Source organism: Streptomyces sp. NPDC087428 (assembly GCF_044744085.1).
Classification (GTDB): Bacteria; Actinomycetota; Actinomycetes; order Streptomycetales; family Streptomycetaceae; genus Streptomyces.
This window is the reverse complement of the sequence record NZ_JBIUXR010000001.1, coordinates 344,323-788,856: the sequence shown is the minus strand read 5'-3', so window position 1 is coordinate 788,856 and position 444,534 is coordinate 344,323. Positions and strand designations below refer to the sequence as shown.

Genomic DNA, 444,534 nt, shown 5'->3' with positions numbered 1-444,534 from the left:
TTTTCGGGGGGGGGGGGGGGGCTGGGGGGGCCGGGGGGGGGCCCGGGGGGTGGGGGGGGGGGGGGGGGGGGCGCCCCGGGGGCCCCCGGGGGCCCCCCCCCACCCCTCGATCGTCAGCCGGGCCCGAGATACCGCCCCGTCCCGGGGGCGGTTATTTCTTGCCGGTGAACTTCTCGTAGGCGGCGACCACTTCCTTCGCCGGGCCGTCCATGCGCAGCGTTCCCGACTCCAGCCAGATCGCCCGGTCACAGGTCTCGGTGATCGACTTGTTGTGGTGGCTGACCAGGAAGACCGTGCCGGCCTGCCGGCGCAGTTCGATGATCCGGTCCTTGCTGCGGCGCTGGAACTTGGCGTCGCCGGTGGACAGGGCCTCGTCGATCAGCAGCACGTCGTGGTTCTTGGCCGCGGCGATCGAGAAGCGCAGCCGGGCGCCCATGCCGGAGGAGTACGTGCGCATCGGCAGGGTGATGAAGTCACCCTTCTCGTTGATGCCGGAGAAGTCGACGATGTCCGCGTAGCGCTCGCGGATCTCGTCGCGGCTCATGCCCATCGCGAGTCCGCCGAGGACGACGTTGCGCTCGCCGGTCAGATCGCTCATCAGCGCCGCGTTCACCCCGAGCAGCGAGGGCTGGCCCTGGGTGTGGACGCGGCCCTTCGTGGCGGGCAGCAGACCGGCGATGGCCTTCAGCAGCGTGGACTTCCCCGAGCCGTTGGAGCCGATCAGGCCGATCGCCTCCCCCTTGTACGCGGCGAAGCTGACCCCCTTCACGGCGTGCACCTCGCGCACCCCGGGGGACTGGCGGCGCGAGGTGAGCCGGCTGAGGGCTGAGGTGGCGCTGCCCTTGCCGGTGCGGGCGCCGTTGACCTTGTACGTGATGTGGACGTCGTCGACGACGACCGTCGGTACTCCGGGCGAAGTGCTCTCAGCCACGTCCGTAACTCTCCTCGGCCTGCCAGAAGTAGATGAACCCGCCGACGCCGCACACCAGGGCCCAGCCCGCGGCGATGGCCCACACGTGCGGGGGGAGCTGTCCGCCGTCGAAGCTGTCGATGAGCGCGAACCGCATCAGGTTGATGAAGACGGCGGCCGGATTGACCTCCAGCGCCAGCTTCACCAGGTGCGGGACCCGGCCGCCCTGGAGCATCGTGCCGACGCTCCACATGACGCCCGACGCGTACATCCAGGTGCGCAGGACGAACGGTGTCAGCTGCGCGATGTCCGGGGTCCGCGCGGCGAGGCGGGCCATGACCATCGAGATGCCGGTGTTGAACACGGCCTGTAGCGCCAGGGCCGGCACCGCCAGCAGCCAGGAGGGCTGCGGGTACTGGCCGAACACCAGCAGGATCAGTACCAGGGCGCCCAGGGAGAAGAGGAGCTGCTGGAGCTGTTGCAGGGCCAGGGCGATCGGCAGTGAGGCGCGCGGGAAGTGCAGGGCGCGGACGAGCCCGATGTTGCCGCTGATCGCGCGGGTGCCCGCGGTGATCGAGCTGCTGGTGAAGGTCCAGATGAAGACGCCGGTGACCAGGAACGGGACGTAGTCCGGGACACCGTGCTTCGTCTTCATCAGGACGCCGAAGATGAAGTAGTAGACCGTCGCGTTGAGCAGCGGGGTCATGATCTGCCAGATCTGGCCGAGTTTCGCCTGGCTGTACTGGGCGGTGAGCTTGGCGGTGGCGAACGCCGTGATGAAGTGCCGCCGTCCCCACAGCTCCCGGACGTACGCGGGAAGGGACGGCCTCGCCCCGCTCACGGTCAGCCCGTGGCGGGCGGCGAGGGCGGCGAGTTCTCCCGGTGCGTACGGGGGCGGGAGCAGGGGCGGCGGGGTGTCCACCGGGGCCGCCGGGGCTGTTGTCTGGCTCACCACGATCGCTTTCGTCGGGGGGCAGGAACACACATGAGCGACGGGACGGAACCGTATCGTCGCAACGCCGAGGGTAGGACGCATCGACGTCGCAACGCAACCGTTTCGTCGTCGCGGACTATGATTCGGGCCATGACCACCGACCCGGGAAGCCGCCGCCGTGTCCCCGCCGGAGCCGCCGTGCTGCGCGAGGACGTGACCGATGCGATCCGCAGCGCGGTCTTCGAGGAACTGGCCGCGGTCGGCTTCGCCCGGATGTCCATCGAGGGAATCGCCCGGCGCGCGGGCGTCGGCAAGACCGCGGTCTACCGCCGCTGGAAGTCCAAACTGCACCTGGTCCTCGACCTGGTCTCCGCCGTCGCGGTGCAGGGCATGCCCGCCCCGGCCACCGGTTCGCTGTACGGGGACGTCCGCGCCGTGCTCGAACTGGCCGCCTACGCCCTGCGCCACCCGCTGGCCTCCCAGGTCATCCCGGACCTGCTCGTCGAGGCGGCCCGGAACCCGGAGATCTCCGCGACCATCAAGGCCGCCCTGCTCGACCCGCAGCTGGGCATCGCCGCCGTCGTCGTACGGGACGCCGTGGCGCGCGGGGAACTGCCGGAGGGCAGCGACCCCGACCGCGCCCTCGACCTGATCGTCGGCCCGCTCTACTGGCGCCTCGCGGTGGTCAGGGGCGAGCTGCCCGCCGGGTACCTGGACGACCTGGCGGCCTCCGCCGTGGCCGCGCTCACCCGCTGACCGGGGACGGGGAACCGGCCCCGCACGCTCTGCGTCTCCTCCTGTGGCAGACCGGGTGGTCCCGAGTGTGTCCGCCCCCGGTTGCGCTTCGGGCCGGGGTGTGAGTGTGCTTTTAGGAGCCGCCGGTCCATCGGATAGTCTGGTGGACGGGCCGCCCACCGGGCCTCCCGGAGCATGCGCCACACCGTGTTCCCGGGCCGTCCGGGCGAAGCCCCGGGCACTGCCGTCACCGCCGAGGACGAACCCCTGGACCGGAACGGCTTTGCCCACGGGGCGAGCACGGTGCAGGCGTAGTCACTCGTTCGGGACCGTAACCGGTGACCCCCGACCGTTCACACGGTTGAGCCATACGGACAGCCAGGCCCCCGATGAACGGACGTGCTCAACATGCCGCCACGGCTCAGTGTCGTTGTCCCCGTCTATAACGTGGAACTCTTCCTGACGGACTGCCTGAAGTCCCTCGCGGAGCAGACCATGACCGACCTCGAGGTGGTGATGGTCGACGACGGGTCCACCGACGGCAGTGCCGCTCTGGCCGCCGAGTTCGCCGCGCAGGACGACCGCTTCCGGCTGGTGAGCCAGAAGAACGGCGGACTGGGGCACGCCCGCAACACCGGTGTCCGCAACTGCGACCCGGAGAGCCGTTACCTGGCCTTCGTCGACAGTGACGACATCATCCCGCCGAACGCGTACGAGCTGCTCGTCGGGGCGCTGGAGGAGACCGGTTCGGACCTCGCGTCCGGCAACGTGCTGCGGCTGCGCGCCGGCGGCAGGCTCCAGCAGTCGCCGATGTTCCGCAAGCCGATGGCCACGACCCGGCTGCGCACCCACGTCTCCCGCGACCTGGACCTCCTCGGCGACCGCATCGCCTGCAACAAGGTCTTCCGCCGCTCCTTCTGGGACAAGCACGAGTTCGCCTTCCCCGTCGGCGCGCTCTACGAGGACATCCCCGTCGTGCTGCCGGCCCACTTCCTGGCCGGCTCGGTCGACATCGTGAAGGACCCCGTCTACCACTGGCGGGACCGCCCCGGCTCGATCACCACCAGCCGGGCCGTCGTCCGCGGCGTCCGCGACCGGGTCGCGCACGTGCAGGGCGTCTCCACCTTCCTGGCGGAGAACCGCCCGGCCGCCGACAAGAACCACTACGAGGCCCACGCCCTCGCCAACGACCTCTGGTACTTCATGGAGGTCCTGCCCGACGGCGACGCCGAGTACCGCGAGGCCTTCCTCACGCACTGCAACGCCTTCATCGACCAGGTCGACCCGACGGTCCTCGACGGACTCCCGCTGCGGCTGCGCCTGATGTGGTACCTGGTGCGCGAGCACCGCATGGAGGACCTGCTGGCGCTGCTCGCCTACGACAAGCGCGAGCCCGGAGCCTTCGCCGTACGCGGCGTGCGCCGCCGCCAGGCCGAGTACCCGGTGCTGAAGCAGCCCGTGCCGGCCCAGGTGCTGCGCGTCGCCGACCGCGACCTCCCGCTCGCCGCCCGGCTGCGGGACGCCCAGTGGCGCGACGGCAAGCTGCACCTCAAGGGGTACGCCTACATCCGCAACCTGCCCGTCGCCTCGGGCCCCAGCGAGTTCCGGATCGGCTGGCTGCGGGCCGGCCGGCGCAACGTGGTGCCGCTGCGGCTGCGCAGGACCGACGAGCCGGAGGCCACCGCGCGCTCCCGCCAGAGCCTGCACGACTACGACCGGGCGGGCTTCGAGGCCGTCATCGACCCGGCCAAGCTCCGCATCGCCGCCGACGGCAGCCCCAAGCAGCTCACCTGGCGCCTGGAGGTCGGCATCGCGAGGAACGGCCTGCTGCGCCGCTCCTTCCCCTCCGTCCGTGAGGCCTCCGTCGCACCGCCCGTGTACCGGCCCGACGGCGACCACCGGATCGTCCCGGCCTTCGACGGCGACAAGCTGGTGCTGCACGCGGAGCGGATCGACGCCCGGTTCGAGACCCACCGCGCGGGCGACACGGCCGGCACCGTCCTGGTGTCCGGCATGGTCCGCGACCGCCTCGCCGGCGGCGAGCTGCGGCTCGGCCTCACGCACAAGGCCACCGGCGCCGCGTACGACGTCCCCGTCACGGTGGGCGAGGGCACCGAGTCCGCCGCCGCCAGCTGGCGCCGCTTCACCGCGGAGCTCCCGCTCGCGGCCCTCACCGAGGCCCGCCCCACGGCGGACGACACACCGAAGAGCCTCGGCTACAGCGTCCACCTGGTCGGACCCAAGGACCAGAGGACGCCGATCGACGTGCCCGGCCCCGTACTGCCGGGCCGCTACCCGCTCGGCGACGGCGCGGACGGCGTACGCCGCGAGCTCGCCTTCGTCACGAGCTCCCGCGGGAACCTGCTGATCAGCGACCGCACCGTGCAGCCCTCCGTCGAGCTGGCGAGCTGGACCGACGACGGGCTGCTGTTCCTGGAGGGCGCGTTCCCCGAGGACTCGGAGCACCCCGTCGAGCTGGTGGTCCAGAACAGCGCCCACCGCGAGGAGGCGACGTTCCCGGTCACGTTCTCCGGCGACGACGACGCGCGGCGCTTCCGGGCCGAACTGCGGCCCGACGCCGTCGAGGGGCCCGGCGGCCCGCTCCCGCTGGGTGAGGGCAACTGGTACTTCTTCTTCCGCGAGAAGGGCGCGGGCGACGAGAGCGGCGACATCGCGCTGCGCATCCCGGCCGCGGCCTTCCGCACCCTGCCCGCCACCCGCACGCTCTCCGGCCGCGACTACACCATCGAGCGGCGCTTCGGCGACCAGCTCCTGGTCGTCTCCGCCCCGGTGCTCTCCGCCTCGGAGCGCGGCCTGCGCGCCAAGAAGCTGCTGAGCGACTCCTACACCGCCCAGCGCACCGCGCCGCTGCGCGAGGCCGCGCTCTACAGCAGCTTCGACGGCCGCCAGGTCTCCGACTCGCCGCGCGCGGTCTACGAGGAACTGGTGCTCAGGGGAGTCGAGCTGGAGCACCTGTGGGTGGTGCGCGACCAGCAGGCCATCGTCCCCGCGGGCGCCACCGCCGTGGAGCACGGCTCGGCCGCCTGGCACGAGGCGCTGGCCCGCAGCCGGCACATCGTCACCAACACCCAGCTGCCCGAGTGGTTCGTGCGGCGCGAGGACCAGACGGTCGTCCAGACCTGGCACGGCACCCCGCTCAAGCGCATCGGCTTGGAGCTCGCGGGCACGATCCAGGCGAACGCCGCCTACATCGACACGCTCAAGCAGCGCGCCGCGCAGTGGAGCTTCCTGGTCTCCCCGAACACCTTCTCCACCCCCGTCCTGCGCCGTTCGTTCGGTTTCGAGGGCGAGGTGCTGGAGTGCGGTTATCCCCGCAACGACCTCTTCCACGCCCCCGACCGGCGGAAGGTCGCGGAGGCGGTACGGGAGAGGCTCGGGATTCCCGAGGGCAAGCGGGTCGTGCTGTACGCGCCGACCTGGCGCGAGGACCAGCAGCTGGGCGGCGGGCGCTACTCGCTGGGCCTCCAGCTCGACCTGGCCGCGGCCGAACGCGAACTGGGCGCGGACACCGTCCTGCTGGTGCGCCGTCACTACATGGTCACCGACCGGCTCCCGGACAGCGGCACCGGATTCGTCCGCGACGTCTCGCGCTACCCGGACGTCGGCGATCTGATGCTGATCAGCGACGCGCTGGTCACCGACTACTCCTCGCTGATGTTCGACTTCGCCCAGACCGGCCGTCCGATGCTCTTCCACACCTACGACCTGGAGCACTACCGCGACACACTGCGCGGATTCAGCTTCGACTTCGAGGCGCGTGCCCCCGGCCCGCTGATCCCGGGCTCCGACGACCTGATCGACGCCCTGCGCGACCCGGTCCGGGCCATCGCGGGACACGCGGAAGCGTACGAGGCATTTCGGCGGGACTTCTGCGACCTCGACGACGGCCGGGCGACCGCCCGGGTGGTCGACCGGATGCTGTAGTCCTCGTCCCGAGCGAAACCCCGCCCCCCACAGGGGCACACGTGCCCGGCCGGTACCCGTACCGGCCGGGCACCGGCGTGTGGTGAACCGCCGCACGGCACGGCGGTGAACGGAAATTGACGTACGGACTGTGCGAACTGCGTGAACCGTTCGAGTGATTCGGCATTCCGGGTGTTTGTGCAGACCCGCAGCGCATCCGAGCCGCACGCCCCATAAGTGTGTTGATCGGTGCGTCGCATAGCGTCGCCGGGTTGCTACGTTCTGTTTTCATGGGTATCCGAATGCGGTGCGAATCCTGGGACGTGCGACGCGCAAGAGCCGTTGTGCTCGTCGCCGCGGCCGTGGGCCTCGTGACTCGCATGGTCATCGCGGCGAATACGCCGGGCCCGACCGATGTACGCATCTTCGCGGGATTCGCCAAGGCGGTCACCGTGTACGGCCCCGTCCGGATCTACGAACACCCGCTGCCCGGACTGCCCGTCTACAACCACCCGCCGCTCGCCGGCTGGATGCTGCTCGGCCTGAACGGTCTCTCCGAACTCGGAATGTCGTTCGCCACGCTCATCCGGTCACCCGCGTCGATCGCCGACTTCTGCTGCGCGGTTCTCGTGTTCGAGATCGTCCGGCGGCGAGCCGCCCAGGGCACGGCGGTGCTGTGCGGCATCGGAGTCGCCGTCAGCCCGGTACTCATCGCCACCTCCGGCTACCACGGCAACACCGACGCCGTCGCCATCGCGTTCGCCCTGGCCGCCGCCCATCTGCTGGCCGACCGGAAGTCGCCGCTGGCCGCGGGGGTGGCCGCGGCGCTCTCGATCAGCGTCAAGTTCATTCCGGTGGTGGTGATCCCGGCGCTGTTCGTCGCCGCGCTCCGCGGCGGCCGGCCGGTGTCGGTCCGCTTCGCCGCCGGGTTCGGCGCGCTGTTCGCCCTGGTGTGGGGGCCGGCCCTGGTGACCGTGCCGCAGCACCTCAGGGAGAACGTCCTGGAGTACGGGGGCGGCACCTACCGCCTCTGGGGGCTCGTCCGGTTCGCCGACGTCCTCGGGCTGCCGGAATCCGTCATCACCTTCATGCAGGGCGGCGGCCACTTCCTCTTCGTACTCGTCTGCGCGGCCGCCGGGGCCTGGCTGGCCTGGCTGCGGCCCGCGCAACTGCCCGGGGTCGTCGCCGCCACGATGGGCCTGCTGCTGCTCCTGTCCACCGCCTCCGGTCTGCAGTACCTGACCTGGGCGGCCGCCGGAACGTTCGTTCTCGGGTTCCGGGAAGGGCTCGCGTACAGCTGCGCGGCCGGACTGACGGCCGTCCTCGGCTACAGCGGGCGCTCCGCCGTGCGCTGGAGCGAGCCGGTGCTGGAACTGGGCGCGGCCGGCTGGATCGTCCTGGCGGCCGGCCTCGTCACCGGCATCCGCCGGATCCTCGCGACCGAGCCCGGCACCCCCCGGAAGGCCCCCGCGGAGCGCGCGCCGCTCACCTCCCCCCGCACCTCGCAGCCCTCCGGTTCCGCCGTCAACTGACCGCGCGCACCGGCGCCGCGTCCCCCCACCGACCCGTTCCCGACCCCAGCACCGAGCACCGAGCGCAACTGGAGAACGCCCCGTGAAGGAAAGCCCGAGTCCCAGGATCGGCATCCTGGTGGTCGCGTACAACGCGGAGACAACGCTCGAGAAGACCCTCGACCGGATTCCGGAGGACTTCCGCTCCCGGATCGACGAGATCCTCATTCTCGACGACGCGAGTCATGACGCGACCTTCACCGCCGGCTGCCGATGGTCCCAGGCGGCGGGAATGCCGCGGACCGTGGTGATGCGGCACACCAAGAACCTCGGATACGGCGGAAACCAGAAGGCCGGATACGCGCTGGCCGCCGCACACGGACTGGATATCGTCGTGCTGCTGCACGGCGACGGACAGTACGCCCCGGAACTCCTTCCCGACATGGTCGCCCCGATCGAACGCGGCGAATGCGAAGCGGTGTTCGGATCGCGGATGATGAAATCCGGCAACGCCCTCAAGGGCGGTATGCCGATGTACAAATGGCTCGGCAACCGCATTCTCACCCGCCTGGAGAACAGCCTCCTCGGTTCGCGGCTGACCGAGTTCCACTCCGGGTACCGCGCCTACAGCGTCGAGGCGCTGAAGCGGCTGCCGATCGACCGGAACACCGACGCCTTCGACTTCGACACCCAGATCATCGTCCAGCTGCTCGACGCGGGAATGCGGATCAAGGAGATCCCCGTGCCCACGTACTACGGCGACGAGATCTGCTACGTCAACGGCATGAAGTACGCGAAGGACGTCGTCAAGGACGTCCTCGAATACCGGCTGGCGGTCAAGGGTTTCGGCACCTGCGCCTGGATCCCGAAGCCCGTCGAGTACGCCTTCAAGGAGGGCGACGGCTCCTCGCACGCGGTCATCCTGGAGAAGATGCGGAAGCTGCCGCCCGGCCGGGTCCTGGACCTCGGCTGCTCCGGCGGTCTGTTCGCGGAGCGGCTGGAGGCACTCGGCCACGAGGTGACCGGGGTGGACTTCGTCGAGGTGCCCGGGGTGCGCGAGAAGTGCACGTACTTCCACCTCGCCAATCTGGAGGAGGGCCTGCCGCCCGAGGTCGGCGTCGACTTCGACTACGTCGTCGCCGGGGACGTCATCGAGCACCTCTCCCGCCCCGAGCGGGTGCTCACCGAGGTCGCCACCGTGCTGCGGCCGGGCGGCCGGGTGCTGCTGTCCGTGCCGAACTTCAGCCACTGGTACTCACGGATGCGGGTCGCGATCGGAGCCTTCGACTACGACCGCCGCGGCATCCTCGACGAGACGCATCTGCGCTTCTTCACCCGGGCCAGCCTGCGCCGCACGGTGCGCGCCGCGGGCTACGACGTCCTGGACATCGCCTCGACGGGGGCGCCGTTCTGGTCGCTGCTCGGCCGGGGCCCGCTCGCCGCGGTACTCGGCGGTCTTTCGAGGCTGCTGACCCGGATCCGGCCGACGCTGTTCGGCTATCAGCACGTCGCACTGCTCACCCCGCATGCGGCCGAGACGATCATCGCTGGAGAGCACGTCGATGTACAGGACATCCTCAACCGACAGTACGTCCCCGCCGACCGGGTCGGCGTCTGAGGCGACCGTCCCCCCACCCACCGCCGCCCACGCGTCCGAGAACCCGGCCGCCGCCCTCAGGAGCAAGGTCTTGACCCTCCCCAGTCTGATGCTGCTGCTGTTCGCCGTGTTCTCGTCCGCGGGCGGCCAGATCATGCTCAAGCACGGGATGAAGGGCGCCGCGGCCGCCGCCGGGGAGCACGGCGGCTCCGTCGCCCTGCGGGCCGCCACCAGCCCCTGGGTGGTGGTCGGGCTGGTGATCTTCGCGGTCTCCGCCCTCGCCTGGATGTCCACCCTGGCCAAGGTGCCGCTCTCCATCGCGTACCCGTTCAACGCGCTCGGCTACCTGCTCATCGTGCTGGCCGGGGCGACCGTGCTGCACGAGCGGACCTCGATGTGGACCTGGGGCGGCTCGCTGCTCGTGGTCGTCGGCCTGGCCACGGTCATGGCGGGCCAGCAACGCTGAGCCCGCGCGCGGGGCCGTCACGCCGAGGGGCCCGTCACCGGAACGTTCCGGTGACGGGCCCCTCGGCACGAACAGGCGGATCAGGCGGTTCCGGAGGCCTGGGGCTCCTCGCCCAGCAGGACCCGGCGCACCACGCGCTCCGCGGCGCGGCCGTCGTCGTACGGGCAGAACCGCTCGCGGAACGCCTTCAGCAGCGCCTCGTTCGCGGGGCTGTCCCAGCTGCCGTCGGTGAACGCCAGCGCCAGCTCGTCCGTGGTCGTCGCGACGGCACCCGGGGTCTCGCCGGGCTTGCCGGAGAGCAGGTCGAAGACCACACCGCGGACCGTGCGGTACGTCTCCCAGTCCGGGGCGTGCACCACGATCGGGCGGTTCAGATGGGCGTAGTCGAACATCACGGAGGAGTAGTCCGTGATCAGCGCGTCGGCGGCCAGGCAGAGGTCCTCGATCCGCGGGTGGTCGCTGACGTCGATGACCGACGGGTCCTCGGGGAGGCCTGCGCCGCCGTAGAAGTAGTGCGCGCGCACCATGACCACGGTGTCCGGGCCCACGGTCTCGCAGAACCGGGCCAGGTCGAGGCGGCTGGTGAAGCCGGCCTCGTAGTCGCGGTGGGTGGGCGCGTACAGCAGGGCGCGCTGTCCGGGGCGGATGCCGAGCCCCTCGCGGATCTTGTCGATCTGCTCCCGCGTCGCCGTCGCGAAGACGTCGTTGCGGGGATATCCCGTCTCCAGCGAGCGCGCGGCGCTCGGGTAGGCGCGGGACCACACCTCGGTCGAGTGCGGGTTGGCGGAGACGCTCCAGTCCCACCGGTCGACCCGCTTCAGCAGCCGGTCGAAGTTGAGCCCCTGGGCGGCCGCCGGATAGTTCTGCTGGTCCATGCCCATGATCTTCAGCGGGGTGCCGTGGTGCGTCATCACATGGATCTGGCCGGGGCGCTTGACCAGGTGGTCGGCGAAGTTGACGTTGTTGAAGAAGTACGTGGCACGGGCCAGCACCGACCAGTAGCGCCGGGTGCCGGGCACCACGTAGTCGATGCCCTTCGGCAGCGAGTCCACCTGGTTCTTCGACACCACCCAGACCCCGTGCACATCGGGGGCCAGCTCCTGGGCCTTGCGGTAGATCGCCTCGGGGTTGCAGCTCACGCCGCGGTTCCAGTAGGCGGCGTAGACGGCGAGCTTCGGGTCCAGCGGAAGCTTGCGCTGCGCCTTGTAGTAGCGCGCGGTGAAGGACTTCTTCGCCTTGGCGCGCGCCGTGCCGGGCGCCGTGCGCAGGCCCCGCCGGGTGGCGAGCGCGGTGTCCAGGGCGCCGAGCGCCGCGTACTTCCCGCCGCCCATCAGCTGCGGCCGGAGTCCCTTGGCGCCGCCCGGGAACGTGAAGCCGTCGGGGCGGTGGCCGCTGTGGAACGAGGCGACGGCGGTGACGTACTGCCTGCGGCGCTTCGTCACCGCGGGGTACGCGGACAGGAGCTCCTGGACGGCGCGGTCGAAGAGCAGCGCGCGCACGGGGTTCAGGGCCGGGCGCGCCTCGACGAAGGTCATCAGGTCGCCGTAGGCGTCGACCAGCTCCAGCGGCGTCGTGCCGGCCGTCGGCTCCGCCTCGTCCGCGAGGCCGGGCAGGTAGCGCTGCTGGCGGTGCTCGACACAGGCGGTGCCCAGCGTGGCGACCGAACCGGCGACGGCGAGCGTCTTCAGCGCGTACATGCGCTCACCGTGCTGGCCGGGGCCGAAGGACAGGCTCTCGCTCTCGGCGAGGGTGCGGCGCACCGCCCGGTTCCAGGACACCGGCGCGATGTCGAGGAGGCCGGAGCGGGCGGCGAGGGTGTGCGGGCCCGCGGGCATGGCGCTCAGCAGCTCCAGCGACCGGGTCGCCCGGGTCTTGCCGCGGAACGGGCGCTTGCGGTGGCCGAAGACCAGCACATCGGGATCGTCGGTGGAGTCCAGCCGGTCCGCGATCTCCCGCAGCGCGTCCGGCAGGTAGACGTAGTGCCCCTCAAGGAAGAGGAGGTAGTCCCCGGTGGCCCGCCCGGCCCCGGCGTTGCGCCGGCCATGGGCCCCGGAGCCCTCGGGCAGGTGGATTGCCTGGACCCGGCTGTCGCGGGCGGCGAACTCGTCCAGCACCAGTCCGGAACCGTCCGGAGCACCGTCGTCCACACCGATGACCTCGATGTCCGTGAACGACTGCGAGAGCACCGACTCCAGGCACTCGCGCAGACTTCCCCGGGCGCGGCGGACGGGGATGATGACACTCAGCCGGGGCATACAGACTCTTTCTCGGACTGTGCGTACTGGGGCGCACACAGATTACTGCGGAGCGCTCAGCAGGACGGGCAGGGGGCTGACAACGGTGCGACGGTCGGGAGGCGGGCGGGTCGGGCCCCGGTGGGGGCGGCCGGTCGGCCGTGCCATCCGATCGATGGGTACGGACGCGGATATCCCGGCCGGAACCGGCAGACACAACACTCTGCCGTCGATGTGGTCGACCGCGCGGCTGATGAAGGCCCCACTTATCATACTACCCACGCCCTTAAGTGAACCTTGGACATCCGGGGGTGCGCGGGACGGTGGCTCCCCCGGGCACGCGGACGGGGCAGTCCATGGTCGCTGACCGGACTGCCCCGTGTTGACGCGCATGACCCCGGGGGCGTGGATCGTGCCCCGGCGGCTACTTGACCGCGCCCGCCATGACGCCGGAGACGAACTGGCGCTGGAAGGCGAAGAACACCGCGAGCGGGATCACCATCGACACGAAGGCGCCGGGCGCCAGGACGTCGATGTTGTTGCCGAACTGCCGTACCTGCTGCTGGAGTGCGACCGTGATCGGCGGCGAACCGGAGTCCGCGAAGATCAGTGCGACCAGCATGTCGTTCCACACCCAGAGGAACTGGAAGATCCCGAGCGAGGCGATCGCGGGACCGCCGAGCGGCATCACGACCCGGGTGAAGAGCCGGATCTCACCCGCCCCGTCGAGCCGGGCCGCCTCCAGCAGCTCCCGCGGGATCTCCGCGAAGAAGTTGCGCAGCAGGAAGATCGCGAAGGGCAGGCCGAACGCGGTGTGGAAGATGATCACGCCGAAGGTCGTCTCGAAGATGCCGACCGCGCCGAACAGCTTGGAGACCGGGATCAGCGCGACCTGCACCGGGACCACCAGGAGCCCCACCACCACCAGGAACCACCAGTCGCGGCCGGGGAACTCCATCCAGGCGAAGGCGTATCCGGCGAGCGAGCCGATCACCACGACCAGGACGGTCGACGGAACGGTGATCATGATGGTGCTGAACAGCGAATCGGTGATCGTCGAATTGTCCAGCAGCCGGGAGTAGTTGTCGAAGGTCAGCTGGGACGGGACGGTGAAGACCTTCCACCAGCCGGTCGCCGCGATCCTGTCCGGGCTGCGCAACGAGGACAGCAGCAGCCCGATGGTGGGCATCAGCCAGAACAGGGCCACCAGGACCAGGACGACCCGCATCACGCCGCCGCCGGCCCGTGCCGCGATCCGGGCGCTGAGCGAGCGCCGGGCCTTCGGTACGCCGGTGTCCGGGGCGTCGTCCGCCCCGGCGGGCGGGGCCGTGGCCGTGGGTGTCGTCATCGGCGCCCCTCCTTCCTAATCCGCCTGATGTTGAAGAGCATCACCGGGACCACCAGCAACAGCAGGAGTACGGCGATGGCGCTGCCGATCCCCAGGTCCGCGTCCGTGCCGAACGAGGACCGGTAGAGCTGGAGCGCCAGTACGTTCGCGTCGTCCTGCGAGGAGCCCGGCGCGATGATGAAGACCAGGTCGAAGACCTTCAGGACGTTGATCATCAGCGTCACCAGCACCACCGCGAGGACCGGGGCGAGCATCGGCACCGTGATCCGGCGGAACACCTGCCACTCGTTGGCCCCGTCGACCCGGGCCGCTTCGAGGAGTTCGCGCGGCAGGCCCGCCAGGCCGGCCGCGATCAGCACCATGGCGAAGCCCGCCCACATCCAGACGTAACTGCCGATGATGCCGGGGGTCACGAGGGTCGGACCGAGCCAGTCGACCCCGTTGTACGGCTCCTTGAAGTTGGACGCCGGGAGGCGGAGTTCGGCCCCGTCCGCCGCGGCGGGCAGGGTGAACGTGCCGTCGGCGCCCGCGGTGGCCGAGGCGACCACCTTGCCGTCCTTGACGGCCTCGACCTTGATGCCCTTGAGGCCGAGCTCCTTGGCGTCGATGACGTTGGGCTTGCCGCCGCCGCCCTGGGTGAAGTCCAGCCAGGCGGTGCCGGTGATCCTCCCGTCGTTCACCGTCGCGGGGGCCCGTGCGGGCTTCGCGTCGGAGGGCATCTTCGCCGGCAGCACCCCGACCAGGGGCAGCTGGACCGGCTCCCCGGCCCGGACCGGCACCTTGGTCACGAAGGACCCGCCGCCGGCCGCCTTCAGCGGGTGGACGGGCAGCGGATGCGCCTTGGGGAAGCCCGCCGACTCGGAGAACGTGTCGTGCACGCCCACCCAGACGGCGTTGGCGACCCCGCGCTCCGGCGCCTGGTCGTAGACCAGCCGGAAGATGATGCCCGCGGCGAGCATCGAGATCGCCATCGGCATGAAGACGATCAGCTTGAACGCCGTGCCCCAGCGGATCCGTTCGGTCAGCACGGCGAAGATCAGGCCGAGAACGGTGGAGACGGTCGGTGCGAGGACGACCCAGATCGCGTTGTTCTTGATCGCGGTACGGATGGTGTCGTCGGAGAACAGCGCCTTGTAGTTGTCGAGTCCGGCGAAACCGGTCCCCGCCTGGTCGAAGAACGACCGGTAGACGGAGTACACGATCGGATACACGACGAGCGCGCCGAGCAGCACCAGCGCGGGCAGCAGGAAGAGCGCCGCGATGACCCTGCGGGTGCCGGTGACGCTCTTGCGGCTGGGCACCTTGCGGGCGGGCGGCTGCCCGGATCCTGGCTTTCTGGGGGCGGGTACCGAGGTCCCGCCGCGGGCTTGGGTGTCGGCGGGGGGCGCCTCGTCGGCGCCCCCCGCTGCGGCTGTCGTCATCCCGTCAGCTCTTGTACGCCTTGGCCGCGTCGGACTCCAGTTTGGCCTGGGTCCCCGCGATGTCCTTCGGGCTCTTCAGGAAGTCCTGGAGGGTCTTCCACTCACCCTTGCCGGGCGTCCCGCCGAACGACTGCGGGGCCTGGTCCGACATGTCGAACCGGACCGCGTCACCGGCCGAGATCAGCGCCTTCGCCATCGTGCGCTGCACCTCGTTCGGGTACGCGGCCGCGTCCAGGGCCTTGTTGGGCGAGATGAACCCGCCCTGCTCGGCCCAGATCCGCGCGGCGTCGGTGGAGGCCAGCCAGGTCAGCAGGGCCTGGGCGCCCTTGCTGTCCTTCAGGGCCACCGCCGCGTCCCCGCCGGTCACCACGGGCGACTCGGGGCCGACCGCGGGGAACGGGAACACCTTGGCGTCCGTACCGATCTTGGCCTTGGTCTGCGCGATGTTGACGCCGACGAAGTCGCCCTCGAAGACCATCGCGCCCTTGGGCTGGTCGCCGCCGCTGAAGGTCTGGGTGACCGAGGCCGGGAACTCCGTCTGGAGCGCGCCGTCGGCGCCGCCCGCGATCAGGGCGGGCTTACCGAAGAGCTGCGCGAGCGTGGTCAGCGCGTCCTTGACGGACCCGTCCGTCCACTTGATCTTGTGCTGGGCCAGCTGGTCGTACTTCTCGGGACCCGCCTGGGAGAGGTAGATGTTCTCGAACCAGTCGGTGAGCGTCCAGCCGTCCGCGCCGGCGACCGAGACCGGGGTGACGCCCGAGGCGGACACCGTCTCCGCGGTCGCCAGGAAGTCCTTCCAGGTCTTCGGCTCCGAGGCGCCCGCGTTCTCGAACGCCTTGGCGTTGTACCAGATCAGAGACTTGTTGGCGGCCTTGAAGTAGACGCCGTACTGGGTGCCGTCCACCGCGCCCAGGTCCTGCCAGACCTTGGAGTAGTTCTTGGTCAGCTGGGCCTTCGCCTCGGCGCCGACCGGCTTCGCCCACTTCTTCGCGACGGCCTGCTGGATCGCGCCGACCTGCGGGATCATCGCGACGTCCGGCGGCTGGCCGCCCGCGATCTTCGTACCGAGGAAGTTGACGATCGGGTCCTGCGCCGGGACGAAGGTGACCGTCGCCCCCGTGCGCTTCTCGAACTCCTTCAGGACCTTGACGAAGTTGGCCTGTTCCGGGCCGGTCCAGACCGCCGCGACGGAGATCTTCTCGCCGTTCAGTTTCGGCAGTACGACGCTCGACGCCTTGTCCTTGCTTCCTTCGGAGGCGCCCCCGTCGGTCTTGCCCTTTCCGCCGTCACCGTCGTCGCCGCAGCCGGTGAGGGCCAGTGCGCCGATGGCTGTGAAAACCATGGCGGCTCTGCGAATCCGAAGCGTTGTGCGCATCCGTGCCCCGTCTCTCCTGTGCGCTTGCACCGACCGGCACCGTCGGACTTCCGACGGTGCCGGTCATTCATTACTTGGTCGTGTGCGCACAGTCCTACGCCCGGCATCCGGGTGCCGCAATACCGATATCGGGCCCAACTCGCTGATCGTGATGGGCTCGTGACGTCAACTCATGGACGGTATCCGGAGATTGGGGACGACAGGCCGTAGCTCGGGCCTGTCGCCCCTTCAGTGGTGCGCGGGCGCGAGCGGTGCCAGCGGCGCGGCGTTCACCGAACGCGCCGCGCGCTCCAGCGCGCTGGCCAGCAGCGCCAAGTCCGTCGGCCCGTTGCCCAGTTCGCGCACCGGGCGACGGGTGGGCGGGTCGCCCATCCGCTCCCACTCCAGCGGTACGACCGTGGGGCGCAGCGTCGCCGTGCGCGGAATGCGCCCCGTGACCCGGCCGCCCTGGAACGGCGTCACCCGCCCGTCCGGATGGCCCAGCCGCCCGCGGCCCGGGGCGGGCTCGTCCGGCGAGGGCGGCACGACGGGCGGATCGAGCACCACTCGCAGCCGGGCCCCGCGGGCCAGGTCCGTGTCCTCCGTGCGGTCCGGGCGGGCGGACGTCGCGACCAGGTGGACGCCGAGCCTGCCGCCCTCCCTGGCCACGGCCTCCAGCGCCCTGACGACCGAACCCGCGGCCGGCCGGCCCGGACTGCCGAGCGCCGGGGCGATCAGCGCGTCGAAGTCGTCCACGAGCACGACGAGCCTGGGCAGCGGCGGGGGTCCCGGCTCCGGCGGCCGGGCCGCGGCGGGCCGCAGTTGCAGGGTGCCGCTCATCTGGGAGTCCACGTCACCGCGCTGCTCGGCCGCGCTCGACGGCCACGGACCGCCCGGCCGCCCGGCCGCCCCGGACCGGCTGTGCCACTCGGCGAAGTCGACCCCGCCGAGCAGCTCGGCCCGCCGCTTCACCTCGGCGCCCAGCGCCTGCGCGAACTCCCGCATCCTGACCGGATCGGAGGCCACCAAGTGCGAGAACACGTGCGGGAGTTCGGTGCAGGGACGCAGACTCTCGCCGCGCTCGCCCCCGGCGCCGTCCACCAGCAGGATGCCCAGCCGGTCGGGCCGGGCGGCGGCCGCGAGCGACGCGGCGACGGCCCTCAGCAGCTCGGTACGCCCGCTGCCGCCCGGCCCCTCGATGAGGAGGTGCGGCCCCTCGTCGGCGAGATCCACACTCACCGGTCCCCGGGGCCCGGCCCCGAGCACCACGACGGGCCGCCCGGCGAAGGCGGCGCCCGCGTCGGCGGGGGCCGCCGGACGGGTACCGGTGTCCGCCGCCGCGCCGCCGGGGACGGAGCCGCGTGCGGCGACCCGGGGGGCGTCGCTCTGACGCGGCCCGCTGACCCGGTTCGAGGAACGCCCCGAACCGGTTGAGCGGAGGCTGTCGTTGTCCCGGACATCGGCGGACGCCTCCGCGGACCCGTACCGGGCACGGGTGTCGGAGCCGGGCAGAGTGCGCGAACTCGGCGTGTCCCCGGGCCCCCCGTCGTACCGCTGCCCGCCCACACGGGGGTGGGGGGTGCGGCCGGACGCGGGGCTGTCGGTGCGCTCGGGGTACGGGGTGCGGCCCGAGCCGGTGCGGTCGTACGCGTCACGGCCCGAGGCACCGCGCGGCATCCCCGCGTGGGTCTCGTTGGAGCCGCCGCGAGGGGGGTACGGGGTGCGGCCCGAGCCCGGCGCGTACGTGCCGTCGGGGTAGGGGGTGCGGCCCGAACCCTGGCTCTCCACGGTGTTCGGGTACGGGGTGCGGCCCGAGCCCCGGCCGGTCGTGTCCTGCGGGTACGGGGTGCGGCCCGAGCCCGGGGCGTCCGTGCCCCGGGCGGCGGGCGGGCGGGGTGCCTGGCCGCTCGTGCGCTGCGCCCCCACCCGGGGGGCCGCGCCGTCCGAGCCGCGGACCGTCGCGCCCGGCTGGTCGTCCGCCGTCGAGGCCCAGCGGGCCATCAGGGAGGCCGGGGTGGCGCGGGCCAGGCCCAGTTCGTCCAGGAGACGGGCGGAGGGCGGGAGCGCCACCGCGGCCGGCCGGCCGGGCAGCCCGGCCGAGCCCTCCGCGCGCAGCGGGGCCAGGGCCCTGCCGAACCGTTCCGCCCAGTGCGCAGAGACCGCGTCCACCGCGGCGACCGTGCCGTGGCCGGCCGCCCGGCCGCCCGCCGTGCGCAGCAGCCGCAGCGCCGTCGCCACGTCACCGCTGAGCATGGCCACCGCCCCGCACTCCCGGAAGGCGATCGAGGCATGGCACGCCGCCTCGTAGGTCGCGGCGACCGGGGAGGTGGGGGTGGCGGCCGGGGTCTCGGCCAGACAGATCAGATGGATGCCCGCCGCCGCGCCCGCCCCGGCCAGCCGGGCGGTGCTCTCGCGCAGCGCGGAGGAGCCGGGGTCGCCGTCCACGATCACCACGGTGAACGGGCCCTCGTGGTGCCGGGCGGCCTCGGCGACCGTCGCGCGGTCCACACTCGCCCAGCCGGGCCCCAGTGGCCCCTCGTCCAGCCGGCGCACCAGTTCCGTGGTCCGGGCGACGGCCTGATCACGGTCGAACGCGAGCAGCAGCCGGCAGTCCTGGCCGTGCATCGGGCGCAGATGCGGCAGCCAGCCGAGCCAGGACCACTCGCGTCGCCGCTCGTCCACCCCGCGCGCCCGGTCCGTGCTGATCAGCACGATCTCCAGATCGGCGGGGGAGTGCAGGGCGGCCAGCTGTGCCACCGCGGAGCGGGCGAGCCCCGTCAGCCGGTCGCGCGGCCCGGCGAGCCCCAGCGACCCCGCCTCCCGCAGCCCCACGGTCACCGGCACGGCCGGCAGCTCGGCCCGCTCGGTCGTGCCCAGCCGGACCACCAGCGCCTCCGGATGCCCGGTGTCGCGCTCCCACAGCCGGGGGCCGGGTCCGATCGCGGTCAGCAGCACGGACGCCGGATCGGGCCAGGTGCCCTCCGGGGCGGTGGGCAGCGCGGTGAAGGTGGCGGGGTCCGGGACCGGCGCGGCCGTCTCGTCGGGCGCGCTCTCGTGCACCGGATCGCCCTTGCCGCCCGCGAGCCGGCGGGCCCAGGCGCCTATGCCCCGCCGGGGTGCTTCCTCGTCCGGGTGGCGGGGGCGCCCGGAGCCGGGCCGCGGCCCGGCTCCGGGGTGACCGCCCCGGTCGTCGTCGTCCCGCGCGCCGCGCTCATGGCCGTGGAAGGCGGGTTCCTCGTGGGCGGGGGGCGCGGCCGCGCCGTACCCGTGGGCGGAGCCGTCCCCGTAACCGTGTCCCGGAACCGGGTCCCGGTCATGCTCCGCGTCGGCCGGCGCCCTGGCCACCCGCAGGTGCCCCTCGCCGTCCGGCGCCGTGCTCAGCGTCGGCGTACGCGCGCCCGAGGTCAGCCGGAGCGTCGACTCGCCGAGCCGCAGCAGCGCACCGGGTTTCAGCCGGACCGGACGGTCGCGGACCTCCGTGCCGTCCAGCGAGGTGCCGTTGGTGGAGCCCAGGTCGGCCACCGCGACCCGGCCGTCGTCGGAGACCGTCACCGCGCAGTGCAGCCGCGAGACGTCGGGGTCGTCGAGGGGGACATCGGCCTCGGCGGAGCGGCCGATCCGGATCTGCCCGCCGTGCAGCAGGTGGACCCCGCCCGCGTCCGGTCCGGCGATCACGTGCAGCCGCGCCGGAACGGCGTCGTCCGTCGACTCGTCCTCGCCGGGGACCTGGAGCGAGAGCACCGCCCCGTCGACCAGGGGCGGTTCACCGAGGGCGCTGCGCTGTGCGTCGAGCCGCTCCCGCCCGGCGAACAGCACCACCGCACCGCTGCCGAGGGAGCCGTCGGGCCCGGAGACGGCCGCGGCCAGGCCGGAGGCCACGGTGGCCAGCGCCGTCCCCGCGGGGGCGGTGACCAGCACATCGCAGGCGCGCGCCGGGGTCTGGCCGCTGCGCGGCGCGAGGACGGTCAGCCGGATCTGCATCGCCGTCAGCGGTCCCTTCTGCGCGGGGTGCCAGGCAGGGGAAACGCCCTGTGATTCCCCCCACCCGGCACGGACGCGTCGTCCGGTACAGGTTCGTCACGTATCGCGGGGCTCCGACCCCACAGTTCCGTGCTGGAGGCATCCTCGCACCTGCCACTGACAACACGCCCGCGGGTCTCCGCTAAGTGATCTTGAAAGGTCGGCTGTGCGCCCAAAAGTGCCTGCTTGGCCCGTTCTTCGACGGTGCCGGTACGGCCGGAACCTTCGCCCGGGGACGCCGCGCGCGGCCGGGCGCGGCAACCATCCGTCCGAAGTGAGCGTCTTCCTCCGCGACCGGTGCGCCGGGAGCGGGAAGATCCGGTCCCCCCGGGAATTCCGGACAAAGCGGCAACCGGCCGGAGCCGGCCACCCACCGCCGGACAGGCTCTAGAGTGGGCCGGAAACTCCTGGAGGAATCCGGGGGACCGCAAGCACCACGATCAGCAGGGAGCGCATGACGTGCGGCCGGTAGGCAGCAAGTACCTGCTCGAGGAGCCGCTGGGACGCGGCGCCACGGGCACCGTCTGGCGCGCCCGCCAGCGTGAGGCCGCGGGCGCGGAGGCGGCCGTCACGGGCCAGCCCGGCGAGCTCGTCGCGATCAAGGTCCTCAAGGAGGAGCTCGCCAACGACGCGGATGTCGTGATGCGGTTCCTGCGCGAGCGCTCCGTGCTGCTGCGGCTGACCCACGAGAACATCGTGCGCACCCGGGACCTGGTCGTCGAGGGAGACCTCCTCGCCCTGGTGATGGACCTGATCGACGGCCCGGACCTGCACCGCTATCTCCGCGACAACGGCCCGCTCACCCCGGTCGCCGCCTCGCTGCTCACCGCGCAGATCGCCGACGCGCTCGCCGCCAGCCACGCCGACGGCGTCGTCCACCGCGACCTGAAGCCCGCCAACGTGCTGGTCTCCGAGCGCGACGGCGTGATGCACCCGATGCTCACCGACTTCGGCATCGCCCGGCTCGCGGACTCCCCGGGGCTGACCCGGACGCACGAGTTCGTCGGTACCCCGGCCTATGTGGCGCCGGAGTCGGCCGAGGGCCGCCCGCAGACCTCGGCCGTCGACATCTACGGCGCCGGAATCCTGCTGTACGAGCTGCTCACCGGCCGGCCCCCGTTCGCCGGCGGCACCGCGCTCGAAGTCCTGCAACGGCACCTCAGCGAGGAGCCCCGCCGCCCCAGCACCGTCCCCGCACCGCTGTGGACGGTCATCGAGCGCTGCCTGAGCAAGGACCCGGACCGGCGGCCCAGCGCCGAGAACCTGGCCCGCGCGCTGCGCACCGTCGCCGCCGGCATCGGCGTGCACGCGAACTCCGCGCAGATCGCGGCCGCCGACGGGGTGGCCGCCCTGCTCGCCCCCGACCCGGCGCCGACGGCCGTCCCGGAGACGCCCGGAGCGGCGGACCCGACACAGGTGCTGCCGAGCAACGCCGGTTCGTACGACCCGAACGCGGCCACCAGCGTCATGCAGCAGAACGCCGGACCGGGCGGCGGCCACGCCGACCCGACCGCGGTCCTGCCGCCCGTCCCGCCGCAGCCCGAGGGGACCCCGCAGCCCGACGGACCGCACCCCTGGCAGTCCCAGCTCCAGGCCGCCCGCGACCGCAACGACCAGACGCAGGTCCAGTACCTCGACCCGGGCCAGGACCCGCTGCGCCGCCGCCCCCAGCGTCAGCAGCCGCCCCAGCAACAGCAGCAGCAACAGCAACAGCCGCGCCGGCAGCAGCAGTACCCGCCGCAGAACCGGCAGCAGCCTCAACAACAGCAGTACCAGCAGCAACAGCAGTACCAACCCCAGCAACAACAGCAGCAGTACCAGCCGCAGCAGCAGCGCCAGCAGTACGCGCCGCAGCAGCCGCAGCAACCCCAGCAGCCTGCTCAGCGCGCGCCCCGCGAGCCCAGGCAGCGCAGCGCCAACCCGATGAAGATCCCCGGCCTCGGCTGCCTGAAGGGCTGCCTGTTCACGCTGGTCCTGCTCGTCGTCGCGAGCTGGCTGATCTGGGAACTCACCCCGCTGAAGGACTGGATCGGCCAGGGCGAGAGCTACTGGCACGCGATCAGCGACGCCGCCAGTACGGTCTCCGACTGGGTCTCGAAGCTGGGCGGCAGCGGCAACTGACGGAGCGGGGCGCCTCCGACACAGTCGGACGCCCCGTCAATTCTGTAGCTATATCGACTTCTGCGAACCAATTCGATGGCAATTCGTACGCAGAAGTGAAGGTTGGCGCCACCCAGGGCACGCAACCCCCCGATCGCCGCGTAACTTTGTCGACCGGGGGTTGTTGCGCGAGGGCCCAATCGCCAGCCGCTGAGGGAGCAGTCTTGGCACGGAATATCGGCAGCCGGTACACCGCCCACCAGATCCTGGGGCGCGGCAGCGCCGGCACGGTGTGGCTCGGCGACGGCCCCGAGGGGCCCGTCGCCATCAAACTGCTCCGCGAGGACCTCGCGGCGGACCAGGAACTCGTCGGGCGGTTCGTCCAGGAGCGCACCGCCCTGCTCGGACTCGACCATCCGCACATCGTCGCCGTCCGCGACCTCGTGGTGGACGGCAACGACCTGGCCCTGGTCATGGACCTGGTCCGCGGCACGGACCTGCGCACCCGGCTCGACCGCGAACGCAGGCTGGCGCCGGAGGCCGCCGTCGCGATCGTCGCGGACGTGGCCGACGGCCTCGCCGCCGCGCACGCCGCCGGAGTGGTCCACCGCGACGTCAAGCCGGAGAACATCCTGCTCGACATGGAGGGCCCGCTCGGCCCCGGCAACTCCCACCCCGCGCTGCTCACCGACTTCGGCGTGGCCAAGCTGATCGACACCCCGCGCCGCACCAAGGCCACCAAGATCATCGGTACGCCGGACTATCTGGCCCCCGAGATCGTCGAGGGCCTCCCGCCGCGCGCCGCCGTCGACATCTACGCCCTCGCGACGGTGCTGTACGAGCTCCTCGCGGGCTTCACGCCCTTCGGCGGCGGCCACCCCGGCGCCGTCCTGCGCCGCCATGTCACCGAGACGGTCGTCCCGCTCCCCGGCATCCCCGAGGAGCTCTGGCAGCTGCTGGTCCAGTGCCTGGCGAAGGCCCCGGCCTCCCGGCTGCGCGCCTCCGAGCTGGCGGCCCGGCTGCGCGAGCAGCTCCCGCAGCTGGCCGGCATCCCGCCGCTGGACGTGGACGAGCCGGACGACGAACCGGAGCCCCAGCCGCACGGGCAGAGCTACGACGAGCAGCAGTACACCCCGGCGGCCGAGGAGCCCCGTCGCCGCGGCGCGGTGCCGCTGGTCCCCGGCTCGTCCCCCGACTCCAACCGGGACACCCACACGAGCATGCGCGTCCCGGCCCCCGACGAGCTGTCCGGCGGCCCCCGGGGCACCGCCCGCGCCCCGCGCGCCCCCGGCCGGCCCCGGCCCGGCTCGGCGCGCAACAAGTCGGCGGCCATCCGCAAGCGCCGCCTCACGCTGGGCGCGGTGGCACTGCTGCTGGTCGCCGGACTCGGCGTCGGCGGCTGGCTGGCGATGAGCGGCGACGACACGGACGTGCCCCCGCAGGACTCCGGGAACTCCGCCCCCGGCACCCCCTGAGCACGGCGGAATCCGGCCCCGGCACCGCCCCCGGAGGGCCGTGCGTGGCGGGGCCGCGGGACGGCGATCTCCCGGCCCGAGGAACGTCCGCGCCGACAGCCGTTACGCTGGACCCGTGGCAGTCGTCGATATTTCCGAAGAGCTGAAGTCCCTCTCCTCGACCATGGGGTCGATCGAGGCCGTCCTGGACCTGGATGCGCTGAGGGCGGACATCGCCGCGCTCGAGGAGCAGGCGGCAGCGCCGTCCCTCTGGGATGACCCGGAGGCGGCGCAGAAGATCACCAGCAAGCTTTCGCACATCCAGGCCGAGGTCCGCAAGACCGAGGCCCTGCGCAGCCGGATCGACGATCTCGAGGTTCTCTTCGAGCTCGCCGAGGACGAGGGCGACGCCGACGCGCTCGCCGAGGCCGAGTCGGAGCTGACCTCCGTCAAGAAGGCGCTCGACGAGATGGAGGTCCGTACCCTCCTGTCCGGCGAGTACGACGCGCGCGAGGCCCTGGTCACCATCCGGGCCGAGGCCGGCGGCGTCGACGCCGCGGACTTCGCGGAGAAGCTCCAGCGCATGTACCTGCGCTGGGCCGAGCGGCACAACTACAAGACCGAGGTCTACGAGACGGCGTACGCCGAAGAGGCCGGCATCAAGTCGACCACCTTCACCGTGGAGGTGCCGTACGCCTACGGCACGCTCTCCGTCGAGCAGGGCACCCACCGGCTCGTCCGGATCTCGCCCTTCGACAACCAGGGCCGCCGCCAGACGTCCTTCGCGGGCGTCGAGGTGCTGCCGGTGGTCGAGCAGACGGACCACGTCGAGATCGACGAGTCCGAGCTCCGCATCGACGTGTACCGCTCCTCCGGCCCCGGCGGCCAGGGCGTCAACACCACCGACTCCGCGGTCCGGCTGACCCACCTGCCGACCGGCATCGTCGTCTCCTGCCAGAACGAGCGCTCGCAGATCCAGAACAAGGCGTCCGCGATGAACGTCCTCCAGGCGAAGCTCCTGGAGCGCCGCCGCCAGGAGGAGCAGGCGAAGATGAACGCCCTCAAGGGCGACGGTGGCAACTCCTGGGGCAACCAGATGCGGTCGTACGTCCTGCACCCGTACCAGATGGTCAAGGACCTGCGTACGGAGTTCGAGATGGGCAACCCGGAAGCGGTCTTCAACGGCGAGATCGACGGCTTCGTCGAGGCGGGCATCCGCTGGCGCAAGCAGAACGAGAAGTAGTCTCCTCCGTACAGCAGTTGGGCCCCGGGCAGTCACCACCGCCCGGGGCCCCGCTCGTTCCGGGACGGGCGAGTTGGGGTGATGCCGTGGTGAACGCGTCACAGTCGTGGTTCCGAATGAAGGGCAACGGCCTTCAAACCGGGGCACATCGCGCGGAACGGCCTTGACGTAGTCCTTAACTCTGGCCAGGCTGCTGGAGCAGCATGCGTATGTCTGGGACGGGTGTGATCGGGGGCGGGCGGCACGGCCACGGCACGACGTCGGCCGGCGTTCGGAGCAAACCCCGCAGGGCCGTGGCCCGCATATGGCTGCTCCACTGACGAGAACAGCTACTGGGGGTAGCAGCACATGACGAAGAAGACGCGAGTACGCGTCGCGCGGATCGCCGCGGGCGCGGTCATCGCCGCGGGCGCCTCGCTCACCGTCGCCGGTGCGGCGCAGGCCGTCGGAATCGGCGTCAGCGCCGAGGTCGACCAGAGCGGCGTGAACATCGGTGTCTCCGGCGAAGACGACGCGGCGGGCGGTGGTGACGCCACGGGTGGCGAGGACGCCGCTGGTGGTGGCGACGCGGCCGGTGGCGCGGATGTCGCTGGTGGCGCCGACGTGGCCGGTGGCGCGGACGTGGCCGGTGGTGAGGACGCTGCTGGTGGCGGCGACGCCGCGGCCGGTGGTGAGGATGCCGCTGGTGGTGGTGACGCCGCAGCTGGTGGTGAGGACGCTGCTGGTGGCGGCGACGCCGCGGCCGGTGGTGAGGACGCTGCTGGTGGTGGTGACGCCGCAGCTGGTGGTGAGGACGCTGCTGGTGGTGGTGACGCCGCGGCCGGTGGTGAGGACGCTGCCGGTGGTGGCGACGCGGCCGCTGGTGGCGGCGACGCGGCCGGCGGTGGCGACGCGGCGGTCGGCGGCGGTGACGCTGCTGCTGGTGGTGGCGACGCGGCCGCTGGTGGCGGTGACACCGCCGGTGGTGGCGACGCGGCGACCGGCGGCTCCGGCTCCGGGACCGACGGCGGCAACGCGGGCACCTGCACCGTCGACCTCGACGGTGCCGAGTGCGCCGACAACACCGACACCGACTCGGTCGGCAACCAGCCGGCCGAGCAGGGCAAGGGCAAGGACGAGCTCGCCGAGACCGGCGCCGCCGAGACCACGTTCCTGCTGGTCGGCGCCGCGACGATGATCGCCGGAGGCATCGGCTTCCGGATCCTCCCGCGCCTGGTGAACGGCCGTACCACCGCCTGAGCGCGGTAGCTCCGCCTGTACGAACAGAGGGACCCGGTCCGCGGAAGCGGACCGGGTCCCTCTGTTCGCGCGCCGTACGTGGGGGGAAGCGGGATCAAGCCGTGGTCCCGGCCGTCTCCCGGGGTTCCGGAGCGGGCGGCACCTGCGCGGACGGCGCGGCCTCTGCCGGCTCGGTCGTGGCCGCGACGCCCTCCCGCCGTGCGGAGAGGAAGCTGACGCCCGCGCAGACCAGCGCGATCGCCCCGACCACGTACCAGTTGAGGCCCGGGGTGTCGGTGGAGCGCGAGAGGTCGTAGAGCGCCCCGGCGGACAGGGTGCCGATCATGTTGCCGAAGCTGCGGAAGAAGTGCATCGCGCCCATCGCCCGCGCGAGCCGGTCCGCCGGCATCCGGTTGGCGACCCAGAGGTCGAACGACGGGGTGAACAGGATATCTCCGAAGACCACCACCAGGCAGCCCACGACCACCCAGGTCGCCGTCTGGCCCGCGCCGAACAGGGTGTACGCCACCGCCATCGCCAGGAACGCGACACCCATGACCTGGCCGGGACGCAACCGCTTGGACATGTAGCGGAACGCCGGGTACTGGAGGACCAGGAGGGCGAGACCGGTGATCCAGAAGGGGGTGGAGACCGGCATCTCGGAGACGAACTCCTCCATGTGCAGCGGCATACCGACCAGGAAGGTGATCGACAGGACCCAGAAGACACTGGAGAGCAGGAAGTAGCTGCCGCCCCCGCCGAGCTGGAGACCCTTGAGGATCGCCACGTTGACCAGGGGCGCCCTCGCGGCCGACGGGTCGGCCTTCGCGCCCGCGTCGGCCGGGATGAACGAGGCCGCGGCGGCGCAGTACCCGGCGAACAGGACGAACACCACCAGGAACAGGATCGCCATGGACGAGCCGAGGAAGATCCCGCCGATCACCGAACCCGCGATGACACCGAGCTGGCAGGACATCTGGAACGAGGAGAAGGCCTTGGGGCGGTCCTTCTCCGGCAGCGTGCCCAGGATGTTCTTCAGACCGGGGAAGGACACCCCGGAGCCGAAACCGACGAAGAAGGCGAGCAGGCTGTAGAACAGCACCCCGTGCGCGAAGCCCATGCCGCCCAGCGCGACGGCCTCCACGGCGATGCCGACGATGATGCTCGACCGCGTACCGAACCGGGCGGCGACCCCCTCGTAGAAGAAGGTGGCGCTCAGCCGGCCCACGTACGTCAGGAACATCACGAACCCGGCCCAGAAGCCGCTGTACTCCACGCCGAGCGTCGAGATCAGGTGCGGGAACCAGATGTAGTTGCCGATATGGGCGAGCGCGATACCGGAGTTGACGCCCAGCAGGACCTTGCGGGTCTCCGGGCTCAGGACATGGCGTTCCTGGCGGCTCATACGGTGACCTTTCCTTGGGTGGGGGTGGCGCGCAGGCCGCGGATCGCCGCCACGATCGCGTCGCGGTCGACAGCTCTGCCCTGTACGTACGTGGCCTGCGGAAGCTCCGACAGGGGACGGCCGGCGGCGGCCGGGGCGATCAGGTTGAAGGTGGCCGGAAGGCCCTGCGCGATCAGGTCCGTCACCGGCTCGCGCCCCGACAGCTCGTCGAAGAAGCCGCGGGCCGTACTGGTCGCCGTACGCAGCAGCGCCTCGCGCAGCCCCGGCTTGCCCAGGTCGTCACCGGCCAGCAGATCCAGCTCGCCCTTGAGCGCGTCGCCGTGGAAGGCGCCGGTGTTGCCGCAGTCCGTGCCGATCAGCAGCTTCCCGCGCTCCAGCGCCGCCAGGCTGTTGTCGCGCATGTTGACCAGCGCCGCCGTCCGGGTGTCCTGGACCTGGAACCGGATGCCGAACGGCTCCTCGATCTCCGACACGTACCTGAGGTTGGCGAGGTCCTGGGTCTCGCGGAAACCGGGCCGCTCGTACTCGCGCAGGAAGTCCTCGCGCTCCATGATCATGGGGCGCAGCCCGCTGAGGGTGGAGACGAACCGGGCGCCCTCCAGCCGCTGCCAGTCGGCGGCCGACAGGCCGACGTCCCGCACCGGGTGGGCGAAGATCCGGAAGCCGAACGAGTAGGCCTGCATCACCTCGTCGCGGGTGTTGCAGTCGATGACGGTCTTCAGACCGGCCTCGGCGGCCAGCCTCGGTACGTGGGCGAGGATGTCGGCCGGCAGCCGGGAGAAGCGCTTGGCGCTCTCGGGCTGTTCGGCGCCCTCGGTGAACATGACCTTCAGGAAGGTCGCGCCGCGCACCGCGTTGGCCGCCAGCACCGTGGCCAGGTCGTCCTGGACGCCGAGCATGAAGACGGGGGCCGGGAACTCGACACCGTGGCCGTAGTGGCCGTCCATGTCCTTGGTGGCCGTGGCCGCGTAACCGCAGTGGGCCACCTCGGGCCAGGGCATCCCCGACTCCCTCCTGCCCTGCTCCCAGCCCTCCTTGACCAGCGGGAAGCCGAACATGTCCACGACGTGCGTGACCCCGTGGTAGAGGTACTGCATCGCGGAGATGCGCGGGTCGTCCAGCGAGTCGTCGAAGTTGGCGGGCAGTCCGAGGTGGGCGTGGGCCTCGGTGAAGCCGGGCCACAGCTCGGGTGTGACGCTGTCGTCCGAGTCCCGGTCCGCGACGGCCCGGACGGACGCGAAGTGCCCTTCCTCCACCGCGACTTCGTACAGTGCGCCCGGGTCGAGCTCCGGGATGGCGACGCGCATCAGCGGGCCACCTTCGCCGTGATGGTGAACTCGATGTCGTCGAGCGCCGCCCGCACCCGGCCGGACGCCTCGTCGCGGTCCTTGCCGGTGTAGATCAGGTGGCCGAGCCAGTCGAAGTTGCTCTTGGAGAGCCGGGAGACGGTGCGGCCGGGCTTGGCGTACGCCAGTGCCTCCTCGAAGCCCGGGGTGCCCTTGAGGCGGTCGAAGCCGATGGAGACGATCTCGCCGTCGACGGGCGAGCCGAACCAGTGGCCGCCGGCGATGACCTCGCCGGGGACGGGCAGTTCGGGCTCCTCGCCCAGGGCCTGGCGGATGACCTCCAGGTAGGGGTTGACGCCGCTGGACAGCTCCATCAGCTGCGGCACGATGCCGCCGGTGAGCCGGCCGTTGACCTCGCAGAGCACCGGACCGCCGGCGGCGAGGATGTACTCGGCGTGGATGAAGCCGAAGTCGACACCGAGGCCCTTGAGGACCTTCTCGTTCATCGTGAACAGCTCCGCTTCCAGCTCGTGGCCGCGGAAGTAGGTCAGGCCCATCTCGATGAAGTACGGGAAGCCGCTCAGATTGCGGTCGGTGATACCGAGGTTGACGATCTCGCCGCCCTGGAGCACGCAGGCCTCGACCGAGACCAGCTCGCCCTCGACGAACTCCTCGACGACGATCTCCGGGATGCGGGTGACCCCGCGGCCGTAGTCGTCCACCTTCGCCAGGTCGGCCAGGTAGTCGGTCAGCTCCTGGTCGTTGCGGAGCAGGAGCACGTGCAGGCTGGCCGTGCCGTCGGACGGCTTCACCACGCAGGGGAAGCCGATCTCGCGGACCGCCGCCACCATGTCCTTCGGGTCCGCGACGGCCACGAAGCGCGGCTGGCGCACGTCCGTGTGCTCCAGGGTGAGGCGGGTGCGGTGCTTGTGGCGGGCGTTGAGGGCACCCTCCACGCTCATCCCGGGCAGGCCCAGCGAGCGGGCCACCGACGCGGCGTGCACCGTGTGGTACTCGCTGTACGTCGTGACGCCGTGCACCGGCTTGGCGGCGTGGATCTCCTTGGCGAGCCGCTCCAGCTCATCGATGGAGAAGGCCTCGACGCTCTTGATCACATCGCACTTGGGGTGGGCGAAGGCCGCCTCGGCCAGCGGCGAGGCGCCGAGGTAGAAGTCGGGGTCGGCGGAGACGAAGGTGACGTCGTGCCCCAGCTGGAGGGCGTTGGCGATGCCGGCGATGCCGTTCGGGTTGCATTCGACCATGAGGATGTGCATGGGAGATTCCTTTTCTCGGCAGGGTTGGGGGAGTTCAGGGGTGCGGCGGTCAGGCGGCCGCGGCGAGCACGGCGCGCAGATCGAACCCGAGCCCGGCCATCACCTCTCGGTGGTCGCCGCCCTCGGTGGGCCAGGTGTGGCCCGCGTTCACGCCCACGACCTCGCACCGGGGCATCAGGAGCGCGAGGGCCTCGGCGGCGCCGCCCTCGCGCCGGTGCTCCTCGACGACCACGAACCGCCGGTGCTTGCCGGCCAGTTCGCCGGCCGCGCGGGCGAGGTGGGCGTGGTCCAGATAGACGAGGTGCGCGTGGCCGAGCTCCGGGCGCCGCTCGCGTGCTTCGAGCGCCAGCCGGGTGCCCTCCTCGCCCACGGAGACGAGGCAGGGCTCACCGGCGCGGCCGGTGGAGTCCCAGGTCACCAGGAGCGGTTCGGAGCCGTCGCCGTCGCCGTCGCCGTCGCCGTCGCCGTCGCCGTCGGCGGTCGGCAGCGAGGTGTACGAGGCGTTGCGTCCGGTACGGATGTAGTGCGGCTTGCCGGAGCGGGCCGCGGCGCGCACGACGGCCCGCATCTCGGCCTCCCCGTACGGTGCCGCGATCGTCACGCCGGGCACGCTGCGCAGGACCGCGAGGTCCTCCAGGCAGTGGTGGGTGGTCCCGAACCAGGCCCCGGAGACACCGGCGTAGGGTGCGACGACGGTGACCCCGGCGCCCAGGTAGCCCAGCGTGAGCTTGAGGCTCTCGGCCGCCCTGAGCGCGGCGAACGGCGCGAAGGTCGACACGAACGGGCGGTAGCCGCCCACCGCGAGACCCGCGGCCATGTCCACCATGGCGCCCTCGGCGATGCCGAGGTTGAAGAACCTTTCCGGGTGGGCCAGTTGGAAGGGATGGTTCTTGCCGCCGAGGTCGGCCTCCAGGCAGAGCACCCGGGAGTCCCGCGCGGCGATCGCGGTCAGCTCGTCGCGGTAGGCGTCCCGGCCCGAGAGGGCCTTCGGTGCCGCCCGCGGGGCCTGCGCCTCCGTCACGGTCGCCGTCATCGGATCGCTCGCTTCCACTTGGCGGCGCGCGCCGCGTCGATGGTGACGTAGTGGGAGGCGGCCTTGCCCTCCACGGCGGGGACGCCCTTGCCCTTGACCGTGCCGGCGACGACCGCGAGCGGCCGGGTGGCCGCGGCACGGTCGCCGGACAGCACCTCGGTGAGGGCGGCGAGGTCGTGTCCGTCCACCTCGGCCGTCTCGAACCCGAAGGCGGCGAAGCGCTCGGCCAGCCGCGGCAGCGGTGAGACATCCGCGACCATCCCGTCGTTCTGGCCGCCGTTGCGGTCGACCACCAGCACGAAGTTGCCCAGCCGCTGGGCGGCAGCGACCTGGCAGGTCTCCCAGACGAGGCCCTCCTGGAGCTCGCCGTCGCCCGTCACGGCGATACCGAGGCCCGGCTGCCGGGCCAGCCGGCGGGACATCGCCCAGCCGGCCGCGTACGGCACACCGTGCCCGAGGCTGCCGGTCGGGAAGCGGACCCCGGGCACCTTCGGGCCCGGATGGCCGGTGTAGGGGTGGCCCGCCCGGCCGTACAGCGGGGCCGGGTCCTCCGGCAGGGTGCCGTTCACGTACAGGGCCGCGTACAGGCCGGCGGCGGCGTGGCCCTTGCTGAGGACCACCTCCGTGCCGTCACCGGACGCGGCCCGGTGCAGTGCCGCGATCAGGATGTCCAGTACGGACAGGCTGCCCCCGAGGTGGCAGCCGCGCGGGCTCGCGGCCATGTCGACGACGAGCCTGCGGGCCCGCAGCGCCCGCTCCACCAGCAGTCCGTGGTCCGGGTCGGCGGGGCCGGCGGCGGCCGCGGGCTCCTGTGTGCCGATCGTGTCGGTCAGTACGGTCATCACCTGCTCCCTTCCGGCAGTGCGAACCAGCGGGCCACCGCGTCGCCCAGCAGCGACCGCGCGGTGCGGTACTCCTCTGCGCCGATGTGCTCCTGGTCCGTGTGGTCGAGCGCGGAGTCACCGGGGCCGTAGGCGACCATCGGCACGCCGCGCCAGGTGGTGGCGAGCGTGTTCATGTCCGAGGTGCCCTTCTTGACGACGAACCTGGGCCGCACGCCCGTCTGCCCGAAGGCACGGGTGAAGACCTTCACCAGCGAGCTGGTGCGGCCGCCGCTGTGGCCGGGGGTGGCCCGTTCCATCACGATCTCGACGCCGTCGCCCTCGTGCGCCAGGGCGGCGGTGCGCAGCGCGTCGAGGTCCGCGCCCGGCGGCACCCGGAAGTTGAGGATGCCGACGGCCCGGTGGCGTTCCCGGCCGGTCTCGCAGCGGACGTCGATGACGGCGCTGAGGGCGTCCGGGGCCTGTGCGGTCACCGACGTCCTGATGGCGTCCACGGCCCGGATCAGCGTGTCGGGCGCGGAGACCGCGTCCATGCCCGCCGAGTGCCCGCTGTCCACGGAGGCCGTGACGCGGAGCTTGAACAGGCCGTAGTAGCCGAGCGTCAGCTTGTCGCTGCCACTGGGCTCACCGATCACGACGGCGTCGGCCGGGTAGTGGTCGCGGGCGTGGAAGGCGCCCTTGGAGGAGGAGATCTCCTCCTCTACCGCGCCCACCACCCGCAGCCGGCCGTCGGCCGGTACGTCGGCGGCGGCCAGCACCTCCAGGAAGGCGGCGAGGCTGCCCTTGGCGTCCACGCTGCCCCGGCCGTGCAGTTCGCCCTCGCGCCACTCGGCGGGCCAGTGGTGCGGGACCGTGTCCAGATGGCCGAGCAGCAGCAGGCCGCGGTCCCCGGTGCCCCGGGTGGCCACCAGGTTCCCGGCGGCGTCGATCTTGGCGTCGATGCCGCGTTCGGCGCACCAGTCCAGCAGGTACGCGGCGAGCTCGTGCTCGTCGCCGGAGACCGAGGGGACCCCGACCGCCCGGCCGAGCAGGGTCAGGTCCTCCTCTGGCCGGCCGCCCCGCCAGAAGCGGGTCCAGCCGGACGGGTCGGCCAGCGTGTGCGGACCGGTGATCGCGATGTCGGCGCTGCCGCCCTCCAGTGCCATCTCGGCGGCCCGCACCTTCTGCCGCATCCTGCCGCCGGCGTACCGCGCCGCCTCGCCCGGGTGGGCGTGGCGCAGCGTCGACGCCGGGTCGGCGGGGTCGGTGAGGAGTCCGGCGGTGCCGGTGACCAGCCGGAGGTGGTCGGCGCCCAGCGCGTTGGAGAGCGCGGCGGCGAGCACGTCGGCGTCCACGTTCAGCGGGGCGCCGCCCTCCCGGTCACGTACCGGCGCGGAGAGGCACACCACGTCGTACGCGTCCAGCAGGGCCCGCAGCCGGGCCGTGTCGATCCCGGCCGGCACCCCGGCCCGGTGGTCGCGCACCACCCGGCTGCGGCCCTCGGCGCTCACCGTCTTCAGCGGCCGGTTGGCGCGTCCGGTGACCAGCCCGCCGCGTGCGGCGACCGCGGTGAACACGTCGACGCCCAGCGCGCGCAGACCGTCCTCGACGGCGGGCAGGGTGACCCGCTCGTAGGCGTCGACCAGGTGCGTCATCTCCTCGGGCGGGCAGTAGCGCACCGCGTCCCCGTTGGCGAGCCGCAGTTCCGGCATGGCCCGGCCGATGGCGCCGTAGTGCCGTTCGATACCGGCGGCGCCACCGGCGACCAGCAGGACCCGGGCGCCGCGGGCGACGAGCGAGGCCAGTTCCGCGTACACGGAGCCGCGGTCCAGGGTGGCGCTGCCGACCTTGACCACGTACAGGGGACGGTTCACGGTGCCACCGCCGCGCAGCTGAGACCGGTCCACTCGGCGTACCCGAGGGCCAGGTTCATCGCCTGGACCGCCTGGCCCGCCGCTCCCTTGATGAGGTTGTCGATCGCGGCGATGGACACGCACGCGTCGCCCTCCACGGAGACCGCGACCTCCGCGATGTTCGAACCGACGACGGCCTTCAGCATCGGGAAGTCCTGCGGGGCCTTGGGGGAGGGCCGTACCCGCAGGAACGCCTTGCCGGTGTAGGCCTTGGCGTAGGAGCGCTTGACGTCCAGTGGGGAGACGCCGTCCTTCAGCCTGCTGTACGCGGAGATCAGGATGCCGCGCGGCACGTCCAGGCTGTGCGTGGAGAACCGCAGATCGGGGGCGCTGCCGGTGAAGTGCGTCAACGCCTGGGTGATCTCCGGCAGATGGCGGTGCCCGTGCAGCTTGTGCACCCGGAAGTTCCCCGAGCGCTCGGCCGGCTGCTCGGAGCCGCCGCGGCCGCCACCGGTGGACCCGGTCTTGGCGTCGACCACCACGTCCCGCTCGACCAGTCCGTCGGCGAAGAGCGGGTAGAGCGCGTAGATCGTCGCCGCGGCCATGCAGCCGGGCAGGTTGATGAACCTGCCCTCCGGCAGCGACTCCGACAGGTCCGGCACGTAGTAGAGGAACTCGTCGGCCGGCGGGTGGGCCACCGACGCCGGGTAGTGCTTCGCCTGTTCCTGCGGGTTGGTCAGCCGGAAGTCCCCGGCCAGGTTCAGCACGTACTTGGCGCGGTCCGCGATCCGCGGAAGCCGCTCGGGCAGCGCCCCGGTGGGCAGGCAGGTGATGGCCACGTCGACCTCACCGAGCTGGTCCAGCGGCCGCAGCTTGATCCCGGCCAGCCGGGGGTGGTTGCGCAGCCACGGATGGACGGCGCCGACCTGCTTCCCGGCACCGCGCTCCGCGGACAGGAAGGCGAGCTCCACGTGGGGGTGGTTGAGCAGCAGCCGGATGACCTCGCCACCGGTGTAGCCGCTCGCGCCGATCACCGCGACGCGGGTCCTGCGTGCGGATGGGGGGTTCTGGAGTGTCGTCTGCTCAGCCAAGGCGGGCCGCCTTCTCGTAGGGCCGGCGGTAGTCGCCGTCCTGGACGAGCTTGCGGATGGCGTCCGGGCGGCGGGCGACCTTGGTGAAGGCGTCCGCGTACCGCAGGGCCCGCTCGTACTCGACCGGCGAGCGCAGCTCGCGGCAGAGGACCAGCGTCGAGTCGAGCATGGCGAGGGTCGCCGGGAAGTCCTCCGGCCGGTGGTCGCGCACCGCCCCGGGGTTGAGCGTGAACGGGTAGCCCTTGCCGAATCCCGCCCGGTGCACGAACGGCAGGTGGCAGGGGATCGGGGTGTTCTGCCACTCCCGCGCCGGCACGCCCTCGGCGACCAGCAGGTCGTGCACCGCGTCCTTGACCGCCCACACCGGGAGGTCCTCCAGGCCGATGGCCTCTGGCCGCAGCGAGATCCGGTACATGTTGTACGCGTGGACGTGGCCCTCGGGCACGTACGGGGCGCGGAAGAACCCGGTGGCGTTCAGCGTGTCCGCGATCAGCCGGGAGTTACGGGCCCGCACCTCGTCGTAGTACGGCAGCCGCTCCAGCTGGCTCGCGCCGAACGCGGCGGCGACCCAGGACATCTCGTAGTCGATGCCGTTGAGCCGGGTGTGGTCGGCGGCGCGCCGGTGGGCCTCCTCGGTCGCGAAGAAGGCGATGCCGCCCTCGCCGCCGAGCGGGAAGTTCTTGTCGGCCATCAGGCTCTGGCCGGCGGCGTCGCCGAACGAGCCGGCGACCCGGTCCCCGATCCGGGCCGAGTGGGCGTGCGAGGCGTCCTCGACGAGCGCGATGCCGTGCCGGTCGGCCAGCGCCCGCAGCGCGGGCACGTCGGCCGGGAGGCCGTGCACGTGCACCGGCATGAGGGCCCGGGTCCGGTCGGTGACGGCGGCGGCCGCGGCCGCCGGGTCCATGCAGTAGGTACGCGGGTCGATGTCGACGAACACCGGGATCGCGTGCGCGGCGACGACGGCCTGTGCGGTGGCGATGAAGGTGAACGCGGGCACGATGACCTCGTCGCCCGGCTGCACACCGGCGCCGATCAGGGCGAGGTGCAGGCTGGAGGTGCCGCTCGCGGTGGGCAGCGCGTACTCCGCGCCGACATAGCCGCGGTACGCCTCTGCGAAGTCGGCGACGACCTTCTCGGGCGACCGGCGCTGCGAGAGCAGCATGTTGAAGACGTCTTCCTTGGTGATGACGGGGAAGAGCGTGCGGCGCAGTTCCTTGGGGATCAGCGCCTCGCCGCCGAAGGCGGCCAGTTCGGCGGTGAGTTCCTCGGCGGAGGGCAGCGGAAGCGGGGCGGAGGGAAAGTCGGTGATCATGACGGGGCTCCGGTGGTGAGAGGGCGCGCGGCCTGGCTGAGTGCCATCCGGACACAGGCCGCGACGAGCGGGCTCAGCCGGTAGTTGAACTGCACGCCGGGGATCAGGTCCGGGTCGGCCTCCTCCTGCGTCCACATGGTGCGCAGGTCGTGGGCGCCGAAGATCTTCAGCCGTTCGGCGCGGGCCCAGACCGCGCGGTCGTCGGTGAGCATCGCGGCGGCGGGGCCGAAGCCGAGGCCGGTGAGGTCCACCACCAGGGCGGGGGCGGACCGGTCGCGGGCCCGGTCGTCGAACAGCTGGTCCCGGCCGGCGTCCAGCGCGATGTGGTCGAAGGCGGCCGGTCCCGGTTCGCTCGTGACGGCGATGCCCAGCCAGCTCAGGAACGCGGTGTCCTTGGCGGACAGCTCCGGCGCGTGGACGGTGTCGCCGTGGCCGATGCCCTGGCCGGCGAGTGCCGCGTGCACGGCGGCGCTGCGGCTGTTGAGCAGAACGGCGTGGGAACGTCCGGTCCGCTTGGTCAGCAGGCGCTCCAGGCCCGGTAGTTCGCGGTCGCTCTTCTCGATGCTCATGACCACACCCGAGGTCATCACCCGGGTGAGTACGGTCGCGGTGTCGAACAGTTCCATGAGATCTGTCTTCCTTCGTGTCACGCGGCCGCGGGCAGCGGGGTGTCGGTGCACAATTGCGCGATGTAGGAGGCCAGATGACCTGCCACATTCACGCCGTGCACGGCGGAGGAACGGGCGAACTCGGGATTCGCGTTCACTTCGAGAACCAGCAGTTCGCCGGTGGAGAGGTCCTCGATGAGGTCGATTCCGTAAAAGCCCTCACCGAGCGCGTCCACGACCTGTCCGCAGAGCTTCTCGATCCGGCCGGTGATCTCCAGGCGCTCGACCCGGGCGCCCAGATGCGTGTTGGTGCGCCAGTGGTCCGACACCCGCTGGATGGCGACGACCGGGGTACGTCCCACCACCACGACCCGCAGATCGTGGCCGGGCTTGTCGATGTACTCCTGCACCAGGACGGGGAACAGCTTTCCCCCGGCGTCCGCGGACTCGCGGCCGCCGACCCATGCCTCGACCGAGTCCGAGTCGGTCACCTTGGTGACGCCCCGCCCCCACGACCCGCTGACGGGCTTGATGACGGCCGGCAGGCCCAGTTCCGCCACCGTGGTGCGCACCTGGTCGTAGCTGAAGGCGTGGCGGGACACCGGGTGCGCGATGGAGTGCCGGGCGAACAGCAGGGCCTGCAGGCCCTTGTCGTTGCAGGTCTCGATGGCGCCGGCCCGGTTGAGCGTCGTGACGCCGGTGCATTCGAGGCGGCGGGCGACGCCGACGGCGTCACGGTGGGAGAGGTTGCGGATCATGGCGAAGGCGGGCGGGGGTTTCACTCCCGCGACCACCTCCGCGAGGTCCGCCGCCAGCAGCGGCCGGGCGTTCAGTCCCTCTTCGCGCAGTGCGCTGAGGAGGAGCTTCTCGTCCGGCCGCAGCATGGTGACCGAGAGCAGGACCTCGGGGGCGGAAGTCACTCGCCCCAGTCCTCTTCCACCTCGGGGGCCAGCGCGACGCGGACGACGGCGTCGTCCTTCTCGACGACCTCGTGCTCCTGCCCGCAGGCACCGCACTCGGTTATCTCGCCCTTCTCCCAGTCGTCCTGGATAACGAAGTCCGTGTCGCACACCAGGCACTGCGGCGCGGAAATGGTTGCAGGCATTGCGTTCCTCCCGTCTCGGCGGTCACCGGCTCGGCGACCTCACCGAATATCGCGCTCTCGCCGGGAGGCGGGCAAAGGGTGGCGGGGCATTCCGTCAACTGCTCCGTAATAAGTCAACTAGGGCCCCGGAGACTGACGGAGAGTCCGGAATCTGACGCTGCGTCGGCCGACTTGACGGAGAACCGGAGCGGGACTTCCCCGCCTCTGCGGGCTCCTCTAATCTCGGCTCCCATGATCAGTCCCCCGGCCGCCGCGCTGCTGCGGCAACTGGCCGCAGAAGGCGTGGCAGGCTGGCTCGCGGAGAACGCGGCCTCGCCCTTCAGCCGGGCCCGGCTCCGCCGGCTCACCGCGAAGGGCATCTTCAGCGGTCTGCTCTCCGCCGCCGGTACGGCCGACTCCGTGCGCGACGCCTGCGACGCGCTGTTGCGGATGTACGAGGCGGGGGACGGCGACGACGGACTCGTCTCCGCCGCCGTCGACCGGGACACCTGCCGGGCCGTGGGCCGGCCCAACCTGCTGCTGCGCACCACGCCGGACGGGCCCGGCCTGCGGGCGGCCACGTCCGCGCTCGCCGCCGGGCTCGGCGTCGACATCGCGCACGTCTGCTCCCTGGACGACTGCGTCGAGGCGATGGACGCGTACTTCACCGGGCTCGAACGGGCGCTGGCCGCCGGCATCTCCCTGGAACGGATCACCGCCGTCATCTCGGTGCCGGTGGGACAGCTCGACGCGGAGGTCGACGCCCGGCTGGACCGGCTGGCCTCGAAGAAGGCCCTGGACCACCGCGGCACGGCCGCCCTGGCGGTGGCCAGGCTGGTGTTCCGGATACGTGAGCAGAAGCTCGGTGAGGAGTGGTGGCGGGTGCTCCGGGCCGCCGGCGCCAGGCCCCCGCGCCTGCTGTGGACCGAGCCCCGGCCGCACCAGCTGACCGCGCTGGTGGGCTGGCGGACCGGGCAGGCGGTGTCCGTCGAGGTGCTGGAGGAGGCGACCGCCCACGGCGCCCCGAACGGTGACACGCTGCTGAAGCGGGACGCGGCGGGGCGCGCCGCGCTGGCGGGGCTGGACGAGCTGGGCATCGACATGGCCGAGGTGTCGCACGCGCTGGAGGCCGCCCACGGCGGAGCGGCCCGGTCCTGAGCGCGGGACACCCGGCACGGACGGAGCCGGACCCCGGGCGCGGACGCCCGGAGCCCGGCCGGAAGGCACGGAAGGCCCGGAGGACACGGTCAGACGGCGGCCGTCTCCCGGACCCGGCCGGGGAAGGCGCTGCCCGTCAGCGCCAGCAGCGGCGCCGCCTTCACCGCGGTCTCCTCGAACTCCTCGGCCGCGTCGGACAGCGCCACGATCGCCCCGCCCACCCCGTAGCGGACCCGGCCCGGGGTGAGGACCGCGGTACGGATCACGATGCTGAAGTCGGCGGCGCCGGAGAGCGAGAAGTAGCCGATCGCCCCCGAGTAGATGCCGCGCGCCCCGCCCTCCAGCCGGTCGATGATCCGCATCGTGCGGACCTTGGGCGCCCCGGTCATCGATCCGCCGGGGAACGCCGCCCGCACACACGCCACACTGCCGGTGTCCGGGCGGAGCCGGGCCCGTACCGTGCTCACCAGCTGGTGCACCGTCGCGTAGCTCCGCACCCGGAAGATCTCGTCGGCCCGTACGGACCCGGTGACCGCGCAGCGCCCGAGGTCGTTGCGGACCAGGTCGACGATCATCAGGTTCTCGGCTCGGTCCTTCTCACTGGTCAGCAGGTCCTCGACGAGTGCCGCGTCCTCCTCGGGGGTGGCGCCCCGGGGCCGGGTGCCCTTGATGGGCCTGGACTCGACGAGTCCGTCGGCGGACACGCTCACGAAGCGCTCGGGCGAGGTGCTGAGCACGGACACCTCGCCGAACTGGAGCAGTGCGGCGAACGGTGCCGGGCTCAGCCGGCGCAGCGTCCGGTAGCTCTCCCAGACGTCGAGGTCCCCGCGCCACTCGGCCTGGTTGGTGAGGCAGATCTCGTAGCTCTCGCCCGCGCCGATCTCCTCCAGGCAGTCGTCGATCAGCCGGAGGTAGGCCTCGCGGTCGTGACGCAGCCGGATCCCGCCCCGGGGCGCGGGCGGCTCCGGCGCGGGCCCGGCCGGTGGCGGGCCGCCCGCGGCGAGCCGGTCCGCGGTCGCGGCGAGCCAACGCAGGGCGGGTTCCTCGTCGCCGTCCTCGGCCAGGGCGAGGAGACGGGTGGTGCCCTCCTGGTGGTCCACGACGAGTGCCCGGTCCGCGAACACCATGGTGGCGTCGGGCTCCTCGGAGCGGTGCGCGAGGTCGCCGCCGCATTCGGCCTTGAGCTCGTAGCCGAGGTAGCCGACCCAGCCCAGGGCGAATCCGCCGGGCAGGGCGGGGAGTTCGACGGTGGTGGCGCGCAGGTCCTGCTCGATCCAGCCCAGGAACGGGCCCGAGACGATACGGGTGCCGGACGCCTCGCGCACGGTCACCGTGCCGCTCCAGACATCGGCCTCCGCGACCCGGGCGAGGGGGCCGGTGGCGTCGCCCATGACGGAGAAGCGGCCGTCGTCGCCGCCGGGACGGCTGCTGTCCAGCCAGTACGCGTGGTCGTTGCCCCGGAAGAGCGCGGCGTACGCCGCCTCCGGGTCCCGGACGAGGGGCACCTCGCGGCTGAGGACCTTCAGCCGCCGGGCGGGGGCCGGGGCGGCGGGGGCCGCGGTCGCCGGGGCCGGTGGGCGGGGCCGGCGGCGCGGGGCGTGGTGTTCCCGGGTCAGCCGTGCGAAGTTGCGCAGCAGCTCGTGCCCGTACCGCGTACGGACCGACTCGGGGTGGAACTGCACGCCCCACAGGGGCCGTTCCCGGTGGCGCAGCCCCATCAGGACGCCGTCGGGCGTCCGGGCGGTGGCCTCCAGCTCGTCGGTGAGGCCGGTCACCGCGAGCGAGTGGTAGCGCACCGCCTCGAACGGCGAGGGCAGCCCGGCGAAGAGGTCCGTGCCGTTGTGCAGCACGGGGGAGGGCCTGCCGTGGCGCGGCTCCGGGGCCCGGACGACGTCCGCACCGCCGAACACCCCGATGCCCTGGTGGCCCAGGCAGATCCCGAGCAGGGGTACTTCGGTCCGCCGGACGATGTCGTGGCAGATGCCGAAGTCCGCCGGGCGGGAGGGGTGTCCGGGGCCCGGGGAGAGGACGACGTTGTCGAACTCCGCCAGCCGCCCGGCGTGCCAGTGCGGGGAGTCGTTGAGCACGATCTCGGGCTCCTCGCCGTTCACCTCGGCGAGGTAGTGGAAGAGGTTGTGGGTGAAGGAGTCGTGGTTGTCGACGAGCAGGGTCCGCATGACGCCCTCTCAGCCGCTCGTGACGGTGACTTCGAGCAGCATGTGCTCGACCAGGTCGCTGCTGTACTCGCCCTCGACCATCAGTTCGCTCGCGACGGTGCGCAGCGTGCGCCCGCACTCGGCGGCGATCTCGTACAGCCGGTCCACGTCGCCGCGGTCGCTGAAGTGCAGCAGGACCCGGCCGTTGCCGGTGACGGCGTCCGGCGCCTGGGCCAGGAAGCGGCGGTGGGTGCGGTAGCCCGGGTCCACGTAGGCCGCCTCGTGAATGGAGCCGTACGTGTATGTGTCGGGCGCGCGCACGTAGTTGGAGCTCCAGAAGACGGTGTCGAAGCGCTCGCCGGGGAGTCCGGAGAACAGATCGCTGTGCACCGCGTCCAGCCGTGCCCGCACGCCGTGGCGTGCGGCGTTCAGCTCCGCGTTCCGTACGGCGGGACGGCTGATGTCGGCGGCGACCACCCGCCGGCAGCCGGCCAGCGCGCTGAGCACGGCGACGACCCCGGTGCCGCAGCCGATCTCCAGGAACGATCCGCGCGGGGCGTCCGCCGGCCCGCCGGCCAGCCCCAGGAAACCGATGGCGGCCTCGGTCGAGGGCGAGTAGACAGGGGCGAAGACCTCGTCCAGCAGATCCCACTCCCGGCCGGCCATGGAGAAGACACGCGGCCGGTCGTCCCGGGTGAGGGAGGCGTGGCTGCGTTGCAAAGAGCGTTCGTAGCTCTGGACTTGCATCACGTGTGGATCCCCGATTCTGTGTGTCACCGGACGGGCACCGAGAGCGGCGCTCCGGCCCCGACGATGCCTTCGGGGCCGTGTCCGCAGGAAGGTGTCCCGGCCACAGCCTCCGGTACCGACGTGGTGCTCCGGCCACCCCCACCTACTCTGACCAGCAACTTCACAAAACAAGCCACTGGTTGACTCGGTCCGCTCGCAGGTTTTAGGTTCGCGGCAAGGACTTTCGTGGTCCCGCGTCCCGGAACAACTGGGGCGGCCCTGGGGGAGGGAACCAGCAATGCCGAGCGATGCCGACCCGGTGAGCAGCGCCCTGTTCGGCCTGCTCGAACTGCTCGCGACCGAAGCGCCGCCCGACCGCTTCGAGGACTTACTGCGCACCGCCCGGTCCGAGGGCGGTGACGACCCCGAGTCCGCCGCACTGCTGGACCGCGCCCGCGGTCTCGCCCTCGACATCCACAGCCTGTTCGCCCGGCGCCATCAGCGCGAGGCCGGACTCGCCGCCCTCGTCGACACGGCCAGGGAACTCACCCTGCCCTACGACCTGGACGCCCTGCTCAAGGTCATCACCCGCCGCGCCCGGCTCCTGCTCAACCTCGACATGTCCTGGATCAGCTTTCACGACCCCGCGGAGGACTGCTCGTACGTCCGGGCGGCCGACGGGCACGCCTCCGCGATCACCGTGGGCTTCCGGGTCCCCGGGTCGGGCGGGGTGGGCAACCGGTCCCGGTCGCTCTCGGCCCCCTTCTGGTCCCCGAACTACCTCCAGGACGACCGCTTCCCCCACTCCGGCGTCATCGACGAGGCGGTACGCGCCGAAGGGCTCCACGCCCTCGTGTCGGTGCCGCTGCACGACGGGAACCAGGTCTTCGGCTCCCTGTACGTCGCCGACCGGAACGTACGGCACTTCACGCCCGACGAGATCACCCAGATGTCCTCGCTCGGTGACCTGGTCTCGGTGGCGATCAAGAAGGCCCGGCTGCTCGCCCGCGCCAGGGAGGAGATATCCGAGCTGGAGCTCGACTCCTCCCGCGCCCTGGACTCCTCCTCCGCCTCCCGCCATCTGCGCGAGACCCAGAGCCGGCTGACCGACCTGGTGCTGCGCGGCCGGGACCTGCACGAGCTGGCCGTGGCCGCGGGCGACGCGCTCGGCGGCACCCTGCTGATCCGCGACGTGGCCGGGAGACCACTGGCGGCCTCCGGCGCGGCGCCGGAGCTCGACGAGGGCGAACTGCTGAAGACGGTCCTGGACGCCCACACCGAGCGCGCCCCCACCCGGTCGGCCGCCGGACTGTGGTGCTGCCCGGCCGCCGCGGGCGACGAGATCCTCGCCACCCTCGTGCTCGCACCGCGGGAACCGGCCACCGACCACACCCTCCAGCTGCTGCGGACGGCCGCCCAGACCACCGCGGTCCTGCTCCAGGTCCAGCGCAGCGCCGCCGCGGCCGAGGGGCACATGCGCGACCAGCTCTTCCACGAACTGCTCAGCACCTCGCAGTACACCGCCGGGCAGCTCGCGGAGCGGGCCCGCAGGCTCGCGGTCGACCTGACGGAACCCCATGTGACGGTGGTGGCGCGGCCGGAGGGCGGCGTGCAGGGCAAGGCCGTCGTCTGGGCGTCGTCCTACGCCCACCGGCTCTCCGGCCTGAAGACCACCGAAGGCGGCTGCATCGTCCTGCTGCTGCCCGGCACCGACCCGGGGACCCGGGCCCGCGACGTCTCGCGTGAACTGTCCTCGGTACTCGGCCATCCGGTGACCGTCGGCGCGGCCGGACCGATCACCGACCCCGTCTCCATCATCCTCACCTACCGCGAGGCACGGCGCTGCCTGGACGCGCTGACCGCGCTCGGGAGCACCGGCGCCACCGCGTCGCCGGAGGAGCTCGGATTCCTCGGCATGCTGCTGTCCGAGCGGCCGGACACGGCCTCCTTCATCGGCTCCACCATCGGGCCCGTACTGGACTACGACACCCAGCAGTTCACCGAGCTGGTGCGCACCCTGGAGGCGTACTTCGCCGCCGGGAACAGCCCCACCCGGGCGGCGGAGAGCCTGCATGTGCACCCCAACACCGTCTCGCGACGGCTGGAGCGCATCACCGACCTGCTGGGCGCCGGCTGGCAGGAGCCCGTACGCGCACTGGAGGTGCAGCTCGCGCTGCGGCTCCAGCGGGCCCGGCACACCCTGCGCCGGACGGGCACCGCGCCGCCTCAGGCCGAGGCGCCGGCCACGTAGGGGCTGGGCAACCGCACGGGCCGGACCGAGCGTTCCGGCTCCGGGCCCGCCGCGCGCAGGTGTTCCCAGGGCTGCCGCTGCGCCCCCGGGCCGGGCACGGCGACCGGGAAGGGCTGCCGCGGAGCCAGTCCGCCCCGGCTCGTCCCGCCGAGCAGCGCGGCCGCGTGCGCCACGGACGCGAGCGTGATGTGCCGGTGCCAGCCGCGGAACGAGCGGCCCTCGAAGTCCCGCAGCCCGACCCGCTCGCCGACCTCGGTGAAGTCCCGCGCGACCCCGCGCGCCAGCCGGCTCATCCGCAGCAGCGCGGGCAGCGGGGCCTGCGTCATATCGGTGAGGAACAGCTCCCCCGCCGGGGGCAGCGGGTCGTTCCACACCCCGAGCAGCAGCAGACTGCGCTGCCCCCGGTTCGGCGCCCCGGCCCGCGCGTACGGGACCCGCTGCCCGAACACCACCCGCACCGCCACGACCAGCGCGCTCGACGCGCCCCAGCGCACTTGGTGGCGCAGCCCCTTGACCGTCTCGACGATCTGCTGCGCGGACACCACACCTGCGCCGTACCCCGGCAGGGCCGGATCGGCCACCGCCAGCCGGCTCGACGGACCGATCCGGGCCAGCACCGGCATCCCGGCGGCGCCGAACTCCCGCATCAGCAAGGGGAGATCGTGGCCACAGGCATTGAGCAGCAGTGGCCGGGGCGGCACCGGCCACCGGTTCATCGTCTCCAGGACCACGGCCACCGCACACTCGTCCGGGGACTCCGCGACGGTCTCCGCCGGAATGTCCGCGCGGCGCCGCCGCACGGCGTCCTGGAGCCAGAACTCCGGCAGATGCAGGCGCCAGTTGACCGGCACGCTCATCTCCTCAGAGGCGAACCACAGCCCGAAGGCCCGCTGTCCGGCCGCCCCGCCGCCCCCGGGCGTACCCGGAGCCACCCCCACCGACTGGTCACCTGCCTTGGGGATCGACATCTGCTGGAGCACCCAGGCCTGCGGCGGGACCGTCCGCTGCACATGGCCGGCCAGCGCCTCCCGGACGGGCGCCCAGTCCCAGGTGGAACTGGAGATGAAGTGCTGAAGGCTCTGCTCGGCGGCCGAACCCCCGGTGAGAGAGGCGATGTTGCGCATCGTCTTGCGACCGCCCACGGTCAGCAGCCCGCGCAGGTACTGCTCCCCCTTCATGCGCTGGTCCCTTCGGCGCAGGGACGCGGAGAACACCGCGGTGGCCAGCTCGGAGACCACATCGGACGGTTCGTCTGCGTCCGGGAAACCGGCGAATACGTCCCGGACTTGGTTCAGGGCTCCACTCATACGCCCACGGTGACCCCCGCGACCCGTGCCGCGCGAGGTGCGCCGGGCACCAGATCCCCCCGTCCGATGGTGCTCCGGCCACCATCAGGCGGGCCCAGGAGGCCCGGATCACCCGGTGTGGGGGCTGTGACGGGTGTGGTGGGACCACCACCCCGGTACGCCGGAGGTGACGAAGCACGTGACGGAACACCTGACGAAGTCACCCGCAACTGACAGGGCAGGGACGAGCCGCTGACGCATGCGCACCCGGCTGCGCAGAGTGGTACCCCGGCACCCCTGACCGGGTGTTCCCTCACCTTCTGGAGTGCACAGACATGCTTGAACCCGGTAGCGGTTCTGCTGTACGTCCGGGGCCCGGGGCCCAGACCGCTCCCGGCCGGAGCGGCGCCCCGCTGGCCGAGGCGGTGCTCGCCGTGGCCCGGCGGGACATCGCCTCCTTCCACGCCCTGCCCCTCTCGCACGGGGGCTCCATCAGGAACTCGAAGGTCCGCGACGTCTACGAGGCGCTGTTCGGGCAGGCGCAGCTCGCCGCCGAGGTGTCCTACAGCGGGACGATGCTCGACTCCTTCTTCCGCCCGCGCGGACCGCTGCGCGCCGCACAGCGGCTGGCGGCGAGCAGCTTCGGCGCGGACGCCACCGTCTTCCTCTCCGCCGGCACCAGCACCGCCAACCGCGTCGCGCTCGGCGCCCTGGTACCGGCCGGCGGCCGGGTGCTGGCCGACCGGAGCTGCCACCAGTCCGTGCACTTCGCACTCGGTGACCTCGACGCGGTGACCGAGTACGCGCCGATGCGGCGCTGCTGCGCGCGGTGCCCGCGGACCTTCGCCGACCTGCGGCACCTGCTCGACATGTTCGCCCTCGCCGTCGCCGAAGGCGTGCCCTACGACACCGTGGTGCTCTCCGCCGTCTCCTACGACGGGGTCCGCTACGACCTGCCGTCGCTGCTCTCGGCCCTGGCCGAACTGCACCCGTCCGTCTCCGTGCTGGTCGACGAGGCGTGGGGCGCCGTCCACCACTACCACCCCAGGCTGCGGGCACTGACCGCGCTGGAGGCGGTGCGCGGGCTGCGCGAGAGCGAGCCGGGGCTGCCGATGACGGTCGCGGTCACCCACTCCGCCCACAAGTCCATGTCGGCGCTGCGGCAGGGGTCCTATCTGCACCTGATGGGCGACGGCGAACTGCGCGAACGCGTCGCGCAGTCCCTGTTCCAGCACCACACCACCTCGCCGAGCTGGCCCGTGCTGGCCAGCCTCGACCTGGCCAGGCTCCAGGCCGAGACCGAGGGGGAGGCGCTGCTGGACCGCTCGCTGAACCTGGCCAGGACCCTGCGCGCCGAGATCCGCTCCGACCCCCGCCTCTCCGCCTTCCGGGTGCTCGGGCCGGAGGGGCACCTGACCGACCCCGCCCTGCTCGTCCACGAGGACCCCACCCGGGTCCTGGTGGACATCGGCGCACTCGGCATCACCGCGGCCGAGTTCCGCCGCATCCTGTTCGACGAGTACGCCCTCTACGTCGCCAGGGAGAGCGGCGACGCCGTCGTCTTCCACGTCCACATCGGCGTCGACGAGGGAACCCTGCTGCGGCTGCTCGACGCGCTGCGCACCATGCAGCGCACCTACCGGGCCACGTCGGAGGCACTGGCCGGGGACACCGCGGAACACTTCATCATCGCCTACCCGCCCGGCATCCCGATCACCGTGCCCGGCGAGAAGCTCTCTGCCCGGACCCGCGAGGAACTCGACGCGCTGCGCACCAGCGGGGTCGAGATCTACACGCTGCGCCAGGGGGGCGCGGCGTCCCATCCGGCTCCGGCATCCTCCCTCCTCAGTGGAACGGCAGATACGGAGTGACCCCATGCTCAAACTCGTCGACATCCGCAGGCACGCGGCCGACCGCCCCGCACACACCGCCGTCGTCGACGGCCCGACACGGCTGACCTGGCGGCAGTTCGAGGACCAGGTGAGCCGGGTGACGGCCGGGCTCCACGCGCTCCTGCCCCCCGGCCGCCCGGCCCGCGGGGCGTTCGCCGCCGGGAACAGCTGGCAGCTCGTCGTCGTCATGGCCGCCTGCTCGACCCTCGGTATCCCGTGCGTCGGCCTGGACTTCACCGCGACGCCCGAAGCCACCGCCCGCGCCCTGGAACAGCTGCGCCCCACCGTGCTGTTCAGCACCGCCCCGCACCGCCCCCTGCTGGCGGCCGCGACCGCGGCCGGACCGGGCGGCGACGCGCTCGCCGTCCACCTCGACGGCCCCGCCGCGAACGCCCGGAGCTACGCCGCGCTGGCGGCAGCCGAACCCCGCGACGTGGACCCGGTCGAGCAGCCCTACGCGATGTACTGCTTCACCTCCGGGACCAGCGGCACACCCCGCATGGTGATCCGGCACGCGTCGTTCGAGGCACGCCGACTGGCCCTGCTGGTCGAGCGGTTCGCGTTCGGCCGGGACGACGTGCACCTGCTGACCGTTCCGCTCCACCACTCCTCTGGCCCCGGCTGGGCGCGGGTGTTCCTCGCCGTCGGCGGCCGGATCGTCCTCTGCCCGCCGGGCGACCCCGAGGAGATGGCCCGGCTGATCCGTACGGAGGGCGTCACCACCACCCTGGTGGTACCGCCCGACCTCGCGTCCCTGGTGTCGCACCCCGCGTCCGCGGACCTGGCCGCGGGCTCCCGGCTGCGCTTCGTGCTCTCCGGCGGCCGGCACCTCAACCGATGGCTGATCGACACCGCCTGGAGGCGGCTCGGACCCGTTCTGCACCTGTACTACGGCACCACGGAGACCGGTCTGAACACCCTCATCACCCCCGACGACCTGCACACCGCCCCCAGCCGCGCGGGCCGGGCCATGGAGGGCAGCACCGTCGCCGTCGTCGACGCGCGGGGGCGCCTGGCGGCGCCGGGCGTCCGGGGCCGCGTCGCCGTCGCGAGCTTCCAGCTGATGGACGACTACGCGACCGGCGTGCCGGTCTTCCTGGACCTCGACACGGGCGACGGCGAGGGCACCCGGCGCTTCCTGCTCACCGGCGACAGCGGCGTCCTCGACGAGGAGGGGCGCCTCGAACTCACCGGCCGCACGGACGGCGTCTCCAAGGTCGACGGGACGGCTCCGCTGGACGTCAACGTCTTCGGGCTCGAGTACGACCTGATGGACCTCGACTGCGTACGGGACACCGCCGTCTTGCGCGTCGACCTGCCGGGCATCGGCGACGCCCTGATCGTGCCCTTCGTCCCGGTCTCCCCGGAGCGCGGGGCCGAGGGCGAGAGCGCGGTGCGGGACGCCTGTGCGGGCAGGGTGCCGTGCCTGCCCGCCCATGTGGTGCGGGTCGCCTCGATCCCGTACAGCCCGACCGGCAAGGCGCGGGCTGGGGAGCTGCTGGCGCGGGTGCTCCCGCGCGTCCTCGCGCGCGAGCCGGTGGCCTGAGCGTTCAGGTGACCGGGTGACTCCGCTCGGTCACGCCGCCTGGTGGGCGAGCAGTGCCAGCGCGCACAGCAGCACCACCAGCAGGGCGATCAGCATCATCGGGTTCATCCCGCCGAAGGGGCCCTGCTCCTGTTCCTGCTGTTCCAGTCGCGCGCGGCTGGCCCGGCACACGGGGCAGCGCCCCTCGGCCACGGGCGCCGCGCAGTTCGCGCACACCAATCGGTCGTAGGTCATGCGCTTTCCTCCTCCCGCGCGGCGGAGCCGCACAAGCCCTCACTCCGCACAACGCTCACGGAAACGCGACCGTTCCCCCTACCACTGTGCCAGCTCGCGAGGATTTCGGCGCGGCCCGCCGGACAGGTCACGGAAGCTCCCGGTTCGCTCCCGCTTGCGTTCCGCCATAAATCACCCATCCCGGTACGCGCGCCTGCACGCGTCAGTCCGGTTCGCGTATGGTCACGCTCACCTACTCCCGGCCGACCGTGGTGCATCCGTGATCCGATTCGACAACGTCTCCAAGACCTACCCGAAGCAGAGCCGTCCCGCTCTACGGGATGTGTCTCTCGATATCGAGAAGGGCGAGTTCGTCTTCCTGGTGGGCTCCTCCGGCTCCGGCAAGTCCACCTTCATGCGACTCATCCTCCGTGAGGAGCGCGCCAGCCAGGGCATGGTCCATGTCCTGGGCAAGGACCTCGCGCGCATGTCCAACTGGAAGGTGCCGCACATGCGCCGCCAGCTGGGCACCGTCTTCCAGGACTTCCGGCTGCTTCCCAACAAGACCGTCGCGGAGAACGTGGCGTTCGCCCAGGAAGTGATCGGCAAGCCGCGCGGTGAGATCCGCAAGGCCGTTCCGCAGGTCCTCGACCTCGTCGGCCTCGGCGGCAAGGAGGACCGGATGCCCGGTGAGCTCTCCGGTGGTGAGCAGCAGCGCGTGGCGATCGCGCGGGCCTTCGTGAACCGGCCCATGCTGCTGATCGCGGACGAGCCGACCGGCAACCTCGACCCGCAGACCTCGGTCGGCATCATGAAGCTCCTGGACCGGATCAACCGGACCGGGACCACCGTGATCATGGCGACCCACGACCAGAACATCGTCGACCAGATGCGCAAACGCGTCATCGAGCTCGAGCAGGGCCGTCTCGTACGCGACCAGGCGCGTGGCGTCTACGGCTACCAGCACTGAGCACCCAGCACTGAAAGGACGCCATGCGCGCCCAGTTCGTCCTGTCGGAGATCGGCGTCGGCCTCCGTCGCAACCTCACGATGACCTTCGCCGTCGTCGTCTCCGTCGCCCTCTCGCTCGCCCTGTTCGGTGGCGCGCTGCTCATGCGCGAGCAGGTCAGCACGATGAAGGACTACTGGTACGACAAGGTCAACGTCTCCATCTACCTCTGCGGCAAGGGGGATTCGGAGACGGTGGTCCAGTGCGCCAAGGGTGCGGTCACCGGGGAGCAGAAGAAGGAGATCGAGGGCGATCTCAAGAAGATGGACGTCGTCGAGACGGTGACGTACGAGTCGTCCGACGAGGCGTACAAGCACTACCAGGAGGAGTTCGGCGACTCCCCGATGGCCGGCAACATCACGCCGGACCAGATGCCGGAGTCGTTCCGCGTCAAACTCCACGACCCGACCAAGTACAAGGTCGTCGCCACCGCCTTCGCGGGCCGCAACGGGGTGCAGTCGGTCCAGGACCAGAGAAGCATCCTGGACAACCTCTTCGGACTGATGAACGGCATGAACGTCGCGGCGCTCTTCGTGATGGCGCTGATGCTGGTCATCGCGCTGATGCTGATCGTGAACACCGTCCGGGTGTCCGCGTTCAGCCGACGGCGCGAGACGGGCATCATGCGGCTCGTCGGCGCCTCCGGCTTCTACATCCAGATGCCGTTCATCATGGAGGCCGCGTTCGCCGGTCTCATCGGCGGCGTACTGGCCTGCGTCATGCTGCTGGCCGGCCGCTACTTCCTGATCGACGGCGGCCTGGCGCTCCAGGACAAGCTGAATCTGATCGACTTCATCGGCTATGACGCGGTCCTCACCAAGCTCCCGCTGGTCCTGGCGATCGGTCTGCTGATGCCCGCGGTCGCTGCTCTCTTCGCGCTGCGCAAGTACCTCAAGGTATGACGATCACCTCCTGAGGCGCGCGGCCAACCCGCCGCGCGCCGGGGAGGCGTTGTCCTAGACTCAACGCCATGTCTGGCCCCGTACATCGTGTCGGGCCCCGCGGACTCTGCCGCGGGGCGGCCCTGACATTGGTCTTCGCGAGCGTTCTCGCCACCGGAGCCGCCACCGGGGCGCTGCCGCGCGGCGAAGGGCGGACTCCGGAGACGAAGACCCGGCCCGTCGCCTCCTCCGCGGACCGGGACGCGGTGGCTGAGGCCGCCGCCGACGCCGTGGCGGACGGCAAGTCCGGTACCGAGGCGGCCGAGGAGGTCGTCAGCCGCAGCGGGGACCGCTGGGGCGCGGTGTACGACGAGCGGGAGTACCAGGAGTTCGAGCAGGCCCTCGACGGCTCGTACACGGGCGTCGGGATCGCCGCGAGACGCTCGGCCGACGGGCTGGTCGCGGTCGCCCGGATCCAGCCGGGCAGCCCCGCCGACCGGGCCGGTATCCGCGCGGGCGACCTGATCCGCACGGTCGACGGCCGCCGCGTCGACCGCCGCCCGGTCTCCGACGTGGTGGCCCTGCTGCGCGGCGACCGTACCGGCGCGGCCACGGGGAGCGCCGTCGTCCTCGGGGTGCAGCGCGGTTCCGCCGACCTGACCGAGACGCTGCACCGGGCCCGCCTCACCACCGAGGCCGTCACCGTGCGGCGGCTCGGACCGGACCGTGCCGATCCCTCCGCGGCCGTACTGATCGAGGTCGGCGCGTTCACCAAGGGCTCGGGCACCGAGGTCCGTGACGCCGTCCGGGAGGCACCGGCGGGCGCCGGTGTGCTGCTGGACCTGCGCGGCAACTCCGGCGGGCTGGTCACCGAGGCCGTCACCGCGGCCTCCGCCTTCCTGGACGGCGGCCTGGTCGCCACCTATGACGTCCACGGAGAGCAGCGCGCCCTGTACGCGGACGGCGGGGGCGACACCGTGCGCCCCGTCGTCGTCCTCATCGACGGCGGCACGATGAGCGCGGCCGAGCTGCTGACCGGCGCCCTCCAGGACCGGGGGCGCGCGGTCACGGTCGGTTCGCGCACCTTCGGCAAGGGTTCCGTCCAGATGCCGAGCAAGCTCGCGGGCGGCTCGGTGGCCGAGCTGACCGTGGGCCACTACCGGACTCCGGCGGGCCGGAGCGTCGACGACCGGGGCATCACGCCCGACCTCGCGGTGAGCTCGCGGGCCCAGCAGCGGGCCGAGACGGTATTGAGTGGCCTCGGGGGTGGGTCGTAGTGCGAAAATGGCCGCACTATGGCTAAGGAAAAGGACACCGGGCGCAAGATCATCGCGCAGAACAAGAAGGCGCGTCACGACTACACCATCCTCGACACCTACGAGTGCGGCCTCGCGCTGATGGGCACCGAGGTCAAATCGCTGCGCATGGGCCGGGCCTCACTGGTCGACGGCTTCGTGCAGATCGACGGCGGCGAGGCGTGGCTGCACAACATCCACGTCCCGGAGTACGTCCAGGGCACCTGGACCAACCACTCGGCCAAGCGCAAGCGCAAGCTGCTGATGCACCGGGCCGAGATCGACAAGCTGGAGTCGAAGTCGCAGGAGACCGGCCACACGATCGTGCCGCTCGCCCTGTACTTCCTCAACGGCCGCGTCAAGGTCGAGATCGCGCTGGCGAAGGGCAAGAAGGAGTACGACAAGCGGCAGACGCTGCGCGAGAAGCAGGACACCAGGGAGACGAACCGGGCGGTCTCGGCGGCCCGCCGGCGCCAGCGGAGCGCCTGACCGGAGCCACGGGGACCGGCCGGCGGCCGGTCCGCCAGGAATACGCTGGCATCGGCGTGCGTTGGTCACGTACGATGGCACTGCACCCCACGGGGTGTGTACCACCTTTGAAAAATCAACATGGGGATGATCGGTTTCGACAGCGGATGTCGAAGCAGGGGAAGCGAGTCGAGGAAGCGGCAATGATCTCGTTAACCATATGTCGCAACCAATAATCGCCAATTCCAAGCGCGATTCCTCCGCCTTCGCCCTCGCTGCCTAATTAGCAGCTAAGCGAAGACTCTGCGGAGTGTCAGCCCGGGGGTGATCCCGACCCGGATCCTGGCATCATTTAGGGATCTAAACTTCTAGGCCCGGTCACGGGGCCCTGAAGGAAATCAAACAGTGGCTGGGCCTGTCGGAGGCTTGTTCGCGTGACCTCCGGGGCCGAGAAAAGCGCAGCGAACTGCACTCGGAGAAGCCCTGATTCCGCACCGTTGGACGCGGGTTCGATTCCCGCCATCTCCACAGCTGATCGGCCCCCTGACCTGCGATTCCGTCGCTGGACAGGGGGCCACCCCTTCATGTGGGAGCACCACACCCCGTGCATACCGCCAAGCGACCGCGTACACCCGCCCAGCAACAGGGCCAGGGGTACGCGGTTTTCGTCATGTTCGCCGCGGATTGCCCCACCGTCGCCGGTCCGGGCCGACGCACCCGCGCGACCGCATTTCCGTGCTCCCGGGTACGTCGAGGCGAAGCGGAGGGACGGCAAGCTGCCCTCTGTCCCGCGTCCGGGCGCCGTGATCACCCACCAGATCAGCGAAGACGGCGTCATGGACGTCATCGCCTGATCGTCGGCGTGCTTCGGCCCCCTGCCACCAAGCGGCAGGGGGCCGACTCGTTACCGATGTGCCCGGCAGTCAGCCGAACAACGCTTTCACGGAGGAGGGGCCGGTGAAGTCCTCCGCCAGAGCGTCCATGAGGACTTCACCGCAGACCGCGCCGAGCCAGTAGCCGGCTCCGCGGAGCACTCCGGCGCGCTGGAACCCCGCCTTCTCGTAAGCCTTGATCCCGGCGATGTTGGGCTCCAGCACCTTCAACCAGACCATGCGCAGATTGGCGACGTGGAAGGCGTAGTCAAGGGTCAGCCGGGTGGCCCCGGAGCCCAGGCCCCGGCCGCGGGCTTCACGGCTGAGCATGATCACGAACTCCGCCGTTCGTACGGCGTCGTCGGGCAGGAGCGTGGACACCCCCACCGGGACGGGCCGGTCGCCGGCCAGGTCGTAGACGGTGAAGCGCGGGTTCGTACCGCGGACCTGGTGGGCCATGCCCTCGGTACGGGCCTCCAGGGACTCCGGAACCTGGCGGCCGTAGCCGACCATCAGCGTAGGGTCCTGCTCCCACCGCCAGTACGTCTCCACCAGGTCAGGCCGGTACGGGCCCAGGGCGCAGGTCTTCGTGGCGATCCACAGGGTGGGGTCAGGGTCGGTCACTGGGGGCTCCGATCGTGAGGGCGGTCGTGTAGGCCAGGGTGGAGGCCGGTTCCGCTGCGGGAGTGCCGTCGTGGGTGGTGATCCAGGCATGGAGGCGGACGGGGTCGGGGGCGACGCCGTGGCACCAGGTCACCGAGCGGCGCCGCATCGCGAGGAGGAGAACGGCGGCCGCCGATTCTTCCAGGCAGGCCGTTCGAGCGGGGGAGAACCAGGCGGCGCGGCGTACGGAGTGAACGGCGGCGGCCGCCTGATGATGAGTGGCGGGGGTGGTGCACGCGGCCGTTGCGGTGCGCAGGCCGGCGGTGAGGCGCTGCATTGACGCTCTCCGGGGGCCGGCCTCCCTGATGGCCAGAACCGTAGCCAGGGCCAGTGCGGCGGCGGGGTTCCAGCGGCCGCTGGGCGGGGTGAGGCCGGCGGGGTGTTCGCTGCTGCCCCAGCTGGCGGTGGGGGCTGTCGTGGCCGTCGTGAGCGCGGCGGGGAGCAGGCAGCGCACGCGGCCTGTGCGGTAGTCGATGTGGACTTGGACATGCCCGAAGTCCACCGTCCTGTCCGTGTCCATCACGCTGCCATGCCGGAAACGGGTGCGGCCCACCTCGGCGCGGGGGCGCGGCCGATCGAGGCCAGCCAGGCATCGACTGCCAGGGCCTGTTCGATCGTCGCAAGCGGCATCGGTACGCCGGCGGCAGCCTGGCGCAGCTGGGACCGGAACCGGCCGGTGTCGACCAGGCCGAGGGCGGCCAGGTGCATGACCCCGTCACGAAGGAGTTCGGGAAGCGCGGCCCGCATCCCGCTGTAGTGGTCGGCCTCGAAGGACCCTTTGGTGGTGCGGGCGGCCAGAGCGGGCTGGAGGACCTTCGCGAACGCCCGCGTCAACGTCGGTTTGTACGCGTACAGCGGGGGCCGGTCATCGAGCGGGGTCCGCAACACCGCGTCGACCACGGAGGCGTCCAGGAACGGGTTCTGGAGGTCGATTCCGCACCCGGCGGCCAGCTCGGCGTCCGCCGCCGCGGTACGGGCCACCTCTCGGATCTCGTCCACCAGGGTCCTTACGGACGCGTCCAGCCCGGGCAGAGGATCGGGGGCGGCCGCAGTGTTCGCGGCGGCCTCGGCCAGCAGTCGCACCGCGACGGGGTCTGCCCACGCAGGTACGGGCAGCGTCGCGAACCAGCGGACGTTCCCCCTGTCCTGAGGGCCGGGGCCTCCTGTGGCCAGGGCGCTGCCGAGGGTGGCCAGGGCCTCCTGGCGGGTCTGGTGGGCCATGCGGGCGGCGTCACGCAGGAGCGGTGGGACCGCGGTGTGGCGGAGCCTGGCCCATCCAGATGCCTCCCGGACGGCGCGGGGGTAGCGGTGCCGACGGATGAGGTCGGCCAGGTGGGCGGGAGGCTGGAACAGGATGCTGTCCCCGCCGTCCCCGGTCAGGTGGGTGCAGGTTCCCAGTTCGCGGCGCATCCACCGCAGTTGGGTGAGGAGCCGGGACTGGGTGAGGGTGGAGGGCGCGGGTTCGTCGGTCACCGGCACCTCGGTGATCCGCTGGTACGGCCGGTGCTCCGCGGTGAGGGGGAGCAGATGGTGGCGGATGCGTCCGGCCGCCGCGACCGCGGTCAGGCGGGCATAGCGCAGGTCCGCGCCGTCCAGGATGCCTGCGGGGTGGATCGTCACCGCATTGAGCGGGCCCGGCATCGTGCGGGAGGCGACTACGGCCAGGGTGGTGGAGTCGAGACCGCCGGAGAGGTCACTGGACAGGCCCGGATCCGTGCGGGTCCGCAGCGTCACGGCCGCGGTCAGGGCGTTCCGCAGGCGCAGGTGGGCCGGCGCACCTGCGTACGGGTCGGGCCGCCACAATGTGCCGCACCGGTACGGGCCGCCGTCGGCGGGGAGTTCGATACGGGCGCCGGCCGGGAGCTGGACCACTCCGGTGAAGAACGATCGGCCGGTGGCCAGCACAGGCAGAGACGGTGCCAGGACCGCGCAGGCCACACGCTGCACGTCCACGCGCGCGTCAGCCAGGGCGGCCAGGTAGCGGGCCGACGTCGACCAGGCCCACGTCCCCCTCCAGGAAGCCGCGTACAAGGGCAGGGCTGCGGCAGGGTCGGTGTGCAGAACCAGAGCGTGCTCCGTCTCCTCCAGGACCGCGTACGTCCCCGGCCAGCGCCAGGCCGCCGGGTCCGGTACGGGGTGGCAGGCGAGCTCCTCCACGTCTTCGGCGGTGGCTCCGCACGGGCCGACGACGTGGACGCGTCGGCCGGGACGGTGCGCGCTGCGTACGGGGGTGTTGCCTACCCGCCACAGGGAGGCAGACGGAGTGTCGGCGCCTAACGGGTGCGGGAGGTCGGGCCGGGTGGTGCTGAATCCGCCTACGGGCACGGGAGTCCTCCGGGGGCCGGGAGATGAGGCGCGGCCCCGGCTCGCAGGCCGGGACCGCGCTGGGTGCGGTGCGGGGGTCAGCAGTTGTAGGCGCGGCGCTTGTCCTCGCTGTTGCCGCCGCCCTGGCCCTCGGTCAGGTCGGCGGCGTCGCCGAGGTCGACTGCCACCGTCTCCTGGTCGGCCTCGGACGTGGTGATGGTGTCGGTGGTGGTGTTCATGGTGGTGCTCCTTCCGATAGGTGTTCGAGTACTGCTGTGGGTGGTGCCGGAGTCCTCGGGGGAGAACCCGGCACCGGTCCGTCCGGCTCGACCTGTCCAGGGTTGTTCCGGGCGGAGCCATACCGGCCCGCCGTGGGCGGGTGCCGCCTGCGGGGAAGGGACGACGCCGGCCGTGTCGCCGGGTAGCCGGCGAACGGGGCCGAGGGTGTCGGTGGTGCGCTGCCGATGACCAGTGAACGCGGAACGGCGCCCCGCAACTGGCACAGATTGTGACAGTTCCAAGACGCCGCGTGACGATTGTGCTGGGTGGGGCTGGTGGGGCTACAAGGCCGCCCCGCACCAGGACGCGTACCCGATCAGTGTGTCCGGGGTGCGGCGTGCCGCGTGCACCAGGTCTCTGACGGTCTCCCGAACGCTCGGGTGGTACTTGGCCTGTTGAGGGGCGACGGACCGAGCCTTGAGGAGAGAGGACAGGGCGGCGTCGGTCTTCCCGGTCGACAGCTGTGCGCGGGCGGTGTCAATCCAGAAGTGCCCCAGACGGTCGGGGAAGTAGTCGGCCGGCGGCCGGACCTCCTTCGCCAGCTGCAACGCCCGGCTGTGGTTGCCCAGCTCCATCTCCACAGCGGACGCGTGGATGGCTACATTGGTGGCGCCGAAGCTCTGGATGTGCGGGCCGTAGTCTCTACCGCCCGTAACCTCCCGGCCCAGCAGGTCCCCGAGACGGCGTGCTTCGGCCAGCTCCCCCCGAGCCGTGTCCTCGTCGCCCAGTCGGCAGGCGAGCATGGCAGCCCGCAGGCGCAGGTTTCCGGCGGAGCACAGGGCCGGAACCTCCTCGGCCCTGACGCCGGTCTCCACGATGTCCAGGGCGCGGCTGATGATGGCCTGGCCGACCTCCAGACGGCCCGTCGTGAACGTTGCATACGCCCGCATGTAGTGGTGCAGGGCCATCAGGTAGGGGTCGTTCCCCCGGCTGACGGAGTAGTCCATGCGGGACAGCAACAGCGCTACCAGGTCCGACAGGCCGAGGTTGTATGCGACGTCGTAAGCGGACCGGTAGACGTGGGCCAGCATCCGGTGGGCCTGCTCCTCGGCATGCCCGGTCGCGGTCTGGGAGATCTGCACCAGTTCGTCAATGAGCGGCGGCGCCATTGTGGTGATCTTGGCGTAGTTGGAAGCGCGGCGGGCATCAAGGAGCAGGCGCACGTCCGCGCCGGTCTCGGCCGCTCCCCGGACGGGGACTTCGTCCAGGACCAAGTCCCAGTTCTCCAGGGAGGCCCGCAGGTCGGCCAGGGGCCCGTCCAGGCGGTCGTGGGCGTGGTCGATGATGTACGGCTGGCCGGTGAACGTGGTGATCGGCACACCGAGGGCACGGGCCACGGCGGCGGTGAGTGATGCCGAAGCAGGTCGCCGCCCCTGCTCCACCTTCACCAGGAGGCTGTACGAGATGTTCGCCTTGTTGGCCAGTTGGCTCTGGGTGAGCCGGCACAGTCTCCGGTACGCGCCGATCCGTGCACCCGTGCCGACGGCAGTGTTCTGGGGCATCCTGTCTGTGCTCCGTCCTGCGTAGTGGGCCTACTTGGACGGTACCCGTCGCCGGGTGGCGGCAGAACGGGAAAGGATGTCAGCCGCAGGCCGGTTGGGGCCCTGTCCGTTTGATGGTCTCGGGTGTCCGAGAGCCGAGAGGCCGGAGGGCGGGGCGCATGGCACCCTCCAGAACCTCCGATTGCCCTGAAACTCCCTTTCTGCGGAGACGATTTCAAGACAAGGGAGGATGGCGGCTGTCGCCTCCTTGCCTCCGTCCGTCTGCCTGGAAGGCACAGCTGTGCCGTTCAGGGGTCAAAAGACCAGGTCAGAGCAGAGGTGGATGGGAAGCACCGCCCGGTGTACCGGTGCACCCCGGACGTTGGCCGGGGTGGTGCCAGGCTGGTGGGGAGGCTGCCGTCAGCTGACCCGCCGCCACGGATCCCCCTGTCGGCCTTCTGCGTTTTCGTGGTTGTCACAGCACCCCGGCTCAGGGGGTGCGATGGACTCCGAGATCCAGGACCGAACGGTCGACCGGGGTCGCAAGAAGCTGCGTCGGGAGCGGGAGGGAGGCGTACGGGCACGTTGTCTCCGGCGGAGGCCGCGGAGGGCGGATCGTCCCGGAGGGGCGAGACGAAGCCCGCCGCCGCCGTGTGGGCCTGCCCAGGCGCTCCCCTACCCCTGATCATGCGGCCGGAGCTGTGCGTGTCGCCTGCTGGTGGCGGGTAACAGCGGAAGTGTCGCACCGGGCGGACCCGGTGTTCCCGGCGGAAGCGCCGAGGAATGCCGGAGCCCTGCTGGATCGTGCCGCCTCATGTCATCCTGCGCTGCTGACCTGTGGGAATGCCGCCCAGCCCGGCCGGTGCCAGGGGCTTGTGGGTGGGTTCTGTTCTCGTCATCTCCACGATTCCCATGTCACGAGGGGCCGGCTGCCACTGACAGTCGGATCCTCGTTCTTGGCTCACCACCGCGGCGCGGTGCGGCGGACCTGATCGGCGCGCGGGAGCGTGCGCCCCGGCGCGTCGACCGGCAGCGCGCGCCCACCGCGAGGCGGCTCCCGAGGGCGCCTCCGTCATTCGTCGGAACAGATGTATGTCTCATGATGAACAACACCGGACAGTAGGGTCGGAGCGTCCTCGGCGTGCGCTACATTCATCGTCCGGGTGCGCTGTGGTAGGGGGCGCTTGGACAGGGTGGGGGCCCGGTCCGGCGAGACACAACCGGTCATGTGCGCGCACCCGATCCTGAGTGGGGGAAGTGCGTACAACAGTGGAAACTTGGCGTGAAGGTGCCCATGCGGGGCACACACACGAGCCGAACGAAGTCACCATCCAACTCGACGGTCTGGGACGGCAGCTCTCCGAGCTGCTACCGGAACCCGGCGCTCCGGAAGGCTCCGACGGCCCTGTTTTCGTCGACGAGAGCGGACGGCGGAGCAAGACGCTCCGGCGGTTCGGCTGGGTGATCGCGGCGGTCTGCGTCTGCTTCGCGGTGACGCTCGTCGGCGCCGTCCTCGGCGGCAACTCCAGCGCTCCGTTCCTGCCGCTTTCCGGCCAGGACGAGCACAGGAAGGCGGAAGAGGTGCGGGTGTCCCCGGCGCCCGGCGAGAGCGCGGGCGCCCTGGTGACCCCCGGCGCGTCGGCCGGCTCCTCGCCGTCCGCCCCGGTCGGCGGGAGCAGCGCCCCGGTGGTACCGGGCAGCTCCGCCGCCGCCCGTTCCTCCGCGCCCGGCGCCGGCTCCTCGGCGCCGGCCGCCGTCGTACCGGCCGGGGACCGGACCGAGATCAGCGGCGGTGGTGACACCGCGCCGACCGCCGACACCCCGGTCTCCGCCCCGCCCACCGGCACCGTGACACCGCCCGTCGTCCCGGAGACGCCGCCGCCGGACACCACGACACCGCCCGTCGAGCCCCCGGAACCTCCTGTGCAAGAGCAAGAAGGCGCCAAGTAAATGACCACCCCCGTCACGCGGGGCAGGCACAACCGCAAGAAGCAGGCCCGACGGCGCAGGCTCCCCATGCGCTATCTGCTGCCCTTCCTGCTCCTCGTCGCCCTGCTCGCCATGCTGATGCTGCGCGGCTACGTGCACAGCGAAATCCTCGCCGACCACCGGATCCAGCCACCGGCGGCCACCGACCAGGTGCCTCAGCAGGTCCTCGAAGGCGGACCGGTCATCGACGCGCGCAGCGCGACCGGGCCCGCCAAGACCCTGCGCATCCCCGATCACCGCATCGTGCTGACCTTCGACGACGGCCCCGACCCGGTGTGGACCCCGCGCGTGCTCGACAAGCTCAAGGAGTACGACGCGCACGCCGTCTTCTTCGTCACCGGCACCATGGCCTCGCGCTATCCGGAGCTGGTGAAGCGCATGGTCGACGAGGGGCACGAGGTCGGGCTGCACACCTTCAACCACCCCGACCTCTCCTACCAGTCCGACGCCCGCATCGACTGGGAGCTCTCGCAGAACCAGCTGGTGCTGGCGGGCGCGGCCGGAATCCGAACGTCGCTCTTCCGCCCGCCGTACTCCTCGTTCGCCGACGCCATGGACGACAAGTCCTGGCCGGTCACCCAGTACATCGGCAGCCGCGGCTACCTCACCGTCGTCAACAACACCGACAGCGAGGACTGGAAGCGCCCCGGTGTCCGCACCATCGTCAAGAACGCCACACCGAAGCACGGCAGGGGCGCCATCGTCCTGATGCACGACTCCGGTGGTGACCGGTCCCAGTCCGTGGCCGCGCTCAACCGCTTCCTGCCCACGATGCAGGACGAGGGCTATAAGTTCACCAACCTCACCACCGCGCTCGGCGCCCCCAGCGCGCACACCCCGGTCACCGGCCTCGCGCTCTGGAAGGGCAAGGCGTTCGTCCACGCCGTCGCCGTCTCGGAGCACATCACCGGTGTGATGGCGGCCGGTCTCGCCGTCATCGGGGTGCTCGTCATCACCCGCTTCGGGCTGATGCTGCTGCTCTCCTTCGTGCACGCGCGCCGGGTCCGGAAACGGGACTTCGGCTGGGGCGAGCCGGTCACCCGCCCGGTGACCGTCCTGGTGCCCGCGTACAACGAACGCGAGTGCATCGCCAACACCGTGCGCTCCCTGGTGGCAAGTGACTATCCGGTCGAAGTCATCGTGATCGACGACGGCTCCTCGGACGGCACCGCGAACATCGTCGAGGCGATGCGGCTGCCGAACGTACGGGTGGTGCGCCAGCGCAACGCCGGGAAGCCCGCGGCCCTCAACAACGGCATCGCGCACGCCCGCCACGACATCATCGTGATGATGGACGGCGACACGGTCTTCGAACCGGCCACCGTCCGTGAGCTCGTGCAGCCCTTCGCCGACCCCCGGGTCGGGGCCGTCGCGGGCAACGCCAAGGTCGGCAACCGGGACTCGATGATCGGGGCCTGGCAGCACATTGAGTACGTGATGGGCTTCAACCTCGACCGCAGGATGTACGACCTGCTGCGCTGCATGCCCACCATCCCCGGCGCGGTCGGGGCGTTCCGCCGTGACGCGCTGGACCGGATCGGCGGCATGAGCGAGGACACCCTCGCCGAGGACACCGACGTCACGATGGCCCTGCACCGGGACGGCTGGCGCGTCGTGTACGCGGAGAACGCCCGCGCCTGGACCGAGGCGCCGGAGTCCGTGCAGCAGCTGTGGTCGCAGCGCTACCGGTGGTCGTACGGCACGATGCAGGCCATCTGGAAGCACCGCCGCGCGGTCGTCGAGCGCGGCCCTTCCGGCCGCTTCGGACGCGTCGGGCTGCCGTTCGTCGCCCTCTTCATGGTCGTCGCCCCGCTGCTCGCGCCCCTCATCGACGTCTTCCTGCTGTACGGACTCGTCTTCGGCCCCACCCAGAAGACGGTCGTCGCGTGGCTCGGCGTCCTCGCGGTGCAGGCCGTCTGTGCCGCGTACGCCTTCCGGCTCGACCGGGAACGCATGACGTATCTGATCTCGCTGCCCCTCCAGCAGATCCTCTACCGGCAGCTCATGTACGTGGTGCTGCTCCAGTCCTGGATCACCGCTCTCACCGGCGGCCGGCTGCGGTGGCAGAAGCTGCGCCGCACCGGAGCCGTGGAGGCGCCCGGCTCGATGCCGAGTCAGCGGCGCGGCAGCAGTAATGACCGGAGGCCCGTCGCATGACCCACCCGAGCCACCCCTCGGCGTACCCGCAGCAGCCGCACGGGGAGCCGCACACGGTGCCGTTCCCCGTGCAGCAGCAGTGGGTGCCCGCCGGACAGGGGCAGTACCCGCCCGCCGACGTCCGCCACCCGCTGCCCCCCGCGACCGGGGCGGCGGTGCCCGCCCCCGCGAAGGAGCAGGCGGCCGCCGCGCCGAAGGCGGGCGGCCGCGACCGCTACCTCGACCTGCTCCGAGCCGTCGCGCTGGTCCGTGTCGTCGTCTTCCACCTGTTCGGCTGGGCCTGGCTGACCATCCTGTTCCCTTCCATGGGCGTGATGTTCGCCCTGGCCGGCTCCCTGATGGCCCGGTCACTGGCCCGGCCCGCCTGGAGCGTCCTGCGCGGCCGGCTGCGCAGACTGCTGCCGCCGATGTGGGCGTTCGCCGCCCTCGTCGTGCCGATGATGTTCGTGATGGGCCTCAAGCCGGTGCGGGAGGAGGGCATCTGGTGGTTCCTGAAGCTGGGCTGCTACATCCTGCCGGTCGGCTCGCCGCCGTTCCCCTGGGAGAGCGGCTCCGAGGGCGGGTTCCTGGAGCAGTCGTGGGCCGAGCAGGCGGCGGGCCCGCTCTGGTACATCCGCGCCTACCTCTGGTTCGTCCTGGCCTCCCCGCTGCTGCTGAAGGCGTTCCGCCGGCTGCCGTGGGCGACGATGCTCGCGCCGATCGGCCTCACCGCCGTCATCGGCACCGGTCTGGTGACCGTTCCCGGGTCGACGGGCGAGGCGCTCGTCGACTTCGGCACGTTCGGCTCCTGCTGGATCCTGGGCTTCGCGCACAACGACGGGCTGCTGCAGAGGATCCCGCGCTACCTCTCGGTCTCCTCGGCCGCGGTCATCATGGCCTTCGGCCTCTGGTGGGCGTCCGGGCACCTCACCGACGAGGGCTGGAACCTGGACGAGATCCCGCTCGCCCAGGCCACCTGGTCCCTGGGCTTCTGCGCGATCCTGCTCCAGTACGCGCCCTCGTGGAAGGAACTGCCGGGCCGGCTGGCCGGCTTCGACAGCCCGATCACCCTCGCCAACAACCGGGCCGTGACGATCTACCTCTGGCACAACATGCTGCTCATGGCGACGATGCCGATCATCGACCAGCTGTGGAACATCCCGTGGTTCGGTGACCACCTCGGTACGTACATCGACGCCTCGTACGACGTGCTCGTGCTGATCCTGATCTGGCCCCTGATAGGGGTGATGATCGTCGCGGTCGGCTGGGTCGAGGACGTGGCGGCGAAACGGCGGCCCCGGCTCTGGCCCAACGGCGAACCGACGCGGACCGGGAAGCGGGCCGCCGGACGCGGCACACCGGCACCGGAACCGGCCCGGCCGCCGGGACCGCGTCCGCGATGACCGCCCTCACCGGGCCGCCACCGGCCCGGTGAGAGCAAGGTTGCCCACCGGTCACCTCACGGCACCACGCCGAAACGCGCGCTCCCTAGCGTCGGGTCCCACACCCCGACCCCCTGTGGAGGCGCGTGATGGCCGGTCGTTGGATCGAGCAGTGGGAACCGGAGGACGAGACGTTCTGGCGGGAGAGGGGCGAGCGGATCGCCCGCCGGAATCTGTGGTTCTCCGTCCTCTCCGAGCACATCGGTTTCTCGATCTGGACCCTGTGGTCGGTGATGGTCCTGTTCATGGGACCGGAGTACGGGGTGGACCCGGCCGGGAAGTTCTTCCTGATCTCGACCGCGACGCTGGTCGGCGCGGTCGTGCGGGTGCCGTACACCTTCGCCGTGGCCCGGTTCGGTGGCCGGAACTGGACCGTGTTCAGCGCGTTCACCCTGGTGGTGCCGACCGTCGCCGCCTACGTGGTGATGGAGCCGGGCACCTCGTACACCACCTTCGTGGTGGTGGCCGCGCTCACCGGTATCGGCGGCGGCAACTTCGCCTCCTCGATGACGAACATCAACGCCTTCTTCCCGCTGCGCGAGAAGGGCTGGGCGCTCGGGCTCAACGCGGGCGGCGGCAACGTCGGGGTGCCCGTCGTGCAGCTCGCCGGGCTGCTGGTGATCGGGACGGCGGGTGCCGCGCACCCGCGGATCGTGCTCGGCGCGTACATCCCGCTGATCCTTGTCGCCGCGCTGTGCGCCGCGTACTTCATGGACAACCTGGCGCCCGTGCGGAACGACACCGGGGCCGCCCGGGACGCCGTCCGCGACCCGCACACCTGGATCATGTCGGTGCTCTACATCGGCACCTTCGGCTCCTTCATCGGCTACAGCTTCGCCTTCGGCCTGGTGCTCCAGACCCAGTTCGGCCGGACCCCGCTGGAGGCCGCCTCGCTCACCTTCGCCGGACCGCTGCTCGGCTCGCTGATCCGGCCCGTCGGCGGCCGGCTGGCCGACCGGTACGGCGGCGCCCGCGTCACCCTGGCGAACTTCGCCGCGATGGCCGTCGCGACCGGAGTCGTCGTGTACGCCTCCGGCATCGAGTCGCTCACCGTGTTCCTCGTCGGCTTCACCGCGCTCTTCGTGCTGACCGGGCTCGGCAACGGATCGACGTACAAGATGATCCCGGGCATCTTCCACGCCAGGGCGATCGCCCTCGGCCTGCGCGGCGAGCGGGCGGCGGCGCACGGGCGGCGGCTGTCCGGGGCGGCCATGGGACTCATCGGCGCGGTCGGCGCACTCGGCGGGCTCGGCATCAACCTCGCCCTCCGGCAGTCCTTCCAGGCCTCCGGCACCGGAACGGCGGCCTTCTGGGCCTTCCTCGTCCTCTACGGGGCGTGTTCCGTGCTCACCTGGGCGGTATACCTTCGCCGCCCCGCGACGGCCCCGGTGAAGCCCCGGCTCAGCCATGCCGAGGTGGGATGATGGCCGCACGGTGCCGGGTGACGTAACGGGCGGGAAATACGGGCGAACCGAGCCTGTCACGCATCGTTGACAGGGTCGGTCCTCCGCACCACCGAGCAGCAGCGGGACGAGAGCCGGGTAGACCATATGCGCGACGACGAACAGCACGGGCCACTCGCGGGTTTCACGGTCGGCGTCACCGCCGCGCGCCGGGCGGACGAACTCGCCACGCTGCTGCGGCGCCGGGGCGCCACCGTGGTGCACGCGCCCGCCCTGCGGATCGTGCCGCTCGCCGACGACAGCGAACTCCTCGCCGCCACGGAGGAACTCCTCGACAGTGCCCCCGACGTGGTCGTCGCCACCACCGCGATCGGCTTCCGGGGCTGGATCGAGGCCGCGGACGGCTGGGGCATCGGGGCCCGGCTGCTGGACCTGCTGGGCGGCGTCGAGCTGCTGGCCCGCGGCCCCAAGGTCAAGGGCGCGGTCCGGGCCGCCGGACTGACGGAGGCGTGGTCACCCGCCTCCGAGTCCATGGCGGAAGTGCTGGAACGGCTCCTGGCGGAGGGTGTGGAGGGCCGCCGCATCGCCCTCCAGCTGCACGGCGAACCGCTCCCCGGCTTCGTGGAGTCGCTGCGGGCGGCCGGCGCCGAGGTCATCGGCGTCCCGGTCTACCGCTGGATGCCGCCCGAGGACATCGGCCCGCTCGACCGGCTCCTCGACCTCACCGCGGCCCGCGGCCTGGACGCGCTCACCTTCACCAGCGCCCCGGCCGCCGCCTCGCTGCTGCGCCGCGCCGGGGAGCGAGGCATGTTCCCCGAACTCCTCAGCGCCCTGCGGGACGACGTCGTATCCGCCTGCGTCGGACCGGTCACCGCACTGCCGTTGCAGGCCCACGGGCTCGACACCATCCAGCCGGAGCGCTTCCGGCTCGGCCCGCTCGTCCAGGTGCTCTGCCGTGAACTGCCCACCCGGGCACGTACGTTGCCGGTCGCCGGGCACCGGGTCGAGATCCGCGGCCACGCGGTCCTGGTCGACGACGAGCTGCGCCCGGTGCCGCCGGCCGGGATGGCTCTGCTGCACGCGCTGGCCCGGAGGCCGGGCTGGGTGGTGGCCCGCGCCGATCTGCTGCGCGCGCTGCCCGGCAGCGGTACGGACGAGCACGCGGTGGAGACGGCCATGGCCCGGCTGCGTACGTCGCTCGGCGCGCCCCGGATCGTCCAGACGGTCGTCAAACGCGGTTACCGGCTGGCCCTGGACCCGGCGTCCGACGCCAAGTACGCGGACTCCTGAGGGAACTGTCGCCCCATCAGGCGGAAGGCCCGCAGGAGGAGGGCGAGTGCGGCGGTGCACAGGACCGCCCGTACCGCGTTCCAGGCGACCCACGCGTCCTCGAACCGGTCCCGCACGGCCGCCGGGTCGGCGATGCGCGCCGGGTTCCCGGCCCGCGCGAGCTCGTCGTTGAGCGGGACGCTGACGCCCGAGGTGAGCAGGAACGCCACCGCGTACACCGCGAACGCGGCGAGGAGCCAGCCGCGCGGGCCGGGGGAGCGGCGCTGCTGCCAGGCGGCCGCCGCGGTGAGGAGCAGCGCGCCGAAGAAGCCGGCGAAGAACACCGGGTTCTCTATGACGTCGTTGATGTTCTGCATGACCTCGATGAAGGTCCGGTCGCCGCTGCGGCCCAGCGCGGGCATGACCGCGCAGGAGAAGGCGTAGAACGTGCCCGCGACGAGGCCGGTGGTGACTGCGGCGCCGCCGAGCACGAGGTGGTGGAGGGTGCGGTGGGCCTGGCTGGTTGTCATGGCTCCAGTGAAGTGGCGGAGCGGTCCCGGCCCCATCGTTCAGGCGCGCGGCTCCCTACGCGGGCGTCCACGGGGCGTCCCGGACCGCCGGGATACCGTGCGGGGATGATCAATGACACCCACCGGCTCGACGCGGAGGTACGGCTCCGTCCCGTCGCCGAGGCCGACGCCGCCTCCCTCGCCGCATCGATGACCCGCAGCCGTACGTACATGAGCCCCTGGGAACCCCGGCGGCCCGACGCCTTCTACACCGAGCGGGGGCAGCGGGAGCGAGTGGCCGGACTGCTGGCCGAACGCGAGGCGGGGCGTGTGATGCCCTGGTCGCTGGTGGACGGGGAGGACCGGGCGATCGGCGGGTTCCACCTCAACGCCGTCGTGCTCGGGTCCTTCCGCAGCGCCACGCTCGGCTACTGGGTGGACGTCGAGTACGCGGGCCGCGGGCTGGCCACCGCCGCGGTGCGCAGGATCTGCGAGCTGGCCAGGGACGAGCTGCGGCTGCACCGGGTCGAGGCGGGAACGGTCCTGGACAACGTGGCGTCGCAGCGGGTGCTCACCAAGTGCGGCTTCGAGCAGTACGGCACGGCCCCGGGCTATATGCACATCGACGGCGAGTGGCGCGATCACCGGCTCTTCCAGCGCATCCTTCACGACGGCCCGTTGACCGGGCAGCCGGCCGGGCGCGGGGTCTGAGAGCCCGGCTGCCGGGTCCGCGCGGCGGCAGGGGTTACGGGCCGGGGCCGGGAGGGGCACTCTGGTGTGGACGTCGGCCGGACCCAAGGCGGTGGCATGCGCATGGCAACGCGCAAGGGCTCGTGCGACTGGCGGTTCGACGCCGGGCGGCTCTGTCTCGACCTGGTGGCGACGGGGGCGGGCAGCGCCGACGCCCCCGATCCGCTGGACCGGCCCGAGCGGCTCGCCCACTGGCTGGTGGCCTCCGGGGCCGTACCGCAGAACACCCGGCTCGCCACCGTGGACCACAACTGGCTCGTGCTCTTCCGCCAGTTGAGGACCGCCGTCGACCGGCTGCTGACCGTCGAGCTCGGTGGCCGCGGGGCCGAGGGCGCCCTGGAGCGCGTCAACGCCCTCGCCGCGGGAGCCCCGCCCGCCGTGCGCGCCGTGCGCACCGGGAACGGCGCCCTGGTGCGCGGGCTCAGCGCGGAACCCGACTGCCGGGCGCTGCTCGCCACCGTGGCACGCGACGCCGTGGAGCTCCTCACCGACCCGGCGGCCCTGGGCGGACTGCGCCGCTGCGAGGGCGACAACTGCCGCCGCATCTACCTGGACACCTCGCGCGGGCGGCGCCGGCGCTGGTGCTCCAGCGAGGTGTGCGGGAACCGCGAACGGGTCGCCCGGCACCGGCGGCGCAACGCTGACCCGGCCGCCGGCCGGCCCGCGAGGCCGTGACCGCTGAACCCCTGCCGGGCCCCTGCCGCGAAGAATCCCGGCCCGGACTGAGTGGATCGGCCCGTATCCCCGTACCGATGGTCAAGGAGCTCGACAGGGTCTCGACCGGGAGGTGCGGGTGCGCGAGGATGCGGCCGTGGCCGATGACCGTCCGCGCGGGTCACGGCAGCGCGCTGAGCCGCCGCCGTCCCCCTCCGCCGTTCCCGACGAGGAGCTGATGCGGGCCCTCTACCGCGAGCACGCCGGACCGCTGATCGCCTACGTGCTCCGCCTCGTCGCCGGGGACCGGCAGCGCGCGGAGGACGTGGTGCAGGAGACGCTCATCCGGGCCTGGAAGAACGCCGGCTCACTGGGCGGCGCGACCGGTTCCGTCCGGCCCTGGCTGGTGACGGTCGCCCGGCGCATCGTCATCGACGGCCACCGCAGCCGCCGGTCCCGGCCGCACGAGGTCGAGCCGTCACCGCTGGAGGCCATTCCCGCCAAGGACGAGATCGACAGGGCGCTGTGGCTGATGACGCTCTCGGAGGCCCTCGGCGATCTGACCCCCGCCCACCGGGAAGCGCTGGTCGAGACCTACTTCAGGGGCCGCACCGTCGACGAGGCGGCCGAGGCGCTCGGCATACCCAGCGGCACGGTGCGGTCGCGGGTCTTCTACGCACTGCGCTCGATGAAGCTCGTACTCGAGGAGAGGGGGATCACGGCATGAGCGACGACGAGTGGGAGCCCTCCGGGCGCCGCCCGGCAGAACCCTCCCGCGTCCCCGCCGGACCTTCCGGACCTTCCGGCTCCGGCGAGGGCTCCGGCGAGGGGCCCGGCGAGGGCTCCGGGCACGATGCCGTGGGCGCGTACGCCCTGGGGATCCTGGACGACGCGGAGGCCACCGCCTTCGAGGCGCATCTGGCCGGCTGCGCCCGCTGCGGCGACCGGCTCGACGAGTTCGCCGGGCTGGAGCCGATGCTCGCGCTGCTCGCCGGGTCACCGTCCGGGGTGCCCGGCGCCCGCGCGGTCCCGGACGTCCTCGCGCCGCCCCCGCCCCGGATGCTCGGGGAACTGGTCGACGAGGTCGTGGCCGGGCGTGCCCGGCGCACCCGGCGGGGCAGATATCTGATCGCGGCGGCAGCGGTCCTGATCATCGGCGGCCCGCTCCTCGCGGTGACGGCCGGCGGCGGCGACCGGCCCGCGGCGCGGGCGGCGGACCCGCGGCCCGCCGGACCGGCCGGGGACGCCCCCTTCCGCGACCTGACGGAGAAGGTCCGGGCCACCGACCCCGTCACCGGGGTGGACGCCACCATCGGCACGGGGCCCAAGGCCTGGGGCACCGACACGGTGCTGGAGCTGAAGAACGTGACGGGCCCGCGGAAGTGCCGGCTGGTCGCCGTCTCCAGGACGGGCGAGGAGGAGGTCGTCACGTCCTGGTCGGTACCGAAGTGGGGCTACGGCATCGAGGGTTCCACGTACCCCGGCGCCGCGTACCCGCTCTACGTCCGCGGCGGGGCGGCGATGGCCCGGAGCGACATCGACCACTTCGAGGTGCGTACGTTCGACGGGAAACGGCTGGTGAGCGTCGGCGGGTAGGCGCTCCGGCCCGGACCGCCGGGCCCGGGGACGGGCCGCCGTTCCGGCCGGCGAGATCACTTGCTCGTGGCAGGTGCGCGACGGGCCCCGCGTCGCATAGGGTTGACGGCTGCCCAATGCACGTCAGAAGGGGGTCTCAGTGGCCGCGCAGGATGCCGCTGTCGATTCGTTGCGGGACCGGGAAATCGGTGTCGAGCAGGAACATCTCGACCATGTGTACCGCCGCCTCGAGGAGAAGATCCACGAGGCGGAATTTCTCATGAGTGATGCCGTGAAACGCGGCCAGGTCGGGACACCGGGGGCGCTCGCCGAGCGCGACGCCCAGGTGTTCCGGGCCGGAGTCCACCTCAACCGGCTGAACAGCGAGTTCGAGGACTTCCTCTTCGGAAGGATCGACCTGCTGCTCGGCAAGGACGGTGAGCGCGGCCCCGACGGCGCGTTCACCTCCGTGGAGCCGGCCGACGACGCAGTACGGAAGGACAGCACCGCCGACATCGCGGAGACACTGCACATCGGCCGGATCGGGGTCCTCGACTCCGACTACGCGCCCCTGGTCATCGACTGGCGGGCGCCGGCCGCCGCGCCCTTCTACCGGTCGACGCCGAAGGAACCGGGCCGGGTGGTACGCCGCCGGGTCATCCGCTCCAAGGGCCGCAGGGTCCTCGGGGTCGAGGACGACCTGATGCGTCCCGAGCTGACCGCGTACCTGGGGGGCGAGAAGCTCCCCGTCATCGGGGACGGAGCGCTGATGGCGGCGCTCGGGCAGGCCCGCAGCCACACCATGCGGGACATCGTCTCCTCCATCCAGGCCGAGCAGGACCTGGTGATCCGGGCGCCCGCCGCCTCGGTCACCGAGGTCTCCGGCGGTCCCGGCACCGGCAAGACCGCGGTCGCCCTGCACCGTGCCGCGTACCTGCTCTACCAGGACCGGCGGCGGTACGCGGGCGGCATCCTCGTCGTCTCGCCGACCCCGCTGCTGGTCGCGTACACCGAAGGGGTGCTGCCCTCGCTCGGCGAGGAGGGCCAGGTCGCGATCCGCGCGGTCGGCTCGCTGTCGGACGAGGCGGCGGGCACGGCGGGCGCCACCACCTACGACGAACCGGCCGTCGCCCGGATCAAGGGCTCGTCCCGGATCCTCCACGTGCTGCGCAAGGCGGCCCGCGGGGCGCTGGAACAGCCCATGGCCCGGCCGGCCGCCGGGGACGACGGCCAGCTGGCGTTCGGGGAGCCAGAGGAGGCCCCGCGGGAGGCCGCCACGCCCACCAGGCTGCGGGTGGTGGCCTTCGGCGCCCGGGTCGAGCTGAACGAGGACGAGCTCCGGCGCATCCGGAACAACGTCCTCAGCGGTACCGCACCGGTCAACCTGCTGCGCCCGCGCGCCCGCAAACTGCTGCTGGACGCGCTGTGGAGCAGGTCGTCCGGCCGGGGCCGCTACACCGATCAGGAGCTGGCCGCCGAACTGCGCTCGTCGTTCGACGAGGACGTCTCCACCGAGACGCCGTTCATCCAGTTCCTGAACGCCTGGTGGCCCGAGCTCACCCCGCGCGGGGTGCTCGCCGCGATGGCCGACGAGAAGCGGCTCGCCCGATGGGCGCGCCGGATCCTCAACCAGGGCGAGGTGCGCCGGCTCGCGCGCTCCCTGAAGCGCCTCGACAGCGCGGGGCAGGGGCCGCTGTCCGTCCACGACGTGGCGATGCTGGACGAGTTGCAGCATCTGATCGGCACCCCGAACCGGCCGAAGCGCACACGCGAGTTCGACCCGCTGGACCACCTCACCGGTCTGGAGGAGCTGATGCCGCAGCGGGAGGAGACGCAGTGGGAGCGGGCCGAACGGCTCGCGGCGGAGCGCACGGAGTACGCGCACGTCATCGTCGACGAGGCGCAGGACCTCACGCCCATGCAGTGGCGGATGGTCGGCCGCCGCGGCCGGCACGCCACCTGGACGATCGTCGGGGACGCGGCGCAGTCGTCCTGGTCCGACCCGGACGAGGCGGCCGCGGCGCGCGACGAGGCGCTCGGCAACCGCCCGCGCCGCCGTTTCACCCTGACCGTCAACTACCGCAACCCGGCGGAGATCGCCGAACTCGCCGCCAAGGTCCTCGCGCTCGCGATGCCCGGCATGGAGTCACCGGCGGCCGTCCGGTCCACGGGCGTCCGGCCGCGCTTCGAGACCGTACGGGACGGCGATCTGGCCGCGACCGTGCGCGAGGAGGCGCGGCGGCTGCTCGGCGAGGTGGACGGCACGGTCGGGGTCGTCGTCGCGATGAACCGGCGGGCCCAGGCCCGCAAGTGGCTCGCGGAACTCGGCGAACGGGTGGTCGCGCTGGGCAGCCTGGAGGCGAAGGGCCTGGAGTACGACGCCACGGTGGTCGTCTCGCCCGCGGAGATCGCGGACGAGTCCCCGGCGGGGCTGCGGGTGCTGTACGTCGCGTTGACGCGGGCCACGCAGCAGCTCACGGTCGTGTCGGGGGAGCGGGACCTGCCCGACGAGGACGGGGTGCCGGACCTGCTGAGGGACTGACGCCCACCGCCGCGGCAGCGGGCCGAGAAGCCTTTTCTGGGTCAACACGCGCTACGGGAATCACTTCTCCGGGGTGTTTGTTAGCCTGGAGTCGGCATCGGCTCGATCCAAGCCCCCGGGCCCAACCTTAGTCGCTTCGAGCGACCACTTGCCGCGAGGCGAGCATGGCGGGCCGGTGCCGCTTGACCGAAGAAGACAGACCCGCGTCACCTCCTGGTGGCGCGGGTCTGTTTCTGTTTCACGGGCCCCGGACGCGGCCCGTGACGCGCCGGGGTGCAGGGTGAGACGTGCGCCCGCCGGGGTTCCGCTGGAGCCGTCATATCTCGTATGGTGGAAAATGCTTTCCGAAGTGCGGCAGTCATTACCGGCTACCCACCGGTAGGTGCGAATATCTGAAGGCGTGTGCGGGTCCGTTCTCGTTGACGGACCCGGCCGCGTAGCAATGAAGCTAAGGAAAGCGAAGGACTCGGCCATGGCAACGGCGCCCAGCGTCTCGTACTCGATGACGGTCAGGCTGGAGGTGCCCGCGAGCGGCACAGCGGTCTCCCAGCTCACCACGGCCGTGGAGTCCTCAGGTGGTTCGGTCACCGGCCTCGACGTGACCGCCTCCGGCCACGACAAGCTCCGGATCGACGTCACGATCGCGGCCTCCTCCACGTCGCACGCCGACGAGATCGTCGAAGGCCTGCGCGACATCGAGGGTGTCGTCCTCGGCAAGGTGTCCGACCGTACGTTCCTGATGCACCTCGGCGGCAAGATCGAGATGCAGTCGAAGCACCCCATCCGCAACCGTGACGACCTCTCGATGATCTACACCCCCGGTGTGGCCCGGGTCTGCATGGCGATCGCCGAGAACCCCGAGGACGCCCGCCGCCTCACCATCAAGCGCAACTCCGTCGCAGTCGTGACGGACGGCTCCGCGGTGCTCGGCCTCGGCAACATCGGCCCGATGGCCGCCCTCCCGGTGATGGAGGGCAAGGCGGCCCTCTTCAAGCGGTTCGCCGGCATCGACGCCTGGCCGATCTGCCTGGACACCCAGAACACCGACGAGATCGTCGCGATCGTCAAGGCGATCGCACCGGGCTTCGCGGGCATCAACCTGGAGGACATCTCCGCGCCGCGCTGCTTCGAGATCGAGGCCCGGCTGCGCGAGGCCCTGGACATCCCCGTCTTCCACGACGACCAGCACGGCACCGCCATCGTCGTCCTGGCCTCGCTGACCAACGCGCTGCGCGTGGTGGGCAAGGCCATCGGGGACGTGCGGGTCGTCATGTCCGGCGCCGGGGCGGCCGGTACGGCCATCCTGAAGCTCCTCATCGCCGCGGGCGTCAAGCACGCGGTCGTCGCCGACATCCACGGCGTGGTGCACTCCGGCCGCGAGGACCTCGTCTCCGCCGCGCCGGACTCGCCGCTGCGCTGGATCGCCGACAACACCAACCCGGAGTCCGTCACCGGCACCCTCAAGCAGGCTGTCGTGGGCGCCGACGTCTTCATCGGCGTCTCGGCCCCGAACGTGCTGGACGGGACCGATGTCGCGGCCATGGCGGACGGCGCGATCGTGTTCGCGCTCGCGAACCCGGACCCCGAGGTCGACCCCGCGGTCGCCCGCGAGACGGCGGCGGTCGTGGCCACCGGCCGCTCCGACTTCCCCAACCAGATCAACAACGTCCTGGTCTTCCCCGGTGTCTTCCGCGGACTCCTGGACGCCCAGTCCCGGACCGTCAACACGGAGATGATGCTCGCCGCCGCGCACGCCCTCGCCGATGTCGTCGCCGAGGACGAGGTGAACGCGAACTACATCATCCCGTCGGTCTTCAACGACAAGGTCGCGGGAGCGGTCGCCGGAGCGGTCCGGGACGCCGCCAAGGCGGCCGGCGCGGCTGTGACGGGTCCCACGTCCGTCTGATGTCCGGCGCGTCGCGGGTCGCGGCGCCCCAAACGCCCCTTTAGGGTGGGCGGGCGACGCGTCCCGCGGAGCCCCGCACCCGCTGCGGACCGCTTCCGGGGAGTCGACGGAACGTCACCACGACGAGGCAGTGGCGCTTTTCGTGTGACTCCGGAGGGTGCCGGATTGGCTTTCCCGCCGCAGGTGGGGGCAGGATGCTTTCCCAAGGACTTCGTCCGGGGGGAGACCCCACGGGGCGCGAGGGTTCTCATACGGACCCGAGTCCGGGGACTGTCCGAGGGCCCTGGCAGCATCGGCTTCGATCTCACGCCTCACAGGCAAGAAGAACACGGGAGTAACAACATGAACCGCAGTGAGCTGGTGGCCGCCCTGGCCGACCGCGCCGAGGTGACTCGCAAGGACGCCGACGCCGTGCTGGCCGCGCTCGCCGAGACCGTCGGTGAGATCGTCGCCAAGGGCGACGAGAAGGTCACCATCCCCGGTTTCCTGACCTTCGAGCGCACCCACCGTGCCGCTCGCACCGCGCGTAACCCGCAGACCGGCGACCCGATCAACATCCCGGCCGGCTACAGCGTGAAGGTCTCCGCGGGCTCGAAGCTCAAGGAAGCCGCCAAGGGCAAGTAACACCCCCTGGCACCACGAAGGGCGGTCACCCCGACCAGGGTGGCCGCCCTTCGGCATGCGAGCCGCAGAGGGCCCGTTCTGGGCCTTCCGGGGCGACACCGGCTGATTCCGGGCTACCGGTGCGGAGGACGACGCCCTGCATTGAGCCCCCGGCCTCGGGCAGGTGCCGTCGATCGCTGACGTACCGGCATTCGGGGGAACCGTGTCCGGACACACCACGCTGCCCGTCCGGCGCCGGACCGCCGGGCCGGGACGCTCTGGCCCGTGGACACGCTCCACATGTGCGTGACGGGGCGCGGCGTCCGGCTGACGCTGCCCCGGGGCGGCGGCAAGGGGACCGTGATCAACTGCAAACGTCTCCGAGCGTCGGCTCCCCGGACACACGCCGGGGCCGGTTCCCGGAAGCGCTCGCCTCCGGGAACCGGCCCCGATGTGGGTCCGGCGGGCGGATCAGACGAGTGAACCGCCCGGCAGCTCCACCTTCGCGCCGAGCTTCTCCAGCTTGTCCATGAAGTTCTCGTAGCCGCGGTTGATCAGGTCGATCCCGTGCACCCGGGACGTCCCCTGCGCCGCCAGGGCGGCGATCAGGTACGAGAAACCGCCGCGCAGGTCGGGGATGACCAGATCCGCGCCCTGGAGCTTCGTCGGCCCGGAGACGACCGCGGAGTGCAGGAAGTTGCGCTGCCCGAAGCGGCAGTCGGAGCCGCCCAGGCACTCGCGGTAGAGCTGGATGTGCGCACCCATCTGGTTGAGCGCAGAGGTGAAGCCGAGCCGGGACTCGTACACCGTCTCGTGGACGATCGACAGGCCCGCGGCCTGCGTCAGCGCCACGACCAGCGGCTGCTGCCAGTCGGTCTGGAAACCGGGGTGCACGTCCGTCTCCAGCGCGATGGCGTTCAGCGCGCCGCCCGGGTGCCAGAAGCGGATGCCCTCGTCGTCGATCTCGAAGGCGCCGCCGACCCGGCGGAAGGTGTTCAGGAACGTCATCATCGAGCGCTGCTGCGCCCCGTGGACGTAGATGTTGCCCTCGGTCGCCAGCGCCGCGGACGCCCAGGAGGCGGCCTCCAGGCGGTCCGGGATCGCGCGGTGCGTGTAGCCGTCGAGACGGTCGACACCGGTGATCCGGATCGTCCGGTCGGTGTCCAGGGAGATGATCGCGCCCATCTTCTGCAGTACGCAGATGAGGTCCTCGATCTCCGGCTCCACGGCCGCGTTGGACAGCTCGGTGACACCCTCGGCGAGCACGGCCGTCAGCAGCACCTGCTCGGTGGAGCCCACCGACGGGTACGGCAGCCGGATCTTGGTGCCGCGCAGCCGCTGCGGGGCCTCCAGGTACTGGCCGTCCGCCCGCTTCTCGATCGTCGCGCCGAACTGGCGCAGCACGTCGAAGTGGAAGTCGATCGGCCGGCCGCCGATGTCGCAGCCGCCGAGCCCCGGGATGAACGCGTGTCCCAGCCGGTGCAGCAGCGGGCCGCAGAAGAGGATCGGGATGCGCGACGAGCCCGCGTGGGCGTCGATATCGGCGACGTTCGCGCTCTCGACGTGCGTGGGATCGAGGATCAGCTCGCCCGGTTCGTCACCCGGACGGACCGTCACGCCGTGCAGCTGGAGGAGCCCGCGGACCACCCGCACATCGCGGATGTCGGGCACGTTGCGGAGTCGGCTGGGCCCGCTGCCGAGCAGCGCGGCGACCATTGCCTTCGGCACCAGGTTCTTGGCGCCTCGGACGCGGATCTCGCCCTCCAGCGGGGTTCCGCCGTGGACAAGCAGGACATCGTCTGTGCCGGTCATGAATCTCGCGTTCCGGAGTGGTCGGGCAGGGGGCCAATCGAAAGGGTAATGGCCGTACGCCCCCCATCCGTAAGAAAGCGGGGGGTGTACGAACGTCATGAATCCGCCACAACACGCTCCGCGTCCTGGATCTTGCGGAGGGTTACCGTCCGGATGGGGGCCCGGACGTGCGCTCCTCGTGCCCCCGTGCGCCCTGAGCTGCGCTCGGGCACTCGGGGCGGCGACCGGGTGACTTGGCCCCCGCGAAGGCCGAAGATGCGGGATCATTTCTGGCATGACCGAGGTGTCCTCGCTCACAGGGCGGCTGCTCGTGGCCGCACCCGCCCTGGCGGACCCGAATTTCGACCGCGCGGTGGTGCTGCTCCTCGACCACGACGAGGAGGGCTCGCTCGGCGTGGTCCTGAACCGCCCGACCCCGGTCGGGGTCGTCGACATCCTGGCGTCCTGGGCCGGTCTGACCGGTGAACCCGACGTCGTCTTCCAGGGCGGCCCGGTCTCCCTCGACTCCGCGCTCGGGGTGGCGGTGATCCCCGGGGACGAGGGGCCGCTCGGCTGGCGCCGGGTGTACGGGGCGATCGGGCTGGTGGACCTGGAGGCGCCCCCCGAGCTGCTGGCCGCGGCCCTCGGCTCGCTGCGGATCTTCGCCGGTTACGCCGGCTGGGGGCCCGGACAGCTGGAGTCGGAACTCTCCGAGGGCGCCTGGTACGTCGTCGAGTCGGAGCCGGGGGATGTCTCCTCGCCCCGCCCGGAGAGCCTCTGGAGGGCTGTCCTGCGCCGTCAGCGCAGCGAACTGGCCATGGTCGCCACGTACCCGGACGACCCTTCGCTGAACTGATCCTCCTGGCTTTCAGTACGCTTGGCGGTTATGAGCACTCTTGAGCCCGATCGCGGGGCAGGTACGGGAACCCTCGTGGAGCCGACGCCACAGGTGTCGAACGGCGACGGCGACCACGAGCGCTACGCCCATTACGTCCAGAAGGACAAGATCATGGCGAGTGCCCTGGAGGGCACCCCCGTGGTGGCGCTGTGCGGCAAGGTCTGGGTGCCGGGGCGCGATCCCAAGAAGTACCCGGTGTGTCCCATGTGCAAGGAGATCTACGAGTCCATGGGCGCCGGCGGCGACAAGGACAAGGGCAAGGGCGGCAAGGACAAGAAGTAGTCCGCAGCAGCAGAACCGACCTGTCCGGGAGAACCCCCGGGGCACGCAGCCGCGTGCCCCGGGGGTTCTCCGCCGTTCCGGGCCCGCCGCGTCGCACGGGCCGCGTCCGCGGGTCACAGAGTGGTTGAGACCACTTGTCGGCGACTTCGTCTAGACCTACCCTCCTGCAAGTTGTGCAGAACGAAACGCGCGTTGCGCATGTTGCAACGCCTACCGGTAGGGGTCCCGGATGAAGCTTTCTGCCCGAATTGCCGCCCCGGCTGCGGCGCTTGTGCTGGCGGGTCTCACCGCCACCGCCTGCGCGCCGCAGACCTCCGACACCGGTGCCAAGGGGGACGAGAAGACCGGCACGCTGCGTGTCTGGCTGTTCCAGGAGGTCGGCAACAAGCCCAAGGAGAAGGTCGTCGACGCCGCGGTCGCGGACTTCGGGAAGGCCCACAAGGGCGCGAAGGTCGAGATCGAGTACATCCCCGTCGAGACCCGCGCCCAGCGCGTCAAGGCCGCGTTCAACGACCCCAAGAGCGCCCCGGACCTCATCGAGTACGGCAACACCGACACCGCCGGCTACGTGAAGGACGGCGGACTGGCCGATGTCAGCCCCGAGTTCGGCGCCTGGGCGGACGCCAAGGACACCGACCCGACCGCCAAGCAGTCCGTGACCGTGGACGGCAAGGTCTACGGCGCCCCGCTCTTCGTCGGCGTCAGGGCGCTGTACTACCGCACCGACGTCTTCGAGGACCTGGGGATCGAGGCGCCCAAGTCCCAGGCGGAACTGATCTCCACCGCGAAGAAGATCCACCGGAAGAAGCCCGCCCTGTACGGACTCGCGGTCGGCGGCGCGTACACCTACGGCGCGATGCCGTTCATCTGGGCCAACGGCGGCGAACTGGCCGACGGGAGCGGAGCCTCGTACAAGGCGGCCATCAACAGCGCGAAGGCCCGCAAGGGCATCACCGCCTACACCTCGCTCTTCGGCGACGCCAACTGCCCGGCCGCCAAGTGCGCAGCCATGGGCGGCAACGCGACCGTCACCGCCTTCGCCTCCGGCAAGGCCGCCATGGCCATCGGCGGCGACTTCAGCCACGCGGCCGTCGAGGCCGGCACGGTGAAGGGCAGGTACGCGGTCGTGCCGCTGCCGGGCGTGGCGGAGAACTCCGTCGCCCCCGCGTTCGCGGGCGGCAACAACATCGGCGTGCTGAAGAGCAGCAGGCACCGCACCCTCGCCGTCGACCTGATGAAGTCGCTGACCGGCAAGGAGACCCAGGCGAAGATGTTCGACGCGATGGGCTTCCTGCCCACGTACACGGACGTGCTGGCCGCGGCCGCGAAGAAGGAGCCGTTCGTCGAACCGTTCGTCAGGACCCTCGGTGCGGGCGCCAGGTTCGTCCCCGCCTCGCCCGCCTGGGGCCAGATCGACTCCTCGATGATCCTGCCGACGATGTTCCAGGAGATCGTCAGCGGCCGCAAGGACGTGGCCGGCGCCTCGGACGACGCCGCGAAGAAGATGGACGCCGCGTTCGCCGACGCGGGCTGACGATGACGGCGAACAGCACGGCGTACACAACGCCCCGCGCACCCGGAGCGGGCCGGGACGCCCCCCGCCCGCCCCGGCGCCGCCCCTCCGCCTCCCCCGCCCGGCGGTCCGGCTGGACCCCCTGGCTCTACCTGCTGCCCGCGCTCGTCCTCCTCGGCGGGCTGCTGGTCTACCCGATCTACCAGCTCGGCCTGATCTCCTTCCTGGAGTACACCCAGGCCCAGGTCAGCGGCGGCGAACCGGCCACCTTCCAGGGGTTCGGCAACTACGCGACGCTCTTCCGGGACAGCCAGTTCTGGCAGGTGCTGCTGGCCACCGTGGTCTTCGCGGCGGTCTGCGTGCTGGCCACCCTGCTGGTCGGCTGCGCGCTGGCCGTCCTGCTGACCCGGGTGCGGGCCCTGCCGCGGCTCGCGCTGATGATGGCCGCGCTCGGCGCCTGGGCGACCCCCGCGATCACCGGGTCGACCGTCTGGGTCTTCCTCTTCGACGCCGACTTCGGGCCGGTCAACAGGGTGCTGGGGCTCGGCGACTTCTCCTGGACGTACGGGCGCTACAGCGCCTTCGCGCTGGTGCTCCTCGAAGTCCTGTGGTGCTCGTTCCCGTTCGTGATGGTCACCGTGTACGCGGGCATCCGGGCGATCCCCACCGAGGTGCTGGAGGCGGCGGCGTTGGACGGCGCCTCGCAGTGGCGGATCTGGCGGTCGGTCATGGCGCCGATGCTGCGGCCGATCCTGATCGTCGTCACCATCCAGTCGATCATCTGGGACTTCAAGGTCTTCACCCAGATCTACGTCATGACCAACGGCGGCGGCATCGCCGGCCAGAACCTGGTGCTCAACGTGTACGCCTACCAGAAGGCGTTCGCGTCCTCGCAGTACAGCCTCGGCTCGGCGATCGGCGTCGTGATGCTGGTGATCCTGCTGGCGGTCACGCTGGTCTATCTGCGCCTGGTGAGGCGCCAGGGGGAGGAACTGTGAGCCTGCCGTCCCTGTCGCGCGTCCGCCGGCCCGGCCGGCTCGCCGCCGAGGCCGCGGCCCTCATGATCGCCGCCGCCGTGGCCTTCCCGCTGTACTGGATGGTGCTCTCCGCCCTCAAACCGGCCGGCGAGATCCAGTCCACGCACCCCAGGCCGTGGACGCTGTCGCCGTCCCTGGACTCCTTCCGCCGGGTCTTCCAGCAGCAGGACTTCGGGCGCTACTTCCTCAACAGCCTGCTCGTCGCCGGCACCGTCGTCATCGTGTCCGCGCTGATCGCCTTCCTGGCGGCGACGGCGGTGACCCGGTTCAGATTCCGCTTCCGCACCACACTGCTGATCATGTTCCTGGTCGCGCAGATGGTGCCGGTCGAGGCGCTGACGATCCCGCTGTTCTTCCTGATGCGGGACTTCGGCCAGCTGAACACACTCGGCTCGCTGATCCTGCCGCACCTCGCCTTCTCGCTGCCGTTCGCGATCTGGATGCTGCGCGGCTTCGTCAAGGCTGTCCCCGACGCACTGGAGGAGGCGGCGTACATCGACGGGGCGAGCCGCGCCCGCTTCCTGTGGCAGATCCTCTTCCCGCTGGTCTTCCCCGGACTGGTGGCGACCAGCGTCTTCTCGTTCATCTCGACCTGGAACGACTTCCTTTTCGCGAAGTCGTTCATCATCAGCGACACCTCCCAGTCGACGCTCCCGATGGCGCTGCTGGTCTTCTTCAAACCCGATGAGAACGACTGGGGCGGGATCATGGCAGCCTCGACGGTGATGACCGTTCCCGTGCTGGTCTTCTTCGTACTCGTACAGCGACGCCTGGTCTCGGGACTGGGCGGAGCGGTTAAGGACTGACGTGGTCAATCTGATCCCGGCGCCCCTGAGCGCCGAATACCCCACCGACGCGGTCGGCTTCGTTCTGGATCAGGACACCGTGGTCGACGCGCCCCCGGGCACCGAGGGGGTCGCGCGTCTGCTGCGTGCCGCCCTGGGCGCCGCGACCGGGCTGCCGCTTGCACCGGGCCGGGGCGACGCCGGGCGGGCGATCCGGCTGCGGATCGAACCCGCGGCGGACGAACTGGGGCCCGAGGGCTACCTGCTCGACGTCGACGCCGACGCCGTCACGCTCCGGGCCGCGGCCCCGGCCGGGCTGCACTGGGGCGTCCAGACGCTGCGCCAGCTGCTCGGCCCCGAGGCCTTCCGGCAGGCGCCGGTGAACCCGGACCGGGTCTGGACCGTACCGGGCTGCACCGTCCGGGACCGCCCGCGCTTCGGCTGGCGCGGCATGATGCTCGACGTGTCACGGCACTTCATGCCCAAGACCGACGTCCTGCGCTACCTCGACCTCCTCGCCGCCCACAAGCTGAACGTCTTCCACTTCCACCTCACCGACGACCAGGGCTGGCGCATCGAGATCAAGCGCTACCCGCGCCTGACAGAGGCCGGCTCCTGGCGCTCGCGCACGAAGCACGGCCACCGGGCCTCCGAGCTGTGGGACGACACCCCGCACGGCGGTTTCTACACGCAGGACGACATCCGCGAGATCGTGGCGTACGCCGCGGCCCGGCACATCCGTGTCGTCCCCGAGATCGACATCCCGGGCCACTCGCAGGCGACCATCACCGCCTACCCGGAACTCGGCAACACCGACGTCATCGACACCACCGCCCTCTCCGTCTGGGACGACTGGGGCGTCACCCCGAACGTACTCGCCCCCACCGAGAACACCCTGCGCTTCTTCGAGGGCGTCTTCGAGGAGGTCCTCGAACTCTTCCCCGCCGCCACCTCGCCGTTCGTCCACGTCGGCGGCGACGAGTGCCCCAAGGACCAGTGGAAGCAGTCACCGACGGCCCAGGCGCGCATCAAGGAACTCGGCCTGGCCGACGAGGACGAGCTGCAGTCCTGGTTCATCCGGCACTTCGACCGCTGGCTCACCGCACGCGGCCGCCGCCTCATCGGCTGGGACGAGATCCTGGAGGGCGGGCTCGCCGAGGGGGCGGCCGTCTCCTCGTGGCGCGGCTACGGGGGCGGCATCGCCGCCGCCGAGGCCGGGCACGACGTCGTGATGTGCCCGGAGCAGCAGGTCTATCTGGACCACCGTCAGCACGGCGGCCCCGACGAGCCGATGCCGATCGGGTACGTCCGCACCCTGGAGGACGTGTACCGCTTTGAACCCGTTCCGCCGGGCCTCTCCGAGGAGGCGGCCCGGCACATCCTCGGCACCCAGGCCAACGTCTGGACCGAGGTCATGCAGAACCGGGCCCGCGTCGACTACCAGGTCTTCCCGCGCCTCGCCGCCTTCGCCGAGGTCGCCTGGTCGGCCCTGCCCGCCTCCGAGGACCGGGACTACGCCGGCTTCGAGCGGCGGATGGCCACGCACTACAGGCGACTTGACGCGCTCGGCGTCGACTACCGGCCGCCGGGCGGTCCGCTGCCCCGGCAGCGGCGGCCCGGCATCCTGGGACGCCCGATCGAGGGAGCGCCCCCGCGCGTGTGAGCCCGCGTGAAGGGAGCGCTTCCGGCTGCCGCGGCAGCCGGAACCGCTCCCTTCCGTGCTGTTCCGGCACAGTTTCCCGCCCGTCCTCCCGCACTTTCCCGTGACTCTCCCGTGGACCGGAGCAAGCCGTACAAGCTCGCTGAATAGTGGCAATTCGCACTCCACGCCGAAGAGGTGCGAATCGGGATCATCTCCCTGGCCAGGGACGGATACTCCCTTCGCGGACCCTCGCGTCGGGCCGGTCCGAAGATGTGCCAGAGTTGCCACGTCCAGGCTTTGAGCACGTACCGTACGGCGAAACAGACGGGACAGCCGGGACACCGGGAAGGGGCAGCTGGGTTGACCACGCAAGCACCGCAGGCGACGCAGTCCGTCACGCTGCCTGCCTCGCTGGACGAGGCAGTGGCGGCACTCGGCGCCATGCCTGCCGCCGTCCCCGTGGCGGGCGGCACGGACCTGATGTCGGCTGTCAACAAGGGCCTCCTGCGCCCCTCCGGGCTGGTCGGCCTCGGCCGGATCAGCGAACTCCGGGGCTGGCACTACCAGGACGGCCACGCCCTGCTCGGCGCCGGACTCACCCATGCCCGCATGGGGCGTCCCGACTTCGCCGCCCTCATCCCGGCCCTGGCCGCGTCCGCACGCGCCGCGGGACCGCCCCAGATCCGCAACGCCGGAACGCTCGGCGGGAACATCGCCACCGCAGCCCCGACCGGCGACGCGCTGCCGGTGCTCGCCGCGCTGGAGGCCGAACTCGTCATCGCGGGCCCCGGCGGCGCCCGCCGCGAGATCCCGGTCTCGCACCTGCTGGCGGGCCGCGAGATGCTGGAGCCCGCCGAACTGATCGGCTTCGTCCGCGTTCCGCTGCTGCACGCCCCGCAGGTCTTCCTCAAGGCGACGGGACGCACCGGCCCCGGCCGTGCCACCGCCTCCGTCGCGATCGTCCTCGACCCGGCCCGGCGCGGAGTGCGCTGCGCGGTCGGCGCCATCGCGCCGATGCCGCTGCGGCCGCTGGAGGCCGAACGCTGGATCGCCTCACTGATCGACTGGGACGGCGAACGGGGTCTGGCGCCCGACGCGCTGGCCGCGTTCGGCGAGTACGTCGCCGCCGCCTGCATCCCGGACGAGCCACCGCCCGCCGACGGGGGAGAGGCGCCACCGCTGTCCCCCGCCGTACTGCACCTGCGGCGCACCGTCGCCGCGCTGGCCCGACGCGCACTGGGGAGGGCACTGTCGTGAGCAACGAGGACCACACCGAACAGCACGGGGGATGGGAGCCGACCCCCCAGAGCGGCGAGTACGACGCGGACGCGACCGCCTTCGTCCACTTGCCGCCGGAGGACCTGGCGAACATCCCGCTGGCCGCGCCCGGCCAGGGCTACGTGCCGCCGATGATCCTTCCGCTGACCCCGGCCGCCGGGACTGACCCGGCCGCCACCGGCAACTGGGCCGTCCGGACACCGGACCAGCAGGACCCCCGCTCGGAGGCCGAACAGCCGGCCCCCGAGGCGGTGCACTGGCCCGACCCGAACCAGCAGCAGACGCCGTACGGGTACCCGCAGACCCCGCAGACCCCGCAGACACTGCCCCCGCACCAGCCGCAGGCGCCCGGGGAGCAGTACCCCGACCGGTACCGCGACAACCGGGCCGACACCGGCCAGTGGAGCTTCGCCGAGTCCGCCGAGCCCGCGGGGCACACCGGCCAGTGGCAGATCCCGGTCGCCGACGGCGATCTCCCGGAGGAGTCCGGCGAGTTCTCGGCCTCCGCGCTGGCCGCCGGCTGGTACGCGGACCGGACCCCGCCGGCCACCCTGCCCGGCGGCGCGCCCGCGCCCTGGGCGACGCAGGAGCCGGAGCCCGCGCCCGGGGAAGACACCCCGCCGGACCCCGGCACACCGGACGCGCCGCACGACAGCGCGGACGGAGCCGGGGACGCCGACGCGCCGCCCCCGGAGCCGGCCCCCGGCCCGCACGAGGCCGGGCACGACACCGGCCACGAAGTCCCGCCCGGAGCAGCCCTCCAGGACACACCGCACCCCGGCCCGGAGCACCCCGGCACAGCCGAACCGGCCGTCGAACCGGCCGTCGAACCGGCCGTCGAACCGGCACTTGACCCCGGGACGGCACCGGACGCCGAGGTCACGGATGCCGAGGGCACCAACGCCAAGGGCACCAACGCCGAGGTCACGGACGCCGAGGTCACGGGCGTCGAGACGGCACCGGACGCCGGGCCCACGGAAGCCGAAGCCGTGGACCCCGACGCCACGGACACGGACGCCACGGATACGGGCGCCGTCGAGGCCGCTCCGCTCGACCTGCCCAGCGAACACCCCTCCGCCTCCTACCTGCTGCACGTGAACGGCGCCGACCGCCCCGTCACCGACGCCTGGATCGGCGAGTCGCTGCTCTACGTGCTGCGCGAGCGCCTCGGCCTCGCCGGGGCCAAGGACGGCTGCTCGCAGGGTGAGTGCGGTGCCTGCAACGTCCAGGTGGACGGGCGTCTCGTCGCCTCCTGCCTGGTCCCCGCGGCCACCGCGGCGGGCAGCGAGGTCCGTACCGTCGAAGGTCTGGCCGTCAACGGCGAGCCGTCCGACGTGCAGCGGGCGCTGGCCGACTGCGGCGCCGTCCAGTGCGGCTTCTGCATCCCCGGCATGGCGATGACCGTCCACGACCTGCTGGAGGGCAACCACGCCCCCAGCGAGCTGGAGACCCGCCAGGCGCTCTGCGGCAACCTCTGCCGCTGCTCCGGTTACCGGGGCGTGCTCGACGCCGTGAACGAGGTCATCGCGGGCCGCGAGGCAGCCTCCGAGGCCGCCTCCGCGCCCGTACCGGAAGCAGCGGAACAGGACGAGGCCCGCATCCCGCACCAGGCGGCCCCCGGCGCGGGTAGTGTGCAGGCCCATCTGCAGGACGGAGGCATGGCGTGAGCAACGACGCAGCCACCGCGGCCGGCGCTACCCACACGGCGATCAGCATTCCTTCACTGGACGGCCCCGACGGCCCCGGGACCGAGCAGCCACTGCTCGGCCTGGGCGCCTCGCTGCCCCCGGCCGACGCCCGCGCCAAGACCGAGGGCACCTTCCCCTACGCCGCCGACCTGTGGGCCGAGGGACTGCTCTGGGCGGCCGTGCTCCGCTCTCCGCACCCTCATGCCCGCATCCTGTCGATCGACACCTCGGCCGCGGTCGAGATGCCGGGCGTACGCGCGGTCGTCACCCACGAGGACGTCCCCGGCGAGAGCTCCTACGGGCGCCGCGTCGTGGACCGCCCCGTCTTCGCCTCCGACCTGGTCCGCCACCACGGCGAGCCGATCGCCGCGGTCGCCGCCGACCACCCCGACACGGCCCGGCTGGCCGCCGCCGCCATCGCCGTCGAGTACGAGGTGCTGGAACCGGTCACCGACCCGGAGAAGGCCTTCGCCGCCGAACCGCTGCACCCCGACGGCAACCTGATCCGCCACATCCCGCTGCGCTACGGCGACCCGGAGGTCGTGGGCGAGGTCATCGTCGAGGGCCTCTACCGCATCGGCCGCCAGGACCCGGCGCCGATCGGTGCCGAGGCCGGGCTCGCCGTGCCCCGCCCCGACGGCGGCGTCGAGATCTACACCGCCTCCACCGACCCGCACACCGACCGCGACCTCGCCGCCGCCTGCTTCGGCCTGGAGCCGGACCGGGTGAAGGTCGTCGTCACCGGCGTCCCCGGCGCGACCGGCGACCGCGAGGACCCCGGATTCCAGCTCCCGCTGGGTCTGCTCGCCCTGCGCACCGGCTGCCCGGTCAAGCTGGCCGCCACCCGCGAGGAGTCCTTCCTCGGCCACGCGCACCGCCACCCCACCCTGCTCCGCTACCGCCACCACGCGGACGCCGAGGGCCGGCTGGTGAAGGTCGAGGCGCAGATCCTCCTCGACGCGGGCGCGTACGCCGACTCCTCCTCCGAGTCGCTGGCCGCCGCCGTCGCGTTCGCCTGCGGCCCCTACGTCGTCCCGCACGCCTTCATCGAGGGCTGGGCCGTCCGTACGAACAACCCGCCGTCCGGCCACGTCCGGGGCGAGGGCGCGATGCAGGTCTGCGCCGCCTACGAGGGCCAGATGGACAAGCTGGCCGCCAAGCTCTCCATCGACCCGGCCGAACTGCGGCTGCGCAACGCCCTGTCCACCGGCGACATCCTGCCCACCGGCCAGACCGTGACCTGCCCCGCCCCCGTCGCCGAACTCCTCGGTGCGGTAAGGGACTTCCCGCTCCCCTCGCTCCCCAAGGACTCCCCGGAGGACGACTGGCTGCTCCCGGGCGGCCCGGAGGGCGCGGGCGAGCCCGGCGCGGTGCGGCGCGGGGTCGGATACGCGCTCGGCATGGTCCACATGCTCGGCGCCGAGGGCGCCGACGAGGTCTCCACGGCCACGGTCCGGGTCCACGACGGGGCCGCCACCGTCATCTGCGCCGCCGTCGAGACGGGCCAGGGCTTCTCGACACTGGCCCGCCAGGTCGTCCAGGAGACCCTGGGCATCGAGGAGGTCCACGTGGCCTCCGTCGACACCGACCAGCCCCCGGCGGGACCGGCCACCCACGGCCGCCACACCTGGGTCTCCGCCGGAGCGGTCGAACGCGCCGCGAAGATGGTCCGCACCCAGCTGCTCCAGCCGCTGGCCCACAAGTTCGGCATGTCCACCGAGCTGCTCCAGATCGCCGACGGCAAGATCACCTCGTACGACGGGGTGCTGTCCACGACCGTCACGGAGGCGATGGACGGCAAGGAGCTCTGGGCCACCGCCCAGTGCCGCCCGCACCCCACCGAGCCGCTCGACGAGTCCGGGCAGGGCGACGCCTTCGTGGGCCTCGCGTTCTGCGCGATCCGCGCGGTGGTGGACGTCGACATCGAGCTCGGCTCGGTCCGCGTCGTGGAGATGGCCGTCGCCCAGGACGTCGGCCGGGTCCTCAACCCGTCCCAGCTGGCGACCCGGATCGAGGCGGGCATCACCCAGGGCATCGGCACCGCCCTGACGGAGAACCTCCGCACCGCACGCGGTCTGATCCGGCACCCCGACCTGACGGGCTACGCCCTGCCGACCTCCCTGGACGCGCCGGACATCCGCATCGTCAAACTCGTCGAGGAACGCGATGTGGTGGCCCCCTTCGGCGCCAAGCCGGCTTCCGCGGCCCCCGTGGTGACGTCCCCGGCCGCCGTGGCCGCCGCCGTCCGCTCGGCCACCGGCCGCCCGGTCAACCGGCTCCCGATCCGGCCCCAGGCAGCGGTGGCGACGCCGAAGTCCTGATTCGGTCCCCCGTGCGTGACGGGGGACATGGCAGGCCGCGGCGTCATGCGGCGAGTATGGGCGGATGCATCTCTCCGGATCGGACGGCCCCGACCACGGCCCCACGCTCGCGCAGCTCCTCGCGCTGATCGCCGCCGGGACACTCGACGTGGTCGTGGCACCCCGCGGCACCGGCGTGCCCGTGTCCGACGTGGTGCTGCACGACCCGGGCGAGGAGCGGGACGAGGAGGTCTGGGCGGCCACCGGGCTGGTGCTGCTCGCCGTCGGGGTGGAAGTCGCCTCGTCCGAGGCGGTGGACGTGCTGCGCGCCGCCGACCGGGCCGGCGCGGCGGCCGTGGTGATGCGGCGCGGCGTCCGGGGGCCGGGGACGGCGCTGCTGGAGGCGGCGGAGCGGGGGCGTACGGCGTTGCTGACCCGGCGGCCCGGACAGGGCTGGACCGAGGTGCTCGGCGGGCTGCGGACCGCGTTGGTGCACAGCGTCGCGGACGGGGCCGGGGGCGCGGGCGGTGTCGACGGGCTGCGGCTGGGAGATCTGTCGGGCCTGGCCAACACCGTGGCGGACCTGGTCGGCGGCGCGATCACGATCGAGGACCCGCAGTCGCGGGTGCTGGCGTACTCGCGCATGGACCACGAGCCCGATCCGATGCGCAGGCTCACGATCCTCGGCCAGGAGGTGCCGCGCTGGCGGGTCGTCGAACTGCGGGAGAGCGGCTTCTTCCAGACCCTGTGGAACACCGACGACGTGGTGCGGCGCCCCGCCGACGACCGGTACGCCGAACGGCTGGCCGTCGCGGTACGGCACGGATCCGAGGTGCTCGGCTCGATCTGGGCCGCCGCCGACGGGCGTCCGCTGGCCGAGGACGCGGTGGCGGCGCTGCGGACGGCGGGCCGCGCGGCGGTCCCGCACCTGTCGCACCACCGGACGTGGGGCCGGGCCGCCACCCGGGCGCGCGAGGGAGCGGTGCACGCACTCCTGGCGGGCAGCACCCAGGCGGCGCACGACGTCGGGATCGTACGGGGCCGGCCGTACGCCGTGATGGTGGCGGAGGTGTACGAGGGCCGGGAGCCGGCGCCCGGGGACGTCGTGCAACGGGTGCTCGACGTCCTCGCGCTCCAGGCCGCCGCCTACCGCCCCGGGTGTGTGACCGCACGGTCGGGACAGCGGCTGTACACCCTGGTGCCGGCCGCGGACGGCGAGACGGACCCCGCCCGCACCCTGCTGGCGACGGCCCGCTCCGTACCCCGTGGCGTGGTCTTCGCCGGTGCCGGGCCCGTGGTGACGGACCTGGCGCGGCTGCCCGCCTCCCGTGAGGCCGCGGAGCTGGTGGTACGGGTGCTGGGGGAGCGGGCCGCGCGGCTGCCCGCCGGGGCCGGTTCGGAAGTGGCCTCGTACGCGGAGGTGGCGGCCGAGGCCGCGGTGCTGCGGCTGCTCGACCGGGTGGAGCCGCTGTGGGGGACGCTGTCGGGGCCGGTGCACGCGATGCTGGAGCACGACCGGGCGCACGGCGCGCGGTACGGCGAATCGGTCGCCGGGTACCTCGACGCCTTCGGCGACACGGCCGCCGCCGCGCGTCGCCTCAATGTGCACCCCAACACCCTGAGGTACCGGCTGCGCCGGGCCCGGGAGCTGTTCGGCGTGGACCTGGCCGACCCTGCCGTGCGGCTCCTGGCGGACGTCGGGCTGCGTCTGGGCCGCCGCGACGGCTGAGGACGCCGGGGGCGACGACGTATTTCATGATCATTTACTTGTGGGGCCGGACAGGCGATCCGGCGTGTCCTGGTCGTGGGCGACGGAGACATGCCGGGCTCCGCGCACCGAAGCTGGGCACAACGGCCCGCGGCCCGATGGACGCGGTGCACGAGCGGTCCCTCACGTAGGAGTGTGGTTCAGGTGACATCCGGTCCGGCCCCCCAGCGCAAGCGCGCCCGAGAGGCGGCGCTCGCCCGCGCCGTCGAGGAGGGGCTGCTCGGCCCCGGCTCGCCCCTGGTCGGCCTGCTCGACGTCGACGGGGTGCTGGCGGCGGTGGACGCGCTGAACGAGGCGTTCGAGGGGCCGGCCACGGTCCACCACACGTTCGCGGCCAAGGCCTGCGGACTGGTGCCGGTACTGCGCCTCCTCGCCGAGGCCGGCATGGGCTGCGAAGTGGCCTCGCCGGGCGAGCTGGAACAGGCCCTCGCCGCCGGCTTCACCCCGGACCGGCTGGTCTTCGACAGCCCCGCGAAGACGGTCGAGGAGCTGGAGTTCGCGCTGGAGCACGGCATCGCGATCAACCTGGACAACTTCCAGGAGCTGGAGCGCGTCGACCGGCTGCTGGCCGGACGCGAGCCGGCCGGACCCATCGGCCTGCGGGTGAATCCGCAGGTCGGCGCCGGTGCCATCGGGGCGATGAGCACCGCGACCGCGACATCCAAGTTCGGTGTCGCACTGCGCGACCCGGGAGCCGTGGACGCGGTGATCGACGCCTTCACCCGGCGCCCCTGGCTCAACCGCCTGCACGCGCACGTCGGCTCCCAGGGCTGCCCGCTGCCGCTGATCGCCCAGGGGGTCGGTGCCGCCTACGAGCTCGCGGAGCGGATCAACGAACAGCTGGGGCACGCCCGGATCACCGGCCTGGACATCGGCGGCGGGCTGCCCGTCAACTTCGAGAGCGAGGACGACCGCCCCACCTACGCCGACTACGTCGCCGAGCTGCGCGGCGCCGCTCCGGGGCTCTTCGACGGCCGCTACACCCTCGTCACCGAGTTCGGCCGCTCGCTGCTGGCGAAGAGCGGCACCATCGGCTCGGTCGTCGAGTACACCAAGTCCGCCGGCGGCCGGCGGATCGCGGTCACCCACGCCGGAGCCCAGGTGGCCACCCGCACCGTGTTCATGCCCGAGGCATGGCCCCTGCGCGTCGGTGTGTTCGACGCCGCGGGCCGCCCCAAGGAGGGGCCGCTCCAGGTCGTGGACATCGCGGGACCGTGCTGCTTCGCCGGGGACCTGACCGCGACCGCCCGCGAACTCCCGGCGGTCGACCCCGGGGACGTGGTGGCGCTGTACGACACAGGGGCGTATTACTTCTCTTCGCACTTCTCATACAATTCCCTGCCCAGACCTGCTGTGTACGGATATCGCACGGGTTCTGACGGGAAGGTACGCCTCGCCCTGGTCCGTGAGGCCCAGAGCGTGCGCGAAGTCGTCGAGGAGAGCGGCCTCTCCCACGCGGACGCCCTCGTGGCGCTGTGCGCGGACGGTCCGGAGCAAGGAACGAACAAGGAGGTGGCGGGGTGAAGCGTGTGCTCATATCCGCCGACATGGAAGGGGCGACGGGCACGGTCTCCCCGGCGGACGTCGCAGCGGGGACACCGCGCTACGAACGCTTCCGCCGGCTGCTCACCCGGGACGTCAACGCCGCGGTCGCCGGGTTCGCCGACGCGGGCGCGGAAGAGATCGTCGTCAATGACGCCCACTGCGGCATGGACAACGTGCTCATCGAGGAACTCGACCCGCGTGCCGTCCTGATCGTCGGCCGCCACAAGCCGCTCGGCATGATGGAAGGGCTGGAGGAGGGCATCGACGCGGTGGCGTTCGTCGGCTACCACACCGGTGCCGGCGAACAGGGCGTCCTCGCGCACACCTATCTCTCGCACAGCATCCTCGGTGTCCGCATCGACGGCGAGCCGGCCGGCGAGGGGCACTTCAACGCCCTGGTCGCCGCGGAGGCGGGCGTCCCCGTCGTCCTGGTCACCGGTGACGACGTGACCTGCCGCGAAGCCGCCGGGTACGCGCCCGGCTGCCGGACCGTCACCGTGAAGAAGGCGATCTCCCGGCACGCGGCCGTCTGCCGCACCCCCGCCGTCACGGCGGCCGACATCCGCCGCGAGGCCGCGGCGGCCCTCTCGGCACCCCCGCCCCGTCCCACCCCGCGCCCCGCACCGCACGTGGTGGAGGTCGACGTGGACAGCCCGCACCTCGCGGACCGCGCGAGCGCGCTGTCCGGGGTCGAACTGTCCGGCCCCCGGACCGTCCGCATGGAGACCCCCGACGCCGTGACGGCGCTGCGCCGCTTCCGGGCGCTCAGCTGGGTGATCGGCGGCGGCCGCGAGGGCGACTGGACCTGAGAACACCGCGGCCGGGCCCGGAACAGGCCGCCCGGCCGTGCCGCTTCGACGGCGCACCCCTGCCCCGAGGGGTGTCCCGCGCCCCCGTACGACGTTGTCCACGACTGGAGCTGCCATGACTTCATCCGCACCGCAGAGAGAGCCGCAGAGCCCGCAACCGGAACTCAGCCGCTCCCTGCGCAACCGCCACATGTCGATGATCGCGATCGGCGGCGCGATCGGCGCCGGACTGTTCGTCGGCAGCGGCTCGGTGATCAAGACGGCCGGGCCCGCCGCGATCGTGTCCTACTGCCTGGCCGGCGCGCTGGTGCTGTGCACCATGCGGATGCTCGGCGAGATGGTCGTGGCGAAGCCGTCCGCGGGCTCCTTCGCCGACTACGCCCGCACCGCCATCGGGCCGTGGGCGGGCTTCACCATCGGATGGCTGTACTGGTACTACTACGTCATCATCGTGGCCGTGGAGGCCGTCGCGGGAGCGGCGATCCTGCACGCGTGGATCGACCTGCCGCTCTGGGTCCTGGCCATGGGCCTGATGATCGTGATGACCGCGACCAACCTGCTCTCCGTGAAGTCGTTCGGCGAGTTCGAGTTCTGGTTCTCCTCCGTCAAGGTCGCCGCGATCGTGGCCTTCCTGATCGTCGGCGGCCTCTACGTCTTCGGCCTCTGGCCGGACTCGTCCTTCGACTTCTCCAACCTGACCGCGCACGGCGGCTTCACGCCGAACGGCTTCACCGCGATCTTCTCCGCGATCGTCGTGGTCATCTTCGCCTTCGGCGGGGCCGAGATCGTCACCATCGCCGCCGCCGAGAGCAAGGAGCCCGAGCGCTCGGTGGCCCGCGCCACCACCGGGATCATCTGGCGGATCATCCTCTTCTACGTGGGCTCCATCGTCCTGGTGGTCACCATCGTGCCGTGGGACAGCGCCCAGGTCCTGGCCAGCCCGTACGTCGCGGCCTGGAAGATCATCGGGCTGCCGGGCGCGGGCGTCGTGATGGACATCGTGATCCTCACGGCCGTGCTGAGCGTGCTCAACTCCTCCGTCTACGTCTCCTCGCGGATGATGCGGGCGCTCGCCACCCATGGCGACGCCCCCACCTGGCTGGTGGCGACGAACAAGCGCCAGGTTCCGGTCCGCGCGATCCTGGCCGGCACCGTGGTCGGCTGGATCTCGGTGCTCCTGGCCTACCTCTCCCCGGACACCGTCTTCACCTACCTGGTGAACTCCTCGGGCGCGATCGCCATCTTCATGTACCTCATGATCGGCGTGTCCCAGCTGCGCATGCGCCGCAGGCTGGAGCGCGAGGCGCCCGAGCGGCTGACCCTGCGCATGTGGCTCTTCCCGTATCTCACCTGGGTGGTGATGGCCGGCTTCGCCGCCGTCCTGGTGGCCATGGCCGTCATCGCCGACCAGCGCACCCAACTGCTCACCAGCATCGGCAGCCTGGCCGTCGTTCTCGTCGCGTACGCGGTGCGCAAGGCGCGTGGCAGCCGTCCCTCGCCGGCCGTGACCGTGGACGAGGGCGCCCCCGAGCCGGACTCGGTCCCCACCCGCTGACCCCCGCCGAACGCGGACCGCCCGCCCCTCACGGACGAGGGGCGGGCGGTTGCGTCTCCATCGAGGCCGTGACCGGAATCGAACCGGTGTAACTCGAGTTGCAGTCGAGCCCCTAAGCCTCTCGGGCACACGGCCGTGCGTTGTTCTGTTCCCGACCGTATGCCCCGGGGCCCCCGGCGCCAAGGGCGCGGACGGCCCCGCAACGCGACTGCCACACGCCGTTCACGCCCGGCCGGCCGGTCCTACGACCAAGGGACGAGAACGGGAGCGACCCGGGACAGGGGCCATGGTGGCTTTTGCCCCTTACCCTAAGGTTCATGACCGCCCTGGAACCGCGTGACGCCGAGGTCTCGGCCCGCACCGAAGACACCGATGACCTGCACAAGACCGTCGTCGCCGCAGTACCGGAAGGGGTGCTCGGGCGGACCTATCGGGCGCTCAGCATCGGCATCATCTCCGTCGTGTTCCTGATCGCCTTCGAGGCGACCGCGGTGGGGACCGCGATGCCGGTCGCCGCCCGCGAACTGCACGGCGTCCCCCTCTACGCGTTCGCGTTCTCGGCGTACTTCACCACCAGCCTCTTCGCCATGGTGCTCTCCGGCCAGTGGGCCGACCGGCGCGGGCCGCTGGGGCCGCTCGCCGCCGGGATCACCGCCTTCGGGGTGGGCCTGCTGCTCTCCGGGACCGCGGGCACCATGTGGATGTTCGTCGCGGGGCGGGCCGTGCAGGGGCTCGGCGGCGGACTGGTGATCGTCGCGCTGTACGTGGTGGTCAGCCGGGCCTACCCGGATCCGCTGCGCCCGGCGATCATGGCCGGGTTCGCCGCGAGCTGGGTGATCCCGTCCGTCGTCGGGCCGCTGGCCTCCGGAAGCGTGACCGAGCACCTGGGCTGGCGCTGGGTCTTCGTCGGCATTCCGGTCCTGGTGATCTTCCCGCTGGCGCTCGCGCTGCCCGCGATCCGGCGGATGGCGTCCGGGCCCGCCGATCCGGCGGCGCCCGTCGACCCGTTCGACCGCCGGCGCATCGTGCTCGCGCTGGGCATCTCGCTGGGCGCGGGGCTGCTCCAGTACGCCGGGCAGGAGCGGAACTGGTTCTCGCTGCTGCCGGCCGCCGCCGGGATCGCCCTGCTCGTCCCCGCCGTCCGCGGACTGCTGCCCCCGGGCACCGGCCGGGCGGCGCGCGGGCTGCCCTCTGTGGTGCTGCTGCGCGGGGTGGCGGCCGGGTCGTTCATCGCCGCCGAGTCGTTCGTGCCCCTGATGCTGGTCACCCAGCGCGGCCTGTCCCCGACGATGGCGGGTCTGTCGCTCGCGGCCGGCGGCGCGACCTGGGCGCTGGGTTCGTTCCTGCAGTCCCGGCCGCGTCTGGAGCCGCACCGCGAACGGCTGATGGTGGGCGGCATGGTGCTGGTCGCCCTGGCGATCGCGGCCGCGCCCACCGTGCTGATCGACGGGGTGCCGGTCTGGACGGTCGCCGTGGCCTGGGCGGTCGGCTGCCTCGGCATGGGCGCGGTGATCGCGTCGACGAGCGTGCTGCTGCTGAAGCTGTCCGCGCCGGAGGAGGCGGGGGCGAACTCCGCGGCCCTGCAGATCTCCGACGGGCTCTCCAACGCCCTGCTGCTGGCCGCGGGTGGCGCGGCGTTCGGCGCGCTCGGCGGGGGAGCGGTGGGGGCCGTGCACGAGGCCCTGGAGGCGGGGTCCTCCGGCTCGCATCCGGGGGCGTTCGCGGTGGTGTTCCTGCCGATGGCGGGGGTCGCGCTGGTGGGGGCGTGGGTGGCGACGCGGGTGCGCGAGGACGCGTAGCACCGCGTGGTACCAAGCGGTACCATTCGCTCATGGCTGGTCTGAATCTGCGGTTCACCGAAGAAGAGCTGGACGCCCTGCGCGCTCGGGCCGAGGCGGAAGGGAGGAGCATGCAGTCCTTCGCCCACGATGCGGTGATCACCGCCATAAACGAACACTCGCGCCTTTTCGACGAGGCGGCGGAACACGTACTGAAGGCGAGTGAGGAGCTCAATCGGAGGCTTGCCTGATGCAGTACCTGACCATGCCCGAGCTGCTCAGTCTGGCGAAGCGCCTCGGTGCGGCCGAGGTGCGTGACTACGGGCTGCTCGACTCGGCACTGGCCCGCCCGCAGTCGAGCGTCTTCGGCCAGGACGCCTATCCGGATGTCTGGCAGAAGGCCGCCGCGTTGATGGAGTCGCTGGCGCGCAATCATGCGCTCGTCGACGGTAACAAGCGCATCGCCTGGTATGCGACCTGGGTTTTCCTGCACATGAACGGACATCCGCTGGACGCCGGCTTCGACGTGGACCAGGCCGAGCGCTTCGTCCTCGACGTCTGTCAGGGAGTGGTGGACATGCCCAAGATCGCGGAACAGCTGCCCGGATTCGCCAAGTAGACGTTCCCTGTGAAGCGGGTCTCAGCTGTGCCGAACCACGGCTGGTTCGTACGGGGTTCCACCCCGCCCCCCGGTAGGGTGGCCCGGTTGTCGTATCGCGTGCGTGCCCGTCCCGGCCCGTGCGGACAGCGCCCCACGTACCCGAGAGACCCGAACCGGAGACCGTGACTACTACCGCCTCCCACCACCTCTCACCCGCCTTTCCCGGCCGCGCCCCCTGGGGTACGGCCGGCAAGCTGCGAGCCTGGCAGCAGGGCGCCATGGAGAGGTACATCCAGGAGCAGCCGCGCGACTTCCTCGCGGTCGCGACCCCCGGCGCCGGCAAGACCACCTTCGCGCTGACCCTCGCGTCATGGCTGCTGCACCACCACGTCGTCCAGCAGATCACCGTCGTGGCGCCGACCGAGCACCTCAAGAAGCAGTGGGCGGAGGCCGCCGCCCGGATAGGGATCAAGCTCGACCCGGACTACAGCGCCGGCCCCGTGAGCAAGGACTACCACGGGGTCGCGGTCACGTACGCCGGTGTCGGGGTCCGCCCGATGCTCCACCGCAACCGGTGCGAGCAGCGCAAGACCCTGGTGATCCTCGACGAGATCCACCACGCCGGTGACTCGAAGTCCTGGGGCGAGGCGTGCCAGGAGGCGTTCGACCCGGCGACCCGCCGGCTCTCGCTCACCGGTACGCCGTTCCGCTCCGACACCAACCCGATCCCCTTCGTCGTGTACGAGGAGGGGAACGACGGGATCCGGCGCTCCTCGGCCGACTACACCTACGGCTACGGCAACGCGCTCGCCGACGGCGTCGTCCGCCCGGTGATCTTCCTCAGCTACAGCGGCAACATGCGCTGGCGCACCAAGGCCGGTGACGAGATCGCCGCCCGGCTCGGCGAACCGATGACCAAGGACGCCATCGGGCAGGCCTGGCGCACCGCGCTGGCCCCCACCGGCGACTGGATCCCCAATGTGCTCAGCGCCGCCGACAAGCGGCTCACCGAGGTCCGCAAGGGCATTCCCGACGCGGGCGGCCTGGTCATCGCGACCGACCAGGAGTCCGCCCGCGAGTACGCCAAGATCCTCAAGAAGGTCACCGGCGAGAAGGCCACCGTCGTCCTGTCCGACGAGAAGGCCGCGTCGAAGCGGATCGACCAGTTCACCGACGACGGATCGCGCTGGATGGTCGCCGTCCGCATGGTGTCGGAGGGCGTCGACGTGCCGCGCCTCGCGGTCGGTGTGTACGCCACCACCATCTCGACGCCGCTCTTCTTCGCCCAGGCCGTCGGCCGCTTCGTGCGCTCCCGCAGGCGCGGCGAGACCGCCTCGGTCTTCGTACCGACGATCCCGATGCTCCTCGACTTCGCCAACGAGATGGAGGTCGAACGGGACCACGTCCTCGACAAGCCCAAGAAGGGCAGCGACGAGGAGAACCCGTTCGCCGAGGAGGACAAGCTCCTCGCCGACGCGGAGAAGCTGGAGGACGAGGAGACCGAGGAGCAGCTGCCCTTCGAGGCCCTCGAATCCGACGCGGTCTTCGACCGGGTGCTGTACGACGGTGCCGAGTTCGGCATGCAGGCGCACCCGGGCAGCGAGGAAGAGCAGGACTACCTCGGAATCCCGGGGCTGCTCGAACCCGACCAGGTGCAGCTGCTGCTCCAGAAGCGGCAGACCCGGCAGATCGCGCACAGCCGCCAGAAGCCGGCCTCCGAGGCCGATCTGCTGGAGAAGCCGGCCGGTGACCGGCCGGTGGTCACGCACAAGCAGCTGCTGGGGCTGCGCAAGCAGCTGAACACCATGGTGTCGGCCTACACGCACCAGAGCGGCAAGCCGCACGGCGTCATCCACACCGAGCTGCGGCGGGTGTGCGGCGGGCCGCCGAGCGCGGAGGCCACGGCCGGGCAGATCGAGCAGCGGATCAAGAAGGTCCAGGAGTGGGCCACCCGTATGACGTGACCCACCGGAGCACGCGGGCACCGGCCCGGGGTACAGGACAGCCGTCCTCGCCCCGGGCCGGTGTCATGAGCGGGCCGGCGTCATGGGTCTGAGGCCGGTGTCATGAGAGGGCCGCCGCTACCAGACGAACGCGGCGGACTGGTTGGTCGTGGCCACGCACGGCACGGTGGCCGAGGTCGGGGACGAGGCCACGATCCGCAGCGACCAGTTGGAGGTCGTCGGGGGAGTGGGCAGCACCACGGAGTTGGTGCTGTCGCCGGCCGCGAGCGTGCCGGAGCTGAGCTTCAGCGGGCCGAGGGTGATCGGGTTGCCGCCGCTCAGACCGGGGTTGGCCTTCGCGGAGAACTGGACCTGGCTGGTGACGCCGCCCGAGGTCTTGGAGAGGGTCAGCGTCGTGGTGATGCTGTTCGGGTCGGCGCTCGTGCCGGCCGGCATGGTGATCGCCGTGGAGGTGATCTTGATGGTCTTGCTCGTGCCCGAGTCGGCGGCGGTCAGGGTGGCGAGACCGCTGCCCCAGGAGCCGCAGTTGTAGCTCGCCGTCGCGCTGAGCGGGACCACGGCGGATGCCGTCGGGGACGACAGCGCGAGCAGTGCGCCGACGGAACACGCCGCGCCCAGCACCAGCGGCAGACGTCTTCGGCTGGGGGTGTGGCCTGAGGAGATTGACATGACGGGTGGAACTCCTTCCGGTTTGAATTCCGCAGATTCGCTGGAGCTGTACCAGCCTGCGGATCTGCGTGCCGGGCCCGGCATGTCGGGTGCAGTGAAACGGTGATCTTCGAAGATGTCAACAGATGCGTAGGAAACGCGTGCTGAAATGCTTTTCGGGCATTTCAGAAAGGATCAATTCGGTCTCTCTTGACTTCTCTGCACGTGACCTCCTCAATATGCGCAATCAATGGGCCATGAAAGGGTGTCAGGTGATCCGACGACGAAGACCCGGGGTGACCGGTCTGCTCGCAGCCTGCTTCGTACTGTCGCTGGGCTGTGTCGGGGCCGCCGCGCCGCTTCCCCCGTACCACGCCACGGCGGCCGCGGCCGGTACGGTCACCCCGACCGTCCACTGCACCCTGCCCGCGGGCCAGGGAGAGGCGACCGGGCCGCAGAAGATGACCGTCGAGCTGTCGCCCGCGGTCGTCGCCCCGGGCGGCAAGGTGCACGCCGAGGTGACGCTCGGCCCGTCCCCCGCAACCAGCGCCATCGACCTGTACGACGTGCCGACCATCCCCAGCCTCGACCTCGCGATGTCCGGCGGGGCCACCGGCACCGTCACCGTGCGGGGCGCCGAGTTCACCATGGACGTCCCGGCCGGGAAACCCATCGAGATCCCCACGTACGAGGGCGACTTCCTGGTCCCGGCGGACGCCTCCGGTGAGATATCGCTCGCGCCGATCCGCACCCTGACCCAGACCAAGGTGCTCGGATCGGTCTTCGAGACACCATGCGACGTCGTCGGCGACGTGGGCAGCGTCGGTACCGTCACGGCGGAGGGTTCCGCTTCCGAGCCCGCCACCCTGAAGGCCCCCGCCGATCCGGTGCGCCCGAACACCGCGGTCAAGCTGCGCGGTTCGCGGTGGACACCGGACGGCACCCCCGTACCGTCGCTCTGCGCGGTGGGCGGTGGCGGCTGCGACCCGCTGAAGTTCGCCTCGCACACCCTGCGGATCGACTCCTACGGCACGCTCACCGGAACCGCGACCCTCGGCGAGGCCGGGGCGGTGCCCGACGGCAGTTACGAGGTGAAGGTCAACGACGGCACGAAGGAGGCCACCGCACCCCTCACCGTCAAGGCCGTCGCCGCCGGCAACCGGGAGATATCGCTGTCCTCCGACAGCGGGCCGGTCGGCAGCGTGGTCACCGTCAGCGGACGGAACTACAACCCGGACCGCTGGATCAACATCATCGGCCTCGACGCCGCGGGCGGCGGGCTCGACGACAGCGCGGTCTACGTCAAGAGCGGTGCGGACGGCACCTTCGCCGTCGAGTTCACCGTCATCTCCGATGCCGTCGTCGCCGTCCAGGCCGACGAGGGCAACGACCCGGCGACCGTACGCACGGCGCCGTTCACCGTCACCACGGAGGGCGGCGGCGGCGGAGGCGGCGGCGAGAGCGAGCAGCGGCTGACCACCGAGGTCAGGGCCGGGACGCTGTCCATGACCCAGGCCGGTGACACCGTCGACTTCGGCACCACGGTCCTGGGCACGGACACCGGTGTGCAGAAGGCCCGGCTCAACCGGGTCGAGGTGGAGGACGCCCGCGGCGTCAACAGCGGATGGTCGCTGACCGCCACCCTCACCGGATTCAGCAGCGCCGACGGGAACACCATCCCGGCCGACGCCGTGCGGTGGACCCCGGCCTGCACCGCGCAGCCGGGGAGCGTGGGGGCGCCGGTCGCCGGATCGCCCGCCGCGCTCGGGAGCGAGGCGGCGAGCCTCTGCCGGATGAATCCGGACGGATCACGTCCGTTCACCGGCGGCCGGTTCGACGCCGACGCCGGCCTCGCGCTCACCGTTCCCGAATTCACCAGGCCCGGAGATTACAGCGCCACCCTGACACTGACCCTGCTGTAACGGGGTCGCCGGGGAAAACCCTTCCGGACGCCCGTCTGCTCCATACGGCAATGGAGCTGACGGGCGTTTCCCATTCCGCGTCCGGATCAACCGCGTCCGGATCACTCGTATGCGGATCATTCACATTCCGCTTCCTTTGGAGGAGCCGTATGTTCGCGTATCGCAGACCCGCCGGCCCGAGAGGGCCGGGTGGCGCGGCACTACGCCGCGCCGTCGCCCTCGGAGCCACGACCCTGCTCGTCTGGACCGGCGGATCCGCCGCCCTGGCACCCCTCGCACACGCCGGTACGGTCACCCCGACCGTCCACTGCACCCTGCCGGCCGGCCAGGGCGAGGCGACCGGGCCGCAGCAGATGAACGTCGAACTCACCCCCGACGTCGTCGACCCGGGCGGCAAGGTCCACGCGAAGGTGACGCTCGGCCCGTCCCCCGCCACCAGCGGGCTCAGCCTCAACGACGTGCCCACCACCCCGAGCCTCGACCTCGCGATGTCCGGCGGCGCCACCGGCACGGTGACCGTCACCGGACCCCAGGTCTCCCTCGACGTCCCGTCCGGGAAGCCGATCGAGATCCCGCCGTACGAAGGGGACTTCATCGTCCCCGCCAACGCGAGCGGGCCGATCTCCTTCACCCCGCTGCGCAATCTGACCCGGACGAAGGTGCTCGGCTCCAACTACGAGACACCGTGCGTCGTGACCGCCGGCGGCGGGTCCATCGGCACCGTCACCGCCGAGGGCAGCGCCGGGCAGCCGGCCACGCTGATCGCCCCCACCGCCCCGGTGCGGCCGTCCACCGCGATCACCCTCGCGGGCAGCCGGTGGACACCGTCCGCCACCCCCGTACCGTCGCTCTGCGCGGCGGACGGCGGCGGCTGCGACCCCGCCAAGTTCGCCTCCTCCACCCTCGCGATCAACGGCTCCGGGCAGCTGACCGGCAACGCGGTGCTCGCCGAGGCGGGCGCCGTACCGGACGGCTCGTACCTCCTGAAGGTCGGCGACGGCACGAAGGAGGCGACCGCGCCCCTGACCGTCCGGGCCTTCGTCCCCGCCGGGCCCCGGGCGATCGCACTGTCCCGCGGCAGCGGGCCGGTCGGCAGCGTCATCACCGTCACCGGGAGCAACTACCTCCAGGACCGGTGGATCAACACCGTCGCCCTCGACGCGAGCGGGGCGACCCTCGACGACACCGCCGTCTACGTGAAGAGCGGGTCCGACGGGAAGTTCAGCGTCGAACTCACCGTCTCCGACCCGGCGATCGCCGCGATCCAGGTCGACGAGGCCAACGACCCGGCGACCGTACTGACCACGCCGTTCACCGTGACCGAGGCCACCGCGACACTCTCGGCCGGCACGGCCAAGGTCAAACCGGGCGGGGCCATCGGCGTCTCCGGTGACGGATGGCCGTCCGGCGTCACCCCGGCCGCCGCGCTGTGCGCCGCCGACGGCAGCGGCTGCGACGCGGCCCGCATCAGCGGCTCCACCCTCAAGATCGCCGCCAACGGCACCCTCACGGGCACGGTCACCGTCGCCGCCGCCACCCCCCGCTCCGTGTACGCGCTCCGCGTCACCGCGGGCAGTTCACAGGCCCTCACCCAGCTGACCGTCTCCCCGACCTTCGTCGTCCTCACCCCGGCGGCCGGGCCGAAGGGCACCGCCGTCACCGTCCTCGGACAGGGCTTCGCCAAGGTGGCGACCGTGTCGATCGTCGGGCTGCGGGCGGACGGCTCCCAGACCTCCGACTCGGTGCGGACCAAGGTGGTCGGCCTCGACGGGGCGTTCTCGCAGACCTTCACCGTCAACGCGGCCGACACCGTCGCGATCCGGGTCCGGGAGGTCCTCGTCAACCCGCGCACCGAGACGGCCGCCTTCACCGTCCAGGACGGCACGGTCCCGGCCGGGGCGTCCTTCGCGCTCTCACCGCCCGAGGGGCCGGTCGGCACGGTGGTCCAGGTGACCGGCCGCGGCTTCGCGCCCGTCGCCACGGTCTCCGTGACCGGACGCACCGCGGACGGGAAGCAGACCGCCGACTCCTACGTCACCCGGATCATCGGACTCGACGGCACCTTCGCCCTCAACTTCACCGTCCGGGACCCGGCGACGAAGTCGATCCGGGCCTGCGAAGTGCTGGTGAACGGAAAAACTGTGCAGCAATTGTTCACCGTGAGTTAACGCCGGTTCACCTCCGGTGTACGGAGCGTCGCGAGGGAGTCGGCCGACATGGACGCGCGTAGATGCGCGCCGTGCGGCCGACGCCCCGCTGACCGGCACTTATGCTCGTCCGGCACAAGCGCTTTTCCGCAGGCGCCCGGATTCTGGACGAGGTCTTCCGCTGAGCGGACTGGCTCGCTACTGTCCCAAAAATGTGAACGCCCCGTGGCAACGCCGCCGCGGAGCGCAGCCGGTGCCTTGGCCAGGCCGGCGGCCTCTCCGTGCGTCGCCGCTGGGACCGGTGGCGCACAATCCGTGGGAACCAGCCGCCGCCGCTCACCAAAGAGGAGAGGGCGTCGTGACCGCGGAGACCTCGCAGACGCTCGACCGAGGACTGCGTGTCCTCAAGCTGCTTGCCGACACCGACCACGGACTGACGGTCACCGAGTTGTCCAACAAACTCGGTGTCAACCGCACAGTGGTCTACCGTCTGCTCGCAACCCTGGAACAACACACCCTGATCAGGCGCGACTTGGGCGGACGAGCCAGAGTCGGCCTGGGCGTGCTGCGCCTGGGCCGTCAGGTGCACCCGCTCGTCAGGGAAGCCGCGCTGCCCGCGCTGCGCTCCCTGGCCGAGGACATCGGGGCCACGGCCCACCTCACGCTCGTCGACGGCACGGACGCGCTGGCGGTCGCGGTCGTCGAACCGACCTGGACGGACTACCACGTGGCGTACCGGGCCGGCTTCCGCCACCCGCTCGACCGGGGTGCCGCGGGCCGGGCGATCCTCGCCGCACGGCAGAAGCCGGTGGGCGAGACCGCGTTCACCCTCACCCACGGCGAGCTCGAAGCCGGGGCGAGCGGCGCGGCGGCCGCGCTGATGGGGGTGACGGGAGTCGAGGGAAGCGTGGGCGTGGTGATGCTCGCGGACGCGGTCCCGGAGCGGGTCGGCCCCCGGGTCGTGGACGCGGCCCGCGAGGTCGCGGACGCGCTTCGCTAGCGCGGGGTGCGCTGCTCCGGGGCGCGGTTTTTTGTCCTCAATCGCCGGACGGGCTGGTTTGTGCGGGTGCCCCGCGGGGTGCGCCTGCGGTGCGGGTGGGGGGTTCGGTGCCCCTCCGGGGCGTCTCCTCGGACGACGAACGTGCGGCGGGTACGCGGACGGACCCGGGTATCCGTTCGTCGTCCTGCGGGGACTCCCCTGCACGGCCCCGAACCCGGCCGTCCCACGTCTGCGGCAGTCGCAAAGCCGGTGTGCAGACGCGGGTGATGCAGGGGTGGGGCCGTGCAGGGGAGTCCCCGCAGGAAATGGCGTACGACCCGGGCCCCCACGTACCCGGGTGAACACGCCATTTCTGAGGAGACGCCCCGGAGGGGCACCACCCCCCACCCACCGGACATGGCGCACCCCTGCGGGGTACCCGCACACAATCAAGCCCGTCCGGCGATTGAGGACAAAGACCCGCACCCCGGAACCCCGCACCGCACCCCACGCAGGCGCGGCCGGTTAGATTGGGCGGGTGCTCACACGTCTCTCGCGCCCCCGCACCCTCGCCCTCTGCGCCCTCCCCGTGCTCGCACTCTTCGGCGTGGCCGCCTTCGCGCCGCTGCCGTTCACGCTGGCGCAGCCCGGTACGACGGCGAATGTGCTCGGGGACGACCACGGCACACCGGTGATCACCATCGAGGGCACCCCCACCCGGCCCACCAAGGGCCAGCTGCGGATGACGACGATCGTGGCGACCGGGCCCGACGCCGATGTCGGGATCGGTGACGTGATCGACAGCTGGTTCCGTACGGACCGGGCGGTCATGCCCCGCGACTCCGTCTACCCGACCGGCGGCTCGGAGAAGCAGATCGAGAAGCACAACCTCGACGACATGGTGAAGTCGCAGGACTCGGCGGTGGACGCCGCCCTGAACTACCTCGGCAGGAAGCCCGGCTCGGTCGACGTCACTTTGCACCTCGCCGACGTGGGCGGCCCCAGCGCCGGCCTGTTCTTCGCCCTCGGCATCGTCGACAAGCTCGACGGCGACGGCTCCGGGGGCGACCTCACCGGCGGCCGCACCATCGCCGGTACCGGCACCATCCGGGCGGACGGCAAGGTCGGCGCGGTCGGCGGTGTCTCGCTCAAGACGCAGGCGGCCCGCCGGGACGGGGCGAGCGTCTTCCTCGTACCGAAGGCCGAGTGCAAGGAGGCGCACGCCGAGCTTCCCGACGGGCTCCGGCTGATCCCGGTCACGACCCTGAAGGGCGCGGTCTCCTCGCTGCGGGCGCTGGATCACGGGGGCAAGGTCCCGAGCTGCTGACGGGCTGCTCCACAGGGCCCGAGGGTTCGTCCGGACCGGTGCGCGGCTCGTCGTCCATCGTCCGCCAGGCCGGGAAGACCAGCGGGCTCAGCGTCGCGAGCAGGTAGACCCCGCCCATTGTCAGCAGCGCCCCCGGGGCGCCCGCGCTCTCCACCAGCAGTCCGGCCGCCAGCCCGCCCACCGGCATGGCCAGCTCGCACCCCGCGGTGATCGCCCCGGAGACCCGGCTGCGCAGCGCGTCGGGGACGCTCCCGTAGATCACCGTCGCCAGGATCGGGTTGAGGACGCCTCCAGCGACCCCGCTCAGCAGCATCGTCACGGCCAGCGGCAGTGTCGTCCCGGTCAGCGCCGCGACCAGGAACCTCGGCGCCCCGCACAGGATCACGCAGACGCTGAACACGGCCCGCCGCGAGTAGCGGTGCCCCACCGCCCCGTACAGCAGTGCCCCGGTCAGGCCGCCCGCGCCGAACAGCGCGGTGAGCAGCCCGAGATCCCGCGCCCCGCCCAGCTCGGCCGACGCGTGCACCGGCAGCAGCACGGCGTTCCAGCCCTGGTCGGTGCCGTTCATGAAAAGGACCATCACGACGACGCCCAGCAGGAGCCGGTTGCTGAGCAAGTAGGCGTATCCCTCGCGCAGTTCACGTTTGTAGGTGGGCAGGGAGATCGGTGCCGCGGCTGTGACGGGCTCGGCCGCGCGCACGCCCCGCAGGCCTGCCGCGATGAGTGCCGCGGAGGTGAGGAAGGTCGCCGCGTCCAGCAGCAGCACGGTCTCCGCGCCGACCAGTGCGATCAGCACCCCGGCCAGTGCCGCCCCGACCATCCTGGCCCCGCGCGAGACGGCGTCGAAGAGGCTGGCGGCGCGGGGGAGTGTGGTGCCGGCGTGTGTGGCGAGGTTGGGGACCAGGACGTAGCGCGCGGTGTTGCCGGGTGTGTGGAACAGCCCGTTGACGGCCATCAGGACGCAGAGCATCCAGAAGGCGAGTGCGTCGGCGTAGTGGAGCAACGGGATCGCGGCGACGGCGAGTCCGCACACCGTGTCGGAGGCGACGGAGACCCGGCGTCGGCCGATCCGGTCGATGACGGGCCCGCCGATCAGGGCGGAGACGACGATGGGGAGGGTCGCGCAGAAGGCGACGACCCCGGCCCGGCCGGCGCTGCCGGTGGTCTCCAGGACGAACCACGGAACGCCGATCAGGGTGAGTGAAGTCCCGGCTGTCGATATGGAGTTGGCGGTCAGTACGGCGACGAGCGGTATCCGGTCCGGCGTGTTCTTCCCCCCGTCCATGGACTAGGCCGGTCGAGGGGCGCCGGACGGTACGGCGGACCGGTCCGGTAGTACCCGCAGGCCCAGCTCGACCATGGTCCAGCCCAGCCGGGTCCGGATGCCCGTGCGCGGGGCGCGGGTGGCGGTGCGGGGGTGGGCGAGGCGGAACTCGTCCGCGTGGCGCCGCAGTTCGGCGGAGCGGAGGTCGTGGAGCTGAAGGTGCGTCTCGGGAAGCATGGCGTGGTGGTCCCTTCAGTCGGTGGGGCGGTCGGTGGGGCGGGGGAAGACGTGGAGGTGGGTGCGGACCAGGGCGGAGCCCTCGGTGCCCTCCGGGATCCGGCCCCGGTAGCTCTCGATGAGGTCGTGGACCTTCTCCGACAGTTCCAGGGAGAGTTCGGGCGTGAGGCGCACCTTGAAGTCGCTGAGGTCGGAGGAGCGGACCCACGCCTCGGGCCAGTCGTGCATGGTGCCGAGCCAGGTGTTCAGCTCCTGGGTGTGCAGAGTGGCGATCTCGTGCAGTACGACCCCCATGGCGCCGCGGACCTCCGGGTCCGGGTCGCGGAGGAAGTCCGCGGTGCTGTCGAAGGCCGTGCCCAGGTGGACCGCCTTCCACCACCGCTCGCGGCCCTTGCCGCGCTCCGGGTCGTCCTCCACGAAGCCGTACGAGGCGAGCTGTCGCAGGTGGTAGCTGGTGGCGCCGCTCGACTCGCCGAGCCGGTCCGCGAGACCGGACGCGGTGGCCGGCCCGAACTCCCGGAGGGTGTTCATCAGCCGCAGCCGCAGTGGGTGGGCCAGTCCGCGCAGGGTGCGGGCGTTCACCATGTGGATGTTCGGGGCGTCTGCCGGCGTGCTGTCCGGGCTGTCGTCCGGGCCGGCCTCGTTCTCTGCCATGCCAGAACCATAGACTTACAAAGAACTCTTTGCAACACGTTCTTTGCATCATTTTCTTTGGAACTCCGGCCGGGCTCCGCCGCCCCTCACTCCACCTTGATGAATCCCTCAGCCACCAGCCAGTCCTTCGCCACCTCGTGCGGGTCGTCCCCGTCGACGTCCACCTTGGCGTTCAGCGTCTGCGCGACCTCCGTGGTCAGCCGGGCGCTGAGGGGGTCCAACAGGGCTGCGATCACCGGGTACTTGTCGAAGGTCGGGGTGTGGATGACGGGCGCCGCGTTGTAGTTGGGGAAGAAGTGCTTGTTGTCCTCCAGCACGTCGAGCTTCATCGCCTTGATCCGGCCGTCGGTGGTGAACACCTCGCCCAGCAGGCAGGAGTTGGACTTGGACACCTGGGTGTAGACGATCCCGGCGTCCATCTTCTTGATGTTGCCCGCCGGGACCGTCATCCCGTACGCCTTCTCCATGCCCGGCAGCCCGTCGTTGCGCGAGGCGAACTCGTTCTCCACACAGATCGTCACCGCCGAGGGGTCCTTCTTCGACAGCGCGGCGACGTCGGAGAGCGTCTTCAGGTGGTACTTCGCGTTGTTCTTCTTGCTGATGGCGAGCGCGTACGTGTTGTTGAGGGTGGACTGCGGCAGCCAGGTCACCCCGTTCTTCCGGTCCGCGTCGCGCACCGCCTCCCACTGCTTCAGCGGGTTGGTGATCGGCTTCGAATGCCCCAGATAGGTGATCCAGGCGGTGCCCGTGTACTCGTACATCGCATCGGCGTCGCCCTGGATGATCGCCTCGCGGGCGCTGATCGACCCGGGCAGGTTCGTCCGGTCGAGCACCTCCGCCCCGGCGGCCTTGAAGATCAGACCGATCATCTGGCCCAGGATGATGTTCTCGCTGAAGTTCTTCGAGGTGACGGTCAGCGAGGCACCCTTCAGCGGCTCCCCCTTCCCCACGGACCCCGGCGTCACGTCGTCGACCATCGGCGACCCGCTCTTCAGGCCGCACCCGGAGAGCACCAGTGCCAGCGCCACCGCGCCCACCAGCCCGGTCCGCAGCCCGCCGGTCCGCACCGCGGTCCGTACCCCGCGCCTCGTACGCTGCCCCACCCGGCCCATCACCCCGCCTCCAGTCCGCGCGGCGTCAGCGCCACCTCGACCAGCGAGGCCAGCCAGTCCACCAGCAGCGCCAGCACCACCGTCAGTACGGAGCCGAGCACCAGCACCGGCATCCGCTGGGTCTGGATGCCCGAGGTGATCAGGTCCCCGAGCCCGCCGCCGCCCCCGAACGTGGCCAGGGTCGCCGTGCCCACGTTGAGCACCAGCGCGGTCCGCACCCCGGCCAGGATCAGCGGCACCGCGAGCGGCAGTTCGACCTTGGTGAGCGTCCCCGTCGCCGACATCCCGATCCCGCGCGAGGCCTCCACCAGGGTCGGCTCGATCGCCTTCAGGCCCGCGACCGTGTTGGAGAGCACCGGCAGCACCGCGTAGATCACCATGCCCGTGATCGCGGTCGACGGGCCGATGCCCAGCCAGATCACCAGCAGCGCCAGCAGACCGATCGCCGGGGTCGCCTGCCCGATGTTGGCGACGGCCGTGACGACCGGGGCGCCCTTGCTCAGCCCCCGCCGGGTCAGCGCGATGCCCAGCGGAATGGCGATGATCAGCACCCAGAAGGTGGAGATGGCGGTCAGCCTGACGTGCTGCCACCAGCGCAGCTGGACCGTGTCGCCCGCGAGCGAGTTCCGCGCGATCGCGTCGAGGTGGATGGTGTTGATCCACACGTACGTGAGGACCAGGACCACCGCGAGTACCGCCGGCGTCACCACCAGCTTGCGCCAGGTGATCCGGCGGGCCGGCCGGGCCGGGGGAGGCGACGGCTCCTCCTCCTCGTCACGGAAGGCGTGGCCCTTGACGTCGTGCTCGCCCGGCGGGCGGTCCTGGTCGGACGCGGGGCCGGGGCCGGTGCGACGGGAGCCGGACGGAGAGCTGGGGGTCATCCGTCCGCACCGCCCTCCAGCTCCTGCACGGTCTGATGGGCGCGCAGCTCGTGGAGTTCGTGCTCGTGCTCGATGGCGGTGAGCCGGTCGGCCTCCAGCAGTTCGTGCACGGAGTTCATCAGGGTGTGCATGTCGACGACCCCGATGAACTCGCCGCGCCGCCCGGTCACCGCGACCCGCCCGCCGCTGTCGATCAGCACCGCCTCCAGGGCGTCGTGCAGCGTCGCGTCCCTGGTCACCGTGTCGTGCACCAGCTGCCCGGCCCGCGCCAGCGAGCCGCGGGCCCGCATCAGGTCACCGCGCCGCAGCCACTTGTAGGGGCGGTTGCGGCGGTCCAGCATCAGCAGCTCGTTGTGCGGGCCGCTGCCCAGCTTGTTGAAGATCGACTGGAGCGGGTCGTCGACCGTCACCGTCGGGAACTCGGCGATCTCCACGTCCCGCACCCGGGTGAGGTTGAGCCGCTTCAGCGCCGCACCGGCCCCGACGAAGCCCGAGACGAAGTCGTCCGTCGGGTTGGTCAGGATGGCCTCCGGGGTGTCGAACTGCGCGATGTGCGAGCGCTCGCGCAGCACGGCGATCCGGTCGCCCAGCTTGATGGCCTCGTCGAAGTCGTGGGTGACGAAGACGATCGTCTTGTGCAGTTCGTGCTGGAGCCGGATCAGTTCGTCCTGGAGGTGGTCGCGGGTGATCGGGTCGACCGCGCCGAACGGCTCGTCCATCAGCAGCACCGGCGGATCGGCGGCCAGCGCCCGCGCCACGCCCACCCGCTGCTGCTGGCCGCCGGAGAGGCCGCGCGGATAGCGGCCGTGGTACTCGCGCGGGTCGAGTCCGACCAGGTCGAGCATCTCCTCGACCCGGTCCTTCACCTTCGTCTTCGACCAGCCGATCATCTTCGGGACCAGGGCGATGTTCTCCGCGACCGTCATGTGCGGGAAAAGCCCGGACGACTGGATCGCGTACCCGATCTTCCGGCGCAGCTTCACCGGGTCCATGTCGGTGACGTCCTCGTCGCCGATCCTGATGCGGCCGGACGTCGGCTCGATCAGCCGGTTGATCATCTTCAGGGTGGTCGACTTCCCGCAGCCGGACGGGCCGACGAGGATCACGGTCTCGCCTGCCTTGATGTCCATCGAGACGTTGTCCACGGCCGGGTTCGGATTGCCCGGGTAGAGCTTGGTCAGGTTCTCCAGCTGGATGGTGGCACCGGAGGTGGCGTTCACGGCGGGTCTCTGTCCGGCTTCCGCCGCGGTCTCAGACACGGATCCCCCTCGGGATGGTGAGCCGCCCCAGCAGGACGTACGCGGCGTCGAAGAGCAGGGCGAGTACGACGATGCCGAGCGTGCCCGCGAGCACCTGATTGATCGCGTTGGCACTGCCCAGCGAGGCGATACCGCGGAAGATCTCGTTGCCGAGCCCCGGCCCGGAGGCGTACGCGGCGATGGCGGCGATGCCCATCAGCATCTGGGTGGAGACCCGGATGCCGGTGAGGATGGGCGGCCAGGCGAGCGGCAGTTCCACCTTGCAGAGCCGGGCCGTCCGCGACATGCCGATGCCCTTCGCCGCGTCCACGAGCGCCGGATCGACGCCGCGCAGACCGACGATGGAGTTACGGACGATGGGCAGCAGCCCGTACAGCGTCAGAGTGATCACGGTCGGCGCCACACCGAGTCCGACCAGCGGGATCAGCAGACCGATCGCGGCGAGGGACGGAATGGTCAGGACCGCCGCCGTCGAGGTGATCGCCAGTGAGCCGCCCCAGCCGCTGCGATAGCTGACGACGCCGATCAGGACGCCCAGCACGGTCGCGATGACCATGCACTGGAACACGGCGCTGACGTGCTGGAACGCGTCGGTGAGCAGCTGCTGGTGCCGATTGCCCAGATACTCCCAGAAGCTCAACTCGGCACTCCTCGGCTCAGTCGGTGTCCCGCGCCGCCTGCTCGACGAGCGGGATGATGCGCAGGGGTACGGGGTTCTCCATGACGATGGCCGTGGAGGCCCGGACAATGCCATCAAATCCGACAACCAGGTCGATCACCCGTTGGAGATCCGCGTTGGAACGGGCCACGAGCCGGCAGAACATATCGCCCTGCCCGGTAGTGGTGTGCAGTTCAAGCACTTCCGGTACGCCACCCAAGTGCGCCCGTACGTCGGCCCCTTGGCCCTGTTTGATCTCCAGCGTCGCGAAAGCGGTGACCGGGTAGCCGAGGGCCGCCGGGTCCACGTCCGGGCCGAATCCGCGAATGACGCCATTCGACTGAAGGCGGTCCAGCCTCGCCTGCACGGTCCCGCGCGCCACGCCGAGCCGGCGCGAGGCCTCCAGTACACCGATCCTGGGCTCACGCGCCAGCAGCACGATGAGCCGCCCGTCCAGATGATCGATCGCCACGGTCCGCCTCCGGGTAGTCCCTGTCATGGTCAGCATGTACAGATAGCCCGCCCATCATGAGCATGCACTGCACAGACTGCCCAGCGATTTCGCGAACTGTTGCGCACCTTGCAAAGCGGCGAGAGCCTACGGACATGACTGAGACGACGCACAGCATCCCCGACAGTGCACGGCAGGCCGACCCCTTCCCGGTCAAGGGAATGGACGCCGTCGTCTTCGCCGTCGGCAACGCCAAGCAGGCCGCGCACTACTACTCGACCGCCTTCGGCATGAAGCTGGTCGCCTACTCCGGGCCGGAGAACGGCAGCCGCGAGACGGCCAGTTACGTCCTGACCAACGGTTCCGCCCGCTTCGTCCTCACCTCCGTCATCAAGGCGGCCACGGACCACGGCCGCTTCCTCGCCGACCACGTCGCCGAGCACGGCGACGGCGTCATCGACCTGGCCATCGAGGTCCCGGACGCCCGCGCCGCGTACGCCTACGCGGTCGAGCACGGCGCCCTCGGCCTCACCGAGCCCCACGAGGTGAAGGACGAGCACGGCACCGTCGTCCTGGCCGCCATCGCCACGTACGGCAAGACCCGCCACACCCTCGTCGAGCGCACCGGCTACGACGGCCCCTACCTCCCCGGCTACTCCGCGGCCGCGCCGATCGTCGAGGCGCCCGCCAAGCGGACCTTCCAGGCCATCGACCACTGCGTCGGCAACGTCGAGCTCGGCCGGATGAACGAGTGGGTCGGCTTCTACAACAAGGTCATGGGCTTCACCAACATGAAGGAGTTCGTGGGCGACGACATCGCCACCGAGTACTCCGCGCTCATGTCCAAGGTGGTCGCGGACGGCACCCTGAAGGTCAAGTTCCCGATCAACGAGCCGGCCGTCGCCAAGAAGAAGTCCCAGATCGACGAGTACCTGGAGTTCTACGGCAGCGCCGGCGTCCAGCACATCGCGCTCGCCACGAACGACATCGTCGCCTCCGTGCGCGCGATGCGCGCGGCCGGCGTCCAGTTCCTGGACACGCCGGACTCGTACTACGACACGCTGGGCGAGTGGGCGGGCGAGACCCGGGTGCCGGTGGAGACGCTGCGCGAGCAGAAGATCCTCGTGGACCGCGACGAGGACGGCTACCTGCTCCAGATCTTCACCAAGCCGGTCCAGGACCGGCCGACGGTGTTCTTCGAGATGATCGAGCGCCATGGCTCGATGGGCTTCGGCAAGGGCAACTTCAAGGCCCTGTTCGAGGCGATCGAGCGCGAGCAGGAGCGCCGCGGCAACCTCTGAGCGGTGCGGGGGGCACGAAAGCGGGCGGGCCGGAGCTTCCGGCCCGCCCGTCGCGGGTTGTCGCGGCCGCGCGGGATGCCGGGCACTGGCGTGCCGGCAACGGGCGCGCGATGGTGGCTGTCACATCCGCGGGCCCGGCGGTGTCTTCATGCCGAACAGCCGGACAGGCGAATCGACTGAGGAGAACACCATGACCCCCCGCGTTCCGAAGGCCGAGCTCAGCACCGAGATGAGCGAGAACATGATCAAGCAGCTCGGCGTCGTGGCCGAGCCCGTCGAAGTCGTGTGGCACAACCCCGAGGTGGCCCTGTCCAACCTGGAGTTCTCGGCCAGGCTGGGCGCGTGGAACGCGGCCGACGCGAGCCTCAAGTCGTTCGCGCACATGGCCGTCGCCTCGCAGGTCGGCTGCGCCTGGTGCCTGGACGTCGGCTACTTCCAGGCACAGAACCAGAACCTGGACCTGACCAAGGCGAGCCAGGTGCCGCGCTGGCGGGAGTCGGAGGTGTTCACGCCGCTGGAGCGGGACGTCCTGGAGTACGCCGAGGCCATGACGAACACGCCCCCGACCGTCACCGACGAACTGCACGCGGGCCTGCTCGACCGGCTCGGCGCGGCGGCGATGGTCGAACTCACCGCGTACATCGCCTTCGTGAACATGGCGACCAGGAACAACAACGCGAACGGGATCTCGTCGCAGGGCCTCTCCGACGCCTGCGAGATCCCCCTCGCCGCGCGCACCCAGGGCTCCGGCGCGGCGTCGGCGTCATGACGGCAGAGGATCCGTTCGTCACCCATCGCGGCCTCCTGTTCACCGTCGCCTACGAGATGCTCGGGTCGGCGGCCGACGCGGAGGACGTGCTGCAGGAGTCCTGGCTGCGGTGGGCCGATGTCGACCGGTCGCAGGTGCGCGAGCCGCGCGCGTACCTCGTCCGGACCGTCACCAGGCAAGCGCTCAACCGTCTGCGAGCCCTGTCGCGCAGCCGTGAGGACTACGTGGGCGAGTGGCTGCCGGAACCGCTGCTGACCAGCCCGGACGTCGCCGAGGACGTCGAACTCGCGGAGAGCGTCTCGATCGCGATGCTGACCGTCCTCGAAACGCTCGGGCCGACCGAGCGGGCGGTGTTCGTGCTCCGCGAGGTCTTCGAGCTGCCGTACGGCGAGATCGCCGAGGCCACCGGGAAGTCCGCGGCCGCGGTGCGGCAGATCGCGCGCCGGGCCCGCGAGCACGTCGCGGCCCGCCGGCCGCGGGTGCGGGTGAGCCGGTCGGAGCAGCAGGCCGTGGTGGACCGGTTCCTACTGGCCCTGCGGACGGGGCAGTTGCAGGACCTGCTGGAGGTGATGGCGCCGGACGTGGTCATGATCGCCGACGGTGGCGGGATCGTACCGGCCGTACTGGCTCCGATCCACGGGGCCGACACGGTGGCACGGCTGCTCGCGACCGCGAACCGGAAGGTGGCCGTGCTCAGGACGACGACCGTGTCACTCAACGGCGCCCCCGCTGGGCGGATCGAGTTCGACGGCGAACCCTCCGCGGTGAGCCTCGTGGTGGAGGACGGGCGGATCACCCGGATCTACGTGGTGCGGAACCCGCGGAAGCTGACGCGGATCGATGAACCGGCCGAGATCAGCAGGTGAGCGTGTTGCTGTTCCGGCAGCTCCTGCGCGAACTCCGTTGCAGAACGCCCCATATCAGCGCCACCGCCATCAACGACAGCGAGGGAGCCCGCTCACCGTGGCAGACGTCAGAATCACCTACGACAAGAGCGTGGACGCGGCGTACGTATGCCTCACTGAACCGCAGGCCCGAGTGAAGTCGGCGTGCATGTATCCCCGCGATCCGGTGGACGTCGACGGCATGATCAACCTGGACTTCGACGAGCAGGGCCGCCTCATCGGCATCGAGGTGTTGGCGGCCAGTTCAAAACTGCCCGAGTACTCGCTCCGGTCCGCGGATCGGCTGGATACCGACGGTGCGTGAGGCGGCCGAGCGCCGCGCCTTGCGTCCGAGAGCCCCTTCCGCACGGCGGATCGGACCCTGCCTGTTGTCAGACCTGTCAGTAATCACCATCGGGTCTTGACCTTTCAGGTCAGGCGGGTGCGAGCGTGGCTGTCGCGGTCGAAGGCGAGCCGGAACTGTGGGAAGCGTGCCCTCTTCGGATCCAGCAGATCGATCAGGGTGACCAACTGCTTCTGCAGATCCTGCAGACGGGTGACGGCCGGGGCGGTGTCCGCAGCGAGCCGGTCCATGTCCGCCAGCAGGACGGAGAACCACTCGGCGAAGCCGTTGTCGTGCTCCAGCTTCGCGCAGAACTCCGCGTAGCCCAGACAGCGGCGCCGACCCGGCTCACCCTCGGGGTGGATCATCAGTTCGCCGATGGCTCGCTGCTGGACGCGGAACAGGCGCAGCTCATTGCTCACCGTGTCGATCCTGGCCAGGCTTGCGCCGATCCGTGAGATCTGCAGCATGATCTGTGTGTTGACGCGGCTTCTGCCGAGGTCGAGGAACTGGATGTCGCGGCGCAGGATCTCCACCCAGCCCAGGTATTCGGCGAGCACGAAGACCGTGCTGCGTCGTACGAACTCGGCCTCGCGGTCGGTGCCCCGTGTGAGGAAGGACGTCATGAAGCCGACGCCGCGCGAGGGGTCCTGGTCGACGACGTGACCGTGCAGGATGTTGTAAAGCCTGGTCTGCAGATCGAACGTGGCCCACGCCAGGGACGCCCCGTACCGGTCCATGTAGTTGCGTTGCTCCCATGACCGCAGGCGGCGTTGCTGCCAGTAGCTGAAGAGCGCGGCGACAGCCGCACCGCAAACGGCGACGATCGCCGAGACCAAGGACAACGAGTCCATACATTCCCCCCCCGGGCACGGTGTCATCGTGCGCCGCCAGGCTATGGGACAACCCTGTCCACCTTCGAGGGTGGGACCCAGCACTCGTCAAAGTTCAGTGGCAAACGGTCAAGGTCGGCTGTCACAGGTCAATTGCGTGAGCTCATTGGGCGCGTCGGCTGCCTGTCGTTATTCACGGACCGAGGGTGTCCGCCGGCGCTGAACCCTGAGCGCCGAGTACCACCCTGCCGTTTCCACGGTCGGCGCCGCGCCCATGAAAGGCTGACTGGTTCTGTCGCCGCGTACCGGCCGGGATGCTGTGTGCCGCATGCATGTGTTCCGCCCATCCGAAGGAGTACCCGTGCGATTCCGCACCTTCGCCGTCGCGACCCTGCTCGCCGCCGCCTCGTTCACCCAAACCGGCACGGCCACGGCCGCTACCCCTGTCCCCACGGCGTCGCAGCGCAACGTGGCCGACGACGAAGGATGCCCCCTCCCCGGGGCCCAGCAGACGAACGGCACGGGGTTCGACACCTGCGTCCCCGGCGGCGAATGGGTCTACCAGGACTGCCCTCAGGGAACCGCTTCCGTCCAGGGCTGGGGTGCGGCCAAATGGCACATCTGGTGCGTCGTTCCCGAATGACGGATGGCCACTCCGAGGACGCGCGGAGCCGCCGCTCACCGTTGCGATGTTTCCCGAGGCCGGCCACCTCCGGTTCAAGCGCCCAGCATCGTCCGTAGCCGCCGCTGGGCGCCGAACCAGCTCTGCCGGTACGCGCCCGAGGCGTGAGCAGGAACGCCGTGGCAATCTCTGATCGATGCCAGGGGTGACGACGACGGGGAATCACAACGGGCGGGCCGGATTCTTCCGGCCCGCCCGTCGCGGTTGTCACGGCCGGCGTGCGCTCAGCGGAGCTGCTTGGCGTCCGCGACGAAGGCGGCCCAGGCCCGGTTGGCCAGGATGAGGGCGGGGCCGGTGGGGTTCTTGCTGTCGCGGACGGCGGTGCGGGTGGTGAGGCCCGCGACCTCTATGCAGTCGCCGCCCGACGATCCGCCGCCGCTGTAGCTGCTCTTGCGCCAGATGGCACTGGCGAGTTCGGGAGCGAGCATGGTGGATAGCTCTCTTTCTGGCGGCTCCAGCCTGACTCCGATCCGGTGGATGAGGTCATGACTGGCCACGGGCGCAATGACCGCCGGTCTCGACGATTCGAACGCGAATATATGAAGGCCGTTTCGTCTGGTCTCATAACGGAAGCGCCACTCACCCCTGCTGCGCAAGGCCGCCCCACTCTCATGCCCTAGATACGAGGCGCCCGTTCGCGCGTGAGATGGCGACGACGGGGTGCCGCGTGCTCAGTGGGTGATCAGTTCCCGTACGGCGTCGCTGACCCCGGGGAGTTGGGCCCGGTCGGCCCAGATGTGGTCGTCGTGCTCGGTGAGGGTGATCGGCGCGGTCTTCTCGACGGTGACCCCGAACGTGAGCTGGCGGGTGAGGGCGCCACTCCTGGAGGTGTAGTCGAACTGCCCGAGGTAGGCGGTGATCCGGTCGATCGTGAGGCCGGTCTCCTCCTCGGTCTCCCGCAGCAGAGCCTGGTCGAAGTCCTCGCCGGGCTCGACCTTCCCCGAGGGCAACTCCCAGAGACCCGGCATGAAGTCGTCGGCAGGCCGCCGGAGCAGGAGGACGCGTTCTCCGTCGGCGATGATCGCGGCGACGACGAATCGGGCAACCCCGGCCTCCTGGGCGTCGAGGAGCAGGCCACGGGCGAACGAGGGGTCGGCGAAGGGGGAGGTCACGTCAGCAGCTCCTTGTGGTGGTCGCTCACCTTGCCGGCCGCGCGGACGTACTGCTCGGCCAGCTTCAGATCCTGGTCACGATGCCAGACGGGGAGTTTGATCGTGTGCGCGTGGGTGTGCTCGGCTCCGCGACCGGGAAGTCCCCGGCCCTGTAGCGGCGGGGGCGTGCGGGTAGCCGGGGAATACTTACGTCGGGTGCTGGTACTCCGCTGCCGCTGAGGCTTCTCTTGCGATGATCGCTGCGGTCGATGTTGAACTCACATCTGTACCGCAGGTGACGCAACTCGGAGTCTGCGTCATCGGCATTCCTCGCGCAGCGGGTTGCCGGGGGCGGGAGTGACACGGAGGAGAGACGTGGTGATCGCGCGATAGCCACGGTGGTCCGGGTTGCGCCCGGTGTGGCGGAGTGCCCAGTCCTCCGGCGAGGTCCGGTTTTCGGACGGCTCCGACGATTCGTGGCACGTGGTGCATTCGGTCTCGTGCACCGGGCCCGACGCACCGGGCTCGCGGTCGACAGTGATCGCCCAGTCCGCCAGACGGAGCACGGAACGGGGGCTCATGCGGGCCGCTCCGTCCTCGGCCCGAGGATGACTGCGGTCGATGCCACCAGGGCTGTACGCAGTTTCACAGGATCGGTGACGACGCGCGCGGCTGTCGGTTCCCGCAGCCAGTGCAGGCCATCGTCGTTGGCGTTCAGGGGCGGCACGGTCACGTACGTCGTGACCCCACAGGGAACCGTGCCCTGGACGGACCAGCCGTCCGACGTGCCGACAGTGGTGAGGAAGTACAGGATGCGGGACCAGGAGTCACTGATCACGGCACCGCAGCCGTCGCTCATGGCCTCCACGGCCGACCGGCCGAGGCTGTAGGGGACACGCACCGCATCCCAGTGCTCTCCGGCTCCGACCGTCCACACCGTGCCGTCCGGCGGGAGCCAGGGCAGACCGGCTGCAGCGGTGACGTCAGGCCGGCAGCCGCAGGTGACGATGGGCCAGACACGGTCCCTCCCGGCCAGAGTCACCGTGCCGGCGGCGTACAACGTCGAAGCCACGGACCCGCAGCCGAAACACGCCTCGCCGTGTAACCGGGCCAGGCTGATCGACTCGTTGATGACGGTGGATGGTTTGGCTTCCGAATCGCTCACGACTGGTCCCATCTGCCCGTTTCGTTGACAGGGCAGATCATGGGCTGCTGCACGCGGCACAAGTACCCCGACGAGGGGTACCTCGCATCAGTCGGCGTGGCACCACTCCGCGAAGTTCGTCAGCGTCTCCGAGTCCGCGCGCTTCAGGCGCCGCAGGGTGGCCGCGTCTTCCCGCACCCAGGGGTGTTCCCGCGTGTGCTGCGGGGCGATCCGGCGTGCGACCTTCAGGGACTCGAAGGCATCGTCGCCGCGTCCGCCCCACAACTGTGCGCGGGCGAGTTCGATCCAGAAGCCGGACCGGCGCTCAGCCGGAAGCGTCGCGGGCGGCGTCCATTCGCGGGCCACGTCGAAGGCTCGCTGAACGTGTCCGTCGCCGAGGCTGACGGCGACGGACACCTCGTGAATGCGGACACTGTCCGGCCCGAACGCCGTGCCTTGGTAAACGCCCTCCCGTACGCGGTCGCCGAGAGCGCGGGCTTCCTTGAGGTGTTTGTCAGCGGTGTCTCCCCGGCAGGCGCGGCCGGCGATGACGGCAGCCCGCATGTGCAGTGCCCCGCGGGCAGCGATGGCCGGAGGTCCCGAGGCCGGTGGGCAGGCGTCGATGGCCTGCTCCAGGGCTTGAAGCCCGGCCGTGTGGGCGCGGGCGGCGAAGAACGTCTCGGTGCGCACGTACCCCACCGCGGCCGCGAGCAGCGGATCCTGAGCGCCAGGTGCGGCCCATCGCATGAGTTCGACCAAACGAGCGGACAAGTCCCGGGCCTGGTACTTGTAGGCGACGGCGTCAGCTGAGCGGTACGCGGTGACGAGCAGTCCTGCCACCTCCTGCGCCTCCAGGAGCGGTGCGGAGGCGGCGGCGCGGGAGAGTTCGGCCAGCAGGTCCGGTACTTCGCGGGCGATCTGCAAGTACTGGGCGGACAGGCGCCACGCTGTCGTCCGGGCGACTGATGTGCGCAGCTCCGCCACGGAGCGAACCGGTCCGTCGACCGGCATGTCGTAGGTCGCGATCGCCGCCGACAGCGCGGGCAGCGCGTCCCGGATGCGGGTGGAGACGTGCTCGCGGTCCGCGACGAGGCGCGACGGGTCGACGCCGAGTGCCGCAGCGATGGAGTCGAGGGTGTCGTCGGTGACGCCTCGTTCTCCTCGCTCGATCTTACGGATGGTGCCGAGGGCGACGTTGGCGCGGTCAGCGAGTTGCTGCTGCGTCATTTTCGGGCGGGCGATCCTGCGGTAGTAGGCGATGCGTCGGCCTACCGCGGCCGGTGAAATGGACGGCACAAGGCGAACTTACTCGTCGATTCCCGGCTTGGCGGACGGACTGCCCTCCCTGAACTCTCAGGTGGGGCAGTTGGTTTGCATCACTCGGTCACGAGGTCGGCGAGGTCGGCGAGCGAGGAGATCGACCAGTCTGCCGCCGCGCGCACCTCAGGGTCGTCGGCCCACCAGTACCCCCAGGGGCCACGCCGCAGGTGGGCGGTTCGCAGGCCGGCCACCTTGGCCGGGAAGACGTCGTTCGCGGGGTGGTCGCCGACGTACAGGGTGCCCCCTGCCGGGGCGCCGGACACGTCGAGGACGCGGGCGAAGAATTCCTTCGACGGTTTGGCGCAGCCCCACTGCTCGGACGTTGTGATGAGGTCCGCGGGCAGTTCCAGCGACTGGAGCAACTCGCCTGCGCGAAGGGTCTGGTTGCCCGCGATGACGACCCTGAGGCCGAGCTCGCGCAGCGCGGCGAGCCCAGGCCGTACGTCTGCGTAGAGGTCGGTCTCGTCCAGGAACTCGCCCTTGCCGGCTGCCTCGCGGGCGGCGTACTCGGCGGCGATGTCGATTCCCGGCTTCAGGAGGCGGAGAGCGTCGGCGTTGTCGTGGCCCTGGCTGACAACCGCGCCGACGAGTGCGGAAAGGGTGTGTCCGGGTACGCCCAGCCAGTCGGCCCAGGAGGCCCAGTAACGGTCATCTCGTACGAGGGTCTCGCCGATGTCGAACACGATCGTCTCAATCACGGCGCGACCCTACGGCCGACGCCCCGCGCCGGAAGAACGCCGACCACGCCGTACGCGGATACGCTCCGGCGCCGGGATGCCGTCGAGGCAGGTCTGGATCATCCAGTCCCGGCCGATCACCTCGTGCGACCAATCCGCGGCGAGCACCCGCGGCATCAGCGGCGCGATCACCGCGAGCCAGGGCTGGCCGGCGTACTCGTTCCGCATCAGGTGTCGCTCGCTGCGGAACTGGCGGCCTTCCTCCGGCGCGACCCGCAGGACCACCGGTTCCGCCCGTCCGGCCAGCGTCACGCGGTAGGACATTGTTGTACATCCCCGTGCCCAGCTCGACTGCCGAGGCAGCCACGGCCGCAGGCCCGAAGGCGCGGCGACAGATCTGCCCAATCTCCCGGGCGGTCAGTGACTGCTGGAACGCTCCCGAGGCGCGCTCGATCGGCTGGAAATCCATGCCGCACAGAATGCCCCGCTCGACGGCCGCTCGTCACACCCAACGCGTACAGCGACACGGCGGATACGAGTCCGTCCTCGACATCCTCGACGGGCCGACGAGCCAAGGGGGCCTGCACAGCCTCACCGGCGACGGCATCCTTCATGTCAGCTCCTGCTCGACTGCGGTGCTTGAATGGACCGTCGTTCCTGATCCGGCAAGGAGATGTGCTGTGCCCCTGGTGTCTGTCGTGATGCCCGTGTACAACTCGGCCGCGACGTTGAGCGCAGCGGTCCGGTCGGTGCTCACACAGACCCATAGCGATCTGGAACTGCTGGTCACCGACGACCAGTCCTCCGATGGCTCCATGGACCTGCTCCGTCAGATTGCCGCCCAGGACAAGCGTGTCCTGCCGGAGTCGGCGCCCGAGCGGGGTGGTGCGGGCCGGGCCCGCAACCTCGCGATCGAGCGGGCCCGCGGGGACTACATCGCCTTCCTCGACAGCGACGACATGTGGCTGCCGGAGAAGACCGAGAAACAGCTCGCCTTCGCTGCCGAGGCGACTGCGCCTTTGACGTTCACCTCGTACTTCAAGATGGACGCCGACTACGACGGCGGGAGCACCGACTGGGTTCCGAACGGGCGGGTGGTCCGTGCGCGGGCGCACGTGGACTACCGCGCGATGCTGATCCAGGACCACATCGGTGCTCTCACCGCCATGTACGACCGCAAAGCCCTGGGCACGAGGCTGATGCCGGAGATGCGCAAGCGCCAGGACTACGCCCTGTGGCTGTCGATCATGCGGGACGGCGCTGATGCCCGGGGCCTTGCCGAGCCGCTTGCGGTGTACAGGGCCCACCAAGCGGGATCGCTGTCCTCCAACAAGCTGTCGCTCGTCCCGTACAACTGGAACTTGTACCGCGAGCACGAGCATCTGTCGGTCCCACGGTCGACGCGGGCACTGGCCGGCGCCGTGTGGCAGTCGCTGCGCAACTCGCGCATTTGACTCAGAGCACGGGCCCGGGAGCCGAGTGCGCGGCAACCTCTGAGCGATGCCGGGATACGAAGACGGGCGGGCCGGATTCTTCCGGCCCGCCCGTCGCGGTTGTCACGGCCGGCGTGCGCTCAGCGGAGCTGCTTGGCCTCCGCGACGAAGGCGGCCCAGGCCCGGTTGCCCAGGACGAGGGCGGGGCCGGTGGGGTTCTTGCTGTCGCGGACGGCGGTGCGGGTGGTGAGGCCCGCGATCTCCAGGCAGTCGCCGCCGTCGGAGCTGTAGCTGCTCTTACGCCATCGTGCGGTCCCGATCTCGGGGGAGTGGGTCATTGGTTGGCCTCTCGTCTTAAGCGTTGTTACATGTCTCGTCGCACCTTGGTGATCAAGGTCAGGCTGTCTTTTGGGTTCAGCGCAACGGCCTGGAGAGAGTCAAAGATCAGCCCGTAGGTGTCTGCCTCATCGGGGCTCTCCAGGTAGTAGGTCCCCGTCCGATGCTCGAGACAGGCAACATCAGTGATCGATGAGTGCGGGAAGCTGAAAAGAACGAACGATCCCGTCAGACCTGCGTGGGCTCCAGCGTGGTCAGGAATGACTCGTATCTCCACGCTGGGATGCTCAGTCATCGTCGCCAAGTGCTCAAGCTGCTTGCGCATGGCCGCAGCGCCTCCCACCTGTAGCCGAAGAGCGGCTTCGCTCTGAACGACACAGAGGCGAGGCGGTTGGGCGCGGCTCAGGATCTCCTGCCGATTGATGCGTGCTGTCACCAGCGCATCAATCGCTGCCTGGTCCAGCTTTGTTGGAGAGACGGCGATGACGGCCTGGGCGTATTCCGGCGTTTGGAGAAGCCCGGCGATCAGATTGCCCTGGTAGGAGCGGATGCGGTCGGCGGTCTCCTCGTAGCTGATGAAGTCGGTGTACGACGGACGCACGCGGGCCGCACGCTGTACCCATGCCGGCTCCCGGCTGCGCCGGGCAAGCGACACCATGGCTTCGACGTGGTCAGGGTCCTCCACACCGTAGAACGTCAACAGGTCGCGCAGCTCGCCCAGGGAGATGCCGAGTCGGGCGTTCTCGATCCGACTGATCTTCGACCTGTGGCAGCCGATGCGCTCGGCAGCCTCCTCCGGCTTCTTCCCGGCGGTCTCACGGAGCTCAATCAGGGTGGCGGCCAGTCGGCGCCGTAGGACGGGTGGTCGCGGTTCGGCCACGAGCGGCCCCCTTTCGTGCGTGGCAACGAACAAAGACTAGTGCGCAGAAAAGATCTTGGAACATTTTCCTTCTGATTGGGTTGCAGTCGGGATGGGTTCGGGGGCAATCTAGGTCACGTAGCTCAGCGTGATCGATCGATCGCACTCGGGTTGCGCGGCGCTGTGCGCAGCGCCCACGCAAAGACCCCCGCGACCTGCACCGGTCCGGGGGCGTGGCCCACGCCCTCACAGGAGCGTCGACATGAAGCATGTTATCGACTGGCTGTTTGGTCCGCTGCTGCGGTCCATGAAGTCGTCCCCTCAATTCCGCCCCCTCCCACCGCCCTTCCCCGTCAAACCTCGGTCCGGCGCCATCGTCCTGGCGGACGCGCGGCTGGCCGCCGCGCCCGGCCCGTACTCACCCGCCGCCTGGGCCCGCTGGGAGCGCGCCGCGAACCGGCAACGGCGCGCGCGCCGAACCGTGTTGTGGCTGGCCGCTCAAGGCGTCGAGGCAAGGCCGGCATTCATCCACGGTGTGGCGGTGAAGTGGTGACGCCGGATCAGGTGGTGCGGCGGTGGAGCCGTCATCCCCGGCAGGTCGGCCGGGCACGCACCGAACTGCGTACGACGCTCTCCGGCTGGGCGCTGGATTCGGTCGCCGACACCGCGTTGCTCGTCCTGTCGGAGTTGCTCACCAACGCCGGGCGGCACGCCCGGGTCTCGCCGGGGCGGGAGATCGAGACCCGCTTCGTCCGGCTGCCGGACGGGGTGCGGATCGAGGTGCACGACGCCTCGTCCGTCCGCCCGGCCGGCCGCGAACCCACGCTGGACGCCGACGGCGGGCGCGGGCTGTTCCTGGTGGCCGCGCTGGCCGACCGGTGGGGGAGCGCTAACCGCAACGGCCCGGGGAAGGTCGTCTGGGCGGAGTGCGGGCTGCCCGTGGCGGGCGGGGGTGCGCCGGGTGGCGACTGAACAGCTGCGGTGCGCGGTACGGGTGGCGCGTGGCGACCTCGTACACGTGCGGGGCGAGTGGCGTGAGGTGTGTGCCGTGCGGCTGGACCGGTACGCGACCGGCGGCATGGCCGTGGTGCTGACCTTCGCCGGAGGGGGCCGCCCGCTGCGGGTGCCCGCCGATCGCCCGGTCACCGTATCGGCACCGGAGCCGCCGAGGCGGCCGGGCTGGACGTTCGTCGAGGACGCGTCCGACAGCCCGGCGGTGCACGAGACGGAGTGCACCACGTGTGGGGAGGGCCCGGAGCCCGCCGCGTCGCAGGACATTGCCGTACGGCACCTGTGGTGCGCCGAGCACGCGGCCCGGACGGGGCACACCGGGTTCCTGGCCCTGCGCGTCGGGCTGCTGCGCGCGGTCGCGGTGGGCGGGGTCGGACACGGGCGTGACGAGTGCGGCGGCGGCTGATCCTCAGGGGTCGATCAGCCGCTGGAAGCTCGTCTCCAGGAACTCCGTGAGTTCGGCCTGCGCCTCTGGGCCGCCGGGTGGCCAGGACGTCGTGGCTTCCTCGGCGAACGCCATCCACGCACGCGACAGGATCTCCTGGTGCGGCAGAGGGGCCCGCCCGTCCCGCCGTACGGCCTGCGTGAGCCACTCGGCCGCCCGCGTCCGGGTGGCCTCCACGATGTCGGTCACGGCCGGGTGGCTGCCCGAGGCGCCGCGGACCAGGGCGAGATACAGCGCGCGGTTGGCCAGGACGTAGTCGACGAAGGCGCCGATCAGTTCCCGGAAGCCGGGCCCCTCCGCGGTCGGGGCCGTGTCGCGGGGGACCGCCAGCGCCGCCAGGAAACGGTCGCACTCCACCTGGACCACGGCCCGGTAGAAGTCCTGCTTGTTGGCGAAGTAGTGGAAGAGCAGGCCGCGCGAGATGCCTGCGCGCTGCGCGACCTCGTCGGTGGACAGCTCATCGAGCGAATGCTCGCGGAGCAGCTCCAGGCCGATGCCGATCAACTGCTCGCGGCGCGCCTCCGGCGGCAGCCGGGTGGCCGGGGTTCTGTTGCGCGTACCGGACATAGCGGAAGTATATGGGGAGGGGTGAGGCTTTTGACATGGTGGGCGGAAAGGCGTAAATAGGATATTGAGCATTGCATAACAAGAGCCTCGGGGACAGAGCAAGGGAGCCTCCCATGACCACCATGCGTGCCGCGGTCTTCGACCCCGCCACCGCCGAGCTGACCGTCAGGGACGTCCCCGTGCCGGTACCCGCCCCGGGCGAGGTCCTGGTGCGCGTCGCCGCCTGCGGTATCTGCCACTCCGACCTGAGCCTGCTGCACGGCGTCTTCAAGACGAAGCTTCCGGCCATCACCCCCGGCCACGAGGCGTCCGGCACCATAGCCGCGCTCGGCGCCCCCGCCCCCGGCTGGGCCGAGGGCGACCGCGTCGTCCTGCACGCGGGCCGGGCTTGCGGCGTCTGCGCCACCTGTGTGGCGGGCGGCTCGCCCGACGACTGCGAGAACGTCCGGATCATGGCCTTCGACTTCGACGGCGCCTGGGCCGAGTACGTGATCGCCCCGGTCACCGCCCTCGTCAAGGTCCCCGACTCCATCCCGCTGTCGCAGGCCGCCGTGCTCGCGGACGCCGTTTCCACCCCGTACGCGGCCGTCACCTCGACGGCCGTGGTGCGGCCCGCAGAGACGGTCGGCGTCTGGGGGCTCGGCGGGATCGGCACCCACGCCGTGCAGGCGGCCCGCCTCTCCGGCGCGGCGCCCATCATCGCGCTCGACCCGCTCCTCGCCGCCCGCGAACGGGCCCTCGACCTCGGCGCCGACCACGTCCTGGACCCGGCCGACCCCGACGTCGACGCCCGCATCCGGGAACTGACCGGCGGCCGGGGACTGGACGTCGCGATCGACGCGGTGGGCCGTACCGGCTCCGTGCAGCAGGCCAACCGCGCACTCGCCACCCGTGGCCGGCTCGTCCTGGTCGGGATGACGGGCGACACCCTCGACCTCGGCACCGAGCTGCACTTCTCCCGCGAGCGCCACAGCGTGATCGGCCACCTCGGCTACCGCAAGGAGCACATCCAGCAGCTCGTGGACCTCGTCGCCACGGGACGCCTGGACATCTCCCGCTCGGTCAGCGCCCTGCTGCCCCTGGAGGAGATCAACGAGGGTGTCCGCCGCCTGGAGGAGCACGAGGGCAACCCCATCCGCATCGTCATCCAGCCCTGACCCGACGTGCCCTGACCCGACGTGCCCTGACCGGACGTGCTCGGCCCCGGCGAGCCGGGCCGCCGGCGGCGCTACGCGGGGAGCATGGCCCGGCGTCCGGGCGCGGCGGACGACTGCGCGGTCATCCCGCCGTCCACCACGAGGAGTTGGCCGGTGAGGTAGCGGGACTCGTCGGAGGCGAGGAAGACCATGGTGTGGCCGATGTCCTCGGGGGCGCCGAGGTAGGGGAGGGCGTTGCCGCGCCTGAGGCTGTCGACCACTTCCTGGGGGAGGTTGTTCTCCAGGGCGGGGGTCATCACCGCGCCCGGGGCGATGGCGTTGCAGCGGATGTTCCGCGGCCCGTACTGGGTGGCGACGGACTTGGTGATGCTGACCACCGCGGCCTTGACGGCGCCGTACGAGGTCTGAAGGACGTCGCCGACGAGAGCGGCGACGGACGCCGTGTTGATGATCGAGCCGCCACCGGCGCGGATCATGTGCGGGATCGCGTGCCGGGAGCCGAGGAGGGTGCTGCGCATGTTGAGGGCGACGGCGCGGTCGAACTCGTCCATGTCCATGCGGAGTACGTCGAGGTCGGTGCGCGGGTTGGTGCCGCCGACGTGGTTGCACAGGACGTGCAGGGCGCCGTACTCGTTCACCGTGGCGCTGATCATGTCGGCGATGGAGTCCTCTTCGAGGACGTTCACCGTGAGGGGCAGTGCCTCGCCGCCCGCCGCGGTGATGAGGCGGGCTGTCTCGTCGGCTGCCTGGGTGTCGTAGTCGGCGACGACGACGCGGGCGCCCTCCTTGCCCATGAGTTCGGCGGCGGCGCGGCCGATGCCGCTGCCGGCTCCGGTGATGACGGCGACCTTGTCGTGCAGGCGGTTCATGTCGTTTTCCTTTGGTAGTGACCGGGGTGGGGGGTGTGAGGTCAGTTCCCGGCAGGTGCCGCTGACTTGGCGGGGGCGGACACGTGCGCGTCGCCTCCGGGGGCAGTGGGGCGGGTGCGGGGGATCGCGAGGGTGAGCAGGAGGCCGACGGCCGTGGCGAGTATCGCGACGACGTAGGTCATGCGGAACCCGTGCTCGGTCGGTATCCGGGCGGAGCCCAGGCCCATGGTCATGTTCGCCAGGATCGCCGCCATGACCGCGCTGGCGGTGGAGGTGCCCACGGAGCGCATCAGCGCGTTGACTCCGTTGGCGGACGCCGTCTCGGACACGGGGACGGCATCCATGATCAGGGCGGGCATGGCGGAGTAGGCGATGCCGACACCGGCGCTGATGATCATCGAGGTGACGACGATCTGCCACACCTGAGACATCAGCAGCAGTCCCACGCCGTATCCGACGCCGATGACGGCGATGCCCGTGAGCAGGGAGACCCGTGGGCCGTACCGGGCGGTGATGCGGGCCGACACCGGGGACAGGGCCATCATGACCAGGCCGCCGGGTGCCAGGGCCAGGCCCGCGGCCAGGGTGGACTGTCCGAGCCCGTAGCCGGCCGCCTCGGGTGACTGCAGCAGCTGGGGCAGGGTCAACGACATGGCGTACATGGCGAATCCGACGAGGACGGACGCCAGGTTGGTGAACAGCACGGGGCGGCGCACGGTGACCCGGAGGTCGACCAGGGGCTGTGACACGCGCGTCTCGTACCAGGCCCACAGGGCGAGGACCAGGACGCCGGCCCCGAACAGGCCCAGTGTCGTGCCGCTGGTCCAGCCCCAGTCGCCTCCCTTGGTGACCGGCAGCAGCAGGAGCACCAGGCCGGTTGCCAGGCCGGCCGCGCCCGGGACGTCGAATCTGCCGGGTGACAGGTTCGGGGACTCGGACAGCAACAGGGTCACCAGCAGCAGGCAGGCCGTTCCCAGACCGGCCGCGAGCCAGAACAGGACGTGCCAGTTCGCGTACTGGACGATCGCGGCCGACACCGGCAGGCCGATCGCGCCGCCGACACCGAGCGTGGCGCTGACCAGCGAGACGGCTCCGCCGACCCGGGCGGGCGGCAGCTCGTCGCGCAGGACGCTGATGCCGACCGGGATGACCCCGGTGGCCAGGCCCTGTAGCGCCCGTCCCACGATCACCGGGACCAGGCTGTCCGACACGGCGCACACGACGGACCCCACGACGAGCACGAGGAGGCTGGCGATGATGACGCGGCGCTTGCCGTACATGTCGCCGAGCCGTCCGGCTATGGGGGTGACCACGGCCGCTGCCAGGAGCGTGGCGGTGATCACCCACGAGGCGTTGGACGCGGTGGTGTCCAGGAGGTCGGGCAGGCGCGGGATGATCGGCACGACCAGCGTCTGCATGAGGGACACGACGATCCCGCTCAGCGCGATCACGGCGGTGATCGTGCCCGGGTCCCGCCGTGCAGTGGTGGTCGACAAGCTGAGTCTCCTCGATGAAGTGGACGCCCCTCGGGCGTGGATACGGCTGCCCGGGTGTGGGCGTGCTTGTGGGCGCGGCGGCGTGGGCGGGATCGATGGGCGCGGTTCGGCGTGCGGACGGAAGGCCTCCCGCGGGGCGTTCCGGACGGGGACGGCACGGATGCGTCTGTCCGGCGCGCCCCTGTAGGGCGGTCATGGCCGGTGCCGGGTCTCATGTCCCGAACTCGGCCGCGGGCGTCAGTGCCGGGAGAAGCGGGAATGCCCCCGACAGCAATGTGCACTATGAAAGACATGTGCACTATGAATCTCTAATTCACAGTACACATGATGTGCATGATGCACAAACGGGCTGAGGTGGTCGGACGAACGGCGGCTGGTGTGCGCGATGATGAGGCGAGGAGTTGCGACGGAAGGGCAGGACCATGGACGAGGCCGAGCGTCGGCTGCGCGATCTCGAGCGGGAGCTGACCCTCCTGTCCCGCCACTTCGTCGCCTCGCGCGGTCCGCGCATCGGCCAGAGCCTTGAGCGCTCCGCCTATGTCCTGCTCACCCGGCTGGAGGCCGGCGGGCCGCTCACCCTCAAGGAGCTGGCCCGCACGTTCCACGTGGACGTCTCCACCATCAACCGCCAGGTCAGCCCCATGCTGCGGAACGGTCTGGTGGAGCGCATCCCGGATCCCGCCGGTGGCATGGCGCGCAAGTACCGGCCCACCGCCCTGGGGCTGGAGCGGTTGGGGGCCGACCGGGAGATCAGCCTCGAAGGTGCCACGCGCCTCATCGAGGCGACGGGATGGACCGGCGGGACGACCGACCGGTTCCTGGCTCTGCTCGTCGAGCTCAACGCGGGTATCGAGCGGCTCGAAGGGCTCAACGGGACGCGCGCCCGGTAGCCGGCCCGCGCGCTCCACCTGCGACCCCGTTGAGACCCGCCCTGTGACGCAGGTCTCAACGGGGTCGTGCAGCAGGCGAGGCTCCTTCCCCGTCAAGAGGGGGACAGGAAGGGAGGAGCGCTGTGGATCTGGCAACCCAATGGAGTTCGCTGCTGTCCGAGGCGGCCCGGCCCGACGTGCCGGACCGGTCGGCCCCGGCGCAGGCGCCCACGGATCCGGGGACGGGATTTCACGCCTTCGTCGCCGCCCGCTCGGGCGCGTTGTTCCGGGGTGCGCTGGTCCTGACCGGGAGCCGGGAGGCGGCCGAGGATCTGGTCCAGGAAACGCTGGAACGTACCTGCCGCCGCTGGCGCACCATCGCCGACAAGGACGCGCCGGACGCGTACGTGCGGCGCATCATGGTCAATCTGGCCAACGACAGATGGCGGCGCTTCCGCCGCGTCGTGCCCCGGCACGACACGGGCGACGACCGGCCGGCCCCCGGTGACGACTACGGGCGCGTCGACAGCCGGGACCAGCTCGTCCGGGCTCTGCAAGGTCTGCCGATAGGAATGCGCACCGTCGTGGTGCTGCGTTACTTCCACGACCTGTCGGACGCCGAGATAGCCGAGGACCTCCGGATCTCACCGAGCGCCGTCCGGTCCCAGATCACCCGTGGCCTCGAAAAACTCCGGGCCCAGACACCCGCACGCTCCGAACCTTCGTCACCGCAGCCCCGGAAGGGAACCCGATGAACGGCTACGGACCGCGGTCCCTGGACGGCTGCGCCGGTGACACCTCCTTCGAGCAGGAACTGGTATCCGCCTTGAACGACTTCGCGAACAACTCGCCCGCACCGCACTTCGACGCCACCGGCATCCAGCGCCGCTCCCGCCGCAAGCGGGCCGGGCTCATCGCCGGTGTGGCCGCCGCTGTGGCCGTCGCCGGAGGCGGCACCGCCCTGGCCACCATCACCACCGGCAGCAGCTCGAACACGTCGAGTACCGCCGCCGCGAGCAGCACGGACGCGACGACCGTGATGATCTCGGGCAAGAAGATCGACATGACGGGCTGGGACTCGGGCTCTGCGAAGGCCGCGCTGGTTCAGGTGGGGTTGAAGCTGGGGACGGTGACGGAGAAGGCGGTGCCCAACTGCAAGCCGACGTCTGTCATCGGGGTCTCGCCGCACAGCCCGCACAGTGTCTCGCCGGGCGACACGATCAACCTGACCCTCTGCACCCGCTGACCCGAGGAGCCCGTCGCAGGCCCAAGTGATCCGGCGCGGGCGCGGAACCGCCCAGGGGGACGTCAGCGGCCGGCTGACGCCCCCGCGGCGGACGGCTCGGCCGCGGAAGCCGTCGATGACGCGGTTGCCGCCGGGGCACCCGCCGCGCCCGCCGCCCCCTGCGCCCGGGGGGTGGGGGACGGGGCCGGTACCCGCGGCTGGTCGGCCCGCGCCGGCGCCGGTGCAGGGGCCTGCGGGGGCGCCGGAGGTGGTGCGGGCCGCATGTCCTGGGGGCCGCCCGCCGGCGGCAGGCCGATGGTGTCCAGGGCCTCCTGCGCCCTCGGGGCGTCCAGCGGCGAGAACCGCGGGTTGGTGCGCAGCGCCTCCTCCAGATTGCGGCGGGCCGGACCGGAGTCGTGCAACGCGCGCTGGACCATGCCCAGGTGGTACGCGTACGACGCGTTCCGGCCGCCCCGGTCGACCGCCTTCTCCACGTACTCCAGGGCCGCGTCCGAGTCGCCCGAGCGGTGCAGCGCCCAGCCCAGCGCATCGGCCACCGCCGCGCTGCGGTGCCCCCGGTCCCACTCCGCCCGCAACTGCTCCGCCGCCGCGTCCGCGTCGCCGTGGGCGGCCTCGAAGCGGCCGAGGAGCAGGGTCTCGTCCACGCCCTGGGTCCCCGCGCGGGACAGCGCCTTGCGCAGCCGCGTGTACTGGTTGACGGAGTCGCCGTCCAGGCCGAGCGACTCGTACAACTCGCCCAGCTCCAGCATGTATTCCGGCCGGGGGGACCTGGCCAGCGCCGCCTGGTAGTCCCGCTGGGCCTCGTCGGTGCGGCCGAGGGCCGCCAGCGCACGGGCCCGGCCGGCGAGGGAGGCGTGGTGGGCGCGGTCGGTGCGCAGCGCCGCCCCGTACTGGGCCACGGCCTCCTCCGGCTCGCCCCGCTCCCAGGCCAGCTCGCCCAGCCGGGAGAGGCAGGCCGCCTTCTCCGCGGGCGTCCTCGCCCGGTTCGCGGCGTCCTGCGCGGTGGCGAGCGCGTCCTCGCGCCAGCCCCGGTCGCGGTACATCTCCGCCGTCCGGCCCAGCGACGGGACGCCCGCCCGCAGCGAGGCGTACTTCTCCACCGCCGTGGTCGCCGACTTGAGGTCGCCGAGGCCGTTGTACGCGTCGATCAGCTCCGGGTACACCGCCCACTGCTTCGGCAGCCGGGTCCGTACCGTCTCGCCCCACTTCTTCGCCGTGACGAAGTCGTGCCGGGCGTTGGCGAGCGAGGCGAGCCCCACCCAGGCCGCCTCGTTCCCCCGGTCACCCGGCTGCACGTTCAGCGAGCGCTTCAGCGCCTGCTCGGCCCGGGTGTAGTACGCCGCGTCCGCCGCCCGCCGCCCCCACTCCACGTACGCGGAGCCCAGCACCGCCCACGACCGCGCGTCCGACGGATGGGTGCCCACCCACGCCTGCCGGTCCCCGATGAGCGCAGTCAGATCGGAGAGCGAGGCGGGGGAACCGGCCGCCGTCGCGGTCATCGCCCGCGACACCGGACCGGGCAGGGGCGGCGCCGCGTCCTTGTCCTCGTCGGGCACGGCGACCACCGCACCCGTCACCAGCACCGCACCCGCCACCACACCGAACGCGGCCCGGCGCAGGGACGTGCGCAGCGAGGCGGGCGGCGGCTCGGCCAGGGACGCGGGGTCCGGCGGCAGAGGTGGAGGGGATTCGCAGGGCGGGGCGTAGGCGGTGTCGGGGGAGCGGTCCGGCCCGGGGGCCGCCGGGGTCTGCTGCGGAGTGACGTCCATGCCGATCACTCTGCGTCAGTATGAAGATCGCACCGCGTCTTGGGATGGCTGGCGCCTACGGGTTCACACCAATGGGCCCGGGTGCCAGTCTTGGATCATGGACGATCTTCGCGAACTACTGCGTGCGGGGCTTCCGGCCGAGGCCCTGATCACCGATCCGGACATCACCGCCTCCTACGCCAACGACATGGCGAGCTTCTGCGACGCGGGCGCCCCGGCCGTCGTCGCACTCCCCCGCACCGTCGAACAGGTCCAGCACATCATGCGCACCGCCACGGCACTGCGCGTCCCGGTCGTCCCCCAGGGCGCCCGCACGGGCCTGTCGGGCGCCGCCAACGCCTCCGACGGCTGCATCGTGCTCTCCCTGACCAGGATGGACCGCATCCTGGAGATCAGCCCCGTCGACCGGATCGCCGTGGTGGAACCGGGCGTCATCAACGCCGTGCTGTCCCGCGCGGTCGACGAGCACGGGCTGTACTACCCGCCGGACCCCTCCAGCTGGGAGATGTGCACCATCGGCGGCAACATCGGGACCGCCTCCGGCGGCCTGTGCTGCGTCAAGTACGGGGTCACCGCCGAATACGTCCTCGGCCTCGACGTCGTCCTCGCGGACGGGCGCCTCCTCAGCACTGGCCGCCGCACCGCGAAGGGCGTCGCCGGCTACGACCTCACCCGGCTCCTCGTCGGCTCCGAGGGCAGCCTCGGGATCGTCGTCAAGGCCGTGCTCGCGCTCAAGCCGAAGCCGCCCCGGCAGCTCGCCCTGGCCGCCGAGTTCCCCAGCGCGGCCAGTGCCTGCGACGCGGTCTGCGCGATCATGGAGCGGGGTCACACCCCGTCACTCCTCGAACTGATGGACCGTACGACAGTCCGCGCCGTCAACAGGATGGCGAACATGGGTCTCCCCGACTCCACCGAGGCACTCCTGCTCGCCGCCTTCGACACGCCGGACCCCGCAGCCGATCTCGCCGCCGTCGCCGAGCTGTGCACGGCCGCGGGCGCCACCGAGGTCGTCCCGGCCGAGGACGCGGCCGAGTCCGAGCTGCTGCTCCAGGCCCGGCGGATGTCGCTCACCGCCCTGGAGACCGTCAAGTCCGCCACGATGATCGACGACGTGTGCGTACCGCGCTCCAAGCTCGGCGCCATGCTGGAGGGCACCGCGGCCGTCGCCGCGAAGTACGACCTCACCATCGGCGTCTGCGCCCACGCGGGCGACGGCAACACCCACCCCGTCGTCTGCTTCGACCACACCGACGCCGACGAGTCCCGGCGGGCCCGCGAGTCCTTCGACGAGATCATGGCGCTCGGCCTCGAACTCGGCGGCACGATCACCGGCGAACACGGCGTGGGCGTACTCAAGAAGGAGTGGCTCGCCCGGGAACTCGGCGAGGTGAGCGTGGAACTGCACCGGGGCATCAAGCAGGCCTTCGACCCGCTGGGGCTGCTCAACCCGGGCAAGGTGTTCTGACCGCGCCGAGCCCTCCCGCACGCCCCGCACGCCCCGCAGGTGACGCCGCCTCCGCGCGCCACCGCGTCCGCCGCCACGCCCGCTCACTGCTCCCCGTCCTGCGACTCGTCCGACGGCCAGGGATCGCTCATCCACAGGTCGTCGGCCGGCAGCGGCGCCAGCAGCTCGGCGAGGCCCTCGTCGATGCCGAGCCGCTCGGACTCCGTGCCCGGCGGAACCACCCGCAGCGTCCGCTCCACCCAGGCGGCCACCGCGGCGGACGGCACCTCCAGCAGGGCGTTGCCGTCGGGCGAGGTCAGCGCCACGCAGATGATGCCGCGCCCGTCGACCTTGGTGGGCCAGATCCGCACGTCCCCGTGCCCGCACGGCCGGAACACGCCCTCCACCAGCAGATCGCGGGCGAACGTCCAGTGCACGGGGGCGTCCGAGCCGATGTGGAAGGTGATGTGCACGGCGTAGGGGTCCTGGGTGCGATACGTCAGCCGGGCCGGCACAGGGATGCTGCGCTCGGGCGACAGGACCAGCTTGAGCTCCAGTTCGCGTTCCACCACGGTGTGCATGAGGCGTCCTTTCGATGCCTGTGAGCCGGTCGCACGACCGGCCTTCACAGGGAGAGAGCGCCCTCCCCGCCATCCATTACGCGACTTCGGGGAAAAAAGTTTGGCGTGACCGGAAAGTGGCCCAAACCCCCGGACCGGCCCGGGGGTACGCGGGTGTCTGATAGATGTGGACCCTTGTATTGGGACCGCCCGCCCCCCATCGCCGGTCGGTCCAAGGCCTCGAAGAGATACGGGACCACGGTGATGAGCGCCCCAACCCCGGCACCCGGTGACGAAAGCCCCCGCGAGGGGTACTACCCCGACCCGTCCATTCCCGGCTACGTCCGGTACTGGAACGGCGCTTCGTGGGTCCCCGGTACGAGCAGGCCCGCCCCGCGGGGAGGCGAGGCGATGCCGTCGGCGCCCGCTCCGGAGGCACCCGGTCCGGAGCCGGCCGCACCTCAACGGCCCGACCCGGCCCCGGTGGACGAGACCGGCCCGATGTTCTTCGACGAGGAGTCGCAGGACGGCAACCACCCGGGACCGTCGCACGCCTGGCAGGCCGACGTCTCCCGGCAGAACGGCTTCGGCGGCGAGCGCGACCGCCGGGTCTCCTGGGGCGGCGGACAGCCCGCGCACCAGGGCGAACAGCCGGCGCCGAGCCCCGACCCGCGTACGTCCGCGGCCAGTTCCCCGGCGGCCGGTACGCCCGCGGACCGCTCCCCGGCGATCCGCGCCTCCGGCGACCGTTTGCCGGCCGTCCGCCCCGCCGCCGACCTCGCTCCCGTGGACCCGCGTCGGCCGGTGCGGCCGGAGCCCGACCGCGGCGTGGTGCCGGGCATGAGGGACGGCGGTGGTGACGGGGCCGAGAACACCGTCGCCATCCGGGCCGCCCGCCCCGACCGCTCCGGCGGCGACCGCGACGCGGGGCGTCCGCCCGCCGACGGCACGGTCTCGATCCGCGCCCTGGGACCCGGCCGCCGGCCACCCGCCCCGCGCGACGCGGAACAGCGGCCCGCCGAACAGCGTCCCGCCGAACAGCCCTCCGCCGACGGCACCATGTCGATCCGCGCGCTCGGCCCCGCCGTCTCCGCGTCCGCCCCGCAGGCCTCCGCGCCCGCCGCACCGGCCCCGTCCCGGGCCTCCGCGCCCGCTCCGGGCCCCGCGCGACAGGATCCGGCCACCCAGGACCCGGCCGGGCTCAACGGCCCGCACACGCGCGGCCCCGGCGGCGGCACGTCCTGGGCCCAGCAGGGCCCACAGGCCCCGCAGGCCCCGCAGGCCCAGCAGACCCCACAGGCCCCGCAGACCCCGCAGGTCCCGCAGGCCGCGCAGCAGGCCCGGCCCGAACAGCCCGCCCTGCCGCAGGCGCCCGCGCGGCAGCAACAGGCCGCGTTCCCCCAGCAGTCCCACGCACCCCAGCAGTCCCACGCACCCCAGCAGTCCCGGGCTCCTCACCAGCCCCAAGGGCCCCAGCAGTCCCAGGGAGCCCAGCCCGACCAGCCCGTCGTGCCCTGGAAGCCCCCGGTCAACGACCACTTCCAGCAGCTCGCGGCGGACCGGGCGGCCGCCAGGCCCGCCGCGCTCGGCAAGCGGTTCGCCGCCCGGCTCATCGACACCACGGTGCTGGCCGCCCTGGTCGGCGCCGTCGCCCTCCCCCTCGCCACGCGGGCCACGGACCACATCAACGAGAAGATCGACGCGGCCAGGCTGTCCGGCGAGACGGTCACCGTCTGGCTGCTGGACTCCACCACGGCCGGCCTGGCCGCCGGGGCCCTCGCCGCGTTCCTGGTGCTGGGCGTCCTCCTGGAGGCGCTGCCGACCGCGAAGTGGGGCCGTACGCTCGGCAAGAAGCTCTGCGGACTCGATGTACGGGACATCGAGTCCGGCTCGGCGCCCGCCTTCGGCGCCGCCCTGCGCCGCTGGCTGGTCTACGGCGTGCTGGGCGTCCTGGTGATCGGCGTGGCCAACGTGCTGTGGTGCCTGATCGACAAGCCGTGGCGCCAGTGCTGGCACGACAAGGCGGCCCGCACCTTCGTGGCGGGCTGAGCGGGACGTACCTCCTCGGCCGGCCGAGCGGGCGGGCGGTGCGCTCGCGGCCGCCGGGGAGACCCGTACGGCTGACGGCTCATCGGGTGAGGGGCCGTCGGACGGATTTCGTTCCCCCGAAAGCACCTCAGCCCTTGCGGGCGCCGGTGCGGCGGGGTGCACTGCCCCCATGAGCAACGATCAGCCGACGTCCGGTCAGCCGCCCGAGGACGACCCGTTCCTCAAGAAGCCCCACGAGCCCCAGCCGCCGTCATCGGGTTCGCCCTACGACAGCGCGCCGCCGCCCCCGCCGTACGACCCCGGACCCTACGGCGGAGGCCACTTCGGTGCGGCGGATCCGCTGGCGGGCATGCCGCCGCTCGCCGAGCCCGGCAAGCGCATCCTGGCCCGGCTGATCGACTTCCTGATCATCTCGATCCCGCTGTACCTGATCTCGCTGCCCTGGGGCGGCGCGGTGGAGGTCTCGAACGACAACAACGGCAACGACGGCGTCGGTGACCTCTTCGCCCAGACCTACAGCGGCCACCAGTTGCTCTGGTCGCTGATCGGGCTGGTGATCTACGTCGGGTACGACACGTACTTCACGCACAAGGACGGCCGCACGCCCGGCAAGCGGCTGCTGAAGCTGCGGGTCGCGATGCTCAACGACGGCAGTGTGCCGGACACCGGGAGTTCGTTCCTGCGGGCCGTGGTGCTGTGGCTGCCGGCGCTGCTGTGCTGCCCGTGCCTGTGGTGGCTGATCAACATCGTGCTGATGTTCACGGACAAGCCGTACCGGCAGGGCCTTCAGGACAAGGCGGCCAAGACGGTGGTGGTGACCACCGCCGACCAGAGCAGGGTCTGAGCCAGGCGCGGAGCGGTTCGCTCGGGCCGGGGCGGACCTGGTCCGGCCGGGAGGGCCTGTCGGCACTCTCCCGGCTCCGCCGGTCGCGGCGGCCGTCAGCGGTGCAGTGAGTGCTCGCCCACCCGCGCGGAGGTGCGCGCGGCCGGGATCGTGCGCTGCACGTGGCCCAGGGGGCTTCCCTCGGGCTCGGTGGCGGGGCGGGTCTGCTGGGGCGTGGACACCGCGGCCCCCGTCGCCGTCCTCCGGCGCCCCGGGGCGGGCACGGTGACGGCCACCAGCAGGCCGAGCGCGAGCGCGGCCGTACAGACCGCGGCGATGCCGAGGCCCGAACTCGTGCGGGACAGCAGCAGCATGGCGAGGGTCGAGAAGACGACGGTGACCGAACCGTAGGAGAACTGTGCGGCAGTAGGACGCGGCATGGCGTTATCCGTCCTCGGGGCGTCGGATGGGCGGTCTCTCAACACGGGTCGCACTTCAAGCGACTCTACGACGGTGGATGCCCTCGCGGAACGGGTAGTAAGCATGACCTAACCCACAGTGCCGGTGCACGGGGGGCGCACGGAGTCATTCTCCGCGCCAAAGAACCCCTTCGGCGCGCCGGTTGGGTGTGGTGCGGCCGTCCGGATAGCGGAAAGGTGCTCCTGCATAGTGCACTTGGTCTGTTCAAGTCAAGGTCTGTCTTTTCTCACGTAACTCCGGTCGAATGTCGTCACTTGTGACGCGTTTCCGCGCGCGGCCCTTCCACACCCCCAGGCCGCAGTCGCGGGCGCCGGGGAGGACTGCATCACGTGATCATTAAGAGACGGGCGCTTCGCACCGGAGCGGTTGTCGTGGCCATGGCCGCGACCGCCGCCACCGCATCCGCCTTCGCCACCGCCCAGGCTGATGACAAGGCGTCAGGCACCGCTGCCTCCGCCGTCGACCGCCGGGACCCGGGGTCGAACGAGGGCAACGCGCACAACCTGGAGGGCCCGTTCAGCAAGCAGCAGGACGCTCAGCGTCAGGCCGCCATGGAACAGGTCATATCCGGCGACAAGAAGGTCTCCGCGCGCGGCGGCTCCAACGTCGTCAAGCTGGACGACAACAAGTACGTCGAGCTCGGCCGTGAGAAGACCGACAAGATCTTCACCATCCTGGTGGAGTTCGGCGACAAGGTCGACAGCACGACCACGTACGACCCGGACGGCGAGGGCCCCAAGCCCCCCGTCCCGAAGTACGGCGGCACGCCCGGACCGGCGCACAACAAGATAGCCAAGCCGGACCCGAAGAAGGACAACAGCACCGCCTGGCAGGCCGATTACAACCAGGCCCACTTCCAGGACCTGTACTTCGGCACGGGCGCCGGCAAGGACTCGCTCAAGACGTACTACGAGAAGACGTCCTCCGGGCGCTACTCGGTGGACGGCGAGGTCTCCGACTGGGTCAAGGTCCCGTACAACGAGGCGCGCTACGGTTCCAACTACTGCGGCTCGACCAACTGCGCCAACGCCTGGGACATGGTCAAGGACGGCGTGAACGCCTGGGCCGCCGACCAGAAGGCCAAGGGCCGTACGCCCGCGCAGATCAAGACCGATCTCGCCCAGTACGACCAGTGGGACCGCTACGACTACGACAACGACGGCGACTTCAACGAGCCGGACGGCTACATCGACCACTTCCAGGTCGTGCACGCCGGCGAGGACGAGTCGGCAGGCGGCGGCGTCGAGGGCACCAACGCCATCTGGGCGCACCGCTGGTACGCCTACGGCACGGACGCCGGCGCGACCGGCCCGGCCCAGAACAAGGCCGGCGGCGCCCAGATCGGTGACACCGGCATCTGGGTCGGCGACTACACCGCGCAGCCCGAGAACGGCGGCCTGGGCGTCTTCGCCCACGAGTACGGCCACGACCTCGGTCTGCCGGACCTCTACGACACCACCAACACCGCCGAGAACTCGGTCGGTTTCTGGTCCCTGATGTCCGCGGGTTCCTGGCTCGGCACCGGTAAGAACAGCATCGGTGACCTGCCCGGCGACATGACCGCCTGGGACAAGCTCCAGCTGGGCTGGCTCAACTACGCCGAGGCCAAGGCCGCGACGAAGTCCACCCACAAGCTGGGCGTGTCCGAGTACAACACCAAGGACAAGCAGGCGCTCCTCGTCACGCTGCCCGACAAGGCCGTCACCACCGCCGTCACGGAGCCCGCGGAGGGCACCAAGCAGTGGTGGAGCGACATGGGTGACAACCTCAACAACACCCTGTCCCGCCCGGTCGACCTCACCGGCAAGTCCAAGGCCTCCCTCGACCTCGCCGGCTGGTGGGACATCGAGAAGGACTACGACTACCTCTACACCGAGGTCTCCGAGAACGGCGGCACCAGATGGACCGCGCTCGACGGCACCGCCGACGGCAAGGCGATCCCGCGCGACGCCAGTGACAAGCCGGCCCTGACCGACGTCTCCGGCAAGTACCAGAAGCTCTCGTTCCCGCTGGACGCCTACGCGGGCAAGAAGATCGACATCCGCTTCCGCTACGCCACCGACGGCGGCGCGGGCGGCATCGGCTTCGCGGCCGACACCATCGCGGTCAACGCGGACGGTGCCGCGCTCTTCACGGACAACGCCGAGGGCGACGACAACGGCTGGACCGCCAAGGGCTTCTCGCGGGTCGGCAAGTCGTTCACCAAGGACTACCCGCAGTACTACCTCGCGGAGAACCGCCAGTACGTCAGCTACGACAAGACCCTCAAGGTCGGCCCGTACAACTTCGGCTTCTCCAAGACCCGTCCGGACTGGGTCGAGCACTTCCCGTACCAGAACGGTCTGCTCGTCTGGCTCTGGGACACCTCCCAGAAGGACAACAACGTCTCGGTCCACCCGGGCCAGGGCCTGATCCTGCCGGTCGACGCGCACGCCAAGCCGCTGAAGTGGTCTGACGGCACCGTCATCCGCAACAAGATCCAGCCCTTCGACGCTCCGTTCAGCTGGTACCCCACCGACGGTTTCACGCTCCACCTCGGTGACGTGGCCACGAAGATCAAGCCGCAGCTCGGCGTGCCGGTCTTCGACGACCACAAGGGGACCTACTGGTACAAGGAGAACAAGACCGGAAGCGTGCAGGTCGCTGACACCAACACCAGGATTTCGATCATCAGCGAGCCGCTCAGCGGCTCCACGATGACCGTCCAGGTTGGCGCCTCGCACAAGTAATTCGGTATCACCGCAGGTCAGAGCATGATCGGCCGTCGCCCTCTAGCGGGCGGCGGCCGATCGTGTTTAGGTGCCTCTTGTTCCGATTCTTATTGACACAACGTCTCACGGGGGAGCGCGGAGTATGGCAGGCGGAGGATTCAGCAAGTTGCCGAACGGGAGTGTGGTCGTCGCGATCACGCTGCCGAGTCCGGCGCAGAGCGTGGGGCCGGACACACCGGTCCGCGTCCTGGTGCACGCGGCCAACCGGGCCCGCGCACTGACCCGGCTGCGCAATCTGGGACTGCGTGCCGTGTACCTCCGCGGCAACGCCGAGCCACCCACCCCGGACGAGATCACCGCCGTCCTGCACCACCCGGACGGCGTGCTGTGGCGCGCGAGACCCGAACGGGCCCAGGAACTCTGGCACCCGATCCGGGCGCTCCTGAGGCCCGCCCTGCCCGCCCGGCAGGGCTGACCCGGCCCCCGGCTACACCACGGGCTTGCCGGCGAGCGTCACGCCCGCCGCGCGGAGCTCCGTGAGCGCCCGCTCCGTGGTCGCCTCGGCGACGCCCGCGGTCAGATCGAGCAGTACGTGCGTGGTGAAGCCCTCGCGGACCGCGTCCAGCGCGGTGGCCCGGACACAGTGGTCGGTCGCGATACCGACCACGTCGACCGCGGTCACCCCGCGGTCGCGCAGCCACTCGGCCAGCCCCACACCGTTCTCGTCCAGGCCCTCGAAGCCGCTGTACGCCGCGGCGTACGCACCCTTGTCGAAGACCGTGTCGATCGCGCCGGAGGCGACCGCGGGCGCGAAATTGGGGTGGAAGCCCACACCCTCCGTACCGGCCACACAGTGCGGCGGCCAGGAGTGCTCGAAGTCCGGCGCCGACGAGAAGTGGCCGCCGGGGTCGATGTGGTGATCACGGGTGGCCACCACGTGCCGGTAGCCGGGCTGGGCCTCGCCGATCAGGTCCGTGATGGCGGCGGCGACATCGGCACCCCCCGCCACCGCGAGGCTCCCGCCCTCACAGAAGTCGTTCTGAACGTCCACGACGATCAAGGCGCGGTGCATGGCGGGTGTCCTTCGGTGGGGGAGGGAACAGCGGAACGGCGGTTACGGAGGTTGACGACGAGCCTAGAGACTCGGACGGGCCTTAGACAGCGTCCGGCGCGGACGAGCCCCTCCGGAGACCGGGGGCGGGGCGGCCGCGGCGTACGCGGGACGTCGCGGCACCCGCCCCCTCACACGTACTCCGTGGGAATCACCGGCTCGCCCCGCGACAGCTGCATCGCGGACATCGGCAGCCCCGCCCGCGAGGCGATGTGCCGCTCCCGGGCCGCGTCCAGCGGCTCCCGCGCGACCACCTCACCGGCCCTGACCAGCTCCACCAGCAGCTGCCGGCCGGCCAGCTCCGGCGGCACCGGGCCGGTGCCGATCACCTCGGCCTCGGCCACTCCGTCCTCGTCCAGCCGGCGCGCCGCCCACTTGCGGCCGCCGATCGAGGTCTTCGCGCCCAGCGACTTCTTCGCCACCGGCCGCAGCGGGTCCGCCGGATCGGCGGACGCGGCCCGCGCCACCAGCTTGTAGACCATCGAGCAGGTGGGCTGCCCGCTGCCGGTCACCAGCTGCGTGCCCACCCCGTACGCGTCCACCGGCGCGGCGGCCAGCGAGGCGATGGCGTACTCGTCCAGGTCCGAGGTCACCACGATCTTCGTGTCCGTCGCGCCCAGCTCGTCGAGCTGCTGGCGCACCCGGTGCGCGACCAGCAGCAGGTCGCCGGAGTCGATCCGGACCGCCCCCAGCTCGGTCCCGGCCACCTCGACGGCCGTACGGACCGCCGCCGTCACGTCGTACGTGTCGACCAGCAGTGTCGTGTCGCGCCCCAGTGAGTCGACCTGGGCCCGGAACGCGTCGCGCTCGGAGTCGTGCAGCAGGGTGAAGGCGTGGGCGCTCGTCCCGACGGTCGGGATGTTGTAGCGGAAGCCCGCGGCGAGGTCCGAGGTGGTGTCGAAACCGCCGATGTACGCGGCACGGGCCGAGGCCACCGCCGACAGCTCATGGGTGCGCCGTGCACCCATCTCGATCAGCCCGCGCCCGCCCGCCGCCGACGACATCCGCGAGGCGGCGGCGGCGATCGCCGAGTCGTGGTTGAGGATCGACAGGATCACCGTCTCCAGGAGCACGCACTCGGCGAAGGAGCCCTCGACCCGCAGGACCGGCGAGCCGGGGAAGTACACCTCGCCCTCCGGATAGCCCCAGACGTCCCCGCTGAAGCGGTAATCGGCCAGATAGTCGAGCGTCGGTCCGTCGACGACGTTCTGGTCGCGCAGGAAGGCGAGCATCTCGTCGTCGAAGTGGAAGTTCTCGACCGCGTCCAGCACCCGCCCGACGCCCGCGACGACGCCGTAGCGCCGCCCCTCGGGCAGCCGGCGGGTGAACGCCTCGAAGACCGAGCGCCGGTCGGCGGTGCCGGCCTTCAGCGCGGCCTGCACCATCGTGAGCTCGTACTGGTCGGTGAAGAGCGCTGTCGAGGGCACACCGACCCGTCGCCCAAGGTCCGCAGAGTTCATGCCGGGGATGCTACCCCTATTTCGTCAAAGTGACGAGATGGGGGTGCCGTGCCCGGCGCGGTGCCGGGGCCGTTTGTGCGATGCCCCCTCCCAAGTGGCAGCATGGGGTAGGTGAGCGTCGCCCCCGTAGAGATCGAACGTCCCGAATCGGCCGAGGAGAACCTCGTTGTCCCCGAGCCCGACGTCCCCTGGGTGACGCTGGTCCACAACGACCCGGTCAACCTCATGAGCTATGTGACCTATGTCTTCCAGGCCTACTTCGGCTATTCCAAGGACAAGGCCCACAAACTCATGCTCGACGTCCATCAGAAGGGCCGCGCCGTCGTCTCCAGCGGAAGCCGCGAGGAGATGGAACGCGACGTCCAGGCGATGCACGGCTACGGGCTGTGGGCCACACTCACCCAGGACCGCAACTGACACCCGCCCCCGCCCCGCCCGACCACCATCGGAGACAACCCATGGCCGGCCACTTCGAGGCCACCCCCGGCGGCGGCGCGGCCGTCGCGCTCGACGAGGTGGAGATCGCGATCCTGCGCTCCCTCGCCGTCCAGCTGCTGGAGCTCATCGGCCCCGGCGACGAACCCGCCGAGGGCGAGGACCCGCTCGCCGCGCTCTTCGCCGAGGGCCCCAGCGAACCGCCCGCCGACCCGGCCCTGGCCCGCCTCTTCCCCGAGGCCTACGGTGACGGGGACGACGAACTGCGCGCCGCTTCCGCCGAGTTCCGCCGCTTCACCGAGAACGACCTGCGCACCCGCAAGCGCGACGACGCCCTCGTCGTCGTACGCACCCTGGACGGGCTCACTCCCGCCGGGGACGGAGCCGTGCTCCGCCTCACCGCCGAGGAGTGCCGCAGCTGGCTGGGGTCCCTCAACGACCTGCGGCTGACCATCGGTGCCCGGCTGGAGGTCTCCGACGAGGACGGCGGCGAGGAGGGTTCCCTCTACCGGCTCCCCGACAGCGACCCGCGCAAGCCCATGGTCATGGCCTATCTCTGGCTGGGCGCGCTCCAGGAAACGCTCATCGAGACCCTGATGCCGTAACGCGGCTCCGCCGCGTGGCCGCACCTGATCCGCACTCCGTGTTCGCTCAATGGACGCTCAATGGACGCTCAAATCCGAATAACGATCACGTCACCTGATCGGCCTTCTTTGCCGTGAGCTGAACCCCTTGTCCGCCTTTTCCTGTGGTGTGCGCCACATATTTCCCGTTTGATCGGCGTTGTGACCGTGATAAATCTTCACGACCACTCGGGGACGCCACCCCTGTTCCCGAGGGCGCTATCGGCCGGTGACCACCGGCGGCACTCCATCCGTATCCGGGGGGATCAGGACCTGATCCGCAGCCGCAAGGCGCGGATCGGCGTGGAGAAAGGCGCACCACATGACATCGGCGAAGGTCGAAGAAGGACAGGAAGAACCACAGGCCGCGGCAGCGGACGGGGCCTCGGGCGAGGGCTACCAGCGCGCCCTCGGGGCACGCCAGATCCAGATGATTGCGATCGGCGGCGCCATCGGCACCGGCCTCTTCCTCGGCGCCGGCAAGGCCATCTCCAAGGCGGGCCCCAGCCTCGTCCTGGCCTATGCCGTCGCGGGCCTGGTGATCTTCTTCATCATGCGGGCCCTGGGCGAACTCCTCATGTACCGCCCGGTCTCGGGCTCCTTCTCGGAGTACGCCCGCGAATTCATCGGGCCCTTCGCAGGCTTTGTCACCGGCTGGACGTACTGGCTGTTCTGGGTCGTCACCGGAATCACCGAAGTCACCGCGGCAGCCCAGTACATGACCTTCTGGTTCGGCATTCCCCCATGGGTGTCCGCACTGATCTTCACGATCATTCTGTACGGCGTGAACCTGATCTCCGTGAAGGTCTTCGGCGAACTCGAATTCTGGTTCTCGATGGTCAAGGTCACCGCGATCGTCGGCATGATCCTCATCTGCGCCGGAATCCTCACCGTCGGCTTCTCCGACGCCGGTGACTCCGCCTCCGTCACCCACCTCTGGGCCGACGGCGGCTTCTTCCCGCACGGCATCTCGGGCACCCTGATGACCCTGCAGATCGTGATGTTCGCCTTCCTCGCCGTCGAACTCGTCGGCGTCACCGCGGGCGAGTCCAAGGACCCGAAGAGCGTCCTGCCCAAGGCGATCAACACCGTGCCGTGGCGCATCGCCGTCTTCTACGTCGGCGCCCTCGTCATGATCCTCTCGGTGGTCCCCTGGACCGAGTTCCAGCCGGGCGTCTCGCCCTTCGTCGCCGCGTTCCAGAAGATGGGCCTCGGCCTCGGCGCCGGCATCGTCAACTTCGTCGTCCTCACCGCGGCGCTCTCCTCCTGCAACTCCGGCATGTACTCCACCGGCCGCATGCTGCGCGACCTCGCGCTCAACGGACAGGGCCCGAACGCCTTCACCCGGCTGACCAGGAGCGGCACCCCGCTCGTCGGCACCACCGTCTCGGCCGCCCTCATGCTCGTCGGCGTCTGGATCAACTACCAGTGGCCCGGGGACGCCTTCACCTACGTCGTCTCCTTCGCCACCATCTCCGGCATGTGGGCCTGGATCATGATCCTGGTCAGCCAGATCCGCTACCGCCGGCTGGCCGACCGCGGAGTCCTCCCGCAGTCCGGCTTCCGGGCCCCCGGAGCCCCGTACACCAGCGTCTTCGCCCTCGCCTTCATCGGCATGGTCATCGTCATGATGGGCATCGACAAGGACGCCAGGATCTCGCTGTACTGCGCGCCCCTGTGGGCCCTGATCCTCGGCGTCTCGTACGTGGTGCTCAAGGCCCGCAACCCCGGGAACAAGGCCTTCGCCGGCCGCTGAGACCACCGGCGCCCCCCTGCCGGGCAGCCGCCCCAAGGGTCGCGTCCACGATGCGGGCCCCCTCGTACCACTCCTCGGTACACGGGGGCCCGTCGTCCTATCCTGGGCGCCATGCTGACCATCACCCAGGCGCTGTACGACCAGATCGTCGCGCACTCCCGCGCCGACCACCCCGACGAGGCGTGCGGCGTGGTCGCCGGGCCGGCCGGAACGGACCGCGCCGAACGCTTCATCCCCATGCTCAACGCGGCCCGCTCGCCCACGTTCTACGAATTCGACTCCGCCGATCTCCTCAAGCTCTACCGCGACATGGACGACCGCGACGAGGAACCCGTGATCGTCTACCACTCGCACACGGCGACCGAGGCCTACCCCTCCCGCACCGACGTCACGTACGCCAACGAACCCGGCGCCCACTACGTCCTCGTGTCGACCGCCGACGCCGACGACGCGGGGCCCTTCCAGTTCCGCTCGTACCGCATCGTGGACGGCGAGATCACCGAGGAGGACGTCGAGATCGTCGACGCCCACAGCGCCGCCTGACCCCGGCCACCGGGATCCGCTTCAGCGGCCGGACAGGGCCGCCACCGCGGCCCTGTCCACCTGTCGAACGCCCACCATCCACCAACTGAGATCACATTCCGGATTCCGGACCGGGAATCGATACGATGAGCGCATGGTTCTCCATGACGTGAGCGACAAGACGCCGGGCACGCTGCTCGTGGCGCGCCTGCACGTCGATCTGTGCCGGCTCTCCAGCGCGATCTGTACGAACCATCGGACCGCCGGCCGCGAGGCCTGAGCCGGGCCGACGCCCGGCGCCGCCCCGGCCGGGCGCCACCCACACACGTACCACCCCGCGCGGGGGCACAGCCGCGCGTCCCACGCCCACCGCCACCACTCCGCTTCGACAGGAGCCCACGCCATGGCCATCGAGGTCCGCATCCCGACCATCCTCCGCACCTACACCGACGGCGCCAAGGCCGTCGAGGCCAACGGAGAGACCCTCGCCGACCTCTTCAAGGACCTGGAGACCCGCCACGCGGGCATCCGTGAGCGCATCGTCGACGGCGAGGAACTCCGCCGCTTCGTGAACGTGTACCTCAACGACGAGGACGTCCGCTTCCTCGACGGCATCTCCACCAAGCTCAGCGACGGCGACAGCATCACCATCCTCCCGGCCGTCGCCGGCGGCATGAACTGATGCGCTACGACAGCCCGCTCGCCGCAGTGGGCAACACCCCGCTCGTCCGCCTGCCGCGGCTGTCACCGTCGGACGACGTCCGCATCTGGGCCAAGCTGGAGGACCGCAACCCCACCGGCTCGATCAAGGACCGCCCCGCGCTCCACATGGTCGAGCAGGCGGAGAAGGACGGCCGGCTCACCCCCGGCTGCACCATCCTCGAACCCACCAGCGGCAACACCGGCATCTCGCTCGCCATGGCGGCCACGCTCAAGGGCTACCGCATCGTCTGCGTCATGCCCGAGAACACCTCGCAGGAACGGCGCGACCTGCTCACCATGTGGGGCGCCGAGATCATCTCCTCCCCGGCGGCCGGCGGCTCCAACACCGCCGTCCGCGTCGCCAAGGAGCTGTCGGCGCAGCACCCCGACTGGGTGATGCTCTACCAGTACGGCAACCCGGACAACGCGGGCGCCCACTACGCCACCACCGGCCCGGAGATCCTCGCCGACCTCCCGTCGATCACCCACTTCGTGGCGGGCCTCGGCACGACGGGCACGCTCATGGGCGTGGGCCGCTATCTGCGCGAGCACGTCGAGGGCATCAAGATCGTCGCGGCCGAGCCGCGCTACGACGACCTGGTCTACGGCCTGCGCAACCTCGACGAGGGCTTCGTCCCCGAGCTCTACGACGCCTCGGTCCTCACCACCCGCTTCTCCGTCGGCTCCGCCGACGCCGTCACCCGCACCCGCGAGCTCCTCCAGCAGGAGGGCATCTTCGCGGGCGTCTCCACCGGCGCCGCGCTGCACGCCGCGATCGGCGTGGGCAACAAGGCGGTCAAGGCCGGCGAACCGGCCGACATCGTCTTCGTCGTCGCCGACGGCGGCTGGAAGTACCTGTCCACGGGCGTGTACACGGCGCCCACGACGGAGGCCGCGATCGAGACCCTTCAGGGCCAGCTCTGGGCGTAGGCCCGCCCGCCGTACTCACCCCGGACGCCGGGGGCCCGGACCACACCGGTCCGGGCCCCCGGCGTCCGTCGTTCCCCGGGGCGCTGCCCCCGGACCCCCGCTCCCCAATCGCGGGAGCGACCCGATTCGCCCGGCACCCCGGTTACCGGAAGAGGCGGGGAAGGGGCCAAGGCCCGCCGCGGGCGACCCACTCGGCGCCCCCTTCCATCGAACCGGTGACAGCGCAGGTGAGTTCCCCCACAACGGCAGGCCCCGGAGGAGCGACCAGGTCTTTCGCGCCTTACGCTCAACAAACCGCTCCACGAACCGCACGAACCCTCCCCGTTCCCACGTCTCGGAGGTTCACGCTCCATGAAGCTCACCGTCGTCGGATGCTCCGGCTCGTTCCCGTCCGCGGGATCGGCATGCTCGAGCTACCTCGTAGAGGCCGACGGCTTCCGGCTGCTCCTCGACATGGGCAACGGCGCCCTCGGCGAGCTGCAGCGCCATGTCGGTCTCTACGACCTCGACGCCATCTTCCTCAGCCACCTCCATGCCGATCACTGCATCGACATGTGCGCGTACTTCGTCGTCCGCTACTACCCGCACGACGGCGGACGCCCGGCCCCCATCCCGGTCTACGGTCCCGACGGCACGGAGCAGCGGCTCACCACCGCCCACGCCGACACCCCGTCCGACCACGCGATGGGCGAGGTCTTCGACTTCCACACGCTGAAGCCGGGATCGTTCGAGATCGGCCCCTTCTCGGTCCGTACGGAGAAGCTCCGCCACCCCGTCGAGACGTTCGGCATCCGCATCGAGCACGGCGGCAGGTCGCTCACGTACTCGGGGGACACCGGCACCTGCGAGGCCCTGGACGAGCTGGCCGAGGGCGTCGACCTCTTCCTCTGCGAGGCGTCGTTCGTCCACGGCAAGGAGGACATCCCGGACCTCCACCTCAACGGCCGCGAGGCGGGCGAGCTCGCCGCCCGCGCCGGGGTGGGGCGCCTGGTCCTCACCCACATCCCGCCGTGGACCGACGCCGGCCGCAACCTGTGCGACGCCCGCGAGGTCTTCGACGGCCCGACGGAGCTGGCGGTCCCGGGCGCGGTCTACGAGATCTGACGCGTCCCGCGTACGTACGTCACGTACGACGGAGCCCTCACCTTCCCGGCGGGAAGGTGAGGGCTCCGTCATGTGCGGGGGACGGGACGGTGGCTTACGCCTTCGTCAGGTCCTCGACCTCTTCCTCGGGCTCACGGCCCGGGGTGGTGAGGTTGAACTTGCTGATGGCGAAGCGGAAGAGCACGTAGTAGAGCGCTCCGAAGACGAGACCGATCGGGATGATCAGCCACGGCTTCGTCGCCAGGTTCCAGTTCAGCGCGTAGTCGATGAAGCCCGCCGAGAACGTGAACCCGGCGTGCACGCCGAGCGCCCAGGTGACGGCCATCGAGATGGCGGTCAGGACGGCGTGGATCGCGTAGAGCAGCGGCGCGATGAACATGAACGAGAACTCGATCGGCTCGGTCACACCGGTGACGAACGAGGTCAGCGCGAGGGAGACCATCATGCCCATCACGGCCTTGCGGCGCTCGGGGCGAGCGGCGTGGGCGATGGCGATGGCTGCGGCCGGGAGGCCGAACATCATGATCGGGAAGAAGCCCGACATGAACTGACCGGCGGTCGGGTCACCGGCGAAGAACCGGTTCAGGTCACCGTGCACGACGGCGCCCGTGGCGTCGGTGAAGTCACCCAGCTGGAACCAGGAGACGGTGTTGACGAACTGGTGCATGCCGACGGGGATCAGCGCGCGGTTGATCAGGCCGAAGAGGCCGGCGCCGAAGGAGCCGAGGCCGGTCATCCACTCGCCGAAGCTGGCTATGCCGTCACCGATGGGCTCCCAGACCAGGCCGAAGAACACACCGAAGATCACGCCGACGAAGGCCATGATGATCGGGACGAGGCGGCGGCCGTTGAAGAAGCCGAGCCAGTCGACCAGCTTGGTGCGGTGGAACTTCTGCCACAGGATCGCCGTGACGAGACCCATCAGGATGCCGCCGAGGACACCTGGGTTGTTGTAGGTCGCCGCAGTGTCCTCGCCCTTCTGGATCACCGCTTCGGTGACCGGGAAGGCCTTCAGGACGTTGCTGTAGACCAGGAAGCCGACGAGGCCGGCCAGCGCGGTGGAGCCGTCCGACTTCTTGGCGAAGCCGATGGCGACACCGATGCAGAAGAGCATCGGAAGGTTGTCGAAGACCGCGCTGCCCGCGGTGGCGAACACGGAGGCGACTTTGTGCCAGCCGAGGCCGTCGTCACCGAAGACGTCGGGCTGGCCGAGACGGAGCAGAATGCCCGCGGCCGGCAGCACGGCGATCGGCAGCTGGAGGCTGCGTCCCACCTTCTGCAGGCCCTGGAACAGGCCGGAGCCCCGCTTCTTCGCGGGGGCCGCCGTGGCGGTGGCCGTACTCATCAACTTCCTCCAGTAGGCAAGGCGCCGCCAGGGACAGGGTTTTTTTGGTGGGCGACGACTCGGAGAAACGTGGCGGAACGCCACGTGGTCTGGACCACTCAGTGGTGTAGACCAGTTTTAGCACGGTGAGGGTTAGATAAGGAACCTGCAATTTCCGACTACTTCGCAGTAGCCATCGCCCACGCACGGTGACATGCCGAAGGCCCCCGGACCGTGTGGTCCGAGGGCCTGGCCGAGCGGGGATATGGCCCCGTTCGACGGCTACTTCGTGAGGTTGCTCTCGATTTCTTCCTCCACCTCGTCGGGCTCACGGCCCGGGGTCTGGAGGTTGAACCTGGTGATCGCGAACCGGAAGATCACGTAGTACAGCACGGCGAACGCCAGGCCGATCGGGATGATCAGCCAGGGTTTGGTGGCCAGACTCCAGTTGATGACGTAGTCGATCAGACCCGCGGAGAAGCTGAAACCGTCCTTCACGCCGAGCGCCCACGAGAGCGCCATCGACACACCCGTCAGCACCGCGTGGATCGCGTACAGCACGGGCGCGACGAACAGGAACGAGTACTCGAGCGGCTCCGTGATCCCCGTCACGAACGACGTCAGGCCGACCGACACCATCAGCCCGCCGACCGCCTTGCGGCGATGCGGCTTCGCGCAGTGGTAGATCGCCAGCGCCGCCGCTGGCAGGGCGAACATCATGATCGGGAAGAAGCCCGTGGTGAACTGACCGGCCGTCGGGTCACCCGCCAGGAACCGGTTGATGTCACCGTGCACGACCGTCCCGTCCGCCTTGGTGAAGTCACCGAACTGGAACCAGACGAACGTGTTCAGGAACTGGTGCATACCGATCACCAGCAAGGCGCGGTTGGCCACACCGAAGATGCCCGACCCCAGCCAGTTCAGGTCCACCAGCCACTTGGAGAAGCTCGTCAGACCGTCACCGATCGGCTGCCACAGCCACGCGCACAACGCCGCGAAGAGCAGGGCCACGAACGCCATGATGATCGGGACGAGCCGCCGGCCGTTGAAGAACCCCAGCCAGTCCACCAGCTTGACCCGGTGGAACCGCTGCCAGAACCAGGCCGACATCAGCCCCATCACGATCCCGCCGAACACCCCCGGGTTCTGGTACGCGGCCGCCGTCACCTCCGCGCCTTCCGTGACACACGTACCGAACCAGGTGCCGCCCGACACGAACGTCGAACCGCCCCCGCAGTCCACGGGGAAGGCATGCAGCACCGCGTAGTAGACGAGGAAGCCCGTCACCGCCGCCAGAGCGGTCGAACCGTCCGACTTCTTCGCCATGCCGATCGCGACACCGACACAGAACAACAGGGGAAGACCGAGCCCGGAGTCGAGCAGCGCACCACCGGCGGCCGCGAACACCTTCGCGACATTGGTCCAGCCGAGACCGTCGTCACCGAAGACGTCCGGCTGGCCGAGCCGGTTGAGAATGCCCGCCGCCGGCAGTACGGCGATCGGCAGCTGAAGACTTCGCCCCATCTTCTGGAGGCCCTGGAACAGGCCGTTCCACCACTGCTTCTGTGGGATCGCTGCGCTGCTGGAGCTCATCGGCGTCCTCCCGGAACAAAGCACGATTGGGGGTCGTTGCAGACTGGTGTAGACCAGTTGCGGTACGGTGCGGAGCCCGCCCGGAAGACAGGGCGCCGGTGACCGTCATCATTGGCGATGGCTCGGCTGCTCGCTCGCGAAGTTGGGCCAACCGTGCGTTACCGTGACGAAACGGACCCATGGTGGGCCGTCACATGTACGTGAAGAACCAGGGAGAAGGCCATGGCCAGCAAGGCTGAGAAGATCGTCGCCGGGCTCGGCGGAATCGACAACATCGAAGAGGTCGAAGGCTGCATCACCCGCCTCCGTACCGAGGTCATCGACCCGAGCAAGGTCGACGAAGCCGCGCTCAAGGCCGCCGGCGCCCACGGCGTCGTCAAGATGGGCACCGCGATCCAGGTCGTCATCGGCACCGACGCCGACCCCATCGCCGCGGACATCGAAGACATGATGTGACCCACCGCTGAACCCGTACGGGCCCACCGGCCCGGACACCCCGCAGGCCCCGCCCCCACCAGGACGGGGCCTGCGGCGCACCCGCCGGCAGACACCCCCGCCCACACCGGAACAGCCCACTCCCCACACCGGAACAGCCCACTCCCCGCACCCGATAAAGTCGACGCCATGTCTCGTATCGACGGCCGCACCCCCGACCAGCTCCGCCCCGTCACCATCGAACGCGGATGGAGCAAGCACGCCGAAGGATCCGTACTCGTCTCCTTCGGCGACACCAAAGTCTTCTGCACCGCCTCCGTCACCGAAGGCGTCCCGCGCTGGCGCAAGGGCAGCGGCGAAGGCTGGGTCACCGCCGAGTACTCCATGCTGCCCCGCTCCACCAACACCCGCGGCGACCGCGAATCCGTACGCGGCAAGATCGGCGGCCGCACGCACGAGATCAGCCGCCTCATCGGCCGCTCCCTGCGCGCCGTCATCGACTACAAGGCCCTCGGCGAGAACACCATCGTCCTGGACTGCGACGTCCTCCAGGCCGACGGCGGCACCCGCACCGCCGCCATCACCGGCGCCTACGTCGCCCTCGCCGACGCCATCGCCTGGGGCCAGGCCAAGAAGATCATCAAGCACGGCCGCAAGCCGCTGACCGGCACCGTTTCCGCCATCAGCGTCGGCATCGTCGACGGCACCCCCCTCCTCGACCTCTGCTACGAGGAGGACGTCCGCGCCGAGACCGACATGAACGTCGTCTGCACCGGCGACGGCCGCTTCGTCGAGATCCAGGGAACCGCCGAGGCCGAACCCTTCGACCGCAACGAACTCAACGCCCTCCTCGACCTCGCCACCGCGGGCTGCGTCGACCTCACCACGTTCCAGAACGACGCCCTCACCCGCACCCTCGGCGCCTGACGAGCGCGTTGGCACGGGCGCGGGGCCGGGTAAAGAGGCAACCAAGTACCCACCCCACAGCGTCGATACGAGTACGGGCGCACGGGTCGAACCGTGCGCCCGTCCGCGTATCCGCACCCGGGGAGGGCACACCATGGCCGCGCGCCACCGACGCCACCGCACCGCACTGGCCATCACCACCGCACTGCTCACCGCCACCGCCGCAGCCGGCTGCGGCGCCCTCGACAAGGCGATCGACTGCGTACAGACCGCCGACGCCATCGCCACCAGCGTGGACAACCTCCAGCAGGCCGTCTCCAACGCCTCGAACGACCCCGCTCAGGCCTCCGAAGCCCTCGACGACATCGAGAAGGAACTCGGGCACCTCGGCGACAAGACCGACAACGCCGACCTCGGCAAGGCCGTCGGCGACCTCAGGGACGGCGTCGGCAACGTGCGTGACTCCATCGACAAGGGCGACGAGACTCCCGACATCACCCCGGTCACCGACGCGGCCAAGGAGATCGGCAAGGTCTGCACCCCGTAACCCCCGACGGCACGGGCGGCGATAATCGAGACATGACCCGCCTCATCCTCGCCACCCGCAACGCCGGGAAGATCACCGAACTCCACGCGATCCTCGCCGACGCAGGCCTCACCCACGAACTCGTCGGCGCGGACACGTACCCGGAGATCCCCGACGTCAAGGAAACCGGCGTCACCTTCGCCGAGAACGCCCTCCTCAAGGCCCACGCCCTCGCACAGGCCACCGGCCACCCCGCCATCGCCGACGACTCCGGCCTCTGCGTCGACGTGCTCGGCGGCGCCCCCGGCATCTTCTCGGCCCGCTGGGCCGGCACCCACGGCGACGACCGGGCCAACCTGGACCTGCTCCTGGCCCAGCTCTCCGACATCGACGCACCCCACCGCGCCGCCCACTTCGCCTGCGCCGCCGCCCTCGCGCTCCCCGACGGCACGGAACGCGTGGTCGAGGGCCGCCTCCTGGGCACCCTGCGCCACACCCCGTCCGGCACCCACGGCTTCGGCTACGACCCGATCCTCCAGCCGGAGGGCGAGACCCGGACCTGTGCGGAGCTGACCCCGGCGGAGAAGAACGCGATCAGCCACCGCGGTCTGGCGTTCCGGGCACTGGTGCCGGTGGTGCGGGAGCTTGTGGGGTGAGCTCGCTGAAACGCTGAGGGCCCGGTTCGCGTCAACGCGAACCGGGCCCTCAGATATGGATCCGTGCGGCCGGTGGGATTCGAACCCACACAGGATTTCTCCCAGATGCCCCTAAAACACCCGCCGATACCAGTTGGGCTACGGCCGCATACCCAAATCCATCGTAGCGGGCCGGGGTGTTCGTGGCATAGAGAGGTCGCTGCGCGGCGACTCGGAGCCGCCGGTCTTCTTCCGGCACCAGGTTTCTGTGAGCGCGTGGCAGTTGGGGCAGAGGTAGCGAAGGTTCTCGGCTCGGTTGTCGAGCCAGTCACCGTTGATGTGATCGATCTGAAGCGTGAAGGACTGCCTCAGCCACTTGCCCCGATTGCCGCAGGACTCGCAGCGGTACGCGACTCCGATCTCCCGCAGGGCGCGGTGAAGCCGCTCCCGGTTCGTACGGACCGACCCCTGCGGTCTGATCACCAAGGTCGTCGGTGCGATGGCCTTGGGCTCGCGCACCTGAACCGAAGCCCAAGGGCGTCGCGTGAAGTGGCTCGTGTCGAGCTTCAGCTGAAGAACCTTGCGCCGTACGCGTCGGTGGTTCGTGTCCTTGACCTCAAGACCGAGTGCGCGCATGACGTCCGCGTAACTGGTGGCTCGCGGAACTGCGTCCCGCAGGATGTCCTCCGGAATCGAGAGGCGTGCGTTGCGGAAGTGTCCGGTATCGATCCCTCTCCTGCGTAGCAGGCGCGCCAGCGCTGAGCGTGACTGACTGTCGTCGCCCACTCCAAGGTTTCGTGCCACTCCGCGGATGCTGTCGGCGGTGCGCGCGGCCGTCTCCAGCTCCTCCGGGGTGAACATCAGATCCATGTGCGGACGGTTCATGCCAGGGAAGTGGCTGACATCGATTCCCGCGGCTGCGATGCGGCGGCTCAGGTGGGAGAGCGTGCCACTGGCTGGTGGCGCACCGAGCTTGGTGACGACCTCGCGCAGTGACGAGGATGACGCGACGGCGGCCGCGATGGCCGCGTCCGGGTACTTTCGCCACGGGCTGCGCTGCTTGAAGTGGGCTGTGTCCAGACGGTGTCCGGCCACCTTCTCCTGCAGCACGCGCCGCTGGCCGCCGTTCTTCCTGAGCCCGAGCCGGCGCATCAGATCTGTCCAGTTCCGGGACTCGGCGACGGCGGCGGCGAGCCTCCCCGGTTCGTAGACGTCAGACATGGTCCTCCCTTGCCGCATCCGGCCGCGCGTTCGCAGCCTCGTACGGAACAACGAACCGTTTATCGGAGGGACACGTCCGATATCCGACAAGATGCGGAATGACCCGCCCCGCTTCAGCGACGGCTGAAGCGAAGCGGGCCATCCGTGAGGCGCGCTCCCCGGGGAACGGGATCAGAACTTCGGGTCCGGTGTCTGGTTCGCGACCAGTTCCTCCGCTTCCTCGGTCGTCTCCACCGAGGGCGGCGAGCCGTCCAGGGGCTTGTTCGCCGTCTCCTTCATGCAGGCCACGGCGATCACGCCGACCACGGCCGCGCCCATCGCGTAGTACGCCGGCATCAGGTTGGTGCCGGACACGCTGATCAGGGCCGTGATGACGAACGGGGTCGTACCGCCGAAGATCGACGCCGACAGGTTGTAGCCCACCGACAGGGAGCCGTAGCGGACCTGGGTGGGGAACAGGGCCGGGAGGGCGGCGGACATGGTGCCGAGCATGCAGACCAGGGAGAGGCCCAGCATCAGCATGCCGATGGTGACGGCCGGGATGCTGCCCTGCCGGATGAGCAGGAAGGCGGGGAGGGAGAGGACCAGGAAGCCGAGCATGCCCGTCATCAGGAGCGGCTTGCGGCCGAAGCGGTCGGAGAGCTTGCCGACCTGGCTGATGATCAGCATCAGGAAGACCATGACGCCGAGCAGGATGAGCAGTCCGTGGGTCTCGCTGTAGCCGAGCTCGTCGGAGAGGTACGTCGGCATGTACGACAGCAGCATGTAGTCGGTGATGTTGTACGCGCCGACCAGGCAGATGCAGAGGATCAGCGTCGGCCAGTAGTCGCGGAAGATCTTGGCGAGGTCGCCCTTGGCGCTCGTCTCGACGCCGTCCGCCGCTTCGGAGGCGTGTGCCGTGCCGCCCTCCAGCTTCTGGAAGGCCGGGGTCTCGTCGAGGCGCAGCCGCAGGTAGAGGCCGACGAGGCCGAGCGGGCCGGCGACGAGGAAGGGGATGCGCCAGCCCCAGGTCTCCATCTGTCCGGTGTCCAGGAGCGCGTAGAGCAGGGTGACCAGTCCCGAGGCTCCGACGTAGCCGGCGAGGGTGCCGAATTCGAGGAAGCTGCCGAAGTAGCCGCGTCGCTTGTCGGGGGCGTACTCGGCGATGAAGGTGGAGGCGCCGCCGTACTCGCCGCCGGTCGAGAAGCCCTGGAGCATCCGGAAGAAGATGAGCAGGATCGGGGCCCATACGCCGATGGAGCCGTGGGAGGGGATGAGCCCGATCGCGAAGGTGCCGATCGCCATCATGATCATGGTGAGGGCGAGGATCTTCTTGCGGCCGACCTTGTCGCCCATGGGGCCGAAGAACATGCCACCGAGGGGGCGGACGAGGAAGGCGACGGCGAAGGTCGCGAAGGAGGAGAGGAGCTGGGTGGTGTCGCTCCCCGACGGGAAGAAGACGTGCCCCAGGGTGGCGGCCATGTAGGAGTAGATGCCGAAGTCGAACCACTCCATGGCGTTGCCGAGCGAGGCGGCCTTGACGGCTCGCTTGACGGCCTGGTCGTCCGTGACGGTGATGTCCGTCCGGCGCAGCTTCGGGTTCTTGCGCTTGCGGATGGCCCGGAAGAGAGCGGGGTGGCGTTTGACCGCTTCGGGATCGGCCGCCTGGTGGGGGTCGGAGGCCGCCATGGCCGGGTCCTTTCCTCGGTGGGTGTTCCAGGGAAGGCTTCTGCGCGGTCATGGCGGTCGCAAACCGAATCGGCGAGAGATTGGGATGTCCATCACATTTTTTCGGCCATTCGGCCCAATCTGTGGTGGTCAGATGCCGAGGTCCCTGATGATCTTGGCGACGTGGCCGGTGGCCTTGACGTTGTAGAACGCGTGCTCGACCTTGCCCTGTTCGTCGACGACGATCGTGGAGCGGATGACGCCCGTCACCGTTTTGCCGTAGAGCTTCTTCTCGCCGAAGGCGCCGTAGGCCTCCAGGGTTTCCTTGGACGGGTCGCCGACGAGGGTGACCTTGAGGTTCTCCTTCTCGCGGAACTTGGCGAGCTTCTCGGGCTTGTCGGGGGAGACGCCGATGACGTCGTATCCGGCGCCGGCCAGGAGGTCGAGGTTGTCGGTGAAGTCGCAGGCCTGCTTGGTGCAGCCGGGGGTGAGGGCGGCGGGGTAGAAGTAGACGATGACTTTGCGGCCCTTGTGGTCGGCGAGCGCGATGTCCTTGCCGTCGGCGTCGGGAAGGGTGAAGGCGGGGGCGGTGTCGCCGGGCTGGAGTCGCTCGCTCATGGTTCTCCTCGTTGGTACGTGGGGTGTACGGGACCGAGAGTAATAGGGGTGCCGCCGGGTGCGGGAGCGGTCGAGCTGACAGACTGTCGATGAAGGTTTACCGGACGAGGACCACGGAGGCGGCGCAGTGTCGGATGCCAGGAGCCCTGCGCAGATCGAGGCGGACATCATCACCAGGCGTGAGCAGCTCGCGGTGGTGCTCGATGAGATCGGGGTGCGGGTGCACCCGAAGACGATCATTGGTGATGCGAAGGCGAAGGCCGCGGAGGCCGTGGACCGGACGGCCGGGCGGGCGTTCGTCGCGGTGAACCGGACGGTGTCGGACGTGCGGGCCCAGTTCGTGACGGAGGACGGCGCGCCGCGGCTGGAGCGGGTGATCCCGGTGGCGCTGCTCGCGGTGGGCGTGGTGGGTCTGCTCACCGTGTCGGCGCGGCGGCGAAGGAAGTAGCCGTCGCGTGTCGCGGGGTGCCCCCTCGGGCGTGCGGTGGTGGGTCGGCCAGGTAGGTTGCGGGGCGTGAGCGAGAACGCGGACGACAAGCTGCCCATCCGGATGCTGCATGACCGTGTGCTGGTCCGGTCCGATTCGCCCGAGGGCGAGCGGCGTTCCGGCGGGGGCATTCTGATCCCGGCGACGGCTGCGGTCGGTCGCCGGCTGGCGTGGGCCGTGGTGGTCGCGGTGGGTCAGAACGTGCGGACGGTGGAGCCGGGGGACCGGGTGCTGTACGACCCGGAGGACCGTGCCGAGGTCGAGGTGCGGGGGGTGGCGTACGTGCTGATGCGGGAGCGGGATCTGCATGCGGTGGCCGCGGACCGGTTCGAGGGCTCGGTGGATTCGACGGGGCTGTACCTGTAGTCCGTCGGCTCCGGCGCCCTGTGGTCCGGCGGTGCCTCTCGTTCGTCGTTGCCGTGACCGTGGTGATCTGGCCTGGTGACCGTTGTCACCAGGCCTTTTGCATGTTCTTTGCTACGGTGGTGGGACCCCGACGAGACGCGCCGTACCGGGTTTCGCAAAGACGACGCACCCCGTTTTCTCACGTGTATCTGTGTCGTCGGAGGTGCTGTCATGGCGTGGGTTCTGTTGCTGGTCGCCGGTCTGCTGGAAGTGGCCTGGTCGATCGGGATGAAGTACACCGAGGGGTTCACCCGGTTGTGGCCGAGTGTGTTCACGGGGCTCGGGATCGTCGCGAGCATGGTGTTGCTGTCCCAGGCGGCGCGGACGCTGCCCATCGGTACGGCCTACGGGGTGTGGGTGGGCATCGGTGCGGCGGGTGCGGCGGTGCTGGGCATGGTGGTGCTGCATGAGCCGGTGACGGCGGCCCGGATCTTCTTCGTGTGTCTGCTGCTGGTGGCCGTCGTGGGTCTGAAGGCGACTTCGGGTCACTGACGGGCCGGGGCGGCCGTGCCCGCCCCGGGCCGCTTGTGGGGGTGCGCCTTTACGGGCGGCCCGGGGCGCGGGTGCCGCGGGCGCCTTCGAGGAGCCCGCCGTTGGTGCCGCCGTTGTCCCCTCCACCGCTGTCGCCGCCCCCGGTGTCGGTGCCGCCGTCGGTGCCGCCGTTCGTCTCCCCGCCCGTACTGCCGTCGGTGCCGCCCCCGGTGTCGGTGCCGCCGGTGGGGGTGCCGGTGGTGGCAGGTGGGCTGTCCGGGGCGGACGGGGTGGTGGGCGGGGTGGTGGAGGGGGTGCCGGGGGCGGTGCTGGAGGGTGACCGGGTCGGCTGCCCGGTGCTGTTGCCGGGTGCGGTGCTCTCCTCGCCGGGCAGTTCGGTGTCGTCGGTGCCGCTCTCCAGATCGAGGTCGAAGTTCTTGACGGGGGTGCCGCGCAGGGCGGCGCCGGTGTACTGGGCCCAGGTCTCCGCGGGGGCGCCGCCGCCGTTGATGCGGGGCAGTCCGAGGGTGTTGTAGAGCGGTTTCTGTACGCCGGTGGTGGGGTCCTGGCCCATGACGGCGATGACGGTGGCGAGGTTCGGGGTGTAGCCGGCGAACCAGGCGGCCTTGTCCTCCTCCGCGGTGCCGGTCTTGCCGGCGGCGGGGCGGCCGGAGGCCCGCGCGGCGGTTCCGGTGCCGCCGTCGACGACGCTCCGGAGGATCGACGTGGTGGTGTCGGCCGCCTGGCGGTCGACGGCCTGCTTGGTGCTGCGGCCGGGGAGCTTGACGGCCGTGCCGTCCTTGGTGACCTTGACGACGAGGGTGTGGGCGCCGTGCTTGCCGTGGGCGGCGAGGGTGGCGTAGGCGTCGGTCATGTCGAGGACGCTGGCGGTGGCGGGGCCGAGCGCGATCGAGGGGGATGCCGTGAGGTCGGGGGTGTCCTTGGGGATGCCGAGGTCCACGGCGGTCTGCCGGACCTTTCCGGGGCCGACGTCCTCGGCCATCTGGGCGTAGACGGCGTTGATGGACTTGTCGGTGGCGGTGCGGACGGTGACCGGCCCGTAGCTGACGTCGTCCTCGTTGGACGGGGCGTATCCGGTGGGGCCGTCGGGGCCCTGGACCATGCGTTTGTTGGTGCCGTCGTAGACGGTGTCGGGGGTGATGCGCCGGCCGTCCTGGGTGGTGGAGCGGTTGGCGACGGCCGAGGTGAAGACGAACGGTTTGAAGGTGGAGCCGACCTGGTAGTCGGTGCGGGTCGCGTTGTTCACGTACTGCTTGGTGTAGTCGATGCCGCCGTACATGGCGACGACGTGGCCGGTCGCGGGGTCGATGGAGGCGCCGCCGACGCGGACGTCGCGGTCGCCCGCGCGCTGCTCGCTCGTCTTGGACATGACGTTGTCGTCGACGGCTTCGACGAGGGCGTCCTGCTTCTTCCGCTGCAGTGTGGTGGTGATCCGGTAGCCGCGGGTGGCGAGGGTCTTCTCGTCGAGGATGTCGTTGCGGACGAGGTAGTCCTCGACGGCCTGGATGAGGTAGCCGCGTTGGCCGGAGAGGCTGTTGGCGGGCTTGACCCGGCCGGGGACGGGGAAGGTCATGGCGGCGCGTTGGCCGGCGCCGAGCCAGTCCTCCTTGACCATGCCGTCGAGTACGTAGTTCCAGCGGGCGACGGCCGCGGCCTTGTTCTCGGGGTGGGTGACGACGTCGTAGGCGCTGGGCGCGTTGAGCAGGGAGGCGAGGTAGGCGCCCTCGGCGGTGGTGACGGCGCCGACGTCCTTGCTGTAGTAGGCCTGGGCGGCGGCCTGGATGCCGTAGGCGTTGCGGCCGAAGTAGCTGGTGTTGAGGTAGCCCTCGAAGATCTGGTTCTTGGATTCCTCGCGGTTGAGCTTGATCGCGATGAAGAATTCCTTGATCTTGCGGCCGACGGTCTGTTCCTGGCCCAGGTAGTAGTTCTTGACGTACTGCTGGGTGATGGTCGAGCCGCCCTGTGTGCCCTTGCCGGTGAGGGTGTTCCAGCCGGCCCGGAACATCGCCTTGATGTCGACGGCGCGTTCGGAGTAGAAGTCGCGGTCCTCCGCGGCGAGGACCGCGTGCTGGACGGTGCGGGGGACCTGGGCGAGTCTGATGCTCTCCCGGTTGATCTCGCCGTCGCGGGCGAGGACGCTGCCGTCCTCGTAGAGGTAGACGTTGGACTGGGCGGTGGCGCTGGCGTTGGCGGAGGGGATGTCGACGAGCTGGTACCCGGCGATGAAGCCGCCGATCAGGACCAGGGCGAGGAGGAGGATGCCGCCGAGCACCATCCGCCAGGTGGGCAGGGCGCGGCGCCAGCCCTTGCGCTTGGGGCGTTTGGGCTTCTTCTGCTTCTTGCCGGTGGTGGTGTCCGTGGCCGGGGCGCGCTGCTCTGCGGCGGTGGCGTCGGCAGGCAGGTCTCTGGGGTTCCAGCCCCGGGGGTCGGGGTCCCCGCTCCGCTGCTGTGGCTCGTCGCTCATGTCGGTGCAGACTCCTCGGCCGAGGTCAGTTCCCCCATAGTGCACTTTTCTCCGTAATAAGCACCGGATCGACCCCCGAAAAGCGGTCGCGGCGGCCGCCCCGGCTGCACTAGGCTCGTGCGCTTTGGTGTCCACGGCCGATGTGGCGCCCGAGTGCCGGGGGTGGAATGCTGTGCGGCTCTATGCGGTGGTGGCGGCGGGCGGGTTCCGGCGCTATGCCACGTACCGGATCGCGACGGTTGCGGGGGTGTTCACCAACACCGTCTTCGGTTTCATCATGGCGTACACGTACACCGCGCTGTGGGACGAGCGTCCAGAGCTCGGTGGTTACGACATGTCGCAGGCGCTCACGTACGTGTGGCTGGGCCAGGCGCTGCTGATGACGTGTTCGATGATGGGCGGCGGTTTCGAGGACGAGCTGATCGAGCGGATCCGGACCGGGGACGTCGCGGTCGATCTCTACCGGCCGGTCGATCTCCAACTGTGGTGGATGGCGGGGGATCTGGGGCGCGCGGCGTTCCATCTGCTGGGGCGCGGCATCGTGCCGATGCTGCTGGGTTCGCTCGCCTTCGATCTGGCGCTGCCCACGTCGCCGGGGATCTGGCCGGCGTTCCTGGTCGCGGTGGCGCTGGGGGTCGTGGTGAGTTTCGCGATCCGCTATCTGGTCGCACTGTCCGCGTTCTGGCTGATGGACGGGGCGGGCGCGGCGCAGATCGCGTTCCTGGCGGGGATGTTCTTCTCGGGGCTGCTGCTGCCGCTGAACCTGTTCCCGGGGCTGCTGGGCGAGGTGGCGCAGGCGCTGCCGTGGTCGGCGCTGCTCCAGGTGCCGGCCGATGTGTTCCTGGGCAGGCACACGGGGTGGGGGCTGGTGCGGGCGTACGGCTTCCAGGCGGGCTGGGCGCTGGTGTTGCTGCTGGCGGGGCGGCTGTTGCAGTCGGCGGCGACGCGGAGGGTGGTGGTCCAGGGTGGCTGAGCCGGTGGCGGTGGCGGTGGATGCGGAGGGCGGGCCCGCGGTGGTGTTCGCGCCGCGCTCGCGGGTGGCCGAGGGGTTCCGGGCGTACGGGCTGATCGCGGCGATGTGGCTGCGCTCGACGATGGCGTACCGGGCGTCGTTCGTGATGACGGCGGTCGGTAATTTCGCGGCGACGGCGTTCGACTTCGTCGCGATCATGCTGATGTTCTCGCACGTGGACGTGCTGGGTGGTTACACGCTGCCGGAGATCGCCCTGTTGTACGGGGCCGCGGGGACGGCGTTCGGCCTGGCGGATCTGGCGATGGGGTCGATGGACCGGCTGGGCCGGCGGGTGCGGGACGGGACGCTGGACACGCTGCTGGTGCGGCCGGTTCCGGTGATCGCGCAGGTGGCGGCGGACCGGTTCGCGCTGCGCCGGCTCGGGCGGATCACGCAGGGGCTGCTGGTGCTCGGCTACGCGCTGGTGACCCTGGACATCGAGTGGACGGTTCTGAAGGTGGTGACGGTGCCGCTGATGCTGCTGAGCGGGGCGGCGATCTTCGGGGCGGTGTTCGTGGTCGGGGCGGCGTTCCAGTTCTTCGCGCAGGACGCCTCCGAGGTGCAGAACTCCTTCACGTACGGGGGCAACACGCTGCTCCAGTACCCGCCGACGGTCTTCGCGAAGGACCTGGTGCGCGGGGTGACGTTCGTCGTGCCGCTGGCGTTCGTGAACTGGCTGCCGGCGCTGTACGTGCTGGGCCGGGAGTATCCGCTGGGCCTGCCGCAGTGGGTGGCGTTCCTGCCGCCGGTGGTGGCGGCCGGGTGCTGGGCGGTCGCGGGCCTTGCGTGGCGCGCGGGTCTGCGGTCGTACCGGAGTACGGGAAGTTGACGGACAGCGAGCGGGACGGGGCAACGGGCATGGGCGCGGGCAACAGCAGCGGTAGTGGCATCGGGAGTGCCGCCGGCAGCAGCACCGGCACCGACAGCGGTTTCATCGAGCTGAACGGGCTGGAGAAGGTCTTCGAGGTCCGCCGCCGGACGGGTTTCCTGCGCGGCGAGCGCCGTGAGGTGCGGGCCGTCGACGGCATCAGCTTCCGGGTGGCGCGCGGTGAGATGGTCGGCTACATCGGCCCGAACGGGGCGGGGAAGTCGACGACGATCAAGATGCTGACGGGCATCCTCACCCCGAGCGGCGGTTCGCTGCGGGTGGCGGGCATCGATCCCTCCCGGGAGCGTACGAGGCTGGCGCACCGGATCGGTGTGGTCTTCGGGCAGCGCACCACGCTCTGGTGGGACCTGCCGCTGCGCGACTCGTACCGGCTGGTCCACCGGATGTACCGGGTCCCCGACGCCCGCTTCCGGGCCAACATGGACCGTTGTATCGAACTCCTCGATCTGAAGGACCTGTTGGACGTCCCGGTGCGGCAGCTCTCGCTGGGGCAGCGGATGCGCGGGGACATCGCGGCGGCGCTGCTGCACGATCCGGAGGTGCTGTACCTCGACGAGCCGACGATCGGCCTCGATGTGGTGTCGAAGGCCAAGGTGCGTGGATTCCTGCGGGACTTGAACGCGGAGCACGGTACGACGGTGCTGCTCACGACCCATGACCTGACGGACATCGAGCAGTTGTGCAAGCGGGTGATGGTGATCGACCACGGCCGTCTGATGTACGACGGGGCGCTGTCCGGTCTGCACGAGGTGGGGGAGAGCGAGCGGACGCTGATGGTCGACCTGGAGCGTGAACTCCCGCCGATCCGGCTGGAGTCGGAGCCCGGGGTGCGTACGGTGAAGGTGGAGGGGCCGCGGCAGTGGCTGGCGTTCCCGGCGTCCGCGTCGGCGGCGCCGCTGGTGGCGCGGATCGCCGCGGAGTACCCGATGGTGGATCTTTCGGTGCGGGAGCCGGACATCGAGGCCGTGATCGCGAAGATGTACGCGTCGGGCACGGGCCCATGGGTCGGTGACGGAGGCCCGCGCGTTCAATAGGCTGCGCGGTATGACTAGTGAACTTCCCGAAATGCGTGCCTCCGACGCCGAGCGTGAACGCATCGCCGAGATCCTGCGCGAGGCGGTGGCGGAGGGCCGGCTGGAGATGGAGGAGTTCGACCAGCGTCTCGACGCCACCTACAGGGCCCGCACGCACGGGGAGCTGGAACCGATCGTCCGCGACCTTCCGGCCGTCGGTGCCGCGGTGACGCCGGTGGCCGCGGGGCAGTCCAGGACCGGTTCGATGGCCCGCTGGTCGGAGCGGGTGGGCAAGCCCGCGACATCGGGCGGCGCCTTCGCGTTCTGGGGCGGGTTCCGCCGCCGGGGCAACTGGACGGTGGGCCGGAAGTTCACCGCGTTCGCGATGTGGGGCGGCGGTGAGATCGATCTGCGCGAGGCGAACTTCGAGGACCGCGAGGTGGTCATCCGCTGCTTCGCGGTCATGGGCGGTATGCAGGTGACGGTCCCGCCGGACCTGAACGTCGAGGTCCGGGGCGTCGGCATCATGGGCGGATTCGGGGAGAACGCGAAGGACGAGGGCATCCCGGCACCGGATTCCCCCCGGGTCCGGATCACCGGTTTCGCGCTGATGGGCGGCGTCGGTGTGGAGCGCAAGCGGAGCAAGGCGGAGAAGCAGCGGCTGCGGGAGGCGGAGCGCTCGCGGGGCCGGCTGGAGAAGGGCGACCGGCTGGACAAGGGCGACCGGGACAGGTGACACGGAGCCGTCCGCCCCTGACGAGGCGTCCGCCCCGCCCGGCAGTCCCTCAGAGCGCGTCCGACGACGGCCGGACGCGTACCAGGTCGGCCAGGTCCACCAGGGAGCCGAGGCGCTGGTAGCCCGCGTCGTTCAGGTGGAGGTGGTCACCGGAGTCGTAGGCGGGGTGCAGCCGGTCCGGGTGGGCCGGGTCGCGCATGTCGCGGTCGAAGTCGAGGACCCGGTCGAAGACCCCGCCGGCCCGGATCGTCTCGTTGACCCGGTCGCGCACGGCGTTCTGGGCGGGGGTCCAGCTGCGGTAGCCGTCGTACGGCATCAGGGTGGCGCCGATGACCCGCAGCCCGCGGGCGTGGGCCCGGTCCGTCAGGGTGCGCAGGGCGTCGGTGATCCGCTGCGGGTCCTTCTCCTGGGGGAAGCCCTGCACGTCGTTGATGCCGAGGGCGATGATGACGGTCTTCGCGCCGGTGACGCCGAGCACATCGCGTTCGAAGCGGTCGAGCGCGCGCGGCCCGATGCCGTGGCGCAGGATGCGGTTGCCGCCGATGCCCTGGTTCACCACCGCGTAGCGGCCGTTCAGCCGGTCGGAGAGGACGTCGGGCCAGCGGCTGTTCGCGTCGGTGGTGGAGCCGGTGCCGGCGGTCAGCGAGTCGCCGAGCGCGACGACGGTCCCGGTGGCGGTCGGGCTGTGCACGTCCACGCCGGTGAGGTAGCGCCAGGCGGTGCTGCGCCAGGTGCCGCGACCGGTCTCCACGTAGGAGCTCTGGTGGCTGTTGGGGTGCACGGTGACCGGGCCGCGGGCGGTGGGGGTGCGCAGGGTGACGACGAGGTCGGCGTCGGCGGCGACCGGGACGACGACGGGGTCGCTGACGATGCTCCGGCCCGCGCCGACGGTGGTGGCCGGGGCGCCGCGGAACGTCACCGGGCGGGTGTTCACGGTGACGTTGTCGATCAGCAGCGGCCGCGTACCGAAGAGGTTGGAGAGGGTGACGCGGGCCGCGTTGCCGCCGATGCTGGTGTGTACGACGTTGCGGATGGTGCGGTGGATCAGGTCCTCGCCGTGGTTCGGGTCGGCCGCTCCGAGGACGGGTGCGGCCGCCCAGGTGGCGAGCCAGAGCCCGGAGGAGTGGGCCGGTGCCGCGGGCGTCCTGGCCGTGCCCTGCGGTCCGGTGGCGGCGGCGGACGCCTTCGCCCGGGACCCGGAGAACAGCAGCGAGCCGGTGAACGCCACGACGGCGGCGAGCGCGGCGGTGCCGGCCACGAGAGCGATGAGCAGGGCGTACCCCTGGCGCCTGGGCATGGGCGGTGTGTCTCCTCTGTTCGTGGACCGGTTCCATGATGCGGCAGGGCGCGGGGAACTCAACGTGCGGCCCGGGAGTAGGTCAGGCAAGGACAATGCGTACGGGGCGTCGGGGGGCGATGCGTACGCGGACGGGTGGAGCGGATGGAACCGATCGAAGGCAGCGGACCCGGCGAGCGGGGTGCCGGTGCGCAGGCGCGCGAGGGCGCGGGCGAGGGTGCGGGGGGCAGTGGCGCGGGTACCCGCCGCTCCGCCTCCCTGGCCTCGTTCTCGTACACCGCCGCGGACGAGGAGAAGCGTCGCGGCGTACGGCGTATGAAGACCACGGCCACCGGCCTCCTTCTGCTGGTCGCGCTCGTGTACGTCCTCGCCACCTGGGCGAAGAACGAAGGGGTGGGCGGCTGGCCGGGCTTCGTCGCCGCGGCCGCCGAGGCGGGCATGGTGGGTGCGCTGGCCGACTGGTTCGCCGTCACGGCGCTCTTCAAGCGTCCGCTCGGTCTGCCGATTCCGCACACCGCCATCATCCCCACCAAGAAGGACCAGCTCGGAGCCTCACTCGGTTCCTTCGTCGGCGAGAACTTTCTGTCGGGCGGTGTCGTGAGGGACCGGATCCACTCCCTCGGCATCGGCGGCAGGCTCGGCGCGTGGCTCGCCGAACCGGAGCACGCGGACCGGGTCACCGCCGAGCTGTCGACCGCGCTGCGCGGTGCGCTGACGGTGCTGCGCGACTCGGACGTGCAGGCCGTGGTGGGTGAGGCGATCACCCGGCGGGCGAACGCGGCGGAGATCGGCCCGGGCCTCGGCAAGATGCTGGAGAAGGTCGTCGCCGACGGCGGCCACCGCAAGGTGGTGGACCTGGTCTGTGTCCGGGCTCACGACTGGCTGGTGCTGCACGGCGACTCGGTGATGGACGCGGTGCAGGGCGGAGCGCCGGGCTGGACCCCGCGGTTCGTCGACAAGCGGGTGGGAGAACGGGTCTACAAGGAACTGCTGCGCTTCATCACGGAGATGCGCGACATGCCGGAGCACCCGGCGCGCGGCTCGATCGACACGTTCCTGACCGACTTCGCGGCCGACCTCCAGACGGACTCGGAGACCCGGGCCCGGGTGGAACGGCTGAAGTCGGAGGTCCTGGGGCGCGGCGAGGTCCAGGACGTCATCGCGTCCGCCTGGTCCTCTGTCCGCACGATGGTCATCGCGGCGGCCGAGGACGAGCAGAGCGAACTGCGCCTGCGCGCCCGTGCCTCCCTGATGTCCCTGGGTGCCCGTCTGGCGACGGACGGCCGTCTCCAGGCGAAACTGGAGGGCTGGCTGGAGGACGCGGCGGTGTACGTCGTGACGACGTACCGGGCGGAGATCACCTCGCTGATCAGCGACACGGTGGCCGGCTGGGACGCGGACCAGACATCGAAGAAGATCGAGGCGCACATCGGCCGCGACCTGCAATTCATCCGCATCAACGGCACGGTGGTGGGCGCGCTGGCCGGGCTGGCGATCTACACGGTGTCCCGGGCGCTGGGCGGGTAACCGGCGCGTTCCCCCCGAGGAAGCGCCGATTACCGGAACGGCTCACCGGCGCATTCCCCCCGAGGGAGCGCCGGTTACCGGAACGGCTCATCGGCCGGACCGGTGAGCCGTCAAGAAGGATCACGGCCAATTCCGGTGAACCGCCCGCCCGAGGATCCGAATAATGTCGCCCATCGACGGGCAGGCGTTGTTGCGATCGTGTCAAACTGGGAATGCACAGGGGGGTCGCCGACGGCTCCGGCATTTCCCCGCGAACACGGCGTGCCGGTAACGGGTACGGGGGTACCGTCATTTTGTCATTGTTCTCGGAAGGGATCTTCACTCCGCACGCACTTCTCGACGAACGCGCTATCGATATTCTCTCGGCGGCGGCACAGCGCTGCGCGGGCATGGTCCGTCCGAGTGACATCCTCTACGCCGCGATCGACTCCGGCGACCAGGGCGTTCTGTCGGTCCTCGCGCTCACGCTCGACGAGGGCGCCCGGCCGCGCCATCTGCTGGAGACCATCGCGGTGTACAACCCGGGGAGCCGGGGCGGCGGAGACTTCGACTTCGACGGACGGCGTGAACGGTTCGCGGCGCAGACGCTGGCCGCTCTGGACGGCTTCGCCGCGGAGTTCGCGCAGGACGAGGACCGGCTGCGCCCGGTCTGCCGCATCTGCTCGACGCCCTGCTGGAGAACCCGCCGCCCAGGCTGGCGTCGGTGTTCGAGGCCGAACCGCTCCGGGTGGACCTCGCCCGGATGCGCGAGCTGCTCGCCCAGGCCGTCAGGGAGGCGCGCGCCACGGGCCCCCGCGAGGTGTCCTTCCGCCTCCCGCCGGAGTTACCGCCCGCCGAGGACCTCACCTGGCTGGCGCGGACCCGGGGGATCACCCCCGCCCGGCACCTGGACCGCTACTTCGACACGCTGGGCCGGGCCCTGCACCGTACGACCGGCAACCACGTGCTGATCACCGGGGCCACCGGCGTCGGCACCACCACCCTGGTGCGCGAACTGGCCAGGCGCGCGGCGGCGGGAGAGCTGTCCTTCCTGCGGCGCAAGCGCCTGCTGCACGTCGACTGCCGCGACGTGCCGGACACCGAGAGCGGCGCCGGACTCGCCCGGATCATCGCCCACGTGGCCGGGCGCACCGATCTCATCGTGTGCCTGGACGGACTCGGAGCCATGCTCCGCGGACCCGGCGGCACCGACCACGTACCCGCCCTGCGCAGCGCGCTGAAGGAGCGCCGGATCCACCTCGTCGGCGTGCTGTCCGGCCAGGAGTACGACGACCTGCTGGCCGCCGACCACGCCCTGCGTGAACTCACCACCCGGATCGACGTGACTCGGCCTTCTCAGGCCGCGCGGCGGGTGACCGCCCAGGACGCGGCGGCCACCGTGCCCGCCACGGTGAAGACCGCCGGCCAGGCGCCGATCCTCCTGGCGAGCGGGTGCGATCCCGCGAAGGCGGCGACGTAGGCGGTGGTCAGCCCGGCGGCGGCGCGCGGCCCGGCCTGCCGGTTCCACTCGTACGCCGCGGCGGTGCCCGCGGCCGCGAGGGCGACCCCGCCCAGCGGGCGCTTCCTGGTCCACCGCGCGACGGCGTAGCCGCCGACCAGTCCGCCCGCCGCCACCGCCGCTGCCGGAATCCTCGCCATCACAGCCACCTCCACCGTTCTCGTCCTCTCGTCCGGACCCGCTTCCCGGACCGGCTCCCCGGATCCGCGCTCCGGGCCCGCTGTCCCGGATCCGCTTCTCCGACCCGAGGCTAACGCGGCCTTCCCGCGACCCGTCGCCGAGGGGGTGTACGTGCGTTTACCCTAGGGGTGAACGCGCGTACACCCCGTCTTGACGCCGAGCACCGTACGGAGAAACATGCCCGCGGACATACCGGTCCCCGTCGATCCGCCGATCCCCGCCGTCCAGGCCCCGCACCCCCGCTTCGCCGTCGGCGTGCTGGCGTTCTGCGGTGTCGTGGTCGCGGTCATGCAGACGATCGTCGTCCCGCTGCTCCCGCACATCCCCGCGCTGACCGGCGCCACCCCCGCCGCCGCGAGCTGGCTGGTCACCGTGACTCTCCTCACCGGCGCCGTCTTCACCCCGGTCCTGGGCCGGGTCGGCGACATGTACGGCAAGCGGCGGGTGCTCGTCGCCTCCCTCGCGGTGCTGGTGGTGGGCTCGGTGCTCTGCGCGGTCAGTTCCCATATCGGGGTGCTGATCACCGGCCGCGCGCTCCAGGGCGCGGCGATCGCCGTCGTACCGCTCGGCATCAGCATCCTGCGCGACGAGCTCCCGCCGGAGCGCGTCCTGTCCGCCGTCGCGCTGATGAGTTCCACGCTCGGGATCGGCGCGGCCATCGGCCTGCCGGTCGCGGCCCTGGTCATCGAGAACTTCGACTGGCACACCATGTTCTGGGTCTCCGGCGTGATCGGACTCATCGACATCGCGCTGGTCCTGCGCTGTGTCCCGGAGTCCCCGCTGCGCAGCCGCGGCCGCTTCGACGCCGTCGGCGCGCTCGGCCTGTCCGTCGCGCTCGTCTGCCTGCTGCTCGCGGTCACCCAGGGCGCCGACTGGGGCTGGGGATCGGTCCGGACGGTCGGCCTGCTCGCGACGGCCGTCGTGGTGGCACTGCTCTGGGGCGCGTACGAGCTCCGCGTCGCGACGCCCATGGTCGACCTGCGGGTCTCGGCCCGCCCCGCCGTACTGCTCACCAACATCGCGGCCCTGCTGATCGGCTTCGCGTTCTACGCCAACTCGCTGGTCACCGCCCAGATGGTGCAGGAGCCGAAGGCCACGGGCTACGGGCTCGGCGTCTCGCTCGTCGTCAGCGGACTGTGCCTGCTGCCGGGCGGTGTGGCGATGGTGGCGCTCTCGCCCGTCTCTGCGCGGATATCGGCCAGGCGCGGCCCGAAGGTCAGCCTGGCGCTGGCCGCCGGGATCATCGCCGTCGGCTACGGGGTGCGCTACTTCACCAGCCACAGCCTGTGGCTGATCATCGCCGGCGCCACGGTCGTCGCCTCGGGCACCGCGATCGCCTACTCGGCCCTGCCCGCCCTGGTGATGCGCGGGGTCCCGGTCAGCGAGACCGGGGCCGCCAACGGTCTGAACACCCTCATGCGGTCGATCGGACAGGCCTTCTGCAGTGCGACGGTGGCCGCCGTGCTGGCCAACATCACCTTCCAGGCAGGGGGCCGGACGGCCCCGACCCTCCACGCGTACCAGCTGGTCTTCGTGATCGCGGCGGGAGCGGCGCTCGCGGCCCTGGCCGTCACGCTGTTCCTGCCGGGCGGGAGGCCGGCCGCGGCGGGTACGGTCGGGGAGAGCCGCAAGGCGCCGGGCATCCGCGAGGGCGGTGCACGGACAGCACCGATCCAGGAGGGCGCATGACCGGCGGCCAGGCCACCGCACCGGCCCCCGGGTCCGCGGACGCGGACGCGGGCACCGGCCGGGGCGCGATCCTGCGCGCGGCGCGCCGGGCGTTCACCCAGCGCCCGTACGCCGAGGTGACGATCCGGCAGATCGCCGCGGATGCCGGGGTCAGCCCGGCCCTCGTGGTCAAGCACTTCGGCCGCAAGGAAGAGCTGTTCAACACCGTGGCCGACTTCGGCCCGGCCGCCGCGGAACTGTTCGACGCCCCGCTCGCCCTGCTGGGCCGCCACATGGTCGTCACGCTGGTGACCCGCCGCCGCGCGCTCAAGTCCGATCCGCTCCTGCGCGTGGTGTTCTCCCTCGGCAACCAGGACGAACGCTCGCTCCTGCGCGACCGGTTCCACGAACAGGTCACCGACGCCCTGACCGCCCGCCTCTCCGGCCGGGACCGCGCACTGCGCGCCGAGCTCCTGGCCGGACACCTCCTCGGCCTCGGCGCGACCCTCAGCCTCCACCGCGAGGGAGCAGGCGCCCTGGCCACCCCGGAACGCATCGCCGACCTCTACGCGCCCGCCCTCCAGGAGCTGATCACCGGCTGAACGGCCGGGGTAGGGTCTGGGCCATCCGACGAGGGGGTCTCCTGTGACTGTCCGAATCCGCGCCCGCAGAAACGCCGCGGCGCTCGCCGCGGCGGCCGCTCTGATGACATCCCTGGCGGGCTGCTCGGAGGCGACCACGTCGCAGGGCCCCGGAAGCGATGTCCCGCAGGTGGCCACGTCGGTGGACGAGTCGGCCGACCGGGCGGGGACGGCGGAAGTCGCCGCGGAGACGGCGGGTGCGGGCGGGGACGCGCAGGAGACGCCGCCGCCCGGGGCCGAGAAGGTACGGGACGCCTTCGCCGGCCTCCAGGCCACCCTCGACGACACCTGCACCCCCGGCGCCGGGGACTGCGCCTACTTCCTGGGCCGGGTGAACGAGGAACTGGCCGGGCTGGACGCCTCGATGAAGGCCGACCAGCAGGGTCCGGGCCGATTCAAGGAGCCCCTGGCGTGGACGGCCGCGCTGCGCACCACGCTGGCCGGTGACACCTCCGCGGCCAACCTGGAGAAGCACTTCAAGGACCTGACCGGCACGCGCGACCGCGTCAACACCTGGATGCAGGGCCACCCGGAGGACTACCGCTGACCCCGGGGCCCCAGCCGTCGAGTCACTTGCCCAGCTTCGCCGCCAACGCGGCACGCCGGGCGAACATCTCCTCCTTGGACGTCTCCATCTCGCGCAGGGCCGTCTTCCGCTCCCGCTGTGCGAGCCGGTCCAGATAGAGGTGACCGCGCAGGTGGTCCGTCTCGTGCTGGAGGCAGCGGGCGAAGTAGCCGCGGCCCTCGATCACCAGCGGACCGCCGTCCCTGTCCCGGCCGCGCACGACCGCACGGTCCAGCCGCGGCACCATGCGGTAGGGGCCGGGGACGGACAGGCACCCCTCTGACTCCTCGACCAGCCGGCGCCGCTCGGGCGCCACCTCGTCCAGGACGGGATTGGCGATGTGCCCGACATGGCGCACCCCCCACTCGTCCGTGATGTCCCACACGAACAGCCGCAGGTCCACATCGACCTGGTTGGCGGCGAGTCCGGCGCCCTCCGCCACCTGGTTGGTGGCGAACATGTCGTCGACCAGCCGCGCGAGCTCCGGGGTGCCGAACTCGGTGACCTCCCGGCACGGCCGGCGCAGGATCTCCTCCCCGACGACGGTGATGCGGCGCACCGCACCCCGTTCCACCTCCGGCGCGAACCGGGGAAAGGAATCGACGGGTACGCCCTGCACGCGCACCCGTAGGTCCTGCGAGCTGTCGTCCAACCGAGCGGCCATGGAGCACCAACGCCTTCCGCGCACAAGGGAGTCGGCCGAGGGTTGCCGACGGCGGCCGGCTTGACCGAATGCTTTGCAAAGTAGCACTCTTTGCAAAATGAGCGATGAAAAGCGTCAAGCCGCATCCACGGGACCGCTGCCCCACCGCGCCCGCAAACCGCTCCCGGACCACCCCGTGCGCGTGGCCCTGCTGGATCTGCTCGCCGAGGCCGGCACGGTGACGTCCACCGAGGCCGCCGCCCGCCTCGGCCACAGCTCCGGCCTCTGCTCCTTCCACCTGCGCCAACTCGCCGCGCACGGCCTCATCGAGGAGGCGCCGCACAAGGGCGGCCGGGTGCGGCCGTGGCGGCTCCGCTGGGAGCCCTCCGGCGAGCCGGGCCGGGAGGAGGAGGTGCCGGAGGAGTTCGACGCGCTCGCACGCGGGCTGGAGGACGAGAGCTACCGGCACTGGCTGAGCCATCGTGACCGGGCGCCGGCCGAGTGGCGGCAGGACGAGTCCTTCAGCGCCGTGGTCCACCTCACCCCGGCGGAGGCGGCCGAACTCGCCGCCTCCGTACGCCGCTTGCTGGCCGGCTACCGCGACCGCGACCGGGACCCCTGGGCGCGCCCCGCGGACGCCGTGGCCGTGGCCGCGGTCACCCGGCTGTTCCCTCTGCTGCCCGACAACCCCGGTCAGTCATCGGGGTGTTGACGCGGTCGTCGGGCCTTCATGTCCGGCCCGTGGGGCCCGGCCCGCCTACGGGCGCGGGACCGGTCCCGGCTCCAGCTCGGCGACCACCTGGTCACCGCTCAGCTCGCCGGTCGCCCGGAAACCGAGCCTGCGGGAGCACTCCTCGGGGCCGTGCGCGCCGGGTACGTACGAGACGGTCGTGACCGGTACGAGGCGGAGGGGGGAAGACGCCCGTGCAACCTGCATTCCGGCCACGCACCGCGCCCGGCAATATCATCGGCCCCGCGCGTACCGCCACCCCGCACGCACCGCCGCCGCCCCGCGCGAAGGGTGCGCGGAGCGGCGGAAGGGGGAACAGGGAGACACCGCGAACGCGGACGGCGCACCCCGGGTCCGGGGCGATCCTGATCCGGATCAGCTGAAGACGACCGACCGGAGCTTCAGCCGGCTGGAGGCGTGCCCGCCGTCGGGCCGCAGGGTGTAGTGGGCGCCGTCGCAGTCCGGGCCGGTGAAGACCGTCGCGGTCGAACCGGAGTTGTTCCAGGGGGTGTCGGCCGGTTCCGAGGTATCCGGGTCGTCCAGTCCGGGCAGGGTGACGCACTCCCGGCTGGGCGGGTCGAGCAGGGCGACCGTCTGCCGGTAGCCGTGGGACGTGGTGTACGTGTAGGTGAAGTCGCCGTCGGCCGCGCTCGCGGAGCCGGGCAGGCTCACGACGAGCGCGAGCGCGCCGAGGGCAGCGGCCGCAGTGGTACGAAGTCGCATGGTGGGGGCACTCCTTGTGGAATTCATCGCGCGGTTCGTCCGAGGTCGGACCGGAACGGGACAAGATCGTTCCGCCCCGAGTCTGGCCCGGCACCCACCCCGCCGGGCCACGGATTCACTCGCACGCTGTACGCGCTCACCCGTACGGGAACGGCCGCACCGGTTCGCTGTCGGCCATGTGGGTCACGCCCCGGACGGACCGCCCGGAAACCGGCTGTGTTGTGCAACCCGGCGCTTCCGCGCCAGGATCGGCACCACAGCGCACCACCCCTCTTCGCACGGCACGGAACTCGATCTGGAGGCCCCACCGTTCATGAGTGACTTCAGCATTCACCGCGGACAGGTGCACCACGCCTGGGACCGGACGGTCAGGCCCGTCGCCACGCTCGCCCCGGGTGACGAGGCGGTCCTGGAGTTCCAGGACGCGAGCGGCGGCCAGCTCACCGCCGGGTCGACCTCCGCGGACCTCGAAGAGCTCGACTTCGGGACCCTCAACCCCGTCACGGGACCCCTGTACGTGACCGGGGCCGAGCCCGGTGACGCGCTGGTCGTCGACATCCTCGACGTACAGGTCGGGGAGTGGGGCTGGACGGCCTGCCTGCCCGGTTTCGGGCTGCTCGCCGAGGACTTCCCCGATCCGTACCTGCGGATCTCGACGATCGCGGGCGGGCACGCCGAACTGCTGCCCGGTCTGCGCGTCCCGGTGGTGCCGATGATCGGGACGATCGGCGTCGCCCCGCCCGAGCCGGGACCGCACTCGCTCATCCCGCCCCGCCGCTGGGGCGGCAACATGGACATCCGCCACATCGGCCCCGGCGCCCGGCTCGTGCTGCCCGTCGGGGTCGAGGGCGCCCTGCTCTCCGCAGGCGACGCGCACGCGGCGATGGGTGACGGCGAGGTCTGCGGTACGGGTATCGAGACGCGGGCGACGGTGCGGCTGCGGGTGGACGTCCGCAAGGGCGCCGCGCCCCGCACCCCGGTCATCGAGACCGACCCGGTCAGTGCCCGCACCGGCGCCGCCCTGGCCACGACGGGCATCGGACCGGACCTGATGGAGGCGGCGAAGGACGCCGTCCGCGCGCTGATCGACGAGATCTCGGCCCGTACGGGGCTCGTTCCGCAGGACGCGTACCTGCTGGCGAGCGTGGCGGCGGACCTGAAGATCTCCGAGATCGTGGACGCGCCGAACTGGGTGATCACGGCCCATGTGGAGCGGGCGCTGCTGAACGGGGCCCACGCATAGGCGTGGACCCGCGTCCACGCGGTGGCCGGCCGGCCGCGTTGCGCCAGACGGTCACGTCCACCGTCATGTACGTGCTGGGCGAGCCCCCGGGCGAGTGGCTCCGGTACGTCAGGAGGGCCGGAGGCCCCGCTTCGAGCTTCCCGGGGTCCGGACCCGTCTGTGACACTTCCGCTCATGCCGTACTTGGTTGCTCCCGCGATCCCTGCCGGTGCGCTGGCCGCGACCGGCCAGCCCGCCCTGCCCGTCGTCGGCGGTGCGCTGTTGCGCCCCTGGCTGCTGACCGACGCCGCGGCGGTGCGGGAGGCGTTCGAGGATCCGGCGATCCAGCGCTGGCACATGCGGCGGGCCGATTCGGTGGCCGAGGCGCGGGGCTGGATCGAGGCCTGGCGGAGCGAATGGCGGTCGGAGACGGGCGCTCACTGGGCACTCGTCGACGCGGAGAGCGACACGCTGTGGGGCAGGGTCGCGCTGAAGTCCTTCGCGCTGCGGGACGGTACGGCTGAGATCGCGTACTGGACCGTTCCGTCGGCACGCGGCCGGGGCCTGTGCCCCGGGGCGGCCGCGGTGGTCACCCAATGGGCGCTGCACGAGCGCGGGTTCCACCGCGTCGAACTTGAGCACTCGACCGCCAACCACGCGTCCTGCCGGGTGGCGGTGAAGGCCGGATTCGAGGCGGAGGGCATCCGGCGCGGGGCCTGGCCGCACGCGGACGGCCGGCACGACGTACACCTCCGCGCCCGGGTCCGCTCACCCCGTCCGGAGCTGTCCGGGGACGGTCCGACCGCTACCGGGGCGGGTTGAGCCTGCGGAAGTACGTCCAGCTGGTCTCGTTCGGCTCGCTCCACTTCTCCGGGGCCCGGCCGAACTCCGGGTGGTGGTCGGCGATGTAGGCACGGGTCCGCTCGGGGACCTCGGCGTACGAGCCGAGCTTGCGGCCCCGGCAGTGGAAGGTGAGGCCGCCGGGCCGTTGGCCCCGGGCCATCCACGGGAGCCACGGGGACATCCGGGTCCACGACATGGTGGCCGGGACGCTGGGCGCCGGGCCGGCCAGGTCGGCGCGGTCGGCGAAGAACTGGAAGAGCTCCAGGGCCTTGTACGTGTCACCGGCCGAGTGCACGGGGTACTGGGCCACCGGCAACGGCGAGGGGTAGGCGAGCGGGATCTCCAGGCTGAAGCAGACCTGGCCGCCCAGCTCGGTCGTCGGGATCGGGAAGGGGCGCCACTTCTGGTTCGCCGGGTCGTTCCAGACGTGCACCACCGGCAGGTCCTGCCAGGTCTCCAGGATCTCGCGGCTCGCGGGGTCCAGGTAGAAGGCGGCCTCACGGGTGAGCAGTTGGTAGGCGTCCGGCCCGGCCTCGGCGTCCTGGACGAGCCGGGAGACGTTGAGCCCTTCGAAGCCGAGGACGCGCTGGTAGGGCTCGTCGGGGGACCAGGCGTACACGTCCCCGGACCACCAGTACGTGACCTCCTCGCCGTCCAGCGAGGCGCGGGTGCGGGCGAAGGAGCGGAGCAGCTCTGCGGATGACGTCATACCCCCTACTCTGCTCGGCCGTTGCCCCGACCGGGCGGCGAACACCCCGGTCTCCCACCGGATTCGCACGAGACGGTGGCGCCGCCCCGGCACCGATCCGCTCTCCCCGTCATCTGTATCGGTGACCGGGAGAAGATCCGGAGCAGGCGGGGAGAGGGCTGGGAACGTGCACGCATCGCATCGCCTGTGGCGTCTGGCCCTGTCCTGCTGCGTGCTCGCGGCGGCGACCACGGTGTCCTGTACGAAGCCGGTGCCGGTCAGGGACGAGAAGCAGACGGCACGGGACGCCTACGCGGGCGGGTACGAGAAGGGCCGGGCCGTGCGGGAGTCGGGCGGAAAGGGTGCGTCGATCGCCGAAGTCGTATGGGGCGGCTGTACGCGACGGGCGCTCGACGCGGGGCGGGTGGCTGAGGCGGACCGGGGTGCCTGGGTCGGGGGATGTCTGGACGGAGTGAGCGAGCGCGCCAAGAACCCGCCGGACGGCCGGGTGACGGTGAGGACGCAGGAGAAGGGCCTCCTGCCCGAATTCCTGGAATGGCTGGGGGAGGACAACCACGCGCTCGTCGCACACGTCAGCGCGATCACGGTCGTGGAACTGGGGACTCCCGGACTCGACTTCGACGTCGAGCTGACGACGGACTACCGGCCCCGCGCCGCCGACAGGTTCGACGCCGAGGAGATGTCGGCCGAGTTCGTCGAGTGGTGGGACGGGGACGACGGGGACGGGAAGGCCCAGAACCTCGTCGTCCGTGGATCCCACGGAGAGAAGATCGCAGCACGCAGACTGTAGGGCTCCGTCTCCGGCGCCGGCTGGGGTGGCCGCCCCGGCCGGGGGGCCGAGGGCCGCAGGGGGAGGGGAGCGCGTGGAAGCCTCGATTCCCGTTGCGCGGCGGACAGGTCTGCTTGATCATGACGGTCGAGAACCGCCCGTCCCGTGGCGGCCGCCGTGGACGAAAGGGCCTCCGTGCGCAAGCTCGTGTACTTCATCGCTTCCACCCTGGACGGCTTCATAGCCGGTCCGGACGGCGCCGACCCCAGCGGACCGGACGGATTCTGGCCGATCCCGGAGGACTACATCGGGCACCTGATCGCCGAGTACCCGGAGACCCTGCCCGGCCCCGCCCGTACCGCCCTGTCCGTCTCGGCGCAGGGCACGCACTTCGACACGGTCGTCGAAGGGCGCAGGTCCTACGGGATCGGCCTCGCGGCCGGACTGTCCGACGCCTACCCGCATCTGCGGCACATCGTGTTCTCCCGGACGCTGGGCGAGAGCCCGGACACCGAGGTGGAGATCGTGGCCGGCGACCCGGTGGCGCGGGTCAGGGAGCTGAAGCAGGAGGAGGGCAAGGACATCTGGCTGGTCGGCGGCGGGGAGCTGGCGGGCGCGCTGTACACCGAGATCGACACGCTGATCGTCAAGCTGAGTCCGGTGACCATCGGCGCGGGCATCCCGCTCTTCTCCGACAGGGCCACGTTCGACCCGTCGAGCTGGACGCTCACGGATCACACCGTCCTGGACAGCGGGGCACTGTTCCTGACGTACGAACGCGCCACCACGACCGTCACCCTCTCCGTCACCGACTGACAGAACCCGTCCGGCCACCCGCCACGTCCTCGACTTCGCCGGAACGCCGATGCCCCTATTGTCGACGGCATTGAACCGGCGTCCAACTGGCAGTCGGTTGATATGAGTTCGGGGAGGAACAGCAGTATGAGCGGTGCGCACGGGGACGGGGACGGGGACGGCCGCGGCGGGCCGGAGAGCTACGTCGACGGGGGCCTCAAACCGCTCACCGCCTTCGACCCGCCACGCATCGGGCCGTACCTGCTGCTCGGCCGGCTCGGCGCCGGGGGCATGGGGCGGGTGTTCCTCGCCCGGTCGGACAACGGGCGCACCGTCGCCATGAAGGTGGTCCACGAGGAGCATGTGTCCGACGAGCGGTTCAGGGCGCGCTTCCGGCGGGAGATCGAGGCGGCGGGCCGGGTCTCCGAGCGGTACACCGCGCCGGTGCTGGACTCCGGGCCCGACGCGGACCCGCCGTGGGTGGCGACCGGATACGTGCCGGGCCTCTCGCTGGAGCAAGTCGTACGTCGGCACGGGCCGCTGCCCGCCCCGTCGCTGCACACCCTCGCCGACGGGCTGCTGCGCGCCCTGAAGGACATCCATGACGCGGGGATCGTGCACCGCGACCTGAAGCCCTCGAACGTCATGCTGACCGTGGACGGGACCAAGGTCATCGACTTCGGGATCGCGCGGGCCATGGAGACCTCCGTCGAGGCGCTGCTGACCAGTACGGGGATGATCATCGGGTCACCCGGCTTCATGGCGCCGGAGCAGTTGCGCGGGGACGGTGCCGTGCCCAAGAGCGATGTGTTCACCGTCGGGTGCGTGCTCACGTACGCGGCGACGGGGAGGCTGCCGTTCGGGCAGGGGGCCACCAACCAGCACGCCGTCATGTACCGGATCGTCCAGGAGGAGCCGGATCTGGAAGCGGTCGCGAATCCCGCTCTCCGGTCGCTCATCGCACGGTGCCTGATCAAGGACGTCGACCAACGCCCCGGTGTGGACGACCTGTTGGCGGACCCGGACCGGGTCGGGCCGATGGCGGCCGGACGGGCATGGCTGCCCGCGGACGTACTCACGCACATCGCCCGGCAGACCGCCCAGCTGCTCGATGCCGAGGTGCGGCCACTGCGTGAGGAGCCGGCGGACCGGGCGACCGTCGGCCTGCGCCCGCAGGCCGAGCCGAGCGCCGCCGCACAGACTGCCGAACCGCCCGCGGTCGTCCCACCCGGCGGGGCGGGCGCGGTCGTCCCGCCGGCCGACACGGGCTCCGGGACGGAGGCGCGACGCGACAAACGCCCCCGTCGGCGCCGGACCGTCATCGCCGTGCCCGTCTTCGTCGTCCTCGCCGCCGGGGGAGGCACGGTGGCCGTCCTCCAGCCCTGGAACGGCGGCAGCGACGGGGTGCACGCCCGGACGCCGGGCAGCAGCAGCGTGAGCCCCACCTCCGGCGGCAGCAACTCGCCCGGCCGGCCGATTGGTTCGCCGTCCGAGGAGGGGAAGGGCAAGGACGGCAAGGGGAGTGGGGGCGGCAGGAGCGGGGCCACGGAACAGGGTGGCGAGAAGCAGGAGAAGTCCGGCGGCACGTCCACCGGTTCGGGCGACGCGGCATCCGGCGCCGCGGACTCCTCGGGCGCGAAGACAGTCGGCTCGTCCGGCTCCGGCAGTACGTCCACGGGCACCACGGGCTCCTCGCACACGCCGGGCTCGAAGACAGGCGCCGCCTCGGGCTCCGGCGGCTCGTCCACGGGCTCCACGGGTTCCACGGGCAGCGGCGGCTCGTCCACCGGCTCCCCACCGCCCGCCATGAAGGGCTACAAGCTCCTTTACACCAACTCGTGCATCGGGGCATGCGACATGCCGCTCAACGTGAGCTGGTCACCGGTGTCCCGAGCGACGCGCTACGACGTCCACTACACCAACAAGGGCAGCACCTTCACCAAGAAGAACGTGGACACCATCTACTCCACGGGCGGCACCAACTACACGATCAAGGGCCCGTACTCCGACGACGAGATCTGCGTCTCGGTACGCGCGGCCAATAAGTACGGTGCCTCCGCCTGGGCGGAGACATGGTGCGGCACGGTCCCCCAGTGAGCGCGGCGCAAGGCTCCGAGGGGAACTCTCCGCCGCGGATCTTCCTCAGTCGATCCCGTCCAGGAACCCGGAGATCACGGCGTGCAACGCGTCGGGCCGTTCCAGGTGCAGATCGTGGCCGGTCCCGGGGAAACTGACGGCCGTGGTGGCGGGGCGCCGGCGCAGCATCTCGTCGAACTCCTGCGGCGCGACGAAACCGGCCTGGCCCAGGGCGAGCAGGGTCGGACAGGTGACGGTGTCCCACTCGTCCCAGAAGGGGCGCCGTGCGTTCTCCGCCAGGGAGCCGACCATGACGTCCCGGTCGAACCGCGGCCACCATCCGCCGTCGCGTTCCCCCAGTCCGCTCGCCCAGCCCTCGCCGAGCGGCCCTCCGCCGAAGAAGCGGACGGCCGCTCCGCGCGAGGCGAACGGAACCGGCCACGTGTCGAGCCAACTGCCGATCTTCGCCGGGGTGTTCGGATCGGCAGTGCCGGGACCTGCCTCGACGAGGACGAGCGCGCGAACGTACGCGGGGTGGGCGGCGGCGGTGAGCATGGCGGTGTGGGCGCCCAGGGACTGGCCGATGAGGACGGGCCGCCGCAGTCCGAGCTGATCGGCCACGGCGACGACATCGGAGACGTAGGCAGCGCGGGAGACGTCCCGCGGACGGCGCTCTGCGGCGCCGTGCCCGCGCTGATCGACCGCGACGACCCGGTATCCGGGGCTCAGGGACCGGGCCAGCGCGTCCCATTCACCGGCGTGCCCCGCCAGGCCGTGCAGCAGGATGACGGGCTGCCCGGGACCGCCCCGGTCCCGGCACACGAGCCGGACACCGTCCCGCACCACGGTGCGCTCGGACCAGGACATACGGGCCTCCGGTGCGTAAAGGGCCAGTAGACCAGGAGCGCCGGGGGAGGACCAGCAGGTTTCGCGCGCCGACCGGCGACGGGCGGTGGCCCGGCCGGCCGGCGCTGTGACGCTGTGACGCGGCGTGCGGCTGCCGCGTCAGGTGGCGGCGTCAGGCGGCGGTGCAGGTGGCGCCGCTGAGGGTGAACGCGGTCGGTGCGGTGTTCGTACCGCTCTGAGCGCCGGTGAAGCCGACGGTGACCGATCCGTCGGCGGCGATCGTGGAGGTGTACGAGGCGGGGGCGACGCTCACCGAACCGCCGGTCTGGGCGGGGGTTCCGCCCCACATGTTGGTGACGGTCTGGCCGTTGGCGAAGGAGAACCCGAGTGTCCAGCCGTCGATGGCGGTGGTGCCGGTGTTGTGGATGGTGATCTCGCCCTGGAAGCCGCCGGGCCACTCGCCGACGACCCGGTACCCGACGGAGCAGCCGACACCGGGCGTCGTACCGCCCGACTCCGTGGTGACGCCGACCGTGGCCGAGCGCACCGAACGGTTCCCGGCCGCGTCGCGGGCGTAGACGGCGAAGGTGTACGCGGTGTCGGGGCTGAGCCCGTTCACCGCAAGGGAGTTGGTGGTGGTGGAGGCGACGTTGCTCTCCGTTCCACCGCTGACGCGTACGACGTCATAGCCGGTGACGGCGACATTGTCGGTGGCGGCGGCCCAGCTCAGGGTCGCGGAGGTGGCCGTCACGGCGGAGGCGGTCGGAGCGCCGGGGGCGGTCGGGGCCTCGGTGTCGTCCTCCGCGGCACCGCCGTAGACGGTGGCCTCGCGGGAGGTCTGGGCGATGCCGTCGGCGCCGTGGAAGATGCGCTCACCCCAGGAGCTGAGCCGGGTGGGGTCGAAGCCGATCGTCAGGTCGAGGATCGGGTCGGTGTTGCCGCTCCACGACCAGGCGATGTATCCGAGCCCCAGCTGCTCGGCGGTGGCCATCATCGTGTCCTCGTCCGGATCGCCGTACTGATCGGCGGGACCTCCGAACTCGCCGATGACCAGGGGCAGTCCGGCGTCCGCGAAGGCGTTCAGGTAGTCGGTGACCTTCTGGGCGGTGTTGTAGACGCTGTACATGTGGATCGAGAAGATCAGGTTGCCGGTGGGGTCGGCGTCGTGGACCGCCTGCGCGTTGTCGCGCATGACGTTCTCCCAGTCCTGCCCCCAGTTGGGCGCGTCCACCATGATCGTGTGGGCGAATCCGGCGGCGCGCAGCTTCTGGACCGCGGCGGTGGTGGGAGCGGTCCAGCCGGCCGGATCGGTGTTGCCCCAGGGCTCGTTGCCGATGTTGATGACGACGTAGTCCTCCTGGCCGGCGAGGACGTCCTTCAGGCTGATCCAGTAGTCGGCGGCGTGATCGAGCGTGCCGGCGGCGGAGTCCTCTCCGTAACCGGTGGTGTCGTGCACCTCCAGTACGCAGATGAGCCGGTTGGCCTTGCACTGGGCGATGACGGCGGCGACGTCCTGCGGGCTGTTCTTGCTCCAGCGGTAGCCGTCGGAGAGGACGACGCGCACGGTGTTGGCGCCGGTCGCCTTGATGTCGGCGAGCGACTGGGTCTCGCTCGGGTACCAGGTGTGGGCGTGGTTGACCCCGCGCATGACGAAGTCGTTCCCGTTGCCTTCGAGTAGTCGGCCGTCACTGATGTGGAGGCCGGTGGCGGCGGCGGGTACGGGGGCGGTGGCGGCCTGCGCCGGGGCGAGACCGCCGAGGGCGATCAGTCCGAGGAGGGTGACCAGGGCGGTCAGGAGGGCGGTGACGGGGCTCTTGCGCGCTGGGTTCTTCGCCGTGCTTCCTGCTGTTCTCACTGCGGCTCCAGGGGGTGGGCGGTTCAAGAGCTGGGCAACGACAGACGTTCCATGGCTTCATGGGAGCGCTCCCATATTTGCGCGCTCCCATGAAGCCATCCAGTCAGGGGCACGTCAAGAGAACGGGCAGGGTCGGCGGTGGCCTTCACCGCTCCGCGGCTCCTGCGGTGCCGCGTCGCCGGGGCCGGCCGGGAGGGGGTCTCCGGAGTCCGATCCGGCGACTTCGAGGCAGGACACTCGCGCTTATTGGCTGATAATATTTCGACGATTTGAAGACACAGAGTGGGTGACGGCGTGAGAGGTGCGGCGCGGTTGCCGGCACGCTCGGACGAGCTCCTCGCGGCAGCGGAGCGCGCGTTCGCGAGGCGTGGTTACTTCGGGACCTCGACGGCCGAAGTGGCCGCTGAGATGGGGGTGTCGCAGCCTTACGTGATGCAGGCGTTCCGTTCGAAGCGGAATCTCTTCGTACTGACCCACCGGTTCTCGGGCGAGAAGGTCCTGCGCGCCTTCCGCACCGGCCTCGCGGACGGGGGTTTCGACCCGTCCCGCGTCGGCTCGGCCTACCGCGAACTCGTCCTGCGACAGGGGCCCGCCGTGCTCGTCTTCGCGCACGCGTTCTCCGCGGCCGCCGGCGAGCCGGTGATCGGGGAGGAATCGCGACGCCTCTTCGGCGAGATCCACCGGCTCCTGGCTTCCTCGGGCGCGACGGAAACGGAGATCGCCGGATTCATGGGCCGCGGGATGCTGATCAACACGCTGCTGCTCATGGAAGGTCCCCACTACGCCGCCCGGCACGGCTTCGAACCGCTCACAGGGCTGGTTCTCGGCTCCTGACCGGCGGCCCGTGACGACGCCGACGCCGGGTCGACGCCGAGGCCGGCGGCGCCGGGCCGATGCCGGGTCGGCCCGTTGATCGAGACAGAGAGTAGAAGTAGAAATGGGAACAAGACGTGTCTGAAGCCGTTCCGTTCACCGACAACATCCGCGACCTCTCCAACACGCAGGGCTACCAGTTCGAGTTCCACTGCGAGCGCTGCGGCAACGGCTACCGCTCCGCCTTCGAGCGCGACCTCCGCGAGACCGGCCAGAACCTCGTGCGCGGTGTGAGCAACCTCTTCGGCGGCTCGTTCAACAACATCAGCAACGCCGCCGACCGGTTGCTGGACCGCGGTACGAACTCCGCCGCCAAGGACAAGGCGATGCGCGCCGCCGTCCACGAGATAGCCAACCGCTTCAACCAGTGCCGGGGGTGCGGCGACTGGGTCTGCGGAGAGATCTGCTGGAACGGCCAGGTCGGCCAGTGCGCCCGCTGCTCCCCCATCGCCACGGAGGAGATCGCCCAGCTCCAGGCCGAGGCCCGGCGGCGCCAGATCGCGGACCAGCTCCAGAACACGAACCTCACGCAGGGCCTCGACGTCGGCCGGCAGGCGCAGCCTCGGTGCCCGTCCTGCGGGGCGCAGGCGCTCGGCGGGAGCTTCTGCGGCGAGTGCGGCTCCTCGCTGCGGCAGGAGAAGACGTGCGGGTCCTGCTCCACCGTCAACCCGGCGGCGTCCAGGTTCTGTTGCGGCTGCGGAAACGGCCTGAACTGAGGTTCCCGCCTCGTTGTCCACCGGGTGGCCCCGCCCCTGCTCGTCTGTCTGCCGGCCGCCCGGTGGGGCCGTCGCGCGTGCTCCCAGGGGTCACGCGGCCTCCTCCCGCTCAACACCCGACATTTCAAGGTCACTTCGCCACTTACTGACCCCCGTGAAGCGGATTCTGGGAGACTCCGACCCGGAGAGCGCCCGGCAGGGTGCGGGGGATACACGAGGGCAGGGGCCAACCGTGGAAGCGGTCATCATCAGTGCGATCGTGCTGGGGCTGCTCGTGGTCGCAGCCCTGTTCAAAGCCGTTCAGCTCATCCCGGGTTCCAGCAGCGCCGTCCTGGAGCGTTTCGGCCGGTACCACCGGACCCTCGATCCGGGCCTGCACATCGTCTTTCCGTTCGTCGACTTCATCCGTAACCGGATCGACCGCCGTGAACAGGTCGTGCCCTTCCCGCCGCAGCCGGTGACGACGCAGGACAGCGTGGTCGTCAACATCGACACCGTCCTCTACTACAGGGTCACCGACGTTCGGGCGGCGACGTACGAGGTCGCGAGCTACATCCAGGCCATGGAGCAGCTCCTCGTCGCGACGCTCCGCACCGTCATCAGCGGCATGAGCCTGGCGAAGGCGGTCGCCTCCCGCGACGAGATCGCCGTCGCTCTGCGCAGAGTCCTCGAAGAGGACACCGGCAAGTGGGGCGTCCAGGTCCACCGCCTCGAACTCAAGTCGATCGAGCTGCCCATCCCCATCCAGAAATCGATGGAGGGGCAGATGCGCGCGGACTTGGACAAGAAGGCAGCCATCCTGCGCGCCGAGGCGATCCGGGCGGAGGCGGTGATGAAGGCGGAGACGGAGCGGGACGTGGCGGCGATCCTCGCCGGCAAGGCGGAGGCGGGTCGTACGGCGCGACCGTTGCCCGGCCCGTCGGCTCCGTCCGGCGGTCATCAGCCGCTACGGAAGGGGGACCCCCGACGAATCGGCCGCTACGACCTGGTGGCGAGGCTGGGCCAGGGAGGAATGGGAACGGTGTTTCTCGGCCGGTCCCCGGGCGAGCGGATGGTCGCCGTCAAAGTCATCCACGCCGAGTTCGTGTCCGATCCGACGTTCCGGCAGCGGTTCACCCGCGAGATCGAGGCCGCACGCCGGGTGGGCGGCTTCCACACCGCCGCCGTGGTCGACGCGGACGCGGAGGGCGAGAACCCCTGGCTGGTCACCGAGTACATTCCCGGCCCGTCGCTGCACGACGTGCTCAAGCAGCACGGCGCGATGCCGCCGAGAACCCTGAACTCCCTGGCGCTCGGCATCGCCGAGGCCCTGGAGGGAATCCACTCCTGCGGCATCGTCCACCGGGACCTCAAGCCGAGCAACATCATCGTCTCCACCGCGGGCCCACGCGTCATCGACTTCGGCATCGCGCGAGCCCTCGGCAGCACCTCGCTCACCCGCACCGACTTCGTCGTCGGCACCCAGGGTTTCCTCGCCCCGGAGCAACTCGCGGGGCAGGCACCCACACCTGCCACCGACCTCTACGCCTACGGCATGGTGCTCTGCCACGCCGCCGGTGCCGTGCCCTTCCCGGACGGCGAAGACCTTGAATCGGCCCTGGAACTGCTGCCGTCGACCCTCGTCGACGTCATCACCCGCTGCCTCGCGCACCGTCCCGCCGATCGCCCGAACTGCACACAGGTCCTGGAACGGCTCACGCGGATCCGCCAGAAGTCCGACGACTGGCTGCCTCCCCCCATCCGGACCATGGTCGACTTCCACAACGCTCCGACGGCCCGCTGAGCCGGGGTTCAGCTGGGCGGCCCGCCCAGCTCCCGTTCCGCGACGGCGTGGAAACCGCGCGCCGGGCGGCCGGTGAGGCGCAGGACCGTGTCGGTGGTGCGGTCCTCCGCGCCCTCGGCGATGGCGCGGTCCATCCCGGCGAGCATCGCGGCGAACTCGGCGGGGATGTCGGCGGCCAGGCGGTCGCGCATCTCCTCGTACGTCAGTTGCCGGTGGGTGATGGTGCGACCGGTGACCCGGGAGACGATGGCGGCGATGTCGCCGTGGCTCAGCGCTTCGGGACCGGTGATGACCAGGTCGGTGTTCGGGGCGGGCGTCCCGGTGAGCGCGTGGACGGCGACGGCGGCGATGTCGTCGGCGTCGACGAACCCGACGCGGCCCTCACCGGTCGCGGTGCGGATGGTGCCGTCCGCTTCGATGCTGCGGGCGTGGGCGTGGTCGCCGGTGAAGTTCTGCATGAACCACGAGGGCCGCAGGACCGCCCACTCGGGGAAGAGGCCGGGCAGCGCCTGGTGCACCTGCCCCACGGCGGGACCGCCGGCGGGGATCGCCGACGAGCTGAGCAGCACCGCGCGCCGGACCCCCGCGGTCCGGGCCTGCCGGAGGAAGGGCACCATGACGGCTGTCGGGTCCGACGAGCCCAGCGGCGGAATGAGGTAGACCCGGTCCGTTCCGTCGAGGGCGCCCGCGTAGGACGAGGGGTCGTCCCAGTCGAACCGCACGGGACGGGCCCCGTCCACAGGGCCGGCCCGCCGACTGGCGGCCTTCACCCGCACGCCGGCCGAGACCAGCCGGGCGGCGACGCGGCTGCCGGTGGTGCCGGTGGCCCCGACGACCAGGGTGAACTGCGCTGAATCCGTCATCGGTTGCTCCCGGCGAAGTGGGTGGCGGGGTCCTGGAGGGCGAGCGGGTTCCAGTAGTCGCGGTAGTGGGTGATGAGGCCGTCCTCGACGGTGACGACGGCGATGTACGACATGTCGAAGGGGCCGTCGCTGTCCACGAGGCGGCCGACTCCGCGCATCTCGACCACGATGGTCTCCGGGGCGAGGGTCTGGTGGATCTCTACGTGGGGGAAGTCGTGGAGGTCGATGTGGTCGGGATAGTCGCGCATGTACTCGGCGACGGCCGCCCTGCCCTCCAGCCGCTTCGGCCAGCCGTCCGGCGCGAAGGGGAATTCGAGGGTCCCGCCCTCGGCCCACAGGCCGGTCCAGGCGGGGATGTCCTTGTCCAGCAGCAGTCGCAGGCCGTGGCGGTACAGGTCCGCAGGTGGGGCATGGGCGGATGTGGGATGCGCCGGCGTGGGCCACGCCGGTGTGGGATTCGCGCTCATGAGTGACTCCGTCGCCTACAATGCGGACCAGCGGTCCGCTTCGTCATCACGATACGGACCCGTGGTCCGCTTTGTAAAATGGAGGAACGATGACCGACCGCAAGCCGCGGGTGGACGCCGCTCGCAACCGGGAGGCCGTCCTCGCCGCCGCCGACACGCTCTTCGCCCGCTGCGAGAGCCCCGAGGCGGTCACCATGGCCGACATCGCGGCAGCGGCAGGCGTCGGCAAAGCGACCCTCTTCCGCGGCTTCGGTGACCGCACCGGCCTCATCCGCGCGCTGTACGAAGCGCGGCTCGCACCGGTCAGGCAGGCGACCGAGGAAGGCGCGCCGCCTCTGGGACCCACCACCCCGCCGCTCCAGCGCGTACCCGCTGTCCTGGATGCCGTCCTGTGCTTCAAGCTCGACAACCGCCACCTGGCACTGGCGCTGGAGGGCACCGGCCGAGACAGCCCGTACGAGGCGGAGCACTACGAGCTGTGGCACCACACGCTCCGGGCCGCTCTGGAGCAGATCCCCGGACTCGACGACGCCGATTTCACCGCACACGCCCTGCTGGCCGCCGTCCGCGCCGACCTGGTCGAACACCTCGTCGGCCAACAGCGCACGACCCGGGAGGGAATGCGCGCCCAACTGGCCGTCTTCACCGCGAGGGTGCTGGATTCCCCCGCGACGCCGGCCCGAACGCCACGGCGTCCCGAACCACAGCACCCCGATCCACGGCCCCATGAATGACCGACCGAACCGTCACACCACGTCAGGAGAACCCCCATGTCCGGACAGGCCCCCGAAACCGTTTCCTCGATCTGGGCACGGATCGAGCAGTGGTACGCCGAGCGCGACGCCGCCCACTTCCTGCTGCCCCCGGCCACCGCCGAGGACATAGCCGCGGTCGAGGCGGAACTCGGCGTCGCATTGCCCGAGGCGGTCACGCTGTCGCTCCGGAGACACGACGGATCGAGGGACAGCGGCTGGCCGGCAGGCCAACTGCTCTCCTGCGCCGGGATGATCAGCGAGACGACGGTCTGGCGGGACCTCCTCGCGGACGGCACCTTCGACGACGTGGCGGACCTCAACGCGAACGACGAGAACGCCCAGGCCCTCAAGCCTGGCTGGTGGAACACCGGCTGGATCTCACTGGACGCGGACGGCGGCGGAAACGGCTCCGCCCTGGACCTGTCACCGGGTCCCGACGGAACCGTCGGCCAGATCATCGACATGGACCACGAGGTGGGCCCGAGCGGCCCCACGGCACCCGACTTCATCGGCTACCTGAGCGACAGGCTCGAGGAGCTGGAGGACTGCACGGTGGTGGACGGGAAGTACGTGGACGCCGGCTGAGCCGGCAAGTCCGGGAGGGAGGGCCCATGGAGCCGAGTCCGTACGCGCACCCGCGAGGCACCCAAGGGCCGTCCGTCCCGTAGGTCCCGTGGCCGAGCGAAGCTGTCCTCGTGCGGCCGGACCCCCGGACCCCCGGACCCCGTCACCGAGCGGCGGCGGCCGAACAGGTCGAGCGCTGCCCCCGCGCGCCCGCGCACGGGGCACTTCACGATCAGTCGACCCTTGTGGGAGCAGCCGTGACCAAGGGGCGAATGCACTGCAAGTCCCGTTCATAGACGTCCCCCAGTACGTCGACAACCTGGATCCTGATATCGAGTACGGTCAGGCACTCCCGAGCCCTTGGTCCCAGGGCGAGCAATTCCATACCGTCCCGGGTGGTGTTGGACATCGGTATGGCCGCGCCGGTTCCGAGGTGCAGCAGGAAGTAGTCGTGATCCCAGTCAAGTCCGAGCGACGCCAGGGCGCCAAGGGCCGTGTGCCAGGTCATCCAACCCGTCGGGACGGCTGCACTCGCGGGAAGCGGGGCAGACGTCCGGATCCGGTAGGAGACGGAGCGGACCACGGATCTCCCGCCACCCGCGTTGATCAGGTGGACGGTCCGAACCGACTCGGCGATCTCGCCGCTGCGCCCGGGGAATCCGGACCAGCTCAGTGCGGGTCGCATGGTCTGGGACAGCTGGGACCGGGTCACGATGATGCCGGTCAGCAGAGCAACTACGGCCGCGCAGGTGGAGGTGTCCAGCACGGTGAATCTCCAGGGCCAGTCCCCCCGGGCATGGGCACTGAGATTGGCCTTGGTGATCTCCCAGCAGAGATCGGCCAGGGCGAACAGGAGCAACACCCTGGGCAGACGCAAGGTCTTGCTGCTCGTCGAGATCCGCCGCTGGTCCCACTGTGAGTCTTCCACTCGCCCTCTCCCCTGTCCTCATACCCTGGTGGATTCACCATGCAGCGCACCCCGTCCAGGGGCAACACCCCACAGGGCCAACGCGTTTGGCACCGGCTGCGAGCCGTCGACGGTCCACGGGGCGCTGCCCGACACGGAGGCTGCCGGGGTCAGCGCCCTGAGACGCTGACGGAGAGGGCCACGAGCCCGACCACCGGGGTTCCGTAGGCCCGGCGCACCCTCACAGGCTCCCGGGGCGCAGGATCGCTCATCATTCCGTGACCGAATCGGTCGTCCTTCGTGCTCCCCGCAGGCGGTGCGCCTGGGCATGGTGATGCCAGGGGGCATTCATGCGCAGACTGCTTGGTCTCCTGGCAGGGGGCCCGTTACCTCCCCGGGAGGGGCCGGAGGGGCGAGATCATCGCCGTCGACGTCCACGGGAAGATCACCTGGCGGCGTACCACCGGCGGGCCGCCGTTCTTCCTCACGGACGACCAGCTCGTGTACGCCGGCGGTTCGAACCTCGTCGCGATCCGCGCAGCCGGCTGAGCGCCCGGCTCACCCGGCTCTCGGACCCTGACCATGCCGCTCGCCGCCACGGACGGGTGCGCTTCGGGCGGGGGGCGTCAGACCGTGCCCGCGAGTTGGGCAAGCGCCTGACCGTCTCACCGACGATCGTGGGCGTATCCCTTCCGCCATCCGCGACGCTGACGAGGTGGTACGGGGGACGAGCGCGGGAGCCGACAGTGCCTGTGAACGGCCATGGGCGGTGACCGGCCGGACCTGTCAGTCCCGCATGGCATGCTGACCGCGGTCGACTCAGAGCGGCGAGGGAGACAGAGGCGATGGGTGCTGCGTATTACCGAGCCGACAGCGAGGACGGGGATCACATCGACGACCCGTCCGAGGATGCGCTGTTCATGCTGATCGACGACCTGAACGACTCGGACAACACCTACGTCGTCATCCACCCCGAGGGAGACGACCCGGTCTGGTTCGCCTCCGTCGCGGTCCTGGACGAGGGCGGCTACGAAGCCGTCCGCCGAGACACCACCCGCCGCGAGCACGGCATCGCCACGGAGACCAGCATCGGGCGGATCGCCGCCGACCTCACGATCTGGATGGCCGCCCGCGACTTCGCCGGACGGCTCACCCAGGACACCGACAACGCCTAGAGCGCGCCCGGCGCCGGACCGCCTGCGGCCGTCCGGCGGTGAGATGCCTGGGCGAGCGGCTCTGACCGGTACGCCTGCTGCCCTCGCCGTGGAGTCCGTGGAGTCCGTGGCCGCAGGGTTGCGACTGCCCGGCCGCCAGGGCTACCGCGTCTCTCTGCCTGTCAGTACAACGCGCCTATGCGCACCGATCCGACGAAGTCCGCCCAAGCCCCTAGGCCTACGTGGAACCGCCCTTCGCCCGGTCGCTTGCTGTCGCGCAGAGAGGCGCCGGCGGAGGTGAAGGCCGCTTCAACGCACTCGGTCTCGTTGCCGCCGCTGTGCGACGACTTGAACCACGCGGACTCTGGAACCTCAGTGTTCGTCCTTCGCATCTTTCAGGTCCTCCTTGGCACGGCTGATCAGCTCCTGGGAAGCTTCGATGTCCAAGGCTTGTGCGCGCAGGTATTCGAATGCAAGTCGGTACCGCTCCAGTTCCTCGTCCTTCTCCATGAAGACTGATCCGACATGGAGGTCCACGTACACCACGTCAAGCGACGGTTCGGTGCCGCCGAGGATGACGAAGCTGCCGAGGGCGGCACAGTGGGCGCCTCGGGAGAATGGCAGGACCTGAAGTGTCACGTTTCCGGAGCCGCTGCTGGTGAGGAGGTAGTCAAGCTGCTCGCGCATGATGGCCGTCGAGCCCATCACCCGACGGAGGACGGACTCATCGAGGATGGCCCAGAGGTGCGGGGCGTTGGGACGGTCGAGGACCTCCTGGCGACGCATGCGGATGTCCACCAGACGTTCGATGTCCTCGGGAGACCGGCGCATCTCGTTGGCCTGCTGTAGCGCAGTCGTGTACCTCCGAGTCTGGAGCAGCCCAGGAACGTACACGCAGGAGAAGTGGTCCTCGCGCACCGCCTCGTCTTCGAGCGTGAGCATGAGGTTCATCGTCTCGGGGATGTGATCGGCGAACGAACTCCACCAGCCCTGCTGCTTGGAGTCCTTCGCCAGAGCCACAATCGCTCCGCGCTCGGCATCCTTCGCTCCGTACTCGCGGCACAGCGCGTCAATCACGAGCCACTTGACCGGCCCCTCGGTCGTCTCGTACCGGCTGACGGTGGCCTTGGAAACGCCGACGAGCTGTCCCGCCTCCTCCAGTGTCATTCCCGCGCGGGCACGCAGCTTGCGCATGGTTGCACCGAGGTGCCGACGACGGGTGGTGGCCCTGGCTGACATGCGGATTCCTTCCAAGAAGTGACGAGTATGCCGGCCCAACGAGGCTAGATCGTCATTGAGTTGCCTCACTACCGGATTCACTCGATCGATAGGTGTGAGAAGTTACACGGCGAGATATCTCGATGGCATACTCGCACTCGGCGCTACGCAGCGCAGTCAGTTCGTCACGGCAGTGTGTTTCCTGTCGTGACCGAGGAGGGAGTGTCGATATGGCAGGGTGCAGCAGTTCTCAGACTCCGCACCGATACGTGCTGCTCTTCAAAGCGTGTCCCGAAAACATGCGGCAGCTACGCCGGGCTGTGCGCGCGGAGCTGCGCCCCTGGGGACTGGCCGCGCTTGTGGATGAGGCCGAGCTCGTGGTTACCGAGCTTGCGACGAACGTGGTCAAGCACGTGGGTGTGGGGAGCGCCGCAACACTCGTCATCGAAGTTCTCGCTGGCGCGGTTCGTGTGGAGGTTCATGACACCAGTAGCCAGGTTCCTGTTCTCACGGAACCCGGCTGCACCTCGGAGTGTGGTCGCGGACTCCATCTTCTCGTCGCCATGGCCCGCAACTGGGGCTCTCAAGTCACTGCGTCGGGCAAGGCTGTCTGGTGCGAGCTGGCCCTGTCCGAAGGCAGTGAGCGAGTCCGGATCTACCGTGCCGACGCGGTTCTCGGCACGTACCGAACGCTGGTCGGGGCGGCTGCTATGCCGGCACTTGGCCATTCACAAGCACAGAAGGAGGTGGCGACCACGTTGATTGTCGATCTGCTCCATTGGGCGGTCTCTCAGGGGTGCGACCCCGATGACGTCCTTGACCGTGCGCAGCGGCACTACGAAGCAGTGCTGGCTGCGGCCGCGTGAGCGTGGATGCGAGAGTATCTCGTCAGAGATCTGGGGTGGACTGGGCGATCTGGGCTCGCACGGCGCTGGGTGTACGCCAGGATTCACCAGGTTGGCTTCTGTGGCACATGCGGTGGCAGTTCGCGCATAGAAACGCCAGATCATCCAGTTTTGTCTTGCAGGGCCCGGATATGTGGAGGGGCAGCCGATGATGAACCTCGATGTAGCCCTTCCCGAGAGATCCGTAGAAGTGACCGAAATCGAAAGTGCACACCTCGCAACGCAACGGCTGCCCCAGCTTCACTGCCCTGGCAATCTTGCGGGCCCGGAGCGTGCGGTCACGCTCACGATGCAGAGCCCAGCGGGCGAGGAGACGTCCTTCAATCGCTGGATTGCCCTCATCATCGACTTCGTCTGGGTCCTCTGGGAGCATGTGCAGCTCGCCAGTGCTGATGCCCTGCCGCAGGGCATCAGCAGCCTTGAGCATCTCGGAAGGCCGGGAGATGAAGGCTGCGATCACTACCTTGTCCAGGCGACCGCCTTTGGTAGGGGTGCCGCTGTAGGCAGGGTGGTTCGAGGCCAGGTCGGATGTCTTGTGGCTGACGCTGCCGATCGATCTGAACTTCGTAATGGTCTGGGCTGCATCTGCATGGATGGGCAGCGACCGGAGGAGCTCGGAGAGGTCGTGCACGCGGGCGTCGCCTTCACGGAGCTCAGCCCAGCCGTTCTCGACCACGAGAGCGCAGGCCAGCAGCAATTCGTCGTGGGTCCAGTCAGGGCTTCTCGGCATGGGCCATATCGTATGAGTGTTCGCTGTCACGTGTGGGGCGGTCGGAGTGCACTGATGCGTGACGCACACTTGAAGGCGGTCGCGTTGTCAGTGGGGTCTGTCACCCTCTGTGATGACTGGTGGGGAACCGTGCCAGTCGGGCTCGTTTGGAAGGAGGGTGCATGACCAGCACCGAGAGGACGTTCACCTCGGTTGAGATCTGCGCTGGGGCGGGTGGGCAGGCGCTAGGGCTGCACAATGCGCTGTTCCGGCATCTGGCGCTGATCGAGATCGATCCCCATGCGGTGGAAACCCTCCGAGCGAATGTGGAGGGGAACGACGAGTGGGACGGCTGCATGGTCAAGCAGGCCGATCTGACGAAGCTCAAGCCGAAGGACCTGAGACGAGAGCTGAGGCTGAAGCCAGGCGATCTTGATCTCTTGGCCGGCGGTGTACCCTGCCCGCCGTTTTCGGTCGCGGGCAAGCAACTGGGGCGGGACGATGAGCGGGATCTGTTCCCCATCATGCTCGACCTGGTTGACGAGCTTGAGCCCAAGGCGGTAATGATCGAGAACGTCCGAGGGCTGTTGGAGCCCAAGGAGAAGTTCCAGGGTTACCGGGAAGAGCTGCTAGAGCGTCTAGAGTCCATGGGCTACAAGAAGTGCTACTGGACAGTGCTGGAAGCCAAGGATTACGGCGTGCCTCAGCTTCGGCCGCGCGCCATCCTGGTCGCGCTGAAGCAGGAGTACATCCCCTACTTCTCTCCTACCAAGCCGGAGAAGCGTGAGCTGTGCACGGTACGGGCAGCGCTGGACAAGTCGATGGCTGCCCGCTTCGCTGAGGTCGATGACCCGCGAGCCGCAGACACGCTGAAGGCCTGGCGTAAGAACGCGATGAAGGGTGTTGCGCCCACTCTCGTTGGAGGGTCGAAGAAGCACGGTGGCGCTGATCTAGGCCCGACCCGGGCGAAGAAGGCATGGGCTGCACTTGGTGTCTGCGGGCTGGGGGTAGCAAATGACTCACTCGAAATGAAGCGGCAGGAGAGCGAGGATCGTGACCTTTTTGCCGACGCGGGGCCAAAGCTCACTGTCGCGCAGGCCGCGATCATTCAAGGCTTCCCGCAGAGCTGGAAGTTCAAGGGCAAGAAGACCGCTGCCTACCGGCAAGTGGGCAATGCCTTTCCGCCACCGGTAGCCCAAGCGGTAGGTCAGCAGATCATCACCGCGCTCAGGGCTGCCAAGGAGGCCGGTGTTGTCCCTCGCGTCCGGCAAAAGCGGACAACTACTGGTTTGCAGGACAGCGAGCTGCTGTTCAAGCTGACTGAGATTTCAGGGCCTACTGTTCCGATTGCGACTGACCGCAGCGGCGATCGTGAGGGCGCAGCTGTCGGGTGATTCGTGTTCCCAGAAGCGGAGCACAGTCCAGCCAGCTGCTTGGAGACGCGTGTCCGTATCCCGGTCGCGGGTGACGTTTCGCAGGACTTTGGCGGACCAGTAGCCGGAGTTGGTCTTTGGCGGGACGTAGTGGTCTGGGCAGCCGTGCCAGTAACAGCCATCAACGAACACAGCCAGCTTCGCCGGACGGAAGACGATGTCTGCCGTCCGGCGAAGGTCCGGCAGGGGCTTCGCGGCCACTCGGTACCGCAGCCCCTGCGCGTGCAGCAGACGACGGATACGTAGCTCAGGCTTGGTGTCCCGGCTGCGGATTGCCTGCATATTGCGGCGCCGAGCGGCTGATGATGCCCAAGTACCTTCCGGAGGGATCCAGTCGATCTCTTCATCCCTCATGCGTGGGCACTCTCATATGCTCGAGTAGCGCGCGGAGATCCATGGCATCCATGCCATAGGGTGCCACCTCCTCTTCCGGATCGGCCAGCTCCTGCACCGAGGGGTCGTCGAGGATCTTCCCCATGAACTCCAGTTTACGTCCGAGCCGCCTATGGACGAGTTCATCGATTGTTCCTCTTGCGAGGAGAATGGTGATGCGTGTCTTGGTATCGGGGGTGAGCCCAAGGCGATGAATTCGATCCAAGCTCTGCAAGAACCTACCGGCAGCGAAGTCCCGATCCACGTAGATGGCATCGTGACACACATGATGCAGGCTTATTCCTTCCCCAAGTGTCGCCGGGTTAGATAGCAGAACCATGCAGTCAGGGTCTTTTCGGAACCTGCGAATCTGCTCATCACGATCAAGACTTCCGCCATACACAATCGCTGGTTTAAATTTAGCTAGAATGCTGCCCAGTGTGGTCAAATTTCGCACAAATGTTGACCACACGAGAGTCTTGCGTCCTGCCCGAGCGTTTTCAGTGACTGTCTGAAGGACAGCCTCGTATTTTGGTGACAATTCATAGCGGGGAAGATTGCGCATGAGGTCGCGAAGCGAATCAGTTTCCGGTGTGTTAGGTGAAGGGATATAGAAGGGCAGTGGTTCGTAGCGGTCCAGTCCCTTCTCCAGCAGTGCCGGACTGGTACTGGCCATCATTAGATAGGCAAGAGTTTTCCCCATTCGGGCGAACTCGTCCTGCTCTGGCCCGAAACCTGCAGACTTTGCGCATAGAGCTGAATACAGCTTCCTGTGGGCATTTGGAAGTTCCACGGATCGCACCTGAAGATCCACCGGAGGGAGGCCCAGTTCGCTCTTCGTCGTCCTGGTAAACAATGGGCGAAGTATCTTGCTCGCATATTTCAGATCCCCGCCACCCACGGCTTTGTCCACGGCATGGCGGCCGTGTCCTGGCCACACAAAAGAGAGAAGACTCTCCAGGTCTTTTGCACCATTCGGGGCAGGCGTACCTGTCAGAATGAGCCGATGGCGGGCCAGCGGACCGAGGGTCATACAGGTTGTGCCGTAGGTGCCTCTGACACCCAGTTTCATCCGGTGGGCCTCGTCCAGAACCATCAGGGCGGGCGCCGCGCTCAGCCAGTCCGCAAGCTCTACTTGATACCTGTGCAGCCGCTCGTAGTTGACCAGCAGTACCTCGGCCGCGCTGTCCAGCTGGCGTTCGAAGATACGGACCGGCAGTGGTGTCGTGAAACAGTGCTCGCATTCATCCTGCCACGCTTCATATGCGGATTTCGGGCTGACGACTAGCAGCCGCTTAACCATCCCCGCTTCACGAAGCGCCGAGTAGACAGCAACCGCCGTACGCGTCTTTCCCGCTCCCGGCACGCTGAAATTTGCCCCGTGCGTAAGCGAAAGAAGTTTTGCGATATCGCGCACCTGAAACTCTGTCAGTGGTGCTTTCCATATTTCGCCCAGCCGGCCTGCTACGTCCTCTGGAGCTACGGTGCCAACGAACTCTACTCCCTGGCTGCCGGCAGCAAGCCGAGATTCGATCGCCTGTGAGTCCCGGATGGAACCTTCTGCCAATGCCATCAGGTCAGGGGTAAAGGAAACGCCGGACGGGTCATGCCACTGATTCAGTAGAGTGAGATGAGAGAGGAAGTCTTCAAGGTCAATTTCAGCGGCCAGAGCACCTCGCTGGCTACCGCTACTGAACCGAGCAGTCAGCTTTACCAGTGACGCGTGGTTCTCTGGCTGAGTCCGCAGGACAATTTTTGTGCGAGACTCGTCAAAACTAAGCTGCAGTGACTGGGCTACCGGATGAGTCACGACTAATCCTCGCTCGCTTTGATGAGCCATTCCATGCCGGCGCCAGGTTCGAGAATGCCGCGATGCGCCTGCCTGGCGAGCTTCACGAGGCTACCCCTGACCCGCAGTAGAGCACTATCGAATCCCGCTTTGTCCAAGCTATTGCTAGCTAGCGCCTGAGCTAGATCATTAACGCTCTGGTCAATAGCGGCACTGGCATCATCGAGACGCTCCGCCGTTGTCTGCTGGACTTTCTTCAAGCGATCGTCACGCTCAGCCGAATCGAGGGCCCGCCGCATTCCCTTGCGTGCTGAAATGACGGTCCGTCGGGCCGTTTCACGGGAATCCGTGGATACATGGCGAGCAGATTCCGTGGCCTTGGCTTGCAGGATGTGATCAGTAATAGACCGTGATTTCAGGACAAAATCTGATGGAGGAGCCACAGATACGCTCAGTCCTGGGATCGCGATGCGAGCAGGAGCCGCGGGAATCGTCCTATCGAGTTCCGGAGGGAGTGTTTTTGCGAGATAGTTATTAAGGAACTCTCTGTCGATCAAGCGCGTTCTCGTCTTTGCGAAATCGAGCATGATTGCTGCAATGCGATTTTCTTTTACCTGCTCAGCGAGTTCCTGGCTAGTTGCCTCATGCTTGATGTAATTCCGATGCAGTTCCTTGAAATTCTCCTTGTGTCCCTCGAAATCGGTCAGGCTGAGCTCAGCGCCGTCCTTGGTCCGACTGCGTTCAATCATTTCGCGAATGACTCCAAGGATCCACCTCTCTTGTTTGAACGTCTTCAGCTGGACATGGAAATCTCTGGCGATGTCTATTGCGGATCGTCCCAAAAGCTCCTGTTCTTCCATTGCGATCAACCGGTTGATATAGGAATAGTCCCTGCGCTCGTCCGGTCGTAGCTGAAGCGAGAGTTCTACTGTATTGATGTCCTCCCAAGTGAATGAGAGAGGAAGCACTCCTACGCGGATCGAGGATTTCTTCAATCTCCGCAGTGCTGCGACTCGTGTGTTTCCGTTTACCAGAATCCCCTCATGGGTGATCAGTCCCGGTTCCTGCTGACCCACGCTATTGAGGCTTGATGCCAGATCCTCGAATTCCGGGTCGGGTTCGTCAGGATTCGTCGGCTTGCTGATAAGCAGGCGGTGCAGGTATTCTTGGCTCTCGTCGAGCCACGGATCTGTTCGTAGACTCGCGGCGAGCGCCTGATCATGGCCGAGTTGTGCTCGAATTCTGTGCGTAGCTGGGTTGTAGTAGAGGTCACGGAGTGGCATGTCGATCACGCCAACGTGGAGCGGGCGACCATTCCATTCCACTGTGACCGTCTCCCGTGACCCCTCTCCCTCGACGGCCTCCTTGAGTCGCCTTGCGATGAACTCGACGTTTTCAGCCGCTTTTGGCGGGAGGGTGAACTTCAGCATCTTCGTACTTCTCCTCTGTCCCCAGTGGTACTTGAAATCGCGGTGCCATCTGTGACTCCGCTCAGCGATCAGTTGGCCTGAGCGTATTCCGGACTGCCTTCCGGGCCTCTGAGGGGAGAGTCCGGTACTCGCCCCAGAGCTGCTCCATAATGCTGAAGTCTCGCTGGTCAGATTCCACCCACTGAGTGAAGTGGGCCCGCTCGATGTGACTCATCTGCCCCAGACGGCCGAGAACTCTGGCTAGGTCAGCCTGATTGCCTCGGCCTCCGATCCGGCAGCGGCGGCATTCGGTAACCATCTCCACTTCGACCCTTGCTCCTGGCTTGAGCACATCTCGTCGCGCGACGTCGAGTTGGGCGGTCTCCACGCCTCCCTCATACGCTTCGCCGGCGGCGATGCCACAGACTCGGCACAGGTGGCCATCGAGCTCGAAGATCTCACGTCGCTGCGTTGCGGTAATGCTCGCTGCCGGCGTCTTGGCCTTCGCCTGTCCTGGCTTCCACACCTCTGCGCCCATCTCAACGAACCGGTGCTCGCTTGATGTCAGCGTCCGGTCATCGCGGTTGGTTGCGATCCTCCACCCGCGGTCCCGGAGGTCCCGCATCCGGCGGTCGATCTGTGAGGTCTCAGGGAAGGCGTCTCGGAGGTCGGTCTTCGTGAAGATCTCACCCACACCCACCTCGGTGATCAGCCAGAGGGCACAACGAGCCATCGTGCCTCTGCCTGTGTCTCGCCATGAAGGAATATCCTGGAAAATCACACTTCCTGCCTTTCGTATCCAAGAATGAAGTTCGGGCAACGAGTCGGCATACCAAGTGCAACCGCGGTGTATGGCGGCCGTACCCACCATTGGACCTCTGGTGGAGCAGTGCGGCAAGCCTCTTCTGGTCTTTGCAGCCGAACGCAAACATGTCAGATGGCGAGAGATCGGAAAACGCAAACACCGGCACCCGCAGGTCTAGTCAGCCGCAAACAAGCGGTAACCCGGAAGGGTTCGTTCCGGGTTGCGCTCGGGTGCACTCTGGAGAAAGGTTGACTCTCACTCAACACGTACTCAAGCAAGGGGGATTCATGGCTGCAGTCGGCCATGTCAGAGAGAGCTACTGGGAAGGGTGCAGTCTCGACCGCATAGAGTTCGTGCGCAGCTTCCGGCAGTTGCTCGGCACGATGCCCAACCCGAAGCAAAGCGCACGGGCGTTGCGCCTGAACGTGCCACTGAGCAGTCTGTCCTGCTACTGGAGTGGTCGTCGCGTGCCCGGTGTCGACCGACTGCGGGCGATGCATGAGGCACTCGCCGGTTCCATTGCTCCGGAGCGAGCACCCGTTAGCCTCGCGGAGCTTGAGGTGCTGCGCAGCTCTGCTGTGCGGCGGTGCCGTGACGTCGGGGCGGCATCGAACGTGTCCAGGGGGCCGATCTCTGCCCCTGCGCTGTCCCCGGAAGTGGCAGTCGGCACTCTTGCGGCACCGCCTCGGGCAGTGGACCGGCGCGACGCCATGAACGGTGCCGCAATCCAGATGCTAGATGCGCTGGTAGCTGCACATGCTGCCGGGGACCGCAGGACCGTTCTCGGAATCGCATGGTCTACCAGCAAGACGATGTCCATGGACGAGATCTGTACGACCGTGTACGAACTTCATGCCAGGGGGCACGCGGATCTGGTCGAGGCCGTCCTCATGGGCGGGCGTGAACGCAGCCAGGAGGACGCCATCCGGATTTCCCTCGCTCTCATCGCTCGTGGGCTGACCACGTATGCCGAGCTGGTCATGAGTGTGGCTCTTCCTCCCGAAGGCGGCTGACCTCGGCTGACATCCGCGGCTGGCTGCCCGGGTACGTCCCTGCCTCAAGCCGCCGCCTCAGACTCTGGCCAACCGTTGACTCAACGGCGGCCAGGAGCACGTTCATCTGTCCCCTTAAGCACTCGCGGAGAACCCCATGGAGAAATTTGGTGACCGGCGCAGCCGCTGGTCCGAGATCACGACCCGCGTCGAGCGGAGCGTTGACCTGCAACCTACGATTCACCAGGGCGGAGATTGGTCCACTATCGAAACGGTAACCGTGACGGTGGTGCGCAGCGGTAGTGCAGACACCATGCCCTCTGCGACATCAGACTGAGTTGCTGCTGGCTTCAGACCTGTTGCGGCATCATCTGGGCGTCCCCTCCCAGGTGGATCGGGGTGATGCCAGGCGACCGGCTCGATGGCCCTGATGCTGCGTGGGCGCGTGGGAAGACGTGTTGAGTGGGCTTCCCACGCGTGCTGGCAGCCTCGGGTTGCGGACCTCGTGAGGGGGGTGGTCAGCGTGGTGGCAGTTTTGGTGCCGGCCGGTCAGCCGCTTCGTCCTGGCTGACCGCGACCCACTGGCATCCGTCGAGTTCAGCGGACGGGCGGTCGCCGTGCTCTGGACGCGCGAGGGCGACCCTAAAGCTCACGAACTCGCCCTTTTCTGGTACGGGCCCGCCGAGGTCCTTGGCTACTGCCCGGTGGTTCGTCGAGTCGCCGGTGATGATGATTCCCTCCTCCCGCAAGGCCGGTCGTGCACGCGTTCCGTTCTTGTCATCCCGAACCCTTGCCATGTAGTCGTACTGCATGGCAAGAGTTCTGACTACATTGCGGTCGATCTGGCGGCGCTGAACTCGCCGGAACAATTCGTTGACCTTCTTTTGCCCTGATTTTGGAGCGAGAATTCTTGATCGGAGAGACGAGTCGAGGTGTAGCAGGAGGTTTTCTTTCAGGGGCTGGCGACGCCAGAGCCAGGTGACCATCGAGTGATGATCTCTGGTCAAGCGAAACTTTCCGTCGCGGTTACCTTTCTTGGTGATGTTGCCACTTACCGTCAGCTTCTGTCGGTCAGCGCGGATGAGGCCAGCGCTCCACAGACCCCGATCCTCGTGGTCGTCTGCCCAGACAACGAGACAGATTTCGTCCAGAGCTTCCGGGGGGATCATCCAACCAAATTCCTTCTGCGAGAATTTGCAGTCGACTTCGATGCCTTCGATCAGATAGTCCATGTCCTGGCCACTGGTGAACCCGAACTCACGGAGTAGGTTCAGCTCCACGAGCGTGCCGGCGTGAGTCTTTTCCGTCTTGTGAAGGTCTTTCCAGTCGAAACGGCCAGTGTGCTCACCGTCGAGCAGTTGGTCTATGGCGTCCCGGAGCACCCTGGCGAAGCGCTGTCCGCTTGGGTCCAGGCTCATCAAGTGCTGATGCACCAGCATCAGTTCCGGGTCGTCGCAGACCCCAAGCGCCGGGCCTGGCATGCCGAACAAGGTCACCTTCTTCTCCTTCCGGGAGAGAACACAGCGGTACCTGTCAGGACTCTTGAGACAGAGGAGTAGTTCCCGCGGGACCCGCGGGACCAAGGAACTCGACACATCCGATCCGGAGCAGGCCACTGCTTGCAGGAGGGCGGGCACTGGGACTCGTTGTCTTTGGCCGGCCAGGGGCCGTCAAGCACAGTGAGGTGATTCCGGCCCGAGGTCCCTGCCCCCCAAATCCCGCACGTACCCCACCCCCCGCTTCCCGTTCAGCAGCACCTCCTCGCCCGTCGCGACGAACCCCGTTCGCGTCAGGACCGCCCGGGACGCCGTGTTGGTCACGGTGGCCGCCGCACGCAGCGTCGTCAGGGCGTACGTCGTCCCGCACAGGTGGAAGATCCGGCGGACCGCCGACGTGGCCAGGCCGTGGCCCGTGGCCCTCTCCGCCAGGCGGAAGCCCAGGGACGCCGTGCCGTTCGCCGCGTCGACCAGGTTGAAGCGGCCCAGCACCTCGCCGTTCTCCGAGACCAGGAGGTGGAAGTGGCAGGTGCCGGCCGCCTGCTCGGTGAGGAGGGCCGCGTGGCGGGCGGCGAAGTCGGTGAAGTAGGCGTCGCCGCGGTCCGGTATCGAGGCCGCGAAGAACGCGCGGTTCTCCCGCTCGAACGTGAGGAGGGCCGGGGCGTGGTCGGCGCGCAGCCGCTGCAGTACGGGTATCGAGGAGGGTATTGAGGGCATGGAGGGCGGGGAAGGCATGGCCGGACCGTAGCCAGTCGGTTCGCGTCCCGGCATCCGGTTATTGACGCGGTCGTGCGCCGCCCCCGTGGCCCGCCTCCTACAGCGTGCCCCCGTGGCAGTCGCGGTACGGGCGGCCCGTGCCGCACCAGCAGGCCGCGCTCCTCGCCGGGGGCCACGGGACCGCGCGGCCGCGGGCGGCGAGGGTGGTGGCGTACTGGGGGAGCAGGTCCGGGTCGGCCGGGGAGGCGGCCTCCGAGGCGGCGAACGCCTCGTACGACGGGACCGTGCCCGTCACGATGCCGAGGTTCGGGGTGCCCGTCGCGTGGAGGTCGCGCAGGGCCGTCTCCAGGCGGGCCAGGTGGTCCGGGTGGGAGGCGTACTCGCTGCCGAGGCTCGGGTACGCGGTGAGGAGCTCGTTCAGTTCGGCCTCCGGCCAGTGCAGCACCGCCACCGGGAAGGGGCGGGAGAGCGCGGTGCGGTAGGTGCCGAGTTCGGCGCGGAGGCGGGTGATCTCGGCGCGCAGCTCGCCCGGGTCGGAGGAGCCCAGGGCCCACAGGCGCTTCGGGTCGTGGAGTTCGTCCAGCGGGACGGCCGCCGTGTGCAGGGTGTCGGCCAGCTCGTCCCAGGCGTCGTGCCGGACGCCCATCAGGCGGCGTACCCGGTGGCGGCCGGTCAGCAACGACTGGGTGGCGTACGGGACTTCCTCGCCCGGTGCGATGAGCAGGGTGAGGGCCGTGGAGAAGTAGTCGTGGGCCGCCTCCAGCTCGTCGTGGGCCTCCAGGGTCTCCGCCGCGATCTCCCAGGGAGCCGCCTCCAGCGGGCCCGCCGCGCGGATGCCGTCGATGATCGCGCGGGCCTCGGCCTCGTGGCCGTACTCCCACAGGTTGGCGGCGTTGAGCGCCTTGACCAGGTGCGGGTGTTCCGTGCCGGGGGCGCTGAGCAGTTCGTCGTAGAGCGTCGTGGCGCGGGCGCGGTCGCCGGCGAGCTCCAGATGGGCGGCGGCCTGGAGGAGCAGCGGCTCGTGGTCCTCGGGGTACCGCGCCGCGGTGCGCAGCAGGCGCTCGGCTTCGGTGGTGTGGTCGGCAGGCGTGTCGGGGCGCATGAACCACACCGTACTGCTGTACGGCCGTCGGACGGAGAGTTGTTCCAGCCCTGGAGAGTTACGGGGCTTGGCCCTATCGTGCGGGCCGTGCGTCAGCGGATACCTGTGGTGGTGCAGCGGAACTCGCGAGGGCGGCGGGCCGCTGTGCGCGGGCTGTGGACGAGCGCCGAGCTGGTGGTGACCCTCGGCGTCGTGCTGCTGCTGCTCGTCGCCCACCAGCTGTGGTGGACCAACCGGCAGGCCCGCGCCGGCGCCGCCCACACCGTGCAGGCCCTCCAGCGGGACTGGGGGGATCCGGCGCCCGAGCCGCCGGGAGCGGCCGCGGAGCCGGAGCGGCCCGCGGACGACAGCCCGGCCGTGTCGACGGGCGACGGGAAGGACAGGGCCGGGGGTGCGGCCACCACCGCGCCCCGCCGGTCCCAGGCCTACGCCGTCATCCGGATCCCGCACATCGGGCTCACCGCACCCGTCGCCCAGGGCATCAGCAGGAGCGCCGTCCTGGACAAGGGGTACGTCGGCCACTACCCCGGCACCGCGCAGCCCGGCGCTACCGGGAACTTCGCGCTCGCCGCCCACCGCAACACCCACGGCGAACCGTTCCGCTACATCAACCGGCTGCGCCGCGGCGACCGGGTCACCGTCGAGACCCGGGACACCGTCTACACGTACACCGTCGACAAGACCCTCGCCCAGACCGGTGCGGGGGACGGCGGGGTCGTGGCCCCCGTGCCGCGCAGCAACGTGAAGCCGTACGTCGGGTACCGGGCGGCCGGTTCCTATGTGACGTTGACGACGTGCACGCCCGAGTTCACCTCCCGGTACCGCCTCGTGGTGTGGGGAAAGCTGACGGATGTGCGGGGGAGGTAGGGGGCCGCGGGGGATGCGGGGGGAATCGGGGGATGTCGGGGGCAGGCGCCTGGTGGTGGTGTGCGGGCGGGGCCGTTTCACTAGAGTTTCCTGACGTGCTCAGACGACGTCCGCAGTTGTTGTGGTTGCTGGTTCCCTACGTGCTGTACCTGGGGGCGCTGCCGCTGGTGAACCGGGTCCGTCCCGTGGTTCTCGGGCTGCCGTTCCTCTTCTTCTGGCTGCTCGGGGCGACGGTGCTGACCCCCGTCGCCGTCTGGCTGACCCGGCGGGGGGACCGCCGGTGAACGCCGCCGTCGCGACCTCCGTCTTCGGGGTCTTCATGGTCGCCACCGTGGCCCTCGGACTGTTCGCCGTGCGCGGGCGGCGCGGACGGGGCGGGGGAGAGGGCGGCGGGCTCGCCGAGTGGTCGGTGGGCGGGCGCAGTCTGGGGACCGTCTTCATCTGGGTGCTGATGGCCGGCGAGGGCTACACCAGCTTCAGCTATCTCGGCGCCGCGGGCTGGGGGTACAACTACGGGGCGCCGGTGCTCTACGTGGTGGCGTACATGTCCTGCGGCTACGCCGTCGGCTATGTCGTCGGCCCCATGCTCTGGGCGTACGCGCGCGAGCACGGCCTCGTCGGGATCACCGACATGGTGGCGCACCGCTTCGCACGGCCCTGGCTCGGGGCGCTCGTCGCCGTCCTCGCGACCGTCTTCCTGCTCCCGTACATCCAGCTCCAGATCACCGGCATGGGCGTGGTCGTCTCGACCATTTCCTACGGTGCCATCAGCCTGAACTGGGCCTACTTCATCGCCTTCGCCGTCACCACCGGCTTCGTCGTCGTCAGCGGGCTGCGCGGCAGCGCGTGGGTGTCCGTGCTGAAGGACGTGATGGTGATCGCCACGCTCGGCTTCCTCGCCGTCTACGTACCGATGCACTACTTCGACGGCTACGGGCCCTTCCTCGACCGGCTCGTCACCGAGAAGAGCGAGTGGCTGACCTTCCCCGGGCACGGGGACAGCGGGCTCGGGCAGGCCTGGTTCATCACCACCTCGTTCCTCAACTCCCTCACCGTCGTGATCTTCCCGACGACCGTCGCCGGCTACCTCGGCGCGAGGAACGCCGACGTGCTGCGGCGCAACGCGATGTGGCTGCCCGCCTACAACGTCCTGCTGTTCGTGCCGATGCTGCTCGGCATGGCGGCCCTGTTCGTCGTGCCGGGGCTCGTCGGGGCCGAGTCCAACCTGGCCCTCTTCAAGCTGGTCGTCGACTCGCTGCCGGCCTGGTCGGTCGGGGTCATCGGTGTCGCGGCCGCCCTCTCCTCGATCGTGCCGATGGCCGTCTTCATGCTGGTCATCGGCACGATGTGGGGGCGCAGCGTGCTCTCGCTCGTCCCGCGCTGGGCGCAGCGGCAGAAGGGCGCGGCGCAGGTGGTCGTGGTGATCGCCGGCAGCCTGGCCCTGCTGCTCACGTACACCGCCCCGAACACCCTCGTACGGCTCTCGCTGATCTCGTACGAGGGGATGGCGCAGCTGCTCCCCATGGTGCTGCTCGGGCTGATGTGGCGGCGGCTGACGCTGCTCGGGGCGATGAGCGGGCTGGTCGTCGGGGTGGGGGTGGTGTGCGGGTTCGTCTTCACGGAGAACGACCCGGTGTGGGGCGTGAACGCGGGCATCGTCGCGCTCGGCGCAAACCTGGCCGTCGCGCTGGTGGTGACGTACGCGGGGCCGCGCGAGCACGACGAGCGGCCGGACGAGGACGTGCTCGCCCGGGACGAGCTCGACGAGACCGACGACGGGGAGCGCGCGGCGGCGGTGGGCTGAGGGGGCTGAGGCGAGTGCCCGGCGTGCGCTGTTCCCGTACCGCCCGGGGACATCGGGATGCGGCCCCGGGGAGGCTGGACCCGGACCTGGACCCGGATTCGGACCCGGACAGTCCGGTCTGCCGCGCGCTGCTCCGGCGCCGTCGGCCCTTGCAGCGATCGGGACCGATCGGGACCGATCGCGCCCGAGGCCGTTGACGGCGATCGTGTATAACGGTTAAAGGTTGAAGTGCGCTTCACGGCGCGGACGCGGAAGTGCGAGAGGGGGGGGGACCCATGGGCGCAGGTGCCATGAACCGCTTGCGCGGTGGCCTCGCCCGGCTGCTCCGTCCCGCCGGACTCCTGCTCTTCTTCCTCACCGAGGTCCTGCTCGCCGAGGGCGGCAGCCTCTCCGCCGCCGTCGCGCTCGCCGCCACCGCGGCCGCCGGTACCGCACTCGTCGCCTGTTCGGTCATCAGCGCTCGCTGCGCCGTCCCGGTGCCCCGCACCCGGGTCCGTACCGCCATGCGCGACCGGGAGAAACGCACCGCGTTCCTGCCGCAACGAGACCCCGACGCCAAGGGGCGCAGGCGCCCCCGAGCTCCCGGCCGTGTCCTCCTGACGGCCGCGTAGGGCTCCCCTCCCCTCCTCCCTCCTTCGTCCAGGTACGGGTACGCCGTGTGCGTACGCGTGGGCGCCCCGCGCGGATCGTCATGCCGAAGCTGATCCACTTCCCGGCACGACGAGACCCCCGGAGGGCTCATCCATGTCCGCCTTCATGTCCGCATTCGCCAGCCTGGTCGGCGCCTTCGCCGATCTGCTCCACCCGTTCTTCCAGACCGCCTCCACCGCCGCCGCGATCGTGCTGTTCACCGCGCTCGTCCGGCTCGCCGTGCACCCCCTGTCGCGGGCCGCCGCACGCGGGCAGAAGGCGCAGCGCCGGCTCCAGCCGCAGATCGCCGAACTGCGCAAGAAGCACAAGAAGAACCCCGAGCGGATGCAGAAGGCGCTCATGGAGCTGCACAAGGAGGAGAAGGTCTCGCCGCTCTCCGGCTGCCTGCCCAGCCTGCTCCAGATGCCGGCGTTCTTCCTGCTCTACCACGTCTTCTCCAGCCAGAAGATCGGCGACGGTCCCAACGAACTCCTCGGCCACCAGCTCTTCAGCGCCCCGCTCGGCGAGCGCTGGCACGACGCACTCGCGCACGGCGGGGTGTTCGGGGCGCAGGGGGCCGAGTACCTGGGGCTGTTCGTGATCGTCGCCGCGGTCGCCACGTTCAACTACGGGCGGACGAAGCGGCAGATGGCCGCCAACCCCGTCACCCCGGCCACCGGCCCCGACGGACAGCCGGTCCCCGGCATGGGGGCGATGGCGAAGGTGATGCCGCTGATGTCCTTCTTCACCCTCTTCACCGTGGCCTTCGTGCCGTTGGCCGCCGCCCTGTACGTCGTCACCAGCACCACCTGGACCGCGGTCGAACGGGCCTACCTGTACCGCGACATGCCGGCCGCGGGCGCCGCCGTGGCCACTGTCGCCTAGGCGCGTTCAGTGGTCGCGGACGCGAGGGAGCCGGTCCAGTGTGTGAACAGGGTCTTGCGGAGTGATCGGATGTCTTGGAGGATCGGACAAGCCTGCGATGGCCGCAACCCATCCGACGGGCCCGATCTCGACCAAGGGGAGACAGACCGTTGAAGCTGCTTCGTGTGGGTACGGCAGGCGCGGAACGACCGGCACTGCTGGATGAGGACGGAACCCTGCGTGACCTGTCGGGAGTCGTCTCCGACATCGACAGCGCGCTGCTCGCCGACGAGGACGCGCTGGCCCGGGTCCGCGCCGCCGCGGCCGCGCCCGGCGAGCTGCCGGTGCTCGACGCCGAGGGGCTGCGGGTGGGCCCGCCGCTCGCCCGGATCGGCAAGATCGTGTGCATCGGGCTGAACTACCACGACCACGCCACGGAGACCGGCGCGCAGATCCCGGGCGAGCCGATCCTGTTCTTCAAGGCGCCGGACACCGTCGTCGGGCCCGAGGACACGGTGCTCGTGCCGCGCGGCAGCGAGAAGACCGACTGGGAGGTCGAGCTCGCGGTCGTCATCGGGCGCACCGCCCGCTACCTGGACTCCGCAGAGGACGGGCTCGCGCACGTCGCCGGGTACGCGGTCGCGCACGACGTCTCCGAGCGCGAGTTCCAGATCGAGCGCGGCGGCACCTGGGACAAGGGCAAGAACTGCGAGACGTTCAACCCGCTGGGGCCGTGGCTGGTGACGGCCGACGAGGTGGCCGACCCGCAGGCGCTGCCGATGAAGCTCTGGGTCAACGGCGAGCTGAAGCAGGACGGCACGACGGCCGAGCAGATCTTCCCGGTCGGTGAGGTGGTGCGCTACCTGAGCCACTTCATGACGCTGTACCCGGGCGACGTGATCAACACCGGGACGCCGGCGGGGGTGGCGATGGGGCAGCCGGAGCCGAAGCCGTATCTGCGGGCCGGGGATGTCGTGGAGCTGGAGATCGCGGGGCTGGGGCGGCAGCGGCAGGAGCTGAAGGGGGCGTAGGGGCGGTTCGGCCCGGGTGCGCCCGGACGGCCGCTCCGTCCTCGATCGCCGGACGGGCTCGAGGTGGCCGGGCTCGGGCTTGAGGTGGCCGAGCCCCTGGTTGAAACATCGGAGGGGTGGGTGCTGTCGGTGACAGTGAGCCCACCCCTCCGGTGCGTCAGCCGCTGATCGTCGTCGCGAACTGTTCCAGGGCCTCGACCACCAGTGCGTGGTCCTCGGCCTGGGGCAGGCCCGAGACCGTGACCGAGCCGATGACGCCCGCGCCCTCCACCGAGATCGGGAACGAGCCGCCGTGCGCGGCGTACGTGCCCGGGTTCAGGCGCGAGGCGTCGTCGAACGTCGTCCCCTTGGCCCGGAACCGGGTTCCGACCAGGTAGGAGCTCTCCCCGTACCGCTCGACGACCCTGCGCTTCCGGTCGATCCAGGCGTCGTTGTCCGCGCTCGAACCCGGCAGCGCGGCGTGGAACAGCTGCTGCGCCCCGCGCCGGATGTCGATCGCGACCGGTGCGTGCCGTTCCCGGGCCAGCGAGACGAGCAGGCCGCCGAGCGCGTACGCGTCGTCGTAGCCGAAGTGCGGCAGCGTCAGCCGGCGCTCCTGCGCGATCAGCTCGGAGATGGTCGGAGCGGTGGGGTTCATGCGGACTGCTCCTCGGTGGGGGACCCGGGGGTCGCGGGCAGGGTGACGGTGACGCCCTCGCGGGCCGAGCGGCGGGCGGCCTCCAGGACGTCCAGGGCCGCGGCCGCCTGGAGGGCGGTCACCGGATTCTCGCCCTTTCCGCGCAGCGCGTCGGTGACCGCCGCGTAGTACGCGGGGTAGTCGCCCGGCAGCGTGCGGACCGGGGCGCCGCCGCCCGTGAGCGGGGACTCGCCCGAGCCGAGCCGCCCCCACAGCTCCTCGGCCTCCTCGCCCCACGGCCCCTCCGCCGACGGGCGCGCGCCCTCGCGCAGGGCGGCCTCCTGGGGGTCGAGGCCGTACTTCACATAGCCGGCGGTGGAGCCGAGCACCCGGAAACGCGGGCCGAGCTGGGCCGTCGTCGCGCTGACGTACAGGTGCGAGCGGACCCCGCTCGCGTGGGTGATCGCCAGGAACGTGTCGTCGTCGGCCGCCGCACCCGGCCGGCGCACGTCCGACTCCGCGTACACCCGCACCGCCGGACCGAACAGGACCAGCGCCTGGTCGACGACATGGCTGCCCAGGTCGAACAGCAGCCCGCCGATCTCCTGCGGGTCGCCCGACTCGCGCCAGCCGCCCTTCGGCTGCGGGCGCCACCGCTCGAAGCGGGACTCGAAGCGCTGCACCTCGCCCAGCGCGCCGTCCGCGATCAGCGCGCGCAGGGTGAGGAAGTCGTTGTCCCAGCGGCGGTTCTGGAAGACCGAGAGCAGCACCCCGTGCTCCTGCGCCAGGGCCGCCAGCTCCCGCGCCTCCGCGGCCGTACCGGCGAGCGGCTTGTCCACGACCACCGGCAGGCCGGCCCTGATCGCGGCGGCGGCGATCGGGACATGGGTCCTGTTCGGCGACGCGATCACGATCAGGTCGAGTTCGTCCGCCCGCTGCCACAGCTCGTCCGGCGAGGCGGCGAACCGCACGCCGGGGAATTCGGTGCGGGCCTGCTCCCGCCGGTCCTCGTTCGACGTGACGACCGTGTCCAGGACGAGGCCGTCGGTCGCGGCGATCAGCGGGGCGTGGAACACGGAACCCGCCAGGCCGTAGCCGACGAGTCCGACGCGCAAGGGGATCGGGGCCGTTCCGGAGGGCTCGTGAGTCGCGTGGGCAGTCATGCGTTCCACTTTGGCAACGCTGTTGCCAAAGTGCAAGCGGCAGCGACAATGGGTCGGTGAACAGGAGTAGGAGCGGCGCCAACCTGCCGACGCTGCGCAGCCACAACGGGGCGCTCGTGCTGGACCTGCTGCGGGTCGCGGGCGAGCGCGGGATCAGCCGGCTCGAACTCGCCGAGCGGACGGGGCTCACCCCGCAGGCCGTCAGCAAGATCACCGCCCGGCTGCGGGCCGAGGGGCTGGCGACGGAGGCGGGCCACCGTGCCTCCACCGGCGGCAAGCCCCGGACCGTGCTGCGGCTGGTGCCGGACGCCGGCCACGCGGTGGGGCTGTACCTGGACCGGGACGGGCTGACCGTGGTGCTCGTCGACCTCGCGGGCACGGTGGTCGCGAGCCGTACGGCCCCCCTGGACTTCGGCGCCCCGGCCGACGAGGTGGTCGCGGCGGCGGCCGGCGCGGTCGCCGCCGTGCGCGGTGGCGGTACGCGGCCGGTGCTCGGCGTGGGGGCCGCGGTGCCGGGGCCGCTCGACCACCGGGGCGGTGTCCTGCACCGCGTCACCGGGTTTCCGCAGTGGGACGGCTACCGGCTCGGGGACGCCCTCGCGGCGCGGACCGGGCTGCCCGTCGTCATCGACAAGGACACCAACGCCGCGGCCCTCGGGCTCGCCCTCCAGGCGCCGGGGCCGGGCGACTTCGCGTACCTCCACCTCGGGACCGGGCTCGGCGCGGGGCTGGTGCTCGGCGGGGCGCTGCACCGCGGGGCCCGTACCGGGGCCGGCGAGTTCGGCCACCAGACGGTGCAGCTGGACGGGGTGCGGTGCGGTTGCGGCGGACGTGGCTGCATCGAGGCGCTCTGCCTGGCGGCCGTCGCCCGCGGCGATGTCGCGGAGGCCGCGCGCGTGCTCGGCACCGGCGCCGCCAACCTGGTCGGGCTGCTCGGCATCGACCGGGTGGTGCTGGGCGGGCGTACCGTCGCCGCCGATCCCGACGCGTACGTCCGCGGAGTGCGCACCGTGCTCGAAGAGCGGGCCCGGCGCGAGGGCGTCGGCGGGGTGCCGGTGCCGGACGTCACCGCCGGGGGAGGCGACCGGCCGGTCGCCGAAGGGGCGGCGCAACTGGTCCTCGCCCCGCTGTTCGGCCGCGTCGGCGGCAGCGACGACGCCGAGCGGGAACGGGACCGCTGACGCCGAGCGGGAGCGGGACCGCCATCCGGAGCCGGAGCGGGACCGTCACCCGGAGCCGGAACACGACCGCCACCCCGAGCCGGACGGGGAAGGCGCCCCGGAGCGGCCCCGGCTCGGCTGATCGAGGGGTTCGCCGCCGCCGGCCGGGCGGCCTCGCGGCAAGTCTGCGCGGGGGCGCACCCCCGGGCGTGGCAGCGTCGCGGGTCCATACCGGTGAACTCCGGGTCCGGGGCGAGCCGACCTTTTCCGCGAGCAGCGAAGGCCGCCCCTCATGCCCTCCGTGCCCCCCACACCGCCCCCGCCCGCCACACCCCCGGAACACCCCGTGCCCGCGCACCCGTCCGCGTCCGCAGGGCGGCCCCGGCACGGGCACGGGCTCGCACTCGGGCTGGCCGCCGCCAGTGTGGTCCCCGCCGTCGTGCTCGGCGGGGCGGGGAACGCGTCGGCAGCCCCGCAGCGCAATCCGGCCGCCACCCCGGCCACCCCGCCGACCGCGGCATCAGCGGCACCGGAGGTCTCCGCCGCGTCCGCACCGGTCGCCGTCACCGCCGACCAGCAGCCCGCCTGCGGTGATCCGGAGGCGGCCGAGTTCCCGATCGACACCCGGATCCACGGCGGCCCCGACACCTACGCCTCCGGCGGCGGCTACGGCACCTGGTTCCTGGACCTGACCAACACCACCTCGCGGTCCTGCCGCTCCATCCACCCGGTCCTGGTCCTCACCGACGCCGACCGCAAGCTGACCTCGGACCAGATCCAGCTGAAGTTCTCCGAGCGCGCGCATCCGGACGTGGAGCACCGCGTCACCTGGGAGACGACCGACCGGGACGAACACATCGGCGTCTTCGGCGGCGTCGGAGGCGACGCCTTCGGGGGCTTCACCGTGCCCGCCGGCCACACCGTCACCGTCCAGGTCAGGCTGGCGTTCACCTCCGACACCAGCCCCGGCCGGATCACCGCCAACGCCGCGATCGTCCAGCGGAAGCAGCCGCCGGTCGGCAGGAACGACAGCGGCACGGGCGACAGCGGCACGGTGCCGGAGGGCAGTGACGGGGAGTGGGTCGGAGAGTCAGGGGACTATCCGTTCACCGTGATCGAGGACGGCGGGGAAGAGGGCATGGACAGCGACAGGACCGGCGAGCAGGAGGACGGCACCGGCGAGGTCGGCAAGGGCCACGAGACCGGTGGCACCGGCCGGGAGAGCGACGGCACGGGCGAGGAGCCCGGCCGCCTCCCCGACGGGACCCGGCCCAGCGGCACCGCCGCCCCGCGCCCCGTCGCACCCGGCCGGGACCCCGCCGGGGTCCCTGAGCTGGCCAGGACCGGCATCCCCGTACCGTTGCCGCGGCCCGGTCTCACCGTCTCCGGGTTCCTGATCGGCGGCGGGGCCATGGTGGTCTGGTCCCGCCGGATGCGCCGCGCCCGCCGCTGACTTCGAGCCGTTCCGGGCCCTCGCGTCCACCGGTGTTCATGTCCGTCTGCCACCATCGGGCCGTGGACTACCCGCACGACCAGGCACCTGGCGCACCGATCCGCTCCGGCATCCCGGAGCACGGCCGTATTCCCAAGTACTACGCCGTGAAGGCCCATGTCTCCGTCCTCGTCGAGGAACTGGGCGAGGGCGGCATGCTGCCGCCGGAGCGTGATCTCGCCCTGCGCTACGGGGTGTCGCGCGAGACCGTGCGCCAGGCGCTGCGCGAACTGCTCCTGGAGGGGCGGCTCGCCCGGCAGGGCCGCGGCACGGTCGTCGCGGGCCCCAAGCTGGAGCAGCCGCTCTCCCTCGCCAGCTACACGGAGGGCGTACGCCGCCAGGGGCGCACCCCCGGCCGCCACCTCATCGGGCTGGAACGGTTCCCCTGCCCCGAGGCGCTCGCCGCCGAGATCGGGGCGGAGCACGGGGAACCGGTCTGGCACCTGGAGCGGGTGCTGCTCGCCGACGACGACCGGGTCGGTCTGGAGAGCACGTACGTCAGCGTGGCCCGGGTGCCGGACCTCGCGGAGAAGTTCGACCCCGACTCGTCGTTCTACGCCTACCTGCACGACCGGCTCGGGATCTCCTTCGGTGACGCGGACGAGCGGATCGAGACCGTGCTCGCCACCCCGCGCGAGGCGCTGCTCATCGGTACGCCGCCCGCGCTGCCCATGCTGCTGATCCACCGGGTCTCGCGCGACGCGGACGGGCAGCCGCTGGAGCGGGTGCGGACCCTGTTCCGAGGTGACCGGTTCTCCTTCACCGCCCACCTGAGCGGACGCGGCTGACGGCCGACGCGCCTGACCCGTAAGACGGCTGGACGGCAGATCGACGCACGGTGATAACGGAAACGTAACGGGTCTAGGCCAAGTTTGGGGCTCAGTTCACCCTCCCGTTGCCGTCCCGATCCGTACGGGTCACCCGTCCCGAGGAGCGTTGCCGTCGTGAGAGTCATCGTCGTAGGAGCCGGCGTGGTGGGAACCATGCACGCCTGGCACGCAGTGAACCGCGGCCACGAGGTCGTCCAGATCGAGCGCGAGAGCGAGGCACGCGGGGCATCCCTCCGCAATTTCGGACAGATATGGGTCAGCGGCCGGGCCGGCGGCGAGGAGCTGGAGACCGCACTCCGCGCCCGTGAGCTGTGGGAGTCCATCGGCGAGCGGGTACCGGACCTGGGCTTCAGGGCCTGTGGTTCGCTCACCCCGCTGCGGACCGAACGGGAGACCGCCGTCGCCGAGGCGGCCGTCGCCCGCCCCGACGCGGCGGCCCGCGGTTACCAGCTGCTCACCGCGGAAGAGGCCCGCGCGGTCAACCCGGCGCTGCGCGGCGACTTCCGCGCCGCCCTGTGGTGCGAGCGGGACGCGGCCGTGGAGCCGCGCGTCGCCCAGCTCGCCCTGAAGCGGGAGCTGCTGGCCTCCGGCCGGTACACCTACCTCGGGGGCCGCGAGGTGCGCGAGGTCGTCGGCGCCGCGTCCGTCCGCGACGACCACGGCGACGTGCACACCGGCGACGCGGTCGTCCTGGCCACCGGTGCCTGGCTCGGCGGCCTCGTCCGCGAACTGGCCGGTCCCGACCTGCCGGTGCGGCGGGTCCGCCTCCAGATGATGCAGACCGACGCACTGGGCGAGAAGCTCACCACGTCCGTCGCCGACGCCGACAGCTTCCGCTACTACCCCGCCTACCGCGGCGAGGCGCTCGACAGCCTCAACGCGGGGCAGCCCCAGGCCCCCACCGCCGCCGAACACCGGATGCAGCTCCTGATGGTGCAGCGCCGCGACGGCGGACTGACCATCGGCGACACCCACGAGTACGAGCACCCCTTCTCCTTCGACACCGTCGAGGAGCCGTACGAGCACCTCACCGGCGTCGTCGAGTCCTTCCTCGGCCGCCCGCTGCCGCGCATCCGCCACCGCTGGGCCGGGGTCTACGCCCAGTGCACCGACACCGGCCGCGTCGTCCACCGCCAGCAGGTGCGCGACGGCGTCTGGCTGGTCACCGGACCGGGCGGACGCGGCATGACCTGCTCGCCCGCCATCGCAGAGACGACCGCCGACGAACTGGGCTGGTGACGAAGATGACCACGAACACTCCCCGCACCACGAACACTCCCCGCACCGCGACCAACCCCCGCACCACGGACAACTCCCGCGACCTGATCGTCCTCGACATGGCCGGCACCACCGTCGCCGACGGCGGCCTCGTCGAGCAGGCCTTCTCCGCCGCCGCCGAACGGCTCGGGGTACGTCCCGGCTCCGCCGACCACGCGGAGAAGCTCGACTACGTCCGCGCCACCATGGGTGAGTCCAAGATCACCGTCTTCCGCCACCTCTTCGGTGCGGAAGCCCTGGCCCAGCAGGCCAACGCCGCCTTCGAGGAGGCGTACGGGGAACTGGTCGACGGCGGCCTCGTCGCCCCGGTCCCCGGCGCCCGCGAGGCCGTCGAACGGCTCCGGGCCGAGGGCCGGACCGTGGTCCTGTCCACCGGATTCGCCCGCACCACCCAGGACGCGATCCTCACCGCACTCGGCTGGCAGGACCTCGTCGAGCTGACGCTCTGCCCCGCCGACGCGGGCGGCCGCGGCCGCCCCTACCCGGACATGGTCCTCGCCGCGCTCCTGCGCACCGGGGCGGTGGACGACGTCCGCCGGATCGTCGTCGCCGGGGACACCTCGTACGACATGCTCAGCGGCGTGCGCTCCGGCGCCGGAATCGTCGCGGGCGTCCTCACCGGCGCCCACGACACGGACCGGCTCACCCGCAGCGGCGCCACCCATGTGCTCGGCTCCGTCGCCGAACTGCCCGACCTGATCGCGCGGGCCGAGGCATGACGGGCGGGGCCGCGCCCCTCGGCAGCGGCATCAGGTTCGACGGGGTCAGCGTCGCGTACGACGGGAACACCGTCCTCGACCGGCTCGACCTCACCGTCGGACCGGGCGAGGTCATGGCCCTGCTCGGGCCCTCCGGATCCGGCAAGACGACCGCCCTGCGCGCCGTCGCCGGATTCGTCCGCCCCGCCTCCGGGCGGGTGTACATCGGTGACCGCGACGTCACCGCCCTGCCGCCCCACAAACGCGGCATCGGCATGGTCGTGCAGAGCTACGCCCTCTTCCCGCACCTGCGGGTCCAGGACAACGTCGCCTTCGGCCTGAAGGCACAGAAGGCCGACAGGGCCGAGATCCCGGGCCGGGTCACCGAGGCACTCGAACTCGTCGGCATGGCCGCGTACGCCCGGCGCTACCCGCGCGAACTCTCCGGCGGCCAGCAGCAGCGCGTCGCCATCGCCCGCGCCCTCGCCATCCGCCCCGGCGTCCTGCTGCTCGACGAACCGCTCTCCGCGCTCGACGCCCAGCTCCGCTCCGGGATGCTCGCCGAACTGGCCCGGCTGCACCGGGAACTGCCCGACGTGTCCATCCTCTACGTCACCCACGACCAGGTCGAGGCGCTGACCCTCGCCGACCGGATCGCCGTCATGGACAAGGCCCGGCTCCAGGACTGCGGCACCCCGCAGGAGCTGTACCGGCGCCCGCGCACCGAGTTCACCGCCTCGTTCGTCGGCAACGCCAACCTCCTCCCGGTCACCGTCGCGAAGTCCGCCGGCACCGTGGACTTCGCCGGGCACGCACTCGCCGTACCGACCGGCGAGGTGGCCGCGGGCGTCACCGCCACACTCTGCGTGCGGCCGCACCTGGTCGGGCTCGGTGACGGGCCCAACGCGCTGACCGGCACGATCCGCGAGGTCCAGTGGCGCGGCTCCACCCACCGGCTGTACGTCGACGTCGACGGGCACCGGATCAAGGCCGACGTGCGCGAACTGCGCGAGACCCCCGCGCTGGGGGACAGCGCGACACTGCACTTCGCGGCGGACGACGCCGTGCTGCTGCCCGCGGGGGCCGGCTCGGCCACCCCGGCCCCCGCGGGCGAACCGGTGAGCGGAGGGGCCCGTGGCTAGCGTGGTGACCGCGGACGCGCGCCCGGCCGCGTCCGGCAGCGGGTCCGTCCTCGAACGCCGGAGGGGCCGGAACCTCTGGGCCCTGCCCCCGGTGGCCGTGCTCGCGGTCGTCTTCTTCTACCCGCTGCTCCTCGTCGTCCAGCAGTCCTTCAGCCCCGACGAGGGCGGCACCTCCGTCGCCCCCTACACCGAGGTCTTCGCCTCCGCCTCGTTCCGCTCGGCGCTCACCACCACCGTGTGGCTCGCGGCCGGTGCGACGGTGGGATGTCTCGTCCTCGGCTTCGTCCTCGCCATGGTCATCGCCTTCGTACCGTTCCCCGGCGGCAAGGCCGTCGCCCGGTTCGTCGACGTCTTCCTCTCCTTCCCGTCCTTCCTGATCACGCTCGCCCTGCTGTTCATCTACGGCAACGCCGGTATGGCCAACGGGGTCTGGACCGGGGTCACCGGGGCGGCGGAGGGGCCCTTCCACTTCCTCACCACGCCGTGGGGCGTCCTCCTCGCCGAGATCACCTACTTCACCCCCTTCGTGATGCGCCCGCTGCTCGCCGCCTTCTCCCAGCTCGACACCGCGCAACTGGAGGTGGCGTCCTCACTGGGAGCCGGACCCGCCCGGATCGTGCGGCAGGTGATCCTCCCCGAGGCGCTCCCGGCACTCGCGGCGGGCGGCAGCCTCGTCCTGGTGATGTGCCTCAACGAGTTCGGCATCGTGCTGTTCACCGGCGCGAAAGGCGTCACCACCCTGCCGATGCTCGTCTACAGCAAGGCGATCCTGGAATCCGACTACCCGGCCGCCTGTGTCGTGGCCGTCGTCAACATCGCGATCTCCGTCGGCCTCTACAGCCTGTACCGGGCGGTGAGCCGCCGTGCTGGTGCATAGCCGAACCGGGAAGTGGGCCACCTGGGCCGTCTTCCTGCTGCTCTTCGTCCCGCTGTTCGCGGTGCCGCTGCTGGTCATCCTCGCCGCCTCGTTCTCCACGAACTGGTCCGGTGCGTTCCCCTCCGGGCCGACCCTGAAGCACTACGGCGCGGCCACCGCCGGCGACTCCCTCCGGGCACTCACCACCAGCCTGGTCACCGCTGTCACCGCCAGCGTGCTGGCCCTGGTCATCGGCTCCTGGGCGGCCCTGGCCGCCGCCTCGCTGGGGCGCCGCGGCAGACGGTTCCTCGACGCGCTGTTCATGCTGCCGGTCGCCGTGCCGTCCGTCGTCGTCGGGCTCGCCGTGCTCGTCGCCTTCAGCCGGCCGCCGGTGCTGCTCAACGGAACGCGCTGGATCGTGATCCTCGCGCACGCCGTTCTTGTCACGGCGTTCGCCTACACGTCGGTTTCTGCCGCGACAGTACGTCTCGACCCGATGTACGAACAGGCCGCCGCCAGCCTCGGCGCCCGGCCCTCGTACATCCTGTGGCGCGTCAGGCTGCCGCTGCTCCTGCCGTCGCTCACCGCGGCCGCGGGGCTCTGCTTCGCCCTCTCCATGGGGGAGCTGAGCGCCACGATGATGCTCTACCCGCCGGACTGGACACCCCTTCCGGTGCAGATCTTCGCGGCCACCGACCGCGGCTCGCTCTTCACCGGGGCGGCCGTCGCGGTGGTCCTGATGGCGGCGACGCTGCTCGTGCTGTTCGGGGTCTCCCGCATCCGCACCAGGGCTTCCTACCGCTGACCCGCCCCGCCCCACCGACCTCCCGTCTCGACTCAGGCCGGCATCCGGCCGACTTCCAGGAGATACGAACCCCCATGCGCAAGAACCACCTCAGGCCCGTGGCCGCCGTCACCGGCGCCCTCGCCCTCGCCGCCACCCTCTCCGCCTGCGGCGGCTCCTCCTCCGCCTCCGACGAGAAGGTCGTCACCGTCTACAGCGCCGACGGCCTCAAGGGCGAGAACGGCGACGGCTGGTACGACAAGGTCTTCAAGGACTTCGAGAAGAAGACCGGCATCAAGGTCGAGTACGTGGAGGGCGGCTCCGGCGAGATGGTGCAGCGCGCCGTCCGCGAGAAGACCAACACCCAGGCCGACGTACTGGTCACCCTCCCGCCGTTCATCCAGCAGGCCGACGCCAAGGGGCTCCTCCAGGCGTACGAGCCGGCCGGCTCCGACCAGGTGGAGAGCGCCGACAAGGCGTCCGACGCCAAGTGGACCTCGGTCGTCAACAACTACTTCGGGTTCATCCACAACACGAAGGAGCTGAAGACCCCGCCCGCCACCTGGGAGGAGCTGCTCGACGGGAAGTACAAGGAGAAGATCCAGTACTCCACGCCCGGGGTCGCCGGTGACGGCACCGCCGTGCTGATCAAGGCCATGCACGACTTCGGCGGCCAGGAGCCGGCGATGGCGTACCTGAAGAAGCTCCAGGCGAACAACGTCGGCCCGTCCGCCTCCACCGGCAAGCTCGCGCCCAAGGTCGACAAGGGCGAACTCCTCGCCGCCAACGGCGACGTCCAGATGAACCACGCCCAGTCCAAGGACATGCCGAACCTCGGCATCTGGTTCCCGGCGAAGGCCGGCGGAAAGCCCACCACCTTCGCCCTGCCGTACGCGGCCGGCCTGGTCACCAAGGCCCCGCACAGCGCCAACGGCAAGAAGCTGCTCGACTTCATGCTCGCCGAGCAGGCCCAGAAGGACGTCAGCGCGGTCGGCGGCGGCTTCCCGGCCCGCAAGGACATCGAGGCGACCGACGCCAACGCCGTCGCGCTGACGAAGCTGATGGACGGGGTCGAGGTCTTCGAGCCCGACTGGTCGGACATCGCGGCCAACCTCGACTCGTACGTGGACGCCTGGAAGACGGCCACCGGCAGCTGACCGTTGCCGGATGATTCACCGCACGGGTCTGGACCTCCGGTGGATCATCGCGAAAAGATAACGGGTCTAGTCCCACGTTCAACTCCCCGCTGTCCGGCGGGGAGTTGAACACGTTCCCCGTGTGCCCCCACCACTCCGACGGAGGATCTCGTGACCTCAGGCATGTCCCGCCGCACTCTCCTCATGAGCGCGGCCGCCCTCGCCGCCGCGGCACCGCTCGCCACCGCCGGCGCCGCCCGTGCCACTGCCGCCCGCACCCCCAAGGTGCTGGTCATCGGCCTGGACGGCGCCCTGATGAACAGAATCAAGGACGCGGACGCACCCCACCTCGACGCGCTGATGGCGGCCGGACTCACCTCCGTCAGCCCGCTCTACGCCGACCCGATGGCCCCCACCCTGTCCGGCCCCGGCTGGTCCACGATCATCACCGGTGTCTGGCCCGACAAGCACCACGTCAAGGACAACGCCTTCACCGGCAACGCCTTCGCGCAGTACCCCGACTTCCTCACCCGGATCGAGACGGCGAAGCCCTCGCTCTCGACGTACGCCGTGGCCTCCTGGAACCCGGTCACCGACACGATCTTCTCCGCGAAGGTCGACACCCGGGTCTCCACCCCGGACGCCGAGTACGACACCGGCACCACGAGCCGGGCCGCCGCCGAACTGGCCGGCGGCAGCCGGGACGCGGTCTTCGTCCACCTCGACAACGTCGACCACGCGGGCCACAGTTACGGCGCCGCGAGCACCCAGTACCTGGACGCGATCCACGGTGTCGACACCCAGGTCGGCCGGCTGGTCGCGGCGGTGAAGGGCCGGGCCACGTACGGCTCCGAGGACTGGCTCATCATGATCACCGCCGACCACGGACACACCGACGCCGGCGGCCACGGCGGCTCCAGCGCGGCCGAGCGGCAGACCTTCCTCATCGCCACCGGTGGCGCGATCACCGCGGGCTCGACCCGGTACGACATCAAGATGCCGGACGTCGCCGTCTCCGCTCTCGCCCACCTCGGCATAGCCGTGGACCCGGCCTGGGGCCTGGACGGGCGCCCGCTCCAGCAGCCCGTCCCCGACGCCTTCGACGCCCTGCGCCCGAAGCTGCTGACCCGGGCCGACGAGACGGGCATCGGCAGCACGGTCCTCGGCTTCACCCACACCCCGCCCGCCGGATGGAGCATCGACAACAGCGCGATGGGCACCGGCGGCGTCACCGAATGGCGCGGCTGGACCTTCACCACCGACGAGTTCTGGACCTCCGCCGAACGCGGCCAGTGGCGCGAGACCAACGTCCGGGCCCGCAACGTCTTCGCGGTCGCCGACGGCGACGAGTGGGTCGACAAGAGTTACACGGGCACCTTCGACTCCACCCTGGTCAGCCCCGCCTGGCCGGTCACCGGCGGCCGCACCGCCACCCTCGCCTACACCACCCACTACCGGCAGGAGGCCCCGCAGAAGGGCGAGGTCCTCGTCTCCTACGACGGCGGCACACCGGTCGCGGTCAAGACGTACACCGCGGACACCGTCTCGAAGGCCGAATCGCTCACCCTCCAGGTCCCGTCCGGGGCCACCAGCGCCCAGGTCCGGTTCCGGTACACGGGGGGCAACAACTGGTTCTGGGTGGTCGACGGAGTGACGATCAGGGCCGCGTGATCCGACGCCAGGATCAGGTACGGGTGATCAGGCAGTACCCGCCGGTCGAACGGGCAGCCTAAAATCGGGGACGTCGGCGCTGCACAACGCGGTGCCGCCGGCGTCCCCGCACCCGGCGTACGACAAATCAGGAGTCCCGCATGGCAGAGCGCAAGCCGATCTCGTCCTGGCTCACCGACATGGACGGAGTCCTCATCCACGAGGGGACCCCGATTCCCGGCGCTGACGCCTTCATCAAGCGGCTGCGGGAGTCGGGACTGCCCTTCCTGGTCCTCACCAACAACTCGATCTACACCGCCCGCGACCTGCACGCCCGGCTCAGCCGGATGGGCCTCGACGTGCCCGTCGAGAACATCTGGACGTCCGCGCTCGCCACCGCCCGGTTCCTGGACGACCAGCGGCCCGGCGGCACGGCGTACGTCATCGGTGAGGCCGGGCTGACCACCGCGCTGCACGACATCGGCTACGTCCTCACCGACCACGAGCCCGACTACGTCGTCCTCGGGGAGACCCGTACGTACTCCTTCGAGGCGCTCACCAAGGCGATCCGGCTGATCAACGGCGGCGCCCGCTTCATCTGCACCAACCCGGACGAGACCGGCCCGTCCGCCGAGGGCCCGCTGCCCGCGACCGGGTCCGTCGCCGCCCTCATCACCAAGGCCACCGGCAAGGCCCCGTACTTCGCGGGCAAGCCCAACCCGCTGATGATGCGCACCGGGCTCAACGCGATCGGCGCCCACTCCGAGTCCAGCGCCATGATCGGCGACCGGATGGACACCGACGTGCTGGCCGGCCTGGAGGCGGGCATGCAGACGTTCCTGGTGCTCACCGGGCTCACCACGGTGGCGGACATCGACAAGCACCCGTTCCGGCCGTCCACCGTCGTCGACTCCATCGCCGACCTCGTGGACCTCGTCGACCTGGGCTGACACCCGGTCCGGGGGCGGGGGGTGCGTGTGCGCCGCGTACGCCCCCGCACTCCACCGGCCCAGTGCCGCGGCCCCTGCGGATGCGGAATGCCGCCGCACGCGTGAACCTTCCATAAGGAGGTTCACGATGCGTTCAATACCCCTCACGTTCTGTGCCGCCGCAGTGGCCGCGGCGACCCTGATGCCCGCTTCCGTCGCACTGGCCAGTTCCGGTTCCGACCACGACCAGGAGTCGCGGTCCCGGGTCACCCTCTCGGTCTCCCCGTCCTCCGTCGCCCCGGGCGGTGAGGTCGACCTGGAGGTCGACGGCTGCAAGGGCAAGGAGGCCAAGGGGAACTCCGACGCCTTCGTCTCAGAGGCGCGCTTCTCGCCCGGTGGCGGCAGGACGCTCTTCGCCGAGGCCCGGATCCGCTCCGACGCCGATGCCGGCGACTACGACGTCCAGGTGGTGTGCAAGGACGACAAGCACGCCAAGGCGTCCGCCGTCGTCACCGTCGTCCACCGCAACCGGCCCATGCCCGTCGCCCCGGTCCGTGCGGGCGGCGGCGGCACCGCCGTACTCGCGGACCAGGCCGCCCAGCAGGAGGGCCCCGGCACCGCCCACGCGGTGATCGGCCTCGCCCTGGCCGCCGTCGCCGCCGTCGCGGTCGCCTTCCGCAGCGTGCGCCGCCGCCGCCCGGCCACCGACTGACATGTCCTCCTCGGACCGCTCGACGGGGCACGGCAGGCTGCTCACCGGCGTGGCCTGGGCCGTACTCCTGCTGGGCCTGTGGCTCTGGGGCCGCGGCATCACCGACGGCTCCGGCATCGGCTCCGCCCCGACCACCGGGGACGTCGCCGCGGTCGGACGCCCGCTCGGCGTACCGCTGCCCCCGGCACACGAGCCGATCAAGGGCGCGACGCCGCGGAGCGTGGAGATCCCGTCGATCGGCATCCGGGCCCCCGTCGTGTCCCGGGGCCTGGACGAGGACGGGGCGATCACACCGCCGTCCTTCGACACGCCCCAGACGGTCGGCTGGTACGGCAGCGGCACCGAGCCCGGGGCCAAGGGGCCGGCGCTGTTCGTCGGCCACGTCGACACCGAGACCAAACCGGCCGTCTTCTACGGGCTCAGCGCGGCCCGCCCCGGCGCCAGGGTCGAGGTGACCCGGACCGACGGCACGATCGCCGAGTTCACCATCGACGACGTCCAGGTCTTCACCCGCGAACGCTTCAACGCCCAGAAGGCGTACGGCCCCCGCAAGGACGGCCGGGCGGAGCTGCGGCTGATCACCTGCGGCGGTACGTACGACCGTGCCGCGCACACGTACACCGCGAACGTGGTCGTCTCGGCGTACCTGACCGGCGAGAAATCGGCGGAGGGGACGAGCGGGAAGGCGGCCGCCGGGAGCGGCGCCTGATCCCGGGGGTACGCGGCCCGGCCGGCCGCCCGGGTTCTCCGGGCGCCGGCCGGGCCGGTCCTCGACCGCGGTGCGCGGGCCGCGGGAGTGGCCCGGCGCGGACACGGGAGGTCGGTGGCGTCCGGGGCCGCCGCACGTCCACTGTAGGACGCCGAACTGCCCACGCCCACCAGCTTTCTGACAGTACGTCGATAACCAGTCACGCTCCGCACGCGGCCAAGCCGGGCAGAGCGTGGTGAACCCGCCGTAACAGCTCTTCGGTGAAGTGGTGAGGGGCCGGGCCGCTCCCGGGCCCTGTGCCAGGATGGGCCGCGATGTGACGTTCCCCGTCTGCGCCCCGGCGGTCGGTGAGCACCTAAGGGGAGTGAATGTACGGCAGCCACAACGGCCGGTTCGGCATGCGGGGAGCGGGCGTGGCCGTGCTCGGCGCCGCGCTCCTGCTCGCGGGATGTTCCTCTTCCGGCGACGGCGACAAGGACGGCGGCGCGGGGAAGAACCCCGCGGCCATCGGCCAGCAGCCCAAGGGCACCGATCCGTACTGGGTCAACCCCGACGGGAACGCCGCCCGGCAGGTCGCCCGGTACACCGAGGACGGCGACGCGAAGAACGCCGCCCTGGTCCGGAGGATCGCGCGGCAGCCGGTCGGCGAATGGATCGGCCCGGACAACCCGGAGGCCGAGGCGAAGGGCTTCACGGAGGCCGCCGCGAAGGCCGGCCGCGAGGCGCTGCTGGTCCTCTACAACATCCCGCACCGCGACTGCGGGCAGTTCTCCAAGGGCGGCGCGGCCGACGGCGACGCGTACCGGAGCTGGCTGGACGGCGTGGCCAAGGGCATCGGTGACCGCGGCGCCACGGTGATCCTGGAGCCGGACGCGGTGCTGCACCTGGTCGACGGATGCACCCCGCAGAAGTTCCACGAGGAGCGCTACGACCTGCTGAAGGGCGCGGTGGAGCGGCTCAAGCGGCAGCAGGGCACCCGGGTCTACGTGGACGCGGGCAACGCGGGCTGGCACACCCCTGACGCGCTCTTCCAGCCGCTGCGGCAGGCGGGCATCGACGCGGCCGACGGCTTCGCGGTGAACGTCTCCAACTTCCAGACCACCGAGGTCAGCGAGGACTTCGGCAAGCGGCTGTCGGCGAAGGTGGGCGGCAAGCCGTTCGTCATCGACACCAGCCGCAACGGCAACGGCCCGTACACCGGCGGCGCCCCCGAGCAGAGCTGGTGCAATCCGCCGGGACGGGCCCTCGGCGCGACCCCGACGACGTCCACGGGCGACGAGCTCGTCGACGCGTACCTCTGGATCAAGCGCCCGGGGGAGTCCGACGGCGACTGCCGGGGCGGACCGAAGGCCGGCGACTGGTGGCCCGAGTACGCCCTCGGGCTGGCCCGCGGCACCGGATAGGACGGGTCCCGTCCGGTGCCGCGTGAGGTGACTACGGCACCTCCACCCACGTTCCCTCGGACGGCGTGCCCTGGTCGTCGGTGACGAAGAGCATGTACCAGCCCGACGGCACCAGCGCCCGGTTCTTCGGCACCGTCACCGCGATCCCGCCGTCCGTCCTCTTCAGGTCCAGCGCCACCGACCGCTGGTCGGTGTCCGTGACATGGGTGACCGCGCTCGGCCGCATCAGCTTCGCCGACTTGATCGTCGAGGCCTGGTTGGTCGTGAACATCGCGGTGCCGCCGCGCTTCACGCTCTTCGGCCCGGCGGTCAGCTCGGGCCGCGAGTCGCGGTACAGGTAGGGCGGGGTGTAGATCTCGATGCGCTGCTCGAAGACGCCCGGCCGGGTGTTCGCCTTGTCGGAGTAGAGCGAGTCCGAGCCGAAGATCATGACCCGGCCGTCGGGGAGGAGCACCGACCCCGAGTGGTAGTTGCGCCCCACCGCCGGGTCCGCGACCCGCTGGTAGGTGTCCGACTTCGCGTCGTACAGCCGGGCCTGGAGGACGTCGGAGCCGCCGCGGCCCCGGTAGTCGTCGGAGCCGCCGGTGACCAGCAGGGAGTCGTCGGGGAGCAGGGACGCGCTCGGGTAGCGGGTGCCCTCGTCCAGGGAGGCGCCGTCCTTGAACCTCGGATCGGCGTCCTTGAGGTCGACCAGCCGGGACTTCTCGCTGGACTTGTCGGACTCACCGACACCGCCGCCGCCGATCACCATGAACTTCTCGTCCTGGGCCGGGGGGAGCCGTACCGTCGCCGAGGTCTCCATCCGGTCCGGGTCGCTCAGGCCGGGGATCTTGGTGAACTTGTTCGTCGCCAGGTCCCAGACGCCGGGAGCGCGGCCGACGGTGGCGGGGCCGTAGCCCGCGTTCGAGCCGGAGTAGAAGAGCTTGCCGTCGTTGAGGAGGAAGACCGCCGGGTAGGTGGGGAACTTCCGGATGATGCCGGTGTACTCCCACTTCTTGGTCTCCGGGTCGTAGACCTCGTCCTTGCCGGGCACGATCTGCCCGATCTCGTCCAGGCCGGAGAGGGCGAGGACCTTGCCGTCCTTGAGCGTCGTCAGCGTCGGGTACCAGCGGGCCTCGTTCATCGGGTCGACGGTGATGTACTTCTCCGCCACCGGATCGAACTCGAAGGCCTCCCGGATGCCCTGGAAGTCCTTCTTGTCGAGGGCGAGCTTCTGGGCGATCCCGTACACGTTGCGGGTGTCGGAGCCGGACAGGCCGGCTATGCGGTAGTTGTCCTCCGCGCCCGTCTCGTACTTCGTGCCGGACTTCTGGGCCTCGACGTAGATCCGGCCGAGACCGGGGTCGTTGCGCAGGAACGCGCCGGTGTTCTTGTCGAAGACCTTCTTGGCCTTCTCCACCAGCACGGGGTCCTTGGTGACGAAGGTCCTGCCGTTGTCCTTCCCGGTGAACCTGGTGCCGGCCGGAAGGGTGATCGGCTTGTCCGGGTCCTCGTTGTGGACGATCATCAGGCCGCCCGCCTTGGTGACGTCGCCCTTGAGCTTCTCGTACTGCTTCGTCCCGCCGGCGATGAGCAGCTTCCCGTCGGGCAGCTGGGTGTGACCGGCGCAGAACATGTCCTTGGGCGTGGCTATGTTCTTGAACGCGTTGGTCTTCGGGTCCCACAGCACCGACCGGAAGCTCTTCGCGTCGAAGTTCTTCTGGTTGTTGCCGGAACCGGCGACGAGCAGCACCTTGCCGGTGTGCAGCAGCGCCGCGTGGATCGTGTTGATCCTGAACTCGGACGGGATGTCCAGGAAGTCCCAGTGGCCGTTGGCGGCCTTGTAATCGGACTTGTTGATCTTGTAGTCGTGGTAGCGCTCGGTGCTGAAGCGGTACAGCCACGGCCCGTTCGCCCCCGCGAGCGCGAGAACCACCGCCGTACTGATCGCCATGCGGCGGGTACGGCGGCTCGGACGGTACTTCATGGTCTACGTCCCCCAAGGGCGATCTGCATGGTCTGTTCGTTGCCGTCCCAGCCGGGCTTCTCCTGGCGGGCGTGGGCGGGCGGGCCGCTCGGCGGCGGTGGTCCCGCGCGCCGCTTCCTCTTCTCCGCCCGCACGGTGTACCGCCAGCCGAAGACCGGTGCCGCGGTGATCAGCAGCGCCAGTGCCGCCCAGGTGAGCATCGCCGGATGGCTGTGGCCGAGGACGAACGACGCCACGATCGAGCCGCCGAAGACCAGGATGAAGAAGAGGTGGATGCGGAAGGTCCCGAAGAGGGTGTCCGGGCTGGAGGAGTCGCCCTTGGGCGTGACGACGAACGAGCTCTTGCGGCGCAGCACGGCGTCCATCAGCGAGCGCGCGTAGATCGGCGCGGAGAGCGCGGACATCATCATGCCGGCCAGACCGCCGGAGCCCTCGGGCTCGTGCGGCGAGACGTTGTGCCGGCGGTTCCAGATGTACAGGCCGATCTGGAGGGCGGACGCGTTGCCGTACAGCATCATCCAGACGACCGGGTCGATCTGCACACCCGAGGCGCCCATCCCCAGGAACAGCGCGCAACTGAGCGCGGCGAGGATCCAGTTCATGGCGGACATCGGGTAGAAGATGATCATCATGGTGTAGTTGAAGAGCTTGCCCACGGGCAGTGAGTAGACGCCCTTCCAGTACTGCTTGAGGATCGTCTCGTACGTCCCGCGCGACCAGCGCAGCTGCTGGGTGAAGAAGTCGGTCCACGCGGTCGGGCCCTCGCCCACTGCCAGGACGTCCGGGGTGTACACCGAGCGCCACTTGCGGCCGGTGCGCGGGTTGCGGGCGCGGTGCATCTCGAAGCCGGTCGCCATGTCCTCGGTGATCGAGTCGTACAGGCCGCCGATCTGCTTGAGGGCCGAGATCCGCACCGCGTTGCTGGTGCCGACGAACATCGGGGCGCCGTAGCGGTTGCCCGCGCGCTGGATCAGCGCGTGGAAGAGGAACTGCTGGGACTCGGCGGCCTTGGTGACGAAGGTGTCGTAGTTGCCGTACACCTGCGGGCCGATGACGAAGCCGACGTCCGGGTCACGGAAGTAGCCGAGCATCCGCTCCAGATAGTTGGGCATCGGGACGTGGTCGGTGTCGACCGACGCGAAGAAGTCGTACGTGTCGCCGTGCGCGTCGAGCCAGGCGTTGTAGTTGCCGTGCTTGGTCTTCGCGCGGTGCGGGCCCTTGGCCTGGTTCCAGTGCGCCACGCCCTTGCGGGAGAAGTGGTGCACCCCCAGCCGTTGGCAGACCTCCTTGACGGCGGGGTCGTCGCCCTCGTCGAGGAGCCAGACGTGCATCAGTCCGCGGTGGCGGATGCGGACGGCGGCCTCCAGGGTCTTCGTCACCATCTCCAGGGGTTCCTTGCCCGGGACGAAGGAGGTGAGGAAGGCGACCCTGGTGCCGTTCTCCGGCACGACCGGCACCGGATCACGTGCGACCAGGGTGGCGTGCGCGTTGGAGAGGACGTTCAGGGTGCGGAAGAGCTCGATGAGACCGATCGACACCAGCATCACGATGTCGAGGATCAGCAGCGTGTCGTTCTTGAGGTTCGGGTCGCGCTGCGTCCAGTGCTCGGGCTGCATCAGCCAGGCGAACAGGCCGAGCGAGACGAGCGGCGCGGCGCCCAGCAGGAGGGCCGCGCGTATCCGGTGCGGCTCCTGGGAGAGGAGCGAGCGGTACCGCACGGTGTACGGCTTGGCCGGATCGGGCTGGGTCAGTGGCCCGGCGAGCCGGCTGTAGTGCTCGTAGTCGTAGCGCGGCAGCTCCTTCTTCGGGCGCCGCCGGTGGCCCCCGGGCCGGAGCTGCGGGGGTATCCGGAGCTGCGTGGTCCGGGAAGGGTCGTTGTCCTGCCGGGCGCCTGGCGGCGTCGACGTCATGGGTCATCCCCCTGCACACAGGCGGGCTGTGTGGTCGGTCGGTCCTTTCGCCTGCCGCGTGCCCCCCAGGAACGCGACCGACGGCTCAGTGGCGGGCCACCCTTCCTGAGACACGGAACGGCGACCTTCCGGTTGCATGATGCCTGTTCGGTATTTGCTCATGTGCGAGACCCCCACCTCATCTCGCACACAACCGGAACATCTCCCTCGCGTGCCCCCAACTGCTGTGCCCATCAGCCTGGTTGGGGCCGACGCCTCCCGGACAGGTTGGCCGAACCGGGCCGTGATCGCAAGGGTGAAACGGGCGGTTAACTGCTCATACGCACGATTTGAGGGGCCCTTGCGGCGAGGAGGCGTGGGGGCGCGGGCGGGGGCAATCAGGGTGGCCGTGAAGCGCCCGCGTGCCACCGGGTGACCAACTGGTGACTGTCCGTGGGGTGTGAGTGAGCTGTGCGTGAGCAAAGTATTCACTGTGGGGTGTCTGTGTGGAGCACCGGGGAACGATCAAGGCCCCCTCACGCGTGGTGAGGGGGCCTTGACTTTGCGTGCGCCGCCAGGGACTCGAACCCCGGACCCGCTGATTAAGAGTCAGCTGCTCTAACCAACTGAGCTAGCGGCGCCTGCTGACCTGGAGAACTCTACCCGATCCGGGGTGGTGGTCCCGACCATTTCCCCTCCGTCTCGGCCTGTCGGATGGTCGTTTTTTCTCTTCTATCCGTCAAAATGCGATATGTCAGGAGAGTTGAGAGACTGACGCCCGTGCAGATGCGCCCAAAGATCTTGACGACTGCGGAGGGAATCGCATGACTGTGCCGGCCTTCGAGGAGTACGTACCCGCCATCGACTGCACCTGTGCGGGGTGCGCCGTACAACGGCGAACCGCAGCCGCGGCACTGCCGACGCGGCAGGGAGGACATCCGGCCGCGCACGGCGCGCGGCGCGCGCTGGTGCTGGTCACCGCCGCGGGGGTGGTGCTGAGCGCCGGTCTCGCGGAAGCGGCGACCGCGGTGGCCGACCCCGCCCCGGTGACTGACCCCAACCCGGTGGCCGATCCGGGACCGGACAGCCCGCAGGGCGGACCCGGCCCGTTGCAGGGCGCGGGGGCCTCTGGCCCGTCGGCCTCGCAGGCGAGTACGTCCACCCTGCGCACGACCACCCGGGCCGAGATCATCAGCCGCGCGAAGAAGTGGGTCACCGCGCAGGTCCCGTACAGCATGAGCAAGTACTGGTCGGACGGGTACCGCCAGGACTGCTCCGGCTATGTGTCGATGGCCTGGGACCTGGCCGGCAACGAGTGGACCGGCAGCCTCGCCTCGTACGGCACGCGGATCGCCCGGGAGGATCTCCAGCCCGGCGACATCCTGCTCTTCCACAACCCGGCCGACCCCGCGAAGGGCTCGCACGTCACGATCTTCGACGGCTGGACGGACTCCGCGCACACCCATTACACGGCGTACGAGCAGACCACGCCGCACACCCGCAAGCAGACGACACCCATGGCGTACTGGAGCAACTCGGGCAGCTACGTCGCCTACCGCTACAAGGGGCTGAGCACCGGAGCGGGCGGCAGCGGCTCGACGACGAAGTTCCCGGGGGCCGGGAAGTTCGGCCCTGGTGCGAACAACGCCTACGTGACCCAGCTCGGCAAGCTGCTCGTCGCGCGGGGCGGCAAGCGCTTCTACCGGGTCGGCCCCGGCCCCGCCTGGGGCAGCGCCGACCGGCGGGCGACCGAGGCGTTCCAGAAGGCCCAGGGCTGGAAGGGCAAGGAGGCCGACGGCATCCCCGGCCCCGACACCTGGCGCCTGCTGACCACCGGGACCGGCCGCGACATCCCCGCCGCGGGCGGAACCGGCCAGGGCGGCTCGACCGCCGTGCCCGCCTTCCCGGGGCGGGGCTATTTCCGGTCGGGTCAGTCCAACAGCCATGTCGACAAGCTCGGGAAACAGTTGGTGAGGAAGGGATACGGCAAGTACTACGTGTCGGGCCCCGGACCCCGGTGGACCGAGGCGGACCGGCGCAATGTCGAGGCCTTCCAGAAGGCGCAGGGCTGGCGGGGTGCGGAGGCCGACGGCCATCCGGGTCCGGAGACCTGGCGGCGACTCTTCGCGTGACACGACGCACATGACGGAGGCGGGAATGCGATCCACGGTGGCGGACAGCTCCGGGAACCCGGAGAACGGGGAGCCCTCGGAGAACGGGGAGAACCCGGAGTACGGCGAGGAGCGGTACGGGGCGCTCCCGGTGCGGGAGTGGGCCGTACCGGACCGGCCGGGGCGCGACGCGGAGGCGTCGGCCGGTCCGGACACCCCGCCGGGCCGGGACGGGCCGAGGGGTCCGGACCCGGTGAGCGGGCCCTACGACTGGTCGGCGGCGGGACCGGGTGCGGGGTCCGTGGTCGATCTGGTGCTCGACCTGACGCCGGGCGAGGGCGAGCGCGGGGGCTCGGCGTTCGGCGCGACCTCGGCGTCGGTGTCGGTTCCGGGCGCGGCGACAGAGCCGGACGTGCGTGAGGGCGTGCGCGACGAGGTGCGTGTGGACGTACGCGAGGACGTACGCGACGAGGTGCGTGTGGACGTACGCGAGGACGTGCGCGACGAGGTGCGTGTGGACGTACGCGACGAGGTGCGGGAGGACGTACGCGACGAGGTGCGCGGTCCGGGACAGCTGGGGCAGGCGGGGCAACCCGCCCTGCCGGGACCTTCGTTCCCCTCCGGGCCGGGGCTCTCCCCGGTCCGGAGGGACGCCGGGCCCTCCCTCTCGCTGTCCTTCGGCGGCGCCGACACCGGCGAGCTCCGCACCGACGTGCGGGTGGACACCGGCCGGCGCCACTCGGTCATCGCCAACGAGCGCACCGCCTCCATCCCCGTGCACCTGCTCTTCCGTGACGATCCCGAGGTCGCGGCGGACGCCGCCGCGCTGCCCGCCACCGTCGTGCGCAGGGCCTCCGGGATCGAGTCGACGGCCGGTGTCCGGCGGCCGCCGGTGCCGCGGTCACCGCAGGTGCGGCCCTCCACCCGGCCCGCGCCGGTCGCCGACCCGCGGCTGCGCGAACGGCCCGGTCCGGCGCTGCCCGGCTGGGCCGCGCTGCTCGCCGGTCTCGTCGGACTCGCCGGTTCCGGCGGGGTCCTGTGGTGGACGGGCGCGCTGCCGGGCGGGGTGCTGAACCGGCTCGGGCTCGGCCCGCGGCCGTACGACGGCATCGGCCTCGGCGCCTGGGCGGCGCTCGCCCTGCTGCTGACCACGGTGCTCTTCGCGCTCGGCGGCCTGACCCGCGGCCGGGTCGGGTACGCCTGGGTGCTCACCCTCTTCGGCCAGTACCGGGGCAGCGTGCGGCGCACCGGGCTGATGTGGGTCAGCCCGCTGCTGCTGCGCCGCCGGGTCGATGTACGGCTGCGGCACTGGCGCAGCGAACCGCTGCCCGCGGTGGACGCGAACGGCACGGCGCTGCGGGTCGTCGTCCTGGTCGTGTGGCGGGTCGAGGACACCGTGCGGGCGACCCTGGGGATCGCCGACCACGAGGAGTATCTGCGGGAGCAGGTCGAGGCGGCGATGGCGCGGGTCCTCTCCCAGCTGCCCGCCGACGCCTTCCACGAGGACGCCCACACCCTGCGCAACGCCGAGGCCGTCGGGGACGCGCTGACCCGGATGCTGAAGGCGGACTGCGAACCGGTCGGCGTCGAGGTGTACTCCGCGCAGCCGACCGGAATCGAGTACGCGCCGGAGGTGGCCGCGGCCATGCAGCGGCGCCGGATCGCGGCCATCGACGCCAAGCACCGGGACAGCGTGCTGACCTCGGTGGTGGACGCGGTGGACGACACGGTCAACCGGCTGACCGCCCGGGGGCTCGTGGAGCTCGACGACTACGAACGGAAGTCTCTGGTGAAGGACTTGACCGTTGCGTTCTACACCGGACGCGGTGGCGGGGACGGTGCCTGAGGCGGCCCGGTGGGCTCTTGCGTGGCCAACCGGAATCCAACTCCCATTGGTCTGGACATGTTCATGATCCGTCAATAATCTAGGCCTTGGTCTAGACCGCACGACACGCGCGCAGCAGTGCTCATGGAACCTCCCCCACGAATCCGAGGAGCTTCAGCAATGCGTAAGAAGACAGGTGCGGCCCTGGTGGGCCTCGCGGTAGCGGGCGTCTCGATGTTCGCGACCAGCAGCGCCGGCAGCCACGGCTACACCGACAACCCCATCAGCCGCCAGAAGCTCTGTGCCAACGGCACGGTGACCGGCTGCGGCAACATCCAGTGGGAGCCGCAGAGCGTCGAGGGCCCCAAGGGCTTCCCGGCAGCCGGCCCCGCCGACGGTGCGATCTGCTCCGGCGGACACGGCGAGTTCGCCCAGCTCGACGACCCGCGCGGCGGCAACTGGCCCGCCACCCACGTCACCGCCGGGCAGGGCTTCAGCTTCCGCTGGCAGTTCACCGCCCGCCACGCCACCACGGACTTCCGCTACTACATCACCAAGAACGGCTGGGACCCCACCAAGCCGCTCAAGCGCTCCGACCTGGAGTCGCAGCCGTTCATGACGGTGCCGTACAACAACCAGCAGCCCCCGGCCACCCTGACCCAGCAGGGCACCATCCCCACCCAGAAGACCGGGAAGCACATCATCCTGAGCGTCTGGAACATCGCGGACACGGCCAACGCGTTCTACTCGTGCTCCGATGTTCAGTTCTGACGTGTAGTCAGTTACCGTGCGGCGCCATGAGGAGCGCAGGCACCGTCGCGGAGCTCGTACAGCGCCAATGGGGCGACCACCGGCCCGGATTGAGGCACGAGGACATCGTCCTCAGCCACCACCAGGTCGCCTCCGGCGCTGCCGCACGGGCCGCGCTCCTGGCGGATCTGCTGCCGGCGGGCAGTGAACCGCACCTCGGGGTGCTGCTCGACAACACCCCGGAGTTTCCGCTGTGGCTGAGCGCGGCGGCCCTGGCCGGGGCCGCCGTCGCCGGCATCAACCCCACCCGTCGCGGCGCCGAACTGGCCCGCGACATCCTGCACACCGAATGCCGGGTCCTGATCACCGAGCGCGCCCATCTGCCGCTGCTCGACGGCCTGGAGCTGCCGGGCGTCCGGGTGCTGGTCACCGACACCGAGGCGTACGCCGCGCTGCTCGCCCCCTACGCCGGGGCGGAGCCGGGCGACACCGTCCTCGGCAGCCCCGGGCCCGGAACCCGGATGCTCCTCTACTTCACCTCGGGCTCCACCGGTGCGCCCAAGGCCGCCGTCTGCACCCAGGGACGGCTCGCCGCGGCCGGCCATTCGCTCGTCGGGCACTTCGGCATCCGGCGCGAGGACGTCCACTACATCTGCATGCCGATGTTCCACGGCAACGCGGTGATCGCCGACTGGGCGCCCGCACTGGCCGGCGGCGCCGCCGTCGCCCTGCGCCGCCGCTTCTCGGCCTCCGGCTTCCTCGACGACGTACGCGCCCACGGCGCCACGTACTTCACCTATGTCGGCCGTGCCGTGCAGTACCTGCTGGCCACCCCCGAGCGCCCCGACGACCGGGAGCACCCGCTGCGCGTCGGCTTCGGCACCGAGGCGGGCGCCGTGGACGCGGCCCGCTTCCGCGAGCGGTTCGGGGTGCGGCTGGTCGAGGGCTACGGCTCGTCGGAGGGCGGTGCGGCGATCCAGCGGACCCCGGACACCCCGGAGGGCGCGATCGGCCGGGCGGCGGACCGCGACGACCTCGCCGTCGTCGACCCGGAGACGGGCCGCGAGCGGGTCGCCGCCGTGTTCGACGAGGGCGGGAGGCTGCTCAACGGCGCCGCCGCGATAGGGGAGCTGGTCAACCGCGGCCGGACCCCGTTCGAGGGCTACTGGCGCAACGAGGAGGCGGACGCGGCCCGGGTGCGCGGCGGCTGGTACTGGACCGGCGACCTCTTCTACCGCGACCCCGACGGCTTCCTCTACTTCGCGGGCCGTACGGAGGACCGGCTGCGGGTCGACAGCGAGAACCTGGCGGCCGCGATGATCGAGAACATCCTCGCCCGCTGGGCGGACGCGGCGGCCGTGGCGGTCTACGCGGTGCCCGACCCGGTCGCGGGGGACCAGGTGATGGCGGCGCTGGCGCTGCGCGAGGGGGCCGGTTTCGATCCGGCCGCGTTCGCCGCCTTCCTCCGGGACCAGCCCGACCTGGGGACGAAGATGGCGCCCCGGTTCGTACGGATCGTGCGCGCGATGCCGGTGACGGCGACGAACAAGGTCCACCGGGTCGGGCTGCGGCTGGAGGGGTTCTGGTCCGGGTCCGCCGTCTGGTACCGGGACCAGGGGGGCACGTACGTCCCGTTCGGTGAGGAACACCTGGCCTCCCTCACCGCCGAGTTCGAGGAGCACGGGCGCACCGGGCTGCTGTCCTCAGACACCGGACGGGCGTGAGGGGACCGCCCGCCGCAGCAGCGTCACCGCCAGGACGGCCCCGGCCAGCAGGAGCAGCGACCCCGCGACCGACGCGAACTGCATGCTGTGCACGAAGGCCTCCCGGCCGGCCGAGACCAGCGAACCGTCACCGGTGGACAGCGCGCCCGGCAGCGTCTTGCGGGCCGCCTCCGGCGCGGAGCCCGGCATCTCGGCGGTGTAGACCGCGGTCCCCACCGCACCCAGGAGGGCCATCCCCATCGCGCCGCCGAACTCCTGCCCGGTCTCCAGCAGCGAGGCCGCCGAACTCGCCTTCTCCGGCGGGCTGCTGGACAGCGCCAGGTCAGAGACGAGTGCCATCACCGTCACGATGCCGCTGCTCATCACGGCCGACCCGGCGAGCAGCAGCCACAGCGAGTCGGTGCCCGACAGGGCGAGGATCCCGAATCCGGCCGCCGCGATGACGAACCCGGCGCAGACGACACGGCCGCGCTCGGTCCGCTGGGCGAGCGCCGTGGCCGCCGGAGCGGCCGCACCGACCGCCAGCGACGGCGCCAGGCTCCAGAGCGAGGCCTCCATCGTGCCCATCCCGAGCACCGACTGGAGGTACTGGGTGGTGAAGAAGGCGGAGCCCATCATCGCGAAGGACGCCAGTGCGTTCAGACCGATCCCGGCGGCGAAGCCGCGGCCGCGGAACAGCTCCCGGCTGATCATCGCGTCGCCGCGGCCGCGCTGCCGGCGCACGAAGACCCAGCCGACGGCGAGCCCGGCGAGGACGATCAGCCCGTTGCGCGCGTCCACGCCGTGGGCGGCGCTCTCCTTGACCCCGTAGACGACCGGCAGCACCGCACCCATCGACAGGGGCACGCTGAGGAAGTCGAAGCGCCCGGGGCGCGGGTCCTTGAACTCCGGCACCAGCACCGGCACCAGGACCAGCAGCAGCACCATCGCCGGCACGTTGACCAGGAAGACCGAACCCCACCAGAAGTGCTCCAGCATCACGCCGCTGAGCACCGAGCCGAGCGCGATGCCGCCCGCCATGGCACCGGACCAGATCCCGACGGCCCGGCTGCGCTGCCGCTCGTCGCGGAACATGTTGCGGACCAGGCCCATCGTCGACGGCATCAGCGTCGCACCGCCGATCCCCAGCAGGGCGCGGGCCGCGATGAGCATCTCGGGGCTGGAGGCGTAGGCGGCGCCGACCGAGGCCGCGCTGAACGCGAAGGCGCCGGTCATCAGCAGCTTGCGGCGGCCGATCCGGTCGCCGAGCGAGCCCATCGTGATGAGCAGGCCGGAGAGGGCGAAGCCGTACACGTCGAAGATCCAGAGCTGCTGGGTGGCGCTGGGGGCGAGGTCCCGGTCGATGGACGGGATCGCGAAGAAGAGGACGGACACGTCCATCGAGACCAGGAGGAGGGGGAGCAGCAGGACCACGAAGGCGGTCCACTCCCTGCGCCCGGCGCGCTCGCCGGGCGCGGTGGCGGTGCTCGTAGGTGTTGTCATGCCAGGAAATATACGAGCGTTTAAAACATGCGTCTAGTACGCATGTGTAAAACATCTGTATATCTCGATCGTCATGCCTCGATCGTCATGCCTCGATCGTCATGCCTCGATCGTCATGCCTCGATCGTCATGCCTCGATCGTCATGCCTCGGCCGTCAGCTCTCGGTGCCGAGCCGGACGTCCTCGATGTCCTGGTCCAGGAACGCGGCCAGATCCTGGGCCTCGGCGCGGACCGCCTCCTGTTCCGGGCCGGTGAGCGGGCGGAGGGCGCTGATGTGCAGGAGGCGGTCGCGCACGGCCCAGGTGGCGGTGACGCGGCCGTCGACGAGGACCGTGCGGTGGCCCGCGACGGACAGGCCGAGGTGGCGGGTGTCGATGATGCGGCTGCGGTCGTGGTAGCCGAGGATCGCGTTGTCGAAGGCCGGCAGGAACCGGACGGGGGCCGGGGTGTCGGGGTGGGGGCGGGGCGCGTCGGGCAGATCGAGCAGTTCGCGGCCGCGTTCGTCGCGGAAGGCGACGAGCTCTCCCCGGATCGCTCCGACCGCGGCGGGAAGGCCGGCGAGGCCGCACCAGGCGCGCAGGTCCGCGCTCGCGGCGGGCCCGTGGGCGGCGAGGTAGCGGCGCAGCAGTCGCTGCCCCACGGGATCGTCGTCCCCGGCGGGCAGGGGATCGATGTCCCGCTCCAGCCAGGTGGCCAACGGCAGGTTGCGTACGCCGGAGGTCTGCTGCCACAGACCCCGGGGCGGAAGCTGGGCCATCGGGACGAGGGCCGCCACGAGCAGCTCGCCCAGGACGCGGCGCGGCGGGCCGGGCCAGCGGTCCGCGAGCGCCTGGACGAGCTCGCCCATGGTGCGGGGCTGCCGGTCGGCCATGACCGCGCGGCCGGCGGCGGCGACCTCGTCCAGGTCGATGCCGGCCAGTTCGCGCCGGTAGGTGCCCAGCACCCGCTGGCGCAGCATGGCGTCGTGGCGGCCCCGCCAGGCGAGCGCGTCGTCGGAGGCGACGAGGTGGACGGTGCGGCGCATCAGGTGGGTGCGCACCACCGTGCGGCCGGTCAGCGCCTCGTCCAGCCGTCCGGGCTCGAACCCGGCCAGCCGGGACCACAGCCCGGTGAACGGTTCCTGCGGCTCCTGCGCCTGGAGGCCGCACAGCTGGGCCACCGCCTCGGGCACGGAGGCGCCGCTGCGCGTGAGCAGGTGCTGGCGGGCGAGGGTGGCGCGGTTGAGGGCGCGGCCGTCGAGGACGGTCCTGGTGTTCGCGGGCTTGCGCGTCGGCATGGTGATCCGTTTCCTTCGGCTGTCGTACGTGTCCGGTGCTCGCGCGCAAGGATGGCGGAGGTAGCGGACAGGGTGTGTCCTCATGCCGGGGGGAACGGATCACCTGCCGGAACACACCGCGAGTACGTCGGGAACATGCCGAAAACGCACGAGGCGGCCCCGTTGAACGGAGACCGCCTCGTGCGTTGTCTGTGCGCCGCCAGGGACTCGAACCCCGGACCCGCTGATTAAGAGTCAGCTGCTCTAACCAACTGAGCTAGCGGCGCCTGCTGACTCGAAAATAATACCTGGTCCTCAGGGGTGCCTCTGACACGTGTCCGGCAGGCCCTAAAGAGCCAGGGACAGCAGCACCGGGGCCGCGCGCCGGTTGAGGGTGTCCGCCGCCTCGCGCAGGCGGTGCGCGTCCTCGACCGGGAGCGAAAGCGCCAGGCATCCCGCCGACGCCCCGGCGGTCAGCGGCACCGCCGCGCACACCGTGCCGACCGCGTACTCCTGGAGGTCGAGCACCGGAACCGTCGCCGGCTGGCTGTCCAGCTTGGAGAAGAGGACCTTCTCGCTCGTGATGGTCCGCGACGTCAGCCGTGCGGTCTTGTGCCGCGCGATGTGGTCGCGCCGCCCGTTCTGGTCCAGCTGGGTCAGCAGGCACTTGCCGATCGCCGAGGCGTGCGCAGAGGACCGGAAGTCCACCCACTCGTTGACCGCCGGGGTGCCCGGACCGTCGGCGCACTGGGTGACGCGGATCTCGCCGTCCACGTACCGGCTGAGGTAGATCGCCGCGCCGACCGAGTCGCGCAGCTGGACCAGCGCCTGCTGGAGCCGGGCCTCCAGGGCCTGTCTGCGGGCGGCGCCGGAGCCGAGCAGCAGCAGTGAGGCGCCGATCACGTACGCGCCGTCGGCGATCTGCTCGACGTACCCCTCGCGGCGCAGCATCAGCAGGAGGGAGGCGAGGTGCCCGACGGGCAGTCCCGTCTCCTGCGCGATCCGGGCGTCCGTCACGCCGTTGCCGTGCTTGGAGACCGTTTCGAGAACACGGAGGGCGTACTGCACCGAATGGAACGGCGCGGTCGGTTCGGGCTTCAACGCCACGGTTTCCCCCTACCAGGTTGTGACCGCAAGCTCTGCCCTCACGATAGCCGCCAAAAGCCTCTTCAGGGGCGGGTGTTGACGACTCGGTGGTGCGCCCCGGCTCCGCCAGCTGGAGCGCACCCGTCTGGCATATGCCAGAGTCATGAGTAATCGACGGATGCCGAGGTCACAGCACCGCGTTGAGGAATTCGCGCGTACGTTCGTGCTCCGGATCGGAGAAGATTTTCTCCGGCGAACCCGACTCCACCACCCGCCCGGCGTCGAACATCAGCACCTTCTCCGAGACGTCCCGGGCGAAGTTCATCTCGTGGGTCACGCAGAGCATGGTGATGTCGGTGTTCCGGGCGATGTCGCCCAGCAGCTCCAGCACGCCCGCCACCAGCTCCGGGTCGAGCGCGGACGTCACCTCGTCCAGGAGCAGGATCTCCGGCTCCATCGCCAGCGCCCGCGCGATCGCGACCCGCTGCTGCTGGCCGCCGGAGAGCTGGGAGGGGTGGGCGTCGATCTTCGCCGAGAGGCCGACCAGGTCGAGGAGCTCCCTGGCCCGGGTCTCCGCCTTGTCGCGGTCCATGCCCAGGACGTTGACCGGTGCCTCCGTGATGTTCTGGAGCACCTTCATGTTGGGGAAGAGGTTGAACTGCTGGAAGACCATCCCGATCTTCTTCCGCGCCTCACGCAGATGCTTCTCGGACGCCGGCTTCAGCGAGCCGTCCGCCGCCACCATGTGCGTCAGCGGGTCGCCGTTGATCCGGATCACGCCGTCGCTGACCTTCTCCAGCGTCATCAGCAGCCGCAGGATCGTGGTCTTGCCCGAGCCGCTGGGCCCGATCAGGGTGACGTGCTCGCCGCGCTCGACCGAGAAGTCCAGCTGATCGAGGACGACATGGTCGCCGTACTGCTTCACGACCTTGTCGAAGCGGACCAGCGGATGCCCGCCGTCCTCGGCGGAGGGGACCGCCACGGCGTCCTCGGGCGCCGTGGCCGCCGTCTTCTGCAGGGGGAGAGGTTCAGTGGCCAAGGCGCTTCTCCAGCTTTCTCATCAACAGCGAGGTCGGGTAGCTCGCGACCAGGAAGAGCACCCCGGCGAGCGTGAACACCTCGGTGTACACGAAGTGCTCGGCCCCGTACTCACGGGCTTTGAAGACCATCTCCTGCACCGTGATCACGGCGAGGAACGGGGTTTCCTTGAACATCAGGATCGCGTAGTTCCCGAGGGCGGGCAGTACGTTGCGCACCGCCTGCGGCAGGATCACGGCCTGCCAGGTCCGCCGGGGCGACATCGACAGGGCCCGGCAGGCCTCCCACTGCCCCTTCGGGACACTGTCGATCCCGGCGCGGTACACCTCGGAGGTGTACGTGGCGTAGTGGACGCCCAGCACCACGATGCCGATGGTCAGCGGCTCCACCGAGTTGAACACGGCTGCCGCGCCGACCAGTTGGATCAGCAGCGGGGTGGAGCGGATGAACTCCATCACCACCTTCACCGGCACGGTCACGAACCGGCTCGGGGCCCGTCCGGCGACCGCGATCGCCAGCCCGAGCACCGCGGCGACCACCGTGCCCAGCAGGGTGGCCAGCAAGGTGACCTTGAACCCCTGGAGGAGCAGGGGCAGGGCCTCGCCGACGGCGTTCCAGTCGAATCCCTCGTTCACCGGGCACCTCCGGCGGCCGCGGCGGTCACGGCGCTGCGGGACTTCAGCAGGCTGCGCCCGCCGGTCTCCAGGCCGAGCCGCCGTTTGGCGGACCGCTCCAGCAGGTTCATCAGCAGGGTCAGCGCGTACGCCAGCACGAAGTAGCAGGCCAGCAGGGTCACATACGCGGTGAGGGTCTCACCCGTACGGCTGCGCAGCTTCTCGACCGCGGTCATCAGGTCGGCCGCCGAGATGAGCCACAGCAGCGGCGTGCACTTCAGCAGCTGGATCAGCAGGTTGGTGAGGGAGGGGAGCATCTGCACCCAGGCCTGCGGGAGGATCACCTTGCGCATCCGGTGCAGCGGCGTCATGTTCAGCGCGATGGTCGCCTCGTACTGGGCGCGCGGCACGGAGTTGATCGCCCCGCGCACCACCTCGGCGCCGTACGCACCGTAGTTGAGGCCGAAGGCGAGGACGCCGCAGAGCAGCGGCGACAGTTCGTACCCCGTGAGCGGCGGCATCGCGTAGTAGAACCAGAACAGCTGGACGTACAGCGAGGTGCCGCGGAAGAACTCCACGACCACGCGGGAGACGCCGCGCGACAGCAGCAGCCGGCTGATCGACATCAGACCGAGGACGAACGACAGCACCAGGGCCAGCAGCGCGCCCAGGATCGTGGCCTCCAGGGTCACCCACAGGCCCGAGCGCAACTGTGGGAGATCGTCCATGAAGGCGGAGAAGAAATCACTCATGCGGTGGGTTCCGTCCCTGTCAGCCCTTGCACAGATCGGCCGTCTTCAGCGTGGCCGGCGGGAGCTCGGTGGCCCCGAAGCCGTAGTCCTGGAGCAGGCCCACATAGCGCGACCTGTCGGAGACGATCTTCTTCAGCTCGCGGTTGAAGGCGTCCCGCAGTTCCTCGTTGCCCTTGCGGAAGACGGCGCCGCCGGGGCTGTACTGCTTCTGCCCGTCGAGCTCCGGCAGGAAGGCGTCGGTGACCTCGGTGCCCGCGTTGGTCTTGGCGAGCCAGCGCAGCGAGATGCCGGTCAGCAGGAACGCGTCGATCCGGCCGCCCTTGACCGCGTCCGCGCCGTCCTGCGGCTTCTGCAGCGTCTTGATCCTGTCCTTGGAGATGCCGGCGCCCTTGGCGTACGAGCCCTCGACGGCGCCCGCCATCACACCGATCGTGACCCCGGCCGCCTTCGCGGACGCCAGATCGGTGATCTTCTTCGGGTTGCCCTTCTTCACCATCATCGCGGTCGGCGAGATGAACTCGGGCTCGGAGAACAGCGCGTTGGCGCAGCGCTCCGGGGTGATCGCCATACCGGCGCTGACCACGTCGTACTTGCTGGCCTGGAGGCCCGGGATCAGCCCGTCCCACTCGGAGAGGGTGGGCCGCAGCTCGTCGACACCCAGGGCCTTGAAGATCTCCCGGTGCAGGGTGGGCGCCTCGCCCTTGAGCTGTTTGCCCTCCATGTAGCCGTACGGGGCCTCGTCGGCGTACGCGACCCGGACGAAACCCTGCTTGCGGAGCTTGGCGAGGGCTCCCTCGCCGTCCGCGGAGTCGGCGCCGGTCTTGCTGCACGCGGTGAGCAGGCCGGGGACGACGAGCAGACCGCCCACGGCTGCCGATCGGTTGAGAAAGCCCCGGCGGGACAGGTTCGGGAAGTCAGCCATGGTTCGCAGTCTCCTGGAAGGGTCGAACAGTCCGGACAGGGTGAACGCCTGCCCGCTCCCGTACGTCTATTCAGCAAGAACCCGCATGTAACCGAACGGTGGCCGGAGGGTGACCTTCCCGTGTCCGAAGTTGGGCGGAGCGCGACGAGATGTGAGCGGGGCGTACTTCCTTGCGGGATGCGCCAGATGGCGGGGTGTTATCGGCAGATGTCCGTAATGGGACGGTGAAGTCGGTATCGAGCGGGCCGGGTTGGGATCACTCGCCCAGGTCCGTCCCCGGGATGTAGCCGAGCCGCTTGTCCACCACGTTCGGCAACGGCACTCCGGCCGCCCACCGTTCGTACATCGCGACGAACTGCTCGCCCAGCCGGTCCCGCCAGCCCGCCGTGTCGCCGCTCATGTGGGGCGAGACGATCAGACCGGGCGCGTCCCAGAGCGGGCTCCGCGGGCCGAGCGGTTCCCGCTCGAACACGTCGAGTGCCGCGCCCGCGATCCACCGCTTGCGCAGGGCGTCCACCAGATCGCCCTCGACGACCATCGCTCCGCGCCCCACGTTGATGAACCGGGCCGAAGGCTGCATCAGCCCGAAGAACCGGGTGTCGAACATGCCCCGCGTCCGCGGGGTCAGCGGCGCCGCGCAGATCACCCAGTCGGCCCGCGCCGCCAGCCGGTCCAGATCCTCCGCTCCGTGGATCGTGCGCCGCGCCGTGCGTCCCACCAGCGCCACCCCGACACCCAGGGCCATCAGCAGCCGGGTGATGGCGCGCCCGACCGGCCCGGCCCCGACGACCACCGCGCGGGAGCCTGCGACCGGGGCGCTCTCGCGGTGGCGCCACCGCCGCCGGTGCTGGAGCTCCAGCGTGCCGGGGAGGTCCTTCGCGAACGCCAGCACCAGCCCGGCCACGTACTCGGCGATCGGCTGCTCGAAGACACCCCGGGCATTGGTCACCACCGTGTCGGCCTCCACCAGCTCCGGGCAGAGCAGCCGGTCCACGCCCGCGCTCGCCGTATGCACCCAGGCCGGACGCGGGCCGTCACCCGGCCAGGCCTCCCGCACCGCGTCGGAGGCGAAGTCCCAGACCAGCAGGACATCGGCCCGGGGGAGCTGCGCGGCCAGACCGGCCCCGTCGACGTGCAGGACCCGGACCCGTCCGGCGAGCCGGCCGAGCCGGGGCGGCGGATCGGCGTCCAGGACGAGCAGAAGGGGCTCCGGCATGGGGGACGGTTCCTCCCGCGTCGGCCGAGGTGGGCGGAGGCACCACGCTCGCAGCCGCTCCCGCCCCCGTCAACAGGTCAGAGCGATGACCGGGGCGGATGGGGGAATACTTGAACAGAGACGGGGGAGTTCCGGACCACAGGAAGGGTGGACATGACGACCGTCGGTTTCCTCTACCCGGGCCATTTCGCGGAGGACGACTTCCCGCGGATGGAGATCCTTCTCGACAGCACCATCAGACTCGTCGTCAACCACACCGAGTGCCCCGACGACGCCTACCGCGAGGACGCGCTGCGGGCACTGGGCACCCCCGAGCGGCTCGCGGCCGGCGCCGAGGAGCTGCAACGCTCCGGGGTCGAGTCCGTCGTCTGGGCCTGCGACGGCGGCAGTTTCCTTTACGGCCCGCAGGGCGCCCGCGCCCAGGCCGCGACCGTCGCCCGCGCGCTGGGCGTGCCCGTCTCCAGCACCTCCGTCGGCTTCGTCCACGCGGTACGGAAGCTGGGCGCCGCCCGGGTCGTGGTGGCCGCGACGTACCCCGAGGAGATCGCCGCACGCTTCACCGGGTTCCTGCGGGACGAGGGCGTCGAGGTGCTCGCCACCCACGCGGCCGGTGCCGCCACGGCGGCCGAGGCGGCGGCGTGGGGCCCGGACCGGCTCAAGGAGCTGGTCACCGCGGCCGACCGCCCGGACGCGGACGCGGTCCTGCTGCCGGACACGGCCCTGCACACGGCCGGCCACCTCGCGGAACTGGAGGAACTGCTCGGCAAACCGGTCCTCACCGCGAACCAGGTGGCAGTCCGGGAGGCCCTGCGCCTGGCCGACCGCCACGCCTGGGCCGCGCGGCTGGGCACGCTCTTCGCGGCAAGGGAGGCGCCGCCGGCCCCGGCCGCGCCACCGGCCCGGGGGGTCTGGGGGAGCGGACGCAAGTACGCCCACGGCCAGAACGCGTACGGCCGCGGATCCGGATCCGCCGGGCAGTAGGTGCGGCCGGGGCCGGGCCGTCCCCCGAACGGCCCCGGGACGGCCGCGGAATAAACGGAGCCATCCTCCTGTTCGTGTTCTCCGCAGGTACGAGCAGGTACGAGGGACTACGAGCACCATCGGAGAGGTCAGGACGTGGACGAGATTCGAGGCGACGAGATCCGTGGCAAGGCGGAGGGAACGGCACCCGTTCCACTCTCCGTGCTCGATCTGGTGACCGTGGGCCAGGGCCGCACCGCGAGCCAGGCTCTGCGGACCGGGGTCGAGATCGCGCAGCTCGCCGAGCGGCGCGGCTTCCACCGCTACTGGGTCGCCGAACACCACTCCATGCCCGGCGTCGCCTCCTCCTCGCCGGCCGTGATCCTGGCCCACACCGCCGCCCACACCGAACGCATCAGGCTCGGCTCCGGTGGCGTCATGCTGCCCAACCACGCCCCGCTCGTCATCGCCGAGCAGTTCGGCACCCTGGAGGCACTGGCCCCCGGCCGCGTCGACCTCGGCCTCGGCCGCGCCCCCGGCACCGACGGCGCCACCGCCGCCGCCCTGCGCCGCACCGACCGGCTGAACGAGGGCGCGGAAGATTTCCCGCAGCAGCTCGCCGAGCTCACGCGCTTCCTGGACGACGACTTCCCCGACGGTCACCCCTACGCCCGCATCCACGCGGTCCCCGGCCCCGTCCAGGCCACCTCGGAGGGCGGCGTCCAGTCCCCGGCCCGCCCGCCCCTGTGGCTGCTCGGCTCCTCCGGCTTCAGCGCCCGGCTGGCCGGCGTGCTGGGCCTGCCCTTCGCCTTCGCCCACCACTTCTCGGCCCAGAACACCGTGCCGGCCCTGGAGCTGTACCGGGAGTCCTTCAAGCCGTCCGCGGTCCTGGACGCCCCGTACGCGCTGATCGGCGTCGCGGCCCTGGCCGCCGACGACGAGCGCGAGGCCCACCGCCAGGTCCTCACCGGCGCCCTGTCGATGCTCCGCCTGCGCTCCGGCCGCCCCGGCCTGGTCCCGACGCCCGAGGAGGCGGAGGCGTACGCCTTCACCCCGATGGAGCGCGAGTTCGTCGACAGCTGGCTCGTCAACATCGTCCACGGCACCGCGGACGAGGTCCGCACCGGTCTCGACGACCTGGCCAAGCGCACCGGCGCCGACGAGCTGATGATCACGGCCAACGCCCACGGCGGCGATGCCCGCCTGCACAGCTACGGGCTCATCGCGGACGCGTACGGGCTGCCGGGAGCCTGATCCGGCCCTGACCCCGCCCCCGCCTGACCGCCGGGGCCGGGTCCGCCGTCTCAGGCCTCCAGAGCGCGGGCGCCGAGCAGTTCGGCGATGCGCTCCGGGGCGACCGCGCGGGAGTAGAGCCAGCCCTGCCCGGTGTCGCAGCCGATCCGGCGCAGCCGCTCCGCCTGGCCGGCCGTCTCCACGCACTCCGCGGTGACGGTCAGGCCCAGCCGGTGCGCCAGCTGCACCATGGCCTCGACGATCGTCTCGTCGGCGGGGCTGGGATGGGTGCCGTCCTCGTAGCGGAAGCCGCGCACGAAGGCGCCGTCCAGCTTCAGTACGGAGACCGGCAGGCGGCTCAGGTAGGCGAGGTTGGAGTAGCCGGTCCCGAAGTCGTCGATGGCGATCCGGACGCCCATGTCGCTGAGCGCCTGGAGGGCCTGGAGCGGGCGGCCCGCCGAACCCATCACCGCGGACTCGGTCAGCTCCAGCTGCAACAGCGCCGGGTCGAGGCCGGTCTCCGCGAGGATCTCCGCCACATCGGTGACCAGGTCGGAGTCCCAGACCTGGCGGACCGCCACATTGACGCTGATGAACAGCGGCGGCTCGGCCGGGTGGTCGAGCTGCCAGCGCCTGGCCTGACGGCACGCCGCCCGCAGCACCCAGCGGCCGAGCTGCACGATCGAGCCGTCCTCCTCGGCGATCGCGACGAACCGGTTCGGCGAGAGCATCCCGAACTGCGGGTGGTTCCAGCGGACCAGCGCCTCCACCCCGAGCACGACCCCGTCGGCCATGCCGACCAGCGGCTGGTACTCGATGGTGAACTCGCCGCGTTCGACGGCCGGCCGGAGGTTGGACGAGAGGGCCTGGCGGGTCATCCGGTGGGCGTTGCGCTCCGGGTCGAAGACGGTCCAGCGCGCCTTCCCGTCGGCCTTCGCCCAGTACAGCGTCGTATCGGCCGCCTGCATCAGGCCGGTGGCCGAGGTGCCGGCGACCGGTCGCTCCACCACGCCGATCGACGCCGAGACGGAGAGCCGCTGCCCGGCCAGGTCGAAGGGCTTCTGGAGCGCGGCGAGCACGGTGCGGGCGAGGTCGGTCAGCTGCTGCGTACCGGTGGACTCCTCGACCAGGATCGCGAACTCGTCCCCGCCCAGGCGCGCCACCAGAGGGGCACTGGTGGGGTGCGGGCCCTCCCGCTCGGCGCAGTCCGTGAGCCGGGCGGCGACGGCGGCCAGCAGCCGGTCGCCGATCCGGTGGCCCAGGGTGTCGTTGACGGCCTTGAAGCCGTCCAGGTCGAGGTAGCAGAGCCCGATCCGGCCGCGTCCGGGGTGGGTGTCGCCCTGGTACGGAGGGTTCTCCAGGACGGCCGAGAGCCGCTCGAAGAAGAGGGTGCGGTTGGGCAGCCGGGTCACCGGGTCGTGCATCTGGAGATGGCGCAGCCGCTTCTGGAGCTCGCGCCGGTCGCTGACGTCCGCGATGGAGAGCAGTACCCGGCCGGGCGGGCGGTTCCCGCCGTCCGCGTCCGGTGTGCCGCCGTCGCCCTCGCCCTCGCTGTCCGCCTCCGTCGCGGGGATCGGTACGACGGTGATCTCGGCCCACATCGAGCGCCCGTCGGGGTGCTTGAGCCGCCGGGTGCAGCGGAAACGGGAGCGCCGGCCGTGCAGCACCTCGCGGTAGGCGTGCCAGGTGCGGCCGTCCGCCGCGAGGTCGACCAGATCGGAGGCGGACTGGGCGGTGAGCGCCGGGGCGGCGATGCCGACCAGGGCGGCCAGGGCCTCGTTCGCGGTGACGACCAGGCCCTCGTGGTCGACGACGGCCATCGGGACCGTGGCGGCCCGGAAGGCCGCCCGGTAGTCGTGCGCCCCGGAGGCGGCCGCTTCCGGGGCGGCGTCCTCCGCGAGGTCCTCGGCGGCGTCCGGGGCGCGTTCCCCGGTGACGCCCTCGGTGGTGCCCCCGGCGGGCCATGAATCATGACGCTCCGTGACCGGTGGTCGTGGGGAAGAGGGTGCTGTGCCTGCCGGGGGCCTCGGCCCATCGGAGGTTGCGCTCACCGTTCGCTCCCGCCATGCAGTTCTGTCCCGGACAGGTCTGGTCGGACTGGCCCGCCGCGTGGAGCGCCGTTGTCAGGGGCGGAAAGCGCGGAGGAAAGCGAGGTGAAGCATAAAGGCTGGCGGCTCGGCCGTTCCAGCGCCCCGACGGTTCCGGACCCCGCGCCCGACGCGCATGGGCCATTCGTGCACAGATCCGGTTTGCCCATGACTGATCGTTTCTGCGCGGCTCTGTTCTCTCGCGTTGCATCGGTGATCGATTGTGACTGTCTGTGAAGGAGGCGCGCGGTCGGACCGCTGACCCGACTGGGGCAGCTCAACAGGACGTAACGCCTGAATCGCCACAGGGTGGTCGGGAGGGTGCTGAAGATCCCAGGCGTCCGCACCCCGCACCCGGAGGCAGATGTGGCGCGTCAGCACGGACCCGGAGGAGTGGTGAGACCGAGTCCGCGCGCCGTGACGGCCGGGCTGATCTCCCTCCTGGCGGTCGCCGCCACCTCGCTCGTCGCGGGACCCGCCGCGGCCGCCACCGGTGCCGCCGACGCCTGCGCGCTGCCCCGGACCGAGGCCCACCACTCGCTGGGCCTGGACGGCTGGAACAGCGCCTACCCGCGCCCCGACCACCCGCTCGACGCCGTCATGGTCTTCCTCTCGTTCCCGGACGCCCGGCCCGTCACCACCCCCGCCGAGCTCACCTCCGACTACTTCCCCGCCACCACCCGGTTCTTCCAGCGCGCCTCGTACGGGAAGTTCACCCTGCGCCCGCACCCGCGGAAGCAGTGGATCCAGATGCCTAGGCCGTCGGTCTGGTACGGCATAAAGCGTGACTGGGCCAACGACCGGCGCAGCGCCTATCTGCGCGACGCGATCGACGCGGCCGACCCCGAGGTGGACTTCTCGAAGTACGACATCGTCTATCTCGTCGCCGACCCGGACGCCCCGGGCGTCGACTCCGACGCCACCAAGGTCGTCAACTTCGACCGGCCGCTGCACGCCGACGGTACGGACATCAGGCGCGTCGTCACCGTTTTCGAACAGCACCCGCCGGACCGCAACGTGCTGGCCCACGAGACCGGACACGTCTTCGACCTGCCCGACCTCTACCACCGGCCCTCGGACGGCAAGGGTGACTGGGACACCTACGTGGGTGACTGGGACGTGATGGGCAGCCAGTTCGGGCTCGCGCCCGATCTCTTCGGCTGGCACAAGTGGAAGCTGGGCTGGCTGGACGACCGGCAGGTGACCTGCATCCAGAGCGACCGGGTCGTCACCCTGGAGTCGATGGCGGCCGTGCCCGTGCCCGGCGCGTCCATCGGGACCCGGCTCGCGGTGATCAGGACGGGCGAGGGCAGTGCCGTGGCGATCGAGGCCCGCAGCGCCACCGGCAACGACCGCTCGACGTGCGGCGAGGGGGTGCTGCTCTACCGGATCCGCAACGAGACCCCGTCGGGCGGCGGCCCGGTCGATGTCATCGACACCCACCCCGACACCGACGCCTGCTGGGACCGGTCGGTCTATCCGCCGCTCGCGGACGCCCCGCTGCGGGTCGGCGAGACGTTCTCCGTCCCCGGCGGGCACACCACGATCGAGGTCGCCGACCGGACCCCCTCGGGCGCCTGGACGGTCCGGATCACCACTGGGACGTAGGCCGTGGAACACGACGAAGAAGCCCCCTCGCGTGAACGAGGGGGCTTCTTGTGTCTGTGCGCCGCCAGGGACTCGAACCCCGGACCCGCTGATTAAGAGTCAGCTGCTCTAACCAACTGAGCTAGCGGCGCCTGCTGACGTCGTAGACCTTAGCACCCTGATCGGCGGGAGGAAAAATCGAAATACGAGGTCCGGAAGAGGGCACGGAGCGGGCCACCCGCACACACGCCCAGAGCAGTACGTCGGGCCCCGGCAGCCAGGGGCTACGGGTGTCGGGGGCGACCACCCAGCGGGGTCCGGACGTATTCGGTTCGCAGGTCAGGGGCGGCACGGTCACCGCGTCACCGGTGCCGTGACAGAGCAGCGGAGGCACCTTCCGGCCGCTCTCGTCCTGCCCCGCCAGGCCCCCCGCGGACCGGGCCGCGGCGCCCCCGCCCCACTCCTCCCAGTCCAGCAGCGAGGGCAGCCGCTGGGCGGTCCCCGGAGAGGCGAACAGCAGCATCCGGCCGCGGTGCGTGGCGACCGGTCCGGAGCCCGGACCGTCCGCCCAGAGGTGTTCGAGCATCCGGCGCCCGAAGAGCGTGGGCACGTTCACCACGTCGAAGGACGAACCGCACGGGAGGACCCCGGGAGCGGACGGATGCGACTCCCACTGGGTCAGGGCACTGCGCGGATACGCCGCCGCGCCGGCCAGCCAGGCGGCGCCGGCCGCCGTCACCTGAGCCGTCTGGTTACCGGTCTGCCGGCGCAGGACGGCGAAGACGTCGGCTTCCCGGTAGGGGCCGTCGCCGTGATGCAGGGTCGTTTCGTCTGGCAGCCATGCGGTCATGCATACAGGTCTACCGGGAGTGATCAAGCGGAATCCGAGAGTTGCCGGAAACCGGGACAGCTTGGGGTGACGAGGAGTATCTTGCCCCCAGGCATATGCCAGTGGTTCTACCCACAGTCAGCGCCAGTCAGCGCCAGTCAGCACCAGTCAGCACCGGTCGACACCAGTCGGCACCGGGCGGCGCCGGAACCGGGAGCGGGGGAGCCGGTCCGCCGTCGGGAAGCCGGGGCGTCAGGGCCCGTCAGGGCCTCGGGGCGTTCAGCAGGCTTCGGCCGAACTCGATCATCTTCGCCGCGTAGTCCTCCGTCCACTCCGCCCGCTGCGCGATGTCCGCCGTCGTGAGCCGGTCGAACCGGCGCGGATCGGCCAGCTGAGCGGCCGCGACCGCCTGGAACTCGACCGCCCGGTCGGTCGCGGCCCGGAACGCCAGGGCCAGCTCGGTGGAACGGCTCAGCAACTCCTTCGGATCGTCCATCGACTCCAGGTCGAAGAAGTGCTCGGGATCGGCGACCGCCGCCGACGGCTCGAAGAGCAGGGGCGCGGGGCGCAGCCGCTGCCGCTCGTTCCGCTCGGGTTGTGCCATGGGGTTGTTCCTCCTCGGATGGGTCCGACGGCCACCCTCTATTGTCCAGCCCGCCGCAAGGGCGCTCACGGGGGCGTGCGCGGAGCCGCTCCCGGCAGCCGCGCCCCGACACGCCTCGACACGCCCCCGGACTCAACGCCCCCACCGCACGCGGTGTTCCGCCAGGTGTGCCAGCACCCGGTGGTTCGCCTCCCAGCCGTCCGGGAACTTCACCGTGACGCCCAGCTGGACCGGCTCCGTCGACGGGTGCTCGTCCAGCAGCTCGGCGACGCCCGCGCGGCAGACCACGACGCAGGCGTGGCGGTGGCGGGAGGCCAGCACGCACAGCCGGCCCGTCTCCAGGTGGAACGCGGTGGCGTCCGGCCGGCCGGAGAGCGGGTGCAGGACCACCGTCACATCGAACTCACGGCCCTGGAGCCGGTTCGCCGTGTCCACCGCGACCCCCGTCACCCCCAGTTCCGCGAGCGCCGCCCGCACCGCCGCCGCCTGGTCGCGGTGGGCCGTGCCGACCGCGACCCGGTCCGCCGTGACCGGGACCGGGTCCGGGGAACGCTCACTGGTGGCCGCGCCGCCCCGGTCCAGGAGCCGGCGCACCACCGCGGCCACCGCCCGCACCGCCTCGGGGTCCGTGCGCGGGGTGTGCCGGGCGGGAAGCTCCAGCAGGCCCCAGCCGGACTCCGCGGCCTCGTCCAGCACCCGGTCGGCCGCAGAGCCGTCGGACCCGACGCCGAACGACAGCAGCCGGTCCCCGTGGTCCGTACCGCTGCGGAACGGGGTGTACGGGTAGAACGCGTCCGAGACCAGTTGCGCGGCCGACGCGGGCAGCCGCCAGGAGACCGGCAGCCGGCGCTGCGGCAGCTCCGGATTGTGCGCCAGCAGGGTGGAGACCGCGCTCGCCGACGGGTCGTAACTCAGCCCCGCCCACTGGTCCGCGCCCACGATCGAGAACGGGTCCAGCTGGCCCGGATCCCCCACGAACAGGGCCCGCTCGAAGAGTCCGGCGACGGCCAGCAGCGCGTCCGAGCGCATCTGGTACGCCTCGTCGACGATCGCGTGCCCCCACGGCTCGACGTTCTTCACATGGGCCCACTTGGCCGCCGTCGAGATGACGATGTCGAGCCCCGCCAGATCCGCCGCCTTCGCCGACTTCCGTACGTTGGCCAGCCCGTCCAGCACCTTGTCGTACGGGTCGGAGTCGCTGCTGTGCAGCCGGCCGACCGGTAGCCCGGGGTCCTTCTCCGCCAGCCGCACCACCAGGTCGTCGACCTGCGCGTTCGTCTGCGCGACGACCATCAGCGGGCGCCCGGCCGCGGCGAGTTCGAGCGCGGCGCGGACCACCAGCGTCGACTTCCCCGCACCGGGCGGGGAGTCCACCACGATGCCGCGCGACGTGCCGTTCAGCGTGTCGTCCAGGATCTGGGCGGTGGCCCGGCCCGCCGCCGCCCCGGGGTCGAATCCGTCGCTCACAGCACGTCCTCCGGGGTCACGGGGTCAGGGCTCTCGACGGCCGCACCGGAGCCGGGCGGACCGCCGTGGGTCCACGGCGTCTCCTCCGCGTCCGGCAGCTTCGGGCCGCCACGCTGGTCGTGCTCGAAGAGGGTCCAGGCGATCCGGTCACCGGGCTCCGGCACCGAACCGGGGACCGGCTCCCGGCCGCGGCCCATCCGGTCGGTGATCCGCAGCACCAGCGCGGGCGCGGCGCCCTCCTCCTGCGGCCCGTACCCGGCGAACTCGGCGGTCTGCGGCTTGCCGTCCAGCGAGCGGTAGACCTTGACGCGGTCGGCCAGGTGCGGCTGCTCGTCGGTGCGGACGGTGACCAGCGGGCGCGGCGAGGGGCGCTTCGACTCGGTGTACGTCATCTCCACCCCGGTCACCTCCCCGAGGAACGCCTCGCCCGCCAGCCGGCGGCCGGCCAGCACCAGCGGATCGTCCAGCGCCTCCTGGGCCTCCAGCTGCGCCTGGGCGGTCTCCCGCGAGGCGAGCTTGCGGGCCGCCGTCACCGCGTCGTCCCGGCGCGGCTGCGGCGGCTCCCCCGACCGCACCCGGTCGCGGTGGCCGGTGAACGACCAGCGGTCGCGGGTCCAGCGGTCCTCGGCCCTCGCCCCCTCGGGCAGCTCCCGCAGCAGGTCCAGGCCCCGCCACACCGCGTCCCAGGTGGGCCGCAGCACCCCCGCAAGCAGGGCCCGGATCTCCCGCTCGGCCGCGGTCAGCCCGGCGAGCCTGGCATCGGCCGCCAGCCCGTCCTCCGCGGCGGCCAGCGAGGTGCGCGCGCGGTCGTACTTCTCGATCGCGGGGGCCAGCAGCCGGTTGTCGAAGTCCGGGTCGGTGGCCGGTCCGGCGGGCGGGCACAGCAGCTGTCCCTCGCGGTCCCGGGCCAGCTCCGCGCGGAACGCGGCCTCGGCCCCGGACTCCCCGGCCGGCGGGTCGATCCAGGCCAGCAGGGCGCCCAGATGCTGGTCCTCCAGGGTGGACTGGCCGGTCGCCCAGTGCCGGCCGAGCAGATCCGTGCCGGCCAGCAGCAGCGAGGAGCCCGGCACCCGGGCACGCTCGCCGTAGTGCGTGAGCCAGCGGCCCAGCAGCGGGACCCGGGCGGGCGCCGGATACGGGGTGTCGGGGTCGTCCTGCGCGGTGCGCCGGAACCGCATGGACCGGCCGAGCAGCCGGACGAACTCGATGCCCGCTCGGCTCGGCACGATCAGCTGCGCGGCGTCCGTGCACAGCTCCGTCTCGACCTTGACCTTCTTGCCGGTCGCGGGGTCCGTCTCGCTGCGTTCCGCGGGCTCGATCACATCGGCGTACGACTCGATGTGCGGCAGGACCGCCTCGGCCAGCTCCGCGAGGAACGCGAACCGCAGATCCCGGTCGCGCGGCTGGGCCACGACCAGCAGCCGCGGCGCGTCCCGGTCGGTGCCGACGAGGGCGCCGAGCGGGGCGCCCGCCTCGCCCGCGGTGGTGAGCGGCACCAGGACCAGCGGCCGGTCGGTGAGACGGCGGTGGCGGACCGTGGCCACCGGCTGCGCGCGACCGCTCTCCACGGCCTCCAGCCGGGCCAGGGTGGAGATCAGAGACATGAGGGCCCGCCTTCCAGCGCCTCGGCGCGCAGGGCCGCCGCACGGCGCAGCGCGGAGACCGTCGGGTCCGCCGGATCGCCCTCCTTGCCCGCGGCCGCGGCCAGCACCGCGCCGACCGTGGTCAGCCCGCCGAGCTCGCCCCGCACGCTGCGCCCCAGCGCCTCCACCGCGCCCTGCGCGCGGGCCCTGCCCCGGCAGTGGAAGGCGAGTTCGCAGGCGGCCAGGCACTCCGGCGCGTACGCCGCCGCGACCGACTCGACGGCGCTGTCCAGCTCCTCCGGGGCGCGCTCGGGATCGAACGTGGTGCCCTCCGGCAGGGCCGCCGCGATGTCCTCGATCCGGGTGAGCCTGGTCAGCTGGCGGAGGGTGACCGCACGCTGCTTGCGCACGTCGACGACGGACGCGGCCGGCAGATTGGAGAAGTCCCTGGGGCAGACCAGCAGCACCCGGTGGCCGACCTCCGCTCCGTCGGTGACCTCGGCGATCCGCTCCAGCGCCAGTACGTAGACCGCGGACTGGCGGGCGGCCGCGCCGACCTTCGCCGCGTCGGCGGAACCGTCGATCATGGGGAAGGACTTGATCTCGACGACGGTCCAGGTGCCGTCGGGGTGCACCACCACCGCGTCCGGCTCCAGATAGGCGGGCGAGCCCGCCACCTCCAGGGCCAGCATCGGGTGGTCCAGCAGCGCCCAGCCGCCCGCCCCGGTCGCCTCCCGCAGGGCCAGCGCGGTGCGCGCGGCGCGGCCCTCGGGGCCGGCGGCCGTCAGATCGGGCACCGCGACGTCGCGCGGCGGCTCACCGGGCCCGCCGAGCCGCTCGTGGAGCAGGCGCATCAGCTCCGTACCGCCGTCGGCCTTGACCTTGGCCTCGAAGGCGTTGCCCCGCATGAAGGCGAACTGGGACTGGCCGAAAGCGGCCGGTGAACCGAGCGCGGTGGCGAGGGCGGCCTTGTCGACACCGGCCCCGTCGAGCAGGGCGCGCCGCTTGCAGCCGGGGTTCGCGGCGAGGGCGGCCAGTGCGCGGGCGTCCAGCGGACGCGGTGCGACGGCCGGGCCTCTCAGCTCAGCGAGCCGCTGCCGCAGCGTCACCGCCCGCGGCTCTTCCCGCGGAGGCGGGGACGTCGGCCGGGGCAGGTGGACCGGCCGGTGCCGCGGCATCGGTGGGGTCTGCGGAGGAGGTCCGCTGGCCGGGGATTCGCTCACCCGCGGAAGTCTTGCATCCGGCACTGACATCCGGGGACTTCATGACCGTGCCCACCGGTGCGAAGCGGGTCAGGACCGCGTCACCGACCCGGTTGGCGAGCCGCGTCACGGGCCGGGCCACCAGGGCGCCGATCCCCATCACCGCGGCGCCGGCGACGGCGTCGAGGAAGTAGTGGTTGGCGGTACCCATCACCACGAAGACGGTGATCAGGGGGTACAGGACGCCGGCCGCGCGTACGAGCGGGTGCCGCCCGTGGCGCCATATGAGGATCCCGCACCACAGTGCCCAGCCGACGTGCAGACTCGGCATCGCCGCGTACTGGTTGGTCATTCCGCCCATGCCGCGCGGGGCGCTCGCCTCCGTGCCCCACCAGCCGTACGAGCTGTACTGCGCCATCGTGTCGACGAAGCCGTGCCCGGCGGCCAGCAGCCGCGGCGGGCAGGTCGGCATCAGCGTGAAGCCGATCAGGCCGAGCATGGTGGAGGTCATCAGCCAGGTGCGGGCCCTGCGGTAGGCCTCCGAGTGCCTCCGGAACATCCATATGAGGACGGCCGGGGTTATCAGGTAGTGCAGCGACGCGTACGCGAAGTCGGCGGGTATCCCTATCGACGAGTGCGCGGTGAGCAGCCGGTTGAGGGGGTGCTCGAAGTTGATGCGGAGCGACTGTTCCAGGTGCAGGATGCGCAGTCCGTGGTCGACGGCCGTCGACACGTCGCCGCGCACCAGAAGTCTGCCGCCCGAGTACGCCGCGTACACCAGGGCGAGCAGCGGCAGCTCGGTCCACCAGCGGGGCCGGGGGCGCGGCGCGGGCGCGGTGGTGGCATGCGGCATCCGGAAGTTCTCCATCATGTGTTCATGCGGCCGACGGCGGACGTTCAACCGTACGGTGCGGGTCGGCCGCGATTCCCCCAGGGGTGCCCTTCGGCACCCCTCAGCTGTTCGGATTTGTCTGCGTTGGGTGGGACGTCGGTGCGGGCCCGCAGGTTGCCTCGCGGATGGGTGCGCGATGATGGAAATCCGGACGATCCGTTCCCACCGTTCCCCCGTACTGTGCCGGACGGTTCCGTCCCCGTCGATGTCCAAGATCTCAGACGCACGATCAGAGGTCTCAGTTTCAGGGAGAGCCGTCACATGGCACCGCGAATCCTGCTTGCCCGGCATGGCCGGACGGAATGGTCCGTCAACGGCAATCACACCGGCAGGACGGACATCCCACTGCTCGACACCGGACGCGAGGGCGCCAAGCTGCTCGGCGAGCGGCTGCACCGGGGACCGTGGGCGGACCTGCCCGGTCTCGAGGTCCGGACCAGCCCGCTCGTACGGGCCGCGGAGACCTGCGAGATCGCGGGGTTCGGCGACCGGGCCGAGCGGTGGGACGCGCTGATGGAGTGGGATTACGGGGCGTACGAGGGGATGACCCCGGCCGAGATCAAGGCGATCCGCCCGGACTGGTTCATCTGGCGCGACGGGGTGCCGGACGGGGAGACCCTGGCCGAGGTGTCGGCCCGTGCCGACGAGGTCGTCGCGTGGGCCCGCTCGGCCGACCGCGACGTCCTGGTCTTCGCCCACGGCCACATCCTGCGGGCGCTGGGGGCGCGCTGGCTGGGCGAGGACGTGTCGTTCGCGGCGCGCATCCGGCTGGATCCGACGTCGCTGTCGGTGCTGGGGTGGGCGTACGGGGCGCCGGCCCTGGAACGCTGGAACGACACGGGGCACCTGGAGCGGTAGGGACGTTTCAGTCCGTCCGGCCCCCTTGCGCTTGGTGGTCGGGGCAACGACTCCGGCCCGTCCGGAGTTTGAGGACGGAACCCGGTACCCCGGTCCGGGGCCGGCCACCTCTGCCCTCAAGCGCCGGGCGGGCTGGTTTGCGCGCCCCGGTCCGGCCGGAGGGTTCCGTCCTCAAACGCCGGACGGGCTGGGTGGGCCCGGACGAGTGGGTCTCGCGAACAAGTCGCAGAGGGGCTGGGTGGGCCCGGACAACCCGGGCCCAGGCCTTACCTGCCCAGGCCCTACCTGCTCAAGGCCCTACCTGCTCAAGGCCCTACGTCTTCGTGCCGGAGGCCGTGTGGCGGTCGAGGAAGTCCGTGATGTCGACCGATCCACGGCCCCGCGGCCGCAGGACCGCCACCGCTCCGGCCAGCATCGCCCTGATCCGGGAGGACCGGACCTGGTCCAGCAGGTCCAGCACCTGGTGGCCCGTGGCCGCCGCCTCCTCCGCGAGGCCCGCGCGTGCCAGGTCCGTGGTCAGCTCGGCCCGGTACAGCGCCAGGTTCCGGGTGAAGTGCGGATCCTGCAGCCGCGTCGCCCGCCGTGCGTGCCGCACCGCCCGCGACCAGTCGCCCAGCGCCGCCCAGCACTGCGCCTCCAGCATCTCCAGCTCCGCCTCCCGGAAGAAGCTCATCCACTCCGGGTCCGCGGGGGACGGCCCCTGCCCGAACGCGATGTGCGCCCGGCCGAGCGCCCGTTCGCAGCCGGTGCGGTCCCCGAGCCCCGCCCGGCCCCCCGCCTCCCGCAGCGAGAGCAGTGCCATCAGCCGCGGTGAGCCCAGTGGCCGGGCGGCCCGCAGGCCCGCCTCCGCGGCGCGCACGGACTCGCGCGAGCGCCCGGTGTCCCGGGCCAGGAACGACGCGTTGCAGAACGCGTGCGCCTCCAGCGCGTGGTCCCCGGCCACCCGCGCCGTGGCCAGCGCCTCCGCGTAGTGCGAGCGGGCATCCTCGAACCGGCCCGAGTCATGGGCCAGCCAGCCCACCGAGATGGCCAGCTCACCGGCCCCGCTGTGCAGCCGGTCCGCCGTGGAGCGCCGGGCCGCGGTCCCGGAGTCGAGCAGCGCGTACGCCGCGCGCAGTGGCTGGGCGGCCCGCCGGTACAGGCCGTCACCGCCGTGCCGGTCGTCCAGCAGGCGGATCTGCCGCACCGCCTTCTCGACGGCGTGCACCTCCGTCTCGCCGACCCGGCGCTGCGCGGGCAGGGACACGGAGGCGGTCATGCCGCCGAGGCCCAGGCCCAGGGACGCCGCAGCCATCGTGGTGGAACCATTCGTCATGAATACGCGACGCAGCACGTCGCACTCCTCGTCGGTGTCGCTGCCGGGCAGCGGTGAAGTCGGGGGCGAAGGGACGTCCGCCGCGGGCCGGGCCCCCCGGCCGCGTACCGATTCACGCGGTGAGAAGCCCAGGTCCACGAGGTCCGCCCCGGGGAACATGTGCAGGAAGACCCGTTCGTACGCGTAGTTCGGGCAGCGGATCTCGCCGGACTCCACGCGCCCGATGTACCGGGCGTCGCACGCGACCTGCTCGCCGATCTCGCGGGCGGACCTGCGTACCGCGGCAGCGAACTCCCCGGCGGAGCGCTGTCCGCGCAGTCGCCGGAAGGCGAGGTTGGGAACTGCCCGTGTCGACACCATGGCGGGCCCTCTCTGGCGCGAGCCGGGCGTTTGTCTCTGGTGTCCCGGCGGAGCAAGAACGTACCTGTTGTGACAACGCACACACACTGCGTTTGTGGACGAATCGGGTATCTCGCCCATGATCCGCCATGAACTGCCATCCTTTGCGGCGGTGTGGGCCCGTAGCCCTTGACGTGCTCGGCGCGTTGCTCCGTGTGGCGACGGAGTCCGGCTCCGCCCGGCGATGAGAGGAGAGGTCCCTTGTTGCATCTCGACCTGGCGACCGGCTCGCGGACGACCGCGACGACGGCTGCTACGACCGCGACGACCGGCCCCGTGGCACCCGCGGAGGTGCCGGCCGCGCCGGGCCCGGCCCCCGGCGGGGAACCCGGCGGAGAACCCTGCGACCTGGTGACCGTCCCCGCCCGTCAGGGCCTGGAGGCGGTGGACATCCTGCGCCGCGGCGCCGACCAGGAGGCCGTCGGCCCGGTCCTCCACGACGGCCAGTGCGCCACCCTCGGCTTCCTGGTGCCGCCCGGCACCGCCGAGGCCTGGGACGTACCGGGCAGTGCCTGTACGCAGACCAACGGCCGCGGGCTGCGCATCCCCGCCGAGCCGCCCGTCTCCGGGAGCGGCTGGCTGCTGCCGCCCGGCGACGACACCTCGGTCACCGACCCGGCCGTGCTGCGGGCCGCGCTCGACCAGGCCGCCCGGCTGATCGAGGCGGCCGACAACTGCCGCTGAGCTCATAATGGCCGCAGGGCGGGTGAGCACGACCGCCCGTCACGGCCGGTTCCGGCCGGTCCCGGACCCGATGAGCAGTGAGCAGGTACGAGCAACAGTGGCACGTCGAGGAGCGGCCGGCGGAGCGGGAAGCCGCAAGCAGCGCGCGGACCGCAGGACCGACGGCAAGGCGGCCCGCGGCGCCGGGCGCCCCGGCGACGTCTCCGAGCCGGTGGACGGCGGCCTCGCCGAGCTGGTGCCCGACCGGGAGCGCAGGAACGCCTGGACGCTGACGATCGACGGTGCGCCGCAGTCCCACGTGGACCTCGACGACCCGGCGTACCTCTCCTTCGAGTACCAGCGCAGGATCGGCCACATCGCCGATCTGGCCGCGCCCGCCGGGCAGCCGCTGCACGTCGTGCACCTGGGCGGCGGGGCGTTCACGCTCGCCCGCTACATCGCCGCGACCCGCCCCCGCTCCACCCAGCAGATCGTCGAGGTGGACGCGGCCCTCGTGCAACTGGTGCGCCGGGAACTGCCGCTGGACCCGCAGGCCAGGATCAGGGTCCGCGCCACCGACGCCCGCGCCGGGCTCGGGAAGATCCAGGACGGCTGGGCCGACCTGGTCATCGCCGACGTCTTCAGCGGGGCCCGCACCCCCGCCCACCTCACCAGCACCGAATTCCTGGCCGAGGTGCGCCGCGTCCTGAAACCCGGCGGGACCTACGTGGCCAACCTCGCGGACGGCCCCCCGCTCGCCCATCTGCGCGGCCAGATCGCCACCGCCGCCACCGTCTTCCCCGAGCTCGCGCTCGCCGCCGACCCGACCGTGTTCCGCGGCCGCCGCTTCGGCAACGCCGTACTGCTCGCCTCTGACGTGAAGCCGAAGGTCGCGGAGCTGACCCGCAGGGTGGCGACCGATCCGCACCCGGGGCGCGTCGAACACGGGCGGGCACTCGCCGACTTCACCGGCGGCGCGGCCGCGGTGCACGACGCCGACGCCCGGCCCTCACCGCCGCCGCCCGCCTCGGCCTTCGACTGAGCGCCTGCCGGGAAGCGGTCGGGCGACCGCCGGGCGGGCCACCGCTCCACGGTCACTTCACGATGTCGACCTGCGGCGGATGGTCGTTCCAGGTGCAGAACACCGAGACCGTCGTGCCGTCGTCCCGGGCGAAGTTCACCCGGATCCAGGTCGAGTTCGTCCAGACCCGCATCGACCAGCCCGGCTCCGGCGTCGCCGACACCAGCTTCGCGCTGTCCGCGCCCAGCTCGAAGACGACCCGGCCCCCGTCCGTCGAGTAGCCCTTCGCCGTGCCCGCGGGAGCGGCGGAGGGCGCGGGCGGGGGTGCGGACGGAGACGTGCGGACGGAGGCGTGCGCGCGCGAGGGGGACGAGACCACGGACGGCTTCGGCGCGGCAGGGGGCGTGCTGCTGGGCGACGGGGACGGCTCCGGGCGGTGCGTCGAGGACGACAGCGTCTCCGTGCCCGCCACCTCGCCCCGGGCGCTCGCGGAGATCGGCACCGCGCGCGGCGGGTCGTACGCCGTCCCCGCCATCACGGCGCGCACCCCCCACCACGACAGCGTGACCGCCGCGCCGGTGGCGAGCGACCACGCGAGCGCGTGTACGAGTCCTCGTTGCATCCGGCACATCCTGCACCACCTGCCCGCCCGGTGTCCCCACTACCGCCACCGGGCGGACCCGGGGCTGCCGGATGGCGTACGGTGCCGCCCATGCCAAGTGTGCTCGTGGTCGAGGACGACCAGTTCGTACGTTCCGCCCTCATCCGGCACCTGACCGAGGCCTCCCACACGGTACGGAGTGTCGGCACCGCCCTCGAAGCGCTGCGCGAGGTCGCCCACTTCCGGTTCGACGTGGTCATCCTCGATCTCGGGCTGCCCGATCTCGACGGGTCGGAGGCGCTGAAGATGCTGCGCGGCATCACCGACGTGCCCGTCATCATCGCTACCGCCCGCGACGACGAGAGCGAGATCGTCCGGCTGCTCAACGACGGCGCGGACGACTACCTGACCAAGCCGTTCTCCGTGGAGCACCTCGCCGCACGGATGGCCGCCGTACTGCGCCGCTCGCGGGCCGCGGAGGGCCGGGCAGCCTCCCCGCGCGTCATCCGGGTCGGCGGGCTCTCCATAGACCCGCTGCGGCGCCGGGCCGAACTCGACGGCGCGGACCTCGACCTCACCCGGCGGGAGTTCGACCTGCTGACCTTCCTGGCCGGCCGGCCCGGCGTCGTCGTCGCGCGCAAGGAACTCCTCGCCGAGGTCTGGCAGCAGTCCTACGGGGACGACCAGACCATCGACGTCCACCTCTCCTGGCTCCGCCGGAAACTGGGCGAGACGGCCGCCCGGCCCCGCTACCTGCACACCCTGCGCGGCGTCGGCGTGAAACTGCAGCCGCCCGCATGAGATGGGCGCTGGTCAAGGTCTGCCTGGCCGTCACCGCGATGGTCGTGGTCGCCTTCGCCGTACCCCTCGGCCTCGTCGTCAAGGAGATGGCCCGCGACCGCGCCTTCTCCGACGCCGAACGGCAGGCCGCGATGATCGGCCCCACCCTCTCCATCACCACCGACCGCGCCGAACTCGAAACGGCCGTGCTCACCACGGAGCCCGGCGCCGCCGGCCGGATGGCCGTCCACATACCCGCGGCCGGCGAGACCGGCGGCCGGGCGGTGGAGATCGGCAGCCGGCGCGCCACCCGCAAGGACCTGGAGACCGTACGGGAGTCGGGGCGCGCCTCCATCACCGAGGTGTCCGGCGGTTCCGCGCTGCTCCAGCCCACCGCGCTCGGCTCCGGGGGCATCGCCGTCGTCGAGGTGTTCGTGCCCCAGGACGAGGTCTCCAACGGCGTCGCCACCGCCTGGCTGATGCTGGCGGGCGTCGGCATCGCGCTGATCGTCGGCTCGGTCGCCGTGGCCGACCGGCTCGGCGTCCGCATGGTGGAGCCCGCCCGGCGGCTCGCGGGGGCCGCGCACGACCTGGGGGAGGGGCGGCTCGGGACCCGGGTGCCGGAGGAGGGGCCGACCGAACTGCACTCCGCCGCCGTCGCGTTCAACTCCATGGCCGACCAGGTCGTCCAGCTCCTCGCCAACGAACGGGAGCTGGCCGCCGACCTCTCGCACCGGCTGCGCACCCCGCTCACCGTCCTCCGGCTCAACGCCGCCTCGCTCGGCGAGGGCCCGGCCGCCGAGCAGACCCGGGCGGCCGTCGAGCAGTTGGAGCGCGAGGTCGACACGATCATCAGGACCGCCCGGGAGCAGCGCCCGCAGACCCAGGGGCAGGGCGGCGGGCCGGGAGCCGGCTGCGACGCCTCCGAGGTGATCCGCGCCCGCATGGACTTCTGGTCGGCGCTGGCCGAGGACGAGGGCCGCGAGGTGCGCCTCGCGGGAGTGGACCGTACGGTACGCATTCCGGTGGCCCGCCCCGAACTGGCCGCGGCCATCGACGCGTTGCTGGGCAACGTCTTCCGGCACACCCCGGAGGGCACCGCCTTCGCCGTCGACGTGCACCACAGCGGCGACGCGGTGATCGTGCTGGTCTCGGACGCCGGCGGCGGCATCGCGGACCCCAGGGCCGCCCTGGCGCGCGGCGGCAGCGGCCGCGGCGGTGCGAAGGACGCGGTGGGCTCGACCGGGCTGGGCCTCGACATCGTCCGCCGGGTCGCGGAGTCCACCGGCGGCGATGTGCGGATCGGGCGCTCGGTGCTCGGCGGCACGGAGGTGCGCATCTGGATCGGGCTCGACGGGCAGCGGCCGAAGGGGCGCGGGCACCGGGTCGGACGGCAGCGGCGGGCGGTGACCCGACGGAACGCGGGGCCCCGGTTCCGCTCCGGAGCGGGCCCGAACCTTTAGACCGGCCGATGCGCTCCTTAAGCCCACCCTAAGAACATCAACGAGGGCCCCGAATGCGGCATGTGCCGGATTCGGTGTCGCTAGCGTGCTCTCGCATCCCCCACTTCCGTATGACGAGGCAGGAACGCGATGGGCACCAGCACGCACCGGCGCACGGCGAGCACCAGGACCAAGGCGATCGGCGCGGTCGTCGCCGCGGCCGTGGTCGGCGGAACGGTCTTCGCCCTCACCGGCACGGCCCAGGCGTCCTCGGTCGGCGCCGCCTACACCAGGACCAGCGGCTGGACGGGCGGATACACCGGGCAGTACGTCGTCACCAACGACACGGACAGCGCGAAGTCCGGCTGGACCCTGGAGTTCGACCTGCCCGCGGGCACGAAGCTGAGCTCGCTGTGGAACGGCGAGCACACCGTCAGCGGCAGCCACGTCACCGTCACACCGGCGAGCTGGGACAAGGAGCTGGCCCCCGGCAAGTCCGTCACCATCGGCTTCGTCACCAGCTCGGACGACAAGGCGGCCGACCCCACCGGCTGCCTCATCGACGACGCCACCTGCTCCGTCGACACCGGAGCCACCCCGGAGCCCAGCGGCCGCCCCACCGGGTCCGCGACCCCCACCCCCACGGACCCGCCGGCCGGGACCCCCACGCCCACTCCCACCAAGACGGACGCGGGCAGCGGCGGCACGGCGAGCGGGGCGGGCTTCGCCCCGTACGTCGACACCTCGCTCTACCCCGCCTTCGACCTCACCGGCACCGCCGCCAAGACCGGCGTCAAGCAGTTCAACCTCGCCTTCATCACCTCCGGCGGCGGCTGCGCCCCGCTCTGGGGCGGTGTGACCGGCCTCGGCGACGACCAGGTCGCCTCCCGGATCGACGGCCTGCGCGCGGCGGGCGGCGACGTCCGGGTCTCCTTCGGCGGCGCGTCCGGCTCCGAGCTGGCCCTGAACTGCACCTCGGCCGACGAACTGGCCGCGGCCTACGGCAAGGTCGTGGACACGTACAAGCTGACCAAGGTCGACTTCGACATCGAGGGCGGCGCGCTGCCCGACACCGCGGCCAACTCCCGCCGCTCCCTGGCCATCGCCCAGCTCCAGAAGTCCCACCCCGGCCTGGACGTCTCCTTCACCCTGCCGGTGATGCCCGAGGGCCTGACCCAGCCCGGTGTGGACCTGGTCGCCGACGCGAAGAAGAACGGCGTGGACGTCGGGGCGGTCAACATCATGGCGATGGACTACGGCGCCTCGTACAGCGGCGACATGGGCACGTACGCGATCCAGGCGGCCACCGCCACCCAGGCCCAGATCAAGGGCGTGCTCGGGCTCTCCGACACGGACGCCTGGAAGGCCGTCGCGGTCACCCCGATGATCGGTGTGAACGACGTCAGCACCGAGATTTTCAAGGTCGAGGACGCCACGCGACTGGTCGGGTTCGCCCAGGAGAAGGGCCTCGCCTGGCTCGCCATGTGGTCGGGCACCCGGGACAAGGAGTGCGAGGGTGGCGCGAAGCCGTCCGCCGACGCCTCGTGCAGCTCGATCGCGCAGGAGCCGCTCGCCTTCACCAAGGCGTTCGGCGCCTACAAGTAGCCACCACCCCCCGCGCATCCCGGCCGGTCCCCACCCCCCCCACCTCCGGCCGGGGTGCGCCCCCATTCCCGCGGGCGGGGACCGCCGCGGCCGGGCTACCGCGCCCGGTTCACCGCGGACAGCACCGCCGCCACCGACGACGCGAGGGCGGAGGCGTCCTGGCCCGCCCCCCAGCGCACCTCACCGCCGACCCGGCACTCCACGTACGACGTCACCGTCGACCACGCCGCGTCCGCCCCGTGCTCCGAGAAGTCGAGGATCGTGACCTCCACCCCCGCGGCCGCCAGCGCGTCCGTGAACGCGGCCACCGTGCCGCTGCCCGTGCCCTCGTAGTCGCCCTCGCGCCCGTCCACCCGCAGCGTGCAGACGAACCGGTGACCACCGGCCGGAGCGGGCTCCGCCGACCAGGACGTCAGGGCGACCGAACCGTCCCGCCCGGGAACCAGGTACGTCGCCTCGAACAGCTCCCACAGATCCTTCGGCGTGGCCTCCAGACCGCTGTCGTCCGTCGCGTTCTGCACCGTACGGGAGAAGTCCGCCCGCATCCGGGCCGGCAGGTCCACGCCGTGGCTGCTGCGCAGCAGATGGGCGATGCCGCCCTTGCCGGACTGGCTGTTGACCCGGATGACCGCCTCGTAGGTACGCCCCACATCCGCCGGGTCGATCGGCAGATAGGGCACCGACCACACCTCGCAGCCGCTGCTCTCGTGATGCGCGAAGCCCTTGCTGATCGCGTCCTGGTGGGTGCCGGAGAACGCGGTGTACACCAGGTCGCCGCCGTACGGATGGCGCGGCGGCACCGGCAGCCGGTTGCAGTGCTCGACCGTGCGGCGGATCTCGTCGATGTCCGAGAAGTCGATCATCGGATCGACGCCCTGGGCGTGCAGGTTCAGCGCCAGGTTGACCAGGTCGACATTGCCGGTGCGCTCCCCGTTGCCGAACAGGCACCCCTCCACCCGCTGTGCCCCCGCCAGCACCGCGAGCTCCGCGCACGCCACCCCCGTACCCCGGTCGTTGTGCGGGTGGACGGAGAGGATCACCGAGCCGCGCCGGTCCAGATGGCGGTGCATGTACTCGATCTGGTCCGCGTACACGTTGGGCGTCGCGATCTCCACCGTGGCCGGCAGGTTGTGGATCACCGGCCGGTCCGGGGAGGCGTCCCAGACCTCGGTGAGGCTGTTGCAGATCTCCAGCACGAAGTCCGGCTCGGTCAGGATGAAGACCTCGGGCGAGAACTCGAACCGGATGTCCGCCCCGGGCCTGGCCCGCGCCAGCCGCTCCATCTGCCGCGCGGCGTCCAGCACCACGCCGTGCACCCCGGCCCGGTCGCGTCCCAGGACGACGTCCCGCCAGACGGGGGCGGTCGGGATGTAGAGGTGGACGACGACCCGGTCCAGACCCGCGACGGACTCGAAGGTCCGCTCGATCAGATCCGCCTTGGCCGGGGTGAAGACGACCACCGTCACGTCGTCCGGCACGGCCCCGCTCGTCGCCAGGTGCCGGACGAAGTCGAAGTCGGTGCGGCTCGCGGACGGGTAGCCGACCTCGATCTCCTTGAACCCCATCGCGACCAGCAGATCGAACATCCGGCGCTTGCGCGGGGTGTCCATCGGCTCGGCCAGCGCCTGGTTGCCGTCCCGCAGGTCGACGGGCACCCAGAGCGGGGCCCGCTCGATCCGGGCCTGCGGCCAGGTCCGGCCGGTCAGCGGGATGCCGACGCGGTCGAAGGCGGAACGGTAGCGGTGGGACGGCATCGAGCTGGAGCGCTGCCGGTTCCAGTGGGGCGCGGCCTCGGGTACGGGCCCGCGCGGGGTGCAGATGGTGGGGAAGCCGTGCGTCGGGGACAGCACGTCGGACGTGAACTCGGACATGAACGCGGTCTCTTCTCGCATCGCGGGACGCGACCGGCACAGCACGGCACCCCGCGGCGGGGTGCCGATCGCTTCAGGCCCCGCCGCGGCAGCCGAGAAGAAGGAGACCGCGGTACGTCATGATCGGTACAGTAGCCAGAAACCAACTCCTCAGACAACCTGACAGGTGAATCCCGTGTCCTCGCTCGGCCCGCTCCGCCCCAGCCCCCTGGTCGAACAGGCCACGAGCCATCTGCGCGCGCAGATCACCGAGGGGCACTGGCCGGTCGGCACGAAGATCCCCGGCGAGACCACCCTCGCCAAGACGCTGGGCGTGGGCCGCTCCACCGTCCGCGAGGCGGTCCGCTCCCTCGCCGCGCTCGGCCTGCTCCGGTCCCGCCAGGGGGCCGGCGTCTTCGTCATCGCCGACCACGCGGCGCTGGACTGGCCGGACCGGCTGCGCCGGGCCGCGGTCGCCGACGTCCACGAGGTGCGCATGCTGATCGAGGTCCAGGCTGCCCGGCTGGCTGCCCGGCGCCGCACCGACGAGGACCTGGCCGCCCTGGACGCGGCCCTCACGGCGCGGCGGGCCGCGGGCACCGGGCCGGACGACGGGTTCGTGGACGCGGACATCGCCCTGCACCGGGCCGTGGTGGCGGCCGCCCACAACCCCGTACTCACCGATCTCTTCGGTGAGTTCGTCCCCGTGCTGCGGCAGGCGCTCATCGACCTGGTGGAGCTGACCGGCCTGCGCCGCGACGACCCGCACCACGGTGACGCGGCGCACCGGGCCCTGGTCACCGCGGTCGTGGCGGGCGACGCGGAATCGGCGGGCCGGGCCGCGGAGGCGGAGCTGGAACAGACCCTGGCCCGTCTGCGCGCCGGCTGACCGTCCTTATCTGAACGTCACGATCAACGGAAAGTCCCCTGGCCCGTCCGCGCGCCGGCTGACCCGCCGCGGGGGAGTTCCGCGCCGTGCCCCGCGGCAGGATCCGGGCCCCGGGTTCGGGGAAAGAACGCGGGAGCGCTCCCCGGTCCCCCCGTAGCGCGTTCTCCCGTTCACCTTCCGGCGTGCGGTCCGGGGGGAATCGGGGGTGGCGCAGGGTGTTTCCGAGGGGCGGCGGAAAACCGGAGAGGTCATCGCCGCTTCCCGGCGCCGACGCCATAATCCTGCCCCAACAAGCCTTTCACCTGCGGACTTTCGGGAATGAAGGATTCCGCATCCCCTGTCCAGCCGCTTTGGCAAGCCTTTGGCCGGACATGGTCTCGTGACTTGCAGGACACGCTCGCGCAACGGAAGCGTCTTCAACTCTTGACACCCACCCCTCCCAGGCAGGAACCTTCCGACATCGACGCATGGGAGCGCTCCCACATCGCAGGAGGATTTCTCGTGCGAACGGCACTGCCCGTGTCCTCCCCCCTGAACCACCTGGCACCCGCACCCACCAGCGCGTATGTCACGCAGTCAGAACGCCAGTCCCACCCTGGAACAAGGAGTAGTGGAATGCGTATCACCCGCACCGTCGCCGGCCGAAGCCGCAAAGCCGCGGTTCTGGTCACCACGGGCCTGACAGCCTCGGCCCTGATGCTGACCGGCTGCAGCAGCGACTCGGACTCATCGGACACGAGCTCCGATGCGAACGGGAAGATCACGCTGACCGTCGCCGACTACGGGCAGTTCGGCTACAAGGAAGCCGGCCTCTTCGCCAAGTACCACGAGCTGCACCCGAACATCACGGTGAAGGAAGACACCACCGCCGAAGAGCAGAAGTACTACCCGAAGCTGCTCCAGCAGCTGAACTCGGGCAGCGGGCTGGCCGACGTCCAGGGCCTCGAGGTCGGCCGGATCAAGGAGATCGTCGACACCAAGGCGGACCAGTTCGCCGACCTCAGCAAGGTGATCGACGTCAACGAGTGGGTGTCCTGGAAGGAGAAGCAGGCCACCACCAAGGACGGCAAGGTGATCGGCGCGGGCACCGACATCGGCCCGATGTCGCTCTGCTACAACACCGAGCTCTTCAAGAAGGCCGGTCTGCCGACCGACCGCAAGGAAGTCGCCGCCAAGATCGCCGGGGGCTGGGAGGACTACCTCAAGTTCGGCGAGGAGTTCAAGAAGAAGGCGCCCGCGGGCACGTACTTCATGGACTCCGCCAGCGCGATGTTCAACGCCGTGGTCAGCTCGAACGCGAAGCAGTACTACGACGAGTCCGGCAAGCCGATCTACAAGGAGAGCCCCAGCGTCAAGCAGGGCTGGGACCTCTCCGCGGAGGCCGCGGACAAGAAGCTGACCCAGGGCCTCGCCCAGTTCGGTGACCCGTGGAAGGCCGCCCTGCGCAAGGGCACCATCGCCACCGTGGTCTGCCCCGCCTGGATGGCCGGTCAGATCTCGCTCGCCGCGGGTGACGGCAACAAGGGCAAGTGGGACATCACCACCGCCCCCGGCGAGACCTCGGCCAACTGGGGCGGCTCCTTCCTCGGTGTGCCGAAGTCCGGCAAGAACGTCGACGAGGCCGGCAAGCTCGTCAAGTGGCTGACCGCCCCCGAGCAGCAGGCCGCCGTCTTCAAGGCGATCGGTGTCTTCCCGTCCAACAAGGGCGCGTACGACCTGCCCGACGTGAAGAACGGCACGCTCCCGTACTTCAACGACGCGCCGATCGGCCAGCTCTACGCCGACGAGGCCAAGTCCATCCCCGAGACCGTTCTCGGCCCGAAGGACGCCGCCATCAAGGACAGCATCTCCACGCAGATCAACAACATGGAGCAGCGCGGCACCAAGCCGGACGCGGCGTGGGAGGCAGCGACCAAGGCCATTGACAAGGTGATCGGCTGACAGTCGCAGCAGCGGGCGGCCCCCGGGCCGCCCGCGCCTGCGTGTCCCCGTCCCGCGCGGGCGCGGCCCGTCTCCCGGCGGGCTTGCGCGGGGTGGCCGGGAACCTCCCCGGCCACCCCGCGGAAGCCCACCGCGGACAGCGCCCCCCGTACCCGGGCAACCAAGCAATCCAGGGAAGGACTCCCGCCCGTGGCCACCTCGACTCCCACCCGGGACGCATACGCCCCGCCACCGCGCGGCTCCCAGAAGAAGCCGGTGAACGCCCGTCGGCAGACGTGGCGGAGCCGGATCTGGCGGTTCGACGACAAGGCGTCGCCGTACGCCTACATAGCCCCGTTCTTCCTCATCTTCGGTGCCTTCGGGCTCTATCCGCTGATCTACACCGGGTGGATCGCCATGCACCGGGTCGAGATGACCGGGCTGGACCAGATGGAATGGGTCGGCTGGGGCAACTTCGACAAGATCCTGCACGACACGGAGTTCTGGACCGCCGTCAGCAACACCTTCCTGATCGGTGTCATGTCGACGGTCCCGCAGCTGCTCGTCGCACTGGGCCTGGCCCATCTGCTGAACTACAAGCTCCGCGCCAGCACCTTCTGGCGGACGATCATCCTCACCCCGTACGCCACCTCGGTGGCCTCCGCGGCCCTCGTCTTCGCCCTGGTCTTCCGGGCCGACGGCGGCCTGCTGAACTGGGTGCTGCACTTCGTCGGCCTCGGTGACACCAACTGGGCCAACGGGCACTGGACGTCCAAGATCGCCATCTCGGTCATCGTCATCTGGCGCTGGACCGGCTACAACACCCTGATCTACCTGGCGGCGATGCAGGCCGTGCCCACCGACCTGTACGAGGCCGCCTCGCTCGACGGCGCCTCGCGCTGGCAGCAGTTCCGCAAGGTGACCATCCCCTCGCTGCGGCCCACGATCCTCTTCACGATCGTCATCTCGACCATCGGTTCCATGCAGCTGTTCGGAGAGCCCCTGCTCCTGGAGGGCGGCACGCTCGGCGCGACCGGCGGAAACGAGAATCAGTACGAGACCCTCAGCGTCTACCTCTACAACTACGGCTGGAACCTGGGGCATCTCGGTCCGGCCGCCGCAGTGGCCTGGGCGATGCTCGCCCTCCTGCTGATCATCGCCGCGGTCAACTGGCTCTTCGGCCGCTTCGTACGCAAATCCGCGGTCTGACCGGGAGCGAATTCCATGACCATGACCAGCCCCACCAAAGTGCCGGAGCTCGGCCTCCCGGCACGCACCCCGCACCGCGCGCCGAAGCGCGCGAGCCGCTTCAAGCCCGGCGCGGGCAAGCAGTTGCAGGGCGGCCCGTTCGCCTACATCGCGCTGGCCGTCGTCGGCCTCGGCTCACTGCTCCCGCTGTACTGGACCCTGGTGGCCGCGTCCCACACCCAGGACGAAGTACTGGCCTCCACCCCGCCGTTCCTGCCGGGCGGCCGGCTGATGCACAACCTCGACGCCGCCTGGAACCAGGCCCACCTGGGCAAGGCGATCGTCAACACCTTCATCGTCTCCTCCTGCATCACGGCGGCGACGCTCTTCTTCTGCACCCTGGCCGGCTACGCCTTCGCTAAGATGCGGTTCCGCGGCCGTGGCGCCCTGATGACCGGCGTCATCATGACCCTGACGATCCCGCCGCAGCTCAGCGTCGTCCCGCTGTTCATGATGATGGCCGACCTCGGCTGGGGCGGAAGCCTGGAATCGGTGATCTTCCCGACCCTGGTCAGCGCGTTCGGCGTGTTCTTCATGCGGCAGTACCTGAGCGAGGCGCTCCCGTACGAGCTGATCGAGGCCGCCAAGATCGACGGAGCGAACAACTTCCGCATCGTGCTGAGCATCGTCCTCCCGGTGGCCCGCCCCGCGATGATGGTGCTCGGCATGCTCACCTTCGTCCAGGCGTGGAACGACTTCTTCTGGCCCTACCTCGCACTGAACCAGCAGAACCCTACGCTCCAGGTGGCCCTCGGCCAGCTGAGCGCCTCCTACACCCCCGACCAGAGCATCGTGATGGCCGGCGCGCTGATCAGCACGCTGCCGCTGCTCGTGGTGTTCGTGATCTTCGGAAAGCGGATCGTCGGCGGGATCATGTCCGGCGCCGTCAAGGGCTGACACCCCGTCGACCTCCTTTTCCGGAAGCCCCGTACGGCCCGTACCCGACCGCGGGCCGTACGGGCTCCGGAGTTCCACCTCCCCCCTGCCCCTGTCCGTCCACTCCTGGGAGCGCTCCCGCATGACTGCTGTACGACCCGACATCGCCCCGAAGCCGGCGCCCGAGGCAACGAGATTCCCGACAGGCTTCGTCTGGGGGGCGGCCACCGCCGCCTACCAGGTCGAGGGCGCCGCGGCCGAGGACGGCCGCACCCCCTCCATCTGGGACACCTTCAGCCGTACGCCGGGCAAGGTCCGCAACGGCGACACCGGAGACATCGCCGCCGATCACTACCACCTGTACCGCGACGACGTCGCGCTGATGAAGCGGCTCGGACTGAAGGCGTACCGTTTCTCCATCTCCTGGTCCCGGGTGCAGCCCACCGGGCGAGGCCCCGCCGTCGAACGCGGTCTGGACTTCTACCGCAAGCTCGTCGACGAGCTGCTCGAAGCAGGCATCGCCCCGGTCGCCACCCTCTACCACTGGGACCTGCCCCAGGAGCTGGAGGACGCCGGCGGCTGGCCCCAGCGGGTGACCACCGACCGGTTCGCCGACTACGCCGCGATCATGGCCGGAGCCCTCGGCGACCGCGTCACGACGTGGACCACCTTCAACGAGCCGTGGTGCTCGGCCTTCCTCGGCTACGGCTCCGGTGTGCACGCACCCGGCCGCACCGAGCCCGCCTCCGCCCTGCGGGCGGCCCATCACCTCAACCTCGCCCATGGCCGGGCGATCGAGGTTCTGCGCGGTCAACTCCCCGCTGCCGCGCAGACCTCGGTCACCCTCAACCTCCACCAGGTCCGCCCGCTCACCACGAGCGCGGCCGACGCCGACGCGGCCCGCCGGATCGACGCGGTGGGCAACCGGATCTTCACCGGCCCGATGCTGCGCGGCGAGTACCCCGAGGACCTGATCGCCGACACCCGGCACCTGGTGGACTGGTCGACGCTCGTCCAGGACGGCGACCTGGCCGCCATCTCCCGCCCGATCGACGTCCTCGGCGTCAACTACTACACGCCGACGCTGGTCTCCACCCCCGACAAGGGGGCGGGCAGCTCCCGCAACGACGGTCACGGCGCCAGCGACTACTCCCCGTGGCCGGGCTCCGAGCACGTCGCCTTCCACCTCCCGGAGGGCAAGCAGCGCACCGCGATGAACTGGGCGATCGACCCGGACGGGCTGTACAACCTGCTCATGGACACCAGCCGGGACCACCCGGAGATGCCGCTGATGGTCACCGAGAACGGCGCGGCGTTCGACGACTACGTCTCGCCCGAGGGCCGGGTGGAGGACCCCGAGCGGATCGCGTACCTGCACGGCCACCTGGACGCCGTGCAGCGCGCGGTGGCCGACGGCGCCGACGTCCGCGGCTACTTCCTGTGGTCGCTGATGGACAACTTCGAGTGGGCGTACGGCTATTCGAAGCGCTTCGGCACCGTGTACGTCGACTACGCCTCCCAGCGCCGCATCCCCAAGGCGAGCGCCCACTGGTACGCCGACGTGATCCGGCACCACGCCCTGCCGCCGACCGGCCCTTCCTGAGGTTAGACCGGTCAACACCCTCTGACCCGAAGGGGGTTGACCGGCACCACCCGAACAGGTGCCACCCCTGAGACCCGGCCCCGTGCCGGGTCTCGGTCATGTCCGGACACGGCCACGCGGGCCCGCACCCCCGTCCCGTGGGTGCCGCTTGACCACGCGCGTAGAGTGGGAGCGCTCCCACGATGGGGGCGGGGGAGCGGCCGACCGGTCCCGTCGAGTGTCAAGAGAGCCAACACCAGGACTTGGTTTGGTTATCCGACTGTGAGAAATTGACCGCGAACGGGAGGCAGCCATGACGGCAGCGCGAGTACGGAGCGGGGGCCGGCCCACGCTAGAGGAAGTCGCGGCACGGGCGGGAGTGGGGCGCGGCACGGCCTCACGGGTCATCAACGGCTCACCCCGGGTCAGCGCGCACACCCGGGAGGCGGTGGAGGCGGCCGTCGCCGAACTGGGCTACGTACCCAACCGCGCGGCCCGCGCCCTGGCCGGGAACCGTACGGACGCCATCGCGCTCGTGGTGCCGGAGTCGGAGAGCCGCTTCTTCGCGGAGCCCTACTTCTCCGACATCGTCCGCGGGGTCGGTGCGGCGCTGGCCGACACCGAGATGCAGCTGCTGCTCACCCTCGTCGGCAGCGACCGCGAACGCCGCAGGCTGGCCCAGTACCTGACGGCGCACCGCGTGGACGGCGTGCTGCTGGTCTCGGTGCACGCCGACGACCCGCTTCCCGACCTGCTGGAGCAGCTGGGCATGCCCGCCGTGATGAACGGCCGCAGGTCCGCCACGGAGCCGCTGCCCTCGGTCGACTCCGACAACTTCGAGGGCGCCCGCGGCGCCGTCGAGCACCTCGCCTCCCGGGGCCGCCGCTCGATCGCCACCATCACCGGGCGGCTGGACGTCTACGCCTCCCAGCGGCGCCTTGACGGGTACCGCAAGGCGGTCTCCGAGGCCGGTCTCGAACCGGACGAGCGGCTGATCGCCCTCGCCGACTTCTCCGAGGAGGGCGGCGTCCGGGCCATGCGCGAGCTGCTCGACCGCCGCCCGGACGTGGACGCGGTCTTCGCCGCGTCCGACCTGATGGCCGCAGGAGCCCGCCAGGTGCTCCGCGAGGCCGGCCGGAGGATCCCGGACGACGTGGCCCTCATCGGCTTCGACGACTCGGCCGTGGCCCGCCACATGGACCCCGCGCTGACGAGCGTGCGGCAGCCGATCGAGGAGATGGGGCGCACGATGACCCGGGTGCTCCTCGACATGATCGCGGGCGAGAGCGACGACCGGCCGCAGATCGTGCTCCCGACGGAACTGGTGGTCCGGGACTCGTCGTGAGGCGGGAACGCCGTACAGGCGCGGCACCCGGCCTTCGGCCGGTCGGTGGATGTGCTGCGAGACGCCGGAGTGACGACGCTGTACGGCCCGGCCGGGTCCGCCCCCGACCAGCCGGGGACCGGGCCCGGGGGCGGACAGCGAACGGCCCCGGAGTGCTTCCGGGGCCGTTCGCGAAGGGCGGAGGGCAGAGTCGGGACGCGCGCCCCGTTGTGGAGCGGGGAATCGGTCGAAGGGCTCGGAGAGGGCTCGGGCCGATGGGGGTGCAGGGCGCGGCCAGGTTTGCCGTGGATGGTTCTTTGTGAAAGAGATCCACGATGCTTCGCAAGTCCCCGTCAGTGAAGCGGACACGTCCCCCGAGTTTGCTGTGCGGCATCTTCTTGATGTGGCGGCGCAACCACGACTCATCAACTTCGATGATGGCGGCGGCCTCCGCTTGTCGGGGGCACCGAACAGCGGGTCGATGTGCCTGTACTTCATGGTGGCGCCGGGCAGGTAGAAATCAGATCCTTCCAGTTGCGGACGCGCGGGAGAAGTTCGATAGCGAGCGTGTGCGCGAGCCAGAAGGCAGGCAGCGTCAGGCGAGCGTGTCCGCCACGGAGGTGCAGGCGATCCGGACAACGGAGCGCAGGTCGGCGTCCGGCGTGCCGGCGCGACTCAGCACAGCCAACGACTGAGTGACTGCGACGACGAACACGGCGAGGTCATTCACCTCTTCGGCATCGATCTCAGAGGTCGACAGCGCCGCTCTCACGAGCTCTCGCTGGTTGCCGAGCAGGGCCTGCACATGGGTACGACTGTGCGCGGTCAAAGTCGGCGACTGCGAGGCCGACTGCGCGATGAGGCATCCGTCGGGTACCGCCGGGTCGGCGATGCGTTCCAGGACGACGCCGAAGAAAGCCTCCACCGCGCGGACCGGCTCATCGGGATGCGCCGCGAGCGCCCGCTCGTACCGAGAGCCGTAGATCGACGCATAGCGGTCGAGGCACTGGCGGAACAAGGCGTCCTTGCCGCCGAAGGCTCCATAGAGCGACCCGCGGCCGAGCCCGGTGGCGGAGCCGAGCAAATCGAGTGAGGCATCCGCGTACCCCCGCTGCCAGAACACCTGCATCGCCCGGTCCAGGGCCGCGTCGACATCGAACTGCTTTCGACCCGACATGCCACACCTTCCGTGTCGCGTCTGTTCCTGTTCCTGTGATCCTACCAAGGTCTTGGAACGATCAGTCAAAGTATCTTGGAACGATCAGTCAAGGATCGTGTACGGTCGCTCTCGTGGTTTCCACCTACGAGAGGAAGGGCCGTCGTGATTACTGACAGTGCACTGGGCGCCACGCCGGAGATCGGCCCGTCGACCGCCGCGGCACGGGCATCCGTCGGATTCTGGCTGGTGGCCGCGGTGTACGCCCTGGTCATGCTGGGTGGGACGTTGCCGGTTCCGCTGTACGTGTTCTGGGCGCCGCAGATGGGCTTCGGGCCCTTCACGACGACGCTGGTGTTCGCCACCTACGCGCTCGGCACCGTGCTCGCGTTGGTGGTGTTCGCGTCCCTGTCCGACCGAGCGGGCCGTCGTCCACTGCTGGCGTCCGCCCTGCTCGCGGCAGCCGCGAGCACGGCGCTGTTCCTCGTCGCCCGGAACGTCGAGACCTTGCTCGCGGCGCGCTTCATGTGCGGATTGGCCACGGGTGTGTTCACCGCCACGGCGACAGCGGCGCTGGGCGAACTCGCCGGAGAACGCCACGCCAGGCGGGCATCGGTCGTGTCCACCGCGGCGAACATGGGCGGGCTGGGGCTCGGCGCCATCGTGGCAGGAGTTTTCGCGCAACTCGGCGGGAACCCCACGCACCTGGTGTTCTGGGTCTACCTAGCGGCGCTGCTTCCCGCGCTCGTCGCCGTCGCCGTCGTCCCCGAGACGGTTGCCGTCCGTCAACGCCCCGTCCTGTCGGTACGCCGCCCGGCCCTCCCCGGGGAGCGGGCAGGCCGGGAGGAGTTCCTCCGTGGCGCAGCCGCTGTCTTCGCTGCGTTCGCGGTGAGCGGGCTGTTCTCGTCGTTGGTTCCGTCCTTTCTTCGCGAGCAGCTGCACGTGGCCGATGTCGCGGCCGTCGGCGGCGTGGTCGGCCTGCTGTTCATCGTCGCCCTGATCGCGCAGTTGGCCGCCCCGGCGCGGTGGTTGTCCAGGCGGTGGCCGGCGCCCGCGTTCCTCATAGGAGGCGTCGTGGTGTTCGAGATCGGGCTCTGGACACGGTCATTGCCGCTGTTCATTGCCGGGACACTCCTGGCGGGCACCGGTATCGGACTGGCGTTCCGCCGGGGCGTCGAAGCCGCTCAACGTCTCGCCGATCCGCAACACAGGGCGGATCTGCTCTCGACGTACTTCCTCGCCGCGTACGCCGGCACGATCGTGCCCACCCTGGCCCTGGGCCTCCTCGGCCAGGTAATCAACACGGACATCGCGACATTGTTCCTCGCGGCCGGCGTCGTGGCCGTAACCCTCGCAGCCGCGCTGCGCCGCCGCACCGGCCCGATCACCCATCCCGTCGGCCGGACCGACCGGCACTGACTCCCGCACATCCGCTCCCCACGAAAGAGGACCGTCATGAGCTCATCTTCGACCGAATCGCTCTCGCCCGAGGGTCCGGGCTCGGTCTCCCGGGCACCGAACCTTCCGCCAGGATTCACCGACATCTTCACCAGCCGGTTCGTCGACACCGGCGAGCTCCGCCTGCACGCCGTCACCGGCGGCAGCGGACCTCCGCTGCTGCTCCTGGCCGGGTGGCCTCAGACCTGGTATGCGTGGCGTCTTCTGATGCCCGCCCTGGCACGGGACTACCAGGTCATCGCCGTCGATCCGCGTGGCGTAGGACTCTCCGACAAACCTCTTGCCGGGTACGACACAGGCACGCTCGCGGGCGACATGGTGGCGCTGATGGCCGTGCTCGGGCATCAGAGGTTCGCCATGGTCGGTCACGACATCGGGATGTGGACCGGCTACGCACTGGCCGCGGACCATCCGGACCGGCTCGACCGGCTGGCCGTCGCCGAGGCGGCCATCCCGGGCCTGTCCCCGTCGCCGCCTCTGTTCGGGAGCCAGGACCTCAGTGATCGGCTGTGGCACTTCGGCTTCAACCGGCTCGCCGAGGTGAACGAGCTGTTGGTCAGGGGGCGGGAACACCTCTTCTTCGCCCACCAGTTCGCCTCGAAGGCGGCGAACCCGACAGCTCTGCCGGGCCATGCCGTCCAGGTCTATGTCGATGCCCTCGCTGCCAGTCCCGAGGCACTGCGGTCCAGCTTCGAGTTCTACCGCGCACTCGACACGACGACGGAGCAGAACGAGCGGCGCAGAAGCCGCCGGCTGGCGCTTCCCGTCCTGACTATTGCGGGAGCGGAGAGTTCGGGCGAACTGGTCGGGACCACGATGCGGCTTGCCGCCGACGACGTGGAAAGCCTGATCCTGCCCGACTGCGGCCACTACCCCGCCGAGGAGGCGCCCGAGGCCATGCTGGCGGCATTGACCGTGTTCCTGGCTCCGTACCGCGACGGGCGAACCGCGAACTAAGACCGACCGGCACATGGTGTGGCCGCTTATCGGCGGAGGGTGCCGGACGTGGGGCAGGCACGGGCCTGCGTGGAGGACCCGGGCCTGTGGTGCCGTCTTGCCTGCTCGACCCCTGTGTGACAGTTCGTCGCTCTCCTGCCGCTGCGGGAGGGGGGTACGCGGCGGACCATTCGCTGGGGTTTGCCACGGCCGTCGGATCCCTGACCGTGTCGTGTTCGAGCACGTCGTGTTCGCCCTGGTCCACGGTTTCCTGATACGAGCGGATCGCGAGCTTCGGATGCTCGGACCACACGATTCGATGTCGCGTCAAACAATGGGCTGACCTGGGGACAGCGCAGAGGGTGCACTGGCCGGCCCGCGCTTTCCCTGGAGCCGGCGGACCTGGAAACTCGCCGCACCGTCTTTGCGGACCCGCTCCCTGATCGTTGCCATGGCGCAGACGGTAGGTCGAAAATCCGGCCGCGTTTGGCCGCGGTCTGGCCGGCCCGGAACACAAAGAAGCCCCTGATCTGCGTTTCCGCAGATCAGGGGCTTCCCCTTCAAGGGTGAGTAACGGGACTCGAACCCGCGACATCCTGGACCACAACCAGGTGCTCTACCGTCTGAGCTATACCCACCATGTCCGGGCGTTTCCGACCGGCCGAGAAAAAGTGTACAGGGTCCGGGAGGGTGCTCGCGCCCCCATTGTCCTGCCGCCGGTCCCGGCCCCCGAAAGGGCCGTGACCAGCGGTTTTCCCAAGGACCTAGGCCGAGGGCTGCGACACGCGCGCAGCGATCGACTTCGCGCGCTCGGAGTCCGGTCCCGGCTGCGGGACGAAAACCGCCTCGCGGTAGTAACGCAGCTCCGTGATGGAGTCGCGGATGTCCGCGAGCGCCCGGTGGTTGCCGTTCTTCTCCGGGCTGTTGAAATACGCCCTCGGGAACCAGCGGCGGGCCAGCTCCTTGACCGAGGAGACATCGACGATCCGGTAGTGGAGGTAGCCCTCCAGCGACGGCATGTCGCGCAGCAGGAAACCGCGGTCGGTGCCGACCGTGTTCCCGCAGAGCGGGGCCTTGCCGGGCTCCTTCACGTGCTCGCGGACGTAGGCCAGGACCCGTTCCTCGGCGTCGGCCAGGGTGGTGCCCCCGGCCAGCTCGTCGAGCAGGCCCGAGGCGGTGTGCATCTGCCGCACCACCTCGGGCATGGTCTCCAGGGCCGCGTCCGGCGGGCGGATCACGATGTCCACCCCGTCGCCGAGCACGTTCAACTCCGAGTCGGTGACCAGTGCGGCCACCTCGATGAGTGCGTCTTCCGTCAACGAGAGCCCGGTCATCTCGCAGTCGATCCACACCATGCGGTCGTTCATGCGCCCCACCCTACGGGGCGCTCCGCTGACCCGGCAGGGCCGGGCGCCCTGCCGTGTACGCATCGGAGCCCTGCCTCCCGTGTTCGGCGCGGCCCGCGTCCAGCGCTGCCGGGGCAGCGGCGGACTGGCCCGCGGGAGCGGCCGCCGCGGCCGTGCGGCGGTTCGCGGGACTGCCCTGGGCGGGCACCACCTGCTCGGTGACCGGGGCGACCGGCTCCGGGCCCCCGCCCTGCGGACGGCGGGCCCGGTAGGCGGCCCGGTACGCGGCGGGGGAGGAGCCCAGCTGACGCCGGAAGTGTCCGCGCAGCGCGACCGGCGAGCGGAAGCCGCAGCGGCCCGCGACCTCGTCGACCGAGTAGTCGGACGTCTCCAGCAGCCGCTGCGCCTGCAGCACCCGCTGGGTGATGAGCCACTGGAGCGGTGCGCTGCCGGTGAGCGAGCGGAACCTCCGGTCGAAGGTCCGCCGGCTCATGTAGGCGCGCGCGGCGAGGGTCTCCACGTCGAACTGCTCGTGCAGATGCTCCAGTGCCCAGGCCACGACCTCGGCGAGCGGGTCGGAGCCGATCTCTTCAGGTAAAGACCTGTCGAGGTAGCGCTCCTGACCGCCACTGCGACGCGGCGGCACGACGAGCCGGCGGGCGAGTGCCCCGGCGGCCTCCGTGCCGTGGTCCGAGCGCACTATGTGCAGGCAGAGATCGATGCCCGCCGCTGTGCCCGCGGAGGTGAGCACATCGCCGTCGTCGACGAACAGTTCGCGCGGATCGACGTGGACCGACGGATAGCGCTTGGCCAGCGTCGGTGCGTACATCCAGTGCGTGGTCGCCGGGCGGCCGTCGAGCAGTCCGGCCGCGGCGAGGACGAAGGCCCCCGTGCACAGCCCGACGATTCTGGCGCCCTCCTCGTGGGCGCGGCGCAGCGCGTCCAGTGCCTCCACGGGCGGCGGCGAGGTGATGGAGCGCCAGGCGGGCACCACGACGGTGCCGGCCCTGCTGATCGCCTCCAGCCCGTAGGGCGCGGTGAGTTCGAGTCCCCCTGTGGTGCGCAGCGGTCCTTCTTCGCCGCTGCACACGAGTAGCCGGTAGCGCGGAACTCCCGCGTCCTGGCGGTCGATACCGAATACGGAGAGCGGAATGGAGCTCTCGAAGATGGGGCCACCGCTGAACAGCAGTACGGCCACGACCTCTCGGCGCCGGCGCCCGCTCAGCTTCCGTACAGCCTCCGTTGCGGTGGCGGAGTCCTGGCTCATGACGCTAAGCCCCCCTCGGTGTTCGCGTCTTCCTGGTCCTTACGGGCCTGTCGCACCTGCACATGTCCCCTCGGTCGTGCACGAGTCCCCAGCCTTCGACACCCAAGATCGAATCTACTGCGTCCCGTGGTGCCGTCGTGACAAGTTCACCAACCGGCTTTATGTCGACAAGGCAACCTGGCGGGAAGCATTCGATCACGAAGCGTTTCACTCGTGAGTCGCGCAGGGAAGTACGCCTGGCGTTCATGGCCCGTCCCCGTTGGGTGGAAGCGTACCGCGCGGTCTCTTCCTGCCTGCTGGCAAGGGGGTTGATCGGCCAATTCGACAAGGAATCGACCTGTGAGTGAAGTTGGCTTAAAACATACGGTCGCGTGTGCGGAAATCAGTCGTTCAACCGGCGCACGCCCCGAAGGGGCGGCCGCCTCGATACGCCCCCTCGGCCGGTCCGGAGTTGGGGCGGCCGGTGCCAGTGGGTGGCCGGACGCCGGCCGCGGGCCGTGCCGGTGGCCGATCGCGCGGCGGGTTCCGGACGGCTGACGGTGTCCGTTCGGTCGCGGGATCGCCCTCCGGAGCCGTCCGGTGGCGCCGAGGTCGGTACCGGACGGTCGGCGAACCCGATCGCGGACCCGTGGGCGGCGCGCTGCGGGGCGGTGGGGCCGGCCGGCCCGCCCGGCCCCGCCGGTCGCCCGCCGCGGCCGCACGGCTCCCGTGACGTCGGTGTACGGCGCAGCCGGCATTGCCATACGGGGCGGTCTCGGGCATGCTCCGTGAAACGTCGCGCGCGCTTTGCGCGGGTCTGGGCTGTGGAGGAGTGGCGCCGTACCCTTGGGGGTAAGGGGTTGGGAAGATGATTCCCGGACACCGCCACACCGCCCACTGACGCAGCTCCCCAAGTCGCTCTCCTCACGAGGACTCTCTTCGCCGAGACACCGATGGCCGGTCACGAAATCCCCGAACCCGCGGACCGCAAGCAGGTAGCCGACCCCGAGTCGGGCCCGCAGGCGGCCGAAGAAACACGTCATTCCTGCGATCCCGCGTTCCGGCACGGGGTCGTCGTCGGCTTCGACGGCTCGACCTCCAGCGAGCGAGCCCTCGCCTACGCCATCGGCATGGCCCGAAGATCGGGCTCCGGCCTGATCATCGTCCATGTCGCCAACAGGCTCCCGACCACCGTCTGGGCAGGCTGCGAGCCGCCCGTGTTCGTCGACGTGCCCGATCACCGCACCGAGGTGCTCGGCCTGGAGCTCGCCTGCGCGGACTACCTCACCGAGGTGCCGTGGGTGCTCGTGGAGCGCGGCGGGGACATCTGCCACGAACTGGAGGAGGTCGGCCGGGAGTACTCGGCCGACGCGATCGTGGTGGGTTCCACCCAGGGGATCGTCGGCCGGATCTTCGGCTCGGTGGCGGGCCGGCTGGCGCGGCGCGCCCAGCGCCCGGTCGTCGTCATCCCGTAGCCCGTTCCTCCCTCACTCTTTCGAGGCACTGTCCGCCCGCCGTCCGGAACATCCGGGGCGGGCGGTCTCGTTCCGGCCGCCGCTCCGGAGCCCGGTGGCGTCAACTCGACTACGAAAACAGCGGGATGAAAGAGACTACCGATCCGTAGATGTGGATTGTGTCCTTGTGAAGGGTGCATAAAAGTCACGGGCGGCAGCGCGATTGCATGTGAATCCGCCCGCGCGCGGGAGCGGCCCCGCGCCCCTGTCGGGTGGCTGCGGAGCCGCTCCGGGCCGGTCGGTGACGTGCCGCTACTCGACGGTGACGGACTTCGCCAGGTTGCGCGGCTTGTCGATGTCCCGGCCCATGGCAAGGGCCGTGTGGTACGCGAAGAGCTGGAGCGGGATGCCCATCAGGATCGGGTCCAGCTCGTTCTCGTTCTTCGGCACGACGATGGTGTGGTCGGCCTTCTCCTGCACCTGGTGGGCCACGGCGAGGATGCGGCCGCTGCGGGCCTTGATCTCCTCCATCGCGGCGCGGTTCTTCTCCAGCAGGTCGTCGTCCGGCACGATCGCCACGGTCGGCATCGCGGGCTCGATCAGCGCGAGAGGCCCGTGCTTCAGCTCGGAGGCCGGGTAGGCCTCCGCGTGGATGTACGAGACCTCCTTGAGCTTCAGCGAGGCCTCCCGTGCGACGGGGTAGCCGCGGACCCGGCCGATGAACATCATCGACTTGGCGTCCGCGTACTCCGCGGCCAGCCTCTTGATCTCGTCCTCGTTGTCGAGGATCTCGCTGATCTGGGCGGGCAGCCGGCGCAGCCCCGCGATGATCCGCTTGCCGTCGGCGACCGACAGGTCCCGGATGCGGCCCAGGTGCAGGGCGAGCAGCGCGAACGCGACGACGGTGTTGGTGAAGCACTTGGTGGAGACGACACACACCTCGGGGCCGGCGTGCACGTACGTTCCGCCGTCGGCCTCCCGGGCGATCGCGGAACCGACCACGTTGACCACGCCGAGCACCCGCGCGCCCTTGCGCTTGAGCTCCTGGACGGCGGCCAGCACGTCGTACGTCTCACCGGACTGCGAGACCGCGACGTACAGCGTGTCGGGGTCCACCACCGGGTTGCGGTAGCGGAACTCGGAGGCGGGCTCGGCGTCCGCGGGGATGCGGGCGAGCTCCTCGATCAGCTGGGCGCCGATCTGGCCCGCGTGGTACGAGGTGCCGCAGCCCAGGATCTTGATCCGGCGGACCCCGCGCGCCTCGCGGGCGTCCAGGTTGAGGCCGCCCAGGTGCACGGTGGCGAAGCGGTCGTCGATCCGGCCGCGCAGCACCCGGTCGACGGCCTCGGCCTGCTCCGAGATTTCCTTGTGCATGTACGTGTCGTGGCCGCCCATGTCGTACGACTCGGCCTCCCACTCCACGGTGGTCGGCGTGGCCGTCGTGGTCGAGCCCTCCGTCGTGTACGTACGGAAGTCGTCGGCCTTGAGGGTGGCCATCTCGCCGTCGTCGAGGGTGACGACCTGGCGGGTGTGGGCGACCAGGGCGGCGACGTCCGAGGCGACGAACATCTCCTTCTCGCCGATGCCGAGGACGACCGGGGAGCCGTTGCGGGCCACGACGATGCGGTCGTTGAAGCCGGCGTGCATCACGGCGATGCCGTACGTGCCCTCGACCGAGCGCAGGGCCTCGCGGACCTTCTCCTCCAGGGTGTCCGCCTCCGAACGGGCGATCAGGTGGACCAGTACCTCGGTGTCGGTCTCGGAGAGGAAGACGACGCCCTCGGCCTCCAGCCGGGTGCGCAGCTCGGAGGCGTTGTCGATGATTCCGTTGTGGACGACGGCGACCTTGTTGCCGGCGTCCAGGTGCGGGTGGGCGTTCTCGTCGCTCGGGGCGCCGTGGGTGGCCCAGCGGGTGTGGGCGATGCCGGTGGTGCCGGTGAACCGCTTGGGGACCCGGGCCTCCAGCTCGCGGACCCGGCCCTTGGCCTTGACCATCTTCAGCGCGGCGGGCTTTCCGGCCGCCGGCTTGCCGGTGATCACGATGCCCGCGGAGTCGTAGCCCCGGTACTCCAGCCGCTGCAGCCCTTCCAGCAGCAGCGGAGCCACATCACGCTTTCCGATATAACCGACGATTCCGCACATAGCGTCTCTGCCCCTCCGTGAATCCGACGACATACAAGCAAGTGGACGTACAAGTGAGTGGGTGCCCGGCCGCGGACCGGTCTCAGCCGTAGACGATGCGGCGCAGCTGCCGGAGCGAGAGCTCCGGCGGCGCGACCGCCCGGTGCGGCAGTTCGGCCGCGATCCGTTCGAAGATCTCCGCGTTGACCAGGCCGCCGGACTGCAGTTCGCGGTGGCGGCGGCGGACGAAGCCCTCGGTCGTCTCGTCGAAGTACGCCAGCACGTCGAGGATCACCCGGGAGGCCTCGCCGCGCTGGAGCGCGGTGCTGCGCACCAGGTGGTCGATGAGGTCGTCGTACGGAGAGCGGCGTTCGAGCACGCGTCGATACTGCGATGGAAGAGCCCCAAGCGCAACAATTCTGCCCGATATCGGGCAGGGATGCGGGCGAGTGGCTCTCTTTCTGTGTGCGGCGGGGGTTTCAAGACCCCTTTGATCGTTCCCCGAGTCGGCCCAGCGCCGCTCGCCGGTCCGCGCTGTCGACGGGGCCGCCGGGATGAATTCGGCCATGGGCCCCGGATCGTCGGCCACGTTCCGACGGGGACAACGCGCGGAAGTGGTCTACACCTTGACCATCCATGGGGTAAGCGGTACGCATGGCGACGGTTCGGTTGGTCAGGAGATCCGCAGATGTGAACCCGTAGAAAGGGACCCGGCTTGTGAGACTGCACACCGCGCGGCGCAGTGCTCTTCCCCGTGCTCTACCCCGTCTTCTCGGCTCGCTGCTCCTCATCGCGGCGGCCGGTGTCTCCACCGCGTGCGCGGCGCCCACGGCGTCCGCGGCGGGCAGCGACGACGCGGCCGGGGCGCCGCGTCCGCTCGGCCAGGTCGTGCCCGCCCCCGCCTCGGTGAGGCCGGGCGGCTCGCCGTACTCCCTCAACGACGGAACCAGGATCCGGGTCGACGGCTCGTCCGGCGAGGCCCGCAAGATCGGCGAGTACCTGGCGGGCGTGCTGCGTCCGTCCACCGGATACGCCCTGCCGGTCACGGACAAGGACGGCGCCGACGGCATCCGGCTCCGGCTCGGCTCCCGCGACAGCGGGCTGGGCACGGAGGGGTACACCCTCACGTCCGGCCGCGGTTCCGTCACCATCACCGCCCGCAAGCCGGCAGGGCTCTTCCACGGCGTCCAGACGCTGCGTCAGCTGCTGCCGGCCAGGATCGAGGCGGACAGCCGCCAGAAGGGGCCGTGGAGCGTCGCGGGCGGCAGCCTCACCGACACGCCGCGCTACGGCTACCGGGGCGCGATGCTCGATGTCTCACGGCACTTCTTCTCGGTCACCGAGGTCAAGCGCTACATCGACCAGATCGCGCTGTACAAGATCAACACGTTCCACCTGCACCTCTCCGACGACCAGGGCTGGCGGATCGCCATCGACTCCTGGCCGAAGCTGGCCACGTACGGCGGCTCGACGGAGGTCGGCGGCGGGCCCGGCGGGTACTACACCAAGAGCCAGTACAAGGAGATCGTGAACTACGCGGCCTCCCGCTACCTGGAGGTGGTGCCGGAGATCGACATGCCCAGCCACACCAACGCCGCCCTGGCCTCGTACGCGGAGCTGAACTGCGACGGCGTCGCGCCGCCGCTCTACACCGGCATCGAGGTCGGTTTCAGCTCGCTGTGCGCGAACAAGGACGTCACGTACGACTTCATCGACGACGTCATCCGTGAGGTCGCCGCGCTGACCCCCGGCAAGTACCTCCACATCGGCGGTGACGAGGCGCACTCCACCAGCCATGAGGACTACGCCAAGATCATGAACAAGGCGCAGGCCGTCGTCGGCAAGTACGGCAAGACCGTGATGGGCTGGCACCAGCTCACCGGGGCCACGCCGGTCAAGGGCGCGGTCGCCCAGTACTGGGGCTACGACAAGACGAGCGCCGCGGACCGTCAGCAGGTGGCGGACGCCGCGAAGAACGGCACCAAGCTGGTGCTGTCGCCGGCCGACCGGGTGTACCTGGACATGAAGTACACCGACAAGACCGTGCTGGGCCTGAAGTGGGCCGGCCTGGTCGAGGTCCAGCGCTCCTACGACTGGGACCCCGCGACGTACCTCTCCGGTGCGCCGGCGGACGCGGTCCTGGGGGTCGAGGCGCCGATCTGGGCGGAGACCCTGACGGACAGCGACGACATCGACGCGATGGCGTTCCCGCGGCTGCCCGGAGCGGCGGAGCTGGGCTGGTCCCCGGCGGCGACGCACGACTGGGACACGTACAAGCTGCGGCTGGCCGCGCTCGGGCCGCGGTTCACCGCGATGGGGATCGACTACTACAGGTCGCCGCAGGTGCCGTGGCCGGCGGAGTCGGCTTCGGCGGGGTGACATGAGGTGACGGCCCGTCCGGCGGCCGAGGGCGCTGCCCCCGGCCGCCGGACGGGCTTGAACCGCTGTCCTCAAACCGCCGGACGGGCTCGGCTCTGTCGACCGGAACGACTGATTCGGGGGTCAGGCGGCCTTCTTGGCGTCCTCGATGGCCTTCGCGAGGTCGTCGAGGAGCGGCGCGCACTTGTCGTAGCTGAAGATCGGCTCGGTGGTACGGGGGATGACCTGGCCGGCCTTGACGGCGGGCAGCTGCGCCCAGGTCGGCTTCGAGGTCAGGGCGTCGGGCTGGAGGGCTGAGGAACGGTTGTCCATCATGATGATGTCGGCCTGGTACTTGTCGACGTTCTCCCAGCTCAGGCTCTCGAAGAAGCCCGCCTCGTCCACCTTCGGCTCGACGAACTTCACGCCCAGCTCCTGGAAGTACAGGGTGTCGGCGGACATCTTGGCGAGCGAGACGTAGAACAGGTCCTGGCTGGCCGAGCCGATCAGGACCTTGATGTTCGGCTTGGACTTCGCGGCGGCGCGCAGCCGGGCCGCGGCCTTCTCGAAGCGGGCCTTCGCGTCCGTGACCGTCTTGGCCTTGACGTCGGCGCCGAGGGAGGCGGCGAGGTCCTCGTGGCGCTGGATGGCCTTGGGGATCGTGGTCTGCGCCGCCCACAGGGCGACGCTCGGCGCCAGCTTGAGGATCTTGTCCTTGGACTGGTCCGGCACGTACCAGAGGGCGTCCTTCTCCCACATCGCGGTGACCAGCAGCTCCGGGCCGAGCGCCGCGTACTTCTCGACGTTGAACTCGCCCCAGACGTTGCCCAGGATCTCGACCTTGCTGATGTCCAGGTCACCGGCCTGGACGTCCGCCTTGCCGTCCTTGGTCTTCGTCGGGCCGAAGACGGCCTTGACCTCGATGCCGTAGTCGTGGAGCGCGGCGGCGACACCGGTGAAGGCGACGATGTTCTTCGGGACGGACTTGGCCTCGGCGGTCTGCCCGCGGTCGTCCTTGAAACTCCACGGCCCGGCGTCGGCGTCCTTGGAGCCGGTGGACCCCGAGCCCTTCCCGTCGCTGTCGCCGCAGGCCGCGAGCACGGCACCGAGACCTACGGCACCGCCCATGGCCAGCAGGCCACGGCGGGTGGGGCGGGACACTCGGGCAGTGCGCATGACGGAGTCCGCTTTCGTACGAGCCGGAGACCGGCAGGTGACAAGTTCGAACGAAGGTTAGCCTAACCTCACGAACTTTCGAGCCGGGGGATGCCCCCGGCCCGCACACCCGTCGGCACAGCCGCTGGGGGGCGGCGAGCTCCGCGATGTGGCCGCGCAGCAGCGCGCACTCGGCGAGTGCTCGGGGTCCTCCAGGAAGTGGCCCTGGCCGCTCAGGCCCCGTACGCAGGTGTGCACCAGGAGGGTCATGTGCCGAACATCTCCCGGCAGTCGTCAAGCAACGGACTCCGGCCGCGGGGAGTCCAGGCGATCGGCAGTTCCGCTCCGCGGGATCCAACAGGTGCAACACATAAAAAGGATGACGATTGATCAGGTCCGGGGTGCCGCCCTGCGCGGGCCGGAAGATCCGGAGGCACTTGGGCGTTGGCTCCAGGTATGAGGATCGGCGAAGCTTCCAGAGCCAGTGGTGTGAGCGCGCGGTCGTTGCGGCACTACGAGGACGAGGGCCTGATCGTCCCCGGTCGTTTCAGCAACGGGTTCCGCGACTACTGCCAGTCCACCGTCGACCAGGTGCTCGTCATCCGTTCGCTGCTGGAGTCCGGGCTGCCCGTGCGCCTGATCAGGGAAGCCCTGCCCGGCCTCACTGACGGATCCGGCGGATCCGGCCGGTCCGGCCGGTCCGGCGGTGGCTCGGATGGTGGCACGGGCGTGGTGCATACGGAGTTCCTGCACGAGGTGCAGGCCCATCGCGATCGCCTTGCTGCGCGTATCGCCATTCTCAGTGATCAGCAGGCGGCACTCGATGCGTATCTGCGGGAGGCTCGTTGCACCGGCCGGTGACGGCCACTTGACCTTGACACAAGTGTGAGACTCCTACGTTTCGAGCATGGAGATCAACGAGCAGCAGCACGGCGCCGGTCGGACGATACGGGCACTCATCCAGCGGTCGCACCGAGGGCCGGACGACCTGACCCTCACGACGGACCAGCGCCGTCCCGCCCCGGGGCCCGGCGAGTACCTGATCCGCGTGGGCGCCGCCGGGGTCAACTTCGCTGACGTCATGCAGACCCGTGGCACATACGGCGGAGGCCCGCAGGCGCCCTATGCGGCGGGGTTCGAGGCCGCCGGCGAGATCGTGGGAGTCGGACCGGGCATCGAGGACGCGCTTGCCCTCGGCACCCACGTCGTCGGAGCCGGACCGGGCGCCTTCGCGCAGTACATGACGATCCCGGCCGCCGCCGCACTCCCCGTGCCTTCCGGCTGGAGCGACGCCGAAGCTCTCGGCCTGGTGCTGAACTGGGCGACCGCCCTGGCGGCGCTGAAGCCGTTGGGTGAGATCGAGGCGGGTGAGACGGTGCTGGTGCACGCCGCGGCCGGAGGAGTGGGGCAGGCCGCCGTCCGCCTCGCCCACCACTACGGTGCGCGCGTGATCGCCACGGCGTCACCGGCCAAGCACGACACCGTCCAAGCGCTCGGCGCCGACGAAGTCCTGGACAGCGCGCGCCCCGATCTGGCCGCGGAGATCAGCCGCCTGACCGGTGGGGTCGACCTGGTCCTGGAATCGGTGGGACGAGCCACGTTCGAGACCAGTCTGGCGGTCACCAAGCCCTTCACCGGACGCGTCGTCGTCTTCGGTGCCGCCTCCGGCGACGCCACCGTGACCACGCACGACCTGGTCTTCACCCACCAGGTGCAGCTCAAGGGCCTGCACATCGGCGCGTTGGCGGTCGCGGCGCCGTCCCTCTACCGGTCGTTGCTCGCCGAGATTGAGGCACTCATCGCCCACGGCGTGTACCCGCCCGGCACTCCCCGGATCCACCCCCTGGCCGAGGGGGCGTCGGTGCTGCGGCAACTCGAAGCCGGCCTGACCCGCGGCAAGCACGCGCTCGATCCCTGGCGTTAGCCCCTCCCCGGCAGCCTCGCCCCGCCGCAGCCCGGCGGGAACCGCCCGATCGCCACGTGGCGGCCCGGACCCTCAACCCGTACGCCGCTCGTGGCGCGAACGCGCGAGGCGGTAGGCGCCGAGGAGCAGCTCGCGGGTGGCCGCGTCGGTTCGCCGGCCCGGATTCACGACCGCGAGCCAGCCCAGGGGCGCGGATCGTGGTGCATCAGGTGGTGGTCCCGGATGACTTGGGCGTCCGACCGGGCCTGTGAGGAGATCACCGCGAACTGCCCTTGCTGTGTGTGGAGTCCGGAACTTCGAAGTCGTACGGCCATCTGAGGCGTGAGGAGGCGTGCACGCGGTCCCGTTCGTCCGTGCACGCGGCGGCAGAATTCGCCCCGGCCGGCTGGTCGATTCGGGACGGCGGGATCGCCGGGACGGGCGGCCCCGGCCCCCGGGCCCGCCCCGCCCGGCCTCCGCCGCCCCGGCTCAGGCCGGCAGCCCCAGTTCCCGCGCGATCAGCATCCGCTGCACCTCGCTCGTGCCCTCGCCGATCTCCAGGATCTTGGAGTCGCGCCACATCCGGGCCACCGGGTACTCGTTCATGAAGCCGTAGCCGCCGTGGATCTGGGTCGCCTCGCGGGCGTTGTCCACCGCGACGGTCGAGGAGTACAGCTTGGCGATCGCCGCCTCCTTCTTGAACGGCTCGTCCGCCAGCAGCCGGGAGGCCGCGTCGCGCCAGCCGATGCGGGCCATGTGCGCCCGCATCTCCATGTCCGCGATCTTGAACTGGATCGCCTGGTTGGCGCCGATCGGCTTTCCGAAGGCGTGCCGCTCCGCGGCGTACTTCACCGACTCGTCCACACAGCCCTGCGCGAGGCCCGTCGACAGCGCCGCGATGGCGATCCGGCCCTCGTCCAGGATCCGCAGGAACTGCGCGTAGCCGCGGCCCTCCTCGCCCAGGAGGTTCGCCGCCGGGACGCGGACGTCGGCGAAGGACAGCTCACGGGTGTCCGAGGCGTTCCAGCCGACCTTGGAGTACGGGGCGGCGACCGTGAAGCCGGGGGTGCCGGACGGGACGATGATCGCGGAGATGCGGGGGCGGCCGTCCTCCTTGCGGCCCGTCACCGCCGTGACCGTCACCAATTCGGTGATGTCCGTACCGGAGTTGGTGATGAAGCACTTGGAGCCGTTGATCACCCACTCGTCTCTGGCCTCGTCGAGCACCGCCGTCGTCCGGGTGCCGCCCGCGTCGGAGCCGCCGTCCGGCTCGGTCAGGCCGAACGCGCCGAGCGCCTCGCCCGCGCAGAGCCTCGGCAGCCACTGCCGCTTCTGCTCCTCCGTACCGAAGCGGAACACCGGCATCGCACCCAGCGAGACCCCGGCCTCCAGGGTGATCGCCACCGAGGAGTCGACCCGGGCCAGCTCCTCCAGCGCGATCCCGAGCGCGAGGTAGTCGCCGCCCATCCCGCCGTACTCCTCCGGGAACGGCAGTCCGAACAGGCCCATCCGCCCCATCTCCCGCACGATCTCGTACGGGAACTCATGGCGCTCGTAGAAGTCACCGATCTTCGGAGCGACCACGTCGTGCGCGAACTCCTCTACGGTGCGGCGCAGTTCCTCGTGCTCGGCGGTCAGCCGGTGGTCCAGGGACATGGATTTCACCTTGATTCTCGCAGGATCCCCGTCCTTCAGGGCGGGGAGGAATGGGTCCTCGGTGCGGAGCAGCGAAGTGGCGGAGTTCGCTGCACATTGGTCTTGAACTGCACTTTCTTTCGTTGTCAGTGAGGGCTGTTAGGTTGCGAACCATGGCGACGAAAGCAGCGGCAGGGCAGGGGGGCCGGACGTGCCCGGTACACCTACCGGCTGCGCGTGTCGTCGACCGCGCGGGCGGGTCTTGATGCGGAGTGGGCGCGGTGTAGGTGGGTGTGGAACGAGTGCGTGGCCATGTCCCGCAAGGTTCACGCCGCAAACCGTGACGCGGCTGACAAGACGACGTGCGGTCCTGGGCAGCTCGATAAGCTGCTGACCGAGGCTCGGCAGTCGATGGCATGGCTGCGGGAGGGGGCGAGCGTTCCGCAGCAGCAAACCATCCGAGACTTCGCCACGTCCCGCGCCAAGGCGGTCAAGGACATCAGGGCGAGGGTGCCGGTGCGGCGGCGGGCCGGGATGCCCCGGATGAAGCGCAAGCGGGATGCGCTGCCCACGCTGAACTACACCCAGCGCGGATTCCGTCTCAAGGACGGCCGCCTGCACCTCGCGGGCGGCGTCGTCCTGACGGTCGTCTGGTCCCGCGAGTTGCCGTCCCTGCCTTCCTCGGTGCGTGTGTACCGGGACAGTCTGGGGCACTGGTACGCGTCGTTCGTCGTCGTCACCGAGACCCAGCCGTTTCCTGCAACAGGGCGTGCGCTCGGCGTGGACTGGGGTGTCAAGGAGACCGCCACCACTACATCCGACGCCCACGACCTCCCTCACCCTGAACACGGGAAGAACGCGGCGCGGAAGCCGGGGCGCTGTCAGCGGATGATGGCCCGTCGCCGCCCCGTGCACGGACAGGCCGCATCCAAGGGATACCGCAACGCCCGTCGGCAGGCCGCGAAGCTGCACAAGAAGGTTGCCCGGCAGCGGCAGGACACCGCCCGCAAGTGGGCCAAGTCCGTGGTCCGCGATCACGACGCCGTCGCTGTAGAGGACTTCCGCCCGAAGTTCCTGGCGAAGACCACCATGGCCCGCAAGGCCGCCGACGCCGCGATCGGCGCCACCAAGACAGCTCTCATCGAAATGGGCCGTAAGCACGCCCGGGACATCCGACTCGTGCATCCGGCGCACACCACCATGGACTGCGCGTCCTGCGGTGCAAGAACCAAGCACGCACTTCCCCTTTCGGAACGTACCTACACCTGCACCGCGTGCGGAGTCGTATCCCCCAGGGACAAGAACTCCGCATGCGTGATGCTGGTCCGGGCTGGTCTCAACCCGGCTGGTGCTGATCGTGTAAGAGCCGGCGGACCGCTGGTCCCCGGGCCGACGTGAGCCAGGAATCCCCGCCCTTCGGGGCGGGGAGGATGTCAATGCTCCTTGTGGGACAGGGCGCGGACGGTACGGGACGGGCTCGGTCGGCCCAGTTGTTCGGCGAGCCACACGCTGGTGGCGGTGAGCGCGTCGAGGTCGACCCCGGTTTCGATACCGAGGCCGTCGAGCATCCACACGAGATCCTCGGTGGCGAGGTTTCCGGTCGCGCTCTTCGCGTACGGGCAGCCGCCGAGGCCGCCCGCGGAGGCGTCCACGGTGGTGACGCCGTGCTGGAGGGCGGCCAGGGTGTTGGACAGGGCCTGTCCGTACGTGTCGTGGAAGTGCACCCCGATCGTGTCGGTGGGCACCCCGGATTCGTTCAGTGCCGTCAGCAGGGTGCGGACGTGGCCAGGTGTCGCGACGCCGATGGTGTCGCCGAGCGAGAGCTCGTCGCAGCCGAGGTCCATCAGGGCCCTGGCCACCCGCACGACCTGGGCGACGGGGACGGGCCCCTCCCACGGGTCGCCGAAGCACATCGACAGGTAGCCGCGCACATGCACCCGGTCCGCCTTGGCGCGGGCCACGACGGGCTCGAACATGGCGAGCGACTCGTCGACGGTGCGGTTGAGATTGCGGGCCGCGAACGTTTCCGTCGCGGAGCCGAACACGGCGATCCGGCGGGCGCCGAGCGCGAGGGCCCGGTCCAGGCCCCGTTCGTTCGGCACCAGGACGGGGAGCGCCACGTCGCCCACGTCCCCTATGTCGCCGAGCAGCGGGAACAGCTCTTCCGCGTCGGCCAGTTGGGGCACCCACTTGGGGTGGACGAAGCTCGTCGCCTCGATCGTGGAGAGCCCGGCGACCGCGAGCCGGCGGATGAACTCCGCCTTCACCCCGGTCGGCACGACCGTCTTCTCGTTCTGGAGCCCGTCGCGGGCGCCGACCTCGTGGATTTTGATCCGGGCCGGCAGGTCAGGCGCGGGCACGGTCATCGGCAGGGTGCGGGTGGTCGTCATGCTTCCTCCCCGGCGGCGGCCACGGGGGTGACCACGGCCAGTACCTGGTCCATGGCGACCGTGGTCCCGGCGGTGACGTCGAGTTCGGTGACGGTGCCCGCGTGCGGGGCGGAGATGACGTGCTCCATCTTCATCGCCTCCACCACCAGCAGGCTCTGCCCGGCCGCGACCTCGTCGCCGACGGCCACCTTCACCACCGTGACCGTGCCGGGCATGGGTGCGGCGAGGGTGTCGGCCCCGGAGCGGGCGGCGCCGGTCAGCGACGCCTCCACCGGGTCGTGGTCCCGGACGTGCCAGGTGTCGCCGTCCCGGCCGAGCCAGCGGCCCTCCGGGGACGCGGCGTGGGAGAACGCGTGCGTGACACCGGCCAGTTCGAGGGTGACGCGGTGACCGTCCGCGTCGATGAGCCGGGCCGTCTCGGCGCTGCCGGGCAGCGGGCCCAGCGGCCCGCAGGTGCCCGAGTCGGGGACCGGCGGCCGCGCGCCCTCGCCGACATGGCCGAAGGTCAGCTCGGTGGCCGCGCCGCACGGCCGCAGGCCCACCTGCACCGGTTCGTGGCCGGGGATGCGGAAGTGCCGCAGCGTCCGGGCCGGGGTGCCGCCCAGGCGCCAGCCGTCACCGGCCGAGAACGGGTCGGCCCAGGTCCGAGGGCCTGCCGGGGCGGGGGAGTGCTGCCGCAGCAGCGCGGCGGCCGCGTACACCTCCTCCGGGACCCCGTCCGGCACCAGCGCGTCCACCTCGCGCTCCACCAGGCCCGTGTCGAGATCGCCCGCCACCACGGCCGGGTGGCCCAGGAGCCGGCGCAGGAAGCCGGCGTTCGTCGGGACGCCCAGGACCACCGTGTCCGCGAGCGCCGCCCGCAGCCGGCGCAGGGCCGTCGCCCGGTCGGGGCCGTACGCGATCACCTTCGACAGCATCGGGTCGTAGAGGCTGCCGACCTCGCCGCCCTCGCCGAGCCCCGAGTCCGTCCGCACCCCGCCGCCCTGCGGCTCGTGCAGCGCCAGCACGGTGCCGCCCGAGGGCAGGAAGCCGCGCGCCGGGTCCTCTGCGCAGACCCGGGCCTCGACCGCGTGCCCGGTGAGCGTGATGTCGCTCTGCGCGTGGGTGAGCGGTTCGCCGGCCGCGACCCGCAGTTGCCACTCCACCAGGTCGAGGCCGGTGATCAGCTCGGTCACCGGGTGCTCCACCTGGAGACGGGTGTTCATCTCCATGAAGCAGTACGCGGCGGGGTCGCCGCCCGGGACGATGAACTCCACCGTGCCCGCGCCGACATAGCCGCAGGAGCGGGCCGCCCGGACGGCGGCCTCGCCCATCGCCGCCCGGGTCTCCTCGTCGAGCAGGACGGACGGCGCCTCCTCGATGATCTTCTGGTGGCGGCGCTGGAGCGAGCACTCGCGCTCGCCCAGGTGCACCACGTTTCCGTGCGCGTCCGCCAGTACCTGGATCTCGATGTGGCGCGGCCGGTCGATCCACCGCTCCACGAGCAGGGTGTCGTCACCGAAGGAGGCACGCGCCTCGCGCCGGGCCGCGGCGATCTCGTCCGCGAGCAGCGCCGCGTCGTGGACCAGCCGCATCCCCTTGCCACCGCCGCCCGCCGAGGGCTTCAGCAGCACCGGCATACCGATCTCGTGCGCCGCCTCGGCCAGTTGGCCGTCGGTGAGGTCGCTCCCGGTGGAGCCGGGGACGACCGGGACACCGGCCGCGGCGACCGTCTCCTTGGCCCGGATCTTGTCGCCCATCAGCGCGATGGCGGCGGCGGGCGGGCCGATGAAGACCAGCCCCGCGTCCGCGCACGCCTGGGCGAAGGCCGCGTTCTCGGCGAGGAAGCCGTAGCCGGGGTGGACGGCCTGCGCGCCCGTGCGGCGCGCCGCCTCCAGCAGCCGGTCCGCCGAGAGGTAGCTCTCGGACGCCGGGGCGGGGCCGATCCGTACCGCCGTGTCGGCCTCTTGTACATGCCGGGCGTCCGCGTCCGCGTCGCTGAAGACGGCGACCGAGCGCACCCCCAGCTCACGCAGGGTCCGGATGACCCGGACCGCGATCTCGCCTCGGTTGGCGACGAGAACGGTGTCGAACATCGTCATCTGTTCCTCACATCCGGAAGACGCCGAAACCGGCATCGCCCAACGGGGCGTTGGCGCAGGCGGTCAGGGCGAGCCCCAGCACCTGCCGGGTCTCCATCGGGTCGATCACACCGTCGTCCCAGAGCCGGGCGGTGGCGTAGTACGCGTTGCCCTGGGTCTCGTACTGCTCGCGGATCGGGGCCTTGAAGGACTCCTCGTCCTCGGCGCTCCAGTCGTCGCCCAGCTGGTCGCGCTTGACCGTGGCGAGGACGGACGCGGCCTGCTCGCCGCCCATGACGGAGATCTTGGCGTTGGGCCACATCCACAGGAAGCGCGGGCTGTAGGCCCGGCCGCACATCGAGTAGTTGCCCGCGCCGTAGGACCCGCCGACCACCACGGTCAGCTTCGGCACCCGGGTGCAGGCGACGGCGGTGACCATCTTGGCGCCGTGCTTGGCGATGCCGCCGGCCTCGTAGTCACGGCCCACCATGAATCCGGAGATGTTCTGGAGGAACACCAGCGGGATGCCGCGCTGGTCGCACAGCTCGATGAAGTGCGCGCCCTTCTGGGCGGACTCGGAGAACAGGATGCCGTTGTTGGCGACGATCCCGACCGGGTGGCCGTGGATGTGCGCGAAGCCGGTGATCAGCGTCGTCCCGTACTCGGCCTTGAACTCCGCGAAGCGCGAACCGTCGACGACCCGGGCGATCACCTCGCGTACGTCGTACGGGGTGCGCGAGTCGACCGGGACGGCCCCGTACAGACCGGCGGGGTCCACCTTCGGCTCGTCGGCCGGCCGCACCGACCAGGGCAGCGGGCCCCGGTCCGGGAGGGTGGCCACGATGTTCCGCACGATCCGCAGCGCGTGCGCGTCGTCCTCCGCGAGGTGGTCGGTGACCCCGGACGTACGGGAGTGGACCTCGCCGCCGCCCAGCTCCTCGGCCGTCACGACCTCACCGGTCGCGGCCTTCACCAGCGGCGGCCCGCCCAGGAAGATCGTCCCCTGGTTCCGGACGATCACGGCCTCGTCGCTCATCGCGGGGACGTACGCCCCGCCGGCCGTGCAGGACCCGAGCACCGCCGCGATCTGCGGGATGCCGGCCCCGGACATCCGGGCCTGGTTGTAGAAGATCCGCCCGAAGTGCTCCCGGTCCGGGAACACCTCGTCCTGCATCGGCAGGAAGGCACCGCCCGAGTCCACCAGGTACAGGCAGGGGAGGCGGTTCTCCAGCGCCACCTCCTGGGCCCGCAGGTGCTTCTTCACGGTCATCGGGTAGTACGTGCCGCCCTTGACCGTGGCGTCATTGGCGACGATCACGCACTCCCGGCCGCTGACCCGCCCGATCCCGGCGATCACCCCGGCGGCCGGTGCCGAGCCCCCGTACAGCCCCTCGGCCGCCAGCGGGGCCAGCTCCAGGAAGGGGGAGCCCGGATCGAGCAGGGTGTCCACCCGCTCCCTGGGCAGCAGCTTGCCGCGCGCCACATGCCGGGCGCGGGCCTTCTCACCCCCGCCGAGCCTGGCCGTGGCGAGCCGCTTGCGCAGCTCGTCGGTGAGCGCGTGATGCGCCGCCTCGTTGGCCTGCCAGGCCTCGGAGGCGGGATCGGCCGCGCTCGCCAGCACCGGTGCCTGCTGCATCCTGTCGAGCCCCCTTGCCCGTACCGCGGTGTTAGTGAGCGTTAACGTCAACCACAGGTTAACGACCGCTAACCCCCCTGTCTAGAATGACTGGTCATGAGCACTCATGCCGCCGCCCGCGTCGCGGCTCCCACCCGCCGTGAGCAGATCCTCAAGGAGGCCGCGCGCCTCTTCGCCGAGCGCGGCTTCCACGGCGTCGGCGTCGACGAGATAGGCGCCGCCGTCGGCATCAGCGGCCCCGGCCTCTACCGCCACTTCCCCGGCAAGGACGCGATGCTCGCCGAGCTGCTGGTCGGCATCAGTGAGCGGCTGCTGGCCGGCGGGGAGCTGCGCGTCTCCGAGGACGCGGCCTCCGGCGACGGGTCACGGGAAGCGCTCCTGGACGCGCTCATCGAGGGCCACATCGACTTCGCCCTCGACGACCGCCCCCTCATCACCCTGCACGACCGGGAGCTGGACCGGCTGCGGGACACCGACCGCAAGCGGGTGCGCCGGCTCCAGCGGCAGTACGTCGAGGTGTGGGTCGGCGTCGTCCGCGACCTTTACCCGGACCTCCCCGAGCACGAGGCGCGCGCCGCGGTGCACGCCGTCTTCGGCCTGCTGAACTCCACCCCGCACCTGGGGCGCCCCGGCGCGCTGCCCGACCGCACGGACACGGCGGCGCTGCTGCACCGGCTGGCCCGGGGCGCGTTCGACGCGGCGGGCGGCGCGCGGCCGGCGCCGGACGGTATGACGGAATAGGCCGACGGAAAGACCGCCCCGGACCCCCGGGTGCGAATCCGCGCCGACTTTTCCCCACGACTCCCTTTCGCCTGAGTTGTTTCCGCGAGTTGCGGACATAGGCTTCGGGACGGTCGCGTCCGCGCCTGATGGGGAACTGAATGAAAAGCTGCCAGGTATCGATCGTCGTCCCTTGTTATAACGAGGACGAGGCCGTCAAGGTGTTTCACCGCGCCCTGGTCGCCGCTCTCGAACCCACCGGGAAGAGCTTCGAGGTCTGCTATGTCGACGACGGCAGCGAGGATCTCACCCGGGCCGAACTGATCCACCTGGCCGCCGTCGACGAACGGGTCCGGTACACCGCCTTCAGCCGCAATTTCGGCAAGGAGGCCGCCATGCTCGCCGGACTCCGTATGGCCCGCGGGGATTCCGTGGTGCTCATGGACGCCGACCTCCAGCACCCGCCCGAACTCCTGCCCCGCATGATGGAGCTGAGCGGGCACGGATACGACCAGGTGATCGCCCGGCGCGACCGCGAGGGCGAGGGCTCGCTGCGGTCGTTCGCCAGCCGCTCCTACTACCGCGCCATGGGGCACTTCATGGACGTGTCGGTGGTCGACGGCGAGGGGGACTTCCGGCTGCTGTCCCGCCGCGCGGTGGACAGTGTGCTCGCGCTCCCCGAGTCCAACCGGTTCTCCAAGGGGATCTTCTCCTGGATCGGCTTCGACACCACCAGCTTCACCTACCACAACGCCCAGCGGGTGGCCGGGCGCTCGAAGTGGGGTGGCAGACGGCTGCTCAACTACGGCATCGACGGGCTGATCTCCTTCAACAACCGCCCCCTGCGGCTGGCCGTCTACGCCGGCCTCCTGATGGCCCTGGCGGCGATGGGGTACGCCCTGTGGATCATCGTGGAGGTGGCGCGCAACGGGGTAGGGGTGCCCGGCTACACCACACTGCTCACCGCCGTCGTGGCGCTCGGCGGGATCCAGCTGGCCACGCTCGGAATCGTCGGTGAGTACGTCGGCCGCATCTACGGCGAGACGAAGAACCGCCCGCACTACCTGATCCGGGAGACCAGCGAGCAGCCCGCTCCCGTCGCTCCCGCCGCACCCGACATGCCGTTACGGGTGCGGGGCGGCGGCGCGAGTGCCTTTGGTTCCGGCCGTTCCCGGACCGTGCGCCAATTCATCACCTTCGCCATGATCGGGGTCGTCAATACGGCGGTCTATCTGTCCGTGTACGCGACGCTCAACCACTGGATTCCGTATCTGGCCGCCCATGTCATCGGCTACTGCGTCAGCATCGTCGGATCCTTCCTGCTCAATTCCTACATCACCTGCCGGACCAGTCCGACCTGGCGGGCCTTTGTCCGCTTCCCGCTGTCGAGTCTCGTCAATCTCGTCCTGTCCGGGGCGCTGCTCTACGTCGGCGTGAGTCATCTGGGCATGGGAAAGAACATCGCCGCGCTCACCGCCGGAATTCTCGCCACCCCGTTCTCCTTCCTGCTCGCCCGGTGGGCCATCACCTCCGGTGCGGCCGTGTCCCGGCAGCCGGAACCGCTGGCCGATTCCCGGGCCGGCCGCACCGGCGACTGACGTCCCGCGGCACCGGCACGGCACACGTACTCGACGGCACCGCACGAAGGGCACCGGCACCTCCATGACCGCGGAAGCATCGGGAACAGCGGACACCCCGCCCGGACCGGGGGGCGCGTCCCACCGGCCGGACGGCGCACGGGCCGATCGGCGCCTCATGCCGCTCTGGGCGGCCGTCCTCACCGCGTTCCCGCTGGCCCTGCTGGGCGCGTCCTTCTGGATCGGCCGGCTGGTGCGGCCGGGCGGCGACGACTGGTGCTTCCTGCCCGTACTGCGGGACGAGGGCGTCTCCGGCATGATCGGGAAGTTCTACCTGCACGACAACGGGCGCGTCGCCAACGCGCTGATGGTCGCGCTCTACGGGGCCGGGGGCGTGGCGGGCCAGCAGTGGTACGCGACGGTCAGCGGGCTGCTGATCCTGGCCGTGGTGTGGGCGCTGGTCCCGGCCGCGCTGCGCGTGTCCGGGCGGACCGCGCCGCGCGGAGTGCCGCTGCTCGTCGCGTCGATGACCGTGGTGGTGTTCTTCTTCGCGACCCCCAACACGTACAAGACGTTCTACTGGCCGGCCTCCTCCGTCTCGCACACGGTCGCCCCGGCGCTGGCCGCCGCCGCGGTGATCCCGTTGCTGCGGGCCCGGTCGCGGCGCGGGTGGATCCTCGCGCTGTGCGTCGCCGTCGTGGCCGGGCTCTTCGTCGGGACCCTCTCGGAGGGGACCGCGATCGTCTCCGGCGTCCTGCTCTGCACCGCCCTGCTGCTCAGCCTGCGGTCGCGGCCGGGCCCCGCCCGCCACCGCACCCGCCTCTGGTGCGGCGTCGCGCTGGCCGCCGTGGTGGCGGGGACGATCATCATCTACACCTCGCCGGGGTCCCGGGTCCGCCGTGAGCGGTTCGGCACCGGCGCCACGTCCGTCGTCGACACCGGATCGCTGGCCGACGCGCTGCGGACCTTCGGCGACATCCTGGGGACCGTCCTGACCACCTGGACCTACCTGGGCGCACTCGCCGTCGGCGTCCTGCTGGGCCTGCTGCTGCGCGGGGGCGACCCGGCCGGCGACGGACCGCCGAGCGGCCGGCCGCTCGTCCCGGCCCTGGCCGCGGTGGCGGCGTTCCTGGTGTCCGGCTACCTCTGCACCCTCGTCACCCTCCCCGCCTTCGCGCACAACATGATGACGTATGGCACCCGCACCTGGAACGACTTCCTGTTCCTGTTCGTGCTGCTGCTCGCCGGACTCGGTGCCCTGCTCGGTGACGCCCTGCGCGCCCGGCGGCGGGGCACCGCCGCCGTTCCCCTCGTCACGGGAACGGCGGCGGTGCTCTGCGCCGCGGTGTGCGTGGGGCTGTTCGTGCCGCTGACCGGCCTGGCGCACGACATGGGCGTACGGGCCCGGCACTGGGACCGCCAGGACCGGCTGCTGCGCAGGGAGGTGGCCGAGGGCGCGACGGTCCTGCCGTACGTGCCGGCCTCCGTGGGGCAGATGCGCGACCCGTTCGGCCACCACGGCCGCAGCATCTGGCCGGCCCCCTGCACGGCGCAGTACTACCACCTGAAGCGGATCACCTACGCGACCCGGCTGCCGGCTCCCGGACCGACACGCTGACCTCCGCCACCCGCATCGGATGACCGGGCTCCGTCGCGGGACCCGGCGCCGCCCCGTCGGCGGCCGGCAGCGCGCCGCCCACCGCCACGTTCAGGATCAGGAACTGGCCCCGCTTCACCGCCCGGTCCCAGGTGGCCGCGTCCATGCCGGACGCCTTCACCCGGTGGAACACCCGGCCGTCCAGATACCAGCGGACCTCCTCTGCGCCGGGCGCGGTGTCGACCTCCACGGCGTACGAGTGGAACGCGCCGCGACAGCCGGAGCACTTCTGCCGGGGCGAGCTGAGCCCCACCGGCTCCTCGCAGGGACCGCCGTCCAGGGTGCCGCAGTGCATGGTGCCGAAGACGGCGTCGCGGCCGTTGACGGACTCCATCACGTCGAGTTCGCCGGTGGCCGGCCACCCCGTGTACCCGTCGCGCAGTTCGGCGCCCATGGTCCAGAAGGCCGGCCAGTAGCCGGCCGCCGCCGCACCCGTGACGTCCGGCAGGGCGATCGACGCCTCGATCCGCAGGGCACCGCCGGGCGGCGGCGCGAAGTCGGAGCGCCGGGACTCGACGCGGCCCGAGTACCACCGCCCCTCGCGCCGGGTGGGCACGATCTCCAGCGCCCCCTTCCCGTCGAGGCGGACGTTGTCCGTGGAGTCCGTCATCGTCTCGATCTCCCCGGTGCCCCACCGAGGGGCCGGGCAGCCCGGGTAGCAGGTGCCGCGGTCGTACTGCCACCGGGAGGCGGCCGGGCGGCTGCCCGCGGGCCCGTCGAATTCGTCGTGCAGCAGCCGGGTCCAGCCGTCCGCCGCCGGTGCGCCGGTCCGCATGAGCAGCCGTTCGAGCCGGGGCGCCAGCACCACGGCGGCGACGTCGGTCAGATGGGCGTCGTCCCGGTAGAGCAGGATCCGGTCCAGGACCGCCGGGCAGGTGGGCCGGGCGGCCGGGCACAGCACCGAGTTCACCTCCACGGCCCGCACCCCCGGCAGGGCGCCGGCCGCCGCCTGCCGCGCCAGCGGATCGGGCCACCGCGCCTTCTCCCGGCCGAAGGCGCAGGCCTCCGGATCCGTGAGGTGACCCGAGACGCACGCCGGGACGTCGGTCCCCGGCACCGGGGTGTCCTCGATGTAGACCACCGGCACCCCGAGCGCGCGCAGCGGCTTCAGGGTCTTCTCCCAGCCCTTGAGCAGCCGTTCCTGGTCATCGGTGTAGCGGTTCAGGGAGCCGATCACGATCAGCTCGGGCTTCGGCCCCTTGCGCAGCCGGGCCAGACTGTCGGCCCGCCAGCTGTCGCACTCGTGGTACGTGCGCCCCAACTGCGGGTTCACCACGGACAGTTCGGGGAGCGGGCAGCCCTGCTTCACCAGTTCCTGGAGGGCCCAGCCGCGCTTGGCCGCGAGGCTGAGCAACGGTGAGAACCACTGCCCGGCGTGCGAGTCGCCGAGCAGGACGACCCGGTGCGGACTGTCCACCGCGCCGAACAGGCAGGGCGGGCTGCTCGTCACCGGCGGCGCCACCTCGCACGCACCGTCCGGCGGGAAGCTCTTGCGGGCCTGCACCGGGCTCGGCACCACGGGGCCGCCGGGCGGCGCACCGGTCCGCGTCAGCAGCGAGGGGCCGTCGGCCGCTCCCGGCGGCAGCCCCTTCGCGTCCACCGGGGCGGCCGGGCCCAGCAGATGCAGCGTGGTGGTGCCCACCACCAGCGCCAGGGCCACCGGCACGACCACGGCCGCGAGTCCCAACGACAGTCCTCGCCGCGGTAGTTCGGAGAGCGTGCTGCTGTGCCTCAGCGGCCGTTCCACCCAGCGCGCCGTCGCCAGGGCGGGCAGGACGCAGGCCAGCGTCAGCGCCGTTCGCGCGGGCCAGCCGAGGGCGCCGAAGCGGGCCTCGGCCAGGACGAGCACCGGCCAGTGCCAGAGGTACAGGGTGTACGAGAGCCGGCCGACCGCCCCGGGAGCCCGCATCGACAGCAGCCGCCCGACCCCGGCCCCCGCCCTGTACCCGGCCGCCCCGTCCGGGCGGCGTCCGGGTGTCCCGGCCAGGATGACCGCGGCCGTGGCCAGGGTCGGGACGAGCGCCGCGTATCCGGGGTACGGCGTCGAGGCGTCGTAGCTCAGGACGCACCACACGAGCGCCGCCGCCCCCGCCCAGCCGCACAGCAGCCGCAGCGGGCGCGGCCCGCGCAGCAGATGCCACGGGAGCAGGGCCAGCAGCGCGCCCACACCGAACTGCCAGACGCGCGACGGCGTTCCGAGGTAGGCCAGGGAGACGGAGTCGCCCGTCCAGCGCAGCGACAGGGCGAAGGTGGTGAGCGTCAGCAGGGCGGTGACGGCGAGCGCCGCAGGCCGCAGCGCACGCCCCCGGCGCGCCGAGCGTGCGGCGAGGACCGCGAGCACGGCGAGCAGCGGGGCCCAGCACAGATAGAACTGTTCCTCCACCGCCAGCGACCAGAAGTGCAGCAGCGGGCTCTCGTCCTGCCCTGCGGCCAGGTAGTCGGTCTGCTGCTGGACGAACCGCCAGTTGGCGACGGACAGGGCCGACGCCACGACGTCGTTCTCCAGATCCGTGCGGCGCAGCGGGACGGTCAGCCAGGCCCCGGCCACCGCGACCGCGACCAGGACCACGGCGGCCGAGGGCAGCAGCCGGCGGGCCCGGCGGGCGAAGAACTCGCCCAGCCGGATCCGGCCGGTGGTGACGGCCTCCCGCACCAGGAGTCCGGTGATCAGGTAGCCGGATATGACGAAGAAGACGTCCACGCCGACGAACCCGCCGGCCAGGGCGGGTACGGACGCGTGGAAGGCGAGGACCGAGAGGACCGCGAACGCGCGCAGCCCCTCGATGTCGGGGCGGAACGCGGACCGGCGCGAACCCGTGGCGCCGGGTCCGGGGCCGGCGCCATCGGACGGTGGTCCGTGGGTGGCGCTGCTCCCGGGCCGCGGAGCGGAAGGGGCGAGGGTGGGCATCGTACGAGGGCCTTTCAGCTCAGCCAGGGCAGCATGGGATCGACCCAGCCGGACGCGAGCAGGGCGGTGAGCAGGAGCGTGACCGTCACGGCGAGCGTTTCCGGCCAGCGTCTGGGCAGCACGGAGCGGGCGCGCCGCCGGGCCGGTGCGGGGCGCCGCGGGGCGGTGGCCGGGCGGAGTCCGGTCAACAGGTCCCTGATCAGGGGGACGTTGATCTGGAGCTGCACCAGCAGATAGAGGCCGAGTCCCCAGTTGGGCGCCCAGCCGTTGCGGGCGACGGCCAGGGCGAGGCCGCCCGCGGCCGCCCCGGTGGAGCAGCAGAGCCAGCCGAGCGAGACGAGGACCACGCGCCGTGCCATCGTGCCCGGCTTCCCGCCGCCGGCCCCGGTGGGCACCCATGCCGCGCTGTGGCCGCGCAGGGTGTGCAGGAAGGCGGCTCCGGCGGCCACGCTCATCAGGATGTTGGCCCGGATCACCTCGATCCGCCAGCGGGTCCGGCTGATCCGCGGCAGCAGCACGTGCCACAGCCACAGCGGTGCGAGCAGCGGCAGCACGTGCCAGGGCCGGATCTGGTCCGGGTACCAGAACATCATCACCAGCGGCGGCAGCGGGGCCGCGAAGGTGTTCACCACCGTCGTCAGGTAGCCGACGACGCCCTCGTGGAAGCAGAGCCGCATCCGCCACGGGGCGCCCATCCGCTTGAGGACCGGGGTCCCGATCAGATGCAGGTTGCCCATCGCCCAGCGGTACTGCTGGTTGAGGAAGGAGGCGAGGTTGTCCGGCGAGGTGCCCTTGGCCACCAGCACCGGCACGTACAGGGTCCGGAACCCCTGCTCGTACAGGGCGAGTCCGGTGTACAGGTCCTCGCTGTGGTCGAGCCGGGCGAAGCCGCCGGCCAGGTCGATGGCGCTGCGCCGGTAGACCGCGTTGCTGCCGCAGCAGATCGCCGCGTCGCTCGCGTCCCTGGACGGCTGGATCCAGCGGAAGAACCACTCCTGCGCCGATCCGGCGGCGCGCTGGATCCACTCCATCGTCTCGTCGGTGTCGAAGCACTGCGGGCTCTGCACGATGCCGACGCCCGGGTCGGCCAGGTACGGCACGAGATGGCGCAGGAAGTCGGGCCGGGGCGCGAAGTCGGCGTCCAGGATGGCGATGTACTCCGCGCTGCTCAGGGTGAGCGCGTGATTGAGGTTGCCCGCCTTCTTCAGCTGCCCCCGGTCGGGCCGTACGACGTAGCGGTAGCCGAACTCGGCTGCCAGGGCGGCCACTTCGGGGCTGTCCGCGTCGTCCAGCACCCAGACGGTCAGCGCGCCGGGCCAGTCCAGGTCCGCGACGGCCCGGTAGGCGTTGTCCAGGACCGGCAGGGGTTCCCCGCAGGTCGGCAGGTAGAGGTCGACACTCGGCAGTTCGGCCGGGTCCCAGGCGTGCACGAGCACTTCGTGCGAGCGCCTGGTGAGCCGGCGCTGGCGCAGGCTGTTGACCGACGAGAGCGCGAGGGCGACGACGTTCAGGGAGAGCACCGCGAGAAAGGCCCACAGGGCCGGGGTCCGCAGGGCGAAGGTGAACATGGCCGCCGCCGTGAGCACGAAGGCGAACGAGGAGCTGATCAGTACCCAGCGGCGCTGTGGCCCGAAGTACCAGTAGAGCTCTTGGTCGGACGGAGGTTGAGGTAAGTGATGGACGGTCATAAAGCCCCCCACGGCTGTGCATGTCCCGGTATCGGGGGACCCACCCTAGCGCCAAAGGTATAGACCATTCGCCGGTGATCGGAGAGTGAGACGTCGGCCGGGCGCGCGGGGAGTGGTCCGGAATTTCTCCGGGAGTGGTCTGGACCTATTTCATGATCCCGTCCGGATGGAGCGGGAAGTTCCAGGTCACACGCGGGTTAACAGTCACCCAACATCCCGAGGAGGCCGCCCCGCGGCTCCGGACCCGCGCCGGCGGCGGCGTCCGGCCGCCACCGCGGCGGCCGCCGCCCCGCGTTCCCGGGCCCGGAACCGCCGACCGCTTCATACGAACGGCACACAGCGCACACCTGACGGCACAATGGGTTCATGCCGATACCCAGCCGCGCCGCCCTCGTCGAACACCTCGTCCGTACGCGTATCGCGGGAGACGTCGCGACCCCCCGCGACAACAACCTCTCCCACTACCGCAAGCTCGCCAACGGCGACCGCCACTTCTGGCTTGGCCTGGAGCTCGGCGACCGGTGGCGCGACGAGCAGGACGTGCTGGCCGTGATGGCCGAGCGGTGCGGGGTCAGCGACGACCCGGAGCACCGGTTCGGCCAGGACACCATCGACCCCGAGCTGACCGTCGCCGCCCTGGACCGTGCGGCGGCCCGGCTGCGCAAGGCGGCCGACGGGTCCGAGCGGGTGCTGTTCGCCACCGGGCACCCGGGCGGCCTGCTGGACGTCCACCGCCTGACGGCGGCCGCGCTGCGGGCCGCCGGCTGCGAGATCGTCCGGATTCCGTCCGGGCTGATGGCGGACGAGGGCATGGTCTTCCAGTTCGCGGACGTCGCCGTGCAGGAGCGCGGCGCGACCCTCTGGCACACCCACTCCCCGGCCCCGATGGCGGCGATCCTGGACGGCCTGGAGCGGGAGGGGCGCCCCATGCCCGACCTGGTCGTCGCCGACCACGGCTGGGCCGGGTGCGCGGCGCAGCGCGGCCTCGACGCCATCGGGTACGCGGACTGCAACGACCCGGCGCTGTTCCTGGGGGAGTCGGAGGGCACCCTCCAGGTGGCCGTCCCGCTCGACGACCACGTGCTGGACCCGCGGTTCTACGACCCGATGACGGACTACCTGCTGGACGCGGCCGGACTGCTCTGAGCCGGGGCGCCCGCGCGGGGCCTCAGGGGTTCTGCGCGTCGTAGGCGGCCTGGCTCCGCTCGATGCCGGGGTTGTTGTCGACGGCCCACTCGGCCAGCTTCACGGCGGGCCCGATCAGGGTGCGTCCCGTCGCGGTGAGCTCGTACTCGACGCGCGGCGGGACCTCGGGGTACGCCGTGCGGGTCACCAGACCGTCGCGCTCCAGGTGCCGGACCGTACGCGTGAGCATCCGCTGCGAGATGCCCGGGATGCGCTGCTGGAGCTCGGTGAAGCGCATCCGCTCGCCGTCCAGGGTCGCCACCACCAGCAGGGTCCACTTGTCGCCGACGCGGTCCAGGATGCCCCGGATCGCCCGGCCGCCGTCGCCGCGGATGAGGCAGGTGCTGCGGTACTTCGACATGGCGTCCCCTGTTCGCAACGCACACCGGTGTGCCTTTTGTAAGCGTTCCCATAGTTACCGACCATGTGGTTACGGACAAGTCGTCACCATGACGGAGGACGCACATGGAAATCGCTTACTGGATCGTCGCCGGACTCCTGGGAGTCCTCTACCTGTACTCCGGCGGCAAGAAGGCCGTGCAGTCCAAGGAGCGGCTGGCGCCCATGATGGGCTGGGTGGACACGGTTCCGATGCCGCTGGTCCGGGTCATCGGCGCCGTCGAGATCCTCGGCGCCGCGGGCCTCGTACTGCCGCCGCTCACGGGCATCGTGCCCGGCCTCGCGACGGCGGCCGCGATCGGCCTGGCCGTGCTCCAGGTGATGGCGGCGGGCCTGCACCTGTCCCGGGGCGAGGCCCGGCAGACCGGGCTGAACGCCGCCCTCGTCGTACTGGCGGCGGCGGCCGCCGCCCTGGCCACGACCTGGTGACCCGTGGGGGTCCGGCCCCCGCTCAGCCCGCGCCCGCACCGGGCCCGGCCGACGGGTCCCGCCCGGCGGCACGGGCCCGGCGCCGCTGTGCCAGTCCCGGCGTCGGGTCCAGATAGACCCGCCGGATCGACGGATACCGCTCCCGCAGCTGCTGCTCGGCCTCCTCGCAGGCCCACTCGACCTGCTCGGCACTGGCCACGTCCCGGAAGTCGACCTTGGCGGCGATCAGGATCTCGGCCGGCCCCTGGATGAGCGTGGTCAGCTCCAGTACGTCGATGATGTGCGGCACCGTCAGCAGCTCCTCCCGCACCCCCGCCCGCATCGACTGCGACACCGGCCGGCCGATCAGCAACTGGGCGTTGGACCGGCCGAGCACCCAGGCCACGTACACGAGCAGCGCGCCGATCAGGACCGACGCGACCCCGTCCCAGACCCCGGAGCCCGACAGCTGGCCCCCGAGCAGTCCGCCCGCGGCCAGCAGCAGACCCACCAGCGCCGCCGAGTCCTCCATCACCACGGCCTTGACCGCGGTGTCCGGGGTGAGCCGGAAGTAGCGGGTGGCGGGGGTGCCCAGCCGCAGGGCCTCCCGGCGGACCTGCCGCAGCCCGGTGCGCAGCGAGTAGCCCTCCAGCAGGAAGGCCACGCCCAGCACGATGTACGAGACGAGCGGATCACCGAGGTCCTCGCCCTCGACCAGGGTGTGGACGCCGTCGTAGACCGAGAAGACCGCGCCGCCGACGAAGGTGGCGACGGAGGCGAGCATCGCCCAGATGTACCGCTCGGGGCCGTACCCCAGCGGGTGTTCCTCGTCGGCGGGCTTCTCGCTGCGCTTGAGCGCGGTGAGCAGCAGCAGTTCGGTGACCGTGTCCGCCACCGAGTGGGCCGCCTCGGAGAGCATCGCGCTCGATCCGCTGATCAGCCCCGCGACGGCCTTCGCCACGGCGATGCCGAGATTGGCGGCCGCCGCGACGACGACGGTGAACGTGGACTCGCCGCCGGCTGGTTTCTCGTCACTCATGGTGGGGAGTATGTCCGCAGCCGGGCCCGGCATGTCCGACGCGCGGCCGGGGCCCGTTCAGTCCGTCCGGGGGACCCGGATCACGCCCTCCTGGATGACGGTGATCGCCAGCCGGCCGTCCTGGGTGTAGATACGGGCCTGGCCCAGCCCGCGCCCGCCGGACGCGGACGGCGACTCCTGGTCGTAGAGCAGCCACTCGTCGGCCCGGAACGGCCGGTGGAACCACATCGCGTGGTCCAGGCTCGCGCCCACCACGTCGCCGACCGCCCAGCCGCCGCGCCCGTGGGCGAGGAGCACCGAGTCGAGCAGCGTCATGTCGGAGACGTACGTGGCCATGCAGACGTGCAGCAGCGGGTCGTCCGCCAGCTTGCCGTTGGTACGGAACCACACCTGCGAGCGGGGCTCGCGCGGCTCCCCGACGGTGCCGAACGGTGGGGCGTCCACGTACCGCAGATCGACCGCGGCCCGTGCCTCGATCAGCCGTTCCACGACACCCGGGTCGCTGAACCGGTCCGCGTGGCGCGGCAGCATCTCGGCGGCCGTGGGCAGCGTCTCCGGGTCGGGTGCGGCCGGCATGTCCGCCTGGTGCTCCAGGCCCTCCTCGTACGTCTGGAAGGACGCGGACAGGTGGAAGATCGGCTGCCCGTGCTGGACGGCGACGACCCGCCGGGTGGTGAAGGAACGCCCGTCCCTGATGCGGTCGACGCTGTAGACGATCGGCGCGCCCGGATCGCCCGCCCGCAGGAAGTACGAGTGCAGCGAGTGGGCGGTCCGGTCGGCCGGGACGGTGCGGCCCGCGGCGACCAGCGCCTGGGCCGCGACCTGTCCGCCGAAGACGCGGGGCACGAGTGCCGAACGGCTCGTGCCCCGGAAGATGTCCCGCTCGATCTGTTCCAGGTCGAGTAGCTGGAGCAGATCGAGCAGGGGGTCGGGTGCGGTGCTCATGGAGAAGAACGTAGCCGCTCTACAGCCCCATGGACTTGGCGATGATCGACTTCATGACCTCGCTGGTGCCGCCGTAGATCCGGTTGACCCGGTTGTCCGCGTACAGGCGGGCGATCGGGTACTCGTTCATGAAGCCGTAGCCGCCGTGCAGCTGGAGGCAGCGGTCGATCACGCGGTGCGCGACCTCGGTGCAGAACAGCTTCGCGGAGGCGGCCTCCGCGGCGGTCAGCTCGCCCTGGTCCAGCGCTTCGAGCGCGCGGTCGGCGACGGCCTGCGCCGCGTCGACCTCGGCCTGGCAGGCGGCCAGCTCGAACTTGGTGTTCTGGAAAGAGGCGACGGTCTTGCCGAAGACGGTGCGGTCCAGCACGTACTCCTTGGCGAACCGGACGGCGGCCGCGGCCTGCGCGTACGCGCCGAAGGCGATGCCCCAGCGCTCGGAGGCCAGGTTGGTGCCGAGGTAGCCGAAGCCCTTGTTCTCCTCGCCGAGCAGGTCCTCTGCCGGGACCTTGACGTCGACGAACGCCAGCTCGGCGGTGTCGGAGGTGCGCAGGCCGAGCTTGTCGAGCTTGCGGCCCACCGAGTAGCCCGCGGACTTGGTGTCGACGGCGAACAGCGAGATGCCGAAGCGGCGGTCGTCCTCGCGGGGGGCGGAGGTGCGGGCGCAGACGATGACGCGGTCGGCGTGCACCCCGCCGGTGATGAAGGTCTTGGCGCCGTTGAGGACGTAGTGCGTGCCGTCCTCGGAGAGCTTGGCGGTGGTCTTCATGCCCGCGACGTCGGAGCCGGTGCCCGGCTCGGTCATCGCCAGGGCCCACATCTCCTCGCCGGTGGTGAACTTCGGCAGCCAGCGCTTCTTCTGCTCGTCGGTGGCGAGCATCTTGATGTAGGGCAGGCCGAGCAGGGTGTGCACCCCGGAGCCGCCGAAGGAGACGCCCGCGCGGGCGGTCTCCTCGTAGATGACGGCCTCGTACTTGTGCGAGTCGATGCCCGCGCCGTCGTACTCCTCGTCCACCGTGATGCCGAAGACACCCAGCTCGCCGAGCTTGCCGTAGAACTCGCGCGGCACCACGCCGGCGGCGAACCACTCGTCGTACACCGGCACGACCTCGGCCGCGATGAAGGCGCGGATGGTCTCCCGGAACGCCTCGTGGTCCTCGTTGAATACCGTACGGCGCACGGGGTGCCTCCCTGGTCGGCTGGTTCGGCTTCGTCACCGGCTAAGCGCTTGCTCAGCCATGGTCAAAAGTTACCCGTCAGTCATGGAGCTGTCCAGGGTGATACCGAGCACGTGCGCTCCACCCCGCCGCCGTGGTGCGACCCGTGCCGCTCAGGGGCGCGTCGCCCGTTCCAGTTCGATCAGTACCGAGTGGTACGTACGCCCCGTGGCCCGGTCCATGCCGATCTCGCACATGCGGTTGGCGGAGAGATGGGCGTCGTAGTGGCGGGAGGTCACCTCCGCGGCCTCCTTCGCGGTCGCCGAGGCCGTCAGCTCCTTGTGCAGCATCCCGCGGTCACCGGCGAAGGCGCAGCACCCCGCGTCGTCCGGGACGACGACCTCCTCCGCGCAGGCCTCCGCGACCTCGCGCAGGTGCGCCACGTCGTCCAGATGCTCCATCGAGCACGTGGGGTGCAGCACGGCCGAGCCGGTCCTGCGCAGGACGGTCAGGCCGGGCAGCAGTTCCTCCGCGGCCCAGACGACGGAGTCGGTCACCGTCAGCCCGCGGTGCAGCTCCCGGTTGGCCTCGGTGAGGTACGGCACGATCTCGTGGGCGATGCCCAGCGTGCAGGAGGAGGCGTCGACGACGAGCGGGAGCCGTCCGGCGTCGGTCCAGCCCCAGGCCGCCTCGACGATGCGGTTGGCCATCACCGCGTTGGCGTCGTCGTACCCCTTGGAGTGCCAGATCGTCGCGCAGCAGGTGCCCCCGACGTCCTCGGGAATCCACACCGGCCTGCCCGCGCGGGCCGACACGTCGACGACGGCCTGCCGCAGCGAGGGCGTCTCCTCGCCGTCGGGTCCGCCGAAGATGCGGTTGACGCAGGCCGGGTAGTAGACCGCGCTCGCGCCCTCACGGGTGGTGGCGGGCGAACCGCCCCCGGCGGCGCCGGGGATCTCCGGCAGCCATTCGGGGACCAGGTCGGGGCGCACGGCCCGGCGGGCGAGCCCGGTGAGGCTCCGCAGCAGCTTGTCGGGCACCTTGTCCGCCACGGCGACGGCGATCCGGGCCGAGGCCTCCACCGCCTTGAACCGGGTCGCGGAGATCTCCGCGACCCGCTCCTCGCGCGGGGAGTGCCGCTGATGGCGGAAGTCCTTCATCATGGCGCCGGTGTCGATCCCGACCGGACAGGCGAGTTTGCAGGTGGAGTCGCCCGCGCAGGTGTCGACCGCGTCGTAGCCGTAGGAGTCCAGGAGCGCGTCCTGGACGGGTGAGCCGGCGGGCTGGCGGTTCATCTCCCGGCGCAGCACGATGCGCTGGCGGGGGGTGGTGGTCAGGTCGTGGCTGGGGCACGTCGGTTCGCAGAACCCGCACTCGATGCAGGGGTCGGCGACGGCCTCGATCCGGGGGATGGTCTTGAGGCCGCGCAGATGGGCCCTGGGGTCGCGGTCCAGGACGATCCGGGGGGCCAGTACCCCGTCGGGGTCGATGATCTGCTTGAGGCGCCACATCAGTTCGGTCGCGCGGGGGCCCCATTCCAGTTCCAGGAAGGGGGCGATGTTGCGGCCGGTGGCGTGTTCCGCCTTGAGGGAGCCGTCGAAGCGTTCCACGGTCATCTTGCAGAAGTCGTCCATGAACGCGGCGTACCGGTCGATGTCGGAGGGCTTCGCCGCGTCGAAGGCGAGCAGGAAGTGCAGGTTGCCGTGGGCGGCGTGGCCCGCGACGGCGGCGTCGAACCCGTGCTCGGCCTGGAGGGTCAGGAGCGCGTCGCAGGCGTCGGCCAGCCGGGAGGGCGGGACGGCGAAGTCCTCCGTGATCAGGGTCGTGCCCGCGGGGCGGGAGCCGCCGACCGCGGTGACGAAGGCCTTGCGGGCCTTCCAGTAGCCGGAGATGACCTTCGCCTCGCGGGTGAACTCGTTGGTGACCGAGGTGACGGGCCGCACCAGCTCCAGCCCGCGGAGGACTTCGCCGGCCGCCTCCTCGTGGGCCTGCCGGCCGGCCTCGTCCGGAGCCCGGAACTCCACCAGCAGCGCGGCGGTCGTCTTCGGCAGCCCGGCCCAGTCGGCGGGCACGCCCTGGACGCTGACGGAGGCGCGCAGGGTGTTGCCGTCCATCAGCTCGACGGCGATGGCGCCCGCCTCGTTGAACAGTGGGACGGCGGCCGCCGCCGCGGTGAGGGAGGGGAAGAAGAGCAGTGCGGTGGAGAGGTGGCGGTCCAGCGGCAGGGTGTCGAAGACGACCTCCGAGATGAAGCCGAAGGTGCCCTCCGAGCCGACCATCAGCCCGCGCAGGATCTCCACGGGGGTGGCGCCGTCCAGGAACGCGTCGAGCCGGTAGCCGTTGGTGTTCTTGATCTCGTACTTGGCCCTGATCCGGGCGGTGAGCGCGGCGTCGGCCTCGATCTCCGCCTTCAGCGCCAGCAGCCCCGCGCACAGTTCCGGTTCCGCCCGTGCCAGGTCGGCGTCCGCGCCGGGGGCGGCGGTGTCCACCACGGTCCCGCCGGGCAGCACGAAGGTCAGGGAGGACAGGGTGCGGTAGGAGTTGCGCGTGGTGCCCGCGGTCATGCCCGAGGCGTTGTTGGCGACGACTCCGCCGACCGTGCAGGCGATGGCGCTGGCCGGGTCGGGGCCGAGCAGCCTCCCGTACCGGGCGAGCGTGGCGTTGGCCCGCATGACGGTGGTGCCGGGCGAGATGCGGGCCCGCGCGCCGCCGTCCAGGACCTCGATGCCGGTCCAGTGCCGTCGCACGTCCACCAGGATGTCCTCGCCCTGTGCCTGGCCGTTGAGGCTGGTGCCCGCGGCCCGGAAGACCACGTCACGGCCGTGTTCACGGGCGTAGGACAGGACCGCCGAGACGTCCTCGATGTTCTCGGGGAGCACAACGACCTGCGGGACGAAGCGGTAGGGGCTCGCGTCGGAGGCGTACTTGACCAGATCGGAGACCTTCCACAGCACCTTGCCCGGCCCCAGGAGAGCCGTCAGCCCGTCCCGCAGCGGCTGAGGGGTACCGGCGGCCCGGCCGTCCGGGACCCGGTCGGGGGCGGTGGGGTCGGCCGCTCCGGGGCGGAGGGCTTCGGGCTTGGGTTCCAGCAGCGGCATGCGTTCGTCTCCTCGGCGGACCGGTGGCCCCGCCGCCGCCGCGGGGGCGGCGGCGGGGCCACCGGTCTCGATCATTGCGACCAGGCTATGAGCAGGCCGACGCGGCGCGACGGCGCCCCCGCGGCGGCGGGGTCACCGGGAGCGGTCAGCCGGGCACGACGGCCACCACGTCGATCTCCACCAGGATGTCCATCAGGTCCGAGCCGACCGTGGTGCGGACCGGGTACGGCGCCGTGAAGAACTCGCCGTAGGCGGCGTCGTACTCGGCGAAGTCCCGCTTGAGGTGCTCCAGGTGCGCGGTGACCTTGACCACGTGCTCCGGTGTCAGACCGTGCTCGGCCAGCACCGCCCCGACGTTGCGCAGCACCTGGGCGGTCTGCGCCCGTACGCCTTCCGGCACCGCGCCCGTCTCCGGGTCCTGCGGGCCGAACCCGGCCGTGAACAGGAACCCTCCCGCGGCCACCCCCTGGGAGTAGGCCCCGGCCGGCCGCGGAGCGCCGTCCGTCCGTACCGCTTCCTTGACCGTGCGCACCGTGTCCTCGCCGCCGCTCATCCGGTCAGGTCGCCTTCCCGCTCGTTGACCGCGGCGTAGTGCCGCAGCTTGTCCTCGTCCACGGTGACCCCGAGACCGGGGCCGGTGGGCACCCGCAGCCGGCCGTTCTCCAGGTGCAGCGGCTCGATGATGTCGTCCGCGTGCAGGTAGTACATGCTGTCGATCGCGCGGGAGAGTACCGGTGTGCTGGCCACCACGGCCAGGTGGGCGGCCGTCGCGATGCCGAGTTCGCCCCCGCTGTGCAGGTTCATGCCCAGGCCGAAGGTCTCGCAGTGCGAGGCGAGCGCCTTCGTCGCCGCGATACCGCCCCACTTGTAGACGTCACCGTGGATCACGTCCACCGCGTTCAGGCGCATGGCGGGGGCGAATTCCTCGAAGCGGACCACGCACATGTTGGTGCAGAGCGGGATGCGCACCTTCGCCTTGACCTGGCTCATGCCCTCGATGCCGACGCACGGGTCCTCCAGGTACTCCAGGTCCAGCTCCTCCAGCGCGATGCCCGCGCGCACCGAGTCCGGCACGGACCAGGCCGCGTTCGGATCGACCCGGAGGTCGACGTCGGGCAGCGCCTCGCGCACCGCGCGCAGGATGGCGACATCGCCCGAGGTGTCCCTCGTGCCCTTCAGCTTGACGGCCTGGAAGCCCCCCTCGGACACGACACGGGCGGCGTGCTCCGCCATGGCGGCCGGCAGCGCCGGGCCCGCCGCACCCGGGGCGTCCGCGCGGGTGATGAGCGCGGTGATCGGGACCTCCTCGCGCACCGCCCCGCCGAGCAGATCGGTGAGGGACTGACCGGTGGCCTTGCCCATCGCGTCCCAGCAGGCGACATCGATGGCCGCGATGGCCGCGTAGCCGAGGTAGCCGTAGAAGAACGGCACCATGTGCTGCTTGCGGTGGAAGCTCTCCAGCGCGAAGGGGCTGGTGCCGATCAGGTCCGGTGCCATCGACCGGACGATCGCGGCGACCGGCCGGCCCCACATCGTCTCGCCCCACCCCTCGACGCCCTCGTCGGTCCGTATCCGGACGACGGTGCGGGTCTCTCCCGTCTTGGTCTCGAACGAACTGGTGAAGGGGTTGACCAGTGGGAGGTTGACGACCCATACCTCGACGTCAATGATCTTCATTTCTTCTCCTCGCATAGGGGAATGCCCGGTTGGTGGGGCCGGGAGCGCGTGGGGCGCGTGGGGCGGGACCGCGCCCCGGACACCGCGTTCAGCGCGTCGTCTCGTCGAAGGCGCGGATCGCCTGGGCCAGGCCCCGCGCCCGCTCCGCCAGCAGCAGGCCGCCGGTGTCCGCGTCGGCGCCGGACGCGTCGTCCGTCGACCCGCCGACGCGGGCCCATTCGCCGTGGCGTTCCACGGTCAGCCCCGGATGCGGCGGGTGGTCGAACAGGGGCGGCGGCTCGACCGGAGGCCGCGCCGGCACCGGGGTGCGCACCAGGTCCGGACGGGCCGCGAGCATCAGCGAGGTCTCGAACCAGCCGGCGTGCCCCGGTGTGACACCGGGCCTGTCCGAACCGCTCTCACCCGTGCCCAGCGTCCAGTACGAGCACGCGGCGACGGTCACCTCCGCACGCAGCGCGAGCCGCTTCACGGCCAGGCGCATGATCTCGTCGTTGCCGCCGTGCCCGTTGACCACCATGATCCGGCGGTACCCGCTGGTCACGAGCGAGTCCAGGATGTCGTCCAGGACCGCGCCCAGGGTGGCGGCGGACAGCGAGACCGCCGCGGCGAACAAGTGGTGCGGGCTGTGCCCGAAGGGCAGCGCGGGCAGCCGCACCGGGGCGGGCCCCGAGGCCTCCCGGGCCAGCAGCTCCAGCGCCCGGTCGAGCACCTCCTCGACCAGGATGGTGTCGGTGCCCATCGGCAGGTGCAGGGAGTGCTGCTCCTGCGAGCCGATGGGCAGCAGGGCGACGCGGTCCTCACCGGCCCGTCGTACTTCCTGCCAGGTCAGTTCGTTCAGTCTCAGTTGGCTCACAGTGCTATCTCTCTCAAACGGGGCCGTGGCAGAGTCGGCGCATGGTCCACGAACGTTCGTCATTGCGTCTGGTGCCCGACGCCGCTCCGCAACCGGCAGCGCCTCGCGCTCCGCAGACGCTGGGGGCCGTGGAACTGCTGCCCGGACGGGTCAGGGCGGCCCTGCTGTCCATGGCGGGCACGGTGCTGGACAGGACCGAGACGTCGTACGACGCGGCCACCGCCACGCCCGCGGACATCGACGCGGCCCTCACCGCGGCCTGCGGGCTCTTCGCCGGCCGCGCCCCGGTGGGGATCGGGGTGGCGGCCGCCGGACTCGTCGACCCCCTGACGGGCCTGATACTCGAGGTGAACGACGTCCCCGGCCTGCGCCGCTACCCGGTGGCGGACCGGCTGGGCCGCATCACCGGCGCGAACGTCCGGGTGGAGCACCGGGCACGGCTCCAGGTCCTCGGCGACCGCTGGTTCGGCGAGGGCCGCGGCCGGCGGACCTTCGCCTCCGTCTCGACCGGTGCGGTGCTCGGGGTGGGCGTCCTCTACGACGGTGAGGTGCTGGCGCCGCCGGGCGGCCGCAGCGGGGCCCACATGACCGTGTCGGCCAGCGGTGAGCCCTGCACCTGCGGCAGCCGGGGCTGCTGGAAGACCCTCGCCACGACCGGCTGGCTGCGGGCCCGTGCCGGGGCCGCGGGCCTCCCCGAGACGTCGCTGGAGGCGCTGGTGCGTCGGGGCGGCGTGACCGCCGCGGAGGTGGTGCGGGAGTACGCGCACAACCTGGCCCTGGGCCTGGTGAACGTGCAGCAGCTCTTCGCGCCCGGTCTGTTCATCCTGCACGGGGAGGCCCGCGAGGGCGGTGAGCCCTTCCGGGCGGAGGTGGAGCGGCGGCTCAGGGTGGCCGGCGCCCCCACCGGTGCCGAGGAGCCGCGGGTGCTGGTGAGCACGGCCGCCGTCGACGACGTGGCGCTGCTGGGCGGCGCCGGCCTCGTCCTGTCCCACCTCTAGGCGGTGCCCGCGGGGCCCCGCCGAGGGGCTCACCGGTCCTCCTCGGCGGTCCGGGACATCCGCGCGGCGGCCCGGCGGCCCCTGCGTGGGTCGAGGACCGGCACCGCGTCGAGCAGCTGCCGCGTGTAAGGGTGCTCGGGGCTGCGGAAGACCGCCGACGCCTCGCCGACCTCGACCAGCCGGCCGCGCCGCATCACCGCGACCCGGTCGGCCACCTGCCGGACGACGGCGAGGTTGTGCGAGACGAAGACGTAGGTCAGGTTGTGCTGCCGCTGCAAGTCCTTCAGCAGGTCGAGCACCGTGGCCTGGACGGAGACGTCGAGGGCGCTGGTGGGCTCGTCCAGCACGAGCAGGCGGGGTTCCAGGGCCAGTGCGCGGGCGATGGAGATCCGCTGGCGCTGCCCGCCGGAGAACTCGTGCGGATAGCGGTCCTGGTGGGCGGCGCTCAGCCCCACGGCCTCCAGGAGCTCCCCGACCCGTTCCCTGGTCCGCGGCCTGGCGCGCCGGCCGCGTGCCGCCGGTTCGTGGGTGACCAGCGGCTCGGCGACGATGTCGGTGACGCGCATGCGCGGGTTCATGCTGGAGAACGGGTCCTGGAGCACGACCTGCATCTGACGGCGCACGCCGCGCAGTTCGGCCGGGGTCAGGGCGCCGAGGTCACGCCCGTCGAAGTGCACGCTCCCGGAGGTGGGCCGCACGAGCTGGAGCAGCAGCCGGGTCAGGGTGGTCTTGCCGCAGCCGGACTCGCCGACCAGGGCGAGGGTCTCGCCCTCGTACACCTCCAGCGAGACGTCGTCGACGGCGACGTTCACCGTTCTGCTGCCGAACTCCTTGCGCAGGCCGACGAGTTCCAGGAGGGCCGGGCGGGCGGGCGTCGGGGTGCCCGTGGTCGTCGTCATGCCGCCTCCAGGCGCGGGGTCGCGGCCAGCAGCCGGCGGGTGTAGTCGTCGGCCGGGTGGTCGAAGACGTCCAGTACGTCGCCGCTCTCGACGACCCTGCCCTGGTGCATGACCACCACGCGGTCGGCGCTCTCCGCCACCACGGCGAGGTCGTGCGTGATGAGGACGACCGCCATGTCGTGCTTGCGCTGGAGCTCCACGAGCAGATCCAGGATCTGGCGCTGCACGGTGACGTCCAGGGCGGTGGTCGGCTCGTCCGCGATGAGTATCCGCGGCCGCGCCACGAGCGCCGTCGCGATCATCACGCGCTGGCGCAGCCCGCCGGACAGCTCGTGCGGGTACTGCCGGTAGCGCAGCTCCGGTTCGGGGATGCCGACCTCGTCGAGTGCCGCGAGCGCGGCCTGCCGGGCCTCGGCCCGCGAGGCGCCCGTGTGGTGCCGGAGCACCTCGGCGACCTGCGCGCCCACCCGCTGGAGCGGATCGAGCGAGGTCATCGGGTCCTGGAAGACCATGGCGATCTCACGGCCCCTGATCCGGCCGAGTTCCTTCTCGGTGAGCGTGAGCAGGTCCTGCCCGCCGAACATGATCCGGCCGTTCGGGACGACGCACGGAGGGGACGGGTTGAGGCCGAGGACGGACAGGGCGGTGGCGCTCTTCCCGCTGCCCGACTCGCCCACGACGGCGAGGGTCTCCCCGGCGTGGACCTGTAGGGAGACGTCCCGCACCGCGTGCACGGTGGAGGTCTCGAGCCGGAAGTCGACGCTCAGGCCCGCTATTTCCAGCAACGGGGCGGAATCGGCCGGCGGGCGGGGGGCGGTGGTCTCGGTTCGGTCCATGGTCATCGGCGGTACGCCTTCGGGTCCGCGACGTCCCGCAGGGCGTCGCCCGTGATGTTGACGGCGAGTGAGGTGAGCATCAGCGCGATGCCGGGGAAGACGGCGACCCACCAGGACGTGCCCAGGTAGAGCTGGCCGTCGGCGAGCATGCCGCCCCAGGTGACCGTCTCCTTCGGTACGCCCAGTCCCAGATAGCTCAGGGACGCCTCCGCCACGATCGCGGCGGCCACGTGCAGGGTGCCGATGGTGGCGAGGGGAGCCATGACGTTGGGGAGCAGGTGGCGGCGCATGATGGTGACGTCGGTGACCCCGATGGCGCGGGCCTCGGTGATGAAGTCCCGTGACCGCAGGGACATCACCTCGGAGCGCACGACGCGGGCGTAGGACACCCAGCCGGTGAAGCCGAGCACGAGGATCACGTACCAGAGGCCCGAGCCGAGGAAGCCGACGATGGTCAGGGCCAGGAGGATGGCCGGGAAGGCGAGCTGGACATCGGCGAGCCGCATGAGCGCGCGGTCGGCCCAGCCGCCGAAGTATCCGGAGGCCAGCCCCACGACGGTGCCGATGACGCCCGCGAGCAGCGCGGCGCCGGCGCCGACGAGCAGCGAGACGCGGGTGCCGTAGAGGACCCGGGAGAGCATGTCGCGGCCGAGCTGGTCGGTGCCGAGCAGGTTGGTCCGGCTGCCGCCGTCCGCCCAGGCCGGGGGCTTCAGCCGGGCCAGGAGGTTCTGCGCGTTGGGGTCGTGGGGTGCGACGAGCGGGGCGAACAGGGCGGCGGCCAGCAGGAGTACGAGCAGCGCCAGTGCCAGTACGGCGAGTTTGTTGCGCAGCAGGGCCCGCAGGGCGGTGAACCGGGAGGTGTCCCGTTCCGCCGCGGTGGCCCGGTCGGTCGCGGTCGGTGAGATGGCGGTCATCGTGACGTCCTCACCCTCGGGTCGAGGAAGCTGTAGGAGAGGTCGACGAGCAGGTTCACCACGACGAAGGTGGCGGCGAAGAACAGGATGGTCGCCTGGACCAGCGGGAAGTCGCGGTTGGAGATCGCCTCGATGGTCAGCTGTCCGACTCCCGGCCAGGAGAAGACGCGTTCGGTGAGGATCGCGCCGCCGAGCAGGTTGCCCACCTCCAGGCCGACGACGGTCACCACCGGCAGCGAGGCGTTGCGCAGCCCGTGGGACAGGACCACCTTCAGCGGTCCGAAGCCCTTGGCGCGGGCACTGCGGATGTGGTCGGAGGACAGCACGTCGATGAGTGAGGAGCGCAGCAGTCTGGCGACCACGGCGATGGAGTAGATGGCGAGGGTGACGGCCGGCAGGACCAGGTTGGCGAAGCTCCCGTACCCGGAGGCGGGCAGGGCGTGCAGCCAGACGGCGAACGTCAGGATGAGCAGGATGCCGACCCAGAACGGAGGGGTGGACTGGCCGATGAGGACGCTCGTCATCACGGTGCGGTCGGTGCCGCGGCCGCGCCGCATCGCGGCGAGGATGCCGGCCGGGACGGCGATGACGAGGGTCACCGCCAGGGCGGCGGCGGCGAGTTCGATGGTGGCGGGCAGCCGGTCGGCCAGGATCTCGCTGACGGGCTGGTTGTAGACCAGCGAGTTGCCGAAGTCGAGCCGGGGCAGGCCCCGGAGGAAGTCGACGTACTGGGTGAACAGCGGCCGGTCGAGGCCGAGGGACGCGCGCAGGACGCTCTCCTGCTGGGCGGTGGCGTCGGGCGGCAGCAGGATCTTCACGGGGTCGCCGGACAGGCGTACCAGGAAGAAGGAGACGGTCGCCGTGCACAGCAGCACGAGCAGTGCGGTGCCCAGGCGTTTCAGCACGGTGTACAGCAGCCGTGCCCTGCGGGTGCCCGGCTTCCTGTCCGCCGGTGCGGCGGTCGGGGCGGTGAGGAGATCGCTCATCGGGAAACCTCTGCGCTCTCCATCGCGAGGACGCCTGCTGATCCCGGCTTCCAGTGGGGCCGGTCGTTGCGGGCGTAGATGTTGTCGAGCTGGTAGAGGAAGACGAAGGGGGCTTCCTCGCGCAGCAGCCGTTGCAGGTCGGAGAACGCCTTCTTGCGCTCGGCGGGCTCCGGGGACAGCTCCTCGATGTCGATGAGCCGGTCCGCCTCCTTGGAGTGCCAGCGGCTCTGCCGCCGGTCACTGCGCACGTTCGACTGCATGACGCTCTGTCCGTCCATGGTCCAGACGGTGCTGGCCGCCAGGTACATCGGGCCGAGCGCCCCCCGGTTGTCGGAGGTGAGGCTGGCCGCGTACGTCCCGGGGTCGAGGAGGTTGACCCTGGCCCTGACCCCGGCCCTGGCCAGCAGACCGGAGAGCGCTTCCGCGACGTTGGAGTCGATGTTGGACGCGGTGAGCGTGGTGGAGAAGCCGTGCGGGTAGCCGGCTTCGGCGAGCAGGGCGCGAGCGGTCTTCACCGACCGGGGGAACGCCTTGACGGACGGATCGAAGCCGAACGCGCCGCGCGGGACCAACGCCGGTGTCTCGGTGGCCTTTCCGCCCAGCACGGCCTTGATCAGCAGGGGGACGTCGACCGCGTGGTTGAGCGCCTGGCGCACCCGGCGGTCCTGGAGCGGGCCCTTCTCCAGGGTGTTGAGCGAGATGTAGGACGTGCGGACCCCGGTGAAGCCGTCCAGCGTCACCCCCGGATAGCCGTCGAGCTGCTGTGCGGCGTCCGGGGTGAGCCCGGCGACGAGGTCGACGCCGCCGCTCTGGAGCGCGGCGAGCGAGGAGGAGGGGTTGGGTGCCGGGCTGAAGACGAGGCCGTCGACGCTCGGGCGGCCCTGCCAGTGGTCGGCGTGGGCCCGCATCCGCAGCTGGTGGTCGCGCTGCCAGCTGACGAAGGTGAACGGCCCGGTGCCCACGGGGTGTTCGGCGAATCCGGCGTCGCCCACCTCGGACAGGTAGCGGGGCGGCACGACGACCCCGCCGAACAGCGAGAGCTTGTCGGGCAGGATCGGATCGTGGACGCTGGTGCGGATGTCCACCGTGAGCCGGTCGACGACGGTGACGTCCTTGACGTAACGCAGCTCGACGATCGGTGACTTGGTCGCGGGGTCGAGCAGCCGCTTGATGCTGAAGGCGACGGCGTGTGCGTCGCACACCTCCCCGTTGTGGAAGGTGACGCCCGGCCGGAGCTCGAACCGCCAGGTGAGCGGATCGGTGGCGGTCCAGGACAGGGCGAGCCTGGCGTGCAGTTCGTTGTCCCGGCCGCGGGTGGTGAGGGTGTCGAAGATGTTGATCAGGACGTTCATCGACACCATGTCGCCCTGTTTCTGCGGGTCCAGCGTCTTGGGGTCCCCCGGCTGGGAGACCCGCAGCACGTTGCCGGCTCCGTCCGCGCCGGTCGTGGAGCCGCAACCGCTCAAGAGCGGCGTGGCGCCCAGGGCGGCGAGCAGCAGCCCGCCCGATCGCAGGACGTCGCGGCGGGGGAGTTTGCTGCGGTCCACGGTGCGCCCCTGGCGGATTCGTTCCATTGAACAACACCTCCGTTCCGGCTGATGGAATGCGATTGGGTTAAGCTAGGCCACATGGTGAAAGCGGTCAACACCCGATCAGTGGAGCAGGAGCCCGTGAAGGGGCCCGTCGACAAGGCCATGGAGGTGCTTGAGGCCCTGGTCCAGCCCGGCGCCCCGCACCGACTGGGCGAGATCGCACGGCGCACGAGCCTCGCCAAGCCGACCGTCCACCGTCTGCTGAGAACGATGGCCGAACACGGTTTCGCCGAGCCCGAGGAAGGCGGCAGCTACCGTGCGGGGCCGAGGCTGCTGGGCCTGGCCGCCGCCGCCCTCAACGAGGGCCGTGTACTGGAGTTGGCCGGTCCCGTCCTCGCCGATCTGCGCCGGCGCACCGGCCATGTCGCGTCCTTCGCGGTACGGCACGACTCCGACGCCGTCTACCTGGTGCAGTCGGAGCCCGCCCGCGAGTACCGGACGGGCGCCCGGCCGGGGCACCGGACTCCGCTGTACGCCAGCGGCGTCGGGCTCGCCATGCTCTCCGCGCTGCCGGCCGGGGAGGCGGCCGCCCTCCTCGGCACCACGGAGCTCGACGCCCGCACCCCGCGGACCCCGACCGAACCCGCCGCGCTCCAGGCGCTCGTGGCGGAGGCCGCCCGGTGCGGATACGCCGTCGACGACGAGTACGACGAGCCGGACATGCGCTCGGTGGCCGCGCCGGTCCTCGGGCCGGACGGCCGGGTCGCGGGCGCCATCGGCATCTCCGGCCCGATGTTCACCATGGACGCGGCGAACCTGGAGACGTTCGGCCCCATGGTGCGCGCCGCGGCCCGCACGGTCTCCGCCGGCCTCGGCGCGCGGACGCCGACCCTGGGCTCGATGGGCACGGTCATCCGGGGTGAGCTGGCATGAGCGTGATCGAGGACCTCCTCACCGGCGGACGGGACCGGCGGGTCTACTCGGCCGCCGCCTGGTCCGTCGGCGGTCCGGCGGGACCGCTGGAACGGGGCTGGACGGGCACCCGCAGCTGGGACGGCCCGGCCCTGGACGGGGACGAGTCGTGGGACCTGGCATCGGTGACGAAGCCGATCGTCGGCCTGGCCGTCATGGCGCTGGCCGAGCGCGGCGCGCTGACGCTCGACGACACCGTCGGCGCACACCTGCCCGGCTGGCGCGGCGGCGACAAGGCGGAGCTGACGGTACGCCAACTGCTCACCCACACCTCGGGCATCCCCGGCCAAGTGCCGCTCTACCGCGAGCACTCCACCCGCGCCGCCCTGCTGGACGCCATACGCCTGCTGCCGCCGACCGCGGCGCCGGGCACCCGGGTCCAGTACTCCTCGCAGGGCTTCATCGTCCTCGGCCTGATCGCCGCGGCCGCGGCGGGCCGGCCACTGGACGAGCTGGTGGACGAGCTGGTGTGCGCGCCCCTCGGGATGCGGCACACCGTGTTCCGTCCGGGCCCCGGGCTCCGCGCGCGGGCCGTCGCCACCGAGGACTGCCCGTGGCGCGGCCGGACGGTCGTCGGCGAGGTCCACGACGAGAACGCGGTCGTCCTCGGCGGGGTGGGCGGGCACGCCGGGCTGTTCTCGACGCTGGCGGACATGGAACGGCTGGGCGCCGCGCTCACCGACGGCGGCCGCGGAATCCTGCGCCCCGCCACCCTCGCCCTCATGGCGTCCGCCCACACCGACCGGCTGACGCTGCGGCGCGCCCTCGCCTGGCAGGGCCGCGACCCGGCTGGCTCGCCCGCCGGCACCGTGTTCGGCCCCGACTCCTACGGACACACCGGATTCGTCGGCACCAGCCTCTGGATCGACCCGGCGGCCGCGCGCTACGCCGTGCTGCTGACCAACCGGGTGCACCCGAGCCGCGACGGCGACGGCATCACGCCCCTGCGGCGGTCCTTCCATGACGCGGCGGCGGTCCTGCCCGGCTGACGGCGGGGCGCGCGCCCGCGCTCACCCCAGCCGCAGCGCCACCCACAACTCCGTCCGCACGTCCATGTCGTCCAGGTCCACCCCCAGCAGCACCGCGCACCGCCCGATGCGCTGGCGGACGGTGTTGCGGTGGACCTGGAGGGCGGTCGCCGTGCGGTCCCAGCTGCCGTGCAGGCTCAGCCAGCAGCGCAGGGTCTCCGTCAGCGGCTCGGCCAGCGGGGCGAGCAGGGCACGGGCGTGCGCCTCCGCGGCCTCCCTCGGGATCAGCGCGGCCAGTCCGCGGCCGGTGTCCGCGCGGTGGTACGAGAGCGGGGTGCGGGTCGCCTCCGCGCGGCCGAGGGCGCGTGCGGCCTGGGCGTCGGCCACGTCCAGCGCGGTGATCGCGGCGGGGGCGGACGCGCCGAGTGTCCAGCCGGGCTGCGGGGCGAGCCGGTCGCCGCCGGGCACCAGTACCCGTACCGCGTCGCGGCCCCGGCCCGCGTCGACCAGCGCCGAGCCCAGGGCCGCGCCGAGCGCCCCGGCCGTGAGCGGGTCCACCGGGCCGCCGCCGCTGCGGCGCGCGTGCACCACCGTCCACTGCTCCGCGCCGCCCAGCAGCGGGGCGACGCCCGCCGGGTCCGCGCCCAGCAGCAGCCGGACCAGCGCCGCCGAGCGGCCCGCGGCGTCGGCGCCCTGGTGCGGGGCGGCCAGCAGGGAGAGCAGCACGACCGCGATCCCGGCCACCGTGTGGTCGCCCGGCTCGCGCCGCTCCGTCGCCAGCGTCAGGACGAGCCCCTGCCCGCCGCCGAGCGCGTACGCGGCGAGATGGGCGGTGCCCAGGGTGTCGGTGGCCGAGGCGGGCGCGGGGCGTACGGCCGGCGCGACCACCCGGGAGAGCCGGGTGAGCGCGGCCCGCACGCCGGGGGCCGGCGTCCGGCCCGCCGCGTGCAGCTCCTCGCCGTCGGCCGTGAGCAGGGCCGCCCGCCCCTCCAGCTGGGCCGCCAGCTGGTGCAGCACGGCCGGCACCGGATCGGTCCTGGCCGCCGCCGTCGCCAGGGCCTGCTGGGCGTGCGTCACCCGGCGCAGCTCGCGCAGCCGGGCCTGGGCCATCAGCCGCCACACCGCGCGGGCGATCGCCGTGAACGGGGTCTCCGGCGGCACCTCGATCAGCGGCAGCCCGTACCGGTCGCACGCCGCGACCAGCTCCGCGGGCACCGCCTCGTGCACCGGCCGCACCCCGAAACCCAGCGCCGCCGCCCCCGCCTCCACCAGCCGGGACACATAGGTGTCCGGGTCCGTGAGCAGCACCCCGGCGCTCAGCAGCAGCTCGCCGCCGAGCAGATACGGGTACGGGTCGGCCATCTCCGAGGTGTGCACCCACAGCAGCTCCGCCTCCGGCGGCCCCGCGATGCCGCGCAGCCCGAGCTCCTCCCGGGCGAGCAGCTCGGTCAGCCGGACGGGCGGGGTCGGCGGCGCCGTCGGTCCTGCGGAGAGTTCCGGCATGGATGGTTCATCCGTTCAGTGCGGCGAGAATAGATGAAACGTACACTTCAGGCCGGCTGTCCGGCCGCCTAGCGTCATCAGTGGACCCGTGTGCGTGCTTCCGTGCCGTTCCGGGCGATCCGGCACACTCGAAGCAGCGCGTCATCGAAGGAAAGGCCAGCCACCCCATGAGCAGCACAGAAACGCCGCGCGGACCCGTCGACTCCTCCCGCGTCCCCCGGTACGCGGGGCCGGCGACGTTCGCCCGGCTGCCCCGGCTCGACGAGGTCGGCCGGGCCGATGTCGCCGTGGTCGGCGTGCCCTTCGACAGCGGGGTCTCCTACCGGCCCGGCGCCCGGTTCGGCGGCAACGCGATCCGGGAGGCCTCGCGGCTGCTCCGCCCGTACAACCCGGCACAGGACGCCTCGCCGTTCGCCCTCGCGCAGGTCGCCGACGCCGGGGACATCGCGGCCAACCCGTTCAACATCAACGAGGCCGTCGAGACGATCGAGGCCGCCGCCGACCAGCTGCTCGGCACCGGCGCCCGCCTGATGACGCTCGGCGGCGACCACACCATCGCGCTGCCGCTGCTGCGTTCCGTCGCCAAGAAGCACGGCCCCGTCGCGCTGCTCCACTTCGACGCGCACCTCGACACCTGGGACACCTACTTCGGCGCCGAGTACACCCACGGCACCCCCTTCCGCCGGGCCGTCGAGGAGGGCGTCCTCGACACCTCCGCGCTCTCCCACGTCGGCACCCGCGGCCCGCTGTACGGCAAGCAGGACCTCACCGACGACGCCAAGATGGGCTTCGGGATCGTGACCTCCGCCGACGTCATGCGGCGCGGCGTCGACGAGATCACCGACCAGCTCCGTCAGCGCATCGGCGGCCGGCCGCTCTACATCTCCATCGACATCGACGTCCTGGACCCGGCGCACGCCCCCGGCACCGGCACCCCGGAGGCCGGCGGCCTCACCTCCCGCGAGCTGCTCGAAATCGTGCGCGGGCTGTCCTCCTGCAACCTGGTCTCCGCCGACCTGGTCGAGGTCGCCCCCGCGTACGACCACGCCGAGATCACGTCCGTCGCCGCCTCGCACACCGCGTACGAGCTGACGACGATCATGACCCGCCAGATCGCGGAGGCCGGGCAGAAGCAGAAGGAGGCCGGGCAGAAGTGAGCCACGACCACCACGACGAGCGGCCCGAGCTCACCCCCGCGCAGATCGCCGCCGCGCTGAACCCCCCGCCCGGCCGCAACGGCGGCGACCTCGTCGTCGAGACCCTCCAGGGCCTCGGCGCGACCACCGTGTTCGGGCTGCCGGGACAGCACGCGCTGGGCATGTTCGACGCGCTGCGCCGCTCCTCCCTCAGCTACGTCGGCCTGCGCGTCGAGAACAACGCGGGCTTCGCCGCCGACGCCTACGGGCGCATCACCGGCGAGGTCGCCCCGCTCCTGCTGTCCACCGGGCCGGGCGCGCTCACCTCGCTCGCCGCGCTCCAGGAGGCGGCCAGCGCGTCCGCCCCCGTACTGGCCGTGTCCAGCCAGATCCCGACCGCGGGACTCGGCGGCGGACGCCACGGCTACCTGCACGAACTGCGCGACCAGCAGGCGTCGTTCCGCGACATCGTGAAGTCCGTCCACACGGTGCGCGCCGCCTCGCAGATCCCGTCCGCGATCGCCGCCGCCTGGGAGTCCGCGCTGACGGCCCCGCACGGCCCGGTCTGGATCGAGATCCCGCAGGACGTGCTCCTGGCCGAGACGACGCTGCCCGTCGTCACCGCGATGGACGCCACCCCGCGCGAACTGCACGCCCGCCCCGAACTCATCGCGGTGGCCGCCCACTTGCTGTCGAACGCCGAGCGGCCCGCGATCATCGCGGGTGGCGGGGTCGTACGCTCCGACGCGTCCGGCAAGCTCCGGGCGCTCGCGGAGCGGATCAGCGCCCCGGTCGTCACCACCTTCGGGGGCAAGGGCGCCTTCCCGTGGGAGCACCCGCTCTCGCTCCAGTCCTGGCTGGAGGACCGGCACACCACGGACTTCCTGGAGGACGCCGACGTCGTCCTGGTCGTCGGCTCCGGACTCGGTGAACTCTCCTCGAACTACCACACGTTCGCCCCGCGCGGCCGGGTCGTGCAGATCGAGGCGGATGCCGGGAAGCTGGAGTCCAACCACCCGGCGCTCGGCATCCACGCCGACGCCAGGGACGCCCTGGCCGACCTCCTCGAAGCGGTCACCCCCCGCACGGACCCGGCCGCCGCGGAGCGCGTCGCCGAAGTGCTCGGCCGGGTACGGGACAGGATCGCCGCCCAGGGGCTCACCCTGGAACAGCACCTCGTCGCGGAGATCAGGGCGGCCCTGCCCGACACGTCCCCCAGCTTCTGGGACATGACGATCCTCGCCTACTGGGCCTGGTCCGCCTTCGACGCCCGCCACCCCAACACCATGCACTCGGCCCAGGGCGCCGGCGGCCTCGGCTACGGGTTCCCGGCGGCCATCGGCGCGGCGGCCGCCGACACCACGAGGCCGGTCCTGGCGGTCTCCGGGGACGGCGGCGCGATGTACTCCCTCGCGGAACTCGCCACCGCCCGCCAGCACGACCTCCCGGTCACCTGGCTCATCGTGGACGACGGCGGCTACGGCATCCTGCGCGAGTACATGACCGGCGACTTCGGCGAGACCACCGGGACGGAACTGTCCCGCCCGGACTTCGTCGCACTCGCCGAGTCCTTCGGCGTCCCGGCGGTCCGTACGAGCCCCGAGACGCTCGCGGACGACCTGGCCAAGTCCTTCGCGCAGCCGGGCCCCTCGGTCGTCGTACTCCCGGCGCTGCTCAGGATGTTCGAGCCGACGCACCTCTGAGCGCCCGGACGCCGGCCGTGTCGCACCCGGAGCCGTAACGGGCTCCGGGCGCGTCCCGTTGATCCCGGCGCATACAACTTTCCGGCTGTCCGCGAGTCATCTCTGACGGGGGTGCCGGGGGGCGCCCGCAGGAATCACTCAGGGGACGGGAACGCATCAATGACCACACCTCACATATCCCGCCGTGCTCGCGGCGCGCTCTGCGCCGCGCTGGCCACCGGCGTGCTCGCACCCGTGGCGCTCGGCGCCGCGCCCGCCGCCGCCGCGACGCCGACGGCGAGCTGCACCTCGGGCCGGGCCGGACTCGCCGCCAAGCTGTCCAAGGACATCACCGCGGCGCTCAAGGGGCGCAAGTCGACCACCGCGGTGGCGCTCCAGGACCGCACCACCGGCACGACGTGCACGCTGCGGTCCACGTCGAAGTACGACTCCGCGAGTGTCGTGAAGGCGACCGTGCTGGCCACGCTGCTCTGGGACAGCGCCAAGCACAACCGCCACCTCACCCAGCGCGAGACCACCCTCAGCACCGCCATGATCACCAAGTCCGACAACAACGCCACCACCGGTCTGTGGAAGCAGCTCGGCGCCGCCAAGGTCGCGGCGTTCCTCAAAGCGGCCGGTATGACACACACCACACCCGGGTCCGGCGGCTACTGGGGGCTCACCCAGATCACCGCGCAGGACGAGCAGCGGCTGCTGAGCCTGCTCACCGCGAAGAACTCCGTGCTCAGCGACAACGCACGCGCCTACGAGCTCGGGCTGATGCGCAAGGTCATCCCCGCGCAGCGCTGGGGAACACCCGCCGGAGCCCCGGCCACGGCCACCGTCCAGCTCAAGAACGGCTGGCTCCAGCGGGCCACCCACGGCTGGCGGGTGCACAGCATCGGCGCCTTCACGGGCAACGGCCACGACTACGTGCTCACGGTGCTCACCCAGGACAACAAGACGATGAGCGACGGCGTCAACACCATCCAGGCGGTCGCGCGGGCCGTGCACAAGGACCTGAACCCGCGCGTCATCAGGTCGAGGCCCGCGAACCAGTAGCCGCGGCCGGTCCGGGCCCGTGGCCGCTCCATTGAGGAGCGGGCCGCGCCGATGGTCCCGTAATTTGTTGCGGAGGGATGAAATCCGCAACCGCCCGCGTTGGTGCCTTGCGGCAGAGCGGGACGAACGGGAGGCATCGGGTGTCGGACACAGGGGAGACAGGCGACGGGCCACAGCCCCGTGGCTGGGCGCGCAGGCTGATCGGCTACGCCTGGCGCTACCGGCGCAACGTGCTGCTGGCGCTCGGCTCGTCGCTCGCCGGAATGGCGGTGATGGCCCTCGTCCCGCTGATCACCAAGGTGATCATCGACGACGTGGTCGGCAACCACACCCGCTCCCTCGCCGTCTGGACCGGACTGCTCATAGGGGCCGCCGCGCTCGTGTACGTCTCCACGTACATCCGCCGCTACTACGGTGGCCGGCTGGCCCTGGACGTCCAGCACGACCTGCGGACCGAGATCTACCGGACGATCACCCGTCTGGACGGGAAGCGCCAGGACGAGCTGTCCACCGGACAGGTCGTCGGGCGCGCCACCAGCGACCTCCAGCTGATCCAGGGGCTGCTGTTCATGCTCCCGATGACCATCGGGAACGTCCTGCTCTTCCTGCTCTCCCTGGTGATCATGGCGTGGCTCTCGCCGCTGCTGACCCTCGTCGCCGTCGCCGTCGCCCCCGCCCTCTGGTACATCGCCCGCCGCTCCCGCACCCGGCTCTTCCCCGCCACCTGGTACGCCCAGTCGCAGGCCGCGGCCGTCGCCGGAGTCGTCGACGGCGCCGTCTCCGGCGTCCGCGTCGTCAAGGGGTTCGGACAGGAGGACCAGGAGACCGGCAAGCTGCGCGAGGTCGGACGCAGGCTCTTCGCCGGCCGGCTGCGCACCATCCGGCTGAACTCCCGCTACACCCCCGCCCTGCAAGCCGTCCCCGCGCTCGGCCAGGTCGCCATGCTGGCCCTCGGCGGCTGGCTCGCCACCCGGGGCGAGATCACCCTCGGTACGTTCGTCGCGTTCTCCACGTACCTCGCCCAGCTCGTCGGCCCGGTCCGGATGCTCGCCATGGTCCTCACCGTGGGACAGCAGGCCCGCGCCGGTGTGGAACGCGTACTGGAACTGATCGACACCGAGCCGACGATGCGGGACGGCACCAAGCAGCTCCCCACCGATGCCCCGGGCAGCGTCGAGTTCGACGACGTGCGCTTCGGCTACGACGAGGACCGGCCCGTCCTCGACGGCTTCTCGCTGACCATCGAGCCCGGCGAGACCGTCGCCGTCGTCGGCGCGTCCGGCAGCGGCAAGTCCACCGTCTCGATGCTGCTCCCGCGCTTCTACGACGTGACGCACGGCGCCGTCCTGGTCGGTGGCCACGACGTCCGCGAGCTGACCCTCGACTCGCTGCGGGCCGCCATCGGCCTCGTACCGGAGAACAGCTTCCTGTTCTCCGACTCCATCCGCGCCAACATCGCCTACGGGCTCCCGGACGCCACCGACGAACAGATCGAGCAGGCCTCCCGCGCCGCCCAGGCCCACCGGTTCATCGCCGAACTGCCCCAGGGGTACGACACCGAGGTCGGCGAGCAGGGGCTCACCCTCTCCGGCGGCCAGCGCCAGCGCGTCGCCCTCGCCCGCGCCATCCTCACCGACCCCCGGCTGCTCCTCCTCGACGACGCCACCTCCGCCGTCGACGCCCGTGTCGAGCACGAGATCCACGAGGCGCTGCGCCAGGTGATGGCGGGCCGCACGACGCTGCTGATCGCCCACCGCCGCTCCACCCTCAACCTCGCCGACCGGATCGCCGTCCTGGAGAACGGCCGGCTCGCCGACATCGGCACGCACGAGGAGCTGGAGCCGCGCTGCGCGCTCTACCGGCGCCTGCTCACCGACCCGGACGAGCTCGGCGGCACCTCGCCCGGCCACCAGCCGGTCGCCCCCGCCGCCGACCCCGTGGACGACCGCGCGCTCCAGGAGGAGCTGGACGCCGAATTCGACGCCGAGCGCGGCATCACCCCCGAGCTGTGGGTCCGCAAGGAGGAGGCCAGGGAGACCGACGCGGCCGGCACGCCCGCCACCCCCGAGCTCCTCGCCCAGGTCGACGCCCTGCCCCCGGCGACCGACACCCCGGACATCGACGAGGCCCGCGCCGTGCACGCCGAGGAGTCCTACGGGCTGCGCCGGCTGCTGCGCGGCTTCGGACTCCCGCTGCTGGTGAGCCTCGCCCTGGTGGCCGTGGACGCCGGATCGGGACTGCTCCTCCCGGTGCTGATCAGGAACGGCATCGACCAGGGCGTCACCCAGCTGGCCCTGGGCGCGGTCTGGACGGCCTCCGCCCTCGGCCTGCTCGTCGTCCTCGTGCAGTGGGTGGCCCAGACCGGCGAGACCCGGATGACGGGCCGCACCGGCGAGCGGGTGCTCTACTCGCTGCGGCTGAAGATCTTCGCGCAGCTCCAGCGCCTCGGCCTCGACTACTACGAGCGCGAGCTGACCGGCCGGATCATGACCCGGATGACGACGGACGTGGACGCGCTGTCCACGTTCCTGCAGACCGGTCTGGTCACGGCCTTCGTCTCCGTCGTCACCTTCTTCGGGATCATGGTCGCGCTGCTCGTCCTGGACGTCGAACTGGCGCTGGTCGTCTTCGCGACCCTCCCGGTGCTGGTCATCGGCACGTTCTTCTTCCGCCGCAAGAGCGTCGAGGCGTACGAGCTGGCCCGTGAGCGCATCAGCGCCGTCAACGCCGACCTCCAGGAGTCCGTCTCCGGGCTGCGGATCGTGCAGGCCTTCCGCCGCGAGGGGGAGGGCGCCGAACGGTTCGCCGGGCGCAGCGCCTACTACCGTGAGGCCCGGGTCCGCGGCCAGTGGCTGATCTCGGTCTACTTCCCGTTCGTCCAGCTGCTGTCGTCGGTGGCCGCGGCCGCCGTGCTGATCGTCGGTGCCGGCCGGGTCGACAACCACACGCTCACCACGGGTGCGCTCGTCGCCTACCTGCTCTACATCGACCTGTTCTTCGCGCCCGTGCAGCAGCTCTCCCAGGTCTTCGACGGCTACCAGCAGGCCACCGTCTCGCTGGGCCGTATCCAGGAGCTCCTCCAGGAGCCGACGTCCACCGCCGACGGGGACGAACCGCTGGACGTGCTGTCGCTGCGCGGCGAGATCGCGTTCGAGGACGTGTCCTTCGCGTACGGCGGCGAGGAGGCGGCGCTCACCGGTGTCGACCTGCGCATCCCGGCCGGGCAGACGGTCGCGTTCGTCGGCGAGACCGGTGCGGGCAAGTCGACCCTCGTCAAGCTCGTCGCCCGGTTCTACGACCCGACGGCCGGCCGGGTCACGGCGGACGGCACCGATCTGCGCAGCCTCGGTCTCACCTCGTACCGGCACCGGCTCGGGGTCGTGCCGCAGGAGGCGTACCTCTTCGCCGGCACGGTGCGCGACGCCATCGCGTACGGGCGGCCGGAGGCCGGCGACGCGGAGGTGGAGGCGGCGGCCAGGGCGGTCGGGGCGCACGACATGATCGCCACGCTGGAGGGCGGTTATCTGCACGAGGTCGCCGAGCGGGGCCGCAATCTCTCCGCCGGACAGCGGCAGTTGATCGCACTCGCCCGCGCCGAACTCGTCGACCCGGACATCCTGCTGCTCGACGAGGCCACCGCGTCCCTGGACCTCGCCAGCGAGGCGCTGGTCAACCAGGCGACCGACCGCCTCGCGGGCCGGCGCACCACTCTGGTCGTCGCCCACCGGCTGACCACCGCCGCCCGCGCCGACCGGGTCGTGGTGATGGACCACGGCCGGGTCGTCGAGGACGGCACGCACGACGAACTCCTCGCCCTGGACGGGAAGTACGCCGTGCTGTGGCGCACGTTCATCGGGGAGGACGAGCCGGCCGGGGTGTGACCGGCGGGCGCGTCCGGGCCGGTCAGCCCCGGATGCCGGAGATCTTCCCGGTCCCGAGGTCCTGCCGCACGGTCAGGTACGTGTACGTCCGGTGGGCGGAGGTGCCCCAGGTGAGGCGGACCGTCGACCAGGTGTGGCCGGCGCCGCTGTCGCCCGGGGTGACCTTGAAACCGGCCGGGACGTCCTGGGCGCGCAGCACCCCGTCGGCGTGGTTCTTCGCCTCCCACTTCTTCAGCTCCGCGCGCAGGGCGGGCGTCAGGTAGAAGCTCCGGAGCGTGGTGGCGAGCTTGCCGCCGCCCTCCGCGGCGATGGCGTCGAGGTAGGAGCCGTAGAAGTGGGCGACCAGCTGGTCGCCCGCGTCGTCGCGGCTGTGCGCCGGTGCGGCGGCCGGTGCCCCCTGCGGTGCGGCCGCCGCGGCGGCCGGTACGGCGGCGACGGCCGTCAGGAGAGCGGCCGCGAGGAGCGTGCGGCCGATGATGCGCCGGCCGCGGGGGTGCCGAGGGGTGTGGAGTCGGGTCATGGCAGTGCTTCCTTTCGGGTGGCTTGTCCTGTTGGAGCCATCCTGTGGCGGTTCGGTTGCCCGGGATGCCGAGCGCGCCGTGTGCAACCTCCGGATGGCCTCCCGCGTCGTACGCAGATACACGTATGTGCGCTCATGTGTCAGGAAGGAGCGCATGTGTTCGATGAGGTGATGGGGTGGCCGGTGAACAGAGCGACGATCGGACGGGCCGGGGTGCCGGACGGGCGCGCGGTGCGCGGGGGCTCCCCGCGGCTGCTGGTCCTGGCCCTGGCCACCGTCCTCGGACTGCTCCTCGGCGGGGTCGGGGCGACCGGCGCCACCGCCGCGTCGGTCTGCGCCGGACGGCCGGCGAAGACGCTGGGGTTCGGCACGGGCGAACTGCGCGTCTACAGGACCCGCTCCTACGCCTGCGCCCTCGCGGTCGCCGCCAAGCCCGGGGCGCGCCGCCGGATGTCCGTCCAGATCCAGCCGCGCGGCGGGCGCCCCGTCGTCGACAGCGGCAACTTCACCCGGCAGGCCGGACCGGTGACGGTCCACGCGCTGAACCGCTGCGTCCGGGTCTCCGGCACCATCTCGGGACGGACGGGATCCACGGACTGGATTCTGTGCTGACGGGGCGAGCCCTGTGCTGACCGGGTGATTCGAACTGACCGGGCGGCAATGAGGTCTGGCGGCACCGGTGTTGCCCCGCTAGGTTCACGTGGTCTGTTGTGAATCAAGGGGAGGGTGTATGCGCAAGGCGCTCAGAGGTTTCCTGTCGCTCGCGATGCTCATCGGCACAGTGAGTGCGACCGGTGCCTCCGCCGGGGCGGCCACCGCCGCCGAACCGGCCGCGCTCCGTTCCGCCGTCAGTGACAGCGGTACGAGCACGGACATCAAGGACCGCATCCTGGCCATCCCGGGTATGAGCCTCATCGAGGAGAAGCCGTATCCGGGCTACCGCTACTTCGTCCTGAACTACACCCAGCCGGTCGACCACCGGCACCCGTCCAAGGGAACGTTCCAGCAGCGGATCACCCTGCTGCACAAGGACACGTCCCGTCCGACGGTGTTCTTCACCAGCGGATACAACGTCTCCACCAATCCCAGCCGCTCCGAGCCGACCCGGATCGTGGACGGCAACCAGGTCTCGCTGGAGTACCGGTTCTTCACCCCGTCCCGCCCGTCGCCCGCCGACTGGTCCAAGCTCGACATCTGGCAGGCCGCCAGTGACCAGCACCGGGTCTTCGGCGCGCTGAAGAGGATCTACTCGAAGAACTGGCTGACCACCGGCGGTTCCAAGGGCGGCATGACGGCCACGTACTACGAGCGCTACTACCCGAAGGACATGGACGGTGTCGTCGCGTACGTCGCTCCCAACGACGTGGTCGACAAGGAGGACTCGACGTACGACCGGTTCCTGGCGAACGTCGGCACCAAGGAGTGCCGCGACAAGCTGAACGGCGTGCAGCGCGAGGCGCTGATCCGCCGCGAGCCGCTGGAGGCGAAGCTCCGGCAGTACGCCGCCGACAACGGCTACACCTTCACCACCGTCGGCTCCCTCGACAAGGCGTACGAGGCCGTCGTCCTCGACTACGTCTGGGCGTTCTGGCAGTACAGCCTGCTCGCCGACTGCGACTCGGTCCCGGCCGCCAGGACCGCCACCGACCAGGCGATCTGGGACTCGGTCGACTCGATCTCCGGCTTCTCCGCCTACGCCGACCAGGGCCTGGAGAAGTACACGCCGTACTACTACCAGGCGGGCACCCAGCTGGGTTCGCCCGACATCAAGCAGCCCTGGCTCGGCAAGCTGAGCCGGTACGGCTACCAGCCGCCGCGCACGTTCGTGCCGCGCTCCATCCCGATGAAGTTCCAGCCCGGGGTGATGCGTGACATCGACAACTGGGTGAAGCACCACGCCGACCACATGCTGTACGTGTACGGGCAGAACGACCCGTACGGCGCGGAGCGCTTCCGGCTCGGCGCCGGCGCCCGTGACAGCCACGTGTTCACCGTGCCCGGCGGCAACCACGGGGCGACCGTCGCCGGTCTGGTCCCGGCCGAGAACGCCACGGCCACCGCGGCCATTCTGCGCTGGGCGGGCGTCGCCCCGGCCGCCGTCCAGTCGGACCCGGCGAAGGCGAAGCCGCTCGCGAAGTTCGACGCGGTGCTCGACCAGCGGGACCTGACGACCGAGCACCGGCTCGGCCACCGGCGCCCGTAGCGGGACACGCGCCGGCGGCCACCCCCTCGGGCGGCCGCCGGCGCGGGAACCCCCGTCAGTACGAGAGGCCGTATCCCACCGGGTGCAGCACCTGCGCCGGGTCGTCCGCGCGCTGGACCGGCACCGGCAGGGTGCCCTCCGGTTCGGCGCGGCCCGCGATCACCCGGGCCGCCGCCCGCAGTTCGACATCCGTCCAGGAGTACGCGGCCAGGCTCGCCGCGTGCCCCGTCCCCGCCAGCTGGGCGATGTCGTACGGATTGCGGATCGCGACCGTGATCACCGGGACGCCGGTCGCGGCCAGCGCACTCACCAGGGTCCGCTGCGAACTGGCCGCCGTGACGTTGTACGTCCCCACGACCACCGCGTCCTTCCCCTGCGCGGCCGCCACCGCCGCGTCGATGGCCGCCCGGGTGGGCGCGGTGCCGGTGGACAGGGCGGTGGCCGCGTACCCCAGCTCCTTGAACTCCGCGGCCAGGGTGGCCGTCGGCGGTCCCGTCGTGCCGGACGGGGACGCCGGATCGGCCCCCACCACCAGCAGGTTGCGGTGGGAGCGGCGCGACAGCGGCAGCAGCGCGCCCTCGTTGGCCAGCAGCGTGGTCGTGTGCTCCGCGATCCGGTCGGCGGCGGCCAGGTGCGACCGGGTGCCGACGGTACGGTCCACGCCCCGGTGACTGACGAACGGGTCCTCGAACAGCCCCAGCTTCGTCTTCAGCCGCAGAATGCGCAGGATCGATTCCTCGATCCGGGCCTCACTGATCTCGCCGCTCTTGACGGCCGCCAGCAGGGCGTTCCAGGAGACGTCCAGGCTGGGCGGGTTGAGCAGTTGGTCGACGCCCGCCTGCACGGCGAGCACCGGCACCCGCTTGTCGCCGTACTTCGTCCGTACGCCCTCCATGCCGAGCGAGTCGGTGACCACGACGCCGTCGTACCCCAGCTCCTCGCGGAGGATGCCGGTGAGGATGGGCCGGGACAGGGTCGCCGGGTCCTCCGAGGGGTCGAGCGCGGGCACCACGATGTGCGCCGTCATGATCGAGTCGATGCCGGCGGCGATCGCGGCCCGGAACGGCGGCTCGTCCAGCTCGGCCCACTGCTCGCGGGTGTGGGTGATCACCGGCAGACCGGTGTGGCTGTCGGTACTGGTGTCGCCGTGGCCCGGGAAGTGCTTGGCCGTGGAGGCGATCCCGGCGCTCTGGTACCCCTTCACCTGGGCGGCGACCATCCCGGCCACCGACTGCGGGTCGGAGCCGAAGGAGCGCACCCCGATCACCGGGTTCGCCGGGTTGACGTTGACGTCCGCGTCCGGCGCGTAGTTCTGGCAGATACCGATCGCGGCCAGCTCGGCGCCCGCGATCTGCCCCGCCTTGCGGGCGTCGGAGCGCGAACCGCCGGCGCCCAGCGCCATCGCGCCCGGCATCAGCGTGGCGGGCTCGCCGACCCGGCAGACGATGCCGTGCTCCTGGTCCGTCGAGACGAGGAGCGGCAGCGGCGTGGGACCCGCCAGGCCCGCGCGCTGGATGCCGTTGGAGAGATCGGCGATCTGGTGCGGGTCACGGGTGTTGTGCGCCCAGGTGAAGTAGATGATGCCGCCGACGTGGTACTTGGCGATCATCTCCGCGGCGGTGCGCACGCCGATCTCGGCGAGGTTGGCGTCGATGTCGGCCTGGTCGGGGTCGGTGGCGGAGTGCCCGTAGACCCGCATGACGAACAGCTGGCCGATCTTCTCCTCCAGGCTCATCCGGGAGATGAGCCGCTTCAGCCGCCGGGTGGTGGCTGCGGAGTGGTGACTGCCGCCCGCGGACTTCTGGGCGGCGACGGCGCCGGGGGCGACTGCCGCACCCGTCGCCGCCACGACTGCGGTGGCGGCGGTGGCGGTGAGGAGGGTGCGTCTGGAGGTGCGGTGGTGCACGTGAGCTCCTTCGGCCGTACTCGGTGACGAGGGGGTGGTGAAAGAAACTTCCAAGGATCACGGATATCCAGAAAATAACTTCCGGTCAAGAGCCCCGACCGTTTGAGCGCGTCCCGTACGGGTGGGGGAGGGGGACGAATCCCTCACCTCCTCCCACCTCGCCTCCTCACGTCATTCCCCCCGGGCCGGGCCCGGTTGACTCAGCCCCGCGCCCGCCCCGTGCGCCTGGAGCGCCGCGACCGCCGCCCTGATCGCGGGACGCCGCGCCGCCTCCGTACGCCACAGCGCGTACAGCCGGCGTACGGGCACGGGCTCGATCCGCACCTCCACCACCCCGTCCGGCAGCGGCCCGCGGCCCAGCCGAGGGATCATCGCGACGCCGAGACCGGCGGCGAGCAGGGCCAGTTGCGTGTGGTTCTCCTCGGCCCGGTGACGGATGTCCGGCTCGTAGCCCGCCGTGCGCAGCGTCCGTACGAGCCAGTCGTGGCAGACCGTCCCCGGCGGCTGGCAGATCCACCGCTCCTTCGCCAGCTCCTCGCGGCGCACCCCGTCCCGGCCCGCCAGCCGGTGGTCCGCCGGTACCAGCAGATCGCAGAGGTCCTCCCCGATCAGCGCCTGCGCGACACCGTCCGGGGCGGGCAGCGGGGCGATGTCCCAGTCGTGCGCGACGGCCAGGTCGATCACGCCTTTGGCGACCAGGTCGACCGAGAGGTGCGGATCGACCTCGGTCATCCGGACGTCCAGGGCCGGGTGCTCGCGGTCCAGCTCCGCCAGCACCCCGGGCAGCAGTCCGCGCGCGGCCGAGGCGAACGCGCCGATCGACAGCCGCCCCGTCGGCAGCCCCCTGCGCTCCTCCAGACTCGTCTCCGCGCGCTCCACGATGGCCAGCAACTCCTGTGCGGTGGCGGCCAGCCGGACCGCCTCCTCGGTGAGGGCCACCCCCCGGCCGCGCCGCTCCAGCAGCGTCGTACGGGTCTCCCGCTCCAGCTTGGTGATCTGCTGCGAGACCGCCGACGGGGTGTAGCCGAGCGCCGCCGCGGCGCCCGCGACGGAGCCGTGGACGGAGATGGCGTGCAGTGCGCGCAGCCGGGAGAGATCGAGCACCGGAGCCTCCTGGATACCGTCGATTCATTAGCAAAGCTCAATTTCACCATGAAGAAATCCGCGCTGGTGCTAAACGGTCGATGCGGGTGATCCTCGGGACATGCGTCCCCTCCACATCGCCCTGGCCGCCCTGGTGGCCGCCGTCTGGGGTGTCAACTTCGTCGTCATCGAGCTCGGGCTCTACCACTTCCCGCCGCTGCTCTTCTCCGCCCTGCGCTTCCTGGTCGCGGCACTGCCCGCGGTCTTCCTCGTCGGCCCGCCGAAGGTCGCCCGGAAGTGGATCGTGGGGGTGGGACTGGCCCTGGGCGTGGCCAAGTTCGGGCTGCTGTTCATCGGCATGGACCGCGGCATGGGGGCCGGGCTGTCCTCCCTGGTGCTCCAGGCGCAGGCGGTCTTCACCGCGCTCTTCGCGGCGCTCGCACTCGGTGAACGGCCGGGCAGGACACGGGTGCTGGGGATGGCGGTGGCCCTCGCCGGGATCGGTGTCGCCGCCGTGGACGAGGGGGCGGACGGGCCCGTGCTCGCCTTCGTCCTGGTGATCGCGGCGGCCGCCTGCTGGGGCGTGTCCAACGTGCTGACCCGGAGAGCCGCCCCGCCCGACGCCCTCAACTTCATGGTCTGGGTCTCCACCGTCCCGGTGCTGCCGCTGCTCGGGCTCTCGCTCCTCTTCGAGGGATGGGACCGCGATACGCGGGCGCTCGCCGCGCTCGATTGGAGCGGCGCCGGAATCATCGTCTACGTCGCCTGGATCACCACGGTGTTCGGCTTCGGGGCCTGGGGCTTCCTGCTGAGCCGGTACCCGGCGTCGTCGGTCGCCCCGTTCACCCTGCTCGTCCCCGTCTTCGGGATGTCGTCGGCCGCCCTGCTGCTCGACGAGTCGGTGAGCCCGCTGCGGTGGTGCGCGGCGGCGCTGCTGGTCGGCGGTGTGGCGCTGACCTCGCTCGCCGGGGCGCGGCGCCCCCGCCCCGCCACCCCTGAGCTCGCGGAGTCGCAGGCCGCGGGGGCCGCCTGACCGCTCTACTGCTTCGGCGCACCCAGCCGCAGCAGGTGCTCGCGCCCCGCGCTCAGCAGTCCGGGCAGCTCCGCCGCCTCCGGGTGCCAGCGCTTCTCGTACTCCCAGCAGACCCAGCTGTCCGGGTCCAGGGTGTCCAGGCAGGCCCGCAGCGGCAGCACCCCGGCGCCCAGGGCGAGGGGCGCGGTGGCCTCCGCCGACGCGATGTCCTTCACCTGGACGTAGCCCAGGTGCGGGGCCAGCACCGCATGGCTCGCGACCGGTTCCTCACCGGCCAGCCAGGTGTGCATGATGTCCCACAGCGCGCCGACGCTCCCGTGCCCCACCGTGCCCACCACACGGGCCACGGCGACGCCCGCGCGGTGCGAGTCGTGGGTCTCCAGCAGGATGCGCACGCCCATGTCCGCGGCGTACGGAGCGGCGGCGGCCAGCCTGCGGGCGGCGGTCGCGTCCGCCGCGTCGGGGTCCTGGTCGCCGCCGCCGGGGAAGACCCTGACGTTCCGCGCGCCCAGGTCCCGGGCCAGCTCCACCAGCGCGGCGAGCTCGTCCAGCACCGGCTGGTCCTCGCCCTCGGAGGCGGCCCGGACATAGCCGGCCACGGTCAGGATCTCGATCCCGCCCCGCTTGAACTCCTCGACCACATCGGCCCGCTCCAGCATCGAGAGCCCGGGGTGCACCGGCTCCTCCGGGTGGGCGCGCAGCTCCACCCCCTGGTAGCCGTGTTCGGCGGCGAGCCGGACGACCTCGGGTATCGGCAGCCCCGGCACCCCGAGGGTGGAGAAAGCGAGCTTCACGTGCGTGTCCTTCCGTCGTCTGCACCGGACGTGGCTCGCGGAGCCCGGTTCAGCAGGGCTCCCGGAGCAACTGCTCCAGGTTACCCAGCAGTCTCAGCGCGTCCGCCCGCTGCCGCGGCCCCAGCCGCTCGGCCCCCTCCCGCCGTTCGCGGTCGGCCGGTGCGAACGACACCACGCGCAGCGCCGCGGCCGCCTGCCGGGCGAACATCGCGAGCAGGTCCAGCTCCCGCATCTCGGTGCGGGCGCGCGGGGACGGATCGAGCACCTCCAGGACACCGAGCACCCGGCCGTCACTGATCAGCGGCGCCGCCATCAGCGCGCTGGGCACGAACTCGGTGGACTCGGCGAGCGACCGGTCGAAGGAGGGGGTGACGCTGAGGTCGTCCACCACCATCGGCTCCCCGGATGTCGCCACCCAGCCCGCGATCCCGCGCCCGGCCGGGAACCGGCGGCCCACCAGGAACTCCTCGCCCTGGCCGGAGACCGCCTGGAAGACCAGCTCGTCGGTCTCCTCGTCCAGCAGGAAGACGGAGCTGGCCGCCGCGCCGAAGATCGCACGGGCCACGTCGACGACGGACTGGAGGAGCTCGTGCCGGGGCGATCTCGCCGGCGGCACCGTTCCCGCGGCGGACGCTGGTTCAGTTCTCGGAGTCATCACAGGCCTCTCCTGCCGGGATGGAAAGCCGCGGGCCGAACCGCACGTTGGCCGCGGAGAGATAGAGGGCGTTCTTGAGCTGAAAGGCCGTCATCCTCGGATGCGCCGAGAGGAGACGCGCGCACAGCCCGCTGATGTACGGGGTCGCGAAGCTGTTCCCGGTGGTACGTATCGAGGTGCCGCCCAGCCAGGGAACCGTCACGTTCTGGCCGGGGGCGAAGAACTCCACCGGCGGATCGGGGTTGTAGAGGTGCATGTCCGGACTCTCTTCCTGGTGGCTGCCCACGGAGATCACCGACGCGAACCGCCACGGATAGCTCTCCACCGGCGAGTTGTGCGCGGAGGCGACGACGACCGTGCGGTTGAAGTAGGCGTGGTCGGCCAGCGCGTGGAGTTCCTCCGCGAACCGGGCGCGGGTGGTGGACAGCGACAGGTTCACCACGTCGAAGCCCTGCTCGACCGCCCACCGCAGCCCGGCGAGCAGGACGTCCCCGGTGCCGGAGAACCGCTCGCCCAGCACCCGGACGCTGTGCAGTTCGCACTCCGGTGCCGTCCGGCGGATGATGCCCGCGCACGCGGTGCCGTGACCGCAGGAGTCCCCGGTACTGGTCGCCCTGACCTCCGTCCCGCCGGTCTCCGGATCCTTGACGACCACCCAGGACCCGTCGACCGGGCCCACCCCCGGATGGTCGCGCTCGACCCCCGAGTCCACCACGCAGACCCGTACCCCCCGCCCGGTGCCCGGTACGGCCGCGTCGTCGCCCGGTCCGGGACCGGGGTCCGCGAGGACCGCCACGTCCTCGGGGCCGCGCCCGCGCAGACTCCACGTCAGCCCCGGTGTCGTGTCCGTGGTAGCCATCCGTCAGCTCATCTCCGTCGTGGCCGCCGCCGGTCCGGCGACGAGCCGGGCGGCCCACCGCTCACCCGGCAGATGTCCCTTCTCCGCGAACCGGTCCCGCGCCTCCCGCGCCGCCGCCGTCGCACCCGCACGATCGCCCAGCAGCGCCAGCGTCCGTGCCTGGTCCAGCGACGCGGTGGCCCGCACCAGCGGGGAGTCGGTCAGCAGGGAGTCCCGTACGGCCCGGTCCGCGTGCCGCAGCGCCGCGGCCGCGTCACCGGCCCCCGCGGCCAGCCGGGCCCGCAGCCCCGCCAGGTCCACCCGGTCCGCGTGCGGCAGCGACTCCGGCGCCCCGACCGCTTCGAGCCACGGACCGGCGCCCTTCGGCCGGCCCTCGTCGAGCAGCAGCCGGGCCGTCTCCAGCCCGATGGCCGGACGCATGGACCGGGCGCCCGAGTGCGCGGCCGCCCGGTCGGCCCGCACGAGCAGGTCCAGCGCCGGTCCGGTGTGCCCGAGCAGCGTCTCGACCGTCGCCCGGAACACCGGCAGGAAGACCTCCGCCTCCGCGTACCCCAGCTCCTGTGCGAGCCGTTCCGCCTCCGCCAGGCACTCCCCGGCCCGGTCCGCCCGGCCGTTGAGCGCGTAGAGCACGGCCAGCGGGCAGTTCAGCGTGGTCCGTACGGCCGGCCGCCCGGCGCCGTGCGCGGCGAGGAGGTCCCGGCAGCGGGCCACCGCGACCGGCACCGGCTCCGGGCCGCGCCACAGCGAGATCCCGATGGCTCCGAGCGCCGCCGCGCGCTCCGGCTCCGCCTCGGCCCGCACCGCGTGGTCCAGGGCCAGCGTCAGATCGCGGTCCGCCTCCTCGTGCCGCCCGGCCAGCTGCAACTGCTGGGCGAGCCGCAGCCGGGCCCGTGCCTGCCCGACGGAGTCCCCGGCGGACTCGAACAGCGGCAGCACCGAGCGGGCCGTGGCCGACACGTTCACCGCGGCCGGGTCGAGCACCGCCAGCGCGAGCCGGGCGTGCGCGGCCTCGACCGGGGCGGTCCCGATGGCCAGGACCTGCCGCAGCAGGCGCTCCCCGTCCTGCGGACGGCCGAGCGCCAGCCGCACCTCGCCGAGCCGGCGCAACGCGGGCGCCGCGGCCGGGTCGCCGTGCGGATGCAGATCCACGGCCCGTTCCAACAGGCCCTGCGCCCAGTGCAGATCGGAACGGGACAGGGCCTGCGCACCGGCCGCGGCGAGCGCGGCGGCGGCCCGGCCCCGCAGGGCGGCGGCCCGGTCGTCGGTGAGGCCGAGTTCGGCGCGGTACCGGTAGGCCCGTTCCAGATGCCCGCCCACCGCCGCCTCGCCGGCCGCCGTCACACTGGGCAGCTCCGACGCCCAGGCGTGCCGGTCGGCCTTGGACCGCTTGGACAGCGAGGCGTACGCGACCTCCTGGACCAGGCCGCTGCTGAACCGGTGCCGCCCCGCGCCCGGATCGCCGCCGGGCGTGGTCTCGACCAGCCGGCGGCGGCGCAGCCGGGCCAGCGCCCGCACCACCCGGCCGCGGTCGTCGTCCGGCGCGTCGTCCGGCGCGGCCGGGCCGGGCCGGGCCGGGTCCTCCGTCTCGCGCACCGCCCGCGTCAGCCGGACGAGTTCCGGCGCGGTGAAGTCCCGGCCGACGACGGCGGCCAGATCCAGGGTGCTGCGTTCGGTGCGCTCCAGCGCGCCGATCCGGGCGCCGAGCAGCGCCTGAAGGGTCGGCGGCACCGCCGCGCCCTCCTCGGCCTGGGCGCCGGACGGGCCGGGACCGGCCGGTACCAGGAGCTGTTCCAGGTAGAGCGGGTTCCCCTCGGCACGGTCGTACAGGTCTCCGTCGATCCGGGCGGTCCGCGTGCCGGGTCCGGTCAGCTCGCGGACCAGCAGGTCCGCCTCTGCGCGCGGCAGTCCGGCCAGCGGAAGGATCTGCGGGGGGCGGGCGGCAGGGTCCGCGGCGGACGAGGGCCCGTCGGGACGGCCCGGACACACGATGAGCACCCCCGCCAGGCCGAGCGGTCCCGCCAGCCGGTTCACCGTCCGCACCAGCAGCGGTTCGGCCCAGTGCCAGTCGTCCAGGACCAGCAGCGCCGGAGGGCGGCCCGCCGTCCGGGCCAGCACGGTGATCAGCGCGGCGCACATGTCCTCGAACGGGGCGTTGGGCGTGCCGTCGTGCAGCAGCCCGTCACGCAGCAGCGCCCGCGCGTCCGCCACCGAGGCCCCGGCCCGCCCGGACGCCGCGTCGAGGGCCTCGCGCGCCGCGGGGGCCTCCAGTACGTCCCGGACCGCGTCGGCCAGGGGCGTCAGGGTGCCGTGGTCGCCGTAGCTGCGGCAGCGCCCGGTGCCGACGACCGGCCCGCCCGGCCCGGCGAGCCCGGCCAGCCACTCGCGCGCCAGCCGGGTCTTGCCGACCCCGGCGTCGCCGACCAGGCGCACCAGCCCCGGACCCGCCCCGCGCACCGTCCGGTCCAGCGCCTCGTCCAGCACCGCCTTCTCCGCGGCGCGGCCGATGAACGGCACGTCGAAACGGCGCAGCAGCTCCGGGTCGTCGGCGCCGAGCGCGATCAGCCGGTAGGCGTGCACGCTGTCGCTCTTGCCCTTCAGCCGCAGCGGGCCGGTCCCCTCCACGACGACGGTCGGCCCGGCGGCCTCCACCGTCTGCGGGCCGATCAGGATCTCGCCGGGCGCCGCGTTCTGTTCCAGCCGGGCCGCCACGTTCACCGTCTCGCCCGAGACCAGCGCCTGCCGGGTGCTGGCATCGGAACTCGCCACCACCTGACCGGTGTTGACGCCGATCCGGATACTGAGCCGGATGCCCAGGGAGGCCTGGAGCTCGGTGTTCAGGTCCGCCAGCGCCTCGCGCATGCCGAGCGCCGCCGAGAGCGCCCGCCGGGCGTCGTCCTCCCGCATCACCGGCACCCCGAACACCGCCATCACGGCATCACCGATGAACTTCTCCGGGGTGCCGCCGCGGGCCTCGATCTGCTCGCTCATCGCCGCGAAATAGCGCAGCGTCACGGTGCGCAGGGTCTCCGGGTCCAGCACGCCGGACAGCGCCGTGGAGCCCACCAGATCGCAGAAGACCGCGGTGACCAGCTTGCGTTCGTCCTCCGGCGCCGCCGCGACGGGCGCCGGGCAGGGGGTGCCGCAGGCCGGGCAGAACCGTGCGGCGGTGGGCAGTTCGTGCCGGCACGAGATGCAGTTCATCAGCGCTTCCTCTCTGCTTGGTCCGGCCGGAGCGGTGGGCCGGGTCACGGGGGGAGCCGGCCCGCCGCGCGGCGAGGTCGCCACGGGCGGGCCTTCACGGACACGGCCCTCAGAACAGGGCGCCGCCCGCGATCTCGCCGTGTGCCTGCACCTCGGGTCCGACGTCGTCCAGCCGGCTCTTGATGTCGAGCAGCAGCGTCAGTTCCTCGGGTGCGAGACCGGTCAGGACCTGCCGCTGTTCCTCGGTGAGCAGATCGACGGCGAACCCGGCGCCGTACAGCACGGCGAGCCGGTCCGGTGGTTCGTTCATACCTGGCCTCCTGTCGGGACGGACCGCCCCGCTCCCCGCACCGGCGGCGCCGGTCCGGTGCGCCCGAGCCGGACGAACAACTGGGTGAGCGCGTCCGTGGTGTGCAGGGCGCTGACGGCGACGGCCGCCTCGTGGCCCCGCGAGAGCGGCAACCGGTCGAGCAGTGCGTACAGTTCGCCGGCGTGGCCGTCGTCGAGCCGCGCGTGTTCGTGCACGGTGCGGAAGGCCGGGGCGGGCAGCCCGGTCAGCCGGGCCAGCCGGGGGGCCAGTCCGGAGGCCGGGGCGTGCCCCTCCAGGACGGCGATGTAGCCGAGCAGCGCCACCGGGTGGTGGTGCTCGATCCAGTAGTACTGGGCGCCCGCCAGGGAGGCGACCAGCGGCGGCGGCACCGGGTCCAGCGCGGCCCGCGGGCCGCTGCCCGCCGCGGTCAGGTCGTCGAGCAGCCAGGAGTCGTGTTCCGCCTCCTCCCGGATGTGGTCGTGCAGGTACGCGGCCAGCGGCGCGCCCAGCGGATCGCCGTGCCGCGCCCTCGACGCGGCCCGTTCCGCGGCCCGTTCCATCAGCGGTACGGAGGCACGGATGACCGTGTGCATCGCGCACAGGTACGCCCGGTAGCGGGGCAGCAGCCCCTCGGCCCGCCACAGCACGTCCGTCGAGGCGCGCAACGCCGGCTCGGCGAGGGCGAGTTTGGCCCGCAGCCGCTCGGAGGCCGGCAGCCCGCGCTCCCGCCGTCCGGCGTCGGGCAGTGCCGAGCCCCCGGCCGGGCCCGGGGTCTGTCCGGCGGCGGTCACGGTCCGGTGCCTTCCGGCGCCGGACGCGGGCCGCGCGCCGGGCCCGGCGTCGCCACCAGGTCCGCGTAGGGGGCGCATCCGTGGCGTCGTACCAGGGCCACCGGCCCGTCGTCGTGCTGGCGACGGGCCGAGGTCAGGTCGAGCAGCGCGCCGGCGGCGCCGCCCGCCACCGCGTCGGCCGCCGCCACCACCTCCGGCCGGTCGCTCAGCTCGCGGCAGTCCCCGCAGTAGGAGCCGGCCGGTGTCGCCGGCGACCAGCGCGCCCGCAGGTGGGCCGGGCCCACCGTGCGCACGAGCCGCAGCAGCGGTGAGCGGAGCGTACCCGCGCGCACGGCGGCCCAGCCGTCCTCGGCGACATGGCCGAGCCGCAGATGGGGCGGGGCCGGGCGGCGGTCCACGGTGTCCTGGTTGCAGCAGGCCAGGACCGTGCCGTCGAAGGCGACCACCGGCCAGGCGGCCATGGCGCACGGCAGCGCGCCCGCGCCGTCCGGCGCGGTACGGGCGGGGCGGGCCCAGGCCGCGGCCCGGCCGAACGGCCGCACCTCGTTGACCAGGGCCGGCACCGTGCCGCCGAACGTCCGGTGGATGTCCGCGGTGACATCCGCGAGATAGGCGTCGTCGGGCCCGGTCCCGGTGAGGTGGAAGCTGACCGCGACCCCCAGCTCGCGGATCTCCCGCACGGCCCTGAACACCCCGGCCCGCGGCACCTCCCGCTCGTGCGGCAGGTCGAGGCTGGCGGAGAAGTGGTCGAGCGTGCGCACCGCCCGCCGTATCGCGGGCGGAAGCGTGCCGGAGCGGGCGAAGAACATGCCGCTGAGCAGCGCGGTGCGGGTGCCGGACTCCCGCGCGGAGCGGGCGAGCGAGGCCACCAGGCGCGGTCGCAGCAGGGGTTCGCCACCGGTCAGCATCATCACCTCCGGCCGGTCGTCCGCGGTGAACGAGGAGACGAACCGCTGGAGGCCGTCCGCCCCGGGCTCCTCCCGCACCTCCGGCGCGGAGCCGGTGGAACAGTGGGCGCAGCGCAGCGGACAGCGCCGGGTCAGAGTGATCAGCACTCCGGCGGCCGGAACCGGCCGCAGTCCGATGAGTTCGGCGAGCTCCATTCGGCCGTCTCCTCCGGGCGTAGTGGGGTGCGGCGCGCGGCCGCGATGCGCGAACACAGCGTCCGTCCGCACGGTTCGGCACCGGTCCGCGACCGGTTCGCCACCGGTATGGCCGCAGGCCGGACGGTCCGCGGCGGGCCGCCCGCGGGCCCGGCGGACGCTCCGGCGGGCGTGTCACCCCCCGCTGAACTGCCCCGATACCGGGGCCATACCGGCGCCGAGCCGTTTGCCAGGCCCGGCCTCCTAACTTTCTGGTCAGCGGAAGGCACCCGCCGGCCGCAACCGGAAGGAACGGGCTCAGCCCGGACCGGCCGGAGATGACCCAGACAGACGAGTGGACGGAGACCACCATGTCCGAGAACACGAAGCCCGCCGCCGACGACAACAACGAGACCCCCGAGGTCGAGGCGCACTCCGTGCTGGACCTCCAGGAGACCGCCGGTGTGCACGAGCGCTCGCTGGACGGCAACTGCGTCAGCACCGTGAGCCTCGTCCTGTCGGAGCAGTAAGGACTGACGACCGGGCCGCGGCGCCACCTCCGGGAAGTACCCCTTCCCCGTGGCGCCCGGCCGGCCGAAACGGGGCGGCTCCGTGACCACGGGGACCGCCCCGCCTCGATTTCCCGGGCCGCTGTCCGGGCCCTGTCCCCGCTCACCGACCGGGAGCCGACGATGGCCACCGCCCTTCGAACCAACCGGGACTTCCGACTGCTCTGGATGAGCGGCCTGTTCGCCGTCCTCGGTACCCAGATGACCGCACTGGCACTGCCGCTGCTCGTGCTGCGCGAGACCGGATCGGCCGTTCAGGCCGGAGCGATCGGCACGGTGTCCGTCGCCGCGGTCCTGATCACCATGCTGCCCGGCGGGGTGATGGCCGACCGGGTGGAGCGCCGCAGGCTGATGCGCCTGTGCGACGTGGGCAGCTTCTGCGTGGTCAGCGCCCTGGTCGTGGCCGTGTGGACCGGCCATGTCCCGCTGATCCTGGTGCTGCTCGTCGCGGGCGCGGGCGCCGTCATCGGCAGCTTCTACGGGCCCGCCGTGTTCGGGCTGATGCGCAGCGTCGTACCCGCCGACGAGATGGGGACCGCGACCGCCCGTCTCCAGGCCCGCACGGCCACCGCACGGCTGGTGGGGCCGCTCATCGGGGGCGGGCTGTTCAGCCTGCACCCCGTCCTGCCGTTCCTCGCCGAGGCCGTCGGGCTGCTGCTGTCCACGCTCTGCGTGGCCCTGGTACGGACCCGCTCCAGGGCGGAGTCCAGGGCCGGTTCCGTGTTCAGCCGGGCCGAGCTGACCGCCGGGGTGACCTTCCTGTGGAAGCTGCCCTACCTGCGGACCGTGCTCCTCGTCTTCGGGCTCGGCATGAACTTCGCCTTCGGCGCCATGACCTTCACCGCGCTGACCGTCTTCTCCAGCGGCGGGAGGTCCGGTCTCGGCGGCGGCACCGTCGTCTCCTTCATCTCGGTCGGGGCCCTCGCCGGCGCGCTCCTCGCCCCCCGGCTCCGCCCCGAACGCCGGACCTGGGCGCTCACCGCCGCCACCTGCTGGTTCTGCGTGGGCACCGCCCTCGCGCTGGCCTGGATCAGGGTCCCGCTGTTCGCCGGGCTGCTCTGCGCCGCCTGCATGTGCCTGTCCACGGTCGCCAGCATCGGCTTCCTGTCCACCCTGCTGACCGTCACCCCGGGCGACCGGGTCGGCCGGGTGCAGAGCGCCGCCGGGTTCCTCTCCTCACTGGTCCAGCCGTTCGGGCCGCTGGCCGGGGGCGCGCTCCTGACCGCCTTCGGCAGCCGCACCGCCTTCGGGTCGATCGCCGCGGTCCTCGCCGTGTCCGCCGCCGTCGTCACGTTCGCCCCGTCCGCCCGGCCCGCCCCGCCACCGGACGAGACCGCCGAGGACGAGACCGCCGAGGACGGGCCCCTCGCGGACCGTACCGGGGCCGGCAGCCCCCGCCCCTGATCACGAGCCCCCAGGAGGTATGCCGTGCCCGGCATCCAGGAGACCCAGCTGTACTGCATCGCCGACCGCCGCTACTACGAGACCCCGGCCCGGCTGCCCGACGAGGACACCCGCTACCCGCTCGACCGCGCGGAACCGCCCGAGGGCTGGCGGCGCGGCCGGGGCGGGCTGTGGACCGCGCTCCACCCCGACTCCGCCGAACTCCCCGAACAGGGCTGGAAGATCCACATCTCCACCGTGGCGGCGGACGCCGAACGCACCCTCGCCGACACCGCCCGGATCTGCCTGGAGCAGGGGGTGCCGTTCAAGTTCCTGCGCAGCGAGCGCGCCCTGCGGCTGATGTCGGCCAAGTACATGAACCGGTCCGGCGCGGGGAAGTTCCTCACCCTCTACCCCGCCGACGAGCCCGCGTTCCTGCGGCTGCTCGACGCCCTGACGCGGGCCCTGGACGGGCGTTGCGGACCGTACATCCTGAGCGATCTGCGGATCGGGAACTCTCCCGTCCACGTCCGCTACGGCGCGTTCGTCGAGCTCTGGTGCCAGGACACCGACGGGACCAGGGTCCGCGCGATGCGCCACCCCTCCGGGGAACTCGTCCCCGACACCAGGGGCGTGGTCTTCCGGATACCGGACTGGGTGACCGTCCCCGAACAACTGCGCCCCCACCTCGCCGCCCGTGCCGCCGCCCGCGACGACGGCTTCCCCTACGTCGTCACCAAGGCGCTCCAGTTCTCCAACGCGGGCGGCATCTACCTCGCCGAGCACCGCACCACCGGGCAGCGGGTGGTGCTGCGCGAGGCCCGGCCGCACTGCGGTCTCGACCCCGCCGGGCACGACGCCGTCACCCGGCTGCACCGGGAGCACCGGGCCCTGACCCGGCTCGCCGGACTCGACTGCGTGCCCGAGGTGTACGGCGTCCGCACGGTCTGGGAACACCACTTCCTGATCGAGGAGTACATCGAGGGCACCACCCTGTTCGACGAGATCGTCGACCGCTTCGTGCTGGTGCGCGGTGAGCGCACACCCGCCGAACTCGACGCCTACTCCCGCTGGGCCGAGGCCGTCACGGCCGGGCTCGGCAGCGCCCTCGACCGGATCCACGCCCGCGGACTGCGGTTCGCGGACGTGCACCCCGCCAACGTCATCCTGCGCCCCGACGGCGGGGTGGTCCTGATCGACTTCGAGTACGCCACGGACCTCGACGACGAGGACACCCCGCTGGCGGGCGCCCCCGGCCTCCAGGCTCCGCTCGGCACCGGGGGTGCGGAGGCGGACGACTACGCGCTCTGGGCGATCTGGCTGCACATCCTGATGCCGCTGATGGAGGTGTCCGAGCACGACCGGGGCAAGGTGCTCAGCATCGAGCGCTGGGCCCGCGCCCGCTACCGGCTGGGCCCCGACGCGGGACCGCCCCGCCCGGCCGCCCTCTCCCGGGGGCTCCCGGCGGACAGCGGTGAACCGACGGTGGACCTGCTGCTGCGGGGCCCGGAGCCCGACTGGTCCGGCATCCGGGAACGGCTCCTGGCCGGCATCCACGCCGACGCCACCCCGGACCGCGCCGACCGGCTCTTCCCCGGCGACCTGGCCGGCTTCGCCACCGGCGGCATCTGCGCCGCGCACGGCGCCGCCGGGGTGCTGTACGCCCTGCACCGCGTCGGCGCCCCGGTCCCCGCCGAGTACGTCGACTGGCTGGCCCGGACCGCCCTGCGCCGCGACCCGGACGCCCCCGGCGGGCTGTTCGACGGACTGCCCGGCGTCGCGCTGGTGCTGGCCCGGCTCGGCCGCCGCGAGGAGGGCCGCGAACTGCTCGACCGGGCACTGGGCGCGGCCGCCCCCGCCTCGGCCGACCTGCTCACGGGCACCGCGGGAACGGCGCTGGCGGCCCTCCGGCTCGCCACGGACGGTGCCGGACCGCCCGACCGGGAACTGCTCGACCGGGCCCTGCGCACCGCCTGGGAACTCGACGCGCTGGTCCGGGGCGAGGCCACCGGCGGCCCGCCCGCCCCGCCCTCCGCGGGACTGCTGCGCGGCTTCACCGGGGCCGCGCTGCTCCAGCTCGAACTGCACGCGCTCACCGGTGAGGAGTGGCTGCTCGACGCCGCCGGGGCGACGCTCGCCCGCGAGGCCGGGCACTGCGTGACCATGCCGGGCGGCAGCGTGCAGGTCAAGGACGGCCAACGCCACTTCCTCTACCTGGACCAGGGCAGCGGCGGCGTCGCCCTGGTGGCCCAGCGCTACCTGGCCCACCGGGAGGCCCCCGCGCTCGCCGCGCTGCTGCCAGGCGTCCGGCAGGGCTGCCTCCTGGAGTTCATCCGCGAACCGGGGCTCTTCACCGGCCGCTCCGGACTCGTGGCCACCGCCCACCAGTTGTCCGGCGGCCGGCCGGACGCCGAGGTGCTGGACTCCGTGCGCAACCTCTCCTGGCACCTGGTCGCCGAACAGGACCGGCTGCTGGTGCCCGGGGCGCGGCTGCGCCGCTTCTCCGCCGATCTCGCCACCGGGGCGGCGGGCGTGCTGCTCGCCCTGCACACGCTGTCGGCCACGCCGGAAGAACGGCCGGACCTGCTGGACGTACTCACCCTGGGGTGACCCAGAGCCCGTGGGCGCGGCGACACCACATGGATACGGCACTTCCGGACCCCGGAAGTGCCGTATCCATGTGTGCGGGGCGCGGCGGCTACGCGCTCGTCGCGCCGATCACCGTGGCCACGCCCGCCGGCACCGCCGTGCGGTGCGCCGCCGCCCCCTCGACGGCCGCCGCTGCCGGGACGGGCCTCAGCTCGCGGGCGAACAGGCCCACCAGGCGGGGCAGTTCGTACAGCACGGAGTGCGCGGTGACCTCGCCGCTGGGGGAGGTCACCGCCCCCGCGTCGATCAGCGCCTCCACCGTCCGCAGCGCCTGCCGTTCGTCGCAGCCGAGCGCCGCCGTCGCCTCCGGCAGGGTGAACAGCCCCTCGCGGACCGAGGCGGCCAGCCGGGTCAGCGCCAGCCCGCTCCCCGCGGAGAGGTCCTGCCAGCCCGACATCAGCCGGGCGCGCACCGAGATGTCACCGGCCACCAGTTCGTCCAGCGCCCCGGCCGGATCGGCCAGCCGCTCCGCGTACTCGGCCAGCGGCAGATGGCGCAGCACCGCCAGCCGCATCCCGCTCACCCGTACCGCCAGCGGAAGGAGTCCGCAGGCGTCGGCGATCCGCAGGGCGGCGGCCCGGTCCAGACCCACCCGCCCCGCGCCGATCAGCCGCCCCAGCAGCTCCAGCGCCTCGGCCGGGGCCAGCGGCGGCAGCGCGATCCGGTGCACGGGCGACAGCCCGGCCAGCTGTTTCCGCGCGGTCAGTACGAAGGAACTGCCGCCGGTGCCCGGCAGCAGGGCCCGCACCGCGGCCTCGTCCGGTACGTCGTCGAGCACGACCAGCGAGCGGTGCCCGGCCAGCCAGTGCCGCCAGTGCTCCGCGTCCGCCATCGGCTCCGCCCCGTGCGGGCCGCCGGTCAGCCGGGCCAGCTCGCCGAGGACCGCCGGGGCGGGGCGCACCACCCCCTGTTCGTCGCGGACCCGGATGTGGATCCGGCCGTCCGGGTACCGGTCCGCCAGCAGGTGCGCCGCCTGTACCGCCAGGGCCGTCTTCCCCGTTCCGGCGGCCCCGGTGACCGCCACCACCCGGCCGTTCGCCCCGCCCAGCACATCGAGCAGCTCCCGCAGTTGTTCGCCGCGGCCGGTGAAGTCGGGGACGGCCGCGGGCAGTACCGCCCGCAGGGCGGGTGCCCGGGGCGCGGCCGCCGCCGCGCGGGGGCGTTCCGCGCCGTCCCTGCCGGTCAGCATCGCGCGCTGCCGGGCGACGATGGCGGCTCCGGGCTCCAGCCCCAACTCCCGTGCCAGTAGCTGACGGTAGTCGTCGTAGACGGCCAGCGCCTCGGCCCTGCGGCCGGTCCGGTGCAGCGCGTCCATCCACGCGGCCAGGACGCGCTCGCGCAGCGGATGCCGTTCGGCCAGGTCCCGCAGCCCGTCCACCACCGCGGACGCCCGGCCCAGCGAGATCTCCGTCTCGGCCCAGTCCTCGTGGACGGTCAGACACCGGGCCTCCAGCCGCTCCGCCTCCGCGGCCACCTCGGGCGAGTCGCGCAGATCGTGCAGCGGCGGCCCCTGGCGCAGGTCCAGGGCCCTGCGCAGCAGACCGGCGGCGGCGCGCGGGTCACCGTCGTCGGCGGCCCGCCGGCCCGCCGCGGCCAGCGACCGGAAGCGCAGGGTGTCCAGCTCGGCCGGGCCGATCCGCAGCAGGTAGCCGCCGCAGGAGTGCACCAGCCGTTCCCGGCCGCCGTCCGGCCCGTCGGGACACCAGGTGCCGAGCAGTGTCCGGGCCGAACTGACGTACACCTGGAGGTTCTTGCGCGCCGTCCTGGGCGGCGCGTCCGGCCACACCGCGTCGGTGAGGACGTCCACCGGCACCGGTGTGTTGGGGCGGCTGAGCAGCATGGCCAGGACCAGCCGCTGTTTGCGCGGCCCGAGTGACAGCGGCCGCCCGTCGGCCCATCCGGAGAGCGGGCCGAGCAGCGAGAGGCTCAGCACACCGGGTGCGGGCGTGCGAGTGGGGGGTCGGGTCATGGACGAGCCTCCGAAGCACCGGGGGACGGGGGTGGCGGTCTGCCGGTCGCACCCTTGGATCGTCCGCCGGGGACGGCGCCCCCGCATCGGTGCCGGGCCCGCATGTTCCGTGCCGGGACCCGGCCAAATCCGCCCCGCACCCCCATGTTGGGCACCCCGGCCCCGTACCCCGCCCGCGCGGGCCCCCACCTGCACGTGTCCATGCGCCCGGAAGCGCGCCCGGAAGCGTTTCGGGAAGCGCGGCGGGCGGCCGTGGGGGAGCCGATGGGGCGGCGGGAAGGGCCGACGCGTGTCAGTCGGGCTCCACCGCGTACTCGGCGGCGAAGTCGCAGAGCGCGGAGCGGTCCTGACGGCCCGTCTTGCTGAGCAGGCTCGCCATGTGCTTCTCGACGGTACGAGGCGAGATGGAGAGCCGCCGGGCGATCTGCTGGTTGCCGGGCCGCTCCGCCAGCAGGACGAACACCTCGTACTCGCGCGGCGTCACGCCGCTCGTCCGCAGCGGGGCCGGGATGCGGTCCCAGCCGCCCCGGTGCTGTCCGACACTGGCGCCCGCCTGCCGCAGCGCCGCCCGGCAGGCGGCGGCGACCGGCTGGATACCCGCCCCGTAGAAGTACTCCTCCGACGCCCGCAGCCAGCTCACCGGCTCGCCCCAGCCCTCGGCGAGCGCCGCGCCGGCGGTCAGCCGCAGTCCCAGGTGGCGGGCGAGCGGGAAGGCGGCGGCGTCGGCGAACGCGGAGCCGACCGACCGGGCGGCCGCCGCCGAATCGCCCTCCCGGCCATGCAGGACGCCCTCGGCGAGCCGCAGGAACAACTGGTTCCAGGCCAGGTCGGCGCCGGGGCTCTCCAGCGCGGCGGAGAGCTCCGCCCTGCCGTCCTGCCCGTCGAGGACCCGCAGCAGCGGGCGCAGCCCGTAGCGGCCGCTCAGATAGAAGAAGCTGGGGTGTTCGCGTTCCCAGGCCAGCGAGTCGTCCAGGTCGGCCAGCGCGCGCCCGCGGTCCTCCTCCAGCAGTGCCGCGAAGGCGCGGCACAGGCCCAGTTGCAGCGGTACGAGCAAGGACTCCTCGCCGCCCGCCCGGCGGAACCGGACCAGGGCCCGGTCCAGCTCCCGTCTTCGGCCCCGGTGCGCCGCGAGGGCCGCCGAGGCCAGCAGCAGATACCGGTGGGCGCCCAGGTTGCGGACCCGTGCGCTGGCGGCCACCGACCGCTCGATGATCTCGTGCGCCCCGTCCCAGGCGCCGCGCATCACCGCGTTCATGGCGAGCAGCCCGTCCACGGTCTGCGTCGGCACCAGCGCGCCGAGCGAGAGCGCGGCGGTCCTGGCCGTCTCCAGCCGGGCGGGGTCACCGGTCCGCATGAACGTATTGGCGCCGAGCCGCACCAGCGCTTCCACCCGCCACACCGGCAGCGCGTGCTGTTCGGACACGGCGAGCATCCGCTCCAGACAGGCGTCGGCCTCGTCGAAGCCGCGCTCCCGCGACAGCAGGGCCAGTAACTGCCAGGCCTGGCAGGCGACCACGGGGAGGTGGTGCTCCTCCGCGACGGCGGCGGCCCGTCGTGCCGCGTCCTGCGCGGACCGCTGCTGTACGCGCGGTACCTGGCCGGGCAGCAGGGCCAGATGGCCCTCCACCACGTCGAGCGCGGCCTCCTGTCCGGGACGGACGGCCGTACCGAGCAGGCTCCGCGCGGTCCGGATCTGGTCGGCCGCCTCGTCCGCGCGCTCCGCCATCACGGCGGCCCAGGCGATCCGGACATGGGTCTCGCCACGCTGTTCCGCGGCCTCCGACCGGGGCGGCACCGGGGGCAGTTCCGCCGCCAGTGCCAGGGCCGTGTCGAGTTCGCCGGCCTCGGCCCGAGCGACGGCGAGCGCCTCGGTGACGCCCCGCAGATCGCCCGCGTGGGCCAGCGAGCGGGCCCGTTCCAGCAGGATGACGGCCGAGCCGGACGCCCCCGCGGTGAGCATCCGCCGGCCGACCGCGGCGAACTGCCGGGCGGCGCCGTGCCGGTCGCCCCCGGCCAGTTGCAGGGTCGCCATCAACTGGAGCTGTTCGTCGCCCAGTTCGTCGGTCACCGCGGCCAGCGAGGCAGCCGCCCGGCGGGCGGTCGCGGCCCGTTCCGCCGGGGCCAGCGAGGCCACCAGCGCCTCGGCGGTCAGCGCGTGCCGGAAGGTGTACCGGTCGGGGTTGGCGCCGTCGGGGGCGATGATGCTCGCCTCGACGGCGGAGCGCAGATGGCTGAAGAGCGTGCGGTCGTCGAACCCGGTGACGGTCTGCAGCACGGTGACCGAGAACTGACTGCCCAGCGTGGCCGCGCACAGGAGTAACTCACGTACCGGTTCGTCGAACCGGTCCAGCCGCCGTGACCAGCTGCGCACCACTCCGGTGGGCACCGCCGCGTCCGGATTCCCGTACGCCTGCCACCGGTCGCCGGTGCGCCGCAGCTGACCGGAGTCGAGCAGGTCGGCGAGCAGGATCTCGATCAGGTACGGATTGCCGCCCGCCCGGTCGACCAGCCGCTCGTGGGTGGCCTGCGGAACCTCGTCCGGCGTGGCCTCCAGACACGACGCGGTCATCCCGCGCACCTCGGCGGCGCTGAGCGGTGCCAGCTCCCGCACGGTGGCGACCTGCCTGCGCTCAGCGGAGCGGACCAGATCCAGCGCGACGCCGGGTTCCGGCCGCAGCGTGCCCAGCAGCAGCACCGGTACGTCCGCCACGTTGTCGATGACGTACTCCACCACCGCCATCGTCTCGGTGTCGGAGTCGTGCAGGTCCTCCAGCAGGATCACGCAGCCGTGCTCCTGCCCGAGCACCGACAGCAGCCGCAGCAGCGCCTCCGCCAGTTCGACGACCGTCTCCGGGTAGCCGGGGGAGGAGCCCTGACGCCACTCCGGCACCAGCCGGGCCAGCGCCGGGCGGTACGGGTCCAGCTCCGGGTCCGTGGGTGTGCCGGCCGCCCGGAACCGTGAGGACAGCGCCTCGACCAGTGGCCGGAACGGTACGACGAGGCCGGTCGAGGTGGCCCTGCCGCGCAGCACCGGCATGTCCCGCTCGTACGCGCGGTACGCGCACTCCCCGGCCAGCCGGGACTTGCCGATGCCGGCGTCCCCGACGAAGAAGATCGCACGCCCCGAACTCCGCGAAGCGGTGTCCAGGGCGCTGCTCAGCAGACCGGTCTCGGCGGCTCGCCCGATCATCACCGACGAAGTGGCACGCATGGGCGCAGGTTACTTGAGCGGAACCCCGCCGGGTAGTGCGCCAAATCGCTTGAGCGGCAACTGACTTGGCTCAGAACGGTGCGGTCATCGTGGTGAACGGCAGATCCAGCGTGTATCCGGTGTTCCCGTCCGCGGCGCTGAGGATTCTGCTGCGCAGCCCGAGTCTGCCGGCCGCCCCCAGGGCGATCTGTCCGGCGGGGTGCTCGGCGGCGGAGTCGTCCGTGAGCTCGGTGGTCAGGAAGGCTACCGAAGCGTCGTTGCTCTGCATGGTTTCTGCCTCTTCTCGTGGGAGGTTCCGGTGCGGTGTGCCGAGCGGTGGTGCGTCTGTGTGCATCGGTGGTACGCCGGTGGGACGGGGGGAATCAGGGGGGTGCGGCCGGTCAGGCGAGCAGCAGCAGTGACGGCACCCGGTCGGGGAAGCCCGCCCGCAGCAGCCCGTGCCCGATCCCGGCGAGTCCGGTCAGCAGCCCCGGATGGGGGACCAGGCCCGGTGTCCCGCAGCGCGGTCCGGCCCGGTCGGCCGCCGCGAGCAGGGCCCCGGCCCGCTCCACCCACCGGGTGCGGGTGCCCAACGGCTCCGCCCGGCCCAGGAGTTCGAGGACGCCGAGTTCCCCGTGGCACAGGCTGTCGTCGAGCGGCGGTTCGCTCCGCGCGATGTCCGCCACCGCCTCCCGTGCCCAGGCGGACAGCAGCGGATCGGCGCGGGCGGCCGCGCTGTCCAGCACGGCCAGGGCCACGCCCGTCCGGCCCCGGCACCAGGAGACCCCGGCGTCCACGGTGCCGGTCGCGGACCGCAGGGCCGCGAGCCCCGGGGCGCGGTACGGCTCGCCGCCGCCCGCCTCCGCGAAGCGCAGCAGGGCCCAGCCGATTCCGGCGGCCCCGTCGGCGAATCCCGCGGTGTCCGGCAGCGGCGCCTCGCGCAGCAGCCCGGCGCTGTGCTCCGCCCGCCGCCACACGTCGGCCCGTCCGGTGGCCCGGTACCCGGCGAGCAGGCTGACCAGCCCGCCGGCCGTGCCCCCGCGCACCCCGTGCTCGCTCTCCGCGACGGCCGCCGCACCCGTCAACCGCAGTGCCGGCACCACCAGTTCGCGCAGGCGGCGGTCATCGAGCGTCTCCGCGACCTGGATCAGCGCGTAGGCGATCCCGCCGAGCCCGGCGAACGCGCCGGAGCCCACCGGCCCCAGGTCGTCCGGACGCGCGTGCAGCACCTCCAGCAGTCCGGCCAGGGGAGCCAGCGCGTCCCGGGCCGCCGCCGCGTAGCGGTCCGCCCCGGTGAGCGAGGCGAGCTGGGCCAGGAACTGCGCCGTACCGGTGTAGCCGCTCGCCAGGTCGGCGGCCATCGGCCCCAGCCGCCAGTAGCGCTCCCCGAGCAGCTCCAGGCCGATCCAGTTCAGCCGGGTGGGTCCGGAGTACGCCTGCGACACCAGCTCGTCGCCGACCGACCTGGCCGCCGCGAGCAGGTGTTCCGGCTCCGGCGCGGTAGCGGCCGTACGGACCCGGCGCGGCCCTGTTCCGCCCGCGTGGGCGGGCTCGCGCGAGGTGGTCACCATCGCGGCGCAGATGATCCGTTCCTGGTCCTGGCGGTCCACCGTGTCCAGGCCCGCCAGCTTCTCCCGGACCAGGGAGAGCCCGGTCCGGGCGAGCGGCCCGGACAGCAGCCGGCCGGCCCCGCTCCACAGGTCGGTGCGCTCGGGCAGCGCCGTGAACAGGGGCACGTCCCCCGACCACAGCTGGGCGAGTTCCTCCTCCAGCAGGCCGGGCAGCGCGGCGGGACCCATGACGTCGGTCCCCAGCAGCGCCAGCACCTCGTGCCGCGCGGCGGCGTCCTTCATCAGGTCCGGGTGCGTGGACTCGTCCAGGAGCGAGGTGTAGACCCAGGTCGGCCGGGCCACCACCCGCACCTCGTCGTGCGCGAACCGCTCCAGCAGCCCGCCGGGACGCAGGAGTTCGGCGCGGGCCTCCTTGACCGCGGTGTACCCGGCGCTGAACCCCTCGCACAGCGGGCCGACGAAGGCGGACGGATCGGCGGGCGCCCCGGCCAGCCGTGGCCGGTTCGCGGACTCCCCGAACCGGGCCGTCCGGCGCACCAGCCGCATCCGGTCGGTCCCCGCGTCCGCCCAGTCGGCACTGCGCACCGGCGAGGCGGCGGCCTGCCCGCCGCCGATCCCGGACATGTCGAGCGCCGTGTCGTCCCCGACGAGCAACTGGGGCAGCAGACCCACCCGGTGCACAGAGCCGTGCAGGGCGCGGGCCGCCGGATCGTCCGAGGCCGAGGCGGGCAGCGGCGGGTGGAACAGCGTCTCGACGTCGACGAGCACCGGGTGCTCCCCGTCGGCGATCAGGTTCTCGTGGTGCAGGTCGGTTCCGTCCAGCACGTGCAGCAGGGCCAGCAGCGCGCCCTGGCGGCGGTAGAAGGACTCGATCTGGCCGGCCGAGCGGCAGGGCCGTGTCGAGGCGAACTCCACCCAGCCGTAGGACCCCCGGTCCAGCAGGGCAAGCGTGCGGAGTCCGGGAGTGCCGGGCAGTGCGTTGAACCAGCTGACGAGCTCGTTGAAGTGCCGGTGGACGGCGAGCGGCCGCGGCTTGTAGACCAGCCGGGAACCGTCGTCGAAGCGGAGCAGCATCACGGTCCGCCCGCCCCGGTGGCTGTCCCCGGCGCCGGGCTCCACGCCCACCAGCCGGGCGCCCCGCACGCTGTCCGCCGCCGGGCCCGAAGCGGCACGGCCCCTCGGCAGCACCGGCCGGTCCGCCGCGAACCGGACGAGCATCTCGGCCAGTGCCGCGGCGGCGTCGAGCGCGGTCCGCGCCAGGATCCGGGCCAGCACGGGGTAGCCGGTGAGGAGCGCGGCCAGTCCCGGCCGGGCACCGGTCAGCCGCAGGAAGTCCGTGAACCGGCCCGCGGAGTCCTCCCCGGCGAGCCGCCCGGCGCGCCGCGCCACGTGCAGTTCCAGGACCAGGGTGCGAGCGGCGAGCCGGGCGAGCCGCCGGGCCAGGTGCCGCTCGAAGTCGTTCCGTACGGTGTCCAGGTCGGCGCAGCGGCCCACCCGCTCGGGCAGGGCGTCCAGCATCCGCACCGCCGCGCGGGCGGTGAGCGGGGCGAGGACGTGGGCGAAACCGCGCAGTCCCGGATGCCCGTCCCCGTCCGCGCCGGCCCCGCCCTCGACGTCCGCCTTCTCGGGGGCGGTGGAGATCACGTCCTCGACGAACTCCACCCAGTCCGGGGTCCCGGTGGGCGACGGTTCGAAGGCCAGTGCCGGATGCCACCAGGGGCCGTCGGACCGGGAGGGGCCGGGCGCCGGATGCGTGGCACCCGGGAGGCCCGCGGCCGGATGCGGGGCCGACGTACGTGCGGTGGGGCCGGCCGGGGAGGAGACGCGCACCCGTTCGCGGCTGCCCGGATCGTTCTCCGCCATCGCACCTCCTCGGTCCGGCGCCGGCACCACCGGTCCGCCGTGACCCATACTCCCGGCGGGGCGGACCGCGGGCATGGGGGCACCGCCCCCATCTTCCTGCCCCTGGCGCTCACTCCACCCGTGGTACCGCCGTGGAGCCCCGCACCATCAGCTCCGCCGGGATCGTCGCGATGCCGCCGGGCGGCGGCGTCTCCTTGCCCATCGCCAGCCGGCCCGCCCGTGCCCCCGCCTCGAAGAGCGGCAGCCGTACGGTCGTCAGCGCCGGGACCACGTCCACCGAGAACGGCAGATCGTCGAAGCCCGCCACCGAGATGTCCTCGGGGATGCGCAGGCCGCGGTCGCGGATCGCCGCGGCCGCGCCCAGCGCCACCGTGTCGTTGGCGGCGACGACGGCCGTGATCCCCGGTTCGCGCCGCAGGAGTTCGACGGTGGCGTCGTAGCCGGAGCTGCGGTCGTAGGAGCCGTGCACCGTGAGCCGCTCCTCGTCCCCGGCCGCGGACCCGTCCCCGTACAGCCCCGCTGCCCTCATCGCGTCGCGGTGGCCCTCCAGCCGGTGGCGGGTCGTGGTCCGCTCCAGCGGTCCCGCCGCGTAGCCGATCCTGCGGTGGCCCAGCGAGATCAGGTGCTCGGTCAGGCGCCGGCCGCCGCCCCGGTTGTCGAAGGCGAGCGCGGCCAGGACCGATTCGCTGTCCGGCAGCGGGGGCCGCCCGCACAGCACCACCCTGGTTCCCGCGTCCGCGAGCTTCGCCAGCTTCGCCGACATCGCCGCCCGGTGCGCCGGGTCCTCCACCGCGCCGCCGGTGAGGACGACGGCGGCGGCGCGCTGGCGCTGGAGCAGGGTGAGGTAGGTGAGTTCGCGGGCCGGGGAGCCGCCGGTGTTGCAGACGACGGCGAGCTTCTCGCCGCCCGCCCGGCCCGAACCGTCGCCCGGACCGCCGATCTCCGTCTGTGCCGCGCCCGCCATGATGCCGAAGAACGGGTCCGCGATGTCGTTGACCAGGATGCCGATCAGATCGGAGGTGGCGGCCGCGAGCGAGCTGGCGGGCCCGTTGAGCACGTAGTCCAGGTCGTCCACCGCGCGCAGGACCCGGTCCCGAGTGGACGCGGCCACCGGGTAGTTGCCGTTCAGCACACGGGAGACGGTGGCCGGGGACACCCGGGCGCGCGCCGCCACGTCCGCCAGGGTGACTGTCATCGCATTCCTCCGAGGAGTGATGAGGGAAGAGGACCGATCAGCGGGCCCCCTCTTGTCCGGGCCGCTGTCGGCAGGCTAGCGTCCTCCCGTATAGAAAGCGCTTGCTACGGCTGTATGGAGGAACTTTCGTGACACGCAGGACAGTGCGCATCGCCATGAACGGCGTCACGGGTCGCATGGGATACCGGCAGCACCTGGTGCGCTCGGTTCTCGCGATCCGGGAGCAGGGCGGCCTCGACCTCGGCAACGGCGACGTGCTCTGGCCCGAGCCGGTCCTCGTCGGCCGCCGGGCCCACGCGCTGGAGGCGCTCGCCGAGCGGCACGGCCTGACCGAGTGGTCGACCGACCTCGACGCGGTCCTCGCCGACGAGACCATCGACATCTACTTCGACGCCCAGGTCACCTCGGCGCGCGTCGACGCGATCAAGAAGGCCGTCGCGGCGGGCAAGCACATCTACACCGAGAAGCCCACCGCCACCGACGTCGAGGGCGCCCTGGAGCTGGCCCGGCTCGCCCGGGAGGCCGGGATCAAGCACGGCGTCGTCCAGGACAAGATCTTCCTGCCGGGGCTGCTGAAGCTGAAGCGCCTCATCGACGGCGGCTTCTTCGGCGAGATCCTCTCCGTGCGCGGCGAGTTCGGCTACTGGGTCTTCGAGGGCGACTGGCAGGAGGCCCAGCGCCCCTCCTGGAACTACCGCTCGGAGGACGGCGGCGGCATCGTCGTCGACATGTTCCCGCACTGGGAGTACGTGCTCCACGAGCTGTTCGGCCGGGTCACCACCGTCCAGGCACACGTCCAGACGCACATCCCGCAGCGCTGGGACGAGCACGGCAAGCCGTACGCCGCGACCGCCGACGACTCCGCGTACGGCATCTTCCAGCTGGAGAGCGGCGCCGTCGCGCAGATCAACTCCTCCTGGACGGTCCGCGTCAACCGCGACGAGCTCGTCGAGTTCCAGGTCGACGGCACCCACGGCTCCGCCGTGGCAGGACTGCGCAACTGCCGCGTCCAGCACCGCTCGGCCACCCCCAAGCCGGTCTGGAACCCCGACCTCCCGGTCACCGAGTCCTTCCGCGACCAGTGGCAGGAAGTCCCCGACAACGCCGTCTTCGACAACGGCTTCAAGGCCCAGTGGGAGCTGTTCCTGCGCCACATCGTCCTCGACGAGCCCTACGCCTGGGACCTGATGGCCGGCGCCCGCGGCGTCCAGCTCGCCGAGCTCGGCCTCAAGTCCTCCGCCGAGGGCCGCCGCTTCGACGTCCCGGAGCTGACCCTGTGACGCCGCGCCCCACCCCCGTCGCCGCCGTCGCCGTCGCCCCGGAGCGGACACCGTGACCATCCACCTCCCGCAGGGGCCGTACGAGCCCCGCGCCACCCCGCTCGACCTCGCCCCCGGCGGAGCGGCCCTGGCCTCCCGCACGGTCTTCTCCGCCGCCCATGTCGTCGCCGACCCCTACGCGGACATCAGCCCCGACTCCCCGGCCGCCGTCGACTGGGACGCCACCCTCGCCTTCCGCCACCACCTCTGGTCGCACGGCCTCGGTGTCGCGGAGGCCATGGACACCGCCCAGCGCGGCATGGGCCTGGACTGGGCGGGCGCCGCCGAGCTCATCCGCCGCTCCGCCGCGGAGGCCAAGTCGGTCGGCGGTGCCATCGCCTGCGGCGTCGGCACCGACCAGCTCCCGCCCGGCCCCGCCTCACTGGCCGAGGTCCGGTCCGCGTACGAGGAGCAGCTCGCCCTCGTCGAGGGCAGCGGCGCCCAGGCCATCCTGATGGCCTCCCGCGCACTCGCCGCCGCGGCGAACGGACCGCAGGACTACCTGGAGACGTACGCCCACCTGCTGCGCCAGGCCACCGAGCCGGTCGTGCTGCACTGGCTCGGCCCGATGTTCGACCCGGCGCTGGACGGCTACTGGGGCTCCGCCGACCTCGACGCGGCCACCGACACCTTCCTCCAGGTCATCGCGGAACACCCGGACAAGGTCGACGGCATCAAGATCTCCCTCCTCGACGCGGAGCGCGAGATCGACGTCCGGCGCCGCCTCCCCGGCGGGGTGCGCTGCTACACGGGCGACGACTTCAACTACCCCGAGCTGATCGCGGGCGACGAGCGCGGCTTCAGCCACGCGCTGCTCGGCATCTTCGACCCGCTCGGCCCGCTGGCCGCGCACGCGGTCCGGGTCCTGGACACCGGCGACACCAAGGGATTCCGCGAACTCCTCGACCCGACCGTCGAGTTGTCCCGCCACCTCTTCCAGGCGCCGACCCGCTACTACAAGACGGGCGTGGTCTTCCTCGCCTGGCTGTCCGGCCACCAGGACCACTTCACGATGGTGGGCGGCCTCCAGTCGGCCCGCTCGCTGCCGCACCTGGCGAAGGCGTACGAACTCGCCGACCGGCTCGGCCTGTTCCCCGATCCTGAGCTGGCCGAATCCCGGATGCGCGCCCTGCTCACCGTGCACGGAGGCTCCCGATGACCGATACCCGTAACGACCTCTCCCGGCTCTCCCTCAACCAGGAGACCATCAAGCAGTGGTCGCTGCCCGAGCTCGCCGAGGGCTGCGTGAAGGCCGGCATCGGCCGGGTCGGCCTGTGGCGGGCCCCCGTCCAGGAGTACGGCGTCGAGCGAACCGCCCGACTCCTCGCCGACTCGGGCCTGTCCGTCACCAGCCTCTGCCGGGGCGGCTTCCTCACCGCCCCCGACCCGGCCGGACGGGCCCGCGCCCTGGACGACAACCGCGCCGCCCTCGACGAGGCGGCGGGCCTGTCCACGGACACCCTGGTCCTGGTCTCCGGCGGCCTCCCGGCCGGAGCCAAGGACCTGTACGGCGCCCGCGAACGCATCGCGGACGCCCTGGGCGAGCTGGCCCCGTACGCGGCCGAGCGCGGCGTACGCCTGGCGATCGAACCGCTGCACCCGATGTTCGCCTCCGACCGCTGCGTCGTCTCCACCCTGTCCCAGGCCCTGGACATCGCGGAGCGCTTCCCGGCCGACCGGGTCGGGGTCGTCGTCGACACGTACCACCTCTGGTGGGACGACCAGGCGCCCGCCCAGATCGCCCGCGCGGGCGCGGGCGGCCGCATCCACTCCTTCCAGCTCGCCGACTGGATCACCCCGCTCCCGGCGGGCGTCCTGGTGGGCCGGGGCCAACTGGGCGACGGTTGTGTGGACTTCCGCGCGTTCCGTACGGCGGTCGAGGCCACCGGCTTCGACGGTCCGATCGAGGTGGAGATCTTCAACGAGGACCTGTGGGCGCGCGACGGCTCCGAGGTACTGGCGGAGGTCGCCGCGCGCTATCTGGAACACGCCTGCTGAACCCGCTTCCCGGGGCCCGCTCGTGCGGGCCGGGCCCCGGGTACGACACGGGGACCGCGCTACGCGGGCGGTTCGATGGTGACGGGCTTCCCGAGGTCGTAGAAGTGCTGGACCGTGGTGGTGGGCGTCCCGCCCATGGCGGACGTGCCCTGTGCTCCCACCGGGGTGGCGTCGTCCTCCAGCCAGACGATGTACTCGGTCATCTCCGCGCCGTGCCAGTTGAACGGCTCCGCGTTGGTGATGCGCCAGGCATGGGTGTCCTTGCCGTTCTCCAGGGAGATCAGAGCCTTCTCGGTGTCGACCTTCCAGACCGGGGACGAGGCGATGACGTCTGCCGTGACCTGCGGATCCGCGAGCGCCCGGTAGGCCTTTCCGAGCGAGGCGACCAAGGTCTCCTGGGTGCTTCCGGCCGGGTCGCCCTTGACCCATGTCCCGTCGGTCTTGATCCACTCCTCGTCGCCGAGGAAGACGAACGAGTTCTCCCCGCTCTTCCCGCCCTCCCCGTCGACGTCCCCCGCCATCGCCGGATCGTCCCCGAACCGGAACCGGGTGGTGCTCTCCTGGTCGCCGGAGGTCACGTGCTCGGTGCCGGTGCCGTAGGCCTCCATCGCGGCGGTCACACAGGCTGCCAGATCCTTGCCGGGAATCGTCGCGTCCGACTTCAGCGGTACGTCCGCGCAGGCGTCCGGAGTGGTGTACCCGGAGGCCGGACTCGCCTCCGCCGCAGGAGAGGAGGCGGACTCGGCGGGGGACGACGCCGCCGGCTCCCTGGCGTCCGCGTCCGCGTCGTCGGACGAGCATCCTGTGAGAAGTACGGCACCGAGTGCGGTGGCTCCGAGCGCCGATATGACCTGCTTCGATCTACCCATGGGCGGGATGGTAGCGGAGCGTTCCGGCCTCAGGGCAGGTCGGTCCGGCAGGCAGGAAGGGGCCGCCGGGTAAAGGAAGGACAAAGACGTGCAACCATTCGGCGCCTCCCTCGGTCGTATGCGATGTCGGGTTGCTTCCGGGGGGATTCCGGGGGGAATACGGGAACGCCCGACGGAGGGGGAAAGCGAGAGGGGCCCGGCCATGCGGCCGGGCCCCGTTCGGCTCTCCGGGAGCGGGCCCCGTCGGTCTGTCCGCCCGTCCGCCGGCCGTTGAAGACGCTGCGGGCCTGGGTGCGGAGCTGCTCAGGCGCTGAGCCGGCCGTCCTTGACCGCCTCGACGAACGACGACCAGCCGGCGGAGGAGAAGACGACGGCGGGACCGGAAGGAGCCTTGCTGTCGCGGACGGGGACGGCGGCGTAGCCGGTGGCGACCTCCAGGCACTCGCCCTGATTGGCGCCGCTGTAGCTGGACTTGTACCAGCCGGTGAAGCTGTGCTCAGCGTTGTGCATGTTCGTGTTCCTCCGAGATGGCTCTGACCAGAGCCACTGAATCCAGATGCGAGATCGCGTCGCCCAGGGCGAGAGCGTAGTCGGTGCCACAGGCTTCAACCAGTGCCGGATCATCGAGGAGATTGCCCGTGTAGAGGCCCTCGACGTAGGCAACCGGTGCCGCGTCCCTGAAGTTGAGCAGGTAGAGCATGCCCTCCAACAAGGCGTGCGCACCGGCCTCGAAGGGCAGTACGTGGAGGCGCAGGCGCCCGCTCTCGGCCATGTCTGCGATCTTACGTAGCTGCTCCGCCATTACGTGCGGCCCGCCGACGCGACGCCTGAGCACCGCTTCGTCAAGCAACGTCCATGCGATTGGGCTACTGGACGCATGGAGCAACCTTCCGCGCTCCATGCGATTGGCCACCGCCCTGTCCAGCTCATCTTGAGTGAAGTTCGTTCGTGCCGACTGGAAGACGGCGCGGGCATACTCGGCGGTCTGGACTAGTCCGGGAACGAGTTGGGCCCCGTATTGCTTGATCTCTGAAGCCTCCCGCTCCAGTTCGGCAACTGCGGAGAAGTAGCCGGCATACTTCGACTCCAGGTTCTCCAGCCACCTGACAAAGAAGCCGTCTGTATTCAGCGCCAGGTCAATCCGCCGAGCGTCATCCGGCTTGGGCAGCCGCCGCCCGGCCTCCCAGTGGCTGATCAGCGTGGGCGAGCAGACCACGATCTCGCCCAGGGCCTCCTGCGTCAGCCCCGCCGCGATGCGCCGCAGCTTCAGCTCTTCGCCGTACTTCTCCCGAGGCGAACGCGGACTTCGCTTCGTTCCCACGTGATCCAACTCCCGGTCTTGACGGACGCGCTGTCATCCCCGACCCCCTGGCAGCGTAGCGACCCGTGACCCCACTCTGTGATGAGTTCGCTACAGAAAGAAGCGGATACGCGCCGCAGAGACCCCCGCGGCCGCCGTGAACGGCCCGGGGGCGTGGCCACCCTGAGAAAGCAGGCTGACATGAAGCACCCTGTCATGGGGCACCGGTTCATCCACGGAGCCGAGGTCACCACATGAGCGGGGAGGGGCGCGGGCCGGGCACGTTCAGGCTGCTGCCGTGGACGGAGCCGGAGGGCAAGGCGTGTTACGTGCTCGGGGACGGCGACGGATACGTATCGCGGATGGCGGACGGCGTCGAGAGCGTCCAACTCGACATAGCGGCTGACCTGCTCGGCCACGCCGCCGACCTCCTGGCCGACCGGAAGGTCACCGGCGCGGAGCTCCACTTCCTCGCCGCCCGGCTGAGCGAGTCGTTGCGTGACGTGAAGCGTGTGGCGGAGAGCCGGGGCTTGCGGCTGGGCGCTATGGCGGGGGCCGATCCGAACGGGGACCGGCCGCGACACCGAGAACCGGGCATCGGCGACCGATAGGCCGGCCCACCGCTTCGGGTGCCCCCGACGGACGTGAACGCACCGGTGGCAGAGGAGTTGCGTCGGCCGGGTCCTCCTTGCGGCCGACGGTCTTCACTCGAACCCCTCGGTCACGGTATGGACCGCAGGGGCGGGTGCCGCGTCGTGATACCTGAGGCCTGGAGCAGCGGCGGCGGTTCGGGGCCGGGATCCTCGGTAACAACGACGCCGGCGGCCACGTGGTCGAAACCGGCTGGCCAGCGGGTGTGCTCGCTGGCCACCGCACCGGTCAGACGCGCCTGGAAAAGGTCGGCCGTGCTCAAGTCGGCGCCACGCAAGTCGGTCAGGCGCAGGTCGGCGCGGCGGAAGACAGCGCCGCCCGCGTCGGCCTTGCGCAGGTTCGCCTCGCGCAGGTCGGCCTCGGTGAAGTCCGCGTCACGCAAGTCGGTTTCGACCAGCCGTGCGCCCCTCAGGTCAGCCAGAACGCAGCGGGTCCGGCGCAGGATCGCCGTTTTGAGGTCGGCGTGCCGCAGGTTGACCGAGACGAGAGACGCCTGTGTCAGGTTGGCGTGGTACAGGCCCGCTGCCTCCAGACAGGACCGGTCGAGGTTGACCTCGTGCAGCCACAGCCCGTCGCAGTCGGCCCGGCGCAGGTCCGTGACGCCGAGGTTGACCCAGGACTGCTCCCGGGGTTGCAGCAACAACACGCCGAGCCCGGTCAGCGCCACCTGGGCGTCGGCGGCACGGACCTCCAGCGGCACGACGTCGTTGATGGGCACGTCCGTCGCTGGGGCTTCCGGTCCGGTGGGGGGCCAGGGCAGGTGTGTACGCAGGTAGGCGGCCTGAATGGAGATGACGGCCTCACGGTCGCGGGCGGAGTGCTCCGCGATCCGCCACAGCGCGTGGAGTCCGCCGATGCGTGTTTCCAGCTTGTCGCTGCCGAGCTGATCGACGGCGGTGCTGAACCGGTCGGTGACATAGCCTTCCTGGGTGGCGCGCAGGCTGTCCTGGCTGACTCGCAGTTGCCGCCAGGTGGCGTACGCGCCGAACAGCACGACCATGCCGCCCACGGCCTGCAACAGCGTCGTACGGACGTCGTTCACTGCTTTCAGCCGGTCCTGCGCAGCGACGCTCGCCCCGGCGAGATCGTGGTCGACCACCACACCCGGCAGGACGACGAGCGCCGCGCCCAGAACGGCCAGCCCCACTGTCCCGGCCAGCAGGGCCGCGGTCGCGTGCCGGCCGCGCCACAGCCTGCGACCGCGGCCCTGCTCCCCCATGTCCATGGGCATGGGAGCCTAGGCGTCGCTCAAAAAAGGATCAAGGTGTACGACTTGGAGCGGTGGCGCTCCACTCCCCCTGGCCCGACGGGCAATCACCGGACGGTGGGCGAGCGTTGGCCGTACTCGCCGGGCCCCAGGAGGCTGCTGCCCAGGCCCTGCCACAGCTGGAACCGGTCGGCGGCCCGGAGAGCGTCAGGGGCGCCGGGCCGGGCGCCTTCGGCGTGGGCGTGGCGGCGGTCGCAGGCCCCGTCGGTATCACGGACCACCCGGCCCGTCCTGCGGCACCGACGCGGCGGCCACCCCCTCGTACGCGTCCCGTGCCTCCAGCAGCTCCGGCAGATGCGCCCCCGCCCACGCGCAGCAGGCGGCCATCGGGGCGAGCAACGACCGGCCGAGCGCGGTCAGTTCGTAGTCGACGCGCGGCGGGATGCCGCCGTGGGCGGTGCGGGTGATCAGTCCGTCCCGTTCCATCGCGCGCAGTGTCTCCGTCAGGACCTTCGGCGTGATGCCGCGCAACGGGACCTGGAGTTCGGAGAACCGGCGGGCGCCGGGTTCGAGGCACCTGATGATCTTCGCGGTCCATTTTCCGCCGAGCTGGATCAGCGGAGTGGTGGGGGAGCAGTCCATGAACATTTCGGGATCAAGTGGTTGGCTCACCCTGGCGAGCGTACGTAACTATCGTTGCGGAAACCATGGGGTCCGCGGCTAGCGTCCGGGGCATCGGCCGGCGGTCCGCCGGCCTTGGCGAGGGGAACCCCATGAGCAGCAGGATCGTTGTCTTCGGAGCCGGTGGACGGGCCGGGCGGCGGGCGGTCGCGGAGGCCGTCGCCCGTGGGCATCAGGTCACAGCCGTGGTGCGGGACGTGGCCGCGTACACGGGGCCGACCGGTGACGGCGTCAGCGTCGTCGCCGGTGATGTCACCCGGGCGGACAGTGTCGCGGAGGCCGCGGCGGGGCACGATGCCGCGATCAGCGCGGCCGGCCGGATGGACGTGCCGTCGCGGGACTTCTACGTGAGCGCGGCGCACGCCCTGCTGGACGGGCTGGCGCGGGCGGGCGTCGGGCGGCTGGTGCTCATCGGCATCGGGTCCGTCCTGGAGACCGCGCCCGGCGTGGCCGTCCACGACGCTCCCGGTTTCCCCGAGGAGGCGCGGGCCTTCTCGCTCGGGCACTCCGCCGAACTCGACGTGCTCCGCGCCGCGGAGACGGACATCGACTGGCTCGTCATCGCCCCGCCGCCCGTGATGCTGGACGACGAGGCCCCGCGCACCGGCCGGTACCGGGCGGGCGGCGAGCAGGTGATGGCCGACGGCGCCCCCTCCTTCTCCTATGCGGACCTCGCGGTCGCGCTGATCGACGAGATCGAGACCCCGAAGCACCACCGCTCCCTCACCGCGGTGGCAGGCTGACCGCACCGCACCGCGCGCGGTCAGGCATTTCACCGGGTCGGACGTCACGGAGGGCCTTGGGTCTCCGCCCCGTGGCCCTCTGGGGTCTCGTCCGGGTCGTCGGCGAAGGCCAGGTACCCGGGGACGTACTCGAACGGTTCCCGCAGCCGCCGTGTCCGCTCCCGCTGGTCCTGCCGGTAGTGGCTGACCCAGGTGATCGCTGTCGCCACCACCGACACCGCCACGAGGAAGAAGTAGAACCACGCCGAGTTCCACACCGAGGCGAGGGAGGTGTAGGCCCCGTCGCCGGCCGCGAGCACGGTGTCGCCGGAGCCGGCCGACGCGGAGTGGACCGTCCCGGCACCGGTGCTGCCGTCGGGGAACTCCCACGACGCTTCGCAGGACGGGGCCGGCGCCGTCACACCGGTTCCCTCGCTGCAGCTCCATGTGGAGGCAAGTGTCGCGGACCTCCCCGCGAACAGCACGTACAGGGCCGAGCGGAAGGGCAGCGCCACGACAGCGCAGATCGCAAGGGGAGCCCCGAGGATCACCAGCCACTCCTGGACGGTCGGCCGTTTCATCGGCGCCTCCGGCGGTTCCTCCGCACTCTCCTCCAGGCTTGCGTCGTCCCCGCAGTCGTCGTCCCCCGTACTCATGCCGTAGCCCCCACTACTTCGTCGTCGTGGTCACTCAGCTGCCCTCTCCGACGGCAGGGCGTGCACCGCCGGTTCCCCGCAAGGGCTTTCGGCCGGATACCGGACCGCGTGATGTCAGCGCCACCCGGTAGCGTCACGGGCATGTCCACCATGTCCTCCACGGCGTCGTCCACACCGAACATGGCCGTCCTCGAAGGGGTTCTTGAGCGGATCACCTACGCCAACGAGGAGAACGGGTACACGGTCGCCCGCGTCGACACCGGACGCGGCGCCAACGATCTGCTCACCGTGGTCGGCTCGCTGCTGGGCGCACAGCCCGGCGAGTCGCTGCGGATGGAGGGGCGTTGGGGCTCGCACTCCCAGTACGGCAAGCAGTTCACCGTCGAGAACTACACGACGATCCTCCCCGCCACCATCCAGGGCATCCGCCGCTACCTCGGCTCCGGCCTGATCAAGGGCATCGGTCCGGTGATGGCCGACCGGATCACCACCCACTTCGGCGTGGACACCCTCGACATCATCGAGCAGCAGCCCAAGCGCCTCGTCGAGGTGCCCGGCCTCGGCCCGAAGCGGACGAAGATGATCGCCGCCGCCTGGGAGGAGCAGAAGGCGATCAAGGAGGTCATGGTCTTCCTCCAGGGCGTCGGCGTCTCGACCTCCATCGCCGTCCGTATCTACAAGAAGTACGACGACGCCTCGATCTCCGTCGTGAAGAACCAGCCCTACCGGCTGGCCGCCGACGTCTGGGGCATCGGCTTCCTCACCGCCGACAAGATCGCCCAGGCGGTCGGCATCCCGCACGACAGCCCGGAGCGGGTCAAGGCCGGACTCCAGTACGCGCTGTCGCAGTCCACCGACCAGGGCCACTGCTTCCTCCCCGAGGAGCGGCTGATCGCCGACGGGGTGAAGCTGCTCCAGGTGGACACCGGGCTGGTCATCGAGTGCCTCGCCGAACTGGCCGAGGACCCGGAGGGCGTCGTACGGGAGAAGGTGCCCTCGCCCGAGGGCGGCGAGCAGGTCACCGCCGTCTATCTGGTGCCCTTCCACCGGGCCGAGATCGCCCTCGCCGCCCAGGTGCGCAGGCTGCTGCGGACGCCGGAGGAGCGGATGCCGGCCTTCGGCGACGTGGACTGGGAGAAGGCCCTGAAGTGGCTCGCGGGCCGCACCGGAGCGAAGCTGGCGCCCGAGCAGGAGGCCGCCGTGCGGCTCGCGCTCAGCCGGAAGGTCGCCGTGCTGACCGGTGGGCCCGGCTGCGGGAAGTCGTTCACCGTCCGGTCCATCGTGGAACTGGCCCGCGCCAAGAAGGCCAAGGTGGTGCTCGCCGCACCGACCGGCCGGGCGGCGAAGCGGCTCTCCGAGCTGACCGGGGCCGAGGCCTCCACCGTGCACCGGCTGCTCGAACTGAAGCCGGGCGGCGACGCGGCGTACGACCGGGACCGCCCGCTGGACGCCGATCTGGTCGTCGTCGACGAGGCGTCGATGCTCGATCTGCTGCTCGCCAACAAGCTCGTCAAGGCGGTGGCACCCGGTGCCCACCTGCTGCTCGTCGGGGACGTCGACCAGCTCCCGTCGGTCGGCGCGGGGGAGGTGCTGCGGGATCTGCTCGCCGACGGCGGACCCGTCCCGGCGGTCCGGCTGACCACCATCTTCCGCCAGGCCCAGCAGTCCGGCGTCGTCACCAACGCCCACCGGATCAACTCCGGCGTACCGCCGCTCACCCAGGGGCTCAGCGACTTCTTCCTCTTCGTGGCGGACGAGACGGAGGACGCGGGCGTGCTCGCGGTCGATGTCGCGGCCCGCCGCATCCCCGCGAAGTTCGGTCTGAACCCCCGCCGTGACGTGCAGGTACTCGCTCCGATGCACCGCGGACCGGCCGGTGCGGGCCATCTCAACGGTCTGCTCCAGCAGGCCATCACGCCCGCCCGCCCCGATCTGCCCGAGAAGCGGTTCGGCGGCCGGGTGTTCCGGGTGGGCGACAAGGTCACCCAGATCCGCAACAACTATGACAAGGGCGAGAACGGCGTCTTCAACGGCACGGTCGGCGTGGTCACCGCCCTCGACGTCGACGAGCAGAAGCTGACCGTGCTCACGGACGAGGACGAGGAGATCGGTTACGACTTCGACGAGCTCGACGAGCTGTCCCACGCCTACGCCATGACGATCCACCGCTCCCAGGGCAGCGAGTACCCGGCCGTCGTCATTCCGGTCACCAAGAGCGCCTGGATGATGCTCCAGCGGAACCTGCTCTACACGGCTGTGACGAGGGCCAAGAAGCTCGTCGTGCTGGTCGGCTCCCGGCAGGCGATCGGGCAGGCGGTCCGCACGGTTTCCGCAGGCAGGCGTTGTACAGCGCTGGATTACCGGCTGCGGGGAGGTACGGAAGGAGGATCCGCCGAAAAAATGATCGATCAAATCGGTGGGAAACATCACGGAGGGCTTCCGGAACCGCAGTCAAGGGGGCAGGATGAATAAGTTCGCGGCACTCAGTGCCGCGAGTAGGTCCAATGGACGACCCCGAGTGCACTCTCCTGAGCCAAATGGGGGAGGGTAGAGACAGTCAGGGAACCTCGAAGAAGAGGCACTACGTCGGTGAGGGATGACGTGAGCGACAACTCTGTAGTACTGCGGTACGGCGATGACGAGTACACCTACCCGGTGATCGACAGCACCGTCGGCGACAAGGGCTTCGACATCGGGAAGCTCCGGGCGAACACCGGCCTGGTGACGCTGGACAGCGGATACGGCAACACCGCTGCGTATAAATCTGCCATCACCTACCTCGATGGCGAGCAGGGCATCCTGCGGTACCGCGGCTTCCCGATCGAGCAGCTCGCCGAGCAATCGACGTTCCTCGAAGTCGCGTACACGCTCATCAACGGTGAGCTTCCGAAGGTCGACGAGCTGTCGGCCTTCAAGAACGAGATCACCCAGCACACGCTGCTGCACGAGGACGTCAAGCGGTTCTTCGACGGCTTCCCGCGCGACGCCCACCCGATGGCCATGCTGTCGTCGGTCGTCAGCGCGCTGTCCACGTTCTACCAGGACAGCCACAACCCGTTCGACGAGGAGCAGCGTCACCTCTCGACGATCCGGCTGCTGGCCAAGCTGCCGACCATCGCGGCGTACGCGTACAAGAAGTCGATCGGTCACCCGTTCGTCTACCCGCGCAACGACCTCGGTTACGTCGAGAACTTCCTGCGCATGACCTTCTCGGTCCCGGCCCAGGAGTACGTGCCGGACCCGGTCGTCGTCTCGGCGCTGGAGAAGCTGCTCATCCTGCACGCGGACCACGAGCAGAACTGTTCGACCTCCACCGTGCGTCTGGTCGGCTCCTCGCAGGCGAACATGTTCGCCTCGATCTCCGCCGGTATCTCGGCGCTGTGGGGCCCCCTGCACGGTGGCGCCAACCAGTCGGTGCTGGAGATGCTCGAAGGCATCCAGGCCAACGGTGGCGACGTCGACTCCTTCATCAACAAGGTGAAGAACAAGGAGGACGGCGTCCGCCTGATGGGCTTCGGCCACCGGGTGTACAAGTCCTTCGACCCGCGCGCCAAGATCATCAAGGCCGCGGCCCACGATGTGCTGTCCTCGCTCGGCAAGTCCGACGAGCTGCTCGACATCGCGCTCAAGCTGGAGGAGCACGCGCTCTCCGACGAGTACTTCGTCTCGCGCAACCTCTACCCCAACGTGGACTTCTACACCGGCCTGATCTACCGGGCCATGGGCTTCCCGAGCGAGATGTTCACGGTGCTCTTCGCGATCGGCCGGCTGCCGGGCTGGATCGCCCAGTGGCACGAGATGATCAAGGAGCCGGGTTCCCGCATCGGCCGCCCGCGCCAGATCTACACCGGCGAGGTCCTGCGCGACTTCGTCCCGGTCGAGGGCCGCTGAGCCCCGGACCACCCCTGCGTCACCCCGGGCCTACTCGGCCGGTTGCCTTCGCCCCGACTGCCGCGCTTTCGCACAGAGCGCGGTGTCCGGGGCGATTTGCTTGCCCGGACGGCACCACCACCGGACGCACCACCACCGGACGCACCACCCCTGACGCACCACCCCGGACGCACCGTCATCGCCTGGGCGGCGCGGCCCGGCCGTGATCCGTCCCGACATGCGAGAAGCGCCCCGCCATCGATCCCCCCACGGGCCGACAGCGAGGCGCTTCCCATATCCCGGAGCGGATTCCCCCCACGGGATCCGGCCGGGCGTTCAGTGGGAGCCGAAGCTCCTGGGTGTTCCTCGGGTACTGCGTGTCCTGCGCTTACCTCTTGTACAGCCATCCTGCGTACAGCCTGCCGGCGGTCTGCCGGGGTACGTACCGACGGGAGGGCCGCTCAAAGCTCCCCGGTGCACGTGCCCCGGCCAACGCTTGCCCGGACCGTCCCCCAAGACGTTCCGTCGGACGTCCCCCAAGACATCCTTGGCATCGCACTCTTAGACTCGCGAACCCACCGAATGGTTACCCCATAATCGGTGTGATCTAGATCTCTTTGTGGAAATTACGTGAAGGACCTCAAGCGCAGGCTGTTCGTTACGACGAAGACCGATGACATGGCCATCGCCGCTCCCGCAATCATAGGGTTGAGCAGGCCAAATGCCGCAAGGGGTAGAGCAGCAACGTTGTAACCGAATGCCCAGAAAAGGTTGCCCCTGATGGTGGCCAGGGTCCGCCGGGAGAGCCGGATGGCATCGGCGGCCACCTTGAGATCTCCACGAACGAGCGTCAGATCGCTCGCTTCGATGGCCGCGTCCGTGCCGGTGCCCATCGCCAGACCGAGGTCGGCGGTGGCCAGTGCGGCGGCGTCGTTGACCCCGTCGCCGACCATCGCGACGGCATGCCCCTCGGCCTGCAACCCCTCGATGACGTGCGCCTTCTCCTCCGGAAGCACCTCGGCCCGCACCTCGTCGATCCCGACCGCGCGGGCCACGGACTCGGCCACGGCGCGGTTGTCGCCGGTGAGGAGGATGGGGGTGAGGCCGAGTGCGCGGAGCTTCTTGATGGCTTCGGCGCTGGTGTCCTTGACGGCGTCGGCGACTTCGAGGACGGCGCGTGCTTCGCCGTCCCAGGCGACGGTGATGGCTGTGCGTCCCGCGGTCTCGGCTTCGGCCTTTTTGCGCGCCAGTTCCGCGGGGAGGTGGATCTCCCACTCGGTGAGCAGTTTTTCGCGGCCGACGAGGACGGCGTGGCCCTCGACGATGCCCTGGACGCCGAGTCCGGGGACGTTGGTGAAGTCCTCGGGGGTGGGGAGGGGGCCGGTGGTGCGTTCGGTGGCTCCGGTGGCGACGGCCTGGGCGATGGGGTGTTCGGAGGCGTGTTCCAGGGCGCCGGCGAGGCGCAGTACGTCGGTTTCGGTGGTGTGGGGGGCGGTGTGGACGGCCTGGAGGGTCATTTTGCCGGTGGTGACGGTGCCGGTCTTGTCGAGGACGATGGTGTCGACGCGGCGGGTGGTCTCCAGGACTTCGGGGCCCTTGATCAGGATGCCGAGCTGGGCGCCGCGTCCGGTGCCGACCATGAGGGCGGTGGGTGTGGCGAGGCCGAGGGCGCAGGGGCAGGCGATGATCAGTACGGCGACGGCGGCGGTGAACGCGGCCGTCACGTCGTCCGCGATCAGCAGCCAGGCGACCAGGGTGACCAGGGCGATCAGCAGGACCACGGGGACGAAGACCGCGGAGATCCGGTCGGCGAGGCGCTGCACCTCGGCCTTGCCGTTCTGCGCGTCCTCGACGAGCCGGGCCATCCGGGCCAGCTGGGTGTCGGCGCCGACCCGGGTGGCCTCGACGACGAGCCGGCCGGAGACGTTCACGGTGGCGCCGGTGACGGAGTCCCCGGTACCCACGTCGACCGGGACCGACTCACCGGTGAGCATGGACGCGTCCACCGCGGAGCTCCCCTCGACGACGGTGCCGTCGGTGGCGATCTTCTCGCCGGGACGGACCACGAAGCGCTCGCCGACGGCGAGCCGGGCGACAGGGATGCGCACTTCGGCGCCGTTCCGCAGGACCGCGACGTCCCTGGCGCCCAGATGCATCAGCGCCCGCAGGGCGGAACCCGCCTTCCGCTTGGACCTGGCCTCCAGGTAGCGGCCCAGCAGGATGAACGTGACGACTCCGGCGGCGACCTCCAGATAGATCGTGGACGAGGCATCCGCGCGGGAGACCGTGAAGTCGAAGCCGTGCCGCATGTGGGGCATCCCGGCATTGCCGAGGAACAGTGCCCAGAGCGACCAGCCGAAGGCGGCGAGGGTGCCGACCGAGACGAGCGTGTCCATGGTGGCCGCGCCGTGCCGGAGGTTGGTCCAGGTCGCGCGGTGGAAGGGCAGCCCGCCCCAGACGACGACGGGGGCGGCCAGGGTGAGGGAGAGCCACTGCCAGTTGTCGAACTGGAGGGCCGGGATCATCGCGAGCAGGACGACGGGGGTGGCGAGGACGGCCGACACGATGAGCCGCTGGCGCAGCGAGGCGAGGGCGGCGGCGGGGCCGTCGGGGCTTGTGGGGCTGTCGGGGTCAGTGGAGTCGTCGGGGGCGGTGGTGGCTTCCGGGGCTTCTCGGGCTCCACGGGTTCCTCCGGCTTCCGGGGCTTCTCGCGCTCCACGGACTTCGCGGGTTCCTCCGGCTTCCGTGGCCTCGCCGGCTTCCGGGGTGCCGGTGGGGGGCGGGGCCGGGGTCTCCGCCGACGGTCCCGACGCGGGGGCGGGCGGCGTCGGCGGGGTCGGTGCGGGGCGGTGCACCGGCTCCGCCGTGTAGCCCGTCTTCCGGACGGTCGCGATCAGGTCCGCGACGCCGGTCTCCGGGCCGAAGACGACCCGGGCCTTCTCGGTGGCGTAGTTCACGGTGGCGGTGACCCCGTCCATCCGGTTCAGCTTCTTCTCGACGCGGGCCGCGCAAGAGGCGCACGTCATCCCGCCGATCGCGAGCTCTGCCTCCGAGCTCTCCGCTGCCGGGGTCTCTGTCGCGCTGTGCATGTCCGAACTCCTGAAACGCCGACCGGGCCGTACCCCACCAGTATCTGCTGGTCGGTCCGGCCCGGCTGTGAAGGGGCGACGCGGGTGGGAACCGGGTCCCTGGGTGCTCAGGCCTGGCCGGCGAGCTCGTAACCGGCCTCGTCGACGGCGGCGCGTACCGCCTCCTCGGCCAGCGGGGCCCGGGAGGTCACCGTCACCTGGCCGGTGGACGCCACGGCCTTCACGGAGGTGACCCCTTCGATCTCGGAGATCTCGGCGGAAACGGCGCCCTCGCAGTGGCCGCAGGTCATGCCGGTCACCTGGTAGACCGTGGTCACGCCGCCCTGCGTCGTCGCGTCGGCGCTCGCGCCGTCGTGGCAGGAACCGCTGGGCGAGCAGCAGGAGCCGGTCGCCTGGGGGAGCTGGGTCTCGGCGGTCATCGTTTTCTCCTCTTCGACGGGCACATGTGGGTGTGGAGGCAGGGGCCCAGGAGGTTTCCGGGAAGGCCGGTGCGCCTCCACACTCATCAGACTATACCCCTAGGGGGTATGAACGCGAGTGTTCCGAGGTCGCTAGCGGCCATTCGGGGGAGCGGGAGGGGTGGTGGAGGGTGCGGCGCGAGGTGCCGTGAGGGGGGCGGCGTCGCAGACCATCGGTTCGACGTAGCGGAAGAGGACCGTCTTCAGCTCCTTGGTGTAAGCCTCCCGCTCGGCACCCTCGTGCGCCATGATCACGTCCAGCCCCGCCTTGAAGAGGATGAAGATCATCGTGGCGACGCGGTGGATCTCGGCGGGAGGGGTGTCCGGGAGGTAGCCGGTGAGGATCGTCTCGACCCGGCTGAGCATCGTCGTGTGGACGGCGTCGTGGTCCTGCGTGATCGTGCCGGGGATCTCGGAGCCGTGCATCAGGACCGTGAAGGCCGGGTTCTCGCAGTTGAACTCGATGAGCGGATCGAGGATGGCGTCGAGCATCCGGTCCAGCGGGAGTTCGAGGTGGTTCGGGAGGAACGCGGCCCCGTATGTCTCCCGCCAGCGGTTCAGCAGCTGGTCGCCCAGCTCGACCGCGATGGCTTCCTTGTTGGGGAAGAACTGGTAGAGCGTGCCCGGTGAGACGCCGGCTTCCCTGGCGATGGCGTTGGTGCTCGCGGCGGTGTAGCCGTTCGTGCAGAAGACGCGGGAGGCCGCCTTGAGGAGCTGGGCGATGCGCGCCTCGCCCCGGGCCTGGCGGCGGCGAGGGCGGGCGGGGGCGGCGTCGGCCGCCCCGCCTGTGGTGGCCGTTGCGTCTTCTGTGGCGTCTGTGGCGTCTGTGGCGTCTGTGGCTCCCGTGGTCCCTGTGTCTTCCGTGGCCTCTGCGCCTCCGGTGCTCTCGGTTCTGGCCTCCGACACGGTGTATCCCCAGCTTTCGTGCGCGGTTGACAAACACGAGTGGCCGCTCGCATTCTTGTGGAACGCGAGCGATGACTCGTGTTTGCCCAGTGTATGTGGCAACGACTGATCCATGCTGCCCTGTGCGACCGCCTCGCGCTGCCGCTCAGATGCCTGGATCCGGGGGAAAAGGGGACACCGCACCATGCCTCAAGTCAACGGCCCGGAGCGCATCGGGGGCTGGACCCGGTTCGTCACCGCGCGGCCACGGCTCGCGCTGCTGGCGGCACTGGTCATCACTGCGCTCGCGGTCTTCGCGGGCAGTGGGGTGGCCGACCGGATGGGCAGCGGTGGCTGGGAGTCCCCGAACGCCGAATCGACCTATACGACCAAGGCGCTGGAGCGCGAGTTCCCGGCGTCCCAGCCGAATCTGCTGCTGCTCCTCGACAGCGGCGGTGTCTCCGTCGACGATCCCGCCGTGGCCGCGGAGGCGGCGCGTCTCACCGAGCGGCTGGCCGGCGAGAAGGATGTCACGGGCGTCGGCTCGTACTGGCAGAGCAAGGCACCCGCGCTGCGCGCCGAGGACGGGCGGGAGGCACTGATCGCGGCCCGGATCGAAGGCGACGAGAAGGCGGTGGGGGAGGTCCTGGACCGGATAGCCCCGACGTACCGCGGTGCGCACGGACCGGTCGTCGTCTCGGTCGGTGGCCCCGTCGCCGTGAAGCACGAGATGCAGACGATCATCCAGGACGACCTGCTGCGGGCCGAGATGATCGCCCTGCCGGTCACGCTCGTGCTGCTCGTCATGGTCTTCGGCAGCGCGATCGCGGCTCTGCTGCCGCTGGGCGTCGGCATCGTCGCGATCCTGGGCACCAACGCCGTGCTGCGGGGGATCACCGAATTCACCGATGTCTCGGTCTTCGCCCAGAACCTCACCACCGCACTCGGCCTCGGGCTCGCCATCGACTACGCCCTGTTCATCGTGCGCCGGTTCCGCGAGGAGCTGGCGGCCGGGGCGGAGGTCCGGGCGGCGGTGGGCACGACGCTGCGCACCGCGGGGCGGACCGTGCTGTTCTCCGCACTGACCGTCGCGGTCTCGCTCGCCGCGATGCTGGTCTTCCCGCAGTACTTCCTGCGCTCCTTCGCCTACGCGGGGATCGCCGTGGTGCTGCTCGCCGCCGCTGCCGCGCTCATCCTCCTCCCGGCCGCGCTGATGCTGCTCGGCCCGAGGGTCAACTCCCTGGACCTGCGCGGGCTGCTGCGCCGGGGGCGGGCGGAGCCGTCCTCCGCAACCGGGTCGGGCAGGGGCTGGGGCCGGTTCGCCGCGCTGGTGATGCGCAGGGCACCGCTCTTCGCCGTCGTCACGAGCGTCGGGCTCGTGCTCCTCGGGCTGCCGTTCCTGGGGGTGAAGTTCGGTACGGCGGACGACCGCCAGCTGCCGGCCTCCGCCGAGTCGCGCGTGGTCCAGCAGCACATCAGGGACGGCTTCCCCGGCAGCCCCGGCGGGGGCCTCGAAGTCCTCGCGGAAGGGGCCGCGACACCGGCCCAGTACGCCGAGTACCGCAGCCGGATCGCGGCGCTCCCCGGTGCCCAGCGGGTCGACGGCCCGGTCGTCGAGGGAAATTCGGCCTACTTCAGCGTGCTGCCGAAGGAGGATTCGGTGGGGGACGAGTCCCAGGCGCTCGTGAAGGATCTCCGGGCCGAGCCCGCTCCCTTCGACACCTCGGTGACCGGTACCGCGGCCGTGCTGGTCGATTCGAAGACCGCCATCGCGGACCGGCTGCCCTGGGCGCTGGGCATCATCGCCGTGGTCACGCTGCTCCTGGTCTTCCTGCTCACCGGCAGCGTGCTGATACCCCTCCAGGCGGTCGTGCTCAACGCCCTCAGCCTCACGGCGATGTTCGGAGCGGTCGTCTGGGTCTTCCAGGACGGCCATCTCTCCGGGCCGCTGTCCTTCACCAGCACGGGGGACATCGAGACGACGCTGCCGGTGCTGATGTTCTGCGTCGCCTTCGGGCTCTCCATGGACTACGGGGTGTTCCTGCTCTCCCGGATCAAGGAGGAGTACGACCGGACGGGCGATCACGAGCGGTCGGTCACCTTCGGGCTGCGGCACACGGGCGGCCTGATCACGGCCGCGGCCGTGATCCTGGCCGTGGTGATGGTCGCGATCGGCACGTCCCGGGTGACCAACACCAAGATGCTGGGCCTCGGCATCGCGCTGGCCGTGCTGATGGACGCCATGGTCGTGCGCAGTCTGCTGGTCCCGAGCGTGATGAAGCTGATGGGCCGGGCGACCTGGTGGGCCCCGGCACCGCTGCGGGCGTTCCACCGCAGATTCGGCCTGAGCGAGGGGGAGCCCGCACAGCCGGCGACCGAGGAGATACCGGAGCCCGCGGACGAGCGGGACAGCGTGACGGCCGGCAGGGCGTAGAGCGGAGCGTAGATTCGGCCGTCCGGAAAACGGAGCGCGGGCGAGGGGCGGGGCGTATGAGGGCAGTGGTGTTCGAGGAGTTCGGCAAGGAGGCCCGGGTCCAGGACGTGGCGGATCCCACCCCCTCCCGGCAGGGGGTGGTGGTCCGGGTGGAGGCCACCGGGTTGTGCCGCAGCGACTGGCACGGCTGGATGGGCCACGATCCGGACATCACCCTGCCGCACGTACCCGGCCATGAACTGGCCGGCGTGGTCGAAGCGGTGGGCCAGGACGTGGTCGGCCGACGACCGGGCGACCGGGTCACCGTGCCCTTCGTCTGCGCCTGCGGCCGCTGCTCCGCCTGCGCGGCCGGGGCCCAGCAGGTCTGCGAGCGGCAGACCCAGCCGGGGTTCACCCACTGGGGCTCGTTCGCCGAGTACGTCGCGCTGGAACAGGCCGACGTCAATCTGGTCCCCGTCCCCGACGGGATGTCGTTCGGCACGGCGGCCGGTCTGGGATGCCGGTTCGCCACGGCGTTCCGGGCCGTGGTGGGGCGTGGCCGGGTGGCGCCGGGCGAATGGGTCGCCGTGCACGGCTGCGGCGGGGTCGGGCTCTCGGCCGTGATGATCGCGGTGGCCTGCGGCGCCCGGGTCGTCGCGGTCGACGTCTCGCCCGACGCCCTCCGGCTGGCCCGGACGTTCGGCGCGGCGGAGTGCGTGGACGCCTCGGCACATCCGGCGGGCACCGACGGGGCGGTGCGTGAACTCACGGGCGGCGGGGCCCACCTCTCCCTCGACGCCCTGGGGTCACCGGTCACCTGTGCCGCCTCGGTCCGGAGCCTGCGCCGCCAGGGGCGCCATGTGCAGGTCGGGCTGCTGCCGTCGGCGGCCGGTGACCCCGTCGTCCCCATGGCGAGGGTGATCGGCCTGGAGCTGGAGCTCCTCGGCAGTCACGGGATGGCCGCGCACGCCTACCCGCCGATGATGGACATGGTCCGTTCCGGCAGCCTCCGCCCCGACCTGCTGGTGACCTCCACCATCGGGCTGGACGCGGCCCCGGCGGCGCTCGCGGCGATGGGCACGGCACCGGCAGCCGGAGTGACGGTCATCGAACCCCCGCGCTGAGCGCCCGAGCGGCGCGGGGCGGGTCAGTCCCGGCGGCCCCGGTTGCCGGGACGGGTGGTGACCCAGGCCCGGATGGTGTCCGCGTACCAGTAGGGCTTGCCGCCCTCCACCTGATCCGGTGACGGAAGGAGACCGTGTTTGCGGTAGGAGCGGACGGTGTCCGGCTGCACCCGGATGTGCGCGGCAATGTCCTTGTAGGACCAGAGTCTTCTGTCCGTCATAAGTGACACCTCTCTGCACCGCGGCGGCAGCCCGGGGACCGTCGGGCGAGCCGCGGAACGGACGCTGACGATCACTCAGCCTGTGTCCGGTGAACGAGGGCGGGGAGAGGTGGGAAGGGGCTGTCGAGCGCCTGTGACGGAAACCCCACGTAACGGAGATATCTGTGACGAAGGAGTGATCTATGTGACGGAAGTAGAACAATGGGGCAAGCGGAGATTGCCCCCTCCCAGGGGCAGGGGTTCCGGCTCCCCCACCCTCAGATGTGCCTCAACTCCGGTCATACCGATGCCGACTCCGGGCATGATCGATTCATGACTGGTTTCGGGAAGCAGAACATGGCCGTCCTCGTACTGCGCGAGGCGGACGACATCAGCGCCGCGCTCCAGCGTGCTCTGGACACCGCGTCCGCCGAGGAGCGCCCCGGCCTGGAAAGGGCCCTGGCCCTCACCGCCGAGGCCGGTGCGGTTCCTGACGCGGAACTGCGCGGCCGCTGGGCCCTGCGAAGGATGGCGTCGGCCGGGTACGACGGGCCGCCCGGCGCGGTGGCCGGGGTCAAGGCGCTGCGCACGGCCGAGCGGGGACTGAGCCTGCTCCAGGCGGTGAACCTGTCGAAGGACGCGGAGGCCGTCCAGGCGGCCGAGCCGGCTGCCCCGTAAACCGGAGGCACGGACGGGCCGGGCTGGACCAGACTGCGCCCGTGACCGCCGACCCACCGAACCCACCACGCTCACCGCACCCACCACGCTCACCACACCCACCGCAGCCACCACGCCCGCACCCGCTCCCCCCGCACCCGCTCCCCCCGCACCCGCTCCCCCCGCACCCGCTCCCCCCGCACCCGCTCCCCCCGCACCCGCTCCCCCCGCACCCGCCACTGCACCCGTACCCGTCGGACCCACCACGGCTCCCGCTCGCGCTCGCGATCCCGCGCCCGCTGCCGTCGGACTCGGCGCAGGTGCGCGCCCTGAGGCACGTGGCCTCCCTCTCCTCCGGGCAGCCGCTCGACCGCTCCGTGCCGCTGACGCTCAACTTCCACCCGGACCGGATGGCGGGCGCTCGTCCGATCCTGGCCGGGCTCGCCCAGGACGGTGCCTACCGTTCGCAGTTCGTCACCGGCACCAGCAACGGCGGGCTGACGGCCCGTCCGGGCGGTGACCGGTGGCGCTGGGAGAGCCGGATCTTCGGTGGCGCGTACGACGGCGTGCCCGGCGAGCAGCGGCCGGTGTACGGGGCGTTGAACTTCCGGCGTCAGGAGACCGGGGCGGCGCCCCGGTTCGGATCGGCGCACTTCAGGCTGACCGCGCAGGTGCTGGAACGTGCCACCTTCTGCTACCCGGACAGCGCCGTCGAGCCGTCGGATTTCGGCGTGGCCGACCGGATGCGCCTGATCGGCCTGGCGGAGTCCGACAGCCGGGACGCGCTCGACGACTACATCGAGGCGCAGGTGCACGGCCCGGTCCTGCTCGATCGCCACCTGGAGGCGCTGGTCCTGGACCCGAGCTTTCGTGGTACCGCCGTGGAGGAGGCCGCGCGGAGGCTGCCCTGCCGCACGGAATGGCACGGCGGATTCCGCCTGACCGTGGCGGAGCTGCGCCGTCATGCGGACTACCGGGGACAGGAGTTCGTCGATCTGGGCGCGGAGATCTCCCGGGGCGGGCTGCTCGATCCCCGGATCATCGGGGATGCCGCTCGCACGGGCCGTTACGCGGCGCAGTCCCTGAAGAAGGTCTGGCACTGCCTGGCCCGTTTCGGTGCCCCGCCCCGCCGCGTCCTGTAGCCGGGGCACGGTGCGGCGCGGGGCCGGCAGCCCTCAGCCGTCAGGCGTGCCGGAGCGCTGACCTGTGCCGCAGGAGCGCAGGAACTCCCTGGTCCGGCGGGCGATCGGGAACGGCTGGTCGGGCGGGCACGGGTACATGTCCTGCTCGACGATCGCGAACAGGTCGACGTCCAGTCGGCGGGCGGCGTCCAGGACGGGCGCGAGGGCGGGCACCCCGCCCGGCGGTTCGCACATCACCCCGCGTGCCACGGCGGGCCCGAACGGCGTCTCGTTCGCGACCACTTCGGCCAGGATCTCCGGGTCGACCTGCTTGAGGTGCAGATAGCCGATCCGCTCTCCGTAGGTCTCGATCAGTCTGACGCTGTCGCCGCCGCAGTAGGCGTAGTGCCCGGTGTCGAGGCAGAGCGAGACCAGGGCGGGATCGGTGGCGTCGAGGAAGCGGCTGACGTTCTCCTCGCTGTCGATGTGGGTGTCGGCGTGCGGGTGGACGACGATGCGCAGGCCGTAGCGGTCCTGCACCTCGCGGCCCAGCCGCTCGGTCTGGGTGGTGAGGTCACTCCACTGCTCCGCCGTGAGGGTGCGGTCCTCCAGCACCTCGCCCGTCCTGTCGTCGCGCCAGAAGGACGGGATGACCACGAGATGCTCCGCGCCCATCGCCCGGGTGAGTTCCGCGATGTCCGCGACATGCGCCCAGGTCCGTTCCCAGACGCCCGGACCGTGGTGCAATCCGGTGAAAACGGTGCCTGCGGAAACGGTGAGCCCGCGGCTGCGGGTCTCGTCGGTGAGGCGGGCCGGGTCGGTCGGGAGGTAGCCGTACGGGCCGAGCTCGATCCACTCGTAACCGGCGGTGGAGACCTCGTCGAGGAAGCGGTGCCAGGGCACTTGCCGCGGATCGTCGGGGAACCACACCCCCCAGGAGTCGGGCGCGGAGCCGATGCGGATGCGGGCCGGAGCGGATGCGGAGGTGGTCATGCGGTCCAGCCTCACTGCCGGGGGAGACGAGTGTCAAGCATTAGTCCGTATGTCCGGACTAATCATTGACAGTATTCCGGGGAGGAGTTAGACCGGGGGCGGCAGTTGCGTCCGCCAACTGCCGCACCGGTCGTCGAAGGGACACAGATGCCTGAGCCGTACGACGTGATCACCATGGGCCGGATCGGAGTGGATCTCTACCCCTTGCAGACGGGCCTGCCGCTCGCCAGGGTGGACGCCTTCGGGAAGTTCCTCGGCGGTTCGCCCACCAACGTCGCCGTCGCGGCGGCCCGTCTCGGCCGGCGCGCGGCGGTGGTGACCCGGACGGGGCAGGACGCGTTCGGGGAGTACCTCCACCAGCAGCTCAGGGAGTTCGGGGTGGACGACCGGTGGGTGACGGCCGTCGACGCGTACCCGACCCCGGTCACCTTCTGCGAGATCTTCCCGCCCGACGACTTCCCGCTCTACTTCTACCGGCAGCCCAAGGCCCCGGACCTGGAGATCCACACGTCGGAACTGGATCTGGAGGCGGTGGGATCCGCCCGGGTCTTCTGGATGACCGGCACCGGACTCTGCGCCGAACCCAGCTGCTCCGCGACGCTCGCCGCGCTGCGGGCCAGGAACCGTTCGGGCATCACCGTCTTCGACCTCGACTGGCGCCCGATGTTCTGGGACGCGCCACCGGACACCGCAACGAAGACCAGCCCGGACACCCCACCGGACACCGCAACGAAGGCCAGCCCGGACACCCCACCGGACACCGCAACGAAGACCAGCCCGGACACCCCACCCGATTCCTCACCCGGCACCCCGCCGCACAGCCCGCCCCACCCCGTCGCCTCCGCGCGCTACCGCGCGGCACTCGCCCACGCCACCGTGGCCGTGGGCAACCTCGACGAGTGCGAGATCGCGACCGGCGAGCGCGAACCGTACGCCGCGGCCCGCGCCCTTCTCGCCGCCGGGGTCGAGCTGGCCGTCGTCAAACAGGGCCCTGCGGGCGTCCTCGCGGTCCACCGCGACGGCACGGTGGCCGATGTCCCGCCGCTCCCCGTGGAGGTGGTCAACGGTCTGGGCGCCGGCGACGCGTTCGGCGGCGCGCTCTGCCACGGTCTGCTCGCCGGCTGGGAGACCGAGCGCATCATGCGGTACGCCAACGCGGCCGGCGCCATCGTCGCCTCCAGGCTCGCCTGCTCCTCCGCGATGCCGTTCCCGTACGAGGTCGAGGCGGCCCTCGCCGCGGGCTCCGTCACCGCCACGCCCCGACCCGAGGGCGCCGGTACCCCCACCGCTGCGACCACCCCCACCGAATCAGGGGCGGCCTCATGACGGCCCCGGCCTCGTCCGTCTCCGACCTCGTCCACCTGCGCATGCGCCATCCGGAAGCCGTCGCAGAGGCCGCCGCCCGGCGGCGCAGACGGCCGCTCGTCGGCAGCAGCGGGCGGCTGTTGATCATCGCCGCCGACCATCCGGCCCGCGGCTCCCTCGCCGTCGGCGAGCGCGAACTCGCCATGGCCAACCGCTTCGAGCTGCTGGACCGGCTCTGCCTGGCGCTCTCCCGACCCGGGGTCGACGGAGTCCTCGCCACCGCCGACATCCTCGACGACCTGCTGCTCCTGGGCGCACTGGAGGGCAAGGTCGTCATCGGCTCGATGAACCGGGGCGGGCTGGCCGGTGCCGCCTTCGAGCTGGACGACCGGTTCACCGGCCACCGCCCGGAGGACCTCGCCCGGCTCGGCTTCGACGCGGGCAAGCTCCTGCTGCGCATCGACTACCACGACCCCGGCTCCCTCGACACGATGCACACCACCGCCCGCGCGATCGACGCCATGGCCGCGCACCGGCTGCCCGTCTTCGTCGAACCGTTCCTCTGCCGCCGCACCGGCGGCAAGGTCCGCAACGACCTGAGCGCCGCCGCGGTGAGCACCTCCATCGCCATCGCCTCCGGACTCGCCGGCACCTCCGCGTACACCTGGCTCAAGGTCCCCGTCACCGAGAAGCCCGAGGACATGGCGCAGGTCATGGAGAGTTCCACGCTGCCCGCCGTGCTGCTGGGCGGCGAGGTGGGCGGGGACCAGGACGCCGCGTACGAGCGATGGCGCACCGCGCTGCGGCTGCCGACCGTCCGGGGGCTGGTGGTGGGGCGGTCGCTGCTCTACCCGTCCGACGGGGACGTGGGCGCCGCGGTCGACACGGCCGTATCACTGCTCGAACCGGGCACGACGGGTGGGGAAACGGGTAGGGAAGGGGAATGAGCATGCACGGAGAACCGAGGTACCACGTGACCGCCGGCAGCGCGGCGCGCGGTCCCTACGCCCTCGACATCGGTCCGGAACAGGCCGGCTGGGAACGGTCGAGCCTTCGCGTGCTGGAGCTCGAACCGGGAGGTGTTCACACACTTGTCACCGGAGAGAGCGAGTGGATCGTGCTGCCGTTGACCGGTGCCTGTACGGTGCACATCTCAGATGAGATCTTTGAACTGCTGGGCCGGAAGAGCGTGTTCAGCGGGGTATCCGACTTCGCGTACGTACCGCGTGACGCCCATGCACAGATCGCCTCCGGCGCAGGCGGCCGCTTCGCCCTGGCAGGAGCGAGGTGCGAGCGACGACTCCCCGCTCGCTACGGCCCCGCGCCGGAGGTACCCATTGAGCTGCGCGGCGCAGGCAACTGCTCGCGCCAGGTCCACAACTTCGCCGCCGCCGACACCTTCGACTGCGACCGGCTGATCGCCGTCGAGGTCCTCACCCCCGGCGGCAACTGGTCCTCCTACCCGCCGCACAAGCACGACGAGCACCACCCCGGCGAGGAGTCCGTCCTCGAAGAGATCTACTACTTCGAGGTGGCGGACGACGGCCTCGGCTACCACCGGGTGTCCCCGTCCCGCCCCGGTGGTACGGACGTCCTGGCCGAGGTCCGCAGCGGCGACGCGGTCCTCATCCCGGACGGCTGGCACGGCCCGTCCATCGCCGCGCCCGGCCGCACGCTGTACTACCTGAACGTGATGGCGGGCCCGGGGGAGGAGCGGCGGTGGCTGATCCGCGACCACCCCGACCACGGCTGGATCCGCGACACCTGGCCGTCCCAGCCCATGGACCCCAGGCTCCCGCTCCACGGACCGGAGGACCACGCGTGAGTACGCGCCGCCTCACCACCGCGCAGGCACTGGTTGACTTCCTCGCCGTGCAGTACACGGAGCGCGACGGCAGCCACCACCGGCTGATCGGCGCCACCTGGGGGATCTTCGGCCACGGCAACGTCGCGGGCGTCGGGCAGGCCCTCCTGGAGGCCGGGCCAGCCATGCCCTACCTCCAGGGCCGCAACGAGCAGGCCATGGTGCATGCGGCCGTCGGGTACGCCCGCCAGTCCGGCCGGCTCTCCGCGCACGCCGTCACCACCTCCATCGGTCCGGGCGCCACCAACCTCGTCACCGGTGCGGCCCTCGCCACCATCAACCACCTCCCGGTCCTGCTGCTGCCCGGCGACACCTTCGCGACCCGCCCCGCCGAGCCCGTGCTCCAGCAACTGGAGGTCCCCTCCCAGGGCGACGTCTCGGTCAACGACTGCCTGCGCCCCGTCTCCCGCTACTTCGACCGGATCAACCGCCCCGAGGCGCTGATCCCGGCCGCGCTCCGGGCCGTGCGGGTCCTCACCGACCCGGCGGAGACCGGCGCGGTCACGCTCGCGCTGCCGCAGGACGTCCAGGCCGAGGCGTACGACTGGCCGGCCGAGTTCTTCGCGAGACGCGTCTGGCACGTACGCAGACCGGCCCCCGATCCGGGTGAACTCGACCGGGCGGTCCGGGCGTTGCGGGCCGCCCGCCGGCCGCTGATCGTGGCGGGCGGCGGGGTCCGTCACAGCGCGGCCGAGGAGGCCCTGACCGCCTTCGCCACCGCCACCGGGATCCCCGTCGCCACGACCCAGGCGGGCAAGGGCTCCCTGCGCCACGACCACCCCGCCGACGTCGGGGGCATCGGCCACACCGGCACCGCGACCGCCGACGCCCTGGCGCGCACCGCGGACCTGGTGATCGGGGTCGGCACCCGCTACACCGACTTCACCACCGCGTCGGCGACCCTCTTCGCGAACCCGGACGTCCGCTTCCTCAACCTCAACATCACGGGCTTCGACGCCCACAAGCTCGGCGCACTCCCGCTCGTGGCCGACGCCCGCGCCGGGCTCGAAGCCCTCACCACCGCGCAGGCCGGCGGCGACGGCCACCGTACCGACGCCGCGTACGTGAGCGAGTACACCGGTGCCAAGGCCCGCTGGGAGCGCCGCGTCGACGCCGCGTACGCCGCCCCCGACCCGGACGCCCGCCCCACCCAGGCCCAGGTCCTCGGGCTCCTCGACGAACTGGTCACCGACGACGACATCCTGATCAACGCGGCCGGTTCGCTCCCCGGTGACCTGCACCAGCTCTGGCGGAGCCGGTCGCCGCGCCAGTACCACGTCGAGTACGGCTACTCCTGCATGGGATACGAGATCCCCGCCGCGATCGGCGTCCAGCTGGCCGCCCCCGACAGCCCGGTCTGGGCGCTCGTCGGCGACGGCACGTACCTCATGAATCCGACCGAGATCGTCACCGCGGTCCAGGAGAACCTGCCCGTCAAACTGGTCGTCCTGCAGAACCACGGGTACGCGTCGATCGGCGGGCTCTCCGAGTCCGTCGGCGCCGAACGCTTCGGTACGGCCTACCGCCACCGGTCGGCGGACGGCGGCTTCACCGGCCCGTCGCTCCCCGTCGACCTCGCGGCGAACGCCGCGTCCCTCGGTATGCGGGTGCTGCGCGCCGGCACGGTGCGTGACCTGCGGGAAGCCCTCGCCGATGCCCGTACCGCCGACCGTCCCACTTGTGTCTACGTCGAGACCGAAACGGCAGACACAGTGTCGGGGCCCCCTCCGGCACAGGCGTGGTGGGATGTTCCCGTGGCCGAGACGGCCACTCGCCCGTCGGCGGCAAGAGCCCGGGAAGAGTACGAACGTCACGTCACCGACCGCCGCAGCCACCTCTGAAGGAGTCACAGCATGAAGACCGTCAACCACTGGATCGGTGGCAAGACCGTCGAGGGCGCGTCGGGCAACTACGGCCCGGTCACCGACCCGGCCACCGGCGCCGTCACCACCCAGGTCGCGCTTGCCTCCCCGGACGAGGTCGACGCCGCGGTGGCCGCGGCGAAGGACGCGTACGTGACGTGGGGCACGTCCTCGCTGTCCGCCCGTACGGCGATCCTGTTCCGCTACCGCGCGCTGCTGGACGCCCACCGGGACGAGATCGCCGCGCTGATCACCGCCGAGCACGGCAAGGTGCACTCCGACGCGCTGGGCGAGGTGGCCCGCGGTCTGGAGATCGTCGAGCTGGCCTGCGGCATCACCACCCAGCTCAAGGGCGAGCTGTCGACTCAGGTGTCCAACCGCGTCGACGTCTCCTCGATCCGCCAGTCGATCGGTGTCGTCGCCGGCATCACGCCGTTCAACTTCCCGGCCATGGTGCCGATGTGGATGTTCCCGCTCGCCATCGCCTGCGGCAACACGTTCGTGCTCAAGCCCAGCGAGAAGGACCCGTCGGCCGCCAACCTGCTGGCCGAGCTGGCGTCGGAGGCGGGTCTGCCGGACGGCGTCCTGAACGTCCTGCACGGTGACAAGGTCGCCGTCGACGGGCTGCTGAACCACCCGGACGTCTCCGTCGTCTCGTTCGTCGGGTCGACCCCGATCGCCCGCTACATCCACGCCACCGCCTCCGCCAACGGCAAGCGCGTCCAGGCGCTGGGCGGTGCGAAGAACCACATGCTGGTGCTTCCGGACGCGGACCTCGACGCCGCCGCCGACGCCGCGGTCTCGGCCGCTTACGGCTCCGCCGGCGAGCGCTGCATGGCGATCTCCGCGGTCGTCGCCGTCGGTGCGATCGCCGACGACCTCGTCGCCCGCATCAAGGACCGCGCCGAGAAGATCAAGATCGGCCCCGGCAACGACCCGGCGTCCGAGATGGGCCCGCTGATCACGGCCGTCCACCGCGACAAGGTCGCCTCCTACGTGACGGGCGCCGCGGCCCAGGGCGCCGACGTCGTCCTCGACGGCACCGGCCACACGGTCGAGGGCTTCGAGGACGGCCACTGGATCGGCCTCTCCCTCCTCGACAACGTCTCGACCGACTCGGACGCGTACAAGGACGAGATCTTCGGCCCGGTCCTGTGCGTGCTGCGTGTCGACACGTACGAGGAGGGCGTCGCGCTGATGAACGCCTCGCCGTACGGCAACGGCACCGCGATCTTCACCCGCGACGGCGGCGCCGCCCGCCGCTTCCAGCTGGAGATCGAGGCCGGGATGGTCGGCGTCAACGTCCCGATCCCGGTGCCGGTGGGCTACCACTCCTTCGGGGGCTGGAAGGACTCGCTCTTCGGTGACCACCACATCTACGGCAACGACGGGGTGCACTTCTACACCCGCGGCAAGGTCACCACGACCCGCTGGCCGGACCCGGCCGACGCCCCGGCCGGCGTGGACCTGGGCTTCCCCAGCAACCACTGATCGGCAGGTCCATGAATCCGGCCGGGAGCGCACCCCGCTCCCGGCCGGTTCCCTGCCCGGGACCCGGTTCAGGCGACCGTCAGCGAGCGCGTCGCCTTCCTGACGTCCGACAGGTAGGTGACGACCTGCGGGTCCCTGCGCCACGGCTCCAGCGAACGGCCGTAGACGCGCAGGTACTCCATTCCGCGCAGGCTCCCCAGCCGGGTGAAGAGGTGCAGCGACTCGCGTCCCAGGTGCAGGCTCTGGGCGAGGTCGCCGTTCTGGGCGTGTGCCGATGCCAGGACCGACAGCCGGACGCTCCGCGAGCGGGCGAACGCGTCCGACGGCATGGGGCCGATGGCGTTCCAGGCGAAGGTGGCCCGGTGGTTGCCGAGGTCACGGAAGGCCTCGGTCGCGTCGGTGATGATCCGCTGCTGGTTGAAGAACCCGATCCAGGCGGGTCCCTCGCTGCCCGCGCCGCGTGCCGCCAGCCGCTCCGACTGCGCGATGCACGCGCTCGTCGCCCGTTCGTCGCCCGCGCGGGCGTGCGACCGGGCCTCGATCAGTTTGGCGAAACCCGCCACCCGCGGATCGAGGGTGTTCCCGCGCTGGTACGCGCCCTGGGCCATGTCGATGGCCTCCGAGGTGAAGCCGCGCATCAGCGACTGCATCGCCATGGTGGTGAGGATGTACGCGCCCAGATCGGCGTCGCCCCCGGCCCGTGCCAGCCGTAACGCCTGGATGAAGTGACGCTGGGCGACGCTGTGCTGTCCCGCGTCGAAGGCCGTCCACCCGGCCAGCCGCGCCATCTCCGCGGTGACCCGGAACAGATCACGCCCCACCGACTCGGAGTAGCTGCCGCGGAGCAGCGGTGCGACGCGCCCGTACAGGTACTCCGTGAGGGACGTCGACTTCCTGTTCGCCCCGCCGAAGCGGGAGTCCCACAGACGGGCGCTGTCAGCGGCCTCCCTGAGCTCCGCGATGTGCTCCCGGTCGACGGACGGCCCGGCGGTGGTGCGTGCCCGGGTGGTGTCCGCCGGATCGATGAGCCAGCGGGTGAACGGGGTGGCGAAGGCGGAGATGGCGAACGTCTGGCTGGTGAGGAACTGACGGCGGTTCACAGCGCTCCAATAGGCTGATGCTTCGTTCACTGCGTCGTCCTGGTGACGGGCGAACTCCAGGCCCAGTCCGCTCGTGTCATGTTCCGCGCTCTGCATCCCGATCTCCGCGAGGGACACCGGTCTGCCCAGCAGCTCGGACAGGGCGATGCAGAGGAGCCGCGGGGTCGGCGGCTTCGGGACCATGCCGCGGCGGCACCAGTTCGCCACGGACGTGTGGGTGTACTGGGTGGACTGTCCTTCTCGGGAGGCGAGTTCGTTCACCCGGTGGGCAAGTCGCTTATGGCTCGCACCCGATTGGGCGACGATCTCCTCAAGGCTTGGATTTCCCTGGCGTTCGTTTCTCCGGGCTTCCGTCATTCCGCCTCCTTTCTTTCGCAGCGTACCGACGCCACGGGCTCCACAGGCAGGGCCGGCGAGTTGTGAGCCCCCTTGTGAGCCCTGCGCGCTTCCGTGCTCCCGCGCTGTCATGGGGACATCAAGCCCCGTACGGGCCGTCGAGACCGTGAACGCCGTGCAGGCCGAGGGATCCGAGCTGTCCGGGATCGCAGGCCGAAGAGGCCGCGAAGTCGATGGAACTGCCCGGAACGCCCCTGAGGCGTCGGAGCATTCTGAGACGGAGGTCCGAAAATGTTCGACCTGATCGAGTTATCGGTGGTTCTCTCTCCGGCGGCGACGCTGGAAGTTCACCTTCCGATGGGATTCATTCTCTATCTGATCTTCTCGCGCTCCTCCCGAAAGTAGTTCCACCGGGTGGCAGCGGCCCGCGACAGCGGCGCCCACCGCTCCCGGACCCGAACAGAACTGCAGGGCCGCTCCCCCGGGGCGGCCCTGCAGTGGTTCGTGAGTCCTGCGGTGGTTCCTGGACGGTCAGGACCCGGTGCTGGCCGCCCCCACGGCTCCCGCTCTCGACACGTACAGACTGGCCGCCGGACCCGGGTGCGCGGCAGGGCCAGGTGTACTGACCTCCGTATGACGAATGTCAGTGTCCGCCGGTGGCACACGAAGCGGCCGCACGGAAACCCGTTCGCCGACTGCGCACCGGCGGTGCTGTGATGAGGCCATGACCGCACCGACCCCGCCGCAGCACGAGATCCGCGCGCTGCACACCGACACGACCGTCACCGTCTACCAGGCGTACTCCCCGTCCCTCGGTCTCCCCGCCGCCCGCGACGGGCGCTTCCCGCCCACCTGGAAGCGCGACCGCATGACATGGATCAAGCCGAGTTTCCTGTGGATGATGTACCGCTGCGGCTGGGCGATGAAGGAGGGCCAGGAGACGGTCCTGGCCGTCGAGATCACCCGCGAGGGCTTCGACTGGGCCCTGTCGAACGCCGAACTCTCGCACTACGAACGGGGCGTGCACCCCGACCTCGCCACCTGGCGGCGCACCCTGCGCCGTGCCCCGGCCCGCGTGCAGTGGGACCCCGAACGCGACCTGCACCTGAACCGCCTCCCGTACCGCTCCCTCCAACTCGGCCTCGCGGGTGAGGCGGCGCGGCGCTACGCGGACGAGTGGACGGTGTCGGTCCGCGACGTCACCCCACTGGCCCGGGAGATCCACGAACTGGTCCGGGCGGGCCGGCACGACGCGGCGGCCCGGCTCCTGCCGCAGGAGGCGCCGTACCCCGCACCCGCCGCACCGACCGTCCTCGCGTCGGCACGAGCGGGTTCCTGACCGGGCGGTGAAGCCTTCGAGGGGGCAAAGGGGTGGCTCCTGGCCCATGGCCTGAGGGCTGTCCCGTACATCGAGGTCGCCTGCGGAGGGTGCGGTCAGATCCGTCAGGCGGCTCCGGCCCCCCACCCCGTCGCCGCCACGATCTCGTGCGCGATGTCCACCACCGTCCGCCCGTCCGTCGCCACCCTGACCGTGTCCGCCGGGGCCTGTTCGTCGAGCAGACGGGCCTTGCGGGCGCTGCGGCGCAGTTCGTGCTCCAGCTCCGAACCGATTTCGCGGCCGGTCAGACGCTGGGCCGTCGTCTCGTCGGACGCGGTGAGCAGGATCCGTACGATCCGTACGCCGGCGCCCATCGCCCGCTCGAACATGGGCGCCGACTCGGCCAGCACACTGACCGTGTTCGTGTAGATGAGGCGACGGTGCCCCAGGTCCGCGAAGTTGGACCAGACCGCCGTCAGGTTCCGTTCGGTGATCTGCGCGCGGTGCGGGTCGTTCTCCGGCGCCGGGTGGACCTGGCCCATGAAGTCGCCGTCGATGACCGTGTGCGGGGTCCCGGCCTCCCGCAGCCGCGCCGACACCTCCCAGGCCGCGGTCGTCTTCCCCACGCCCGCGCGTCCGCCGATGAGCAGCACCTCTGAATGAGCCATGCGGGCAGGGTGCCAGCCAGGCCGGAGCGGCGCGACGGGATTACGCGGGCAGTTGGTTTCCGCCGTATTCGCCGCGGGTCTTGAACTCTGCGGCTCGCATCATCTAATCTGCCCAGGCATTTGCGTGTGCGTATGCAAATATTCGGTGAGGGGTGGGCGTGGCGTTCTGGATGGCGGCGGCGTCGGTGTGGGGTGTGCTGCAGTTGCTGCTGCTCTCCTGGCCGGTTCGTACGGTGCGATGGTCGACGGTGCTGCTGGCCCTCGGTGTTGGCGCCTATGGCAGTGGTGTCGCTTCGGTGTTGGTCGAACTGTTCGTGGCGCGGCGGCTGGCGGCCTCCGAGGGGAGTTCGCTTCATGACGTGCTGGGCACGGTGATGTGGACGACGGCGCCGGTGGCCGAGGAGCTGCTGAAGATCGCTCCCCTTCTGCTGGCCTGCTGGACGTTGCGTGGGCGAATGCAGTGGGGTATGTCGGACTTCGCCGTGCTGGGTGGTGCCGTCGGGGCGGGCTTCGGGCTGGTGGAGGCCGTTGCTCAGTACGCGTTGGCACCGGATGCGGTGGTGCGCCCGGTGGAGGGCGGCTGGATGGTGGGCAGCGGTTTCTCGGCGCCGTTCGTCGCGGGATTCCCTGAGCTGCTGGGGCACTGGTTTCCCGCGCCGGTGGGCACGGTGGCGCTGGGGAGCTTCGATGTGAGCATCACGGCTGAGCATCATGTGGTGTGGTCGGTGCTCGGGGGCCTGGGGGTGGGGCTGTTTCTGCTCGGGCGAGCCTGGTGGGCCCGGCTGGCCGGACTGGTACCGCTCGCACTGGCGATTTCCCAGCACATGGTGGTCAACTACGCCGCCGAGCAGCAGGGTTCGGACGGTTGGCAACTGGAGTGGTACGACCGCCTGGCGGCGGCCGGCTGGTGGACGGTACTGGTCTGTCTGGCCCTGGCTGCGCTCTGGGACCTCCGCGCCGGACGCCGGGGCACGCGCCTGGAGCCGGCCGTCCGGCTCGCCGCGGAACGGGAGGGGACCCCGGCGGGTGCGGCGCTGGCGAACTTCGCTCTGCTGCGACTGCCCTGGACCGCTGCGGTGGCGCTGGGATACGCCCGGCAGCGGCGCACCCTGCTCTACGCCGCGGTGCACCCCCGCGTCGACCCCGAACGTCTGCGGGCCCTGCGCGAGTTGGTCACCCGGCAGACGGAACGGATGGATGCGGTCACGAGTGAGCCGGCCTGGAAGGGAATCGGGGTCCGGCAGATCTGGCGGCAGCTCCGTGCCCGTCGTGGGCGCCTGCCGTGGTGGGAGAAGGCCCTGCTGGTCGTCAGTGCGCTGTTGCTGATACCGGCCGGTGTCCTGATGGCGGTGCGGGCCTTCCCCCGGGCCAAGGACTGGGAGGAGTCCTTCACCACGGGAACCGGCTGGCAACTGTTGGTCGCCGCGGGCCTGGCCGGGCTGCTGCTGGGATTCATCCGCCTTGTGCTCACGGTACGCGGACTGCGTGCGGCGCGCCTTGAGACGCTCGCCGAGCGGCACGCGGCGTCGATGCTGCGGGTGGTGACGCTGGCGGGGGCTCTTCTGGCCGGTGCCTGGCTGTGGTCGCGTTCCGGCCATTTCCCCCCGGAGGGAGGTGTGTTCGACCAGTACCGGCCGGCGACCTTCCTCCTGGAGAAGATCGTCCAGTTGGCTCCGGTGCTGCTGATGGCGCTGCTGATGTTCGCCGGCCCGTTCGGTATGCCTCTCGAACTGCTGCTGGGTGAGTCGATCATGGGTGATCTGCTCATGATGGCGGGCTCGCGGCTGCTGGCCCCGGTGGCGGAGCGGGTCGCGGTCAGGATCGCCGAACGCGAGGCGATGGCCTGGGCCCGCAACGCGGCCCGGCGCGGGCGCGGCCTGTTCGCCCGCACCCGGGACCGCATACGCCACGGCCGCACCGACCCGGTGGACCTGGCCACCGGACGCATGTTTCTCCCCCAGACCGACATCGAGCTGCCAGGAGTGCTTCCCCTGGCTTTCTCCCGGCGCGCCGACTCCGGCTACCGGGGCGGCCGATGGTTCGGACCCGGCTGGGCCTCGACCGCCGACCAGCGCCTGGAGTTCGATGAACAGGGAGTCGTCTTCTTCACCGAGGACGGCTTGCTCCTGGCCTACCCGCACGCGGCACCGGGTGTCGAGGCGGTACCGGGGGACGGCCCGCGCTGGCCCCTGCTGCGGGCAGCGGACGGCACCTACACCGTCACCGATCCCGAAACCGGCCACGTCCGCACCTTCACCCCGCACCGCGAAGGGCCGGCACCGCTCACGGAGATCGCCGACCGTAACGGCAACCGCATCACCCTCAGCTACACCGCTGACGGCACCCCGCTGGAAATACGCCACAGCGGTGGCTACCGCCTACGGCTGACCGCTGCGGACGGCCGGATCACCGCCCTGCACCTCGGCGACATCCCGGTCATGGGCTACGGCTACACCGCCGGACACCTCAGCACGACCACGAACTCCTCCGGTCTCCCGCTCCGCTTCACCAACGACCCGGCAGGCCGCATCACCGCCTGGACCGATACCAACAACCGCTCCTACACCTATGACTACGACGATCAGGACCGGGTCGTCGCGGAAGGCGGCGAAGGAGGTCACTTCACCCTCCACCTCGCCTACGACGGCGCCCACCCGGACTTCCCCGGCCTGAAGACCACCACCCTGACCTCGGCGAACGGGGCCGTCTCCCACTCCCTGATCGACCACCGGCACCTGGTCGTGGCCGAGATCGACCCCAACGGCGCCATCACCCGCACCAGCTATGACGAGGCTGGGCGCACCCTCGCTGAGGCAGATGCGATCGGCCGTACCACCAGCCTCAGCTACGACGCGGCCGGCTGGCTGAGCCACCTTGTCCGACCGGATGACAGCGTCACCGTTGTCATCCGAGACCCACATGGCAACCCCGTTTCGGTCACCGAGCCCGATGGTGCGGTATGGCTACAGACCTTCGACGCCAAGGGCAACCGCACTTCGACCACGGATCCGCTGGGCAGCACCGTTCGATACCTGCACGACTCCTTCGGGGGCTTGCTCGCCATCACCGATCCGCTGGGCCGGATCACGCGCGTGCGGTGCGACGCGGCAGGCCTCCCCGTCGAAATTACTGATGCGCTCGGCGCTACAACTCATATGCAGAGGGACGCTTTCGGACGCATCTCGGCTGCAACCGATTCCCTGGGCGGCACGACCTGTTACCGATGGTCCGTCGAGGGCCAACTCCTGAGCCGAACCGCACCGGACGGCACAGCAGAGCACTGGGCGTACGACGGTGAAGGGAACTGCCTCGCGCACACCGACGCGAACGGCGGTGTGATCCAGTACGAGTACACCCACTTCGACCTGCTCACCGCCCGTACCGACCCCGACGGCGGGCGTCACACGTTCACCTACGATGCCGAGGCACGGCTCACCCGGGTTACTGATTCGCTGGGCCTGCACTGGGATTATGTGTACGACTCCGGTGGACACCTCATCTCGGAAACGGACTTCGACCAACGCACTCTGACCTACGCGTACGACTCGGTCGGTCAACTGAAGACCCGGATCGACTCCTCCGGCCAGCAGATTCACTACATGTACGACGCCCTGGGCCGACTCATCCGGCAGGACGCTGCCGGCCTTGTCTCTCGTTTCCGCTGGACTCCGTCCGGCCAACTCCTGCAAGCAACGGGCCCGGACGCTGATGTGACACGTCAGTATGACGCGTCAGGGCGCCTTCTCTGCGAGACCGTCGACGGCCGCACGCTCCACCTCACCTATGACGCGGCCGGCCAACTCATCGCGCGCCGAACACCGGCGGGAACGCAGACCCTCTACGCCTACGACGCGGCAGGCAACCGCTCCTCCCTCACGGCCCAGGGGCGAGACCTCGGCGTCACGCGCGACGCAGCGGGTCGCGTCACTGGCCATCGCTGGAGCAACGGTCTCTCCCGGGCGCAGTCCTGGGATCCGCTGAGCCGTCCACTGGGGGAGTCGTACACCATCGGCGCGCAGCACATGAGCCTGCTGCAACGTACTTACGCCTGGCGCCCCGACGGGCGCCTCATCGGCATCGACGACGGCATCACCGGACCCATACGCCACACGCTGACCGGGAACGGACGGGTGACGCGTATCGAGGGCGACAAGTGGTCGGAGTCGTACGCCTACGATGAGGCTGGCAACCAGACTCAGGCCGTCTGGCCCCCTGGGCATCCCGGTACAGACGCGATCGGCGAACGCACCTACACCGGAACTCGTGTCCAGAAAGCCGGCAAGTTCCGCTACGAGTACGACGCTGCCGGTCGGACGGTCCTGCGACAGAAGACGCGCCTGTCGGCCAAGCCCGAGACCTGGCGCTACACCTGGGACGCCGAGGACCGCCTCACGCAGGTAAAAACCCCTGACGGTTCCACCTGGGTCTACCGCTACGACCCCCTCGGTCGCCGTACGGCCAAACAACGCCTGGCCGCTGATGGCACGGTGGCCGAGGAGACGCGCTTTGTCTGGCACTGGTCGACTTTGATCGAGCAGACCGGCACATCAACGGAGTGGGCCGGCACCGAGGCCCTTACCTGGGACCATGATGAATCGGGGCTGGTCCCACTCACCCAAACCAGGAGCTACGCACCTACGCCGGACGCGTCTGCGTCCGAGGTCGACACCCGCTTCTACGCAATTGTCACTGACCTCATTGGCACCCCGACCCATCTGGTGGATGAGACAGGTGAGGTTGCCTGGCAGCAGCGGTCGACACTGTGGGGAACGACTACATGGTCTGTCGAAGCGACGGCCTATACCCCCCTTCGATTCCCCGGCCAATACCATGACTTGGAAACCGGGCACCACTACAATCTTCACCGCTACTACGACCCCGAGGTCGCCCGGTACCTCAGTCCCGACCCACTCGGGCTTGCCCCGGCACCCAATCCCACCACCTATGTTGACAATCCCCGCACAGGGATCGATCCTCTCGGTCTTGCGCCTCCGTGCGGTGTTTCCCAGCCGCATCTTGGAAGTGGAATACCTACGCGGCGTCCAGCCGCTGTGGGAATCTCGGCGTCACACCAGTACAAGAAGACGTTCTTCTCTGCTTACCCGCATCTGAAGGGTAAGCTCGTAGTGCATCACGCTATCGAACAGCAGATCTTGAAGAAATATCCAGGACTTTTCAGTGCTGACGAGATTCACTCGCTTGCAAATTTGCGCGGCATACCCAAGGGGGCGATCAATAACTCTGTTCATCTTAGTGAAATACGTAAATCGTGGAATGTGTTCTACAGTACTCATCCGTCGCCATCGAGGCAGCAAGTGTTGGATCACGCCACTCGTGTTGACGACGTGCTTGGAAATTGGTTTAGCCCTCGCATTAGATAGTCTGTTCAATTTGCGTAATAAGGAGATACTGTGTGGCAGGAGCTGATTTCCCCCTGGCTGAGCACTCTTGAGGTCGGCGAGCCGGCTGGTGAGGCTGATCTCTACAGGGCGGAGAGCATTCTGGGGCACCCACTTCCATCTGTTTTGCGACAACTCCTGGTTGAGTTCGATGGTGTGGCTGACGAATATGGGACCGATGTCGTGTGGTCGACTCAGCAAATCGCGGATTCTAATCTGGAGTTCCGCAACAGCGGCGAGTTCGCCGAACTCTATGCACCCTTCGACCGACTGCTGTTCTTTGGTGATAATGGGGGTGGTGATCAATTCGCTCTTCAAGTTGGGGCGCTGGGGGATGAAGTCCTTGTGTGGGATCATGAAACTGATGAGAGAAGTGTCGTGGCGCCTTCGCTCCCGACCTATGTTTCTCAAGCCCTGGCCTCTGACGGGGGCGATTGGTATCGCTGAGCAGCCGCTCCTGGGGCGGCAGTATCCCGCTGCCGCGAGCGCGTTCCGGCCGGCATACCGCAGGCGGAGTACGCCCGGGGATCGCCGTACGCCCTGAGGAGGCCGGGGACCTCCCCCTGGGGGCAGCGTGGGCGGGGTGGTGTCCCGCTTAGGCTCGACACATGGAGACCCCTCACGCGCGTACGTCCCGGTGGCGGCGCCTGCTGCCTCGCAACCGAGGCCGGTGGGCGGCCGGTGTCGCCGCGCTCGTCGTGCTGGCCGGGGCGGGCACCTGGACCGCCACCGCCGACGAGAGCTCGCCGGCCGTGCACCGCCAGGACCGGATGATGCGCATCGACGGGGTGTCCATCGACACCTCGTACTTCACCACCGGCGGTTCGCGGCGCCGGCCCGCGGTGCTGATCGGGCACGGTTTCGGCGGCAGCAAGGCCGACAACCGGGCGCAGGCCCAGAAGCTGGCGGCGGACGGGTACGCCGTGCTGACCTGGTCCGCCCGCGGCTTCGGCAAGTCCGGCGGGAAGACCTCGATCAACGCACCCGGCGCCGAAGTGAAGGACGTCTCCCGGCTGATCGACTGGCTGGCGGACCGGCCCGAGGTACAGCTCGACGCCGCGGGCGACCCGAGGGTCGGGGTCACCGGCGCCTCCTACGGCGGAGCGGTCTCGCTCCTCGCCGCCGGGTACGACCGGCGCGTCGACGCCATCGCCCCGGAGATGACGTACTGGAACCTCGCCGACGCGCTGTTCCCCGACGGGGTGTTCAAGAAACTCTGGGCCAGCCTCTTCGTCACCACCGGCGGCGGCTGCCGGAACCTGGAGAAGCAGCTCTGCGAGATGTACGAGCGGGTCGCCGTCAATGGGAAACCGGACGCCGCCGCCCGCGCGCTGCTCACCGAGCGGTCGCCGAGCGCCGTGGCCGACCGCATCAAGGTGCCGACGCTGATCATGCAGGGGCAGACCGACTCCCTCTTCCCGCTCGGACAGGCCGACGCCATGGCGAAGGCCATCAAGGCGAACGGCGCGCCCGTCTCCGTCGACTGGGTCGCCGGCGGACACGACGGCGGCGACAAGGAGCCCCAGCGGGTGCGGCAGCGGGTCGGCAACTGGTTCGACCGCTACCTGAAGGGAGACCAGGGCGCCGACACCGGCCCCGGGTTCCGCGTCACCCGGACCGGCGGCATCGACTCCACCGACGGCGCCGCCCTCACCCGCGGCGCGAGCAGCGCCACCTACCCGGGGCTGACCAGCGGGGAGGAGCGGATCGAGCTGCGGGGACGGCGGACGCAGACGTTCGCCAACCCCGCCGGCTCCAGCCCGCCCGCCCTCTCCGCCGTGCCCGGCACCGGCGGCGGCCTCGCCCAGCTCTCCACGCTCGGCGTCGGGCTCTCCGTCGACTTCCCCGGGCAGAACGCCCGCTTCGAATCCGCCCCGCTGAAGACCGCGCTGCGCATCACCGGCTCGCCGACCGTCCGCGTGAACGTGAAGGCGGGGCACGGCGACGCGGTCCTGTTCGGCAAGGTGTACGACGTGTCGCCGGACGGCAAGCAGCAGGTGCTGCCCTCCCAGCTCGTCGCCCCCTACCGGATCACCCCCGACCATCAGGGCAAGCCGCTGACGCTGACGCTGCCCGTAGTCGACCACGAACTCGACTCCGGGCACCGGCTCCGGCTCGTGCTGGCCGCCACCGACCTCGGTTACGCCTCCCCGGCCGCGCCGACCACGTACACCGTCTCCCTCGACGGCCCGCTCACCGTCCCCACCGCACCCGGCCTCACGACCGCCTCCGCCGCCCTGCCCTGGTGGACCTGGGGGCTGCCGGCCGCCGCCGTCGTGATCGCCGCCGCCCTGCTGCTCACCATGCGGCGCCGCACCGCCGGCCCCGCCCCCGACCCCGTACTCACCGACGTACCGCTCCAGATCACCGGCCTGTCGAAGAAGTACGCCGGATCAGCCGACCGGTACGCGGTCCGGGAACTGTCCTTCCGCGTCGAGAAGGGCCAGGTGCTCGGGCTGCTGGGACCCAACGGCGCGGGGAAGACCACCACGCTGCGCATGCTGATGGGGCTCATCACCCCCGACGACGGAGAGATCCGGGTCTTCGGGCGGGCCATCCGGCCCGGGGCACCCGTGCTGTCACGGGTCGGGTCCTTCGTCGAGGGCGCCGGATTCCTGCCGCACCTGTCCGGCCGCGCCAACCTGGAGCTGTACTGGCGGGCCACCGGACGGCCCGCCGCGGACTCGTACATCGAGGAGGCCCTGGAGATCGCCGGGCTCGGCGACGCACTGGCACGGGCCGTCCGCACGTACTCGCAGGGCATGCGGCAGCGGCTCGCCATCGCCCAGGCCATGCTGGGCATGCCGGACCTCCTCATCCTCGACGAACCGACCAACGGTCTCGACCCGCCGCAGATCCGCGAGATGCGCGACGTAATGATCCGGTACGCGGCCGGCGGCCGGACCGTCATCGTCTCCAGCCACCTCCTGTCCGAGGTCGAACAGTCCTGCACCCACCTGGTGGTCATGGACCGGGGCCGGCTCGTCCAGGCGGGCCCCGTCGCCGAGATCACCGGCTCGGGCGACATGCTGCTCGTCACCTCGGCGGACGAGCTCACCGAACCCCTCGTGGAGAAGATCGCCGCACTGCCGGGCATCGGCTCCGCGGTCCGCACGGACGACGGGCACGGGCTCCTGGTCCGGCTCGACGGGGTGACCTCACCGCAGCTCATCGCCGAACTGGTCCGGCTGGACGTGCCGTTGACCGGCGTCGGGCCGCACCGCCGCCTGGAGGACGCGTTCCTCACCCTGATCTCCGGAGGCTCCGCATGAGTACCGCAGCCGAAGTCACCGAGGCCCCGGAGGCGCCCGGGTACCGCGCCCGGCGCACCCTCCCGCTGCGGGTGGAGGCCGCACGGCAACTGCGCAGACGGCGCACCCTGCTCATGGGCGGGGTGCTGGGCGCGCTGCCGTTCATCCTGATCATCGCGTTCGCGATCGGCGGCACCCCGGACGGCGGGCCCGGGGGCAGCGGCCGGCTCACCCTGATGGACACCGCGACGCAGTCCGCCGCGAACTTCGCCGCGACCTGCCTGTTCGTCTCGGCCGGGTTCCTGCTCGTGGTCCCGGTGGCGCTGTTCTGCGGCGACACCGTCGCCTCCGAGGCCAGCTGGTCCTCGCTGCGCTATCTGCTGGCGGCGCCCGTGCCCCGGGCGCGGCTGCTGTGGAGCAAGCTCGTCGTCGCGCTCGGTTTCAGCCTGGCCGCGATGGTGCTGCTGCCGCTCGTCGCCCTGGCAGCGGGAGCCGCCGCGTACGGCTGGGGGCCGCTCGAACTGCCCACCGGCGGCGCGCTCGCGACCGGGGACACCGTGCCGCGGCTCGCGCTCGTCGTCGCGTTCATCTTCGTCTCCCAACTCGTCACCGCCGGACTCGCGTTCTGGCTGTCGACCAGGACGGACGCCCCGCTGGGAGCGGTCGGCGGCGCGGTCGGGCTGACCATCGTCGGAAACGTGCTGGACGCCGTCACCGCGCTCGGCTCCTGGCGCGACTTCCTGCCCGCCCACTGGCAGTTCGCCTGGGCGGACGCGCTCCAGCCCGACCTGGAGTGGGGCGGCATGGTGAAGGGCGCGGCGGTCTCGGTGACGTATGCCCTGATCCTGTTCGCTCTGGCCTTCCGCGGGTTCAGCCGCAAGGACATCGTGTCCTGACCCCGATGTTCCGCTGAACTCCCGCCCTTCGTTGCCGCATCGAGATCCTTCCGCAACGTCCTCGTCGGCTCCCGCGGCCCCGCTCGCACGTCACATCCACACGTGGGACACGACGACGTGGGGGGTACGGGATGGAACGCCGGACACGGATGTACCGGGGCGCGCTGGGGCTGCTCCTGGCGGGCGGGGTGCTGCTCACGGGCTGCTCGGGCGAGGGGGCCGGCAGCAAGAGTTCCACCGCGGACCGCCGGGGCGCGCCCGCGCCCGCACCGGCCGCCACCGGCGGAGCCGCCGAGAACGGTGCGAAGAACGGTTCCAAGGATGGTGCGCACAGGGCGGACGGGCTGAGGGAGTCCGCACCGCCCGACTACCTGTCCACCTTCGCCCTGGACGTCGACACCGCGTCCTACGGATACGCGCGCCGCACGCTCACCGACGGCAGGCTGCCGGAACCGGAGACCGTACGGCCGGAGGAGTTCGTCAACAGCTTCCGCCAGGGCTACCGGCGCCCGAAGGGCAACGGCTTCACGGTCTCCGTCGACGGGGCACGGGCCGGCGCCGAGGGCGGCGACTGGTCGCTGGTACGGGTCGGCCTGGCGACCAGGGCCGCGCCGAGCGGCGCCGAACGGCCGCCCGCCGCCCTCACCTTCGTCGTCGACATCTCCGGCTCGATGGCCTCGCCGGACCGGCTCGGCCTGGTGAAGACCTCGCTCGGCATCCTCACCGACGAACTGCGCGACGACGACTCGGTCTCCCTGGTCACCTTCAGCGACGAGGCGGAGACCGTGCTGCCGATGACCCGGCTGCGGGACCACCGCGGAAGGGTCCACGACGCCGTCGACTCGATGGAAGCCACCGACTCCACCAATGTGGAGGCAGGCGTCCGGCGCGGCTACGAGGAGGCGGTGGACGGCCACCGCAAGGGCGCCAACAACCGGGTCGTCCTGCTCTCCGACGCACTCGCCAACACCGGGGAGACCGACGCCGACGCCATCCTCGAACGGATCGGCTCCGCCCGCCGCGAGTACGGCATCACCCTCTTCGGGGTCGGCGTCGGCAGCGACTACGGCGACGCGCTGATGGAGCGGCTCACCGACAAGGGCGACGGCCACACCACGTACATCGCGGACGAGGAGCAGGCCCGCAAGGTCTTCGTCGACCAGTTGCCCGCGCACCTCGAACTGACGGCGCGCGACGCCAAGGCGCAGGTGGCCTTCGACCGGAAGACCGTCGAGAAGTTCCGGCTGATCGGCTACGAGGACCGCGAGGTCGCCGACGAGGACTTCCGCGACGACCGGGTGGACGGCGGCGAGATCGGCCCGGGGCACACGGTGACGGCGCTCTACGCCGTGCGTCTGCGGGACGGCGCCTCGGGCCAGGTGGCCACCGCGACGGTGCGCTGGCTCGACCCCAAGTCCCGGTCCGCGCACGAGGAGACGGGGTCGGTGGGGACCGGGGCGATCGAGGGGAGGCTCTGGGGCGGCGACAGCACCCGGCTCCAGGTGACGGCGGTGGCCGCCTACTTCGCCGACACCCTGCGCGGCGGCGGGCTCCCGGGCGCGCCCGGACTCGGTGAACTCGCCTCCAGGGCCAAGGCGCTGGCCGCCGCGACGGAGGACGACTCGGTGGCGAGACTGGCCACCGCGATCGGCCGCGCGGTCCGGCTCAAGGGCGGCCACGAGGACACCGGAACGGGCACGGGAGAGGGCGAGATGGACTGACCCCGGCCGCCCGCACAGAGGACGGGGCCGCAGCGCCTCTTCGCTCGTACAGCAGCGGCTCTTCGCTCGCACAGCAGCGGCTCGTCGGCCGCACAGCAGCGACCCTTTGGTCGCACAGCAGTACGAAATCGGGCTGTGCGGCCGGGTCCGCTACGCCATGATGAGCCCATGGCCTCCCTGTCTCTCGCTCTCGCCGTGATCACGACCGGTCTCTACGCGGGCTTCCTGCTGATGTTCCTGATCGCGATCATGCCCGGCCTCGCGGTCCTGCCCGACGGCGACTTCACGGCCGCGATGCGGCGCCTCAACGAGAAGGTCCCCGGGCCCGTGTTCCTGGTCGTCTTCCTCGGCGTGATCGTCTTCCCGGCCGTCGCGCTCTTCGCCGAGAAGGACGTATGGGGCCGGCCGTACCTGGCCGCCGCGCTCGTCTGCGCCATCGGCTCGCACCTGGTCACGATCGCGGGCAACATCCCGCTCAACAAGGCGCTCGCCGCGGCGGAATCACCGTCGGAGGAGTCAGGGACGACAGCGCGCGAGGGCGAAGGCGAGGGTGGCGACAGCGCGGCCCGTACCGCGTTCGAGGCCCGCTGGAACATCCTCCACCAGGCCCGGACCGCGCTCTCGCTCGCCGCCTTCGTCCTGCTGACCGTCGCCGCGAACTAGCCGGTCAGGCCCGGTCCCCTGGGAATCCGGGCCTGACCGCCGTGCCTCACGCCAGGTGGAACACCTCGGTGAGCGGCACCATCGCGTCGTCCGCCGCCTCCGGCTGCTCGAAGAAGTCCGTCAGGTTCTCCGGTGGGTGCAGTGACGCCGGGGGATCAGAAGTCGAACTTGTCGATGTTCTTCTTGTCGAACACGGTCGGCTTGCCGAGGATGACCTCGCCGTCCTTGCCGATCGTGTACTCGCCGAGCTTGCCCGCCTTGAACTTCTCGCCCTCCGCGCCGGTGATCTGACCGGACGCCAGCGCCGCAGCGGCGTACGAACCGAGGTATCCGAGCTCCTCCGGGTTCCACAGCGAGAACTGCTCGACGGTGTCGTCCTTGACGTACTTGCGCATCTGGTTCGGCGTGCCCAGGCCGTTCAGCACGACCTTGCCCTTGTACGAGGAGTCGCTCAGGTAGCGGGCGGCGGCCGCGATGCCGACCGTGGTGGGCGAGATGATGCCCTTCAGGTCGGGGTAGGCCTGCATCAGGCCCTGGGTCTGCTGGAACGACTTCTGGTCCGCGTCGTCCCCGTACGCCACCTTCACCAGCTTCATGTCCTGGTACTTGGGCAGCTTCAGCTCGTCCTTCATGAAGTCGATCCAGGTGTTCTGGTTCGTCGCGTTCTGAGTGGCCGAGAGGATCGCGATCCTGCCCTTGTAGCCGATCTGCTCACCGAGGTGCTGCACCAGGCTGCGGCCGATCTCCTCGGAGCTCGCCTGGTTGATGAAGAGCTGGCGGCACTCCTTCGCGGTGTCGGAGTCGTACGCCACGACCTTGATGTTCTTCTTCATGGCCTGCTTCAGCGGGCCGCACACCGCGTTCGGGTCGTTGGCGGCGACCAGGATCGCGTCCTGGCGCTGCTGGATCAGCGTGTTGATGTAGCTGACCTGGGACGAGGCGCTGGCGTCGGACGGGCCGACCTCCTTGCCCGTACCGCCGTACTCCTTGGCCGCCTCGATCCCCGCGTCGTCGACGATCTTCTCGTACGGGTTGTTGATCTGCTTGGGCAGGAAGGCGAGCTTCAGCCCCTTCTTCAGCGCCGCGCCCGGATCGGCCTTCGCCGTGGCCCCGGCCTTCGTGGACTCCTTGTCGGAACTGTCCTTCGTGGTGCCGGAACAGGCGCTGAGGGCGAGGACGAGCGAGAGCGCGGTGGCGGCGGTGGCGACGGCGCGGCGCCCAGCGGCATTGCGGAGCATCATGGCGGCGGTGTGCCTTTCGAGGAGGGTGGGACGGGAAGAGTTACGGGCGGGCGCCGGCGGCGCGCCGGTGCCGTCGTTCGACCACGGCCGCGATGACGCGTGGGGTGAGGACGGACGCCACGAGCAGCAGACCGGTCACGATGACCTGCACCTCGTTGGCGACGTCGTTGAGGGTCAGCAGGTTCTTCAGGATGCCGATGAGCAGCACCCCGGCGACCGCGCCGAAGAGCGTGCCCTTTCCGCCGTCGAAGTCGATGCCGCCGAGCAGTACGGAGGCGATGACGAGCATTTCGAAGCCGAGTCCGTTGTCGGCGCGGGCACTTCCGTAGCGGAGGGTGAAGACGATCCCCGCGAAGGCGGAGAACAGCCCGGTGACGACGAACAGCAGCAGCTTGATCCGCTTGACCCGGATGCCCGCGAAGTACGCGGCCTCCTCCTGCGCCCCGATCGCGAACAGGGAACGCCCCAGGCCGGTCGCGTGCAGCACGATCGCGGTGATCACGGCGAGCACGATGAACAGCAGGACGGGGTACGTGAGGAAGGTGCCGGGCACGGTGGTCGTGTCGACGGCCCAGTCGGAGTACGTCTGCGGGAAGTCGGTCACCGCGTCGCTGCCGAGCGCCACCGAGGCCAGGCCCCGGTAGAGCGCCAGGGTGCCGATGGTGACGGCCAGCGACGGCAGCCCGACCCTGGTGACCAGCCAGCCGTTGAGCAGCCCGCCGGCGACGCCCACCAGCAGCACCACGGGCACGATCGTCTCGAACGCCCACCCCGCGTCCCACAGCGCACCGGTCAGCGCACTGCCCAGGCCCAGCATCGAGGCGACCGACAGGTCGACCTGTCCGGCGACCACCAGAAGCGTCATCGGCAGGGCGATGAGGGCGACTTCGGCGATGTCGTTGAAGGCGAACGCGAGGTTCTCGCCCGAGCCGAAGCCGTCGGTGGTGCCGAGTCCGGCCACGACGACCGCCACCAGGAGCGCCCCGACCGCGGTGTCCCAGCGCAGTGCCAGGCCGCGCAGCGAACCCTTCGTCCTCACGGGCCCCCGCGGGGGTGCGGGCACCGCCTTCTCGGTCTCAGGCGCCATTGCCATGCCGGGCGCTCCTCTTCCTCAGTGCGGCGGTCATCCGCAGGTTCACGATCCGGTCGATGCTGATGGCCAGGAGCAGCAGCGCGCCGGTGATGGCGCCCTGCCAGAACGAGTCGACCTTCAGGACCACCAGCACGCTGCCGATGGTGGTGAGCAGCAGGGCGCCCAGTGCGGCGCCCCAGACCGTTCCCGTGCCGCCGGTGATGGCGACACCGCCGACGACGACGGCGCTCACGACGGTCAGCTCCCAGCCGTGCGCGTTGTCCGCGACGACCGTGCCGAACCGGGCGAGCCACAGCGTGCCGGCGAAACCGGCGACGGCCCCCGAGAAGGCGTACGCGGCCAGGATGCGGCGCCGGATCGGCACCCCGGCGAGCACGGCGGCCTCCGGGCTCGACCCGATCGCGTACAGCTCGCGCCCCGAGCGGTAGCTGCGCAGGAAGTACGCGGTCGCGGCGAGCAGCACCACGGTGATCAGCGGCAGGTAGGGCACGCCCAGGAGGCTCCCGCTGCCGAGCCCGAGGATCTGGTCGGGGACCTCGGCCGCGCCGATCTGGTCGCCCTGCGCCCACCAGTAGTCGACGCCCTGGATGATGTAGAGCATGCCGAGCGTCACGACGAGCGCCGGCACCTTGCCGAAGCTGACGAGCGCGCCGGAGACGAGCCCGCACACCACCCCGATGGCGATGCCCAGCAGCATGACGGTGAGCACGCCGTGATCGGTGCCGGCCACGAACTTGCCGCAGGCGAAGGCGGAGAGCCCGACGACTGAGCCGACCGACAGGTCGATGTTGCGGGTGATGACGACGGCCGACTGGCCGACCGCGAGCAGCACCAGGATCGAGGAGTTGAGGAGCAGGTCCTTGATGCCCTGGTCGGAGAGGAAACGCGGATTGGCCAGATAGGTGCCGAGGATCAGCAGGACCAGCGCCCCGGCGATGGAGATCTCGCGGGCCCGGAAGACCGTGTCCACGAGCGAGGCCGCGCTGCGCGCCGGCGCCTCGGGGCCGCTGTCCGGCGGGCTTGCGACGGTGGTGGTCATGCCGCTTTCCTTTCGCCGAGTCCGGTCGCCGCCGCCATGACCGTCTCCTCGGTGGCTCGCGTGCGCGGGAGTTCGGCGACGAGCCGGCCCTCGTGCATGACGAGCACCCGGTCGGCCATGCCGATCACCTCGGGCAGGTCGGAGGAGATCATCAGCACGGCGAGCCCTTCCGCGGCCAGTGCGGAGAGCAGCCGGTGGACCTCGGCCTTGGTGCCGACGTCGATGCCGCGGGTGGGCTCGTCGACGATGAGTACGGAGGGTTCGGTGGCCAGCCACTTGGCCAGCACGACCTTCTGCTGGTTGCCGCCGGACAGGACCCCGACGGTGTCGGCCAGCCGGTTGTACTTGAGCTGGAGGCGCAGCGCCCAGTCGGCGGCCCGGTCGTGCTCCAGGGCCCGGCTGACCAGTCCGCCGCGGCGTACCTCGCCGAGCCCGGTGAGGCCGATGTTGCGCTCGATCGACATCTCCATGACGAGCCCGCGCTGCCTGCGGTCCTCGGGTACGAGGGCGAGCCCTGCGGCCATCGCGGCGGTGGGCGAACCGGGGCGCAGCGCGGTGCCGTTCACCCGCACCTCGCCCGCGTCGGCGCGGTCGACGCCGAAGACGGCCTGGGCCACCTCGGTACGGCCGGCCCCGACGAGCCCGGCCAGCGCGACGATCTCGCCCCGGCGCACCTCGAACGACACGTCGTGGAAGACGCCCTCCCGGGTCAGCCGGCTCACGGAGAGGGCGACTTCGCCGACGGCGGCGTCCTGCTTCGGGTAGAGGTCGTCGAGGTCGCGGCCGACCATGAGCCGCACGAGGCCGTCCTCGGTGAGCCCGTCCAGCGGCTCGGAGGAGATCCACCGGCCGTCGCGGAGGGTGGTGACGCGCTGGCACAGCTCGAAGATCTCGTCCAGCCGGTGCGAGATGAACAGCACGGCCGCACCCTCGGCGCGCAGCGCCCGTACGACGGAGAACAGCCGGGCCGTCTCGCTGCCGGTGAGCGCGGCGGTCGGCTCGTCCATGATCAGGACGCGGGCCTCGAAGGACAGCGCCTTGGCGATCTCGACGATCTGCTGGTCGGCGATGGAGAGCCCGCGGGCCGGCCGGTCGGGGGCCAGGTCCACCCCGAGCCTGCGCATCAGTCCCGCGGTCGTGTCGTGCACGGCCCCGCGGTCGATCCGGCCGAACGAACGCCGGGGCTGGCGCCCCATGAAGATGTTCTCGGCGATCGACAGATCGGGGAAGAGCGTCGGCTCCTGGTAGATGACGGCGATACCGGCATCGCGGGCGGCGGCCGGGCCGTGGAAGTCGACGGGCTTCCCGTCGAGCAGTACGACACCGTTGTCAGGTCGGTGCACCCCGGCGAGCGCCTTGATGAGGGTGGACTTTCCCGCGCCGTTCTCCCCGGCGAGTGCGTGCGCCTCACCGGGGAAGAGTTCGAGGGATACGTCCTGCAAGGCCCGTACGGCACCGAAGGATTTGCTCACACCCTTCAGCGCCAGAACCGGGACCGGCTCCGGGGCCGAGTCCGGGCCCTTGGCGGACTTGTTCATGAGGGGCTCCTGAGCGGTGGACCGAGCCGGCGGAAGGCCGTAGGGACCCACACGTCGTGAAAGGTTTCAATCGGGCTCCTCGGAAGCTAGACGGGGATTGCAGGCGTAGTCAATGGGTGGGTAGCGGGAATTTGCTGAGGTTGAAGGGAGGTGTGAAGGGAAAATGGATGCAGACGGGTCGCGTGGGTATGAGTCCCCGACGGCACCTTGACGGGCCAGTTCTTTTCCGTCGTGGTGAATCGATTCACATACGTGGCTGCCGCACCGGCACAGAGCCCCCGTGCCGCTGCCGCGGGAGCGGTACGGGGGCTGACGCGGGGTCTTGCGAGGGCCTCGCGCGGGGGCTTGCGCGGGGGCGTCGCCCTCAGCGGGCGAGCCGGCCGAGCAGGGAGCCGGCGGCCACGATGCCGACCGCGGCGGCGAAGGCCAGTACCCCGAAGTCCAGGCCGAGATGGGACGGCGTGCCGATGAGCAGGCCGCGCAGGGCGTCGACCTGGTAGCTCAACGGGTTCACCTTGCTGATCGCCTGGAGCCAGCCGGGCATCAGGGCGACCGGGTAGAGCGCGTTGGAGGCGAAGAACAGCGGCATGGTGATCGCCTGCCCGATACCCATCAGCCGGTCGCGGGTGAGGACGATCCCGGCGATCGACATCGACAGGCACGAGAAGAACGCGGAGGCGAGCACGACCACCACGACCACGCCGAGCAGGTGCAGCGGGTTCCAGCTCATCCCGACGCCGAGCAGGGCGGCGATCACGATGACGACGACGGCCTGGATCACGGCCTTCACCCCGGCGGCGAACGCCTTGCCCGTCACGAGGGCCGACCGGGGGGTCGGCGTGACCATGAGTTTGGTCAGGACGCCGGAGTCGCGCTCCCAGATGATCATGATGCCGTAGAAGATCGCGATGAACATGGCCGACTGGGCGATGATCCCGGGCGCGAGGAAGTCGAGATAGGGGACGCCGCCGGTGGGGATGGCGTGGATACGGGAGAACGTCGTGCCGAAGATCAGTAGCCAGAGTGCCGGCTGAACGGCGCGGGTGTAGATCTCGGTGCGGTCGTGCAGCAGCTTCTGCAGCTCGACGGCGCACATCGCGCCGATCCGGGCCGGCACGACCTGCCAGCCGGTGCGGGGCGGTGGCGGGGTGAGCAGCAGGGCGTAGCGCGGATCGGGCTCAGCCGCGGCGGGTCGCGGTGCTGCGGGTGCGGCGGACATCGTTGAACGCTCCCTTCTCTTCCTCGGACCCGGGGTCGTCCAGTCCGCTTCCGGAGTGGTACCGGAAGACGTCCTCCAGGGACGGCGGCGGGGAGGTGGGTTCGCCGGATTCCCGGCGGTGGGCGACCAGTTCGTCCTTGAGCTCGGTGGGGGTGCCGAGCGCGCGGAGTCTGCCGAGGTGCATCAGGGCGAGCCGGTCGCAGCGGCGGTCGGCCTCGTCCATGGAGTGCGTGGTCACCAGCACGGTCATCCCGGTGCCGGTCCGGATCTCGTTGATCCGGTCCCAGACGCTGTCCCGGGCGATCGGGTCCAGGCCGATCGTCGGCTCGTCCAGGATCAGCAGGCGAGGGGCGCTGACCAGGGCCTGCGCCAGTTCGAGGCGGCGCACCATGCCGCCGGAGTACGTGGCGGCGAGCCGGCGCGCGACATCGCAGAGGCCGACGGCGTCCAGGGCCTGGGCGACCCGTGCCGCGCGCTCACGGCGGGGCACGTCGTACACCCGGGCGAAGAGCTGGACGTTCTCCAGTCCGGTGAGCCCCGCGTCGGCCGACAACTGCTGCGGTACGTAACCGAGCAGGCGCCGCACCGCCATCCGCTGCCGGGCCGCGTCATGGCCGAACACCTCGACGACCCCGGTCGGCACGGGCAGCAGGGTGGTGATGGCGCGCATGGTGGTGGTCTTGCCCGCGCCGTTGGGGCCGAGGAGCCCGAACACCTCTCCGGGCCGGACCAGCAGGTCGAGGCCGTCGACGGCCTTCGAGCCGCCGAAGCTGTAGGTCAGCGCGGTGCAGCGGACAGCGGGCGCGGTTTCTGTGGTCACTCGGTCTCATCCTCCTCGCGCAGCGACGCGGCGAGTCTGCGCAGGGCCGGGAGCGCGGCGGCGAGTGCCGTGCGGTCGTCGGCGTCGAGTCCGGCCAGGTGCCGGCGGAAGAGCGCCTCGCGGCGGGCGTGCCACTCGCGCAGCTTCTCCACCCCCGCGGGGGTGGGGTACAGCAGGGCGGCCCGCCCGTCTCCGGGGTCCTTCTCCCGCCGCAGGAGTCCCTCCGCGACCAGGTGGCTCACCAGCGTGCTGGCCGAGTTGGCCGCGAGACAGAGGCTCCGTGCGGCCGCCGAGACCCGCACGCCGGGCTCGGTGGCCACCAGCCGCAGCAGTTCGGCGTGCGCCCCGCGCAGCCGGGGAGCGGACAAGCCGTTCCACAGTCTGCGCCGGGCGAGCCGCTGGATGCGGGGCAGAAGTCCGGCGAGCTCATCAGAGAGATCGCTCGCCTTCACCCGTTCATTTTAGCTCTGTATGCGAGCTAATGTCGTTGTTTTCCCGCCCGCGAACCGGTCGCCGACTTCACGCCCCCGCCGCCGTGGCCCCGCGGTCCGGGGCCGTGCGGGGGCTGTACGGGGTCGTGGTGGGCTGTGCGGCGGACCGCGCGGGCTGTGCCCGGTCCGGGAGAGCTCCAGGGAGAAATACCCGTCAGGACTCGCGGGCAACCGCACCCGGACGGGCTGTCGCCCTCCTCGTCAGGGAGTCCGTCCAGCCTTACGCCGTCACTACGCCGTGCCCGCTAACGTCCCTCCGACCAGCAAAAAGGCCCTCCCGAAGGAGGGCCCGGCATCGGCTGGGCTGAAGCGCCCCCGGCAGGACTCGAACCTGCGGCCAAGCGCTTAGAAGGTGTGCGAGGTTTAGCGATGTGCTGACCTGCGTTTTCGCAGGTGGCGTCTGGCCAATCTAGGGAAAGGCGCTTGGTCTATTTCCGGAGCAAGATTGGCGGGGAAGTGGCGTCCGCCCCGAACCCCACGGTGGGGGCTCGGGGCGGTTCTGCGCCGTCGCTCCGCCATCTGGGCGGATCGGCCAACCTCGCGCGAGGGTGCCTGCGGCGGTGCAGGTATCGGTGCCGTACCCAAACACTCCATGATCAACCGTTTTAGGGTCAACCCTAAAGACAAACGATCATGAGCGGGCGAGCGTTGGCGGGTGCACCACCAGCCCATGCCGCCCGACCGCGTCCACGCCAGACGACGGGCCATCGGCGAACACATCCGCACCGCACGACTCCACGCGAACCTCTCCCAGGAGCAGACCGCGCAGGGCGCCGGCCTCGGGCTGGCGTCGTACAACCGCATCGAGCAGGGCCACGCTTCCCCACTGCTCGACAACCTCATCCGCATCGCCGACGCCATCGGCGTGCCGCTCGCCGACCTCGTGCGGGAGTAGGCCTGCCCGCACCCCGGCCGGCGCCGGCCTCGGGTGCGGGCGGGAGTTCAGCGGGGCCACTCGGTCCCGGGCCGGTCCCACGATGGGCGCATGTAGGGGTTGTAGTGCGGCCCCTCATGGTTGGGCGGCAGGGTGCAGCGGCCGGCGCCGTCAGGGTGCTCTGCCCAGCAGTGGCCCGGGATGGGGACCGCGGGCGGCGGTGTGTAGATCGGCGCCATCATGACTTCTCGTCGTGGAGTGGGTTGCCGGGGGCGGGGGTGACGCGCAGGAAGTACGTGGCGAGTGCGCGGTAGCCGCGGTGGTTCGGGTGTCGGCCGGTGTGGCGCAGCGCCCAGTCCTCCGGGGAGATTCGGTCCTCGGTGACTGTCGAGGACTCGCGGCACGTGGTGCACTGCGTTTCGTACATCGGGCTTGAGGCGCCGGGCTCTCGGTCGACACCGATCGCCCAGTCCGCGTGGCGGATCACGGACCGGGGGCTCACCGGCCCGCCTCGGCTCGCGCGGTGCACGCTGCGGTGTCTGCGCAGGCCCGGGGGAACCAGGAGTACGCGGCACCGCGGTTCGGCCGGGCGCGCTGCTCACCCAGGTCGACGTCCAGCCCGGCCGCGAGGGGGTGCCAACACCAGACGCAGCAGCAACCCCGCTGCTGCTGCTCCGTCAGGTCTGCGACTGGTGGTAATGCCCTCATGGTCATGGCGTCCCCGGCTCGTCGGCGGTCTGGTACGACGAGCGTGCCGGGTGGCGCGGCGCGCAACGCTCACAGTTCTGTGAGCGTGTGAGTAGATCTACAGGCCGATCCAGGCAGCCATGTGACCGAGACTGTCTGGGGTGCGGCGCGCCGAGTGGAGCAGCCCGGTCACAGTCTCGCAGGTGCGGGGGTGGTAGCGGGTTTGCTCCGGTGCTGCCCGCCGAGCCTCAACGAGGTGGCGCAGAGCGGCATCCGTGTGCCCAGTCTCCATCTCAACCATTGCGCGGTCGACGAGGAACCGGGCGCGCCGTGACGTCAGTGTGACTGCCGGGAGTTTCATCGTGCGTGCTTGCCGCAGCGCGTCGTCGTACTGCCGCATGGTGATCGCGGCGCCCATCTCGTGCAGGGACACATTCATCTGGCCGAAGGACAGCCAGTGCACCTCCCGGGCCTCGCCGCCGACACGGCGGGCCAGGTCGCGGGCGGCGGTGATGTGCTGCGCGACGGCGTCACCGTTTCCTGCTCGGGCAGCCACCGCGGACGCGCCGAGGTGCAGCTGCCCGGCGACTGCGAGCGCTTCCCGCGAGGACTCGCCAGCAACAAGAGCATGGCCGGCGTCGACCAGCCGGCGTCCCAGATCCTGCCCTGACTGGGCGTGGCCGAGCGCGCGCTTGTACTGGCGAATCGCAGCCAGGCACGGGTCGGAAGCGCGCTCAGCTGCCCAGCCCATCCTGTCCAGGGCAACGACGGCAAGGTCAGGGAATCCTGTCTTGAGCGCGATGTCGTGGGCCGTGCGGTACGTGGATGCGAGGGCCTGCCACGTTGACGTAGTCGGCGCAGTTCGGGCGGCTCGCGTCAGCGCGGAGATGACCGCGGGCAGCTCGCGAGCAGCCGCCCGCAGGTGCGTGGCCCGGACCTGCTGGCAGATACGGTCCGCGTCGGCCACGAGCTCCCCGACTGGCCGGTCCGTCATGGGCTCGGGGTCGAGGTCGTACAGGTCGAGGGCCTCGCGGATAGGGCGTACCAGGGTGACGAGGCGCCCGTGCTGCATGTCGGTCGCGTGGAGCGGTCCTTGGAGGCGAGACGGGTCAATACCCAAGGCTGTGGCAACCGCGGTCACGAAGGCATCGCTGGCCGGGCGGGCTCCGCACTCCACCTGGTTGAGCAGGCTGTAGGAGTACGGGATGCGCGCGGCCAGTTCTCTCTGGCTGAGATGTGCGAGTTTTCGCTGCTCTCTGATGCGGGCACCCGTGCGGCCGTCGTTCGGTGTGGGCATACTGGTACCTCGTTCCTGACTCGTCATCTGGAACGGTACCCGCGCGGTCGTGCGCTGGATCCTGCATTGCCCCCGATTCCATCCGATCCGGGGGCGGTTGCATGTCCGGGGCTCGACGGGTGGGATGGCGGCATGACGACTCTCTACCTACTCGGATCTGCCGCACCGCCCGTCCTGGAGATCGCCTCAGTGATCGAGGACGCCCAGGCGCGCGGTTACGACGTGTGCCTGGGCCTCACTCCGTCGGCTGCGCGCTGGCTGGGTCCTCAGTTGGCGGGGCTGGAGCAGTTGACTGGGCACCCGGTGCGGTCCGAGTACAAGGCGCCGACAGCGTCTGATGCGTGGCCTCGCGCAGACGTGGCGCTGTTCGCCCCGGCCACGTTCAACTCGATCAACTCGTGGGCGCTGGGGCTCACGAGCACGTTTGTCGTTGGCTTCGCGGCCGAGGCGATCGGGAAGAAAATTCCGCTTATCGCGATGCCCTGTGTGAACGCTGCCTACGCGCAGCATTGCGCGCTCGACCGGAGCGTGGCTGAGCTGCGAGGAATGGGGGTCACGGTGCTGTATGGCCCTGGTGGGTTCGAGCCGAATCAGCCGGGCGAACGCCACCCCTATCCGTGGCATCGCGCCCTGGACGTGGTTGACGACGCACGACAACGCCCCCTGCCCCGGCCGTAGCCGGGACAGGGGGCGTGTTCAGCGGAGCAGGGCAAGGACCCCAGTAGCAGTGCCAGCAACCCCGGCCAGCACACCGATCGTCGGCAGCGGCCACCGCGCACGTTCGAGTGTTCGGAGCCGCTGCTCATGGTCGCCGAGGTCAGTGCGGATGTCCCGCGTCTCGCTGAGGATGCCGTCGATCTTCGTCTCCACGCGGGTCAGGCCGTCGCTCAGGGATCTCAGCTCCTGATACATCTGCGTCGGGGGGATGTACACCCCCGGGTCCTGCGGCGTCACCGGCTACACCACCCGCGACGCCGGGTCAGCGGCCGCGGGCAGTGTGGACGCGGTGCCCTTCCGGCCAAGGCGCCCAGCCACCCAGCCCTTCCCGGCGGCCAGGACCAGCGCGGCCGGCGCCGCCCACCACACCGGCAGGTCTGCCACCTCCACCGCGACCAGGCCGACGGCGGCCTGAGCGCCCGTCCAGGCTGCACGCTCGCCCATGTCCAGCAAGAGCTTCGCGTTCACGGGTCAGGCCCCCTTCTTCAGGATCGCGAGGGCCACGGTGAGGTCCCTCTGTACGGCCTCGACCCGGCCGTGCATGTCGGGTATCCGCTTGCCCGTGGCCTCCAGCGAGGCCGCGTCCTGGGCCTCGTTGCGGTAGGTCCAGGGCGACTTCGCCGCGTTCTTCTTCAGCTCGGCGACGTCGGCCGCGATCTGGTGCAGCAGGGCTTCCTGGGCAGGGGTCATGTCGTCCTCCTTGGGTGAGCTGTTCCAGCTCGCGGGGTGGGCGAGCCGGGTTTCGATCCGGGCCCGCATGCCGGCCATCGTGAAGCCGCGCGGGTCGACCTTGCCGGGCTGCCACTCGAGGTGGCCGATGACCGAGGCGGCGCCCCAGCCGTAGTAGCGGCAGATCGCGGCGGCCGCCCGCTCGATCGAGTCCAGCTGGACGGCGGGCCAGGGGTCCTTGCCGTCGCCGAGGTTCTCGCACTCGAACCCGAAGAAGTGCCGGTTCCCGTCGGTGTTCGCCTCGTTGTCGGCGGGCAGCGGGCGCTCGGCGATGACGGCGGCCAGGACGTCGCCGTCGCCGAGGCCCGCGTGGTTGGTGCGGCCGTAGCCGACGAGGTAGACCCGCCCATCCTTCGCGATCATCCCGTGACACAGCGGGCCCGGCAGGTCCGCGTACCCGTCGCGGACAATCCGCACAGTGGCGGCCGTCCCCTCGGTCACGGTGTGGTGGATCACCACCCCGTTGACCGGGCCCCAGGCGCCCTTGTGGTTCCGGTTGTGCTCCCGCCAGCTCCCCTCCTGTACGACAGTCAGCCCTTCGGCCAGGAGCGCCTTCAGGAAAAAATCTGCCGGCATTGGGTTGGCCATCGGTCAGCCCTCCACTGGCAGGTCGAGTGCGGCACGGACCGCGGCGTCCTTGGACTCGAGGAGCTTGCGGAGCGCCACGCTCGTCTCCGGGTCCCGTGGCAGCGTGGTATCCAGCCGGTAGGCCAGCTCGAAGAACGGCTTCGAGACGGCCTGGAGGTGCGCGGGCAGGTGGTCGAAATCGAAGTACTTCAGGATCGGCGCGGCCATCAGGTCTCCAGACATGACGAAGCCCCGGCCTGGTGGCTCGGGGCGTGGGGTGGATCAGGGGTTACACGATCGGTTCGTACACCGCTGCCATGAGTCGGCAGTGCGTGGACACCGCGGTGACGGTGCCCGTGCTGGCCGAGGTGCGGGCGGCGCAGAGGCGCAGGGTGTGGGTGCCGGCGGACAGGTTGGGGATGTCCCACTGCTGTGACGGTGTGCCCTGGGCGCCCGCCGTGACGTCGCCCCAGCGGCCGAAGCCCGGCACGGTCGCTCCGTCGAGGGTGAGCTGGACGGAGCAGAAGGCGTTCGCCGACAGGGCGGTGGAGCCGACCAGGAAGTTCGCGGCACCGTCGGCGATGATGCGCGCGCCCGCGGTCTCCACGACGAGGGTGATCTCGCACCCGGGGATGACTGTCGTCGTTCCCGTCACGGTGAGATCGCTCGTCGAGGTGACGGTCACGGGCTCGGGCCTGAGCCGGGTGAGCTGCCGGGCCGTGACGGTCTGCCCTGCGTAGATCGGCATGGGGTGCCTCCGTTCAGAGCGCGGCGCGCATCGGGTGGGCGAGGGACAGCGGCGCGGGGGCTGCGTGCGGCTTGACGATGCCGTTGACGGATCGGGTCACCGCGAACGTCTGGACGTTGCCGAGGGTGGTGAAGTCCCCCCACGACGCGACCACGGGCAGGGTGTTCGTGTTCGCCGACGACAGGATCGACCGCATGCCCAGCGACCCGGCCGCGGTCAGATCGGTGTCGGTGGTTTCCAGCTGCCAGGCGTCGGGCTCCGGGCTGTCGTCCTGCCACGCCTTCCCCCGGAGTGTCGACCCTGCCGTCTGGAACCGGATGCGGAAGCGGCGACCGGCTGCGTGGGTGAGCCCGGTCGTGTTCTGCACCAGGAAGGTTTCCGTGCCCCCGACTCGTTTCCGAAGGGTGAGGATCACGGCCTGCGTCGTCGAGAATTCGAGCCGGGCCAGGTACATGTTGGAGCCGTCCGCGTACCGGGCGACGAGCGAGGGGAAGTGCCCGCCGCCGCCGGCCAGAGCGTCCGTCGACACCGATGCGGTGAAGTCGACGTCGGCGGCCGGGGCGGGCAGCAGACAGTAGCGGCTGCTGTTGATGCTGCCGAGGGATACCAGCCCGCGGCCGAGGTACGCGGCGCGGACTGCGGCCGCGTACCGGTAGAACGCCTCGGTGCGCGCCCCGCTGTCACGGATCGCTCTGGTGTTCGCCCCGGGGAAGAAGGAGTCCCGCAGCGCTCGGGACATCTCCAGCTGCACGCCGGCGCCCGACGACGTTCGGTTGCAGATGTTCGCCGGGTCGGTCCCTCCGATCTCTGACGGCGTCGTGATGACCCGGAATCCGGCCGCTGTGAGGGTGGCGGTGAGGGATGCGACGAGTGCTGTGTCGAGGCCTCCGAGCGCGGTCTCGGGCACGCCGTCGGTGCCGACGAAGCCGTGGAACGACAGGCAGCGTCTCGTCGCGGTGACCAGGGCGACCGCGAGCGGCTCGTCGAAGTTCGTCGAGGTGATGTGCAGGTCACCATTCCCGGACGTTTTCAGGCCCTGGAATTCGTAGTACGCCATCCTCGCACCGGCCTGGGCGACCTCGCGGGCCATCTCCCCGGACCCGGTCTCGATGCCGCCGCCGTGGATCGCGATGGACGACCACGTGGCCCCGGCCGGTGCGACAGCGGTCCGGGAGTACGCAACGCCCTCCACCTCGGCCGCGGCCAGGGCGCCGTAGTTGGCGTAGAGATCCGCCATGGTCAACCCCCCTGAACGCTGTAGTCGGAGCTGGACCCGCCAGTGGTCGTCCAGGTCTGCCCGGACGTGGCCGTGCCCCACCCGCCGGTGACGCTCCGCTCGAAGCGGTCGCCGAGCTGGCCCGTCACATCGGTCACGGTCATGACCTCGCCGCCGCACGTCACGTCGAACGGGAACTCGCGGCTCTGCTCAGCGGTGTTCACCCAGCGGGGTCCTGCGGTCGTCGTCACGGAAAGGGACGTGGCCGAGGATGTGAGGGCCGAGCCCAGTACGGACCCGGCGGTGTCGGCCCGCCCGAGGATTCGATCCTCGGCCACGCCCACCGTCCACGGCTCCCCGGGCACGCACGTGAACGTGACCTTCCACGCGGTGGCGCCCACCTCCTCGTCGTACCCGGTGACCAGCAGGTCGACGTCGCCGGGCTGCTGGTCCGCGGGCAGGTTCCGCAGCCGGATCTTGTCGCCGACGTCCACGGCCAGCACATCGTTGACGAGCGCGTAGGCGCGGGCGTTACCCAGGTCGACGGTGATCTTCGTGTAGCGCAGCCCGTCGAACGTGCCGACGTACATCCGCCACCACGCCTGCTGCGTGGTCTGCGCGTCGGTGGCGAGGGAAATTTCCGGGGCGACGTCGTATCGGCCGATCGCGTCCACGGACAGTGGTCCGTCCGTGCGCACCGCGTTGGCAGAAGCGCCGCCCTTCCGCCGCACCGTGACGTCGTTCTCAGTGAGTTTGTCGTCGTCGATCGGCGCGAACGGGTCCGAGATCTCCCCGTCCGCGAAGTCCAGGACGAGCGTCGGGACCTGGTTGTACAGGGTGGTGCGGGTCCGGTAGACGAGGGCCAGCGCGTCCCGCTGCTCCAGCATCATCCCGAGGTCGGCGGCGGCGATCGTGTCGAGCGCCTCCAGATACCGCTGCGGCTCCTGCGTCCCCAGCTCGGTCGACGTCCCGGCAAGGCCCGCCAGGGTGATGGGTACCCCGTTCTCCTCGGAGAGGCGCAGGGCGCGGGCGCCCGCGGTCTCGCCCGGGAAACCTGCCAGCGCCACCGTGACCGCCTGCGCCGAGGGGGCGGCGGAACCCCAGCACGTCAGGTAGCCCAGGGACACCTCCGGAGACGGGTTGTCGGTGCCCAGATCGCAGGCGTACCCGATCAGCCGCACCGGCCGGCCGAGTCCGGCCTCGGCCCCCGCATCCGCTATCACGCCGTCGATGTAGACGGTCCACCCGGTGAGGCTGCTACCCACCACGGTGGACAGGCGGATGTGGTGCGGCTGGGAGTCGAAGATACCGGGCGCCGCGATCGTGCCCAGGTTCGTCACCGAGGAGGAATCAGTCGTGCGCACAGTACGCACGACGGCGATCTGATCCAGCCCGGCCAGGATCACGAGCTGCCACAGGGTGGACGGATCTGCGTCGGTTCCGCGGCCGCTGTCGATGACGGTCAGCGCCTCGAACCCGCCCAGGCCGGACCGGACGACGTCCACGGACCAACTGGCCGTAGCGCCCTGCGCCCGCGGACGGGCCTCGATCTGGGTACCGGCCCCCGCAGGGAACAGTAGCGTCGGCTCGATCCAGGACGCGACCGTGCCCTTGGCCCATTCCGGGGCGGGCTCCCCGATCGAGACGGCCGGCGGCGACCCGAGCAGGGACGAGCCCTGGGTAGCCTGCTCCCCGTCGGTGAGCGGCCAGCACTCCACCGGGGAATTGCCGATGATGAACCGGCGCAGCGCACTGTCGAGCGGCCGTGTCCCGGAGCCGAGGCGACGCATGATCCCCGCCGGGGCGATCCGCACCGTGCGGTCCGCGCCGGACAGGTCCCGCGACGGCGGCCACGCCGGCACTTCGCCCTCCATCCGGGTATGCCGGTTGGACAGGGACGCGACACCGGTGAGCGTCCAGAGAAGGCCAGTCCCGTCGGTGAACGTGCCGGCCCCGGCGACCGCCTGGTCCTCTGGTGCGACGTTGGTCTTGATTACCCCGTCGATCCCAGAGCGCACCTGCAATCCGTAGACGGAGCCGCGCAGATGGAGCAGCCCGGACGAACCGTCGGGGGTCTGCGAGATGACGTTGTCCCCGATGTACAGGGGGGCCGTTGCATTGAACAGCGACGTTGCACCAGAGATCACGATGGGGTTACCGAGCCGCACCCAGCCGCCGCGGCCGAACGCTATGTAGAACACCACGGTGCATCCGGACGCGCCGTTGTCCACATCGAGGGTGGCCCGTACCCGGACCCGCTGCCCGGCTGCGGCCGGCACCACCACAGTCGATTTCGCGTACCGCTGCTGAGCCGCAAACCCCGTCGGAGACCAGACGAAAAACAGGTGGCCATCAGGGCCGAGCTCCAACGCCCAGCCCTGATTCCCGGAGGCTGCCCACCGTGCGGCGAGCAGCTGCGGATCATCCCAGACGTCAGGGGCCAGGTCCATACGGACGTCAATGTCGCCGGTGATGTCCAGGGCGGGCGCGTCTGGGGTGTAGACGGAGTACGTGCCGGTGGGCAGGGCCAGGCGCGGCCCGCCCGCATCCACGGAGAACCGCCACGGGGTGTTCCGGCCGATCGTCCCGTAGAGCGAGGAGAGCGGGTTGCGGGGGCTGTAGTCCCCGGACCGGTTGTCGAGCGTGGCGGTGGCCGCGGTGGGGTCGGCTCGGGTCCCGAGCGCGGTGACGCCGCGCGTGATCGTGACCGGGTCCGACTCCCGCATGTCGCCGCTGATGTCGTGCCACGCCCCATCGTAGAAGAGCTCGGTGGTACGCGGCGGCGGCAGGCTCGGCATGGTCTACCCCTCCCCGAGACGGATCACGGATCCGCCGGCCCTGTTGCGGACGATGCTCTTGAAGAACTCGACGAACTCAGAGTCAGCCCCGACCAGTTCGATCACGGTCCGGACCGTGATCGGCTCGACCTTGTTCGCCGACGGGGCGCGGCCGCCGCCGGTGTTGATCATCTGCTCGAGCTTGGACAGTGGCAGCACTGCCTCGTCTTCCCGGCCCTCACCGATCATGGCGAGCGTCGGGCCGGTCGTCACACCACCGGCCGCGAGATACGGGATGTCGGGGGTGGACAGGGTCACCGACGGGATGTCGACGCCCATGAAGCTGCCGCCACCGAGGGTGAACGAAAGCCCGTTCCACATGCTGATCAGGCTGTTGACCGCGCCCTTGAAACCGCTGGTAATGCTGTCCCACATGCCCGCTGCGGCCCGGCCGATACGGCGCGGGAGACCGGCCACCCAGCCGACCATCTTGCCCAGCCACCCGGCGACCCGGCCAGGAATCGAGTTCAGGAACGCAATGCCGTTCAGGATCCCGATCGCCCCCTCAGTCACTTTGCGGACCACCCAGTCCCACGCGGCGCCCGTCTTCGCGGTGATCCAGTCCCACACCGCACCGGCCTTCTGTTGGATCCAGCCCCAGACGGCGCTGAGCTTGGCCTGGATCCAGCCCCACGCCTCGGCGGTTGCTGCGGCGACCTCGTCCCATTTGATGATGATCAGCACGATTACGGCGATCAGGGCGATGATGCCCAGGACGATCCACGTGACGGGGCTCGCTGCCATCGCAGCGTTGACCAGCCAGATGACGGCGGCCATGATGCCGAGCGCGACGGCCAGGCCGAGGACGATCGGGACCAGGGTTTTCATCAGGCCCTGGTGCTCGGCCATGAATCCGGACGCCTTCTGGATCACGGGCAGCAGGGCCTCGCCCAGGCCCTGCGTCAGGGTCCGCATCGCGGCATCCATCTGCTGCGCCGGGTCCTTCTTCATGCTGTCGGTCAGGGCCTTGGACGAGCCGGCGGCCTTGTCCATGCCGGACGATGCTGCGGCGCTCGCCGGGTCGAGGGCGAACAGGGCCTCGCCGAGCACGTTGCCGGGGTCGCCGAACAGGGCGGCCGCGGCGTTGAGTTTGACCTGTTCGTTCGAGGTCTTGTTCAGGCCGTCCATCGTCATCTGCAAAGCCTTCTTGGCGGAGTCCCCGCCGGCGCCGATGAGTTTGGCCATCGTCTTGCTGTTCAGGCCGATGGACTTGAACGCGTCGTCCACGGGGGCGCCGCCGGCCAGGGCTCGTTCGCCGAACTGGCCGATGGCGTCGGCGACCTGGTCCATGTCGCGGGCGCCCGCCTGGACGGCCTGGGAGATCAGGCCGAACGCCGTCTCGCCGTCCAGGCCGACGCGGCGAAACTGCGTCGAGTACTCCTGGACGGTGGGGATCACGTCGTCCCGCAGCTCGGCCGGCACCGACTGCATGGCCTTGGTAATGAGGTCGAATCCCTGGGTGGCGTCGGAGACCAGACCGGTTTTCATGAGCTGTCCGACGGCGCCGGTGGCGTCGGTGACGTCGACCTCGAACCGCTTGGCCAGGGCCAGGGCGGATGCGGACATGTCGTCGAGCTGTTCGTCAGTGAACGTCGACAGGTCACCGATGGAGTTCTGTACACCGCCGAGGGCGGTGGTGACGTCCTCGAGGGACTCACCGAAACCGTCGCTGTAGACGTCACCGGCGACCTCACCAGCGTGGGCGGCCTCGGCGGTGGTGAGCCCGTACTGGTCCTGCAGCGTGCTCTGCGCGGCCTGAATATCCATGGCCGAGTTGAGCCCCATCACGAACACACCACCGGCCAGCGTGCCCGCGGCCGCAGCCGGGCCACTCAGCTTGTCGAGCTTCCCGGCGACCTGCTCGGTGCCCTCGTCGACCCCGGACGCATCCATCCCGATGCGGACCAGAAGTTCGTCCAGCACAGTCATCTGCCCCGCCCCTTCTCGTCCTGCCGGTCGAACCCGGCTTGGATGCCCTTGATCGCGGCGAGGAGTTCACGCCCGCTCTTGCGCGGGCGGGCGTTGCGGGACCACTCGATCAAGTGGTCCTTGAGCTTGGGCGTTTTGCCCTTCTTCATGTGCGGGGCTGCGACGTCCATGCCGAGCCGGGCGACGAGGAGGTCGAGGCGCTGCGGGCCGGCCGGGCCGTAGAGGTTCTGGTACGCGATGAGGCGGATGATCTCCTCCTCGGCGAACCGGTCGAGGACCTCGGCCGGAGTCATGCGGAAAGCGACGGCCAGGTCGTACTGCAGCCTCAGCTCTGGCCGTCGCCGAAATCCGATTCGGCGGCCGCGACCTTCTGCGTGAAGTCCTTGTCGTCGTCGGACAGGTGACGCACCAGGTTGAACAGCCCGTTGACGATCCCGGCGCTGCGCTTGGACAGGATCGAGATCCCTTCCCGCAGGTCGGTGAAGACGAGCTCGTCCGTCTCCTGGTCCCGCAGCGCCTTCGCGACGATCTCCGCTTTGTTCGAGCGGATCGTCATCTCGAGGCTGGTCGACTCGTCGCGCCGGGTCATCTTCGACATCCGGTTCTGGTACTGCTCCCAGTCGCCGGACGGCAGGCCGGTGACGCAGAAGAGTGCGCCGGGCGCCCACTCCGGGATCGGCACATTCTCCTGCCGCTTGATGTCCTGCGCGCCGCGGATGAGGTCCTTGAGCGATGCCATCGTGGTGTCTCCTGTCAGCCGGTCGGGGTGAGCGTCGGCTTGCCGGAGATCTTCACGGTCACCGTCCGCTCCATCTTGTCGTCGGTCGGGTACGCCTCACCGATGTCGGTGATGAGCCCGGAGAGGTCCCACGTGTGCTCGTCGGGGTCGCCCGGCAGGACGATGACCTGGTAGTCCCGCAGGTCGTCCTCTTCGAAGTCGGCGTCGAGCGCCAGGTGGCTGGTGTTGCCGGGATCCCAGTTGATCGTGAGCTCCACCTCCCCGCCGTCCTTCAGCCCCTTGATGAACTCCCGGTACTTGTTCGGGCTGTCGTGCGCGGTGACCTCGATGGCCTCCCGCTTCCGGGACGGGCCGCTGATGTCGCTGACGTTCGCGATGACGGCGAAAGCGCCGGCGCCGGTGGTGTCCCGCAGGAATTTCGTTCCGAGTGCGTCCTTACCAGCCATGTCAGGCTCCCAGTGTGAAGACGGCGACGGTCACGGATGTGACGGCGTCGTAGGTGATCGCTGCCCGGCCGGTGGCCCCTCGGAAAAGGTTGGTCAGCGGAATGACGCCGGACTTGCCGGCGGCCACGACGAGCGTGGCGTCCGCGACGGCGTGGCCAGCCACGGTGCCGGGCGTCGCGACGGTGACGGTGCGGGACGCACCCCCGCCGTTGATGACGAGGAGGAACGTCCCCGGGCCGACCGGGGCGGTGTCGCCCGCCCCGGTCGCGGCCACCGCCGTGGCGGTGATGTCCGCGATCCCTCCGACCGTGGCCGCAAGGGTCGCTGCGAGTGCCGCCATCAGGTGATGCCTTTCTGTGCATGCGGGAGCGCCGGACCACGGGGCCCGGACAGGGGGTGGGCGTCAGCCGGCAGCTGCTCGGTGATGACGCGGTAGCGCAGCACTACATGCCGGATGTCGCCGGGCGGCTCCGGGTCGGTGAGTGTCTGGCTGAACTCGAACCGGGTCACTACGTGCGCCAGGCCGGGCACGGTGAGGGGCTGATGATCGAGCAGGGCCGTGATGCGTGCGGCGATGGCCAGGCCCTGGGAGTGGCCGCGGTGCTGCGACCACACGTGCAGGGTCATCACCGTTTCCCGGCCGAACCGGTCGTGCGCGTTAACCGGTGTCTCGAGCGCCTCACCGATCACGACGAATGGGTAGGCGGCCCTCTCCGGGGCGTAGTCGTATACCCCGGGGGCCAGGGCTGTCAGGGTGCTGTCGCCGCGCAGGACGGCCAGGACAGCGCCCTGCAGGGGCAGCATGGGGGACGGGGATGTCGTCATCGCAGCACTCTCCTGACCTCCTCAGTGAGGCGGCCGCGGTAGCGGTGCCGTTCGGCCTCGAGCGCCGGGCCGAGTGATGGCCGTGCCGGTCTGCGCCGGGTGCCGGCCTCGAGGTAGCGGGCGTAGTAGTCGTCCGGGTCGTGCCATCCGACCGTGGCGTTGAAGCCGTCGTTCTGGTACTTGGCGTCGATCTTGCGCTGCAGGTTCCCGCTGGCCTTGGGGACGTCGCGTGCGGTGTCCGCCTTGACCGCCTCGGCCGACTCCTTCACGGCCTTTTTGATGGCCTGCAGGATCTCGTCGTCGATGTCCTCGAGCTGCTGCCGTAGTCGGGCCAGGCCCTGGATCTCCACCGTCATCCCGGAGCGGGCCACGGCGTCACCCCCGGCCCTTGCGCTGCAGCTGCTGGCGGATGAGGTGGAGCTCCCCGGCCACTGCGAGCACGGCGTAGACGAGACGCTCTGCAGTGCCGAGGTCGTCGTCCTCGGCGCGCTGCCGACACTCCTGCGGCTCCATCGGAAGCGGTGCCCTGGCGTCGTCCATGTCAGCCTCCTTCGGCCTGGCGCAGTTCGCAGAGCGCCTTGTTGTAGCGGGGTCCGGACGGTTGGACCACGGCGTGCACCGCGAACGCCTGCCCGGCGCCGCGCAGCTCGTCACCGCGCTGCACGTCCGCCGTCGGCAGCAGGTAGATGCTGTGCGTGCACACGGCGCCGGCCTGCTGGGCGAGGGTCTGGTCCGTCGCTGAGGGCTGGTCGACCTTGCCGCCGACGGTGCCCTGCAGCATGAGGGTGACGTCCTGACCGCCGTACCCGTCATCGGCTGTGACCGGACGCCACACCTGCAGCGTCCGGTTCAGCCACCGCCCGACGCTCACGTGCGGGCCCGGTAGGCGCCGAGCGCCCGCCGGTCACCGTCTGTGAGCTCCATCCCCAGAGCGTCAGCCGACCACGCTCTGGAGTGGTCACCGAGGGATTCCGACGTGAGCCGCTCCGGGTTGTCCCAGCCGCTGACCGCCAGACGCAGGCACAGGCGCTTGGGCCCGGAGGGGACAACGGTGAACCCGGCGGTGTAGGTGACCTCGATCGCCCGGTCATGGCTGGGCCACTCGCTGCCGCGCCGGTGCAGGATCCCGGCCGCGGACCAGGTGTAGTCCCGGTCCTTGCCGAAGACCAGTTCCTCCTGGTCCTCGGTCAGGGTGACCGAGGCGACCGCGGTCACCGGCCACCGGGGCAGGATGAGTTTCCTCGAGCGGGTCCCGCCCTGCCAGTGCGTGTCGTCCTCGGTCGGACCGTCCAGGGTGACGCTGTCCTCGGACTGCTCGAGGGCCTGGCCGGTCTCATCGTCGATGACGCCCTGGGCGAGCTCGATGAGAAGTTCCGCCGTGGCCGTCTGGTCCTCGGTGAACGACTCGATGCGCAGCATCCGACGGAGCTCGTCCGCGGTTGCGTACGCCATCAGTCGCCGTCGCTGTCGCGCGCGGCCTCGATCGCGGCCACGACGGTCTTGAGGATGCCGGCCTTGACGGTGGCGTCCCCGAGGTCGATCTCGTGCTCGGCCGCGTACGCCTGCAGCTCGGCAACCGTCCACCGCTCGATCGGCTTTTCGGCCGGCTCCTTGCGGGCGGGGCGGGGCTCGTCGGCGTAGGCGCCGTACCTGCCGTCGACCAGGTCGCGGGCCTCGGCATCATCGAACTCGCCGATCGCGCCGATGGCCACGGATCCCTTCGGACCCGCGTAGAGGGACATCATCTTCACGCGCTTCACGTCGTCCTCCTCTACTTGGGGGCCACGCGCGGACTGCCGCGCAGGACCAGGGCCGAGCAGGGCAGGACCGGGGTCGTGCCGGTCGCGGCCTCGATCGTCACGCGCAGGTACCGCTTGCGGCCGCGGTAGCCGATCTCGTACACCGCGGCGTCGTTCGCCGTGGTGATGACCGGCTCGGTCCCGTCCAGGTCCGCGTCGGCCACCGGGGTGAAGTCGGCGGAGGTGGCGGTGTCGGACTCCTGCACCTCGAACGTGAACGACGGCGTCGTGCCCGTCGCGGTGCCGGCGTCGATGACGACCATGGCCCGGTGGAAGTTCGCCAGGTCGACCGCGGCCCCGTCGACGGCCGCGGACTGCGCGGTCGCGGCAAGGCTCTGCACTGCGCTGATGTTGTTCTTGAGGTCTCGGCTCACCGCCGGGCCCTCCTCTCTCGGTTGGTGGAGCAGGGGTGGGAGGTCAGGCGGCGCACTTGATACGGACGAACGCCTCGGCCAGGACCGGCATCCCGTCGACCTCCTGGCGGCCGATGAACCCGACCTGGTTCGTCTCGGCATACAGCTCCACCAGGCGCTGAATCTCCAAGTTCAGCGCCTCGGCGATCCAGTAGTGGGAGAAGTCGCCGATCATCCCGGCGTACAACCCGTTCGTGAACGTGTTCGGGGCGAACTCGCTGACGATGTACGGCACATCGAGGATGGTGTCCGGTGCGTCCGTAGCCAGGCCGGGCTGCCAGATGTAGTTGCCCTGGCCGGCCCCGCCCGTGTCGTCCCGGAGCTTGCGGATGCCCTTGATCGCGTCACGGTGGAACAGCCACCGGGCCTTCGCCCAGTACGCGGCCTTGAGCGCGTACTTGGCGTCGATGAGCCCGTCTCCGGTGAACCCGGTCGCGGACCCGGTCGCGACGTCGCGGCTCGTCGGAATCCCGTCCGCCGAAGCGGTGAACAGGCCGAGCGGCTTCTTGTTGCCGTCCCCGGTCATGCACGCCTTCTCCTGCGTCACGCCGAACTTGTACGCGAGGCGGGCGCGGACGATGTCCTCCGCATTGCCGGAGGTGAGGCGCAGCAGCTTGCGGCTGATCTTGACGCGCTTGGCCATCGGGTTCGGCGACAGCTCCCGCTTGCCGAACCGCATGCTGTCGTCCTGGGTGCCGGTGCCGATCTCCGTGGTCCAGTCCGCGTCGTTCAGGTCGGTGTCCAGGGAGGGCACGCCGAGCGAGTCGGACGCGGTGAGCTTCTGCACGGTGGCCAGGCCGCGCAGCGGGACGGCGTCGTCCACGGCCTGAATGAGGGCGTTGACCCACTGGATCGGAGCGGTGAGGTATCCGCCCTCGGGGTCGTTGCCCGCGTTCAGGGCGCGCGCCTGCTGCTCGGACAGGGCCTGGCGGCCGCCGAGGAAGTACGTCCGCAGGGCGTCCATCGCGGCCCCGTCGCGTGCGTTGCCCTGCGGGTCCTGCTCGGCGTCCAGTTCGGCGGTCTGGCGCTCGCCGTCGCGCAGCCGCTCGGCCCGCTCGATCGTCTGGTCGACCTGGTCGCGCTCGTCCATCAGCCGGTCGAACGAGGTGTTCTCCTCGCCGGTCATGGCGCGGCCGGCCTTGGTGGCCTCGTCCATGATGACCGCGGCGTCGGCGCCAATCTTGGTGCGCTTGGCGCGCAGCTCACGAAGTTTCATCGGGTGTTCCTCTCAGGATGTGGCTGGTGCCCCACGCGGCTGCGCGGCGCGGGGTCAGATTCCGGCGAGGCGCCGCATGCGGGCGTCGTCGATGACGGGCGCCTGGCGCTCGTCGTCCTCGGCCTCGTCGTCGGTTCCGCCGGCGCCGTCCAGGAGTTCCTGCAGGGCGTCGCGCGCGTTCGTCACCAACGACTTGTTCTTCTTGGACAGGACGGCCCCGGCCCGGATGAGCTCACCGGGGCGCAGATCGCCGAGCGCGCGGGCCAGCGCGAGCTCGCGGCCGGACTCCACAACGGCGTTGGGGTCCATGGGCAGCGGCACGGCCGAAACCTCGAACAGCTCCCAGCCCTCGGGGACTCCGGCGTCGTCGATGTTCCAGACGTCGAACCCGATCGAGAACGCGTTGAGGTAGCCGCCGCGGTACTTCCGATCAACCGTGCGGGCGAACTCGTCCTCCTGGTCGAACTGGACGTCCATCAACAGGCGGTCGCCGTCGATCCACGTCTCGTCGGACCGGCCGATCGGCAGGCTGTCGCGGCCCCAGTAGTTGTGGCCGTAGCCGACTACCGGGTTGGACTGGAACCGGCCGAGGTCGGCCCCGTCCATCGTGAGGTTGAGGCCGTCGCCCTTGCGGCCGGCCGTCGCCGCGATGATCCGCAGCGGCTTGGACGCAGCCTCCTCGGCGTCGTCGTTCTCGGCGCGCAGCACATAGCCGCGCAGGTAGTGCCGCTTCATCTGTCCCTCCGTGGGTTGGTGATCATCCGGTTGCGCGGCGGGTCCTGCTGCTGCCGTGCGGGCCGGAACTGGGCCGAGGCGGACGGGATGCCGCCGGTCTGCGGATCAGCGCCGCAGGAGGCCTCTGTGTGCCACCACCCGCGGTTCGGCCCGCGCTCGGCAGGGCCGCCGCAGGACGAGCAGGTTCCCTGTTCCATACCGGCGCTCACAGTGGGACCACCTGACAGTCACACCCGGCGTGAACCGGAGGATGGAACGTGTCGCGTTTCGCGGTGAGTTCCTCGCCGTCCTCGTCGCCCTCGAGGGTGTCGCCCTTGCCGATGAACGCGTCGTCGATGGCACGGACCGACCCGTCCAGCTTCTTGCAGTACGGGCAGTTCTCGGAGCCGCGTGCCACCCACTGCACCCGCTCCACCCCGGCCGCGCGCCACGTCTCGCGGGCGGCGGCGTTCGGGAGCTGGCTGGTCTCCCACTTCGTGACGCGCTCAGGCTGCTCGGCCTGCCAGCGGGCCAGGCGCTCGAGGACATCAGCCACCACGGACTCCGGGTCGTCGGCCTTCTCCGTGACGTTGCGCAGCTGTCCGAAGCTGGACGACACCTGGTAGGCGGTGTGGGCCAGGGCGTAGGCGCGGGCCCACACCGACAGGTCTACCGTCTCCTCGTGGCCGACCTCCTCGGCCGCGTCGGCCGAGACGTCCGCGGCGAACAGCTGGAACAGCGGCACCCACAGCGCGCCGAGCTTCTCGGCGATCGGGCCGTCCGACGCGTACAGGGCATCGAGGCCGGAGAGGAACGCGGCCACCGACCGCGTACCCGTACGGCCGCGCTCCGGCTCGAGGTGCTTGGCGAGCAGCGCGGTGACCTTCTCCGACTCGAGCGCCACGATCTCCGTGACGCTCTCCTGGATCTTCGGCGCGTACTGCTCGGCGACCTTGTCCCGCAGTACCGCGCCGCGCCCGCGCATGAGCCGCGCCGTACGCATCGCGTTGGACTCGAGCGCCGGAGCAGCAGCGCGCCCGGCCGGCACCATGTTGAGCGGGACGAGGTAGGCGTCCCCGCCCTCCACCGGGTTCAGGTTCTCCTTGTCGCGCACATCGTTCGCGGACAGCCAGCCCCACTGACGGCCCACCGCGTAGGCCTGGTACCGGGTCAGGGTGTCGCCGCGCAGCAGCGAGTCCACGAGGTGCTCGGCGTAGAACCGGCGCCGCTCCTCCGGCAGCAGCAGCTGAGTGACGATCGCCTGCTCCCACCGGCGCAGCCAGATGTTCAGGGCCGACTGGATGTAGTCCAGCTGCTGCTGCTCAATGTTCGAGAACGTGGCCCGCTCGAGGTCGCCGACCTTGTGCGAGGGGATGCGCAGCCATCGCGCGATCTCGGTGACCTGCATACGCCGGGTCTCGAGGAACTGGGCGTTGTCGTTGGGGATCCCGACCTGCTGCCAGGTCACCCCCTCTTCGAGGATCGCTACGCGGTGCGCGCGGTCGATGCCCTTGTGGATGTTCTCCCAGTCGGTCGCCATGCGCTTGCGGGCCTCGGGCGACAGGTTCCCGGGGTGGGACAGGGCGCCGCCCGGGGCGCCGCCGTTCGAGAAGAACTTCGCGCCGTAGTGCTCGGTGGCCAGGCCGAGCCCGATGGAGTTGGCGGCGAGGTCGACCACGGAGTAGCCGCGTACGCCGTCGTACCCGAGACCGGCCACGTGCAGGACCTCGTCGTCCAGGAGCGTGGCGTAGATCCCGTTGACGTCGTCGCGGTACTGATAGGTCCGGCGGAACTGGCCGGGCCCGGTCCACCGCACGCAGATACGGAGGCGGTCGGGGCGCAGCGGCCAGATCTCCTCGATCACCCCGGTGCGCTTGTTCGTGACGAGCTGGGCGACGCCGTTGCCCCATGTGAGGGCGTGGCCCTGCAGGGTTTCGCGCAGCTGCACGGACGTCATCATCGGGTTGGGCTGGACGTGCAGCAGCTCGTAGAGCGGGTGGTCTTCGGCCCGCTGTTTGCCGCGGCCGGGCATCCGCTCGTACAGGTGAAGCGGCAGACCGGCCAGGTCCTCGGACAGGACCCGCACCCCGGCGAAGAAGGGGCTGTACGTCAGGGCGGTGTCCTGGTCGACGCGGATGCCGGCCGAGTTGGCCGAGCCGCCGGAGAACCATTCCTCTACCCAGCGTTCGGGGGTGGCGATGCCGGAGAGCGGGCCGGACGTCGCGCGGGCGACGGACCGCAGGAACCCCATGTCAGCCACCTCCCGTCTTGGCCTTGATCAGTTCCCGGGTGCGTTCGGCCCGCTCGGCGAGGACGGCCCCGCTCAGGCCGATGCCGAGCAGGACCAGGCCCGCGGTGGCGATGCCGAGCCAGGGGGCGAGCAGGCCCAGGCCGATGCCGAGGCACGCGATGCCGAGCAGGGCCAGGACGTCGTAGCGGTCCACCGCCACCTCCCGTGGGTTACAGGGACATGCCCTGGGTCTCGTAGATGGACGGTGCGGGCATGCCGCGCATGGCCCCGTCGATGGCGAACAACAGGCTCGGCATGCCGTCGATGCGTTTGCCGGTCTTGCCGCGGTCGGGCTTCACCGGCCGGATGCGGTCGGGGTCGTCTCGAGGCGACTTGCACTCGAGGTTGTCGGCCATCCACCGCGCGACCGGGTTGCCGTAGTGGGCGTACTCCTTGGCCTTGAGGCCGCGCATGAACTCGGCCATGGGCGGCGTCATCCTCGAGTAAGTGGTGTCGGACTCCACCGTCTTGAGCCGGGTCCGCTTCTCGATCTCCTGGCGGACCGGCTCGCCGCACCACTTGTCGTACGTGATGTCGACGATCCGGTGCAGCTGGTGGTCCGTCTCGACGTCGTCGTAGATCGTGTCGTAGTCGATCGTGTCGCCATCGGTGAGCGTGATCCACCCGTCGGCCGCCCACTCGGAGAACTTCCCGCCGGTGTGCCCGTCCAGGTGCGGGGCGATGGACTCCGGCGCCCAGAACCGCCAGATGATCGACCCGTCCGGGAAGAGCAGCGTCCAGGCCGTCAGGTCCAGCTTGCTCGAGAGGTCGAGCCCTGCCCAGCAGCGCTGGCCCTCGAGGCGGCCCGCGATCCATCCCGGCTGCGGGGCGATCTCCCGGGCGTTCATGTCCCACAGGTCCATCGCGATCCAGCGCGTCACCTGGGACACACGCTGGTTCAGACGGAACTGCCTGAACCCGTTCTCCTTGGACAGGTCATTGCGGGCCTCGTCCGCGTCCTCGCGCAGCGACTGGAGCGACAGGAAGTCACCCAGGCCCGGGTTGGGCCAGGCCCAGTTCCGCTCGTCCCACGGGTCGATGGACACGGGGAGTTCGGGCCGGGCGGGGAACAGGCGCCACAGGCGCTCGAGCTCGTCGACCGTGCGCGGCATTTTCCGCACGAACGCGAAGTGGTGCGGGGTCCGGCTCGGGTCCTCCATGACCCGGTCGGCCTCGTCGATGAACTCGGCCCCGAACGACGCCTGGTCCGATGTCTCCGTCGTGATGGCCAGCATCAGCGCCTGGGTACGCGCGCCGGCCGCCGTCGTCATCGCCTTCCACAGCGAGTCGTCCGGCTGCGAGAGGACCTCGTCCAGGATGAAACAGTGCGGGTTGTGGCCGAGCTCGGTGTCCGCGTCCGAGGGGATGACCTCGTAGTGGCTGCCGGTCTGCTCGTCCACGATGCGCCGGGCGTTCTTGATGTGCGTCAGCCGACCGGCCAGGACCGGCGACTTCTTCATCATCTTCGTGGCGGGCTCGAACACCTTGCCCGCCTGGCGGGTGTTCTTCGCCGCGCCGTAGACCTCGGCGGACTCCTCGCCGTCACCGACCACCATGTACAGCGCGATCCCGGACAGCAGCGCGCTCTTGCCGTTCTTGCGCCCCATGACGATGGTGGCGCGGGTGTAGCGGCGGACGTAGCGTCCCCACTGATCGGACCAGGTCACCTCGCCGAACAGCGGCCGGATGATCTCGTGCTCCTGCCACGGAGCCAGGACGAACCGGTGGTTGGCCATCGCGCCGGCGGGATGGCGCAGGAGCTCGGCGAAGAACTTGACGACGCGGTCGGCCCGGGGCTCGCAGTAGTGCGACCCGGTCCGCTCGCACGTCGTCTTGTCCAGGGTGTAGCCGCAGCGGCCGCCCTTGCGCGACCGCGGCCGCCACCGCTTGGTGTGGTCGATGCGCAGCGCGCGGCGCCGCCGGGCGGGCGGCCGTACGGAGGCCTTGCTGCGGGCGGGGCGGGTGGTGGTCCGCGTGGCCATGGCGCCCTCCCCACGTCAGGACAGCAGCCGCTCCGGTCCCGCGCCGGCGCCTTGCGGCTCGATCTTCAACTGCGCCCGGTCGGACGGCGTCAGGCCGAACCGGGCCCCGTACCTCTGGACCTGGGCATCGGCCGAATCGAGCGCCATGAGCCAGGGGTTCTTGCCCTGGCGATGGCCGGTCAGCTCACCGTTCTTGTTGAAGACGGGGAGCTCCACCACGGCGCCTTCCTCGGCGACGTGCTCGGCAGCGTCACGGCGACGGGCCACGGCGTCGCACCAGTTGGCGTACGCCTCGATGTCCCACGGCGTCATCACGCCCTTGGCGACCAGGTCGTCGATGAGGACATCCCAGACCTGCAGGGCGTCCTCGCTCAGCCAGTCGGGCGGCTCGATGTCGCCGGCCCCAGGCTGCGGCTCGTCCGTGTTGATCCGGTCCTTGCGGTCGCCGTGCAGGATGCGCAGCGCCGTGGGCTTGGGCGGCGGTCCGCTCACGGCCAGCTCCCTTCCACCGGGTAGGTGAGACCGGGCGGGCTGATGAGCTCGCGCCCGGTGAAGGCGTCCAGGACCAGTGGCCACATGGCGTCCCCCGGATGGGAGCAGACGGCGCGGGCCTTGGCCTCGCTCGTGAACACGCCGCCGAGGTCCCAGTCCAGCGCCCATCCCTGGGCGTCGAAGCTGCGGACCTGGGCGACGACCCACACCTGAGCAGGCTCGACCATGATCACCTCCGGTGACGTTGGGTGACGGCGGGCCTCCTGGTACGGCGGATCCGCGAACCTGTCAGCGCGAGAGGGGGCTCCCCCCCGCGTTCCGCGGGGCCCCGGGCCAGCGATCTGGGTCCCCCTACCCCCGTCACGCTCAGTACTCCGGGCCGCGCCGGTTCCATCCGCCGGCCTGGTGCTGTGCGGTCTGTGACGAGTGGCACGGGTGGCACAGGCCGCGGCCGCGGCGCGGGTCGTGGTCGTCCAGGCCACGGGCGACGAGCTCGCGCTTGGACAGCGGCCAGTGGTCAGCGTGCACGGCCGGCGCCTTGCGGCAGAGCACGCACACGGTGTCGCGGGCCAGGACGCCGGCGCGGAAGCGGCGCTCATGCTCCCTGCCGTAGCCCTGCGCAGCGGCCGAGGGGCGGGGGCGGGGTCGGGTGCAGCGGGGGCACTTGCCTGCCCCGGGGGTGGGGGTACCGGGGCAGCCTGGCGTCGTGCACCTCTTCGGTGCTCGCGTGGGCATGGCGGGTCAGTAGCCCTTGCACATGTGTCGCACGGTCAGCCATGCGCCGTACAGGGCGCCTCGGATGGGCGGAACGTCGACCTGTAGGTGGACGCACAGGGTGCCGTCGGGGGCTCGTGTGGCGGTCGTGGCGTAGTGGCCGGTCGTGGAGATGCGGACGCGAGCTCCGACCCATCGCGGGAACCCGGACAGGGTGGACATGGCGGCCATGAGTCCTCCTGGGCATGCGTGAGCCCGGCCTGCATGGCGCGGGCCGGGCTCGGGGTGAGGCTGGGTCAGAAGTCGGGGCAGAGGTGCTTGTGCGTCGCGGCAAGGATCTTCTTGGCGGTGGCGAGGCCGTGCCCATCGGGGTGGGTGGGGCTGCTCCACCGCTTGTTGGTCTGGTCGGCCTGCTTGGCCTCGTCGCCGGGGAACCGCTTGATGATGCCGCAGGTGTCCATGCCGCGGCTGACGGCCTTGTCCCTCTTGCCGTGGGCGATGTCCACGTCGATGGCGTTCAGGGCCTTGATGTAGGCAGCGGTGGTGGCGGTGTCCGGTCTGGGCGGGAGACCGGCTGCCTTGCGTGCGGCGTCCAGGTCGGCCTGGCTGGCGGTCTTGCTGGCCGGTGCGGCGGGCTTGTCGTTGTCGCTGCTGCCGCATGCGGTGAGCGTGGTCAGGAGCAGGCCGGCCGTGACGATGGCTGCGGTGCGGGTGCGCATGATCCCCCCTGGGATGTCGTGATGAGGGGGAAGCGTGTCACGAATGTGTGGGACCCGTGATGACCTCGGGCGGGTTGGTGCGCGAGACCTGCAGCCCTTCGCTCGCGACCAGCGAGTGGGCGGCATCCCGGACCAGGTGCTCGGTCGTGTTCGGGTCCATGCCGCCGTCGAGCAGCTCCCGGCGGAACGTGTTGAGCTTCTGGGCGGTCGTCATGATTCGGGCCTTCCGGTGAGGGTCTCGGGGATGCCGTGGAGGCGCAGGGCGCGGCCGCGGGTGGCTACCTCGGCGCGGGCGACGTCGGCGAGCGTGTACAGGGGGTGTCCGCGTTCGGTAAGGCCGGTGGGCTGTAGGTGGCCGCGGCGTGCCCACTGGCGGACGGTGGCGGGCTGGATGTGGGCGGTGCCGGCGGTGAGGGCCTGGCGGGCGCGGTCGGCGTGGGCGGCGGCCTCGGTGGTGGTGAGCCAGGTGGTGTCCATGGGCCTCCCGTCCGGGCGCAGCAGAGCCCCTGCCGGTGAGGTCAGGGGCTCGGTAGAGACAGGTGTGGTGCTGGCAGCAGTGTGACGCCAATTGGTGATCATGTCCAGTGGGATGGGTTCGGACGCGCCGAGGCCCCGCTCTGCGGTGAGCAGGGCGGGGCCTCGTTCAAGCGTCAGCGCTGCATCCATGTAGCGCTGATAGATGCTCTGGTCGGACGCTACCCGGCGTGCAGGGGTCAGTCCTCCCAGGGCATCTCGGGGACGGCGGGGAGTCCGGCGGCTTCCCGGCGGTCCATCTCGCGGCGCACCGAGTCGGCGGTCTCGGGGTTGAGGCCGGGGGCGGTCTGGCCGAGGAGCGTGTCGCGCTCGGCGTCCGGCTCCTCGTCGGCGCCCAAGTAGTCGTCGTAGTTCATCTCAGATCTCCTCTTCGTCGGTCAGTACGGCGTCCGTGGTGGTGGGGTCAGCGGTGATGCGGATATCGGCGATGCCGGGGAGGGTGGGCCGCTCGCATCGGGTTCCCATGTGCGTCATCGTCCCGTCTGGGTCTGGCCGTTGGAGGCCGAACCGCGCTTTTCGGTGGCGCGGGCGGCGGGGTAGTAGTCGGCGAACTCGCCGGCGTGCGCCAGGAGCTGCGCCGCAGTGGCGCGCAGTTCCGTCCACCAGCGCCGGGCCGTCTCGTCGTCGGTGATCGTGCGCGCCGGGGTCGCCTCGGCCACGGCCTGAGCTGCGGCGCTCAGCTGGCTCATGGCCGTTTCGGCCTGCGCCGCCCGTTGCGCCATGCGCTGCGCCGGTGTCTCGGCCGGCGCTTCGGTGGCGACGAGGTCGCGGCGCACGGTGTCCTTGCCGACGCCGAGCTGCGCCGCGATGGCGCGGTTCGATGCGCCACCCTGCGCCAGGCGGCGCACCTCTGCGCGCCG

General features: G+C 71.2%; 399 protein-coding genes, 6 tRNA genes, 1 other RNA gene, 1 pseudogene and 1 riboswitch (1 of these 408 only partly in view). Of the genes and pseudogenes, 198 read left to right on the top strand and 209 right to left on the bottom strand.

Going from position 1 to position 444,534, the window contains the following annotated elements; all coding sequences use genetic code 11:
• Positions 1-151: 151 nt before the first annotated feature.
• The gene (locus tag ACIO3R_RS03570; protein ID WP_402102878.1) at positions 152-931 is read right to left on the bottom strand and encodes an ABC transporter ATP-binding protein; all 780 of its coding nucleotides are present in this window, start codon (positions 929-931) and stop codon (positions 152-154) included.
• Positions 924-1,865, bottom strand: a complete 942-nt coding sequence (locus tag ACIO3R_RS03565; RefSeq protein ID WP_402102875.1) for an ABC transporter permease — start codon at positions 1,863-1,865, stop codon at positions 924-926. The genes ACIO3R_RS03570 and ACIO3R_RS03565 overlap by 8 nt, the downstream gene beginning before the upstream one ends.
• 117 nt (positions 1,866-1,982) lie before the next feature.
• Here ACIO3R_RS03565 and ACIO3R_RS03560 point away from each other — a divergent pair, with 117 nt between their 5' ends.
• The 5 genes from ACIO3R_RS03560 (at position 1,983) to ACIO3R_RS03540 (ending at position 10,077) form a co-directional block, all read left to right on the top strand.
• Complete coding sequence (locus ACIO3R_RS03560; RefSeq protein WP_123471426.1) at positions 1,983-2,600, top strand: TetR/AcrR family transcriptional regulator; 618 nt, start codon at positions 1,983-1,985, stop codon at positions 2,598-2,600.
• A gap of 378 nt (positions 2,601-2,978) precedes the next feature.
• The gene (locus ACIO3R_RS03555) at positions 2,979-6,524 is read left to right on the top strand and encodes a CDP-glycerol glycerophosphotransferase family protein (protein ID WP_402102871.1); all 3,546 of its coding nucleotides are present in this window, start codon (positions 2,979-2,981) and stop codon (positions 6,522-6,524) included.
• 302 nt (positions 6,525-6,826) lie between these two features.
• On the top strand, positions 6,827-8,035 hold the full coding sequence (locus ACIO3R_RS03550) for a glycosyltransferase family 39 protein (protein ID WP_402102868.1): 1,209 nt from the start codon (positions 6,827-6,829) through the stop codon (positions 8,033-8,035).
• A gap of 82 nt (positions 8,036-8,117) precedes the next feature.
• A complete protein-coding gene (locus ACIO3R_RS03545) occupies positions 8,118-9,632 on the top strand; it encodes a methyltransferase domain-containing protein (protein WP_385036310.1) in 1,515 nt (504 codons plus the stop codon).
• A 70-nt stretch (positions 9,633-9,702) separates the two neighbouring features.
• On the top strand, positions 9,703-10,077 hold the full coding sequence (locus ACIO3R_RS03540) for a hypothetical protein (RefSeq protein ID WP_362961420.1): 375 nt from the start codon (positions 9,703-9,705) through the stop codon (positions 10,075-10,077).
• A gap of 80 nt (positions 10,078-10,157) precedes the next feature.
• On the opposite strand, the gene ACIO3R_RS03535 is transcribed toward ACIO3R_RS03540, so the two are convergent.
• The 5 genes from ACIO3R_RS03535 to ACIO3R_RS03515 form a co-directional block, all read right to left on the bottom strand.
• A complete protein-coding gene (locus ACIO3R_RS03535; RefSeq protein WP_402102864.1) occupies positions 10,158-12,332 on the bottom strand; it encodes a CDP-glycerol glycerophosphotransferase family protein in 2,175 nt (724 codons plus the stop codon).
• Positions 12,333-12,735: 403 nt separating this feature from the next.
• Positions 12,736-13,659, bottom strand: coding sequence for a carbohydrate ABC transporter permease (locus ACIO3R_RS03530; RefSeq protein WP_385036308.1), 924 nt, complete (start codon positions 13,657-13,659; stop codon positions 12,736-12,738).
• Entirely contained in the window at positions 13,656-15,080 is a 1,425-nt protein-coding gene (locus ACIO3R_RS03525) for a carbohydrate ABC transporter permease (protein WP_402102861.1), read from the bottom strand. The genes ACIO3R_RS03530 and ACIO3R_RS03525 overlap by 4 nt, the downstream gene beginning before the upstream one ends.
• Before the next feature lie 4 nt (positions 15,081-15,084).
• Positions 15,085-16,455 (bottom strand): ABC transporter substrate-binding protein, encoded by a 1,371-nt coding sequence (locus ACIO3R_RS03520; RefSeq protein ID WP_385036306.1) that lies wholly within the window; start codon positions 16,453-16,455, stop codon positions 15,085-15,087.
• Positions 16,456-16,683: 228 nt separating this feature from the next.
• On the bottom strand, positions 16,684-20,415 hold the full coding sequence (locus ACIO3R_RS03515; protein WP_402102858.1) for an FHA domain-containing protein: 3,732 nt from the start codon (positions 20,413-20,415) through the stop codon (positions 16,684-16,686).
• A 498-nt stretch (positions 20,416-20,913) separates the two neighbouring features.
• Here ACIO3R_RS03515 and ACIO3R_RS03510 point away from each other — a divergent pair, with 498 nt between their 5' ends.
• From ACIO3R_RS03510 to ACIO3R_RS03495, 4 genes are all read left to right on the top strand, one after another.
• Positions 20,914-22,575 (top strand): protein kinase, encoded by a 1,662-nt coding sequence (locus ACIO3R_RS03510; protein ID WP_402102855.1) that lies wholly within the window; start codon positions 20,914-20,916, stop codon positions 22,573-22,575.
• A gap of 203 nt (positions 22,576-22,778) precedes the next feature.
• Positions 22,779-24,029, top strand: a complete 1,251-nt coding sequence (locus ACIO3R_RS03505; RefSeq protein ID WP_402102853.1) for a serine/threonine-protein kinase — start codon at positions 22,779-22,781, stop codon at positions 24,027-24,029.
• A gap of 115 nt (positions 24,030-24,144) precedes the next feature.
• Positions 24,145-25,251 carry a peptide chain release factor 2 gene (prfB, locus tag ACIO3R_RS03500; RefSeq protein ID WP_363030597.1) on the top strand — a complete coding sequence of 369 codons (1,107 nt, stop codon included), beginning with the start codon at positions 24,145-24,147 and terminating at the stop codon, positions 25,249-25,251.
• Positions 25,252-25,599: 348 nt separating this feature from the next.
• Positions 25,600-26,490 carry a hypothetical protein gene (locus tag ACIO3R_RS03495; RefSeq protein ID WP_402102849.1) on the top strand — a complete coding sequence of 297 codons (891 nt, stop codon included), beginning with the start codon at positions 25,600-25,602 and terminating at the stop codon, positions 26,488-26,490.
• 94 nt (positions 26,491-26,584) lie between these two features.
• Here ACIO3R_RS03495 and ACIO3R_RS03490 read toward each other — a convergent pair whose 3' ends face one another.
• Genes ACIO3R_RS03490 through ACIO3R_RS03440 form a run of 11 tightly spaced genes read right to left on the bottom strand, consistent with a single transcriptional unit; the run spans position 26,585 to position 38,257 of the window.
• Positions 26,585-27,874 carry an MFS transporter gene (locus tag ACIO3R_RS03490; protein ID WP_385041798.1) on the bottom strand — a complete coding sequence of 430 codons (1,290 nt, stop codon included), beginning with the start codon at positions 27,872-27,874 and terminating at the stop codon, positions 26,585-26,587.
• On the bottom strand, positions 27,871-29,181 hold the full coding sequence (locus ACIO3R_RS03485; RefSeq protein WP_402102846.1) for a hydrolase: 1,311 nt from the start codon (positions 29,179-29,181) through the stop codon (positions 27,871-27,873). Before ACIO3R_RS03485 ends, ACIO3R_RS03490 begins: the two co-directional genes overlap by 4 nt.
• The gene (locus ACIO3R_RS03480; RefSeq protein ID WP_385041802.1) at positions 29,181-30,434 is read right to left on the bottom strand and encodes an ATP-grasp domain-containing protein; all 1,254 of its coding nucleotides are present in this window, start codon (positions 30,432-30,434) and stop codon (positions 29,181-29,183) included. Before ACIO3R_RS03480 ends, ACIO3R_RS03485 begins: the two co-directional genes overlap by 1 nt.
• A gap of 49 nt (positions 30,435-30,483) precedes the next feature.
• Positions 30,484-31,467 carry a transketolase gene (locus tag ACIO3R_RS03475; protein WP_402102843.1) on the bottom strand — a complete coding sequence of 328 codons (984 nt, stop codon included), beginning with the start codon at positions 31,465-31,467 and terminating at the stop codon, positions 30,484-30,486.
• Positions 31,464-32,309, bottom strand: coding sequence for a thiamine pyrophosphate-dependent enzyme (locus tag ACIO3R_RS03470; RefSeq protein WP_385041592.1), 846 nt, complete (start codon positions 32,307-32,309; stop codon positions 31,464-31,466). Before ACIO3R_RS03470 ends, ACIO3R_RS03475 begins: the two co-directional genes overlap by 4 nt.
• On the bottom strand, positions 32,309-34,162 hold the full coding sequence (locus ACIO3R_RS03465) for a M20/M25/M40 family metallo-hydrolase (RefSeq protein ID WP_402102837.1): 1,854 nt from the start codon (positions 34,160-34,162) through the stop codon (positions 32,309-32,311). The genes ACIO3R_RS03470 and ACIO3R_RS03465 overlap by 1 nt, the downstream gene beginning before the upstream one ends.
• Entirely contained in the window at positions 34,159-35,232 is a 1,074-nt protein-coding gene (argC, locus tag ACIO3R_RS03460) for an N-acetyl-gamma-glutamyl-phosphate reductase (RefSeq protein ID WP_385041598.1), read from the bottom strand. The genes ACIO3R_RS03465 and argC overlap by 4 nt, the downstream gene beginning before the upstream one ends.
• Entirely contained in the window at positions 35,225-36,544 is a 1,320-nt protein-coding gene (locus ACIO3R_RS03455; RefSeq protein WP_363030606.1) for a DegT/DnrJ/EryC1/StrS family aminotransferase, read from the bottom strand. The genes argC and ACIO3R_RS03455 overlap by 8 nt, the downstream gene beginning before the upstream one ends.
• The gene (locus ACIO3R_RS03450) at positions 36,541-37,170 is read right to left on the bottom strand and encodes a degT/DnrJ/EryC1/StrS aminotransferase (RefSeq protein ID WP_363030607.1); all 630 of its coding nucleotides are present in this window, start codon (positions 37,168-37,170) and stop codon (positions 36,541-36,543) included. The genes ACIO3R_RS03455 and ACIO3R_RS03450 overlap by 4 nt, the downstream gene beginning before the upstream one ends.
• A gap of 20 nt (positions 37,171-37,190) precedes the next feature.
• On the bottom strand, positions 37,191-38,072 hold the full coding sequence (locus ACIO3R_RS03445; RefSeq protein ID WP_385036079.1) for a RimK family alpha-L-glutamate ligase: 882 nt from the start codon (positions 38,070-38,072) through the stop codon (positions 37,191-37,193).
• Complete coding sequence (locus tag ACIO3R_RS03440; RefSeq protein ID WP_362961380.1) at positions 38,069-38,257, bottom strand: lysine biosynthesis protein LysW; 189 nt, start codon at positions 38,255-38,257, stop codon at positions 38,069-38,071. The genes ACIO3R_RS03445 and ACIO3R_RS03440 overlap by 4 nt, the downstream gene beginning before the upstream one ends.
• Before the next feature lie 231 nt (positions 38,258-38,488).
• Between ACIO3R_RS03440 and ACIO3R_RS03435 the strand changes: the two genes are divergently transcribed.
• A complete protein-coding gene (locus ACIO3R_RS03435) occupies positions 38,489-39,394 on the top strand; it encodes a hypothetical protein (RefSeq protein WP_402102831.1) in 906 nt (301 codons plus the stop codon).
• Positions 39,395-39,483: 89 nt separating this feature from the next.
• Here the strand turns inward: ACIO3R_RS03435 and pabB are convergent, their stop codons facing one another.
• On the bottom strand, positions 39,484-41,571 hold the full coding sequence (gene pabB, locus ACIO3R_RS03430) for an aminodeoxychorismate synthase component I (RefSeq protein ID WP_402102828.1): 2,088 nt from the start codon (positions 41,569-41,571) through the stop codon (positions 39,484-39,486).
• 9 nt (positions 41,572-41,580) lie between these two features.
• Positions 41,581-42,270, bottom strand: a complete 690-nt coding sequence (locus ACIO3R_RS03425; protein ID WP_402102825.1) for a methyltransferase domain-containing protein — start codon at positions 42,268-42,270, stop codon at positions 41,581-41,583.
• A gap of 307 nt (positions 42,271-42,577) precedes the next feature.
• Between ACIO3R_RS03425 and ACIO3R_RS03420 the strand changes: the two genes are divergently transcribed.
• Positions 42,578-44,530 (top strand): helix-turn-helix domain-containing protein, encoded by a 1,953-nt coding sequence (locus tag ACIO3R_RS03420; protein WP_402102823.1) that lies wholly within the window; start codon positions 42,578-42,580, stop codon positions 44,528-44,530.
• On the opposite strand, the gene ACIO3R_RS03415 is transcribed toward ACIO3R_RS03420, so the two are convergent.
• Positions 44,506-45,837, bottom strand: a complete 1,332-nt coding sequence (locus tag ACIO3R_RS03415) for an IS701 family transposase (protein ID WP_402102822.1) — start codon at positions 45,835-45,837, stop codon at positions 44,506-44,508. The two genes, ACIO3R_RS03420 and ACIO3R_RS03415, sit on opposite strands and share 25 nt — an antisense overlap.
• A 314-nt stretch (positions 45,838-46,151) precedes the next feature.
• Between ACIO3R_RS03415 and ACIO3R_RS03410 the strand changes: the two genes are divergently transcribed.
• A complete protein-coding gene (locus ACIO3R_RS03410; protein ID WP_385036073.1) occupies positions 46,152-47,687 on the top strand; it encodes an arginine decarboxylase in 1,536 nt (511 codons plus the stop codon).
• Positions 47,688-47,691: 4 nt separating this feature from the next.
• Positions 47,692-49,254, top strand: coding sequence for a class I adenylate-forming enzyme family protein (locus tag ACIO3R_RS03405; RefSeq protein ID WP_402102818.1), 1,563 nt, complete (start codon positions 47,692-47,694; stop codon positions 49,252-49,254).
• A gap of 30 nt (positions 49,255-49,284) precedes the next feature.
• Here ACIO3R_RS03405 and ACIO3R_RS03400 read toward each other — a convergent pair whose 3' ends face one another.
• A complete protein-coding gene (locus ACIO3R_RS03400; protein WP_363030616.1) occupies positions 49,285-49,488 on the bottom strand; it encodes a hypothetical protein in 204 nt (67 codons plus the stop codon).
• A gap of 259 nt (positions 49,489-49,747) precedes the next feature.
• Here ACIO3R_RS03400 and ftsE point away from each other — a divergent pair, with 259 nt between their 5' ends.
• The 5 genes from ftsE (at position 49,748) to ssrA (ending at position 53,651) form a co-directional block, all read left to right on the top strand.
• Positions 49,748-50,437: a cell division ATP-binding protein FtsE gene (gene ftsE / locus ACIO3R_RS03395; protein WP_024489199.1), complete on the top strand. Its 690-nt coding sequence runs from the start codon at positions 49,748-49,750 to the stop codon at positions 50,435-50,437.
• Between the two features lie 23 nt (positions 50,438-50,460).
• Positions 50,461-51,378: a permease-like cell division protein FtsX gene (gene ftsX / locus ACIO3R_RS03390; RefSeq protein WP_385036071.1), complete on the top strand. Its 918-nt coding sequence runs from the start codon at positions 50,461-50,463 to the stop codon at positions 51,376-51,378.
• Positions 51,379-51,446: 68 nt separating this feature from the next.
• Positions 51,447-52,634, top strand: a complete 1,188-nt coding sequence (locus ACIO3R_RS03385; protein ID WP_402102814.1) for a S41 family peptidase — start codon at positions 51,447-51,449, stop codon at positions 52,632-52,634.
• Positions 52,635-52,652: 18 nt separating this feature from the next.
• Entirely contained in the window at positions 52,653-53,141 is a 489-nt protein-coding gene (gene smpB / locus ACIO3R_RS03380; protein ID WP_362961363.1) for an SsrA-binding protein SmpB, read from the top strand.
• Between the two features lie 122 nt (positions 53,142-53,263).
• Positions 53,264-53,651, top strand: a transfer-messenger RNA (tmRNA) gene (gene ssrA, locus ACIO3R_RS03375).
• 392 nt (positions 53,652-54,043) lie between these two features.
• Here ssrA and ACIO3R_RS03370 read toward each other — a convergent pair.
• The 5 genes from ACIO3R_RS03370 to ACIO3R_RS03350 form a co-directional block, all read right to left on the bottom strand.
• Positions 54,044-54,616, bottom strand: a complete 573-nt coding sequence (locus ACIO3R_RS03370) for a GNAT family N-acetyltransferase (RefSeq protein WP_402102811.1) — start codon at positions 54,614-54,616, stop codon at positions 54,044-54,046.
• Positions 54,603-55,175, bottom strand: a complete 573-nt coding sequence (locus ACIO3R_RS03365) for a lasso peptide biosynthesis B2 protein (RefSeq protein ID WP_385351484.1) — start codon at positions 55,173-55,175, stop codon at positions 54,603-54,605. Before ACIO3R_RS03365 ends, ACIO3R_RS03370 begins: the two co-directional genes overlap by 14 nt.
• On the bottom strand, positions 55,175-56,980 hold the full coding sequence (locus tag ACIO3R_RS03360; RefSeq protein ID WP_402102807.1) for an albusnodin/ikarugamycin family macrolactam cyclase: 1,806 nt from the start codon (positions 56,978-56,980) through the stop codon (positions 55,175-55,177). Before ACIO3R_RS03360 ends, ACIO3R_RS03365 begins: the two co-directional genes overlap by 1 nt.
• Positions 56,981-57,057: 77 nt before the next feature.
• On the bottom strand, positions 57,058-57,198 hold the full coding sequence (locus tag ACIO3R_RS03355; protein ID WP_402102804.1) for an albusnodin family lasso peptide: 141 nt from the start codon (positions 57,196-57,198) through the stop codon (positions 57,058-57,060).
• A gap of 321 nt (positions 57,199-57,519) precedes the next feature.
• On the bottom strand, positions 57,520-58,740 hold the full coding sequence (locus tag ACIO3R_RS03350) for a helix-turn-helix domain-containing protein (protein ID WP_402102801.1): 1,221 nt from the start codon (positions 58,738-58,740) through the stop codon (positions 57,520-57,522).
• Between the two features lie 1,248 nt (positions 58,741-59,988).
• On the opposite strand from ACIO3R_RS03350, the gene ACIO3R_RS03345 reads away from it, so the two are divergent.
• The 5 genes from ACIO3R_RS03345 to ACIO3R_RS03325 all read left to right on the top strand — a co-directional run bounded on the left by ACIO3R_RS03345 (position 59,989) and on the right by ACIO3R_RS03325 (position 66,979).
• Positions 59,989-60,669: a hypothetical protein gene (locus ACIO3R_RS03345; protein ID WP_402102798.1), complete on the top strand. Its 681-nt coding sequence runs from the start codon at positions 59,989-59,991 to the stop codon at positions 60,667-60,669.
• Positions 60,670-62,865: a glycosyltransferase gene (locus ACIO3R_RS03340; protein WP_402102795.1), complete on the top strand. Its 2,196-nt coding sequence runs from the start codon at positions 60,670-60,672 to the stop codon at positions 62,863-62,865.
• A complete protein-coding gene (locus ACIO3R_RS03335) occupies positions 62,862-64,247 on the top strand; it encodes an acyltransferase family protein (protein WP_402102793.1) in 1,386 nt (461 codons plus the stop codon). The genes ACIO3R_RS03340 and ACIO3R_RS03335 overlap by 4 nt, the downstream gene beginning before the upstream one ends.
• 128 nt (positions 64,248-64,375) lie before the next feature.
• On the top strand, positions 64,376-65,710 hold the full coding sequence (locus tag ACIO3R_RS03330; protein WP_402102791.1) for a nitrate/nitrite transporter: 1,335 nt from the start codon (positions 64,376-64,378) through the stop codon (positions 65,708-65,710).
• Positions 65,711-65,836: 126 nt separating this feature from the next.
• A complete protein-coding gene (locus ACIO3R_RS03325) occupies positions 65,837-66,979 on the top strand; it encodes a uroporphyrinogen-III synthase (protein ID WP_385038110.1) in 1,143 nt (380 codons plus the stop codon).
• On the opposite strand, the gene ACIO3R_RS03320 is transcribed toward ACIO3R_RS03325, so the two are convergent.
• Complete coding sequence (locus ACIO3R_RS03320; protein ID WP_402102788.1) at positions 66,928-67,488, bottom strand: DUF1772 domain-containing protein; 561 nt, start codon at positions 67,486-67,488, stop codon at positions 66,928-66,930. The genes ACIO3R_RS03325 and ACIO3R_RS03320 overlap by 52 nt on opposite strands.
• Positions 67,489-67,593: 105 nt before the next feature.
• Between ACIO3R_RS03320 and ACIO3R_RS03315 the strand changes: the two genes are divergently transcribed.
• The 7 genes from ACIO3R_RS03315 (at position 67,594) to ACIO3R_RS03285 (ending at position 75,518) form a co-directional block, all read left to right on the top strand.
• Entirely contained in the window at positions 67,594-68,178 is a 585-nt protein-coding gene (locus ACIO3R_RS03315) for a GNAT family N-acetyltransferase (protein WP_385038106.1), read from the top strand.
• 102 nt (positions 68,179-68,280) lie between these two features.
• Positions 68,281-68,892, top strand: coding sequence for a CGNR zinc finger domain-containing protein (locus ACIO3R_RS03310; protein WP_402102978.1), 612 nt, complete (start codon positions 68,281-68,283; stop codon positions 68,890-68,892).
• A 118-nt stretch (positions 68,893-69,010) separates the two neighbouring features.
• A complete protein-coding gene (locus tag ACIO3R_RS03305; protein WP_385038103.1) occupies positions 69,011-69,598 on the top strand; it encodes a sigma-70 family RNA polymerase sigma factor in 588 nt (195 codons plus the stop codon).
• Positions 69,595-70,467, top strand: a complete 873-nt coding sequence (locus ACIO3R_RS03300) for a zf-HC2 domain-containing protein (protein ID WP_402102785.1) — start codon at positions 69,595-69,597, stop codon at positions 70,465-70,467. The genes ACIO3R_RS03305 and ACIO3R_RS03300 overlap by 4 nt, the downstream gene beginning before the upstream one ends.
• A 214-nt stretch (positions 70,468-70,681) precedes the next feature.
• A complete protein-coding gene (locus ACIO3R_RS03295) occupies positions 70,682-72,988 on the top strand; it encodes a HelD family protein (RefSeq protein WP_402102975.1) in 2,307 nt (768 codons plus the stop codon).
• 472 nt (positions 72,989-73,460) lie between these two features.
• Positions 73,461-74,894: an NAD-dependent malic enzyme gene (locus ACIO3R_RS03290; RefSeq protein ID WP_363030633.1), complete on the top strand. Its 1,434-nt coding sequence runs from the start codon at positions 73,461-73,463 to the stop codon at positions 74,892-74,894.
• A gap of 342 nt (positions 74,895-75,236) precedes the next feature.
• Positions 75,237-75,518, top strand: coding sequence for an HU family DNA-binding protein (locus ACIO3R_RS03285; protein WP_003968811.1), 282 nt, complete (start codon positions 75,237-75,239; stop codon positions 75,516-75,518).
• A gap of 450 nt (positions 75,519-75,968) precedes the next feature.
• Here the strand turns inward: ACIO3R_RS03285 and murA are convergent, their stop codons facing one another.
• A complete protein-coding gene (gene murA / locus ACIO3R_RS03280; protein WP_327337128.1) occupies positions 75,969-77,309 on the bottom strand; it encodes a UDP-N-acetylglucosamine 1-carboxyvinyltransferase in 1,341 nt (446 codons plus the stop codon).
• A gap of 274 nt (positions 77,310-77,583) precedes the next feature.
• Between murA and ACIO3R_RS03275 the strand changes: the two genes are divergently transcribed.
• From ACIO3R_RS03275 to ACIO3R_RS03215, 13 genes are all read left to right on the top strand, one after another.
• A complete protein-coding gene (locus ACIO3R_RS03275; RefSeq protein WP_385041935.1) occupies positions 77,584-78,144 on the top strand; it encodes a YqgE/AlgH family protein in 561 nt (186 codons plus the stop codon).
• A gap of 30 nt (positions 78,145-78,174) precedes the next feature.
• Positions 78,175-78,468, top strand: coding sequence for a DUF3039 domain-containing protein (locus tag ACIO3R_RS03270; protein WP_073723799.1), 294 nt, complete (start codon positions 78,175-78,177; stop codon positions 78,466-78,468).
• A gap of 229 nt (positions 78,469-78,697) precedes the next feature.
• Entirely contained in the window at positions 78,698-80,002 is a 1,305-nt protein-coding gene (locus ACIO3R_RS03265; RefSeq protein WP_402102782.1) for an extracellular solute-binding protein, read from the top strand.
• Positions 80,003-80,004: 2 nt separating this feature from the next.
• On the top strand, positions 80,005-80,979 hold the full coding sequence (locus ACIO3R_RS03260; RefSeq protein WP_402102779.1) for a carbohydrate ABC transporter permease: 975 nt from the start codon (positions 80,005-80,007) through the stop codon (positions 80,977-80,979).
• Positions 80,980-81,041: 62 nt separating this feature from the next.
• Positions 81,042-81,824 carry a carbohydrate ABC transporter permease gene (locus tag ACIO3R_RS03255; RefSeq protein ID WP_385041684.1) on the top strand — a complete coding sequence of 261 codons (783 nt, stop codon included), beginning with the start codon at positions 81,042-81,044 and terminating at the stop codon, positions 81,822-81,824.
• Position 81,825: 1 nt separating this feature from the next.
• Complete coding sequence (locus ACIO3R_RS03250) at positions 81,826-83,466, top strand: beta-N-acetylhexosaminidase (protein WP_402102776.1); 1,641 nt, start codon at positions 81,826-81,828, stop codon at positions 83,464-83,466.
• 339 nt (positions 83,467-83,805) lie between these two features.
• Complete coding sequence (locus ACIO3R_RS03245) at positions 83,806-84,702, top strand: xanthine dehydrogenase family protein subunit M (protein ID WP_073738181.1); 897 nt, start codon at positions 83,806-83,808, stop codon at positions 84,700-84,702.
• Positions 84,699-86,390, top strand: a complete 1,692-nt coding sequence (locus ACIO3R_RS03240; RefSeq protein ID WP_402102773.1) for a 2Fe-2S iron-sulfur cluster-binding protein — start codon at positions 84,699-84,701, stop codon at positions 86,388-86,390. The genes ACIO3R_RS03245 and ACIO3R_RS03240 overlap by 4 nt, the downstream gene beginning before the upstream one ends.
• Complete coding sequence (locus tag ACIO3R_RS03235) at positions 86,387-88,732, top strand: xanthine dehydrogenase family protein molybdopterin-binding subunit (RefSeq protein WP_385037175.1); 2,346 nt, start codon at positions 86,387-86,389, stop codon at positions 88,730-88,732. The genes ACIO3R_RS03240 and ACIO3R_RS03235 overlap by 4 nt, the downstream gene beginning before the upstream one ends.
• Positions 88,733-88,796: 64 nt before the next feature.
• Positions 88,797-90,440: a PucR family transcriptional regulator gene (locus ACIO3R_RS03230; protein ID WP_402102770.1), complete on the top strand. Its 1,644-nt coding sequence runs from the start codon at positions 88,797-88,799 to the stop codon at positions 90,438-90,440.
• 183 nt (positions 90,441-90,623) lie between these two features.
• A complete protein-coding gene (locus tag ACIO3R_RS03225) occupies positions 90,624-92,003 on the top strand; it encodes a diaminopimelate decarboxylase (protein ID WP_385037170.1) in 1,380 nt (459 codons plus the stop codon).
• Positions 92,000-92,833: a M55 family metallopeptidase gene (locus ACIO3R_RS03220; protein ID WP_363030308.1), complete on the top strand. Its 834-nt coding sequence runs from the start codon at positions 92,000-92,002 to the stop codon at positions 92,831-92,833. Before ACIO3R_RS03225 ends, ACIO3R_RS03220 begins: the two co-directional genes overlap by 4 nt.
• A 115-nt stretch (positions 92,834-92,948) precedes the next feature.
• Positions 92,949-94,388, top strand: coding sequence for an amino acid permease (locus tag ACIO3R_RS03215; protein ID WP_402102766.1), 1,440 nt, complete (start codon positions 92,949-92,951; stop codon positions 94,386-94,388).
• 63 nt (positions 94,389-94,451) lie between these two features.
• Here the strand turns inward: ACIO3R_RS03215 and ACIO3R_RS03210 are convergent.
• Positions 94,452-94,523: transfer RNA gene (locus ACIO3R_RS03210), tRNA-Cys, on the bottom strand.
• A 182-nt stretch (positions 94,524-94,705) separates the two neighbouring features.
• Here ACIO3R_RS03210 and ACIO3R_RS03205 point away from each other — a divergent pair.
• The 4 genes from ACIO3R_RS03205 (at position 94,706) to ACIO3R_RS03190 (ending at position 98,731) form a co-directional block, all read left to right on the top strand.
• Positions 94,706-96,187 carry an MFS transporter gene (locus ACIO3R_RS03205; RefSeq protein WP_402102764.1) on the top strand — a complete coding sequence of 494 codons (1,482 nt, stop codon included), beginning with the start codon at positions 94,706-94,708 and terminating at the stop codon, positions 96,185-96,187.
• Between the two features lie 32 nt (positions 96,188-96,219).
• On the top strand, positions 96,220-96,417 hold the full coding sequence (locus ACIO3R_RS03200) for an Arc family DNA-binding protein (RefSeq protein WP_402102761.1): 198 nt from the start codon (positions 96,220-96,222) through the stop codon (positions 96,415-96,417).
• A complete protein-coding gene (locus ACIO3R_RS03195; RefSeq protein ID WP_402102758.1) occupies positions 96,417-96,785 on the top strand; it encodes a type II toxin-antitoxin system death-on-curing family toxin in 369 nt (122 codons plus the stop codon). The genes ACIO3R_RS03200 and ACIO3R_RS03195 overlap by 1 nt, the downstream gene beginning before the upstream one ends.
• A 164-nt stretch (positions 96,786-96,949) precedes the next feature.
• Positions 96,950-98,731 carry a DEAD/DEAH box helicase gene (locus tag ACIO3R_RS03190; protein ID WP_385037156.1) on the top strand — a complete coding sequence of 594 codons (1,782 nt, stop codon included), beginning with the start codon at positions 96,950-96,952 and terminating at the stop codon, positions 98,729-98,731.
• Positions 98,732-98,848: 117 nt separating this feature from the next.
• Here ACIO3R_RS03190 and ACIO3R_RS03185 read toward each other — a convergent pair whose 3' ends face one another.
• Positions 98,849-99,400 carry a hypothetical protein gene (locus tag ACIO3R_RS03185; protein ID WP_385351428.1) on the bottom strand — a complete coding sequence of 184 codons (552 nt, stop codon included), beginning with the start codon at positions 99,398-99,400 and terminating at the stop codon, positions 98,849-98,851.
• A 275-nt stretch (positions 99,401-99,675) separates the two neighbouring features.
• Between ACIO3R_RS03185 and ACIO3R_RS03180 the strand changes: the two genes are divergently transcribed.
• The 4 genes from ACIO3R_RS03180 (at position 99,676) to ACIO3R_RS03165 (ending at position 105,754) form a co-directional block, all read left to right on the top strand.
• Complete coding sequence (locus ACIO3R_RS03180; protein ID WP_402102754.1) at positions 99,676-101,301, top strand: hypothetical protein; 1,626 nt, start codon at positions 99,676-99,678, stop codon at positions 101,299-101,301.
• A 149-nt stretch (positions 101,302-101,450) separates the two neighbouring features.
• On the top strand, positions 101,451-103,469 hold the full coding sequence (locus ACIO3R_RS03175) for a hypothetical protein (protein ID WP_402102752.1): 2,019 nt from the start codon (positions 101,451-101,453) through the stop codon (positions 103,467-103,469).
• Positions 103,470-103,806: 337 nt separating this feature from the next.
• A complete protein-coding gene (locus ACIO3R_RS03170) occupies positions 103,807-104,448 on the top strand; it encodes an IclR family transcriptional regulator (protein ID WP_024489166.1) in 642 nt (213 codons plus the stop codon).
• 517 nt (positions 104,449-104,965) lie between these two features.
• Complete coding sequence (locus ACIO3R_RS03165) at positions 104,966-105,754, top strand: S16 family serine protease (protein WP_402102750.1); 789 nt, start codon at positions 104,966-104,968, stop codon at positions 105,752-105,754.
• Here ACIO3R_RS03165 and ACIO3R_RS03160 read toward each other — a convergent pair.
• From ACIO3R_RS03160 to ACIO3R_RS03125, 8 genes are all read right to left on the bottom strand, one after another.
• Entirely contained in the window at positions 105,684-107,039 is a 1,356-nt protein-coding gene (locus tag ACIO3R_RS03160) for an MFS transporter (protein WP_402102748.1), read from the bottom strand. The genes ACIO3R_RS03165 and ACIO3R_RS03160 overlap by 71 nt on opposite strands.
• Before the next feature lie 3 nt (positions 107,040-107,042).
• Positions 107,043-107,255 (bottom strand): hypothetical protein, encoded by a 213-nt coding sequence (locus tag ACIO3R_RS03155; protein ID WP_385040803.1) that lies wholly within the window; start codon positions 107,253-107,255, stop codon positions 107,043-107,045.
• A gap of 15 nt (positions 107,256-107,270) precedes the next feature.
• Positions 107,271-107,909 carry an ArsR/SmtB family transcription factor gene (locus ACIO3R_RS03150; RefSeq protein ID WP_402102745.1) on the bottom strand — a complete coding sequence of 213 codons (639 nt, stop codon included), beginning with the start codon at positions 107,907-107,909 and terminating at the stop codon, positions 107,271-107,273.
• Between the two features lie 86 nt (positions 107,910-107,995).
• The gene (locus tag ACIO3R_RS03145; protein WP_385040821.1) at positions 107,996-108,961 is read right to left on the bottom strand and encodes a glycine betaine ABC transporter substrate-binding protein; all 966 of its coding nucleotides are present in this window, start codon (positions 108,959-108,961) and stop codon (positions 107,996-107,998) included.
• Between the two features lie 59 nt (positions 108,962-109,020).
• Complete coding sequence (locus ACIO3R_RS03140; RefSeq protein WP_385040809.1) at positions 109,021-109,902, bottom strand: ABC transporter permease; 882 nt, start codon at positions 109,900-109,902, stop codon at positions 109,021-109,023.
• On the bottom strand, positions 109,899-111,161 hold the full coding sequence (locus ACIO3R_RS03135) for an ABC transporter ATP-binding protein (RefSeq protein ID WP_385040812.1): 1,263 nt from the start codon (positions 111,159-111,161) through the stop codon (positions 109,899-109,901). Before ACIO3R_RS03135 ends, ACIO3R_RS03140 begins: the two co-directional genes overlap by 4 nt.
• Positions 111,154-111,801: an ABC transporter permease gene (locus tag ACIO3R_RS03130; RefSeq protein WP_385040815.1), complete on the bottom strand. Its 648-nt coding sequence runs from the start codon at positions 111,799-111,801 to the stop codon at positions 111,154-111,156. The genes ACIO3R_RS03135 and ACIO3R_RS03130 overlap by 8 nt, the downstream gene beginning before the upstream one ends.
• 16 nt (positions 111,802-111,817) lie before the next feature.
• Positions 111,818-112,291 (bottom strand): Lrp/AsnC family transcriptional regulator, encoded by a 474-nt coding sequence (locus ACIO3R_RS03125; RefSeq protein ID WP_362966574.1) that lies wholly within the window; start codon positions 112,289-112,291, stop codon positions 111,818-111,820.
• 134 nt (positions 112,292-112,425) lie between these two features.
• Here ACIO3R_RS03125 and hppD point away from each other — a divergent pair, with 134 nt between their 5' ends.
• From hppD to ACIO3R_RS03105, 4 genes are all read left to right on the top strand, one after another.
• Positions 112,426-113,571 (top strand): 4-hydroxyphenylpyruvate dioxygenase, encoded by a 1,146-nt coding sequence (gene hppD, locus ACIO3R_RS03120; RefSeq protein ID WP_402102739.1) that lies wholly within the window; start codon positions 112,426-112,428, stop codon positions 113,569-113,571.
• A 190-nt stretch (positions 113,572-113,761) separates the two neighbouring features.
• Positions 113,762-114,340, top strand: a complete 579-nt coding sequence (locus tag ACIO3R_RS03115; RefSeq protein WP_402102736.1) for a carboxymuconolactone decarboxylase family protein — start codon at positions 113,762-113,764, stop codon at positions 114,338-114,340.
• A complete protein-coding gene (locus tag ACIO3R_RS03110; protein ID WP_402102733.1) occupies positions 114,337-115,206 on the top strand; it encodes an RNA polymerase sigma-70 factor in 870 nt (289 codons plus the stop codon). Before ACIO3R_RS03115 ends, ACIO3R_RS03110 begins: the two co-directional genes overlap by 4 nt.
• 97 nt (positions 115,207-115,303) lie before the next feature.
• Complete coding sequence (locus tag ACIO3R_RS03105; RefSeq protein WP_402102730.1) at positions 115,304-115,549, top strand: DUF2283 domain-containing protein; 246 nt, start codon at positions 115,304-115,306, stop codon at positions 115,547-115,549.
• A 104-nt stretch (positions 115,550-115,653) separates the two neighbouring features.
• Here ACIO3R_RS03105 and ACIO3R_RS03100 read toward each other — a convergent pair whose 3' ends face one another.
• Positions 115,654-116,421 (bottom strand): hypothetical protein, encoded by a 768-nt coding sequence (locus ACIO3R_RS03100; protein WP_385034971.1) that lies wholly within the window; start codon positions 116,419-116,421, stop codon positions 115,654-115,656.
• Between the two features lie 340 nt (positions 116,422-116,761).
• On the opposite strand from ACIO3R_RS03100, the gene ACIO3R_RS03095 reads away from it, so the two are divergent.
• Positions 116,762-117,043 (top strand): hypothetical protein, encoded by a 282-nt coding sequence (locus ACIO3R_RS03095; RefSeq protein ID WP_402102726.1) that lies wholly within the window; start codon positions 116,762-116,764, stop codon positions 117,041-117,043.
• A gap of 263 nt (positions 117,044-117,306) precedes the next feature.
• Here the strand turns inward: ACIO3R_RS03095 and ACIO3R_RS03090 are convergent, their stop codons facing one another.
• From ACIO3R_RS03090 to ACIO3R_RS03060, 7 genes are all read right to left on the bottom strand, one after another.
• On the bottom strand, positions 117,307-117,510 hold the full coding sequence (locus ACIO3R_RS03090; RefSeq protein ID WP_402102724.1) for a DUF397 domain-containing protein: 204 nt from the start codon (positions 117,508-117,510) through the stop codon (positions 117,307-117,309).
• 243 nt (positions 117,511-117,753) lie between these two features.
• Positions 117,754-118,194 carry an NUDIX domain-containing protein gene (locus ACIO3R_RS03085; RefSeq protein WP_402102721.1) on the bottom strand — a complete coding sequence of 147 codons (441 nt, stop codon included), beginning with the start codon at positions 118,192-118,194 and terminating at the stop codon, positions 117,754-117,756.
• 296 nt (positions 118,195-118,490) lie between these two features.
• Positions 118,491-118,754, bottom strand: a complete 264-nt coding sequence (locus tag ACIO3R_RS03080) for a hypothetical protein (protein WP_402102718.1) — start codon at positions 118,752-118,754, stop codon at positions 118,491-118,493.
• Positions 118,751-119,338: a hypothetical protein gene (locus ACIO3R_RS03075; RefSeq protein ID WP_402102715.1), complete on the bottom strand. Its 588-nt coding sequence runs from the start codon at positions 119,336-119,338 to the stop codon at positions 118,751-118,753. Before ACIO3R_RS03075 ends, ACIO3R_RS03080 begins: the two co-directional genes overlap by 4 nt.
• Positions 119,339-119,425: 87 nt before the next feature.
• Positions 119,426-120,613: a helix-turn-helix domain-containing protein gene (locus ACIO3R_RS03070; protein ID WP_385034959.1), complete on the bottom strand. Its 1,188-nt coding sequence runs from the start codon at positions 120,611-120,613 to the stop codon at positions 119,426-119,428.
• A gap of 80 nt (positions 120,614-120,693) precedes the next feature.
• Complete coding sequence (locus ACIO3R_RS03065) at positions 120,694-121,332, bottom strand: HAD family hydrolase (protein ID WP_402102971.1); 639 nt, start codon at positions 121,330-121,332, stop codon at positions 120,694-120,696.
• A 12-nt stretch (positions 121,333-121,344) separates the two neighbouring features.
• The gene (locus ACIO3R_RS03060; RefSeq protein ID WP_402102711.1) at positions 121,345-121,638 is read right to left on the bottom strand and encodes a hypothetical protein; all 294 of its coding nucleotides are present in this window, start codon (positions 121,636-121,638) and stop codon (positions 121,345-121,347) included.
• A gap of 356 nt (positions 121,639-121,994) precedes the next feature.
• Here ACIO3R_RS03060 and ACIO3R_RS03055 point away from each other — a divergent pair, with 356 nt between their 5' ends.
• Positions 121,995-122,768 (top strand): glycosyltransferase family 2 protein, encoded by a 774-nt coding sequence (locus ACIO3R_RS03055; RefSeq protein ID WP_402102708.1) that lies wholly within the window; start codon positions 121,995-121,997, stop codon positions 122,766-122,768.
• 119 nt (positions 122,769-122,887) lie between these two features.
• Here ACIO3R_RS03055 and ACIO3R_RS03050 read toward each other — a convergent pair whose 3' ends face one another.
• Entirely contained in the window at positions 122,888-123,085 is a 198-nt protein-coding gene (locus ACIO3R_RS03050) for a DUF397 domain-containing protein (protein ID WP_402102705.1), read from the bottom strand.
• A gap of 26 nt (positions 123,086-123,111) precedes the next feature.
• Positions 123,112-123,963 (bottom strand): helix-turn-helix domain-containing protein, encoded by an 852-nt coding sequence (locus ACIO3R_RS03045; RefSeq protein WP_385349359.1) that lies wholly within the window; start codon positions 123,961-123,963, stop codon positions 123,112-123,114.
• Between the two features lie 241 nt (positions 123,964-124,204).
• On the opposite strand from ACIO3R_RS03045, the gene ACIO3R_RS03040 reads away from it, so the two are divergent.
• Genes ACIO3R_RS03040 through ACIO3R_RS03030 form a run of 3 tightly spaced genes read left to right on the top strand, consistent with a single transcriptional unit; the run spans position 124,205 to position 125,359 of the window.
• Positions 124,205-124,495, top strand: coding sequence for a hypothetical protein (locus ACIO3R_RS03040; protein ID WP_385036373.1), 291 nt, complete (start codon positions 124,205-124,207; stop codon positions 124,493-124,495).
• Positions 124,492-124,914 (top strand): ATP-binding protein, encoded by a 423-nt coding sequence (locus ACIO3R_RS03035; RefSeq protein WP_402102700.1) that lies wholly within the window; start codon positions 124,492-124,494, stop codon positions 124,912-124,914. Before ACIO3R_RS03040 ends, ACIO3R_RS03035 begins: the two co-directional genes overlap by 4 nt.
• Entirely contained in the window at positions 124,904-125,359 is a 456-nt protein-coding gene (locus ACIO3R_RS03030) for a hypothetical protein (protein WP_402102697.1), read from the top strand. The genes ACIO3R_RS03035 and ACIO3R_RS03030 overlap by 11 nt, the downstream gene beginning before the upstream one ends.
• A gap of 3 nt (positions 125,360-125,362) precedes the next feature.
• Here ACIO3R_RS03030 and ACIO3R_RS03025 read toward each other — a convergent pair whose 3' ends face one another.
• Entirely contained in the window at positions 125,363-125,965 is a 603-nt protein-coding gene (locus ACIO3R_RS03025) for a TetR/AcrR family transcriptional regulator (RefSeq protein ID WP_402102694.1), read from the bottom strand.
• Positions 125,966-126,078: 113 nt separating this feature from the next.
• On the opposite strand from ACIO3R_RS03025, the gene ACIO3R_RS03020 reads away from it, so the two are divergent.
• Positions 126,079-127,122: a zinc-binding dehydrogenase gene (locus ACIO3R_RS03020; RefSeq protein WP_402102692.1), complete on the top strand. Its 1,044-nt coding sequence runs from the start codon at positions 126,079-126,081 to the stop codon at positions 127,120-127,122.
• Between the two features lie 71 nt (positions 127,123-127,193).
• On the opposite strand, the gene ACIO3R_RS03015 is transcribed toward ACIO3R_RS03020, so the two are convergent.
• Positions 127,194-127,991 carry an SDR family NAD(P)-dependent oxidoreductase gene (locus ACIO3R_RS03015; RefSeq protein ID WP_402102687.1) on the bottom strand — a complete coding sequence of 266 codons (798 nt, stop codon included), beginning with the start codon at positions 127,989-127,991 and terminating at the stop codon, positions 127,194-127,196.
• 41 nt (positions 127,992-128,032) lie between these two features.
• Positions 128,033-129,487, bottom strand: a complete 1,455-nt coding sequence (locus tag ACIO3R_RS03010; protein WP_402102684.1) for an MFS transporter — start codon at positions 129,485-129,487, stop codon at positions 128,033-128,035.
• 422 nt (positions 129,488-129,909) lie between these two features.
• Between ACIO3R_RS03010 and ACIO3R_RS03005 the strand changes: the two genes are divergently transcribed.
• The 3 genes from ACIO3R_RS03005 (at position 129,910) to ACIO3R_RS02995 (ending at position 131,602) form a co-directional block, all read left to right on the top strand.
• Complete coding sequence (locus ACIO3R_RS03005) at positions 129,910-130,377, top strand: MarR family winged helix-turn-helix transcriptional regulator (protein WP_385036366.1); 468 nt, start codon at positions 129,910-129,912, stop codon at positions 130,375-130,377.
• 122 nt (positions 130,378-130,499) lie between these two features.
• Positions 130,500-131,111, top strand: a complete 612-nt coding sequence (locus tag ACIO3R_RS03000; protein WP_385036365.1) for a SigE family RNA polymerase sigma factor — start codon at positions 130,500-130,502, stop codon at positions 131,109-131,111.
• The gene (locus ACIO3R_RS02995; RefSeq protein WP_402102679.1) at positions 131,108-131,602 is read left to right on the top strand and encodes a PASTA domain-containing protein; all 495 of its coding nucleotides are present in this window, start codon (positions 131,108-131,110) and stop codon (positions 131,600-131,602) included. Before ACIO3R_RS03000 ends, ACIO3R_RS02995 begins: the two co-directional genes overlap by 4 nt.
• A gap of 62 nt (positions 131,603-131,664) precedes the next feature.
• Here the strand turns inward: ACIO3R_RS02995 and ACIO3R_RS02990 are convergent, their stop codons facing one another.
• Positions 131,665-133,371: a tetratricopeptide repeat protein gene (locus ACIO3R_RS02990; protein WP_402102676.1), complete on the bottom strand. Its 1,707-nt coding sequence runs from the start codon at positions 133,369-133,371 to the stop codon at positions 131,665-131,667.
• Between the two features lie 97 nt (positions 133,372-133,468).
• Here ACIO3R_RS02990 and ACIO3R_RS02985 point away from each other — a divergent pair, with 97 nt between their 5' ends.
• Entirely contained in the window at positions 133,469-134,836 is a 1,368-nt protein-coding gene (locus ACIO3R_RS02985; RefSeq protein WP_385036362.1) for an FAD-binding oxidoreductase, read from the top strand.
• Between the two features lie 83 nt (positions 134,837-134,919).
• On the opposite strand, the gene ACIO3R_RS02980 is transcribed toward ACIO3R_RS02985, so the two are convergent.
• Positions 134,920-135,396 carry an SsgA family sporulation/cell division regulator gene (locus ACIO3R_RS02980; RefSeq protein WP_385036361.1) on the bottom strand — a complete coding sequence of 159 codons (477 nt, stop codon included), beginning with the start codon at positions 135,394-135,396 and terminating at the stop codon, positions 134,920-134,922.
• A gap of 243 nt (positions 135,397-135,639) precedes the next feature.
• Between ACIO3R_RS02980 and ACIO3R_RS02975 the strand changes: the two genes are divergently transcribed.
• The gene (locus tag ACIO3R_RS02975) at positions 135,640-137,424 is read left to right on the top strand and encodes an RDD family protein (RefSeq protein ID WP_402102672.1); all 1,785 of its coding nucleotides are present in this window, start codon (positions 135,640-135,642) and stop codon (positions 137,422-137,424) included.
• Between the two features lie 169 nt (positions 137,425-137,593).
• Positions 137,594-138,268: an RDD family protein gene (locus ACIO3R_RS02970; protein WP_363030255.1), complete on the top strand. Its 675-nt coding sequence runs from the start codon at positions 137,594-137,596 to the stop codon at positions 138,266-138,268.
• A gap of 95 nt (positions 138,269-138,363) precedes the next feature.
• On the opposite strand, the gene ACIO3R_RS02965 is transcribed toward ACIO3R_RS02970, so the two are convergent.
• Entirely contained in the window at positions 138,364-138,687 is a 324-nt protein-coding gene (locus ACIO3R_RS02965; protein ID WP_402102668.1) for a hypothetical protein, read from the bottom strand.
• Between the two features lie 369 nt (positions 138,688-139,056).
• Here ACIO3R_RS02965 and ACIO3R_RS02960 point away from each other — a divergent pair, with 369 nt between their 5' ends.
• Together ACIO3R_RS02960 and ACIO3R_RS02955 are read left to right on the top strand one after the other, a co-directional pair.
• Positions 139,057-141,456: an immune inhibitor A domain-containing protein gene (locus ACIO3R_RS02960; protein WP_402102665.1), complete on the top strand. Its 2,400-nt coding sequence runs from the start codon at positions 139,057-139,059 to the stop codon at positions 141,454-141,456.
• Between the two features lie 124 nt (positions 141,457-141,580).
• Positions 141,581-141,913, top strand: a complete 333-nt coding sequence (locus ACIO3R_RS02955) for a hypothetical protein (protein WP_385036356.1) — start codon at positions 141,581-141,583, stop codon at positions 141,911-141,913.
• 12 nt (positions 141,914-141,925) lie between these two features.
• Here the strand turns inward: ACIO3R_RS02955 and ACIO3R_RS02950 are convergent, their stop codons facing one another.
• Together ACIO3R_RS02950 and ACIO3R_RS02945 are read right to left on the bottom strand one after the other, a co-directional pair.
• On the bottom strand, positions 141,926-142,510 hold the full coding sequence (locus ACIO3R_RS02950) for an isochorismatase family protein (RefSeq protein ID WP_385036355.1): 585 nt from the start codon (positions 142,508-142,510) through the stop codon (positions 141,926-141,928).
• Between the two features lie 170 nt (positions 142,511-142,680).
• A complete protein-coding gene (locus ACIO3R_RS02945) occupies positions 142,681-144,009 on the bottom strand; it encodes a nicotinate phosphoribosyltransferase (protein ID WP_385036354.1) in 1,329 nt (442 codons plus the stop codon).
• A gap of 111 nt (positions 144,010-144,120) precedes the next feature.
• Here ACIO3R_RS02945 and clpS point away from each other — a divergent pair, with 111 nt between their 5' ends.
• The 8 genes from clpS (at position 144,121) to ACIO3R_RS02905 (ending at position 150,081) form a co-directional block, all read left to right on the top strand.
• A complete protein-coding gene (clpS, locus tag ACIO3R_RS02940) occupies positions 144,121-144,426 on the top strand; it encodes an ATP-dependent Clp protease adapter ClpS (RefSeq protein ID WP_018555894.1) in 306 nt (101 codons plus the stop codon).
• 41 nt (positions 144,427-144,467) lie between these two features.
• The gene (locus ACIO3R_RS02935) at positions 144,468-145,049 is read left to right on the top strand and encodes a DUF2017 domain-containing protein (RefSeq protein ID WP_385036353.1); all 582 of its coding nucleotides are present in this window, start codon (positions 144,468-144,470) and stop codon (positions 145,047-145,049) included.
• Between the two features lie 340 nt (positions 145,050-145,389).
• Positions 145,390-146,823, top strand: a complete 1,434-nt coding sequence (locus ACIO3R_RS02930; protein ID WP_402102658.1) for an amino acid permease — start codon at positions 145,390-145,392, stop codon at positions 146,821-146,823.
• A gap of 111 nt (positions 146,824-146,934) precedes the next feature.
• Entirely contained in the window at positions 146,935-147,366 is a 432-nt protein-coding gene (locus ACIO3R_RS02925) for a M67 family metallopeptidase (RefSeq protein WP_363030239.1), read from the top strand.
• A gap of 133 nt (positions 147,367-147,499) precedes the next feature.
• Positions 147,500-147,625, top strand: a complete 126-nt coding sequence (locus ACIO3R_RS02920; RefSeq protein WP_311305474.1) for a putative leader peptide — start codon at positions 147,500-147,502, stop codon at positions 147,623-147,625.
• Between the two features lie 123 nt (positions 147,626-147,748).
• A complete protein-coding gene (locus tag ACIO3R_RS02915; RefSeq protein ID WP_363030237.1) occupies positions 147,749-148,027 on the top strand; it encodes a MoaD/ThiS family protein in 279 nt (92 codons plus the stop codon).
• Positions 148,027-148,977, top strand: coding sequence for a PLP-dependent cysteine synthase family protein (locus ACIO3R_RS02910; protein ID WP_385036351.1), 951 nt, complete (start codon positions 148,027-148,029; stop codon positions 148,975-148,977). Before ACIO3R_RS02915 ends, ACIO3R_RS02910 begins: the two co-directional genes overlap by 1 nt.
• Before the next feature lie 351 nt (positions 148,978-149,328).
• Positions 149,329-150,081: an MBL fold metallo-hydrolase gene (locus ACIO3R_RS02905; RefSeq protein WP_402102653.1), complete on the top strand. Its 753-nt coding sequence runs from the start codon at positions 149,329-149,331 to the stop codon at positions 150,079-150,081.
• 94 nt (positions 150,082-150,175) lie between these two features.
• Here the strand turns inward: ACIO3R_RS02905 and ACIO3R_RS02900 are convergent, their stop codons facing one another.
• Both ACIO3R_RS02900 and ACIO3R_RS02895 read right to left on the bottom strand, forming a co-directional pair.
• Complete coding sequence (locus tag ACIO3R_RS02900; RefSeq protein ID WP_385041418.1) at positions 150,176-151,426, bottom strand: PTS transporter subunit EIIC; 1,251 nt, start codon at positions 151,424-151,426, stop codon at positions 150,176-150,178.
• 261 nt (positions 151,427-151,687) lie between these two features.
• Entirely contained in the window at positions 151,688-152,998 is a 1,311-nt protein-coding gene (locus ACIO3R_RS02895; RefSeq protein ID WP_385041421.1) for a PTS transporter subunit EIIC, read from the bottom strand.
• Positions 152,999-153,220: 222 nt separating this feature from the next.
• Between ACIO3R_RS02895 and ACIO3R_RS02890 the strand changes: the two genes are divergently transcribed.
• The 4 genes from ACIO3R_RS02890 to rdgB all read left to right on the top strand — a co-directional run bounded on the left by ACIO3R_RS02890 (position 153,221) and on the right by rdgB (position 155,521).
• Positions 153,221-153,454: a glucose PTS transporter subunit EIIB gene (locus tag ACIO3R_RS02890; RefSeq protein ID WP_019886687.1), complete on the top strand. Its 234-nt coding sequence runs from the start codon at positions 153,221-153,223 to the stop codon at positions 153,452-153,454.
• 168 nt (positions 153,455-153,622) lie between these two features.
• A complete protein-coding gene (gene rph, locus ACIO3R_RS02885; RefSeq protein WP_385041425.1) occupies positions 153,623-154,360 on the top strand; it encodes a ribonuclease PH in 738 nt (245 codons plus the stop codon).
• A gap of 133 nt (positions 154,361-154,493) precedes the next feature.
• Positions 154,494-154,886, top strand: a complete 393-nt coding sequence (locus ACIO3R_RS02880) for a hypothetical protein (protein ID WP_385349408.1) — start codon at positions 154,494-154,496, stop codon at positions 154,884-154,886.
• 32 nt (positions 154,887-154,918) lie between these two features.
• Positions 154,919-155,521 carry an RdgB/HAM1 family non-canonical purine NTP pyrophosphatase gene (gene rdgB, locus ACIO3R_RS02875; RefSeq protein WP_385349411.1) on the top strand — a complete coding sequence of 201 codons (603 nt, stop codon included), beginning with the start codon at positions 154,919-154,921 and terminating at the stop codon, positions 155,519-155,521.
• A gap of 64 nt (positions 155,522-155,585) precedes the next feature.
• Here rdgB and ACIO3R_RS02870 read toward each other — a convergent pair.
• The 4 genes from ACIO3R_RS02870 to bcp form a co-directional block, all read right to left on the bottom strand.
• Positions 155,586-155,669: transfer RNA gene (locus tag ACIO3R_RS02870), tRNA-Leu, on the bottom strand.
• Positions 155,660-156,721, bottom strand: coding sequence for an HNH endonuclease signature motif containing protein (locus tag ACIO3R_RS02865; RefSeq protein ID WP_402102647.1), 1,062 nt, complete (start codon positions 156,719-156,721; stop codon positions 155,660-155,662). Before ACIO3R_RS02865 ends, ACIO3R_RS02870 begins: the two co-directional genes overlap by 10 nt.
• A gap of 171 nt (positions 156,722-156,892) precedes the next feature.
• On the bottom strand, positions 156,893-158,389 hold the full coding sequence (gene proP / locus ACIO3R_RS02860; RefSeq protein WP_385036271.1) for a glycine betaine/L-proline transporter ProP: 1,497 nt from the start codon (positions 158,387-158,389) through the stop codon (positions 156,893-156,895).
• A gap of 129 nt (positions 158,390-158,518) precedes the next feature.
• Entirely contained in the window at positions 158,519-158,986 is a 468-nt protein-coding gene (bcp, locus tag ACIO3R_RS02855; protein ID WP_363023154.1) for a thioredoxin-dependent thiol peroxidase, read from the bottom strand.
• A gap of 127 nt (positions 158,987-159,113) precedes the next feature.
• Here bcp and ACIO3R_RS02850 point away from each other — a divergent pair, with 127 nt between their 5' ends.
• The 3 genes from ACIO3R_RS02850 to ACIO3R_RS02840 all read left to right on the top strand — a co-directional run bounded on the left by ACIO3R_RS02850 (position 159,114) and on the right by ACIO3R_RS02840 (position 160,370).
• Positions 159,114-159,434: a DUF3618 domain-containing protein gene (locus ACIO3R_RS02850; RefSeq protein WP_385036270.1), complete on the top strand. Its 321-nt coding sequence runs from the start codon at positions 159,114-159,116 to the stop codon at positions 159,432-159,434.
• A gap of 66 nt (positions 159,435-159,500) precedes the next feature.
• Positions 159,501-159,839 (top strand): co-chaperone GroES, encoded by a 339-nt coding sequence (locus tag ACIO3R_RS02845; RefSeq protein ID WP_024491022.1) that lies wholly within the window; start codon positions 159,501-159,503, stop codon positions 159,837-159,839.
• 105 nt (positions 159,840-159,944) lie between these two features.
• Positions 159,945-160,009, top strand: a riboswitch (guanidine-III (ykkC-III) riboswitch).
• Between the two features lie 40 nt (positions 160,010-160,049).
• On the top strand, positions 160,050-160,370 hold the full coding sequence (locus tag ACIO3R_RS02840) for a multidrug efflux SMR transporter (protein ID WP_362965010.1): 321 nt from the start codon (positions 160,050-160,052) through the stop codon (positions 160,368-160,370).
• A 49-nt stretch (positions 160,371-160,419) separates the two neighbouring features.
• Here the strand turns inward: ACIO3R_RS02840 and ACIO3R_RS02835 are convergent, their stop codons facing one another.
• Entirely contained in the window at positions 160,420-162,834 is a 2,415-nt protein-coding gene (locus tag ACIO3R_RS02835) for a transglycosylase domain-containing protein (RefSeq protein WP_402102641.1), read from the bottom strand.
• A 172-nt stretch (positions 162,835-163,006) separates the two neighbouring features.
• Here ACIO3R_RS02835 and ACIO3R_RS02830 point away from each other — a divergent pair, with 172 nt between their 5' ends.
• Genes ACIO3R_RS02830 through ACIO3R_RS02815 form a run of 4 tightly spaced genes read left to right on the top strand, consistent with a single transcriptional unit; the run spans position 163,007 to position 166,484 of the window.
• Positions 163,007-163,807, top strand: coding sequence for an ABC transporter permease (locus ACIO3R_RS02830; protein ID WP_402102639.1), 801 nt, complete (start codon positions 163,007-163,009; stop codon positions 163,805-163,807).
• Positions 163,800-164,675: an ABC transporter permease gene (locus ACIO3R_RS02825; RefSeq protein ID WP_385036267.1), complete on the top strand. Its 876-nt coding sequence runs from the start codon at positions 163,800-163,802 to the stop codon at positions 164,673-164,675. Before ACIO3R_RS02830 ends, ACIO3R_RS02825 begins: the two co-directional genes overlap by 8 nt.
• Positions 164,676-164,704: 29 nt before the next feature.
• Positions 164,705-165,769: an ATP-binding cassette domain-containing protein gene (locus ACIO3R_RS02820; protein ID WP_402102968.1), complete on the top strand. Its 1,065-nt coding sequence runs from the start codon at positions 164,705-164,707 to the stop codon at positions 165,767-165,769.
• 10 nt (positions 165,770-165,779) lie between these two features.
• Positions 165,780-166,484, top strand: coding sequence for a DUF1707 domain-containing protein (locus ACIO3R_RS02815; protein WP_402102636.1), 705 nt, complete (start codon positions 165,780-165,782; stop codon positions 166,482-166,484).
• Positions 166,485-166,533: 49 nt separating this feature from the next.
• Here ACIO3R_RS02815 and ACIO3R_RS02810 read toward each other — a convergent pair whose 3' ends face one another.
• Positions 166,534-167,781: an SGNH/GDSL hydrolase family protein gene (locus ACIO3R_RS02810; protein ID WP_385036265.1), complete on the bottom strand. Its 1,248-nt coding sequence runs from the start codon at positions 167,779-167,781 to the stop codon at positions 166,534-166,536.
• A 144-nt stretch (positions 167,782-167,925) separates the two neighbouring features.
• On the opposite strand from ACIO3R_RS02810, the gene ACIO3R_RS02805 reads away from it, so the two are divergent.
• Positions 167,926-169,308, top strand: a complete 1,383-nt coding sequence (locus ACIO3R_RS02805; protein ID WP_402102633.1) for a DUF445 domain-containing protein — start codon at positions 167,926-167,928, stop codon at positions 169,306-169,308.
• Positions 169,309-170,643: 1,335 nt separating this feature from the next.
• Here ACIO3R_RS02805 and ACIO3R_RS02800 read toward each other — a convergent pair.
• A complete protein-coding gene (locus ACIO3R_RS02800; protein WP_385036263.1) occupies positions 170,644-170,946 on the bottom strand; it encodes a hypothetical protein in 303 nt (100 codons plus the stop codon).
• Positions 170,947-171,163: 217 nt separating this feature from the next.
• Between ACIO3R_RS02800 and ACIO3R_RS02795 the strand changes: the two genes are divergently transcribed.
• From ACIO3R_RS02795 to ACIO3R_RS02785, 3 genes are read left to right on the top strand one after another with little or no spacing between them, the layout of a single operon-like run.
• Positions 171,164-172,675 carry an MFS transporter gene (locus tag ACIO3R_RS02795; protein WP_402102629.1) on the top strand — a complete coding sequence of 504 codons (1,512 nt, stop codon included), beginning with the start codon at positions 171,164-171,166 and terminating at the stop codon, positions 172,673-172,675.
• The gene (locus ACIO3R_RS02790) at positions 172,672-173,256 is read left to right on the top strand and encodes a TetR family transcriptional regulator (RefSeq protein ID WP_402102625.1); all 585 of its coding nucleotides are present in this window, start codon (positions 172,672-172,674) and stop codon (positions 173,254-173,256) included. Before ACIO3R_RS02795 ends, ACIO3R_RS02790 begins: the two co-directional genes overlap by 4 nt.
• A gap of 43 nt (positions 173,257-173,299) precedes the next feature.
• Complete coding sequence (locus ACIO3R_RS02785; RefSeq protein ID WP_402102622.1) at positions 173,300-173,842, top strand: hypothetical protein; 543 nt, start codon at positions 173,300-173,302, stop codon at positions 173,840-173,842.
• A 22-nt stretch (positions 173,843-173,864) separates the two neighbouring features.
• Here the strand turns inward: ACIO3R_RS02785 and def are convergent, their stop codons facing one another.
• On the bottom strand, positions 173,865-174,524 hold the full coding sequence (def, locus tag ACIO3R_RS02780) for a peptide deformylase (RefSeq protein ID WP_385036259.1): 660 nt from the start codon (positions 174,522-174,524) through the stop codon (positions 173,865-173,867).
• Between the two features lie 97 nt (positions 174,525-174,621).
• Between def and ACIO3R_RS02775 the strand changes: the two genes are divergently transcribed.
• Positions 174,622-175,215 carry a winged helix-turn-helix domain-containing protein gene (locus tag ACIO3R_RS02775; RefSeq protein ID WP_402102619.1) on the top strand — a complete coding sequence of 198 codons (594 nt, stop codon included), beginning with the start codon at positions 174,622-174,624 and terminating at the stop codon, positions 175,213-175,215.
• 45 nt (positions 175,216-175,260) lie between these two features.
• Here ACIO3R_RS02775 and ACIO3R_RS02770 read toward each other — a convergent pair whose 3' ends face one another.
• A complete protein-coding gene (locus tag ACIO3R_RS02770) occupies positions 175,261-175,440 on the bottom strand; it encodes a hypothetical protein (RefSeq protein ID WP_402102616.1) in 180 nt (59 codons plus the stop codon).
• A gap of 168 nt (positions 175,441-175,608) precedes the next feature.
• Complete coding sequence (locus ACIO3R_RS02765) at positions 175,609-175,956, bottom strand: hypothetical protein (RefSeq protein WP_402102614.1); 348 nt, start codon at positions 175,954-175,956, stop codon at positions 175,609-175,611.
• Between the two features lie 313 nt (positions 175,957-176,269).
• Between ACIO3R_RS02765 and ACIO3R_RS02760 the strand changes: the two genes are divergently transcribed.
• Both ACIO3R_RS02760 and ACIO3R_RS02755 read left to right on the top strand, forming a co-directional pair.
• Positions 176,270-177,199: an acetamidase/formamidase family protein gene (locus tag ACIO3R_RS02760; RefSeq protein WP_402102611.1), complete on the top strand. Its 930-nt coding sequence runs from the start codon at positions 176,270-176,272 to the stop codon at positions 177,197-177,199.
• 174 nt (positions 177,200-177,373) lie between these two features.
• Positions 177,374-178,000 (top strand): GNAT family N-acetyltransferase, encoded by a 627-nt coding sequence (locus ACIO3R_RS02755; RefSeq protein ID WP_402102609.1) that lies wholly within the window; start codon positions 177,374-177,376, stop codon positions 177,998-178,000.
• Here the strand turns inward: ACIO3R_RS02755 and ACIO3R_RS02750 are convergent.
• Complete coding sequence (locus ACIO3R_RS02750) at positions 177,984-178,730, bottom strand: DUF1838 family protein (protein WP_385036253.1); 747 nt, start codon at positions 178,728-178,730, stop codon at positions 177,984-177,986. The two genes, ACIO3R_RS02755 and ACIO3R_RS02750, sit on opposite strands and share 17 nt — an antisense overlap.
• A gap of 166 nt (positions 178,731-178,896) precedes the next feature.
• Between ACIO3R_RS02750 and ACIO3R_RS02745 the strand changes: the two genes are divergently transcribed.
• From ACIO3R_RS02745 to ACIO3R_RS02735, 3 genes are all read left to right on the top strand, one after another.
• The gene (locus ACIO3R_RS02745; protein WP_385036252.1) at positions 178,897-179,520 is read left to right on the top strand and encodes a hypothetical protein; all 624 of its coding nucleotides are present in this window, start codon (positions 178,897-178,899) and stop codon (positions 179,518-179,520) included.
• Positions 179,521-179,694: 174 nt separating this feature from the next.
• Positions 179,695-180,315 carry a dihydrofolate reductase family protein gene (locus ACIO3R_RS02740; protein ID WP_402102604.1) on the top strand — a complete coding sequence of 207 codons (621 nt, stop codon included), beginning with the start codon at positions 179,695-179,697 and terminating at the stop codon, positions 180,313-180,315.
• 126 nt (positions 180,316-180,441) lie between these two features.
• Positions 180,442-182,391 (top strand): protein kinase, encoded by a 1,950-nt coding sequence (locus ACIO3R_RS02735; RefSeq protein WP_402102601.1) that lies wholly within the window; start codon positions 180,442-180,444, stop codon positions 182,389-182,391.
• Positions 182,392-182,436: 45 nt separating this feature from the next.
• Here ACIO3R_RS02735 and ACIO3R_RS02730 read toward each other — a convergent pair whose 3' ends face one another.
• Together ACIO3R_RS02730 and ACIO3R_RS02725 are read right to left on the bottom strand one after the other, a co-directional pair.
• Positions 182,437-183,237, bottom strand: coding sequence for an alpha/beta fold hydrolase (locus ACIO3R_RS02730; protein WP_402102597.1), 801 nt, complete (start codon positions 183,235-183,237; stop codon positions 182,437-182,439).
• A 151-nt stretch (positions 183,238-183,388) separates the two neighbouring features.
• Positions 183,389-185,071: a cellulase family glycosylhydrolase gene (locus ACIO3R_RS02725; RefSeq protein ID WP_402102594.1), complete on the bottom strand. Its 1,683-nt coding sequence runs from the start codon at positions 185,069-185,071 to the stop codon at positions 183,389-183,391.
• Between the two features lie 312 nt (positions 185,072-185,383).
• Between ACIO3R_RS02725 and ACIO3R_RS02720 the strand changes: the two genes are divergently transcribed.
• The 3 genes from ACIO3R_RS02720 to ACIO3R_RS02710 all read left to right on the top strand — a co-directional run bounded on the left by ACIO3R_RS02720 (position 185,384) and on the right by ACIO3R_RS02710 (position 188,443).
• Positions 185,384-185,905, top strand: a complete 522-nt coding sequence (locus ACIO3R_RS02720; RefSeq protein WP_385032997.1) for a TetR/AcrR family transcriptional regulator — start codon at positions 185,384-185,386, stop codon at positions 185,903-185,905.
• A 116-nt stretch (positions 185,906-186,021) separates the two neighbouring features.
• Positions 186,022-186,660: a zinc ribbon domain-containing protein gene (locus tag ACIO3R_RS02715; protein WP_402102590.1), complete on the top strand. Its 639-nt coding sequence runs from the start codon at positions 186,022-186,024 to the stop codon at positions 186,658-186,660.
• Positions 186,661-186,892: 232 nt separating this feature from the next.
• A complete protein-coding gene (locus tag ACIO3R_RS02710; protein ID WP_402102587.1) occupies positions 186,893-188,443 on the top strand; it encodes an SPFH domain-containing protein in 1,551 nt (516 codons plus the stop codon).
• Positions 188,444-188,451: 8 nt separating this feature from the next.
• Here the strand turns inward: ACIO3R_RS02710 and ACIO3R_RS02705 are convergent, their stop codons facing one another.
• Both ACIO3R_RS02705 and ACIO3R_RS02700 read right to left on the bottom strand, forming a co-directional pair.
• Positions 188,452-189,306 carry an NAD(P)H-binding protein gene (locus ACIO3R_RS02705; protein ID WP_402102585.1) on the bottom strand — a complete coding sequence of 285 codons (855 nt, stop codon included), beginning with the start codon at positions 189,304-189,306 and terminating at the stop codon, positions 188,452-188,454.
• The gene (locus ACIO3R_RS02700) at positions 189,303-189,773 is read right to left on the bottom strand and encodes a nuclear transport factor 2 family protein (protein WP_402102582.1); all 471 of its coding nucleotides are present in this window, start codon (positions 189,771-189,773) and stop codon (positions 189,303-189,305) included. Before ACIO3R_RS02700 ends, ACIO3R_RS02705 begins: the two co-directional genes overlap by 4 nt.
• 89 nt (positions 189,774-189,862) lie before the next feature.
• Between ACIO3R_RS02700 and ACIO3R_RS02695 the strand changes: the two genes are divergently transcribed.
• Together ACIO3R_RS02695 and ACIO3R_RS02690 are read left to right on the top strand one after the other, a co-directional pair.
• On the top strand, positions 189,863-190,507 hold the full coding sequence (locus ACIO3R_RS02695) for a TetR/AcrR family transcriptional regulator (RefSeq protein ID WP_402102579.1): 645 nt from the start codon (positions 189,863-189,865) through the stop codon (positions 190,505-190,507).
• A gap of 36 nt (positions 190,508-190,543) precedes the next feature.
• On the top strand, positions 190,544-191,113 hold the full coding sequence (locus ACIO3R_RS02690; protein WP_402102576.1) for an SMI1/KNR4 family protein: 570 nt from the start codon (positions 190,544-190,546) through the stop codon (positions 191,111-191,113).
• Between the two features lie 211 nt (positions 191,114-191,324).
• On the opposite strand, the gene ACIO3R_RS02685 is transcribed toward ACIO3R_RS02690, so the two are convergent.
• Positions 191,325-192,020, bottom strand: coding sequence for a hypothetical protein (locus tag ACIO3R_RS02685; RefSeq protein WP_402102573.1), 696 nt, complete (start codon positions 192,018-192,020; stop codon positions 191,325-191,327).
• Positions 192,021-192,362: 342 nt separating this feature from the next.
• On the opposite strand from ACIO3R_RS02685, the gene ACIO3R_RS02680 reads away from it, so the two are divergent.
• The gene (locus ACIO3R_RS02680) at positions 192,363-192,548 is read left to right on the top strand and encodes a hypothetical protein (RefSeq protein WP_402102571.1); all 186 of its coding nucleotides are present in this window, start codon (positions 192,363-192,365) and stop codon (positions 192,546-192,548) included.
• A gap of 296 nt (positions 192,549-192,844) precedes the next feature.
• Positions 192,845-193,174: a hypothetical protein gene (locus ACIO3R_RS02675; protein WP_402102569.1), complete on the top strand. Its 330-nt coding sequence runs from the start codon at positions 192,845-192,847 to the stop codon at positions 193,172-193,174.
• Positions 193,175-193,335: 161 nt separating this feature from the next.
• Here the strand turns inward: ACIO3R_RS02675 and ACIO3R_RS02670 are convergent, their stop codons facing one another.
• Positions 193,336-193,545 carry a DUF397 domain-containing protein gene (locus ACIO3R_RS02670; protein ID WP_402102565.1) on the bottom strand — a complete coding sequence of 70 codons (210 nt, stop codon included), beginning with the start codon at positions 193,543-193,545 and terminating at the stop codon, positions 193,336-193,338.
• Positions 193,526-194,392 carry a helix-turn-helix domain-containing protein gene (locus ACIO3R_RS02665; RefSeq protein ID WP_402102562.1) on the bottom strand — a complete coding sequence of 289 codons (867 nt, stop codon included), beginning with the start codon at positions 194,390-194,392 and terminating at the stop codon, positions 193,526-193,528. Before ACIO3R_RS02665 ends, ACIO3R_RS02670 begins: the two co-directional genes overlap by 20 nt.
• 248 nt (positions 194,393-194,640) lie before the next feature.
• Between ACIO3R_RS02665 and ACIO3R_RS02660 the strand changes: the two genes are divergently transcribed.
• Positions 194,641-195,237 (top strand): ATP-binding protein, encoded by a 597-nt coding sequence (locus ACIO3R_RS02660; RefSeq protein ID WP_402102559.1) that lies wholly within the window; start codon positions 194,641-194,643, stop codon positions 195,235-195,237.
• 22 nt (positions 195,238-195,259) lie between these two features.
• Here ACIO3R_RS02660 and ACIO3R_RS02655 read toward each other — a convergent pair whose 3' ends face one another.
• Positions 195,260-196,006 (bottom strand): HNH endonuclease, encoded by a 747-nt coding sequence (locus ACIO3R_RS02655; protein ID WP_402102556.1) that lies wholly within the window; start codon positions 196,004-196,006, stop codon positions 195,260-195,262.
• 161 nt (positions 196,007-196,167) lie between these two features.
• On the opposite strand from ACIO3R_RS02655, the gene ACIO3R_RS02650 reads away from it, so the two are divergent.
• Positions 196,168-197,379, top strand: a complete 1,212-nt coding sequence (locus ACIO3R_RS02650; protein WP_402102554.1) for a DNA cytosine methyltransferase — start codon at positions 196,168-196,170, stop codon at positions 197,377-197,379.
• On the opposite strand, the gene ACIO3R_RS02645 is transcribed toward ACIO3R_RS02650, so the two are convergent.
• The 4 genes from ACIO3R_RS02645 to ACIO3R_RS02630 all read right to left on the bottom strand — a co-directional run bounded on the left by ACIO3R_RS02645 (position 197,314) and on the right by ACIO3R_RS02630 (position 201,682).
• The gene (locus ACIO3R_RS02645) at positions 197,314-197,772 is read right to left on the bottom strand and encodes a very short patch repair endonuclease (RefSeq protein WP_402102551.1); all 459 of its coding nucleotides are present in this window, start codon (positions 197,770-197,772) and stop codon (positions 197,314-197,316) included. The two genes, ACIO3R_RS02650 and ACIO3R_RS02645, sit on opposite strands and share 66 nt — an antisense overlap.
• Positions 197,762-199,600, bottom strand: coding sequence for a DEAD/DEAH box helicase (locus tag ACIO3R_RS02640; protein WP_402102548.1), 1,839 nt, complete (start codon positions 199,598-199,600; stop codon positions 197,762-197,764). Before ACIO3R_RS02640 ends, ACIO3R_RS02645 begins: the two co-directional genes overlap by 11 nt.
• Positions 199,601-199,602: 2 nt before the next feature.
• On the bottom strand, positions 199,603-201,009 hold the full coding sequence (locus ACIO3R_RS02635; RefSeq protein WP_402102545.1) for a ParB N-terminal domain-containing protein: 1,407 nt from the start codon (positions 201,007-201,009) through the stop codon (positions 199,603-199,605).
• 61 nt (positions 201,010-201,070) lie between these two features.
• Positions 201,071-201,682: a hypothetical protein gene (locus ACIO3R_RS02630; RefSeq protein ID WP_402102541.1), complete on the bottom strand. Its 612-nt coding sequence runs from the start codon at positions 201,680-201,682 to the stop codon at positions 201,071-201,073.
• 398 nt (positions 201,683-202,080) lie between these two features.
• On the opposite strand from ACIO3R_RS02630, the gene ACIO3R_RS02625 reads away from it, so the two are divergent.
• A complete protein-coding gene (locus tag ACIO3R_RS02625) occupies positions 202,081-202,806 on the top strand; it encodes a hypothetical protein (RefSeq protein ID WP_402102540.1) in 726 nt (241 codons plus the stop codon).
• 497 nt (positions 202,807-203,303) lie between these two features.
• On the opposite strand, the gene ACIO3R_RS02620 is transcribed toward ACIO3R_RS02625, so the two are convergent.
• The 3 genes from ACIO3R_RS02620 to ACIO3R_RS02610 all read right to left on the bottom strand — a co-directional run bounded on the left by ACIO3R_RS02620 (position 203,304) and on the right by ACIO3R_RS02610 (position 206,100).
• Positions 203,304-204,281: a NaeI family type II restriction endonuclease gene (locus ACIO3R_RS02620; protein WP_402102537.1), complete on the bottom strand. Its 978-nt coding sequence runs from the start codon at positions 204,279-204,281 to the stop codon at positions 203,304-203,306.
• Between the two features lie 174 nt (positions 204,282-204,455).
• Positions 204,456-204,977, bottom strand: a complete 522-nt coding sequence (locus ACIO3R_RS02615) for a GNAT family N-acetyltransferase (protein ID WP_402102965.1) — start codon at positions 204,975-204,977, stop codon at positions 204,456-204,458.
• Between the two features lie 118 nt (positions 204,978-205,095).
• Entirely contained in the window at positions 205,096-206,100 is a 1,005-nt protein-coding gene (locus ACIO3R_RS02610; RefSeq protein WP_385032968.1) for an SEC-C metal-binding domain-containing protein, read from the bottom strand.
• Between the two features lie 87 nt (positions 206,101-206,187).
• Here ACIO3R_RS02610 and ACIO3R_RS02605 point away from each other — a divergent pair, with 87 nt between their 5' ends.
• From ACIO3R_RS02605 to ACIO3R_RS02580, 6 genes are all read left to right on the top strand, one after another.
• Positions 206,188-206,967 carry a class E sortase gene (locus ACIO3R_RS02605; RefSeq protein ID WP_402102534.1) on the top strand — a complete coding sequence of 260 codons (780 nt, stop codon included), beginning with the start codon at positions 206,188-206,190 and terminating at the stop codon, positions 206,965-206,967.
• Between the two features lie 125 nt (positions 206,968-207,092).
• On the top strand, positions 207,093-207,251 hold the full coding sequence (locus ACIO3R_RS02600; RefSeq protein WP_167523716.1) for a DUF3311 domain-containing protein: 159 nt from the start codon (positions 207,093-207,095) through the stop codon (positions 207,249-207,251).
• The gene (locus ACIO3R_RS02595) at positions 207,248-208,771 is read left to right on the top strand and encodes a sodium:solute symporter (protein WP_402102532.1); all 1,524 of its coding nucleotides are present in this window, start codon (positions 207,248-207,250) and stop codon (positions 208,769-208,771) included. The genes ACIO3R_RS02600 and ACIO3R_RS02595 overlap by 4 nt, the downstream gene beginning before the upstream one ends.
• A gap of 275 nt (positions 208,772-209,046) precedes the next feature.
• Positions 209,047-209,382 (top strand): DUF6412 domain-containing protein, encoded by a 336-nt coding sequence (locus tag ACIO3R_RS02590; protein WP_385032956.1) that lies wholly within the window; start codon positions 209,047-209,049, stop codon positions 209,380-209,382.
• Positions 209,383-209,515: 133 nt separating this feature from the next.
• Positions 209,516-210,286 carry a YidC/Oxa1 family membrane protein insertase gene (locus ACIO3R_RS02585; RefSeq protein ID WP_402102528.1) on the top strand — a complete coding sequence of 257 codons (771 nt, stop codon included), beginning with the start codon at positions 209,516-209,518 and terminating at the stop codon, positions 210,284-210,286.
• Between the two features lie 149 nt (positions 210,287-210,435).
• On the top strand, positions 210,436-211,296 hold the full coding sequence (locus ACIO3R_RS02580) for a fumarylacetoacetate hydrolase family protein (RefSeq protein ID WP_385032950.1): 861 nt from the start codon (positions 210,436-210,438) through the stop codon (positions 211,294-211,296).
• A gap of 157 nt (positions 211,297-211,453) precedes the next feature.
• On the opposite strand, the gene ACIO3R_RS02575 is transcribed toward ACIO3R_RS02580, so the two are convergent.
• Together ACIO3R_RS02575 and ACIO3R_RS02570 are read right to left on the bottom strand one after the other, a co-directional pair.
• A complete protein-coding gene (locus ACIO3R_RS02575; RefSeq protein ID WP_363023252.1) occupies positions 211,454-211,933 on the bottom strand; it encodes a heme-degrading domain-containing protein in 480 nt (159 codons plus the stop codon).
• Positions 211,930-213,075 carry a Gfo/Idh/MocA family oxidoreductase gene (locus ACIO3R_RS02570; protein ID WP_402102524.1) on the bottom strand — a complete coding sequence of 382 codons (1,146 nt, stop codon included), beginning with the start codon at positions 213,073-213,075 and terminating at the stop codon, positions 211,930-211,932. The genes ACIO3R_RS02575 and ACIO3R_RS02570 overlap by 4 nt, the downstream gene beginning before the upstream one ends.
• Before the next feature lie 56 nt (positions 213,076-213,131).
• Here ACIO3R_RS02570 and ACIO3R_RS02565 point away from each other — a divergent pair, with 56 nt between their 5' ends.
• The 14 genes from ACIO3R_RS02565 (at position 213,132) to ACIO3R_RS02500 (ending at position 227,854) form a co-directional block, all read left to right on the top strand.
• Complete coding sequence (locus ACIO3R_RS02565; RefSeq protein WP_402102522.1) at positions 213,132-214,256, top strand: ROK family protein; 1,125 nt, start codon at positions 213,132-213,134, stop codon at positions 214,254-214,256.
• 271 nt (positions 214,257-214,527) lie between these two features.
• A complete protein-coding gene (locus ACIO3R_RS02560) occupies positions 214,528-215,688 on the top strand; it encodes a hypothetical protein (RefSeq protein ID WP_402102519.1) in 1,161 nt (386 codons plus the stop codon).
• A gap of 62 nt (positions 215,689-215,750) precedes the next feature.
• Positions 215,751-216,515 carry a GntR family transcriptional regulator gene (locus ACIO3R_RS02555; RefSeq protein WP_385032938.1) on the top strand — a complete coding sequence of 255 codons (765 nt, stop codon included), beginning with the start codon at positions 215,751-215,753 and terminating at the stop codon, positions 216,513-216,515.
• 156 nt (positions 216,516-216,671) lie between these two features.
• A complete protein-coding gene (locus ACIO3R_RS02550; RefSeq protein WP_402102515.1) occupies positions 216,672-217,796 on the top strand; it encodes a TIGR03364 family FAD-dependent oxidoreductase in 1,125 nt (374 codons plus the stop codon).
• A 5-nt stretch (positions 217,797-217,801) separates the two neighbouring features.
• Positions 217,802-218,554, top strand: a complete 753-nt coding sequence (locus ACIO3R_RS02545; protein ID WP_402102513.1) for a phosphonatase-like hydrolase — start codon at positions 217,802-217,804, stop codon at positions 218,552-218,554.
• The gene (locus ACIO3R_RS02540) at positions 218,551-219,675 is read left to right on the top strand and encodes an ABC transporter ATP-binding protein (protein WP_402102510.1); all 1,125 of its coding nucleotides are present in this window, start codon (positions 218,551-218,553) and stop codon (positions 219,673-219,675) included. The genes ACIO3R_RS02545 and ACIO3R_RS02540 overlap by 4 nt, the downstream gene beginning before the upstream one ends.
• An 82-nt stretch (positions 219,676-219,757) precedes the next feature.
• A complete protein-coding gene (locus ACIO3R_RS02535; RefSeq protein ID WP_402102961.1) occupies positions 219,758-220,552 on the top strand; it encodes a 2-aminoethylphosphonate ABC transporter permease subunit in 795 nt (264 codons plus the stop codon).
• On the top strand, positions 220,539-221,336 hold the full coding sequence (locus ACIO3R_RS02530; protein WP_385032929.1) for an ABC transporter permease: 798 nt from the start codon (positions 220,539-220,541) through the stop codon (positions 221,334-221,336). Before ACIO3R_RS02535 ends, ACIO3R_RS02530 begins: the two co-directional genes overlap by 14 nt.
• A 74-nt stretch (positions 221,337-221,410) precedes the next feature.
• Positions 221,411-222,472 carry a 2-aminoethylphosphonate ABC transporter substrate-binding protein gene (locus ACIO3R_RS02525; protein WP_402102503.1) on the top strand — a complete coding sequence of 354 codons (1,062 nt, stop codon included), beginning with the start codon at positions 221,411-221,413 and terminating at the stop codon, positions 222,470-222,472.
• 162 nt (positions 222,473-222,634) lie between these two features.
• Complete coding sequence (locus tag ACIO3R_RS02520; protein ID WP_385033009.1) at positions 222,635-224,122, top strand: alkaline phosphatase family protein; 1,488 nt, start codon at positions 222,635-222,637, stop codon at positions 224,120-224,122.
• Between the two features lie 140 nt (positions 224,123-224,262).
• Positions 224,263-225,051, top strand: coding sequence for an HAD-IIA family hydrolase (locus ACIO3R_RS02515; RefSeq protein WP_385032923.1), 789 nt, complete (start codon positions 224,263-224,265; stop codon positions 225,049-225,051).
• 127 nt (positions 225,052-225,178) lie between these two features.
• Positions 225,179-225,742 (top strand): hypothetical protein, encoded by a 564-nt coding sequence (locus ACIO3R_RS02510; protein ID WP_402102500.1) that lies wholly within the window; start codon positions 225,179-225,181, stop codon positions 225,740-225,742.
• A 1-nt stretch (position 225,743) separates the two neighbouring features.
• Entirely contained in the window at positions 225,744-226,451 is a 708-nt protein-coding gene (locus ACIO3R_RS02505) for a class F sortase (RefSeq protein WP_402102498.1), read from the top strand.
• A gap of 368 nt (positions 226,452-226,819) precedes the next feature.
• Complete coding sequence (locus ACIO3R_RS02500) at positions 226,820-227,854, top strand: glycoside hydrolase family 6 protein (RefSeq protein WP_402102496.1); 1,035 nt, start codon at positions 226,820-226,822, stop codon at positions 227,852-227,854.
• A gap of 31 nt (positions 227,855-227,885) precedes the next feature.
• Here ACIO3R_RS02500 and ACIO3R_RS02495 read toward each other — a convergent pair whose 3' ends face one another.
• From ACIO3R_RS02495 to ACIO3R_RS02485, 3 genes are all read right to left on the bottom strand, one after another.
• Complete coding sequence (locus ACIO3R_RS02495; RefSeq protein ID WP_402102493.1) at positions 227,886-229,820, bottom strand: galactose oxidase-like domain-containing protein; 1,935 nt, start codon at positions 229,818-229,820, stop codon at positions 227,886-227,888.
• Positions 229,817-231,730, bottom strand: a complete 1,914-nt coding sequence (locus ACIO3R_RS02490; protein WP_385038522.1) for a glycosyltransferase — start codon at positions 231,728-231,730, stop codon at positions 229,817-229,819. The genes ACIO3R_RS02495 and ACIO3R_RS02490 overlap by 4 nt, the downstream gene beginning before the upstream one ends.
• 546 nt (positions 231,731-232,276) lie before the next feature.
• A tRNA-Lys gene (locus ACIO3R_RS02485) sits at positions 232,277-232,350 on the bottom strand.
• 183 nt (positions 232,351-232,533) lie between these two features.
• Between ACIO3R_RS02485 and ACIO3R_RS02480 the strand changes: the two genes are divergently transcribed.
• The 4 genes from ACIO3R_RS02480 (at position 232,534) to ACIO3R_RS02465 (ending at position 238,119) form a co-directional block, all read left to right on the top strand.
• The gene (locus ACIO3R_RS02480; protein WP_402102491.1) at positions 232,534-233,841 is read left to right on the top strand and encodes a peptidoglycan-binding protein; all 1,308 of its coding nucleotides are present in this window, start codon (positions 232,534-232,536) and stop codon (positions 233,839-233,841) included.
• A 25-nt stretch (positions 233,842-233,866) separates the two neighbouring features.
• The gene (locus ACIO3R_RS02475; protein WP_402102488.1) at positions 233,867-235,666 is read left to right on the top strand and encodes an SPFH domain-containing protein; all 1,800 of its coding nucleotides are present in this window, start codon (positions 233,867-233,869) and stop codon (positions 235,664-235,666) included.
• Between the two features lie 159 nt (positions 235,667-235,825).
• Positions 235,826-236,416 (top strand): lytic polysaccharide monooxygenase, encoded by a 591-nt coding sequence (locus ACIO3R_RS02470; protein WP_385038531.1) that lies wholly within the window; start codon positions 235,826-235,828, stop codon positions 236,414-236,416.
• A gap of 26 nt (positions 236,417-236,442) precedes the next feature.
• Entirely contained in the window at positions 236,443-238,119 is a 1,677-nt protein-coding gene (locus ACIO3R_RS02465) for an AMP-binding protein (protein ID WP_402102485.1), read from the top strand.
• Here ACIO3R_RS02465 and ACIO3R_RS02460 read toward each other — a convergent pair.
• From ACIO3R_RS02460 to ACIO3R_RS02420, 9 genes are all read right to left on the bottom strand, one after another.
• Entirely contained in the window at positions 238,099-239,601 is a 1,503-nt protein-coding gene (locus tag ACIO3R_RS02460) for an MFS transporter (protein ID WP_402102482.1), read from the bottom strand. The two genes, ACIO3R_RS02465 and ACIO3R_RS02460, sit on opposite strands and share 21 nt — an antisense overlap.
• Positions 239,602-239,756: 155 nt before the next feature.
• Positions 239,757-240,878, bottom strand: coding sequence for a winged helix DNA-binding domain-containing protein (locus ACIO3R_RS02455; protein ID WP_402102479.1), 1,122 nt, complete (start codon positions 240,876-240,878; stop codon positions 239,757-239,759).
• Positions 240,879-241,070: 192 nt separating this feature from the next.
• Positions 241,071-241,144 (bottom strand) — tRNA-Lys (locus tag ACIO3R_RS02450).
• 61 nt (positions 241,145-241,205) lie between these two features.
• Entirely contained in the window at positions 241,206-241,964 is a 759-nt protein-coding gene (locus ACIO3R_RS02445) for an IclR family transcriptional regulator (protein WP_385349595.1), read from the bottom strand.
• Between the two features lie 166 nt (positions 241,965-242,130).
• Positions 242,131-242,982: an ectoine/hydroxyectoine ABC transporter ATP-binding protein EhuA gene (ehuA, locus tag ACIO3R_RS02440; protein WP_385038545.1), complete on the bottom strand. Its 852-nt coding sequence runs from the start codon at positions 242,980-242,982 to the stop codon at positions 242,131-242,133.
• Positions 242,972-243,616, bottom strand: coding sequence for an ectoine/hydroxyectoine ABC transporter permease subunit EhuD (ehuD, locus tag ACIO3R_RS02435; protein WP_363023296.1), 645 nt, complete (start codon positions 243,614-243,616; stop codon positions 242,972-242,974). The genes ehuA and ehuD overlap by 11 nt, the downstream gene beginning before the upstream one ends.
• Entirely contained in the window at positions 243,613-244,347 is a 735-nt protein-coding gene (gene ehuC / locus ACIO3R_RS02430) for an ectoine/hydroxyectoine ABC transporter permease subunit EhuC (protein ID WP_123471285.1), read from the bottom strand. Before ehuC ends, ehuD begins: the two co-directional genes overlap by 4 nt.
• 19 nt (positions 244,348-244,366) lie before the next feature.
• Positions 244,367-245,269 (bottom strand): ectoine/hydroxyectoine ABC transporter substrate-binding protein EhuB, encoded by a 903-nt coding sequence (gene ehuB / locus ACIO3R_RS02425; RefSeq protein ID WP_385035844.1) that lies wholly within the window; start codon positions 245,267-245,269, stop codon positions 244,367-244,369.
• A gap of 256 nt (positions 245,270-245,525) precedes the next feature.
• Positions 245,526-246,485: a D-2-hydroxyacid dehydrogenase gene (locus ACIO3R_RS02420; protein WP_402102473.1), complete on the bottom strand. Its 960-nt coding sequence runs from the start codon at positions 246,483-246,485 to the stop codon at positions 245,526-245,528.
• 153 nt (positions 246,486-246,638) lie between these two features.
• Here ACIO3R_RS02420 and ACIO3R_RS02415 point away from each other — a divergent pair, with 153 nt between their 5' ends.
• The gene (locus tag ACIO3R_RS02415) at positions 246,639-247,466 is read left to right on the top strand and encodes a decarboxylase (protein WP_385035846.1); all 828 of its coding nucleotides are present in this window, start codon (positions 246,639-246,641) and stop codon (positions 247,464-247,466) included.
• 135 nt (positions 247,467-247,601) lie between these two features.
• A complete protein-coding gene (locus ACIO3R_RS02410) occupies positions 247,602-248,699 on the top strand; it encodes an LLM class flavin-dependent oxidoreductase (RefSeq protein WP_402102470.1) in 1,098 nt (365 codons plus the stop codon).
• 50 nt (positions 248,700-248,749) lie between these two features.
• On the opposite strand, the gene ACIO3R_RS02405 is transcribed toward ACIO3R_RS02410, so the two are convergent.
• Positions 248,750-250,729 (bottom strand): putative bifunctional diguanylate cyclase/phosphodiesterase, encoded by a 1,980-nt coding sequence (locus ACIO3R_RS02405; protein WP_402102467.1) that lies wholly within the window; start codon positions 250,727-250,729, stop codon positions 248,750-248,752.
• Between the two features lie 429 nt (positions 250,730-251,158).
• On the opposite strand from ACIO3R_RS02405, the gene ACIO3R_RS02400 reads away from it, so the two are divergent.
• On the top strand, positions 251,159-252,373 hold the full coding sequence (locus tag ACIO3R_RS02400) for a M6 family metalloprotease domain-containing protein (protein ID WP_402102462.1): 1,215 nt from the start codon (positions 251,159-251,161) through the stop codon (positions 252,371-252,373).
• A gap of 57 nt (positions 252,374-252,430) precedes the next feature.
• Here the strand turns inward: ACIO3R_RS02400 and ACIO3R_RS02395 are convergent.
• The 7 genes from ACIO3R_RS02395 to ACIO3R_RS02365 form a co-directional block, all read right to left on the bottom strand.
• Positions 252,431-252,504, bottom strand: a tRNA-Lys gene (locus tag ACIO3R_RS02395).
• On the bottom strand, positions 252,495-253,202 hold the full coding sequence (locus ACIO3R_RS02390; protein ID WP_402102459.1) for a bifunctional DNA primase/polymerase: 708 nt from the start codon (positions 253,200-253,202) through the stop codon (positions 252,495-252,497). Before ACIO3R_RS02390 ends, ACIO3R_RS02395 begins: the two co-directional genes overlap by 10 nt.
• A gap of 241 nt (positions 253,203-253,443) precedes the next feature.
• The gene (locus tag ACIO3R_RS02385) at positions 253,444-253,785 is read right to left on the bottom strand and encodes a hypothetical protein (RefSeq protein ID WP_385035851.1); all 342 of its coding nucleotides are present in this window, start codon (positions 253,783-253,785) and stop codon (positions 253,444-253,446) included.
• 132 nt (positions 253,786-253,917) lie between these two features.
• A complete protein-coding gene (locus ACIO3R_RS02380; protein ID WP_385035852.1) occupies positions 253,918-255,252 on the bottom strand; it encodes an AAA domain-containing protein in 1,335 nt (444 codons plus the stop codon).
• Positions 255,249-256,856 carry a hypothetical protein gene (locus ACIO3R_RS02375; RefSeq protein ID WP_385035853.1) on the bottom strand — a complete coding sequence of 536 codons (1,608 nt, stop codon included), beginning with the start codon at positions 256,854-256,856 and terminating at the stop codon, positions 255,249-255,251. The genes ACIO3R_RS02380 and ACIO3R_RS02375 overlap by 4 nt, the downstream gene beginning before the upstream one ends.
• The gene (locus ACIO3R_RS02370) at positions 256,847-258,013 is read right to left on the bottom strand and encodes a hypothetical protein (RefSeq protein ID WP_402102455.1); all 1,167 of its coding nucleotides are present in this window, start codon (positions 258,011-258,013) and stop codon (positions 256,847-256,849) included. Before ACIO3R_RS02370 ends, ACIO3R_RS02375 begins: the two co-directional genes overlap by 10 nt.
• Positions 257,919-258,890: a phosphatase PAP2 family protein gene (locus ACIO3R_RS02365; RefSeq protein WP_402102453.1), complete on the bottom strand. Its 972-nt coding sequence runs from the start codon at positions 258,888-258,890 to the stop codon at positions 257,919-257,921. The genes ACIO3R_RS02370 and ACIO3R_RS02365 overlap by 95 nt, the downstream gene beginning before the upstream one ends.
• 300 nt (positions 258,891-259,190) lie before the next feature.
• On the opposite strand from ACIO3R_RS02365, the gene ACIO3R_RS02360 reads away from it, so the two are divergent.
• Positions 259,191-259,787 carry a histidine phosphatase family protein gene (locus ACIO3R_RS02360; protein WP_402102450.1) on the top strand — a complete coding sequence of 199 codons (597 nt, stop codon included), beginning with the start codon at positions 259,191-259,193 and terminating at the stop codon, positions 259,785-259,787.
• 313 nt (positions 259,788-260,100) lie between these two features.
• Here the strand turns inward: ACIO3R_RS02360 and ACIO3R_RS02355 are convergent, their stop codons facing one another.
• Positions 260,101-261,462 carry a tetratricopeptide repeat protein gene (locus ACIO3R_RS02355; protein WP_385035858.1) on the bottom strand — a complete coding sequence of 454 codons (1,362 nt, stop codon included), beginning with the start codon at positions 261,460-261,462 and terminating at the stop codon, positions 260,101-260,103.
• A 240-nt stretch (positions 261,463-261,702) separates the two neighbouring features.
• Between ACIO3R_RS02355 and ACIO3R_RS02350 the strand changes: the two genes are divergently transcribed.
• Positions 261,703-262,185, top strand: coding sequence for a hypothetical protein (locus ACIO3R_RS02350; RefSeq protein WP_385035860.1), 483 nt, complete (start codon positions 261,703-261,705; stop codon positions 262,183-262,185).
• A 70-nt stretch (positions 262,186-262,255) separates the two neighbouring features.
• On the top strand, positions 262,256-263,206 hold the full coding sequence (locus tag ACIO3R_RS02345) for a spermidine synthase (RefSeq protein ID WP_385035868.1): 951 nt from the start codon (positions 262,256-262,258) through the stop codon (positions 263,204-263,206).
• 52 nt (positions 263,207-263,258) lie between these two features.
• Here the strand turns inward: ACIO3R_RS02345 and ACIO3R_RS02340 are convergent, their stop codons facing one another.
• Positions 263,259-263,807, bottom strand: a complete 549-nt coding sequence (locus ACIO3R_RS02340; RefSeq protein WP_402102446.1) for a hypothetical protein — start codon at positions 263,805-263,807, stop codon at positions 263,259-263,261.
• A 90-nt stretch (positions 263,808-263,897) separates the two neighbouring features.
• On the opposite strand from ACIO3R_RS02340, the gene ACIO3R_RS02335 reads away from it, so the two are divergent.
• The 3 genes from ACIO3R_RS02335 (at position 263,898) to ACIO3R_RS02325 (ending at position 267,613) form a co-directional block, all read left to right on the top strand.
• The gene (locus tag ACIO3R_RS02335) at positions 263,898-264,587 is read left to right on the top strand and encodes a response regulator transcription factor (protein ID WP_385035862.1); all 690 of its coding nucleotides are present in this window, start codon (positions 263,898-263,900) and stop codon (positions 264,585-264,587) included.
• On the top strand, positions 264,584-266,029 hold the full coding sequence (locus ACIO3R_RS02330) for an ATP-binding protein (protein ID WP_385035863.1): 1,446 nt from the start codon (positions 264,584-264,586) through the stop codon (positions 266,027-266,029). The genes ACIO3R_RS02335 and ACIO3R_RS02330 overlap by 4 nt, the downstream gene beginning before the upstream one ends.
• A gap of 129 nt (positions 266,030-266,158) precedes the next feature.
• Positions 266,159-267,613 (top strand): cellulose binding domain-containing protein, encoded by a 1,455-nt coding sequence (locus ACIO3R_RS02325; protein WP_402102442.1) that lies wholly within the window; start codon positions 266,159-266,161, stop codon positions 267,611-267,613.
• 95 nt (positions 267,614-267,708) lie between these two features.
• Here ACIO3R_RS02325 and ACIO3R_RS02320 read toward each other — a convergent pair whose 3' ends face one another.
• The gene (locus tag ACIO3R_RS02320) at positions 267,709-269,484 is read right to left on the bottom strand and encodes a 2-isopropylmalate synthase (RefSeq protein WP_402102439.1); all 1,776 of its coding nucleotides are present in this window, start codon (positions 269,482-269,484) and stop codon (positions 267,709-267,711) included.
• 166 nt (positions 269,485-269,650) lie between these two features.
• Here ACIO3R_RS02320 and ACIO3R_RS02315 point away from each other — a divergent pair, with 166 nt between their 5' ends.
• The 6 genes from ACIO3R_RS02315 (at position 269,651) to ACIO3R_RS02290 (ending at position 277,323) form a co-directional block, all read left to right on the top strand.
• A complete protein-coding gene (locus ACIO3R_RS02315) occupies positions 269,651-270,352 on the top strand; it encodes a FadR/GntR family transcriptional regulator (protein ID WP_402102436.1) in 702 nt (233 codons plus the stop codon).
• Between the two features lie 615 nt (positions 270,353-270,967).
• Positions 270,968-272,293: an ABC transporter substrate-binding protein gene (locus ACIO3R_RS02310; RefSeq protein WP_385035867.1), complete on the top strand. Its 1,326-nt coding sequence runs from the start codon at positions 270,968-270,970 to the stop codon at positions 272,291-272,293.
• Between the two features lie 189 nt (positions 272,294-272,482).
• Complete coding sequence (locus ACIO3R_RS02305; protein WP_385040956.1) at positions 272,483-273,481, top strand: carbohydrate ABC transporter permease; 999 nt, start codon at positions 272,483-272,485, stop codon at positions 273,479-273,481.
• A 15-nt stretch (positions 273,482-273,496) separates the two neighbouring features.
• The gene (locus ACIO3R_RS02300; protein WP_402102429.1) at positions 273,497-274,417 is read left to right on the top strand and encodes a carbohydrate ABC transporter permease; all 921 of its coding nucleotides are present in this window, start codon (positions 273,497-273,499) and stop codon (positions 274,415-274,417) included.
• A 121-nt stretch (positions 274,418-274,538) separates the two neighbouring features.
• Complete coding sequence (locus tag ACIO3R_RS02295; RefSeq protein ID WP_385040962.1) at positions 274,539-275,999, top strand: GH1 family beta-glucosidase; 1,461 nt, start codon at positions 274,539-274,541, stop codon at positions 275,997-275,999.
• A 292-nt stretch (positions 276,000-276,291) separates the two neighbouring features.
• Entirely contained in the window at positions 276,292-277,323 is a 1,032-nt protein-coding gene (locus tag ACIO3R_RS02290; protein ID WP_385040965.1) for a LacI family DNA-binding transcriptional regulator, read from the top strand.
• A 574-nt stretch (positions 277,324-277,897) separates the two neighbouring features.
• Here ACIO3R_RS02290 and ACIO3R_RS02285 read toward each other — a convergent pair.
• On the bottom strand, positions 277,898-278,479 hold the full coding sequence (locus ACIO3R_RS02285) for a TetR/AcrR family transcriptional regulator (protein WP_385040969.1): 582 nt from the start codon (positions 278,477-278,479) through the stop codon (positions 277,898-277,900).
• A gap of 144 nt (positions 278,480-278,623) precedes the next feature.
• Between ACIO3R_RS02285 and ACIO3R_RS02280 the strand changes: the two genes are divergently transcribed.
• The 3 genes and pseudogenes from ACIO3R_RS02280 to ACIO3R_RS02270 form a co-directional block, all read left to right on the top strand.
• Positions 278,624-279,877: an MFS transporter gene (locus tag ACIO3R_RS02280; RefSeq protein WP_402102424.1), complete on the top strand. Its 1,254-nt coding sequence runs from the start codon at positions 278,624-278,626 to the stop codon at positions 279,875-279,877.
• Positions 279,878-279,913: 36 nt separating this feature from the next.
• Positions 279,914-280,873 (top strand): alpha/beta fold hydrolase, encoded by a 960-nt coding sequence (locus ACIO3R_RS02275; RefSeq protein WP_385040975.1) that lies wholly within the window; start codon positions 279,914-279,916, stop codon positions 280,871-280,873.
• A gap of 65 nt (positions 280,874-280,938) precedes the next feature.
• A pseudogene (locus tag ACIO3R_RS02270) lies at positions 280,939-281,202 on the top strand (IS5/IS1182 family transposase); the annotation flags it as partial.
• 215 nt (positions 281,203-281,417) lie between these two features.
• Here the strand turns inward: ACIO3R_RS02270 and ACIO3R_RS02265 are convergent.
• The 3 genes from ACIO3R_RS02265 to ACIO3R_RS02255 form a co-directional block, all read right to left on the bottom strand.
• Positions 281,418-281,490 (bottom strand) — tRNA-His (locus ACIO3R_RS02265).
• A gap of 126 nt (positions 281,491-281,616) precedes the next feature.
• Positions 281,617-282,219 carry an oligoribonuclease gene (gene orn / locus ACIO3R_RS02260; RefSeq protein ID WP_363023343.1) on the bottom strand — a complete coding sequence of 201 codons (603 nt, stop codon included), beginning with the start codon at positions 282,217-282,219 and terminating at the stop codon, positions 281,617-281,619.
• Positions 282,220-282,229: 10 nt separating this feature from the next.
• Positions 282,230-283,465 (bottom strand): helix-turn-helix domain-containing protein, encoded by a 1,236-nt coding sequence (locus tag ACIO3R_RS02255; RefSeq protein ID WP_385041150.1) that lies wholly within the window; start codon positions 283,463-283,465, stop codon positions 282,230-282,232.
• Positions 283,466-284,397: 932 nt separating this feature from the next.
• On the opposite strand from ACIO3R_RS02255, the gene ACIO3R_RS02250 reads away from it, so the two are divergent.
• Positions 284,398-284,919: a universal stress protein gene (locus ACIO3R_RS02250; RefSeq protein WP_123471258.1), complete on the top strand. Its 522-nt coding sequence runs from the start codon at positions 284,398-284,400 to the stop codon at positions 284,917-284,919.
• 291 nt (positions 284,920-285,210) lie between these two features.
• On the opposite strand, the gene glmS is transcribed toward ACIO3R_RS02250, so the two are convergent.
• Both glmS and ACIO3R_RS02240 read right to left on the bottom strand, forming a co-directional pair.
• Positions 285,211-287,040, bottom strand: coding sequence for a glutamine--fructose-6-phosphate transaminase (isomerizing) (gene glmS, locus ACIO3R_RS02245; RefSeq protein WP_385041153.1), 1,830 nt, complete (start codon positions 287,038-287,040; stop codon positions 285,211-285,213).
• An 82-nt stretch (positions 287,041-287,122) separates the two neighbouring features.
• Positions 287,123-287,398, bottom strand: a complete 276-nt coding sequence (locus ACIO3R_RS02240) for a hypothetical protein (RefSeq protein WP_402102419.1) — start codon at positions 287,396-287,398, stop codon at positions 287,123-287,125.
• A 338-nt stretch (positions 287,399-287,736) separates the two neighbouring features.
• On the opposite strand from ACIO3R_RS02240, the gene ACIO3R_RS02235 reads away from it, so the two are divergent.
• The gene (locus tag ACIO3R_RS02235) at positions 287,737-289,398 is read left to right on the top strand and encodes a beta-N-acetylhexosaminidase (RefSeq protein ID WP_385041158.1); all 1,662 of its coding nucleotides are present in this window, start codon (positions 287,737-287,739) and stop codon (positions 289,396-289,398) included.
• 123 nt (positions 289,399-289,521) lie between these two features.
• On the opposite strand, the gene ACIO3R_RS02230 is transcribed toward ACIO3R_RS02235, so the two are convergent.
• Positions 289,522-290,553, bottom strand: a complete 1,032-nt coding sequence (locus ACIO3R_RS02230) for an ABC transporter substrate-binding protein (RefSeq protein WP_402102416.1) — start codon at positions 290,551-290,553, stop codon at positions 289,522-289,524.
• A 435-nt stretch (positions 290,554-290,988) separates the two neighbouring features.
• On the opposite strand from ACIO3R_RS02230, the gene ACIO3R_RS02225 reads away from it, so the two are divergent.
• The gene (locus tag ACIO3R_RS02225; protein ID WP_402102413.1) at positions 290,989-291,393 is read left to right on the top strand and encodes a MerR family transcriptional regulator; all 405 of its coding nucleotides are present in this window, start codon (positions 290,989-290,991) and stop codon (positions 291,391-291,393) included.
• 46 nt (positions 291,394-291,439) lie between these two features.
• A complete protein-coding gene (locus ACIO3R_RS02220) occupies positions 291,440-292,456 on the top strand; it encodes a zinc-binding dehydrogenase (protein ID WP_402102411.1) in 1,017 nt (338 codons plus the stop codon).
• Between the two features lie 72 nt (positions 292,457-292,528).
• Here the strand turns inward: ACIO3R_RS02220 and ACIO3R_RS02215 are convergent, their stop codons facing one another.
• Together ACIO3R_RS02215 and ACIO3R_RS02210 are read right to left on the bottom strand one after the other, a co-directional pair.
• Positions 292,529-292,642, bottom strand: coding sequence for a DUF6194 family protein (locus ACIO3R_RS02215; protein WP_385036349.1), 114 nt, complete (start codon positions 292,640-292,642; stop codon positions 292,529-292,531).
• 282 nt (positions 292,643-292,924) lie between these two features.
• Complete coding sequence (locus ACIO3R_RS02210; RefSeq protein ID WP_385036344.1) at positions 292,925-294,091, bottom strand: acyl-CoA dehydrogenase family protein; 1,167 nt, start codon at positions 294,089-294,091, stop codon at positions 292,925-292,927.
• A gap of 135 nt (positions 294,092-294,226) precedes the next feature.
• Between ACIO3R_RS02210 and ACIO3R_RS02205 the strand changes: the two genes are divergently transcribed.
• A complete protein-coding gene (locus ACIO3R_RS02205; protein ID WP_402102955.1) occupies positions 294,227-295,468 on the top strand; it encodes an RNA-guided endonuclease InsQ/TnpB family protein in 1,242 nt (413 codons plus the stop codon).
• A 35-nt stretch (positions 295,469-295,503) separates the two neighbouring features.
• Here the strand turns inward: ACIO3R_RS02205 and ACIO3R_RS02200 are convergent, their stop codons facing one another.
• Genes ACIO3R_RS02200 through ACIO3R_RS02190 form a run of 3 tightly spaced genes read right to left on the bottom strand, consistent with a single transcriptional unit; the run spans position 295,504 to position 300,156 of the window.
• Positions 295,504-296,436 carry a hydroxymethylglutaryl-CoA lyase gene (locus ACIO3R_RS02200; RefSeq protein WP_402102952.1) on the bottom strand — a complete coding sequence of 311 codons (933 nt, stop codon included), beginning with the start codon at positions 296,434-296,436 and terminating at the stop codon, positions 295,504-295,506.
• A gap of 20 nt (positions 296,437-296,456) precedes the next feature.
• Positions 296,457-298,535 carry a biotin carboxylase N-terminal domain-containing protein gene (locus tag ACIO3R_RS02195; RefSeq protein WP_402102949.1) on the bottom strand — a complete coding sequence of 693 codons (2,079 nt, stop codon included), beginning with the start codon at positions 298,533-298,535 and terminating at the stop codon, positions 296,457-296,459.
• Positions 298,536-298,548: 13 nt separating this feature from the next.
• Positions 298,549-300,156: a carboxyl transferase domain-containing protein gene (locus ACIO3R_RS02190; RefSeq protein WP_402102407.1), complete on the bottom strand. Its 1,608-nt coding sequence runs from the start codon at positions 300,154-300,156 to the stop codon at positions 298,549-298,551.
• 96 nt (positions 300,157-300,252) lie between these two features.
• Here ACIO3R_RS02190 and ACIO3R_RS02185 point away from each other — a divergent pair, with 96 nt between their 5' ends.
• The 3 genes from ACIO3R_RS02185 to ACIO3R_RS02175 all read left to right on the top strand — a co-directional run bounded on the left by ACIO3R_RS02185 (position 300,253) and on the right by ACIO3R_RS02175 (position 304,071).
• The gene (locus tag ACIO3R_RS02185) at positions 300,253-300,897 is read left to right on the top strand and encodes a TetR/AcrR family transcriptional regulator (protein WP_385036341.1); all 645 of its coding nucleotides are present in this window, start codon (positions 300,253-300,255) and stop codon (positions 300,895-300,897) included.
• A gap of 140 nt (positions 300,898-301,037) precedes the next feature.
• Positions 301,038-302,474: a glycosyltransferase gene (locus tag ACIO3R_RS02180; RefSeq protein WP_385344632.1), complete on the top strand. Its 1,437-nt coding sequence runs from the start codon at positions 301,038-301,040 to the stop codon at positions 302,472-302,474.
• 64 nt (positions 302,475-302,538) lie between these two features.
• Positions 302,539-304,071: a DUF6056 family protein gene (locus ACIO3R_RS02175; RefSeq protein ID WP_402102403.1), complete on the top strand. Its 1,533-nt coding sequence runs from the start codon at positions 302,539-302,541 to the stop codon at positions 304,069-304,071.
• Here ACIO3R_RS02175 and ACIO3R_RS02170 read toward each other — a convergent pair.
• Positions 304,028-307,018, bottom strand: coding sequence for an acyltransferase family protein (locus ACIO3R_RS02170; protein ID WP_402102400.1), 2,991 nt, complete (start codon positions 307,016-307,018; stop codon positions 304,028-304,030). The two genes, ACIO3R_RS02175 and ACIO3R_RS02170, sit on opposite strands and share 44 nt — an antisense overlap.
• A 14-nt stretch (positions 307,019-307,032) precedes the next feature.
• Complete coding sequence (locus tag ACIO3R_RS02165; protein WP_402102396.1) at positions 307,033-308,706, bottom strand: glycosyltransferase family 2 protein; 1,674 nt, start codon at positions 308,704-308,706, stop codon at positions 307,033-307,035.
• A 366-nt stretch (positions 308,707-309,072) separates the two neighbouring features.
• Here ACIO3R_RS02165 and ACIO3R_RS02160 point away from each other — a divergent pair, with 366 nt between their 5' ends.
• Positions 309,073-309,852: a phosphatase gene (locus ACIO3R_RS02160; protein ID WP_385036335.1), complete on the top strand. Its 780-nt coding sequence runs from the start codon at positions 309,073-309,075 to the stop codon at positions 309,850-309,852.
• 22 nt (positions 309,853-309,874) lie between these two features.
• Here ACIO3R_RS02160 and ACIO3R_RS02155 read toward each other — a convergent pair whose 3' ends face one another.
• The gene (locus ACIO3R_RS02155) at positions 309,875-310,252 is read right to left on the bottom strand and encodes a winged helix-turn-helix transcriptional regulator (protein ID WP_385036334.1); all 378 of its coding nucleotides are present in this window, start codon (positions 310,250-310,252) and stop codon (positions 309,875-309,877) included.
• A gap of 104 nt (positions 310,253-310,356) precedes the next feature.
• Here ACIO3R_RS02155 and ACIO3R_RS02150 point away from each other — a divergent pair, with 104 nt between their 5' ends.
• Positions 310,357-310,719: a DoxX family protein gene (locus ACIO3R_RS02150; RefSeq protein WP_385036333.1), complete on the top strand. Its 363-nt coding sequence runs from the start codon at positions 310,357-310,359 to the stop codon at positions 310,717-310,719.
• Between the two features lie 22 nt (positions 310,720-310,741).
• Here the strand turns inward: ACIO3R_RS02150 and ACIO3R_RS02145 are convergent, their stop codons facing one another.
• The 7 genes from ACIO3R_RS02145 to ACIO3R_RS02115 form a co-directional block, all read right to left on the bottom strand.
• Positions 310,742-311,737: a cation diffusion facilitator family transporter gene (locus tag ACIO3R_RS02145; protein WP_402102391.1), complete on the bottom strand. Its 996-nt coding sequence runs from the start codon at positions 311,735-311,737 to the stop codon at positions 310,742-310,744.
• Positions 311,738-311,794: 57 nt separating this feature from the next.
• Positions 311,795-312,682: an acyl-CoA thioesterase II gene (gene tesB / locus ACIO3R_RS02140; protein WP_385036331.1), complete on the bottom strand. Its 888-nt coding sequence runs from the start codon at positions 312,680-312,682 to the stop codon at positions 311,795-311,797.
• 19 nt (positions 312,683-312,701) lie between these two features.
• On the bottom strand, positions 312,702-313,859 hold the full coding sequence (locus ACIO3R_RS02135; RefSeq protein WP_123471245.1) for an acyl-CoA dehydrogenase family protein: 1,158 nt from the start codon (positions 313,857-313,859) through the stop codon (positions 312,702-312,704).
• A gap of 150 nt (positions 313,860-314,009) precedes the next feature.
• Positions 314,010-316,934, bottom strand: coding sequence for an FAD-binding and (Fe-S)-binding domain-containing protein (locus ACIO3R_RS02130; protein WP_402102946.1), 2,925 nt, complete (start codon positions 316,932-316,934; stop codon positions 314,010-314,012).
• Between the two features lie 145 nt (positions 316,935-317,079).
• A complete protein-coding gene (locus ACIO3R_RS02125) occupies positions 317,080-317,487 on the bottom strand; it encodes a RidA family protein (RefSeq protein ID WP_385036827.1) in 408 nt (135 codons plus the stop codon).
• A complete protein-coding gene (locus tag ACIO3R_RS02120; protein WP_402102384.1) occupies positions 317,484-318,611 on the bottom strand; it encodes a mandelate racemase/muconate lactonizing enzyme family protein in 1,128 nt (375 codons plus the stop codon). Before ACIO3R_RS02120 ends, ACIO3R_RS02125 begins: the two co-directional genes overlap by 4 nt.
• 88 nt (positions 318,612-318,699) lie before the next feature.
• Positions 318,700-319,464: a creatininase family protein gene (locus tag ACIO3R_RS02115; RefSeq protein ID WP_385036823.1), complete on the bottom strand. Its 765-nt coding sequence runs from the start codon at positions 319,462-319,464 to the stop codon at positions 318,700-318,702.
• A 62-nt stretch (positions 319,465-319,526) separates the two neighbouring features.
• On the opposite strand from ACIO3R_RS02115, the gene ACIO3R_RS02110 reads away from it, so the two are divergent.
• Positions 319,527-320,462 carry an ROK family protein gene (locus tag ACIO3R_RS02110; protein WP_385036829.1) on the top strand — a complete coding sequence of 312 codons (936 nt, stop codon included), beginning with the start codon at positions 319,527-319,529 and terminating at the stop codon, positions 320,460-320,462.
• Between the two features lie 29 nt (positions 320,463-320,491).
• Here the strand turns inward: ACIO3R_RS02110 and ACIO3R_RS02105 are convergent, their stop codons facing one another.
• Genes ACIO3R_RS02105 through ACIO3R_RS02085 form a run of 5 tightly spaced genes read right to left on the bottom strand, consistent with a single transcriptional unit; the run spans position 320,492 to position 325,671 of the window.
• Positions 320,492-321,361 carry an ATP-binding cassette domain-containing protein gene (locus tag ACIO3R_RS02105; protein WP_402102381.1) on the bottom strand — a complete coding sequence of 290 codons (870 nt, stop codon included), beginning with the start codon at positions 321,359-321,361 and terminating at the stop codon, positions 320,492-320,494.
• The gene (locus ACIO3R_RS02100; protein ID WP_385036819.1) at positions 321,358-322,203 is read right to left on the bottom strand and encodes an ATP-binding cassette domain-containing protein; all 846 of its coding nucleotides are present in this window, start codon (positions 322,201-322,203) and stop codon (positions 321,358-321,360) included. Before ACIO3R_RS02100 ends, ACIO3R_RS02105 begins: the two co-directional genes overlap by 4 nt.
• Complete coding sequence (locus tag ACIO3R_RS02095) at positions 322,200-323,111, bottom strand: ABC transporter permease (RefSeq protein WP_385036817.1); 912 nt, start codon at positions 323,109-323,111, stop codon at positions 322,200-322,202. The genes ACIO3R_RS02100 and ACIO3R_RS02095 overlap by 4 nt, the downstream gene beginning before the upstream one ends.
• Positions 323,108-324,097 carry an ABC transporter permease gene (locus ACIO3R_RS02090; protein ID WP_385036815.1) on the bottom strand — a complete coding sequence of 330 codons (990 nt, stop codon included), beginning with the start codon at positions 324,095-324,097 and terminating at the stop codon, positions 323,108-323,110. The genes ACIO3R_RS02095 and ACIO3R_RS02090 overlap by 4 nt, the downstream gene beginning before the upstream one ends.
• On the bottom strand, positions 324,094-325,671 hold the full coding sequence (locus tag ACIO3R_RS02085) for an ABC transporter substrate-binding protein (protein ID WP_402102376.1): 1,578 nt from the start codon (positions 325,669-325,671) through the stop codon (positions 324,094-324,096). Before ACIO3R_RS02085 ends, ACIO3R_RS02090 begins: the two co-directional genes overlap by 4 nt.
• Before the next feature lie 54 nt (positions 325,672-325,725).
• Between ACIO3R_RS02085 and ACIO3R_RS02080 the strand changes: the two genes are divergently transcribed.
• Both ACIO3R_RS02080 and ACIO3R_RS02075 read left to right on the top strand, forming a co-directional pair.
• A complete protein-coding gene (locus ACIO3R_RS02080; RefSeq protein ID WP_402102373.1) occupies positions 325,726-326,562 on the top strand; it encodes an IclR family transcriptional regulator in 837 nt (278 codons plus the stop codon).
• Positions 326,559-327,590, top strand: coding sequence for a serine hydrolase domain-containing protein (locus ACIO3R_RS02075; RefSeq protein ID WP_402102370.1), 1,032 nt, complete (start codon positions 326,559-326,561; stop codon positions 327,588-327,590). Before ACIO3R_RS02080 ends, ACIO3R_RS02075 begins: the two co-directional genes overlap by 4 nt.
• 21 nt (positions 327,591-327,611) lie before the next feature.
• Here the strand turns inward: ACIO3R_RS02075 and ACIO3R_RS02070 are convergent, their stop codons facing one another.
• Positions 327,612-329,072 (bottom strand): PucR family transcriptional regulator, encoded by a 1,461-nt coding sequence (locus tag ACIO3R_RS02070; protein ID WP_402102367.1) that lies wholly within the window; start codon positions 329,070-329,072, stop codon positions 327,612-327,614.
• A 167-nt stretch (positions 329,073-329,239) separates the two neighbouring features.
• On the opposite strand from ACIO3R_RS02070, the gene speB reads away from it, so the two are divergent.
• The 4 genes from speB to ACIO3R_RS02050 all read left to right on the top strand — a co-directional run bounded on the left by speB (position 329,240) and on the right by ACIO3R_RS02050 (position 336,836).
• On the top strand, positions 329,240-330,229 hold the full coding sequence (speB, locus tag ACIO3R_RS02065) for an agmatinase (protein WP_402102364.1): 990 nt from the start codon (positions 329,240-329,242) through the stop codon (positions 330,227-330,229).
• Complete coding sequence (locus ACIO3R_RS02060) at positions 330,226-331,911, top strand: thiamine pyrophosphate-binding protein (protein ID WP_385036804.1); 1,686 nt, start codon at positions 330,226-330,228, stop codon at positions 331,909-331,911. The genes speB and ACIO3R_RS02060 overlap by 4 nt, the downstream gene beginning before the upstream one ends.
• Positions 331,912-332,070: 159 nt before the next feature.
• Positions 332,071-332,955 (top strand): serine hydrolase, encoded by an 885-nt coding sequence (locus tag ACIO3R_RS02055; protein ID WP_402102360.1) that lies wholly within the window; start codon positions 332,071-332,073, stop codon positions 332,953-332,955.
• 140 nt (positions 332,956-333,095) lie between these two features.
• Positions 333,096-336,836: an ABC transporter ATP-binding protein gene (locus ACIO3R_RS02050; protein ID WP_385036800.1), complete on the top strand. Its 3,741-nt coding sequence runs from the start codon at positions 333,096-333,098 to the stop codon at positions 336,834-336,836.
• A 22-nt stretch (positions 336,837-336,858) separates the two neighbouring features.
• On the opposite strand, the gene ACIO3R_RS02045 is transcribed toward ACIO3R_RS02050, so the two are convergent.
• Positions 336,859-337,356, bottom strand: coding sequence for a hypothetical protein (locus tag ACIO3R_RS02045; RefSeq protein ID WP_402102356.1), 498 nt, complete (start codon positions 337,354-337,356; stop codon positions 336,859-336,861).
• A gap of 171 nt (positions 337,357-337,527) precedes the next feature.
• On the opposite strand from ACIO3R_RS02045, the gene ACIO3R_RS02040 reads away from it, so the two are divergent.
• Positions 337,528-337,968 carry a hypothetical protein gene (locus ACIO3R_RS02040; RefSeq protein ID WP_402102943.1) on the top strand — a complete coding sequence of 147 codons (441 nt, stop codon included), beginning with the start codon at positions 337,528-337,530 and terminating at the stop codon, positions 337,966-337,968.
• Positions 337,969-338,086: 118 nt separating this feature from the next.
• Entirely contained in the window at positions 338,087-339,559 is a 1,473-nt protein-coding gene (locus ACIO3R_RS02035; protein WP_385036795.1) for a S28 family serine protease, read from the top strand.
• A gap of 55 nt (positions 339,560-339,614) precedes the next feature.
• Here the strand turns inward: ACIO3R_RS02035 and ACIO3R_RS02030 are convergent, their stop codons facing one another.
• Together ACIO3R_RS02030 and ACIO3R_RS02025 are read right to left on the bottom strand one after the other, a co-directional pair.
• A complete protein-coding gene (locus ACIO3R_RS02030) occupies positions 339,615-341,465 on the bottom strand; it encodes a glycoside hydrolase family 3 protein (RefSeq protein ID WP_402102351.1) in 1,851 nt (616 codons plus the stop codon).
• Positions 341,466-341,636: 171 nt separating this feature from the next.
• Complete coding sequence (locus ACIO3R_RS02025) at positions 341,637-342,569, bottom strand: LysR substrate-binding domain-containing protein (RefSeq protein WP_402102348.1); 933 nt, start codon at positions 342,567-342,569, stop codon at positions 341,637-341,639.
• A 100-nt stretch (positions 342,570-342,669) separates the two neighbouring features.
• On the opposite strand from ACIO3R_RS02025, the gene ACIO3R_RS02020 reads away from it, so the two are divergent.
• On the top strand, positions 342,670-343,581 hold the full coding sequence (locus ACIO3R_RS02020; protein WP_402102345.1) for an EamA family transporter: 912 nt from the start codon (positions 342,670-342,672) through the stop codon (positions 343,579-343,581).
• A gap of 5 nt (positions 343,582-343,586) precedes the next feature.
• Here the strand turns inward: ACIO3R_RS02020 and ACIO3R_RS02015 are convergent, their stop codons facing one another.
• The 7 genes from ACIO3R_RS02015 to ACIO3R_RS01985 all read right to left on the bottom strand — a co-directional run bounded on the left by ACIO3R_RS02015 (position 343,587) and on the right by ACIO3R_RS01985 (position 351,294).
• A complete protein-coding gene (locus tag ACIO3R_RS02015) occupies positions 343,587-344,375 on the bottom strand; it encodes a sugar phosphate isomerase/epimerase family protein (RefSeq protein ID WP_385031193.1) in 789 nt (262 codons plus the stop codon).
• A 49-nt stretch (positions 344,376-344,424) separates the two neighbouring features.
• Positions 344,425-345,030, bottom strand: a complete 606-nt coding sequence (locus tag ACIO3R_RS02010; protein WP_385031196.1) for a GAF domain-containing protein — start codon at positions 345,028-345,030, stop codon at positions 344,425-344,427.
• Entirely contained in the window at positions 345,014-345,889 is an 876-nt protein-coding gene (locus tag ACIO3R_RS02005; protein WP_385031199.1) for a S8 family serine peptidase, read from the bottom strand. Before ACIO3R_RS02005 ends, ACIO3R_RS02010 begins: the two co-directional genes overlap by 17 nt.
• 3 nt (positions 345,890-345,892) lie before the next feature.
• On the bottom strand, positions 345,893-349,090 hold the full coding sequence (locus ACIO3R_RS02000) for an adenylate/guanylate cyclase domain-containing protein (RefSeq protein WP_402102340.1): 3,198 nt from the start codon (positions 349,088-349,090) through the stop codon (positions 345,893-345,895).
• Positions 349,091-349,199: 109 nt separating this feature from the next.
• Entirely contained in the window at positions 349,200-349,400 is a 201-nt protein-coding gene (locus tag ACIO3R_RS01995) for an aroma-sacti cluster domain-containing protein (RefSeq protein WP_311305602.1), read from the bottom strand.
• On the bottom strand, positions 349,397-350,116 hold the full coding sequence (locus tag ACIO3R_RS01990; protein WP_402102940.1) for an iron-containing redox enzyme family protein: 720 nt from the start codon (positions 350,114-350,116) through the stop codon (positions 349,397-349,399). The genes ACIO3R_RS01995 and ACIO3R_RS01990 overlap by 4 nt, the downstream gene beginning before the upstream one ends.
• A 71-nt stretch (positions 350,117-350,187) precedes the next feature.
• Complete coding sequence (locus ACIO3R_RS01985) at positions 350,188-351,294, bottom strand: radical SAM protein (protein WP_385031206.1); 1,107 nt, start codon at positions 351,292-351,294, stop codon at positions 350,188-350,190.
• Positions 351,295-351,644: 350 nt separating this feature from the next.
• Here ACIO3R_RS01985 and ACIO3R_RS01980 point away from each other — a divergent pair, with 350 nt between their 5' ends.
• The 3 genes from ACIO3R_RS01980 to lanKC all read left to right on the top strand — a co-directional run bounded on the left by ACIO3R_RS01980 (position 351,645) and on the right by lanKC (position 355,835).
• Complete coding sequence (locus tag ACIO3R_RS01980) at positions 351,645-351,803, top strand: hypothetical protein (RefSeq protein ID WP_311305604.1); 159 nt, start codon at positions 351,645-351,647, stop codon at positions 351,801-351,803.
• Between the two features lie 162 nt (positions 351,804-351,965).
• Entirely contained in the window at positions 351,966-353,246 is a 1,281-nt protein-coding gene (locus tag ACIO3R_RS01975) for an MFS transporter (RefSeq protein ID WP_402102335.1), read from the top strand.
• Between the two features lie 24 nt (positions 353,247-353,270).
• Positions 353,271-355,835 (top strand): class III lanthionine synthetase LanKC, encoded by a 2,565-nt coding sequence (gene lanKC / locus ACIO3R_RS01970; protein WP_402102332.1) that lies wholly within the window; start codon positions 353,271-353,273, stop codon positions 355,833-355,835.
• Positions 355,836-355,923: 88 nt separating this feature from the next.
• Here lanKC and ACIO3R_RS01965 read toward each other — a convergent pair whose 3' ends face one another.
• From ACIO3R_RS01965 to ACIO3R_RS01945, 5 genes are all read right to left on the bottom strand, one after another.
• Positions 355,924-357,843 carry a BTAD domain-containing putative transcriptional regulator gene (locus tag ACIO3R_RS01965; protein ID WP_385031218.1) on the bottom strand — a complete coding sequence of 640 codons (1,920 nt, stop codon included), beginning with the start codon at positions 357,841-357,843 and terminating at the stop codon, positions 355,924-355,926.
• A gap of 292 nt (positions 357,844-358,135) precedes the next feature.
• Positions 358,136-361,054, bottom strand: a complete 2,919-nt coding sequence (locus tag ACIO3R_RS01960; RefSeq protein WP_385031221.1) for a helix-turn-helix transcriptional regulator — start codon at positions 361,052-361,054, stop codon at positions 358,136-358,138.
• 70 nt (positions 361,055-361,124) lie between these two features.
• Positions 361,125-361,322 carry a hypothetical protein gene (locus tag ACIO3R_RS01955; RefSeq protein ID WP_385031224.1) on the bottom strand — a complete coding sequence of 66 codons (198 nt, stop codon included), beginning with the start codon at positions 361,320-361,322 and terminating at the stop codon, positions 361,125-361,127.
• Positions 361,323-361,434: 112 nt separating this feature from the next.
• Complete coding sequence (locus ACIO3R_RS01950; RefSeq protein ID WP_402102326.1) at positions 361,435-364,467, bottom strand: type 2 lanthipeptide synthetase LanM family protein; 3,033 nt, start codon at positions 364,465-364,467, stop codon at positions 361,435-361,437.
• A gap of 109 nt (positions 364,468-364,576) precedes the next feature.
• Positions 364,577-365,662 carry a LacI family DNA-binding transcriptional regulator gene (locus ACIO3R_RS01945; protein WP_402102323.1) on the bottom strand — a complete coding sequence of 362 codons (1,086 nt, stop codon included), beginning with the start codon at positions 365,660-365,662 and terminating at the stop codon, positions 364,577-364,579.
• 128 nt (positions 365,663-365,790) lie between these two features.
• On the opposite strand from ACIO3R_RS01945, the gene ACIO3R_RS01940 reads away from it, so the two are divergent.
• From ACIO3R_RS01940 to ACIO3R_RS01930, 3 genes are read left to right on the top strand one after another with little or no spacing between them, the layout of a single operon-like run.
• On the top strand, positions 365,791-366,942 hold the full coding sequence (locus ACIO3R_RS01940; RefSeq protein ID WP_402102320.1) for a Gfo/Idh/MocA family protein: 1,152 nt from the start codon (positions 365,791-365,793) through the stop codon (positions 366,940-366,942).
• 52 nt (positions 366,943-366,994) lie between these two features.
• Entirely contained in the window at positions 366,995-368,140 is a 1,146-nt protein-coding gene (locus ACIO3R_RS01935; RefSeq protein WP_402102317.1) for a dihydrodipicolinate synthase family protein, read from the top strand.
• Entirely contained in the window at positions 368,137-368,979 is an 843-nt protein-coding gene (locus ACIO3R_RS01930; protein WP_402102315.1) for a sugar phosphate isomerase/epimerase family protein, read from the top strand. Before ACIO3R_RS01935 ends, ACIO3R_RS01930 begins: the two co-directional genes overlap by 4 nt.
• 59 nt (positions 368,980-369,038) lie before the next feature.
• On the opposite strand, the gene ACIO3R_RS01925 is transcribed toward ACIO3R_RS01930, so the two are convergent.
• From ACIO3R_RS01925 to ACIO3R_RS01915, 3 genes are all read right to left on the bottom strand, one after another.
• The gene (locus tag ACIO3R_RS01925; protein WP_402102312.1) at positions 369,039-369,848 is read right to left on the bottom strand and encodes a hypothetical protein; all 810 of its coding nucleotides are present in this window, start codon (positions 369,846-369,848) and stop codon (positions 369,039-369,041) included.
• A gap of 303 nt (positions 369,849-370,151) precedes the next feature.
• Complete coding sequence (locus ACIO3R_RS01920; RefSeq protein WP_402102309.1) at positions 370,152-370,358, bottom strand: DUF397 domain-containing protein; 207 nt, start codon at positions 370,356-370,358, stop codon at positions 370,152-370,154.
• Positions 370,345-371,169 carry a Scr1 family TA system antitoxin-like transcriptional regulator gene (locus tag ACIO3R_RS01915; RefSeq protein ID WP_402102307.1) on the bottom strand — a complete coding sequence of 275 codons (825 nt, stop codon included), beginning with the start codon at positions 371,167-371,169 and terminating at the stop codon, positions 370,345-370,347. Before ACIO3R_RS01915 ends, ACIO3R_RS01920 begins: the two co-directional genes overlap by 14 nt.
• A gap of 233 nt (positions 371,170-371,402) precedes the next feature.
• Between ACIO3R_RS01915 and ACIO3R_RS01910 the strand changes: the two genes are divergently transcribed.
• Positions 371,403-371,759 (top strand): hypothetical protein, encoded by a 357-nt coding sequence (locus tag ACIO3R_RS01910; protein WP_402102304.1) that lies wholly within the window; start codon positions 371,403-371,405, stop codon positions 371,757-371,759.
• A gap of 110 nt (positions 371,760-371,869) precedes the next feature.
• Here the strand turns inward: ACIO3R_RS01910 and ACIO3R_RS01905 are convergent, their stop codons facing one another.
• The 3 genes from ACIO3R_RS01905 to ACIO3R_RS01895 form a co-directional block, all read right to left on the bottom strand.
• Complete coding sequence (locus ACIO3R_RS01905; protein ID WP_385031303.1) at positions 371,870-373,024, bottom strand: pentapeptide repeat-containing protein; 1,155 nt, start codon at positions 373,022-373,024, stop codon at positions 371,870-371,872.
• A gap of 89 nt (positions 373,025-373,113) precedes the next feature.
• Entirely contained in the window at positions 373,114-373,287 is a 174-nt protein-coding gene (locus ACIO3R_RS01900; protein WP_402102301.1) for a hypothetical protein, read from the bottom strand.
• Entirely contained in the window at positions 373,277-373,678 is a 402-nt protein-coding gene (locus ACIO3R_RS01895; protein WP_385344785.1) for a winged helix-turn-helix transcriptional regulator, read from the bottom strand. Before ACIO3R_RS01895 ends, ACIO3R_RS01900 begins: the two co-directional genes overlap by 11 nt.
• A 101-nt stretch (positions 373,679-373,779) precedes the next feature.
• Between ACIO3R_RS01895 and ACIO3R_RS01890 the strand changes: the two genes are divergently transcribed.
• Positions 373,780-374,430, top strand: coding sequence for an NAD(P)H-binding protein (locus tag ACIO3R_RS01890; protein WP_363023448.1), 651 nt, complete (start codon positions 373,780-373,782; stop codon positions 374,428-374,430).
• A 44-nt stretch (positions 374,431-374,474) separates the two neighbouring features.
• On the opposite strand, the gene ACIO3R_RS01885 is transcribed toward ACIO3R_RS01890, so the two are convergent.
• A complete protein-coding gene (locus tag ACIO3R_RS01885) occupies positions 374,475-375,065 on the bottom strand; it encodes a hypothetical protein (RefSeq protein WP_402102297.1) in 591 nt (196 codons plus the stop codon).
• Between the two features lie 150 nt (positions 375,066-375,215).
• On the opposite strand from ACIO3R_RS01885, the gene ACIO3R_RS01880 reads away from it, so the two are divergent.
• Complete coding sequence (locus ACIO3R_RS01880; protein ID WP_402102937.1) at positions 375,216-377,537, top strand: ATP-dependent RecD-like DNA helicase; 2,322 nt, start codon at positions 375,216-375,218, stop codon at positions 377,535-377,537.
• A gap of 129 nt (positions 377,538-377,666) precedes the next feature.
• Entirely contained in the window at positions 377,667-378,956 is a 1,290-nt protein-coding gene (locus tag ACIO3R_RS01875) for a citrate synthase (protein WP_385031263.1), read from the top strand.
• Positions 378,957-379,561: 605 nt separating this feature from the next.
• Here ACIO3R_RS01875 and ACIO3R_RS01870 read toward each other — a convergent pair.
• The 3 genes from ACIO3R_RS01870 to ACIO3R_RS01860 form a co-directional block, all read right to left on the bottom strand.
• Complete coding sequence (locus ACIO3R_RS01870; RefSeq protein ID WP_402102294.1) at positions 379,562-382,024, bottom strand: heavy metal translocating P-type ATPase; 2,463 nt, start codon at positions 382,022-382,024, stop codon at positions 379,562-379,564.
• Positions 382,025-382,131: 107 nt separating this feature from the next.
• Positions 382,132-382,443, bottom strand: a complete 312-nt coding sequence (locus ACIO3R_RS01865; protein ID WP_385032223.1) for a heavy-metal-associated domain-containing protein — start codon at positions 382,441-382,443, stop codon at positions 382,132-382,134.
• A gap of 132 nt (positions 382,444-382,575) precedes the next feature.
• Positions 382,576-383,388: a TetR/AcrR family transcriptional regulator gene (locus ACIO3R_RS01860; protein WP_402102290.1), complete on the bottom strand. Its 813-nt coding sequence runs from the start codon at positions 383,386-383,388 to the stop codon at positions 382,576-382,578.
• Between the two features lie 184 nt (positions 383,389-383,572).
• Between ACIO3R_RS01860 and ACIO3R_RS01855 the strand changes: the two genes are divergently transcribed.
• Positions 383,573-385,801 (top strand): MMPL family transporter, encoded by a 2,229-nt coding sequence (locus ACIO3R_RS01855; protein WP_402102288.1) that lies wholly within the window; start codon positions 383,573-383,575, stop codon positions 385,799-385,801.
• Between the two features lie 56 nt (positions 385,802-385,857).
• Entirely contained in the window at positions 385,858-386,904 is a 1,047-nt protein-coding gene (locus ACIO3R_RS01850) for a zinc-dependent alcohol dehydrogenase family protein (RefSeq protein ID WP_402102285.1), read from the top strand.
• 23 nt (positions 386,905-386,927) lie between these two features.
• Here the strand turns inward: ACIO3R_RS01850 and ACIO3R_RS01845 are convergent, their stop codons facing one another.
• The gene (locus tag ACIO3R_RS01845) at positions 386,928-387,125 is read right to left on the bottom strand and encodes a helix-turn-helix transcriptional regulator (RefSeq protein ID WP_402102282.1); all 198 of its coding nucleotides are present in this window, start codon (positions 387,123-387,125) and stop codon (positions 386,928-386,930) included.
• A gap of 312 nt (positions 387,126-387,437) precedes the next feature.
• Between ACIO3R_RS01845 and ACIO3R_RS01840 the strand changes: the two genes are divergently transcribed.
• Positions 387,438-387,782, top strand: coding sequence for a hypothetical protein (locus tag ACIO3R_RS01840; protein WP_402102279.1), 345 nt, complete (start codon positions 387,438-387,440; stop codon positions 387,780-387,782).
• Between the two features lie 317 nt (positions 387,783-388,099).
• Positions 388,100-388,903, top strand: a complete 804-nt coding sequence (locus ACIO3R_RS01835) for a DUF3626 domain-containing protein (RefSeq protein WP_385032240.1) — start codon at positions 388,100-388,102, stop codon at positions 388,901-388,903.
• Positions 388,904-388,936: 33 nt separating this feature from the next.
• Here the strand turns inward: ACIO3R_RS01835 and ACIO3R_RS01830 are convergent, their stop codons facing one another.
• The gene (locus tag ACIO3R_RS01830) at positions 388,937-389,875 is read right to left on the bottom strand and encodes a sugar phosphate isomerase/epimerase family protein (protein WP_385032243.1); all 939 of its coding nucleotides are present in this window, start codon (positions 389,873-389,875) and stop codon (positions 388,937-388,939) included.
• A 147-nt stretch (positions 389,876-390,022) separates the two neighbouring features.
• Here ACIO3R_RS01830 and iolC point away from each other — a divergent pair, with 147 nt between their 5' ends.
• From iolC to mmsA, 5 genes are read left to right on the top strand one after another with little or no spacing between them, the layout of a single operon-like run.
• Complete coding sequence (gene iolC / locus ACIO3R_RS01825) at positions 390,023-391,201, top strand: 5-dehydro-2-deoxygluconokinase (protein ID WP_402102275.1); 1,179 nt, start codon at positions 390,023-390,025, stop codon at positions 391,199-391,201.
• Positions 391,198-392,127, top strand: coding sequence for a deoxyribose-phosphate aldolase (locus ACIO3R_RS01820; RefSeq protein WP_402102272.1), 930 nt, complete (start codon positions 391,198-391,200; stop codon positions 392,125-392,127). Before iolC ends, ACIO3R_RS01820 begins: the two co-directional genes overlap by 4 nt.
• Positions 392,124-393,005 (top strand): 5-deoxy-glucuronate isomerase, encoded by an 882-nt coding sequence (gene iolB, locus ACIO3R_RS01815; protein ID WP_385032252.1) that lies wholly within the window; start codon positions 392,124-392,126, stop codon positions 393,003-393,005. Before ACIO3R_RS01820 ends, iolB begins: the two co-directional genes overlap by 4 nt.
• The gene (gene iolD, locus ACIO3R_RS01810) at positions 393,002-394,885 is read left to right on the top strand and encodes a 3D-(3,5/4)-trihydroxycyclohexane-1,2-dione acylhydrolase (decyclizing) (RefSeq protein WP_402102269.1); all 1,884 of its coding nucleotides are present in this window, start codon (positions 393,002-393,004) and stop codon (positions 394,883-394,885) included. Before iolB ends, iolD begins: the two co-directional genes overlap by 4 nt.
• 12 nt (positions 394,886-394,897) lie before the next feature.
• Complete coding sequence (gene mmsA / locus ACIO3R_RS01805) at positions 394,898-396,397, top strand: CoA-acylating methylmalonate-semialdehyde dehydrogenase (protein ID WP_402102266.1); 1,500 nt, start codon at positions 394,898-394,900, stop codon at positions 396,395-396,397.
• 68 nt (positions 396,398-396,465) lie between these two features.
• Here the strand turns inward: mmsA and ACIO3R_RS01800 are convergent, their stop codons facing one another.
• Positions 396,466-397,854 carry a sporulation protein gene (locus tag ACIO3R_RS01800; RefSeq protein ID WP_402102263.1) on the bottom strand — a complete coding sequence of 463 codons (1,389 nt, stop codon included), beginning with the start codon at positions 397,852-397,854 and terminating at the stop codon, positions 396,466-396,468.
• A 703-nt stretch (positions 397,855-398,557) separates the two neighbouring features.
• On the opposite strand from ACIO3R_RS01800, the gene ACIO3R_RS01795 reads away from it, so the two are divergent.
• Positions 398,558-399,172, top strand: a complete 615-nt coding sequence (locus ACIO3R_RS01795; RefSeq protein WP_402102260.1) for a DUF4291 domain-containing protein — start codon at positions 398,558-398,560, stop codon at positions 399,170-399,172.
• Positions 399,173-399,276: 104 nt separating this feature from the next.
• Here the strand turns inward: ACIO3R_RS01795 and ACIO3R_RS01790 are convergent, their stop codons facing one another.
• A complete protein-coding gene (locus tag ACIO3R_RS01790) occupies positions 399,277-399,819 on the bottom strand; it encodes an AAA family ATPase (RefSeq protein ID WP_402102257.1) in 543 nt (180 codons plus the stop codon).
• A gap of 158 nt (positions 399,820-399,977) precedes the next feature.
• Between ACIO3R_RS01790 and ACIO3R_RS01785 the strand changes: the two genes are divergently transcribed.
• The 6 genes from ACIO3R_RS01785 to ACIO3R_RS01760 all read left to right on the top strand — a co-directional run bounded on the left by ACIO3R_RS01785 (position 399,978) and on the right by ACIO3R_RS01760 (position 411,749).
• Positions 399,978-405,200, top strand: coding sequence for a DUF6531 domain-containing protein (locus ACIO3R_RS01785; protein ID WP_402102254.1), 5,223 nt, complete (start codon positions 399,978-399,980; stop codon positions 405,198-405,200).
• A gap of 30 nt (positions 405,201-405,230) precedes the next feature.
• Positions 405,231-405,665 (top strand): SMI1/KNR4 family protein, encoded by a 435-nt coding sequence (locus ACIO3R_RS01780; protein ID WP_402102251.1) that lies wholly within the window; start codon positions 405,231-405,233, stop codon positions 405,663-405,665.
• Positions 405,666-405,826: 161 nt separating this feature from the next.
• Positions 405,827-408,490, top strand: a complete 2,664-nt coding sequence (locus ACIO3R_RS01775) for an alpha/beta fold hydrolase (RefSeq protein WP_385032277.1) — start codon at positions 405,827-405,829, stop codon at positions 408,488-408,490.
• Positions 408,487-409,365, top strand: a complete 879-nt coding sequence (locus ACIO3R_RS01770) for an ABC transporter permease (RefSeq protein WP_363029751.1) — start codon at positions 408,487-408,489, stop codon at positions 409,363-409,365. Before ACIO3R_RS01775 ends, ACIO3R_RS01770 begins: the two co-directional genes overlap by 4 nt.
• A gap of 131 nt (positions 409,366-409,496) precedes the next feature.
• Positions 409,497-411,086, top strand: coding sequence for a VWA domain-containing protein (locus tag ACIO3R_RS01765; RefSeq protein WP_402102247.1), 1,590 nt, complete (start codon positions 409,497-409,499; stop codon positions 411,084-411,086).
• Positions 411,087-411,254: 168 nt separating this feature from the next.
• Entirely contained in the window at positions 411,255-411,749 is a 495-nt protein-coding gene (locus ACIO3R_RS01760) for a DUF1772 domain-containing protein (RefSeq protein WP_402102244.1), read from the top strand.
• 155 nt (positions 411,750-411,904) lie between these two features.
• Here ACIO3R_RS01760 and rhaS read toward each other — a convergent pair whose 3' ends face one another.
• The 7 genes from rhaS to ACIO3R_RS01725 form a co-directional block, all read right to left on the bottom strand.
• Positions 411,905-412,990, bottom strand: coding sequence for a rhamnose ABC transporter substrate-binding protein (rhaS, locus tag ACIO3R_RS01755; protein WP_385032286.1), 1,086 nt, complete (start codon positions 412,988-412,990; stop codon positions 411,905-411,907).
• Positions 412,991-413,030: 40 nt separating this feature from the next.
• Positions 413,031-414,083 carry an ABC transporter permease gene (locus ACIO3R_RS01750; RefSeq protein WP_402102240.1) on the bottom strand — a complete coding sequence of 351 codons (1,053 nt, stop codon included), beginning with the start codon at positions 414,081-414,083 and terminating at the stop codon, positions 413,031-413,033.
• Positions 414,067-415,122: an ABC transporter permease gene (locus tag ACIO3R_RS01745; protein WP_363029739.1), complete on the bottom strand. Its 1,056-nt coding sequence runs from the start codon at positions 415,120-415,122 to the stop codon at positions 414,067-414,069. Before ACIO3R_RS01745 ends, ACIO3R_RS01750 begins: the two co-directional genes overlap by 17 nt.
• The gene (locus ACIO3R_RS01740) at positions 415,119-416,660 is read right to left on the bottom strand and encodes a sugar ABC transporter ATP-binding protein (RefSeq protein WP_402102237.1); all 1,542 of its coding nucleotides are present in this window, start codon (positions 416,658-416,660) and stop codon (positions 415,119-415,121) included. Before ACIO3R_RS01740 ends, ACIO3R_RS01745 begins: the two co-directional genes overlap by 4 nt.
• A gap of 364 nt (positions 416,661-417,024) precedes the next feature.
• Complete coding sequence (locus ACIO3R_RS01735) at positions 417,025-417,879, bottom strand: ABC transporter permease (RefSeq protein ID WP_385032297.1); 855 nt, start codon at positions 417,877-417,879, stop codon at positions 417,025-417,027.
• Positions 417,839-418,699, bottom strand: coding sequence for an ABC transporter ATP-binding protein (locus ACIO3R_RS01730; protein WP_385032300.1), 861 nt, complete (start codon positions 418,697-418,699; stop codon positions 417,839-417,841). Before ACIO3R_RS01730 ends, ACIO3R_RS01735 begins: the two co-directional genes overlap by 41 nt.
• The gene (locus ACIO3R_RS01725) at positions 418,696-419,151 is read right to left on the bottom strand and encodes a MarR family winged helix-turn-helix transcriptional regulator (RefSeq protein ID WP_385032303.1); all 456 of its coding nucleotides are present in this window, start codon (positions 419,149-419,151) and stop codon (positions 418,696-418,698) included. Before ACIO3R_RS01725 ends, ACIO3R_RS01730 begins: the two co-directional genes overlap by 4 nt.
• Positions 419,152-419,860: 709 nt before the next feature.
• On the opposite strand from ACIO3R_RS01725, the gene ACIO3R_RS01720 reads away from it, so the two are divergent.
• Entirely contained in the window at positions 419,861-420,085 is a 225-nt protein-coding gene (locus ACIO3R_RS01720) for a helix-turn-helix domain-containing protein (RefSeq protein ID WP_402102232.1), read from the top strand.
• A gap of 217 nt (positions 420,086-420,302) precedes the next feature.
• Here the strand turns inward: ACIO3R_RS01720 and ACIO3R_RS01715 are convergent, their stop codons facing one another.
• Positions 420,303-420,566, bottom strand: a complete 264-nt coding sequence (locus ACIO3R_RS01715) for a hypothetical protein (protein WP_402102229.1) — start codon at positions 420,564-420,566, stop codon at positions 420,303-420,305.
• Between the two features lie 303 nt (positions 420,567-420,869).
• Positions 420,870-422,048 (bottom strand): helix-turn-helix domain-containing protein, encoded by a 1,179-nt coding sequence (locus ACIO3R_RS01710; RefSeq protein WP_402102226.1) that lies wholly within the window; start codon positions 422,046-422,048, stop codon positions 420,870-420,872.
• A gap of 132 nt (positions 422,049-422,180) precedes the next feature.
• Here ACIO3R_RS01710 and ACIO3R_RS01705 point away from each other — a divergent pair, with 132 nt between their 5' ends.
• Positions 422,181-422,726, top strand: a complete 546-nt coding sequence (locus ACIO3R_RS01705) for a flavoprotein (RefSeq protein WP_402102223.1) — start codon at positions 422,181-422,183, stop codon at positions 422,724-422,726.
• 18 nt (positions 422,727-422,744) lie between these two features.
• Here ACIO3R_RS01705 and ACIO3R_RS01700 read toward each other — a convergent pair whose 3' ends face one another.
• From ACIO3R_RS01700 to ACIO3R_RS01540, 33 genes are all read right to left on the bottom strand, one after another.
• Entirely contained in the window at positions 422,745-423,002 is a 258-nt protein-coding gene (locus tag ACIO3R_RS01700) for a hypothetical protein (RefSeq protein ID WP_402102221.1), read from the bottom strand.
• Between the two features lie 3 nt (positions 423,003-423,005).
• On the bottom strand, positions 423,006-423,233 hold the full coding sequence (locus ACIO3R_RS01695; protein ID WP_402102218.1) for a hypothetical protein: 228 nt from the start codon (positions 423,231-423,233) through the stop codon (positions 423,006-423,008).
• A 3-nt stretch (positions 423,234-423,236) separates the two neighbouring features.
• Positions 423,237-424,082, bottom strand: coding sequence for an N-acetylmuramoyl-L-alanine amidase (locus ACIO3R_RS01690; protein WP_402102215.1), 846 nt, complete (start codon positions 424,080-424,082; stop codon positions 423,237-423,239).
• A 3-nt stretch (positions 424,083-424,085) separates the two neighbouring features.
• Complete coding sequence (locus ACIO3R_RS01685) at positions 424,086-424,289, bottom strand: hypothetical protein (RefSeq protein ID WP_402102212.1); 204 nt, start codon at positions 424,287-424,289, stop codon at positions 424,086-424,088.
• Positions 424,290-424,350: 61 nt separating this feature from the next.
• Positions 424,351-424,809 carry a hypothetical protein gene (locus tag ACIO3R_RS01680; RefSeq protein ID WP_402102209.1) on the bottom strand — a complete coding sequence of 153 codons (459 nt, stop codon included), beginning with the start codon at positions 424,807-424,809 and terminating at the stop codon, positions 424,351-424,353.
• Between the two features lie 13 nt (positions 424,810-424,822).
• Entirely contained in the window at positions 424,823-426,046 is a 1,224-nt protein-coding gene (locus tag ACIO3R_RS01675) for a poly-gamma-glutamate hydrolase family protein (protein ID WP_402102206.1), read from the bottom strand.
• 2 nt (positions 426,047-426,048) lie between these two features.
• Complete coding sequence (locus ACIO3R_RS01670) at positions 426,049-428,823, bottom strand: hypothetical protein (RefSeq protein WP_402102203.1); 2,775 nt, start codon at positions 428,821-428,823, stop codon at positions 426,049-426,051.
• Positions 428,824-428,826: 3 nt separating this feature from the next.
• Positions 428,827-430,791, bottom strand: coding sequence for a hypothetical protein (locus ACIO3R_RS01665; protein ID WP_402102201.1), 1,965 nt, complete (start codon positions 430,789-430,791; stop codon positions 428,827-428,829).
• The gene (locus tag ACIO3R_RS01660) at positions 430,788-431,084 is read right to left on the bottom strand and encodes a hypothetical protein (protein ID WP_402102198.1); all 297 of its coding nucleotides are present in this window, start codon (positions 431,082-431,084) and stop codon (positions 430,788-430,790) included. The genes ACIO3R_RS01665 and ACIO3R_RS01660 overlap by 4 nt, the downstream gene beginning before the upstream one ends.
• 32 nt (positions 431,085-431,116) lie before the next feature.
• The gene (locus ACIO3R_RS01655; RefSeq protein ID WP_402102195.1) at positions 431,117-431,530 is read right to left on the bottom strand and encodes a hypothetical protein; all 414 of its coding nucleotides are present in this window, start codon (positions 431,528-431,530) and stop codon (positions 431,117-431,119) included.
• Between the two features lie 14 nt (positions 431,531-431,544).
• Positions 431,545-431,976, bottom strand: coding sequence for a phage tail tube protein (locus ACIO3R_RS01650; RefSeq protein WP_402102192.1), 432 nt, complete (start codon positions 431,974-431,976; stop codon positions 431,545-431,547).
• Between the two features lies 1 nt (position 431,977).
• Complete coding sequence (locus ACIO3R_RS01645; RefSeq protein ID WP_402102189.1) at positions 431,978-432,316, bottom strand: hypothetical protein; 339 nt, start codon at positions 432,314-432,316, stop codon at positions 431,978-431,980.
• Positions 432,316-432,801 carry a DUF3168 domain-containing protein gene (locus ACIO3R_RS01640; protein WP_402102186.1) on the bottom strand — a complete coding sequence of 162 codons (486 nt, stop codon included), beginning with the start codon at positions 432,799-432,801 and terminating at the stop codon, positions 432,316-432,318. Before ACIO3R_RS01640 ends, ACIO3R_RS01645 begins: the two co-directional genes overlap by 1 nt.
• A complete protein-coding gene (locus ACIO3R_RS01635) occupies positions 432,798-433,172 on the bottom strand; it encodes an HK97-gp10 family putative phage morphogenesis protein (RefSeq protein WP_402102183.1) in 375 nt (124 codons plus the stop codon). The genes ACIO3R_RS01640 and ACIO3R_RS01635 overlap by 4 nt, the downstream gene beginning before the upstream one ends.
• A 4-nt stretch (positions 433,173-433,176) precedes the next feature.
• Positions 433,177-433,341, bottom strand: coding sequence for a hypothetical protein (locus ACIO3R_RS01630; protein ID WP_402102180.1), 165 nt, complete (start codon positions 433,339-433,341; stop codon positions 433,177-433,179).
• A 1-nt stretch (position 433,342) separates the two neighbouring features.
• Positions 433,343-433,672, bottom strand: coding sequence for a head-tail adaptor protein (locus tag ACIO3R_RS01625; RefSeq protein WP_402102177.1), 330 nt, complete (start codon positions 433,670-433,672; stop codon positions 433,343-433,345).
• Positions 433,669-434,253, bottom strand: coding sequence for a hypothetical protein (locus ACIO3R_RS01620; protein WP_402102174.1), 585 nt, complete (start codon positions 434,251-434,253; stop codon positions 433,669-433,671). Before ACIO3R_RS01620 ends, ACIO3R_RS01625 begins: the two co-directional genes overlap by 4 nt.
• Entirely contained in the window at positions 434,253-434,561 is a 309-nt protein-coding gene (locus ACIO3R_RS01615; protein ID WP_402102171.1) for a hypothetical protein, read from the bottom strand. Before ACIO3R_RS01615 ends, ACIO3R_RS01620 begins: the two co-directional genes overlap by 1 nt.
• Positions 434,562-434,572: 11 nt before the next feature.
• Positions 434,573-434,974: a hypothetical protein gene (locus tag ACIO3R_RS01610; RefSeq protein WP_402102168.1), complete on the bottom strand. Its 402-nt coding sequence runs from the start codon at positions 434,972-434,974 to the stop codon at positions 434,573-434,575.
• Positions 434,975-435,017: 43 nt separating this feature from the next.
• Positions 435,018-436,229, bottom strand: coding sequence for a phage major capsid protein (locus ACIO3R_RS01605; protein WP_402102165.1), 1,212 nt, complete (start codon positions 436,227-436,229; stop codon positions 435,018-435,020).
• A 54-nt stretch (positions 436,230-436,283) separates the two neighbouring features.
• On the bottom strand, positions 436,284-436,964 hold the full coding sequence (locus ACIO3R_RS01600) for a hypothetical protein (protein WP_402102162.1): 681 nt from the start codon (positions 436,962-436,964) through the stop codon (positions 436,284-436,286).
• A gap of 205 nt (positions 436,965-437,169) precedes the next feature.
• Entirely contained in the window at positions 437,170-439,194 is a 2,025-nt protein-coding gene (locus tag ACIO3R_RS01595; protein WP_402102159.1) for a phage portal protein, read from the bottom strand.
• 1 nt (position 439,195) lies between these two features.
• Positions 439,196-439,387 (bottom strand): hypothetical protein, encoded by a 192-nt coding sequence (locus ACIO3R_RS01590; RefSeq protein ID WP_329615022.1) that lies wholly within the window; start codon positions 439,385-439,387, stop codon positions 439,196-439,198.
• A 16-nt stretch (positions 439,388-439,403) separates the two neighbouring features.
• Positions 439,404-441,215: a terminase large subunit gene (locus ACIO3R_RS01585; RefSeq protein ID WP_402102153.1), complete on the bottom strand. Its 1,812-nt coding sequence runs from the start codon at positions 441,213-441,215 to the stop codon at positions 439,404-439,406.
• Positions 441,216-441,230: 15 nt separating this feature from the next.
• Positions 441,231-441,707, bottom strand: a complete 477-nt coding sequence (locus tag ACIO3R_RS01580; protein WP_402102150.1) for a phage terminase small subunit P27 family — start codon at positions 441,705-441,707, stop codon at positions 441,231-441,233.
• Positions 441,704-441,934: a hypothetical protein gene (locus ACIO3R_RS01575; RefSeq protein WP_402102147.1), complete on the bottom strand. Its 231-nt coding sequence runs from the start codon at positions 441,932-441,934 to the stop codon at positions 441,704-441,706. The genes ACIO3R_RS01580 and ACIO3R_RS01575 overlap by 4 nt, the downstream gene beginning before the upstream one ends.
• A 139-nt stretch (positions 441,935-442,073) precedes the next feature.
• Complete coding sequence (locus tag ACIO3R_RS01570) at positions 442,074-442,235, bottom strand: hypothetical protein (RefSeq protein WP_402102144.1); 162 nt, start codon at positions 442,233-442,235, stop codon at positions 442,074-442,076.
• A 213-nt stretch (positions 442,236-442,448) separates the two neighbouring features.
• Positions 442,449-442,652 (bottom strand): hypothetical protein, encoded by a 204-nt coding sequence (locus tag ACIO3R_RS01565; protein ID WP_402102141.1) that lies wholly within the window; start codon positions 442,650-442,652, stop codon positions 442,449-442,451.
• Positions 442,653-442,717: 65 nt separating this feature from the next.
• Positions 442,718-443,140, bottom strand: coding sequence for a hypothetical protein (locus ACIO3R_RS01560; protein WP_402102138.1), 423 nt, complete (start codon positions 443,138-443,140; stop codon positions 442,718-442,720).
• Positions 443,141-443,177: 37 nt separating this feature from the next.
• Positions 443,178-443,354: a hypothetical protein gene (locus ACIO3R_RS01555; RefSeq protein ID WP_402102135.1), complete on the bottom strand. Its 177-nt coding sequence runs from the start codon at positions 443,352-443,354 to the stop codon at positions 443,178-443,180.
• Entirely contained in the window at positions 443,351-443,617 is a 267-nt protein-coding gene (locus ACIO3R_RS01550; RefSeq protein ID WP_402102131.1) for a MerR family transcriptional regulator, read from the bottom strand. Before ACIO3R_RS01550 ends, ACIO3R_RS01555 begins: the two co-directional genes overlap by 4 nt.
• Before the next feature lie 236 nt (positions 443,618-443,853).
• Positions 443,854-444,030: a hypothetical protein gene (locus ACIO3R_RS01545; protein WP_402102128.1), complete on the bottom strand. Its 177-nt coding sequence runs from the start codon at positions 444,028-444,030 to the stop codon at positions 443,854-443,856.
• A gap of 114 nt (positions 444,031-444,144) precedes the next feature.
• Positions 444,145-444,534: the 3' portion of a hypothetical protein gene (locus tag ACIO3R_RS01540; RefSeq protein ID WP_402102125.1), read on the bottom strand. 27 nt of this gene lie beyond the right edge of the window; only the last 390 of its 417 coding nucleotides appear in the window; its start codon lies off the right edge, out of view; its stop codon occupies positions 444,145-444,147.

Coding starts and splice junctions, on each gene's coding strand:
- ACIO3R_RS03560 (WP_123471426.1), top strand. CDS start 1,983: ATGATTCGGGCCATGACCACCGACCCGGGAAGCCGCCGCCGTGTCCCC.
- ACIO3R_RS03535 (WP_402102864.1), bottom strand. CDS start 12,332: ATGCCCCGGCTGAGTGTCATCATCCCCGTCCGCCGCGCCCGGGGAAGT.
- ACIO3R_RS03530 (WP_385036308.1), bottom strand. CDS start 13,659: ATGACGACACCCACGGCCACGGCCCCGCCCGCCGGGGCGGACGACGCC.
- ACIO3R_RS03525 (WP_402102861.1), bottom strand. CDS start 15,080: ATGACGACAGCCGCAGCGGGGGGCGCCGACGAGGCGCCCCCCGCCGAC.
- ACIO3R_RS03520 (WP_385036306.1), bottom strand. CDS start 16,455: ATGCGCACAACGCTTCGGATTCGCAGAGCCGCCATGGTTTTCACAGCC.
- ACIO3R_RS03515 (WP_402102858.1), bottom strand. CDS start 20,415: ATGCAGATCCGGCTGACCGTCCTCGCGCCGCGCAGCGGCCAGACCCCG.
- ACIO3R_RS03495 (WP_402102849.1), top strand. CDS start 25,600: ATGACGAAGAAGACGCGAGTACGCGTCGCGCGGATCGCCGCGGGCGCG.
- ACIO3R_RS03490 (WP_385041798.1), bottom strand. CDS start 27,874: ATGAGCCGCCAGGAACGCCATGTCCTGAGCCCGGAGACCCGCAAGGTC.
- ACIO3R_RS03485 (WP_402102846.1), bottom strand. CDS start 29,181: ATGCGCGTCGCCATCCCGGAGCTCGACCCGGGCGCACTGTACGAAGTC.
- ACIO3R_RS03480 (WP_385041802.1), bottom strand. CDS start 30,434: ATGCACATCCTCATGGTCGAATGCAACCCGAACGGCATCGCCGGCATC.
- ACIO3R_RS03475 (WP_402102843.1), bottom strand. CDS start 31,467: ATGACGGCGACCGTGACGGAGGCGCAGGCCCCGCGGGCGGCACCGAAG.
- ACIO3R_RS03470 (WP_385041592.1), bottom strand. CDS start 32,309: ATGACCGTACTGACCGACACGATCGGCACACAGGAGCCCGCGGCCGCC.
- ACIO3R_RS03455 (WP_363030606.1), bottom strand. CDS start 36,544: ATGATCACCGACTTTCCCTCCGCCCCGCTTCCGCTGCCCTCCGCCGAG.
- ACIO3R_RS03450 (WP_363030607.1), bottom strand. CDS start 37,170: ATGGAACTGTTCGACACCGCGACCGTACTCACCCGGGTGATGACCTCG.
- ACIO3R_RS03440 (WP_362961380.1), bottom strand. CDS start 38,257: ATGCCTGCAACCATTTCCGCGCCGCAGTGCCTGGTGTGCGACACGGAC.
- ACIO3R_RS03435 (WP_402102831.1), top strand. CDS start 38,489: ATGATCAGTCCCCCGGCCGCCGCGCTGCTGCGGCAACTGGCCGCAGAA.
- pabB (WP_402102828.1), bottom strand. CDS start 41,571: ATGCGGACCCTGCTCGTCGACAACCACGACTCCTTCACCCACAACCTC.
- ACIO3R_RS03420 (WP_402102823.1), top strand. CDS start 42,578: ATGCCGAGCGATGCCGACCCGGTGAGCAGCGCCCTGTTCGGCCTGCTC.
- ACIO3R_RS03415 (WP_402102822.1), bottom strand. CDS start 45,837: ATGAGTGGAGCCCTGAACCAAGTCCGGGACGTATTCGCCGGTTTCCCG.
- ACIO3R_RS03410 (WP_385036073.1), top strand. CDS start 46,152: ATGCTTGAACCCGGTAGCGGTTCTGCTGTACGTCCGGGGCCCGGGGCC.
- ACIO3R_RS03405 (WP_402102818.1), top strand. CDS start 47,692: ATGCTCAAACTCGTCGACATCCGCAGGCACGCGGCCGACCGCCCCGCA.
- ACIO3R_RS03400 (WP_363030616.1), bottom strand. CDS start 49,488: ATGACCTACGACCGATTGGTGTGCGCGAACTGCGCGGCGCCCGTGGCC.
- ftsX (WP_385036071.1), top strand. CDS start 50,461: ATGCGCGCCCAGTTCGTCCTGTCGGAGATCGGCGTCGGCCTCCGTCGC.
- ACIO3R_RS03385 (WP_402102814.1), top strand. CDS start 51,447: ATGTCTGGCCCCGTACATCGTGTCGGGCCCCGCGGACTCTGCCGCGGG.
- smpB (WP_362961363.1), top strand. CDS start 52,653: ATGGCTAAGGAAAAGGACACCGGGCGCAAGATCATCGCGCAGAACAAG.
- ACIO3R_RS03365 (WP_385351484.1), bottom strand. CDS start 55,175: ATGGACACGGACAGGACGGTGGACTTCGGGCATGTCCAAGTCCACATC.
- ACIO3R_RS03355 (WP_402102804.1), bottom strand. CDS start 57,198: ATGAACACCACCACCGACACCATCACCACGTCCGAGGCCGACCAGGAG.
- ACIO3R_RS03350 (WP_402102801.1), bottom strand. CDS start 58,740: ATGCCCCAGAACACTGCCGTCGGCACGGGTGCACGGATCGGCGCGTAC.
- ACIO3R_RS03340 (WP_402102795.1), top strand. CDS start 60,670: ATGACCACCCCCGTCACGCGGGGCAGGCACAACCGCAAGAAGCAGGCC.
- ACIO3R_RS03335 (WP_402102793.1), top strand. CDS start 62,862: ATGACCCACCCGAGCCACCCCTCGGCGTACCCGCAGCAGCCGCACGGG.
- ACIO3R_RS03330 (WP_402102791.1), top strand. CDS start 64,376: ATGGCCGGTCGTTGGATCGAGCAGTGGGAACCGGAGGACGAGACGTTC.
- ACIO3R_RS03325 (WP_385038110.1), top strand. CDS start 65,837: ATGCGCGACGACGAACAGCACGGGCCACTCGCGGGTTTCACGGTCGGC.
- ACIO3R_RS03320 (WP_402102788.1), bottom strand. CDS start 67,488: ATGACAACCAGCCAGGCCCACCGCACCCTCCACCACCTCGTGCTCGGC.
- ACIO3R_RS03315 (WP_385038106.1), top strand. CDS start 67,594: ATGATCAATGACACCCACCGGCTCGACGCGGAGGTACGGCTCCGTCCC.
- ACIO3R_RS03310 (WP_402102978.1), top strand. CDS start 68,281: ATGGCAACGCGCAAGGGCTCGTGCGACTGGCGGTTCGACGCCGGGCGG.
- ACIO3R_RS03300 (WP_402102785.1), top strand. CDS start 69,595: ATGAGCGACGACGAGTGGGAGCCCTCCGGGCGCCGCCCGGCAGAACCC.
- ACIO3R_RS03290 (WP_363030633.1), top strand. CDS start 73,461: ATGGCAACGGCGCCCAGCGTCTCGTACTCGATGACGGTCAGGCTGGAG.
- ACIO3R_RS03285 (WP_003968811.1), top strand. CDS start 75,237: ATGAACCGCAGTGAGCTGGTGGCCGCCCTGGCCGACCGCGCCGAGGTG.
- murA (WP_327337128.1), bottom strand. CDS start 77,309: ATGACCGGCACAGACGATGTCCTGCTTGTCCACGGCGGAACCCCGCTG.
- ACIO3R_RS03275 (WP_385041935.1), top strand. CDS start 77,584: ATGACCGAGGTGTCCTCGCTCACAGGGCGGCTGCTCGTGGCCGCACCC.
- ACIO3R_RS03270 (WP_073723799.1), top strand. CDS start 78,175: ATGAGCACTCTTGAGCCCGATCGCGGGGCAGGTACGGGAACCCTCGTG.
- ACIO3R_RS03265 (WP_402102782.1), top strand. CDS start 78,698: ATGAAGCTTTCTGCCCGAATTGCCGCCCCGGCTGCGGCGCTTGTGCTG.
- ACIO3R_RS03260 (WP_402102779.1), top strand. CDS start 80,005: ATGACGGCGAACAGCACGGCGTACACAACGCCCCGCGCACCCGGAGCG.
- ACIO3R_RS03255 (WP_385041684.1), top strand. CDS start 81,042: ATGATCGCCGCCGCCGTGGCCTTCCCGCTGTACTGGATGGTGCTCTCC.
- ACIO3R_RS03230 (WP_402102770.1), top strand. CDS start 88,797: ATGCATCTCTCCGGATCGGACGGCCCCGACCACGGCCCCACGCTCGCG.
- ACIO3R_RS03215 (WP_402102766.1), top strand. CDS start 92,949: ATGACTTCATCCGCACCGCAGAGAGAGCCGCAGAGCCCGCAACCGGAA.
- ACIO3R_RS03205 (WP_402102764.1), top strand. CDS start 94,706: ATGACCGCCCTGGAACCGCGTGACGCCGAGGTCTCGGCCCGCACCGAA.
- ACIO3R_RS03200 (WP_402102761.1), top strand. CDS start 96,220: ATGGCTGGTCTGAATCTGCGGTTCACCGAAGAAGAGCTGGACGCCCTG.
- ACIO3R_RS03195 (WP_402102758.1), top strand. CDS start 96,417: ATGCAGTACCTGACCATGCCCGAGCTGCTCAGTCTGGCGAAGCGCCTC.
- ACIO3R_RS03185 (WP_385351428.1), bottom strand. CDS start 99,400: ATGTCAATCTCCTCAGGCCACACCCCCAGCCGAAGACGTCTGCCGCTG.
- ACIO3R_RS03175 (WP_402102752.1), top strand. CDS start 101,451: ATGTTCGCGTATCGCAGACCCGCCGGCCCGAGAGGGCCGGGTGGCGCG.
- ACIO3R_RS03160 (WP_402102748.1), bottom strand. CDS start 107,039: ATGGACGGGGGGAAGAACACGCCGGACCGGATACCGCTCGTCGCCGTA.
- ACIO3R_RS03155 (WP_385040803.1), bottom strand. CDS start 107,255: ATGCTTCCCGAGACGCACCTTCAGCTCCACGACCTCCGCTCCGCCGAA.
- ACIO3R_RS03150 (WP_402102745.1), bottom strand. CDS start 107,909: ATGGCAGAGAACGAGGCCGGCCCGGACGACAGCCCGGACAGCACGCCG.
- ACIO3R_RS03140 (WP_385040809.1), bottom strand. CDS start 109,902: ATGACCCCCAGCTCTCCGTCCGGCTCCCGTCGCACCGGCCCCGGCCCC.
- hppD (WP_402102739.1), top strand. CDS start 112,426: ATGACTGAGACGACGCACAGCATCCCCGACAGTGCACGGCAGGCCGAC.
- ACIO3R_RS03115 (WP_402102736.1), top strand. CDS start 113,762: ATGACCCCCCGCGTTCCGAAGGCCGAGCTCAGCACCGAGATGAGCGAG.
- ACIO3R_RS03110 (WP_402102733.1), top strand. CDS start 114,337: ATGACGGCAGAGGATCCGTTCGTCACCCATCGCGGCCTCCTGTTCACC.
- ACIO3R_RS03100 (WP_385034971.1), bottom strand. CDS start 116,421: ATGGACTCGTTGTCCTTGGTCTCGGCGATCGTCGCCGTTTGCGGTGCG.
- ACIO3R_RS03090 (WP_402102724.1), bottom strand. CDS start 117,510: ATGCTCGCTCCCGAACTCGCCAGTGCCATCTGGCGCAAGAGCAGCTAC.
- ACIO3R_RS03080 (WP_402102718.1), bottom strand. CDS start 118,754: ATGAGCCCCCGTTCCGTGCTCCGTCTGGCGGACTGGGCGATCACTGTC.
- ACIO3R_RS03060 (WP_402102711.1), bottom strand. CDS start 121,638: ATGTCCTACCGCGTGACGCTGGCCGGACGGGCGGAACCGGTGGTCCTG.
- ACIO3R_RS03050 (WP_402102705.1), bottom strand. CDS start 123,085: ATGACCCACTCCCCCGAGATCGGGACCGCACGATGGCGTAAGAGCAGC.
- ACIO3R_RS03040 (WP_385036373.1), top strand. CDS start 124,205: ATGAAGCATGTTATCGACTGGCTGTTTGGTCCGCTGCTGCGGTCCATG.
- ACIO3R_RS03025 (WP_402102694.1), bottom strand. CDS start 125,965: ATGTCCGGTACGCGCAACAGAACCCCGGCCACCCGGCTGCCGCCGGAG.
- ACIO3R_RS03020 (WP_402102692.1), top strand. CDS start 126,079: ATGACCACCATGCGTGCCGCGGTCTTCGACCCCGCCACCGCCGAGCTG.
- ACIO3R_RS03015 (WP_402102687.1), bottom strand. CDS start 127,991: ATGAACCGCCTGCACGACAAGGTCGCCGTCATCACCGGAGCCGGCAGC.
- ACIO3R_RS03005 (WP_385036366.1), top strand. CDS start 129,910: ATGGACGAGGCCGAGCGTCGGCTGCGCGATCTCGAGCGGGAGCTGACC.
- ACIO3R_RS02995 (WP_402102679.1), top strand. CDS start 131,108: ATGAACGGCTACGGACCGCGGTCCCTGGACGGCTGCGCCGGTGACACC.
- ACIO3R_RS02990 (WP_402102676.1), bottom strand. CDS start 133,371: ATGGACGTCACTCCGCAGCAGACCCCGGCGGCCCCCGGGCCGGACCGC.
- ACIO3R_RS02985 (WP_385036362.1), top strand. CDS start 133,469: ATGGACGATCTTCGCGAACTACTGCGTGCGGGGCTTCCGGCCGAGGCC.
- ACIO3R_RS02980 (WP_385036361.1), bottom strand. CDS start 135,396: ATGCACACCGTGGTGGAACGCGAACTGGAGCTCAAGCTGGTCCTGTCG.
- ACIO3R_RS02975 (WP_402102672.1), top strand. CDS start 135,640: ATGAGCGCCCCAACCCCGGCACCCGGTGACGAAAGCCCCCGCGAGGGG.
- ACIO3R_RS02970 (WP_363030255.1), top strand. CDS start 137,594: ATGAGCAACGATCAGCCGACGTCCGGTCAGCCGCCCGAGGACGACCCG.
- ACIO3R_RS02965 (WP_402102668.1), bottom strand. CDS start 138,687: ATGCCGCGTCCTACTGCCGCACAGTTCTCCTACGGTTCGGTCACCGTC.
- ACIO3R_RS02955 (WP_385036356.1), top strand. CDS start 141,581: ATGGCAGGCGGAGGATTCAGCAAGTTGCCGAACGGGAGTGTGGTCGTC.
- ACIO3R_RS02950 (WP_385036355.1), bottom strand. CDS start 142,510: ATGCACCGCGCCTTGATCGTCGTGGACGTTCAGAACGACTTCTGTGAG.
- ACIO3R_RS02945 (WP_385036354.1), bottom strand. CDS start 144,009: ATGAACTCTGCGGACCTTGGGCGACGGGTCGGTGTGCCCTCGACAGCG.
- ACIO3R_RS02935 (WP_385036353.1), top strand. CDS start 144,468: ATGGCCGGCCACTTCGAGGCCACCCCCGGCGGCGGCGCGGCCGTCGCG.
- ACIO3R_RS02930 (WP_402102658.1), top strand. CDS start 145,390: ATGACATCGGCGAAGGTCGAAGAAGGACAGGAAGAACCACAGGCCGCG.
- ACIO3R_RS02925 (WP_363030239.1), top strand. CDS start 146,935: ATGCTGACCATCACCCAGGCGCTGTACGACCAGATCGTCGCGCACTCC.
- ACIO3R_RS02920 (WP_311305474.1), top strand. CDS start 147,500: ATGGTTCTCCATGACGTGAGCGACAAGACGCCGGGCACGCTGCTCGTG.
- ACIO3R_RS02915 (WP_363030237.1), top strand. CDS start 147,749: ATGGCCATCGAGGTCCGCATCCCGACCATCCTCCGCACCTACACCGAC.
- ACIO3R_RS02910 (WP_385036351.1), top strand. CDS start 148,027: ATGCGCTACGACAGCCCGCTCGCCGCAGTGGGCAACACCCCGCTCGTC.
- ACIO3R_RS02905 (WP_402102653.1), top strand. CDS start 149,329: ATGAAGCTCACCGTCGTCGGATGCTCCGGCTCGTTCCCGTCCGCGGGA.
- ACIO3R_RS02900 (WP_385041418.1), bottom strand. CDS start 151,426: ATGAGTACGGCCACCGCCACGGCGGCCCCCGCGAAGAAGCGGGGCTCC.
- ACIO3R_RS02895 (WP_385041421.1), bottom strand. CDS start 152,998: ATGAGCTCCAGCAGCGCAGCGATCCCACAGAAGCAGTGGTGGAACGGC.
- ACIO3R_RS02890 (WP_019886687.1), top strand. CDS start 153,221: ATGGCCAGCAAGGCTGAGAAGATCGTCGCCGGGCTCGGCGGAATCGAC.
- rph (WP_385041425.1), top strand. CDS start 153,623: ATGTCTCGTATCGACGGCCGCACCCCCGACCAGCTCCGCCCCGTCACC.
- ACIO3R_RS02880 (WP_385349408.1), top strand. CDS start 154,494: ATGGCCGCGCGCCACCGACGCCACCGCACCGCACTGGCCATCACCACC.
- rdgB (WP_385349411.1), top strand. CDS start 154,919: ATGACCCGCCTCATCCTCGCCACCCGCAACGCCGGGAAGATCACCGAA.
- ACIO3R_RS02865 (WP_402102647.1), bottom strand. CDS start 156,721: ATGTCTGACGTCTACGAACCGGGGAGGCTCGCCGCCGCCGTCGCCGAG.
- proP (WP_385036271.1), bottom strand. CDS start 158,389: ATGGCGGCCTCCGACCCCCACCAGGCGGCCGATCCCGAAGCGGTCAAA.
- bcp (WP_363023154.1), bottom strand. CDS start 158,986: ATGAGCGAGCGACTCCAGCCCGGCGACACCGCCCCCGCCTTCACCCTT.
- ACIO3R_RS02840 (WP_362965010.1), top strand. CDS start 160,050: ATGGCGTGGGTTCTGTTGCTGGTCGCCGGTCTGCTGGAAGTGGCCTGG.
- ACIO3R_RS02835 (WP_402102641.1), bottom strand. CDS start 162,834: ATGAGCGACGAGCCACAGCAGCGGAGCGGGGACCCCGACCCCCGGGGC.
- ACIO3R_RS02820 (WP_402102968.1), top strand. CDS start 164,705: ATGGGCGCGGGCAACAGCAGCGGTAGTGGCATCGGGAGTGCCGCCGGC.
- ACIO3R_RS02815 (WP_402102636.1), top strand. CDS start 165,780: ATGACTAGTGAACTTCCCGAAATGCGTGCCTCCGACGCCGAGCGTGAA.
- ACIO3R_RS02810 (WP_385036265.1), bottom strand. CDS start 167,781: ATGCCCAGGCGCCAGGGGTACGCCCTGCTCATCGCTCTCGTGGCCGGC.
- ACIO3R_RS02805 (WP_402102633.1), top strand. CDS start 167,926: ATGGAACCGATCGAAGGCAGCGGACCCGGCGAGCGGGGTGCCGGTGCG.
- ACIO3R_RS02800 (WP_385036263.1), bottom strand. CDS start 170,946: ATGGCGAGGATTCCGGCAGCGGCGGTGGCGGCGGGCGGACTGGTCGGC.
- ACIO3R_RS02795 (WP_402102629.1), top strand. CDS start 171,164: ATGCCCGCGGACATACCGGTCCCCGTCGATCCGCCGATCCCCGCCGTC.
- ACIO3R_RS02790 (WP_402102625.1), top strand. CDS start 172,672: ATGACCGGCGGCCAGGCCACCGCACCGGCCCCCGGGTCCGCGGACGCG.
- def (WP_385036259.1), bottom strand. CDS start 174,524: ATGGCCGCTCGGTTGGACGACAGCTCGCAGGACCTACGGGTGCGCGTG.
- ACIO3R_RS02775 (WP_402102619.1), top strand. CDS start 174,622: ATGAGCGATGAAAAGCGTCAAGCCGCATCCACGGGACCGCTGCCCCAC.
- ACIO3R_RS02770 (WP_402102616.1), bottom strand. CDS start 175,440: ATGCAGGTTGCACGGGCGTCTTCCCCCCTCCGCCTCGTACCGGTCACG.
- ACIO3R_RS02765 (WP_402102614.1), bottom strand. CDS start 175,956: ATGCGACTTCGTACCACTGCGGCCGCTGCCCTCGGCGCGCTCGCGCTC.
- ACIO3R_RS02760 (WP_402102611.1), top strand. CDS start 176,270: ATGAGTGACTTCAGCATTCACCGCGGACAGGTGCACCACGCCTGGGAC.
- ACIO3R_RS02755 (WP_402102609.1), top strand. CDS start 177,374: ATGCCGTACTTGGTTGCTCCCGCGATCCCTGCCGGTGCGCTGGCCGCG.
- ACIO3R_RS02750 (WP_385036253.1), bottom strand. CDS start 178,730: ATGACGTCATCCGCAGAGCTGCTCCGCTCCTTCGCCCGCACCCGCGCC.
- ACIO3R_RS02735 (WP_402102601.1), top strand. CDS start 180,442: ATGAGCGGTGCGCACGGGGACGGGGACGGGGACGGCCGCGGCGGGCCG.
- ACIO3R_RS02730 (WP_402102597.1), bottom strand. CDS start 183,237: ATGTCCTGGTCCGAGCGCACCGTGGTGCGGGACGGTGTCCGGCTCGTG.
- ACIO3R_RS02705 (WP_402102585.1), bottom strand. CDS start 189,306: ATGACGGATTCAGCGCAGTTCACCCTGGTCGTCGGGGCCACCGGCACC.
- ACIO3R_RS02700 (WP_402102582.1), bottom strand. CDS start 189,773: ATGAGCGCGAATCCCACACCGGCGTGGCCCACGCCGGCGCATCCCACA.
- ACIO3R_RS02695 (WP_402102579.1), top strand. CDS start 189,863: ATGACCGACCGCAAGCCGCGGGTGGACGCCGCTCGCAACCGGGAGGCC.
- ACIO3R_RS02690 (WP_402102576.1), top strand. CDS start 190,544: ATGTCCGGACAGGCCCCCGAAACCGTTTCCTCGATCTGGGCACGGATC.
- ACIO3R_RS02675 (WP_402102569.1), top strand. CDS start 192,845: ATGGGTGCTGCGTATTACCGAGCCGACAGCGAGGACGGGGATCACATC.
- ACIO3R_RS02670 (WP_402102565.1), bottom strand. CDS start 193,545: ATGCGAAGGACGAACACTGAGGTTCCAGAGTCCGCGTGGTTCAAGTCG.
- ACIO3R_RS02665 (WP_402102562.1), bottom strand. CDS start 194,392: ATGTCAGCCAGGGCCACCACCCGTCGTCGGCACCTCGGTGCAACCATG.
- ACIO3R_RS02655 (WP_402102556.1), bottom strand. CDS start 196,006: ATGCCGAGAAGCCCTGACTGGACCCACGACGAATTGCTGCTGGCCTGC.
- ACIO3R_RS02650 (WP_402102554.1), top strand. CDS start 196,168: ATGACCAGCACCGAGAGGACGTTCACCTCGGTTGAGATCTGCGCTGGG.
- ACIO3R_RS02645 (WP_402102551.1), bottom strand. CDS start 197,772: ATGAGGGATGAAGAGATCGACTGGATCCCTCCGGAAGGTACTTGGGCA.
- ACIO3R_RS02635 (WP_402102545.1), bottom strand. CDS start 201,009: ATGCTGAAGTTCACCCTCCCGCCAAAAGCGGCTGAAAACGTCGAGTTC.
- ACIO3R_RS02625 (WP_402102540.1), top strand. CDS start 202,081: ATGGCTGCAGTCGGCCATGTCAGAGAGAGCTACTGGGAAGGGTGCAGT.
- ACIO3R_RS02610 (WP_385032968.1), bottom strand. CDS start 206,100: ATGCGCCCCGACACGCCTGCCGACCACACCACCGAAGCCGAGCGCCTG.
- ACIO3R_RS02590 (WP_385032956.1), top strand. CDS start 209,047: ATGGGCGCAGGTGCCATGAACCGCTTGCGCGGTGGCCTCGCCCGGCTG.
- ACIO3R_RS02585 (WP_402102528.1), top strand. CDS start 209,516: ATGTCCGCCTTCATGTCCGCATTCGCCAGCCTGGTCGGCGCCTTCGCC.
- ACIO3R_RS02575 (WP_363023252.1), bottom strand. CDS start 211,933: ATGAACCCCACCGCTCCGACCATCTCCGAGCTGATCGCGCAGGAGCGC.
- ACIO3R_RS02570 (WP_402102524.1), bottom strand. CDS start 213,075: ATGACTGCCCACGCGACTCACGAGCCCTCCGGAACGGCCCCGATCCCC.
- ACIO3R_RS02560 (WP_402102519.1), top strand. CDS start 214,528: ATGCCCTCCGTGCCCCCCACACCGCCCCCGCCCGCCACACCCCCGGAA.
- ACIO3R_RS02545 (WP_402102513.1), top strand. CDS start 217,802: ATGACCACGAACACTCCCCGCACCACGAACACTCCCCGCACCGCGACC.
- ACIO3R_RS02540 (WP_402102510.1), top strand. CDS start 218,551: ATGACGGGCGGGGCCGCGCCCCTCGGCAGCGGCATCAGGTTCGACGGG.
- ACIO3R_RS02525 (WP_402102503.1), top strand. CDS start 221,411: ATGCGCAAGAACCACCTCAGGCCCGTGGCCGCCGTCACCGGCGCCCTC.
- ACIO3R_RS02520 (WP_385033009.1), top strand. CDS start 222,635: ATGTCCCGCCGCACTCTCCTCATGAGCGCGGCCGCCCTCGCCGCCGCG.
- ACIO3R_RS02515 (WP_385032923.1), top strand. CDS start 224,263: ATGGCAGAGCGCAAGCCGATCTCGTCCTGGCTCACCGACATGGACGGA.
- ACIO3R_RS02510 (WP_402102500.1), top strand. CDS start 225,179: ATGCGTTCAATACCCCTCACGTTCTGTGCCGCCGCAGTGGCCGCGGCG.
- ACIO3R_RS02505 (WP_402102498.1), top strand. CDS start 225,744: ATGTCCTCCTCGGACCGCTCGACGGGGCACGGCAGGCTGCTCACCGGC.
- ACIO3R_RS02500 (WP_402102496.1), top strand. CDS start 226,820: ATGTACGGCAGCCACAACGGCCGGTTCGGCATGCGGGGAGCGGGCGTG.
- ACIO3R_RS02495 (WP_402102493.1), bottom strand. CDS start 229,820: ATGAAGTACCGTCCGAGCCGCCGTACCCGCCGCATGGCGATCAGTACG.
- ACIO3R_RS02490 (WP_385038522.1), bottom strand. CDS start 231,730: ATGACGTCGACGCCGCCAGGCGCCCGGCAGGACAACGACCCTTCCCGG.
- ACIO3R_RS02480 (WP_402102491.1), top strand. CDS start 232,534: ATGACTGTGCCGGCCTTCGAGGAGTACGTACCCGCCATCGACTGCACC.
- ACIO3R_RS02475 (WP_402102488.1), top strand. CDS start 233,867: ATGCGATCCACGGTGGCGGACAGCTCCGGGAACCCGGAGAACGGGGAG.
- ACIO3R_RS02470 (WP_385038531.1), top strand. CDS start 235,826: ATGCGTAAGAAGACAGGTGCGGCCCTGGTGGGCCTCGCGGTAGCGGGC.
- ACIO3R_RS02465 (WP_402102485.1), top strand. CDS start 236,443: ATGAGGAGCGCAGGCACCGTCGCGGAGCTCGTACAGCGCCAATGGGGC.
- ACIO3R_RS02460 (WP_402102482.1), bottom strand. CDS start 239,601: ATGACAACACCTACGAGCACCGCCACCGCGCCCGGCGAGCGCGCCGGG.
- ACIO3R_RS02455 (WP_402102479.1), bottom strand. CDS start 240,878: ATGCCGACGCGCAAGCCCGCGAACACCAGGACCGTCCTCGACGGCCGC.
- ehuC (WP_123471285.1), bottom strand. CDS start 244,347: ATGAGTGATTTCTTCTCCGCCTTCATGGACGATCTCCCACAGTTGCGC.
- ehuB (WP_385035844.1), bottom strand. CDS start 245,269: ATGGCTGACTTCCCGAACCTGTCCCGCCGGGGCTTTCTCAACCGATCG.
- ACIO3R_RS02420 (WP_402102473.1), bottom strand. CDS start 246,485: ATGCCGGAGCCCCTTCTGCTCGTCCTGGACGCCGATCCGCCGCCCCGG.
- ACIO3R_RS02415 (WP_385035846.1), top strand. CDS start 246,639: ATGACGACCGTCGGTTTCCTCTACCCGGGCCATTTCGCGGAGGACGAC.
- ACIO3R_RS02390 (WP_402102459.1), bottom strand. CDS start 253,202: ATGACCGCATGGCTGCCAGACGAAACGACCCTGCATCACGGCGACGGC.
- ACIO3R_RS02385 (WP_385035851.1), bottom strand. CDS start 253,785: ATGGCACAACCCGAGCGGAACGAGCGGCAGCGGCTGCGCCCCGCGCCC.
- ACIO3R_RS02375 (WP_385035853.1), bottom strand. CDS start 256,856: ATGTCTCTGATCTCCACCCTGGCCCGGCTGGAGGCCGTGGAGAGCGGT.
- ACIO3R_RS02370 (WP_402102455.1), bottom strand. CDS start 258,013: ATGCCGCGGCACCGGCCGGTCCACCTGCCCCGGCCGACGTCCCCGCCT.
- ACIO3R_RS02365 (WP_402102453.1), bottom strand. CDS start 258,890: ATGCCGCATGCCACCACCGCGCCCGCGCCGCGCCCCCGGCCCCGCTGG.
- ACIO3R_RS02360 (WP_402102450.1), top strand. CDS start 259,191: ATGGCACCGCGAATCCTGCTTGCCCGGCATGGCCGGACGGAATGGTCC.
- ACIO3R_RS02355 (WP_385035858.1), bottom strand. CDS start 261,462: ATGGTGTCGACACGGGCAGTTCCCAACCTCGCCTTCCGGCGACTGCGC.
- ACIO3R_RS02345 (WP_385035868.1), top strand. CDS start 262,256: ATGAGCAGTGAGCAGGTACGAGCAACAGTGGCACGTCGAGGAGCGGCC.
- ACIO3R_RS02340 (WP_402102446.1), bottom strand. CDS start 263,807: ATGCAACGAGGACTCGTACACGCGCTCGCGTGGTCGCTCGCCACCGGC.
- ACIO3R_RS02335 (WP_385035862.1), top strand. CDS start 263,898: ATGCCAAGTGTGCTCGTGGTCGAGGACGACCAGTTCGTACGTTCCGCC.
- ACIO3R_RS02330 (WP_385035863.1), top strand. CDS start 264,584: ATGAGATGGGCGCTGGTCAAGGTCTGCCTGGCCGTCACCGCGATGGTC.
- ACIO3R_RS02325 (WP_402102442.1), top strand. CDS start 266,159: ATGGGCACCAGCACGCACCGGCGCACGGCGAGCACCAGGACCAAGGCG.
- ACIO3R_RS02320 (WP_402102439.1), bottom strand. CDS start 269,484: ATGTCCGAGTTCACGTCCGACGTGCTGTCCCCGACGCACGGCTTCCCC.
- ACIO3R_RS02310 (WP_385035867.1), top strand. CDS start 270,968: ATGCGTATCACCCGCACCGTCGCCGGCCGAAGCCGCAAAGCCGCGGTT.
- ACIO3R_RS02300 (WP_402102429.1), top strand. CDS start 273,497: ATGACCATGACCAGCCCCACCAAAGTGCCGGAGCTCGGCCTCCCGGCA.
- ACIO3R_RS02295 (WP_385040962.1), top strand. CDS start 274,539: ATGACTGCTGTACGACCCGACATCGCCCCGAAGCCGGCGCCCGAGGCA.
- ACIO3R_RS02290 (WP_385040965.1), top strand. CDS start 276,292: ATGACGGCAGCGCGAGTACGGAGCGGGGGCCGGCCCACGCTAGAGGAA.
- ACIO3R_RS02285 (WP_385040969.1), bottom strand. CDS start 278,479: ATGTCGGGTCGAAAGCAGTTCGATGTCGACGCGGCCCTGGACCGGGCG.
- ACIO3R_RS02275 (WP_385040975.1), top strand. CDS start 279,914: ATGAGCTCATCTTCGACCGAATCGCTCTCGCCCGAGGGTCCGGGCTCG.
- orn (WP_363023343.1), bottom strand. CDS start 282,219: ATGAACGACCGCATGGTGTGGATCGACTGCGAGATGACCGGGCTCTCG.
- ACIO3R_RS02255 (WP_385041150.1), bottom strand. CDS start 283,465: ATGAGCCAGGACTCCGCCACCGCAACGGAGGCTGTACGGAAGCTGAGC.
- ACIO3R_RS02250 (WP_123471258.1), top strand. CDS start 284,398: ATGGCCGGTCACGAAATCCCCGAACCCGCGGACCGCAAGCAGGTAGCC.
- glmS (WP_385041153.1), bottom strand. CDS start 287,040: ATGTGCGGAATCGTCGGTTATATCGGAAAGCGTGATGTGGCTCCGCTG.
- ACIO3R_RS02230 (WP_402102416.1), bottom strand. CDS start 290,553: ATGCGCACTGCCCGAGTGTCCCGCCCCACCCGCCGTGGCCTGCTGGCC.
- ACIO3R_RS02225 (WP_402102413.1), top strand. CDS start 290,989: ATGAGGATCGGCGAAGCTTCCAGAGCCAGTGGTGTGAGCGCGCGGTCG.
- ACIO3R_RS02220 (WP_402102411.1), top strand. CDS start 291,440: ATGGAGATCAACGAGCAGCAGCACGGCGCCGGTCGGACGATACGGGCA.
- ACIO3R_RS02210 (WP_385036344.1), bottom strand. CDS start 294,091: ATGTCCCTGGACCACCGGCTGACCGCCGAGCACGAGGAACTGCGCCGC.
- ACIO3R_RS02200 (WP_402102952.1), bottom strand. CDS start 296,436: ATGACCGTGCCCGCGCCTGACCTGCCGGCCCGGATCAAAATCCACGAG.
- ACIO3R_RS02195 (WP_402102949.1), bottom strand. CDS start 298,535: ATGTTCGACACCGTTCTCGTCGCCAACCGAGGCGAGATCGCGGTCCGG.
- ACIO3R_RS02190 (WP_402102407.1), bottom strand. CDS start 300,156: ATGCAGCAGGCACCGGTGCTGGCGAGCGCGGCCGATCCCGCCTCCGAG.
- ACIO3R_RS02185 (WP_385036341.1), top strand. CDS start 300,253: ATGAGCACTCATGCCGCCGCCCGCGTCGCGGCTCCCACCCGCCGTGAG.
- ACIO3R_RS02180 (WP_385344632.1), top strand. CDS start 301,038: ATGAAAAGCTGCCAGGTATCGATCGTCGTCCCTTGTTATAACGAGGAC.
- ACIO3R_RS02175 (WP_402102403.1), top strand. CDS start 302,539: ATGACCGCGGAAGCATCGGGAACAGCGGACACCCCGCCCGGACCGGGG.
- ACIO3R_RS02170 (WP_402102400.1), bottom strand. CDS start 307,018: ATGCCCACCCTCGCCCCTTCCGCTCCGCGGCCCGGGAGCAGCGCCACC.
- ACIO3R_RS02165 (WP_402102396.1), bottom strand. CDS start 308,706: ATGACCGTCCATCACTTACCTCAACCTCCGTCCGACCAAGAGCTCTAC.
- ACIO3R_RS02160 (WP_385036335.1), top strand. CDS start 309,073: ATGCCGATACCCAGCCGCGCCGCCCTCGTCGAACACCTCGTCCGTACG.
- ACIO3R_RS02155 (WP_385036334.1), bottom strand. CDS start 310,252: ATGTCGAAGTACCGCAGCACCTGCCTCATCCGCGGCGACGGCGGCCGG.
- ACIO3R_RS02150 (WP_385036333.1), top strand. CDS start 310,357: ATGGAAATCGCTTACTGGATCGTCGCCGGACTCCTGGGAGTCCTCTAC.
- ACIO3R_RS02145 (WP_402102391.1), bottom strand. CDS start 311,737: ATGAGTGACGAGAAACCAGCCGGCGGCGAGTCCACGTTCACCGTCGTC.
- tesB (WP_385036331.1), bottom strand. CDS start 312,682: ATGAGCACCGCACCCGACCCCCTGCTCGATCTGCTCCAGCTACTCGAC.
- ACIO3R_RS02130 (WP_402102946.1), bottom strand. CDS start 316,934: ATGCCGCTGCTGGAACCCAAGCCCGAAGCCCTCCGCCCCGGAGCGGCC.
- ACIO3R_RS02125 (WP_385036827.1), bottom strand. CDS start 317,487: ATGAGCGGCGGCGAGGACACGGTGCGCACGGTCAAGGAAGCGGTACGG.
- ACIO3R_RS02120 (WP_402102384.1), bottom strand. CDS start 318,611: ATGAAGATCATTGACGTCGAGGTATGGGTCGTCAACCTCCCACTGGTC.
- ACIO3R_RS02105 (WP_402102381.1), bottom strand. CDS start 321,361: ATGACGACGACCACGGGCACCCCGACGCCCGCCCGCCCGGCCCTCCTG.
- ACIO3R_RS02100 (WP_385036819.1), bottom strand. CDS start 322,203: ATGACCATGGACCGAACCGAGACCACCGCCCCCCGCCCGCCGGCCGAT.
- ACIO3R_RS02095 (WP_385036817.1), bottom strand. CDS start 323,111: ATGACCGCCATCTCACCGACCGCGACCGACCGGGCCACCGCGGCGGAA.
- ACIO3R_RS02090 (WP_385036815.1), bottom strand. CDS start 324,097: ATGAGCGATCTCCTCACCGCCCCGACCGCCGCACCGGCGGACAGGAAG.
- ACIO3R_RS02085 (WP_402102376.1), bottom strand. CDS start 325,671: ATGGAACGAATCCGCCAGGGGCGCACCGTGGACCGCAGCAAACTCCCC.
- ACIO3R_RS02080 (WP_402102373.1), top strand. CDS start 325,726: ATGGTGAAAGCGGTCAACACCCGATCAGTGGAGCAGGAGCCCGTGAAG.
- ACIO3R_RS02075 (WP_402102370.1), top strand. CDS start 326,559: ATGAGCGTGATCGAGGACCTCCTCACCGGCGGACGGGACCGGCGGGTC.
- ACIO3R_RS02070 (WP_402102367.1), bottom strand. CDS start 329,072: ATGCCGGAACTCTCCGCAGGACCGACGGCGCCGCCGACCCCGCCCGTC.
- speB (WP_402102364.1), top strand. CDS start 329,240: ATGAGCAGCACAGAAACGCCGCGCGGACCCGTCGACTCCTCCCGCGTC.
- ACIO3R_RS02055 (WP_402102360.1), top strand. CDS start 332,071: ATGACCACACCTCACATATCCCGCCGTGCTCGCGGCGCGCTCTGCGCC.
- ACIO3R_RS02045 (WP_402102356.1), bottom strand. CDS start 337,356: ATGACCCGACTCCACACCCCTCGGCACCCCCGCGGCCGGCGCATCATC.
- ACIO3R_RS02040 (WP_402102943.1), top strand. CDS start 337,528: ATGGGGTGGCCGGTGAACAGAGCGACGATCGGACGGGCCGGGGTGCCG.
- ACIO3R_RS02035 (WP_385036795.1), top strand. CDS start 338,087: ATGCGCAAGGCGCTCAGAGGTTTCCTGTCGCTCGCGATGCTCATCGGC.
- ACIO3R_RS02020 (WP_402102345.1), top strand. CDS start 342,670: ATGCGTCCCCTCCACATCGCCCTGGCCGCCCTGGTGGCCGCCGTCTGG.
- ACIO3R_RS02010 (WP_385031196.1), bottom strand. CDS start 345,030: ATGACTCCGAGAACTGAACCAGCGTCCGCCGCGGGAACGGTGCCGCCG.
- ACIO3R_RS02005 (WP_385031199.1), bottom strand. CDS start 345,889: ATGGCTACCACGGACACGACACCGGGGCTGACGTGGAGTCTGCGCGGG.
- ACIO3R_RS02000 (WP_402102340.1), bottom strand. CDS start 349,090: ATGAACTGCATCTCGTGCCGGCACGAACTGCCCACCGCCGCACGGTTC.
- ACIO3R_RS01995 (WP_311305602.1), bottom strand. CDS start 349,400: ATGAACGAACCACCGGACCGGCTCGCCGTGCTGTACGGCGCCGGGTTC.
- ACIO3R_RS01985 (WP_385031206.1), bottom strand. CDS start 351,294: ATGGAGCTCGCCGAACTCATCGGACTGCGGCCGGTTCCGGCCGCCGGA.
- ACIO3R_RS01980 (WP_311305604.1), top strand. CDS start 351,645: ATGTCCGAGAACACGAAGCCCGCCGCCGACGACAACAACGAGACCCCC.
- ACIO3R_RS01975 (WP_402102335.1), top strand. CDS start 351,966: ATGGCCACCGCCCTTCGAACCAACCGGGACTTCCGACTGCTCTGGATG.
- ACIO3R_RS01965 (WP_385031218.1), bottom strand. CDS start 357,843: ATGACCCGACCCCCCACTCGCACGCCCGCACCCGGTGTGCTGAGCCTC.
- ACIO3R_RS01960 (WP_385031221.1), bottom strand. CDS start 361,054: ATGCGTGCCACTTCGTCGGTGATGATCGGGCGAGCCGCCGAGACCGGT.
- ACIO3R_RS01955 (WP_385031224.1), bottom strand. CDS start 361,322: ATGCAGAGCAACGACGCTTCGGTAGCCTTCCTGACCACCGAGCTCACG.
- ACIO3R_RS01950 (WP_402102326.1), bottom strand. CDS start 364,467: ATGGCGGAGAACGATCCGGGCAGCCGCGAACGGGTGCGCGTCTCCTCC.
- ACIO3R_RS01945 (WP_402102323.1), bottom strand. CDS start 365,662: ATGACAGTCACCCTGGCGGACGTGGCGGCGCGCGCCCGGGTGTCCCCG.
- ACIO3R_RS01930 (WP_402102315.1), top strand. CDS start 368,137: ATGACCGATACCCGTAACGACCTCTCCCGGCTCTCCCTCAACCAGGAG.
- ACIO3R_RS01925 (WP_402102312.1), bottom strand. CDS start 369,848: ATGGGTAGATCGAAGCAGGTCATATCGGCGCTCGGAGCCACCGCACTC.
- ACIO3R_RS01920 (WP_402102309.1), bottom strand. CDS start 370,358: ATGCACAACGCTGAGCACAGCTTCACCGGCTGGTACAAGTCCAGCTAC.
- ACIO3R_RS01910 (WP_402102304.1), top strand. CDS start 371,403: ATGAGCGGGGAGGGGCGCGGGCCGGGCACGTTCAGGCTGCTGCCGTGG.
- ACIO3R_RS01905 (WP_385031303.1), bottom strand. CDS start 373,024: ATGGACATGGGGGAGCAGGGCCGCGGTCGCAGGCTGTGGCGCGGCCGG.
- ACIO3R_RS01890 (WP_363023448.1), top strand. CDS start 373,780: ATGAGCAGCAGGATCGTTGTCTTCGGAGCCGGTGGACGGGCCGGGCGG.
- ACIO3R_RS01885 (WP_402102297.1), bottom strand. CDS start 375,065: ATGAGTACGGGGGACGACGACTGCGGGGACGACGCAAGCCTGGAGGAG.
- ACIO3R_RS01880 (WP_402102937.1), top strand. CDS start 375,216: ATGTCCTCCACGGCGTCGTCCACACCGAACATGGCCGTCCTCGAAGGG.
- ACIO3R_RS01870 (WP_402102294.1), bottom strand. CDS start 382,024: ATGCACAGCGCGACAGAGACCCCGGCAGCGGAGAGCTCGGAGGCAGAG.
- ACIO3R_RS01865 (WP_385032223.1), bottom strand. CDS start 382,443: ATGACCGCCGAGACCCAGCTCCCCCAGGCGACCGGCTCCTGCTGCTCG.
- ACIO3R_RS01855 (WP_402102288.1), top strand. CDS start 383,573: ATGCCTCAAGTCAACGGCCCGGAGCGCATCGGGGGCTGGACCCGGTTC.
- ACIO3R_RS01850 (WP_402102285.1), top strand. CDS start 385,858: ATGAGGGCAGTGGTGTTCGAGGAGTTCGGCAAGGAGGCCCGGGTCCAG.
- ACIO3R_RS01845 (WP_402102282.1), bottom strand. CDS start 387,125: ATGACGGACAGAAGACTCTGGTCCTACAAGGACATTGCCGCGCACATC.
- ACIO3R_RS01840 (WP_402102279.1), top strand. CDS start 387,438: ATGACTGGTTTCGGGAAGCAGAACATGGCCGTCCTCGTACTGCGCGAG.
- ACIO3R_RS01830 (WP_385032243.1), bottom strand. CDS start 389,875: ATGACCACCTCCGCATCCGCTCCGGCCCGCATCCGCATCGGCTCCGCG.
- iolC (WP_402102275.1), top strand. CDS start 390,023: ATGCCTGAGCCGTACGACGTGATCACCATGGGCCGGATCGGAGTGGAT.
- ACIO3R_RS01820 (WP_402102272.1), top strand. CDS start 391,198: ATGACGGCCCCGGCCTCGTCCGTCTCCGACCTCGTCCACCTGCGCATG.
- iolB (WP_385032252.1), top strand. CDS start 392,124: ATGAGCATGCACGGAGAACCGAGGTACCACGTGACCGCCGGCAGCGCG.
- mmsA (WP_402102266.1), top strand. CDS start 394,898: ATGAAGACCGTCAACCACTGGATCGGTGGCAAGACCGTCGAGGGCGCG.
- ACIO3R_RS01800 (WP_402102263.1), bottom strand. CDS start 397,854: ATGACGGAAGCCCGGAGAAACGAACGCCAGGGAAATCCAAGCCTTGAG.
- ACIO3R_RS01795 (WP_402102260.1), top strand. CDS start 398,558: ATGACCGCACCGACCCCGCCGCAGCACGAGATCCGCGCGCTGCACACC.
- ACIO3R_RS01790 (WP_402102257.1), bottom strand. CDS start 399,819: ATGGCTCATTCAGAGGTGCTGCTCATCGGCGGACGCGCGGGCGTGGGG.
- ACIO3R_RS01775 (WP_385032277.1), top strand. CDS start 405,827: ATGGAGACCCCTCACGCGCGTACGTCCCGGTGGCGGCGCCTGCTGCCT.
- ACIO3R_RS01770 (WP_363029751.1), top strand. CDS start 408,487: ATGAGTACCGCAGCCGAAGTCACCGAGGCCCCGGAGGCGCCCGGGTAC.
- ACIO3R_RS01765 (WP_402102247.1), top strand. CDS start 409,497: ATGGAACGCCGGACACGGATGTACCGGGGCGCGCTGGGGCTGCTCCTG.
- ACIO3R_RS01760 (WP_402102244.1), top strand. CDS start 411,255: ATGGCCTCCCTGTCTCTCGCTCTCGCCGTGATCACGACCGGTCTCTAC.
- rhaS (WP_385032286.1), bottom strand. CDS start 412,990: ATGATGCTCCGCAATGCCGCTGGGCGCCGCGCCGTCGCCACCGCCGCC.
- ACIO3R_RS01750 (WP_402102240.1), bottom strand. CDS start 414,083: ATGGCAATGGCGCCTGAGACCGAGAAGGCGGTGCCCGCACCCCCGCGG.
- ACIO3R_RS01745 (WP_363029739.1), bottom strand. CDS start 415,122: ATGACCACCACCGTCGCAAGCCCGCCGGACAGCGGCCCCGAGGCGCCG.
- ACIO3R_RS01740 (WP_402102237.1), bottom strand. CDS start 416,660: ATGAACAAGTCCGCCAAGGGCCCGGACTCGGCCCCGGAGCCGGTCCCG.
- ACIO3R_RS01735 (WP_385032297.1), bottom strand. CDS start 417,879: ATGTCCGCCGCACCCGCAGCACCGCGACCCGCCGCGGCTGAGCCCGAT.
- ACIO3R_RS01720 (WP_402102232.1), top strand. CDS start 419,861: ATGCCGCCCGACCGCGTCCACGCCAGACGACGGGCCATCGGCGAACAC.
- ACIO3R_RS01710 (WP_402102226.1), bottom strand. CDS start 422,048: ATGCCCACACCGAACGACGGCCGCACGGGTGCCCGCATCAGAGAGCAG.
- ACIO3R_RS01705 (WP_402102223.1), top strand. CDS start 422,181: ATGACGACTCTCTACCTACTCGGATCTGCCGCACCGCCCGTCCTGGAG.
- ACIO3R_RS01690 (WP_402102215.1), bottom strand. CDS start 424,082: ATGGCCAACCCAATGCCGGCAGATTTTTTCCTGAAGGCGCTCCTGGCC.
- ACIO3R_RS01685 (WP_402102212.1), bottom strand. CDS start 424,289: ATGGCCGCGCCGATCCTGAAGTACTTCGATTTCGACCACCTGCCCGCG.
- ACIO3R_RS01680 (WP_402102209.1), bottom strand. CDS start 424,809: ATGCCGATCTACGCAGGGCAGACCGTCACGGCCCGGCAGCTCACCCGG.
- ACIO3R_RS01675 (WP_402102206.1), bottom strand. CDS start 426,046: ATGGCGGATCTCTACGCCAACTACGGCGCCCTGGCCGCGGCCGAGGTG.
- ACIO3R_RS01670 (WP_402102203.1), bottom strand. CDS start 428,823: ATGCCGAGCCTGCCGCCGCCGCGTACCACCGAGCTCTTCTACGATGGG.
- ACIO3R_RS01665 (WP_402102201.1), bottom strand. CDS start 430,791: ATGACTGTGCTGGACGAACTTCTGGTCCGCATCGGGATGGATGCGTCC.
- ACIO3R_RS01660 (WP_402102198.1), bottom strand. CDS start 431,084: ATGACTCCGGCCGAGGTCCTCGACCGGTTCGCCGAGGAGGAGATCATC.
- ACIO3R_RS01655 (WP_402102195.1), bottom strand. CDS start 431,530: ATGGCATCGCTCAAGGACCTCATCCGCGGCGCGCAGGACATCAAGCGG.
- ACIO3R_RS01650 (WP_402102192.1), bottom strand. CDS start 431,976: ATGGCTGGTAAGGACGCACTCGGAACGAAATTCCTGCGGGACACCACC.
- ACIO3R_RS01645 (WP_402102189.1), bottom strand. CDS start 432,316: ATGGCGGCACTCGCAGCGACCCTTGCGGCCACGGTCGGAGGGATCGCG.
- ACIO3R_RS01640 (WP_402102186.1), bottom strand. CDS start 432,801: ATGACGACATCCCCGTCCCCCATGCTGCCCCTGCAGGGCGCTGTCCTG.
- ACIO3R_RS01630 (WP_402102180.1), bottom strand. CDS start 433,341: ATGGACGACGCCAGGGCACCGCTTCCGATGGAGCCGCAGGAGTGTCGG.
- ACIO3R_RS01620 (WP_402102174.1), bottom strand. CDS start 434,253: ATGGCGTACGCAACCGCGGACGAGCTCCGTCGGATGCTGCGCATCGAG.
- ACIO3R_RS01605 (WP_402102165.1), bottom strand. CDS start 436,229: ATGAAACTTCGTGAGCTGCGCGCCAAGCGCACCAAGATTGGCGCCGAC.
- ACIO3R_RS01600 (WP_402102162.1), bottom strand. CDS start 436,964: ATGAAGCGGCACTACCTGCGCGGCTATGTGCTGCGCGCCGAGAACGAC.
- ACIO3R_RS01595 (WP_402102159.1), bottom strand. CDS start 439,194: ATGGGGTTCCTGCGGTCCGTCGCCCGCGCGACGTCCGGCCCGCTCTCC.
- ACIO3R_RS01585 (WP_402102153.1), bottom strand. CDS start 441,215: ATGGCCACGCGGACCACCACCCGCCCCGCCCGCAGCAAGGCCTCCGTA.
- ACIO3R_RS01575 (WP_402102147.1), bottom strand. CDS start 441,934: ATGGTCGAGCCTGCTCAGGTGTGGGTCGTCGCCCAGGTCCGCAGCTTC.
- ACIO3R_RS01565 (WP_402102141.1), bottom strand. CDS start 442,652: ATGGCCGCCATGTCCACCCTGTCCGGGTTCCCGCGATGGGTCGGAGCT.
- ACIO3R_RS01560 (WP_402102138.1), bottom strand. CDS start 443,140: ATGCGCACCCGCACCGCAGCCATCGTCACGGCCGGCCTGCTCCTGACC.
- ACIO3R_RS01555 (WP_402102135.1), bottom strand. CDS start 443,354: ATGACGACCGCCCAGAAGCTCAACACGTTCCGCCGGGAGCTGCTCGAC.
- ACIO3R_RS01550 (WP_402102131.1), bottom strand. CDS start 443,617: ATGGACACCACCTGGCTCACCACCACCGAGGCCGCCGCCCACGCCGAC.
- ACIO3R_RS01545 (WP_402102128.1), bottom strand. CDS start 444,030: ATGAACTACGACGACTACTTGGGCGCCGACGAGGAGCCGGACGCCGAG.